This window comes from Arthrobacter sp. Y3221160 (assembly GCF_059092585.1).
In genome coordinates, this window is sequence record NZ_JBNHHU010000001.1 from 2,266,864 (window position 1) to 2,720,906 (window position 454,043).

Consider the following 454,043-nt stretch of genomic DNA (forward strand, 5'->3'; position numbering starts at 1 on the left):
CGGATCGACACGTCGCTGGAGGACGGCTACGAGGTGATCGACCGGGTGACGTTCAACCCCGGACCGGCCTTGCGGGTGATGCGGTCCAAGCTGCCCACCGCCAAGTTTGCGCTCGAGGACGAAGAGGGCAATTTCCTGGCCACGGAGCGCTTCCAGGACGCCAGCTTCGGCATCGAGGCCAAGGGCGTCGACTTCGAGGCGCTGCTGGAGTCCACGGCCGTGCGCGTGGTGGTCTCCAGCGCCGAAAACACTCCCGAGGAGTTCAAGGAAGCCATCGACACGGCGGGGCTCAAGGGCGTGACGTACTCGGTGGGCTGGACCGCGTGGCTGGACATCGCGGCCAACGGCGTGACCAAGGCCAGCGCGCTGGAATCCCTGCGCCGGAAGCTGGACGTCGAGCCGTCGCATACCGTCGCCATGGGCGATGGCCGCAACGACATCGAAATGCTGGACTGGGCCGCCCGGGGCGTCGCGATGGGACAGGCGCCCGAGGAGGTCCTGGCCGTCGCCCACGAGGTCACGGGAACCGTCGAGGAAGACGGGGCAGCAGTCGTGCTGCGCAGCCTGCTGGACTGAGGCGTGCCCGGCTGATCCACCCGGAGGAGGTGCCCGGGTGAATCCCGGGCACACCTGTTGCCGCCGGCTGCCTCGATAGTGGGGGCTGCGGTTCTCAGGCTCCGCTGATCCCGAAGAGGCCGATGACCAGTGCCATGACCAGGAACGTCACGAGTTCGTGCACGGTGTTCAGGACGGTCAGTCCGACCGGCCGGCCCTCGAAGGCATCGTGCGTGGCGAAGCGGGCGGCGGTGAAGCCGGCCCAGAGGATGATGGCGGTCAGCACCGTGTTCCACAGGAAGTTGCCGCCGTAGAAATCCTGCGCGATGGCCGCCGAACCCGCCAGCACCCACGCGCTGATCAGGCTGACGATCACCGTGATGATGATCGGGCGTACGGCGCTTTTGCCGTCGCCGGGGCTGACGTTGGCAACCCTCATCCAGTAGTTGCCGAAGACCTTCGGCGTGTACCAGACAGATCCGACGATCAGGGTCGAAAGGGTGGCCACGATGACCGCCCAAATGTTGATCTCCGGAACCATATTGAACACTCCTTGTGTCGTTGACCCGCGGGCGGAGGCGGGCGCCGTCTCCCTCGGAGTCTAGACGCCGCCCGCCGGTATTGCCGTAGCTTCCGGGGCCGTCAGCGCGGCGGGGCGACGGCGGCCGGGGAGGCGGGCCCGTGGACAAGGTCCAGCAGCCGGGCGGCGGCCGGACGGCAGGCCCACTCCTCCACCCAGTGCGAGCGGACCACCGCCTTGCTCACGGCCTGGCTGGTGATGCCCAGTTCTTCGGCAACGTACTTTTGCTGGCCGCGCGCTCCCGGCGTCATCAGGTCCAGCACCTTCCACTCCGCGTCGGTGCGGGTGGCGACGATTTGGCCGATGAGCCGCAGCACGGCTTCTGCTTCGGCGGCGACCTCAGCATCGGGCCCGGACACGGCCAGCGGAACGCGCTCACCGGTTTTCCGGGCCCGGTTCACCGCGCGCCGTGCGTAGACCAGGCCGTACCCTTCGGCGTCCTTGATGTCCTCCGGAAGCGGCGGCCGCAGTTCGCCCACGCCGATTCCCACATGCCAGCGCCTGGCGCGCAGCGCGATCAGGGCGGCGTCGATGGCCGTGGATGGCTTCTCGACCGCGCCGATCGCTTCGTCGCCGACAGACCGCTGAAAGGGGATCGCCGCGGGCAGGTGGCGCAGCGCCTTGATCAGGGCGGGCACCTGGTCGCCCGCCTCGCGGGAATCGCGCTGGTTGATCGTGAGCACGTACATGGCACCAGTATTGCGCCCGTCCGGGCAGGAACAACCGATTCCGGTTGGCTGGTGTGTCCTGCCGCCGGTCGCCCCCGGGGAAGGCAAAAGCGGCCCGGACCTGAAGGGTCCGGACCGCCGTCGCTGTTCCTGCCGGTTTCGAGCGGCAAGGCTCGGTTCAGGCCGGGCGTGGCTGCCCGGCCGTTCGTCGCCGGTTGGCCTTAGCCCTGGGCGGCGAAGCGCCGGATGGAGGCTTCCAGTTCGGCCTCGGCGGCGGCGCGGTCGGCCCAGCCCTCGGCCTTGACCCACTTGCCCGGCTCCAGGTCCTTGTAGCGGGTGAAGAAGTGCTCGATTTCCTTGACGAGGAACTCCGGCACGTCGGACAGCTCCTGGATGTGGTCGAAGCGCTTGTCGGCCGGAACGCACAGCACCTTGGCGTCGCCGCCGCCGTCGTCGGTCATGTTGAAGACGGCGATGGGGCGGGATTCGACCACGACACCGGGCAGCAGGTCGTAGTCCTGCAGCATGACCATCGCGTCCAGCGGATCGCCGTCTTCGCCCAGGGTGTCCTCGAAGAAGCCGTAGTGGGTGGGGTACTGCATGGAGGTGAACAGCACCCGGTCCAGGCGGAGGCGGTGGGTTTCATGGTCGATTTCGTACTTGACGCGCGAACCCTTGGGGATCTCGATGGTGACGTCATGCTGCATGGCTTCGCTCCTTGGAGGCGTTCGGAAATTGGCTTCGGCGCCGCCGATGCACGGCCGTGGCCCGGCGCCGGACTACGCTTAACGATATAGGTCTTGCCCTTCCGTACCGGCATCGGGGTTGGCGCGGGGCGTTCCCAACACTTCAAGATCCTCAGGAGGGGCAGCATGGGGCGTGGCTTCCGTGTGCTCACCTCCGGGCTGCTGGCAGTCGTCTTCGCCGTGCTGGCCGTGCCGGCCGCCCTGAACCTCGGCCAGGCCATCGATTGGCCGGAGCCGGAGCCGGTTATCAGCACCCCTGCGGCGCAATTGCCGCCCACCGAGCTGGCAGAGCCGCAGCCGCTTAAGCCGGCCGGCGAGGCGCCGGTGCCGGATCCGGCCGTGCTGGATGCGGCCCTGGACCGGGCCTTGGCGTTCGACGGCGCCGGCGGGTTCACGGGGATCGTCACCGACGCGGCCAGCGGCGACGTGCTGTACGACGAGGCAGCCGGCGAGCCGCTGGTGCCGGCATCCAACCTGAAGCTGCTGACCGCCGTCGCCGCCCTGGACACCATCGGTGCCGGCCACCGGTTCACTACCTCGGTCAAGCGCGGCGGCAAGCCGGGCGTGGTCTATCTGGTCGGCGGCGGGGATGCCTTGCTGGGTGCCGGGGAATCCAAGCCCGGCGCGGTCTGGGGCGAAGCCGGGCTGGCAACGCTGGCAGCCGAAGCGGCCGGGCAGCTGGCCGCCGACGGGTACACCGGTGAACTCTCGGTGGCGGTGGACGATTCCCTCTACTCCGGGGCCGTCATCAGCGCCGCCTGGGACCCGGGCGACGTGAAGAACGGCGAAATTTCCGCCGTGTACCCGCTCGCCCTGTACGCCGGGCGGGAACAGGCCGACGGCGGCGGCGACCTGGTGGCCGACGCCGCCGCGCTGGCCGGGGCGGCGTTCCGCGACGCGCTGGCCGAAGCCGTGGCCGGGCAGGGACTCACGGTGAAGGCCGCGGTGGCACGGGAAGCGGCACCGGCTGACGCGGACGTGTTGGCCGAGGCGGATTCCGCGCGCGTGGCCGATCAGGTGGCATACATGATGCAGCATTCGGACAACTACGTGGCGGAGGTCCTCGCGCGCAACACGGCCGTGGCGGCGGGCAAGCCCGGCTCCTTCGCGGGCGGCACCGAAGCCATCCGCGAGGCGGCGGGCCTGGCGGGCATTCCCGTGGAGGGCATGGTGCTCGCCGATGCCAGCGGCCTGTCCATGGACAACCGGGTCAGTCCTGCCCAGCTGGCCGCGGCGGTCAGGTTGATGACCTCCTCCGAGGACGCGGACCTGCGGGCCGGGATCGGCTCCCTGCCGGTCGCCGGCCTGACCGGCACCCTGTCGGGGCGCTACCTGGAAAACAACCCCGCCGGCGCCGGGCTGGTCCGGGCCAAGACCGGCACCCTGAACACCGTGACGTCGCTCAGCGGCTATGTGGCCAGCGCCGACGGACGCCTGCTGGTGTTCGCCTTCGTGGCCAACGGCCTGAAAGGCTCGACCGACGCCGCGCGCGTGGCCGCCGACCGGGCGGCGACCGTGCTGGCCGGCTGCGGCTGCCGCTGAGCCAGGCCCGGAAGCCGCGGCCGCCGGCTACTCTTCCGCCGACCTTGGCTGCTGAGCCACGGCCGCCGGCTACTCTTCCGCCGACCCCGGCCGCTGAGCCACGGCCGCCGAGCTGCTCCAATCGATGCCCGCCGGTAGTGACCGGCTCGCCGCTGATGTGATCTGATGGGACGCATGGACAGTAGCGCACCGACCCCCAGTGAATCCGGCGCCACCCCAGGCCCCGCCCCGCGGTTGGTCAACTGGGAACTGGCCGCGTCCACGGCAGCCACGCTGACCCCCGCCGGCCCCCGGATGAAGGCCGCGGAAATGCGCGCCGCCGTGGCCGAGATGCGCCGGCTGGCGGAAGAGTCGGTGGACCACGTGCACCGCATCACCGGGTTGGAGGCCGCCCGCGACCTGCGCGACTCCGATGTGCTGATCGTGGACCGCGCCGCTTGGTCCAGGGCAAACGCCCGCAGTTTCGAGGTCATGCTGGCCCCGGCTATCGCCGCGCTCGCCGAAAAGCGCCCGGATCAGCTCAAGAACGCCACCACGGCCGTGGGCAGCGTGCTCACCGGCACCCAGATGGGCGCCATCCTCTCCTTCCTCTCCAGCAAGGTGCTGGGCCAGTACGACCCCTTCTGCTCCCTGTTGCCCGGCGGCCCGGCCGCCGGGCGGCTGATGCTGGTGGCGCCGAACATCGTGACCGTGGAGCGGGAACTGAATGTGGTGCCCGCCGACTTCCGCCTCTGGGTGTGCCTGCACGAGCAGACCCACCGGGTGCAGTTCGCCGCGGCCCCCTGGCTGCGCGACCACATGATGGAGCAGATCGGCGGGCTGTCGTCCTCGCTGGTGGAAAAGGCGGACACCCTCGGCGAGCGGCTGCAGCAGACGGTCAAGGCGGCCGTCGCCGCGGCCAGGGACAGCGGAAAGGACGACGGCGAAGGGCCGGGTTCGTCGCTGAAGGGTTCCCTCCTCGATCTGATCCAAGGGCCGGAAGAGAAGGCCGTCTTCTCCCACCTGACCGCCGTGATGAGCCTGCTGGAGGGCCACGCCAACGTGGTGATGGACGCGGTCGATTCCTCGCTGGTCCCGACGGTCAAGACCATCCGCCAACGTTTCAACGCGCGCGGCAAGAGCCGCGGCGCGCTGGAAAACTGGATCCGCAAACTCATGGGCCTCGATGCCAAGGCCCGGCAGTACTCCGACGGCGCCAAGTTCGTCCGTGCGGTGACCCGGCAGATCGGCATGGAGGGTTTCAACCAGGTCTGGGAGCGTCCCGAAAACCTGCCCACGGAAGAGGAGATCCACCACCCCGACCTGTGGGTCAGCCGGATGGACCTCAGCCGCGCATGAGCGGTGTTGCAGCGGACCGGCGCAAGCCCCGGTTGCATCCGCGGGTGGCAGACGCCCGGCACCAGCTGCGCCAGGCGCTGGAACAGTTCGGTCCGCCGGCAGCGACCGCCCGCGGCGCCGAACCGCAGCTGTTGCTGGTGGCCTGCAGCGGGGGACCGGATTCGCTGGCCCTGGCCGTCGCGGCGGAATTCTTCAACCGGCCGGCCCGCAACGGCGTCCGTCCCTATCGGGTGGGGGCCGTCGTCGTCGACCATGGCCTGCAACAGGGCAGCGCGGCGGTGGCCGAGGGTGCCCGGCTGCAGCTCGAAACGCTGGGACTGGCCCCGGTCCAGGTCCGCCGGGTTGCCGTGGAAGCGGCCGGCATGGGACCGGAGGCGGCCGCCAGGACGGCACGCTACGCGGCGCTGGATGCCGCCGCGGCGGAACTCGGGGCCGCGGCGGTGCTGCTGGGGCACACCCTGGACGACCAGGCCGAGCAGGTACTGCTGGGCCTGGGCCGCGGCTCGGGCACGCGGTCGTTGGCCGGCATGCCGGTGAAGCGGGGCCGGTATCTGCGCCCGTTCCTGTCGCTGCGCCGGCAAGACACCGAGGAGGTGTGCGCGGTTGCCGGGCTGCAGCCCTGGCACGACCCGGCCAACAGTGATCCGCAGTACATGCGCTCCCGCATCCGGATGCGGGTGATGCCGTTCTTGGAAGACGAGATGGGTCCCGGCGTCGCCCAGGCGCTGTGGCGGTCGGCACAGATTCTGGCCGCCGACGCCGACTACCTGCAGGCACAGGCGGCCGAGGAATACCGCCGGCTGCGGGTGGTCACACCGGACGGGCTGGAGCTGCCACGGGAAGGCATGGAACAACTCCCGGCCGCCATGAAGCACCGCGTGCTCGCCCTGGCCGCCGCCGAACTGGGCGGCGAAAACCCCAGCTACGAACGGCTGCAGGCGGCCGAATCGCTGCTGCGCCGCCAAGGCTCGGCCGGCCCGGTGCAGCTGGCCGGATTCGTCAGTGTCTACCGCCGGACTGCTGCCAACGCGGTTCACCAAGATGGCACCGGCTATGGCAATCTTGTGTTGAGAACAACTGGCCGCAGCCCCGGCCAGACAGACCGCTAGACCCGGGAGCATGTGGTGGATTCCAACGACGTCCAGGCAGACCTCAAGCACGTCCTCTACACCAAGGAGCAGATCCAGCAGCGCGTCGCCGAGCTGGCTGCCGAAATCGACAGGGACTATGAAGGGCGCGACCTGTTGATCGTCGGCGTCCTCAAGGGCGCGGTGATGGTCATGGCGGACCTGGCCCGGGCACTGCACAGCCACGTCAAGATGGACTGGATGGCCGTATCCTCCTACGGCTCCGGCACCCAGTCCTCCGGCGTCGTGCGGATCCTGAAGGACCTCGAGACGGACTTGATGGGCAAGCATGTGCTCATCGTTGAGGACATCATCGACTCCGGCCTCACCCTGTCCTGGCTGAAGACCAACCTGATTTCGCGCGGCCCGGCCAGCGTGGAAATCTGCACCCTGCTGCGCAAGCCCGATGCCGCCAAGGTGGAAATCGACGTCAAGTACGTCGGCTACGAGATCCCGAACGAATTCGTGGTGGGCTACGGGCTGGACTACGCCGAGCGCTACCGCAACCTGGACTTCATCGGCACCCTGGCACCGCACATCTACGAATAACCGCCGCACCGTCCGCCGCAGGCTAGGCTACGCCCAGAGGGAACTAATGCCCTCCCTTGAGCGTGAAGGAAGACGGACAGTGTATAGCTGTAGTAGCCGAAGGGCTGCCATCACGCGCGGACAAGCAGGAGGGACGGGCGCAAGCCCCCAAGTCGCATGAAATTGAAGAACCTTTTCAAGGGACCGATCATCTGGATTGTCCTGGTCCTGGTCATCCTCCTGATCGCCGTGCCCAATTTGGCCGGTCCGCAGTCTTCACGCGTCGACACCAGTGTGGGACTTGAACTGCTGCAGGACAACAAGGCGGAACAGGCCCGGATGAACGACGGCGCCCAGAGCGTCGACCTGACGTTGCGCGAAGACCTGGTCATCGACGACGCCAACAAGGGCAAGTCGATCACCTTCTTCTACAGTCGCGACCGCGGTCCGGACATCGTGGACGCGATCAACGCCTCCGACGTGGACACCTTCACCGACCAGCCGGTGGAAAACAACTGGTTCATGAGCTTCATCAGCCTGATCCTGCCCATCCTGATCATCGGCCTGATCTTCTGGTTCCTGCTCTCGCGCATGCAGGGCGGCGGTTCCAAGGTCATGCAGTTCGGCAAGTCCAAGGCGAAGATGATCACCAAGGACATGCCGCAGGTGACCTTCGCCGACGTCGCGGGCGTGGACGAGGCCGTGGAGGAACTGCACGAAATCAAGGAGTTCCTCTCCGAACCGGCCAAATTCCAGGCCGTCGGGGCGAAGATCCCCAAGGGCGTGCTGCTCTACGGCCCGCCCGGTACCGGCAAGACCCTGTTGGCCCGCGCCGTGGCCGGCGAAGCCGGCGTCCCCTTCTTCTCGATCTCCGGCTCCGACTTCGTCGAAATGTTCGTCGGCGTCGGCGCCTCCCGCGTCCGGGACCTGTTCGAACAGGCCAAGACCAATTCGCCGGCCATCATCTTCGTGGACGAAATCGACGCGGTCGGCCGGCACCGCGGTGCCGGCGTGGGCGGCGGCAACGACGAGCGCGAACAGACGCTGAACCAACTGCTGGTCGAGATGGACGGCTTCGACGTCAAGACCAACGTCATCCTGATCGCCGCCACCAACCGTCCCGACGTGCTGGACCCGGCGTTGCTGCGCCCGGGCCGGTTCGACCGGCAGATCGCCGTCGAGGCCCCCGACCTGGAAGGCCGCCACCAGATTCTGCAGGTGCACGCCGCCGGCAAGCCCATGGCCCCGGGCGTGGACCTGCGTTCCCTGGCCAAGCGTGCGCCCGGATTCACCGGTGCCGACCTGGCCAACGTGCTCAACGAAGCCGCCCTGCTGACCGCCCGGTCCAACGCCCAGCTGATCGACGACCGGGCGCTGGACGAAGCCATCGACCGCGTGATGGCCGGGCCGCAAAAGCGCTCCCGCGTCATGAAGGAACACGAGCGCAAGATCACCGCCTACCACGAAGGCGGACACGCCCTGGTCGCGGCCGCGCTGCGTTACTCCGCGCCGGTCACCAAGGTCACAATCCTGCCCCGCGGCCGCGCCCTGGGCTACACCATGGTGGTGCCGGAGGACGACAAGTACTCCGTGACCCGCAACGAACTGCTGGACCAGCTCGCCTACGCCATGGGTGGCCGGGTGGCCGAAGAGATCGTCTTCCACGATCCGTCCACCGGCGCGTCCAACGACATCGAGAAGGCCACCAGCACCGCCCGCCAGATGGTCACCCAGTACGGCATGAGCGAACGCGTGGGTGCCGTGAAGCTGGGCCAGGGCGGCGGCGAGCCGTTCCTGGGCCGCGACATGTCGCACGAACGCAACTACTCCGACCACGTCGCCTTCGTGGTGGACGAGGAAGTGCGCCGGCTCATCGACGACGCCCACGACGAGGCCTACGCGATCCTGACCGAGAACCGCGACGTGCTGGACCGGCTGGCCCTGGCGCTGTTGGAACGCGAGACGCTGAACCAGCGTGAGATCGCCGAGATCTTCCACGACCTGCGCCGCCGCGAGCTGCGGGACGTGTGGCTGTCCAAGGAAACCCGGCCGGTACACAACATCCCGCCGGTGGTCTCCCGCCGGGAGCGGGAAGCGGCCGCCAACGGCCAGCAGCAGGAAGGAAGCCACGGGGCCGTGATCGTGGACCCGAATCCGGCCGGCGGAGACCTTCCCGGGGATGACGGCCGAAGCGGCGTACCCGGCGCCAGCAGCTAGGATCACAGACGTGACCGAATACGATGACGTTGTCGCCGAGCTGGAGTTCGACCCGCTGATCGACCTGCCCAGGATCGAGAAGGCGGTGCGCGAAATCCTCATCGCCGTCGGCGAAGATCCTGACCGCGAAGGCCTGCGGGAAACCCCGCAGCGGGTCGCCCGTTCGTACGCGGAGGTGTTTGCCGGCCTGCATCAGGACCCGGCGGACATTCTCGGCACCACGTTCGACATCAACCATGAGGAAATGGTGCTGGTCAAGGACATCCCGTTCTATTCGACCTGCGAGCACCATCTGGTCCCGTTCCACGGCACCGCCCACATTGGCTACATTCCGTCCCATGACGGTAAAGTGACCGGGTTGAGCAAGCTCGCCCGCCTGGTGGAAATCTACGCCCGGCGCCCGCAGGTGCAGGAACGCCTCACCACGCAGATCGTCGAGGCCATGGTCAAGTACCTGGAGCCCAAGGGCGCGATCGTCGTCGTCGAATGCGAACACATGTGCATGTCCATGCGCGGGGTCCGCAAGCCGGGGGCGAAGACAGTCACCTCGGCCGTGCGCGGCCAATTGCGCGAGCAGGCCACCCGAGCCGAGGCCATGAGCCTGATTATCGGACGATAGCGAAGAGAAGAGACGGTACAGATAGATGGATTCACTCGCCGCAGTCCCCGGAACCGGGCCCGCCACGTCGCCGCTGCCCGTGCTGCGCAAGGCGCGCGAGCCGAAAAAGTTCGCGGACCTGCCCACCGACCGTGCCGTCGTCATGGCCATCCTGAACGTCACCCCGGACTCGTTCAGCGACGGCGGCGACCACGCCAATAAGGAAGCGGCGATCGCCTACGGGCTGAAGTTGCTGTACGGCGGCGCCGACATCATCGACGTCGGGGGTGAATCCACCCGCCCCAACGCCGACTCGATCACTCCCGAGGAAGAGCAGAAGCGCATCCTCCCCGTCATCGAGGCACTGGTCAAGGCCGGCGCCCTGATCAGCGTGGACACCATGCACGTGGACACGGCGGCCAAGGCGCTGGACGCCGGGGCGGCCATCGTCAACGACGTCTCCGGCATGACCCACGACCCGCACATGCCCGCCCTGGTGGCCGAGCGGAAGGTCCCCTACATCCTGATGCACCGGCGCGGGGACGCCCGCGAGGTCGACCCCAAGGCGGACTACCAGGACGTGGTGGCCGAGGTCCTCGCGGAGCTGACCGACCTGCGGGACAAGTTCGTCGCCGCCGGCGTGGAGCCGGAGCAGATCATCCTGGATCCGGGACTGGGCTTCTCCAAGAACGCCGAACACAACTGGGAGCTGCTGCGCGCCACGGACCGGATCGCGCAACTGGGCCACAAGGTGCTGGTCGGCGCATCACGCAAGCGGTTCCTCGGTTCCCTGCTGACCACCGCCGGCAAGGCCGCCGCACCCAAGGAACGCGACGAGGCCACGCTGGCGGTCTCCGCGCTGGCCGCCGCCAACGGCGCCTGGGGCGTGCGCGTGCACGACGCCGGCGCCTCGCTGGACGCGGTCAAAGTCGCCGCCGCCTGGACCAAGTAGGCCGGGACGTGACGCCAGCATCTCCGGCACGGCCGGACCTCATCAGGGTTTCCGGCATCAAGGCCACGGGCTACCACGGCGTGCTGGAGCATGAGCGCCGCGACGGCCAGCCGTTCGTCGTCGACGTCACCCTCCACACCGACATTCGGGCCGCCGCGGCCGACGACGACCTGGCGAAGACCGCAAACTACGCCGAGCTCGCCGACCAGGTGGACGCGATCATCGCCGGCGAGCCCCTGCAGCTGATCGAAACACTGGCCGAACGGATAGCCGACCATGTGCTGCGCACGTTCGCCGTGGCGGCGGTCGAGGTCACGGTGCACAAGCCGCAGGCACCCATCCAGGTGGAGTTTTCCGATGTCACGGTCAGCATCTACCGGGAGCAGCCATGAGCGTCCGCGCGGTCCTGGCGCTGGGCAGCAACCTCGGCGCACGCAGCGACACCCTCTCGCACGCGGTGGCGGACCTGGTGGACACCCCCCACGTGCGGCTGCGCGAAGTCTCGGCCGTGGTGCAGACGAAGCCGGTGGGCGGTCCCGAGGACCAGCCGGACTACCTGAACATGGTGCTCGAGGTGGAGACCGACCTGGACCCGCACCAGTTGCTGGCCCATTGCCAGGCCGTGGAAAACAAGCACCACCGCACCCGCGAAGTGCGGTGGGGGCCGCGGACGCTGGACGTGGACATCATCACCTACGGCGACCTGGTGCTCAACGACGAGAACCTCGTCATCCCGCACCCGCGCGCGCACGAACGCGCCTTCGTGCTGGCGCCCTGGGCCTGGATGGACTCGAACGCCACGCTCAACGGCGTCCCGGTCGGCGAACTGGCCAAGGCGGCTGGCGACCTGGACGGCGTGGAACCCTACGAATCCGAGCCGTTCGAAGCCGGTCAATAGTGTCCGGCGGGGTGGGGGCTTCGTGAGGACCATCAGATACCGCTGGCTGGCGACCATCGCCGTCGTCACGGCCGTGCTGGGCTGGCTGGGCAACCTGCTCGCCGGGCGCGGCGGGCTGCCGGTGCCCGTCCTGCACCTCTCCTCGCTGGCGACCATGGCCGCCATCGCCGTCTTCACCCTGGTGCTCGGCCTCAAGGTGCGCCGCTGGCGCAACGGCAACCGGGACAAGGAGCTGAATCCGGTACTCGCGGCCCGCACCCTCGTGCTGGCGCAGGCCTGCGCCTATGCCGGGTCGCTGATCTTCGGCTGGCACAGCGGCATCATGGTGGACCAGCTCATGCTGCTGCTGTACCGGCCCGGCCTCGGGGCGCTGCCGGCCGTGCTGGCTATGATGGGCGGTGGCCTGGTCATGGTGGTGATCGGGCTGGTGGTGGAGCGTTTCTGCAAACTTCCGCCCGAGGACACCGAAGCGGCCCAGGACAACGGTACCGAGGCCCAAGGCGAGGGGGAGTATGCCTAGCGAAGCGATCGATCCGGCCGGCATCAGCTGGATCCGGGTCTCGCCCAAGTACGTCACCGTACGACTGGTCAGCTGGGCCATTTTCACGGTCGTCGCCGTCGCCCTGCTGTCCACCCCGCTCGTCCTGGCGCTGACCGGCCTCTGGCCCGGCTTCCCGGCGTGGCTCGGCTGGCTGCTGAGCCTGGGCACGCTCGCGCTCTGCGTCTGGGCCGGGCTCTTGATCCCGCGCCAGGTCAGGGCCATCGGGTATGCCGAACGCGACGAGGACCTTTTGATCCGGCGCGGACTGTTTTTCCAGCGCGTCATGGTGGTCCCCTACGGCCGGATGCAGTACGTGGATGTTGGCGTGGGGCCGCTGGAGCGGGCCTTCGGCCTGTGCTCGGTGAAGCTGCACACCGCCAGCCCGCAGACCAACGCCGGCATTCCGGGGGTGCCGGCGGCAGAAGGAGCCCGGCTGCGCGAACAACTCTCCGACCGCGGGCAGGCAAGGCTGGCCGGGCTATGACCGTACCCGGCAGCAACGGGCAGGCCCCGCTGCCCGGGCAGGGGCCGGATGCGCCCGGCGAAGTAGTGCCGGCCTCCCAAGGGGTGCCCCTGGCACCGGACGCCACCGGCACCTGGCACCGGGTTCACCCCGTTTCGCCGCTGGTCCGCGGCTGGATTGCGCTGGCGGCGATCGCCTACTTCTTCGGCCGGGACTGGTTCGAGGCCATGTTCCGGGGCGACGAGTTCTGGGGACTGAGCGGCGGCCGCGCCGTCTGGACCGTGCTGGTCATGGTCGTGGTCGCGGTGCTGCTGGTGGGCGGATTCTTCCTCTCCTGGTGGTTCACCCGGTACCAGGTCACCGACGACCATGTCCGGGTGAACTCCGGCGTCCTGTTCCGCCAGCACCGCCAGGCGCGGCTGGACCGGGTGCAGGCGATCGACGTCATCCAGCCGCTGCTGGCACGGATCTTCGGCCTGGCCGAACTTAAATTCGAAGTGGCCGACGCCGGAGAATCGGCCGTGCGGCTCGCCTACCTGCCGCTGGCGTCGGCGCAGCAGCTGCGCGCCACCATCCTGGCCCGGGCGGCCGGCCTGCGCGGCGATCCCGCGCACCCCCAGGAAGCGGTGGCCGAAGCCCCCGAACAGCAGATCCTGGCCATCCCGGGCGGACGTATCCTCGGCGCGGCGCTGCTGTCCGGAACCACGCTGTTCCTGCTCATCATGCTGATCGCGGCCGGGCTCTCGACCTTTGTGTTCGGTGCCGCGTTCGGCCCGGCCTTCCTGGTCCCCGCGGCGTTCGGCGTGGTGGCCGGCTACTGGTCCACGTTCAGCACCGGCTACAACTTCCGCGCCGCCATCTCCCCGGACGGCATCCGGCTCCGCTACGGCCTGCTGGAGACCCGGGCGCAGACCGTCCCGCCCGGCCGGGTGCAGGCCGTGGAGATCATGCAGTCGCCGCTGTGGCGCCTCAAGGGCTGGTACCGGATGCGCGTGAACGTGGCCGGCTACGGACTCAGCGCGGAAAACGCGGGCGCCCGCACCACGTTGCTGCCGGTGGGCACGCAGCAGGAAGTGATGCAGATGCTTGCGCTGGTGCTCCCGGACCCGGGCACCGAGGACCCGTTCACCGTCTTCGGGGCGGGCCTTGACGGAATCGCGGGCAAGGACAGGGACGACGCCGGCGCCTCCGACGGCGGATTCGTCACCTCGCCGCGGCGGGTGCGGTGGCTGTCCTGGCTGACCTGGCGGCGCAACGGCTTCGCCGTCACCGGGACCGCCCTGCTGGCCCGCAGCGGCAGGCTCTGGCGCAGCCTCTCGGTGGTGCCGCACGAGCGGACCCAGTCCATCGCGCTGCACCAGGGCCCGCTGGCCCGCCGCCTGCGCGTGGCGGACCTGCGCCTGCATACGACCGCCGGACCGGTCACGCCGGTGATCTACCAGGTCGACGCCGACACCGCCCGCCGGCTCTTCGACGAGCAGTCGGTCCGGGCCGCCGCGGCCCGGCGCCGCAGCGTCCCGGAACGCTGGCTGGAAGCCCGGGAGTCCGGGGCCGGTCCCGTCCCCGGGGCGGCCGAGGGGCCCGCGGGCGGCGTCCGCGGGCCGGCGCAGCAGGACGAACCACAAGGAAGCAAGGAGGGCCGCGATGGCGGGCAGGAGTAGGCCCGGACGGTTGGGCATCGGCGTGATCGGTGCCGGCAAGGTCGGCGCCGTCCTCGGTGCCGCGCTGCGCGGCGTGGGGCACGCCGTTGTCGGGGTGTCAGCGGTGTCCGAGGACAGCCGGGAGCGGGCGGAGAACCTGCTGCCCGGCGTCCCGGTGCTGCAGATCCCCGAGATCGTGGAACGGGCCGAACTGGTGCTGCTGGCGGTGCCGGACGATGCCCTGCCGGAGCTGGTGGACGGCCTGGCCGCGGCCGGGGTCTGGCAGCCGGGCCAGCTCGTGGTGCATACCTCCGGACGCTACGGCACCGCCGTGCTGGGGTCGGCCCGGGCCAAGGGTGCCATCCCGCTGGCCATCCACCCGGCCATGACGTTCACGGGCATGAGCTTGGACCTGGCCCGGCTCAATGACTGCAGCTTCGGGGTGACGGCCGAGGCCACGGTGCTGCCGATCGCCCAGGCGCTGGTCGTGGAGATGGGCGGCGAACCGGTGGTCATCGCCGAGAAGGACCGCACGCTCTATCACGCCGCCCTGGCGCACGCGTCGAACCATCTGGTGACCATCGCGGCCCAGTCGGCGCAACTGCTGGCCGAGGCCGGCGTGGAGCAGCCGGACCGGGTGCTCAGCGGGCTGATGCGGGCCTCCCTGGAGAACGCGCTGGCCTCCGGGGAAGCGGCCCTGACCGGGCCGGTGGCCCGCGGCGACGCCGGCACCGTCCGCAGCCACCACGAGGCGCTGCTGCGCCGCGAGGTGCATTCGGGCGGCACCGACATCCGGCTGGCCTACGAGGAGCTGGCCCGGGCGACGGCCCAGCGTGCCCTGCAGCGCGGCCTGCTGAACGAGGCCCGCGCAACCGAAATCCTGGACATCCTTGCCCAGTCCCGTCCGGAGGAGAACGCGTGACGACCCGCCCCCGCCTGGTGAAAACCCGTGCCGAATTGAAGGACGCCACGACCGGCCTGCTGGCGGCAGCCGGGACCGCCGGGCGGCCTTCGCTGGGGCTGGTCCCGACCATGGGAGCGCTGCACGCAGGCCACGCTGCGCTGGTGCGGGCCGCGCGGCAGGCGTGCGACGTCGTCGTGGTTTCCGTGTTCGTGAATCCGCTCCAATTCGGCGAGCAGCAGGACCTGGACCGCTACCCCCGCACCCTGGAAGCCGACCTGGACCTGCTGGCGGCGTGCGGGGCGGACGTGGTGTTTGCCCCCGCAGTCGAAGAGGTCTACCCGGACGGCGAGCCGCTGGTCAGGATCGACGCCGGTGCGCTGGGCGCGAAGTTCGAGGGCGCCTCCCGGCCGGGCCACTTCGACGGCGCCCTCACTGTGGTGGCCAAGCTGCTCCATTACGGGCTGCCCGCGGCGGCCGGCGCGGCCGGCTACCGCGCCTACTTCGGCCAGAAGGACGCGCAGCAGCTTGTGCTGGTCAAGCGGATGGTGGCCGACCTGAACTTCCCGGTGGACATTGTGGGTGTGCCCACGGTGCGCGACGACGACGGGCTGGCACTCTCCAGCCGCAACCGTTTCCTCAACGACGCCGAGCGGGAAGCGGCGCTGGTGCTTTCCCGCAGCCTGGCGTACCTCCGCGGACAGGCCGACCGGCACGAACCCTTGGACGTGGACGGCGCGCTGGCCATGATCGAGTCGGTGCCGCCCGTCCGGCTGGACTACCTGGAAGTGGTGGATCCCCGCACGCTCGAGCCGCTGGCCTTCAACTGCAGGGAGACCCCGTTCACCGGCGAGGCCCTGGTGCTGGTCGCCGCGCAGGTCGGCTCGGTTCGGCTGATCGACAACGCGCAGCTCGGCTACTGACGTCCGCGGATGGAAGCTCCGGGACGTTTGGCTGGCCCGGCCCCGGTACCGGTACCCTTAACTACCGTGACCCGCGATAATTCCCCCACCCCACATCCCGCAGCCGAGGCTGCCGACGCCTCCGAGCAGATGCACGTGCGCATGGCCAAGCGCGCCAAACTCTTGGAGCGCGGCGTCGAGGCGTACCCGGTGGGCGTGGACCGGACCCATACGCTGGCCGAGGTGCGCGAAAAGTACGGCCACCTCGAGGCAGACGAGAGCACCGGCGACGTCGTGGGAGTGTCCGGGCGCGTGGTCTTCATCCGCAACACCGGCAAACTCTGCTTCGCGACCCTGCAGGAAGGCAGCGGCGTCCGTCTGCAGGCAATGTTGAGCCTGGCGAACATCGGCGAGGAAGCGCTCGCGGACTGGAAGGCCCTCGTGGACCTGGGCGACCATGTGTTCATCCGCGGCGAAGTCATCAGCTCCAAGCGCGGCGAGCTGTCCGTGATGGCCGACAGCTGGCAGATGGCCTCCAAGGCGTTGCGTCCGCTGCCCGTGCTGCACGCCGGCCTGAGTGAAGAAACCCGCGTGCGGCAGCGGTACGTGGACCTCATGGTGCGCGACGAAGCACGCCAGATGGTTTACACCCGCGCCGCCGTCATCCGCTCCATCCGCGAAACCCTGCACTCCCACGGCTACGTGGAAGTGGAAACCCCCATGCTGCAACTGGTGCACGGAGGCGCGACGGCCCGTCCCTTCGAGACACACCTGAACGCCTTTGACCAGGACATGACCTTGCGCATTGCCACGGAGCTGTACCTCAAGCGCGCGGTGGTCGGCGGCATAGACCGGGTCTTTGAGATCGGCCGGATCTTCCGCAATGAAGGCGTTGACTCCACCCACAGCCCCGAATTCACCACGCTGGAAAGCTACGAGGCGTATGCCGACCAGTTCGTCATGGGGGAGCGCATGAAGGAAATGATCCTGAATGTGGCCGACACCATCGGCACGCGCGTCATTGAAACTCCGCAGGGCACTATTGACCTCAATGGGGAATGGCGCTGGCTGGGTGTCTATCCCGGTTTGTCCGAAGCGGTGGGCCGGGAAATCACCCCGCAGACGGGCGGTGAAGAGCTGCGCGACATTGCCGAACAGCACGGCGTGAAGATCGACCCGAAGTGGGATACCCAGAAGGTGGTCGTCGAGCTGTTCGGTGAAATCGTCGAACCGACGCTGCTGCAGCCGACCTTCGTTTACGACTACCCGCCGGCAGCGCAGCCGCTCGCGCGCAACCACCGCGACAATCCGGAGTTGATTGAGGCCTGGGACCTGATTATCGGGGGCATGGAACGCGGCACCGCTTTCTCCGAGCTGATTGATCCGGTGATTCAGCGCGAACGCCTGACCGAGCAGTCGCGAATGGCGGCGGCCGGAGACGAGGAAGCGATGCAACTGGACGAAGACTTCCTGCGTGCCCTCGAATACGGCGCGCCGCCGATGGGCGGTATCGGACTGGGCATCGACCGATTGGTGATGCTTTTCACCCAGGCGGGAATCCGCGAAACGATTCTGTTCCCGCTGCTGAAGCCGGAGCTGGGCTGAGCATGGAATATCTGTGGGTACTTGCGCCGTCGCTGGGTGTCGGGCTTTTGTTCTATTTCGTGATGAAAGCCATATTCAACGCCGACCGGAAAGAACGCGAAGCGCTGGCCGAGGCCGAACGCGAGGCCGAAAGGCGCGCGGCCGAAGGCCGCGAGGAATAGGGGAAGGCCCCGGACAAGCATCAATTGTCCGGGGTTTTTCCTTTAATCACATTCGCCCGCGCTATACCGGTATTTCCCACCTGGTCAAATCGGATCTGATCCATGCCGGGATTGCAGGACGATCGAATCCGGCTGTATTGCCTTGAAATGGAGTGTAGGACATAATAAGTATGGTTCGGATTATACCGGACATATAGATCCACCCACCCAAAAGGAGCCTTCTGTGGCGCAAGAAGTAAAAATCATTCTGGTTGATGATCTGGATGGTGGCTCGGCCGATGAAACGGTCCGGTTCAGCCTGGATTCCAGCAGCTACGAAATTGATCTTTCTTCATCGCATGCCGAGGCGCTTCGCGACGCGCTCAAGCCGTACATTTCTTCCGGCCGGAAGATTCCTGCCCGGGGCTCCAAGGCCGCCAAGCCGGCCGGCGGCACACGCAACCAGGACGCCTCGGCGATCCGCGCGTGGGCACGGGAGAACGGTTACAACGTTAGCGACCGCGGACGTGTGCAATCTGAAATCATCGAGGCCTACAAGGCCGCCCACGGGGGATAACGGGCGGCCCGTTCCATCACGGGCAGATCGATCGGCGGGGCGGACAGGCAACTGTCCGCCCCGTTTGCCGTCCTGCAGGGGGCATTACCCCTAGGGCGAACAGAACGCACAACAGCCATCCGGGCACGTAGCATCAAAGTACGCAGTAGCTAGGAGTGTGCGAGATGTTTGAGAGATTTACCGACCGTGCCCGTCGCGTTGTCGTGCTGGCTCAAGAAGAAGCCCGCATGCTCAACCACAACTACATCGGCACCGAACACATCCTCCTCGGATTGATCCACGAGGGTGAGGGCGTTGCCGCCAAAGCACTGGAGTTCCTCGGCGTCTCCCTGAACGGCGTTCGTGAGCAGGTCCAGGAGATCATCGGCCAGGGCCAGCAGGCTCCGAGCGGCCACATTCCGTTCACGCCGCGTGCCAAGAAGGTTTTGGAGCTGTCGCTGCGCGAGGCCCTGCAGCTCGGCCACAACTACATCGGCACCGAGCACATCCTGCTGGGCCTGATCCGCGAAGGCGAAGGCGTGGCCACGCAGGTGCTGGTCAAGCTGGGCGCCGACCTCAACCGCGTGCGCCAGCAGGTCATCCAGCTGCTCTCCGGCTACCAGGGCAAGGAGCCGGTCACCGCCGGTCAGCAGCAGGAAGGCACTCCTGCAGGATCGGTGGTGCTGGACCAGTTCGGCCGGAACCTCACACAGGCTGCGCGTGAATCCAAGCTCGACCCGGTCATCGGGCGCGAGCACGAGATGGAACGCGTCATGCAGGTGCTCTCCCGCCGCACCAAGAACAACCCGGTGTTGATCGGTGAGCCCGGCGTCGGCAAGACAGCCGTCGTCGAGGGCCTGGCCCAGGCGATCGTCCGCGGCGACGTGCCGGAGACCATCAAGGACAAGCAGCTCTACACGCTGGACCTGGGGTCCCTGGTGGCCGGGTCGCGCTACCGCGGTGACTTCGAGGAGCGGCTGAAGAAGGTCCTGAAGGAAATCCGGACCCGTGGCGACATCATCCTGTTCATCGACGAGATCCACACCCTGGTGGGTGCGGGTGCCGCCGAGGGCGCGATCGACGCGGCCTCCATCCTGAAGCCGATGCTGGCGCGTGGCGAACTGCAGACCATCGGTGCCACCACCCTGGACGAGTACCGCAAGCACATCGAGAAGGACGCCGCGCTGGAGCGCCGGTTCCAGCCGATCCAGGTGGAAGAGCCGTCCGTGGAGCACGCCGTGCTGATCCTCAAGGGACTGCGGGACCGCTACGAGGCGCACCACCGCGTGTCCATCACCGACGGCGCCCTGGATGCCGCCGCGCACCTGGCCCACCGGTACATCTCCGACCGCTTCCTGCCGGACAAGGCAATCGACCTGATCGACGAGGCCGGGGCGCGGCTGCGCATCCGCCGGATGACCGCACCGCCGGAGCTCAAGGACATCGACGAGCGCATCGCCGAGCTGAAGAAGCAGAAGGAATCGGCCATTGACGCCCAGGACTTCGAGGGCGCCGCGACGCTGCGGGACCAGGAAGGCAGGCTGCAGGACGAGCGGGCCGAAAAGGAACGCGCCTGGAAGTCCGGGGACCTGGATGAGATCGCCGAGGTGGACGAGGACCTGGTGGCAGAAGTGCTGGCCAACTCCACCGGCATCCCCGTGTTCAAGCTGACCGAGGAAGAGTCCAGCCGCCTGATGCACATGGAGGCCGAGCTGCACAAGCGCGTGATCGGCCAGGACGAGGCGATCAAGGCCATCTCGCAGGCGATCCGCCGTACCCGTGCCGGCCTGAAGGACCCCAACCGTCCCTCCGGCTCGTTCATCTTCGCCGGCCCCACCGGCGTCGGCAAGACCGAGCTCGCCAAGGCCCTGGCGGAATTCCTCTTCGGCGAGGAAGACGCGCTGATCACCCTGGACATGTCCGAGTACTCGGAGAAGCACACGGTCTCGCGGCTGTTCGGTGCCCCTCCGGGATACGTGGGCTACGAGGAAGGCGGTCAGCTGACCGAAAAGGTCCGCCGCCGCCCGTTCTCCGTGGTGCTCTTCGACGAGGTGGAGAAGGCGCACGCCGACCTGTTCAACTCGCTGCTGCAGATCCTCGAGGACGGCCGCCTGACGGACAGCCAGGGTCGCGTCGTGGACTTCAAGAACACGGTGATCATCATGACCACCAACCTTGGCACCCGCGACATCTCGAAGGGCGTCATGACCGGTTTCCAGTCCGGCACGGACACCAAGACCGGGTACGAACGGATGCGCGCCCGGGTCCAGGATGAGCTCAAGCAGCACTTCCGGCCCGAGTTCCTGAACCGCGTCGACGACACCGTGGTCTTCCCGCAGCTGAGCGAGGAAGAAATCGTCCAGATCGTGGATCTGTTCGTCGAGCGCCTGCGGAAGCGGCTCGCCGAGAAGAACCTCAAGATCGACCTGACCGACGCGGCCAAGGTGCTGCTGGCCACCCGCGGCTACGATCCCACCATGGGTGCCCGGCCCCTGCGCCGGACCATCCAGCGGGAGATCGAGGACCAGCTCTCCGAGAAGATCCTCTTCGGCGAGTTCCACCCGGGCGAGACCATCCACGTGGACGTCGAGGGCGAAGACGACGCCGCGACGTTCGTCTTCAGCAGCACCGGAGCGCCCAAGGCAATCGAGGGAGTCCCGGACACCCCGGCACTGTCCCAGTAGCCTGCACCGTACTGCGCAGGGAGAGCCCCGGCTTCGGCCGGGGTTCTCCCGCTTAACCGGAGGGTGTTGATACCGGGGCCGGAGGCGGCGTAGCAAAGCCGCGAATTGCCGCCATCTCCTGTGATCCGGCACACAAGTAGTGTTTACTTACTCCATGCGTTCTGAAGCAATCACTTCCGAAATGCGGCCCGAGCTGCCCCTCCAGCAGGGTGCCGCCACCCCGTTCCACGACCTGGACCGCTTCATCGCGTTGCCGCGGCTCGGCTCCCTGGCCCTCAGCCCGGACGGCAGCCGCCTGGTAACCTGCGTCAGCGTGCTGAACCCCGCCTGCACCGACTACGTCTCGTCCCTCTGGGAGGTCGACCCGGCCGGTCACCGCCCGGCACGCCGGATGACGCGCAGCTCCAAGGGCGAGTCCGGCGCGGCTTTTGCCCGCAACGGCGACCTGTACTTCACGTCCGCCCGCCCGGATCCCGAGGACCCGGAGAAGGAACCGATCCCGGCCCTGTGGCGCTTGCCGGCCGCCGGTGGCGAAGGCCGCATCGTGCTCTCCCGCCCGGGCGGAATCGCGGCGGTCCGCTGCGCGCGGGCGGCCGACACCGTGGTGGTCGACGCCCAGGTGTTGGGCGGGGCCGTCGACGAAGAGGACGACGCCGACCGCCGTGCCGCGCGGAAGGACAAAAAGGTCTCGGCGGTCCTGCATTCCGGGTACCCGGTGCGCTTCTGGGACCACGATCTGGGGCCGGGACAGAAGCGGCACTTCGTACTGGAGGACAATGCGGAGGAGGCTGCCCGAACCATAACCGTGGACGACGAGCCGCAAGGCCGGCTGCGCAACATCACCGGTTGGGCGGGAAACGCCTTGCTGGAAACCGCCGCCGAGCTGAGCCCGGACGGCGCCACCCTGGTGGTCAACGTCCGCCGGCCGCTGGCGCGGGGCGACGCCCGCAGCGTGCTGGCCGCCGTGGACACGGCCACCGGCGTGCAGCGGATCCTGCTGGAGAGCCCGGACACCGACTATGCGCCGGGCCCGGTCAGCCCCGACAACCGCACCGTTGTGGTGGTCTGCGAGACCGTCTCCGGGCCGCAGACCATTCCTTCCGTGACCCTGGGCCTGCTCCCGCTGGCCGGCGGCGAGTTGCGGCCGCTGGCAGCCGACTGGGACCGCTGGCCCAGCCCCGCAGCCTGGCTGCCCGACGGTTCGGGCCTGCTGGTCACCGCAGACGACGGCGGCCGCACCCCGGTGTTCTGCATCGACGCCCTCACCGGTGCCGTGCGCCAGGTGACGCACGACGATGCGGCCTACACCGACGTCGTGGTCAGCCCGGACGGGCAGTTCGCCTACGCGCTGCGCAGCTCCTACCTGTTTCCGCCCGAGCCGGTGCGCATCGACCTGTCCTCCGGCGAGGCCACGGTCCTGCCCTCGCCCGCACCCCGCCCGGAGGTGGGCGGGAGGCTGGAAGAGATCACGACGCCGGTGGCCGCCCGGGGCGCGAACATTCCGGTGCGCGCCTGGCTGGCCCTGCCCGCTGAAGCGTCAGCGCAAAAGCCGGCGCCGCTGGTGCTGTGGGTGCACGGCGGCCCGCTCGGCTCCTGGAACGCATGGAGCTGGCGCTGGTGCCCCTGGCTGCTGGTGGCGCAGGGGTACGCGGTCCTGCTGCCGGACCCGGCCCTGTCCACCGGCTACGGCGACGACTTCATCCGGCGGGGCTGGGGGCAGTGGGGGCAGGCGCCCTATGAGGACCTGATGGCCATCACCGACGCCGCCGTGCAGCGTGATGACATCGACGGGACGCGGACGGCCGCGATGGGCGGTTCCTTCGGCGGTTACATGGCCAACTGGATCGCCGGGCATACCGACAGGTTCCGGGCCATCGTCACCCACGCCAGCCTCTGGGCGCTGGACCAGTTCGGGCCGACGACGGACGTCTCCCCGTACTGGGAGCGGGAGATGACGCCGGAGATAACCCTGGAGAACTCCCCGCACCTGCACGTGCAGAACATCAACACCCCCATGCTGGTGGTGCACGGGGACAAGGACTACCGGGTGCCGATCGGGGAAGGGCTGCGGCTCTGGTACGAACTGTTGTCACGCTCGCAGCTGGCCGCCGGAGCGGACGGGAAGACCCCGCACCGGTTCCTGTACTTCCCGGACGAGAACCACTGGGTGCTCTCACCGCAACATGCCCGGATCTGGTATTCGGTGGTGTGCAACTTCCTCGCCCGCCACGTGCTGGAGCAGGAGACGGAGTTGCCGGCCGAACTGGGGCTTTAGACTGGCTGGGTGACCGACGCCTTCAGTATCCGCCCCGCCCGCACCTCCGACGTCGTCCAGATCCGCCGGCTGGTCAAGCCGCTGGCCGACAAGCGGGTGCTGCTGGAGAAGGAGGCCGTGGCGTACTTCGAAGGCATCCAGGAGTTCCGGGTCGCGGAGACCCCGGCGGGCGAGATCGTGGGCTGCGGGGCCGTGCACGTCATGTGGGAGGACATCGCCGAGGTCCGCACGCTGGCCACCGCGGCGCACTGGCGGGGCAGGGGAGTGGGCCGGGCCCTGCTCGACGAGCTGATCGCCGCCGCCAAGGACCTGGGCGTCAGCCGCGTGTTCTGCCTGACCTTCGAGGTGGACTTTTTCACCCGGCACGGTTTCGAGGTGATGGCCGACCAGTCGGTGGTGGACCCCGAGGTGTATTCCGAGCTGCTGCGTTCCACGGACGAAGGCGTGGCGGAGTTCCTCGACCTGGCCCGGGTCAAACCCAATACCTTGGGCAACACGCGGATGATCCGCAGGCTTTGATCGCCCGTCCGTCGACACGTTCCGCCCGGGCCCCTAGGGTGGAGGCGTTGGGGAGGGAACAGCCGGCCCCTCGTGCCGGCGCGACGGTGAGGATGACCATGGGTGTGGAGAGTAACCCCGGCGGCGGCAAGGCAGAGCAGCAGGACGGCTCGGCCAAACTGCAGGGAGACAAGCTGGACGGCCTCAAGGACAAGGCCGGTGACGCCGACGACGACCAGCAGGAGCAGAGCGGCGGCCCAGGCGGACCGGGCGGCCAGGCCGACTGAAGTGTCGGGGGCCGGCAAAATCCTTCCGGCGGCGGCGACAACTAGCGGCCCCGCCGGGCCGCAGCGCAGGCTGCGCTCCCACCCGTCGGCTGCAGGAACCGGTTTCCTACCCGGGCAGGCCGACGCCCCCGCCCGACGCGACGGCCAAACCGTCCGCGATCAGCCCGTCCAGGGCGCGGCCGAGTTGTTCGTCCCCGGCAGGCAGTGCGCGCAGTGCCGCGAGCGGCGTCCGGTAAGCCGCGGGCAGATCGGCCAGGTCAACGCTGCCGAGCAGGACCTCGCGCGGAACCGAGGACTCGGCCTCGCGCAACACGGCCATCATGGCCCCTCGCACCTGCCGGTCGGTGCCCGCCCAGGCCTGGCCTTTGGGCACGTAATGGGCCTCGGGCCGGCCGGCCCTGACCCAGGCACAGCGGTCCAGCACGGGGCAGGCATCGCATTGCGGCGACCTCGCCGTGCAGATCAGCGCGCCGAGTTCCATGACGCCGGCATTCCACTCCTTGGTGCCGTGGGCCGGCATCAGCTGGTGCGCCGTGCGCATTTCGGCGGCAGTCAGCGATGGCGCGGGCAGCGCGGCTCCGCTGACCAGCCGGGCGTGCACGCGACGGATGTTCGTGTCCACCACGGTTTCCGGCAGCCCGAAGGCGAAGGAAGCGACGGCGGCCGCGGTGTAGGTTCCGACGCCGGGGAGCTGCAGCAGGCTGGCATGGTCATCCGGCACGCGGCCGCCGTGCCGGTCCACGATGGCGGCAGCTGCGGCATGCAGGCGCAGCGCACGGCGCGGATACCCCAGCCTGCCCCAGGCCCGGACCGCTTCCCCGGCCGGATCGGCGGCGAGGTCGGCCGGGCGCGGCCAGCGCCGCATCCACTGCTCCCAGACAGGCAGCACCCGGACCACGGGGGTCTGCTGCAGCATGAATTCGCTGACGAGGATGCCCCAGGGGCTGCAGTCCGCGCGGCGCCAGGGCAGGTCCCGCGCGCTGGCCGCGAACCAGGTCCGGATACGCGAATGCAGCAGTTCGGCTTCGGCCGGTTCTGTGGACTGTGCCGGTGCGGCGGCGGGGCGGGGCATGGAACTCCTACGGTGTGACCAACCAATACTGTACTGCCCGGCGTGGTGGTGACGGCACGGGCCGCCGCTGTCCTTAGCCTTAAGGCATGGCAGGCAACGGCACATCCGGCACCCGCGGGCAGGCTCCCGTCCGGCGGCCCAGCCCTGCCGTTTACCGCCGCCGTCGTTTGGTGGTGCTGGCCCTGGCCGTGCTGCTGCTGGCCGCCCTGGTGGCCGCCGGATGGTGGGTCGCCGGTTTGCTGGGCCGGGGAGATCCCGAAGCAGCGGCGGAGGCGCCGGAACCGGCGGCCTCCAGTCCCGCGTCCGCCAGCCCGGCATCCCCGGAGCCGGCAGGCTGCGAGGACCAGGACGTCGTCGTCCGGGCGGAAACGGACGCCCCGGCCTACGGCAGCGGGGAGAACCCCACCCTCATCCTGGAGGTGGCCAACGAGGGCAAGGGGCCGTGCGAAGTCAACGTCGGCACCGACGCCATGGAATTCCTGGTCACCAGCGGAGAAGACCGGATCTTTTCCTCCAAGGACTGCCAGGTGGACCCCGAGCCGTTGATGATGACCCTTGAACCGGGCAAGGCCGAGCAGGCCCGTTTCGTCTGGGAACGGAACCGCACCGCACCGGGCTGCACCCCGGTGGAAGCCAACCCGCAGCCGGGCACCTACGTCCTGGTCACCAAGCTGGACAAGAAGACCAGCGACAAGACCGTGTTCGAACTGCGATAGCGCACGCCCGAAGGGATCAGAGGAACCGGTCCAGCAGGCTGGTTTCGGCGATGCGGGACAGGCCCTCGCGGATCACGCGGGCCCGCTGTTCGCCGATGCCGTCCACCGCCATCAGGTCGTCGATATTGGCCGCCATCAGCGACTGCAGTCCGCCGAAGTGGTCGACCAGCCGGTCCGCCACCGCCCGCGGCACCGACTTGACTGCGGCCAGCAGCCGGTAGCCGCGCGGCTGGACCACGGCGTCGAGGGAATCCTGCCCCACCTGGATGCCGATCACGCTGGCGACGCGGCCCAGGTCGATCAGGTCGTTCGAAGTGAAACCGCGCAGCGTGTGCAGGGCGGCGTCGACGTCGATGCCACCCTTGATGTCCGCGTAGTCGCGGAGGATCATCTCGCTGTCCGGGCCCAGCCCCGAGGTCAGTTCATCCAGCTGCAGGGAGAGCAGGCGCCCGTCCACGCCGAGCTCCAGCACGTACTGGGAGATCTCGTCGGAGATGCGGCGGACCATTTCCTGCCGCTGCAGGGTGACCGCCACGTCCCGCACGGTGACCATGGCCTCGATCTCCAGCGCGGACAAGGAGCTCGTGACCTGGTCCAACCGGGCGCGGTACCGCTCCAACGTGGCCAGCGCCTGGTTGGCGCGGGCGAGCACCGGCTCCGAGCCCTCCAGCACGTGCCGGATGCCTTCCACATACAACGCGATGATCTGCATGGACTGGCTGACCGAGATGACCGGCAGCCCGGTCTGGATGGCGACCCGTTCGGCGGTGCGGTGGCGCGTGCCCGACTCCTGCGTGGGAATCGACGGGTCGGGGACCAGCTGCACGGCGGCCTTGAGGATGTTCGCCGCGTCCTTGTCGCAGACGATCGCCCCGTCCATCTTGGCCAGTTCGCGCAGCCGGGTGGGGGAGAAGTCGATCCCGATGTCGAAGCCGCCGCTGCTGATCTTTTCCACCTGCTGGTCGTAGCCGAGCACGATGAGCGCGCCGGTGCGCCCGCGGAGAATCCGTTCCAACCCGTCGCGCAGCTGGGTTCCCGGAGCTACACGGGCCAGGGTCGCCTTAAGGGCGTCCTCGGGGCTCTTGACCATGGGGGAGTTTCCTTAGGGCCGGCGGGCATGGGGACGAGGCCGCCGTCCTGACAGCCCCAGGGTCCATGATAAGGCCGGACCTTGGCTAATCCGCTCCCGGCGCTCAGCGGAACAGCGTGGACAGCGCTTCGGAGACCGTATGTACTTCCTTGACCGTGAAGCCGGCCGGCACCTGGCCTGCCCCGTCGGGGGACGCCGGCACGATCGCGTGCGTGAACCCGAGCCGTTCGGCCTCCTGGATCCGCCGCAATATTCCCGGCACCGGACGCACTTCGCCGGCCAGGCCGACCTCGCCGAAGGCGATCAGCTGGGCCGGGAGCGGCTGGTTGGTCTTGGCCGAGGCGATGGCAAGCACGGTGGCCAGGTCCGTGGCGGGTTCGCTGAGCCGGACCCCGCCCACCGTCGCCACGTAGCTGTCGTCCTTGTGCAGCGACATGGAGGCGCGGCGCTGCAGCACGGCCATCATCATGGCCACACGGGAAGAATCCAGTCCGCTGGTGGCGCGCCGCGGCTGCGCATTGGAGGTCTCGGCCAGCAACGCCTGCACCTCGGCCACCAGCGGCCGCCGGCCCTCCAGCGTCACGGTGATGCAGGTGCCGGAGACCGGGTCCTTGGTCCGGGACACGAACAGGCCGCTCGGGTCCGTCAGGCCTTCGATGCCGGCCTCGGTCAGGTCGAAGCAACCCACCTCGTCGGTCGGGCCGTAGCGGTTCTTGACCGCACGCACCAGCCGCAGGCGCGAGTGCCGGTCGCCGTCGAACTGGCAGACCACGTCCACGAGATGCTCCAGCAGCCGGGGCCCGGCGATCGAACCGTCCTTGGTTACGTGCCCCACCAGGATGGTGGTCATGCCCTTGCGCTTGGCGGCGTTAATCAGTGAGGCGGCGACCTCGCGCACCTGCGTCACGCCGCCGGCGGCTCCCTCCACCGCGCTGCTGCTGAGCGTCTGGACCGAGTCCACGATCAGCAGCGCCGGCTCCAGCTGCTCCACGTGCCCCAGCGCTATCCCGAGGTCTGTCTCGGCGGTTAGGTACAGGTTGTCAGCCACCGCCGAAATCCGTTCGGCCCGCAGCTTCACCTGGGCCGCCGACTCTTCGCCGGTGACGTAGAGCACGTCGCGGTCCAGCCGGGCTACCCGGGCGGCAACATCCAGCAGCAAGGTGGACTTGCCGATGCCCGGCTCGCCGGCCAGCAGGATGACAGCACCGGGGACCAGGCCGCCGCCGAGCACCCGGTCGAGTTCGCCCACGCCGGTGGCCCGGAATGCCGCGGTGGTGGCATCGACGTCGGCAATTCGTTCCGCGGGCCGCGAGACGGCGGCCGCGGCCGTGGTGCGCGCCACCACCTGGGTGGCCTCTTCAACCGTTCCCCAGGCCTGGCACTCGCCGCACCGGCCCACCCATTTAGCCGTGCTCCAGCCGCATTCGGCGCAGCGGTAGGCGGGGGCCTTGGAACGGGTCTTGGTGCTCATGGACCCACAGTAACCGGGGCGCCGGACAATCAGAGCCTGGGCAGGTAGGACGTGGCGTCGTCCTGGCTCAGCCCGGCGGCCTTGAGCAGGTCCACCATGAGCGGCCGGAAGACCAGGATCAGGCCCTCGCCCTCCAGGGTGATGACGCCGAGGGTCTTGGGGTGCAGGCGCGTGGCAATCTCCGCCAAATCGTTGCGGGCGCCGGAGAGCCGGCGTTCGCGGGCGCCCGGGTCCCGGTCGGAAAGCCCTGCAGCGAGGATTTCGACGGCGTCGGCGGTCTCCTGGAGCACCTCGGAGAAGCTTGCGATCGCCTCGTCGGACATGGCCGCGTGGTTGATCACGGACGTCAGGCGCCGGGAGAAGACCCGGCTGTTGCGCATGGCCAAATCCGCCATCTCCGCAGCATCCTGCAGGTCCCCCACCTCGTCCCGGTGGCGGCGGTGCGCCGGCGAAATCCGGGCCACTTCCCGCGCCGAGCTGAAGCTGCCGCGGACGTCGTCGATCAGGTTCTGGCTGCCCCGCGCCCTAACCAGGGCGTGCCAGGCCTTGGTGGAGTCGCTGTTGGCGAGGGCGACGGAACACTCGCGCAGCACCGAGGCAAGTTCGTCGAGGAGCGTCTGCAGCTTGGATCGCGGTTCGGAGCGCGGGTCGCCGGGGATCAACATGGTCACGAGCATCGCGAAGGCGCCGCCGATGACGGCATCGAGGCTGCGGGTGAACGGCCCCCCGTCCGGGGCGGGCAGCAGCACCACCAGCACCGACTGCAGCGCCATCTGCGTGGTGAAGATGGTGCCGCTGTCCAGGAACCGGGCCAGGAGGATGGAAACCAGCAGCACCAGGGCTGCCTGCCAGATGCCCGGCCCGAGGAAGTGCAGCAGCAGATCGCCCACCGCGATGCCCAGCGTGCAGCCGATGGCCACTTCGAGCACTTTGCGCGCCCGGGGCCCCGTGGAGAAACCGAGCGCAATGATGGACGAGGTGGCGGCGAACAGCGGGCCTTCGTGGCCCAGGACCTGCTCGGCCACGACGTAAGCGGCAACGGCGCAGAAGGTGATCCGCACCGCGGGCATGACCGAGGACTTGCTGCGGCTGAAGCCGGCGCGTCCGCGTTTGCGCAGGAACGACCGGGCCTGTGCCAACGGGGTGCCTGCGCTCATGTTCCCAGTCTAGGCGGGGCTCGCCCGGCCCCGTCCGGGCCCACGGCGTCGGCACGGCCGCCCCCGGGCCCCCGTCCGGCCTGCAAGACCCCGGCCCGGCCCCCGCCCCTAGTATGAGTGCGCTCACAAAGGCAAGGCCTGCACGCCGTCGGTTAGCAAACCGTCCGGTCTTGTTCACCTTGCGTTCACTTTGGCCGTGCACATTCTTTACGTGGCGCCCATAGCCTCGAGGGAGCACGACGCCAGGGCGAAAACACGTCCGGTCGTCCTGATCCGTTCTCACCCTGAAAGGGACCATACACGTGAAGGCACTTCGCATCGGCCGCGCGGCCGCCGTCCTCTCCGTTGCAGCGCTGGCGCTGACGGCCTGTGGCTCCGACAACGCCACCGGCAGCCAGGCCGCCGCAGGCAGCACCGAGACCGCAGCAACGGTTTCGGGCACGCTCTCCGGCGCGGGCGCTTCCTCGCAGGATTCCGCCATGCAGGCCTGGATTGCCGGCTTCGGCGCGCAGAACCCCGAGGCCAGCGTGCAGTACTCGCCGGACGGCTCCGGCGCCGGCCGCGACGCCTTCCTGGCCGGCGGCGTGCAGTTCGCCGGCTCGGACGCCTACATGGACGAGGAAGAATGGGAGCAGGCCAAGGAGGTCTGCGGCCCCGACGGCGCCATGCACATCCCCGGCTACGTCTCCCCGATCGCCGTCGCCTTCAACCTCGAAGGCGTGGACTCCATCAACATGGACGCCGAGACCATCGCCAAGGTCTTCCGCGGCGAAATCGCCACGTGGAACGACGAAGCCATCGCTTCGCAGAACGAGGGTGTGGAACTGCCCGACACCCCCATCACCGTGGTCCACCGCTCCGACGAGTCCGGCACCACCGAGAACTTCGTGGAGTACCTGGCTGCCGCCGCCGGCGACGTCTGGACCGACGAAGTCTCCGGGGAATGGCCCGCCAAGCTCCAGGCCGAGAACGCCCAGGGCACCTCCGGTGTGGTTTCCGCCACCACCGCGACCAACGGGGCCATCACCTACGCCGACGCTTCGGCCGTCGGCGACCTGGGTACCGTGAAGGTCAAGGTCGGCGAGGAATACGTCGAACTGAGCCCCGAGGCCGCGTCCAAGGCCGTTGAGGCTGCCACCCCGGTCGAGGGCCGCGGCGAGCTTGACATGTCCCTGGACCTCGACCGCGACACCACCGAATCCGGCGCCTACCCGATCGTGCTGGTTTCCTACCACATCTACTGCTCGACATATGCTGATCAGAACACCGTTGACCTGGTGAAGGCCTTCGGCAACTACGTGATCAGCGAAGAAGGACAGCAGGCCGCGCAGGACTCGGCCGGCAACGCGCCGATCTCCGAGACCCTGCGCGAGCAGGCCAAGGCGGCTATCGACTCCATCTCGGTGAAGTCGTAGCCCACACGAAGTCCGGTTGGCCCCGCGCCGTCGCAGTTTGACGCGCGGGGCGCAGCCGTGTTCCGGCCGGGGCGAAATTGCCCGGACGGAACGAAGCCGCAAGACTGGCAGAACAGCTAGACGAAGTACAGAACCCGAAGGGTTATGAAGTGTCCCAAACATTGACCGAGACCGGCCAGGGCCGCGCCGGCGACAAGGTCTTTTCCGGCCTTGCGCTTGCCGCGGGGTGCCTGATCCTCTTCGTGCTGTTCTGCGTGGCGGCGTTCCTGCTGTGGCAGGCCCTGCCGACGTTCGGGGCAGACCCGGCCGCCATTTCCGGCGGGAACGGCTTTTGGGGCTACATCTGGCCCATCGTCATCGGCACGCTGATCGCCGCGGCGATCGCCCTGCTGCTGGCGACCCCGGTCGGCGTGGGAGTCGCACTCTTCATCTCCCACTACGCACCGCGGCGACTCTCCCAGGGCCTCGGCTACGTGGTGGACCTGCTGGCCGCCATCCCCTCGGTGGTCTACGGCGCCTGGGGCATGACCGTGCTGGCGCCCGCGCTCGTCGGTCCCTACACCTGGCTGGCGGAGAACGCCGGCTGGATCCCGATCTTCGAAGGCCCCGCCAGCCAGACCGGCAAGACCATGCTGACGGCCGGAATCGTGCTGTCCGTGATGATCCTGCCGATCATCACCTCGCTCAGCCGCGAAATCTTCCTGCAGGCGCCCAAGCTCCACGAGGAAGCGGCCCTGGCCATGGGCGCCACCCGGTGGGAAATGATCAAGATGGCCGTCTTCCCGTTCGCCCGCCCGGGCATCGTCAGCGCGGTGATGCTGGGCCTCGGACGCGCGCTCGGCGAGACAATGGCGGTGGCCATGGTGCTCTCCGGCGGCGGGCTCATCGCCAGCCTGATCAAGTCGGGCAACCAGACGATTGCCGCCGAGATTGCCCTGAACTTCCCCGAAGCGTACGGGCTGCGCTTGTCCGAACTGATCGCCGCCGGCCTGGTGCTGTTCGTCATTACCCTGGCCGTGAACATGGTCGCCCGCTGGATCATCAGCCGGCACAAGGAATTCTCGGGAGCCAACTGATGTCCAAACTGCTCACTGAAACCCCCGCCCCGACCAAGCGCAACACGCTCACCAAAAACCAGATGCCCGGCTGGGCCATCTGGGCCGTCGCCGCCGGCTCGCTCATCCTAGGCGCCGCGGCCTCGTCGCTGATCGGTTTCGGCCTCGTCTCCTGGGCCTTGTTCTCGGCCGTAATCTTCGTGATTGCCGGCTACATCGTGACGCTCTCCGTCGAGGGGGCGCGCAAAGCCAAGGACCGCTTCGCCACCAACCTGGTTTTCGCGGCGTTCATCATCGCGGTCGTGCCGCTGATCTCCGTGATCTGGACCGTGCTGCAGAACGGCGTCGCCGGACTCAGCTACAACCTGGTCTTCACGTCGATGAACGGCATGACCGGCATGATCGACAACGAGACGACCGCCAACGGAACCGACGTGCTCGGCGGCGCCTACCACGGCATCGTCGGTACCGTGCTGATCACCCTCTGGGCCACCATCATTTCGGTGCCGATCGGGCTGCTCACCGCCGTCTACCTGGTCGAATACAGCAAGGGCGGACCGCTCTCGCGCGGTATCACCTTCTTCGTGGACGTGATGACCGGCATCCCCTCGATCGTCGCCGGCCTGTTCGCCGCCGCACTGTTTGGGCTGATTTTCGGGCCCAGCACCCGTACCGGCTTCGTGGCCGCCGTCGCCCTCTCCGTGCTGATGATCCCGGTGGTGGTCCGCTCCACCGAGGAAATGCTCAAGATCGTCCCGAACGAGCTGCGCGAAGCGTCCTACGCGCTGGGCGTGCGCAAGTGGCGCACCATCCTGAAGGTGGTGGTGCCGACGGCGATCTCCGGCATCGCCTCCGGCGTTACCCTGGCCATCGCCCGCATCATCGGTGAGACGGCGCCGCTGCTGGTCACCGCGGGCTTCGTGAACAGCATCAACTGGAACGTGTTCGGCGGCTGGATGACCACCTTGCCCACGTTCATCTACCGGCAGCTGATGAACCCGACCTCGCCCACCAACGTGGACCCGAGCATGCAGCGTGCCTGGGCCGCTGCGCTGATCCTGATCATCTTCGTCATGCTGCTGAACCTGATCGCCCGGCTGATCGCCCGCATCTTCGCCCCCAAGACCGGCCGCTGAGCCAGAACCAAAGAGAAGGAACCCCCATGTCCAAACGCATCGACGTCAAGGACCTGAACGTCTACTACGGCAACTTCCGGGCCGTGGAGGACGTCAACATCAACATCGACGCCCGGTCCGTCACGGCTTTCATCGGCCCCTCCGGCTGCGGCAAGTCCACCTTCCTGCGCACGCTCAACCGCATGCACGAAGTGCTGCCCGGCGCCCGGGTGGAGGGCGAAGTCCTGCTCGACGGGGACAACCTCTACGGCCAGGGCGTGGACCCGGTGACCGTGCGCAGCCAGATCGGCATGGTCTTCCAGCGCCCCAACCCGTTCCCCACCATGTCCATCCGCGACAACGTGCTGGCCGGGGTCAAGCTGAACGACAAGCGCATTTCCAAGTCGGACGCGGACGCGCTGGTAGAGAAGTCGCTGACCGGCGCCAACCTGTGGAACGAGGTCAAGGACCGGCTGAACAAGCCCGGCTCCGGCCTTTCCGGCGGCCAGCAGCAGCGCCTGTGCATCGCCCGGGCGATCGCGGTGTCCCCGCAGGTGATCCTGATGGACGAGCCCTGCTCGGCGCTGGACCCCATCTCCACGCTGGCCATCGAGGACCTGATCGAGGAACTCAAGACGGAGTACACCGTGGTGATCGTGACCCACAACATGCAGCAGGCGGCGCGCGTGTCCGACAAGACGGCGTTCTTCAACATCGCCGGCACCGGCAAGCCGGGCAAGCTGATCGAATACGGCGATACCCCGTCGATCTTCAGCAACCCCACCCAGAAGGCCACGGAAGACTACGTCTCCGGCCGCTTCGGGTAAGACGCCGGCAGCACGACGGCGGTGCCTCCCCTCGCGGGAGGCGCCGCCGTCGCTGTTTAAAGGCGCCAGGGAAGGGCCAGGGACGCCCATGGCCCGGCTAGAGCATCGGATCCAGGGCCAGCAGCAGGATGGCTCCGACGAGCGAGGTTGCCAGCAGGGTCAGCACCCACGTGGCCAGCACGCGGATGGCCACCCGCCAGCGCACCGCATGCATCCGCTGGGTGGACCCCGCGCCCAGGATGGCCGCCGTCATGGTGTGCGTGCTGGAGAGCGGCATGTGCAGCCCGATGGCCCCGACGAACAGCATGGCGGAGCTGACGCCCTGTGCGGTGGCGCCGTGCAGGGGATCGATCCGCACCAGCCGCGACCCGAGCGTGTGCGAGATCCGCCAGCCGCCGAAGAGCGCGCCCACGGCCAGCAGCACCGCCGCGAACAATTGCACCCACAGCGGCATCCGGTCGCCGGAGGCATAACCGGCCGCTGCCAGTCCTAACAGCACCACGGCCATGGTGCGCTGCCCGTCCTGCAGGCCGTGGCCCAGCGAAAAGGTACCGGCAAAGACCGCCTGGGCCAGCCTGGTGGTCCGGCCGACCTCGCGCGGGGTGCGGTAGCGGGCCAGCCACGTCAGGGGGACGATCGCCAGGTAGGAGAGCACGAACGCCACCAACGGCGACAAGAGCAGCGGCAGGATCAGCTGGCCCCAGATCGGGTTCTCGGTGGCACTGATGTTCTCGCCGCCCAGCAGGGTGGACGCGGCCCCCGCCCCGATCAGGCCGCCCAGCAGCGCATGCGTGGACGACGACGGCATCCGCTGCCACCACGTGAAAACTCCCCACGCGCAGGCGCTCAGCAGCCCGGCCAACAGGATGCCCAGCCCCGACCGGCCCTCGGGCAGGCCGATCCAACCGGTACTGATCACCAGGGCCAGGGTGCTGGAGATCAGCGCACCGGCCAGGTTGCAGACGGACGCGAGCACGACGGCGACATTCGGGGTGAGCGCGCGCGTGCGCACCGAGGTGGCGACGGCGTTGGAGACATCATGGAAGCCGTTGATGAAGGCAAAGCAGCCGGCGAAAGCGACCACCAGCACCAGGAGGAACAGCTCCACCTACGATTCCTTGACCAGGATCTGGCCTACGTGGTGGGAAGCTTGGCGCAGCGTCTTGGTGGCGGCGATCAACTGGTCGGCCACGTCGCGGTGCCGGGCCAGCGTGGCGCCCTTGTGTTCCGACAAAAGCTCCGAGACCCACACGCGGTGGGTGCGTTCGGCCCGCTTGGCCAGCCGGACCATCTCGATGCAGTACTCCTCAAGGTCCTCCAGGGAGTTCAGCCGCGGCATGGCGTCCCGGGTCATCTCCGACATCCGGCCGATGACCTCCAGCTGCTCCGAGGCCCGGGTAGACAAGCGCTTCACCCGGTTGAGTGCGATCAGTTCCGCGGCGCCGTCGAGGTGTTCAAAGGTGTGCACCAGGTGCAGCGAGAGCTGGAACATGTCCTCGCGGGGGAGCGGATTGACGAAGCTGGTCCGCAGCGTGGTCAGCAGGGCGTTGCGCAGCCGGGAGACGTTCGCGTCGCGGTCGTGCAGTTCTTCGGAGAGCTTGTCGTAGTCGTCCGCAGGCGCCCCGAGGATCTCCGAGAGGGTCTTGACTCCCGCCATCAGCTCGGCTGCTGTGAGGGCGAGCAATTCGAGGCTCTTGGTGTCCTGGGGGAAGAGGCTTAGCTTCATGTCACCGGCGGTTTCTCACTGGTCCGTACGGCGGAAGGGAAGCATCCGCCGTGCCTAGATTAGCGCCTCTTCGCGAACAAAAATTAATGGTGCCGAACTGGGAGCGCCTCTCGGCGGAAGGCCGCTCGAGGCGGCTAAGAGTTGGAGCCCGGGGCTGCCACAGTTCGACACCACCTTCAGTTTTCTACGCCTCACTGCGGATGTCAACAGCCGCGAAAATACGGGGAAAAACGTGTCAGCAGAGGCTATCTGTGGTACACGCGCGCGTCGTTCCGGGAGGGTCATTCTCCGGACGGTCCTGCTGCTGCGGGCACCACCGCGGGGCCGTTGGCCCGTCCGGCCGCTAGTCGAGCTCGCCGCGCCGCCAGGCGACGGCGGCCGCTTCCAGATCCTCGGCGGTCTTCACGAGCCGGTGTGAATTGAGCGTCAGCTTGGTGGCATGGTTCTCGTTGGCGGACTCGGCAGAGTCGGCGTGGTGGGTCTGGCCGAGCGCGACGATCCGGCAAAAGGCCGCCGACCGGTCAAGGGCCACATCGAAATCACCGTCGAAGGCCCCGGAGAGAATCGTGTCGGCCATGGCCCGGACTTCGTCGGCGCCGGGCGGTTCAGCTACTCCGGCGATGACCTTTGACACTTCTGCCGATGCCGTCCCCGCCTTGAAGTAGGCTGCCAGCTTGTCCGGATGGGACTGGGCCGCGGCGCGCAGGGCGTAAAGGCGCCAGAGCGCCCCCGGCAGGGAACGGGCAGGGCTTTCAGCCCACATTTCAGCAATGGCCTCGAGCCCCTGTTGGTCTGCCAGTTTGACCAGCCTCGCGGTCACCTCGGGATCGTCGGAGCCGCGCCCGCGGTGCACCAAGGCCTGTGCCGCGAGGTGGGCGGCCTCGGAGACGCGTGCCGGGTCGGCACCCCCCGCGAAGTCCTCAAAATCCACCGGCGCGAAAGGCTTCGGCTTATGCGGCCGGGGGACATCGTTTCCGTTGTTCGGGCTCATGCCTCGACCTTACTCCCGCCCCTGACGCCGGTACAGAGAGGCGTGGCCCCCGGCGACGGGACGTTCCGGGGCAGCCCGGCAAGGCGCGCGCCCGGCGGATTCGGGCGGGCGGCGATGGGTGGGATAAACTGGGAACTGGCCAAATCCGACCTCGCCTGGGCTTCAGCCCGGGGCAGGGTGGACAGGCTGGCGGGCCTTTAGCTCAGTTGGTAGAGCATCGGACTTTTAATCCGCGGGTCGCGGGTTCGATCCCCGCAGGGCCCACCGCGAAAGCGGCTCCGACCGGTTTGCCGGTCGGAGCCGCTTTTTTCATGGGACGCCCCGGCCTGCAGGCCGGGTCAGCCGCCCACGACACGCAAGCTTGTCCACGTTCAGGCCGAACTGTCCACGTCTTGGCTATCCACAGGCGCCTGACCTGCGCTTATATCTACGGGCGCTCCAAAACATGGACAACGGCACGACGGCGCCTCCACCCCGGCGCAATGCCTCCAGCCTGCTCGACTCACCCGATCGGGCGGGCTCCAGCGCGCCGGGTAGCGGCGTCCGGGGCGGCGTGGAGAAGCGCGGCCACGGGCGGCGCCGAGCGCGTAGCGGGGTCCGGGGCTTCCCGGCGTGGAGAAGCGCGGCCACGGGTCGTGCCGGGCGCGGAACGGCCTCCGGCGTTCCCGGCATGGAGAAGCCCGGACGCGGGTCGGTGCCGAGGCGCGGGTAACGGCCACTCGGGCGCTCCTCGCACGGCTGAGGCCACACTTTCGACCGGTCGTCACACAGCGAAGGTCACGAAATGGTAACGATAAAAGGGCGCCCGGGCACCGCCGTCGTCATTCCGCCGGAGGGCAACTGGCACAAGGGATCCGGCGGAATTCGGGCGGGGGCGGCAGGGGCGGCGAACCCGCCCGAACCGCTGTCAAATCGGCAGGTTTCGAGTTGATAACGGCTCTGATCTCGTTACGTTTGAAGGGATGGTTGAAGAACTAGCAGAAACCCAGACCAGACCGAGGATCGAAGCAAGCTTCCGTAAACCAACCCTGAACGACGGGCAGTCCCTGTGGCGCATGGCCAGGGATTCCCAGGTCCTGGACCTGAACTCGTCCTACTCCTACCTGCTGTGGACCCGCGACTTCGCCGAGACGTCGATCATCGCCACGGTGGACGGAGAGCCGGCCGGTTTCATCACCGGCTACATGCGCCCCGACGAACCGGGCACCTTGATGGTGTGGCAGGTGGCCGTGGACCGGCGGTTCCGCGGCCGCAGGCTGGCGGCGGACATGCTGGACCGCCTGGCCTGGCAAGTCCTGGCCGAGCGGGTGGAAACCACCATCACGGCGGACAACGAGGCCTCCGTCCGGCTGTTTGCCGGCTTTGCGTCGCGCCGGGAGGCGCCAATGGAACGCGAACCGCTCTTCACCGAAGAGCTGTACCCGGACGGGCACGACACCGAGTACCTGTTCCGGATCGGTCCGCTCAATTAAATCCCGCCGGCCCCCCCGCGGCCGACCAAGCACCACCTCCACCAACGCACATCCGCATGAATCGACCTGTGGCTGCTGTGGCGCTGTCCCCTACCCGGGCCCGCCCGCTGCCGCACTGAGGAAGGAAGCGTATTCCATGACTGACATTTTCGAGACCCTCGAGTCCGAGGTCCGCGGCTACTGCCGCAGCTGGCCCGCCGTGTTCACCCGCGCCGAGGGCAGCACCATGACGGCCGAGGACGGGACCACCTACCTGGATTTCTTCTCCGGCGCCGGCGCGCTCAACTACGGCCACAACAACCCGAAACTGCTGCAGCCGCTGCTGGAGTACCTGGCCAGCGGCGCCGTCGTGCACTCGCTGGACATGAAGACCCCGGCCAAGCGCACGTTCCTGGAAACCTTCCAAGAGGTCATCCTCGAGCCGCGGAACCTCGACTACAAGGTCATGTTCCCGGGCCCCACCGGCACCAACACCGTTGAGGCCGCCCTGAAGCTGGCCCGCAAGGTGACGGGCCGCCAGCACATCCTCTCCTTCACCAACGCGTTCCACGGCATGACGCTCGGTTCGCTGTCGGTGACCGGAAACTCGATGAAGCGCCGGGGCGCGGGCATCCCGCTGACCAACAGCTCAAAAATCCCCTACGACGACTACTTCTCCGGCGAAACCGCCGATTTCCTGTGGCTGGAACGGGTGCTGGAGGACAGCGGCTCGGGCGTGGACAAGCCGGCGGGCATCATCGTGGAGACCGTCCAGGGCGAAGGCGGCCTCAACGCCGCCCGCGCCGGCTGGCTGCGCGGCCTGGCCGACCTGTGCAAGAAGCACGAGATCCTGCTGATCGTCGACGATGTGCAGGCCGGCTGCGGCCGCACCGGAACGTTCTTCAGCTTTGAGGAAGCCGGCATCACCCCGGACATCGTCTGCCTGTCCAAGTCCATCTCCGGCTACGGCCTGCCGATGGCGCTGACCCTGTTCCGCCCGGAGCTGGACGTCTGGGGAGCCGGCGAGCACAACGGCACCTTCCGCGGGCACAACCCGGCGTTCGTGACGGCCACGGCGGCGCTGGAGACCTACTGGCGGACCGGCGAGTTCCAGAAACAGATCCAGGCCCGGGCCGTGCAGCTGCACGAGGGCCTGGAGCGGATCGCCGGGCTGGTGGAGGGCGCCAGCGTGCGCGGCCGCGGCCTGCTCGCCGGGGTGAAGTTCCCGGAGAACGAAACCGCCGGCCAGATCGCCGCCGAGGCCTACGACAACGGGCTGCTGGTGGAAACATCCGGCCCCGAGGGCGAAGTGGTGAAGCTGATGCCGGCCCTGACCATCAGCGCCGCCGAACTGGACCGCGGCCTGGACATCCTGATCGACGCGACCCGCGCCGTCACCGCGGTGCCGGAACTGGTCGGAGCCCTCTAGGGCGGGACGGCCGCCCACCGACGCCCGCTCGGCGTGTGGCCGAGCCGCCCCGCCGCGCACGCCGAACGAAACTTCCTGACTTCCTATCCGAGGAGTACCGATGCTTGTTACCAACCTGAACGACCTGAACGACACCGACCGCGACGTTAAGTCCGAGACCTGGCGGAGCCGACGCATGGTGCTGGCGGGTGAGGGCGTGGGCTTTTCCTTCCACGACACGGTGATCTACGCGGGCACCACCTCCACGTTCCACTACGCCAACCACATCGAGGCCGTCTACTGCGTCCAGGGCGAGGGCACCCTCACCAACGAGGTCACCGGCGAAGTCCATGACCTGCGCGACGGAACCATGTACCTGCTGGACGGGCACGAGAAGCACACGGTCCGCGCCACCACCGAACTGCGCATGGCCTGCGTGTTCAACCCGCCCGTTACCGGCCGCGAAGTCCACGACGAGAACGGCGTCTACCCGCTCATCGAGGCCGAGCCGGCAAGCTGACTCCGACAGCCGAGACCCGGCACCTAGTTAACCGGGTCTCGGAGCCTTTGCGGCCAACTCCCCGCGCCCGGAATTCATCGGCGCCCGGGAATTCGCCCCGGCCGCCGGTAGCACCGGAATGCCGTCACGGAATTGACGGCAGACAACGACGACGGCGGTGGCCCGCCTTCGGCAGGAATCCTGCGGAAGGCGGGCCATCGTCACGTCCGGTCGCTGCCGGAATCGAGCGTGCTCTCGCGCAGGATCAGCCTGGCGGAAAGCTTTGCCGGGATACCGGAGTCCCCGAACATTTTCCGGGACAGATGGCTGACCGCGGCCGCCGCGATGAGCTCCGGTTCCAGATCGATGGCGCTGATCGCGGGGCTGCTGTTGCGCGACTGTTCTGAATCCGAACCGGCGATGAGCTGGACCTGCCCGGGCACGGTGATGCCCCGGGCCGCCAGTTCCTCCAGGGCGCCGCGCGCGTGCCGCCCGGTCAGGCAGTAGACAGCGTCCGGCGTTTCCCCGCCGGCGTCCAGCAGTTCCTGCATGGCGGCCCTGCCGCCGTCGACGCCGTCGGACTCCGGCCGGATGGCGATGCGTGGCTTCATCCCGTGACGCGCTGCCCAGCTGCGGTAGGCCGCCGTGGAGTCGAGGTTCCAGGCGTTGCGGTCCATGCCGGTGATGAGGCAGATGGAGCGTGCCCCGGATCGGTGGAACCTGGACAGCACTGCCTCCGTCTCTTCCGAGTCGTGGGAACCGACCCAATCGAGAAAGTCGGGCCGTGCAGGATCGCGTCCAATGGTGACGAAAGGAGCGGCCAGCCCCATTAACAGGTCGATGACCGGATCCTCCTCGAGCGGATCGTCAATGATGTAGCCATCCAACGACAAGGCGAGCGGGGAGCGCGGCAACCGCGTCAGGTCCCGGACGAGCATGACGCTCAGCCCGCGCTCCAGGCACTCCACGGCAACGGCCCCGGAGAGCCTGGTGAAGTAGTCCACGCCGTGCGGGCGATACGTTCCGAGCGAATCCAGCGGCCGGAGCATGAGTCCAATGACCCCGATCGGGCTGTTGCGGAGTCCCCGCGCCATCGGATCGGGCTGGTACCCCAGCCTTTCGGCCGTCTGCCGCACGCGCTCGCGGGTTTCGGCCGACAGCGTGCCCTTGTTGTTCAGGCTGTGTGAGACGGCGGTGATGGACACGCCGGCTTCCCGGGCCACATCGTGGATGGTGACTCGCTGGCGCATGTCCGCCCTCCGTGATTGAAGTCATAACGGTTGCATAACAGAACAGCTAAAACGTTATATAAAAGGTTTTATCCCCGTAGCTTACTGGAATACGCAGAGCAAGCGTCCCATCGGAACCACACACTGTGAAGCAAAGGGGATTGCAGGATGAAGAAAGTCACGCTGGCCACGTCGGTGGCCCTCGCGATGCTGCTGACCGCGTGCAGCAACGGCGGCGGCAAAGCGGCCGCGCCGGATGCGGAGGCAGGCAGCGGCCTGGGGGAACTGCAGACCACCACGGAACCGGCGGCGGGCGAACTGGATACCGTCACCTGGAACCTGCCGTTCGGCGAACCGGCTTCACTGGATCCGATCAAGGCCTTCAACTACCCGGAAAACACCGTCGTGGCCAACCTGTGCGAGGGCCTGATGGTGATGGAACCGGACTACACGATCGCTCCCAACCTTGCCGAATCGTTCGAGAACGTCGACGGCAAGACGTACATCTACAAGCTGCGGGATGACGTGACCTTCTGGGACGGCACGCCGATGACCGCCCAGGACGTGGTCTTCAGCCTGAACCGGCATCTGGACCCTGACGAGGGCAGCTATTGGGCCAGCGACGCGGTCAGCGGCAACGTCGAATCGATCAAGGCCACGGGCGAGTACGAAGTGACCGTGAGCCTGAGCTCTCCGGACGTCACGTTCAACTCCTACATGGCCACTCCGCTGGGCGTCATCGTTCAGGAGGCACAGCGCAAAGAGGCAGGCGAAGCGTACGGCACCCCGCAGGAGGGCGTGATGTGTACGGGGCCCTTCTCGGTTGACCAGTGGGACAGCGGCCAGAGCATCTCCCTGGCCAAGAACGATGCTTACTGGAACAGCGACCGCATGCCCAACGTACAGAACCTCGACATCCAGTTCATCGTGGACCCCGCGGCCATCACCAACGCGCTCGCGTCCGGAGCAGTGGACGGGTCCTACGACGTCCCGCTCAGCGCGGTACCGCAACTTCAGTCGGCGACCAACGGCGAGCTGATTCTCGGCAAGTCCCTGCAGCTCTCGGCCATCATCGCCACAGGCGACGGCCCGCTGGGCGATCCTGCTGTGCGGAAGGCACTGTGGACCGCCGCGAACACTTCGGCGTTGGCGGAGACGGTGTACGAGGGCACGGCCATGCCGTCCCGGTCCCTGATTCCCGACGGCGGCTGGTCTTACGGCGACGACGTCTTCAGCGCAGCGCGCGAAAAACTGCCGCCGGTTGAAGCGAACGTCGAGGAGGCCAAGAAAATCCTCGCGGAGGCAGAAGCTGACCTGAGCGAGCCGATCACCATCGTGTACCCGAGCGAACGGTCCTTCTACGCGGACATCATTTCCGAATTGGCGCGTGCCGGCCAGGAAATCGGGCTGACGGTCAAGCCCCAGGGCGTGCCGAGCGCACAATTCGGCGCCTTCTTCTCGGATCCCGAGGCCCGTGCCGGGCACGGCGCCTTCGTCACCACCAATTACATGGACGTTCCGGATCCCCTGGTGTTCCTGCGCACCATTGTGAAGGAAGGCGGGTCGCAGAACTTCTCCGACTACAGCAACCCGGAGATTGAGAAACTCATCGCCGAGGCGGAGGTTCTGACCGACGACACGGAGCGTGCCGCGAAGGTCGCCGAAATCGAGGCGTTGGCCATGGCCGACCTGCCCTGGCTGCCCATCGTCGATCCGGCAGGACGGCTCTTCCTGAATGAGCGGGTGACGGGCGTACCGGCGTCCTTCGTCTATCTCTACTACCCCTGGGGTGCGGACCTGGGCGCCGCGGAGTAACGAAAAAGCCGTCATGATCTATATCGTCAAAAGGCTCTTGGCACTGGGAACGATCCTGTTGGCCTCCAGCTTTGCGGTCTTTGGCGGACTGTACCTTGCACCAGGAAGCCCCGAGCAGTTCCTGGTGCAAGGCCGGACCGTGACGCCGGAGGTACTGGCATCCATCAGGGCGCAGTACTCCCTGGACGACCCGTTTCTGGTCCGCTACTTCAACTGGCTGTGGGGTGTTGTCCAGGGGGACTTCGGCCAGTCGCTGGCCAACCGCCAGGAAGTCGCCGATCTCATCGCGGGCCGCTTGCCCACCACACTGTCCCTCACCCTCTACGCCGCGCTGATCATCGTGATTGGCGGCATCGGACTCGGTTGCCTGGCCGGACTTCGGCCGGGCTGGCTGGAGAACGTGGTGCTTTTCGGATCGAATCTCGGCTTTGCCGTACCGACATTCTTCGCGGCCCTGCTGCTGATGAGTGTCTTCGGGGTCATGCTCGGCTGGTTTCCGGTCTTCGGCTCCGGCGAGGGCCTGGCCGGCAGGCTCCATCACCTGACCCTGCCGGCGTTGGCGTTGGCGCTGCCCTCGCTGGCGGTGGTCGCGCGCATTACCCGCACCGCGGTTAAGGAAGAGCGCGAGTCCGAGCACGCCCAGACGGCGCGGTCCCGGGGAGTGCTGGAACGGATCGTCATACGGCGCCACGTCCTGCGCAATTCGATGCTTCCCGTATCAACGGTTTCCGGCGTCCACGTCGCCGCCTTGCTGGCCGGCGCCTTCGTGGTCGAGTACGCGTTCACACTCGACGGCATCGGCGCACTGCTGGTGGCGGCCGTGCAGCAGAAGGACTTCGCGGTGGTGCAGGCAGTGTCGTTGATCATGGTCGTGGCCTTCGGCCTCATCAACCTGGCCGTCGACTTGCTCTATGTCGTGATCGATCCGAGGGTGCGTTTGGGGGCGGCGTCATGAGCACGCTGGAAGAAACCGGACGCTCCGGGGCACTGAAGCGGAGCCCGTCCCGGAAGACCCGGTCGAAGCCGGATGTCCTGACGGCCATCTGCCTGGGCTGGGTGGTGCTCATTGGACTGTTCGCCCTGATCGGGCCGGCCCTCACACCGTTCGATCCGACGGCCGGCAACGTTGTGGAGCGCTATCTTCCGCCCGGGGTCGAGCATTGGCTCGGAACGGACCAGGCCGGACGGGATCTGTTCTCCCGGCTCGCCACAGGCGCCCGCTCCAGCATTCTCGCCGCCCTCGCCGTCGCCGTGCTCACCGCCGTGATGGGCGGCACCCTCGCCCTGGTCGCCGTCTGGTTCGGCGGCTGGGTGGACAACCTCATCAGCAGGGTCCTGGATTTCCTGTTCGCGTTTCCAAACCTGCTGCTGGCCGTGCTGGCGGTGGCGGTGTTCGGCGCGAGAGTGGAGACCGCCGTGATTGCCCTGGCGATCGGCTTCACCCCGTATACCGCCCGGGTGATCCGCAGCGTGGCCCTGCGCGAGCGGAATCTGCCGTATGTGAAATCGGCGGAGCTGCAGGGAATTTCCGGGTTTTCCATCACCGTGCGGCACCTGCTGCCGAACGTGAAACAGCAGGTCATGACGGGAATGAGCATCAACTTCGGCTACGGCATGATCGACCTCGCCGCCCTGTCCTACCTCGGCTTTGGTGTGCAACCGCCCGACGCAGACTGGGGCCTCATGGTTTCCTCCGGCCAGTCCTCACTTCTGGCCGGCTACCCGCAAGAGAGCCTCTACGCAGGCCTGCTCATTGTGCTGACCGTTGCCGCGCTGGGATTCCTGGGCGAAAAGCTCGGCGGGCGCCGGGCAGCAGGGAGGATCTGATGCTCGAACTGTCGAACGTCACCGTCAAGATCGGGCCGGAGCACCGCCAGACGACGCTGCTGTCCGATATCAACATCGTGGTGGAGAAGGGCGAGTCCGTCGGCCTGGTGGGGGAGTCCGGCTCCGGAAAATCCATGACCATGCGGACGATCCTCCAGACCCTGCCGCCGCGGACGGACATTGCCGGCAGGGTCCTCTACAAGGGGGAGGACACGCTGGCGTACTCCGGCGAGCGGCTCCGCGCCTTCCGGGCCGGTGCCGTCTCGATGATCTCCCAGAATCCGCAGGCCGCCCTGAATCCGGTGCTGCCGGTCAGCAAATTCCTGGTGGAAGGCATCCAAGCCGCCAGGCCTGCAGCGACCGCCCAGGAAGCCCTGCGGCTTTCCGGGGAAGTGCTCGAGCAGGTGGGCATCCACAACGTCGCCCGCTGCCTGCGTTCCTACCCGCACCAGCTCTCCGGCGGCATGCTCCAGCGGGTCGTCATTGCCGGCGCGGTTGCCCGGGGCACCGAGCTGCTGCTGGCGGACGAACCGACCACGGCGCTCGATGTCACGACGCAGTCCGACGTCATGGCCATCCTGGACGAGGCTCGGACCGAGGCAGGCATGGCGATGATCTTCGTGACCCACGACCTGGACCTGGCCGCGGCGGCGTGCGACCGTATCGCCGTCATGTCGGGCGGCCGGATCGTCGAATCCGGCCCCGCAGACCGGGTGCTGAACCGGCCGGAACACGAATACACCCGGAAGCTGGTCGCGGCCAAGCCCAGCCTGGATCACCGCATCGACGCCGGGCCAGGCGCCGACCCCCAAACCCAGGCCGGACCTCGTGCCGGGACAAGCGTCCCCGGTCCACCAAGCCGCGAGGCATCCCGAGAGGTGAAGCAATGACCGGCGTGCAGACGCAGCCCACGGCCCCCGCCGTCGTCATAAGCAAACTCAACAAGAAGTTCACCGTTGGTTCCGGCCGTAACCGCACGCACGTCCACGCCGTCAAAGACGCGTCCCTGGCCATCGAGCGCGGACACTGCCTGGCGGTGGTGGGGGAATCGGGTTCGGGAAAGAGCACGTTGGCCAGGATGCTCGTTGGGCTGGAAACCCCGGACAGCGGGTCCGTCTTCCTCAACGGCAAACCGGTCAACCCTCGGACCAGCCGCCGAATCCGGCGGGAACGGTCAAAGGACGTCCAAATGGTCTTCCAAGACCCGCAGGGGTCGTTGAACCGCCGGCTACCGGTCTCCGAGGCGGTTGCCGAGGTGTTGAAGGCCCACACCTCCCTGGACCCGGCAGCACGACGCAGACGCTGCCTCGAGTTGTTCCGGGAAGTCGGACTGACCGAAACCCACATGTCCGCGCTCCCGGACGAACTCTCCGGCGGGCAGAAGCAGCGCGTGGCCATAGCGCGGGCGCTGGCGGCATCGCCTGGGGTCATCGTGCTCGACGAGGCCGTCTCCGCGCTGGACGTCACCGTCCAGGCGCAAATCCTGCGGATGCTCGAACAGCTGCGGCGGGAAAAACAGCTGACCTATCTCTTCATCACGCATGATCTGGCGGTGGCGCGCCAGATAGCCCACTCCATCGTGGTGATGCGCCGCGGGGTCATCGTCGAAGCCGGCACTGCCGACCAGATCCTCGACAGCCCGGCACACCCGTACACCCGACGGTTGATCGACAGCGCGCCGCGGCCCGGCTGGAAGCCGCGGCGCCGCGACAGCGAGACATTGAATGAGGAGCACGACATTGACTGACCCCGCAGGCACGATCCCGCAGGTGCTGACGCTTCGAGGCGGGGACCCCCGCCAGCTGGGCGTGCAGCGCGGCACCGAAGGACGCAGCGGTATCGCCGACTGCTGGGACGTTTACCGCCAACTGTTCGAGGCCCACGGCATCAGCGAAACCATCGTGGAGCGGGAAGCCACCCGCAGCCTGGCCGCCACTGAAGCCTGGGCGACGCACCTGGCGGCCGAGATCCGCGGCACCGCGGAGGGAGCGGGCTTGCCCGTCTGGAAGGTCAGCGCCCTTAATGCCCGGACCGAAATCCTGTCCCTCTCGGAACGGGCCCGGCCGGGGGAGTGTTCTACCGTCGTCAGCGCCGGAGCCCGGCCTTTCTCCTTGCAGACCTGGGACTGGCATGAAGAACTCGCCGCCGCCTGGCACCTGCAGTCGGTTGAAACCAGTCAGGGCCGGTTCGTGGGACTGACGGAGTACGGAATCCTCGCCAAGATCGGGCTAAACGACGCCGGCGTCGGCGTGCACCTGAACGTGCTGGGTCACAGGCAGGACAGTCCGGGGGCGGTGCCCGTCCACATCGCAGCCGCGCAGGTACTGCACGCGGCAGCTACGCTGGACGAGGCCGTGGACATACTCCTCGACGCACCGGTCAAGACTTCCAGCGCCATCACCGTGGTCACCAGAGCCGGCGCAGCAATCGTGGAGCTCAGCCCCGAGGGGGCCGAGGTGATCAAGCCGACCGGCGGTCACCTGCTGCACACCAACCATTTCCTGGCCCCAAGGCTGGCGAAGGGGGACAAGACCGAGCTGTACCAGCCGGACTCCCAGCAGCGGATCGACTTGCTGGACAGGCGGGTCAGCGCTGCGTTCCAGCCCCGTCAGCCGCAGGATCTCGTGCCCTACCTGTGCTCGGTTCCCGGTGACGGGGCCGAACTGTGCTGCGTGCCGACCCCGGGTGCCGGCCTGGGCTCCCGCTGGGCGACCCTGGCAACCGTGGGCATTGACCCGGCGGCCGGCACCCTGCTCGCGTCACCGGGCGCGCCCACCGACGTGACGGCGAACAGCTGGTTCCGCATGAGTCCCGAGCCTGCCGGCAGCAACAGCCAAGACACCCCCAAGGGAGCATGATGCGGATTCTGTGTATTGGAGCAGGCGGAGTGGGCGGCGCCGCCGCAGGCATTGCCGCCCGGCGGGAATTCTTTGAGGCCTTCGTCCTGGCGGACTACGACCCGTCACGGGCCCGAGCCGTAGTCGAGGCACTGCCGCAGGGCCGGCGCGGACGGTTCAGCGCGATTGCCCTGGACGCGTCAAGCAGGGAGGCCGTTGCCGGTGCCATCAGGGACCACGGCATCACCCACGTGCTCAACGCCGTTGACCCCCGTTTCGTCATGCCGGTCTTCGAGGGTGCCGCGGACGCCGGAGCCACCTATCTGGACATGGCAATGTCACTGTCCACGCCGCACCCGGAACGACCCTATGAGCTCACCGGCGTCAAGCTGGGAGACCAGCAGTTCGAGCGGGCCGCTGAGTGGGAGGAAGCCGGGCGGCTGGCTCTGGTCGGGATAGGCGTGGAACCGGGACTCTCCGACGTCCTGGCCCGGTACGCCCAGGACTACCTGTTCTCCGTCATCGACGAGATCGGCGTCCGCGACGGCGCCAACCTGAAGGTCGAGGGATACGATTTCGCGCCGTCCTTCTCCATTTGGACCACCATCGAGGAATGCCTCAACCCGCCGGTTATCTATTCCGCCGAGACCGGTTGGAGCACCACAGAGCCCTTCAGCGACCCCGAAGTCTTCGACTTTCCCGAAGGCATCGGCCCCGTGGAGTGCGTCAACGTGGAACACGAGGAAGTCTTGCTGATGCCCCGGTGGCTGGATGCCGGCAAGGTCAATTTCAAGTACGGGCTGGGCGATGAATTCATCGAGGTGCTCAAGGTCCTGCACAAGCTGGGCCTCGATTCCACCACGCCGGTCAACGTCAAGGGAACATCCGTGAGCCCGCGGGACGTCGTGGCCGCCTGCCTGCCGGATCCGGCCACGCTCGGGCCCAGGATCACCGGCAAGACATGCGCAGGCGTCCTGGTGACAGGCGAGGACAAGGACGGCGCCCCGCGGCGGACCTACCTCTACCATGTCGCCGACAACGCCGACACCATGGCCGAATACGGCAGCCAGTGCGTGGTGTGGCAGACGGCGCTGAACCCGATCATCGCCCTGGAACTCCTGGCCTCGGGCCTCTGGAGCGGAGCCGGCGTCCTGGGCCCGGAGGCGTTCGACGCCAAACCCTTCCTGGACCTGATGTCGGCGCCCGCACCCGAGGGCTACGGTTCCCCGTGGGGGATGCGGGAGGAAACGGCCAATCGGAGTGGCAGAATGCATTAACTGCTACCGATCGAAGGGGACCGCGTGGCCATCAAGGACAAACTGGCAGGCGCACGGCGCAAGCTGAAACGGATTGCCGCGCGCGCGGGCCAGTTTCGCGTGCGCGAGAGTGACTCCGGGCCGACGGCCAGTGCGCAGACCGCGCGGGTGGCCGTGGTGATCCCGGTATTCAACGCGTTGCCCTACCTGACGGAGCTGCTGGAATCGCTGGTTGCACAGGACCTGGACCCGGCGCTCTTCGAGGTGATCGCCGTGGACGACGGCTCCACCGACGGCGGAGGCAAGCTGCTGGACGAGTACGCCGCGCGGCATCCGAACTGGCGGGTCATCCACCAACAGAACAGCGGCTGGCCGGGGAAGCCCCGCAACGTAGGGATCGCCGCCAGCAGTTCCGATTACGTCTTCTTCTGCGATGCGGACGACAGGCTGGGGCCCGAAGCACTGCGCCGGATGGTTGACTTTGCCGACAAGCACCAGGTCGATGTGCTGGCCCCGCGGATGGTCGGAATCGGCGGCCGGCGCGTGCAGTCTTCGCTGTTCACCGAGACCGTGCCGGACGTTCCCGTGCGCAAGATCCTGGGCACGCTCTCACCGCAAAAGCTGATCCGGCGTGAGCTGCTGGACACACACGGCATCCGCTTCCCGGAGGGCAAAGTCCGGCTGGAAGACGGCATGATGCTCACCCGCTGCTATCTGGCCTCCCGGAGGAACGCGATCGCGGCCGACTACGACTATTACTTCATCCGCACCCGCGACGACGGAACCAACATCAGCTCCGAGCGCGCCATCCCTGAGGGGTACACCGGATCCGTCGCCGAAATCGCGCGGATCATCAGGGAGAACCATCCGGACCCAGAACAGGCCGAGCTGCTGGTGCTGGACCTGTACCGGCGCAAACTCCTTCGCTTCTACGTGCCCGACCGCTACCGGTCGATGGCGCCGGGCACGCGGCAGCGGTGGGTGGCGGCCCATGCCGCCTTCGTGGACCAACACATTCCGGAACGGCTGGAGGAGCAGCTGTCATTTCCTTACCGGCAGCGCTCGCAGCTGGTCCGGGCACGGGATGTGGAAGGCCTGCTCAAGCTGGCCACCACCGAGGAAGCGCTGAAACCGACGCCGCGGGCCCTGCAGCCCCGGCTCGACGGGGAGTCCGTGTCGTTCGGGTTGGTGTTCGAACCGGCGGCGGAATACGAATCGGTCCGGCTCGTGGCACGCGCCCGCGGGACAGACGCCGAGCTCGGCTTTGACGTCAGGGACGACGGCGGCGGCTACCGTGCCGTACTGCCCCGGAGTGAACTGGCAGGGCTGGGCCCGGTGCTGGTGGACCTGTTCGTGCAGCTCCGGTTGGACGGCATGGACGGTCCGGCCCGCAGGATCCTGGCACCGGAGCAGGGGTTGCCGCTCATTGCCGCAGGCCTGCGCGCCTACGCCACGGTGCATGGGAACCTCAGCTTGGACCAGCGCAAACAGCCCGCGGCGTAGGGCGTGGCCTAGGGGAGGCGCCGGGGCGGCCCGGACCTCAGGCCGCGATCTCCCGGGCCGTTGCCTCCAGGACTGCCCGGAACGCCAGGATGGCCGGTCGGTTGGCAGAGCCGCGGCGGACCGAGGTGAAGACCGTGCGCCGCGGCAGGCCCGGCAGGTCCAGCAGCAGGCAGGTGGTGTCCCGGCCGGTCCAGACCAGGTCCGGCATGAACGCCACCGCGTTGCCGGATTCAATCAGCCGGATCTGCGCCTGCAGGTCGGCCGTTTCATACCGCACATCCGGCTCGAATCCGGCCTGGCGGCACGCCTGTTCTGCCCAATGCCGGGAAGCTGCGCCATGCGGCTCCATCACCCACGGCAGCCTCCGGGCGTCGTCGACCGAGGTGACGGCGGTTCCGGCCACGGCGGCGGGCGGTACCGCGAGCCGGATGGCGTCGCTGGTCAGTTTCTGGCGGTCCAGCTCCGGATGGTGCGGCGCCGCGTGGCCGGGGTACTGCTCGGCGATGACCAGGTCGAAGTCGCGCGCCCAGGTCTCGTACAGCGCCGTCTCGGGTTCACGCTGGACCATCTCGATCCGCACGTCCGGGTGCCGCTGCCGCATGGCTGTGAGGGCCTCCGGCAGCAGCGCCAGCGCCGCCGATTGGAACGCCGCCAGCCGGACGGTTCCGGTCACCGCGGTCAGCGACGCCGCCAAGTCCGTTTCGGCCTGCTCGAGGGTGGACAGCAGCGACTCGGTGTGCACCACGAGGATCTCGGCCTGCGGCGTGAGCTGCACCCGGCGTCCGGCCTTTCGCAGCAGCGCCACCCCGGCCTCCTTTTCCAGCAAGGCCAGCTGCTGGGAAACGGATGACGGGCTCAGGCTCAGCGCGGCGGCCGCCTCCGCCAAGGTGCCGCGGACTTTGACCTCGCGCAGCAAGCGCAGTCTCCGGACATCCAGCACGGCATCTCCATTCATCAGCAAAACCGATGATTATCGGTCGGAAAAGATCGCTTTTGCTTCACGAAGTCTAGCTCCATACTGGTCTGAGGGAACATTGCAATTTCGTTGAAGGGACAGATACTGCCGTGAACGATGCCCTGAAGGAGGCTCCGGTGCAGACCACTAACCTGCCCGATGAGCAGATGGCCGACCTCGCCGCCGACTCCATCAAACTGGTCCGCCACTGGCTGACCGAGGCCGAGAAAGTCCCCGCCGACGCCTCCGCCCGCCAGCTGGCCGGCGTCCTGAATGATCCGAACGGGCTGGATTTCACCGTTGGATTCGTCGACGGCGTGATCCGCCCCGAGGACCTGCGCGTTGCCGCCCGCAACCTGGCCGCACTGGCACCGAAGGTTCCGGCCTTCCTGCCCTGGTACATGCGGGCCGCGGTGCGCGTGGGAGGCACCATGGCCCCGGTCCTCCCGCACGTGGTCATTCCGGCGGCCCGGCGGGTGCTGCGCGAAATGGTGGGCCACCTGATCGTGGACGCGACGGATGCCAAGCTGGGCCCGGCCATCGCCAGGATCCGCCGGGAAGACGTTCGGCTGAACATCAACCTGCTGGGCGAGGCCGTCCTGGGGAGCCGCGAGGCGGAACGCCGGCTCGAAGGCACCAAACGCCTGCTGGCCCGCGACGACGTCGACTACGTTTCCATCAAGGTCTCCTCTACCGTGGCCCCGCACTCGCACTGGGCCTTCGACGAGGCGGTGGAGCACGTCGTCGACAGCCTGACTCCGCTGTACCGGCAGGCGGCCAACTCCCCGAAGCCCAAGTTCATCAACCTGGACATGGAGGAGTACAAGGACCTGGAGATGACCATGGCGGTCTTCACCAGGATCCTGGACAAGCCGGAGTTCGAACAGCTGGAGGCCGGCATTGTGCTGCAGGCCTATCTGCCGGACGCACTGAAGGCCATGATCCGGCTGCAGGAGTGGGCCGCGGCCCGCCGTGCCCGCGGCGGCGCCGCGATCAAGGTGCGCGTGGTCAAGGGAGCCAACCTGCCCATGGAACAGGTGGAGGCGTCGCTGCACGGCTGGCCGCTGGCCACCTGGGGAACCAAGCAGGACTCGGACACCAACTACAAGCGCGTGATCAACTACGCCCTGCACCCGGACCGGATCGGCAACGTGCGGATCGGCGTCGCCGGGCACAACCTATTCGACGTCGCGTTCGCCTGGTTGCTGGCCAAGCAGCGCGGCATCGGACACCTCGCGGGTGCCATCGACTTCGAGATGCTGCTGGGCATGGCGCAGGGCCAGGCCGAGGCGGTGAAGAAGGACGTCGGGTCGCTGCTGCTCTACACCCCGGTGGTCCACCCCGGCGAGTTCGACGTGGCCATCGCCTACCTGATCCGCCGGCTCGAAGAGGGCGCCAGCAGCGAGAACTTCATGTCCGCGGTCTTCGAGCTGAGCAAGAACGAGCACCTCTTCGAGCGCGAGAAGCAGCGCTTCCTCGCCTCGCTCGAGAACCTCGACGACGACGTCCCGGAACCGAACCGGCAGCAAGACCGCACCAAGCCCGAGCCGGCCCGGCCCGTCGATTCCTTCGACAACATCCCGGACACCGATCCGTCCCTGCCCGCCAACCTGGCCTGGGGCCGGGAGATCCTGTCCCGCGTCCCCGGTTCAAGGCTTGGCATCGATACCGTTGCCGGCGCCGAGGTCAAGGATGAGGCGCAGCTGGAGCAGGTGATCGCCACGGCCGTCGAGCAGTCCAAGAGATGGGGCGCGATGAGCGGCGCCGAACGGGCCGAGGTGCTGCACAAGGCCGGCGACAAACTGAATGCCCACCGCGCCCGGCTGTTGGAGGTCATGGCCGCCGAGGCCGGCAAGACCCTTGACCAGGGCGACCCGGAGGTTTCCGAGGCCGCCGACTTCGCGCACTTCTACGCCGAGCTGGCGCGCATGCTGGACACTGTGGACGGCGCCGAATTCGTTCCCTCCAGGCTGACCGTGGTCACCCCGCCGTGGAACTTCCCGACGGCGATCCCCGCCGGAGGCGCCCTCGCGGCGCTCGCCGCGGGCTCCGCCGTCGTGATCAAGCCTGCCAAGCAGGCGGCCCGCACCGGGGCCGTGATGGTGGAAGCGCTGTGGGAGGCGTTCGACGAAGCCGGGGTGCCGCGCGATGTGCTGCAGCTGGTGCAGCTGGGCGAGCGCGAACTGGGCCGGCAGCTGATCTCGCACCCGGAGGTGGACCGCGTGATCCTCACCGGCGCCTACGAGACCGCCGAGCTGTTCCGCTCTTTCCGCCCGGACCTGCCGCTGCTGGCCGAGACGTCCGGCAAGAACGCCATCATCGTCACGCCCAGCGCCGACTTCGACCTGGCCGCCAGGGACGTCGCCTACTCCGCGTTCGGCCATGCCGGGCAGAAGTGCTCCGCGGCCTCGCTGGTGATCCTGGTGGGATCCGCCGCCACGTCGCCGCGCTTCCGCAACCAATTGGTGGACGCGGTCACCTCTATGAAGGTGGGCTATCCGCAGGATCCGGCCACCCAGATGGGCCCGGTCATCGCCCCGGCCGACGGCAAGCTGCTGGACGGGCTGACCACGCTGGGCGCCGGCGAGAGCTGGCTCATCCGGCCCGAACGGCTGGACGAGACCGGCAAGCTCTGGAGCCCGGGCGTGCGCACCGGGGTGAAGCGCGGCTCGCGCTACCACCTGACCGAGTTCTTCGGCCCGATCCTCGGGGTAATGACCGCCGAAACGCTTGAAGAGGCTGTCGCCATCACCAACGACATCGAGTACGGCCTGACCTCGGGCTTGCATTCATTGGACCGGGACGAGCTGGACTACTGGCTGCAGAACATCCAGGCCGGCAACCTCTACGTGAACCGGGGCATCACGGGCGCCATCGTGCGGCGCCAGCCCTTCGGCGGCTGGAAGAAGTCCTCGGTGGGAGCCGGAACCAAGGCCGGCGGACCGAACTACCTGATCGGGCTCGGCGACTGGGAGACCGCCCCGTCGACGGCCACCGCCGAGATCACGGGCGCGGCCGCGAAGCTGTTGGAGGCGGCCCGGCGCGCGGGTCAGACGCTGCCCACGGACGAGCTCGCCGGGCTGGAACGCTCGCTGCACTCGGACGCGGCCGCCTGGGCCGCGGAGTTCGGCGCGGCCAAGGACGTGTCCGGCCTGACCGCCGAGCGCAACGTGTTCCGCTACCTGCCCGTGCCGGTCACGGTCCGGCTGTCCGACGGCGAGCCGCTGGCCAAGTTGGTCCGCGTGCTGGCCGCCGGCGTACGGGCCGGATCCCAGGTCACGGTGTCCACATCCGTCGAGCTCCCCGCGGCACTGCGGGCCGTGGCCACGGAGCTGGACCTTGCCGTGGTGGTGGAGGACGACGCCGACTGGCTGGCCCGGGTGCCACGGCTCGGCGCCGGGCGGATCCGGATGATCGGCGGCGACGCCAAGGCGCTTGCCGTGGCCACCGGCGGGCGCCCGGATGTTGCGGTCTACGCCCACGACGTGACCGAAGCCGGCCGGGTGGAAATGCTGCCGTTCCTGCACGAGCAGGCCGTCAGCATCACCGCGCACCGCTTCGGCACACCTAACCACCTGTCCGACGGCCTGATCTAGCCGGCGGCAGCCGATGCAGGCGGCGGTGTATTTGCACCGCCGCCCGCGTGTGTCAGGCTCGGGCTATGGCTGACGACCTCTCTTTCCGGCTGAACGAGGACCTCAGGCGCTACGAGGTGCTGGCCGCCGGATCCTTGGCCGGGTACACCGAGATTCAGGCGCACGGCGGGACCGTGGCGTTCACCCATACGCGCGTGTTCGATGACTTTGCCGGCCAGGGCCTGGCCGGCAGGTTGGTCGGCCATGCGCTGGAGGACGTGGTCGCCGGCGGGAGGAAGATCGTGCCGTACTGCGAGTACGTCGCGGGCTGGCTGCACCGGCACCCGGAGTACGAGCCGCACGTCGAGTGGCCCGAAAGCCCAGAATAGGATCCGGCGCGCGTAGGATCCGCCGCGCGCACGGGCGGGTTGCCGCCGCCGGTTGTGCGGCGGGGTCAGGGGTGCCGGCGCATCCAGCTCACGGCGTGCAAGGTCAAGGCGCAGACCACGGTGAGCAGCCCGGCGATCAGGATCATGGGCGCCACGGACGTAAAGATGAAAATCCACGGCGGCCCGTAGACGCCGGTGGGCCCGAGCATGGCGTCCAACTCGATGAAGTGCGGTGCAATCGAACCCCAGACCCCGAACCCGGCCAGCCCCACGCCCAGCACCCACATCGCCCCCAGGAACGGATTAACCGTCCGGCGGAGCGGCGCCGCATCTGCCGGGCCCGCCGTCACGACGGCGTCGGGCGGAATGACTTCGGCGATGCCCGTCGACTGGGCTGTGGGGTTGTCGGCGCGCGGGTCCGTCGCTGGCGCCGCCAGCCTCGCGGCGGTGGGGAATGCCGGGCTCATCCGGGTGTCCGGCGTGGTGACGGGCCGGGCGGCCGCCGCCGGCCGGGCCGCCGCGGTCCGCGGGGTGCCGGTCGTTGGGATGCCGGCCGATTCGCCGCCGCGCTGGTAGATCGAGTCGTACCGCTGGTCGAACTGTGATGCGGACATGGTCCCCCTTCTCGCCGGCCTTTGCTTGAATCTACCGGATGCCCGGCGGCGCTGTTAGGCTGTGCGCCATGGGAATTCTGATTTTCGAGTAACCAGGTCTTGGACCGGTCAAGCCGACAACCAAACAAGGCTTGCTGAGGCTGTACCTCGCGAGTGGTTCCCCTGATCTCACCCCCGCTCACGCCCGGATGATGCTCCGGGTGTTGTGGCGTCCCGTCTTGACGACCGGTGCGGCGGACCAGTTCCCGGCAGGCTCCTGAAAATACCGAAGGAGAGCCATGACTGACATCGATCCGCGGGCAACACAACCCGCCGAATCCCGTGAACCAACCATCCACCTCGCTCCGGCCGCCGCGGCCAAACTGACCGAGGACCAACAGGCGAGGCTGGCTTCCCGCCGTGCGGTCAACGCCGGCGACCTGGCCGGCTGGCACAGCATCGGCAACAGCCACAAGCCGAAGCACGCCAGCGGCCGGCAGGGTCCGCCCGAGAAAAAGGTCCGCTGGTAACACCTGCCCGCGAGGGCGCCGGCCGGTGCCCCGGTGGAAGTTTCCGCCGGGGCACTGCCCTGTCCAACCGGGCCACCGTGTATGCGGCAGGCCGGTCCTGAAGGCGACGCCCGCTGGGCGGCGCGCCCTGGGCCTGATATCGCCCTGTGCCTTATATAGGGTGGCAGGAGAGGGCGCCCTGAGCGGGCGGAGCGACGGGAGGAAAACGGCATGAGGCCCGACGTGCGGCGGATGTTGCTGATCCAGGCCGGCAACATCCTGCAGTTCGCCATCGCCGCGGGCGTCATCGTCGTGGCCATCGACACCATGACGGCCTTCTCGCTGGGCTCGCGGCACGACCCGGAGGGCGGCGGCACGTTGGCGGGCTTCGCCCTGGCCGGAGCCATCGCCGTCGTTGTCCTCGCGGTTTTTGCCTACCGCTGGACGGCGCGCGGCGAGCGGTATGCCCCGTTGTTCGCGGTGCTCGGCTGGGCGGTGCTCTGGCTGCCGCTCAGCCTGACGCTGGGCATGGGCGGCGTGGGCCTGGCGTACCTGGCCACGCTGGTGTGCGGTGCGGGCATTGTCCTGTCGCTCGTGGCGCTGGGCAGCAAAAAACCGCGCTGACCGTCGAGGCAGGGCCGGCACGCGGGCCGTGGGGGCCCGCGTGCAGCGGCTGCCTCAGCCTGTGGGCCTAGAGGCCGCGGGTTTCGTCCCGCCGGATGGTTTCGCCCGTGTTCGGGTCCTCGATGCGGCGGCTTTCCGTCACGCGGTGCTCGCGGCGCGGCATGGCCATGATGATGGAGATGATCAGGCCGAGCACGCCTACACCCATCAGGATCCAGCCGATCAGCGTCAGGTCGATGAAATCCACGACGTCGGCAACGGCGAAGGCCAGGATTGCGCCGATGGCAATCAAGGCAATTGATGATCCGATTCTCATAGCCAGCAACTCCTTTAGGTTGGGCGGCCGGCGCAGCAGTCGCTGCGTCCGGCCGTCGTACAGGAAGTACGCGGTGCTTTGTCAGCATACTTGGTGTTTTGGGGAACGTCCCGCAACCCGTGACTTACGCTTAAGGCCGGAACACCATCACGGTGCTGATTGCTCCAGGAGGGTTTGTGGCCAGAGGACGAAAGATCAACCCAGCCATGCGCGTCGCCGCCGATGCGGCTTTCGACAAGCACGGCAACCCAAAGCCCGGCGTGACGACCGGCATCATGAAGGCGCTGGACGTCCAGCGGCCGCTGGTGCTGGCCAACTTGGACCGGCTGCGGCGCAAGAACCCGGACGCGACGCCGGCCGAGCTGGCCGCGAAGTTGGAAAAGAAATACCTGGCGGCGGTGACCACCGGCGGTGCGGCGGTGGGGGCATCCGCCGTCGTGCCGGGCGTGGGCACGGTGGCGGCACTCGGCCTCTCCGCGGCGGCTACCGTGGGCTTCCTGGAAGCCACCGCCCTGTTCGCCCAGTCCATCGCCGAACTGCATGGCATCGATACCGAGAACCCCGAACGCTCCCAGGCCATGGTGATGGCCATCCTGATGGGCGACGAGGGCAGCTCCCTGATCAAGGAGTTCGCCGGGCAGGCCGGCGGGCGCGGCGGAAACCCGTCGCGGGCCTGGGGAAACGCGGTCGGCAGCAGCATGCCCTCCGGCATGGTCAGCTCGCTGGTGGACAGCCTGAAGAAGCGCTTCCTGACCAAACTGCTGGCCAAGCAGGGGACGGCGATGCTCGGCCGCGCGGTCCCGTTCGGCATCGGCGCGGCCGTCGGTGGTGCCGGCAACCACGTGATGGGCCGGCGCGTCATCGACGCCACCAGGACAGCCTTCGGGGAACCGCCGCTGGTGCTGCCGATGTCCTTGGTGGAGGACCTGACCGACAACCGGTACCGGCTGGGCGAGCTGCCCGCGGTGCCCGGCCGGGTCGCCGCCCGGATGCTGGAGAGGCTGCCCGGCCGCAGGCGGACGGCGCCGCCGGCCCTCGAGGCGTCCGGGGACCAGGACGGCGATGCCCGCAGCCGCTCCACCGGCGGACCCGACGACGGGACCGGGCCGTGACGGTATCCGGCACCGGACCTGCCGGCCCCGGCGATGTGGTCCGAGCTGAATCGGGGGGCCGGCCGGGGATCGACCTGAACAGCGATCTCGGAGAATCGGTCGACGGTCGGCTGATGGGCGATGACGCCGCGATGTTTCCGCTGATCACCAGCGCGAACATCGCCTGCGGCTACCACGCCGGCGACGACGAGACGATGCTGGCCGCCTGCCGCCGCGCCGTGGAGCACGGGGTGGCGGTGGGCGCGCACGTTTCCTACCGGGACCGGGCCGGGTTTGGCCGCCGAAGCCTGGAGGTCGCCGCGGCCGACCTGACCGCCGATGTCGCTGACCAACTGGCAGCCCTCGACCGGATCGCCAGGCGCGCGGGGGCGCGGGTGGCCTACGTGAAACCGCACGGCGCGCTCTATAACCGGATAGTCCACGACCGCAGCCAGGCCGCGGCGGTGGTCGAAGCCATCGGCGCCTTCGAGCCGCGGCTTCCCCTCCTCGGGCTGCCCGGATCCGCGGCGCTCGAACTGGCGGCCGCCGCCGGACTGCCGGTGTTCCGGGAGGCTTTCGTGGACCGCGGCTACCGGGCGGACGGAACGCTCATTCCGCGCGGCGAGCCCGGCGCCCTGCTGGAAGACCTGGAGGAGATCGCCGACCGGGCCGTAAACTTCGCCCGCGCCGCGGCAGCGGATTCGCTGTGCGTCCACGGCGATACCCCGGGCGCGGTGGCGATGGCACGGCTGGTCCGGGAACGGCTGGCCGCGGCCGGAATTCCGCTGCGTCCCTTCACGGGTGCGGCCGGCAACGCTGCCGGCCACCGCCCGCCCGCCGCCGGGGATCCCCGCGCCGCCGGCGCGGCAGCCGTTCCCTCTCCGTCCGGGCCCCGCACCACAGGACGGTAGGGTGCGGATCCTGCCCTTCGGCGCGGGCGCCCTGCTCGCCGAATTCGACACCCTCGACGACGTCCTGGCGCACTACAGCGCACTCTCGGTTGCGCCGCTGCCAGGCGTGACGGAGCTGGTTCCCGCGGCCCGCACCATCCTGGCGACCTTCGACGACCCGGCGGCCGCCGCCGTCGTCCGCCGCTGGCTGGAACAGACCCCGCCGCACGACGGCGGCGCACGCACCACCGGGGACGAGGTCACGGTCGAGGTGGACTACTCGGGGGAGGACCTGCCGGCGGTGGCGCGGATCCTGGGCGTGAGCGAGGCGGAGGTTGTGCGGCGCCACCAGCAGTGCGAATGGATTGCCGCTTTCACCGGCTTCGCGCCGGGCTTCGCCTACCTGGTGGCACCCGGGAACCCGCTGCAGGTACCGCGGCTGGCCGAACCGCGGACCCGGGTGCCGGCCGGGGCGGTGGGTTTGGCGGGCGAATTCACCGGCATCTACCCCTTCGCGTCGCCCGGCGGCTGGCAGCTGATCGGCAGGACCGATGAGCGGCTGTGGGACGCCGCGCGGGAGCAGCCGGCACTGATTGCGCCGGGAACGCGCGTGCGGTTCAGGGCGGTGTAGCCGGTGATCACCGTAGTCACGGCGGGGCCGCAACTCCTGGTGCAGGACCTCGGCCGGCCGGGGCACGCCGCGATCGGGCTGAGCCCGTCCGGCGCACTGGACGCCCGGGCACTGCGCATGGCCAACCGCCTGGTCGGAAACCCTGACACCGCGGCGGGGCTGGAGTTGCTGCTGGGCGGCGCTGTGCTGCGGTTCGACGCCGACACGGTGGTGGCGGTGGCCGGGGCCTCCGGCAAACTCTCGGTGACGGGCCCGGGAAACGCGGCGGCTGAGCCTGCGTCCGCGGGCCGGCAGCGGATGGACCAACCGGATCTTTACCGGCCCATCCGCGTCCGTGCCGGCCAGCGGCTGGAGATCGCCCCCGCCGCGTCCGGGCTCAGGTATTACTTGGCGGTGGCCGGCGGCATCGTGGCCGAGACCCTGATGGGATCGGCGGCCACGGACCTGCTCTCCGGCATGGGACCGGCTCCGCTGCGGGACGGGGACATGGTGGAGACCGGGGTTGTTCCACCGGCCGGACGGACCGGCTCGAACCCCGCCGCCGCGCTCGCCGGCCGGGGCCGAGGACCCGCCACCCACCGACGGTCCGCCGCCGATTCCCGTTGGACGCCGGTGCCGCTGCCGCCCGCCAGTGTTGTGACCGTGCGGCTCCGCCCCGGACCGCGGCTGGACTGGTTTACCGCCGACGCCCGCCAGCGCCTGGTGCTGGGCCATTGGGCGGTCAGCCCCGAGAGCAACCGGATCGGACTGCGCCTGCTGGGCCGGCCGCTGCAGCGTGCGGTCGACCGGGAACTGCCCAGCGAAGGCATGGTTACCGGCGCGGTGCAGGTGCCGCCGTCGGGCTTGCCCACCGTGTTCCTGGCCGACCATCCGGTGACCGGCGGCTATCCGGTGCCGGCCGTGGTGGAAGCGGCCGACCTCCCGGCGCTGGCCCAGGCCCGGCCCGGCCAACGAATCCGCTTCCTCTGGGCGGGCTAGGCCCGACGTAGTCCTTGCGCTCCGTTTCGTGACTGGTGCTCCGGTTCAAACCGGAGCACCAGTCACGAACTGGAGCGGATGCTCCATAGGGCGGCACTCAGCCGCGCGGCTAACCGAAGGCGGCGGTGGCCACCGTGAAGATCGCCAGCCCGGCCAGGGAGCCGACCACGGTGCCGTTGATCCGGATGAACTGCAGGTCCCTGCCCACCTGGAGTTCGATCTTCCGCGACGTCTCCTGAGCATCCCAGCGCTCCACCGTTTCGGTGATGACGGCGGCAATCTGGGAGCGATAGGTGCGGACCAGATACCCGGCGGCCTCCTCGATCCAGCCGTCGATCTTGGCCGCCAGCTCCGCATCGGTGGCCAACCGGTGGCCGAAGTCTCCGACCGCCCGCTTGAACGTCAGGCTCAACCCGCTCTGGGGGTCCTCCACAGCCTCCAGCAGGGCGGTTTTCAGCGTCTCCCACGTGCGCGCCGCCAGGGAGCGCACTTCGGGGTCGCCCAGGGCGTTGTGTTTGATGGCCTCCACCCGGGCCATCATCTCGGGATCGTGCTGCAGGTCCTGCGCCAGGGAGTTCAGGTACCCGTCCAACTGCTGGCGCATCGGATGATCCGGGTCGGCCTGCACCGCGATGATGAACTTGTACAACTCCAGATGCACCTTGTCGCCGACCAGCGAATCCAGGAACGGCGGGACCCAGGTCGGTGAGCGGTCGGACACCAGCCGCGCCACCGTGTCCTGGTTGTCCAGTACCCAGTCGGCGGCGCGGTCCAGCAGCAGATCCACCAGCTTCAGGTGGTGGCCGTCGCGCAGCACGTGCTCGGCCAGCCGGCCCAGCGGCGGTCCCCACTGTGGGTCGATCAGATGCCTGCGGGCCAGCGACTCAATCAGTTCCTGCACGTCCTCGTCATTGAGGACCGTCAAGGCTCCGCGGATGGCCGTGGCGCCCTCGCGGGCAATCCGTTCGGTGTTTTCCGGCCGTTCCAGCCAGAGGCCGGCCTTGGCAGTGATCCCAAGGGACCCGATCTTGGCCTTGACCACGTCCTCGGCCAGGAAATTCTCTTCCACGAACTGGCCCAGGCTGGCGCCGATCTGATCCTTGCGGCGCGGGATGATCGCGGTGTGCGGAATCTTCAGCCCCATCGGGTGTTTGAAGAGTGCGGTCACGGCGAACCAGTCCGCAAGCGCACCCACCATTCCGCCCTCGGCCGCGGCCCGGACATAGCTCAGCCACGGGTAGCGGTCCTGCAGCGCGAACGACACCACGAAGACCACCGCCAGAACCAGCAGCAACCCCGTGGCCAGCAGTTTCATCCGCCGCAGTCCTGCGGCACGGACGCTGTCGGGCAGCACGGCAAGCCGGCTAGTTCCGCCCCCGGGGAGGTTTTCGGGGGCGTTGTGCGCCGCGTAGCCGACCGTCCGCCCTTCCGCCGTGTCAGGTGCGACGCCGCCGCCCGTCTGAGTGCCCATGTTGCCTCCGAAACCGAATTGCTGAACGATCATCGTTCGTTCACCCACCAGTCAACCCTACGGCGGGCCCGTATGTCCGGTCATCGCGTACGGTGAATTCATGCACCAGAGGATCTACGCCCACCGTGGTTCCAGTGAACAGTATGCGGAGAATACGCGGGCCGCTTACCTGCAGGCGATCGCCGACGGCGCCGATGGGATCGAGTGCGATCTTCACCTGACCAAAGACCGCCGGCTGGTCTGTTTCCACGACTTCACGCTGGACCGCACCTCCACCGGCACCGGCAACGTGTCCGATCACACGCTGGACGAACTGCTGCAACTGGATGTCAGTTCGTGGAAGGGCACGCCGATTCCGGTCGAGTACGGCGGCACCGCCGACCAACTGGTGACGCTGGACGATCTGGTGGATCTTATGCGCGACGCCGGCCGGCCGCTGGGCCTGGCCGTGGAGCTCAAGCACCCCAGCCCGTATGGGCAGGAGCTGGAGGACGAGGTGCTCAGGTACCTGATGGCGGAGGGCTGGGACCCGGAAACCTCCCGGCTGGACAACATCCAGCTGTCCTTCATGAGCTTCCACCCGGACGCCGTGAACTACTTGGCCGACCACATACCGGGCCAGTATCTCTGCCAACTCCTGGATGACATCGACGCCGAAGAACTCAAAGCCAGCCTGCTGATGGGCGAGTTGACCGTCGGCGCCGTTGCGGTACTGCTGCGACGGGCGCTGTCTGAAGGCGAAGGCCTGATCGAATCGCACCGCGTGGGCTGGGCCGGACCCGGCATCGATTACGTGCGCTCGCATCTGCCGCTGGTCCGGCGCTGGCTCGACGCCGGCACGCAGTTCCGCGTCTGGACGGTGGACGATCCGCAGGACGTGGAACTGTGCCGCGAGTTGGGTTTCGGCGAAATCACTACCAACCGGCCGGCCGCGGTCCGCCGGCAGCTGCAGGCTGCACCGGCCTGAACAGCCGCTGCCGTAACCGGGTCCGTTGTGATTGAGTGGAGAGATGGCATCTCCAATTGAGGACTACGCACTCATATCGGATCTGCATACGGGAGCGCTGGTGTCCCGGTCCGGGAGCATGGACTGGCTCTGCCTTCCCCGCTTCGACTCGCCCAGCGTCTTCAGTGCGCTTCTTGGGCACCCCGGACACGGCCGCTGGCTGCTGGCGCCGGACGGTGCGCATCCGCAGAGCGGGGAAGCGATGGGGACGGGTGTGCACGGCGGCCTGAGCAACGACCCGTTGGAAGTCCAGCGCAGCCAGCCGCCGGTCTCGACGCGCGAACAAGATGAAGCAGTCTCGGCGGCTGCGGAGAACCCCGGGCGGTCTGCGACGGACGAGGCGAAAAAGACTGCCGGAGTGCAGCCGGGGGCCGGGGAAGCCGGACAGTTTGGCGACGCGGCCGGCACCGCCGAAGCCGGCGCATCCCCGGCCGCCACCGGTGCAACCGAGGCGGGCGTATCCGTGGCTGCCACCGGCGTACGCGTGCCTTCCACCGGCGGTCCGACGTCCGCCGAGTCGACGTCCGGGCGCTCCTCCACCCTTACGGACACCCTGCCCCGCGTTGACGTTGAGACGGCGCGGGCCGGAACCGAGGCTGCAGGGGTCCGCACCGGCACCCCGGTCGCAGCAGGGGCAGCAGGGGCGGCAGAAGCAACGGAGGTGCCGTCCGCCGTTGTCGTTGAACGCTCTTATGTTCCGTCGACGTTTGTGCTGCAGACCCGCTGGAAGAGCGAAACCGGCGAGGCACTGGTGACCGAGTTCATGCCGGTGGGCGACCGCCGGGCGTCACTTGTCCGCCGCGTCGAGGGCCTTTCGGGCGAAATGACCATCCGGCAGGAGCTGATCATGCGGTTCCACTACGGGGACGTGGTGCCGTGGGTGAACCGCGTGCACGACGAAGCCACCGGCCGGGAATCGATCGTCGCCATTGCCGGCCCGGACGCGCTGGTGCTGCACGGTGAGCGCCTGCCGCGCGCCGCGAACCGCCGGCACGAGGGCGAATTCACGGTTAAGGCCGGCGAGACGGTCGATTTCGAATTGTGCTGGTTCCCGTCCCACCGGACGGTGCCGCCGGCGATCGACGTCGACACCGCGCTGGCGGAAACGGTGGACTACTGGCAGACCTGGTGCTCACGGTTCCCTCCCCAGGGGGATTACCACGGCATCGTCAAGCGTTCCCTGCTGGTGCTGCGCGCCATGACGCACGAGACCACCGGCGGGATCGTCGCCGCGCCGACTACCTCGCTGCCGGAGTCCTTCGGCGGGGAACGGAACTGGGACTACCGCTACGTCTGGCTCCGCGATGCCGCGCTGACGCTCGAATCGATGATGACCCACGGCTACGAAGACGAGGCGCTGCAGTGGCGCAACTGGCTGCTGCGCGCGGTGGCCGGAGACCCGGAAGACCTGCAGATCATGTACGGGGTGGCCGGCGAACGCGACCTGGAGGAACGGATCATCCCGCACCTTCCCGGGTATGAAGGGTCGGCGCCGGTGCGGGTGGGAAACGTCGCGGTGGGCCAGTACCAGGCGGACGTGATCGGCGAGGTCATGGTCGCGCTGGAGAAGCTGCGCAACATGGGCGGCACCGAGGACCACTTCTCCTGGCCGCTGCAGAAGGCCATGCTGCACTACATCGAGAAGCACTTCGACCAGAAGGACCAGGGCATCTGGGAGATGCGGGGCGAACGGAAGTACTTCACCCACTCGCGGGTGATGATGTGGGCGGCGTTCGACCGCGGCGTGCGGGCGGTGCAGGAGCACGGCCTGGACGGCGAAGCCGAGCACTGGGCGCAGCTGCGGGACAAGCTGCGTGAAGAGATCATGGAGCATGGCTTCAACCGGGAGATCAACTCCTTCACCCAGAGCTACGACACTACCGAGGTGGACGCATCGCTGCTGGTGCTGCCGCAGGTGGGCTTCGTGAAGTACGACGACGACCTGATGCTGGGTACCGTCGCCCGCCTGGAGCGGGAACTCGTGGATGCGGACGGACTGATCCTGCGCTACCGGACCGAGTCGGGGGTGGACGGTCTGGCTCCGGGCGAGCACCCGTTCCTAGCCTGTTGCTTCTGGCTGGTGGAACAGTATGCCCGCTCCGGGCGCATCGGCGACGCCCGCGACCTGATGGACCGGCTGGTCGGTTACGCGAACGACCTGGGGCTGATGGCCGAGGAGTACGACACCGCGAACAAACGCATGGCCGGCAACTTCCCGCAGGCGTTCTCGCACCTGGCGCTGATCCGTGCGGCGGACGCGATCAACGGCCACGCGCAGGAAGCGGTGTAGGCGCAGCCGCTTCCCGCAGCCGTTTCCCCGGACCGTTTCCACAGTTTCCACAGCGATATCCACGGTTGGGGCGGCGGCGGGGCCGCTGCCTTCCCGGCTACTGTAGACGGGTGAAGTTTCTCCAGTCCCCGGCCGTGAAAGTGGGGCTGTCCATCTCCATCGCCACCGGGCTGTACGGGGTGTCGTTCGGCGCCTTGTCGGTGGCATCGGGGCTCGACCTCTGGCAGACCATGGCGCTGAGCCTGCTGCTGTTCAGCGGCGGCTCCCAGTTCGCGTTCATCGGGGTGATCGGCGGAGGCGGGACCGGCCTGGCCGCGATGACCGCTTCTGCCCTGTTGGGCATCCGCAACGGCATCTATGGCATGCAGATGAACGCGCTCGTCTCCCCGTCCCGCTGGTGGCGGCCGCTGGCCGCCCACGTGACCATTGACGAATCCACCGCGACGGCGTCCGGCCAGGACAACGCCGGCGAGCAGCGGCGTGGATTTTGGACCGCCGGTGTGGGTATATTCCTGCTCTGGAATCTATTCACGCTGGTGGGGGCGTTGGCCGGCAACGCGTTGGGCGATCCGAGGCAGTGGGGGCTGGACGGAGCCGCCGTTGCCGCGTTCCTGGCTCTGCTGTGGCCGAGGCTGAAAGGCAAGGAACCGGCCGCCATTGCGGTTGCCTGTGCTCTGGCCACGCTGCTGGCCGTGCCGTTCGTGCCCAGCGGAGTGCCCATCCTGGTGGCGGCGGCGGTCGCGGCCGCCATCGGCTGGTTCACCCACCGACCCATTCCCGCCGGGATGGCGCCGGACATCGAGCCCTATGACGAGCCGTATTCCGAGCACGACGGGTCCCACACGCTCGCCGCATCCGAGCGCCGGGCGGCGGGCCGCGACGATCCGGCCGGCAGCGGGGACGGACGGGAGGCGCCATGAGCCTGTGGATCTGGATAGTGGCCGCCTGCGTCATCTCCTACCTCACCAAGCTGGCCGGCTATCTGGTGCCCGCCAGGTGGATGAAGAACCAGCGCATGTCCCGGGTCGCTGCCACCATGACCATCGGCCTGCTCGCGTCGCTGACCGTCGTCAACGCCTTCTCCACCGGCCAGCACCTGGCGTTCGACGCCCGGGTCGGGGCGCTGCTGGCCGCCGCGGTCGCCCTGCTGCTGCGCGCCCCGTTCCTGGTGGTGGTCATCGCCGGCGCCGCCGCGGCAGCACTGCTCCGCCTGGCCGGCTGGGGATAACCCTGCGGCGTTTTATGTCAGTGGCTTGTCGAACCTAATCGCAGTGAAATCTCCGTAGTCATCGTTGTTGAGGTCTCGAAAGACCAATCCAGTCAGTTCAGCATTTTTGGGAGCCATAAAGACGTAAGTCATCTCGTCCTCAAAGCCGGGCTGAAGTTGAGCGTTGCACTCGGGATTCCCTTTGTACTCGTAGAGGGACTGAATCGTATCGTAGGCCCGTTCTTCGGTATCAGCAGCCTTGATGTCAACAGGGTAGCCACACGTCAGATCCATCGATTTCTTTCCAATGTTCTTCACAGTGGCTTCAACGACTAGGAACTTCCCACCCTTCGCTGGTTTTTCGTTTGTGTACGTCTCGTAGCCGCTGCCTTGCTGGTAGTTGGTCTTATTGAGGGGAACGTCTTTGGCCAGATATGCCTTGTCGACGATCAACTCGACGCCGAAGTTGGATGCCGGTTCTCCCGTCCCGAATATCCCATCGGTGGAAGCCGAGGCGGTATCGTCAGCTTCATCCGTGGGCCCTGCTTGGACGTCCTCTGCGGCCGGGGCAGCGGTAACTGTCTCTGTCACTGTGACGGTTGGCGTCGGATTGGATCCCCCGGCACAACCCGAGAGTGAAAAGACGGCGGCGACAGCGATCCAAGGCTTGAGTTTCATGGTTCCCCAACTAGGTATGTGTTTGTGCTCAATGAGCATATCGAACGCCTGGGACAACCACGGTCTGCTGTCTTTTGATAATTTCGAGGAAGTCACTGGCTTGCTGTTCCTCAAGCGCCTGCGGGTCCCTTTGAAAGCCTTGGCATGCATTTGGGCAACGGGTGCAGATTTACACGAGCTGTCTCAGAAAACCGAATTGATTTTGCGCCAAGACCGCATGTACACAGTTTCTGAGCATATGTCTGTGTCATCAGGATTCCGCGGCTTAAGGCAGGTTGACGACGGCGGTTCGCACCGCCGTCGTCAATCATCCGGTAAGGGGTCAGTCAGCGATCTTTGCGACCAGCCGGCCGACGACTTCGCCCCTCTTCAGCTTCTCCAGGCCCTCGGGGATGTCCTCGAAGGTGATCTCGGTGATGGTCGGAGTGAGCTTGCCGGTGGCGAAGTAATCGTAGACGCCCTGCACGTCATCGCGGGTGCCGCCCTGCGAGCCGACCAGGGTGACCTCGGAGAGAATCAGGGCCTTGGTGCTGATGGTCGACTCCAGCCGGCCCATGCCGACCTGGACCACGCGGCCGCCGCGGCGGACCGTCTCGATGGCCTCGGCGGTGGTTGTGCCGAAGCCGGCAAAATCGACGACGACGTCCAGGCCGATCTCCTTGAACTCGGCGATGGACTTCGCCACGTCCTTGGCGCCGGTCTCCTTGGCCTGGTCCCAGATCTTCTCGTTGACCTCGGCGACGTAGACCTCCGCGCCGGCCAACACGGCCACGCGGGCGCCAATGGAGCCCAGGCCGCCGAAGCCGATGATGCCGACCTTGTCGCCGGCCTTGACCTGGCCGTTGGCGATGACGGCGTGGTGGCTGGTCATGCCGGCATCGGTGCCGGCCGCACCCTGGGCGAAGCTGACGTTGTCCGGAATGCGGACCAGAGCCTGCTGGTCGATGGCAGTCTTAAAGGAGAAGCCGCCGTCGAAGGCGTAGCCGGGAGCGCCGGCCGGAGTCGTGGGGCAGCAGCCCACGCGGTCGCCGACCTTCCAGTCGGTGACGCCTTCCCCGACCTCGGTGATGACCCCGGCCACCTCATGGCCGAGGGTGATGGGGCGCTTGGCCAGCGTCGAGAGCCAGCCCTCGTCCTCAAGCATGCCGACATCCGAGTGGCACAACCCGGCCGACTTGATGTCGATGACGACGCCGCCGGGTGCGGCGGTCGGCTCCTCGACCTCATTCAGTTCAAGCGGCTCGTGGGTGTTGGTAAATTGCCAGGCTTTCATGGGGTCTCCTGTGGCTCGGCGCGGATGGTGGCATTCCGCGGGCGACCGGTGGAACGGACCGGCGGAACGGTGCGGGTGCGAAACCCGCATGTCCAGCCTAGCTCCGAAACCCGGCAATTTTTATGCAAATGCATGTAAAGTCCGTCACGTCCGGTGCTGCAGAAGGCCCCGTGGTTGCGGCAGGTGACACCGAACCTGTGCGCCGGCACGGGTGCTGTGGAAGACTGAAGCCATGCTTGTAGCCTTCTCTGTTGCACCCTCCGGGGTACCCGTCGCCGGTCCCGCACCCCACGATGCCTCGGTCCATGACGCGGTTGCCGAGGCCGTCCGGATCGTCCGCGAATCCGGGCTGCCGAACCACACGGACGCGATGTTCACCACCATCGAGGGCGAGTGGGACGAGGTAATGGACGTGATCAAGCGCGCCACCGAGGCCGTAGGCCGTCACGGATCGCGCGTGTCCCTGGTGCTCAAGGCGGACATTCGTCCGGGATACTACGGCGAGCTCAGCGGCAAGGTGGACCGCCTGGAGGCTGCCATCGCCGAGCAGGAGCAGCAGTGACCGTCCAGCCGGGCCTGCCGGACGTCGATCCGGAAGCGGCGTGGACCGCCGTCGAAGACTACCTGACCGTCACCTTGGTGGGGGAGGACCAGTCCCAGGTCGCAGCCAGGGAGGGTGCCGCGCAAGAAGGCCTGCCGGCGATCGAGGTGAGCGCAACCCAAGGCAAGCTGCTGATGCTGCTGGCCCGGCTGCGCGGTGCCCGCAAGGTGCTGGAGATCGGCACGCTGGGCGGGTACAGCACCATCTGGTTGGCCCGCGGACTGCCGGACGACGGCGAAGTGGTCAGCTGCGAGTACGAACCGCGGCACGCCGAGGTGGCGCAGCGGAACCTGGAGGCAGCCGGCGTCGCGGACAAGGTCAGCATCCGGGTGGGCGCGGCACTGGATACCCTGCCGCGGCTGGCCGAAGCGGGCGTCGGGCCGTTCGACCTTGTGTTTATCGACGCGGACAAGGAAAACAACCGGAACTACGTGGAGTGGGCCCTGCGGCTGACTCGTCCCGGCAGCCTTATCGTGGTGGACAACGTGGTCCGGTCGGGCAAGGTGCTGACCGACGGCGGCGACGCCGGCGCGGAGGACCGCGACATCCGCGGCACCCGGGATGCGCTGGCGCTGCTGGGCTCCGACCCGCGCCTGGACGCCACGGCGATCCAGACCGTGGGCGGCAAGGGCTGGGACGGCTTCGCGCTGGCGCTGGTCAAGTAGCCGATGGCGCGGCGAAGCACCCGTGCCGAGGCGGCACGGGAGCCGGAGGCGTCCGGCGGGCCGGCCGAGGGACGCTATGAGATTTCCTCCGGGACAGCCGAGCTGCTCCGCGAGCCCGACTCGGCGGACAGCTGGCTGCTCAAGATCAACGGCGTCCAGTCCTCCCACGTGGTGGTCGGCGATCCGCTGCGGCTGGACTTCGAATACATGCGCTGGATGGCGGCGCTGATCGCATCCCACTGGGGACCCGGGGCCAAGCTTCGGGCCCTGCACCTGGGCGGCGGGGCGTGCTCGATGGCCCGCTACCTGGCGGCCGCGTACCCGGAGGCGCGCCAGGTAGTGGTCGAGATCGACGCGAAGCTGGCCGACCTCGTGCGCCAGTGGTTCGACATCCCGCGTGCGCCGTTGGTGCGCATCCGGGTGGGTGAAGCAAGGGAGGTCACCGAATCACTGAGCGAGGACAGCCGGGACCTGGTGGTCCGCGACGTCTTCTCCGGCAGCGAGACCCCGTACGGACTGACCACGCTGGAATTCACCCGGGCGGTGCGGCGAGTCCTCTCACCCGGCGGGGTCTACCTGGTGAACTGCGGCGACACGCCACGGCTGATCGGTGCCCGCGAGGAGGCGGCGACCATCGGCGAGGTTTTCGAGCACCGGGTGATCATCGCCGACCCGCCGATGCTCAAGGGCCGCCGGCACGGAAACGTGGTCATCGCTGCCAGCGACCAGCCGCTGGAAACCGGTCCCGGACTCGTCCGGGAGCTGCTGCACGGTGCCATGCCGGCACAGCTGTGGGACGGGCCGAGAGTGGAGAAGTTTTGCAGAGGATCGGCGATCCGGCAAGACCGGCCGGCCAATTAGGACCTTTCCCGGAACGTTATGACTTCGGCCGGAATTTGTTTGTAAGATGGACAAGAACGGCCGTGCAGCGGCCGTACCAGGCCCGGGAGCGAGCCGCTTGCGGCTGGCTCTCCGGAGGCAGGCATGGAAAGAACGGCTTCGACACTATGGATGGTGGCTGGAGCGCTATGTCTGCTCAGCCGGATTTGATCCGGCGCCGGATGCCGGGTGCTGAGAACCTAATCCCCCCAAGTTAGGTCCAGTGCCCGGCATCTCGGTCATTAATCCTTTCACCGGATGCCGGTCCCCTTCCCCATCAGCTCGGCTTCCCTGCTGCGGGTCTCACGCCTGAGCGCATCGACGACCGCCGCCACCGCCGGTTGCCGCAGCGACTCAGGCCGCGCCACCAGCCAGTAACCGAGCCGCTCCTCCAGATCCCCCGGCAGGATCCGGACCAGGTCCGGATGGCGGTTGGCCATAAAGCACGGCAACAGGCCGAGGCCGGCACCGGCACGGGTTGCCTCGACGTGGACGAACACGTTGGTGGAACCCAGGGCCGTGGCCATCGCCGGCAGCAAACGGCGCGGGGCGTCGAGGTCGTCAACCTGCAGCATGGAGTCGACGAAATAGACCAACGGGTGGTTCATGGCCACGCGCACGCTGTCCGGTACTCCGTGTTCGCCCAGATAATCACGGGAGCCGTAGAGACCCAGGACATAGTTGCCCAGCCGGATGGATCGCGCGCGGATCACCTGCGGCCGCCCGACAACGACTTCGAAGTCCAGGCCCGGCCGGTGTTGCGTGGCCCGGCGGGCGGCGGTAACGATCTCCACGCTGAGCCTGGGATGGCGCTGCTGCAGGCGGGCGATCGCCGGGGCGGCGACGAACGCGCTGAAACCGTCGGTGGCCGACATCCGCACCACCCCGGCCAGCCGGTCCGCCTGATCCGGTGTGCGGCCAAGCTCCGTGAGCGATTCTTCGATCCGCTCGGCGACCGCTGCCGCCTTGCGGCCCAGGTCGGTCAACTCCCAGCCGCCCGGCGCCCCGGAGAACACGCGGCCGCCCAGGGCCTTTTCGACGGCGGCGATGCGGCGCGAGACGGTGGTGTGGTTCAGGCCCAGGTTCTCGGCCGCCACGGTATACCGGCCGGTGCGGGCGACGGCAAGGAGGATGATAAGGTCGTCCGGCTTGGCGGACTGCGGCGCGGAAGGCATATCTGCATCTTTGCAGACCATGCCTGCAAAGTTTGTCATTGATGCACATGCGGGAGCGGGGAATACTCGGCTACGTCTGATTGTGACCACACTCACAGCGTGCGGGGGGAGTCCCGGCGGCGAACGCCGCATTAAACCGCACGCCATGCAAGGAGAATGATGAGCGCCCACGCTACCCCCACCGGACCCGGATCCGGCGCGACGCACGAGTCGCCGCCGTCGGTCCTGCGCAAGGTCGTCACCGCTTCCATGGCCGGCACGGTCGTGGAATGGTACGAGTTCTTCCTCTATGCCACCGCGGCCACGCTGGTGTTCGGCGCCCTGTTCTTCCCGAATGCGGGCACCGAACTGGACGCGATCATCGCCGCCTTCGTCACGTTCGCCGTCGGCTTCATTGCCCGACCGCTGGGCGGGATCGTGTTCGGCCACTTCGGTGACAAGCTGGGCCGGAAGAAGCTGCTGCAGGTGAGCATCATCCTTATCGGTGCCGCCACGTTCCTGATGGGATGCCTGCCAGGGTTCGACCAGATCGGGTATTGGGCGCCGGGCCTGCTGGTGGTGCTGCGGTTCGTCCAGGGCTTTGCCATCGGCGGCGAATGGGGCGGCGCGGTCCTCCTGGTGGCCGAGCACAGCCCCGCAGCCAAGCGCGGCTTCTGGGCATCCTGGCCGCAGGCGGGCGTGCCGATGGGCAACATGCTGGCCACGGTAGTGCTGTGGGTGATGTCCGGCATCCTCTCCGAGGCCGAGTTCCAGGCCTGGGGCTGGCGCGTCGCCTTCTGGCTCTCTGCGGTCATCGTGCTCGTCGGCTACTACATCCGCACCAAGGTCACCGAGGCGCCGATCTTCCTGGAAGCCCAGGCCGAGTCCGCCAAGGTGAAGTCCACGTCCTACGGCGTCGTGGAAGTGATGAAGAAGTACCCGCGCGGCGTGTTCACCGCCATGGGGCTGCGCGTGGCGGAGAACATCATCTACTACATCGTGGTGGCCTTCTCCATCACGTACCTGAAGACCGTGCACGACTTCGACGTCACCACGGTGCTGGGCCTGCTGATCCTGGCGCACGCCTTCCACTTCGTCGTGATCCCGTTCTACGGGCGCCTGTCGGACAACATTGGCCGCCGCCCGGTCTACATGGCCGGCGCCGTGCTGTCGGGGGTCTGGGCCTTCGTCGCCTTCCCGATGTTCGACACGCAGAACCCGATCATCATCCTGGCCGCGATCTTCCTGGGCCTTGCCGTGCACGGGCTGATGTATGCGGGGCAGCCGGCCATCATGGCCGAGATGTTCCCGACCCGGATGCGCTACTCCGGTGTCTCGCTGGGCTACCAGGTGACGTCGATCTTCGCCGGTTCGCTCGCCCCCATCATCGCTTCCACGCTGCTGAAGGACTTCGAGCACTGGCTGCCGGTTGCCCTGTACCTGGTGGTCGCGTCGGCCATCACCGTCGTGGCGGTGATCTTCACCCGCGAAACGAAGGGCGCCTCCCTGCGCGACCTGGACCGGGCCGACCTGGCACGCACGGAAGCAGAAGTGCGGGCCCAGCCCTAGGCCCGACGGCGCAAGCCAAGCGAGTAAAACCGAAGGGACCGGTACCACCCGTTGCGGGCGGTACCGGTCCCTTTCGCCTCGGCGGACCTGGGGTCAGCGGAAGCCGATGAGCTGCTCGACCGGGCCCATGCCGAAGAAGAGCACGAAGGCCGCGGCCACCGCCCACATCAGCGGGTGGATGTCCTTGGCCCGGCCTTGGAACGTGCGCACCAGCACGTAGGCGATAAAGCCCGCGCCCAGGCCGTTGGCGATGGAATACGTGAAGGGCATGAGCGTAAAGGTCAGGAAGGCGGGGATGGCCACGCCCCAGTCGGACCAGTCGATCTTGCCCACCTGCGACACCATCATGAAACCGACGACGACGAGCGCCGGCGCCACCGCCTCGAACGGAACCAGCGAAATCAGCGGCGTGAAGAACATGGCGATCAGGAACAGCAGGCCGGTGACAACGTTGGCCAGGCCGGTGCGCGCGCCCTCGCCGATCCCGGCGCCGGACTCGACGTAGATCTGGTTGGACGAGACGGATCCCGCGCCGCCGGCGATGGCGCCTACGGCGTCGACCATCAGGACGCGGTCGACGTTCGGGATGTTGCCCTCTTTGTCCGTCAGCCCGGCCTCGTTGGCCAGGCCGACCATGGTGCCCATGGCGTCGAAGAAGATGCTCAGCAGGATCGCAAACGCCAGCAGGGAAGCGGCGGTGACGCCCAGCGTCCCGAAGGCGCCGAAGAGGCTGGCCTGGCCGATCAGGCTGAGGTCGGGCAGCCCCACCCAGCTGCCGCTCGGCAGCTCGGGCACCACCAGGGACCATCCCAGCGGATTGGGGCCGTCGGGACCCATCGACGGCCCGACGTCGGCCACCGCTTCGATGACCACCGCGAGCACGGTGGCGGCGATGACGCCGATCAGGATGCCGCCCTTGACCTTCTTGACCACCAGGGCGATCGTCAGGATGAGGCCGACGACGAAGACGAGGATCGGCCAGCCCAGCAGCACGCCGTCGAACCCGAGCCCCACCGGAACGGTGGTGCCCGCCGCGTCCGGAATGCGGCGGATGAAGCCGGCATTGACCAGGCCGATCAGGGCAATGAACATGCCGATTCCCACCACGATGGCGGTCTTGAGGCTTTGCGGCACGGCATTGAACACCGCGGTCCGGAAACCGGTCAGGACCAGGATCAGCATGGTGATGCCGGAGAGGATCACCAGGCCCATCACGTCTGGCCAGGTCAGGCCCGGGTTGGTCGCAACGGTGATGGCGATGAAGGCGTTGACGCCCAGGCCCGTGGCGAGGGCGAACGGGTACTTGGCCCACGCCCCCATCACAATCGTCAGCACTCCGGCCACGAGGGCCGTGACCGCCGCGACGCGTTCGGCGCCGAGCATGGCGCCGGTTGAATCGGCGCCGCCCAGGACCAGCGGGTTCAGCACCACGATGTAGCTCATCGCGAAGAACGTGGCCAGGCCGCCGCGGATTTCGCGCGAATAGTTGGAGCCGCGCTTGGTGATCTCGAAATAGCGGTCGAGCACCGAAGTCTTGGCGGCTACTGCTCCCTTTTGGGGCATGGGGGATGTCCTCCACAGGTAAGTGGTATGGTCAGGGATTTCCCCAAAATTCTAGCCCCTGCGGCACGCGGCGGCGTACGGTGCCGCTGTTTCCAGCCTGCCCGGCGTCAGGCGACGAGCGAAGGCGCCGCTGTTTTCCCGCCCGCCCCGCGTCTAGCGGCGACCGTATGGTGCCGCTGTTTTCCAGCCCGCCCGGCGTCAGGCGACGGCCGGCCGGGAGGTGGAAGCGATGGCGCTGCCGGCCACCTTCGCCTGCCGGATGATCTCCCGTGTGCTCGGCGCCAGCAGATCCGCCACGCCGACCAGGTAGAGGCCGATCGCTTTCAGGACGGAGGCGAGGTTTTCGCCGGCCGCGATGCCCAGGCTCCGGAGCAGCCGGCGCATCTGGTTCTGCGCGCAGCCCGTCAGCACGACGGAATCGGCGACCAGCAAGCCGTTTTCGGTGCGGATGACCCACTTCTGGTTCTTGTCCCTGCTCATCGCGGGTGCGTGGGCCACAGAGGCAGCCGTCGGCCTGGACGCCTCCGCCGGTGCCGCCGACGCTGTTTTCTCCGACGTCTTGGTGACACCGCAGACATGGGTGCTGTGGCGGATGTCCAGCGCATGGCTGGCGGCGTACGCCTGGAGCAGCCGCAGCAGGTCGTTGCGCTCGCTCCGGTGCGTCGAGTCCGCCAGCGGGGACCTGCGTCCTTGGTCGGCCGGCTGGGGGAGCAACCCCTCAACGACGATCGACGACACGCCCTGGCGGCTGAGCTCGCTCGCCACGGCTAGTCCGGGCAGCCCGGAACCGATGACCACCGTGGTGGTGTATTCGGTAGGCACTTCTGGTACGGAAACGCCACTCACTGCACGGACTCCTTGTACGGTAGCGAGAACCTCGGGCGGCGAACGGACCGCCCGCACACGCATTGTGAAACTGTTATTCAACACAATTTTCATCGAAGCCTACATAACTTTTCGGCCACTGAGAAGCGCTTTGTTGCAGAGTAAGCTGAGGGTAGCGGGCGAGGATGCCCGTGCGACGTTGAGGGAGGCGGAACGAATGACAGAAGCCACAGGTTCAGACGCCGGACAGGGCGCGGCACCCCGCGGCATTGTCGTCGGAGTTGACGGCTCCGATCAGAGCATCTGCGCGTTGGTTTGGGCTGCGGAGGAGGCGCAACGGCGCAGAACCCCGCTGCACGTCGTGACCGCCTACACCGTTCCGGTCTTCGCTGCCTCCAGCATGGACGCCGGCTATGCCACCCTGGACGATTCGGTGATCCGCGAAGGCGCCGAAGCCGTGCTCGAGCAGGCGGTGTCCAAAGTTACCGGTTACGGCCTGGACATCGATGCGCGGGTGGAAACCGGCGACGCCGCCGGGGTGCTGCTGGAGCTCTCGGAACAGGCCGAGCTGGTCGTGGTCGGTACGCGCGGCCGCGGTGGTTTCATGGGCCGGTTGCTGGGCTCCGTGAGCAGCGCCGTCCCGGCCCACGCTTCCTGTCCGACGGTGACGATTCCGCTGGCCTGCGCGCCGCGCCTCGGCGACCTGGACATCGAGCTTCCCCGGTCCAAGGACCAGGCGATCCGCCCCGAGGACGTCCAGAAGGTCGTCGTGGTCGGGGTCGATGGTTCCGAGCAGGCCCGCAACGCCACCCTGGTCGCCGCGGAGCAGGCCGAGCGGCTCGGCTATCCGCTGAAGGTCATCTGCGCCATGCCGCCGTTCACCGGCTCGCTGGCGTGGGTGCCGGCACCGCTCGACCGTGAGGCGCTCTATGCGGATATCCGTGAGCAGCTCGACGCCGGCGTGGCGTGGCTCAAGAGCCACTTCCCCGATCTGCGCGTCACCGGTGAAGTGCAGGACGGCTCCCCGGTAGAACTGTTGATCGAGGCGTCACGCACCGCCGAACTGCTGGTGGTTGGTACCCGCGGCCGCGGCGGCTTCGCCGGCATGCTGCTCGGCTCCACCAGCCAGGGCGTGCTGCACCATGCCAAGGGCCCCGTCATGGTGGTGCCGGACAAGCATGACCCTCGCCTGGACGACCGCCGCAACTTCGGCCCCCTGCCCGACGCCGAATAACCGCAGGTAGCAGAAGGGCGGGCCCGGAACCTCAAAGGTTCCGGGCCCGCCCCTTTTAAGCAGTGCAGGCTAGACGGCCCAGCGGGCGCCGACCGTGTGCAGCTTGCCGTACATGTGGCTGATATTCGTGACGGTCAAGCCGACGTCCGGGTTCAGTGCGTGGACTACCTGCCAGTTGCCGATGTAGATCGCCACGTGCCAGATGGCATTCGGCTCGCCCCAGAAGACCAGGTCGCCGGGCTGAAGCTGGGAAAGCGGCACCTTGTGCGGCGCGGAGTCGAGCTGGTCCTGCGCCACGCGGGGCAGGTAGCGACCGGCGCTGCCAAAGGCCGCCTGCGTCAGTCCCGAGCAGTCGTAGCCCCACGGGCCGCTGCCGCCCCAATCGTAGAAGCTCTTGTTGTTCGCCTGCTTGGCCATCGCGAAGTTGATGGCAGCGTTGGCGATGCCCGCGTTGCTGCCGGGGGCCGGTGCCGGTGCCGGCGGTGCCGGATCCGGCTTGGGCTTCGGGGCCGGTTGCGGGGCCGGCGGCGGGGGCGGGGCCGGGGCGGGCGTCGAGGGCCGGGACGGCGTGGGCGTCGAGGGCCGTGACGCCGGTGGCGGGGTTGAGGGTGCGGCCGGGCGGGAGGTTGCCGGCGGGGTCGACGGTGCGGCCGGGCGGGAGGTTGCCGGCGGCGCTGCAGGGCGGGCCGGCGTGATGTCTTCACTGGCCGCTGCAACCGTGGAGCCCTGCGGGTTTGAACTGCCACCGGCGGGCCGCTGGGCGGCGGCGGCCTCCTGTGCCGACTGCTCGACCAGGGCCTGGAGCTGTCGATCCTGCTCGGCGCGCTCCAGCGCGGTGATGCGTGCGTCCTCTTCACCGGTGCTGGTTCCGCGCAGTTCGGCCAGATGTTCCAGCAGCGCCTGCCGCTGTTCCTCGTAGCGGACCACGAGCTGCTCCTGCGCGGCGCTGGCAGCCTTCGCGTCCGACTCCGCCGCCTCCGCGGCTACTGCCGCATCCCGGGCGGCCTCTTCGGCCTGGGTGACATAGAGCTCCCAGGCTGCCCACAGCTGGGCGGCCTGCTGGGATTCGCTCAGGGTTTGCGAGCGGTTGGCCGTCAGCGCATCGAGCGTGGAGGCCTTGTACAGCACGTCGCCGGCGTCGTTGCTGTCCAGCAGCGAGCTGAGGCCGGGGTTGACGCCGCCGTTCCGGTAGAGTTCACCGGCCAGCTGTCCCACCTGGTTCTTGACCGCCTCGAAGTACTGCGCGGCCTGCGACGCCTTGGCCTTGGCGTCGGCGAGTTCAGCGGTTCGCTCCTGCTGCTTCAGCAGGGACTCGCTGTAGGCGTTCTGGGAACGCATGGAATCGAACTGCGCGTTGGCAAGGTTTCCCGAAGCCGCCTTGAGCTGCTCCTCGATCCGGTCCACCAGGGCCTGGGTGGCCGCTGCATCGCCCTTGGCGTCGTCGATCTCCTCGCCGGAAGGCAGCGTGGGCGCCGCCGGCAGGATGATCCGCTGCGATGTCACCTGCGGCAACTGTCCGGCCGGTGCGGCGACGGCCGGCGCCAGGGCCGAAACGCAGATTAAGAGGGCGGTAGCCGAGAAGAGCGCGACGGCGCGCCGCGGCGTCGTCGATCGATGCGGGGCGGGACGCCCCGAGGGAAGCAGCCTCATCCGAACGGGTCCTTACTAGGAGCGCGGTAAATGCACGCGCCCTTTCGGGACGGCCGGCCTTGGGGCCGGAACGGTCAAATGTGCGAACGGGTGGCACCCCAACTAGACCGAACTGCATTCACACAGCACGTTGAGGATATGCAACATCAGTCACAGTTGCAACATTTGTCCCACTAATAACATAAACAACACCAGTGTCATTTGAACAGCATTGGCGAGGAACCGGCGTGTCACGAGGTGGTTCAGGGCAGTTGAAGCGTGCGGCCGCGAGCCGTGCCTGCGTGGGCCCGCTGTGCCGGCTTCAGCCAACGAGCCTTTTGTCCCGCGGGCAATGGGTCCTGCTTTATGTGGCCGCCAAGTGTGTCCCGAACGGGCGAGGCGGGGGTCAGCCCCAGCCCAGTTCGTGCAGGCGGGCGTCGTCGATGCCGAAGTGGTGGGCGACCTCGTGGATCACGGTCACCAGGACCTCGTGGACCAATTCTTCGCGGGAGGAGCACATCCGCTGGAGGGGGCCGCGGAAGACGACGATGCGGTCCGGCATGGACCCGGCGGCCCACCAGTGGTCCCTCTCGGTGAGCGGCGTGCCTTCGTAGACGCCCAGCAGTTCCGTCTCGGGGTCTTCCCAGGGCTGCGGGGTGTATTCCTCTTCGACGAAGATGCCCACGTTGGTCATCTCGCGCATGATGTCTTCCGGGATTTGGTCGATCGCGTCGTTTACCGCGTCCTCGAATTCCGGCAGGGACATCTCCATCGGCATACAGCCGACTTTACCCGCGGGCTGCGGCCTCGAAAGCGCCCGGGTGGAGGCCGCGGCAGGCCTCGTCGGCCGGTTTTGGTTTTTCCCGGAGCAGGCCCTATAGTTTTATAGGTCCACAGCGGGGAAATGAATCCCAAGTGGTCCTGGCCCCCATCGTCTAGCGGCCTAGGACACCGCCCTTTCACGGCGGCGGCACGGGTTCGAATCCCGTTGGGGGTACGCGAGACGTCATGAATGGCAGCCCGCTGGAGTGGTCAGAACCGCTTCGAAAGGCTGGTAGGATTGAGTCTCGTAAAAAATGCAAGGCCCTGTAGCGCAGTTGGTTAGCGCGCCGCCCTGTCACGGCGGAGGTCGCGGGTTCAAGTCCCGTCAGGGTCGCTTTGGTTTCCGGAGCGATTTCGGAACGCCATCGGTGATCATCGCAAGATGTTGCCACGGCTCTGTAGCTCAGTTGGTAGAGCGTTCGACTGAAAATCGAAAGGTCACCGGATCGACGCCGGTCGGAGCCACCAGCAAAAACGAAGCCCCGCAGTCCTGGTTCAGGATGCGGGGCTTCGTCGTGTCCGTCCGCTCTGTCCACCTCCGGCTTCGTCGGGCACCATGGGTGCATGAGCGAAACCGCAATCACCCACATTGGCGGTCCGACAGCCTTGCTGGAGTTCGGTGGCTGGATGTTCCTGACCGACCCCACCTTTGATGAACCCGGCGAGTACCCGGCAACAGCCGGAACGCTGGTGAAAACCTCCGGGCCCGCCGTCCACGTCGCAGACCTGCCGGTGGTGGACGCCATCCTCCTCTCGCATGACCAGCACGCGGACAACCTGGATAGGTCCGGCCGGCGCCTGGTGGAATCCGGCGACACCAAGGTACTCGGCACCCTGGAGGCAGCGGACCGGCTCACGACGGTTACCGGGATGGCCCCGTGGGAGCGGACAGTCCTCGAGGCCGCCGATCGGCCCACTGTCACGGTCACCGCCGTCCCGGCCCGGCACGGACCCGAAGGATGCGAACCGGTGACCGGCACCGTGACCGGATTCGTCCTGACAGGGTTCGACCTCCCGACTGTTTACATCAGCGGCGACAACGCCTCGCTGGACGTGGTCGACGCCGTCGGGGCACGTTTCGCGCCGATCGCCACGGCGGTGCTCTTCGCCGGAGCCGCCCGGGTGGGAGCCTTCGACAACGCCCCGCTCACCCTCACCGCCGACGCCGCGGTCGAGGCGGCGCGCACACTGGACGCGGCCACCGTCGTGCCGGTCCACGCCGAGGGCTGGAAGCACTTCAGCGAAGGCCACGAAGAACTCCGCGCCCGGTTCTCCGCCGCCGGCCTCGAGGACCGGCTCCGCATCCCCACCCCGGGGCGGAAGCTGGCCCTGTAGCTGACACGGGCTGCCCGATCCGCCGGCCATTGGACGCTACCGCCGAACTGGTCGCCGAACTCATCGAGTCGACCACCGACAAGCCGGTCCACGTCCCGCGGCAGCCGCTCCCGGCTCCCAGTTTCCACTCAGGCTCACTGGCCTACCATGGAAGGGATTTCCCGTGCCGCCTGCACCTGATGAGGCACCGGACCAGGGGGACGATTGGAGCGAGGAGCATCGTGCAGGCCCTTTTGAAGGCGACGGCCGTCGGCCTGGCAACCGCCGTCCTGCTGACGTCCTGCAGCGACGCGGGCCGAACGTCGGAATCAGCGACGACGCCGCCCGCCCCCGTCGCTTCGAACGACACCAAAGCGACGGCCCCCGCAGAAACACCCCCCGCACCTGCCCCCGCCCCTGATCAAACGCCCACGGCGCCGCCCGGCCAGGCGCCGACGTCGGACTCGGCAGGTCCCGCCGACGGAAGCGGGGGACCCGGCGGAGGCGCCGCTCACTGGGGCAGCTACAAAAGCCGGGACCACGCGTGCGCCGCCGTGGCCGCAAACGTCGCCTCGCTGCTGCTGGTCCCGCTCGGCTTCATGACCGGCGTGGAGGACTCCGACCTGGAGGCGCTGCAGGATGAGCTGGACGAATTCAGCCGCGACGTTCCGCCCCGGCTGGGGGACCACCTGGACAGGGTGGAGGCCCAGCTGGAGCACGCGTCCGCAACCGGCCACTTCGACGCCGCCGGGTTTGCACGGGCCCTGCAACCGGTGAAGGACTGGCTGTCCGAACACTGCGGGGAATGAGGCGTTAGGCTTGCCCTGAGAGTCATCACAGCGTCAGGGGAGAACAGATGCACAACGAGGATCGGCCGGCTGCCCCGTCCGCGGGAGAAGCGCCCGGGGCACACCCGGTAACCGCACCTGTCGGCGTCCCGGACACGCCGGCGTCGGCGCCGGCAGCGGTTGACCCGCATCAGGCTGCAGGCCTCGGCAACCCGGACGCCCCCGGACGCACCACCATCTCCGAAGCCGCCGTGGCAAAGGTCGCGGCCGTCGCCGCCCGCTCCGTCCCGGGGGTCTACGCGCTGGGCAGCGGCACGGCAAGGGCGCTGAGTGCGCTGCGGGATGTCGTGGGCGGCAGCGACGCCGGCCAGGGCGTACACGTGGAGGTCGGCCAGACGCAGGTTGCCGTGGACATCAGCCTCGTGGCCGTTTACGGCAAGCCGCTGCAGGAGTTGGCGGGCGCCGTGCGCGCGGCGGTGTACACCGCCGTCGGGCAATTGGTGGGGCTGGACGTGATCGAAGTGAACGTGGAGATCAACGACGTCCACGTGCCCGGCCTGGATGCCAAGGCTCCGGCGGAGAAGCCGGTGCGGCAGGCGGCCCAGTAACCGGATGTTCGGGACGGCGAGAGGAACAAGGATGAGCTACACGGTAGTCGGCATGGGCGTCGGCGCGGTGCTGGCGTGGGCCGCGCTGGTGTTTAACTTCTGGGGCTTCCTGCTGATGGCGGTCTTCCTGATGGTGGGGGCGTTGCTGGGCCGCGCCGCGGAGGGCAAGCTTGACTGGCGCAGCATCCGGGATGCGCTGACCGGACGCCGCTCGTCTTCATGACGGAACCCGTTGTGGACGCGGACGAATTGCCTCCCCGCCCGGAAGGACCGCCGGCCGGGCGACCGGACGGGCCGCCCCCGGCGTCGCTCCCCGCCGCGCCGCCCGGGCAACACTATGCCGGACATACCCGGGTCAGCACGCAGGCGTTGACCAGCACCGCGCAGGGGGTTGCGGCGGAGGTGCTGGGCATTTCACCTTCCCTGGTCCGTGCGACGTGGCGGGACGATGCCGGTTCCCTCGCGTTGTACCTGGCCCTTCCCGTCGGCATTCCCTCGCTGAACCGGGTAGTGCGGGACCCGCACCTGGTGGACGGCTTTGGCGGATCGGTCTGGGACCGGGCGCACGCCTCCAAGGGAGCCATCCTGGAGAGGATCTCCTGGATCAGCGGTTCGAGGTTGAGCCGGGTGGACATCAGGGTCACCGGCATCCGCGTGCAGGAAGGAGGCCGGGTCCGGTGAGCACCGACGTCAAAACCGGCGGGGGACCGGCTGACTTGCGCCCGGGCGACGAGCGCCTGGCGAGCCGGGAACTGCGCAGTTCCCGCGCCATCGCCGCGGTGATCGCGGCCGTCCTCGTCGGGCTGGCCTGCCTCTACCTGCTGCTCGAAGCGGCGCTGAAGGCGATCGGGCAGCGCCCGTGGCTGGCCACGCCGGAAGAGATGGCGGGCTGGATCCACCAACTGCCGGGAAACGTCGCGCCGACCGTCTTGGGCGCCTCCGGAGCGCTGATCCTGTTCCTCGGTCTGCTCTTCTTCCTGCAGGGCGTGCTCCCCGGACACCTGCACCGGCACCGCATTCCCGGCCGCCGCGGCGTCGTGGTGGTGGACGATGAGGTCATCGCCGCCTCGCTGGCGCGACGCGCGCGCATCGAGGCGCAGGTGACGCGCGAGCAGGTGCTGGTGGTCGTCTCGCGCGGGCTGGTGGATGTCCGGCTCCGGCCAACCTCCGGCCAACCGGTGGATGCCGAGGCCGTCCAGGCCGCGGTGGAAGACGAGGTCCGCAGGGCGCGCATCAGCCCGATTCCGCAGGTGCGCGTGTTCGTTTCCAGTTCGGGGGTGGTGGGACAGTGAACCAAACGCCCCGGACATTGAACCGCATCCTGATCACCCTTTTGGGGCTGCTGCTCATGCTGGCCGGCGGCACCGCGCTGGCGCTGGCGCTGGTTCCCGCGCTCGCCGGCCGGTGGCAGGCCGCCACGGAGCAGGCCGGCGCCAACCTGCGGACGGTTTTGGACGCCACCACCCTGCCCGGCCAGCGGGACAGCTGGCTATGGATCGTGGTGGCGCTGGTGCTGCTCCTGATGGTGCTGCTGATGATCGCTTGGGCCGCTCAGCAGGGCAAGGGCCGCACCGGTACCATCGCCGCGGACTACGACGGCGCGGGCGACCCCGGCGCCGTCTGGCTCAGTGCCGCCGTGGCCGAGCAGGCGCTGCGCGATGCGCTGCGGGAACGCGACAGCATCCTGCAGGCAACGGTCACCGCCTACGACTACGAGGGCGGCGGCGGCCTGCGCGTTCGGGTGGCTCCGCGCCTCGGGGTATCCCCGCAGGCCGTGGCGGACGAAGTCTCCGACCTCGTGGAGGCGTTGGACCTGACCGTCGGGGTCAGCTTCCCGGTGGTCATCCACCTGGTGGCCGGCGCGCGCTCGCGGCTGGTCCGCGCCGACCGCGTCCGCTAGCCGGACTGCCCGTCGGCGGCAGGGGTAAGCCAGACGGCCCCGTTGGGCTGCAGCATCCCGTCCGAGACTGCTCCCTCCTGCGACGCCAGCACCAGGGAGGCGCCGTCGGGCAGCCGGATGGCGGAACTGCCCATGTTGGCCAGGACCTGCAGGGTCCCGTTGCGGTAGCTCAGGATCCCAGATCCCGGATTATGCTCCGCGGCCCATTCCAGGCTGCCGTGGCCCAGCTTCTGTTCCGCCCGCAGGCGCAGCGCCGCCCGATACAGCTCGTAGGTGGAAGCGGCCACTCCCACCTGCCGATCCACCGCATAGCGCGCAAAGCTCTCGGGTTGCGGCAGCCACGGTTCATGCTGGGTGGAGCCCCACCCGTAGCCGTGCGCCTCCGCGCGCCAGGGGATCGGCACCCGGCAGCCGTCGCGGCCACGCTCTTCGCCGCCGGTGCGGAAGAACGCGGGGTCCTGGCGCACTTCGGCCGGCAGGGCGGTGTGCTCCGGAAGGCCCAGCTCATCGCCTTGGTAGAGGTAGGCGGAGCCGGGCAGCGCCAGCATCACCAGCGCCGCGGCACGGCCGCGCGCGTGGCCGAGTTCCTCATCGGGCTGTTCGTCGCCGGGGCCAATGCCCTTGGGGTAGGTGGTGGGATCCGCCAACCCGTACCGGGAGCTGTGGCGGACGGTGTCGTGATTGGACAGCACCCAGGTGCTTGGCGCACCCACCGATGATGCAGCGGCGAGCGAATCGTCGATGCTGCGGGCCATCCGTCGGGCATCCCAGCCGGCGAGCAGGAAGTCGAAGTTGAAGGCCTGCTGCATCTCGTCGGGCCGGACGTAGGCAAAAAGCCGCTCGGCGGGCTCGACCCAGGCCTCGGCGACCAGCATGCGGTCGCCTTCGTACTCGGCCAGGACCTTGTGCCATTCCCGGTAGATCTCGTGCACGCCGTCCTGGTCGAAGTAGGGCGGGGTCTCCGGATGCAGGCGCTCCTCCTCCCGGGCAACTGCCTGCTGTGCCGCCGCTTCGCGGGCATCCGCCGCGGCGGGTTCCAGCACCTGTTCCTCGGACGCACGGGCATCGGGGGTGGGCGAGGCGCCCGCGGGCCGGCCGACCGCCGTTTCGTCACCGTCGGGCAGTGCGTCGTCGCCCGGGAGCCGCTCGCTGCCGGCCACCATCGAGGTCTTGGCCGCCCAATCCGGCAGGCCCTCGGCCTTGACCAGGCCATGGGCCACGTCAATCCGGAAGCCGTCCACGCCGCGGTCCAGCCAGAACCGCAGGACGGAGACCATTTCGGCCCGGACTTCGGGGTTCTCCCAGTTCAGGTCCGGCTGCGAGGAGTCGAACAGGTGCAGGTACCACTGCCCGGGCGTGCCGTCGGGTTCGGTGATCCGGGTCCAGGCATCGCCGCCGAACACCGACTGCCAGTTGTTGGGCGGCTCGTCACCGTCCGGGCCCTTGCCGTCCCGGAAAATGTAGCGGGCACGTTCGGGCGATCCGGCCTCGGAGGCCAGCGCGTCCACGAACCATTCGTGCCGGTCGGACGTGTGGTTCGGCACCAGATCGACAATCACCCGCAGGCCCAGCTCGTGGGCGCGTGCCAGCAACGAGTCAAAGTCGTCCAGGCTGCCGAACAGCGGGTCGACGTCGCGGTAGTCCGCCACGTCGTAGCCGGCATCGTTTTGCGGGGAGACGTAGAAGGGCGACAGCCAGATGGCGTCCACCCCCAGGTTCTTTAGGTAAGGGATCTTGGCGCTGATTCCGGCCAGGTCGCCCATTCCGTCGCCGTTGTGGTCGGCGAAGGAGCGCGGATAGATCTGGTAGATGACGGCGTCGCGCCACCAGGGAGCGTTTGCTGCGGTCATTGGCTCTCCTCGATTCGGGGGGTCAGGACCACTTCCAGCCTAATGATCTTTGAGGCCGAACAGACAGCGCGGGCCGCGGATGCGGCGCACATCACGATTCGGCATCGAACGCCACCGCCTCGAAAATGTGCCTTGCGACACACAGTGTAAGCGTTTACGTTACGAGTTATCAGATGGGTACTTGGTGGGTTCTTCCTGACCAGCTCAGCTCTGTCGGGGCCACCGGACAAAGGAGTCACAACATGCACTATGCACGCTCCAGAAAGGCCGCCCTGCCGGTGGCCGCGCTCGGCGCCATGGCACTGACACTGTCCGCCTGCGGGGGAGGAACAGAATCCGAAGAGTCGCCGGCGCCTGCCGCAGACTGCGCCGCCTATGAGGCCTACGGCACCTTCGACGGCGCCGAGGTCAGCGTCTACTCGACCATCACCGATGCCGAGCAGGATCTGCTGGAGAATTCCTGGGTGGACTTTGAGGAGTGCACCGGGATCGACGTGGTGTACGAGGGGTCCAACGAGTTCGAGACGCAGATCGGTGTCCGCGCCCAGGCGGGCAATCCGCCGGACGTGGCGATCTTCCCGCAGCCCGGACTGCTGGCCGCCCAGGCCCAGGCCGGCTACCTGAAGCCTGCGCCCCAGGAGGTGTCCGACCTGGTCGACGAGAACTGGTCCGAGGACTGGAAGACCTACGGCACCGTGGACGGCACCTTCTACGCCGCCCCCATGCTGGCCAGCGTGAAGGGCTACGTCTGGTACGTTCCGGCCACGTTCAAGGAGAAGGGCTGGGAAGTTCCGAAGACCTGGGACGAGATGATGGAACTCACCCAGACCATCGCCGACGAGGGCACCATGAAGCCGTGGTGCGCAGGGTTCGAGTCCGGCGAGGCCACGGGCTGGCCGGGCACCGACTGGATCGAGGACGCGCTGCTGCGCCAGGCCGGACCGGATGTTTACGACCAGTGGGTCAACCACGAGATCCCGTTCAACGATCCGCAGGTGGCCGAGGCCTTCGACGCCGTCGGCGACATCCTGAAGAACGAGGACTACGTCAACGGCGGCATCGGCGACGTCCGCTCGATCATCTCCACCTCGGTGGACGACGGCGGCATCCCGGTGATCGACGGCACCTGCGCCATGCACCACCAGGCCACGTTCCAGGCGGCCAACTGGCCGGAAGGCACCAACGTGGCCGAGGACGGCGACGTCTGGGCGTTCATCACTCCCGGCCAGGAGGCCGGCGCCAGCGCCATCACCGGCGGCGGCGAGTTCGTGGCCGCCTACACCGAAAGCGAAGAGGTCTCGGCCTACCTGCAGTTCATGGCCTCGGCCGAGTTCGCCAACAACCGCGTGAAGCAGGGCGCCGCGATCAGCGCCAACAAGGGCCTCGACCCGGCGCTGGCCGCCAGCGACCTGGACCGCCAGTCCATCGAACTGCTGCAGTCGGAGGACACCACCTTCCGGTTCGACGGATCGGACCTGATGCCGGGCGCGGTCGGCGCCAACTCCTTCTGGAGCGGCATCGTGGAGTGGATCAACGGCAAGTCGACGCAAGAGGTCGTGGATTCCATCGAGGCCAGCTGGCCCAAGGACTAGGCAGCCGCCGGCAGCCCGGCCGCACCGCCTGCGACCCGATGCAGGCGGTGCGGCCGGGCACGGCCTGTCCCTTCCACGCACCAAGGAGGTAAGTGCCATGGAGGACGTTGGCGAGAAGCTCGTGCAGGTGGCGATCGCATTGGCGGTCTTCGCCGCGATCATCGCCCTGATCATGCTGTTGGTGGACCGGGCGCCGAAGTCGTTCCGCGATAAGGCGACGATCATCGGGTTCCTGGCCCCCGCCGCCGTGCTCCTCACCATTGGGTTGGTGTGGCCGGCCATCCAGACCACGTACCTGGCGTTCACGGACCGCACCGGAACGCCGAACGGCCTGGACAACTTTGTGTGGATGTTCACCCAGCCCGAAGCGCTGGTCACGCTGCGGAACACGCTGCTGTGGGTGGTCTTGGTGCCGCTGCTGTCGACCGGCATCGGCCTGGCTTACGCGGTGTTCATCGACCGGGCGCGCGGCGAGAAGGCGCTCAAGGCGCTGGTGTTCATGCCGATGGCCATCTCCATGGTGGGCGCCGGCGTGATCTGGAAATTCATGTACACGTACCGCGGCGGCGAACGCGAACAGATTGGCCTGCTGAACCAGGTGTTGGTGTGGTTTGGCGGCGAACCCAAGCAGTTCCTGCTGGACGCGCCGGAGAACACGTTCTTCCTGATCGCGGTCATGGTCTGGATCCAGACCGGCTTCGCCATGGTCATCCTCTCCGCGGCGATCAAGGGCATCCCCACCGAAATCGTGGAGGCCGCCCGGCTGGACGGGGCCAGCGCCTGGCAGCAGTTCCGTTCCATCACCATCCCGTCCATCCGGGGGGCACTGATCGTGGTGGTCACCACCATCACGATCGGCACGCTGAAGGTCTTCGACATCGTGCGGACCATGACCGCCGGAAACTTCGAAACCTCGGTGGTGGCCAACGAGATGTACACCCAGGCGTTCCGCGCCAACGAACCCGGACGCGGCGCCGCGCTGGCCTTGATCCTGTTCCTGATGGTGCTGCCGATCGTCGTCTACAACGCCCGGCAGCTGAAGAAGCAGAGGGAAATCCGATGAGCGCAACGCCTGCCATCCCCACCGCTCCCGACGCCGTCCTCGCCACCACCACCGAACAGCAGATCCCGATCACCCGGCGGGTCAAGCAGCGCCTGACCTCGCGCGGAGCCACCGCGGCAGCGATCATCATCGCCGTCATCTGGACCGTGCCGACCTTCGGCCTGTTCATTTCCTCGCTGCGCCCGGAAGACAACATCCAGGCCAACGGCTGGTGGAACATCCTGGGCGACCTGCAGTTCACCACCGAGAACTACACGGATGTGCTGGCCTCCAAAGGCGGGTCCGCGTCCAACCTGGGGCAGTACTTTATTAACTCGCTGGCGATCGTCATCCCGGGCACCCTGATCCCCCTGGTGATCGCCTCGATGGCGGCCTACGTTTTCGCCTGGGGCCGGTTCCGCGGCAAGGACACCTTGTTCATTGTGGTGTTCGCGCTGCAGATCGTGCCGCTGCAGATGGCGCTGATCCCGCTGCTCTCGCTGTTCATCAACCTCAAGATCGGCGAGTTCCAGCTGCTGCCGGCCGGAACCTACGCCCAGCTGTGGATCGCGCACACCATCTTCGCGCTGCCGCTGGCCATCTTCCTGCTGCACAACTTCATCTCGGAAATCCCCGGTGAGGTCATCGAGGCGGCGCGGGTGGACGGCGCCGGGCACGCGACCATCTTCTGGCGGATCATCCTGCCGCTGTCCGTGCCGGCGATCGCCTCCTTCGGCATTTTCCAGTTCCTGTGGGTCTGGAACGACCTGCTGGTGGCCCTGGTGTTCTCCGGAGGCACCGCCGACGTCGCACCGATCACCCAGCGGCTGGCCGAACTGACGGGCACCCGCGGCGACGAGTGGCACCGGTTGACCGCCGGCGCGTTCGTTTCCATGATCGTGCCGCTGGCGGTGTTCTTCGGCCTGCAGCGCTACTTTGTCCGCGGCCTGCTGGCTGGTGGCCTCAAGGGGTGAGCGCGCCGTGACCGGGATCGACGACGTCGCGCGGGCCGCCGGCGTCTCGACCGCAACGGTTTCCCGTGCCCTGCGCGGATTGTCCGGGGTCTCCACGGCCACCCGCGACCGCGTGCTGGCGACCGCCGACTCGCTGGGCTACGTGCCGTCGTCGTCGGCGGCCCACCTGGCCTCGGGCCGCACGAGGGCCATGGGCGTGCTGCTGCCGGTGATCGACCGGTGGTACTTCGCGTCCGCGCTGGAAGGCGTGGACCGGGTGTTGCGGGCGGCCGGCTACGACCTGATCGTGTTCAGTCTGGGCGGCACCGGCACCAACCGTGAACGGGTGTTCCACCGGTCCATGCTGCGCAAGCGGATCGACGCGCTGTTGGTGATGTGCATGGAGCTGACCGCGGACGAACTGGCGGCGCTGCAGGCGCTGGAGTATCCAAACGTGATCGTCGGCGGGCAGGTGGACGGTTTGCGCAGCGTGAGCGTGGATGACACCGCCGCGGCCGCCGAGGCCGTCGAGCATCTCATCGGGCTCGGGCACACGCGGATCGCGCACCTGCAGGGCGGCGGCGCCTACGGGATCGACTTCGACGTACCGCGCCGCCGCGAGCTGGCCTTCCGGGACACGATGGCCCGACACGGGCTGCGGGTACGGCCGGAATGGCTGGCCATGGGCGACTTCCGGTTCTCCGGCGGCAGAACTGCCGCCGGAGCGCTCCTCGATACACCCGGGGAACGGCCGACGGCGATCTTCGCCTCCGCGGATGAGATGGCCTTCGGCGCTCTGAGGGCCGCGCAGGAGCGCGGGCTGCGGGTGCCCGAGGACGTCTCCGTCGTGGGCATCGACGACCACGAGTTCGCCGAGCCGATGGGGCTGACGACCGTCCGGCAGCGGCCGGACCAACAGGGGGCCTACGCGGCCCGGCTGCTGCTGGCCGAACTGCAGGGGAAGGCGCGGCTGGACGTGCCGCGTGTCCAGCCTCACGAGCTGGTGGTCCGGGCCTCGACCGCCCCGCCGTCGTCGTGATTGCCGGGAGGCTCCGGGCCGGCGGTCAGGACGCGCGGGCGAGCTGGCGGATCTTGATCCAGCGGCCGGCGAGGCGGCGGTACGCGGCGGCGGCTCCGGTCATGTCGCCGTCGGCCAGCGATTCGATGCCGGCGTGCACGTCCGAAGGCGATTCGTCCGGGTAGACCAGCTCGGCCACGCGGCCGTAATCCAGCTCCACAATGCCGTCCGCGGTGAAGGTTTCCAGCCACTCGGTCAGCTCGGTCAGTTCTTCCAGCAGATCCAGTCCCGGGGCGGCGAGGGCCAGGGAAGCCGCCGCATACCGGGCCCGGTCGATGCACTGCGGGACCGGAGCGGCCAGGCGGACCGTCTGCAGCGTGTGGTCGCTCTCCACCTTTTCGGTGTGGTCGTCCTCGCGGAACAGCACGAACCAGCCGAACGGGATGCCCCAGGTGGAGCTGCGCGTATGCAGCTTGGCCAGGGCGTCCACAAAGTTGTCAGGGTCCAGCCGGGACTGCTGGGCGTCCCTCGCCGCTTCGGGCACCAGCAGCCCCAGCAGCGGATCGCGCAGGCTGCTGGAGAGCGATTCCGCGGCCAGGGTGCTGCGGACTGCCAGCTGGTTGGGGCAGTACCGCGGCGTGGTGATGCCCTCGGGCGTCGGATAGTGGAGGACCCGGATCAAGTCGTCGCTGGAGTGCGGAAACGGGTCCGACACGGTGCGGGTGATGCGGCGCAGCGAGTCACCGCGGTCCAGGTCCTCCGTGACGTCCCTGCCGCGGCCGCGCTGGCTCATGATGAGCAGCTGCTGGTCGTCGTCGAACACATCCAGTGGTTCGAAGACCCGCAGGTAGGAGACGTACGGGAACTTCATCTCAGTCCAGCTCCGCGATGACCGGCGCGTGGTCGGAGGCGCCCTTGCCCTTGCGCTCTTCGCGGTCGATCATCGCCCCGGTGACGCGGGAGGCCAGCGCGGGGGAGCCGAGGATGAAGTCGATGCGCATGCCTTCCTTCTTGGGGAAGCGCAACTGCGTGTAGTCCCAGTAGGTGTAGACGCCGGGCCCGGGGGTGTGCGGGCGGACGACGTCGACGAATCCGGCCTCTTCGAACGCGCGGAAGGCGGCGCGCTCGGGTTCGGTCACATGGGTGGCGTTCTGCGCGCGGAACCAATCGATGTCCCAGACGTCGTCGTCGGTGGGAGCGATGTTCCAGTCGCCCATCAGTGCGACGGGGAGCGTCGGGTCCGCCTGGATCCAGCCGGCGGCCTCTTCCTTGAGGGCCTTGAGCCAGTTCAACTTGTAGGGCATGTGGGGATCGTCGACCGTGCGGCCGTTGGGGACATACAGGCTCCACACGCGCACGCCGCCGCAGGTCGCCCCGATGGCACGGGCCTCGGCGGCGGTGGTGTCCTCCGTCTTGCCGAAGTGCGGCTGCCCGTCGAACGTCCGTTCCACGTCATCCAGGCCCACCCGCGAGGCGATGGCCACGCCGTTCCACTGGTTAAGGCCGAAGTGCGCCACCTCGTAGCCGTTCTTCTCGAACAGGTCCCACGGGAAGTTCTCATCCTTGGCCTTGGTCTCCTGGATGGCCAGCACATCCACGTCGGAGCGCTGCAGCCAGGACTCAACGCGGTCGGCGCGGGCACGGATCGAGTTCACATTCCAGGTAGCAATCTTCACAACAGCTACGTTACCCAACGGCGGCAGGCTGTGCTCGCCGCTCGGGCGGCTCGGGCCCGCTGCTCGGGGTGGCTGGGCTCGCTGCTGGGTGGCTGGGATCACCGCCCGGGGCGGCGGAGTTCGCGGCTGGGCGGCTGGGATGGCCGTCGGATCCCTCACGGCCCCATGGCTTGAGGGGTATGTTGGTTAAATGTTTGCTGATAAGCCGCAGTCTTTAGCAGATCCACTCGAACGGCAGCGGCGGCAAGCCATGCTGTCATCCGAGCCGGCGATACAGAAGCTTGAGGAATGGCGGGACGCCTACGCGCGGACCCGCACGGAACCCGTCCCGCATTTTGACCCGGCTGATGCGGGCATTGAGGCGCGGGTGCTCTTCCTGCTCGATAGCCCGGGAAGCCAGACGGTCACCTCTGAGGGGCCGGGATTCGTGTCGGTAGACAACCCCGACCAGGCGGCCGAGCGGTGCTGGAACGAACGCCAGGAAGCGGAGCTGCACGAGGGGGTTCTCCTCTGGAATACGGTGCCGTTTTACCTGGACGGCGCCGAGCCGACTCCGGTCCAGACAATAGCCGGCGTCAAGGCGCTCAAGTCCGTCCTGGGGCTGCTGCCTCGGCTCCAAGCCGTCGTGCTGTGCGGGACGTTCACCAAAACTCAATGGGCGAAACACATGGGTGCGTTCACCCGCCCGACCGTCATCAAGGCGCCCAGCCCCGGTGGCAGGGCGATGATCAGCCGGAAAAACCAGGATGAGTTCCGCAAGGCAGTGATGCGGGCGAAGAGCCTGGTCGGCTGACGCTTCAGCCGCCCGAGCGGGTGGCAGATCCTCAGGCGGGCTGTGCTTCACTCGGCCAGATGGCGGTCAGCGGGAGTCCCGCCGGCCGTGCCTCGCCTGCTCGGCTGACGGTTCCGCCTAGCCCTGCCACCACTTGTCGAGGATGGACACCGGGGTGGTCCGCTTGTGCCGGGTCATCAGGTAGCGCTGCTCGATCTTTTCTGCGACCTCGTCGGGGATGGCGCGGCCCTCAAGGTAGTCGTCGATGTGGTCGTAGCTGATCCCCAGTTCGTCCTCGTCGGTGCGGCCGGGCGTGGTGTCCAACAGGTCTGCCGTCGGCACCTTGTGTGCCACCTGGTCGCTGGCACCAAGGTGCACCAACAATTGCCGGTTTTGCCGCTTGTTGAGTCCGAACAGGGGCAGCACGTCGGCGGCGCCGTCGCCAAACTTGGTGAAGAAGCCGGTCACCGACTCGGCGCCGTGGTCCGTGCCCAGCACCAGGAAGTTGTGCTGGCCGGCCAGCGCGTACTGGGCCATCATCCGGGCCCGGGCCTTGATGTTGCCCTTGTTGAAGTCGGTGATCTCTTCGCCGGTCGTCGTCGTGAATTCGGACTCGAAGCCGTCGACGGCCGACTTGATGTTGAACGTCCACGACGTTTTCGGCCGGATGAAATCCATGGCTGCCTGCGCGTCGGCTTCATCGTGCTGGACGCCGTACGGGAGGCGCACGGCCACGAAGGTGGCTTCGACGCCTTCTGCCTCGAGTTCGTCGACCGCCAGCTGGGCCAGCTTGCCGGCAAGGCTGGAGTCGACGCCGCCGCTGATGCCCAGCACAAAGCCTTTGCTGCCGGTGGTCTTGAGGTACTCCTTGAGGAATCCGACGCGCCGTGCGACTTCCTGCGACGGGTCGATGGAGGGCTGGACGCCCATTTCGTCAATGATCGTGGCCTGGAGTTCGCGCATGGCCACAGCCTACTAAAGGTCCTGGCCAGCTGCAGGAGTTCGGCGGGCAGGTGCGCACGGCTCAGCCCAGAGGCCCCGGTTGTCCTTGTTTTGGGCGGCCGTTTGACATCGCCGCAGGTCAGGGCCGTATCGGTTTCCAGAACGTGGACAATTCCTGCAGAACTTGGACATCCCAGCGTGATCGGCAGGCGGGACTGGCAGCAGGCAGGGAGCACTTTCGCTCCCACGTCTTAAAGGGACCTCCGGCATCGCCGCAGGTCAGGGGCTTAAGACCTCCCGAAACGTGGGAAGTTATGCCCATACGTGGGAGCGAACGGGTCTGCCACGGTGCCACCTGTGCCCGCCAGCCCCTACTGCTTGAACGCGGCGTCGAAGGAGGCCTGCGGCGGATCGAAGTCGAACCCCTTGAGGAACCGCAGGGCTTCCGGCGCCCCCTGCAGCCGGTCCATTCCGGCGTCTTCCCACTCCACCGAGATCGGCCCGTCGTAGCCGATCGCCGCCAGCGCCCGGAAGCTGGCCTCCCAGGGCACGTCGCCGCGCCCGGTGGAGACGAAGTCCCAGCCGCGCCGCGGGTCGCCCCACGGCAGATGCGATCCCAGCCGCGTGTTGCGCCCGGTGATCCGCAGCTTCGTGTCCTTGCAGTCCACGTGGTAGATCCGGTCTTTGAAGTCCCAGATCAACGAGACCGGGTCGATGTCCTGCCACATCATGTGGCTGGGATCCCAGTTGATGCCGAACGCCTCGCGGTGCCCCAAGGCCTCCAGCGCCCGCACGGTCGACCAGTAGTCGTAGGCGATCTCGGAGGGGTGGATCTCGTGCGCGAACCGGACCCCGCACTCGTCGAACACGTCCAGGATCGGGTTCCACCGGTCGGCGAAGTCCCGGTAGCCGCCCTCGATCACGTCCGCGGGCACCGGCGGAAACATCGCCACGTACTGCCAGATCGAAGACCCGGTGAATCCCACCACCGTCTTCACGCCGAGCCGCTGCGCCAGCCGCGCCGTGTGCTTCATCTCCTCGGCCGCCCGCGCCCGCACGCCCTCCGGCTCGCCGTCGCCCCACACACGTTCGCCGACGATCGCCTGATGCCGGAAGTCGATCGGGTCGTCGCATACCGCCTGGCCCTTCAGGTGGTTGGAGATCGCCCATACCCGCAGGCCGTTGCGCTCCAGGATGCCGAGCCGGTCGGCGATGTAGTCGTCGTCGTCCCAGCGCCACGCATCGAGGTGGCCGCCGGACACCGCGATCTCCAGGCCGTCGTAGCCCCAGCCCGCGGCCAGTTCGGCCACCTTCTCCAGGGGCAGGTCCGCCCACTGGCCGGTGAACAGCGTGAAATTACGGGCCATCGGTTGCTCCTGCATAGTCGGCGCGGGTGTCGGTTTCGGCAAGGACGACGGCGGTGCCCGCCTGCCCGGCGCTGCGCACCATGGCGTCCAGCACCTTCTGCACGGCCAGGCCGTCCTCGAAGCTTGGGCTGGGTGCCCGGCCGGTTGCCACCGCGGCCAGGAAATCGGCGGCCTGGCTGGTGAACGTGTGGTCCCAGCCGAGCACGTGCCCGGGCGGCCACCAGGCCTGCAGGTACGGGTGCGCCTCCTCGGTGACCAGGATCCCCGCCGCGCCCGCGAGCCCCGGCGGGGCCCCGGCGTCGTAATAGGAGAGCTCGTTGAGCCGCTCCAGGTCGAAGCCGAGGTGCCCGGCGGACCCGTAGACCTCGATCCGCAGCGCGTTCTTGCGGCCCGCGGCCATCCGGCTGACCTCCAGGCTGGCCACCGCGCCGGAATCGAGCCGCAAGGTGGCCCACGCGGCGTCGTCGACCGTCACCGGTTCGGGGCCGCCCGGGCCCTGCCGGGTGTCGACGAACGTGTTGAGCGTGGCGGAGACCGACGTGACCCGCGCGCCGAGCAGGAAATGGATCTGGTCCACCGCGTGCGAAGCCAGGTCGCCGAGCGCCCCGGAGCCGGCGGTTTCGCGGCGCAGCCGCCACGTCATCGGGGCGGTGTCGTCGGCCAGCCAGTCCTGAAGGTAGGCGACCCGCACCTGCCGCACGGCGCCGATCCTGCCTTCGGCGATCAATTGGCGCGCCAGGGCCAGCGCCGGCACCCGCCGGTAGTTGAAGCCAACCATCGACTGGACGCCGGCCGCCCCGGCTGCGCGGGCCGCGGCGGCCATGCGCTCGGCTTCGGCCACCGAGTTGGCCAGCGGCTTCTCCACCAGCACGTGCTTGCCCGCCTGAAGCGCGGCGACGGCCAGGTCGGCATGCAGGTGGCCGGGGGTGCAGATGTCCACGATCTGCACATCGTCGCGCTCGAGGACGGCCCGCCAGTCCGTGGAGCCCTCCGCCCAGCCGTACCGGGCCGCGTCCATTGCCACGCCGTCGGCATTCCGGCCGACCAGCACCCGCCGGGCCACCGCGGGCCCGCCGGGATAGAAGGCGGACACGTTGCGCCAGGCGTTGGAGTGGGCCTTGCCCATGAAGGCATGTCCCAGCACCGCCACCCCCAGCGGCGGCGACTCCGGATTGGCGGTCATCGTCTTCTCCTTCGTGCTCGTCGGTCGGTGGTGCGGCGGGATGGGCTGCCCTCCGGGCCCGGGCTGCACCTCGAGGCGGGAACGGGCTAGAGGCTGCGCAGGAATGCCAGCCCGTCCTCTGCCAGTTGATCCTGGCTCGGCGCCAGCGGCCGCCAGATCGATGCGGCCGTCGCGATGGCCGCGTTTTCCGCGGTGAAACTCTCGATGTTCAACGGGCCGGCGTAGCCCACATCGTCCAACGCCTTGACCAGCGCCGGCCAGTCGGTCTGGTCGCCGCCCGGTGCCCCGCGGTCGTTGCCGCACACCTGCAAGTGGACCAGGTGTTCGCTTGCCGCACGGATGGCGGCGGCGCTGGAGCGTTCTTCGATGTTCAGGTGGTAGCTGTCCAGCGCCAGCCCCACCCCGTGGCCGAGCAGCGGTCCCAGCGCGTCGAGCGCTTGTTCCACGGTGTTGACCAGCGAGGTCTCGTACCGGTTGAGCGGCTCGATTCCCAGTACGACGCCGGCCGCCTCGGCTTGGGCGGCCAGCGGCGCCAGGTTCTCCCGGAGCTGGCGGTACGCTTCGGCGCGGTCTTCGGCGTCGATCCGCCACACCCGCCCCGTGCTGGCGTAGAACGGACCGCACACCGCCGGCGCGCCGACATCGTGTGCCAGGTCGATGCAGGCCGCCAGATAGTCCTGGGTAGCCTGCACCGACCCGGCGTCGGCCAGGACCAATTCGCGGCCGGGTGCCATGGCGCCCACGATGTAGGGCAACAGGTGCGTGGCCGCGAGGGCGTCCCGGGCGGTGCCGGCGGTAAAGTCGCCGACGTTTTCCAGCGGCAGTTCGACGCCGTCAAAGCCCATGCCGGCGATCTTCGCCAGCAGTCCGGGCAACTCGGTGTCGCGCAGCGGCGACTGCCACACCCAGGTGTTGACGCCGATCGGCCGGTCCATTGATCCTTCTCCTTTGTCTGCCGCTGCTGGTGGGGACATCGTCCGGTCCGCGCTGCTGGTGGCAGCTCGCTCGTCCGGTTGCCGCCGGACGCCGCGCCGCGGTCCCGCCCGGCTGACCGCCGGGGGGCCGGCGGTCACCTGTCCCCGCCGGAGTTGGCGGGCCTGCCGGGCACCCTCCCCGGGCCCGGCCGACCCGCACGTTCTACGGAATTTGGCGTTCCTGCCAGACCTCCGGATAGCCGGGCAGGTCTTCCCCGCCGAACTTCGCGTAGTGGCCGTCCGGCATGCCGTCGTTGCGTTTCAGCCAGTCGTCCAGCTCGTCGGCAGGGATCGGAACCTGAGGCAGCACCCACTCGGCCGGGATTTCCTCGCCGGCGAAGATCTTCTGAACGGCCAGCAGCGGCGTGCGCCACTGGAAGTTGGAGTAGACCGGAGCCAACGCGTCGATGCCCGTGTCCTTCCATTTGCGCAGGAAGCTCAGCTCGTCTTCGCCGGTCATGACCGGCAGGTCCTTGCCGGCGTCCTCGAACGCTTCGATCGCGGCGACCGCGCCGTCCCCGGCGTCCATCCAGACACCCTGGACATCGCCGGTGGCGAGCTCGTCGGAGATGATCTTCTTGATCTCGGTCGGGTCGGCGCCGGTGAAGTAGTCGGTGGCTTCGATGCCGTTCTCCTTGAAGATCTTCTCCGCCGCCGCCCAGCGCTGTTCCAGCACATCCACGCCGGGCAGGATGCGCAGCGCCACCACCTTGTCGCCTTCCTGCAGCCGTTCGGAGAGGAAGTTGGCGGTGTCGATGCCCCAGGCGAAACCGCCGATCGGGTGGATGAACGTGGTGGCGCAGTCGGTCTCCACACCGCGGTCGAACACCACCACGGGCTTGCCCGTGTCGCAGGCCCGCTCCACCGCAGGCGTCAGCGCCGCAGTGGCGTTCGGCGAGATGACAAACGCGTCGCATTCGCCTTCGCTGATGAAGTAGTCGATGTCGGCAATTTGCGTGTTCGAGTCGTCCTGCGCGTCGCGGGTCTCCATCTCGGAAATAACCCCCTCGTCCTGCAGCACCTTCAACTGCTGGTTCATGGTGATCCAGCCAGTCTGCCGCCACGGGTTGGAGATCGACGCGTTGGCGAAGCAGACCTTCTTGGCGCCCTCGGAGGCGAACTTCTTGGTGTCGGTCATCTTGCCGTCGATGTACTGAAGCCACGGCTGCTCCGGGTCGCCCTCGAATTCGGCGGTCCGCTGTTCGAACTGCTCGTCGTAGACGGCCTGGTCGAACCATTCCGTGGAGGCCTCCGCAGTTTCCGCCGGTGACGGGCTGGCCGCGCCGCCGGGGCCGCCGGTCTCCTCGGTGATCGACGGATCGGTGGTACAGCCGGTCATGGCCATTAACGACGCGGCCGCTGTGAGCGCGACCGCGGTACTTAGACGTTTCCTCGTCATGTCAGTTCCCTCCCTTGTCGGTGCCCTCAGCGGGCTCTGGTGCCGCGATGATGTGTTGTTCGGACTGCGCGGCCGCAGAGCCCCCGCGCCGCTTGCGCTGCCACGACTGCGCGGCGGCAGCAACAGCGACGATGATGATGACGCCCTGCACGGTGTCCCGCCAGGTGGATGCCACGCCCAGGAAATTCAGCAGCGTGAACAGCAACTCCAGGGCGAACGCGCCCGCCGCGGCAGAGAGCACCCAGCCGCGGCCGCCGCCGAGCACCACCCCACCCAGTACGACGGCGGTGATCGCCGTGAACTCGTAGCCTTGGCCCACCGACGGATGGACCCCGGCATACCCGACCAGCAGGATCCCCGAGACGGTGGCGGCCAGCGACGACAGCATGAAGGCCCGCGTGCGCACCCACCAGACCCGGGCGCCGGTCAGGGCTGCGGCCACGTCGTTGTCGCCGACGGCGACCAGCGTGCGCCCGTAGGGCCGGCGCATCATCCAGACGGCGAACACGGCGACAGCAGCCAGGATGATGACCGGGTAGGGGATGACGTCCAGCACCGGCACGTTGTCGATGCCGCCGCGGCCTATCTGCCGGAAGCTGTCCGCCGGGTTGCCCTGGGCGGCGCCGCCGGTCCAGTTGAGCACCAGGCCCAGCAGCGCCAGCATCATGCCCAGGGTGACAATGAAGCTGGGGACCTTGAGCAGGGTGGTGATCAGCCCGTTGATCAGCCCGATGACCGCCCCGAGGACGAACATCAGCGCCAGCACGGGGACGACCTTGGCGTCGTCCTGGCCGATCAGGTTGCCGGCCACGATCACCTGCATGGTCACTACCGATCCCATGGACAGGTCGAACTCGCCGGAAACGATCACGAAGTACTGCCCGATGGCGGCGATCGCAATCGGGGCGGTCCGGCCTATGAAGCGTATGAAGGACCCGGGCTCGCCGAACGACGGGTTCAGGACGATGATGGCCACCAGCAGCGCGGCCAGGAGCACGAAGATGCCGCCGCCGGGAGTCCGCAGGCTGCGCAGGAAGCGCTGGCCGCGTCCGGCCCGGTTCTGCTGCAGCACCCTGCCGCCGGCCTCCGAATCCAGAACTGTGCTCATGCCTGCACCTCCTGCGGTTGGGCGCCGTGCCCGTAGCGCGGCGGCCGGGCGACGATGGTGCGGCGGGCATAGACGGCGACGGCGACCACGATCACTACGCCGCGGACCACGTCCTTCAGGAACGGGTTGACCTGGAGCACGGACATAATGTTGTCCAGCATCGCGAAGATCAGGACGCCGCCCAGGGTGCCGGTGACGGATCCCTTGCCGCCGGCCAGCAGCGTCCCGCCCAGGACGACGGCGGCGATCGAGAGCAGGTCGTAGCCGCCCTGCGAGCCCACGGTGGGGCTGCCGACGCCCAGTCGGCTGGCCAGCAGCAGCCCGGCCATGCCGGAGAGGGTGGAGCAGATGACGTGGGCGGTGATCACGGCGCCCGGGACGCGGATGCCGGACATCCGTGCCACGTTGCTGTCGCCGCCGACGGCATAGATGTGGTGCCCCATGCGGGTGCGGTGCAGCATCAGCAGCACGAGGGCGGCGCAGGCGAGCATGATGAGGGTGGAGATCGGCACCGGCCCTATCCCGGTGGCGCCGATCAGCCGGAAGGAGAACGGGGTCTGGCCGAAACTGCCCTTGTAGTTGGTGCCGAGGTAGCCGCTGATCACCAGGCCCATGCCGAGCGTGGCGATGAACCCGTGCACCTTGAGGCCGGCAACAATCAGTCCGTTGACCAGACCGATGACGGCGGAGACACCCAGCGCCAGCAGCACGGCGGCCGGCACGTTTTCGCTCCGGTTGGCCATCACCCCGGCCGCTATCAGGCTGGCCAGGCTGGTCACGTAGGGCACCGAGAGGTCCAGGCTGCCGACCAGGATCACCAGTGTCTGGCCGATGGCGATGAAGCCCAGCACGCTGGTGCCGGTCAGGATGGCGGAGATGTTGCCCGGGCTGAAGAAGTTCCGGCCGGCGGTGGCCACCAGGATGCTGCCGGCGATCAGGGTCAGCAGGGCAACCAGGTACACGATCTGGGTGGAGGTCAGCCGCGCGAAGAATCCGCCGCCGGCCCGTGCCCGCCGGGCGGGGACCGGGGTTTGCGTGGTCGTCATGGTGTCCCTCCCGTGGTGCCGCGGTCCTCCGCCACATGTGACCCGCCGCCGTGCCCTGCGTCCCCGAGGCGGGCACCGCCGTGCCCCGCGTTCTCAACGCGCCCCGCGTCACCAACGCGCCCCGCGTCCCCGAGGCGGGCATCGCCGTCGTGCCCTGCGTCCCCAACGCGCCCCGCGTCCGCGAGGTGCCCCGCGTCCCCAAGGCAGGCACCGCCGTCGCGCCCCGCGTCCGCGAGGCGATCGCCGCCGTCGTAGTCCGGAGCCGGCGGCGTGCCATCGGAGGCCGCGCCCGGTACCCGCGCGCCGGTGGCCAGCCGCAGGATTTCCTCCTCGGTGGCGCCGGCCGGCAGCTCGCCGGCGATCTGCCCGTCGCGCATCACCAGGATCCGGTCGGACATCCCGATCACTTCGGGCAGTTCGCTGGAAACCATCAGGACGCCCTTCCCCTCGGCCGCCAGCTGGCGCATCAGCCGGTACACCGCGACCTTGGCCCCGACGTCGATGCCCCGGGTCGGTTCGTCCAGCAGCACCACGCCCGGGGACACCGCCAGCCACTTGGCCAGCACGATCTTTTGCTGGTTGCCGCCGGAGAGGTACTGCACCTCCTGGTCCAGGTCCCGCGCGACGACTTCCAGCGCGCTGAAGGAGCCGGCGACGGCGCGGCGTACGGTCGCGGTGCGCTTGGGGAACACGGCGCGGACCACGCCCAGCGCATTGTCCAGCAGGGACTGGTTCAGGCTCAGGCCCTGCGCCTTGCGGTCCTCGGTGATCAACGCGATGCCGTGCCGCACCGCCTGGCGGGGAGAATGCGGACGGACCGGACGGCCCGCCAGCTGCATGCTGCCGCGGTTGAACGGCGCGGCGCCGAAGATCGCCTGCAACAGTTCGGTGCGGCCGGACCCCTGCAGGCCGGCGACGCCGACGATCTCGCCGGGCATCAGGCGCAGGCTGATGCCGTCCAGCTGGTCGTTGCCGGCGTCGGCGAGTTCGAGCAGCGGGGCATTGCGGTCGGTGCTCTGTGCCGCGGGCGCGGGCGGGAGCTTGTCCGGGAAGTACGCGGAGATGGGGCGGCCGACCATCATCCGGACCAGCGAGGCATCATCGAGTTCGGTGGCCGGTTTGGTACCCACGACCCGCCCGTCTTTGAGCACGGTGATGGTTTGGCAGAGGTCGAAGACCTCGCGCAGCCGGTGCGAGACGTAGAGGATGCCGGTGCCGCGTTCGGCCAGTCTCCCCACGATCCCGTACAACAGGGACACTTCCGGCCCAGACAACGCGGCGGTCGGCTCGTCCATGGAGATGATCCGGGCCTCGTAGCTGACGGCCTTGGCGATCTCGACGATCTGCTGCTCGGCCACGGAGAGCGACCGGACCAGCGCCGTGGGCCGGATGGAGCCGATGCCCAGCGACTCCAGCAGTTCCGCGGTGGCGGCGTTCATCTTGGCCCGGTTGACCAGCAGGCCCTTGCGGGGCTCGCGGCCCAGGTAGATGTTCTCCGCCACCGTGCGGTCCGGCAGCAGGTTGAATTCCTGAAAGACGGTGGACAGCCCGGCTTCGTGTGCCTGGGTGGGATGGCTGAACTGGACGCTTTCGCCGTCCAGCAGCACAGTTCCCGAGTCCCGCTGGTACACGCCCGCCAAAATCTTCATCAGCGTCGACTTTCCTGCGCCGTTCTCCCCGACGACGCCGTGGACCTCGCCGGCGTGCAGCGTCAGTGACGCGTCCTGCAGCACGGGATTGCCGAAGAAGCTCTTGGTCAGGCCGCGGACCTCGAGAACGGGTTTTCCCCGTCCGGCGCCGCTGTCGGCCACGGTGTTGCTCGTCTGCTCCACCCACTCACTGTGGCACGCGTCACATAGTTTTGTCGAGGGTCAGGCAAAAGTTGTTTGGCCATGGATTTTTAGTTTCGGTAGAGACAAACAGAAGTGGTGCGTGCTGTACTGAAAGCGTGTTGAAGTCCGATGTCGCCCCGCCGCAGCGCCTAGCCGCCCAGCCGGCTGCGGGAGCAAGCGAGGTATTCCAACTGCTGCGCGACGGCCAGCCGCGCACCCGGGCGGAGCTGGCGCAGTTGACCGGCTTGGCGCGGTCCACGGTGACCGCCCGGGTGGATTCGTTGATGCGGCTGGGGCTGATTGCCCCCATTGGGGGAGCGACCTCGACCGGCGGAAGGCCGCCGTCGTTATTTGCGCTCAACCCGGCCGCCCGCCTGGTGGTCGGCGCAGACCTCGGCGCCACGCACGCCCGGGTCGTCGTGGCCGACCTCTCCGGCGACGTCCTGGCCGAGGAGCGCGCCGAGCTGAGCATCGCCAGCGGCCCGGACATAGTGCTGGGTTGGTTGACCGACGCCGTGGCGCGGCTGCTGAAGGACGCGGGGCGGGGCGCGGCGGACCTGGGCGCGTTCGGCATCGGGCTGCCCGGACCGGTCGAACATGACACGGGGCGGCCGATCAATCCGCCGATCATGCCCGGCTGGGACCGGGTGGACGTCCCGGCGCTGGTGCAGCAGCATTTCGACGTGCCGGTGCTGGTGGACAACGACGTCAACATCATGGCGCTGGGCGAGCAGGCCATGGCCTGGCCCGACACCGCCGACCTGATGCTGATCAAGGTGGCCACGGGGATCGGGGCCGGCATCATTTCCTCGGGGCAGCTGCAGCGCGGCGCCCAGGGTACCGCCGGGGACTTGGGGCATGTGCGGGTGCCCCGGGGCGACGACGTGGTGTGCCGGTGCGGGAACACCGGCTGCCTGGAAGCGCTCGCCGGCGGGCCCGCCCTGGCGGCCGTGCTTTCGGCCGGGGGGAAAAAGGCCGAAAGCAGCCAGGACGTGATCGAACTGGTCCGCGCCGGCGACCCGCAGGCGATCCAGGCGGTGCGCCAGGCAGGCCGGGACATCGGCGACGTGCTGGCCACCTGCGTGAACCTGATCAACCCGTCGGTCATCGTAATCGGCGGGCGGCTGGCGCAGGCGGGCGAGCACCTCTTGGCCGGGATCCGGGAAGTGGTCTACCGTCGCTCGCTGCCGCTGGCGACCGAGCATCTGCGGATCGCCCCGTCCGTAGCAGGGCAGCGCGCCGGCGTGCTGGGAGCGGTGGCGCTGGCCATCGGTCACGTCCTCTCGCCCGAAGCGATCGAAGCGGCCGCGTCGGCCTGACTGCGAAGTTATCGCTTCGTAATGGAGCGGGCGTCCCGTCCATATGCTTCCACGGCTAGCGTGGGACAAACGTAGTTGGGGAGAGGCAGGGCGTCATGCGCACATTGACCACACTGGCAGCCGGCGCCGTCGTCCTGCTGGCGCTGGCCGGTTGCGCCGGGGCGACGTCTGGGATCGGCGCGCTGGAGGCGCCGGCCGGCCCGGACGACAAGCTAGTGGGCGGAGCCGAGGTCCTGCGCGTGGCACCAGGCAGCGTCCGGTCCTTGGCGGAAACGAGCGACTTCGCCTTCTATGCCGCAGTCCCGGACAACCCGGCCGACCACGGCGTGTGCGTGATCATCGTGGAGGTGGGAGCCTCCGGGGCATCCAGCGGTTGCGGCGGTACTGGGCGCGAGCCGGTCGAACTCGGCACGTCCGGGGTGTGGGCCAAGCTGGTCCAGGATCACTACGACGCGGGCAAGGACCTGGCCGAGGGCTGGGAGCAGCTGCACCCGAACCTGCTGGTCCGCGGGCTCTGACTGGCACAGGGCGGTCCGGCGGCGTCCGGCGGCGCCTGACGGTGTCGGATCTGGGGGTCGGCGGCGTCCCGCGGCGTTCGGTTTGAGGGCTCCGGTGGGGCCGCGAGGCCTGTCATGGATTCCCGGTGCGGCGGGGGCAACCCCATAGACTAAGAGCCATGACCCAGACTCCCGTGGCCGATCCAGCGGCCGACCGCGCCCGCCTGCTCGAACTGATTAAGGAACTGGCCGTGGTGCGCGGCAGGGTCACCCTTTCCAGCGGCGCCGAAGCCGACTACTACATCGACCTGCGGCGGGTCACCCTGCACCATGAAGCGTCCCGGCTGGTCGGCAGGGTCATGCTGGCCATGCTCGACGAGGCCGGCATCGAATTCCAGGCAGCTGGCGGCCTGACCATGGGGGCCGATCCGGTGGGGACGGCGCTGATGCACGCGGCCGGAGACGACGGACGAGCCGTCGACGCGTTTGTGGTGCGCAAGGCGCAGAAGTCCTACGGCATGGGCCGCCAGGTGGAGGGTCCCGAGGTGAAGGATCGCCCCGTCGTCGTGCTGGAGGATACTTCCACGACCGGCGGATCCGCGCTGACCGCGGTCGAAGGCGTGCGCCAGGCCGGCGGGCAGGTTCAGGCCGTGGCGGTCATTGTGGACCGCGACACCGGAGCGAAGGAACGCATCGAGGCCGAAGCCGGCGTGCCCTATCTCTTCGCTTTCGGCAAGGACGAACTGGAGCTGGACTAGCCGCCGGTGGCCGGCCAGCTCGAATGATGGATCTCCGCAGGAACCACGCCTTCCGCCAGCTGCGCCTGGCCAGCAACCTGCACCGGGTTTCGCGCCGCTCGTTCCTGATCGGTGCCGCCTTCGGGTTGGGCACCGCCGCCGACCTGGCGGCCACCCGGGCCATCCAAGAGATGCGCAACGAAGCGCAGATCCTCACGCTGGACGACGAACGCGCGGACCGGCGCTTCCCCCGCAGCAGCTGGGTGCTCTTCCCCGGGTACAAGACCAGCTGGGAAGAGGGGCTGTGGATCTTGAACTCGTTGCGCGGGGGGCTGGTGGACCGCGGCCGGCTGGCGGTGGCGGGCTATTCGAACCGCGGCCTGGACCTGGCCGAATTGACCGAGGTGCTGCAGAAGCACATCCAGGACAACGACCTGCAGAGGCTCTACTTCTACGGGCACAGCTTCGGCGGCATGGTGGCCGTGGAAATGACCGCGCGGCTGCGCGCCAAGGGCTTCCCGGTGGAACTGATCCTGATGGACTCGTCCCCGTACAGCCGCTTCGACGTGCTGGACAAGACCATGTTCGAAGGCGTGGTCTTCCTCTACGAGGCCGGCTACCGGGTGCCCAGCTACTTGCGGGGCGGATACGAGCTGGGCGAGCGCATTGTGCACAAGGACGAGCGCACCTGGCGGCAGATCGTAGAGCAGACCATGGAGCAGCTGTCGCCGCTGGCCGTGTCCAGCACGCTGATCCAGTCCCAGTCCTCGTACATCTATCACTTTGACGCGTATCGCTTCCGCCACAGCATCGGCGACACCCGCATCGCCTGGATGGGCAACCCCGGGGACCAGACGGTCAACTACGCAACGGCCCGGCGCAGCTGGCTCGTGAACTATGAGGCCAACTTCCTCACCAACAACCTGGTCACTGAAGGCGCCCGGCCGGCCCACGCCAGCCCACAGTGGAATTCAGCGATCTACGTGCCGATCGTCCAGCAGGTGGCGGACGAATTCTTCCCGCTGCCGGTGGTCGGCGGGCGCAAAACATACTACTAGTAAGGGGACCGGCGGCAGGTTACTTCCGCTGCGGGCGACGGGAAGCGGAGCGGCAGGCGCGCGAGTCGGAGTGGGGCCGGAGCGGCAGAACGCACAGCGGAGCGGCAGGCACGCGAAAGGGAGCGGGGCCGCCCACGCAGCTCCGCTCCCTTTCGCTGTTTGCCCCGTGCGCCGGCCAGATCATCGCGCCGGCCGGCCGCGCTCCGCCGCGCTACTTGGCGGCGGCTTCCTGGGCGAGCTTCCGGCCGAACTCGATCAGCTTGTCCCGAGTGCTTTCTTCCTGGCCCAGGATCTGCTGAAGCAGCTCCACGACTTCGGTCTGGCCCTGGGCCTCCGCCGAGGTGATCAGCGTGGTGTAGCAGGCGACCTCATGATGTTCCGTGTCCAGAGCCCCGGCCACGATGACCATGTCCACCAGGCTGGGATCCACCTTGTCCAAGGCGGCCTGCGCTTCCTCGGCCAAACCCTTGCTCACCGGGGAGCGCTGCTCCTTGGCCTCCAAGCCCAGGACCTTGAAGCATTTTTCGATATACGTAATCTGTTCACGCGTCTCGTCCTGATGGTGGCCGAGCATGTCCTTCAGCTCTTGGCTCCGTGCAACCTTCTGGTTCTCCTCAAGCATCTTGAGCACGTCATGTTCGGATCGCAGCGCGACGCCCAGCTTGAAAGCGAAAAGTTCCTCGGGGGTGGTCAATTCAGCCATTGAAACTCCTTTTCTTGTGGGTCGTTATAAGTATGCTTATCATCTTGGTTAATCGTGCACAACCCGCTGCAGCTGCGTCGGCGGCTCCCGCGGCGGCCCCTTCCGCACTGCGATGAGCCGCCCCTCCAAGCCACGGTGCCTGAGGCTGCGGTCTGTCCCCTAGGCTTGTGGGGTGGAAGAAAAAGCAGGTGAAACCGGGGCCGGACCGAGGTTGACCGGTCGGGTTGGCGAACGGCCGGATACCCAGGTGGCGACCCCGAACGAATTCGAAATCTCGGGACCGGAGGCGTCCTCGAGTGGCTCCAAAGCCCGCACCCCGGATCCCGCCCCTAACGGCTCCGAGACCGGCACGCGGGAAGCTGCCCCGAACGGCTCCGAAACCGGCGCGCGGGAAGCCGCCCCGAACGGCTCCGAGGCTGACGGACCGGAGCCGGCCATCGGCGTCGGACCATGGGAGGGGCCGTTGCCGGACGGTGACCATTGGGATCCGCAGCTGCTGGCCGACGGCGACCGACGCAACGTGACCGACCAGTACCGCTACTGGAAGCACGAGGCGATCGTCGCGGACCTGGACACCCGCCGGCACAACTTCCACGTGGCCATCGAGAACTGGCAGCACGACCTTAACATCGGCTCCGTGGTGCGCTGCGCCAACGCCTTCCTGGCCAAGGAAGTGCACATCATCGGACGACGGCGGTGGAACCGGCGCGGGGCGATGGTCACCGACCGCTACCAGCACGTCCGGCACCATCCCACCGTGGAGGACTTCGTGGCGTGGGCGCAGGGCGAGGGCCTGCGGATCATCGGGATCGACAACTTCCCCGACTCGGTGCCGCTGGAGACCTACGACCTGCCGGAGAACGCCGTGCTGGTGTTCGGGCAGGAGGGGCCCGGGCTGACGCCGGAGGTGCACGCCGCAGCCGACGCCACGCTGTCCATCGCGCAGTTCGGCTCGACCCGGTCGATCAACGCTTCCGCCGCCGCGGCCATCGCGATGCACGCATGGATCCGGCGCCACGTTTTCGCCCAGCCGGTCTAGCGGCAAGGACCGGCCGTGCGGTGCGCCGTTGTCCCGCCGCGCCTAACTTCCCAGCTTTGGCTGTAACTTCCCACGTTTTGTTTGTCCACAGGCCCCTGACCTGCGGCGATGCTTCGTGCCCCGTCGAAACGTGGGAAGTTAGTCTCGCCGGCAGTGCCCCGGGAAGGCGCCCATTATGGAAAGGCGCGCATATGTCGATGTGTCCGGTTGACGGTCGGTCGGCGTCGACCGTCGGTTTCAGGAGTGGCGCGGGAGCTGGAGCCAGCAGTCAGCCGAGCAGCTCCAGCAACGTTCCGGCGCCGACCGTACGGGCGCCGAGGGCTTCAACCTGCTCGCGCAGACCGCGGTCGGAGCTGACCACGGTCACCGGCGCCTCCGGATCCGTGCCGAAGGCCTTCTCCACCTGGGCCACAATTTCGTCGTCGCCCGAACCCGCAGCATGCACCACTTCCAGCTCCACCCCTCGGCGGCGCGCTGCCGAGGCCTGGGCTGCTGTTTCGCCGTCCTGCGCCGTCGCCGGGAAGCTCGCCCGGGAGTCCGTGCCGACGCCGGCCCGTGCCCGGTTCGCCCCGCCGTCGTGCCCATCCGGGTTTGCCATGTCCACTTGGCGTGCCTGCCCGTCCGGGCTCCCCGCGACTGCCTGGCCTGCCAGACCGGCGGGGGCGGCCTCCTTTGCCGCGCCTTCCAGTACGACGACGGTGCGCGGCCACACGGTGCCGGCGGGCACTTCCAGCAGGTCTGCGGGAAGCCCCGCTGCCAGGGTGGCGTGCAGCGAGGCCAGCAGCCGGCGCGCGGCGCCGGGGCGGTCCTTCCACCAGCCGTCCGGCCGGGAACCGACCACGTTCGCCGCGTCGACCACAAGCACCGGCGGGTGCTCCAGCAGCGTGCGGAGCCGCGGCCAGGCGTCGCCGAAGTGCGGATGCAGCGGCAACTGGTCCACCTCATTCAGGGGGACCCAGGCTAGGGCCAAACTCTCGGCGTCGGTGATTTCCGGCTCGAACGGGCGAACAGTCCTGGCGGCGGCGGTTGTGTAGGACCAGAAACCCAGATCCAGGACGGTAGTGAACAGCGGCGCCAGCGCGTCGAGCGGGACGTCGGCTTCCTCATTGGCCTCGCGCAGGGCGGCATCGACGGCCGGTTCGTCCTGATGCCTCGCCCCGCCGGGAATTCCCCAAGTGCCACCGAAATGGCTCCACTTTGCGCGGTGCTGGAGCAGGATGCCGCGCTCACGGTCCACCGCCAGCAGTCCGGCGGAGCCGAACCGACCCCACATCCGGGTACCGTCCGGCCCCTCCACCCAAGCGTCGCCGGGATCGCGCGGACCGTGGAATGGCGGAGGGGTTTCAGTCATGATTCCAGCTTGCCACGGTCCGCGGTCGGGGTCAGGTGGAGGGCGAGGAGCGGCCCTGGTCGGAGACGAGGAGCGGTGCGAGGTCGTGTGCGAGGCACGAGCGAGGAGCGGGCGAGGTGGTGAGCGAGGCACAAGCGAGGAGCGGCCCGGGTGAAGACCGCTCGCGAGCGTGCAAGGGCCCGGTGGCTCCGCCAGCAGACGGGGGGTAACCCTGCTTCACAGTCGTCGCTGCAACTGCTGCCCGGACACGAGTCGATAGGATGGGCTCAGAGGCAACGCCTTCGAATCCGTATCGCTAGCCAAGGAGTCAGCATGCCCGTTGCAACCCCTGAGATCTACGCCGACATGATCGACCGCGCCAAGGCGGGCGGCTTCGCCTACCCTGCGATCAACGTGACCTCCTCGCAGACCCTCAACGCTGCCCTGCAGGGCTTTGCCGACGCCGGGTCCGACGGCATCATCCAGGTCTCCACCGGCGGCGCCGCCTACTGGTCCGGTGCCGGGGTCAAGGACATGGTTGCCGGCTCGCTGGGCTTCGCCGCCTTCGCCCGCGAGGTGGCCAAGAAGTACCCGGTCAACGTGGCGCTGCACACCGACCACTGCCCGAAGGACAAGCTGGACGGCTTCGTGCTGCCGCTGCTGGCCGAGTCCGAGGCCGCCGTGAAGCGCGGCGAGGATCCCATCTTCCAGTCGCACATGTGGGACGGTTCGGCCGAGACGCTGGAGGAGAACCTGCGCATCGCCGAGGACCTGCTGGCCCGCACCGCCGCGGCCAAGATCATCCTGGAAGTGGAAATCGGCACCGTCGGCGGCGAGGAAGACGGCGTCGAAAACGAGATCAACGAAAAGCTCTACACCACGGTCGACGACGGCCTGAAGACCATCGAGGCGCTCGGCGCGGGGGAGAAGGGCCGCTACATCACCGCCCTGACCTTCGGCAACGTGCACGGCGTGTACAAGCCGGGCGGCGTGAAGCTGCGCCCCGAGTTGCTCAAGCAGATCCAGGCCGAGGTCGGAGCCAAGATCGGCAAGACCAATCCGTTTGACCTGGTCTTCCACGGCGGCTCCGGCTCCTCCGAGCAGGAGATCGCCGACGCCGTTGCGTACGGCGTCATCAAGATGAACGTCGACACCGATACCCAGTACGCCTTCACCCGCCCGGTCGCCGGCCACATGTTCAGCAATTACGACGGCGTGCTGAAGGTGGACGGCGAGGTCGGCAACAAGAAGGCCTACGACCCGCGTGTCTGGGGCGCCGCCGCCGAGAAGTCGATGGCCGCCCGGGTCGTCGAGGCCGCCGAGCGCCTGGGCTCGGCCGGAAAGTCGGTGAAGTAATGACCGAGCCCTTCCGCACCAACCTGCTGGGCCCCGAGCCGACCTATCTGCCGGAGGAGACCGACGTCTTGGCCCGGCTGGAGGCCGGCGACGAAGCCTTGGACCTGGCCGCGAAGTTCCCCACCTCCTCGCTGGTCTGGGCGATCCTCGCCGACGAGGCGTACTCCGAGGGCCGGACCATCGACTCGTACGCCTACGCCCGCGTGGGCTACCACCGCGGCCTGGACGCCCTGCGGCGGGCCGGCTGGCGCGGAGCCGGCCCCATCCCCTGGGAGCATGAGCCCAACCGCGGTTTCCTGCGCGCGCTCTACGCCCTGGGCCGCGCCGCCGGAGCGATCGGCGAGGCGGAAGAAGTGGACCGGATCGGCAAGTTCCTGGCCGACTCCGACCCGAACGCCCGGGCGGCCATCGAAGGCGCCTGATCTGCAACAAATCCCCTGAAGGGAAACGGGAGCTCGCCGCACGGCAGCTCCCGTTTTCAGTGCCCGGGTGGTGGCTGTCCTGCCTCCACCAGCCCGACGGGCACTTTCCTGCCGACCCGTTGTTGGGCATGATGCAGACATGGGAGCAGGCAGCGGCGGCACGGCCGCAGGGTCCACGGAAGGGGCCGGAGCATGAGCGGATCGGAGACCATCGACGAGTACCTGGGACGGCTCGGTTCCAACCAGCCGACGCCCGGCGCCGGAGCGGTCGGAGCAATCCACGCGGCGCAGGCGGCGGCGCTGATCGGCATGGTGACGCGGTTTACCGAGCGGAGCGCGGCGAAGAACAACGACGGCGGTGCCTCCGCAGGTGCGGCGCGCGACGACGGCGGTGCCTCCTCAGCCACGGACCGCAGCGTCCGCTCCACAGGCTCAGCCCGCAACGACGGCGGTGCCTCCGCCTGCTCCAGCGCGGATCCGGACCTGGAGGCCATACTGGCCGAGGCCGGCGAACTGACCCGGGCGGCGGTGCACGCGGCGGTGTCCGACGAGGAGAAATTTCGCAGGGTCGTTGACTGCTACAAGCTCCCCAACACAACAGACGACGAGCGCAGCCGTCGCAGCGCGGCCATACGGGAGTCGCTCGTGGAGGCGACACTCCCGGCGAGGGCCCAACTGGACCTGGCCTCCGCCGTCGTGCGTCTGGGCACAGAGCTGGTGGGCGTGTGCAATCCAAACGTGCTGAGCGACATTGCCGTGGCCGCCGAAGCGGCGCGGGCCGCCGCGGCGACGGCGCGGATCACGGTCGAGGCCAACCTGACGTCCATCCGGGAGGAATCCATCCAGGAGTCTCTGCAGGACCACACGCGGAAGGCGGACGACGTGGTGCGCCGTGCCGAGGAGTTGTCGGCGTCGGTCCGGCGCCGCGTCCTGGACTGAACGAGCGCCATCGACAGGGCACGGCCCCGCCACGCGCTTGGCGGAGCGAGGCCCCGGCTACGCCTCCTTCATGCTGGCGATTTGAATGAGGTTGCCGCAGGTGTCGTCGAACACGGCCGTGACGACCGGTCCCATGTCGGCGGGCTCCTGAACGAACTGCACTCCCAGCGCTGACAGGCGCTCGTACTCGGCTTGCACGTCGTCCACCCCGAAGCTGTTGAAGGGGATGCCGTCGGCGACCAGAGCTTCCTTGAACGGCTTTACCGCCGGATGGCCGGACGGTTCCAGGAGCAGTTCCACGCCGTCCGGGGCCGAGGGTGAGACAACAGTCAGCCAACGGTCCTCGCCTACGGGCACATCGTTCTTGAGCTGGAACCCCAGCTTCTCGGTGTAGAACTCCAGGGCTTTCTGCTGGTCGTCAACAAAGACGCTGGTGGTGGTGATGATCATGGTGATTCCTTAGAAGACGGCGGGAGATGGGCTAGCCATTCCCTCGCAGGTGTGAGCGGGGCAGTATTCAGGTGGTGGACGGTAGTGCGTCCACGATTGCTGGCGGTCACCAAGCCGGCCTCTCGCAGGATCGCGAGGTGCTTGGTGACAGCCTGACGGGTGATCGCGAGATGGTGGTTGTTGATCAGGCGCACGGTCAGCTCGAACAGCGTCTGGCCGTTGTGCGCGGCCAGTTCGTCCAGCAGAATCCGCCGAGTCGGATGACTTAGGGCCTGGAAAACCGTGTCCACCCGTCCATAATAGGCAACCTATAGGTTGCCAATCAAGGGTGGGGGGTTTCTTGGCGCTCGGCCGCGTGGTCTTTCGCCGCGGCAGCCGGGCAGGCATGATGCAGGTATGGGTGCGACCACGGCATTCACGGTCTCCGAGCAGGTCTTTGTGCCGCCGGCGCGGGCCTGGGCGCTGTTGACGGATTGGGCCGCGGCGCCTACATGGATGCCCGGCGTGAACGAGATGCACGCCGAGGGACCGCTGGCAGTCGGCCAATCCATCAGCTTCCGCTCCCAGGGGCACAACCGCAGCAGCACGGTGACCGAGCTCGACGTCGGCCGCAGCATCACCATCACCTCCTCGCAGGGGGACGTGCGGGCCGACTACCGCTATGAACTGGACGGAGAGGCCGGGGCGACCCGGCTGACGCTGACCGCCGACGTCGTGGTGAGCGAGGAGTTAGCCGCCATGGCAGAACAGATCCGGCGGGCGATCGCCGAGGCCGACTCCGGCCAACTGGCCGACTTCAAGCGATTTGCGGAAGCTGTGCCGTGATCCCGGTCGTGTCCTTCGCGGGAGCCACGTTGACTCCGGTCGTGTCTATGGCGGGAGCCGCGGGGTCCCGGTCGTGCGCTGCGATGAAGCTGCACCGCGATCCACCCCGGAGCGCTGCGGGGGAGCCGCGCGCCGCCCTTGCTGCCGCCCACCCGGCTTCCGGCTCAGTAGAATCGACTGCTGGGACCGCTTGAAAGGACTGCGTTGGCCAAGCTCTACTTCCGCTACGGGGCGATGAACTCCGGCAAATCCACCGGACTGCTCCAAGTAGCCTTCAACTACGAGGAGCGCGGGCAGCGCGTACTGCTGGCCAAGCCGCAGATGGACACCAAGGGGGACAGCAAGATCGTCTCCCGGCTGGGCATGGCCCGGGACGTGGACTTCCTGATCCGTCCGGGTGAATCCGTGCGCCAACACTTCGGCCGGGTGGCCGCGGGCGAGGACCCCGAAGCCCTCCTGGAACATGTGGATATGCAGCCGGTGGCGTGCCTGCTGGTGGACGAGGCCCAATTCCTGGAACCGGAACAGATCGACGACCTGTTCCGCATCGCGGTGATGGACAACGTGCCGGTGCTGGCCTACGGCATCCGCACCGACTTCCGCACCCAGGCCTTCCCGGGGGCCCGGAGGCTCCTGGAAATCTCGCACTCCCTCGAGGAGCTGAAGACCATATGCCGCTGCGGGCGCAAGGCAGTCTTCAACACTCGCCGCGTGGGCGGGGAGATTGTGTTCGACGGCGAGCAGGTCGCCATTGACGGCGAGGACGTCTGGTATGAATCGCTCTGCGGCACCTGCTACCTCGAGGCCTCCGGCGGCGCGCTCTAGCGTTTGACGGCGGCCGGCCGCAGTCCATGTGCAGACCCGGGCAGCGGAGGATCTCCGTGAGCGGGCACGTGTCGGCGCAGCCCCGGGTCACGTGCCGGCTGGAATACCCAGCCGTTCGGCCAGCCCGATCGCGTTGAACGGTGCGTGGACCTTGACGTCGTTGTCGAAGTACACGTAGGCATCCCGGCCCGCGCCGTCGGGGCAGCCCGACCCGTCCAGCCACCCGGTGACCATCGAGGCCAGCCGGTCCAGGTCTGCGTCCCGGTAGCCGCTGACGTAGAGTTCGTCCTTTCCGTGCAGCCGGACGTAGGCGAAGTCGGCCGTGATCTCGTCCAGCATCGGCCACTTTCCGGCGCTGTCGGCCAGCACCAGGGCCGTGTTGTGCCGGCGCAGCTGGTCGTAGAACTCCTCGTTGATGAACGTGGTGCTGCGGATCTCGAGGGCGTGGCGCAGCGGCCGGTCGGCGCCGTCGTCGGGGATCCAAGTCCTGTCCTTCATCAGTTCGGTGTGCCCGGCGGCCAAGGCGGCGGCCGCGTGCGTGCTGCGCGGCAGCTGGACCAGGAACTTTTCCATCACTTCGGCGTCGTAGTTGGCGCGTTCGGGCAGCTGCCACAGGAACGGTCCGAGCTTTTCGCCCAGGCCCAGGATTCCCGATGCGTAGAAATTCGCCAAGGCGTCCCGGACGTCCTTCAGGCCCTTCATGTGGGTGATGTACCGCCCGCCCTTGACCGCGAACACGAAGTCCGGAGGCGTCTCGGCGTGCCACTGCCGGAAGCTGGAGGGGCGCTGCAGCGAATAGAATGTGCCGTTGATTTCGACTGAATTCAGGTGGCCGGAGGCATACTCCAGTTCGCGGCGCTGAGGCAGGCCCTTCGGGTAGAACGTGCCGCGCCAGCGCGGGTATCGCCAGCCGGAGATGCCGATCCGTGCCATCGGTTGAGAGGCGGCCATGTCCCGCACGCTACCCGGCCCCGGCGGCGCAAGCCAGAGCAAGCCGCGCTCCGCCTTCGTGCCGTGGGGCGTTGCGCATCCTTGAAGCGCTGCCGCAACCGGGCACGAGAGCCGTGGCCTCATCGAGTGGCGAGAAGATGCAGCCAAACGCCCGGTTTCGCTGCATCTTCTCACCACTCGAATCTGGCGTCCCGGTTTCGGGCCCGGCGCGACGCCGAGCGACGTCGGGGTCCCGGGAGTTGGAGGGGCTGCGGCCGCGTTCCGGGCGCGACCGGTCTGGCGATGTCGGGTCCGGGGAGTTGGAGGGCAGCGGCCGCGTCCCGGTTTCGACCGCCGAGCGACGTCGGGGTCCCGGGAGTTGGAGGGCTGCGGCCGCGTCCCAAGCGCGACCGGTCGAGCGACATTCCGCTCCCGGGAGTCGCAGGGCCCGCCACCGCCCACCGGTTTGGGCCCCAAAACCGCATCCGACCGCCCGGATTCCGGTCGATTGAGGCCCATCGGCTAAACTTGGCGGGTAAGAGCCCCAAATACTCCATCCGGAGTGAGGGGCGTTCTCATGCGCGGCAGCGGCTCCTTGATGTGCAGTCTGTCCGGGGCTTCCGCCGCATCGAATGGGGGAGGATCCCATGCCAGCAATTGTGATCGTCGGAGCCCAGTGGGGCGACGAAGGAAAAGGCAAGGCTACCGACCTGCTCGGCGGCCGCGTGGATTACGTGGTTAAGCCCAACGGCGGCAACAACGCCGGGCACACCGTCGTCGTCGGCGGGGAGAAGTACGAGCTGAAGCTGTTGCCGGCCGGCATCCTGTCCCCCAACGCCACTCCGATCATCGGCAACGGCTGCGTGGTCAACCTGGAGGCCCTCTTCGAGGAGATCGACGGGCTCGAGGCCCGCGGCGCGGACACCTCGCGGCTGCGCGTCTCCGCCAACGCCCACCTGGTGGCCCCGTTCCACCAGACCATGGACAAGGTGACCGAACGCTTCCTGGGCAAGCGCGCGATCGGCACCACCGGCCGCGGCATCGGCCCCGCTTACATGGACAAGGTGGCCCGGCTGGGCATCCGCGTGCAGGACGTGTTCGACGAATCGATCCTGCGGCAGAAGGTCGAAGGCTCGCTGCGGCAGAAGAACGAACTGCTGGTCAAGGTGTACAACCGCCGGGACGTGCACGTTGAGGAGGTCGTCGAGTACTTCCTCTCCTTCGCCGAGCGGCTGCGCCCGATGGTCATCGACTCCACCTACGTGCTGAACAAGGCGCTGGACGAGGGCAAGGTCGTGCTGATGGAGGGCGGCCAGGCCACCTTCCTGGACGTGGACCACGGCACCTACCCGTTCGTGACCTCCTCCAACCCGACCGCCGGCGGCGCGTCCGTAGGCTCGGGCATCGGCCCCACCCGGATCAACCGGGCCGTGGGCATCATCAAGGCGTACACCACCCGCGTGGGCGCCGGGCCGTTCCCCACCGAGCTGTTCGACGACATGGGCGAGTACCTGCAGAAGAAGGGCGGGGAGTTCGGCGTGAACACCGGCCGGCCGCGGCGCTGCGGCTGGTACGACGCCGTGCTGGCCCGCCACGCCGCCCGGGTCAACGGCTTCACGGACTACTTCGTGACCAAGCTGGACGTCCTCACTGGCATCGAACAGATCCCGGTCTGCGTCGCCTACGACGTGGACGGCATCCGGCACGACGAAATGCCGATGACCCAGACCGAGTTCCACCACGCCAAGCCGATCTTCGAGTACTTCGAGGGCTGGACCGAGGACATCACCGGCGCCAGGACCCTGGAAGACCTGCCCGAGAACGCCCGCAACTACGTGCTGGCCCTCGAAAAACTCTCCGGCACCCGGTTCTCCGCCATAGGCGTTGGCCCGGACCGCGACCAGACCATCGTGGTGCGGGACCTGATCAGCGAATAGCAGGACCAACGACGGCGGTGCGTCCGGTTCGCCGTCGGGCCGTCAGCGCTGGATGACGACGGCGGGGCGCGGGGCTAAGGCCTCAACGGGCACCAATAGATGACGACGGCGGGGGCGCGGGCAGCGATGTTCGCGCCCCTTTCTGCGCCCGCTCGGGCCGCGGATCGCCGACGCCATCCCGGCCGACTCGTGAGTGCCGGGACCTGCCCTGCTTGCTGCGGGATGTCCCCGCGGCAAGCGTGTTCCTGCCCCCGCCTGTCGCAGGGCATGGCCGCGGCGTATCATGCTCGTCATGGCGGACGACGAACTGCTCCACCGCACGGCCGAGCTGGCGGCAAAATACCTGCAATCCCTGCCCGGACGACCGGTGAAATCGGGGCTGGACGTGGCTGCCCTGCGCCGCGAGCTGGCGGGAAAACTGCCGCGGCAGGGAGAAGATCCGCAGGCGGTCATTGAGCACCTGGCCGACGTCGGCGGGCGGGCCGCCGTGGCAATGGCAGGTCCGCGTTACTTCGGCTTCGTGATCGGCGGCGCCCAGCCCGCAGCGCTCGCCGCCGACTGGCTGACCTCCACCTGGGACCAAAACGCCGGGCTGTATGTGGCCGGCCCGGCCGCCTCCGTGGTGGAAGAGGCAGTGGGCGCTTGGCTGCTGGACCTGTTCGGGCTGCCCGCGGATTCCGGCTTCGGCCTGGTGACCGGCTGCCAGATGGCCCACTTCACCTGCCTGGCTGCGGCACGGACGGCAGTGCTGGAACGGATGGGCTGGGACGTGGTGGGCGACGGCCTGTTTGGCGCGCCGGAAATCGCCGTCGTCGTAGGGGAAGAAGCCCACAGCACCGTGCTGACCGCGCTGCAGTACCTGGGCTTGGGTCGCCGCAGGGTCTACTCGGTGGCCACCGACGCGCAGGGCCGCATCACGCTGGACTCGCTCGACGCCGTGCTGGACCGGATTCCCGCCGACATGCCGCTGATCGTCAACCTGCAGGCCGGCAATGTGAACACCGGGTCCTTCGATCCCATCCGGCCGGCGGTGGACCGTGTACGACGCCGGGACGGCGCCTGGATCCATATCGACGGCGCGTTCGGGCTGTGGGCAGCCGCCAGCCCGGAGCACCGGCAGCTGCTCGACGGCGTGGACCTGGCCGACTCGTGGGCCACCGACGCGCACAAGTGGCTCAACGTCCCGTACGACTCCGGCGTGGCCATTGTCCGCGACGCCGAGGTGCACCAGCGCACCATGTCCCCGCCGCATGCCGCCTACCTGGAGTACGGGGCCGAACGGGACGAGGTTGCGTGGGTGCCGGAGTTCTCCCGCCGTGCCCGCGGCTTTCCGGCCTACGCCGCGCTGCGGACGCTCGGCCGCGAGGGGGTGGCGGACCTCGTGGGGCACTGCTGTTCGCTGGCGTCGCGGATGGCGGCGCGGTTGGCTGAGGCGGACGGCGTGCAGATCCTCAACGAGGTGGTGCTCAACCAGGTGCTGGTCCGGTTCACGCCGGAGGACGGCTCGGACCCGGACGACTTCACCCGCGAGGTAGTGCGCCGGGTGCAGGAGGACGGAACACTCTGGCTCTCGGGGACCACGTGGCACGGCAAGGCCGCCATGCGGATCAGCGTCTGCAACTGGTCCACCACGGAAGAAGACGCCGACCGCTCCGTCGAGGCGATCCTGCGCTGCGCCGGTAGCCGCTGACGCCGACCGGAGTGCCGGATAACTCGGCAAGCCGCCGGCATTGCAGGGCAGGCCCGGATGGCCGGGGCACTCCGCGAGTCGCAAAAGGAGTGGCTCCGGTACCCACTGAGCCGGTGCGCCGTCGTCGTGCGGTGATTCCGCTGAGTCTGCGGAAGCGCCCGGCGAGTTGGTCTTAGGTAGGCTGGAAGGACATACACCGCCATCAAGACGGGAGCGCATCATGAAGATCAGCGTCGGACAGCTTAACCCCAGCGGGGACGTGACCGAGAACCTCCAGACGGTGCGCTCGCTCGCGGAAGAAGCCAAGGCCGACGGCGCCGAGCTGGTCGTGTTTCCCGAGGAATCGATGTTCACCGTGCGCCACGTCGAGGGCGACCTCGCCGCCGCCGTGGACGCCAACTGGACCAAGTTCGTGCAGCAGCTGTCCTTCATCGCCGCCGAAGTCGGCATCGCGATCATCGCCGGCGGCTACGAATCCAGCGGCGAGGAACGGCCGTACAACACGCTGGTGATCGTCGACGCCACCGGCCGGATTGTCGACACTTACCGCAAGCTTCACCTCTACGACGCGTTCTCGTATCAGGAGTCCAAGCGGATCAAGCCCGGCGACGGCGGCCTGAAGATCGTGCAGCTGGGCGACCTGAACTTCGGGGTGCTCACCTGCTACGACCTCCGCTTCCCCGAGCTCGCCCGCGCGCTGGCATCGGAGGGCGCCGACGTACTGTGCGTTCCGGCCGCCTGGTTCAAGGGTGACCACAAGATCGACCACTGGGAAACGCTGCTGCGCGCCCGTGCCATCGAGAACACCTGCTGGGTGGCCGCGGCCGGCACGTCGAGCACCAACACCGTGGGCCATTCGGCGATCCTGGACCCGATGGGCATCCCGAAGGGCTTCCTGGACGACGAACTCCGCGGCGTGGTCACCGTTGACGTGACCAGGCGCCGGATCGACGAGGTGCGCGAGTTTTTGCCGGTGCTCAAAAACCGGCGGCTCACCAGCACGGTGGAGATCGTCTCGGCGCACTGATGCTGCGGGCCCGGCGGCGGCCGGGCGGCGGCCGAAGGGGCGGCCGGGGGCGGTCAAAAATATTTTCGAGAAAGTTTTCCCCAACCCGTAACTTTTCCGTATCCCGCCGCGATTACGTAGATGAGGAAGCCGCGCCAAAGCTTAACCCCCCAACAAGCTGTGGCGCGGCTTCTGTCATCCCGGTGGTCGGGATGTGTTGACGCCGGTGAGCCTTCGGGCTCCGGGGCCCGGACAGAGTCCAGGCCCCGGATTACTCCGAAGCCTGGACTCTATTGGTTGAGGCGGTTATTTACCGTCCGGTCCGAAAGGACCAGCTGGTGGCCGACAGCCGGTTGCCCGAGGCATCCTTGATGCTGCTGCTCAGCTGAACCTTGTAGCTGGCATTGGCCTTCAGGTTGCTCGACGGGTTCAGGGTTGCCGTCTTGGTGCTCGAGTTGTAGCTGATCTTGGCCGAAACGGTCTTGCCCTTGCTGTCGATCAGCTTGAAGCTGGACCCGCTGACTCCGGAGACAGTCTCGCTGAACTTCACGTACACGTTGCCGCTCCGGCTGACCGACGTGGCTCCGGCTGCCGGCGTCCGCTTGGACACCGTGGGCCGGCTTTCCGTCGTGAAGCTCCAGCTGGAGGCCGCCAGGCGGTTGCCGTTGACGTCCGTGATGCCGTTGCTGAGGCTCACCGTGAAGCGGGTGCTGCTCGGCAAAATCGCCTTGGGAGTCACGGTGACCGTGCGCTTCGCAGAGTTGTAGCTGACCGTCGCCGGTACAACCGCGCCTGCGGCGGTCTTCAGCGTCACCGTGCTGGCGCTGACGCCCCGGACCGGTTCGCTGAACGTCACCGTCAGGTTCCCATTGGTGGCCACGTTGGTGGCGTTCACCGCCGGGGTCCTTCCGGCGATGGCCGGTGCGGCTTCGGTGGTAAAGCTCCAGGTGGTGGCCGTGATCGGGTTACCCGAGAGGTCCCGGATGCCACCGGTCAGCTGCACCGTGTAGGTGCGGCTGACCAGCAGGTTGGCGGGGTCGAGGGTAGCCGTCCGGGTCGCGTCGTCGTAGCTGACGGTTGCCGTCACTGCCGTGCCGGCCGCGTTGGTGACCCGGAAGGTGGTGCCGTTGACTCCGGTGACCGGTTTGCTGAACGTGGCGGTGATGTTGCTGTTGGTGGCCACGTTGGTGGCGTTCACCGCCGGGGTCCGTTCGGTGATGACCGGTGCGGCCTCGGTGGAGAAGTTCCAGGTGGTGGCCGTGATCGGGTTACCCGAGAGGTCCCGGATGCCGCCGGTCAGCTGCACGGTGTAGGTGCGGCTGGCCAGCAGGTTGGCGGGGTCGAGGGTAGCCGTCCGGGTCGCGTCGTCGTAGCTGACGGTTGCCGTCACTGCCGTGCCGGCCGCGTTGGTGACCCGGAAGGTGGTGCCGTTGACTCCGGTGACCGGTTTGCTGAACGTGGCGGTGATGTTGCTGTTGGTGGCCACGTTGGTGGCGTTCGCCGCCGGGGTCCGTTCGGTGATGACCGGTGCGGCCTCGGTGGAGAAGTTCCACGTAGTGGCCGGCAGGGCATTGCCCTGCAGATCCCGGATGCCGCCGGTCAGCTGCACGGTATAGGTGCGGTTGGCCAGCAGATTGGCGGGGTCGAAGGTAGCCGTGCGGGTCGCGTCGTCGTAGCTGACGGTTGCGGTCACTGCCGTGCCGGCCGCGTTGGTGACCCGGAAGGTGGTGCCGTCGACTCCGGTCACCGGTTCGCTGAAGGTGGCGGTGATGTTGCTGTTGGTGGCCACGTTCGTGGCGTCCGCGTCCGGGCTGCGCCCGGTCACCGATGGAGCCGGTCCGGCAGTGGTGAACGACCAGCTGGTGGCAGCGAGTGGGTTGCCCGCCGCGTCCCGGATGCCGCTGGTGAGCGCAACGGTGTAGACCGTGTCGATCGCCAGGTCCGCCACCGGGTCGAGCGTCGCCGTTCGGGTCACCGGATCGTAGGTCACGGTGGCGGCGGTCGGTGCCGTTGCTTCCGCGGCCGTCAGCGTGGCCGTCGTCCCGGAGATCCCCTGGACGTCCTCGCTGAAGGTTGCCGTGATGTCGACCCCGACGGCCACGCCGGTTGCCCCGTCAGCAGGAGCGCGGTCCGTCACCGTGGGGGCTTCGGTATCCGTCAGCTCGATGGTCTGGTCGGCAAACCGGAGGCGCTCGACATTGGTGATGGTGTCGGTGCCGTCGTCCCCGCCGCCGCGGACGTGCGCGACGGTCGTGACTCCGTCGACGGTGGTGATGTCGTATTCATCGAGCGCGCCGGAGAAGTTGGCGGTGTCGACGTCGGTCGAAGCCGCACTGTTGAGAATTTCCCGCACGATGACGACGTCGCCCGGGTCGATCCGGCCGGCCATAATATCGGCCTGGATGGTCTTCAGGCTGGTGACTGACCGCAGTTCAGCGCCCTGAGCGTCGCGTACGCTGAGCCGCACGTTCAGCCACTTGTCGCCGTCGATGACGTCATCCGCGCCGTTGCCCCAGATCTGGTCGCTCCCGGAGCCGCCGATGATGATGTTGCCAGCGCCGAACTCGGTGGCACCGGCGGGCAGCAGCTCGGCCAGGCCGGTAATCCGCTTGATGCCCTCGGCGTCCAGCACATTGCTGAGGCCGGGGACCGCCACCTCGTTGTCGGGCTCGGCCGGAATCACGTCATCGCCGCGCAAGACGTCGTCCTTGTCCCAGCCGGAGAGGGCCTCGACCAGCAGGAACCGGTCCTTGAGCGCGTTCGGACCCTCCACGACGATCATGCGCATATCGGAATCGGCTGCTTCGACCGACCGGGCGTGGGTCACCCAGTCGAAGCCGTAGACGCCGTGATTGCGCTCGATCCCGGGACCGGCGACCATGACGTCGTCACCGCCCTCGGCATCGTAGTCGTCCTCGCCGCTGTCGCCGATGAGGACGTCGTGGCCGGGGTTGTTGATGTCGTCGAAGAACGGGGCACCGCTGTCGCCCTGGAGCAGGTCGTTCGCGTTGCCGCCTTCTTGCCAGTCATCGCCGCCGCCGCCGAAAACCGTGTCCGGTCCGTCGCCGGCTATCACGAGGTCATTGCCCTCGCCGGCGAAGGTCTGGTTGCCGTTGAGCCCGCCGTTGGAGAAGTCGTCTCCGTCGCCGGACATGATCACGTCGAGTCCGGGGCCGGCGTCCATCGCGTCGTTGCCCGGCCCGCCCTTGATCACGTCGTCCCCGTGGGAGTCGGTGATCCGATCGTTGCCGGCGCCGCCCAGGAGGGTGTCCGCGCCGTCGTTGCCTTCGATGATGTCACTGCCGCCGTTGCCCCAGACGGTGTCGTTGTCGACGCCGGCCCAGATCCGGTCCGTCCCGTCTGCGCCGCCGGCATCGTCCTTGCCGTTGTAGGTCGCCTGGGCGTTGAGGCCCGGGCGGTCCACGCTGTTGGAGACGCGGTAGCGGATGGTGCCGTCCGCCATGCGGAGCAGCAGTGCTGACTCGTCGCAGGCCGAGGCGGGATCATCGGCCACATTGTTGCCCGTGGTGCCGGTGATGTTGCCCATCTCGAACTCACAGTCGGCGACGCCGAAGACGTCGGCCTTGAGCGCGGAAGCGTCGGTATTGCGCATCACCAGCTCGGCCATGGAGTTGCCTTCGAGCTGGGCCCGCAGGTTCAGGCCCGAGGTGCGGGACAGGTAGTAGAGCCGGTCCCCGTCCTGCAGGTCCGTCATCTGGCGTTCGAAGATGTAATTGAAGGTGGAGCCGAGCAGCCCGCCGAAGAGATTCTGGGCTTCGGCCAGGCCCCCCACCCACAGATCGACCGTGTCCAAACCGGTCCTGGAGGCGGCGCCGTCGTTCTCCCACTCCCCGTTGCTGTTGACGAAATCGTAGGCATCGGCCGGAGTTTCGGCCGCCGGGTCGGGGCTCATGTCGAAGAGTTTCTGCGCCGCCGCGCGCTTGGCCTCGATGCTCGTCGCCCCGGTGATGCTGGGATGCGTGCCGTAAGCGGCCATGAAGTTGACCACCGAATCCGGATGCTTCAGCGCCTGCCCGAAGTCCACCCAGCTGCTGTAGGGCTTCAGGGACGACTCGCTGGTCTTCGCGTAGAGGTCCTTGCGGAAATTGTTCAGCGACGGGACGCCGGTCTCCCGGCCGCGGGCGATGTTGAGCGCGGCCAGGTCCAGGGGCAGCCCGAGCACGCTGTTGCGCAGCGTGTCGGTGACGAACTCGTCGAGCTCTGCGCCCACCTGGTCGGTCATGCCCATCGCGATCGCGCCTGCCGCCTGCTCGGGCGTCATCGTGCTGTCTCCGTTGGCGTAGTAGGCCGGTGGATTCAGGAACGCGTCCAGCAGCGGGAGACCGATGTCGGCTCCGCTGTTGGTCTTCCGATCCACGGTGTCCGTCAGCATGGAGTGACCGAACCGGTAGGTCGCGTGGGCAAACTCCGCCTCGATCGCCGGGTCGATCGCCGTGTCCGACTGGGTGAAGACATTGAACGGATTGATGCCCGGCTGGATCTTGCGAGCGAAGTCCTCGAAGACGATGTGCTGGTACTCCATCTCCGTCACGAACCGTGCGGCCTGGAAGAGGCGCTCCCCGTTCCATTCGCCGTTGGGCAGCTTCCACTCGTTCAGGTCCAGGTTCAGGGACGTCAGCAGTTCTTCCATGTAGGTGACCAGCCGGTTGTGCTCCGAATGGAAGACCTGGTGGACGGCGGTGAGGCCGATGTTCTCGTTCAGGCGGCCGTCGCCGCCAACGAAGTGCGCGTCGAGCATTTCGTCGTCGTAGGTGCCCGGGTCCTGCCGGCCGCTGGTGGGCGTGATGCCGCCGTCCCCGTCGGGTGCCAGGGCCGCGCCCCGCGAGTCGAACGGTGCCGCGAAGTGGGAGATGTCGTCCAGGAACGCGATGCCGATCCGCTGGACATCCGCTGGCGGCGCGACGGGGTTCTCCAGGTTCCCTTCCACGAACTGCTTGTCCTGCGTGATGTACTGCGGCAGCCCGTTGGGGCCGCGCAGGAAGCGCCCGTACTGGTCGGTGGCCAGCATCGGGATGTTCACGACGTCGGCGTCGGAGAGCTTCAGGCCGAGCATGGACTCGGCCTGCGCCTTAATGTCCGCCCAGGTGGCCATGCCGCCGGGTTCGCCTTCGGCCAGTTCGCCGGTCGAGACCGGGTCGCCGTCCTCGTTGAGCTCGTACTCCCGGAGGAAGACGTGATGGGACGGATTCGAGGAGTAGGTCTGGCTCTGGTCAACCCACGGAGAGTCCGTGTTCGTGGCGTCCTGGACGTCGTCGTCGGTGCCGAGCTTGCCGTCGGGTCCGGGCTGGTTCTCCGCCCGGTTGAGCAGCATGAAGTTCGTGGGCGATCCCTCGACGTACAGCGGATCGTCCTTGGCCAGCGGCATCATGACGACGTTGCTGGTCTTCTTGGTGAAGTCGATCCCGTGGTCGAAAAACTGGCCGAAGAGGGCAAAGAAGCCGTTGTATGGCGGCGAGAGCCCGAAGTCGGTGGTGACATTCGGGATGTCGAGTGTCTCGCCGTCGGGAACACAGTTCAGGGGCAGCCCCTCGTCGTCGCAGGGGACCGCCGTCGGGCCGTCGTTCACCGTCCGGTGCGCCTTGCCGGCCGCGGCGATCGCGGCCGGATTGGTGGAGGTCTGGTCCACGATGACGTTGCTGACGAAGCGCGGGTCCGCGTCCCGGATCATCGGAACGTTGACCGACTTGTACGACTGCCCGCCGGCGGTGGTCCGCCATTCCGGTTCTGCCAGCCGCGGGAAGGGCAGGCTGGCGGCGCCGAAGTGCCCTTGGTTGGGCACCAGGTTGTTGTCGGACCCGTCCACCGTGCGCAGCCCGTAGGGCAGCAGCGGATTGGCTATTTGGTTGGGGCCGGGGCCCAGGAGCGGCTGGCCCGGGACGGGCCTGCCCTCGGCGTCTTCCTTGGTGGCGTGGTTTTCCGCGATCTTGATTTGCTTCAGGATGAACCGCATGTCCCCGGCATTGAGGGTCAAGCCTTGGCCTACCGGCGCTGCCAACGCCGCGGGGGCGAGGGCGGAGGGCAACACGCCCGCGCCCAGCACCAGAGCGGCGAGCCCGGCCGTGACTTTCCGGGGGAAGGATGGCCTCCCCTTGTCGGCACGTTCGGTGCCCCTCCTCGGTTGTGGATCGGTTGGTGCAGTAAACACGGTGACTCCCCCTAGTCGAGTGATGTGTGGCTGGCCACAGCATCCGACGAGGACCTTGGGGAAATCCTTGAAGGCTCTTTCCGTCTACTTCCGGGCAGGAAAAAACCCGCCCCTTGTCCCTCGGCCCTCCACGTGGAAGGCCGGGGGACAAGGGGCGGGGCGGCAGGCGCTCGAGGCGGCAGGCCGGCGGGGCGGCAGGCGCTCGGGGCGGCAGGCGCTCGGGGCGGCAGGCCCTCTAGGCGGTCAGCTGCCGCTTGGAGGAGATCACCCCGGTGTCGAAGCCGGCCAGGTGCAGGCCGCCGTGGAAGCGGGCGTGCTCGATCTTCACGCAACGGTCCATCACCACGTTCAAGCCGGCGGCCTCGGCCTCGGCGGCGACCTCCTCGTGCCAGGAGCCCAGTTGCAGCCAGAGCGTCTTGGCGCCGACGGCCAAGGTTTCCTCCAAAACGGTGGGCAGGTCGTCGTGCCTGCGGAAGACGTCCACCAGGTCCGGCACCTCGGGCAGGTCCGCCAGCGACTTGTACACCGGCTGACCCAGGATCTCCTTCGCCACCGGGTTCACGAAATACACCTTGTACGGCGAGCTGGACAGCAGGTACGTGGCCACGAAGTAGCTGGCCCGGCTCGGCTTGTCCGAGGCACCCACGATGGCGATGGATTTGGTGTTGCGCAGGATGTTCAGACGCTCCGCGGCGGACGGGCCGATCCAGGTGCGTTCCGGTGTCGCGGTCACTTGGCGGCTCCTTCTTCGGCTTCGATCAGTTCTTCGACGGACTCGACCACGCGCGTTCCGGGCTCTGTCCGGGGGGAACGCTCCGCCGGGATCGTGCAGGACTCGCCGGCATAGCTGGGCGAGGCGAACTCGGAGCTGTCGAACGCGGCGTCCTCATGGTCGCGGCTGGGGCCGTGCTCGGCGCCGGCCTGCTGCGAGGCGGCCAGCGCCTGGTCCAAATCCCAGAGAATGTCGTCCACGTCTTCCAGACCCACGGAGATGCGGATCAGGTCCTCGGGCACGCCGGCCGCCACCAGCTGGTCGGCGGTGAGCTGCTGGTGGGTGGTCGATCCCGGGTGCAGCACCAGGGTGCGGGCGTCGCCGATGTTGGCCAGGTGGCTGGCCAGCTGCAGCGATTCGATGAACTTCTGGCCCGCGGTGCGGCCGCCCTTGACGCCGAAGCTGAACACGGAGCCCACGCCCTTGGGCAGGTACTTCCGGCCCCGCTCGTAGTGCGGGTGCGCGGGCAGCCCGGCGTAGCTGACCCAGGAGACGCGCTCGTCGGCTTCCAGCCACTCGGCCACGGTGCGGGCGTTGGCCAGGTGCTCGTCCATCCGCTGCGCCAGCGTTTCCACGCCCTGCAGCAGCTGGAACGCGGACTGTGCCGACAGCGACGGGCCGATGTCGCGCAGCTGCTCGGACCGGAGCTTGGTGAGGAAGCCGTACTCGCCGAAGTTGCCCCACCAGGACACGTTGCCGTAGCTGGGCACCGGCTCGGTCATCTGCGGGAACTTGCCGTTGCCCCAGTTGAAACGCCCGGATTCAACGACGACGCCGCCCAGCGTGGTGCCGTGGCCGCCCAGGAACTTGGTGGCGGAGTGGATCACGATGTCCGCGCCGTGCTCGATCGGGCGGATCAGGTAGGGCGTGCTCAGGGTGGCGTCCACGACCAGGGGGAGCCCGGCGTCGTGAGCCACCGCGGCCAGGCCCGCGAGGTCCGCGATGTCGCCGGACGGGTTGGCCACGATCTCCGTGTAGACGGCCTTGGTGTTCTCCCCGATGGCCGCGGCGAAGTCGGCCGGGTCGTTGGAGTCGACGAACGTGGTCTCCACGCCGAACCGGCGCAGCGTCACGTCCAGCTGGGTGATGGTGCCGCCGTAGAGCTTGGACGAGGCCACGATGTGGTCGCCCGCCCCGGCCAGGGCCGCGAAGGTGATGAACTCGGCGGCCATGCCCGACGACGTGGCTACCGCGCCGATGCCGCCCTCGAGCGAGGCGATGCGCTCCTCGAACGCGGCGACCGTGGGGTTGCCGATGCGGGAGTAGATGTTCCCGTACTTCTGCAGCGCGAAGAGGTTCGCGGCGTCGTCGGTGTCTTTGAACACGAACGAGGTGCTCTGGTAGATCGGTACGGCCCGGGCACCGTGCTCGGCGTCGGGCGTGCCGCCGGCGTGCAGGGCACGGGTGCGGAAACCGAATGTGCGTTCAGCCATCAGGCGGTTGCTCCTTCAAAACTTGGGTTCCCGGAATGACGGTCCTGGCGGCACCGGCAGGCACCGTCCGGATCAAAGATTGCTTGCGCTCTCTCCATCGCTTCTGGCGGTAGCACCTTTCCGGTGGCGTCCGGATGGTTGCTGCGGTGTCAAAGAGCCAGATCTCTCAACCGCTCGGGATGGTCCCGTCCATTCTCGCAACCAACGGCCGCGGCACCAAAAAATGTTGAGCCGCGTTGCGTCCGGGCTGTGGGCGCCCGGGCCCTGAGGCGGCACGCCTTGCGGTGGCCCCGGGCTTGCGGCGGCCCGGTACGACGGCGGCGCTCGCCTCTTGCGGCCACTATCTTCGCAGGCCCGGCCGAGGAGGGACGTTCCCGGGTCCGGACAGTTCACCGTAGATTGGGTCTATGGCTGAACTTTCGGCGCTGCAGCGCCTCGCGGGGAAACATGGCGTTGGCATTACCTTCCGCGGCTGGGATGGGGGCGAGAAAACAGTCAGTGAGGCTACGCTGGTTTCCGTCCTCACCGCGCTGGACGTCCCCTGCGCCACCGACGACGATGTGACGGCTTCCCTCCGGGCCGCTGAACTGGCACCGGTGCAGCGCACGCTGCCGCCCGCCGTCGTCGTCCGCCAAGGCAGTGCCACCGAGGTTCCGGTCAATGCGCGGCCCGGCGTCCGTCCGCGGGTCCGGATCCTGCTGGAGGACGGCTCCCGGCGCGACGTCGAGGTGCTGGCCGGCGGGTCGGAGGATGCGGAAGGTGCCCCGCCTGTTCGTTTCACGGCGGTGGTGCCGGCGGACATCCCGCTGGGCTGGCACACGCTGGAGGTAGCGGAACGGCCGGAGTCGATGGAGCCCGGAACCGGCGCGGCCGCGGAAAGATCCGAGCCGATGGAGGCCGGGACCGGCGCGGCCCCGGAAATGCCGGAGGTGATGCAGGCCGGGACCGGCGCGGCCCCGGAGCCATCCGACAGCGAGGCGCGGTGCGCCCTCGTGGTCACCCCGCGGCGCCTGACCACCGCGGACCGCCTGCCCCGGACGTGGGGGTTGATGGCACAGCTGTACTCCGTGCGCTCGCGGTCCTCCTGGGGCATCGGCGACCTGCATGACCTGGCCAGCCTCGCCGAGACGGCCGCGGCCAAGGGTGCGGGGTTCGTCCTTATCAACCCGCTGCACGCGGCGCAGCCGAAACCGCCGGTGGAGCCCTCGCCCTACCTGCCCTCCACGCGCCGGTTCGTCAATCCCCTGTACCTGCGGGTCGAGGACGTGCCCGAAGCCAGCGGCGTCCCGCTGGCCAACAACTTCCACGACGCGAACCTGGACGCCGTCATCCTGGACCGCGACCCGGTTTTTGCGGCCAAGCTGCAGGCTCTGGAAACGGTCTTCGCGGTGCCCCGGTCCGCGGAACGGCAGCAGCGGTTCGAAGCCTTCCGCGCGCAGGAAGGCGAGGGGCTGGAGCGCTTTGCCCTGTGGTGTGCCATGGCCGAAACTGTTCCGGCCGGGGCACCGGAGTGGTCCGATGCCCCTTTCGTCGAAGCACAGCGGAGCGAGCTGAAGGACCGCAGCGAGTTCCATCAATGGCTGCAGTGGCTGTGCGACGAGCAGCTCGAGGCGGCGCAAGCCAGCGCCCTCGATGCGGGAATGAACATCGGGATAGTGCACGATCTCGCCGTCGGCGTCCATCCCACCGGCGCCGATGCCTGGACGCTGCAGGATGTGCTGACCCCCGACATCTCCGTGGGGGCGCCGCCGGACATGTTCAACCAACAGGGCCAGGACTGGTCACAGCCCCCGTGGCATCCGCACCGCCTGGCCGAATCCGGCTATGTTGCCTACCGGGACATGCTGCGGACCGTCCTGCGGCACGCCGGCGGCATCCGGGTGGACCATATCCTCGGGCTGTTCCGGCTCTGGTGGATCCCCGCCGGCAGCCCTCCCAGCGAAGGCGCCTACGTTTATTACGATCACGAGGCCTTGATCGGCATCCTCGCCCTGGAAGCGGAACGGGCCGGCGTCGTCGTTATTGGTGAGGACCTCGGGGTGTTCGAGCCGGGCGTGCAGGACTACCTGGCCGAGCGCGGCATCCTGGGGACCTCCATCCTGTGGTTTGAGTACGAGGACGGCAGCCCCCGCGCACCTGAGCGGTACCGCCGTTCCTGCCTGACCAGCGTCACCACGCACGACCTGCCGCCCACCGCCGGCTACCTGGCGGGCAAGCACGTGGAGTTGCGCGAATCGCTGGGCCTGCTGAACCGGCCCGTGGAGGAGGAACGGGCTTTGGACCAGGCAGCCCAAGAGGCAGTGCTCTCCATGGTGCGCTCGCGGGTTCCGGCCGCGCCACAGCACGACGACGGCGCCGGCCCCGCCGCCGAACAACGCACCGTCGAGGCGCTGCACGCGTTCATCACGCAGACCCCCTCGGTGCTGCTGGGCGTTGCGCTCACTGACGCTGTGGGGGAGCTTCGGACCCAGAACCAGCCGGGCACCGCGGACGAATACCCGAACTGGCGGATCCCGCTGGCCGGGCCGGACGGGGCGTCGGTCCTGATCGAGGACCTGGCCGCCAACGAGCGGTTCAACTCGCTGGTGCGCGCCCTGCGTCAGGATTAGGCGGGTCCACGCCGAGCCGGGAAGCCCCTCGCGGCCCCGCCGGAGGACTGGCAGGTTCAACTGGGCCGGGAAGTCTTCGGCGCCGGCGATGCAGTCCGTTCGCAGGTGTTCGGCGGCCGCTACTCATTGCTGGTCATCCGATGTCCACAATTTCGGGCCGGCAGTGGTGGCGGCCGAAGGGTGCGGTCATCCTCGATTACATGCAGACTCCCGAAATGATCGCCGGCTGGGTGGCGAAAAGAGGAGGAACAGCCCTCGTTAGGGACCTGCGCCGGGCGGGCATCGGACCGGATGCGATCAAGGTGGCCGTCGCGTCGGGCGCCGTGACGTCCCTTCGACGGGGGCTAGTAGGCACTGCCAATGCGGATGCCGATCTGCGCATCGCGATGATGGCTGGCGGGCTCATCACCTGCGTCTCGGCCGCCGGGGAGCTGGGACTCTGGACAGTGAAAGACCCGCCCCAATTGCATCTCTGGGCGGACCATGGCAGACAACCTGAGACCGTGATCAAGCACCGTGGCAGGCTCGCAGCCGAGGGGAGGTGGGGTTACGTAGGGACCCTGGATTGTGTGCTGCACGCAATCCGCTGCCGGCCGCGCTTGGAGGCGCTGGTTATAGCCGAGTCAGCGGTACGCCTCAGACGGGTTTCGAAGGCAGAGCTTATGGATCGTCTGCCGGGAACACGAAACAGCTTGCGGCGGCAGTTGGTGCAGGGCATAGGCCATGACGCCGACTCGCCGTTGGAGGTCATTGCCCGGGAACTCTTTCGCGCTGCCGGGCTCCACGTGGAAACACAGGTGCTGATCCGGGGGCTCGGGCGGGTGGACATGCTGGTGGAAGGCCGCCTCATCATTGAGTTGGACGGATTCGACTTCCACTGGGATCGCGCGACCTTCCTCAAAGACCGGAGACGGAACAACGCGGGCATGCTCAGAGGGCTGCCTACCCTTAGATACGTTTACGAAGACTTGGTCTTCGCGCCGGAACGCGTGGTCGCGGAGGTCCTGACGATGCTGCGGAGGTCGGCCTGACGGACCAGCCTGGGTTCGCTCCCACGTATAGGACAAACTTCCCTCGTTTCGGAAGGGTCATATCGCCCTGACTAGGAGAAACGTCGTGAGCCTCCGCTGAGACGTGGGAGCGAACGGCCGGTGACGCCAAGCGGCCGGCCAAAACTTGGGGAGTTTTGGCCGGCCTCGGGTGGCACGGCCGGTGAAGGCGGAGAAGTTTAGCGTGCGTCGCAGATGGCCTTAATCTGGGCGATGCACGGCTCGTTCTGCAGGCTGGTCGTGTCGCCCAGCTCCGTCCCCTCGAACAACTGGGTCAGCAGCCGGCGCATGATCTTGCCGCTGCGGGTCTTGGGCACGTCGGGGACGAACACCACGTCGCGGGGCTTGGCGATAGGCCCGATCTGCGTGGCAACGTGGTCCCGCAAGGCCGCAATTGCCGCGGCCTGCTTCGTAGTTTCCGCGGCCTGCGCGGCCGTCGCCGTTCCGGAGGCCGGACCGGCCTCCGGCTGCTCAGGGGCCTGCGCTGCGGCCGTCAGCCCCGCAACCCTCGTCCCGATCAGCGACTTGTCGCGCGGCACCACGAAAGCCGTGGCCGCGTGTCCCGTTTTGGCGTCGTAGGTCGGGCAGACGCCGGCCTCCACCACCGCCGGGTGTGAGACCAGCGCGGACTCGATCTCGATCGTGGACAGCCGGTGTCCCGAGATGTTGATGACGTCGTCGGTGCGGCCCAGGATCCAGATGTCGCCGTCGGCGTCGAAGCGGGCACCGTCGCCGGCCAGGAACCAGCCCTGCGCCGCGTACTTTTCCCAGTAGGACGTGAAGTAGCGCTCCGGGTTGCCCCACACGGTCCGCGCCATCGCCGGCCCGGTCCTGGTGACCACAATGTTGCCCTGCTCGCCGGCACCCACCCGGGCGCCGCCGTCGTCCACGATGTCGGTGGCCAGCCCCGGCAAGGCGCGGGTGGCGCAGCCGGGCTTGAAGGACGCATCGGTCTGGCGCGGCGAGAGCACAGTGGCCCCGGTCTCCGACTGCCACCAGGTATCCACCATCGGCACGCCCGACGACGGGTCCCCGGCGACCAGCGAATCCCGCCCCACCTGGGTTCGCAGCCAGCGCCAGGCCTCCGGGTTCACGGCCTCGCCCACCGTGCCGCACAGGCGGATGGAGCTCAGGTCGTACTCGGCCGGAATGCCGTCGGGGAACCAGCCCATCAGCGACCGGACCAGCGTGGGCGCGGTGTAGTAACTGGTCACGCCGTAACGCTCGATGACCTCGAAGTGCCGACCGGGGTGCGGGGCGTTCGGCACGCCCTCGTAGATCACCTGCGTGACGCCGTTGCTCAGCGGCCCGTAGATCTCATAGGTGTGCGCGGTGACCCAGGCCAGATCAGCGGTGCACCAGTGTACGTCGGCCTCGCGCGCGTCCGGATCCGGGTTGCTGAACAGGTACGAGTGGCTGAACGAGGCCTGCGTCAGGTACCCGCCGGTGGTGTGGACCAGGCCCTTGGGCTGGCCGGTGGTGCCCGAGGTGTACATGATGAACAGCGGCGTCTCGGCGTCGAACGCCTCGGCCTCGTGGACGCGCGGCTGCGTCTCGACGACGTCGTGCCACCACACGTCCCGGCCTTCCACCCAGTTGATGTCCGTGTGGCCGGTGCGGTTGATCACCAGCACATGCTCGATCGCGTTCTCGCCCGCGACGGCCGCATCTGCGTTGGCCTTGACCGGGACGGCGGTGCCCCGGCGGTACTGGCCGTCTGTGGTGACCAGCAGCTTGGCGCCGGTGTCCTCCACCCGGAACTTCAGGGCCTCCGCGGAGAAGCCGCCGAAGACCAGCGAGTGCACCGCCCCGATCCGCGCGCAGGCCAGCGTGATCACGACGGTTTCCACCAGCACCGGCAGGTAGATGACCACGCGGTCGCCCTTGCCGACGCCCAGCGCCAGCAGCGCGTTGGCGGCCTGCGAGACCAGCTCCTGCAGCTCGCGGTAGGTCACCGTCCGGCGGTCGCCGGGCTCGCCCTCGAAGTGCAGCGCCACCTTATCGCCCAAGCCGGCTTCGACGTGACGGTCGGCGCAGTTGACCGCGGCGTTCAGCGTGCCGCCGTCGAACCAGCGCAGCTCGGGCCCCCGCCGCGCGGCGCTGTCCACGGAGGTGGCGGAGTGCGCGGTGTGCCACGGCTCGGCCCACTGAAGCCGGGCCGCCGCGCGCTCCCAGAACTCAATCCGCTCGGCCTCGGTCTGCGGCTCCGGCCATTCGGTCACCCGGTCGCGGTACGGCGCCGGCCCTTCCTGACCGACGACGGCGGGGCTCCCGACGGCGCGGCGGCCGCCGGCGGTTTCGGCTACTTCTATGCCCATCTCTTGACTGCCCATTTCTCCGCGACTCCCAGGAGCGCGTCGGTGATCTTGCCGATGATGGCCAACAGGACGATGGCCAGCAGCAGCCGGTCGGTGCGGCCGTTGTTCTGCGAATCCGTGAGCAGAAAACCCAAGCCCATGGAGGAGGCGATCAGTTCCGCCGCCACCAGGAACAGCCACGCCTGGGCCAGGGCCAGCCGCAGTCCGGAGAACACGGCGGGCACCACGGCCGGCAGCTGCACGGTGGTCAGCAGCTTCACGCCCTTGAGTCCGAACGCGCGGCCGGCCTCCACCAGGTTCTTGTCCACGTGGCGCAGGGCCAGCGAGACGGTGGTGAACACGGGGAAGAACGCGCCGATCAGGATCAGCGTGACCTTGGAGTCCTCGCCGATCTTCATCCACAGGATCAGCAGCGGCACCCACGCCAGCGACGGCACCGCGCGGAGCGCCCCGATGGTGGGGGAGAGCAGCACATCGGCAACCCTGGACAGCCCGATCAGCGCGCCGAAGACCAGGCCGAGGGCGGCGCCAAAAGCGAAGCCCAGGAGCACGCGCTGGGTGGAAATGGCCACGTGCTGCGCCAGTTCGCCGCGCTGGATCAGGTCGACGGCGGCCTCGACGACCGCCGCAGGAGCAGGCAGCTGGACCGAGCTGAACAGGCCGGCGGAGGTGCTCCACTGCCAGGCAGCGAGCAGGGCGGCGGGCAGCAGCAGGCCAAGGAGCAGGCGGGCCCAGCCGTTGCCGAGCACCCCGGTCGGGGACCATCCGTTGGCGGGGGAGCGCTCGGTCGAGGGGCCGTCCTGTTCCGGCCGGGGCGCGCCCGCGGTTTTGAGGACGCCGGTGGCCGAGAGGCCGTCCTGACTGGTGGCGTAAATGCTGGCGCCGGAGGCGCCGGGATTACCGAAGTGCGTCATCAGGATTCCTTGATGGCCGACGGATCGGCCTGCTTCACCAGCGAATCGTCGAGCAGGGTGGCGAGGGCCTCGTCGATGTCGGCCTGGCTCTTCACGTCGCCGGTCTCGACGAATGCCGGCCCGACCTTCGCCAGCACGGCGCGCTGCTTCTCGCCCGGGGCCGCTTCAACGTCCAGGTTGCTGCGCTCGGTGATCACCTTGGTGGCAACCTCGAGGTCCAGGCCGGCGACGTCGGCCAGGATCTGAGCCGTTTCCTCCGGGTTCTCGGCGGCCCAGGCGCGGGCCTTCTCGTACGCGTTCACCACGGCCTGGGCGACCTCCGGCTCCTCCTCCAGGAAGGACTCGGTGGCGTTCAGGAAGCCGTAGGTGTTGAAGTCCAGGTTCCGGTAGAACAGCTCGGCGCCGTCCTCTTCTGCGCCGGCCATGATCGGGTCCAGGCCGGACCAGGCGTCGACCGAGCCCTGCTTCAGCGCGGTCAGGCCGTCGGCGTGCTGCAGGTTTTCCACGGTGACGTCGTCGGCGGAGAGGCCGGCCTCTTCCAGCGACTGGAGCAGGAAGAAGTAGGGGTCGGTGCCCTTGGTGGCGGCCACGGACTTGCCCTTGAGGTCCTCGACGGACTCGATGCCGGAGTCGGGCAGCGCCACGAGTGCGGCCCATTCCGGCTGCGAGTAGAGGCTGATGGTCTTGATCGGCGAGCCGTTGGCGCGGGCCAGCAGCGCCGCGGAACCGGCGGTGGAGCCGACGTCGACCGCTCCGGAGCGCAGCGCCTCGTTGGCCTTGTTGGAACCGGCCGACTGCACCCAGTTCACCTCGACGCCCTCGTCGGCCAGGGTGGCCTCCAGCCAGCCCTTTTCCTTGATGACCAGGCTCAGCGGGTTGTAGGTGGCGAAGTCGATGTTGAGCACACCGTCGCCGGTGCCCGCGGCGGCGGTGGCTTCGGAATCCTCACCGGCAACGCAGCCGGTCAGGGCCAGCGAAGCGGTGGCGGCAACGGCGGCGGCGCCGAGGAGCGGGCGGCGGGAGAAACGGCTGGCAAGAGACATAGTGGTTCCTTTGGATGGGGTGCGGAACAGGAGAAATTCCGTTACGGATGACTTTCGGGCGCGAACGGCCGGGCATTGCGTGATTTGTGGGTGGCGAGGGCGGCCCTAATGGCCGTCGACGCCGAGGCTTTCGAGCAGCGAGCGGCGCATTCGGGCCAACTCGACCGAACCGCGATCCCGCGGGCGGCTGCCGGGAACGTCGACGGTGCGCACGATCGTGGCGCCGTCGTCCTCGCGGCCCTCTTCCGTGCCGAGCACGATGATCCTGTCCGCCAGTTGCAGGGCCTCGTCCACGTCGTGGGTCACCAGCAACACGGTGGTGGGTTCCGCAGCGTGGATATCGAGCAGCAGGTCCTGCATCTTGATCCGGGTCAGGGCGTCCAGCGCGCCGAACGGTTCGTCCAGCAACAGCACGCCCGGGTTGCGGGCCAGGGCCCGGGCCAGGGATGCCCGCTGGGCCATGCCGCCGGAGACCTCGCGCGGCCGGTGCTTGGCGAAGGCGGCCAGGCCGACCAGGTCCAGCAGCCGGGCGACCTTGGACTTGCCCTGCTTGGCGCTGGAGCTCTTGGGCAGGCCGATGGCCACGTTGGCCTGCAGGGTGTGCCACGGCAGCAGCCGGGGTTCCTGGAACGCGACGGCGCAGCGGGAGTCGATGCCCTGGACCGGAGTGCCGTCGATTTCCACCGCGCCGGCGCTGGGCGCGTCGAGGCCTGCGGTGGCGCGGAGCAAGGTGGACTTGCCGCAGCCTGACGGGCCCAGGATGGCCAGCACCTCGCCGGGACGGACCTCGAAGTTCACGTCGCGCAGCACGGTGTGGGCCTGTGCTCCCGTGCCGAACGTGCGGTTCAGGGCGCGAAAGGAAACGGCCAGCGCGGAGTCGGAACGGGCCGCGGGTGCAGCGGCAACGGGAGCCGCGTGGCGGGACGACGACAGTACTGCAGTCATGGGATCACTCCATCGATCCTGGCAGTAGCACCCTACGGAGCAAGCCGTGCGGCCCGGCAATCGCCGGCCGTACCCGTGGCTTGTCACCTCGTTATCACCGGCAGCCTGGGTGGGCTTCCGGTGACCAGGGTTGCTGCGGCGTCGTCGATCCAGGTCTCTCGGCCGCTCGGGATGGTCACCACCAACTAAACGGCACGGGCGGGGCTCCCGGCAAACTGCCCGTAATAATGACCCGTAACAAAGGCGGAATGACAATCTGCCGTAACAAAGGCGCGAACCACTCGTGGGGGAACCCGCCGGGGAAACAGGCGCATCCCCGCTAACCATGGACGCAACTTCGGCTCGGTGGCAGGATGACCGCATGAAAATCAGCAGACAGATCATCGTGTTCGACGCCGCCGACCTCGCGGCGGAGAGTTCGTTCTGGGCCGGCCTCTTGGACGGGACGGTCGAGGCCGAAGACGACTGGCACACGGTCATGGTGGACGGCGATTCGCGGCTGGGATTCCAGCTTGCGCCCAACCACATTCCGCCCGACTGGCCGGACGGGACGCCGCAGCAGATCCACCTGGACCTCTACATAGACGATCTCGCGGCCGCCCATGAACAGGCGACGTCCCTGGGTGCCAAGCTGCTGAAGCCGGCCGATGACCCGGCGTCCGCCTCGGGGTTCCAGGTGTACGCCGACCCCGCCGGACACCCCTTCTGCCTCTGCTGGGACGCGTAACGCCGGCCCGCCCTCTCGGGGTCATCACGACGGCGATGCCCCCGTTCGCTAGGGTGTCGCCGCCGTCTCCTCCCGCCCATGTGCCGCCGATGTGGACGTTGCTCCCGGTGCGGGCCCGGCGGGGCGGTCAGTCAGGCGGGCGGATCCGCCGGGATGAGGACCGTGGAGAACAAACGGCGGTGCCGCCCCTCCTCAGGGCCGTTGGCCGCCACCTTCTCTGCGGCAGCCCTGATGGCGGAGGTGAAATCCTCGAACTCTTCGTCCGTCATCCAGAGGGCGGTCTGCCGGTAACCGGCCCCGTCGCGCACGAAGTCCGGATTCCCCCCGGAGATGTATTGGTCGAAGGCACCCAGCAGCCCGGCCGCAAAGGCCATGAAGCCGCGCCGGTGGTCATCGGCCGTCATGGACGCCAGATCGTCCTCGGCCACTGAACTCCTGGCTACGTCCAGTCGAAAGGTACGTTCGGTGGTGCCGCGAACCGGTCTCTCCTGGGCCACCGCCAGCACGCCGGCCTTGGAGAGCGTGCTTATGTGCCGGTAAAGCGTCGCGGTGGGAATGTCGGGGAGTTCGGCGGAGATCTCCGCCGTGGTCAGCGCACGGTTGCCCAGCAGCGTCTGGACGATCCGCAGGCGTACGGGGTGCAGGATCAGGTCGGCGCTCTGTGAGGAGGACATGGCTCAACGTTCTCATAGTTGACATTGTTCCTACAACTGATAATAATCGTACTGTCCGGTAACCAAGTGGGCGACCAAACGACCAAGACACGAGCAATAAACGACCCGAAGGGAGGCGCGGTGGCGGCGATAGTGGTGGAGAACAAGGAGGTTCTGCTGGAGCTGGATCGATTCGAGAAAGTTGCGGGGCTGCTCGGCGACCAGCGATTCCCGCTGTCCGCGGTGACCTCCGTCCGGGTGCTCGCGGATGCGTTCGACGGCGTCCACGGCCTGCGGGCTCCCGGGCTTGCGATCCCGGGACGGACTCGGGTGGGAACGTGGCGCGGCCGCGGCAAGACCCTCGCCGTCGCCCGCCGCGGCACCCCGGCAGTTCAGCTTGACCTGGACGGGCAAAAGTACGCCCGGGTGGTCGTGTCGCTTCCCGACGCCGAGGATGTTGCGGCCCGGATCCGGAAGGCCGCCGGCCTGCCCGCCGGTCAGGCGTTCACCGAAGAAGTGGTCAGCTTCCCGTCCGGGACCGTTCAGCTGACGGGGACCTGGGCTGAACCGGCCGGAACGGTCCGCGGCGCCGCGCTGATCCTGCCGGGCTCGGGACCGATCGACCGCAATGCCGACCACAAACGGATGCCGTTGGGCATCAGCCGTGACGTGGCGACGGCACTTGCCGGCCACGGAATCGCTTCGCTGCGCTACGACAAGCGCGGTACCGGCGACTCGGAAGGCACCTTCTGGGCGGCCGGCTTCCGTCAGAACACCGACGACGCCGCGGCCGCCCTCCGCTGGATGGCCGCCCAGAAGGCCGCGGGCCTCCCGGTGTTCCTGGTCGGCCACAGCGAAGGCAGCTACCACGCGGCTGCCGTGGCGGCATATTCCGGTACACGTGGGGATGGGGCTGTGCTGCTTTCAGCCTCGGCGCAGACAGGCTTTGAGACAGGCAGGTGGCAGACGGCCCAGATCAGCGACTCGCTGCCCGCCTTCCCGCGCTTGCTGCTGAAGCTTTTCCGCCAGGACCTGGTCAAGGTGCAGGCGAAGTCGGTGGAAAAACTTGGGGCCACCACCGAGGACGTGGTGCGCATGCAGGGCCGTAAGATCAATGCGCTCTGGCATCGGGAGTTCCTCGACTTCGACCCCGTTCCGAACTTGGAGCGCCTGCACATGCCGGTGCTGGCCATCACGGGCGCCAAGGACGTGCAGGTGGACCCGGCCGACCTGGACATCATCGCGGCCACCGTCCCCGGTCCGGTGACCACGAGGAAGGTCGAGGACCTCTCGCACCTGCTGCGCCGCGACCCGAAGGTTCCGACCCTCTCCGACTACAAGCGCCAGATCCGCGAGCCCGTGGACGCTGAAGTGCTGGAGCTGGTGGGGAACTGGGTGGCGGAGCACGCCGACGCAGCGGCGGCCCGGTTGGCCGGCTAGCCCGAACCATCGACTGTTCAGCTGGCGCCCTTAAACCGACGGTTTGAGGGCGCCTGCCGACTCCTCGATGAGGGCGGCTGAGGGGGAGAGGGCCGGCAGCGGTTCCGGTGCCGAAGAGTCGCGGGTAGGGTCGAGCCATGGCACACCAGAATGACCCTGAAGTCGTCCGGCGGCTGCTGGAAACCCCCGGCCGCTGGGCCGTCGTCGGCCTGTCCACGAACCCGCACCGGGTGGCCATGCGCATCTCCCGGTACCTGATGGACCAACTGGACATGGAAGTCGTCCCCGTCAACCTGCAGGGCGACGACGTCCTCGGCCTGACCGGTTACCAAAAGCTCGGGGACATTCCCGGCGAGATCGACGTGGTGGACTGCTTCGTGAACTCGCAGAAGGTCGGCCCGGTGGTGGACCAGGCCATCGAAGTCGGTGCCAAGGCGGTGTGGCTCCAGCTGGGCGTGATCGACGAAGCCGCCGCGGAACGGGCCAAGGCGGCCGGACTGGACGTCGTCATGGATACCTGCCCGGCCATCGAGGCTCCGCGCTTCGGGCTGTAACAGCCGCTCATGGGCTGCGGTCAGCCCTGCCCCGCCTTCGGACGGCCGCCTCGAGTCCGCGCATCACTCGTACATGGCGATGAAGCGGCCGACGACACCTCCCGCGCGAAGCTTGTCGATTGCGCCGGGAATGTCGGCATGCTTGATGTGGTTCATGGGTGGCTTGAGCTGACCGGTCTTCATCAGCTCGTAGATGCCGGCAAGATCCTCCTTGGTACCGGACTTTGAGCCCCTGATGGAGAGCTGGTTGATGATGATCGGGTAGGTATTGATGGTCGATTCCAACCGGCCCATGCCCACCTGAACCAGGGTGCCGAACTCCGCGAGTGTTTCGATGGCGGCCGAGGTCGTGGTGCCGAAGCCGGCGTAGTCCACGATCAGCTCCAGGTTCTTGTCCTTGAACTCTTCGATCGAGGCGCCGACGCCAGCCAATCCGATCTCGTCGGCCAGTTTCTGGGTTTCCGGATTGACCTCGGCGCCGTACACCTCGGCGCCGACCAACGCGGCACAGCGTGCACCGATGTAGCCCAGTCCGCCCAGGCCGATGACACCGACCTTCATGCCGTTCTTCGCCCCGCCGACCGCCATCATGGCATGGTAGGCGGTCAAGCCGGCGTCGGTCGCCATCGCGCCGAGGTCGAACGGCACTTCGTCGGGCAGGGCGACGAGATTGTCGTCGGTCGCGCGAAGCTTGGCGGCGAAGCCTCCATCCCACTTCCCGTAACCCAATGCGTCCCCGTCGGACATCACCGGAGAGAGGCCTACGCGGTCGCCAATCTTCCAATGGTCCATGCCCTCGCCGACCTCGCTGATAACGCCGGCGGATTCATGGCCCATGGTGCGGGGCAGGCCGTGCTGGAACAGCGCCATCCATCCCGGATCATCGAGCGTCGAGACGTCCGAGTGACAGACCCCCGACGCCTTGACGTCGACGACCACTTCACCGGGGCCAGCGTGGGGTTCCTGAACCTCATTAAGCTCCAGCGGCTTCTTCGTGCCGACAAATTGCCATGCCTTCATGATGAACCTCCCGTACGACGGCCAGCGGACGGTGCCCGTCCCGGCCCGGCCATATTGGCAGTGCACCTCCACGGTAGTCCCCTCGTAACCAGGCCAGTAGGGGACAGCCGCGCAGAGGAATGCGCACGGCTCAATGCGCCGGGCGGAAGCCTGCAGCCCCAGCCCGTGGAGCCGGGCGGAGCCTGCCGGCCCCAGCCCCCGGAGCCGGCTGGGGCGACGGGCCGTCGTCGTCATCAGAAGCGGTTTCCGTAACAAACGGCAGCAGAATGTCATGGCCTGTCATGTGCTTCCCTGCGCCGGCTCGGCCCCGGCATACTCGACTCCGAGATCAAGAGTCCCAACGACAAGCTCTGGCTGGTTGGGCGGCAACCCTCTCCCGTAGCGGGGTGCCCCAGATGAGGATCCGGCCGCGCACAACACCGTGCCCGGCAAGTACGGCCCCCTCCGGGCTGCGCCCCAACCGTGACGGGTTGCTGCGCCGCGGGTCCGGATGGGAGCCCCGCCGTGAGGAGCCAACATGACCGCCGTCGTGACCGCCAACAACCCGCAAACCCGCCGAGCCCCGTGGGCCGGACAGGCTACCGCCGAGGAACTGGCCCGATGGCAGCAAGTAGCCGAAGGCGTTGCCGCCGCGCTGGCCCCGGACGTGCTGGAGCGCGACCGACGCAACGCCGACCCGCACGCCGAGGTGGAGCTGCTGCGCAACTCGGGCCTGCTCAACCTGATTATCCCGGCCGAATGGGGCGGCGAGGGCGGGCACTGGGAGAGCGCGCTGCACGCCGTGCGCATCCTGGCCCGCACGGACGCGTCGATCGCGCAAATACTCGGTTACCACTACGCCAACCTGGGCGCCGTCGTGTTCTACGGTGATGCGCAGGTCCAGGAACGACTGCTCCGCCGCTCCGCGCGGGGCCGCTGGTCCTGGGGCGACTCCGTGAACCCGGTGGACCCGAATCTGGAACTTGTTCCCGACGGCGACCGCTTCCGGCTGAACGGCACCAAGCACTTCTCCACCGGCGCTTCCGTCGGCGACGCCATCCTGGTCAATGCCGTGATCGCGGCCGGACCTGAGCGGGGCAAGTTCCTGGCCCTCGCGCTGGAGCATGACCGAACGGGCATCGGATACCTCGGGGACTGGGATGCGCTCGGACAGCGGCTCTCGGCCAGTGGCTCGGTGAAGTACGACGGCGTGCAGGTCACCGAAGCGGACATCATCGGCGAGGTAGGGGAGGAGCCTTTCTCCACGCTGGTTACCCCGTACATCCAGCTGGCCTTCGGCAACCTCTACCTGGGCATCGCGCAGGGGGCGCTGGACCGCGGACGCCGGATCACGCTGGCGCGCCGGAACTCCTGGTTCCTCAGCACGCAGGAGACCTATGCCCAGGACCCGCTGACCCAGCGGGTCTACGGCGAGCTGGTGTCGCGGGTCGCCGCGGTGGAGGCCCTGGCCGACCGGACGAACGCCAGGTTCGACGCTGTTATTGCCGCCGGCGCGCAGCTGAGCGCCGAAGCCCGGGCGGACCTCGCGCTCGAAATTGCGAGGCTCAAGGTCGTGTCGACCGAGGTGGGGGTGGACGTGGCGAACCGCATCTTCGAGACCACCGGCTCGTCCTCCGCGAAAACCGAGGTCGGGCTGGACATTTTCTGGCGCAACATCCGCACGCACACCCTGCACGACACGGTCGACTACAAGAAGGTCGAGGTCGGCGCCAACTACCTGCTCGGCGACGTCCAGCCGATTTCGCTCTACACCTGAGCGGAGCAGGACGCCGCCCACCCTGCCCGCAGCCCGCGGGTCGCCTCATGACTGCCCGCCATCCGCGGGCCCATCACCGATGGCCCCAACCCGCGGGCCCCATCACCGCTGCCCCCAACCCGGGCGCCCCATCTGACGCCCCCCGGCCGGACCTCCAGGAGAACCACCATGACTGAAACACTCGACAACCTCGCCACGGCCTTCGACGCCGCGGCCGCCAAATACCGTCCGATCTTCGCGCGCATCGCCGCCGGGGCGTTAAGCCGCGAGCTCACCCGCGAGCTGCCGTTTGAACAGATCGGCTGGCTGAAGGACGCCGGCTTCGGCGCCGCCCGGATTCCGGCCGAGTTCGGCGGCGACGGGCTGGACTGGGAAGAGTTCACCCGGCTCCTGATCGAGCTCGCCGCCGCGGACAGCAACATTCCGCAGGCGCTGCGCTCGCACATCGCCTTGGTGGAGGAGAACCTGTACCACAACGGCCGCACCTCGGACCGCGGCGCCTGGCTGCGGCGCTTCGCATCCGGCGAGCTGGCCGGCAACGCCTGGACCGAACCTGGCGCCGGGGGAACCGCCACCGTGCTGTCCGAGACCGGCGGCAAACTGCTGCTGAACGGCCGCAAGTTCTACACCACCGGCACCATCTTCGCGGACTGGATCGACGTCACCGCCAAGCGCCCGGACGGCTCCGATGTCTCGGTGATCATCTCCACCAAGACGCCGGGCGTGGAAACCTTCGACGACTGGGACGGTTTCGGCCAGCGGCTCACCGGCAGCGGCACCACCGTGTTTACCGACGCGGTGGTGGACCCGGCCAACGTGTCCGCCTTCGCCGACCGCTTCCCGTACCAGACGGCGCTCTACCAGCACATCCTGCTGGTGACCCTGGCCGGCATCGCCCAGGCCGTCACCAGCGAAGCCGCAGAGAACGTACGGGACCGCAAGCGGGTGTTCGGCCACGGAAACGCCCCGCTGGTCCGGCACGACGCGCAGGTCCTCCAAGTGGTCGGCGAAATCAGCGCCAAGGCCTACGCCGCGAAGGCAACCACCCTCGGCGTTGCCCGCAGCCTGGACCGCGTCTTCGCCTCGCGGCAGTCAGACGCCGACGCCGAGAAGGCGGCCAACATCGCCGTCGAACTGGACTCGGGCCGGGCGCAGATTGTGCTCAGCGCCTTGGTCCCGGACGCCGCAGGCGCCCTCTTCAACGCGCTCGGCGCCTCCTCCACCAGCACCGGCAAGGCACTGGACCGGCACTGGCGCAACGCCCGCACCGTGGCCACCCACAACCCGTTCATCTACAAGGCCCGGATCGTCGGCGACTGGGAAGTCAACGGCGCCGAGCCCCCGCTCGTCTGGACGATTGGCGAGGCCAATGCCGACGCCGCCAGTCAGTCACACACCGACGCCGCGCGTCAGCCACAGAGCGACGGCGCCCGTCCAAACAGCCAAGCCACCCGCTCCGCGGCCCTCTAGAAAGAAGCCAAACCATGTCTGTATCCGTCAATAACCCAACCCTCGCCGCACCCGAGGCCGCCGCCGCCAATGCCCGTGCTCCGCGGCTCTCCGGCCGGCTGGGCGTCGCCAGCATCGTGCTCATCGTGCTGGCCGCCGCGTCGCCACTGGGCGTCATCGGCGGAACCGTCCCGCTGGCCATCGTCAGCGGCAACGGCGCTGGCCTTCCCTTCATCTACCTGCTGGCCATGGCCATCCTGCTGTTGTTTGCCGTCGGCTTCACCACCATGACACCGCACGTGCCAACGGCCGGCGCGTTCTTCAGCTACGTCGACAAAGGCCTCGGCCGCAGGGCGGGCCTGGGGGCGGCCTTCGTGGCCCTGCTCTCGTACCTCGCGCTGGAAGCCGGCGTCTACGGCCTACTGGCGCCGGCCGTCGACGAAGTGGTGCGCGCCTACGGCGGGCCGGCACTGCCATGGTGGGCATGGGCCGCTGCCGCCCTGGCCGCCGTCGCTTGGCTGGGCCACCGCAACATCGAGCTCTCCGGCAAGGTGCTGGGGGTACTGCTGGTCGCCGAGGTGCTGATCGTGCTGGTTTTGGACGCTGCCGTAATTTTTGGCGGCGGCGGTCGCGAGGGCCTGTCCACCGGGTTCGTCACTCCGTCGACCGTGCTGTCCGGGGCGCCCGGCATCGCGCTGTTGTTCGCCATCCTGAGTTTCATTGGCTTCGAGGCCACCGCCGTGTTTCGCGACGAGGCACGGGACCCGGACAAGACGATCCCGCGCGCCACCTATGTAGCCCTCATCGTGGTGGGCGGCTTCTACGCGCTCTCCAGCTGGCTGCTGATCAGCGTGTGGGGCGACGAGGGCATCGTCCAAAAGGCCACGGACGCGCCCGGCACCTTGCTCTCGGAGACTACCGCGCTCTACCTCGGAACCGCGGGCAGCCACGTCATCCAGGTACTGCTGGCCAGCAGCCTGTTCGCCTGCATCCTGTCCCTGCACAACATCAGCTCACGCTATTTCTTCCAGATCGCCGGACAGGGCATTTTCCCCGCCAAGCTGGCCGGCACGCACACCCGGCACCACTCGCCACATCTGGCCTCGGCCGCTTCGACCGGAGTGGTGGCCCTGTTCCTGCTGGCAGCCGTCGTGGCCGGCTGGGACCCGATCGTGCAGTTCTACACCTGGTTTGCCGGTTTCGCCTCCCTGGGCGTGGTGGTGCTGATGACGGTCACCAGCATCGCGGTGCTGGTCTTCTTCCGCCGGCAGGGCGCCCCGGCCCGCGACTGGAAGCGCTCCGTCGCCCCGGCTCTCGGACTCCTCGGGCTGCTGGCCATTCTGGGCCTGATCCTGCAGAACCTGCCCACCCTGGTCGGCAACAGTGTGCCGCTGGCGATCGCCGTCGTCGTCCTGATTCTTGTCTGCCTGGGGGCCGGAGCGGTGGCGGGATGGAAGCGGCCGCAGACCAAAGCCGGCTCCGCACCGGCGTCGTAATTCTTACCCCGCGTGAGGGAGGGCGCCCCGGCGTCGTAATTCTTACCTCGCGTGACGCGGGACATTTCCCTCCTGGCGCTCCCGGGTGTCCAATGGAGGGGTACCCATCCAGAGCGGCCGAGAGACCTGGCTTGTTGACGCCGCAGCAACCCCCTCCCTGAGGAAGGTGCTACCGCCAGGACCGATGGAGAAGCTCGATCTCTCGTTGGTCTTCCGTTGGCAGCCGCATGCCCGACGGAGGGCCGGCGCGGGCTCTTCTCATCAGAAAAGGAGCCTGACATGACCGTAAACAACCCGCAGCCCAACCCCCGGCGCCAGATTCGTTTCAACGCCTTCGACATGAACTGCGTGGGCCACCAGTCGCCCGGACTGTGGCGCCACCCGCAGGACAAGTCCGCCACCTACAACACCATCGGCTACTGGACCCACCTGGCCAAGGTGCTGGAAAAGGGCCTGTTCGACGGCCTGTTCATCGCCGACGTGCTCGGCACCTACGACGTCTTCGGATCCTCCAACGAGACCACGCTGCGCGCCGGCACGCAGGTCCCCGTGAACGATCCGTTCATGCTGGTCTCGGCGATGGCCGCGGTGACCGAGAACCTCGGCTTCGGCGTCACAGCCGGCACCGCCTACGAGCACCCGTACCCGTTCGCCCGCCGCCTGGCCACGCTGGACCACCTGACCAACGGGCGGGTCGGTTGGAACGTGGTCACCGGTTACCTGCCCTCGGCGGCACGCAACATGGGGCAGGAAGACCAATTGGAGCACGACGAGCGCTACAACCACGCGGACGAATACCTCGAGGTCATCTACAAGCTGCTCGAGGGCTCGTGGGAGGACGACGCCGTGGTCAAGGACGTGGAGACCGGCGTCTTCACCGACCCGGCCAAGGTCCACGAAATCCGGCACGAGGGCAAGTACTTCAAGGTTCCCGGCATCGCCATCACCGAGCCGAGCCCGCAGCGCACCCCGGTCATCTTCCAGGCCGGGGCCTCCAAGCGCGGCACCGAGTTCGCCGCCGAAAACGCCGAGGCGGTGTTCGTGACCTGCCCGACCAAGGAAATGCTGGCCGCATCCGTGAAGAAGATCCGCGACGCCGTGGAAGCGGCCGGGCGCGACCGCTACGACGTCCGCATCTACGCGATGCAGACCGTGGTGACCGGGCCCGACACCGCCGCCGCGCAGGCCAAATTCGAGGACTACAAGTCCTACGCGGACATCAACGGGGCGCTGGCGCTGATCTCCGGCTGGATGGGCGTGGACCTCTCCACCTACGGCCCGGACGACGTGATCGGCGGGAACGTGAAGTCCAATGCCATCCAGTCCTCGGTGGAGACCTTCCAGAAGGCATCCGGCGACAGCGGCAAGCCGTGGACCATCCGCCAGCTGGCCGAATGGGTCGGCGTCGGTGGTTTCGGCCCGATCACCGTCGGCTCCGGCGAAGAGGTAGCCGCCAAGCTCGTGGAGTGGGTCGACGAGACCGACGTGGACGGGTTCAACCTGGCCTACGCGATCACCCCGGGCACCTTCGAGGACATCGTGGAATTCGCCGTGCCGGAACTGCAGAAGCTGGGCGCATACCCCACGGAGTACGCGCCGGGGACCCTGCGCAACAAGCTCTTCGGCCGCGGCGACAAGCTGCCGGAGAGCCACCGGGCCGCCGGCTTCCGCCTGCAGAACGCGCTGGCCCACCGGGCGTAGGCCACGGCAGAACCATCTAAACAACGACGGCGGTGCGCCTGGCCCCACGGGGAGGCGCACCGCCGTCGTTCTCCGGTGCCTACATCTTCGCGTAGCGCGCCCGGGCGCCCATGTAGAGGCCGTAACAGATCAGGCCAACGGCGACGACGGCGAGTGCGGCCGGGCCGAAGGCCTGGTCACGCAGCGCCTTGAGCGCCCCGTCCAACCCCTTGACCTCCTGCGGGTCGTGCTGCACCGCGGCCACCGCCAACAGCAGCCCCAGCACGAACAGTGCCAGCCCCTTGCCCGCATAACCCACGACGCCGGTCCACGTCACGGCGGTGCCGGTGCTGCCCCTGGGGTGCCGTTTGAGGTCGTCCAGGAACTTCTTCTTCAGGCCCTTGTACACGTAAAAGACGCCGGCGCCCATGATGACGGCGCCAATCAGGAACAGGACAACGGCACCGCCGGGCCACTGCATCAGCCTGGTGCTGGCGTCCTGGGAGCTCTGGCTGCTGTCGGCGCCGGAACCCAGCGCGAAGCTGCCGAACGATACCGCCACCACCGTGTACGCGATGGCCAGTCCCACGGACTTCGCCCGGTAGCCCCACCTCTTCTTTGCCTCCCGGCCGCGGCCGCCGAACACCGCCTCGCTGATCTGCCACAAGGCCAGGGCGGCGGCGGCAAGCATGCCCGCCCAGAGCAGGAACATCCCGCCCGGAGTCTTCGCCAGGCTTGAGGCGGCCCCGGTCTGGTCCGCCTCGCCGCCTCCGCCGAAGGCGAGCCGGAGCGCGATAGCGCCGATCAGCACGTGCAGCAGGCCGCTGGCCACGTAACCGAACCGCGCCACCCGCTCGAACGCCTTGGAATTGGCGGCGACCTCGGTCTTGTCCTTGGCCCTGCCGGCCGCCCGCTTCGCTTCCCTGCCGGTGTCTGACATGGGTCTCCTCTCCAGAGCCGTCGCCCGTTCCGAAACCCGCCGGCGGCACCGAAGCCCGCCGTCGTTCCCCGTGAAACAACTGTGAACCATCCTGCCACCGAAGTTGCCGCCGCGCACCGGGCGGAACTAGGGCGGGATGTGGTCCAGGGGGCGTCGGGCCAGGCTCGGGTGGGGCGGGGCACGGAGGCCGGGTGGGCACGTCGATCTCCGCAGAACCGTGAGCGGCGCGGGCGACGCTCGGGCGGGGCGAGGCACGGGCGGGGCGGGGCACGGGCGGGGCGGGGCACGGAGGCCGGGTGGTACGTCGATCTGCGCAGAACCGTGACCGGCGCGGGCCGGGAGCAGTAGGCTCGTGCCCATGGACGCAACCGCCCTGCGCGCATTCTGCCTGTCCCTGCCCGGGGCGTTCGAGGACTTCCCGTTTGGGCCCGAGTCGTCGGTGTTCAAGGTCCGGGCGGCAGGCCGAGCGGCGAAGATGTTCGCGCTCTCGGACCTGCAGGCGCCGCGGCTGAGCATCAGCCTCAAGTGCGAACCGGTGCTGGCGCAGCAGCTCCGCGCGGCGCATCCGGAGATCACGGGTGCCTATCACATGAACAAAACGCACTGGAACGGCGTGCGCTGCGACGGCGGGCTGCCCGACGACATGCTGCGGGACATGATCGAGGACTCCTACGACCTGGTGGTGGCGTCGCTGCCGCGCCGCGACCGCGAGATGCTGGGCTGGATGGGCCTGGCCAGGGGCGACGATGCGCGGCAGGGCTGAGCGGTGAGGGCCGAGGACCTGGGCGGGGTTCCGCTCACGTACGACGGCGTGGGGTTGAGCCGGGAGCGCACCTCGCCGCCGGGATACCGGGTCGTCGACGAGCGGGTCGGTGTCGGTGAGGGGGAAGACGCTTTTCACCGGCTGGCCGAGGGGCTGATGGGGTGGGAAGTGCATCGGCTAGCCGGGCTGCGGGTCGATGCCACGGGGCCGGTGGCCGCCGAAGGCGCGGAGGTGGTGTGCGGGTTCGGCGTCGGGCCGCTGCGGCTCGCCATCCCGTGCCGCGTGGTGTGGACGGAACGGACGCCGACCCGAACGGGCTTCGGCTACGGCACCCTGCCTGGACATCCGGAGTCGGGGGAGGAAGGCTTTGTGGCTGTGCTGGAGGGGAGCGGGCGGGTGGTCTTCGAGGTGTTCGCGTTCAGCCGGCATGCCAACTGGTTCTACCGGGCAGGAGCACCGGTGGCGGAGGCCGCACAGCGGCTGGTCACGCGGCGCTATATTGCCGCGGCCAAGGCGCTCGCCGGCGGGCAGGCCGGGCACCGCCGCTAACTGATTGGCCGCACCTGACCTGACGGACCGCGCGGTACATGACAGGATGAAAAGACACCCCCAACAGAAGAAAGGCTGATGCCGCGTGATTTTCATTGTGGTCAAGTTCAAGGTCAAGGACGAGTACGCCGATAACTTCCCCGAACTCGTCCGCGAATTCACCGAGGCGACGCGTGCCGAGCCGGGCAACCTGTGGTTCGACTGGTCGCGCAGCGTGGAGGACCCCAATGAGTACGTGCTGGTCGAGGCCTTCCGGGACGACGCGGCCGAAGCGCATGTGAAGAGCGACCACTTCAAGAAGGCCATGCAGGAGCAGCCGCAGTACCTGCAGGAAACGCCGCGGATCATCAGCCGCCAGGTCGAGGGCGACGACTGGGACCTGATGGGCGAAATGACCGTCGCGTAGCGGCCCGCGCGGCCGGTGGGGCTGGCAAGCGGCCGCTTCTTCGCCACAATAGGCCCATGGAAAATTTCACGCCGCACACCGCCATCGTCACCGGTTCCGACTCCGGCATCGGCCGGGCCACCGCCGTCGCGCTCGCCCGGGCAGGGCTGGACGTGGGGATCACCTGGCACTCGGACGAAAGCGGGGCTGAAGAGACCGCGCAGGAGGTGCGCGCGCTCGGCCGCAGCGCCGCCGTCGCCCAATTGGACACCACGGACCTGCCCGGCTGCGGCGACGTGGTCGATTCGCTCGCGGAGCAGCTCGGCGGACTGGACGTGTTCGTCAACAACTCCGGCACGGGCGCCTCGGAGCCGTTCCTGGAGCTGGACTACGAGACCTGGCGCCGGGTGGTCGCCACCGACCTGGACGGCGCGTTCGTGTGCATGCAGCGGGCAGCCCGGCGGATGGCGGATGCCGGCCGCGGCGGCCGGATCATCGCCGTGACCAGCGTGCACGAGCACCAGCCGATGATCGGGGCCGCCCCGTACGACGCCGCGAAGCACGGCCTCGGCGGCCTGGTGAAGAACATGGCGCTGGAGCTCGGCCGGCACGGCATCACGGTCAACTCCGTCGCGCCGGGAGAGATCGCCACCGCCATGACCGGCAACGAGGACGAAAACCCGCACCGCATCGACCGGCCGGGCATTCCGCTGGAAAGGCCCGGCGACGCCCGCGAGGTCGCAGCCGTGATCGCCTTCCTCGCGTCGGCCGAAGCCGGCTACGTCACCGGGGCGTCGTGGGTGGTGGACGGCGGCATGCTGCAGATGGGGCCGCAGGCCGGGGCGGCCGTGACCGGGCACGACTGGCGCAAGGTGTAGCCGCGACGGCCCGGACCGCGCCGTCGTTGTTAGTTGGCGGCGATCCGATCCGTGGAGCCGCGCACAATCAGCGAGGCCTCCAAGGTGAGCTGGGGTTGCTCGAGGTCGCGGCCTTCGATCAGGCCGCGCAGCTGTTCGCCGGCCTTGAGGCCCAGGCGGGCGGCGGGAAGGTGGACGGTGGTGAGGCCGGGGTTGCTGGTGGCGGAGTAGGGCAGGTCGTCGAAGCCGGCGACGGCGAGTTCGTCCGGGATCCGCACGCCGGCAACGCGCGCTTGCTGCAGCACGCCGTACGCGTGGGTATCGGTGGCGCAGACGACGGCGGTGACACCCGCTTGCTGCCACTGGGGCCAGGCGGCGGCAAACGCGTCGGCCGACGCGCCGACGTCGATCGTGGTGCTGATCAGGTGGGCCGGGTCCGCGGTCATCCCGCGAGTGGCCGCTTCCTCCAAGAAGGCCGTCCGGCGAATGGTGAAGGTGGCTGTGCCGGTCACGCTGTCCAGGTACGCCACCCGCTGGTGGCCGGAGGCGGACAGGTGTGCCGCGAGTTCGCGGGCGCCGTGGGCCACGTCGAGGTTGACGGACGGCGCATAAGCCTCCAGCCCGGGCGCGTCGAGCAGCACCAAGGGGCCCGTGGGGGAGAGGTCCTCGAGGAACGCGGCATCGGGGGCATCCACCAGCAGGCCCGCCGGGCGCAGGGCGAGGAGCCGGCGGATGTCATCCGCACGGGGGAATTCGCCGGCTTCGGTGACGGAGAGCAGCAGCTGGAAGTCCGCGCCGAGGGATTCGCGCACGCCGGCAACGACCTTGGCGAAGAACGGGTTGGAAATGTCCGGCGCCACCAGCACCACAATGGAGCTGACGCCCTTGGCCAGCGAACTGCCCACGCTGTCCACCACGTATCCGAGTTCGGCGATTGCCTGGCTGACCCGGGAGATGTTGTCGGCGGACACCCGCCCGCGCGTTTTGCCGTTCGCCACCAAAGAAACCGTCGCGGGGGAGACGCCGGCGCGTGCCGCCACCATCGCCGCGGTCACTCGCCGACCGACGCGCGGCGGGTGCTGGGGAGGGCGGGCGGAATCCATGAGCCCCATGATAAGCGCAATCAAGCGCAACAAGGCATCAAGCGCTTGACGCGTGCTACGTCAAGCGTTTGACGTGGACCGGAAGGGGATGTCAAACTCGCTGTGACAATTTCCCCGCTGCGGGGCCCCGATGACGTGGAGAGAAAACATGGACGCCACTTCCGCGACGCCCGGACCGAAGAAGATCATCCTGGACTGCGATCCGGGGCACGACGACGCCGTGGCGCTGCTCCTGGCCCACGGCAACCCGAACATCGAACTGCTCGCCGTGACCACCGTCGTCGGCAACCAGACGCTGGCAAAGGTCACGAAGAACGCCCTGGCCGTGGGGACGATCGCCGGCATCACCGGCGTCCCGTTCGCCGCCGGCTGCGACCGCCCGCTGGTGCGCACCATCGAAACCGCGCCGGACATCCACGGCGAGTCCGGCATGGACGGCCCCGCGCAGCCGGAGTCCACAATCGAACTGGACCCGCGGCACGCCGTTGATCTCATCATCGACACGATCATGGCGCACGAACCCGGCACCGTAACCCTGGTCCCGACCGGCGGCCTGACCAACATCGCGATGGCCGCCCGCAAGGAGCCGCGCATCGTCGAGCGGGTCAAGGAAGTCGTGCTGATGGGCGGCGGCTACCACGTGGGCAACTGGTCCGCCGTGGCGGAATTCAACATCATGATCGACCCCGAGGCCGCCCACATCGTCTTCAACGAGAAGTGGCCCCTGGTCATGGTGGGACTGGACCTCACGCACCAGGCACTGGCCACCCCCGACGTCGTCGAGCAAATCGAAGCCGTCGGCACCGGCCCGGCCCGCTTTGTCCGCGAACTGATGGACTTCTTCGCCCAGACGTACAAGGATGCACAGGGCTTCGACTACCCGCCGGTCCACGATCCGTGCGCAGTCGCCTACGTCATCGACCCCACGGTGATGACCACCCGCAAGGTCCCGGTCGACATCGAACTGCAGGGCAAGCTGACCCTCGGCATGACCGTCGCCGACTTCCGCGCCCCCGCGCCGGCCGACTGCCACACCTCCGTGGCCGTGGACCTGGACCGCACCAAGTTCTGGAACCTGGTGACCGATGCGCTGGTCAGCATCGGCGAGGTAGAAATGGGAACCGCCACCACAACGACGACGGCGACGCCCGCCTCCGCGGCGTCGGTCACCACCGGGGAGGCAGCGGAATGAGCGCAGTTCTCCACGACACCAAGGCCACCCGCGGCGGCACCACCGCCCTGATGGTCGCCCTGCTGACGGCCTGCGTGGCCTTCCAGCTCAATGCCTCCATGCTCAGTCCCGCCCTGGTCACCATGGGCGAGGAACTGCAGACGGACCAGGCCTCGATCGGCCTGTCCCAGACCTGGTTCTTCACCACCGCCGCGCTGTTCTCCCTGTTCCTGCCCCGCCTGAGCGATATTGTCGGCCGCAAGCGGATCCTCGTCGGCATGATGCTGCTGACGGCCGTCGGCTCCGTGATCGCGGCGCTGGCCCCGGACGTTACGTGGCTCTTCGTGGGCCGGATCATCCAGGGCGTTAGCGGCCCCACCGTGCCGCTGTGCCTCATCATGCTGCGCACCGCCGTGCCCAACCCGCGCACGTACGGCACGCTGATGGGCGTTATCCTCGCGGTCAACGGCGGCGTGGCCGGCGTCGATGCCTTCCTCGGCGGCTACATGGCCGAGCACTACGGCTTCCGCAGCATCTTCTGGTTCATGGTGGTGCTCGCCGTGCTCGCCGCGATCCTCGTCGCCGTCCTGACGCCCGAGAGCAAACCGCAGGCCGGGACGCGGATGGACTGGACCGGCGTCGTCTTTATTGTTGTCGCAGTCGGTGCCCTGCTCACCGCGCTGAACGAGGCCGCCAAGCTCGTCGGCGCGTTCTCCACGGGAACCCTGATCCTCTCGCTGGTGTTGATCGCCGTGGCCGCCGCCGCGTTCGCCGCCTTCTGGGTCACCGAAAAGCGTACGAAGGAGCCGATGGTCGAGATTGTCCATCTGCGCCAGCGCTCCACGTGGGCGCCGCTGCTGACCACAATCCTGACCATGACCGGCATCTTCGCCGTGATCAACGGGATTGTCCCCGCCTACGTACAGGCCGCCGCACCCGGCTTCGGCCTTGGCCCCACCGAAACGGCGCTGCTCATCCTGACCCCCTACGCGCTGCTGGGCTGGGTCTTCGGCCCGATCAGCGGGCGGCTCGCCCCGGTCCTGGGCTACACCAATGTGCTGCGCATCGGCATGATCGGCAGCATCGTCTCCCTGGTGATCATTGCGCTGTTCGGCCTGAACAGCCTGCCGGTGATGGTCGCCGCAACTGCGCTGCTCGGCATCATGTACGCCGGCACCGCGAACATCATGCTCAACGGGCTCGGCGTCGTGCTCTCGCCCCCGGGCAACCCCGGCTTCCTGCCGGGCATGAACGCCGGGGCCTTCAACCTCGGCGCCGGGCTGAGCTTCCTGGTGCTGCCGGCGGTGCTCGTGGGCACCTCCGCGCTGGGCGACCGCGGCTCTTACCTTACGGTGATTGTGGTCGGCCTGGTCATCACGGTCGCGGCCTTCGCCGCCTCGCTGCTGATCCCTAAGCCCGTTGAGGCCGAGGTGGAAAAGTGAGTCCGCAGGCCGGACGCATCGTCGTCGTTGGTTCACTGAATGCGGACCTGACCATCTACACCGAGCGGCTGCCCAACCCGGGCGAAACCCTCCGTGGCGAAGGCTTCACCGTGAACCCGGGCGGCAAGAGCGCCAACCAAGCGGTGGCCGCTGGTCGGCTCGGCGGCAACGTCGCCCTGATCGGCGCCGTGGGCGAGGACTCCAACGGAGACATGCTGCTGGCCTCCGTGGCAGGGGCCGGCGTGGACGTTTCCCGCGTGCGCCGCGCGGCCGGCGTCGAGACCGGCGTCGCGGTCATCACCGTTGACGCAGCGGGGGAGAACAGCATCGTCATTTCCCCCGGCGCCAACGGCACCGTAGTTCCGGATGATGTCGCCGCAGCCGGGGACGTTTTCGATGGCGCCGCCGTCGTTTGCCTCTGCCTTGAGGTCGGCCTGGACGTCGTGGAGGCGGCAGCAAGAGCAGGGCACGACGCCGGAGCATCAGTGCTGCTCAACCTCTCGCCTTATGCGCCCGTGCCCAGAAGCCTGGCCGAACTCACCGACGTCCTGCTGGTCAACGCGCACGAGGCTTCGCTGTTCCTCGGCGGCGGCGAAATGCCCTGCGCCGATGCCGCCGTTGCCGACTGGGAGCAGGTGCGCTTGCAGTTTGCGGCGGAGGGGCTGGACCGCGTCGTGGTCACCCTGGGCGCCGAAGGCTCCATCGTGCTGGATGGGCATGCCGAGGAGGGGCGCCGTTTCACCCGGATCGCCCCCACCAAGGTTGACGCCGTGGACACCACCGGCGCCGGCGACGCCTTCACCGGGTCCCTCGCGGCACGGCTAGCCGCAGGGGAGGACCTGGCCGAGGCGGCGGCGTTCGCTTCGGTCGCTGCTGCCCTGGCCGCCACCAAGAAGGGAACCCAGGCCGCATATCCGCGGCTGGCGGACGTGGAGCGTCTGCGGACCGGCGCCTGACGACAGTCACGGCGCCGGTTCGTAGCCGACGAGCCAGTGGAGTCCGTGACGATCGATCACCTGGCCATCGGAGGCGCCCCACGGCTTCGGGGCAAGGGGATCGACCACCCGGCCGCCAACGGCGAGTTTGTCGAACCACTCGTGCAGCACCTTGGGCTCGGCCGTCCCGAGCAAAGAGAGCATGACGCCCTCGAGCCGGACGGTCTTCTCGCCGGGTGCCGCATCCGATCCGGCCAGGGCGACCACGCCGTTCAGCATTCCGTGGGCTATCTGCCCCGGTGGTCCCGCACTGTTGCCGAAGTCCTCATTGGTGTGCAGGGAAAGCTCTCCGCCAAAGATCTCTGCGTAGAAGCCCAGTGCTTCGCGGGCAGTGCCGGGGAAGCTGATGTAGATCTGCGGTGCCGTCATGGGCACAGCCTACAGACACGGATTGCCGGAACCGGCGGGTTCCGGTCCTCGGAGATAAGACGAAGAGGGATGTTCCCCGCACCGCGGTGCAGGGAACATCCCTCTTTCGCTCGCCCGTGGGCGGCGGAACTTACCCGAAGTACTTCGGCAGGGTGCCCTCGTGGGCTTCCTTGAGTTCGGCCAGCGGAACGGAGAACTCGCTCTGGAAGTCCAGCGCGCCGTTCTCGGTGTCCACCACGCCGATGCGCATGAACGGGAAGCCCCGCGCGCCGCACATGTCCTTGAAGCGGACCTCTTCGCTGCGCGCCACGGACACGACGGCGCGGGCCTGGGACTCGCTGAACAGCAACGTGAACAGGTCAACGCCGTCACGTTCGCAGACCTCGCCCAGGCCGATCCGGGCACCGACGCCGAAGCGCAGCGCCATCTCGGACAGGGCTGCGGCCAGGCCGCCTTCGGAGAGGTCGTGGGCGGCGTCGATCATGCCGTCCCGGGAGGCGTTGATCAGCAACTCGCCCAGCAGCTTCTCGGCCGCCAGGTCCACGGCCGGGGGCCTGCCGCCCAGGTGCCCGCGCAGGTTGGCCCATTCGGAGCCGTCCAGCTCGTCGCGGGTGGTACCCATCAGGTAGATCGCCTGGCCGTCCTCGCGCCAGCCCGACGGGGTGCGGCGGCCGACGTCGTCGAGCTTGCCGAGCATCGCCACGACCGGGGTCGGGTGGATCGGGGTGTTGCCGGTCTGGTTGTACAGCGAGACGTTGCCGCCGGTGACCGGGACGCCCAGTTCCATGCAGCCGTCGGAGAGGCCGCGGATTGCTTCGGCCAGCTGCCACATGACGTCCGGGTCCTCCGGCGAACCGAAGTTCAGGCAGTCGGACACCGCCATCGGGATAGCACCCACGGTTGCGACGTTCCGGTAGGCCTCGGCCAGGGCCAGTTGCGCGCCCTGGTAGGGATCCAAGTAGGTGTAGCGGCCGTTGGCGTCGGTGGCCAGGGCAACCCCGAGACCGGTTTCCTCGTCCACCCGGACCACTCCGGCGTCGTCGGGCATGGCCAGTGCGGTATTGCCGCCCACGTAGCGGTCGTACTGGTTGGTCACCCAGTCCTTCGAGCACATGTTCGGGGACGCCATCAGTTCCAGCACGGCTGCCTTGAGGTCCTCGGCGCTGGCCGGGGGGTTGGCGCCGGCCGCGGAGGCGCGGAAGGAGTCGGCCTGGACCCGGTCCTGCCATTCCGGGCGGGCGTAGGGCCGGTTATAGACCGGGCCGTCGTGGGCGACGGTGCGCGGGTCGACGTCGACGATGGTCTCGCCGTCCCACTTGATGACCAGGCGGCCGGTGTCGGTGACCTCGCCCAGCCAGGAGTATTCCACGGCCCACTTGGCCATGACGGCCTCGAACGCCTCGACGTTCTCGGGCGAGACCACGGCCATCATGCGTTCCTGCGACTCGGACATCAGGATTTCGCCCGGCGTCAGGGTCGGATCACGCAGCAGCACGGAGGTCAGCTCGACGTCCATGCCGCCGTCGCCGTTGGAGGCCAGTTCCGAGGTGGCGCAGGAGATGCCGGCGGCCCCCAGGTCCTGGATGCCCTCGACCAGCGAGCCCTTGAACAGTTCCAGGCAGCACTCGATGAGCACCTTCTCCGAGAACGGGTCGCCGACCTGGACCGCGGGGCGCTTGGAGGGCTTGGTGTCGTCGAAGGACTCCGAGGACAGGATAGAGGCACCGCCGATGCCGTCGCCGCCGGTGCGCGCGCCGAACAGCACCACCTTGTTGCCCTTGCCGGAGGCGTTGGCCAGCCGGATGTCCTCGTGGCGCATGACGCCCACGGCCAGGGCGTTCACCAGCGGGTTGCCCTGGTAAACGGAGTCGAAGACGACCTCGCCGCCGATATTCGGCAGGCCCAGCGAGTTGCCGTAGCCGCCGATGCCGGCGACCGCACCGTGGACCACGCGGGCGGTGTCCGGGTGGTCGATCGCGCCGAAGCGCAGCGGGTCCATCACGGCCACCGGACGCGCGCCCATGGAGATGATGTCGCGCACGATGCCGCCGATGCCGGTCGCGGCGCCCTGGTACGGCTCGACCATGGTGGGCGAGTTGTGCGACTCGATCTTGAAGGTTACGGCCCAGCCGTCACCCAGGTCCGTCACGCCGGCGTTCTCGCCGATGCCCACCAGCATGTGCTTCTTCATGTCCTCGGTGACCTTGTCGCCAAACTGGCGCAGGTGGACCTTGGAAGACTTGTAGGAGCAGTGCTCGGACCACATCACCGAATACATGGCCAGCTCGGCGGCGGTGGGGCGTCGGCCCAGCACCTTGACTACCTCGTCGAACTCGTTGCGCTTCAATCCCAGCTCGGCCCAGGGCAACTCGGTGTCCGGGGTCTGCGCGGCATGCTCCACGGTGTCGATGTTGAACTGACGCCCCTCGGCGCGTTCGACGGCGTCGGCCGCCCCGCCGTAGCTCTGCACGTGCTCATTGCGTGCCTCGGCCTCGGTTTCCAGCCGGGTATCCACTGTTGCGCTGGTCGGATTGGTCTCGGTCATTTACTTGGCACCTGCCACAATCTTCGTCAAAACGGAGGTGAAAATTCCCAGGCCGTCGGTGCCGCCGCGCAGCTCGACGTCGCCGAAGGCGGAAGAGTCCGGGCCGAAGCCGGCTTCCACGGCGTGTTCGGGGTGCGGCATCAGGCCCACTACGTTGCCCGCGGCGTTGCTGATTCCGGCGATGTCGCGGCGCGACCCGTTCGGGTTGCCGTCCGAGTAGCGGAACACCACGCGGTTCTCGGCTTCCAGCTCGTCCAGGGTCTTCTCGTCGGCGACGTACTGGCCGTCCTGGTTCTTCAGCGGCACCACGATTTCCGCGCCGGCTTCGTACTGGCTGGTCCAGGCCGTGGTGTTGTTCTCCACGCGCAGCCTCTGGTCGCGGCAGAGGAAGTGCAGGTGGTTGTTCTTGATCATGGAGCCGGGCAGCAGGTGTGCCTCGGTCAGCACCTGGAAGCCGTTGCAGATGCCCAGCACCGGCAGCGGATCGTGCTGCGCGTTGGCGGCGTCGGCAATTTGCTCCATCAGCGGGGCAAAGCGGGAGATCGCGCCGGCGCGCAGGTAGTCGCCGTAGGAGAAGCCGCCGGGGATGATCACGCCGTCCACGCCCTGCAGGTCATGGTCGCCGTGCCACAGGCTGACCGCGGTGCCGCCGGCAATCCGCACGGCACGGGCCGCGTCGCGGTCGTCGAGCGTGCCGGGGAAGGTAACGACGCCGATGCGCGCGCCCGAGAGGCCTGCGTCCGGTGCGGGCGAGAAGTCGCCGATCAGGGGAGTCTCAGTCATTATTCGCCGGCCCCGATGGTCGCCTCGGTGATGACCTCCACCCGGGTGACGTCTTCGATCACGGGGTTGGAGAGCAGCGTGGCGGCGGCATGCCGGGCCTGGTCCAGGAGTTCCTCGGTCACCTCGCCGTCAACCGTCAGCTCGAAGCGCTTGCCCTGGCGGACTTCGCTGAAGCCGGCCAGGCCCAGGCGGTTCAGCGCGCCGGCAATGGCTTTGCCCTGCGGATCAAGGATTTCGGGCTTGGGCATGACATCAACAACGATCCGGGGCATCCGGCCACTCCTGTGCTTGGATTGTGCTCTTCAAACGAAGCGAGGCGCGCGGAACTCAGTGCAGTGTCAATCCAACAATTGGTGCCGTCTCACGCTGTCCCAGCGCTCCGCGAGCTTGCAGCACTATTCTACCGGCATCGCGGGGCGCTGATTTTACGGGACGACGACGGCGGATCCCGGCAAAACCGTGCCGTCGGCCAGCGGGGCTCGTAGCATGGCTTCATGACGGAGAAGCCGCAGTCCATGCTGCTGCCCATCTTGGCCGCCGTCGTGCTGGGCGGCCTCGGGCGGATGGTCATTCGGAAGAAACGCGACGACCGGCGGACCGCCCGTGCCGCACGGCGGGATCTTGACCGCCGTGTGAGCGAAGTCATGCGCGACGGTCGGCGCTGACCCGGTCGGCCCGCGGCGACGCTGACCCGGTCGGTCACGACGGCGCTGACCAGGGTGGCACTAAACTTCGCCGGCGCGGCCGCCCAGCAACGCGGCCATCGCGTTCCACTCGGAGATCTTGCACCCGTCGGTGAGGGAGAAGTGCTTGTTAACCTCGCGGCCGTTGAAGGTGCCGGTGACGTGGGCCTGCTGCGGACCGCCGTATTGCTGGGTGCAGAGGCGGTTGGGATCGGGCAGCTCGAAGAAAACTTTGTCCCCGTGCTTGGCCAGCGCCGCGCAAGCGCCCTCCGGGTCCCTGACCGTGGAGCCTTCGGCGGGACGGGAATCCCGGCACACCAGCAGTTGCTCAAGCCGGGCGGTGCTGTCTGCGGAGGTCAGCATGATGGACAGTTCGGCATCCACGGCCACACCTTTCTGATTGTCCGTCGGGGGGCCCGAGGGAGCGGGTTCCGATGGGGAAGGGGTCCCGCCGTCGCCCGGGGAAGCGGGAACGGCGATGCCGGGGGAAGGCTGCGGCTGGTCGCCCTGGCCGCAGGCCGCCAGCCAGGGCAGGAAGAGCAGGCAGGAAAGGAGCACCGCCGCTTGGCGGCAATCGGTCCGCCGCCGCCCTGGACGCTCCGCCTCAACGGCCATGGTCAGTCCTCCGTTCGAATGTTTCCCGGAGCGGAGCGACGTGCGGCCGCACGGTGCGACGACGAGTTCCCCTCCGTCCCGCGGTCCGGCACATTAGGCGCCTCGAGCACATCCAGTGCCTCCAGCACGTCCAGGGCTTCCAGGAGCCGGAGGCGCAGCGCCTGCGCCTCCTCGGCAAACGCCCGCTGGGCCGCCACGTACTGGGCGCGGCCCTCGGTGGTCTCGATCCTGACCGGTTCGTAGCCCCAGCCCGAGAGGTCGTAGGGCGAGGCCCGCATGTCCAGCTCGCGGATCCGCCAGGACAGCTCGAAGCAGTCCATCACCAGTTCGCTGGGCAGCGCCGGGGCCAGCTTGTACGCCCACTTGTACAGGTCCATGTTGGCGTGCAGGCAGCCGGGCTGTTCCATCTGTCGCTGGTTTTCCCGGGTGGGCTGCAGCGTGTTCAGCGGTACGGCCTGCGGCGTGTAAAACCGGAAGGCGTCGAAGTGCGAGCAGTTGATCCGGCTGCCCTCCACCACCTGGTCCGTTCCCTCCGCGCCGAGCCGCAGCTCCAGGTAGTCGTGCCGGACGCCGTTGAGCCGTGACTTGTAGGCCATGGCCCACTCGTGCAGCCCGAAGCAGCCGAACCGGGCCGGCCGCGACGCGGCGCCGGCCAGGATTTCCCGCGAAAACGCCACCGCCGTTCCCCGCGCCGCCAGGAAGGCTTTGGCGTCGAAGGTGACGGCACCGGCGTCGTGCCCTACACCCGCGCTGCCGCACTCGGCGGCGGTCAGCGCCCGGTAAAACTTCCACCCGCGGCGCTCGCCGGCGTCGTCGCCGGTCAACACCACGCCAGCGCCGGGATGCCAGCGCGCCAGCTGCCCCGGCTTCAAGCTGTAATACGTGAAGAGGAAGTCTTCCACCGGGTGTTTCAGCCCGGCCGAGCGGCGTTGCAGGTAGGGCTGGGTGAAGCGCTCGGCGCGCTCGCCGTGGGCCCGGGCGCGCGGCAGCCACTGCTCCGGTTCGAGCACCCGGAGCCGGTCGAGGAGAACCTGCGGCGCCATGGTTCCATTGTCCCAGCCGCCGCGTCAGATTGGCACCCGGCTTATAGCACCGCCGGCCCGCGCAGGGAAGTACGCGCAGGGTATTTCCGCGGCGCCGCACCCAAGAAGGGTGAAACGGTTCTTTCAGACCTTCCGGTGCGGTACTTTGATCCCACAGACGCACCAATGTGGCTGTTGTCACAGATGGGGATGGGGCCGGCCTCGCACGCCGGGGAAATCCAATACCCTGCGGCCGCACGGCCCGCAGGATATGCATTCGGCTGCGTCTGCGGGCCGACCAAAGCGGTCGCGCCCACCGGATGAAAGGCATTTCCTTCTCATGACACAGCAAAGCAGCAGCTTTGTGCACCGGCAGGGATTGCGCTCTGCCGCGGCACTCGCACTGGGGATACCGCTGATCCTCTCCGGGCTCGCCGGCCCGGCGGCGGCCGCACCCGCCGACCTCGCCCGCACCATCACCTCGAATCCGGACGGGCAGCAGGCCGTCTACGAGGACGGCCGCTACATCGTGATGCTCTCCGGCGATCCGCTGGCCACCTATGAGGGCGGCGTGTCCGGCATCGCGGCAACGAAGCCCGCGCCGGGCGAAAAGCTGAATGGAAACAGCGCCCACGCCAAGAAGTACCGGGCACACCTGCAGGAGCAGCAGAACGACGTCGCCGCCTCCCAGGGCGTCAAGATCGGGAAGAGCTTCACGACGGCGGTTAACGGCTTCGCGGCGGAGCTGACCGGGCTGCAGGCGGCCGAGCTGGCCAAGAAGCCGGGCGTGGCGGCGGTAGCTCCGGACGAGCAGCACCACCCGGACTACTCCAGCACCGATTTCCTGGACCTGCCCGGCGGCAACGGCGTCTGGGCCGAACAGTATGGCGGCGCACAGAACGCCGGCAAGGGAACCGTGGTCGGCGTGATCGACACCGGCTACTACCCGGACAGCGACTTCCTGGCCGGCGAGGAAGTCAAGCCGCTGACCGGCAAGGCCAAGGTCGGCGAACCCTACCTGACGCCGGACGGCAAAATCGCCATGCTCAAGGCAGACGGCAGCACCTTCCTGGGCGAATGCCAGCCGGGCCAGGAAGGCTCCGGCTTCGACGGCACCGAATGCAACTCCAAGGTGCTCAGCGCCCGCTACTACGCCGACGACTTCCTGGCCTATGTGCCGCCGGAAGACCGGCATCCGCAGGAGTCCATCTCCCCGCTGGACATCGCCAGCCACGGCACCCACACCGCCACCACGGCCGCCGGCAACAGCGGCGTGACGCAGACCGTTGACGGCCGCGACTTCGGCACCGGCAACGGCGTGGCTCCCGCCGCCAAGGTCGCCGTCTACAAGATCTGCTGGGAGGACAACGACGACGCCACCGGCGGCTGCTACACCTCGGCCTCCGTGTCCGCGATCGAGCAGGCCATCCTCGACGGCGTCGACGTGCTGAACTACTCCATCTCCGGCAACAACAACTCCGTCCTGGACCCGGTGTCGGTGGCGTTCCTGAGCGCGGCCGAGGTGGGCGTTTTCGTTTCCGCCTCCGCCGGCAACGCGGGTCCGGCTCCCGCCACCGTCAACCACAGCGCGCCCTGGGTGACCACCGTGGCGGCCAGCACGTTCTCCAACGAACTGCAGGGCACCGTGGAACTCTCCGACGGCACCAAGTACCGCGGCACGTCCATCATGAACCGCGAGGTTCCGCAGACGGCGCTGATCCTTTCCGCGCAGGCCGGTGCGGCCGGCGCCACCGGTGACGAGGCACGCTTGTGCTACCCCGGCAAGCTCGATCCGGCCAAGGTCGAAGGCAAGATCGTCATCTGCGACCGCGGCGTGATCGCCCGCGCGGACAAATCGGTCGCCGTCGAGCAGGCCGGCGGTATCGGCATGGTGCTCGTCAACGTGACCCCCGGGTCGCTCGACCTGGACCTGCATGCCGTCCCCACCGTGCACATCGACGACCCGTCCATCAAGCACAAGGTCGCCGCGGACCCGTCGCTGACCGCGGCGCTGCGCGACCGTGACACCACGGGGCTGCCGCAGAGCCCGGTCCCGCAGGTTGCCGAGTTCTCCTCGCGCGGTCCGTCCACGGCGGTGGACTCGAACCTGCTGAAGCCGGACGTCGCGGCCCCGGGCGTGAACGTGCTCGCCGGAGTTTCCCCGGTGGTTGGCGGCGAGACCAGCGGCTTCATGTCCGGCACCTCGATGGCCGCGCCGCACGTGGCAGGCCTCGGCGCGCTGCTGCTGGCCAAGAACCCCAAGTGGTCCCCGGCCACCGTGAAGTCGGCGATGATGACCACCGCCGGCGACCTGGTCACAGAGGACGGCTCGGTGAACGAAGACCGCTTCGCCACCGGCGCCGGCCACGTGGATACCGCCCGGATGGGCGATCCCGGCCTGGCCTACGATGCCGATATCAACGACTGGCTCGGATTCATCCAGGGCACAGGCCTGGATCTGGGCCTGAAGAAGCGGGACACCGTCGAGTCCAAGGACATCAACGTGCCGTCGTTTGCCCTCGGGAAGCTGGCCGGCAAGGTCACCGTGGAGCGCACGCTCACCGCCCTGAAGCCCGGCACCTACTCGGCGGACGTGGACCTGCCGGGCGTGAACGTGAAGGTCTCGCCCGCGAAGCTGACCTTCAAGAAGGCCGGCCAGGAACGCACGTTCAAGGTCACCTTCGAGAACGCGGCTGCCCCGCTGGATCAGTTCACCATGGGTGAGCTGGTCTGGACGGAAGAGGGCAAGGGCGCCGGCGGGCAGCACTCGGTTGCGTCGCCCATCGCCGTCCGGCCGGTCACCGCGGTGGCCCCTGCCAGCGTGGCGTTCGCTTCCGACGGCGGCGACGGCACCGGCACGATCGAGGTCACCTCGGGCACCAACTCGCCGATCGACCTCGCGGTCGAGGGCCTGGCCAAGGCCAACGCCACCGCGGTGGAGAAGGTCCCCGGCCAGCCCGCCGTGATCGGTTCCAACGGCAGCACGGGATTCGCGCCGCAGGCGGTGCCGGCAGGTGCCACGCTGGCGCAGTTCTCCATCACCGCGGCCGACCCGGGGGCAGACTGGGATCTGTATGTCTACACCCCCGCGGGTACCGTGATCTCGGCGGCCACGGCGGCGGCGAGCGAGTCCCTGGCCATCAACAATCCGGCGCCGGGCACCTACTACGCCATCGCGCACCTGTACAGCAGCCCGGACGGCAAGGCCAGCAAGGGGACCATCGACACGGTGGCGCTGAGCGGTGACGCCGGCAACCTGGCGGTCAGCCCGGATCCGCTGCAGCTGGCCAACGGCGAGACCGGCACGGTAACCGCCACCTGGTCCGGCCTGGCGGCCGGCAGCTGGGTAGGCCTGGTCAAGTTCGGCGACGGCGCGGCCACGGCGGTGACGGTCAACGTCTCGGGCAACGGCGCCGCGGCGCAGGCGCCGGCAGCTGAAGGTACGGCCGTGATAGTCGACGGCAGTGCCTCGGAGCAGCCCGGGCAGCGCTCCGGCCGCTAACGGCGCCGGCGGTCCCGGCCGCTGACAGCACCTGAACAAGCGGGAGGGTGGCCGGTGGATACAACCACCGGCCACCCTCCCGCCGCATCTTCCGGCAGCTCCGTGCGTCGGCGCTAGTCCTTGGCTTCCCGTGCGGCCTTGATCAGCGCATGCATCGAGGCGTTCAGTTCGCGCAACTGCTCGCGTTCAAGCCCCAGGCGCGCCAGCATGGTTCCGGGCACGGCCAGTGCCTCCTCCCGCAGCGCCTGGCCGGCAGCGGTCAGCCCCACGGCCAGCGCCCGCTCGTTGCCTTCCACCCGCTCCCGGGTCACCAGGCCGGCCTGCTCCAGCCGCTTGAGCATGGGGGACAGGGTGGCGGGTTCCTGCTGGAGCGCTTCGGACAGGTCCTTGACCATCCGCGGGCTCTGCTCCCAGAGGGCGAGCATCATCAGGTATTGCGGATGCGTGAGGCCCAGCTTCTCCAGCACCGGCTTGTAGGAGGCCACCACGCTGCGCGACGCCACCGACAGCGCGAAGCACAACTGGTGCTCCAGCAGCAGATCGTCCGTCGTCCCCGCTGTGGCTGTCACGGCCATCACCATCCATCAGTTCGTGCGCTAATTGTTCGTGCCTTATTATGGGGTTGCATGCCCACCAGAGTCCACCGGGCACCGGAAGAAGGATCACCCCCATGACCGAGAAGAAGTCCCGCGTCAACGCGTTCATGCGGGCGACCGGCAAGTTCCGCATCGTCTTCGGCCCGGCCCAGAAAAGCGGCGTCGACCATCCCATGACCGAGGAGAACAAGGCGCTGCTCCAGCAGCGCGAGGCCGAAGCGTCGCAGTGGGAAACGGTCACCCGGGCGGACGGCAGCACCTACATCGTGCCGAAGAAGCCGGCCTAGCCCCGCCCTGTTCTTCCGTAACGGGCCTCGTTAAACTGATGCCACGGATTCTTCTGAGCAAGAAGGTGATTCAGATGGCTGGAAATCGGCGTTTCATGGACCGCTTCATGCGAGCCACGGAGAAGGCGGCGAAGGTCTGGGGCCCTGCCGATCGCATCGAAGCCGACACCCCGGTGGTGCACCGGCACGACGCGGCGGAGAAAGCGGCGGAGGAACAACTGGCCGAGATCGAAGTGGAGCGCGGTCCCGGCCACGCCTACGCCTACCGCAAGCCGCGCAAGGCCTGACACGCGACGAGGCCGCGCAAGGCCCGGCACATGACCAGGCCGCGCAAGGCTGGTACGCGACGAGGCCGCGCAAGGTACGCCTACCGCAAGCCGCGCAAGGCCTGACACACGGAGAGGGGCTGCCAGCCAACTGCTGACAGCCCCTCTCCGGTTCCGCCCCGCGGCGTCAGCGGCCGGTGCCGCCGTAGACCGTGGCTTCCTCATCGGTGTCCAGGTCGAATGCCGCGTGGACAGCGCGGACCGCGGTGTCCAGCAGATCGGCGTGTGTGACAATCGAGATGCGGATCTCGGAGGTGGAGATCATGTCCACGTTCACGCCGGCCTTGTGCAGGGCTTCGAAGAACTTGTAGGAGACGCCGGGGTTGGAGCGCATGCCCGCGCCGATCAGCGAGAGCTTTCCGACGTTTTCGTTGTAGAGAATGCCCTCGAAGCCCACCACGTCCTGGGCCGCGTTGAGTGCCTCCAGGGCTTCCTTGCCCTCCACCATGGGCAGCGTGAAGGAGATGTCCGTCTTGCCGGTCCCGCGGGTGGAGATGTTCTGCACGATCATGTCGATGTTCGAGTGCGCGCCGGCGACGATACCGAAGATTTCCGCGGCCTTGCCGGGGATGTCGGGCACGCCCAGGATGGTGACCTTGGCTTCGGAGCGGTCGTGGGCAACGCCGGAGATGATGGGCTGTTCCAAGGGTTCTCCCTCTTGAATCTTGATCTTGTCGTCGGGGTTGGGCAGTACCCAGGTTCCCTCGTTCGTGCTGAAGGACGAGCGCACGTGCAGCTTCACGCCGAAGCGGCGGGCGTACTCGACGCAGCGCAGGTGCAGGATCTTGGAGCCGGAGGCCGCCATTTCCAGCATCTCCTCGCTGGAGATGGCGTCGATCTTTCGGGCGGTGTGCACCACCCGCGGATCGGCGGTGTAGATGCCGTCCACGTCAGTGTAGATCTCGCAGACGTCGGCGCCCAGGGCCGCCGCCAGCGCCACCGCGGTGGTGTCCGAACCGCCGCGGCCCAGCGTGGTGATGTCGTTGCTCTCCCGGCTGATGCCCTGGAAGCCGGCGACAATGGCGATCTCGCCCTTTTCGATGGTCGTCATCACCCGGTGCGGCGAGACGTCGATAATCCGCGCCCTGCCGTGGATGGCGTCGGTGACCATGCCGGCCTGGCTGCCCGTGAAGGACTGGGCCCTGGAGCCGAATTCCTGGATGGCCATGGCCAGCAGCGACATCGAGATTCGTTCGCCGGCGGACAACAGCATGTCCATTTCGCGGGCGCTGCTGCTGCTGGAGGAGACCTGGTTGGCCAGATCCAGCAGTTCGTCGGTGGTGTCTCCCATGGCGGACACGACGACGACAACCTGGTTGCCGGCGGCTTGGGTGTCGACCACGCGTTGTGCCACGCGTTTAATCCCCTCCGCGTCCGATACTGAGGAACCGCCAAACTTCTGCACTATCAGGCTCATGTGTTCTCTAAACAACTCCTGGGTTGGGGGGCCCGGACCGCGGCCGCCAGGGCGCGCCGCCGGGCTCATGGATTTGCTGCCACGCATCCCGGCTGCGCACCGCGCGGCAACCGCCATTCTAGCGCCGTAGTGGTGACGGCGGAGAATGCGGCGGGCAGTATGACCGGCCAGGGTAATAACGACGACGGTGCCGGGCCAGGCGCCCGACGCCGCCACTGACGCGTGGCTGGGCCGCCGGTTTGCTACGTGAGCATGCGGCGGCCTTCAAAGGCGCGGCCCAGCGTAACTTCGTCCGCGTACTCGAGGTCGCCTCCCACCGGCAGGCCGGACGCCAACCGGCTGACGGGAATGCCGATGGTCTTGAGCATCCGGCCCAGGTAGGTCGCCGTCGCCTCGCCTTCAAGGTTCGGATCGGTGGCGATGATGATTTCCTCGATCTGTCCGTCCGAGAGGCGGCCGAGCAGCTCGCGGATGCGCAGTTGCTCCGGACCGACGCCGCCGATCGGATTGATGGCGCCGCCGAGCACGTGGTAGCGGCCCTTGAAGGACCGGGTGCGCTCGATCGCTATGACGTCCTTGGACTCTTCCACCACGCAGATGGCCGTCGGATCCCGGCGCGGGTCGCGGCAGATGTTGCAGGTGTCCTGTTCGGAGACGTTCCCGCAGATGGAGCAGAACTTCACCCGCTCCTTGACGTGGGTAACGGCGTCAACGAGCCGCTTCATGTCGGCCGGATCGGACTCCAAGATGTGGAACGCGATGCGTTGGGCGGACTTCGGGCCGATTCCAGGCAAGCGGCCGAGCTCGTCGATCAGCTCCTGGACAGCACCTTCGTACACTGAACCTTCAATCTCCGCGGGCGGTTACGAACCGTCGAGGCTTCGTTCTTCGATCAGGCGTCCGCCGAGGAGCCTTTCAATGGCAGCGCGGCCCACCAGTCCGGAATCTTCGATGGCCTCGTCGTCTTCGCTGGGGATGTCCTCGACGTACTTCAAGTTTAGGTCACGGGCTGCCGGGGACGGCGCCGCGACGGCCGATGTCGCCCGCGTGGCCTTCGCCTGATCCAGCAACTGCTGGTAGCGGCTGCGCTTTTGCCCGGGCATCTGCCGGTCCGGCGTCGTTTCCCATTCCTCGGCGGGTGGTTCGTCGTTCGCGTACGGGATGTCGTCGTACGGAGACGGCTGTGCCGGGGCGGAGGGGGTGGGAGTGCTTGGCGGTGCCGACAGGGCGCCGGCGGGCTGGCCGTTCGGTTGGGCGGCAGCCCCGGCGACCTCCCCTGCTGGAGAGCCAGGAGCTGCTGGACCTGTTGGAGCTGCGGGGGCGGGGAAGCCGGCCAGCGCCGAGCCGGAGTGGTTCGAGGCCGATGGCGCACCGGCCGCCACTGGGACAGCGGTGGGAGCCCCCGGGGCCGCCATCCGCTCGGCCAGCTTCGCAAAAACCGGCTTCTCCCCTGGCAGGGCAGGCGGCCGCTGGCCGTTGCCGGAGGCGCTGTTCGGCGATTCGGCCGACGGCGCTGACGCCGCGGTGGCCCCGGAGAAACCGCTGGGGGCTGATGCCCCTGACGCGGCGGAGGTAGCGCTGGGTGCCGAAGCGGCGGTGGGTGCCGAGAGGCTTGAGTCCGCGGACAGACTGCTGGAAGCTGATGCGCCCGACGCGGCGGAGGCAGCGCTCGGTGCCGAGGCGGCGGTGGCCGCCGACATCCCGCTTGCGGCTGAAAGGCCGGTGGACGCGGAGACCCCGCTGGGGGCAGACGGACCGGAAACAGCCGAGGCAGGGGATACACCGGATCCCCCCGACATCGCAGAACCACCGGACAAGCCGGACGTTGCGGAGCCAGTCGACATCTCCGACCCGGCCGGGTCGGCCGGCATCGCCGGTGCAGCCGAAGACGGAGAAGCCGCCGAGCCCGAGCCAGCCATCCCGGCTGCGGCCTGTGCCGACTGCCGATGATCAGATTGCCCAACAACCTGTCCTGAAACTGGCGCGGGCGCACCTACCGTAGCGGTGTTGGCGGACCAACCTCCGTCTGCCGGCTGCGGCCGGCTAGTAGGTACTTTTGGGTTTGACTCACCCGCTGTCACCGACGCGTCTTCGACGGTTTGTATCTGCAGGTCGATGCCGAGCACTTGCTGGATGGCCTGGCGCACGTTGTCCGCGTGGTCGCCGTTGTTGAAGTTGGTGGCGGACCCCTGGTTCTTGAAGCCGAGCGTCAGCGCCGTGCCGTCGAGGCTGAGCGGCGAGGCATTCGTGCTGACGTTCATCCACGTCACCTTGCGGATGCCGCTGAGCGTGGTCAGGATCTCCGGCCAGGCGCGGCGGATCATCTCGATCTGCCCGGACGCCTGCGGGCTCGACTGGCCCTGGCGCGCAGCCTGCGCCGGTGGTGCGGCCTGTTCCGGGCGCGCCGGAGACTGTTGTGCCGGGGCCGGTGCCTGTGGTGCAACCGGTTCCGGTCGGGCCGGCGGCTGGGCCGGGGCCTGCGCCTGTGGTGTCACCGGTTCCGGGCGTGCCGGAGCCTGCGGTGCTGCCGGTGCCTGCCGCTGCGGTCCGCGCTGCTGCGCCGGGGGCTGGCCCTGTGCCTGCGGCCGCTCGTTGGCTGCCGCTACCGGCGCCGCCGTGTTCCGGGGAGATTGAGCCGGCTGACCCGATCCACGGGCCTGGTATCCGGCCGGCGGGGCGGGGCGCTGGGCTTCGGGTGCCGGAGCCGGCTCCGGCATGGCGCCCCAGGTGCCACCCCAGTCGGCCGCGCTTTCGCCGGAGGAGCCGGCAGCAGCGTTCTGCTGGCCGGCCGCATCGGAGGGGACCTGCACACCGGCGTCCTGCCTGCCGCCGTCTCGCGGATTCCCGAACACCGACGACGGGACGGTCGGACGGCTGGAATCGTTGGCGGATGCCGGAGCCGAAGGCGGCTGGGCGGAAGACGCCTGGGCCTCGGCTGCGGCCGCGGCGCCGTTCCCATCCGGAGATCCGGAGGATGCCGCCGTCGCAGGTGCCGTACCCCCGGAGCCAGCGGGAGCTCCGCCGTCGTGCTGTTGGGCAGGCTGGCCTGAAGTTTGGGGGTTGTTGGCGGCGGGGGCGGCGGGACCCTGCTGGTCTTCGCGGGGCCAGTCGGTGGTGCTCACCCGCGGGGGAGTGAGGCGCTCGGCGTCCGGGCGGGCGGGCTCGGCCTTCTGTGCGTTGGCTCCCCGGAGCGCGGCGCGCGCGGCTTCGGGCCCGGAGAGCGGGGGCTCCGCGGCGGCATGCACGGCGGGCGCCTGCGGCTGGCCGGCTGCCGGTGCGGAAACCGGGGCCCCACCGTAGCTGAGCCGGCGCTCGATCCGGTCCACCCGAGCCGCGACGCCCTGCTCGCCCTGGTCGGCGGCGGGCAGCAGGATCCGCGCGCACAGCAGTTCAAGGTGCAGGCGCGGGGAGGTGGCGCCGGTCATTTCGGTCAGCGCCTGGTTGGTGATGTCCGCGGCCCGGGAGAGCTCGGACGCGCCCAGCTGGTTGGCCTGGGTCTGCATCCGGGCGATCTGGTCTTCCGGGACGCCGCGCAGGATCGCGTGGGCGCTTTCCGGCATGGCGCGCACGATGATCAGGTCGCGGAAGCGCTCGAGCAGGTCCTCGACGAAGCGGCGCGGATCGTGGCCGGTCTGCACCACGCGGTCCACCGCGCTGAACACGGTGGACGCGTCGCCCGCGGCGAAGGCGTCGACGACGTCGTCCAGCAGGGAGGCGTGCGTGTAGCCGAGCAGGGAAACGGCCAGTTCGTAGTCCAGCCCGTCGGGTCCGGCGCCGGCCATCAGTTGGTCCAGCACGGAGAGCGAGTCGCGGACCGAACCGCCGCCCGCCCGGATCACGAGCGAGAGGACGCCCGGGGCCACCGGAACGTTCTCCTGCCGGCACAGGAGTTCCAGGTACTGCATCAGCGGTTCCGGCGGGACCAGCCGGAAAGGATAGTGGTGGGTCCGGGAGCGGATTGTGCCGATGACCTTGTCTGGCTCGGTGGTGGCGAAGATGAACTTGATGTGTTCCGGCGGCTCTTCGACGATCTTGAGCAGGGCGTTGAAGCCGGCCGACGTGACCATGTGGGCCTCATCGATGATGAAGATCTTGTAGCGGTCGCGCACCGGGGCGAAGGTGGCCCGCTCGCGCAGGTCGCGGGCGTCGTCCACGCCGCCGTGGGATGCGGCGTCGATCTCGATGACGTCGAGGCTGCCGGGTCCGCCGCGGCCGAGCTCGACGCAGGAGTCGCAGGTGCCGCAAGGGGTGGGGGTGGGGCCCTCCGCGCAGTTCAGGCAGCGGGCCAGGATGCGGGCCGAGGTGGTCTTGCCGCAGCCGCGCGGGCCGGAGAACAGGTACGCATGGTTGACGCGGTTCTTCTGCAGCGCCGCCATCAGCGGATGGGTGACGTGTTCCTGCCCGATAACGTCCGCGAAAGTGTCCGGGCGGTAGCGACGGTAAAGGGCTGTACTCACGATCAAACCCTATCGGTTGAAACTGGGCCGGTGCACGCCGGAGCGGCCGGGCTGGGGATAGGCAGCATGGGGGTAAGTAAAGACCCCTCATGCACCTGACAGAGCCCGCTTACCCTTGCTACCTTCCGGTCCTGGGGGAGTTCACAGGTTGACACCGCATGAGGGGCCGACGAACAGTCTACCTGACGTCGGACGGCGGCCCGAAATCAGGCGCCCGTCACCCGCCGGGGGTCGTCGGGGAGCCGGCGGCGGCGTCGGGAACGGCGTCGGGAGCATCCCACCAGCGCAGCACGCGGGAGCACCGCAGCGTGGCCCAGCGGCCGATGTCCTCTGCCGTCCAGCGGAACCACATCCGCCCCGGATACGGGCGGTACCCGCCCCAGTTGCCCGGGCTGCGCCGCCCATGGGCCACTACCTTGATGGCGGGCGACATCCGGTCGTCGTGCGGGCAGCCCTCGGCCCGAAAGTACTCGAGGCCGCGCAGAATGTCGTAGTGCCACTGCGGCGGGAACCGGAACTGGGACAGCGAAGGATGCGCCACGGCCCCGGTCCGATGTGACCGGTAGAGCGAATGCATCAGCAGGAATTCGCGGCCGCGTGCCTCGGCGACCTCCACCTTGATCGCACCGCCGCTGTGCCGGTAGGCAGCCAGCGCCTCCAACGTGCTGATGGTGGTGTGGAACGAGGCATGCTTGGTCGGTGAGCTGTGGGGCTCGCAGTTCCAACCGCCGTCGTCCAGTTCCTCGGCCAGCAGCCACGACACTGCCTTGTCGATCCGTGGATCGCCGCCGAGTCGCTGGCCCAGCTCGGAGCCGACCAGCACAGCCATGGCCGTGACGCAGTTCTCGGCCCGGTCCTGGTGCCGGCCGTAGGTCAGCCCGCCGTCGAAGTACTCTGCCCCGTCCAGCAGCCTCCGACAGCCGGCCACGGCCTGCGGGTGCCCCGGGGCGAGTCCGAGCCAATGCAGCAGCAGCAGGGTGAACATGGTGGAGGTCCATTTGGGGTTGTAGAGGCCGCCGCCCCAGCTGCCGTCCGGATCCTGCGCCTCGAGCAGCAGGGCACCCCAGCCGGAGTCGGCGATTTGGGCTTGCGCGGCCGCCACTTCGCCTTCGGGCGCGTCGCAAAGATCACGCAGGGTCTGGAACCGGATTGACGCATCCCCGGCCAGCAGCCAGTCCACAATGCGTGCCGGTGGCACGCTGCCTACCGCTGACTCTGTACCGGTGGCCATGTTGTTTAGTCCCCTTAGAAAAGGGGCTGCCCCCAGCCCCTCACCTCACCCATGGCGTAAGTTTGCCACTGCCGGTCGCAGCCTTCCAGAGCTAAACGGCGGCGGTACCCGCACGGTCTCGGATTCAATTTTTGGGCCCGTACTGAAGGGGTGGCGGCCGTCTCTGGAGGGGGCCAAGTCGCCCAACCTCAGCCCCCTTAGAGGCTTGGGTCGAGGTGCATGGACTCCTGAATCCAGCTCCCTGGATTCCCTCGCCCCAGCCCCCTTGGCGGCCCGCGACCGAGGTCCTTGGGGTTTTCGGCCCAGCCGCGTGAGTCCCGTGTCCCAGTTCCTTGGACTCGCGCACTCCAGCTTTTTGAACTCCCGCACCCAGTTCCCTGCACTCCTGCCGATTCGGCACATGGGGCCGCTTTCGGGTACTCTGGTATCTGCTCTTGTGAGCAAGCATCTGGAGGATTCGCCTAGCGGCCTATGGCGCACGCCTGGAACGCGTGTTGGGTTCACGCCCTCGGGGGTTCAAATCCCCCATCCTCCGCCAGCCCCAGCGGCCCCGATCTGCACTGCAGACCGGGGCCGCTGGCGTTAAGCCGCAAGGCCAGTTGCCGAGGCGCAGCGCACGGCCGGACGAGGGGTTCTTACCGGCAAACCAGCCGCGGATCGGGCAACTTTTGTCCATGTTCAGCCATAACTGTCCATCTTTTGGCGAATCACAGGCCCCTGACCTGCGGCTTTGTCCCAGGGTCGTTTTAAACGTGGACAGTTGCGTCCCGTGACGCGCGCCGTCAGGCCTGCTGCCCGAGCCGGGCGAGGCGGCGGCGCGCCGCGGCTTCGCTCGGCCCGGTCTTGCTCAGCCCCAGCCGGACGACGCTTAGGACGATCCGGGTGGCGGGCTTTATGAGGATCCGCAGCGGCAGGGGAGTGGTCGGGCGCAGCCCCAGCAGGCGGCGGTGCTCCTCGGGAAGCGTTTCGACGGCGGCGGCGAACAGGATGCGGTAACCCAGCCGTTGCGAGCGGGGCAGCGGCGGCCGCCTGACAAACGCGACCGTCTCCTCCATGGTGGGCGACGCGGCTAGCTCCGGGGCGAAGCCGGCCAGTTGGGCGCGCAGTTCCGCATAAGTGCCGGGCGGGTCCGAAACCTGCATGAGCTCGCCGGCCTTGGCCCATTCGGCCACATAGCGGTCCGGACCACCCGGGAACCGTCGGCCGTAGGCAAGGTGCGCGGTGACGAAGGCGTCCGTGAAGGTCAGGTGCACCCACCGCAACAGGTGGGGGTCGTTGGCAAAGTACGGTTGCTGTCCGCCGGCCGAGTCGGTGTAGGTCCCCCGGACGCGTTCATGCAGGCGCAGCACCAGGTCGCAGGCGGAGCGCGCCGCCGCTGTGTCGCCGTAGGTGACGGTGAAGATCCACCGGATGGTATTTGCGAGGCGCCCCAGCGGATCGTCGCGGTAGGCGGAGAAGTCATGCACGCCGGCCAGCGCGCCGGGATGCAGCGTCTGCGTGAGCAGCGAACGGATGCCGGCAACCAGCGTGGGCATCGAGCCGTGGACCGCCCAGACGGCCGAATCGGGCGCGAAGTAGCCCGCGTCGTCGCCGTTCTCCAGGTCTAGCTCCCACTGCGGGATTGTGTCGCTCTGCCCGGAAAACGTGCCCCGCAGTTCGTCGCGCCAGCGGGTCAGGATGTTGCCCACACAGCCCATTATGGGCGGGCGGGAACGGCCGCGCACCGGGTTGCGGAGCCTGCATCGAGAAGAATGGTGTGTGCGACCCCGAACGTCGCACACACCATGGGAGCATCGGAGGCCAGGAGGCCAGGAGTCCCGGCCAGGAAGCTCAGCCCCGTCCGCCGAAACCCCCGGCGACCTGCCGCGCCTACTTCTTGGCGAGCAGCTCCGGATAGAACTTCTCGGTCACGTCCGGGTGGGCGCGCAGTCGGCCCTTGAGCATGTTGGCGCCGAAGCTGGAGAGCATCGGGTTGGTGGGGTCGTCAGTGCGGCCGCGGGACTCGGCCTTGAGCTCGTCCGGCAGCGGAACCGGGTCGATCACGGCATCCAGGCGCGGCGACCAGAAGAATGGCACCGAGTAGCGGTCCACGCCGGGCGGCGGAGCCTGCACGCGGTGGACGGTGGCGGTGATGTAGCCGTCGGTGGCGACCTCGAGCATTTCGCCCAGGTTCACCACCAGGGCGCCCTCGATCGGCTCGACCGGCAGCCACTCATCGGACTCCGGCGGCCGCACCTCGAGCCCGCCCACCATGTCCTGCAGTAGCAGGGTGACGAAGCCGTAGTCGGCGTGCACGCCCACGCCCTGATCGCCGGCTTCCTCCACCACGCCGCCGACGTAGTGCACCAGCTTGCCCATCCAATGCGGGGTGCCGGCGAACGGCTCGTCGAAGTAGTCTTCCGGCAGGCCCAGCCCGACGCCGATGGCCGAGAGCAGATTATGGCCCACCGTGGACATCAGCTCGGCCCAGGCCATGGCCTTCTCGCGCAGGTCCGGCTGCACGGCGTCCGGCCACTGGTTCGGGCCGCGCAGCAGCCAGTACTTCTGGTCCTCGGGGTAGTCGGTGACCGGCTCGCTCTCGGGCGAGTAGTCCAGCTGCTCGCGGGCATCGGCGCGGCCCTGGGTCCGCTCGGTGCCCATGCGGGTGTAGCCGCGGAAATGCGGGGAGTTTCGGTTGTCCAACTTCAGCCGCTCTTCCAGCGGCAGGTCAAAGAAGCGCTTCATCGCGTCGAAGAGCTCCGCTACCTGGCCCTCGGCCGCGCCGTAACCGGTGATCTGGAAGAACCCGACGCGGTGCGCGGCGTCGCGCAACTGGTCGATGAAGACCGGGTTGAAGCTGCCGTCCGCAAGGCGGGCGGTGCTCATGTCGAGTACTGGAATGCTCCCCTGAAGTGCGTTCATGGAAGGCAGACTAGCACCGGGCCCGGAGTCAATTGTTACGGACGTTACGTTTTGCTGCGGAGGCTGAGTTTCGCTTGACTCGCGAAGGGAATCGGCGTGGAATGCGCCCCGTATTTCGCCGTGTTACGGCCCGACGGCGGGTGCGGCCGACTCGGGAAGGCCCTCGGGCCGGCTCGGGAAGACCCTCTATCCGGTTCGGGAAGCCCCTACCCGGCTCGCGCGCCCGTACCCCGCCAGGCAAGCCCCTACCCCGCCCTGCAAGCCCCTACAACGTCTGGGCGATCGCCGCCCACGTCCGCAGGAACGCCGCGCCGGCCTCTTCGTGCACGGCCCTCGGGAAGCCGAGGTGGGCCGCGGTCAGCACCGGGTACGGCTTCTGCGGGACCCCGTCGTCGGGGCGGACATCCACGTGCAGCACCGCGTGCCCGTTGTGGTGCAGCAGGTCGGACATCGCGTAGTCGGTGCGCGAATCGCCCATCGTCCGCCACGCGTGCGGCACCACGCCGTCCGCGGCCAGCATTTCCAGCGCCCGCTCGGCGCCCAGGTCCTTGCCCAGCTGCACCGACTCGATGTCGGTGGCGATGATGTTCGGGTCCACCCGGTAGTCAATTTGGTCGTCGCTGTCCGGCAGGTGCTGGTCCAGGCGCGTGGCACCCATGCCGAACCTGGACATCAAAGCCAGGACCTCGGCGTCGAACTTTTCCTGCACCTGGCGGTACTCCCGGTTTTCCGTTCCCACCACCTGTTCCACGGAGACCATGGCGCGCTTGGTTTCGTCGAAGAACATGTGGCTGGAGTAGCCGGAGCGGACCAGCTCGCGCACCTCGGCGGCGAACTCCTGCGGCGGAGCCAGCGCATGGTCCACATGGATCGTGCCCGGGCCGGCCGCCGTGAAGCTGAACCAGACGGCGCCCTTTTCGCACACCGCATAGCAGCGCACCTCCGGCGGCATCCCGGCGGCCAGCATCGGCTCCATCACCTGCTCTTTGATGAACTGGTCCGACCGTCCGGTGTTGAACACGATCGGCCAGCCGCGTTTGGCCATCACGAGCAGCGAGTGGATGATCTCCGCCGGCACGGTCCGGGTCACCGTCGATGAAAGCGGGCCGTCGACGTCCAGCAGCAGGCCGATGGGCGGCTGCTCCGGGCGGGCAGGGAGACCGGCTGTGAGGCTCATGGTCCCAGTATGACGGGGTGGCACGGCCGTTCGCATCCCACCAGTTTTTCCCAAGGCCGCCCGGCAAGGATGGGTGCCTACAGGTTTGGGGGAGCGGGAAAGCGGTAAGGCAATGACGACGCTCTATGGGGATAGCGCGGTTGTGCCGGGGCCGGACAGCAGCGCGAGCCTGCCGTCCGGTCTCTCGCGGCGTGTTTTTGGGGTACTTGTTGGGGCCGGCATCGCCGGCGTGGCGGGAGGCGCGGGCCTGCTCACGGCCAGCCACCTGCAGGCCGGCACCGTCGGGTCGGGAGGCGTGCAGACGTCGTTCGGGAGCGTGCGGCTGGTGTCCGCGGAGCGCCAGCATCGGTTGGCGTACGACGGCGGTGTCCCCGCCACGGGCGCGGAGACCTCCGTTGCGGCGGGGCCGGCTACGGCCGGCGGCGCGGAAGGCCGGGGGAGTGCCGCGGGTGGAGCCGGGCACGCCGGCCACGGCCCCATCATGGCGGCGGCGCCACAACCGGCGAACATGACGTGGGGCGACCACCTGCTGGTGGAGCTGGAGGTGCGGAACGCTTCGGAGGACGCGGTGCTCTTCGCTCCCGGGCAGCTGCGGCTGAGGGTCGGCGACGGCGGTCCGACGGTGACCAACCGGGACTCCGGGGAGGCCGTGGCGCTGGCAGCTTGGAGTACCGAGCGCTTCTGGATCAGCTTCCTGGTGCCGGCGGACGCGCAGCGCTTGTCGGCGGAGTTTACGGATCCGTGGCTGCACGCGGCGCCGCTGCGGCTCGAGCTGCCGCGGGTGGCGCTCAGGCCCGGTTGGCTGGACGAGGGCGGACATCATGGCTGAGCACGTGCCGGAGCCGGACCACGGCCGCACGATGAGCGCAGCCTCGAGTAGTTCTGCGTCAGGCAGCGCTGCCTCGGATGGGACCGGCACCGAAGGCGCGCAGCCCCGGATGCCAAAGGATTCCCAGGAGACAGCCGGCGTCGGGCGCTGGAACTTCCTGAGATACGGGGCCGCCGCCGGGCTCGGCGCGCTGGCCCTGGGCGGACTGGGCGGCGCGGCATCGGCCCAGGCGACCGTGGCTGGGCGGAGGAGCCCCGCCCGGGCCGTCGCCACCGGGGCGCGGCCCTCCGCCGTCGTGCCCGTCCCCGGCGTGCTGGACCTCTACATCAACGAGGGCTACCTGAAGATGGTGGACGACTCGCTGGTTTACCACCGCGGTTTCGGCGACCGGCCCACCGGCCTGCGGGACGCCTCGCCGAGCCTGGCCGTGGCGCCCAAGGTGTTTACCGCCGACGGGCGGCTGGTGGAGTCGCGGAGCTATCCGCTGGGGGCGGCGCTGCCGCCGCGCGGCACTCCGCAGCCGTACGGCCCGGACCCGGCGAACCCCGGGCAGTACTTCATCCGCCGCAACTACTGGGCCAGCTACTTCCCCGCGCGCACGATCATCGCGGAGGTGGGTTCGACGCTCCGCTTCCGGGTGCACAACCGGCTGGCCAGGGACCATGAGTTTGTCCTGCACGACGTCGGACCGGACCACGAGGACGCCCGGACCGGTCCGATTGCGCCGGGCGGGAGGGCGCTGCTGGAGCTGCCGTGCCCGCCGGCCGGCACGTACATCTACAGCGACCCGACCAACGCGCCGGTCGAGCGGACCCTCGGGCTCTTCGGCGCGCTCCTGGTGATGGATCCCGGGCACCAGTGGGACATCACGCCCGGCCGGGCCAGCTTCGAACGGCAGTGGGTGTGGATCTGCCACGCGGTGGAATCGAACTGGGCGGCCATCGAGGCCGCCGGCGGCACCGTTGACCCGCTGCATACCAAGGCGGTGCCGCGGTACTTCACGCTCAACGGGCGCAGCGGCTACGAGTCGCTGGCCATGACCCGGAACGAGGCGCTCAACCTGGCCAGCGACGAGGAAACCCTGGTCTCCGGGTATCCGCGGCAGCTCGATGTGCGCCAGTTCGGCGAAGGCACCACCGCCGGCACCCTCCGCGGCGGCCAGCTGGTGCGGCTGATCAACCCCGGAATCGTGTACCACCAGATCCACTTCCACGGGAACCACCTGTGGACCGTGCGGCGGAACAACTACCACTGGCCGCGGCGCGAGGGGTACGTGGACAAGCAGGGCCACGTGGTGCTGCAGCAGTGGGAGGACGTGGTGGAGCTGCAACCGATGGATCGGAAGGACTGCATCATCCCGGTCAAGCGGCCGCCGGATGCCCTCGATCCGGTCTGGTACGCCCGGACCACCGACTGGGAGTACCCGATGCACTGCCACGCTGAGCCCTCGCAAACTGCCGCCGGCGGCCTGTATCCGGGCGGGCTGGTGGCTCATTGGAACCTGAAGGCACCGCTTCCCGGGGAGGGATGATGAGCAACCCGAGAATGCCCCTGCGCTCCGACCGCAAGGCCGCGAAACGTGCCGAAGAGCAACGCCAGCGGGCCGAGGCCGAGCGGAAGCAGGAGGAAGCTGCCCGTCGGCGCGAGGAGGACCGGAAAAAGGGCAAGAAGAAGGACGACGACGACCGCACGGGCGGGGGCGGGGCCAAGCCCACGGCGACGCCGAAGCCCACCTCCACGCCGAAGCCCACCGCAACGCCGGGACCGAGCGCGACGGCCGCGCCCACGGCTGAGCCGACCGCCTCGCCCACCGGCACTCCCACCGCCGCACCGACGCCGACGCCCACGGGCGAGCCCACGGAGGCACCGACGTCGTCCCCCACCGGGGAACCGACCCAACCCGCGCAGCCGACGCCGAGCCCGAGCCCCACTGACGACGGCCGCCCGCGCCACCGCTTTCGGAGCCAGGTGGACTTCAGCTCCGACCAGTTGGATCTGGACCGCCCGGTCACGGAATTCCGGCAGACGCCGCATTCGTCCGTCTACCTGGAGGTCTTCAACCGGGACCTGCGCTTCGACGACGGCGCAATGTTCGAGATGTGGAGCTTCGACTCGCGGGAGTCGGGCCGCGGTTTTCCCGGCCCGTTGATCCGGCCGTTGGAAGGGCAGATCTTCCACGCCACCGTGCATCCCTCGATGGGCCCGCACACCATCCACTGGCACGGGCTGGAACCCGACCCGCGCAACGACGGCGTCGGCCACACCTCGTTCGAGATCGGCGGCACGTACACCTACCAGTGGGCGCCGGAGCCGGGACGGCCCGGAGATCCCAACTACGGCGCGGCCGGCACCTACTTCTATCACTGCCACGTCAACACCGTGCTGCACGCGCAGATGGGGATGTTTGGCCCCGTGATCGTCGATCCGGTGGTGCACCCCGACTACCCGGTGACGCCGGGAGCGCGGCGGGCGTTCGTGGACGGGCCGGAGTACGACGTCGACACCGAGTCCATTCTGATCCCGTATTCGCTGGATCCGCGCTGGCACGAAATGCACCACGCGGCCGGGCTCTCCGGCGAAGACGTGGGGCTGAACCGGTTCGAGCCCAAGCACTTCTACCTGATGGGCGGCGAGTTGGTCCGCCGGCGCTCGGGCGACAACCGGGTGTGGAGCTTGTCTGCCCTGCGGGCCAACGTGGCCGGCGGCGAGAAGAAGCCGACGCTGCTGCGCATCCTGAACGCCAACTACCTTCCCAACCGCATGTACTTCACGGCCGTGGACGGGGAGCCGGTGCGGATGGCCGAGCTGATCGCCCACGACGGCCGGCCGTTCCGTGACACCTCCGTACCGGGGGCGCCCTCACCGACCTGCCGGGAGGCCGGATACCCGCTCATGACCGACGTGCTGGCCTTCGGCGCGGCCGAGCGGTACGACGTGATGCTGCACCCGCCGGAGCGGGGGGAGTACCGGCTGCGGGTCGAGTGGGAGGACTGGATCACCGGCGAGACCGTGGGCGTCCGCGAAGTGCCGATCACCGCGGCCTGACCGGCGGGAGGCAGCGGCCTGAAGCAGGCAGCAATAGCCCCGACGCGTGCGGCAAACGGACCGTAACCTTTTGGCTACGGGTCCGCGGCACGCTGTGGCGCGCGTTTCCTTCGCGGGCCGACTTCCTTAGGCTGGGTTCGTGATCTTCAAAGCCGTGGGCGACAGCCGCCCCTACCCCGAACATGGCCACGTCAGCCCCAAGGATTGGGCCGAGGTGCCGCCGCGCCAAGTGCGCCTGGACGAGCTGATCACCACCAAGTCAACGCTCAACCTCGATGCCCTGCTGGCCGAAGACTCCACGTTCTTCGGGGATTTGTTCCCGCACGTGGTGCAGTGGCAGGGGAACCTTTATCTGGAAGACGGACTGCACCGCGCGGTCCGCACGGCGCTCCACCAGAGGGCCGTGCTGCATGCCCGGGTCCTGGTGGTCGATGACTGAACCCAGCATTCCGCCGCCACCCCGACGCAAGCCCAAGCAGATACTGAGCTGGCAGGGCCAGCGCGTCATCACCGAAGAGGATCTGGACCGCGTCTTCGTCGAGGACGGCAATGTGGAGAAGCCGCACAGTTACCAGCGGCGGATCCTGCACGGGGTGGTGTTGGTGCTGCTGGTCGGCCTGGTCATCGCCGCGGCGCTCGCGGCCCTGGCCGTCGCCCGCGGCGACCTGAAGGTTCCCGGCTGGGGCCCGCCGCCGCCACCGGAAGCGGTCACCTGCCCGACCGGCACCTACGACTACCCGGACAACGGTTCGTTCCGGCTCAACGTCTACAACGGCACGCAGTTGGAGGGCCTGGGCAGCAAGGTGGCCGCGGCGTTGTCCGACCGCGGTTACGACATCGGTTCCGTCGGCAACAAGACCTTGAGCGTCTACGGGATGAGCGCCGTCGTCGTGTCCGGCAAGGCCGGCGAAGCCAACGCCTTCAACCTGCAGCGGAACATTCCCGACTCGGAATACGTGGCTGACGACCGCGCCGATGACAGCGTGGACGTGGTGGTCGGCGCCGGGTACAAGGAACTCGTGCCGGCCAACCGGGTGGACCAGACGCCGGGTACGCTGAGCTGCCCGAGGCTGTCGCCCACCCCCAGCGAACCGGCGGAGCAGGAGTAAGGCTTCCAGCACGACGGCGGTGCCCGGCCCGAGTGCCCGCCTCACCGCCGCGACGCTCTGCCCGCGACCTGTGCCCGACGCACCGGCCGCTCCGCATCGCCGTGGCGCCGGGACGCCGCGCCCCTAGGCGCCGACGGCGCCGGCGGCACCCTTCCGGCGGCCGTGCACGAAGAAGTAGAGCAGGGTGGTCAGCACCATCACCACGGCCAGCAGGGCGTACATGCCCGGGTAGTCGAGAACCGGAACCAGCGTGCCCAGGAGGATGGGGCCGAGCCCGGAACCGAGGTCGAGCGCCAGGAAGAAGGTGGACGTGGCCGTGCCAATGCGCATGGCCGGCGACACCTTCACCGCAATCGCCTGCGCGCCGGACATGATGGTGCCGAAGCCGATGCCGCTGAAAATCGCCGAGCCGATGATGGTCAGGAGGGTGGGGTCCGGGATCAGCAGCGCCAACCCCAGCACGAAGGAGATCAGGGTGGGGTACATGACGCTGTTGTCGCCGCGGCGGTCCTGGATCCGGCCGGCGAACAGGCGGGAGACCAGCACCGCCCCCGCATAGACCAGGAAGAAGACGCTGGCCGCGGAGGTGGAGCCCCGCGACTCCGCGTAGGAGGTCAGGAAGATCAGGATGCCGGAGTAGGAGGTCCCGGCCAGCAGGATGATGCAGGAGATGGGCAGGGCCGCTGTCTCGAAAATATCGCTCAGGCTCATCCGGAACCGACCGGATCGCTTCGGGGCCGGCAGTTCCGGCACCCGCAGGAACAGGGCCACCACGAGGGCAACCACGGAGGCGGCGGCGCAGAAGTAAAACATCGCATCGTAGTTGCGCAGCCCCGCCAGCAGCACGCCGACGAAGGGGCCCACCGCCGTCGAGAGCGTGGTGGACAGGCCGAAGTACCCGGTTCCCTCGCCGCGCCGGGTGTGGGGGATGAGGGTCTGGGCCGAGGCAGCCACCGCGGTGGTGCCCGCGCCGAAGGCCATGCCGTGTACGATGCGCAGCACCAGCAGCCAGGTCAGTGAACCGGTGGGAATGTACAGCAGCGAGGCGGCCACGAACACGGCCATGGTCGCCAGGATCATCTTCCGGCGGCCGACGACGTCCAGCAGCCGGCCGGCGAAGATCCGCGCAATGACCGAACCGAGCACGAACGCGCTGGACGTGAAACCGGCGGCGGTGTCGGAGGCCTGGAAGCGGTCCACGGCGTAGAGCGCCATCGTGGTCATCAGCATGTAGAAAACAAGGGAGATGAACAGGTTGACGACGATGGCCAGAATAAAGTTCTTGGTCCAGAGGCTCGTCGGTTGCTGATTCATCCCGCTATCGGTCCTCTCAATCGGGCCGAAGCGTCGGCCGGCCAATCAGTACATGCGCCGCGCACGCGGATGGAACCGCAGCGTGCAGCCAGGGTGCTTCGCCGGTCGCCCAAGGGGACGGCGACCGCCACAGTTCAGGGAAGCGGACCTTCGCTCCGGGCGCTTGGGCGCCCGGAGCACCTTCAACAACCTATCGCTTCGGGAGTAACATGTCGGCCAAGCGCCGGGCAGAGCGAGGAGCGTGCGATGGGCGAGACAACTGCGCAGGCGGGATCTGCGAACCTGATGGTGGACCTGATCATCTCGCTGGACGGCTATGCCTCGGCCGTGGGCTGGCCCGGCTGGTGGGGGCTGGAGGGCCCGGAGTATTTGGCCTGGCTCGAGCAGGAGGGGGAGAAGGACTACACCTTCCTCCTGGGCGCGAACACCTACCGGCTGATGTCCGGCATGTCCGAGCAGGCCGCGGCCGGGTCCTCGGAATTCTCCGCAGATGAGGGCGCCAGCCTGACCGGCCTCGCCGCCGTGCCGAAGGTCGTCTTCTCCTCCACGCTGCAGGCGCCGCTGACCTGGCCGAACTCGGAACTGGTCACCGGGGATGCCGTCGCGGCCGTGGCGGAGATGAAACGCACCGGGACCGGGCAGCTCAGCACCCTCGGCAGCCTCAGCCTGTGCCGGTCGCTGCTGACCGCGGGTCTCGTGGACCGCTTCCGGCTGGTCGTCTTCCCGGTCATCACGGGCCGCACCGGCCGGGAGCGGATCTACGACGGCTATCCGGACGTCGCGCTCGAGATGGTGGACAGCAGGACCTTCGACGGCCGGCTCCAGTTGCTTGAGTACGTTCCCACCGTGCTCGACGGTCCGCCCGGCAACGCGCAGGGCACAAGATAAGGCGTAGGACACAAGAAAACCGGCGGGCCGCTTCGGGAAGCAGCCCGCCGGTTCCGGCCTGGTCAGGTCAGTTGCAGCCGTCGGGGCCGCACACCGCGCCGTCGTCGGTCTTCGACTGCGGCAGCACGGTCAGCGGGCTGCGCTCGTTCCACGCCTGCCGGATCGCCTGCGCGAACGCCTCGGCCGGCTGCGCCCCGGAAATCCCGTACTTGCGGTCCAGCACGAAGAACGGCACCCCGTTCACGCCGAGCGCGCGGGCCTCGGCGATGTCGGCGCGGACCTCCGCGGCAAAGCGGTCGCCCGCCAGCGTCTCGCGGATCTCCGTCTCGGGAATGCCCAGTTCGACGCCGATGCCCACCAGGTACTCGGCGTCGCCAATGTCTTTGCCCTGCTCGAAATGGCCGGACAGCAGGGCTTCCTTGGCCTGGTCCATCACGCCGTGCTCCTTGGCCAGATGCAGGAAGCGGTGCGCGGTGAAGCTGTTGGCCACCACCACGGAGTCGAAGTCGTAGTTCAGGCCCTCGCCCTCGGCCTGCGCCGTGACGTGGGCGAACATCTGCTTGACCTGGTCCTGCGGCATGCCCTTCATCCGGGACAAGTACTCGGTCTCGGTGCCGTCATAGTGCTCCGGCAGGGTGGGGTCGAGCTGGTAGCTGCGCCATTCGACGTCGATCTGGTCCTTGTGCTCGAAGCCCTCCAGGGCCGTTTCGAAGCGGCGCTTGCCGATGAAGCACCAGGGGCAGGCAATGTCGGACCAGATCTCAATCTTCATGGACACGTCAACAAAGAGCGCGGGCCGGCTATTCCGCGCGGTCCAGCTCGCCGTGGCACAGGCGCCGGACCACGTCCGTGAGCATGTGCAGGCCTGCCACGACGTCCTCGTCCCTGGTGTACTCGTGCTCGTTGTGCGAGATGCCCTCGACCGAGGGCACGAAGAGCATGATCGTCGGAACGATGTCCTTCATGTTCGTCGAGTCATGACCGGCCAGGGTCTTCACCTTCCGGTAGGAAAGGCCGAGGTCGACCGCGGCCTTTTCGGCCAGTTCCACGCCCTCGGGCTGGTACGGCGTCACGGGCCAGCAGTGGGAGCCGCCCTTGTCGATCCGCACGTTCGCGGCCCGCTCGATCTGAAGCATCCGCTCGTGCAGCATCTGGTCGGCCTCGGCCAGTACCGCCTCGTCGGCAGACCGCAGGTCAAGCAACAGGTTCACCCGGGACGGCACGACGACGGGGGAATTCGGATACACGTCGAGCTGGCCCACGGAGGTGTGCAGGACGCCGGGGAACCGGTCCGCGATTTCCCGCGCCGCCACCACCAGCATCGAGGCCCCCAGCAGGGCATCCTTCCGGTCCGCAATCACCGTGGAGCCGGTGTGCGACTGCTCGCCGTGCACCACGAACTCGTACTTGTTCGCCGCCCAGTTCGAATCCACCAGGCCGATCGTCACGCCGTCGCGCTCCATGCTCCGGCCCTGCTCGATATGGATCTCGGCGCAGTAGGCCGCCGCCGGCCCCGTGCCGGACCCGAGACAGCCGATGGACTGCAGCGCTTCCGCGACCGTGATACCGGCCGGGTCCTCCACCGCCAACGCGGCAGCGGCGGTCATCTTTCCGGTGTAGACCGAGCTGCCCATCATCGAGGGCTTGAACCGTGCGCCCTCCTCGTTGAACCAGTTCACGACCGCCAGGTTGTGCCGCGGCACGGTGCCCGAGGAGCGCCATTCGGCTGCCAGCCGGAACGCGGCGTGGGCGGCGGCGAGGACCCCGTAGGCGCCATCGTACTTACCCGCGGTCGGCTGGGAGTCCAGGTGCGAGCCCACCACCACATACGGCGCGTCCGGCACCAACTCCAGCAGGCCGAATTGGTTGCCTATCTGGTCGAACTCCACGCGGAAGCCCTCCGACTCCAGCAGTTCGGTGAACCAGCGCCGCTGCTCGCCGTCCGCCGCCGATCCGGCCAGCCGGTGTACCCCGCCGTTCTCCGTCGCCCCGAACCCGCTCAGCACCTCGAAGTCCCGCAAAAAGCGTGCGTCCTCGTGAGAATCCAGCCCGCTCATCGCGCGTCCTCCTGTTCTCCGGTCTTCGGTGACCGCACGGATGGGTCCTGCAGCACGTGCAGCAGGGCGGGCTTGCCGCTGTCGACGGCGCGGCGGAAGGCATCCCGGAAATCAGCTGTCCGCTCCACCCGTTCGCCGTAGCCACCGAAGGACTGGGCCCACTGCGCGAAGTCCGGGTTGGTCAGTTCCGTGCCCGACGGCCGGCCCGGATAGCTGCGCTCCTGGTGCTCGCGGATGGTCGCGAAGCACCCGTTGTCCACCACGATGACCACCGGCGCGCTGCCGTACGCCGCGGCCGTCCCGAACTCCTGCCCGTTCATGAGGAAGCAGCCGTCGCCGGCCACGGAGACCACCTGCCGGCCGGGGAAGATCAATCCGGCCGCCACGGCGGCAGGGATGCCGACCCCCATGGCGCCGTTGCGCGGTGCCACGAGCGAGTCGGCCGCCGAGTGTGGCAGGTAGCGTGCCGGCCACAGCGCGTGGTTTCCCGCGCCGTAGGTGATGACGGCGTCGTCGTTCAGTTCCTCGCGCAGCACCGTCATGCACTCGTTCAGGTCCACGCCGCGGCCGCCGTCGAGCGGCACGGGGGAGCTGAAGCGCTCGTACTCGGCGCGGGCATCCGGCAGCCAGGACGGCTCGGCGGCGCCGGTCTCCGGCAGCCCGGACAGGGCCTCGGTGAACGCAATCGGATCGGCCACGATGTGCTGGTCGAGGCGCCCGAAGTGCCCCAGCGTGTCGCCGGGCATCACTACCACGGTCTCGGCATCCAGGCCGGCGGTGTACCCGTCGCTCAGGACGTCGGCGCGCGGGCAGCCGATGAACACCAGCAGATCCGACTTGTCGAACCGCGCTGCCAGCGCGTCACTGCGGGCGTAGCCGAGCGACCCTACGTAGCTGTTGCCGCCCTCGAGCCGGTGCGGCACGGCATCGTAGGCGCGGAAGTCCGCGGCCACCGGGATTCCACGCCCGGCCGCCCACCTGGCCAGCGCCTCGCCGGATTCCTGCGTCCAGCTTTCGCCGCCCACCACGATCATCGGGCGGCTGGCCTGTGCCAGCCTCGTGCCGAATTCCTGCAGTGCCGACGACGACGGGGCCGTGCGGGCCAGGGCTCGCGGCGTCACCGGGACGCCGCCCGGGACCAGGTGGGTGAGGACGTCCTCGGGGAGGCCGATGACCACCGGGCCGGGCCGGCCGCTGAGGGAGGTGTGGATGGCGTCGTCCACGACTGCGGCTGCCGAGGCTGCATGGTCGAGGACCAAGACCTTCTTGGCGGTGCTGCCGAACCACGCGTGGATGTCGAACTCCTGGAACGATTCGCGTCCGCGGTCGCCCACGGGGATGAGTCCGACGAAGAGCACCAGGGGAGTGGCGTCCTGGTAGGCGGTGTGGACGGAGATGAACGCGTTCGCCGCGCCGGGCCCGCGGGTCACCATGGCGATGCCGGGAAGGTTGGTCAGCCGGCCCTCGGCCAGCGCCATGAACCCGGCGCCTCCCTCGTGGCGGGTGACGACGGTGGTGATCGAGGAATCGTGCAGGCCGTCCAGGACGTCGAGGAAGCTCTCGCCCGGGACGCCGTAGACGCGTTTCACCCCGGCGGCCTCGAGCTGTGCCACGATCAGATGTCCCGCGCTGATACCGGCGCCGGCGCCGGCGCTGCCTGCGCTGCCGGACCTGCCGGCCTCCGGCATGGCTGTAGTGCTCACGCTGTTCCCTTCCTTCGGTCTTTGTCTCGTTCCATGCTGGCAGCCGCGAACTGCGAAGTAACTAGCTGAAGCCAACCCCTTTGGCGCGTTTAGACTGTGCTCATGCACACAGTCTTTGGCGAGACGTCCGACCGGGCCTGGGCCGGTCTGGTGGCGCGGCTGCGGCAGCAGGCCGGGGCGTTGAAGGCGGATTTCGTCCAGCGGGTCCGGAGCATCCCAGGCTACGCGCAGGACCTGGTCGGCCACGACGATCTGGAGTCGACGGCGGCAGGTTCCCTCGAGCTGATCCTGGACTGCCTGGAGGAACCCGCTTCCTATCCAGGCCTGCTGAGGTTTGCGGAGGAACTGGGCGCCCGCCGGGCCCGCCAGGGTGTGCCACCGGAGGCGCTGATTTCCGCCGTGCGTCTCGACTTTCCGGTGGTCTGGGGCAGCCTGTTGGAGCTATCAGGCCCCGAGGACGCCGCCATGCTGACAAGCCGGGTGGAAACCGTCTGGAAGGTGGTTGACGACTATGCCGCCGCCGCCCATTCCAGCTATCTCGCCGAGCGTATCCTCATGGCCCGGGAGGAAGCAGGCGTGCGGCACGAGTTCGTGGCCGCGCTGTTCGGGCCGGAGGGCCAGCTGCCGGAGACCCGGAACCGCTTCGCCACAGCGTTCGACGTGAACCCGGACGGCCGATTCGGGATAGCCGCCGCGCAGGGGAAGGCCGCCGCAGCGCTGCGGCAGCTCGCGTCCTATTCACACCGTGGGGCGCCGGCCTTCCTGCATCAGGCGGACAAGTACACGTACGTGTTCTGGCCCGAAACGCAGGGGATGCAGGACCTGGGCGGGGTGCGGGTCCCGGCACCGCTGGCATCCGTTCCCTGCGGGGTGCACGGCCCCGTGCTCGGACTTGGGGAACTGACGCCGGCGGCGAGGATCGCCGCGGTGCTCAGCGATCTGGTCAACAGCAGTGACAAGCAGCCGTTGACCGTAGGTGAGGACTGGACCCGCCTGACCCGCCTGCGGATGGCGGGGATCGGCATCGATGTCAGGGCCGGGCTCGAGGCACAACTGGCGGTTTGCCGGCCGGACGAACGCGACCGGCTGGAAGAAACCGTGCTCAGCTTCATGCGGAACGGGAGCGTCACCGAAACCGCCGAGCTCCTCTATTGCCACCGCAACACCATCCTGAACCGGCTCAAGCGGTTCAAGGACCTGACCGGCATTGACCTGATGAAACCCGTGGAGGCGGCCCGCGCGGTTGTCGCCTGGGCCTAAGGCAAACCTCGGGGGCCTGTAGGGGTTGTGTCGGCGCGGGTGTGCAGATGCCCAGCCCCGGCGTCCGAAACGTGTGTGCTTAGCGATTGTGAGGCACACTACACGCCGGGATAGTGGGTAAACGATTCGAATGCGCTCAGCACGAGCATGCGGCCCTGCCGCCGACCACTTCGCACCCCTATTGGAGATGCAATGTCCCAGCATGTGACACCCACCAGCGCGGCCGCCGCCCGCCTGGACCGCCGGAAGATGCGGAAGATATCCACGGCAAGCGTCATCGGCACCACCGTCGAGTGGTACGACCTGTTTCTTTTCGGCACCGCGTCCGCGCTGGTGTTCAACCGGATCTTCTTCCCCGAGCTCGACGGCGCCGTCGGCACCATCCTGTCGTTCCTGACCTTCGCGTCGGCCTACCTGGCCCGCATGGTGGGGGCCATCCTGTTCGGTCACTTCGGCGACCGGCTGGGCCGCAAGTCCATGCTGCTGATCTCGCTCATGACCATGGGCGCGGCGACCTTCGCCATCGGCCTGGTGCCGGACTACTACACCATCGGCGTGGCAGCGCCGCTGCTGCTGCTGCTGCTGCGGCTCATCCAGGGGCTGGCGCTCGGCGGCGAGTGGGGCGGCGCGGTGCTCATGACCGTTGAGCATGCGCCGGAGAACCGCCGCGGCTTCTTCGGCTCCATGGTGCAGATCGGTGTTCCGATCGGAACCCTGCTGGCCAACGTCGCCTTCCTCATCGTGGCCTCCACCATGAGCGACGAGGCCCTGCTCAGCTGGGGCTGGCGCGTCCCGTTCCTCCTCTCCGCCGTCCTGGTTGCGGTCGGAATCTACATCCGCCTCAACATCGAGGAGACCCCGTCCTTCCAGATGGTCCGCGAGACCGGGGCCAAGGCCAAGCTGCCGTTCGCGTACCTGATGAAGCGCTACTGGAAGCAGGTCATCCTGGGCGGCGTCGCCACCCTCTCCACGGGCAGCACCTTCACCCTCCTGGTCGCTTCCGGCGTCAACTACGGCACAGCGGAGCTCGGCTACTCCAAGGACAAGATGCTCTGGGTGGTCATGTTCGCCTGCGCGCTGGCGTTCGTCGCCATCCCCTTCTTCGGCCGGCTCTCGGACCGCGTGGGCCGCAAACCCATCATCTTCGCCGGCATCATCGCCGAGGCCCTCCTGGCCTTCCCGTTCTTCTGGCTGCTCAACTCCGGATCCGAGCCGCTGCTCTTCGTTGCCTACGGCCTGATGATGCTCGCCTTCTCCGCCAACTACGGACCGATCGCGACCTTCCTCGCCGAGCTCTTCGGGTCCAAGGTCCGTTACTCCGGCCTGTCCGTGTCCTACATGCTCTCCGGCCTGCTGGGCTCCGCGGCGACTCCCGCGATCACCGTGGCGTTGCTGGCGGCCACCGGCCAGAGCACGTCCATCGCCTGGTACATCATGGGCGCCGCGGTCCTCTCCCTCATCGCGCTGTACCTCCTGACGGAGACCCGCCACGGCGATATCGACGCCGTGGACAACACTGACACGGTGAAGGCATTTGCCAAGGCGGAATCGTGAGTATTCGCCGCATCACTGAAGCGCCGGGTGCGGTGGGGCCGGTGGGGCCCTACTCCCAGGCGGTGGTGGCGAACGGTTTTGTCTTCACCTCCGGGCAGATCCCGGCAGGGCCCGGCGGCCTGGCCGACCAGCCGGAGAACTTCTCCGATCAGGTGCGCCAGACCATCCGGAACCTCGAAGCGATCCTGATCGAGGCCGGCAGCGGCCTGCAGCATGTGGTCAAGGTGAACACCTACCTGACCAGTGCGGACCAGCTCGAGGAATACAACGCCGTGTACGACGAGTACTTCGGTCCGCACCGGCCGGCCCGCACGTCGGTGTGCGTCAGCCTGTGGGGCGTGTCCCTGGAGATCGAATGCGTGGCGGTGGTTCCGGGGGCAGACCATGGATGAGTTGCTGCGGAAACTGGGCCGGGTCAGCCTCCCCACGCTCGGCCACTTCCTTGAGGACGGCTTCTGCAGCGGGGACATCGGGAGCATGGTGCCGGGTGTCCGCATGATGGGGGTCGCCGCCACCGCGTTGATTCCCGACGCCGATGCCGTGGCCGTGAACCAGGCGCTGGTCCGGCTTCGTCCCGGCGAGGTCTTGGTTCTGGACCTGAACGGGGACCGGAGCCACGCCCCGGTGGGTGCGGTCACCTCTGCCGCGGCCAAGGCCCGCGGCGCCGCGGGCATCCTGGTGGACGGCCCGGTCACCGATCTCACGGATCTGCAGGCGGCGGACGACGGCGGGGCGTTGCCGGTCTTCGCGCGCGGCACCACCTGCCTGACCACGAAGCGGCACGGCTCCGGCCGGTCGCAGTTCGGTGTCGCGGTCACCATCGGCGACACGACGGTGAATCCCGGCGACATCGTCTTGGGTGATGAGAACGGAGTGGTGGTGCTGGCGCCCGAGGTGGCAGCCGCCGTCGTCGATTCCGCCCTTGCCTCGGACGATGCCGAGCCGGCGATCCTGAAGCGGATCGCCGCGGGGGAGCCGCTGGAGGACGTGCTCTACCTCGGCTAGCGAACAGTAATTCGCTCAAGGACCCGGGTGCGCTCTACGGCACCCGGGTCCTTTCGTCCTCTGGCCGGGTCCAAGGGCTAGGGGGCGCACCTACCGGGTGGTCGGGACGGGGGGATAAGGTGTGCTCACTGGCCCGAGTGCCCGCGCGCGGTCCCGAAGGCCTCACCGACCCTGAAACGGGAGGGCGACATGGCAGCTGACGCACCCGGCAGCACCGGCCACGTCGTGCTGCTCGGCGACTCGGTGTTCGACAACGCTGCCTATGTTGCCGGCGGCCCCGACGTCGTGACGCACGTTCGCGGGCTGCTGCCGCGCGGGTGGCAGGCCACGCTCCTGGCCCTCGACGGCGCCGTCATCAGCGGGGTCGCCGGCCAGCTCCGCTCCCTCCCGCGGGACGCCACGCACTTGGTGATCAGCGTGGGCGGGAACGACGCCCTCGGTTACGCTTACCTGCTCAATGAACCGGCCGTGTGGGCGGCCGAAGCCCTGGCCATGTTCGCCGATGCCCAGGATAAATTCGGCGCCGGCTATGCCGCGATGCTGGATGCGGTCGCGGCCACGGGGCTGCCGACGGCGGCCTGCACCATCTACGACACCCCGCCGTCGGGCCCCGACCAGCGGATCATCCGGTCGGCCGCCGCCCTGTTCAACGACCACATCACTCGGGCCGTCTTCGCCCGGGGGCTGGCGCTGGTGGACCTGAGGCTTATCTGTCCCGAAGACGCCGACTACGCGAATCCGATCGAGCCCTCCGTCCAGGGCGGCCGCAAGATCGCGCACGCCATCAGCGCCTACCTGTTCCCCGAGCAGGCCGCCCCTCGCTCCCTGGTCATCGGCGCCTGAGCGCCGGAAGATGCCGGACAACGAACGCCTTGAAGCCGGCACCGTCGGCGCGGCCGGCACGGTCGGCGCGGCCGGCGCCCGCACGCTCCGGGAATTCCGGGATCGGCTGGGCTTCGAGCTGGACCCGTTCCAGGTAGAGGCCTGCTCGGCGCTCGAGGCCGGCCGCGGGGTGCTGGTCGCGGCCCCCACCGGGGCCGGCAAGACGGTGGTGGGGGACTTCGCCGCCTTCCTGTCCGTCGCCCGGGGCACCAGGACGTTCTACACCACGCCCCTCAAAGCGCTGAGCAACCAGAAGTTCGCCGATCTCTCGGCGGCCTACGGAAGCGCCCGGGTCGGCCTGCTCACGGGAGACAGCAGCGTCAATCCGGACGCCGACGTCGTCGTCATGACCACCGAGGTGCTGCGCAACATGCTCTACACGGGATCCCCGGGCCTGGAGCGACTGGCGTATGTGGTGATGGACGAGGTGCATTACCTGGCGGACCGGACCAGGGGAGCGGCGTGGGAGGAGGTCATCATCCAGCTCCCGGAGACGGTGCGGCTGGTCAGCCTCAGCGCCACCATCTCCAATGCAGAAGAGTTCGGGGCCTGGCTTGGAGCGGTCCGCGGCGACACCGCCGTGGTGGTGTCCGAACACCGTCCGGTGCCCCTGTTCCAACACGTCATGGCCGGAAACCAGCTGTTCGACCTGTTCGCCGAGCCCGTCGCCTTCGACGAGCTCGACCCGCAATCGCCGGCGGTGCTGGGCGGGCATCCGCTCAACCCCCACCTGCTGGCGCTGTCCGATGCAGCCTCGCTCGCCCGATCCACCGCCGGCGACGAGCAGGAGCGCGGCCGGACCCGGCAGTTCCACCGCTCACGCAGCCCGGCAGAAGGCGGCCGGGATCCCAAGCCCTGGGCGCAGCTGCTCCAGCGGCTCGGCCGCGACGGGCTGCTGCCGGCGATCGTGTTCGTCTTCTCCCGGGCCGGGTGCGACGCAGCCGTCCGTTCCTGCACGGGATCGGGACTCTGGCTGACGGACCTCCGCGAACGCAGGGAGATCCTCCGCCGCGTCGACGCCGCGGACCTTGGGCTGACCGGGGAGGAGGGCGAGGCGCTCGGAATCCCCGGGTGGCGGGAGGGCCTGCGCCGGGGTGTCGCCGCGCATCATGCCGGAATGCTTCCGGCGTGCAGGCAACTGGTGGAGCAGCTGTTCGCCGAGGGACTGCTCAAGGCCGTCTTCGCCACGGAGACCCTGTCCCTGGGGATCAACATGCCCGCCCGCTCGGTGGTGCTCGAGCGGCTGGAGAAGTTCGACGGCGAGGCCATGGTTCCCTTGACCGCGGGCCAATATACGCAGCTGACCGGACGCGCGGGCCGGCGCGGCATCGACGCGGAGGGCCACGCCGTCGTGCTGTGGAGACCGGGAGTGGATCCCGCGGCCGTCGCGGCACTGGCCTCCCGGCGCACCTACCCGCTGCGCTCCGGCTTCCGGCCCGGCTACAACATGGCCGTCAATCTCATCGCGCGGCACGGCCACGAGGGCGCACGCGCACTGCTGGCGCGGTCGTTCGCCAGTTTCCAAGCGGGGAGGTCCGGCCGGCCGGACCCCGGTGTACATGAGGAAACCTTCGAGGGCCTGGTTCGGGTGCTCGCCCGGTACGGCTACCTGACGGTCGATGCGCAGGGGGTAGTGATCGACGACGACGGCGGCGCGCGGCTGCGCGGGATCTACGGCGAGCGGGACCTGCTGGTCTGCCTGGGCCTGGACCGGGGCGCCTTTCGGCGGCTCACTCCCGTGGAGCTGGCCGGTTTTGCGGCCGCCCTGGTGTACCGCAGCGGCAGGAGCCCGGCGGGGCCGGTGAAAATGCCGACCGGCGGGCTGCAGTCCTCCTTCGACACCCTCGCGGCCGCCTGGGCGGAGCTGAGCGTGCTGGAGCGGCGCTACCGGCTGCCGGGCACACCGGAACCGGAGACCGGGCTGGTCCGCCCGCTGTACGGCTGGGCGGCTGGCCGAAGCCTGGCCGACGTCCTGCCGGAGACGGGGCTATCCGCCGGGGGCTTCGTGCTCTGGGCCAGGCGGTGCGCCGACCTGCTCGAGCAGGTGGCCGCCGTCCGCCCGGAGTCGTCGGCCACCGCCGGCACGTGCCGCGACGCCGTGCGGCTCATCCGGCGCGGGGCAGTGGCCCGCGGGACCCAGATCGACTGAGCGTCGGTCAGCGCAGGGCTAGGGGCCTAAACTACTGCCCCGCCGGCGTCCGCGCCGGTTCCGCGGCCACGTCCGCGCCGGTCTCGTCCACCAGCTCCGCGCGGCGCCGCCCGGCGCCCTTGATGCCGAAGCGGTAGGCCACGAACAGCAGGGCGATCCACGCGCAGCCCACCACCAAGGCGACCCGGGTGTCCGGCATGATGCCCAGCAGCACCACGATAAACACCATGAAGCCCAGCGCCAGGTAGGACGCCACCGGCCAGAACGGCACCGGGAATTCCGACGCCGGCAGCCCCTTCCGCGCAATCTCCCGCTTCATCGCGATGTGGGAGAGCAGGATCATCAGCCAGACCCACACGGTGGCGAAGGTCGCGATCGACGCAACGATCAGGAACAGGGACTCCGGCAGGAGCGCATTGAGCACGACGCCGGCCAGCAGCACCGCGGCCATCGTCGCCACCGTCATCCACGGCACCCCGTGGCGGGAAATCTTCGCGAAGGCCTTCGGCGCGTGGCCCTGCTCGGCCAGCCCGTACATCATCCGCCCGGCGCCGAACGTGTCGGAGTTGATGGCGGAAATGGCGGCGGTGATCACCACGGCGTTGAGGATGTGCGCGGCCGCCGGGATGCCCAGCATGTCGAATATCTGCACGAACGGGCTGGTGGAGCCGTCGATCCGGTCCCACGGCGAGATCATCATCAGCACGGCCAGGGTGCAGACGTAGAAGAGCAGGATCCGCACCGGCACCGTGTTGATCGCACCCGGGATCGCCTTCTTCGGGTTCTCCGCTTCGCCGGCCGTGATCCCGATGGTCTCGATCCCGCCGAACGCAAACATCACGATGGAGAAGGAGGCCAGCAACCCCCAGAACCCGTTGGCGAAGAAGCCGCCGGATCCCAGCATGGTCTCCAGTCCCGGGTTGGCCCCGTCCGGCAGCCCGAAGCCGAAGATGATGATCGCGGCGCCGCCGACAATCATGGCGATGATCGCGGCGACCTTGACCAGCGACAGCCAGAATTCGGTCTCGCCGAATACCTTGACCTTGACGAGGTTAAGGGCGGCGATGAAGAACACGACGGCGAGGATCCAGATCCAGCGCGGCACCTCGGGGAACCAGAAGCCCATGTAGATGCCGAACGCCGTCACGTCCGCGATCGCCACGATGGCCATCTCGAACGCGAACGTCCACCCGGTGATGAACCCGGCGAACGGGCCCAGGTAGCGGCTGGCGTACTGGCCGAACGATCCGGAGACCGGGTGCCGCACGGCCATCTCGCCCAGCGCCCGCATGACCAGGAAGACCGCGGCGCCGCCGATGGCATAGGCCAGCAGCACGGCCGGGCCGGCGGCCTGTATGGCGGCGGCCGAGCCGTAGAACAGGCCGGTGCCGATCGCGGAGCCAAGGGCCATGAAACGGATGTGGCGGACAGTCAGGCCACGCGCGAGCGCGGACGCGAATTGCGGCATGGGAGAAACAACCTTGCTGGAGGGAGACGGCCGGTCAAAAAAGCGGCCAATCAATTCTACGCCCAGCCCGGAACCTCAGCGGGCCACAAGCCGTCCGTACGCCCGACGCCAACCGCACTGTGGCCGCAGCGGCGATCACCAGGCCGGCATCGGTGCCCCTGTGTGGAGTGCCACCGTTTTCCCACCCACACCCTTGACCCCGCGGCCACCGAGGACTAACCTGCAACCAAATGGTTGTAGATCAAGTCAGTGACCTCGAGTTGGACCGCCTCTTCCAGGCGCTCGCCGACGCCACCCGCCGCGACATCGTGGCCCGGGTGCTCACCGGCGAGTTCTCGGTGTCGGGCCTGGCGGCGGGGTACAAGATGAGTTTCGCCGCGGTACAGAAACACGTCGCGGTCTTGGAACGGGCTTCTTTGGTGGTTAAGGAGAAGCGCGGAAGGGAGCAGATGGTGCGGCCTCATCCTGAAGGAGTGCGAAGAGCGCGTCGCCTGCTCGACGAATACGAGATGCTCTGGCGCCAACGCGTTGACCGGATCCAGGACATTCTCGCCATGGGATAGGAAGGACACCGTCATGCCGGTTACCGATACCAAGCAGGACCTCGAGGCCCTGACGTTCACCCTCGTGGCCGAGTTCGATGCACCCGTCGAGCGCGTCTGGCAGCTCTGGGAGGATCCGCGCCAGCTGGAACGCTGGTGGGGCCCGCCCGAGTGGCCCGCCACCTTCAGCAAGCACGAGTTCACTCCAGGCGGCACGGCCAGTTACTACATGACCGGGCCCGACGGCGAGACGGCCGCCGGCTGGTGGCGGATCACCGCGATCGAGGCCCCGCACCGGCTGACCTTCGAGGACGGGTTTGCCGACGACGACGGCGAGCCGGTGGCGGACCTGGGCACCACCTACGCCACGGTCACGCTGGAATCCATCGACGGCCGCACCCGGATGACCACCGAGTCCAGGTTCGAATCCGCCGAGCAGGTGGAGAAGATGCTAGAGATGGGGATGGTCGAGGGCATGCAGGGGGCCATGGGCCAGATCGACGCCATCCTCGCCGAGCCCGCATCTGTCTGAGTCCGGGCATCCCGCGAGCGAAAGGGGAGTGACACCGAGGCGGCACGGCAAGCCCGTCACCGTCTGACCGCCGGCCCGTGTCTGTCCGAGAGTGGATAGGCTACAAACATGGCCATCATTTACGACGCAGTGTTGAATCCCACCAAGCAGGAGCTGCTGGCGGCATGGCTGCCCGAACAGCCATGGTTCCAACAACTTGGAGCCAGCGCCGGCGAGCTGGAGCACCTTGGCGCCTTCCGCTTCGACGATCCGGCCGGAGAGGTCGGCATGGAAACGCACCTGGTCCGGGCCGGCGAGGGTTCGGTGCTGCACGTCCCGCTGACCTACCGGGGCGCACCGCTGCCCGGAGCCGAACAATTCCTGGCCGGGACCATGGACCACTCCGTGCTCGGCGACCGCTGGGTCTACGACGCCTGCGCCGACCCGGTCTACGCCACCGCGCTGGCCACCGTGATCATCCAGGGCGGATCCGGCGCGGAGCAGTTCCGCGACGTGGACGGCAAGCTCGAGCCGCTGGCCGGCGCCCTCCCGGTCCGCGGCAGCGGCGGTCCCGGCGGCATCGTCCCCACCACGACGACGGCGGTGCCCACCACCGAGGGCAGCGTCACCACCATCGATGCCAACCCATTGACGTTGACCGTCTACCGAACTCCCGGGTCCCAGGAGAGGCCGGCCACGGCCCTGACGCTGACCTGCTCGCTGCCGGGCCAGCCGCCGCTGATCCTCGCTTCAGCCTGGTGAGCCGCCCGGTGCGGAGGAGCAAGGAGTCGGGGGTTCAGCGAGAGGAAGGTGCCTGGGGCCTGCGTGTTGCCGCGTTGCGCTACCGCTTCAAGGAGAGCCTCTTTCTCTTCCCGGCGGTGGTGATGTTGGCCGGCATCGCGCTGGCCATCGGTGCCACCGCCGTCGACCGAGCCCTCGGCCACCATGCCGATGTGCCGCTCACGCTGGCGATGAGCAGCAATGCCGCCACCTGGCTGCTGTCCACCGTCGCGGGAGCGATGATCACCACCGTCGGCGTGGTTTTCTCGTTGACCGTGGTGAGCCTGCAGCTGGCCAGCGACCAGTTCTCGCCGCGTGTGATGCGCTCGTTCATCCGGGACCGGCTCAGCCAGGCGGTTATCGGCCTGCTCGTTGCCACGTTTTTCTACTGCGTCCTCGTCCTGCCGAGCCTGAGCGGGGAACCGACCGAGCCGGCGCCGCGCATATCCCTGACGATCGCCGTCGTCCTCACCCTGGTGACGGTGGTGGGGATCATCGTCCACCTGGACCATCTTGCCCGCGGACTGCAGGTTGGCAACGTCGCCCGGGTCATCGCGGCAGAGGGCCGGACCGTCGTGGCGGCTCTTAACCGGGTGCCCTCTGGCCTGCAGCCCGTGGAGCCCGAAGACTTCCATGCCCCCGGGAATGCCGCCGTCATTCCTTGCCGGATGAGCGGATGGATCAGCCAGGTGGACAGCGGCCAGCTGCTGGGAGCGGTCCCTGCCGGCACGACGGTGCGGATGGAAACCCGTGTGGGTGCTTACATCCACGCGGGTGAAGCATTGTTCACGGTGTGGCCGCCACCGCCGGAGCGCAGCCGGGAGAAGCTTGCCGGGGCGATTGCCATAGCCGACTCGCGGACCATGCTGCAGGATGTCGACTTCGCTATCCGCCAGCTGGTTGACATAGGCCTGCGGGCGCTGAGCCCGGCCATCAACGACCCCACCACGGCAGTGGAGGTCATCCTGAGGCTGGGCAGCCTTCTGCGGGCGGTCCTGACCGCCCCGCTTGCTGCGGAAGCGCTGAAGGACGAGTCAGGCCGGGTACTGCTGCAGCCGTGGAACCTTGACCATGCCGAATACGTCGACCATGCCTTCGACCAGCTGCGACAGACGAGCCTGGACCAGCCGGAGGTCGTCGCCGCTCTCCTGCGGGTCCTCCGCATGCTCATCGCACACGTCCGTGCCGAGGGCCACCCCGAACACACGCCGGCCCTGAACCGGCAGATGCAGCTACTTCTCGACGCCATGCGGGACCGGCCCGAACTGCACCCCGAGGACCTCCGGCGCCTCCAGGCGCTGTCCTCCGACGAGACAGACCCCGCCGACCACAGCCGCAGCCGGTAGCCCGGCGTTACTTCACGCCGCGATTCCTGCGGAGTACGACGGCGGTGGCCACGCCGGCGGCGAGGACCAGGGCCGCGCCGATGCCCCAGGCGAGGGCCGGGACCGAAGCCGGGCCTTCGCCGTCGTCCGCCACGGCAACGACAGTTGCCGTCCCCGCCTGGTGGTCCGCCGGTTCTGCCACCGCGGATTCGGTGGCCGCGGCCGAAGCACCGGGTTCGGTCATGCCGGGGCCGGGTTCGACGTCGCCAACCAGATCCAGGGTCAGGGTATAGGGGATCTCCGTCTCCTTCGCGTCCTCGAAGTACAGCGGGTCGACGGCCACCTGGAGGTAGTAGTCGCCGGCAAGGTACAGGTTGCGGACGTCGTGAATGCCCTCGGCGGCGTTGCGGTAGCGCACCGGAGAGGCGAAGTTCGCTGCCACCTTGGTGCCCGGGTCGGCCATGGACGTCATGCCGTAGGCCCCCGTGGAGGTGCCGTCGGTGATCGTCACCGGCTGGCGCAGCGGATTGGCGAAGCCGACCTGCAGGTAGGACGGATTGAAGATGTCCTTTTCGTAATCGCCGAGCTGGGCGACGGCACGCAGCTGCTGCCCGTAGTCCACCGGCACCCTGTAGAAGTGCACCTCGCCAGGGATGAGCGTGGCCGCAAAGCTGCCGGGCGCCAGCTCGGGGGCGGAATTGAAGCTGTTGCCGGGAGTGGTCTCCCGCGGCTTGGAGCCCGGCTTCAGCAGATCGAGCTTGGTCACGGCGTCGTAGCCGGCCGGCAGTCCGGTGGTATCGGCCTCCGGCTCGGCGAGGAAGAGCAGCTCCATCGGCAGCGGGTCCTTTTTCCAGCCCGGACCGCTCCGGGTCACGCCGACCACCAGTTCGCCGCCGCCGGTGGGCTCGAGGCACTCTTGGTCGCCGCTGCCCATGGCGCCAGTGGAGAGCACCGCGGTGACCGGGCCATCGGAGAGCCGGGCCTCGTCGCGGGATTCGCGAATCGAGTTCAGACATTCCTGCCCGTCGGGGGAAAAGACCTCGAGCTCCAGGGCGCTGTAGGTAGTCATGCTGCCGGCCCGGATCGGCATCACCAGGGACGCGCTGACGTGCAGGCGCTCGCCGTCGTCCAGGTGGACCTTGTAGAACTTGCGCGTCCCGCCCTCGTACGTCTTGTCGCTGCCGGCGGCGAAGGTGTCCAGGTACTGGCCGGTGGACACCTCCGCGGCAGCGGCGGCGCTCTTGCCGCCGGTTACCGGGATGCCGGCGAAGTCGTAGGGGTTCAGCGCGCGGACGGTCTTGATGACCATCTGCTCACGCAGCGTGTCAGCGTTGTCCGCGTCGGCGTAGGTGCCCCCGGAGGCCTTGGCGATGCATTCGAGTTCCTTGCGGGCCTGCGCATCCACCTTGAACCCGATGGTGTGCATGGCCAGGTCCACGCCGTCCTTGGCCAGGTCCTTGGCTACCTCGCACGGCGGCGGCGGCGAGCAGGTGTCGATGCCGTCCGACACCAGCACAATGCTGCGGGGACGGTCGTCGGGAAGCTCCGCGGCGGCCCGGCGCAGCGCCTCGCCCACCGGGGTGTAGCCGGACGCCTTGATCGAGTCGATCTGATCGACCAGTTTCCCGGGATCTGCGGTGCCCAGTTTGGACAGCACGCTCACGTCCTTGCAGCCCTCGGCCCGGGCCTCGGGGGAACTGTCCGTGTTGGTGCCGTAGACCATGAGGCCCAGCTGCGATCCCGCCGGCAGGGTTTCCACCAGCTCCGTGGCAGCGGCCTTGGCTGCGTCCATCCGCAGGGTGCCCTTGGCGTCGGCGTCGGGGTTGAGCATGGAGCCGGAAGCGTCCAGAATCAGCATCACCGGCACGGCCTCCTCGGATCCTGAGGCGGGAGCCTGTGGGACGGGCACCTGCGAAACCGGCACCTGCGCAACGGGCACCTGCGAAACCGGCACCTGCGAAACCGGCACCTGCTGCGGCAGGAACATGGCCAGCGCGGCAACCACTCCCAGCGCGCCCTTCAAGACCCCGACGCTCGCACTCACAATCGACACCGACTCTCTCGATGAAACGTTATTTTGCCCCGACTATATCCGGCAAAACGCGGCCCACGGGCCAGCCGGCGGGCGGCGAAGCGCGCCCACCGGCCGGCCGGCGGAATGCCGGCCCTGTTCACCGCGCGTTTCCTCGCGGGCCAGCCTGGACGGTGCTCCCGATTGTTCTCGATTTGACCCACGTGAGCCGCGGCAGATAGGTTTTCGTGGCGTAGGTCACCCAGTCGGCCCCTCCGGGCTGAGCCGCGGGCGGCTTGCTCTCGGTCTGGCCGGACGGGCAATGGAGCCTGCGTCCGACCGGTTCGAAGGGAACCTCCCGCAGCTGCACAGTCCCACCCGTAAGGAACATAGTGAGCGCCACCAGCACCGAACCGCACCTCCAGCGGTCTTTATCCAACCGCCACATCCAGTTGATCGCCATCGGCGGTGCGATTGGCACCGGGCTTTTCATGGGCTCGGGCAAGACGATTTCCGTCGCCGGCCCCTCGGTCATCTTTGTCTACATGATCATCGGTTTCATGCTCTTCTTCGTCATGCGGGCGATGGGGGAGCTGCTGCTGAGTAACACCGAGTACAAGAACTTCGGCGACTTCGCCGGCGACATCCTGGGGCCGTGGGCGGCGTTTTTCACCGGCTGGACGTATTGGTTCTGCTGGGTGGTCACCGGCATCGCCGACGTCGTCGCGATCGCCCACTACGTGGCGTTCTGGTGGCCTGACCTGCCGCTGTGGATCCCGGCGCTCGCCTGCATCCTGCTGCTGCTCGCGCTGAACCTGCCCACCGTGCGGGCCTTCGGCGAGACCGAATTCTGGTTCGCGCTGATCAAGATCGTTGCCATCGTGGCCCTGATCGTCGTCGGCCTGGTCATGATCATCACCAACTTCGAGCACGACGGCGTCCGCGCCTCCTTCGGGAACCTGTGGGAGCACGGCGGAATGTTCCCCACCGGCTTCATGGGCTTCGTGGCCGGGTTCCAGATCGCCGTGTTCGCGTTCGTCGGAATCGAACTGGTCGGCACCACCGCCGCCGAGACGAAGGACCCGGAGAAGAACCTGCCGCGGGCGGTGAACTCCATCCCGATCCGCATCCTGATTTTCTACGTAGGCGCCCTCATCATCCTGATGGCCGTCCAGCCGTGGACCGGGTTTAACGCCGACGAATCCCCGTTCGTGGGCATGTTCGCCCTCGCCGGCCTCGTTGGCGCGGCCGGCGTCGTGAACTTCGTGGTCCTCACCTCGGCGACGTCGTCGGCGAACTCGGGCATCTACTCGACGTCGCGCATGATCTACGGCCTCTCGCTGGAGGGCGATGCCCCAAAGCGCTTCGGCAAGCTCTCGAGCCGCGGTGTGCCGCGCAGCGCGCTGCTGTTCTCCTGCATGTTCCTGCTCGCCGGCGTGGTCCTGCTCTATGCGGAGGGCAGCGTCTCCGAGGCGTTCACCATGGTCACCACGGTTTCGGCGCTCTGCTTCATGTTCGTTTGGACCATCATCCTGGTCAGCTACATCGTGTACCGCCGCCGCCGGCCGCACCTGCACGAGGCCAGCAAGTTCAAGATGCCGGGCGGCTCGTTCATGCCCTACGTGGTCATGGCCTTCTTCGCCTTCATCCTGTGGGCGCTGACCACCCAGCCGGACACGCTGGCGGCCCTGCTGTTCACCCCGGTCTGGTTCGTCGCGCTCGGCATCGGCTACCTGTGGCTGCGCCGCAACCCGGAGCACACCGCGATCCGCGCCGCCCACGACGCCAAGGTCGCCGAGGAAAAGGCGGCCCTCGCCGGCCGCGAAGACGCCCTGGCCGGCCGGCGCTAGCCAAACCCGCCGCCGGCTTCACCGAAACGTCCGCTCCCCGGGGTCTCCGGGGAGCGGACGTTTTTCGTTGTGCGACCCACCCGGAGCCAGCTCCCTCCCTGCCCCACCCGTTCGACCCCGCCCGTCATCCCTCGGGCTCCGCCCCCGTCCCTCCCTCGCAGACCGTCCCTCCGGCCTTCGGTCCCTCTCGGCCGCCACCGCGCGACTACGATGGGCGCCATGGAAGATTCGATCACGCTGCGCTTCCTCGCCGCGCCCACCGACGTCGCGGCCGACGGGACCACGGTGCAGGCCGGAAGGGTCCTCGAGTGGATCGACAAGGCCGGGTACGCGTGCGCCGTCGGCTACTCGGGCGGATACTGCGTCACCGCGTACGTCGGCAATGTGCACTTCACCCGGCCGATCCACAACGGCGACCTGATCGAGGTCAGCGCCCGCATCGCGCACACCGGCCGTTCCAGCATGCAGGTGGTCGTCACCGTCGACGCGGCCGACGTGCGCTCGCGGCAGTTCCGGCCGGCGATGGACTGCATCCTGGTGTTCGTCGCCATGGACGAGCAGCGGCGGCCCCGGTCCGTTCCGCCGTGGGCGCCGACCGACGACGCGTCGCAGCGGCTGGCCCGCGGGATCGAGGGCCGGCTGGAGGCCCGGCGCGAGATCCGCGAGGTGATGAGCGCCCAGGCATATACGGATGCGGGCACCACTCCCTCCGAACGCTTCCGTTTCCTCGCCGCCCCCACGGACGTGAACTGGGGCGGCAACGCCCACGGCGGGATCGTGCTGCGCTGGATTGACGAGGTGGCCAGGGCCTGCGCCATGGGATGGTGCGGTGCCGACGCCGTGGCGGTCTACTCCGGCGGCATCCACTTCCTAAACCCGGTCCACATCGGGGACCTGGTGGAACTCTCCGCCCGGATGATCCACACCGGTCCGCACTCCATGCACATCGCCGTCCACGTCCGGGCACGGGACCCGCGCGGCGGCGACTGGCGGGACACCACGCAGTGCATGACCGTCTTCGTCACCCGGGACGACGCCGGGCACGCCGCCAAGGTTCCGCAACTCGTGCCGCGCTCCGACGAGGATCGGCGGCTGGCCGCCCACGCCCAGGACCTGGTCCGGCGGCGCGCGGCACTTCCCCCGCTGGAGTTCGGCGTCGAGCGGACCTACTGACCCCCACTTCCCGGCACGGGGTGCGGAAGCTCGGGAGCCAGCCCTCCCAGGTTGGACGTTCCACCTCACGGGCAGGTGCAGCCGTGGCCCGCCGACCCTTCCCGCGCGCCGTTGAAGGCGCAAGAATGAACGCGGCACGGAACCGCGCCGCATCCACTACGGAAGGCAGACCCATGGCACTGGACCTGAACCCCTACCTGCAGTTCAGCGGCAACGCCGCGGAGGCGATCGAGTTCTACCACTCCGTGTTCGGCGGTGAGGTGAGCAAGATGACCTACGCCGAGGGAATGGGCGACGACAACCCCGAGACCGGCGCGAACATCATGCACTCGTCGGTGTTCGTCGACCGCGGCTTCCTGCTGATGGCCTCGGACGTGCCCCCGGAGATGCAGTCATCGCCCAACGGCTACATCTGCCTCAGCTCCAGCGGCGAAGACCCGGGCGAGGACGCCAAGTTGCGGGGCTACTGGGAGGGCCTGAGCGACGGCGCGACCGTCAACCAGCCGCTCGAGCAGGCCCCGTGGGGAGACTACTTCGGGCAGCTCACCGACCGCTTCGGCGTGAACTGGATGGTCAACATCACCGCCCCGGAAAACGCCGGTTCGGCGCAGCAGCCGTAACCCGGCCGAACGAGGACCCATGGCCATCACGGAGTTCGACCGCTACCCGCTCACCTTCGGCCCCAGCCCGGTCCACCACCTGCCCCGGCTCAGCAAGCATCTGGGCGGCGCGCAGGTCTGGGCCAAGCGGGAGGACGTGAATTCCGGCCTGGCCTACGGCGGCAACAAGACACGCAAGCTCGAGTACATCGTCCCGGACATCCTCGCGGAGGGCGCGGACACCATCGTGTCCATCGGCGGCTTCCAGTCCAACCACACCCGGCAGGTGGCGGCGGTGGCCGCGACCCTCGGCCTCAAGGCGCTGCTGGTGCAGGAGAACTGGGTGGACTGGCCGGACCCGCTCACAGACCGTGTCGGCAACATCCTGCTCTCCCGGCTCATGGGGGCGGACGTGCGGCTCGACCCGGCCGGCTTCGACATCGGGATCCGCGACTCCTGGCAGAACGCCATCGCCGAGGTCGAGGCGGCCGGCGGCAAGCCCTACCCCATCCCGGCCGGCGCCTCCGAGCACAAGCTCGGCGGGCTGGGATTCGCCAACTGGGCGTACGAGGTGCAGCAGCAGGAGAAGAAGCTGGGGGTCTTCTTCGACACCATCGTGGTCTGCACTGTCACCGGCTCCACCCACGCGGGCATGGTCGCCGGGTTCGCCGCCCTGCAGGACGCCGGCGGCCGGCCGCGCCGCGTGCTCGGCATCGACGCCTCCGCCACCCTGTCCAAGACCCGCGACCAGGTCGGCCGCATCGCCCGCAACACGGCGCAGCTGATCGGGCTCGAACGGGACCTGCACGACGACGAGATCACGGTGCTGGAGGGCTGGGCCGGCGACCTCTACGGCATCCCGGTCGAATCCACGCTGGAAGCCATGCGGCTGAGCGCATCGCTCGAAGCCATGATCACCGACCCGGTCTACGAAGGAAAATCCATGGCCGCCCTGATCGACCTGGTCAGCAGCAAGCAGATCCCGGCCGAGAGCACCGTGCTCTACGCCCACCTCGGCGGTCAGCCGGCCCTCAACGCCTACAGCGGCCTGTTCCGGAGTTAGGAAACAACGACGGCGGCGCTCGCCCGAGCGCCGCCGTTCAGTGTGTCCCGGGCCGGCAGCGGATCGTCAGCGGGTCAGTTGGATCACGCTGATGTACAGAATGGTTACGGCAACCGCGGCCAGCAGTTGCCACCAGATGACGTGTTTCCGGACGGCTGGCCGCCGGTGCACTTCGTGCTGGTATTCTACGGCATCGAGAGCAAGGCCGATAAGGACGGCGCCGCCGAGGTTCATCCAAAACCCGTTGCCCGCAATATTGAAAAGGGTGATGAACAGAAAAATGAAGGCAATCCCGAGCAGATCGCGGAAGACTTTGCCGCCGCTGGAAAACTTCCACTCCAGGTAGCTTTTCGGCTTTTGCTGCGTTTCTGAAACGGTTTGATCGTGGGGTGTCATGCATTTCCTCCGGGCTTAGTCTGCCGTATTTGTGCCATGGCGGGGAATTAAGTCGAAGTTTGGGCCAGCTTCACGATCCACTCGGGTGTCTGGCGCCCTTGTTTCTTGTCTGTCACCACGCGCAGCCTGGCTGCCTGGATCCTGACCCTGTCCTGTCGTGGGGAGTCAGCGGCTTTGGGGGAGGTCGGCATGGTCTCCACGTCCTCAAGAGCCGTGACCTGCTGAGCCAAGCCGTCGTTTGAGGCGACCTGCAGAATCCGCGCCTCTTCTTCGCCGGCCAGCTGGCTTTCGGCGAGAAGCGCCAACACGCCGAGCCCGACGACTTTCCGGTCCATGCTGGGCGACATTGAGGCTTCCAACGCCCACTCCGCCCGCGCCCACCACTGGGCACGGCGATCTGCCTCGGCCTGAACCCGCATGCTGCGCCAGCCGATGTAAGCGGCTATCAAGGCGGCGACGAGAATCGCCAGCGGACCGAGGGAAGCGAGAACATCCCAGGCATCAGGGGCGTCATTGCGGACCACAACCTCGACCGGATCTGGAGCTTGCAGCGCGATCATGGCTCCAACCTAGGGCATGCATCGGTTGATGTGGTTGAGGACAACAAGCTATCTACGTGCCCGTATCTTTCTCGACGCTGGAGGTGGCGTGGCAGAAAGCCGAAACGACGGCTGCACCTTTTCTCAAAGACTGGGATGATCAGGCCATGAGTAAGTCATCGATGATCATTCCCTCAGATCTTGCACGCGCGGCCCGCGCACTGTCCCAGGTCTCGTCCAAAATGATCGGCAAGGCAGCCGGCCTGGACAAGAAACAGGTGCGCGATTTCGAGAAGGGCAACCAGGCGCTGACTCCGGAGCAGAACTGGCAATTGCGCCGTGCCTTGGAGCAGTTCGGCGTCGTCTTCATCGAGGACGACGATCACGGCGGCTACGGAGTGCGCCGGAAGTTCAACGCTTCCAAGGTCGCGCGTTTGGAAACCTGGGAAGGCGAAGGCGGATCGGCCCACGGCGACGATATTTAGACCGCTCCTCCCGACGAAGACGAGGTAGATGCTGTTGCGGGTGTCCGACCGGATGAGTCCGCCCGGACACCCGCAACAGGTCCTATCGAGTTAGGTGCTACAACCCGCGGGTTGACTCAGACGCTTGCCTTCACAGCTTCGTCCGTGGAGACACCGCGGCGCTTGTCGAAGACGGTGGCGCCGACTTCCTGCTCGGCCTGGTTGTTGATCGAGAGGTCGATGCCCGGGCGGTCGCGCAGGATCAGCACGGCGACGATGGAGATGATCGTCATGCCGAAGAGGTACGCCGAGACGGAGCTGCTGGTCCCGGTGGAATTGATCAGTGCCTGGGCGATGGTCGGGGCGAACGCGCCGCCGAGGATCGCGCCCAGTGCGTAGGCAATGGAGACACCCGAGTATCGCACGGAGGCCGGGAAAATCTCGCTGTACCAGGCAGCCTGGGGCCCGTAGCCAAGCCCGAGACCGATGGTGAACAGGCCGAGAGCCAGGTAGAGCATGCCCAGCGAGCCGGTGTCGATCAGCCAGAACAGCGGGAATACGGTCAGCAACTGGGCGCCGAACCCGAGAAGGTACGTGCGCTTGCGGCCGATCTTGTCGGCCAGGACGCCGGCCAAGGCGGTGAAGATGAACCACATGGCCGAGGCGAACGTGACGGCCAGCAGTACGTCCGTACGTTCCAAGCCCACTGCGTCAGAGGTGGCGTAACTGGGGATGAACCCGCCCGTGGCCATGTAGCCTGCGGCGTTGTTGCCGGCGAAGACCAGCGCGGCCAGAATCACCAGCAACCAGTGCTTGCGGAACAGTTCGACGACCGGAACCTTCTGCTGCTGTTTCTTCTCGGCGATCTCCTTGAATACCGGAGATTCGTCCACCGACCGGCGGACCATGTAGCCGACCCCAATCAAGACGATGCTGAGCAGGAACGGGATCCGCCAGCCCCACTCAAGGAATGCTTCTCCCGGGGAGACGACGCCGGTCATCAGCGTCATCACGCCTGAAGCCAGCAGCATCCCCAGCGGCACACCCAGCTGTGGGAAGGAACCGGCCCGGCCACGGCGGTTACGCGGTGCATGCTCGACAGCCATCAACACGGCGCCACCCCATTCACCGCCGGCAGAGATGCCCTGCAGAATGCGCAGCAGGAGCAGCAGCACCGGTGCCAGCACCCCGACGGTCTCGTAGGTCGGCAGCACACCGATCAGCGTGGTGGCGGCACCCATCAGGATCAGAGTGATCACCAGCATCGCCCGGCGGCCGAGCTTGTCGCCGTAGTGTCCGGCCAGGAAGGCCCCCAGCGGCCGGAACAGGAAGCTGATGCCGACGGAAGCGAAGGCCAGCAGCAGCCCGATGGATTCACCGGCGGGTTCGAAAAACAGGTGGGCGAAGACCAAGCCAGCGGCGGTGGCGTAGATGAAGAAGTCGTACCACTCGATGGTGGTGCCGACGATGGTGGCAAACGCGACACGACGCTGGTTTGCGGCGGACGATTGCCCGGGTGCTGCAGTGCTCATGATTATCCTCTTCGATATTCACAAATGATGGGATGGGTAAAAACGGAAAGTGATTGCTGCTAGACGGGGGCGGGCTGTTCTTTCGAATAGGTCTTGAGGTCGAAGGCGGGGTCGGCGGCTTGTTCGGGGGTGAGGGTGGCGCCGGCGGCGAGGAGGCGGCGGGCGGCCATGTGGTCCGCGGGCTGGTTGACGGATTCGACGGCGGCGAGGGTGCCGTTGCGGAAGCAGAAGACGGAAAACTTTTCGTCGGCGGGGTCGCCGCGGAGCACAACGTCGTCGCCGGGGGCGACCAGGCCGGCGATCTGCAGGCGCAGCGGCCCCTGGTTGGACCAGAACCAGGGCAGGTCCGCGTAGCCGCCGGACCCGGTGCCGAGGATGGCGCGGGCGGCGTGCCGGGCCTGGTCGGTGGCGTTTTGCACGGATTCGAGCCGGGTGCGGGTGCCGGCGTGGGCGTTGGGGAAGGACGCGCAGTCGCCGACGGCGTAGATGTCCGGGTCGGAGGTTCGCAGGGTGGCGTCCACGGTGATGCCGTTGTCCACCTCGAGGCCGGCGGCCGACGCGAGTTCGGTGCGCGGGATGACGCCGACACCGACGAGGACCAGGTCGGCGCGGTAGCGTTCGCCGGTGGTGCTGATGGCGGCGGTGACGTGCCCTGTCTCGTCGGCGTCGAAGGAGGCGATGCCTTCGCCCAGGCGCAGGTTCACGCCCAGGCGCCGGTGGGCGGCGGCGAAGAACGCGCTCATCGTGGGGGTCAGGGCCCGGCCCATGGGCCGGTCGGCGTATTCGAGGACGGTGACGTCGAGGCCGCGGGCGCGGGCGGCGGCGGCAAACTCCAGACCGATGAAGCCGGCGCCGATGACGACGACGGAGCCGACGGTGTCGAGGCGGGCGTGCAGGGTCTGGGCGTCGAGGGTGCGCAGGCCGTGGATGCCGGCCAGGCCGGCGCCGGGGACGCTCAGTTCGCGGTTGGCGGCCCCGGTGGCGAGCACCAGCTTTGTGTAGGACAGCGTGGTGCCGTCGTCGAGGGTGACGGTCCTGGCGGCCCGGTCGATGGAGGTGGCGCGCACGCCGAGGCGTGCATCGACGTCGTTGGTGGTGAAGAATTTTTCCGGGCGCAGCGGCAGCGGGGCCGGGGTCTTCCCGGCGGCCAGGTAGTCCTTGGACAGCGGGGGCCGCTGGTAGGGGTGGTGCGGCTCGTCGCCGAGCAGGGTGATGGCCCCGGCGTGGCCTTCCTTGCGCAGCGAATCCACCAGCTGGATGCCGGCCTGGCCGTTGCCAACAATGACGATGTTCCCGAACGTGCTCATGGCTTGTCCTAGACCTGGTCTTCGGGGACGTCGACCTCGATGGTTTCGAAGTCATCGCCAGCCGTGATCTGGCAGCCGAGGCGGCTGCGGGACTCGTCGCGAGGGCCGGCGGTGCAGTCGAGCATTTCGTCTTCGTCATCGCTGATCTCCGGCAGCCCGCCGACGTATTCGGGCCGGACGTAGACGTGGCAGGTGGCGCACATCGCCTGGCCGCCACATTCGCCGACGATCCCGGACACGCCATTCGTGACCGCCGCCCGCATCAGTGAAGTGCCGGGGTCGACGTCCAAGACGTCCACATTGCCATCGGAGTGGTGGAAACTGATTTTTGCCATTGGTTCTGCTGCTTTCTAGTTCCAAGTGACGGGCAGGCTGGTGAGGCCGCGGAAGACCCAGCCGTCCCAGCTTTCCGCCCGGGTGTCGTCGGTGCGCAGGCCCGGGAAACGTTTGTAGGCCAGCGGTACGGCGATCTGGCCGATGGAGGTTTTGGCGGCCCAGTGGCCGGCGCACAGGTGGACGCCGCTGCCGAAGGCCAGGTGGGAAGTCTTGGGCCGGAAGATGTTGAACTCGTCGGCCGTGGGGCCAAAATGCTCAATGTCCCGGTTGGCCGAGGCGACCACGACGCCGAGGCCTGCACCTGCGGGCAGCCGGACTCCGCAGAGTGTGGTCTCCCGGGTGGTTTCGCGCGGGTACATGCCGATAGGGGAACGCCACCGCACGGTTTCGTCGAACACGGCCGCCCAAAGCGCGTCGTCGCTGAGGACCTTCTCCAGTTGTTCCGGGTGCTGGCTCAGTGCCCACACGATGTTGGTGACCATGTGCTGGGGCTCGTTCATCCCGCCGGAGATGGTTAGTTTGACGTTGGCAGCCACGTTGTCGAACGGGAGGCCGCTGTTGGCCAGCGCCGAGGTCATCGAACTGTCCGGATGCTGCTGGTAGAACGGGATGAGTTCGTCGAGGATGGCGTCCAGTTCGGCCTGCGATGCATCGCAGCGGTCCCAGATTGCCTGGTCGTCCAGAACGTTTCCGGAACCGGCAATGAAGTCGTGCGACCAGCGGCGCATCTGCTCGACGGCGACGTCCTTGAGGCCCAGCAAGTCGATCAGGTTCTGCGAGGCCACCGGTGCCGCGTAGTCCCGGTTGAGGTCGGCGTTGTCCGGTCCCTTTTCCTCCAGCACGTCCAAGTAGGTCTGTGCATTGCGTTCAAAGACGGGCGCCCAGACCTCCTTGATGTTCTTGGGGCGCAGCACAGGGTTGATCGGGGCGCGGTCGGCGGCGTGGTCCGGATCGTCCTTGCGAAGCATCGGCTGCGCGCCCAGTGCCCGATTCATTGCGGCGCCGCTGACGTTGGCACTGAAAATTTCCTGGTCCATCTCCACTGCGTGGCAGCCCTCGTAGTTGGTGACAAGGAACTTCTTGATCGCCGGGACCCAGGCGACCGGGGACTCCTGCCGCAGCCTCTCGTAGGTTGGATAGGGGTCGGACATCATCAGCGCCGGGTCAACCCAATCGGCTACCGGGTAGGAAATGTCCGGGACGGCACCGGCAACCGAGGTTGTTGCAACGGCAGCCCCGCGCGCATCCGGGCATTCCGGGAGCGTGGAGGCGGGAGTGCTGTCGGAATCTGCTCCATAGCCAAAGGGGCATCGGCCTTCGAGGGCGGTAGACATCTGTCCTCCTGTTATGAACTACATCTTGTGACTAGTGTCGCCCGGCCACTTCTCCTAGTAAACTGCGGATATTCGCATAACTTCTTCGATTGCTTGGGACTAGATGGCAAAGTTCACCTTGCGGCAGCTTGAACTCTTCGCTGCTCTTCCAGACCATGACACGTTGAGCTCTGCCGCAGCGGCGCTGCACATTTCCGAGTCCGCCCTCTCCCATGCGCTCAGCGAATTGGAGGCGGCAGTAGGGGAGCAGCTGTGTGTCCGGAGGAAAGCGCGGGGCATGCGGCTGACGCAAGCGGGCCAGTATCTTGCCGCCAGGGCACGGACCATCGTGAAGGAAACCGACGGGCTGGTCAGTGAGCTCGCCGGTGTCGGCGGGGAACTGAGGGGGCCGGTTGCACTGGGCTGCTACATCGGGCTGGCCAGCAACGTACTGCCATCGGTGATGGAAGGCTTTGGCAAGTTGCACCCTGGCGTGGACATCAGCATCACAGTAGGCGACCACAGGGACCTGTTGCCGAAGCTGGAGACAGGGGCCTTGGATGCAGCCATCGTCTACGAGATCGGAATGCCGGCAAGATTACAGCGGCAGGAGATCTACAAGACAGAAGTAATGGCCATACTCGCCGAGTCGCACCCGCTGGCTGAGAATCCGGACGTCGATCTTGCGGAGCTCGCCCCTGAACCGCTGATCATGCTCGAATCGCAGCCCAGCACCGGCTACACCCAGCTGATGTTCGACGAACGCGGGCTCACTCCCACATATGCGGCGCGCGTGCCGCAGATTGACTTGGTCCGCGCGCTGGTGGGCCGGGGGCTGGGCTACAGCCTGCTGATGTCGCGGCCCAACCAGATACCCGTCACCACCGAGGGGTTGCCCATCGTCTCCAGACCACTACGCCCCCGGGCGGGAATAACCTCCGTTGTCGCTGTCTGGCCCAACGGCGTAGCCCTCAGCGCCCGCGCCCGTGCGGTGATGGACTACGCGGCTGAAGTTCTAGAAGGGATCGACACCAAGTAAAGCGACGGGGCGGGGACAGAAAGTGAGCCGAGGTCTCTGAACCACGGCTCACTGAGGGGTAACACCATAACTCTGCTAGAAGCGGTCTCGGACTTGTCGCTCCCGGCCATAAGGGGCCACGCCCCCGCCGACAGCAACGTGCTCTACGCCCACCTCGGCGGCCAACCCGCGCTCAACGTCTACAGCGGTCTTTGCGGAGCTAGAAAATAACGACGGCTGTGCTCAACTGAGCGCCGCCGCGTCGCTTTCGGTTTGGGCAGGTTTTCAAACCTCGGACTAACATCGCCCGTTCTGGCAGGCGCCCGGACCAGCGGCCGGACTGCTGCACCTGTCTCTTAGCGCTGCAGCGGTACCGGGCTGAGCAGGTGCCCCGGCCCGCGGTGAAGGACGCCGACGGGCAAGAGCTGGCAGCGCAAACCAGCTCGTCCGCGCACAACGGCGTGGGCACCCGGTGCGAGTACCCGCTCCATCCAGGCGCAGGGGTGGACGTGCCCGCCTCCCCGGAAGCGCGCACCTGCTGGCTGCGTACATGCCGGGCCTACCGAACATTGTTAGTACGCTACAAGCATGGGTACAAAACCAGCCGGCACCACGCGTGCCGCAATCTATACGCGGATCAGCGACGACAAAGCCGGGCAGGAGCTCGGCGTCGAACGCCAGCTCAAAGACTGCAGGAACCTTGCCAAAGCCCGCAAAATGCGCGTTGTCGCCGAGTTCGACGACAACGACCGAAGCGCGTTCAACGGTAAGGTGCGCAAGGGCTACAAGGCGCTGGTTGAGGCGATCGCATCCGGGGAAGTCAATGCCATCATCGCGTGGCACGACGACCGGCTGCATCGCAACACCGCCGAGCTGGGCCGGTTTATCCAGCTCCTGAACGAGAAGAAGGCCACGGCGCACTTCGTACGCTCAGGCGATGTTGACCTTTCGACGGCGTCTGGAGTGATGAACGCACAGATTCTCGGTGTGTTTGCCGAGTACGAGTCCCGCCACAAGTCCGAGCGCATCACCCGGGCCCACGAGCAGGCAGCCGAACTAGGTAAATGGCGCGGTGGTGCCCGGCCCTTCGGCTACGAGAAGGACGCCACGACGTTGGATCCCAAGGAAGCAGCGATGGTGCGGAAGGCGTATGAGGACGTCATTGCTGGCCGCACCCTCGGCTCGATCATCCGGGAGTGGAACGAGGCCGGGGTTCTGACCACGACAGGCAAGACGTGGAGCTACGCGACCCTGCGCCAAGTTCTCCTGCGTCCCCGGAACCATGGCGCGTCCGTTTACAAGGGGCAGGTCGTGAAGACCGACGCATTCACGCCCCTTGTCACTGAGGACGTATATCTGACGGTGAAGTCAATTTTGGAGGATCCGACCCGACGCAAGACGCCGAGCAATCAAGGCAAATGGTTGCTGGCTGGGCTCGCGTTGTGCGGAGTGTGTGAGGCCCAGGGCATTGAACAGACGATGAAGTCCGCGACAGTTAGCTCACTCAGGGCAAACTCCAAACGCTCCGTCTACCGTTGTTCGGGCCCTTCGGCGCACTTGGGGCGCAATGCTGTGGATTCCGATGAACATGTGAGGGACTTGGTGCTGGCACGGCTGTCTCGGGCGGACGCCAAAGAACTGCTGAACAACGACGGAGCTACTGACACGAAGGAGCTGCGGTCGCGTGCCCAAGGCCTGCGGGCCAAGCTGAACAACCTGACGGTTTTGTTCGCAGAGGACGCGATTACCGCTGAGCAATTGGCCACCGGATCGAAGACGCTACGTGCCCAGTTGGCGGAGGTGGAGTCGCAGATGATCAGTTCCCGCCGCGTCAGGGCGCTCGGGGACCTGGTCGGCGCCGAAGACTCACTGGCCGTCTGGGACGCCTTGGAGTGGTCACAGAGGCGGGAAGTCGTGAGGGCACTGCTCAAGGTCACGGTTTTGCCTATGGGGAAGGGGTATGCACGCGAGTTCAACCCAAATTTCCTCCGCATTGACTGGAATTAGCACGCTGAGTGGATTCCCACACCGTCCTGCATAGACAGTTACCCTAAGTCTTAGGTGCGGGGTACCGTGCAAAAACAAGACTTCGATGAGACAAAGGATGAACACAATGCAACCGCCCTAGGGCGCACCAGCTCCCTCTGGAAGCCACTCGCCATGCGCAGCAACCCAGCTGTAGAGGCAATCCAGCAATCCGGAGGCAGCGGCTCAACCCGCTGAGTACAAATAGAACCAACCGAAAGGAATTGGTCACCTGCAGCAATCCGGCTGTGGAGGGACCGGGGGGACCGTAAAGCCGGCCTCCTGAACGTTTGCAGTCAGCCTCTGCGAACTAGCGCGATTGTCCAAGGAGGACAGCGTGTTCCTTTCGGATCAGCATCACCAAGCCTTCCCCACCCCCACCGACGCCCGTGACGCCCTCGCAGTCGCGTCCCGCCGCCGCCAAAGCCCGGCTGTAGTGGCGGAGAAGCGCCGCGAACTGCAGGTTGCCAAGCTCGCCGCCCATATTCAGCGTGGCCTGCCCGCCGTGACAGGCGTTACCCTTGCCGAGCGTCTGGGATTGCTGGCCCTAATCGAGTCCATCCCGGTCCTGGAACTGGAGGCGGGCAAGTGAGCGCGGCACAGGCAACGAAACCGCGTAGCAAAGCTGAGTGGATTCAGGCCCAGCTGGAGAAGGCGCCTCCACTGAAAGCTGCCCAGCGCGACCGGCTGGCGGCAATCCTGGGCAGCAGCAAGGCAGCAGCGGCATGAACGGGACAAACAAAATCCCCGCCGGTCTGCCAACCAGCGGGGATCCAATCAGCAGCTTGCTGAAACTCAACGATGATCCCACCGTAACCGGCCTCAGCGACGGCGTGCAAGCTAGCTATGCCTTCGCACTGTCCGAGTGGATCAACCGGGCTGAGCGCGTGCTCTACCCGCTGGCCTACGTCGGGGAGCCGTTCACCGTTGACGACCTTCGGCGGGCCGGCGTGCCCGAGCCCGACTTGCAGCAGCGTTGGGGCAGCGTGTTCGCCGTCGCACGTAACGCCGGATTCTTGGAGCCCGCAGGCTACACCGAGCACTACACCCCGGCCGGCGCAGCAATGCCCCTGCGCGTCTGGCACGGTGCCCCATGCATCAGGAAGGCAACAGCAGCATGACCACCGCAGAGAGCCTTACCAAGGGGCGCACCAAGGACGCGCTGCGCGAAGTCGGCTACTTCGAATGGCTGGTGCACTTGGACATGGTGCTGATGAAGGCAGCCCGGAAGGGCATTGCCCAGCGCCTCGCACGGTTTGGTGACACCGACACCGGATTCAATGTGAGGCCCGGCAACGACCTCCTGAGCGCCTTTAGCGGCGCCGACCCCAAGACGTGCAGCGCAGTGTTGGCTGACCTCCTGAGCTACGGGCTGCTGCACCAGACCCGCAAGGCGTTCTCCGGGGGCAAGCATGGCGCCCGCGGCATTGCGGCCGAATACCAGCTCACGATCCCGCTGGACTTCTTTGAGACGGTGCCGCTGGACCCCCGCGCGATGAAGGCACTGGCCGACATAGAGGCCCGGAAGGAAGCCCGGGTTGAGGCATCCCGGCTGAAGGAGCAGGCCCAAGCTCTGGCCAAGGAACGGCAGGCCGCAGCTAAAGCAGCGAGGGCTGACGCTATCCGGCAGTTCCGTGCAAATGAGGTACCAAAACCGGTGGTTGATTCCCCTAATGGGACACTGAAAACGGTGGCTGATTCGAATGAGGGACCGAAAACGGATCCCCAACCCTCTAATGAAGCACCGAAAACGGTGGTTGATTCAGGTGCGACGAGCGTCACTGCGGTTGGAATGAACCACCGTTTTTCCCCAAGTGAACCGCCGTTTTTGGTGGATTGGATCACCGAAAAGGGTGCCCCATCTACCCATGACCTCTCCACTACCTCTCCAAAATCATCACCTAGCGCTGATAACTCACCTGCGGCTGATTCTCAGTTGAGCGATCTTGATGGAGAAGTGGAAGTAGTTGGTGAGGTTGGGGCCGCGGCTGCGCCAGCGTCCACCGGCCGGGACATTGCTGCGGGAATCTTTGCCGAGCCTGTAGCTGTTTCTGAGGCTGTGGCTCCAGTGGCCGACGTCGAGCTGGTCGAGGACTTCGATGAGCACCCGGATCCCGAGGCCGAGGGCGTTCCGCCGCTGGACCAGTTGGTGGCCAGCATCCCGGCCGACGACGGCGTGTTCCCCGAGGTCGCAGCCGAGGCCGAGCAGCAGAAGCACCGCCCGGAGGTCAACGTGAAGTCCATGACCCCGCAGGAGGAGCAGGCGGAGAAGGATCGCCAGTCCGCAGCCCTCATTGCGCTGATCAAGGCATCCGAATGCATGGAGACCCCGGCGCGTACCGAAATCAGCGCTTGAAATGGGTGACCGGTTACCTGCCGTTCTGAGCGCCTCAAATTCTAAATCTGACAGCCATCTGCCCCCAGGAGTAGCCACTACCCGCCCAGGCTCCGCGGCAAGGTCCTACCCGAACGAAGGGCCCCAACCGTTAAATCGAAAACCGAGAACAATCCCTACGGCACGACGTCTGACGGTCGGCTAGGGCAAGCTAACTGACCGTCACTGAACCATCCCGCGCCACCCAAAACACGCTGATCCCGAGTTTGGCCAGCGCCGGCATCACGAGGCCAACGCAAGACCTATGGTCAGCATTGTCAGGGAACGCAACAGCAGCTTCCGCCTCACCTGAGGACCACACACGCAGAGCGCGTGTGACCGCTACCGAAACGTGGGTGCCGACTTGTCCGAGACTGAAAGCCCGCCCGTATCTACTACTTCCGGCCTTGGAGCTACCTTCCCCTTTGGCCTCCACCAGCAACCGTCGCTCATCCAATGACGCCACAACGTCATCACCGTGTTGAGTCGCCCGAGCATAGGACTCGATCGTCCAGCCCTGAGCTTCCAAGTAAGCACGAACCGCCTCAACGACTTCGTCCTCGTACAACATCTTGGTCACCCCCGGAATACGCGTACCCCTTTATTGCTCCATTTACGGCCATGAGGACGAGAGCCCCGAAACCGAGTAGAAGGGAAAAGTAGAGCGGCCCCTCCGACAAGAAACCGGCGGTCCAACCGACCACGTAGGTGACCAGGGTGATGCTAGTGGATGTCACGGCAGTGATCTGCACAGCTAAGTGGTGGGCTCTACGTTCATTCATCAGAAAGACTCCGCTAATGAGTACCGGAAGGATCATTAGCATGAGAGTGACACCAACCATTTGGCCCCGGGGCCCCCGTACGCCATCTCCGGCGATAACAAACCCCATGGCTATGAGCGTCCAAATCCCGAGTAGCAGTACCAGTAACCCTGCGATTGACACCAGAGCAGAAGGAATGGGTGGATCGGCCTGCACTGTAGGCGCCGATGTTTGCGCGGGCGAGGGCGAAGGTGGGGCAGACTTCGAAGGGGCGGCTTGGGGCGTTGGCTCGTCCGCGGCTTGGGCCGAAGGGCGATAGACCTCTCCGAGGTCAATTGGCTCATGCCATGAACCAAGTCCAAAAACCTTCTCCCACAAGAGAATTCGCATGCGGTGAGCATCGGGCCCGAACGGGTCCATGGACAGCAAATCTACAGTCTGATTGATTTCCCAGCTCGCCTGCTGCCGTTCGAGCACCGCGCGGGGGACATTCTCCGATCGTGTGTGCTCCGCAATGTAAGCTGCTTGCCCCAAACAGAACGCTTCCGCCGGAGTGAATCCGACGTGAAGCAGCCTTAGAGTCATGCCCTTGACGGCGCCATCCAGGAAAGCCATGCACACCTCGCTCTTGGGCAGCGATCGAGACGCACCAGCGGGTGCAGAGCGGCATCGCTGACTGCTGTTCATCCTGAATTATCGGCAGCAAGAACTTATCCGTTAGTGCTCGTCCAAGAACCGACCGCTGCCTCTACACGCGCTAAGGAGCACCTGCGAGAATTGATCAAACCTTCCATCTGAATAAGACCCATCCCATTTACCACGGCTGAGAGCAGAGACGATGAGGCACCGCGATGACGGCCCAATCAAAAGCATTGACGAAGATCTCGTAGGGCGAGGCGCCCTAGCGACAGAGGTCAGTAACCTCATACAGACGCTTTCCGCCGACGATGGCCACGTTCTTGCCCTGACGGGCCCGTGGGGCTCCGGCAAAACGTCTCTCCTAAATCTCATACGTGAAGTCACAGTTGCAGAACGAACCATGCTCGACTTCAATCCTTGGATGTTCTCGGGCACAAACCAACTAGTAGACATTTTCTTCCGAGAGCTATCAGCCCAGTTGAGGTTGAAGCGCGACTCCAAGCTCGATAAAATCATCGACGCGCTAGACAGTTACAGTTCACTGCTAACCCCATTCTCGTGGGTGCCCGTGGTCGGCCCATTCTTCTCACACTGGAAAGCCTTCACACAAGCAACCAGGACGATAAAAGACGCTGGCAAGAGTAGCGTCATGGAAAAGAAGGCACAGTTGGGGAATGCTTTGCAAGCCCTCGACAAGCCGTTGATCGTCTTTATAGATGACATCGACAGGCTGACGAGTGGTGAAGTGCAGGACCTTTTTAAGCTCGTTAGGCTGACAGCCAACTTTCCAAAAATAATTTACGTTCTGGCCTACGACAGGTCGCGGGTTGAGGAGGCGCTGACGCAAACGGGCATGCCAGGCCGGGACTACCTGGAGAAGATAGTGCAAACGAGCATCGACCTTCCGATGATACCAACCAAGACGATCAGTCGGCTTCTGGCCTCCGCCCTTCAGGACACCGTTGATGAGATGGGCGGTGTCGAGTTGTTTGATGCTTCTCGTTGGGCCGATTCGTTTGCAGAAATAATCATGCCCTTGGTCAAGAACGTGCGTGATGTGAGGCGGTACGCCTCATCTTGCCAGCTGGCGATAGCAAGCTTAAAAGAGAAGATCGAACTAAGCGACATTCTAGCTCTTGAGGCGGTTCGCGTGTTTCGGCCTGACCTGATCAATAACGTCGCTCAGATTCGAAGAGCATTGACAACAACCCGCGAAATAGGCTTCGGTGGAAATGAGTCTCCTGACCTTAAGCAAGACATTGAAGGGTTTTTGGACAAAGCGGGCAGTCACCGACCCGTTGCAGAGTCGATGATTCGAAGGCTATTTCCTGCGGCTCTAAGACATACCGAAAATTACAGTTACGGAAGCGATTGGGACAGCGTCTGGTTACGGGAGCGCGTAGTCGCGAATAAGGAGATATTGAACCTGTATCTTGATCGAATAAAGTCTGAGCGCTTAGAAGCGTTCGACCGCGCAGAGGTAGCTTTCGGAAAGCTCGACGAGTCAGAATCATTCCACCGATACCTGCAATCGGTTCCCCGCGATGAAGTCGAAGATGTAATCGCCGAATTGGCAAACTTCCAAGAGTTTCCAGCCTCCGGCGTCGCCGCCGGCCTAGTCGCACTCCTAAACTTGCTGCCTGAAATACCAGAACGGCCGCGAGGTCTGTTCTCCTTCGGGCCTCGGGTGACGGTTGCAAGAGTATGTGTCCGACTATTGCGGAGCCTTGAAACTGAAGAGGCCAGGGAATCAGTGATCGCCACCGCGTTGCCACTATTGACCAGTCTGACGTCGAAGGACGAACTAGTCGAAATGGTCACTCCCTCTGAAGGTGGCAGCTTCGACCTCGCCAGCGAGGAGTTTGTAGCTCTCACTCGTAAGTCTCTTTTGCAGGAGGTGGAGCAAACGCCCGCTGCAGCACTAGCGGGCGAAGCGCATCTAATGCGACTGCTGTACCTTTCTGTGCGTAGCGGCCTGCAGCCAGTCGCCCTCCGTGGGCCTAGCGATGACGCGCTCACGGTTGCCATCCTGCGCTCTGCAAAGTCGGACAGGGTAAGTCAATCAGTTGGCTCCCGGGCAGAGAAGCGGACTCCTGGGCTCGCATGGGGTGCGCTGTGTGAGGTCTACGGCTCTGAGGACTCTCTCGTGCAAGCAATCAGACGCATTGATTTCTCAGGTCTGTCGTCCGATGACATCGGTGTGGTCAATCTTGCCGTCGATTACGCAGAAGGGCGACGCTCGGCGGCAGAGCTATTGGATTAGGCACTAGCTCGGGAAGGGGGCGCGTCACATTCCCATATTGCCGGCGGTTGTCTAAGGACCCAGCACACGCCGAGGCTAAGCTGTCGTCGCCGGTAAGGGCCGGAGCAGACTCGACGAAAAGTAGGGGACACCATCCATGAGCACGCCAATCTATGAGTTCACCAGCCACGTAGCAGGCAAGAATGCCAAAGTTGCCGTCTTCGAAGAGCATCTTGAATGGAAGAAGAGCGGCTCCGCCGCCGCCCGGGCCACTAAGGCAGGCTTCACACTAGGGCTGTCGCTTCTGGGCGGCAAGAAGGAAGAAACCGAGGTCGTTCCTTTCCGTCAGGTCACCAGCGTGGCAACAAAGAAGGACGGCCTGATGAACTCAATCGTGAACGTAACAACGGCTGGAGGCACCGTTGGCTTCCGTGTCTCCCACGCGGAAGCCAAGACGGTTCGGGACCTGATCCTCTCCCGCATCTGACAGAACCCGCAGTACGGGCCCGGGATCCTTTGATGATGCCGGGCCCTTTGGCTTTCCCCGTCATGTTCAGCGTGTTGAAGTCAGTTCCGCAGTCCTGAACGTTCAGCACCGCAAGCCGCGTCGACTCGATGGATCGCCCCTTCGGCACCCAAAAAACACACCATCCTCGCATCGCCTGCCTCCCTCTTGAACCCCTTCAATAAGCTATTTCAACAGGGAATTGATGATGAGTTGGCCAGTTCCGGATGGTGAAGCACTCCGGCCCAGCGCAGATCCTCCAAACTCTGGGCCAGCGCGGTGTCGTCCTGGGACTGCAGTGCTTCCTCCAGCCTGATGCTGATCGCCGCAGATACCACCTCGGGTTCATAGATCGACAGGGCGGCCGCGCCGAACTCCAGGAAGCCTGCGCCACTGCATACCGCGCACTCCTCGTCCACCAGCCCGGCCGCATTGCACAGGCAGGCAGGGCAAAGCCGCAAGACCTCGCGGAACGGGTCGAGCGACAGTCCACTTGGCTTCGACATGGCTACCTACCTTTAGGGTCGATCACGTCAGAGTTAGTGGCGGCAAGCGTCGGACTGCCGCGGTTGGTGCGGGCAAGCTTGAACCCTCGGAGCCAGCGGGCAAGCCGACGTACGATCTCCCCAAGTGGGCCGCCAGACCAATGATTCGATTCCTTAAATCCAGCTAGCTCACGGTAACGGCGAAGGCTAGCGTCAGGACTGAAGGAGTCCGCTTCAGAGATCAAACGAACCATGCGCCTTCTACGTCGACGAGTGGCAAACCCGTGTTGCCACAGGACGTAAATTGCAGCGAGCCCCACGCTAAACATGACCAAGCCAGACACGACGAAAACGGCTTGGACAGGATTTTGCGTCCAATCTGGTCTCGCCATATCGGGCGTGCCCTCGGCAACGATCATATAGAAGGCACCGGCGGCGGTGATCCCTATGAAGATACCAACCAAGGAGGGACGGGGACTTTGTCGAGCTAGCACGTGCGACGCTAGCTCCAGAGCAACGGTAGTGATCGAAGCGTCCAGCGCATCGGCCTCCCTTGAGTCGGATGCGATCATTTCTCTAGCCGAGTGGAGTTCCTTGAGCTGTTTCTGCAAGCCGTGCGTCCGGCGAAATTGGTCACCGTTTGTGAAAACGGCTGCAAGGCCTCCACTGCCGACTAACGCCGCGATAATCGCTACTATCTCCAACGAAGCTCCCTTCTTTGATGAGTCCGGCTGTCCGAGACAACCTCATCTTTGCATCGCTCATACCGTTAGGTTAAAGGAAACATCCCTGCTCCCTCCTGCATAACAAGGCGTACGAGCAAGGGAGTCAGTTGCCGCTGCTAGGTTGTCTGCATGGCGGAGGAACGGCGAGTAGGCAAGAAAACGCTGCGGCGCAAATACTCTGGGAATCCAGCTGCCGATGCGCGCGCAGCAGCCCGCCGCATTTACACCTTCGAGGACGCCAAACGTGACCTAAAGCCGGTCGGAGGCTTGACGTACGTCTACGTGCTCATGTTCAACCTAGATGGCACACCGACCAAGCCCTTTTACGTCGGTCAGGCGTTGAATCCCAGATCCCGCTTTAAAAATCATCAGATGCTGATGTGGCACTTTGCGAAGTTTGGGCGAAAGGCCCACGTGTTAATAGCAGGTATGGTTCCCAACGAGGACGCTGAACGCGCCGAACAAGACCTCATTCGGATGCTGAGTCAGGCCGAGTATCGACTGCTAAACAACGTCATCAAGGACTCGGCCATGTCGAAAAGACAGGAGCGTTACCGCCTCCGCGAGTATCCGCAGCAAGCCATCGTGAACTATCTGCGACTCCCGAAGCCGGGAGGCTCCGTGTTGCTTGAGTGGCAGGAAATATGGGCCGACTTCTCAGTGCTCACCGACGCGAGATAGACACAGTTCGGCGTTCGAGAGTGGTTTATCCACATAGGCGAGTTATTAGAAGCGCCCCCTTCTGATAATTGGGGTCCCTGACCCTGGAGCCCAGACGGGCAGTAGAGGGCACTCCCGTGGCTGGTTCTCACGGAGTGCCCCTCCAGCCCGCCCGGGGCCATGGGGATGGCACCAATTAGCAACACGCAGCACCAAAACGCGGCGTCCCCCACGCGTTCCAGCGGGTCAGCGAACCTACGGGTAACAGCCCCGGAGAGGAGTGAAGCAATGAAGATCAGCAAGCAGTCCAAGGTCCAGATGGCAGCCCGAAGCAAGGCCCAGCCCCTCACCTTCCAGCAGAAGGTGGCCCTGAAGCTCGGCCTGAACAAGTACGCCGCATGGGCCACCATCCACGCCACGATCGACCAGCGCTTGGAAGACAAGAAGCGTGCGGAGCTCGACGCCATGGTGGACCGGGCACTGTTCGCCGGGGCCACCCGCGCACCCGCCACCGGCGGCCCAATCCTCACCCGCGAGGAAGCCGAGGAAGCCCTCATGTTTAGCAACCTCCGCAACTCCCCGGCCATGCGTGTGCGCGTCGAGGCCACCGAGAAGAAGTACGGGCAGGACCTGCGTTCACTCCTCCGCGGAGGCCACCTGTGAGCGCACAGCAGGCCACGGCAGAGCAGAAGGACCGCATCACGATCCACGCCCCCACACGGCTCAGCGACTGGCTCCGGAGCATCGGTGACGCAACCGGCCTCACCCGCAATCAGGTGGCCCGCGCGAACCTCCTCATGGTCATGGACAGCGATGCCCCAGAGGAGCGAAAAGGCAACACCGGCGGGCAACCCATAGCGCAGGCAACACGCGACGAAAACGAACCGACGGAAGGGGGCGCAGCATGAGGAGCTACGAGGAGGTGGCAGCCGACTTCGAGGAGGCGCAGACTGGGCTGGTCGAGGCCCAGACAACGCTGAAGGAGCTGGACGCCAAGGCTGCCGCCGGTGAGGAGCTGGACAGCGCCGCATACAGCGAAGCGATCACCCAACAGAGGGTGCGGGCCCTGCGCGTGCAGGAGCTGACGAGGCAAAGGGACGCCGCCCGCGTTCTGGAGGCTGCCCGAGCTGCCAGGGCCAAGCGGGACGCTCTGGTGGAGGCTGCAGCCGCTAATCCGGCGCTCGACGAACTGGAGTTCACCCGCAAGGTCGTGGCCGCTGACAAGGCCGCGGAGGAGTTGTACCGGGCCTGTCTCGCCAAGGATGAGGCGTTCCGTCAGTTGGCACGTGATCTTGCCGCTTCAGGGCTGCCGCAAGTGGTTCCCGGCGACGAGAGCGATGGCATCCTGCATCAGGCCTATTCGCCCTCCGCCCAAAGGCACTCGGGGCCGCCGATCCGCGTTCGGGTCAACGGCCGCACCTTCAAGTTTGCTGGCGACAGTATTTGGGCCGGGTTCGTGCGGAAGGTCAAAGCCTTCCAATAGCCAGACTTGGGAGGGGTTTTCATGGTGGCGCCTCGCCCACAGGTCGCCGGGCCTTTCCTTCGGTTGGTGTGCCGGCGGCCGAAAAGGGGGGGTGCATCTTGGAGTGGAACCCGGGTGCGCCCCCCTCTCCTGTCTCTGCCGGGCCGGGCCGTTGCGCTATACCTAATTCTGAGATTACATCTGAGACGGAAATTAGTGGCTGTTGAGATACATTTCATAATCCGCCGCGGCGGCCATTACATCTTCGTACGTGACAAAGTCATACCCCTCGAGAAGGTAAGGACGATGGGACTGGGCGCCATTTATGCAAAGTACATCGTCGTGCCAGTCATAGTTGTAGGTCTCATCGTAATAACAGGACCAGCCTGCAGGCTCAGGGAAGTAACCTGGTATCTCCGATTCATCCGGAGTCCAACCGGGCTCTTCTTCAGGATGATACTCGTCCATTTCCGGCGCTTCGTAATACTCCGGATCGGAGGGGGCACAGCCACACAGTAAGGCGGCAGCGAATAAGGGCACCGAAATGGCTCTGAGATGTTTCACTGGGAAAAACTTAGCATCCGTAGCAGTCATCGAACCTCCTATATGGGCTCTACCACTTTGAGCGTGGTTGCAGGTGTTCAGCACGCTTGTTGCGCTGCCGTGTATAACAATAACCGGAGCCGATAAAGGCAGGACCTCGAGGTGGAGAGCTTTGCGGCCCATATGAGCAAGCGAAACTTCACGCGCAGGGATGTCACCTGCCTGTCCCGGCGCGCTGAGTGCTCCATCGTCGGCTCGATGATGCCCGCCAACTACTGGAATCTACAAACTGGAGTATAGCCAGAATTGCCGATTCATGCGGCTCCGGCAGCAAGAGCCGTCAAACTTGACTGTACGAAACTTCAACGGACCTTGATTTTCAAGAAGAACCTTTAGGCTACGCAAGTCGTTCAGGATTGCACCGGGAGTCCGTATGACTGTCACTCCCAAAAGCGTTGGTTTGAGCGCGGGCGTCCGCGGTGCACGCATCTCAGCGAATTCGTCCGGTCGGGTTACTCGCTCGCTTGGTATTCCCGGAACCGGCGTTTCGCACGTGAGCTCTGTCGGCAGTGGAGCTGCAAGGGCAAACCGCGCAGAAGGCTCCAAACGCGGTGCCCCTGTTGGGCAGGCGAACCCGCCGAAGATGACGCCGGGCATTTTTGCGGCGAAATGGGAGAAGGAACTATATCGTGTATTACTAGCGAAGCCTGGCGTCGTGGAGTTGGTGCGGGTCGGTACTCAATTTGAACAGGCACGCCCCATCGCGACCCTGTTTGAGACCATCTGGGGAGCGGTCCCAAATGATGATTGGAAGCGGGCTCTTGATCTGATGGGTTGGCTTTTCCAAAGCGAGTACGACCCGGCGCAAGACGACTTTCTTAACAAATATCTGCCTGGAGTCACGACCACGCTCGACATTGCGGATGGGGTGCAAGTTGCTCTGCCCTTGAGCAGGGACTTGATTGGGCTGCTGTTGGCCGAGTTGCACCAGAGGGTTGGCAACCTTAATTCGGCAGTGGATGTTGTCGAACAACTTGAACCGAGTACCATCGCTGCCGTTTCCCTTGCGGAACTTTATGCTGAGATGGGGCGCTGGCAGGGAGTAGTCGACCTCACCGAAGGCCTGACGAACACCGATGAAGCAGCGACCTTTCTCCTAATCCAACGGGGAATTGCCCTTCGGGAGCAGGGCTTTCCGGATGCTTCGCGTGAATCCCTCAAGGAAGCGCTTCGGGTCCGCAATCGCCCAGCAGAGTTGCGGCAGAGAGCCTTGGTAGAGCGAGCACTTACGTATCTAAGTGAAAGCAAACGTGGCATGGCGCGTAAAGAGTTCGAAAATGTGCTGTCCGAGAATAGTGCGTACCCCGGGCTGCGGGAGCACCTAGCCGAGCTGGAAGGATAGTTCCACGGGGCCCTGCACTAGGAAAAGTTACTGCGTGATCCCCGTATGCGCCTCGATCGGGGGGCCTACGTTCCTAGATCAACTGGTCGAGGGAATCTGCGTCTGTGGCTGCTGTTCTGGTCTCGGTTCCGTCGGCAGCGAAACTCAGCGCAGAGCCGTCAGGGCGTCTGATAGTCACAGCTTGCCCTTTGGCCTTAGCGAGCTGTTGCAGACGGGTTTGGGTTACCCGATTCAAATGGGGCGACCCAGCGGCGACGTGTGCGATGACTCCGTGGTCGTGGTCGACCCATTGCAGGGAGTTCATGCCGGGTACGTCGAACAGGACAGCGGTCACCTCGTGTGCTAGCGACTCCTGGAGGGAAAGCTTCGAATGGCCCAACTTCGCTTGAATCTGTCCCACGTCCCGCTGCAGCGAGCGAACCGTCGTCAGCACCTCGTCGAGAAGATCATTATCATCTCTTTTTGACTTCACCGTGTCTTGTTCTTCTGTGGGCGCTTTGGCGATTTCTTCCTTCAGCTCTGACCAATGGGCATTGAACAAGATCTCGAGGGTTCCATCGGTGAACGGGTCCTGTAGTTCTTTATTGAGCGACCGCACCAATGCAAACACGGCCTTCTCGTCGGATGCTTCCGTGTTCTGGAACTGCCTTAGGGGCCCCTGTACATCGCTGTCCGTTAGCCCCACCAGCAGGGGCGCCACGCGTGATCCCGTGACAGACTTGCCTAGAGCGCCGGCCTCAAAGTTGCTCCACGGGGAATACTGATTTGAAGGTGTAATGACCATGATGCCGTACGTCGTTGCTTCAAGCTCGGCTGCGATTTTGTTGAGGCCCCGGTCTCCTTTGTCAATGTCCTCAGAAGAAATAAAGGGCGTGACTTTGTTATCAAGAACCTTTGGCAGCCACGTCCGTAAGGCCGTGGCAACGTGTTGCGACATCTTCCCTGACCAGCTGATAAATACCTGCACCCCAGTGAGACCCTATCCAGATAGATGGGTCCCTCGGAGATGCACACTTGGTAATGCTACCGGTGCTTTCGGCCTGAATATTGCTTGATCGTGTGCTAACAATTTTGGGGTTCCCGGGAATGCTCCCTGTTCATTCATCCCTCTAACGTACGTCGAGGAATGGGAGTGTGCCCCCGTGGGATTGGCCTCCAGAGCAGTCGAGACCCCGAGTCGCCCAGCAGAAGCAGACCGCTGCCCAGGGCGAATTCGTGATTGGGCACCGTTAGCCGGGGAACCGCCGAAATCCTTGTGCGGCGCGGTGGCATCGGCGAGGATGCAGGTCATCCCGTGCTGTGAAGAAGGGTCGACGCGATGACAAAGTATCTGATCTCGTTTCCGAGTGCCGCCATGGTCGTCCCGAAGGAGGAGCTGCCGGCCGTTTCCGATGCATCGCACGCGGTGGTTCAGGAGGCGAAGGACGCCGGGGTCTGGGTGTTTGGCGGCGGCATCGATGAGAGCATCCCTCCCGTTATGGTCGACGGCGAAGGGGCCGTGAGTGAGGGCACCTACCCGCAGACGACGCAGCTTGAGGGCGGCTACGCGGTGCTGGAACTGCCCTCGTACGATGCTGCGTTGGAGTGGGCCGCGAAGATCGCGGCCGCTTGCCGTTGCGCACAGGAGGTCCGGGCCTTCCACAATGACCCCGCCAGCTGAGTCTCGGCTGGCGGGGTCCACTAGAACATGCGAAAAGGCCGGGTGCGGCATAGAGCCGCACCCGCCGTTTTCATTCACTGTGTTTCCGCAGGGTCCGCCGGTCCGCCCGACCATCGGGCTGCTTGTGGCGAAAGATGCGTGGACCTGGCGGCCCTGCGGAAAGATTTTGGTGCCGGCGGCCGACCGGGGGCTGGCTAGTGGACCCGGTCAACCGCCGGACAGATCAGGCTGCAGCAACCACCTTCACAGGCGACTTCTCCAGCAGGTAGTTCTGGTAGGCGGGGATCGTCAGGAAGGCCGGGAACTCTTCTCCGAGGGCGCACTCTTCGAAGATCTCGCGGGCGTCGTCGAACCGGTCGCCGTCGAACCGCGGCAGGGCGGCGAACTCTTCTTCGAGCAGTTCCCGGACCCATTCGCGGGTGATGATCTCGCCGTCGTCGGTCAGAGCGTGGGCGTGGATCCACTGCCAGATCTGCGAGCGGGAGATTTCCGCGGTGGCGGCGTCCTCCATCAGATTGTGGATGGCCACTGCGCCGTTGCCGCGCAGCCAGGACTCGATGTACTGGATGCCGACTTCCAGGTTGGTGCGGATGCCCTTCTCGGTGATGGTCCCTTCGGTGCCGGCGATGTTCAGGAGGGCACCGTCTTCGGGCGTGACGTCCTCGCGCTGGCGGTCCAGCTGGTTCGGCCGCGAACCCAGCACGGAATTAAACACCTCGCGGCAGACTGGCACCAGGTCCGGGTGCGCCACCCAGGAGCCGTCGAACCCGTCGGAGGCCTCGCGGGTCTTGTCCGCGTGCACCTTCTCCATGGCGATGGCGTTGGCCTCCGGGTCGCGGCGGCTGGGGATGAACGCGGCCATCCCGCCGATGGCCATGGCGCCGCGGCGGTGGCAGGCGCGGACCAGTTGCTCGGTGTAGGAGCGCATGAACGGCGCCGTCATGGTCACCTGCGTCCGGTCCGGCAGCACGAACCGCGGCCCGCGGGCCCGGAAGTTCTTGATCACCGAGAAGATGTAGTCCCAGCGGCCGGCGTTCAGCCCGGAGGCGTGGTCGCGCAACTCGTACAGGATCTCCTCCATCTCGAACGCGGCCGTGATGGTCTCGATCAGCACGGTGGCGCGGATGGTGCCCTGCGGGATGCCCAGCAGGTCCTGCGCCAGGATGAACACGTCGTTCCACAGCCGGGCTTCCAGATGCGACTCGATCTTGGGCAGGTAGAAGTACGGCCCGCGGCCCTGAGCGATCAGCCGCTGGGCGTTGTGGAAGAAGTACAGCCCGAAGTCCACAATGCCGCCGGCCACCGGTTCGCCGCCGATCAGCATGTGCTTCTCCGGCAGGTGCCAGCCGCGCGGCCGCACCACGATGGTGGGCAGGTCAGTCAGCGCCTGGCCGGTCAGCTTGTATTCCTTGCCGGTGTCGGAGACGAAGTCGATGCGCCGCTCCAGCACGTCAGTCAGGTTCAGCTGCCCGTTGACCACGTTGGACCAGCTGGGCGTGGAGGAGTCCTCCATGTCCGCCAGCCACACCTTCGCGCCGGAGTTCAGCGCGTTGATGGTCATCTTCTTCTCCACCGGCCCGGTGATCTCCACCCGGCGGTCCTCCAGCCCGGGCGCCGGGGGAGCGACCTTCCACGAGGAGTCCTCGCGGATGTGCCGGGTGCCGGGCAGGAACTTCGGGTCGTGCCCGCGGCCGATCGACCGGCGCCGGTTCTCCCGCTGGACCAGCAGTTCGCGCCGCCGGGCCGCGGTGGCCTGGTGCAGCCGGGCCACGAACTCCAGCGCCTGCGGCGTCAGCACCTCCTCCTGCCGGCGCACCGGCGGGGCCGTCAACGTAATCCCGTTCAAGGTAATCGGATCGTTCATCGCTCATTCACTCCTCAAGAAAACTTTTGTAAGTACGACGGCGGCGCCCGGTTTGGGCCCCAAAGGTGACCTTCAGATGAGGTGCGGAGCCGGGACCCGGAAAGCGGCTAATAGCTTCCGTAAGGCCGCCCGCGGCCGTCGGAAGGTCGTGCCGCGGCGGGTCCCGGCGCAGCGCCGGAGGTGAGCCCCGTCGTCGTTAGTGGAACTGGCCCTCTTCGGTGGAGCCGACCAGTGCCAAGGTGCTGCCGTTGGGGTTGAGCGCAGTGGAGATGGTGTCGAAGTAGCCGGTGCCCACTTCGCGCTGGTGCTTGGTTGCGGTGTAGCCGCGCTCTTCGGCGCCGAATTCGCGCTCCTGCAGGTCCACGTAGGCGCTCATGCCGTTGCGGGCGTAGCCGTGGGCCAGGTCGAACATCGAGTAGTTCAGGGCGTGGAAGCCGGCCAGCGTGATGAACTGGAAGGTGAAGCCCATCGCCCCGAGCTCGCGCTGGAACTTGGCGATCGTCGCGTCGTCCAGGTGCTTCTTCCAGTTGAAGGACGGCGAGCAGTTGTAGGAGAGCATCTGGTCCGGGAACTCGGCCTTGACCGCCTCGGCGAACTTGCGGGCCAGCTCCAGGTCCGGGGTGCCGGTCTCCATCCAGATCAGGTCCGAGTACGGGGCGTAGGCCTTGGCCCGGGCGATGCAGGGTTCGATCCCGTTGCGGACCTTGTAGAAGCCTTCGGGGGTGCGCTCGCCGGTGATGAACTCGGCGTCGCGCTCGTCCACGTCGGAGGTGAGCAGCGTGGCGGCCTCGGCGTCGGTCCGGGCGATGATCACCGAAGGGGTGCCGGCGACGTCGGCGGCAAGCCGGGCCGCGTTCAGGGTGCGGATGTGCTGGCCGGTGGGGATCAGCACCTTGCCGCCCAGGTGGCCGCACTTCTTCTCCGAGGCCAGCTGGTCCTCCCAGTGCACGCCGGAGGCGCCGGCGGCGATCATGGACTTCATCAGCTCGTAGGCGTTCAGCGGCCCGCCGAAGCCGGCCTCGGCGTCGGCCACGATCGGCACCAGCCAGTCCTCAACGGTCTGGATGCCCTCGGAGAACTCGATCTGGTCGGCCCGCAGCAGCGCGTTGTTGATCCGGCGGACCACCTGCGGCACCGAGTTCGCCGGGTACAGCGACTGGTCGGGGTAGGTGTGGCCGGAGAGGTTGGCGTCGGCGGCCACCTGCCAGCCGGAGAGGTAGATGGCCCGCAGCCCGGCCTTGACCTGCTGCACCGCCTGATTGCCGGTCAGCGCGCCGAGCGCGTTGGTGTAGCGGCCCTCGGCGGCCTCCTCGGTCAGCTGCTTCCACAGCTTCTCGGCGCCGCGCTTGGCCAGTGTGTGCTCTTCCTGGACCCGGCCGCGGAGTCGGACGACATCCGCTGCGGTGTAGTCGCGAGTGATGCCCTCCCAGCGGGAATCGGCGGCCCACTCGAGCTCCAGTGCCTTGGCCGCTTCCTCAGCGTTCATCGGGGCCGGCTCAAATGATGCAGTCATTGCTGTCTCCTGTTCGGTGTCGGGTCCGGCAGGTTCCGATCCTCGGTGATCGGTCCGGGGCAAATCCTTCGTAAAACCGACTATTCCGCACTGTGCAACAAGTAATCCATGGAAAATGCTGGAAAGATTTGCACTTCTTCTCGTATTCTCAAGAAATGACAACCACCAGCTGGAATCGTCCCGCCAAGCACGACGGCGGTGCCTCCTCCGAGCCCGAAATCGACGTCATCAGCCTGGGCCGGCGGGTGCGGCACCTGCGCAAGGCCCAGGGCATGACCCTGGACGATCTCGGTGCCGCCGTCGGCGCCGCGCCGTCGCAGCTCTCGCTGATCGAGAACGGCAAGCGCGAGCCCAAGCTCGGCATGCTGCAGGCCCTTGGCAAGGCGCTGGGAGTGGGCATCGACCAGCTGCTCGGCGCCGAGCCGCCCAGCCGCCGGGCCGCCCTGGAGATCGAGCTGGAACGGTACCAGCGAGGGCCGCTGTACGAATCGCTCGGGCTGCCCAAAGTCCGCGTGAGCTCGCGGCTTCCCCTGGACGTGCTGGAGTCACTGGTGGGGCTGCAGCATGAGCTGGAGCGCCGGCTGGACGAGCAGGCCGCCACCCCGGAGGAAGCCCGCCGGGCCAACACCGAACTGCGGGCGGAAATGCGCTCGCGCAACAACCACTATGAGGACCTCGAGGCCCAGGCCCAGGAGCTGCTCAAAGCGGTCGGGTTCAAAGGTGGGCCGCTATCGCACCACGTGGCCGCGGACATCGCCGAACACCTCGGTTTCAGCCTGCAGTACGTGAGCGATCTGCCGCATTCCACCCGGTCCGTGACGGATTTGAAGAACAACAGAATTTACCTGACCCAGGGCCACCGCTCGGAACACGACCCCCGTTCGGTGCTGCTGCAGGCCGTCGGCCACTACGTCCTGGGTCACCAGGCGCCCACCGACTACGCGGACTTCCTCCGCCAGCGCGTCTATACCAACTACTTCGCCGCCGCCCTGCTCATGCCCGAGCACGCCACCGTGGACTTCCTGCAAAAAGCGAAGGCCTCCAAGGAACTCGCCATCGAGGACCTGCGCGACGCCTTCAGCGTCTCCTACGAGACTGCCGCGCACCGCTTCACCAACCTGGCCACCCATCACCTGGGCATCACTTGCCACTTTCAGAAGGTGCACGTCTCCGGCATCATCCACAAGGCCTATGAAAACGACGGCGTGAACTTCCCCGCCGACCACACCGGCGCCATCGAAGGCCAGCCGGTTTGCCGCAACTGGACCTCGCGGGCAGTGTTCGACGTGCCGGACAAATTCCGTGCCTTCAACCAGTACACGGACACCAGGGCCGGGACGTTCTGGTGCACTGCCATCACGGAGCGGCACTCGTCGGGGGAGTACTCGCTGAGCATCGGCATCCCGTACAAGGAGGTGAAGTGGTTCCGCGGCCGCGACACCACCGAACGCTCCGTCTCCAACTGCCCGGACGAATCCTGCTGCCGCCGACCACCCGCCGACCTCGCCGCCCAATGGGCCGGCAACGCCTGGCCCAGCGCCCGCGCCAACTCCCACCTCCTCGCAGCACTCCCACCCGGTGCCTTCCCCGGAGTGGATGAGACCGAGGTCTATCAGTTTTTGGCCGCGCATGCTGACGGACAGTGAAGTAGCAGCGGTTTTTACTGGCACACGGCGCTAGCCGTCGTCAGCGTGCGGGGCGGCTACGGGAGGGGGTTCAGGCACGTCGGGCAGGTTGAGGAGGGCAAGGAGGTCAGCGCCCAAATTGGAGGCACGATATTTGCCTCCAAACACATGCTGGTGATGTTTTCACGAATTTTCTTCCTGTACCCGTCGACCAGCAGTCCGTCCGCCGGCGATGGTCTGCCCTGTGCGTCGACGCCCAACTTTATGATGTGGGATATGCGGTCGCTTGCATCTTAAATGCTCTTCAACTTGGCACGTATCCTCGGCTGGAAAGTTCTGTACGGTCGGGTGATCCCCTGACTGGAATTGTCTGCCCCTTGCCCGAGTAGCCGACGAATATCCCGCATCGCAGTCATCATGTCCGCCCAGCTCATCTCATTGGCGAAGTCATCACGGATGGCAGGTCGGTCCAAATAAGGAACGATGATCCGAAGCTCGTCTTCATCTGATCTCAAAGCCGGACCCGTAGTAGTGGTGAGGCTGTGAATTGCGTCATCTAATGCCCCCAATTCTGTGTCGGATAGGCCTAACAAGTTCAACCCGTTATTCAGCGAATATAGTCTTGCCTTAATGTTAGTCCCAGGAACGATCGACCATTCTGAAAGTTTTTTGTTTTCTACACATGTCACTCCGACGATGTGTAGATGCTGAACGTTCGACAGCAAGGTGCCGCTGCGCTTTAACTCTGCACGTAAAGCCGTGAGAGTTTTGTCGTACTTTTGCTTGGTCGCGTGGCGGGTCGCCTGAATAGCTACAGTTCCATCGGCGCTTAGAAGGTCAACGGCAGGGCTGTTGTTCTGCGTTGAATTGAGGTTGAACAGATTCCAGTTATGGGTAGCATTCAGGGCATCAAGAACCGCGGTTTCGCAATAGTCTGAAATTGTCTGGCCATTCCTGTCTAGAGATTCGACCTGATAGCGAACAATTGCCAGATTGCGGTGGATTCTCTGCCTGGCTTCGACTTTGTTCATCTGCCCCGTCCTTGTGTTGAAGAGTGTGTCTCTCCTAAGCATATGTCGGCGGTAGTGCCCGCGTTTATGGCGGGGCGCTCGTGATGAACATTAGCTCCGGTATGTGTGACGCAGTAGGAGTTCAAGAGACTATGATGTAAGGGCCTTTCCATCATGCATCGGTGCAGTCGAAATGCGGTTGCTGCTGCCCGTTTCTGTCACAGATTTGTTACGGCTCGACAGGGGCTGTCAGGAAACGACGGCCGACTCCACTAACCTTGAGGGTGTAATCCGTACACGGCCGCGCTGAGGGCGAGGGCACCTCGCAGCACCCATAGGACACGGGAGTTCACTGTCGCATGACCCTTTCCGATGCTCACGAGGGCAACTTTGCCTTGGGGTCACTACGTACGACGGCAAGCCACACGATCGGCGTCCCGCATCTGGTCGAACTCCTGCGGATCGTGCCAGCAGACGAGCCCCGTGAGCGCTACCGCGAAGCAGTCGTCGACGAGAACGTGCTCGGGCGCCCGACCCATACCGGCCGCCAACGCTCATTCCGACATTTGCGCGAGCTCTACTTTCTGGACCCCACGCAATCTGAATTCGCGGCGATGCGGCGTCTATGGGACGTCGACCCGGAGGCCCGACCACTGCTGGCAGGAATCCTCGCATTCACGCGCGACAGCATCTTGCGCGCCTCATTTCCGGCAATCCACCAAGCGTCCGCCGGCTCTATCGTCACGTCCGGCGACCTAACGAACGCGGTCACCGCTGTCTACGGGGCAGACCTCTCTGTTGAGACCCTCGGCAAGACCGGGCGCAACACGGGCGCTTGCTGGACGCAGACCGGTCATCTCGTCGGGAGGGTAAAGAAGGTTCGGCAGACGGTGGAGCCGTTCCCGGCGGCCATCGCGTTCGCGGCCTTCCTTGGTCACCTATCAGGCAACCGTGGCCTGAGCGTCCTTGCCACGCCTTGGGCAGCGTTGCTCGACCTTCCCCCAGGAACCGAACTGAATGCTCTGCGGACGGCCCACACACAGGGTTTGATCGATCTCCTCGTCGCCGGCAACGTGGTCGACCTCAGCTTCCCGCTCTTCGACGGGACTCGCGGATGAGCCGAGTCTCCGACCTCCTTGATGCCTACGCCGCAGAGTTGGCCCTCCCATGGCGGGCGGGTCTGTCCGGAGGCGAACGGGTCTGGATGCTCGTCTACCCACCGGACCTGGAGCGTTCGATGCGCGCCGCCCTGCCCCGACTCGAACTGGCGACCGGTCAAGCCGGCCACGGCTGGCACCAGATAGACGTCACTGACAACCTCGGTCGATGGCTCGCCGGGCATCGCTATGCCGAGGCCTTCTTCGAGGATCCCAGCGATCTCACGGCTGCCATCATCGACCAGTTTGAGTGCGATCTCGTCGCCGAGGTTCGCGAGCGACTCGCGGCAGCCTCGAGCAATGATGTCGCCGTTCTGGTGGGGATTGGGGCTATCTTTCCATTCCTCCGAGCATCGAGCGTCATCAAGGCGATCGATGAGGAAGTGAACGGACGGCTCCTTGTCCTGTTCCCAGGTCTCCATCACCCCGACACACATTCCTTCCGTTTGCTCGACGCCCGCGATGGATTCAACTATCGTGCCCGCGTCATCGACCCCCAGGAGGACACCACTACGTGACCATCAACAATGAACTCTTCACTCGCCGTCCGCTTGACTTCGAGATCCCGAACGATGGGGTCACCAACGTGGACCGACCCGACGGGTCGAATCAATGGAAGGTTCTTGAGTACGAGCTCACAAGCTTTGTCTGTGAAGGCGAGTACGAGCACGGCCTTGAGCGCATCCTCGACTCCTACATCCGTCACCGCGGAAGCACGACCCAGCCAGCGGTATGGGTGTCGGGCTTCTACGGTAGCGGCAAGTCGCACCTCGTCCGAGTGCTCCAGCACCTGTGGGCCGACACCGCTTTTCCGACTGGTGCCTCAGCTCGGGGTCTGACAAACCTTCCGCAAGGGGTGAAGGACCAACTCCTCGAACTTTCGACCCTCGGCAAGCGCGACGGGAGTGCGCCCTGGTCCGCAGCTGGCGCGCTGGACCGGAGCGGCGATACTCTCAACGCGGTGTTTCTGTCCATCGTTCTTGGTGCTGCCGGGCTGCCGACTCGCGTCGAACCCGCACAGGTAGCTCTCTGGCTCGCCGGGAAAGGCGATCTCGATTCAGTTCGTGCACACGTCGAAGCCGGAGGTGGGAACTTCATCCAGGAACTGAGCGAGTACAACCTCAGTACCCGACTTGCCGATGCCATCCTCGCCATCGATCCCGGTTTCGCTACAACCGGCGCGGACGTGCGAAAGGCCCTGCGCAGTCAATTCCCACCCGAGGCACGCTCACTCTCCACTGACGAGACGATCGCTCTGCTTCGGAAGGTCCTCCAGCACGTTGGCTGCGGTGTTCTCCCGCCGACTCTGATCGTGCTCGACGAGGTCCAGCAATACATCAGCGGTGACGGTGGCCGAGCGATGGAAGTGCAGAACCTCGTCGAATCCGTCTCGCGCGAGCTCGATGGGCGGGTGCTATTGGTCGCGACCGGCCAGCAAGAGCTCACCGCTGACGCCACTCTGCAGAAGATCCAGGACCGTTTCACCGTCAAGGTTGTCCTCAAGAACCAGGACGTTGATGCAGTGGTTCGGCGTGTGCTGCTCAACAAGGAACCTGCAAAGCGACCGGGGCTCGACAAGGCTCTGGGCGACGCCGCAGGCCCAATCTCCCGACAGCTCGTCGGCAGCAAGATCCAGCACACGGCACAGGACAATAGGGATCTGTCTGAGGATTACCCGCTTCTTCCTAGCCGCCGTCGTTTCTGGGAAAGCGTTCTTCGCCAGGCCGATGCCGGCCGGGCTGGGCAGCTTAGGTCCCAACTTCGTATCGTGCATGACGCGAATCGTCTGGTTGCGCCCAAGCCGGTCGGTACGGTGGTTGGCGCGGACTACCTCTATTCAGCAAAGCATGAAGATCTCAACGGTGCCGGCCTACTACTTAAGGAGACCCAGCGCCTAATTCATGAGCAGGGACAGAAGGACCCGCTTCGCGGACGCATCCTCGGCCTGGTCCACCTCATCAGCCTGCTTCCCACGTCTGGGCACGCTGACATCGGTGTTCGGGCAACGGCGGACCACCTCGCCGACCTTCTTGTAGAGGACCTTGCAAACGATGGCGCACGCCTGCGCCAAGACATCCCTGCCGCACTTGAGGCACTCACGGAGGAAGGAATCCTCCAGCGGGACGGCAACGAGTACCGACTCCAAACCGCGGCCGGCAGAACGTGGGACGAGGCGTTCCGGCGTCACTTAGTTCAACTGACCGATAGCGAGATCAGCACCGAGCGCGACGCCATGCTGCGCTCGGAAGTCGAGAAGGCGCTGCCCGTCGCGGTCCTTCAGGGCAGGGCCAAGGTGGCAAGAAAGATCAGCCTCCACACCGACTCCTCCCAGCCATCTGCCACCGACAACGTTCCTCTCTGGCTGCGCTCGGAGTGGGATGACGGGACCACCACCAAGCAGTTTGAGGACCTCGCCCGTGGCCTCGGCTCCAACTCTCCGATCGTGCTCGCGCATCTGCCCAGGGGCCAAGCTGCGGCCTTCGCCTCGGCCTTGCGCAACCAGATGGCTGCACAGCGAACGCTTGACCAACAGGGATTCCCGCAGGACGACGAGGGCAGGCAGGCCCGGCGTGCGATGGAGTCCCGCCACGCCCGCGCCCAAGGGCAGGCCCGCGAGCACGTGCGAGACATTCTCAGCAAGACTGGCGTCCTGCTTGGCGGCGGGGCTGCCCCCGCGGGCACCGCTCTGCGCGACCGCATTGAGAACGGGGCCGTGGCGGCAGCGACGCGGCTCTTCGACAAGTTCGATGCCGCGGACGACTCCCGCTGGCCGCAGGTGCTCGACCGAATCAAGAAGGGTTCGGGCGCAGATGCGCTCAAGGCCGTCGGTTATGATGGCGACCCCGAGCAGCATCCGGTCGTGAAGGAGGTCCTCGGCAGGATCGGGGGTGGCGGCACTCCCGCCAGTGATGTCGAGAAGGCCGTCGTGTCTGCACCCTTCGGCTGGCCGCGCGACGCCTTCATGGCAGCGACCGGGGTACTGCTCGACAACGGACTGATTAGAGCCACCATCAACGGCTCCGACGCGACCACAAGCCAAGTCTTGTCCCAGACCCGACTCGGCACAGTGCACTTGAGGCGAGAGTCGACTGTCCTCAAAGCGGCGGAGAAGATCGCAGCTCGGAGCCTCCTGAGCAAACTCGGGGTACAGGCTGATAACGAAACGCTGGTCCCGGCGGTCGAGCAAGCAGTCAGTGGTCTCGCACAGCGGGCTACCGCCCTCACAGGGTCAGCCCCATTGCCTGACATAACCCTTCCCGCCGGCATCGAGGTGGTGCAAAGAACATCCGGCAACGACCGCGTACACGCGTTCCTCGCTGCAAAAAACGAATTGGCGGACTTCGCCGAGCTATTGCAGATGCTGGAGCGGCGTCGTGCACCCAGGCTTGAAGCTCTGACAATTGCCCGAGCTCTCTCGGACGCCGCTGGAGACCTCAACAGTGCAGCTGAAGCACGCACACGGCTCCGGGCCTTCGAGAGCGCACGGGAGTTACTCTCGGACACCGACCAGATCGGTCCCATCGTGACCGACCTCGCCGGCGCCGTGCGTTACGCGGTCCACCAGGCCGCCGAGTCCTTGGAACAGGCCCGCCGACTGGCGGTTGACGACCTACTGCACCAGCAGGCTTGGTCGGCACTCGATCCCGAAACGCAGGAGCAACTCCTTGCCGAGCACCGTCTTGCGCCAGAGGCGAAACCAGAGCTCAGCGACGCTCAGGCTGTGCTGACAGCAGTTCAGCAACGTCCGCTCTCGTCCTGGGACGCCGTTCTCGACGCGGTGCCCGCGCGAGCATCGAAGGCACTTGAAGCCGCAGCCCGATTGAGAGCCCCCAAGGCGGGCACCGTCACGATTCCTGCAGTCATCCTCAGCAGCGCAGACGAGATCGACCCATACCTTGCCGCCCTTCGCCTGCGCCTCAACAAGGCCCTCGCCGAACACGACACTGTGGTGGTGAAGGGCTGATGGGAGACGTTCTCAACGCTGACCAGCGCGGTCACCTCAACAAAGCAGTCCTAAAAGCCAGAACCGCGGCCGAGAAGGCAGCCGCAGATGCACTGCACGCTCTCGCTGTGGCTGAACCCAGTCGACCGGCCTACCTGAGCGACGATGACAACGCTTTACGGCTCGCCCTGCGCGAGAAAGCACGGCAACTTGGGGACGACACTGCACGAAGCGGTGCGAGTCTGACCAACCTAGTCCGAGACGTGGCCTACGAGCAGTGGCATCGCCTCCTGTTCGCACGCTTCCTCGAAGTCAACGGCCTTCTTCGTCACCCCGAGTTTCGCGACACCTCGCTCACACTCGATGATTGCGCGGACCTCGCAGACGACCTCTGCGAGCCAGACGGCTGGTCTGTCGCCGCTCGCTTCGCATCGGAGATCCTCCCCGGTGTCTTCCGGCTAGATGACCCGGCAGTTCAGGTTCGATTTGCCACCGAGCACAGACTTGGACTGGAACGGATACTCCTCAACCTTGCCGAGGAGGTATTCGTTACCGAGGACGCCCTCGGGTGGGTCTACCAGTTCTGGCAGACGGCCGAAAAGAAGCGCGTCAACGATTCAGGTGCCAAGATCGGCGGCGCCGACCTCTCGCCCGTCACCCAGTTGTTCACCGAGAGCTACATGGTGCGGTTCCTACTGGAGAACTCCCTCGGAGCATGGTGGGCCGCGAGGTACCCCGATTCACCGCTCATCGAGACGTGGGAGTACCTCCGCCGCCTCGACAACGGGACAGCTGCGACTGGCACGTTTGATGAGTGGCCCCAGACCGCCGCCGAGGTCACCGTCATGGACCCGTGCTGCGGCTCGGGACACTTCCTGGTCGTGATGTTCAGCATGCTCTGGCGCATGAGGGCGGAGGAGGAAGGCCTCTCAGCGGCAGACGCACAGGACGCAGTTCTCCGCGACAACCTATACGGACTCGAACTTGACCCCCGTTGCACCCAGCTCGCCACCTTCAACGTCGCCCTCGAAGCCTGGAAACAGGGCGGGTTCCGCGAATTGCCGGCGCCGCAGATTGCGTGCTCGGGAGTGCCAGTACGAGGAACACGAGAGGACTGGGAGGCCCATGCAGGCGACGACGTTGAGCTTCGAAAGGTTCTCGTGCGGCTGCACCGTCTCTTCCGCCATGCTGATTCATTGGGGTCACTAATTGCTCCACGTACAAAAACCTCTGGTGAAACGCTCTTCGGACGGGATCTGAGTGTTGGAACTGATTGGGAATCAATTCGAGGGGCGCTCCGACAGATCCTTCGACTCGAAGAGCAAGATCGTACAGTGCTGGGTCATGCCGCCGACGATGTCGTGCACGCAGCGGGCCTGCTCGCGCAGACCTACACACTGGTCGCTACAAACGTCCCATTCCTCGGGAAGGGGAAGATGGCGGAGACGCTGCTAGCCTCCGAACCTTACGCTGCGGCGGCCGGTAAAGAAGATCTGGCCACGGTCATGTTGGAACGGTGTCTTCAACTCGCTGGAGATTCGGGTAGCGTCGCGGCGGTGTCGCCGGTTTACTGGCAGCAGATCGTGTCATTTCAAACCTTCCGCAAATGGCTGTTGAACAACGCCTCCCTTCAAATTGTTATGCAACTGGGCCCGGGCGCATTCTCCGAAATCTCAGGCGAAGTCGTCCAGCCGGCTCTCACAATCATGTCGACCAAACCCGTGTCTGAGTCGGTTGTAAGCATCGCTATGCTAACCGACCGCGCCCCGGAGGAATATGCTCGATCGCTAAGGTCGCTCTTGCCCATCATGACGACGCAGAGTGAATTGACAAGCAACCCCGACAGTCGCATCTCACCCCCTTCATATACGAATCAGCCGTCCCTAAGTCATTTTGCGCGGGCGTGGCAAGGCATTAAGACGGGTGACAACGACTTTCATATCCTCAAGCATTGGGAGGTCCCCGAAGTCGAGGAACCATGGCTCCCGATGCTTTCTAGCCCAAACGAAACCGACTACTTTGCGGGCCGTGAACTGATTATCCGGGACGGCAGGCAGGGCAGGGCGACACAATGGGCACGTATACAAGGGCTTGAAGCTTGGACGAAATGCGGAGTAGCTGTATCTGCCGTCGGCCGATTTAGATCAACGCTTTACTGCGGTGAGCCCTTCGATAGTTCACCGACGATCCTTATTCCCCGAGATCCGGACGACCTCCGTGCCATCTGGGCATTCACTGTGAGCGGCGAACTCGAAGCCGAAGTGCGCAAGATTGACTCCAAGACGGCGGTAACCACAGCGACCGTCACCAAGGTTCCTTTTGATCGTGCGCGTTGGCAGAAGGAGGCTGACCAGATGGATTCGCTGCCGACCCCCATCTCCGACGAGCCTACCCAGTGGCTCTTTAGAGGCAACGTATCAACCTCGACGCAGCCGCTCCAGGTTGCTCTTGCACGAATGCTTGGCTATCACTGGCCAAGCCAAGTACCAGACGAGCTCGATCAATTTGTTGATGGCGACGGTATTGCGGTACTCCAGTCGCTCCCAGGAGAGCCAGATCTAGCTACCAGGCTGCGCGAATTGCTTGCTGCGGCATACAGCGACCAGTGGTCGAGCGCACTCGAACGGAAACTGGTCACCGAAGCGGGTGGGAAGAACGGCCGGCTTGAGGACTGGCTGCGCGACGGCTTCTTCGCCCAGCACGTGCAAGTGTTCGGCAACCGACCCTTCCTTTGGCACATCTGGGACGGCCGCAAGGATGGCTTCTCGGCAATAGTCAACTACCACCGGCTCGACCACCGGACTCTTGAGAAGCTCACGTTCACTTCTTTGGGCGCATGGATTGAGCGGCAGAAGCACGAGACCGCCGCCGGTCGAGCTGGTGCTGACACGCGCCTCACCGCCGCCCAGAACCTACAGGAACGTCTCAAGCTGGTTCTGGAAGGAGTGCCGCCGTACGACGTGTACGTGCGCTGGAAGCAGTTGCACGAGCAGCCGATCGGTTGGCATCCCGACCTTAACGACGGAGTACGCCTGAACATCCGCCCCTTCATCACGGCGGGTGTACTGCGGTCCAAAGTCAACGTGAGTTGGAAGAAGGATCGCGGTGCGAACCCTGACGGGTCGGAGCGCATCAACGATCTTCACCCGACTCTGGAGGAGCGACGTGAGGCACGACGGCTGACAGGAGTGAAACTGTGACCGCGGTGCGGGCCGTCGTTGCGCACGCTCTGCGTGACGCAGCGAAGTACAACTCGGATTCGAGTGCACCCCCCGCCGCCGTGTTATGGCCCGACCCAGATCGTGTGTGGGAGCCGGTCATCGGCCTTCTCCAGGAGGCCGTCCCGATCCTCGTGCTCGGCGACTACGACACTGCGAAGGCCCAAGGACCTGCGATATGGGTCCGCGCAGTCCTTGCAGCGCCGGAATCGGTGGACCTTCCCGCACATCTAGCCGAACACAGCGACAAGAACCCGTGGGTGATCTATCTACCGGGCCTCGGTCGAAGTGCGCTCTCGGATGTCACCAGCCCCGACCCGGCGGTGTCGCCTCTTGTTGAGGTAGCACTCCGCTCCAGCTGGTGGCCGTCCGCGCATGGGCAAACGCTGTGGAGCCCACACGCGTTCCTGGGATCGAAGAACGGCGCTGGCTTGGATCTTGCGGGGGATGCAAAGACGCGGTCGGCTTTGGAAGACGTGCTCGACCGTCTGCTCACTGAGGACGTCGAAGAGTTGAAGCGCATGGGCCGTGTTGACGCCTCACGGTTGCACTCCCTCGTTATATCCGACATGGTCCGCACCTTGCTGGACTGGCTGGACGATCCCGACGGCACTCGCAATGCACTTCAGGGAGCTCGCTGGAACGCCTTCGTCGAGGCATGTCGCACGACGTACAACTTTGATCCGGTCAAGGATGGCGTGCTCACCGCTGCCGCACGTCTCGGGACACGGGAAGGCGCTTGGGGCGACGTGTGGGCGCGGTACTCGGATAACCCTCGTAGATACCCCAACCTTCCCGCCATGCTCGATCAGGCGCGTCCCCCCGGTGAACTTTTCGGCAGCACCGATCCGCATCCAGACTCTTGGCCGTCGTGGAACGTTGAGCAGGAAGATGACCTTCGCAGGTCTCTCGGTGCCCTTGCCGACAAGAGCGACCCTGATCAGACGCGCGAATTGGTGCGGTCCATGGCTGCCATCCATCTGCGTCGCGAGGAGAGCGTTTGGGGCGAGCTCGGGCAAGCCCCGCTAGCAAGGGCAATAGGCTTGTTAGCCGAGCTGATAGATCTTACTGCCGCCGGCCCGTCCGGGACCGCCCTGCCTTCCCTCGTGAATTGGTACGCGGCTGACGGCTACAAGGTCGATGACTTGGCGCTCCGCGTCCTCGCCACCTCGCCGACCGCGGCAGACCGTGGCGCTGTCTGCAGGGCGCTCGAAGTCATCTATGACCCTTGGCTCGAACAAGTGGTCCGCACCTTCCAAACCGCGGCGGCTGCCGGCTACGAAGGCCAAATTGGCCTCGATGTTCAATCGGGCACTTGCGTCGTCTTCGTTGATGCCCTCCGATTTGACTTGGCACAGCGGTTAACGAAGCGCCTCACATCTCGAGATACTGCCATCTTCCCGCGTCTTGCAGCGTTCCCCACCGTTACGCCGACGGGCCAGCCGGCTGTTGCGCCTGTGAAAGCGAAATTCGGTGGCGGCCAGGCCTTCGACGCGGCGGATATTCGAGGGCGCTCGGTGAAGGGGCAGGTTTTCCGGGCAGCTCTGTCCGATGCGGGTGTCCAGTACCTCGATTGGAAGTCCTCTGAGACTGGAGAGACCAATGGCATCGGTTGGACTCAGACCAACACCATCGATGCGCTCGGCCACGACCACGGGCATGCGCTGTCCGACATGGTCGATCAGCAACTTGATCTCGTTGCAGAACGAATTCAGGGTCTTCTCGCGGCAGGCTGGCGACACGTCATCGTCGTGACCGACCACGGCTTTGTTCTGCCAGCGGGTCCTGCGCTGAAGGTGACGCTGCCCCTTGCGATTACAGAAGGCGATGCCGCACGCAAGCCCCGAGTCGCTAGGTTAAAAGCCGGGGCGACGCGCCCAGACCTTCCGATCATCCCGTGGAGTTGGGATTCGTCAGTCGACATGATCAGCGCGCCTGGAGCCGCTGCCTTCGAGGCTGGAACCTACTATGAGCACGGCGGCTTAAGCCCCCAGGAGTGCGTTATCCCGGTCATCGAAGTTTCTGCTCAGACGCGTGCAGCGGGACCCGCACAAATCGAGGGAATCCGTTGGACGGGGCAGCGCTGCCGCATTGACTTCGAGCCTGCAGAGGCCGATGTCGTGGCAGAGGTTCGCCTTTCCCCCGGAGACCAAAACAGCACAGTCGGTGGCCCAAAGCCGCCATCCGAGCCTGGAGAGATCAAGGTGCTTGTCGACGAGGAACAGGCTGCTAAAGGCACCGCGGCGTACGCCGTGCTGATTGGGCCAAACGGCGCCGTCATTGCCCAGCACCCAACGAAGGTGGGAGGCATGGAATGACCGAAGAAATCGTGCTCGACCCGATCGACGAGCTAGCAGCGTCGGTCTTTGAGGGCTATGTGGTCCGCAAGGACCTCGCTCAGCAGTTCAAGGGCGCCTACCCAGTACCGACCTACGTCGGTGAGTTCCTCATCGGTCGCTATTGCGCCACCACTGATCCCGAAGAGATCGAGGAAGGATTGCAGGTCGTTCGCCGGCTGCTCGCCGACCGCACCGTTCGGGCCGGGGAGGAGGAGCTTTTCAAATCCCGCGCCCGTGAACAGACGACGATCAAGCTCATCGACTTGGTCAAGGCACGGCTGGACACAAAGGCGAACGCATACCTTGGGGAGCTGCCGAGTCTCGGCCTCAAGGACGTCCGCATCGACGACGCCGTAGTTCGTGACAACGAGCGCATGCTCACCGGTGGCTTCTATGCCGAAGTGGACCTCTACTACGACGCCGTCATCGCCGATGAGAACAACGGCAAGCCCTTCGCCATCGGGTCGCTTCGTCCGATCCAACTCTCGACCCGTGATTCACTGGCTCGGTTGGCTGAAGGCCGCTCACGCTTCACGACTGAGCAGTGGAAACACCTCCTGCTCAGGTCGGTCGGATTTGAGCCAGAACAGCTCACAGATCGCGAGCAAGACGTTCTCCTGCTACGGATGATCCCGTTCGTCCAGCGCAACTTCAACATGGTGGAGCTGGGACCGCGCGGTACCGGCAAGTCGCACCTGTTCCAGCAGGTCTCGCCGTACGCACACCTCATCAGCGGTGGCAAGGCGACCGTCGCGCGAATGTTCGTCAACAACGCGACCGGACAGCGTGGCCTGGTTGCCCAGTACGACGTCGTCTGTTTTGACGAGGTCTCAGGCGTCTCCTTCGATCAGAAGGACGGCGTCAACATCATGAAGGGCTACATGGAATCGGGTGAGTTTTCCCGTGGCCGAGAGTCGATCCGAGCTGATGGGTCGATCGTTCTCGTCGGAAACTTCGACGTGGATGTCGCTCACCAGCAGAGAGTCGGTCATCTGCTCTCGCCCCTTCCGCCTGAGATGCGGGATGACACGGCTTTCATGGACCGAATCCACGCGTACATACCGGGATGGGACGTCCCGAAGCTCAACCCCTCCTACTTCACCCGCCACTTCGGTTTGGTGAGTGACTTCCTCTCCGAGTGCTGGTCACGTCTCCGCGACCAATCACGCTTGACAGCGGTCCAAGGGCGGGTCAACTATTCCGATGCGCTCTCCGGGCGGGATCTGTCAGCCGTCAACAAGACGGTCGATGGTCTACTGAAATTGATCTATCCTGACGCCGAGGTGCCGATTCCGAACGAGGACCTTGAATGGGCAGTCCGAATCGCACTCGAATGCCGCCGTCGCGTCAAGGAGCAGCAACGACGCATCGGTACGGCCGAGTTCCGCAATACCCAATTCGGTTACCGGATTGGCGAAGGAATTGAGCAATTCGTTTCAACCCCGGAGATGGCAAGCCCTGACACGATCGGCTTGGATCCCCTCCCGCCGGGTCAGGTGTGGGCAATCGCCGAGGGCGGCCGAGAAGTCGGCCCTGGCCTCTACCGCATTGAGGCAGCGGACACCCTGGGAGCCGGGGCGCGTGGCTTGCTCAACCAGGCAGCGCCAGCTCCGCTTCGCGAAAGTTTCAAGGTGGCGGAGCAGAACCTCGTTGCCCAGGCACGCACTCTCGTCGGCGACCGTGATCCCCGCGAACACAACCTAACGGCGCAGGTTCGGGCACTAGATGCGGCGAAGTCCGGGGCTGGGCTTGGCTTACCGATCCTTCTTGCCCTCGCGTCCTCCATGCTTCAACGATCCGTTCGTGGCGGGCTAATCGCAGTTGGTAATCTCTCGCTGGGTGGCGGCATCGAGACCGTGCTCAACGCAGCCGCGCTCGCTGAGCATGCCATGGAGAAGGGTGCGTCAACGCTTCTGCTTCCCGTGTCGGCTCGCAGGCAACTGCTAGACGTCAGCGACGAGGTGGCCACTAAGGTCTCGTTCCTGTTCTATAGCGACGCCCGCGATGCTCTTGTAAAAGCACTAGACGAGTGACGCAATCCTTGGCAGGGTGGTCCGGCCACTCAATGTGGCTTGCGCTTCGTTGAACGACACTGGCCGCACCGGCCAGATGCAAGACATCGTGCGTACTATTCAGGCGGCACAGGACAAGCTGGTCCGCGCTAACAAAGATCAATCCTCATCATTCAAGGTGGGCCAGGTGCTGGCAAGACGGCCGTTGCCCTACACCGCGCGTCTTGGCTGTTATACACATACCGTGATGAGCTTCCCGCGGATGACTTGCTGGTGGTTGGGCCGAATCCCGCCTTTACTAAGTACACTCAACAGGTTCTGCCATCTCTCGGAGACCAACGCGTCCAACAAACGTCGATCCAAGAATTGTTGGCTGGCGGTCTTGCGGTGCGAGCCGCAGAACCCGACGCGGTTGCACGTGTTGAAGGCCTAGCGGAAGTGGCCGATATTATTGCCCAAGGTTTGAAAGACCGCATCAAGGTTCCCGCATCTCCGCTACGGATAAAGCGACGAAACTCCTCGGTTACCGTAAGTGTCATGCCCGAGGTATTGGCGGACGACGTTGAACAGTTGAGATGGCAGCCGTATGGGCAGGCGCGTGACGCCTTTAAGGACCGCCTGCTGAGCCGCTGCGCGACGGCTATTGGACTGCGAACGGGTCAGGCAATAGGTCGCAACGTTGATCCGGCGTCTGTTGATGCTGCCGTTGATCGGGTATGGCCGCGGCTCAGTAGCGCTCAGTTCATTCGAGAGCTTCTCGGGTCTAAGCAGCGTCTGCGTAGTGCTGCGGGCGCCCACCTCAGCAGCGAGCAGGTCGAGCTGTTGTACAGAAGCGCCGCGCAGAAGATGTCGGATGAGTCTTGGACGATAGCAGACCTTGCTCTGATCGACGAAGCGGAAGAGCACATGTCAGGCGGTTCTGACAATGTGGGGACATATAGTCGTTGACGAGGCTCAAGACCTTACTCCGATGCAACTGTTCGCCCTCCGCCGCAGGTCCAGGGACGGGCCATGACGCTGGTCGGTGACGTGGCCCAATCGGCTGGGCCGTTCGCCCGTGAGAACTGGGACGAGGTAGCGGAAGCGCTGAAATCTAGGCTCCCGGTAGCGGTTGAAGAGCTTCGTCACGGATACCGTGTGCCGAAAGAAGTTTTCGATGTTGCCGGGCGGTTGTTGCCCTTGGCTGCGCCCGGGTTGCGCACACCGACCGTCGTGCGCAAGGCTAACGCCGCTCCGGAGTTGTTCGACGTGACTCGGCAGCAGCTGTCGATCGAGGTTGCCAAAATGGCCAGCCATCACCGCTCAAAAGGCAGATTCGTCGGCGTTGTCGCTCCGAAGGCGCTATGGGAGGAGATTCAAGAGGCATTCGGTGTACAGGAAGTTGTATGGAGCGATTCAAGCGCTGGCCAGCTGGGGAGCTCTATCAACTTGGTTACACCCGAAGATTCCAAGGGGCTGGCATTCGACTCTGTCATCGTCGTGGATCCACAGTCGATCCTTGATCAGGACAACGGAATCAGACTTCTCTACATAGCGCTCACAAGAACGACATCGCGGCTGGATATCTTGAGCCCGGCAGGGGACATCCCTCAGGTCATAAAGGACGGGTTTCCGAAGGCGACCGTCATTGACAATCCAGAGCCTGAGCGCTCGCCCGCTATGATAGATTCTCCCGCTCCTCGAGAAGGAAGTGCTGCAGAACGGGGGAGTCACCCTCACGTTCCCCCGCTTTCGGGCAAAGACCAGTGGTACCAACTCCCGAGCACCTCGTGATTCCTTGTCCGGAGTCGAAAGTGCTCTTGTTCAGAAGAGTGCTGAGCACCTGTTGGAGATCATCATCAATTTTTACGGTCGAGATATGCGGCGGCCGATAGCCGAGGAGATTCTGAAGCAGTTGGCGGTATTAGAACCCACTCGTCCGCAGGAACTGGATCAGGATGAGACCAGCCGCCCATGACACCTGCCGGTGCTTTCCCGAATCTCGCGTGTCTTTCTGACACAGGTGGCGCTGGCAACCAGAATTAGTGTGGCACTTGCGGACGCGGCGCTATGCTTCCGCTTCCCGCGTAGACAGTGACATACCATCGCGATAACTGATGCTGAAAACACCGGTTGGTGTTCGAGCATGCCGTGGGTCAGCGCGCATAGTCATAGAGTGTGTATAAACTTTGCCAATTCATGAGAAAGTTTGACATATGACGGTAGAAACTACGTTAGAAGCACATGAGCTGTCTCTGAACTCCGTGTTTGACGACGACTATCAATTCACAATCCCGGATTATCAGCGCCCATACTCTTGGACACGGGATCAGGCGGGTCAGCTTCTGGACGATTTGGTCTCTGCATTCCGAGAGAATTCCGAAACCAGCCTCTCCTCTGTTGAACCCTATTTCCTTGGTTCGCTCGTACTCGTCAAGCGCAAGGGCATACCCCAAGCTGACGTAATAGACGGTCAGCAGCGCCTTACCACTCTTACTATCCTCTTCGCAGTCCTGGCCGAACTCGCTCAGGTTCAACAGGTCAAGGACGCATATTTCGCTCGGATCCAACAGCCCGGGGATATTCTTGCGGGAGTGAAGCCGGAACCACGTATGCGGCTTCGGAGCCGTGATAATGACTTCTTCACTAAGTTCGTCCAAACTGAAGGCGGGATTGCGAGTCTGCTAGCACTCGCAGATCATGACCCGTCCATCGCGGAGGGGAGCGTTGCGAGACGGATCAGAGATAACGCTGCTCTGTTCCACAGCGAACTGTCTCAGTTGACAGACGAGGGTCGTACACTCCTCGGCAGTTGGATAATCACACGTACGTTCTTGGTCGTCGTGAGCACGTCGACTGAGGATAGCGCACACCGCGTCTTCAGCGTCATGAACTCCCGGGGGCTGCAGCTCTCGCCCGCAGATATCTTCAAAGCCAGAGTTATTGGCGGCATTTCCGCGTCGAAACGAGCGGACTATTCTGCGAAATGGGAAGACGCTGAGGAAGAGTTAGGCACTGAGGCCTTCGGTGAGCTGTTCCTGCACTTGCGCTCGATCTTTCTGCAAGAGCGGGCCAAACAATCTCTTCTTCGCGAATTTCAGGAAGTCCTAGACGGCCAGTTCGCGGACCAACCGGAACTCTTTATCGATGATGTCCTCCTGCCATACGCGGATGCGTTCGTGGTGGTGCAGAACGCGGCATTCGCCGGGACCAGCTACGCGGTGGACATCAACCAAAAGCTCCGCCAGTTATTGAGATTGGGCAACCGTGACTGGATTCCGGCAGCGCTCTGGGCCCTGTGCGACCCAAGCTTCTCCGAGTTCGAACTCAAGCAGTTTTTCAGTCACTTGGAGCGGCTCGCGGCGTCGATGCTCCTTCGCCGGTTGTACGCCACGCCGCGTGCCCTGAGACACATGGACCTCCTCAAGCAGCTCGCCGCAGGCCGCAAGAATGACTCCCCTGCGTTGCACCTATCTATGGCAGAAATCGAAAAGAGTCGTCTGGAGCTGGACGGCGAAGTGTACCGAAATGGTGCTCTAGTCAAGTACGTGCTGATGCGGCTCGATGAGGAGTTAGCTCAAGCAAGCGGGGTCGACTACGAGCACCGTCTCGTGTCAGTCGAGCACGTCCTGCCACAGAGAGTGAAGCCAGGCAGCGTGTGGTCCCAAACTTTTAGTGAGGAAGAACAGCGGCATTGGGTGCACCGCCTCGGGAACCTGCTTCTCTTGAGCAGCGCTAAGAACTCCCAAGCGCAGAACTTCGACTTCGTCGAAAAGAAGGCGAAGTATTTCCAGTCTTCGAAGGGAGTGACCAACTTCGCGGTCACCACTCAGGTGTTGGGCGAAGCGGCATGGACACCGGATACTGTCGCCAAGCGGCACGAAAAACTGAAAGCCATTCTTGAAAACGTTTGGCGACTAGACGCCGCGGAAGTGCCGCGAGTTCCTCATATCGGTGGCGAGGAAGTGCTCGAACTATTTGGCGCCGGCGGAGTCCATGCCGTCGGGACGCACGGGGAGAATGGAAACTTCATTGTTCACACCGCAAGGATAAGAAAAGCTGAAGGGTCTTCCATGCGTCCGGCCATGACGGAACTGCGCAAGAGGCTGCTCGTTGAAGGCGACTTGCAAGATAGCGGCGATTTTTTGGTCTTGACAGCGGCCCAAGAGTTCAGGTCCACTTCAGCGGCCGCTATGTTCGTGCTTGGGCGCTCTGCATCCGGGCCTCTAGTCTGGAAGTCCGGTCACAAGCTTTAGATCCCCACAAGTCCTAATTCGCTGAAACCGTTGGGATTAATTCTGGTTGGTGAAAAATCGCAGCGAGTTTCCTTGCAGCGGTGATGGAAGTATCTCCGCGATAGTTGTTATGGTGAGCATCTTTCGCCGTAGCGAACGCCTAGCCGCATGCCTCACGTCTTAGGAAATTCGCCGCGCGTAGTCTTCCTTGACGACCTCGAGGTGAAGCCAGGAATCGGTGCGGCTGACGGCGGGGAGGCTGCGGATTTCTTCGAGTTGGGCGAGGAGGTCGCGGGGGGACAGGGCGGCGAGGGTGGCGATGGCGTCGAAGCGGCCGACGGTTTGGGCGACGAACTCCACGTGGGATGAGCTGCGCAGGAGTTCGAGGACGGCGTCGTTGTCCCCGGAGAGATTGAGGCCGACGCCCATGGAGAGCTGGCGGCCGCCGGCGCCGCGGGATTCCACAGCGCTGATCCGGATGATCCGGGCGTCCAGCAGCCGCTGCACCCTGCTGCGCACGGCGGTGGGGGTAAGTCCCACGGCGGCGGCGAGGTCCCGGTAGCTGGTCCGGCCGTCCTGCTGCAGGATCTCGATGAGCTGGGTGTCCACCAGATCGATGGTCACCTCGCCGGCGTACTGCGAGATGAAGAGGCCCTTGACCACCCGGGTGTAGACCAGCGTGTCGATGTAGGCGACGTTAGGGTGCTCGCGCAGCTGCGTGAGCACAGCGTGCAGTTCGTCGTGCGTGGCGACGCGGATCTCGGCAATCAGGTCGTGCGTGCCGCCGACCGCGGAGACCAGCACGGCCTCCGACCATTCCGCCAGCCGCTGGGCAATATGCCGCACCGGCCCGGACGCCACCACCGAGACATGCGCGATCACGTGCTGCCCCAGGAACGCCGGGTCCACCGCCGCCACCACCCGGACGGTGTGGCTGTCCAGCAGCTCCCGCAGCCGGGCCGAGACCGTGGCCCGCGGCAGACCGAGCTCGCGTGCCAGTTCCTGGTAGCTGGCCCGGCCCTCCTTCTGGAGGGCGCGGACGAGTTTTGTGTCGATCATTTCGGTGTGGTCCGCCAAAGTTTCCTTAACCTCCCAAGTGAGCGCCGCCGTCGTCAATTATCCAGTGATGCGGCGCACAAGCAAGCCCTTCCGCAGAAACATGCGCGGGAACCTGAACAGAAGTGAACTAGAGGGTCCGTAACGCGAGATTTGTGCTCTTGTTGGATTGTGATTTAGGCCCTACAGTCGCAGAGATCACAACGGCACTCATGCCCACACCTTAAGGTGGAAGACCATGTCTCATACATCAGCAGCCCGGCCGCAGTTCAGCCACGCCCGGGCCCGCCGCGCCGGATTCGCGGCGTTCGTCGGCACCGCCATTGAGTGGTACGACTTCTACATCTACGCCACGGCCGCGGCCCTGGTGTTCGGCCCGCTCTTCTTCCCGGAAGCGGACCGGATGACCGGCATCGCCGCGGCCTTCGCCACCTACGCGGTCGGGTTCTTCATGCGCCCGCTGGGCGGCATCATCTTCGGCCACATCGGCGACAAGTTCGGCCGGCGCCCCTCGCTGGTGATCACGCTGCTGATCATGGGCCTGTCCACCGTGTTTGTGGGCCTGCTGCCCACACACGAGAACATCGGCGCCTGGGCCGCCGTCCTGCTGGTGCTGCTGCGTGCGCTGCAGGGCCTGGCCGTGGGCGGCGAGTGGGGCGGCGCCGTCCTGATGGCCGTGGAGCACGCGCCGGAGAAGCACAAGACCTTCTACGGTGGCTTCGCGCAGCTGGGCAACCCGGCCGGCGCGCTGGGCGCCACCCTGATCTTCGCCTACCTGTCCGGGATCAGTGACACGTTCCTGGTGGACGGCGGCTGGCGCATCCCGTTCCTGCTCTCCGTGGTGCTGATCGGTGTGGGCTTCTGGGTCCGCTACCGGGTGGAGGAATCCCCGGTCTTCGAGGAGAAGGTCGAAGGCAAGGTCCAGTCCCTGCCGCTGAAGCACGCGCTGGTCACCAACTGGAAGCCGATCCTCATCGGCATCGGCCTGCTGCCCATCTCCACCGGCGGCTACTACCTGGCCACCACGTTCGCCACCGCGTACGGCACCGACCCGTCGGTGGGCCTGGACGAAACCATGATCCTCAACGCGCTGTCCGTGGCGGCCCTGGTCGAGCTCATCTGCACCCTGGGCGTCGCCTGGCTGGGCGACCGGTGGGGCCGCAAGCGGGTCATGTTCGTCGGCCTGGTGGGCTCGATCGTGCTCATCGTCCCGCAGTTCCTGCTGATGTCCACCGGACCGGAGTGGCTGATCTTCCTGGCCTTCGCCGCGATGCGCCTGGTCATGACCGCCACCTACGCGCCGACCGCGACCATCCTGTCCCAGCTGTTCCGGGCACAGGCCCGCTACACCAGCATCTCGCTGGCCTACGGCATGGCCAACGCCATCTGGGCGGCCCTCTCCCCGCTGACCGCGACCTACCTGTACGGGGCCACGGGCAGCATCTGGCCCGTCCTGATCATGTTCGCCGCCATGGGCGTGCTGAGCATCGTCTGCCTGGCGATCGCTCCGCAGCACCGCGACGAAGACGAATACGACGACGCCGACTTAGCCGAAGGCGCCGACGCAGCACGCACGAACAACAGCAACACCAACCTGGAGGCCTTCCGGTGAGGAAACTCAAGACATTCGACGCTCCCGCGACCAGCTTCATCCCGCAGCTGATCACGGCCGCCACCATCCACACCATGGATGAGGAGCGCCCGACGGCGGAGGCCATGCTCGTGCACGACGGCCGCCTGCTCGCCGTGGGCACCGAGGCACAGTGCCGCGCCGCCGCCGTCGGCCTCGGCCTGCCGGACCCGAAGGTACACAACGCCGGCGGCGCGACGATCGTGCCGGGCTTCATCGACGCGCACGCGCACCCGCTGATGTACGGGCAGCTGAAGACCTGGGTGGACTGCGGGCCGGAACGCGCCGGCAGCATCCCGGAGATCGTGGCGCTGCTGAAGGAACGGGCGGCCGAGACCCCCAACGGCCTGCCCGTGCGCGGCTTCGGCTACGAGCACACCAACCTGGCGGAGGGCCGCCACCCCACCCGGCAGGAGCTCGACGAGGTCGCCACCGACCGCGAGGTGTACCTGATGAACGCCTCCGGACACGGCGGCGTGGTGAACTCCTACACGTTCGAACTGCACGGCGTCACCAAGGACACCCCCAACCCGGCCGGCGGCGAGTTCTTCCGCGACGCCTCCGGGGAGCTGACCGGCGAGCTCTCCGACGCGGCCTGCAACATCCTCACCGGGCTCGAGGGCGTGAAGATCGGCCACCACGGCCCGAACTTCCACCTCGCCGACGCCCCCGAGGAGCACCTGCGCCAGCTGCAGATCGCCCAGGAGAACTTCCTGGCCGGCGGCGTCACCACAATCGGCGACGCCCAGGTGTCCCGCCGCGAGTTCGACATGTACCTGCGCATGGCCGAGGAAAACCAGCTCAAGGTCCGGGTCAGCATGTACCTGCTTTCGCACCTGCTGGACGAGGCCGCCGAGATGGGCCTGCACGGCCAGTTCGGCAACGCGCGGCTCAGCTTCGCCGGCTTCAAGTTCTACGCCGACGGTACCCTGGGCGGCTGGACCGCGTACTTCCCGGACGGCTACGTCGGGGACCCCTGCCGCACCGGCCAGCTCTACCACGACCCGGCCGACTACGCCGCGCTGATCTCCAAGGCGCACCGGCTGGGCCTGCAGACCGCCACCCACGCGCAGTCCCCGACGGCGCTGGAGATGGTCATCTCCGCCATCGAGGCCGCGCAGGCGGAACGTCCCGACACCGATGCCCGGCACCGGATTGAACACTGCGGGCTGCCCACGCTGGAGCAGATCGACCGGATGGCCGCCGCGGGCATCCACCCGGTGAACCAGCCGCAGCACTACTACAACTGGGGCGAGGGCGTGAAGGAAGCCGTCGGCACCCCGGGCGAGCGGTTCAACCCGCTGGGCGAGTTCGCGGCGGCCGGCGTTACGGTGACCATCAGCTCCGACGCCCCCGTCGCCGAGCCCCGGCCGCTGGAAGCCATCCAGGCAGCCACCAACCGGATCACCCGCTCCGGCGTCCGGCTCGGTTCGGACTCGCTGCTCATCACGGCGCGCCAGGCGCTGGCGGCGCACACGATCAACGCCGCCTATACACTGGGCCGCGAGGACGATCTGGGGTCGCTGACCGCGGGCAAGCGGGCCGACTTCGTCGTCCTCGCCGCCGACCCGCTGGCCGTGGACGCCGCCGAGATCTCCCAGATCCCGGTCCTGGAGACCTGGGTGGACGGCATCCAGCGCTTCACCGCCGACCGCCCTGCCCGACTCAACGCGGAGGTCCAGCATGTCTGAGCACAACCCGACGGCAACCCCCACGGTCGCGCTGCCCGAGGGGGTCGTCGCCGATAACGCCGGCCTGGCCGTCATGACGGTCCTGCGGAACTACGGCATCGACACCATCTTCGGCATCCCGGGCACGCACAACCTGGAGTTCTACCGCCACCTGGCCCCGCTGGGCATCCGCCCGGTGACCACGCGGCACGAACAGGGCGCCGGCTACGCCGCCGACGGCTGGGCACAGCAGACCGGCCTGCCCGGCGTCGTGATTACGACGTCGGGGCCCGGCCTGCTCAATGCGCTCTCCGCCGCGGGCACCGCCTATTGCGAGTCCCGTCCGCTGATCATCCTGTCGCCGGGCGTGCCCGAGGGCGAGGAGTTCGCCGACATCGGCTCGCTGCACGAGACGAAGGACGCCACGGCCGCCGTCGGGGCGATCGTCGAGTGGTCGCGCCGCGTCACCTCCGCCACGGAGGCGGTGCAGGGCATCCACGACGCCTTCGAACTCTTCCGCTCCTCCCGGCCCCGCCCGGTGCACATCGAGATCCCGCTCAATGTGCTCGAGGGTCCCTCGGACGCGCCGGAGGACCTGCTCCGCGCCGCCGAGGCTCCGGCGCCGCGGGCCGCCGAGGCCGCCGCCGTCGAGGCAGCCGTGGCCGCCCTGCGTTCCGCGCAGCGTCCGGTCATCCTGGCCGGCGGCGGTTCGCTGCGCGCCGGCAAGGACCTGCTGGCTCTCGCCGAGGCGCTGCAGGCCCCGGTCCTGACCACGCTCAACGGCAAGGGCGCCATCCCCGAGTCGCACCCGCTGGCGCTCGGCTCCGACATCCGCCTCGACCCCGCGCAGCGGTTGTGCGAGGGCGCCGATGTGCTGCTGGTCATCGGCTCCAAGATCGGCGAGGCGGAACTCTGGTTCAATGCGCTGCAGCCGCGCGGCACCGTGGTCCGGGTGGACATCCTGGAAACGCAGCTGAACAAGAACGTGTCGGCGAACATTGGGCTGGTGGGTGACAGCGCCGCCGTCGTGCCCCAGCTGCTGGCCGGGCTCGAGGGACATGAGCCCGTCCCGGCCCCCGACCTTGCGCCGCTGCGCACCGAACTGCGGGACGAGGCCCGGGCGCTGTCCCCGGAGTTCGCCGCGCTGGCTGAACAGGTGGCGGCCGCCGTGCCAGCGTCGACCATCATCGGCGGCGACTCCTCCCAGGCCACGTACCTGGGCACGGCGAGCTTCGTGCCGCAGGACCGGCCGCATTCGCTGCTCTACACCCCGGCCTACGCCACGCTCGGGTACGGGCTGCCGGCTTCGATCGGCGCCCGCATCGGTGCGCCGGACCGTCCGGTGGTCTGCGTGGTGGGCGACGGCGCGCTGATGTTCGCGGTGCAGGAACTCGTCACCGCCGTCGAACAGCGGCTGGACCTGGTGGTGGTGTGCGCCGACAACGGCGGCTACGGCGAGATCCGGCAGAACGAGCTGGACCGCGGCATCGAGCCCGTGGGCGTGGAGCTCGTGCAGCCCGACTGGGCCGCGCTGGCCACCGCCTTCGGCGGCACCGGCCGGCGAATCCACGACGCCGCCGAGCTGGCCCCGGCCATCCGCCAGGCCCTGGCCGACGGCGGAGTCCAGCTCATCCACGTGCCCGCGCAGCTTTTCGCGCAGGAGGAGCAGGCATGACGGCGCGGGTCCTGATCACCGACGCCGAGGACCTCGACTACTCGATAGCCGTGGAGCTGCTGGCCGAGGCCGGCATCGAGGCGCGCTACCTCAACACCCGGGACCGCGGCGCCATCCTCGACGCCGCGCAGGGCTGCGAGGGGATCATCCTCGGCTACGCGACCCTGGACGCCGACATGATCGCCGCGATGCCGGACCTGAAGGTCGTGGCCACCATGTCCGCCGGCTTCGACATGGTGGACCTGGAGGCGGCGGCCGCCCGGAACATCACCGTGTGCAACGTGCCCTCGGTGGCCACCCGCGACGTGGCCACCCACGCGTTCGCCGGCATGCTCTCGCTCATCCGCGAGCTGCCGCGCTCCCAGGTGGCCACCCGGCGCGGGGACTGGACGGGGGAGGGGGTCCCGGTGCCGCCGCGGATCAGCGAACTGACCCTGGGACTCGTCGGGTTCGGGCGCATCGCCCAGTATCTGGCGGGCCTGGCGGCCCCGGTCTTCGGGTCCGTCATCGCCTACGACCCGTTCGTGCCCGACGAGGCCTGGCCGGCCGAAGTGCGCCGGGGCGAGCTCGCCGAGGTCCTGGCGGCGTCGAATGTGGTCAGCCTGCACACCCCGCTCACGGAGGAAACCCGGAACCTGCTCGACGCCGACAACCTCGCCGTCCTGCCGGCGGGCAGCTACGTGGTGAACGTGTCGCGCGGCGCCCTCGTCGACGAACAGGCGCTCTGCGCAGCCTTGGACTCCGGTCACATCGCCGGGGCCATGCTGGACGTGCTGACTGAGGAACCGGCCCCGGCCGACCATCCGCTGGTCGTCCACCCGTCGGCGATCGTCACGCCCCACGCGGCGTACCGCAGCAACGTGTCGCTGCGCGAATACGTGGCGCTGCCGGCCCGGAACATCATCGCCTGCCTGCAGGGCCGGCAGCCGGAGACCCCGATCGCAGCGGCTGCCCCGTCCCTCGCTCCGGCGGCCGGTTAGGCCCAAGCACGCTAGCTACAACCGGACGGCGCCCGGTCTGCATCGGCAGGCCGGGCGCCGCTTGCGATGACCTTGGCGGAAGGACGCGGCGGTGGCTCGTTGCGGCGCGTCCCCTGACAGCAGCCACTAGTGCAGCCAGTCATTCGGGCCGTGCGACACCCGACCGCTGCGTCGGTGGCACGGCCAAGGAGCTCGTCTGGTGCCTCTACCGCCCGCCGACGTCCCCTGCGGCCGAGCGCGTGAGAAGACGGTGCCGCTGGTCGGCGTCCGTGGCCAGGTCGATGCCGGTCCATGCCATGGCGAGGGCGCCGTCGCGCACTGCGTTATCTCCCGCCCGGGATACGGCACGGTCCGCAAATTCGGCGCTATGAATAGGCGGGCAATCGCCGCCGAGTCCGATCATGGGATGGATTGTCGGGTAGCGCTGCGATACGTTGCCCATGTCCGTCGACCCGCCCAAGACAGTGGTCTCGCCCGGATTTCGGCCAAGCATTCTGGCATTGGCGCGGTAGAGATCGGCCAAGGCATCATCGGTCTCCAGGCTGGCGAAGTCGTGACCTACCTGGTCGATCGTCAGCCGACTCCCTGTTGCCACCGCACCTGCCTCGAGGCATCGGTGCAAAACCTTTGTTACCTGTTGCAGGGATTCCATCGACTCGGCACGGCCATCCATTCGCCCGTAGCGGTGTCCGGGATGACATTCGGCGCCGAACCGGCGTTAATAACGTAGCCGTGGATTTGTTGGGTCGGCTGAAGCTGCTGTCGGGCGAGGCCTATGGCCGTGAGGGCGACGGTGATGGCATCGAGCGCGTTGACGCCGTCGTAGGGCGCCGCAGAGGCGTGGGCGCTTCGTCCGCTGAACGTAGCCATGTACCCGGAGCACGCATACGGTCGCATGCCCAGCTCGTCCTGTCCGTACGGATGAACCATCATGGCGGCATGGGTACCGTCGAAGTCGCCCTGCTTCAGCATGATGATCTTGCCACCCACGGTCTCTTCAGCGGGCGTTCCGAGCAGTCGGACGGTGATGCCGAGCTCGTCCGCCAGCGGCGCCAACGCCATGAACGCTCCCAGTGCTGCCGCTGCGATGATGTTGTGTCCGCAGGCGTGGCCGATGCCGGGCAACGCATCGTACTCGGCGCAGATGGTGAGAACGAGCTCTCCCGCGCCCGCTTCAGCCCGGACAGCTGTCGGTAGGTCGCCCAGACCATGCAGCACGCGTGCCTGGGCGATCGCTTCCAGCTCGTCAACCAGCCAGGCCGAGGCCTTTGTTTCTTCGAGGCCGAGCTCCGGGTTCCCGTGCAGCCGATGACTGAAGTCGACGATCCGTTCCAGCCCTTGGTTGATTGTCGACTCGGCACGCCTTTTGAAGGTTTGAACCGTGGTCATGCGGACGCTCCTCACAGGCACTCCCGGATGGCGATACCTAAGCGGCGAATTGCCTCGCGCAGCCGTTCCGGTGTCTCGAACGAAAACGCTATGCGCAACTGGTTGTCACCCGACCCGTCCGAATAGAAGGCGCTGCCCGGAACAAAAACAACTTGGTGCGCGACTGCCCGGTGCATGACCTCCTCGCCGGAAATGCCGTGCGGCAGGGTTACCCACGTGAAGAAACCACCGGCAGGCACCGTCCAGTTCGTGCCAGCGGGCATGAAATCGGCCAAAGCTTCCATCGCGGCGGCGCACCGGTCGCGGTAGAGACCCACCGCGTTGTCCAGGTTTTGTCGCCAATCAGTCCGTGTCAGGTACTCCCCGACGAGCATTTGGCTGAGGACCGAGGGGCAGATGGTGGTCGCTTCTGAAGCCAGCTGCAACTGTCGGCGCACGTCGTCAGGTACGACTGCCCATCCCAGGCGAATCCCCGGCGAGAAGATTTTCGAAAAGGACCCAAGGTAGAACACGTTGTCCGGATCCAATTGATGGAGGCTTGGCAGGTGCCGGCCATCGAAGCTCAGCATGCCATAGGGATTGTCCTCAATGATGGCGATGCCGGCCTCCCTGCAGATGCGCACCACCTCGGCCCGGCGGTCGGCGGCGAGGGTGACTCCCGAGGGGTTGTGGAAGTTGGGGATCGTGTATAGCAACTTAATGCGCTTGTCCTCGAGCGTGAGCTCACCGATCTTCCGCTCCAGCTCGGCAGGGATCAAACCGTCGCTGTCCATGGGCACGTGCGCTACCGATGCTTGGAGACCGTCGAAGACGCTGATGGCGCCCACGTAGGTGGGCCCCTCCGCCAGGACCACATCGCCGGGATCGCAGAACAGTTTGACCAGTAGTTCAAGCGCCATCTGGGATCCTGCGGTGATTTGCACATTCGCTGGATCCGCAGGGTTGCCTTCGGCCTGCATGACCAAACAAACCAGCTGCTGGAGTTCCTCGGTGCCCCCGCCTCCGCCGTACTGGAGGGCCTGCAGTCCCTGAGTGCGAAGCAGCTCTGCTGCCGAGTCCGCGATCCCAGCCAGGGGCAGGACGCTCAGGTCCGGATTGCCGCCTGCCAGCGAGATCATCCCCGGTTGCATCGAGAGGTCGAAGACCTCGCGCACCGGTGACGGCTTATAGCCGGAGGCACGAGCAGCGAAGAGGGCCGACACCCCGGTTGCAGACGTAAAGGAACTGGTAGTCATGAATCTCCTCGTTTCGCTGGCTTTGATCTTTCGGGAAATCGGTAGTGGCGCGCTGGTCAGCCCCTGGTAGAAGCTGCTGTCTCCCAGCTGGAGGTATCAACCCCGAGCTCGGATGAGGCGAAGCGGTAGAGGAGCCTGCGCATATTTTCGGGGCTGCTGCCGTAGGTTCCGTTGACAGTCTGGACAGCGAGGCCGTCGACAACGGCGAGCAGGAGTTGCGCCGTGTCCTCGGGCTCGTGCACCGGTTTGATGCTGCCTTCGGCTGCTGCCTCCTCCAAGACGTCCAAGAAGAACTTCCGCCACAGCTCAAGAAGCGTATTGACTTCCCGCCGCATGACCGGGTCCTTATGCGATGCCGCATACAGCTCGAGCCAGAATCCCCACGCGTCGGCGAACGATTTGTCGCCTTCAACCGAGAAGGTCAACAGATCCCGAATTTTCGCCAAGGCGTTGGTTCCGTGCGCGGCAATTTCGCGCCACTCCTCCTCGGATTCGCGGATTCTGTGATCGATGGCCGCCAGGATGAGGCGGTCCCTTGTGCGGAAGTAATGCTGGATCATACCGATGCTGAAGCCCGAGGCTTCGGAAACCGCCGCAAAGGAACAGCCGTCCACGCCACAGGAGGAAATGATGGCAGCCGTGTGATTGACGATGGCGAGTCGGCGTTCTGCAATCTCTTCCTCTGTTACAGCATGCTTCTTTCTGGATCCGGCCACTGGTGCACTCCTCTTGCCTGTACTTCTACTGGTCCCGTCCGCAGCACGCGGGTTTCGAACAACCCTTGACAGTGATCTGTGTCACTTCAATAATAAGTGCAACATATTGAAGTTATCAACACTGTTCGATTGATTCCGCCGATGGAAGGCACACCATGAATACGATCTACAGGAATTCCTGCCTAGCGGTAGCCGCGCTCTCGCTCCTGGCCGGCGTCACCGGCTGCACCAACACCGAGAGCACAGCAACAACCGAGGGCGAAGGCTCGAGCGCAACTGCGGGACCCGCCTTGGGGGAGGGCGGGCAGGAGATAGCTCAAGCGGTGCAGGAAGATGCTGCCGTCAGCGCATTGGTCCCGCAGGACCTTAAAGACCGGGGGACCATGGACCTGGTCACCGACCCGACCTATGCCCCAATCGACTTCACTGATGACGAGGGCAACATCGTCGGCCTCGAACCGGACATGGCCCTGGCCGTTGCCAAGAAGATGGGGCTGGACATCACCATCAACAAGGGCGACTTCAACGGAATTCTCGCCGGCATCCAGGCAGGCCGGTACGACGCATCATGGGCTGCCTTTTCCATTACGCCGGAGCGGCAAGAGCTGGTCACCATGGTGAGTTACATGCAAAGCGGCACGTCTGTCATGGTCAAGAAAGACAACCCCGACGACGTAACGGGCGTCCTGGACCTCTGCGGGAAGACGATAGCCGCCCAAACGGGCACCACGCAGGCGCTCGACGTCTTGCCGGCCTTCCAAGCGGAATGCAAGAGCAGCGGTAAAGAAAAGATCACCGAGCTGGTGCTGCCGCAACAGGACAACGTGAACCAGGCAGTGGCCACCGGCCGCGCCGCCGCAATGGCGGCCGACGTTGCCTTGGTTGCCTACTACTCCCAGTTGCAGCCAGACGTTTTCATGGCCGTCGAAGACATTCTCGTCGAACCGGCGCTGGCAGGAGTCGTAGTCAACCAGAAGGACAAGGAACTGGCCGATGCCTTCAAGGCCGCCATCGACTCGTTGATTGCCGACGGCACCTACGCCGAAATCCTCGACGCGTGGAACCTGGGCAACACAGCGGTGGAAAGGTCCGAAATCAACCCCTCCTAGTGATCCGGACGTACAAGAAAGGCCAGGTCTAAAGGCCCATGAGCACGGAACGAACAAAGAAGCATCCGGTAGATGCCTCCCCGGGGCCGGCGGTGGACTATCTCGCACTCAGCGGCAGGCCCGTGCTGCGGCGGAAGCGCCCGGGCCAGCTGGTGGCAATCATCGTCGTCGGACTCTGTCTGCTCATCGCCGCCATAACGCTGGTTACTAACCAGGGCTTCGGATGGGACGTGGTAGCGCGTTACTTCTTCGACACGCGCATCCTCAGCGGGCTGGCGACTACACTGCAGCTGACCTTCATCGCCATGCTTATCGGCTTCGTCGTCGGTTTGCTCGTGGCGGTCATGCGGATGAGCGACAACTGGCTGATTGCCGGTGTCGCCGGGGCCTACGTCTGGTTCTTCCGCGGTACCCCTCTGCTGGTCCAACTGCTGTTCTGGGGCTTCGCCGCGGCGATCTTTCCAACCATCGGCATCGGGATCCCGTTTATTGGCCCGAATTTTGTCGAATGGGACACCAACGACGTCATCTCGCTCATGACCGCGGCCATCCTCGGCCTCGGCCTCAATGAAGGCGCCTACATGGCGGAGATCGTCCGCGCCGGGCTGCTCAGCGTACCCGCGGGCCAGACCGAGGCCAGCCGATCCATGGGCTTCAGCAAAATGGCCACGCTCTGGTACGTCGTCATCCCGCAGGCCATGAAGGTCATCATCCCGCCGGTCGGAAACAACGTGATCTCGATGCTCAAAACCACGTCGCTGGTCATCGTTATCGGCGTGGGCGATCTGCTGTACAACACCCAGCAGATTTATGCCCAGAACCTGCGCCAGATCCCCCTGCTGATCGTCGCCAGCATCTGGTACCTCCTGCTGACAACCATCTTGTCCTACTTCCAAGGCAAGCTGGAAAAGCGCTATTCCAAAGGCAATTCCCTCGTTACCGGAAAGGCGGCCCGCTGATGGCGACAGTCGAATTCCTCAATGTGCACAAGAGCTTCGGTGACGTGGAGGTGCTCAAGGGAATCAACCTCAAGGTCCAGCCGCAGCAGGTGGTCTGCCTGATCGGGCCATCAGGTTCCGGCAAGTCCACCCTCCTGCGGTGCGTCAATCATTTGGAGATGACCAATGCGGGCGCCATCCTGGTCGACGGCCGCATGATCGGCTACGACGTCAAAGGCGATCAACTGGTGGAAGCGCGACAGGCCGAGATCGACAAACGCCGTTCCAAGATCGGCATGGTGTTCCAAAACTTCAACCTCTTCGGCCACATGACTGCCCTCGAAAACGTCATGCACGGGCCGCTGAAACTCCTCAAGACCCCGAGGGCCCAAGCCGAGGCCAAAGCCCGCGATCTGCTGGGCAAGGTAGGTTTGGCGGACAAAGCCGGCAACTTCCCATCCCAGCTTTCCGGCGGCCAGCAACAGCGCGTAGCCATAGCCCGTGCCCTTTCCATGGACCCGGACGTCATGCTTTTCGACGAACCTACCTCCGCATTGGATCCCGAGCTCGTGGGAGAAGTGCTGGAGGTTATGAAGAAACTGGCGCGAGCCGGCATGACCATGATCGTAGTGACCCATGAGATGGGCTTTGCGCGTGAAGTGGCCGACGTCGTCGCTTTCATGGACAACGGCGTCATCGTGGAGATGGGACCGCCCGATGACGTGCTGCAGCATCCACAGCATGAACGGACGCGCAGCTTCCTGGCCCGCGTCTCCTAACCGGGCTCTCCTCTAGGACAGCCGGGCTCACCACTCCGACTGCGTGGACAACGTCGCCGTGCCCAAGCCGGGGCAGGGCGTGCCTGCTCACACCCTGGCTGAGCACCGCCGTCGTCCTCCCTCAATAACTTGCGCCACCCGAAAGGAACACCAGTGAGCACCACCCAGGAAACCACCGCGGCAGCCGTCCCGGCAGCCCTCGCCGCCGAATCCAAGGCAACGGCCCGGGCGTGGATCGAGGCCAACCTGGACCGGCTGTCCGAATGGCACCGGCACATTTGGGAGCTCGCGGAGCCGGCCTGGCGCGAATACCGCTCCGCTGCCTGGTACGTGGAGCGGCTGCGGGCCGAGGGCTTCGAGGTGGAAGAGGGCAGCGGCGGGATGCCCACCGCGTTCAAGGCCGAGTGGACGCAGGGGAGCGGCGGCCCGGTGCTGCTGACCTACGCCGAGTATGACGCCGTGCCGGGCAACTGCCAGGCCGCGTCCACCGAGAAAACCCCGCGCGACGGGCTGAGCGCCTTCGCGCCCGGCCACACCGACCCGCACTCGGCGCTGGGCATCTCCACGCTGGCCGGTCTGCTCGGCACCAAGCACGCCATGGAGGTGCACGGCATTGCCGGCACCCTGCGCTATACCGGCGAACCGGCCGAGAAGGTGCAGGGCTCCAAGGTGGTGCACGGACTGCGCGGCTACTACGACGGCGTGGACGCGATTGTCAGCTTTCACCCGTTCTACATGCTGCCGCTGTGCAACACCGCCCGCTGGGACACCCAGTGCGGCTCCTATTACTCCAAGGTCTACTCGTTCGTCTGCGACGAGCCGGAGACCTGGCAGCTCTCGGCCAATCCGAACTCGCCGATCCCGGCGTCGCACTCGGCGGCCCGCGCCCCGGGCGCGAACGTGGCGCTGATGCAGATGTACACCAGTTCGCGGGTGATGCGGGACGCCATGCTGCCCAGCTTCGGCGGCTGGAGCCTGTCGGACGCGATCCTCGGCTCCGGGCAGGCGACGGCGGACAACCTGCCGGCGCGGATTGCGCAGATCCAGTACTCCTGGCGCTGCGCCACGCTGGAGATGGCCGAGCACGTCCTGGCCGTGCTGGACCGCAACGCCGAGCATGCCGCGGCGATGGCGCACTGCCGGGCGGAGACCACCTGGGTGGCCCGCAACCGCCCCGGGATCACCAACCACGCGCTGGCGCAGGCGCTGTACAGCAACCTCGAGGAGGTCGGCGCTCCTGTGTATGGCGACGACGCCGTGGCCGCCGCCCGGCAGATCCAGTCCGGGCTGGGTATCGAGCCGATGGAGAAGCCGTTCCTCGACGAGTGCGAATCACTGATCTCCCCGCAGGACGCCGAGGAAGCGCTGCGCGAGCACCTGGCCCCGTGGCAGAAGAACTGGACCAGCGACGACTACGTGGAGATGACGCACTACGCGCCGACCGTACGGTTCTACATCTCCCGGCCCGCGTTGAAGCCGGCCGCCGGCAAGGGCGCCTACCCCGGTTGGGTGATGAACGCGCTCGGCGGCATCCCCGCCGCGATCGACCCCACCATTGAGGTGGCCGGCAAGACTATCGCCGGCACCTTCGTGGACATGCTGACCGACCCGGCACTGCTGGCCGCGGCCAGCGAGGAGTTCAAGCAGCGCAAGGCCGAGGACCCCACCGAAGCCCTGCTGCCCGCCGACTTCATGCCGCCGACCGGCCTCGCCTGGCCCGACTACGCCCCGGCCGAAGGTACCGGTTTCGGTGCTGGTGCCGGCGAGCGGGTCTGGCACCCACAGTCGCTTTGAGCCGAGCTGTTCGAACAGTATGCTCACGCAACGGCGCCCGGTCTGCATCAGCAGACCGGGCGCCGTTCGCACATCATCTGCCGGTTTATAGCAGAAGATGTACAAATTTATGTTCATCTTCCGCTGCCGGAACTAGTATGGCCTTATGCCGAATGAGCTCAAGGCTGCTGCAGGTCGACGGGATGCTCAGCCGGACTTTGAGGTCCTGACCGTCGCTGAGGCTCGCGCCGCCTTGCCGGGAACGCTGCGGCACTTCCGAACCGTCCCCGGTGCGCGCCCCGTGCTCGTCGGATCCCATCGAAAACCTGATGCCGCGATCGTGCCTATCCGCCTCTACCGCAGCATGGACGCTGGCCGAGGCGGCGAATCGCTCTCGATGCTCACTTTCCTCAGGCAGCGGCGCCGGCTGATCTCCCGCCTGGCCACACTGAACCAGCTTGAAGCTGTTGCAGTCTTCGGGTCGGTGGCACGCGGAGAAGAAAAGCCGGACAGCGACGTGGATCTACTGGTCGATCCATGCGATGAGGCCAGCCTGTTCGATCTTGCGCAGTTCGCCGAGGACATGGAGCAGTTGGTCGCCGGGCCGGTGGATGTCATTTCCCGGCGCGGGCTCGATCCTCGTCGCGACGCGAGGATCCTGGCTGAAGCGGTGCCCCTGTGACACGCCTTCCGGATCGCACACAACGATGGCTGGCGGACCTGGCGGTCAACCTGGATCTGGCGGCCGGGCTCGTGAACCGGGGCCGCGAAGCGTTCGATTCCGATCCTGCGCTTCGTCTGGCCTTCGAGGCCTTGTGCAACCGTGTCGGGGACCTGTGCAAGAGGCTTGTTGCCGCGGAACCCGCGACCTTCTCCGAGCCTATCTGGCGGCAGGCGGCCAGGAACAGGGACTTCATCGTGCACCACTACGACCGCGTGGATGAACGAGCGCTGTGGGTGACGGTGTCGGTAAGTTTTCCGGAGTTGCGCGATCGCCTTGAAAGAATAGGCCGGCGGTCAGGAAGGCCAAGCACGTGATGACTGGGGGAGTATCGACCGAATATCTGGTCCGTCATCTTTGGGTCATATGATGGTTGCAGATGAAGTCCGGCGGTAAAAGGGAGAACGATGCGTGGGAAGGCTGGCGGCCTGGTCGATATAAGCATCGAACGCACAGTGGAGTGGGTCGACACGGATGCGTCGGGGCATCAGCACAATTCGGTCGTGATGCGCTGGGTTGAGGCGGCCGAGGCCGAACTGATCCGCCGCTTGGAGCTGCCCGATTACTTTCCGCAGGCTCCGCGCGTGCAGCAGGTCATTAACTACCGGGCCAAGCTGTGGTTCGGGCAGCGCGTGTCCGTGAACCTGACCGTCCAGGACATGGGGCGCACGTCCATGACCTTTAGGTTTGAGGTCCACGGGCACCCTCACGAGAAGTCGTCCGGCGGGCTGGCCGCCGACGGGACGTTCACCACCGTTTTCGTTCCCGCCGGCAGCGACAAGGCGCAGCCCTGGCCCGAGAACATTCGGACGGCGATCTGCGGCACGAGCGTCTTGGGCTAAGGGGAGAACGAACCATGCAGATTCCCACGCCGCCCCTCCGGCACCAGCAGCTGATCCTGACCATCTTTGGTTTGTACGGGCGCCGGGGAGGATCCGCCCTTCCGGTATCCGTCCTGATCGAGATGCTCGGCGACCTCGGTCACGACCCGCCAGGGGTACGCTCGGCAGTGTCGAGGCTGAAAGCCAAGGGCGTGCTCAACAGTGTGCGCAGCGGGGGAGCCGCCCGTTACGAATTGTCGCCGCGATCTGTTGAGATGGTCCGCGAAGGCGATGAACGCATCTTCAACCCGCACCCGGATGACTCGGACGATCGCTGGGTGCTGGCGATCTTCTCCGTGCCCGAATCGATGCGCGAACGCCGTCACCAGTTGCGCGCCGAATTGGCCCGGCTCGGCTTCGGCTCGATGTCGGCAGGCGTGGGGATCGCGCCGGCCGCTGTACGCGAGGGTGCCCGCAGGCGGCTCACGGAACGCGGACTGGCTGAGTACGTGGAATTTTTCACCGGAGATTACTCGGAGGAATCAAACATGCGCGACAAGGTCGCGCAGTGGTGGGACCTGGAGGCACTCGCGGGCCAGATCGACGAGTTCATGGACTACTACGGCGGGGCGTTGGCCGCTTGGACCGCCCGCGTTGGCGACGACCCTGCCGCCGCCTTGGCGGCCTCCGGTCCGGAGGCCAAGCGTGACGCCTTCCGCTACTACGTTCCGATGCTGACACTGTGGCGGCGGCTGCCGTACCGTGACCCGGGCCTGCCGTTGAAGTACCTGCCCGAGGGCTGGCGCGGACCGGAAGCCCGCGAAGTGTTTTTCGGCATTCACCGCCTCATCGGCCCGCTGGCTGAGGCGCATGCGCTCTCCCTCGTGGAATCGTCCGCGGCAGCCTGAGCCGGCACGAAAGAGGCGGACACCCTGCCCCCGGCCTAGGCCGGAACCGGTCATCTGCGGATTGGCTTCGGTGAATCGAATATCACGATAAAATTACGGCCGCAATATGTGTTGCATATCACGCGCAGCGGTGCAATGCTGAGGAACACCAGACTCATCACCACGAGATGGCGAAGAGCGCGCATCAAGGCCGGGGTTCAGCCTTGGGGCCTGAAGGAAGGGACAACGCAGTTCCAGACGGTCTCGCGCTCGTCGACTTCTCACTGACGCACCGACCCGCGCATTGCATGCGCAGAAGGAATGCAACCATGCCTGAAACATTCTCGAAGGGCCTCCGCCCGGGACGACGCACCACCGTCCTGCTGTCCAGTGCGCTCGCGATGATGCTGCTCTCGGCGTGCGGCGGCGGGAGCCTCAACACCGGCGGCGGCGGCGACGGCGGCAGCGGCGGCAAAGACGCCGGCGAAGCCGTGACGATCGGCCTCGCCGTCCCGCAGTCCGGTGTGTACGCGGGGCTCGGCGAGGACATGAAGCAGGGCTTTGAGCTCTACCTGGAGCAGGCAGGCAACAAGCTCGGCGGTCACGACGTCAAGGTGGTTTCTGCCGATGAGGGAGAGGGCCCGCAAACAGGTGTCCCGGCCGCCTCGCGCCTGGTCACGCAGGACCAGGCCGACGTCGTCGTCGGGATCGTGAACTCCGCGACTGCTCTGGGCCTCAAGGACACCTTTGTGCAGGCGAAGGTGCCGCTCATCCTGACCAACGCGGGTGCCAACGACATCACGGCCGAGCCCTCCCCCTACATCTGGCGCACGTCGTACAGCAACGGCATGGTCAGCGGGATCATCGGCAAGCACGTGGCGGAGGAAGTCGGAGACGGATCGGTCTATCTCATCACGGCCGACTATGCCGCCGGGGAAGAGCACATCTCAGCCTTCCGGGAGGAATTTGAGGCCGCCGGCGGCAAGATCGCCGGAGAGACCCGCACTCCCTTCGGCACGACCAGCGACTGGCAGCCGTACCTCAGCGAGATCCGCAATTCAGGGGCGTCTGCCGTCTTTTCTTTCTACGCCGGTGCGGAGGCCGCGAACTTTGTTCAGCAGTACTCCACCTTCGGCCTGGCGAAGGACATTCAGCTCTACGGCAACGGGTTCCTGGTAGAGGGCGACGTTTTGGAGGCCCAGGGCAAGGCCGCCCTCGGCATCCAGACCTCGCTGAACTACAGCCATACGATCGACTCCGAGCACAACAAGAAGTTTGTGGAAGCCTACAAGTCTGCGTACGGCGAAGTTCCGACGACCTACGCCATGGCGACCTACGATGCCGTCGCCGCCGTCGACGCAGCGTTGGAAGTGGCCGAGTCCGTTGACGGTCAGGGGATCGCTGCCGCGTTGGAAAAGGTGGGGGAGTTCACGGACAGCCCACGCGGCCCCTGGAGCTTCACCGAAAACCATGACCCCGACCAGCCGTACTATCTCCGCGAGGTCAAGGACGTCGACGGCACGCTCACGAACGTCGTCCTCCGAGAACTCCAGGGCTAAAGGACAACCAGACGTGGGTTGGCTTGATGCGAACGCCGCAACCATTCTCAACGGCTTGGCACTTGGCTCCGTGCTGTTCCTCATCGCCATCGGATTGTCCCTCGTCTTCGGCACGATGGATGTGCTGAACCTGGCGCACGGGGCCGTGTCGCTGGTGGGTGCCTATGTGGGAGTGGCGATGTTTGGCGCGCCGCCGGCGGCCGGGACGTTCTTGCTGGCTGTGGCCGTCGCAGCCGTGATCGGCTTTGCTGCCGGCGGCCTGCTCGCGGCGATGACGTCGCCGGTGCGGAACCATCTTCGGCAGGCGATGCTGACGCTGGGAATGGCGCTCATTGTCGCCGAACTCATCCAGGAAGTGTTCGGTGCGAACGTGCGGTCCGTACCCCCGCCGGACTTCCTCTCCAGCACGGTGACGATGCTCGGCAACCCCTACCCGGTCTATCGGCTTGCCATGGTCGGCGCGGGAATCGTCGTCGCGGTGGTCCTCTACATCGTGCTCGAGCGCACCCGCGCCGGGGCGATCGTGCGGGCCACCGTGGCGGACAGGGCCATGGTCGAGGCCATCGGGATCCGCACCAAGGTCGTGCTGACCCTGGTCTTTGGCTGCGGGGCGGCGCTGGCTGCCGTGGGTGGCCTGCTGGCCGCGCCCATCCTGGGCGCGCAGCCGGGCCTGGACGATCAGATCCTCCTTCTCGCCTTGGTCATCGTCGTCATCGGCGGCCTCGGATCCTTGCGCGGGGCCTTGCTTGGAGCGCTCGTGGTCGGACAGGTGCAGACGGTCGGAGTGGTCCTGGTCCACGAGTTTGCTACCTTCCTTCTCTTCGCAGCACTGGCGGTGGTCCTCCTGCTCCGGCCGCAGGGGCTGCTGCCGGCACGGGCAGGAGCGCACGCATGAGTCCCACGGTCACAGATTCAGGCCTCGCGACCGGGCGGGGACAGGCGCGCATGCCCTTGCTCCGCGACCCCCGGCGCACCATGCTGGAGTGCGCGATCGGGGTGGTCATCCTCCTCCTGCTCGCGGCATTGCCGTTCTTCCTGGCGCCGTATCCCCTCAGCCTGGCGGGGCGCGCGCTGGCCTTCGGCTTGCTCGTGGTCAGCGTCGACCTGGTGACCGGCGTGTTGGGCATGCCGACTCTGGGGCAGGTTGCCTACTTCGGCGCGGGCGCCTACTCCGCCGGCCTCGTGGGCATTCACTTCTCCGCGAGCGGCCTGGTCCAGGTAGTCGTGGGCATGGCCGCGGGAGCGGTGCTGGCGCTCGTGACCGGGGCCGTGGCGGTGCGCACTGCCGGAATCGTGTTCCTAATGGTCACTCTCGCGATCGGCGAGCTCGCCCACCGCGGCGCCGACTCGCTCAAAGCGGTCGGCGCGAGCAATGGGCTCAGCGGAATCCCGCCCATCAGCGTGTTCCCCGGTGGGGAGCCCTTGATCGTGCCCGGTTACGTGTATTGGTGGATCCTGGCGGTATTCGTCGTCGGTTACTGCGCGGCGATGCTCCTGAGCCGCTCGCCGCTGGGCCGCTCCATGCGTGGGGTGCGCGACGGCGAGCTTCGCCTGCGTGCCCTGGGGCAGAACACGTACGCGGTCAAGCTGCTCGCGTACACCATCGCCGGTGGTATTGCCGGTGCCGCGGGAACGGCGTGGGTTGCACAGACGCAGTTCATCTCCCCCGGCGATCTGGGCTTCGACATGGCCGCGTTCGCGCTCCTCAGCGTGGTTCTCGGCGGGGCCGGGAGCCTCTGGGGACCGGTCATCGGGGCGGCCCTGGTCATCTTCGTGCGCGACTGGCTGGGCGGGTACCTCGAGGGCCGGGGCACGCTCCTGCTCGGCATTGTCTTTGTCATAGGCGTCTACCTCCTGCCCAAGGGCGTGGCCGGCGTCCGCTGGCATCCCCTGCGACGAAAGGCAGGTGCATCACAATGACGACGGCGGACGATCCGATGCTGGAAATCCGGGACCTCACGCTCAGATTCGGCTCGCTCACCGCGGTGGACGCGGTGACGCTGAACATAGCGCGGGGCGTCCGGCACGCGCTCATCGGGCCCAACGGGGCGGGCAAGTCGACGCTGTTCGGGGTCATTGCCGGACGTCTTCGCCCCACGGACGGGCAGCTCATCTTCAACGGGCAGGACGTCACGGGGCTCAGCGAGGCCGGCCGCGCGCGCGCCGGCCTCGTCCGGACGTTCCAGCATTCCAGCCTCTTCCTCAACATGAGCGTGCTGGACAACGTGCGCCTCGCGGTGGAGCGGGCCACGAGCCGGCCCAAGCGTCCCTGGCCGAGCCTTGGCGCCGACCGTGCCGTGACCGATGCCGCCATGGCACATCTGGAAAACGTGGGGCTCCTTGACCGGGCCACCTCGATGTGCGGCGCGCTGTCCCACGGCGAACGGCGTCAGGTCGAGGTGGCCATGGTGCTGGCGTGCGAACCCAAGATGGTCCTCTTCGATGAGCCGACGGCCGGAATGTCCGTGGCGGAGACTAACCGCTTTGCCGAAATCGTGGAATCGTTACCGAGAGAGGTGACCGTGGTCGTCGTCGAGCATGACTTGGACATCGTCTTCCGTCTGGCCGAGCGCGTCAGCGTGCTGGCGGCCGGCAGGCTTATCGCCGATGGCACGCCGGAGGAAGTGCGAACCAGCGATGCCGTGCAGGAGGCCTACCTCGGGCGCACGCAAAGCGTAGACCTCTTCGAGGCGACGCCATGAGCGGGCGGCCGCTGTTGGAGGTCGAGGACCTGGTGTCCGGCTACGCCGGCAGCCGGGTGCTCGGAGGGGTATCGCTGTCGGTCGACTCGGGCGAGGCGGTGGCCCTGCTCGGCCGCAACGGCGCCGGGAAGACCACCCTGGTCGAAACCATCATGGGGATGGTGGGCGCCAAGGGCGGCCACGTCCGTGTCGACGGAAAAGATGTCACCGCGAAGGCTCCGCATGTGCTCTCACGGGCGGGTGTGGGGATAGTGCCGCAGGGGCGGCGCGTCTTCGCGCCGCTGACCGTGGAAGAAAACCTCGAGATTGCGCTGCACAAGCGTTCCGGGGACTGGACGATTGAGCGGGTCTACGAGCTCATGCCGCGGCTCCGCGAACGCCGGACGAACCTCGGCTCGCAGCTCTCCGGCGGGGAGCAGCAGATGCTTGCCATCGGACGGGCGCTGCTGGGCTCGCCCCGGCTGATGCTCCTCGATGAGCCCTCGGACGGATTGGCCCCCGCGGTGGTCGAGCAGGTGGGGAACATCATCCTGGACCTGGCCGGTACCGGCATGGCGATCCTGCTGGTCGAGCAGGACCTGCGGCTGGCTTTCACGGTGTCCGACCGGCTCGCGGTCATGCGCAAGGGAGAGATCGTTCACGAGAGCAGCGTGGCGGACTTCCGGCGGAACGAGCCGCTGGCGCGGACCCTCCTGGGCGTGGCGTAACCGTTACGCAACGGCGGCAGTCGATCCGGGGAAACCACGGACCGGCTGCCGCCGTTGTTCGTACCTCGGCGCGCCGCCACGCGCTTTGGTCACCGGTTGGGGATGACGGCAATTCCCTGGATCTCGATGAGGGCTTCCTTCTGCCACAGGCGGGAGACGCCGATGCCGGCCATCGCCGGGTATTCGGTGCCGGCCATTTCGCGCCAGAGCCGGCCGATCTCCCGGCCGTTGGCCAGGTAGTCGTCCACATCCGTCAGGTAGATGGTGACGCTGACCAGGTCTTCGGGGCGGCCGCCGGCCTCTACCAGGGTGGCCAGCACATTCGAGAATGCCTGCTTGAACTGTTCCACGATGCCGCCGGGGACAATCTTCATGTCCTTGTCCAGGGCGGTCTGGCCGCCCAGGTAGACCGTGTTTCCGGCCAGGACGCCGTGCGCGTAGCCGGAAGGCTTGGGCAGTGACGCGGGGTTGATGGTGCGGTTTCCGACGGCTGTCTCGTTGCTCATGTGCTCTCTCTCCTTGGCGATGGGGATGCCGGTCTCACTCGTTGGAAAAAACTCTGGTGCAGATCGTTCCGATCGTGTAGGTTGAGCATATGTGACGGCCGTAAAAAAGTCGACACATGAAATTCAAAGGAGAATCCGCATGAAACTGGCCACCCTGCGAACCGGCCCCGAGAGCACGACCGCCGCCGTCCAGCTGGCGGACGGCGCATACCTGCCGTTGCCCGCATCCCATGTGGGAGCCCTGCTGGCGGACCCTGATTGGCGGGCACGCGCAGAGGAAGCGGTGCGCACCGCCGCGAGCACCGCCGTCGTCAGCGTTTCCGACGCGGAACTGGCTCCGGTGGTGCCCCGCCCGGGCAAGGTGATCTGCTGCGGACTGAACTACGGCGACCACATCCAGGAAATGGGCCGCGACCTGCCCGAGTACCCCACGCTGTTCGCCAAGTTCGCGGACACCCTGGCCGGACCGGCGGACGAACTGACCGTCACCGGGAGCGACAGCGTGGACTGGGAGGCCGAACTGGCCGTGGTCGTCGGAACCGTCCTGACCCGTGCCGACGAGGACCAGGCCGCGGCCGCCATCGCCGGCTACACGGTGGCCAACGACCTCTCGATGCGGGACTGGCAACGCCGGACCCTGCAGTGGTTCCAGGGCAAGGCCTTTGACGCGACCACCCCGCTCGGTCCCGTGCTGGTCACGCCGGACGAGGTCGACGGGACCGCAGTGAACATCCGCGGCTACGTCAACGGCGAGCTGGTGCAGCGCGACCACACCGGCACCTTGGTATTCGGGCCCGCCCGGCTGCTGTCCTACATCTCGCAGTTCACCACGCTGCGCCCGGGCGACGTGGTCCTGACCGGCACCCCTGGGGGAGTGGGCATGGGCATGACCCCGCCGCGTTTCCTGGCCGACGGCGACGTGCTCGTCACCGAGATCGACGGCATCGGGCGGCTGGAGAACCGCGTCCGGATCCAGCCGGCCGGCATCACGCAACAGCCCGCACCGCAACTCAGCGGAACAACGACGGCGGAGCCCGCCACACGCGCATAACGCACCATTCCAACCCCTTGAGAAGGAGAACCATCATGACTGATGCGACCACGGAATACCGCACCGAAGGTGACAACTCGATCTACGCGGGGGCCGACGGCAAGGTCGTCCCGGTTGTCACCCGCGCGGGGGACGAGGACACCAACACTGCCCAGTCCGGTGACTGCGTCCGGGTTTCGGGTGTTTCCATCCAGCACACCCCGGCCACCAAGATCTGGTTTGGGCAGGTCTCCAACGTCCCGGGCTACCGCTCACTGCCGCACCACCACGGCGAGGCGGAGACCGGCGGTTACGTACTGCGCGGCCACGGCCGGATCTACTTCGGCGAAAACTACTCCGAATACCTGGACATGAAGGCCGGGGACTGGGTCTTCGTTCCCCCGTTCATGCCGCACGTGGAAGCAAACATGTCCGTCACCGAAGAGCTCGTCTGGCTGACCACGCGCACGCCGGAGAACATCGTGGTCAACCTGGACGAGGTCCCGGACGAAACGCTGGAAGGATACCGCCGGGCATGAACGCCGCAAGCGCCTCCGAAACCCAGGTTCCCACGGCCGAGACGTTCCTGAACGCCGTCGAACTGACGGCCGTCGAACCGCAGATCCACGACGAGGCCTACGAGGCCACGACCCAGTACGTGCCGTGGCCCAAGGCGTACGGCGGCGACATGGTCGCCCAGGCCGCCGCGGCCATGATGCGTTCGGTGACCGATGACCGGCAGCTGCACTCGATGCACAGCTATTTCATGCGGCCGGTGGATATCGGCGCCGTCGTCCGTTACGAGGTGGAGAAGCTGCGCGATGGCCGCGGCTATTCCACTCGCAGCGTGCGCGGCTGGCAGGGCGGCAAGACCGTCTACGCCGCCATGGGTTCCTTCCACGTGCCCGAAGAAGGCCCGGAGTTCCAGCCGCAGATGCCCGCCACCGTCGACCCCGACTCGCTGCGCAGCGCCACCGAGGTCCTGGCAGGTGTCGAGGGCGACGCCGCAGCCTACTGGTCCAATGGCCGCAGTTTCGACATGCGGCACGTTCCCGGCCCGGTGTACGTGCGCGTTGAGGGCGAGCAGGTGCCGCAGCAGGCGGTGTGGGTGAAGGCGTTCACGAAGCTGCCCGACCAGGCCGACGACCGCGCGACCCGGGACTTGCACCGCACCGCGCTCGCCTACGTCTGCGACTACACCATCCTTGAGCCGATCCTGCGGGCGCAGGGCCATTACTGGGCCGAGCCGGGACTGGTCACCGCCAGCCTGGACCACTCCATGTGGTTCCACCGCGACGGCCGTGCCGACGACTGGGTGTTGTATGCCCAGGAAGCCGTTTCCGGCCAGCACAACCGGGGCCTGGCCACCGGCCGGTTCTTCGACCGCGAAGGACGGCTGCTGGCCACCGTGGCACAAGAAGGCATGATCCGTTCCGCACGCTGAGCCCTGAGCTTTCATCAGGGCCACCGGAAGTTGCCGGGCTCAGCGCCGTCCATCTCACCCACCGAAAGGAACGCCATGGAACTGTCCCCGTCGGCACATGTGGACTCGTTCACGCGCGACCACCTGCCGCCCGCCGAGCAGTGGCCGGTCTTCGAATTCACCCTCCCCGAACTCCAGTACCCCGACCGTCTCAATGCCGCGACGGTTTTGATCAGCGACTCCGCCGCCGAATTCGGCGGCGACCGGCAGGCCCTGCTCACTCCGGACGGGGAGGTGTGGACGTACGGCCAACTGCTGCAGCGTGCCAACCAGGTCGCCCAGGTGCTCACGGAGGACTTCGGCGTTGTCCCGGGCAACCGCGTCTTGCTGCGCGGTCCGAACAATCCCTGGCTGGTCGCCGCCTGGCTGGGCGTGCTCAAGGCCGGTGCCGTCGTCGTCACCACCATGCCCGTGCTGCGCTCCAACGAAGTGGCCACCATCTGCCGCCTGACCCAACCGGCCGTGGCGATCAGCGACTTCCGCTTTTTGGAAGGCATGGCCGAGGCGGTGGGGGAGGGCACCGCCGTCGTCGCCTATGGATCGGACGACGCCGACGACCTCACCGTTCGCTGCGCCGCCAAGAGCGGAGAGTTCGACGACGTGGCGACCGCCGCGGACGACGTGGCCCTGCTCGGGCCGACCTCGGGCACCACCGGCACGCCCAAAATCACCATGCACTTCCACCGCGACATCCTCGCGAACGCCGACACGTTTGCCCGCCACATCCTGCGGCCGACCGCGGACGACGTGTTCGCCGGCTCGCCGCCGCTGGCCTTCACGTTCGGGCTGGGCGGACTGGTGGTCTTCCCGTTGCGGTTCGGCGCCTCGGCACTCCTGACGGAACGATCCACCCCCGTGCAACTGGCCGAACAGTCGGCCGCAGCCGGGGCCACGGTGCTGTTCACCGCACCCACCGCCTACCGCGCCATCTTGAAGGAAGGCCGGGCCGACCTGCTGCGCGGACTGCGCATCGCGGTCTCTGCCGGCGAGCACCTGCCGAAGGAGACCTGGGAGGCCGTGCACGAGGCCACCGGGCTCGCCCTGGTCAACGGGATCGGCGCCACGGAAATGCTGCATGTGTTCATCTCCGCCGCCGGGGACAACATCCGGCCCGGGGCCACCGGCGTGGCCGTCCCCGGCTACCGGGCCACGGTGCTGGACGAGGACGGCAACGAGTCGCCGGTGAACCAGCCGGGCCGGCTCGCGGTGATCGGCCCGACCGGCTGCCGCTACCTGGATGACCCGCGGCAGGCCAACTACGTGCAGAACGGCTGGAACATCACCGGCGACACGTTCCTGCGCGACGAGGAAGGCTACTTCGTCTACCAGGCACGGTCGGACAACATGATCGTCTCCTCCGGCTACAACATCGGTGCCCCCGAGGTGGAGGCGGCGATCGACCAGCATCCGGACGTGATGGAGAACGCCGTCGTCGGACGTCCCGACGAGGAGCGCGGCAGCGTGGTCTGCGCTTTCATCGTGCTGCGCGACGGCGTCGTCGGCGACGATGCCAAGCGCAAGGACATCCAGGACTTCGTCAAGAAGACCATCGCGCCCTACAAATACCCGCGGGATGTGCGGTTCGTGACCGAGCTGCCGCGCAATCCGAGCGGAAAACTCCAGCACTTCAAACTGCGTGAGCAGGTCGGCCGTCAGGAAACCGACCTCGCCGGCAGCACGGCGTAGACAGACCTTAAGGACAACTGACATGAAAATCGCAATCGTTGGAGGCGGCCCCGGCGGCCTCTACTTCGCGGCCCTGATGAAGCAACTGGACCCGGCACACGAAGTGACCGTCTGGGAGCGCAACGCGGCCAGCGACACCTTCGGCTTCGGCGTCGTGTTCTCGGACGAGACGCTGGGCGGCATCGGCAACGCCGACCCGGTGGTGGCCGAGTACATGAGCCGCCGCTTTGCCCGCTGGGCCGACATCGACATCCACTACCAGGGCGAGACGGTCACCGTTGGCGGCCAGGGCTTCGCCGCGATGAGCCGCAAGGAACTGCTGGAACTGCTGCAGCGCCGCTGCGCGGAGCTCGGCGTGGATGTGCGCTTCTCCACGCTGGCCCCGCCGGTGGAGGAACTTGAGGCCGGCTACGACCTGGTGCTGGCGGCCGACGGGGTGAACTCGCAGATCCGCTCCAAGTACGCCGCATCCTTCGGGCCGGAGCTCGACCCGCGGCCGAACAAGTTCATGTGGCTGGGCACGGACCTGGTGTTCGAGGCCTTCAAGTTCTTCATCAAGGAGACGGAGCACGGGGTCATGCAGATCCACGGCTACCCCTACTCCGACGAGGGATCCACGTTCATCGTTGAGATGCCGGAGGACACGTGGCGGGCCGCCGGTTTCGACGAGACCGAGAGCGAGGTGTTTCCGCCGGGCGTCTCGGATGAGAAGGCGATCGCGAAGATCCGCAGCATCTTTGCCGACGAACTCCAGGGCCACAAGGTGCTGGCCAACAACTCCAAGTGGCTGAACTTCACCACTGTCCGCAACACCAGCTGGCGGCACGAAAACGTGGTGCTGCTGGGCGACGCGGCACACACCGCGCACTTCTCCATCGGCTCCGGCACGAAGCTCGCCATGGAGGACGCCCTGGCGCTGGCCGCCTGCCTGCACGAACACCCGGACCTGGAGACGGCGCTCGAGGCCTACGAGACCGAGCGGCGCCCGGTGGTCGAATCCACCCAGCGCGCCGCACAGGCATCGCTGGAGTGGTTCGAGCGCGTGGGGCAGTACACCGGCCAGGACCCGGTCCAGTTCAGCTTCAACCTGCTCACCCGCAGCCGACGCATTACCCAGGACAACCTGCGGCTGCGCGATCCCGAGTTCGCCCAGCAGGTGGAAGAGCACTTCGCCGCCTCGCAGGGCCTCGACTCTGTCGCGCCGGCCATGTTCCAGCCGTACCGTATCGGCGGGCTGGAGCTGAAGAACCGCATCGTGGTCTCGCCCATGGACATGTACTCCGCCGTCGACGGGATGCCCACCGACTTCCACAAGGTGCACCTGGGCAGCAAGGCGATGGGCGGCGCCGGACTGGTCATGACCGAGATGGTCTGCGTCTCGGAGGAAGGCCGCATCACCCCGGGCGACACCGGGCTGTACACGGACGAACAGGGCGAGGCCTGGGGAAGCATCGTCGAGTTTGTCCACGGCCACTCCCCGGCCAAGATCGGTGCCCAGATCGGCCACGCCGGCCGCAAGGCGTCCACCAAGCTGATGTGGGAAGGCATCGACCAGCCGCTGGAGACGGGCAACTGGGAAGTGATTGGCCCGTCGCCGCTGCCCTACGGGCCGGACAACCAGGTCCCTCGGGAGATGGACCGGGCCCACATGGACAAGGTGGTCGCGGACTTCGTCGCGGCCGCGCGGCGGGCGGAGGAGGCCGGGTTCGACCTGTTGGAGGTGCACGCGGCGCACGGCTACCTGCTCTCCTCCTTCCTGTCCCCGGTGGCCAACCAGCGGACCGATGAGTACGGCGGAAGCGTGGACAACCGCCTGCGCTTCCCGCTCGAGGTCTTCGACGCCGTCCGGGCGGCCTGGCCGGCCGACAAGCCTCTGACCGTGCGCATCTCCGCGACCGACTGGATCGAGGGCGGCAATACCTTGGACGACGCGGTCCAGATCGCCAAGGCCTTCGCGGCCCACGGCGCGGACGGGATCGACGTCTCCACCGGCCAGATTGCCAAGGGCGAGAAGCCGCGGTTCGGCCGCAGCTACCAGACCCCGTACGCGGACCGGATCCGGCAGGAAGTGGCCGTTCCGGCAGGGATCGCGGTCATCGCGGTAGGGGCGATCTCCTCCTACGACGATGCCAATTCGATCCTGCTGGCCGGCAGGGCCGACCTGATCGCCCTGGGACGCACCCACCTCTACGACCCGCACTGGACGCTGCACGCAGCTGCCGAGCAAGACTACCGGGGCGACGGCTTGGCCTGGGTCCCGCAGTTCCGCGCCGGCCGGCGGAAGCCGCCGAGCGCCCGGACCGACGCCGTCCGCCCGCGCCTGTCCCTGCTGCAGGAAACCGACGACCCGACCGCTAATGCACACTTGCGGTGGAAGCCGGTGCGGCCGGAGGAGCCGGCCTTCGCGCGGTAACTACTAGTCCAATGTAGCTAGCGGTAACGCCCGGCCCTGCAATCGCAGGGCCGGGCCCCCTCGTATGATCTTGTTTGGAGTGCCCATGCTGCCCCTTTTCGGTACGTGGTCCCGCAGGGCTGCGATGTCTCCGCGAATCGCCTTCTGGCTGCAAGCCACTGTGCTAATTGTTCTACTGGCAGCTTCCAGCGCCCCCACACCGCTGTATCCGATCTACCAATCCTTGTGGGGGTTTCCGCCCGTAGTGCTCACTGTTGTGTTCGCCGTTTACGCTTTGGCGTTGTTGGCGGCCCTTCTGACCCTCGGATCGCTCTCCGATTACGTTGGCCGGCGACCCGTCCTCCTCATGGCCCTGACCGTAGAGATTGTCTCGATGCTGGTTTTCGCGCTGGCTGAAAATGCAGCCGTCCTCGTTATTGCCCGCATTATTCAGGGGCTTGCGACCGGGGCCGCCATCGGGACGATCGGAGCGTATTTGATTGAACTCGAACCCACCGTCCGCAAGGGCTTGGGAACCGTACTCAACAGTGCCGGGCCAGCCCTTGGTTTGGCCGTCGGGGCCGTCTCTTCGGGCCTGATTGTGGCCGCAGCCCCCGCGGCGATCCATATGGTCTACCTGATTCTTGTGGCACTGCTTGTTCTCCAAACGATTGGAACCGCATTTTCTCCGGAGACAGTCATCAGGCGTGCGGGCGGGTTGAAGTCGCTTTGGCCCCGCGTCAGTTTTCCAGCAGCCGTCCGCCAGCCGGCTCTGTGGGTGATGCCGGCCGCCGTGGCGGTTTGGGCGCTCTGCGGATTGATTCTTTCCCTAGGCCCGAGTGTTGTCCGGTCAATGACGGGGCAGGAGTCCATTGTGCTCACAGGACTGATTGTCGCGGCGTTGGCTGGCACCGGCGGATTGACAATAGTGCTGTTCGGCCGGACTCTGCCGGCTAGGACGCTGACCCTGGGCATGGTGGCTCTGTTGGCGGGCATGGCAGGAACTCTGGCCGCTGCCGCGGCGGACGCCGTTGAACTTTACTTCATTGCCACCATCGTGGCAGGTGTTGGATTCGGCGCCGGCTTTTTAGGGGTCATGCGCACTCTGCTGCCCCTTGCCCGGGCTTCTGAAAGAGCTGGGCTGATCTCGGCGATCTATGTGGTCAGCTATCTGGCCCTGAGCGTTCCGTCCGTAGTCGCGGGCGGCATCGCCGGAGCAGCCGGCCTTATCCCGACGCTGATTGGATACACCGGTGCGGTTATGGTTCTGGCATTGTTCGTGCTGGCAGGTCTTCTGCTAAGACGGCGCGTCGAAGTAGCTGACGCTGCTGAATGGGACGCCGAACTCGTGTAAGCAGAAGTGGGAGATTGCGTCCAAAGACGTTACTGATCGCCGATGCAGCGCTCACCCCCGTGAAAAATGTCCGTCTCTAGCAGGCGCAGATCCTGCGGTCTATCGATGTCCAGCCCGGTCCCGAGGTCGGTGCAGTCCACATAGTCCACCACGTCTGGATTTTGCCGTAGGAACGTTCTCGCGCCCACATCACCGTAAGCCTCCACGGCGGCATCCCGTGCCAAATTGGCGTCGAAAAGGACCGGGTGGCCGGGTTTTCCCTGATAGAGCGGCACCGCAACCCGGCCACTGCCATGTTCGCTTCTAAGCCGGTCGATGGCCTGCCTTGAAATCCCCGGCTGATCCACCACCGAAACGAGGAGATCCCCCTCCAATGGAGCGGCTGCCGTGACCCCTTGACGAAACGAACTGGCCATGCCCTTGGCCCATTCGTCATTCACAAGCACGTGAATGCCCAGTAGGTTCGCTGTCTGCAGTACTTCGTCAGCTTTCCAGCCCAAAACCGCTGTGACCGGAAAACATCCCGCTTCCTGCAGGGTTCGTGCAAGCCGATCGATGAGGTATTCCCCCCGATATACGAGGAGGGCTTTGGTGAGGCTTCCGAGCCGCGCTCCGCCTCCTGCGGCCAGGATCAAACCCGACAGTTGGCGCTGCCTCATTGTTTGTTCCAACCCGCGGTTGAGCCCCGGAGCGGGCCGGAGAGCCGGGGAAAGTCCATCGGCAGGCGCACTACTCCGCAGCAGCCTGAGCCTGTTTAGGGGAAGATCCATACTCGAAGCGGTCGCTGATTTGGGCTGTTGCTTGCCTTAGCATATGTGCGATTTGCGGGATTTGTGTGGACTGAAAGCGGGAAGCAGGAACGGCTACCGTCAGCGCGCCGAGAACCTCACCCCGTGGGCCATAGATCGCCGATCCGATTCCGATGATTCCCGACTCCGATTCTTCGAAGTTCGTCCCGTATCCGGCAGAGCGGGTTTCGCGAAGGTTTTCGATCACATCACTGACCGTCTCGATGTCGCTCGTCGGCCAGCTTGGAACACCGTCCATATAGAGGTGCTCTATATCGGTGTCGCTCAGTTGCGCCAGAAGCGCCTTGCCGCCAGCAGAAGCAAAAGCCGGGATCTGTACGCCGAACCGGCAGCTGACTCTCAACAGGTTTTCACCCTCTACGCCGTCGACAAACTCGATGTTGCCCCCGCGTTGGATGGCCAGCTGTACGGTCTCCTGCAATGACTGGGCCAGAGACATCATTGACGGCCGCGCGATTTCCCGCAGACGCGCCACGGTAATCGGATCCGCACTATCGTTCGCGATTTCCCGACCGGGCCTGTAACGCCGGTCCTGCATCTGCTCCGCGAAATGGCGCTGCACCAGGGTCGTGAGCAGACGGTGTGCCGTACTCGGGGCGACCGCCAGATGTTCGGCAGCATCTTTGACCGATACTGTGCCGGCCTCCCGCAAATACACGATGAGCTGAAGCGCCCGGTCCACGCTCTCGTTCAATAGCGGCGCCTCCGGCTTATTTCGCATGCTCGAATTCTTGCACACTCAGGAGCGCCTAGTCGAACATAATGACCGAAATCTATCGAAATATGTTGACGCACGTCACACTCTCCACCATACTTGAGAGGGATTCGCCGGAACAGAATAATTAGGCAAACATTCGCCTCAGCGAAATATCGGAGTAATGACGCTCCGGCGGCAGAGGTCGTTTTGTAGCAAGGGTTCGAACGCGGCAGCGCAGCAGCGCTGCTGGCGAGTCTTCAATCATCGCGGATCGGCTTCGCAACTTCATTCACCCACTCAGGGAGGACGAAAATGTCCAATCAAGACACCGACACGACGTTATCAAGCGAATACACATCCAATCTGCGCTCAACCGCAGAGTTCAGTGAGCTAAGGCGTAAGTCCAGAAGATTCACCTTCGTCGCGGGCGCCGTGGCTTGGATTTATGTCCTGCTGCTTTTCTGGGCTGTCGGCTATGCGCCGGGAGCAATGGCAGTTCCCGTCTTTGGGTCGGTTAATCTTGGGTTCCTTTTCGTTTGGTCCCAGGTCGTGGTGGCTCTGGTCATCGCGGTCATGTTCATGAGGCACACGGCTGCAAACCAGTCGCTCATCGCAAAGATGCGGGGAGAAAGCTCGGAGGGGGAGAAATGATATCGACCGTAGCGGTAACTACTCAGGCAGCGGCGTCCGGGCTGGAGAGCAATCGTCCACTGACGTTGGGACTCTTTGGCCTCATCGTCCTCATTACCTTTGGCATCACCGGGTGGGCTGCACGCCATAAAAAATCCCGGGACGAATTCTTCACTGCCGGCAGAGGATTAACCGGGCGGCAGAACGGCCTGGCCATGGCCGGAGATTCGCTGTCCGCTTCAGCCGTCCTGGGCAGTGTCGGGCTGGTCTCGCTCTTCGGATTCGACGGCTTCATGTTCGGCATCGCCAACGTCGTAGCGTTCATCCTGTTGCTGCTGCTGGCCGGGTATTTGCGCAACACCGGGCGTTTCACCGTCTCTGACGTCCTGTCCTTCCGGATGCAGGGGCGGCCGGTGCGGCTGGCCGGGGGCCTGTCTTCACTGACAATCTCCGTGTTCTACCTGATTGCGCAGATGGTCGGGGCCGGGGCTTTGCTCGGGCTGTTGATCGGCGCCGACAGTCCTGCCGTCAAGAACGCCACTATCGTAGTGGTCGGCATCCTGATGACGATTTACGCCATCTTCGGCGGGATGCGGGGAGCGACCTGGGTGCAGATCGTCAAGGCAGTGATCCTCATGGGCATGGTGCTGGTGATGGCGATACTTGTGCTGTCCCGTTTTGGCTTCAACCTGGGTGCGCTGATGACGGCGGCCGTTGGCGGAAGCGGCCACGGCAGCCAGTTCCTGGAGGCCGGCCTGCAGTACAAGAACCCGTTGGACCTGATCAGTCTCGGCGTAGGAGTAACGCTCGCGTTCATCGGTCTGCCGCACGTCTTCCAGCGGTTCTACACCGTCAGTGATGACAAGACTGCCAGAAAATCGGCTCTGTGGCTCTTCGGCATTGAGGCGGTCTTCACCCTCTCCGTGGTTCTGGTCATGGGCCTGGGCGCCGTGGCCATCGTCGGTACGCAGGCGATTGCCGCTTCGAATGGGGGCGGCAACACTGCCGCCGTGCTTCTCGCCCGGGAGTTGGGCGGCGGTGCCGGCACGATGGGCGGGGATCTCTTCATGGCGGCGTTCTCCGCCGTCGCATTCGCCACCATTCTGGCCGTTGTCGCCGGCATCATGGTCTCTGCCATCACGACGTTCTCTCACGACATCTACGGCAATGTGATCAAGCGCGGCCAGGTAACCGATGCGCAGGTAGTCCGCGTCGCACGCATCGCCGCGGGAGTGATCGGCATCGCCGCCATCATCATCAGCCTCACCGTTCAAGGGTTGAATATTGGCTTCATCGTTGGCCTCGGCATGGCGATTGCCGCCTCCGCCCACGTGCCGTCGCTGCTGCTGAACCTCTTCTGGCGCCGGTTCAACACCAGGGGAGCACTCTGGGGCATATACGGCGGACTGGGAACCGCGGTGCTGCTGGTTGTTTCCTCTCCGACCGTTTCTGGAGCCGCGAATTCGCTGTTCCCCTCGGTCGACTTCAGTTGGTTCCCCTTGACCAATCCGGGACTGGTGTCCGTACCGGCGGGCTTTATCTTCGCAGTCATCGGCGCCCTGTCAAAGCGTGATGCTGCCGCCGAGGAAGGCTATGACGAACTCGAGTTGCGGGCCCTCAGCGGCGCTCGGGCCCAGTAAATCAGCCCAAATTTTGAAAGTCGTTTTACGAGAATATGCAAGATAGGAAGTCAAAGGACATGACGATGGAATTCGCACCCGACCTCATTCTGACCAACGGAAACGTTGTGACCGTCGATAAGGAGTTCTCTACCGCCGAGGCAGTGGCGGTATTTGACGGAAAGATCGTTGCCATCGGAGGCACCGATGAAGTCTCTGCCCTCTCCGGCAAGCGCACGAAGCGCGTCGACTTGCGTGGCAAGACCTTGGTACCGGGACAGATGGACAACCATGTGCACTTCTCGCTGGCCGGGATGGATGCCCTGGACGGGGAGGCCAAGGTTAATATCGCGGCCCTCCAGTCGATTGACGAAATCCTCCGAGCTATTAAGGAGCGAGTGGATGTAACACCTGCGGGTGAATGGATCGGCACCTCATGCATGTACCGGGGTGCTCTTAAGGACGGACGCTTCCCCAACCGGCACGACCTCGACAAGGTGGCGCCGGAGCATCCGGTGTATATCTTCCAGTCCGGCAAGAACGTCATCTGCAACACCTATGCCCTTCGCATGGCGGGCATCACGCGCGATACCCCGCAGCCCGTGGAGCCCGAAGGTTGGATCGTCCGCGACGACGACGGCGAGCCCACGGGTCACCTCATAGCCGGCGCCGGCGATATGGCGCGCAAGGCCTGGTGGCGGGCCGCCAACCAACCCATCAAGAAATGGGACTTCCTGTACTTCGACCAGGAGACCCAGATCAAGGCGTTGATGGCCCAGCAGGAGATCTACCACGCCTGCGGCGTAGTTGGGGTACGTGACATGGGCACCTCCATAGACGAACTCGATTCGTTGACCGAAGCTCACCGCCGCGGTCTGCTCAAGACGCGGACCGACGTGCTGCTTGGCCTCCCCGCCCGCTATATGTCGGAGGAGGAAGTGCTCAACTCCTTGGACTCGTACTTCGGTCCGAAGCAGCACTTGGGTGATTCGATGCTGCGCCTGAACGGCATCAAGCTCGTCGTCGTCAATGACGGATGGTGGGCCTACACCAAGGAAAAGCTGAAGTTCCTCATCGACGAGTACAACCGCCGCAACTGGAACATGGCAATCCACATCAATACCGGCGGCTCCGATGATTCGACGGAAACGGTCCTGAACGCCTTGGAAGAAGCAGCGCTGGACAACCCGGTCCTGGGCAGGCGCATCACCTTCGAGCACGGATTCGGGCTGCAACGACCGGAGCACTACGAACGTGCGCGCAAGCTCGGAGCCATCATTGCTTCGAACTCCCTCCTGGCCTATTACGCTTCGGCCCGGTCGATGCGGATGAACCAGATTATGGAACAAGTCCGGATCGCCAAGATGTCCGATTCCGATCCCTGGCGCCGTACCGTCCGGGACTGGGGGATGCCCATCAAGTCCTGGATCGACAACGGTCTGGTCGTAACCGGTGGCTCGGACAACCCGGCAGTCGTCTACGACCCCGACCGTCCGTTCCTCAGCCAGTACTCGGCGTTGACCGGTGACACCATGGCCGGTGTCCTGCTGCCCGGTGAGCAGATCAGCCGTGAGGACATGCTGCGCATGTACACGATCAATAATGCCTACGCCTGCTGGCAGGAAGACACCCGCGGTTCCATTGAAGTCGGAAAGCTGGCAGATTTCGCCATTCTCGACCGCGACATCCTCACCTGTGCCGACCAAGAGGTCGCCGAACTCAAGGTCCTACAGACCTACGTTGGCGGTGAGTTGGTCCATGAGCGCTGAGGCGAACATGATTAAGCAGCACCTCGGCCAGAGAATATCCCAGGGCCACGAGACCGCCGTCGCACTCAGCCACCGCATCCACGCCAACCCAGAAATTGGCTTCGAGGAAGAGAAGGCCAGCAGGTGGCTCGGCGAGGCACTGGCCGGCGCCGGATATACGGTCGAGGCCGGAATTTGCGGGCTGCCCACTGCCTTCCGTGCTTCGATTGGATCCGGCGACCTCAACATCGCTTTATTGGCGGAGTACGACGCCCTCCCTGGTGTTGGCCACGCCTGCGGCCACAACCTGATCGCCGCTACTGCCTTTGCTGCTGCGGCAGCCTTGGCACCACTTGCCGATGAGTTAGGGGTGACGCTGACGGTACTGGGCACGCCGGCGGAGGAAAAACTCGCTGCCGGGGGCAAGCTGCTCATGCTGGAGCGAGGCGGATTCGACGGTGTTCACGCCGCCTTGATGGTCCATCCCACACCCTTTGAAGCGGCCATGCCTCAAATGATCGCCGCCAGCAGCATGCTCGTTGAGATGAGGGGGCGACCGGCGCACGCGTCGGCTGCCCCGGAGCAGGGACGAAACGCTGCCGATGCTTTGAACATTGCCCAAGTCGCCCTCGGGCTCCTGCGGCAGCATATGGACAAGGACGCGCGGGTCAGCGGGTACACCACTCACGGCGGGGATGCACCCAATATCATCCCGGCCCACACGTCGGCCGAGTATGTTCTGCGGGCGGCGAACGTGGCCCAGTTGTCGGAACTGGAAGCAAGGGTCGCTGCCTGCTTCGAAGGAGGCGCCCACGCCGCCGGCTGCACCCACCGGTTCACAGGCGGAGATCGCCATTATGCAGAACTGAAGTCGGACCCGGAGTTGTCCAAGCTCTACCGCGAGAACGCCGAGGCGCTGGGAAGGGACTTCACCCCGGATCCCAACATGAACGGGTTCCTGGCTTCCAGCGACGTCGGCAACGTCTCGCAGGTGATGCCGACGATCCAGCCATTCATCGGGCTGGGCACATGGCCCATCGTCAACCACCAGCCCGAGTTCGCTGCGGCTTGTGCCACGCCAGTGGCCGACAGTTCGCTAGCGGACGGCGCCCAGTCGCTTGCAGCGACCATCGTCGACGCGGCTACCCGCCAGAACGTGCGGGGAACCCTCCTCGGGGCGCTGGCGGGACAGGCTGAACTGGCGGAAGGAAGGTAGCAAAAATGAAGGCAACTACTCCCGTGACGGTGATTACCGGCTTTTTGGGCAGCGGCAAGACGACGCTGATGAATCACGTACTGGGGCAGCAGGAAGGGCTCCGAATTGGCATCGTGGTTAACGAGTTCGGGGAACTGGGCATTGACGGCGCCCTGATTTCCCAAGCGGAGGGAATGGATATCGTCGAGTTGGCGAACGGTTGCGTTTGCTGTGCAAGCCGCGGCGACCTGGAAGCGGCCTTAAGCGCGCTGGCCTCCGGGGGAGCGCAGTTCGACCACATCCTGCTGGAAAGCAGCGGACTCGCCGACCCTGGTCCGGTAATGGAGAGGCTGGCGAGCCCGCCGCTGTCGGATGGTTTGCATCTGCACCAAACGATCACCGTGGTGGACGCCGCAAACTTTGATAAGAATCTCGAGTTTGCAGAGGCGGCCTATAACCAAATCACGCATGCCGACATTCTGTTGCTAAGCAAGACTGATTTGGTCAGCAACGAAGTTGTCGAACAGATCTGCACCGGGTTGCAGCTGCTCAACTCCTCGGCCGAGGTCCTCACCACAGGGTGGGCCTCCCTCGACGTGGCATCTTTGATCACTGGGTCGCCCTCTTCCAAGCCGGAGGGCCGCAAGGCGAAAAGTTCTCATCCCGGACCGGCACATGCCAAACATGCGCCGTCCCTGACCAGCGTCAGCATTCCGTTGGAAGCGCCGCTCGACGAAGCGAAACTGGTTTCCTGGTTGGAGGGCTTGCCGGACAGTGTGGTGCGGGCAAAGGGCATCGTGCAAATCTCCGGGGCGGCGGGAATCAGGACGTCAGCAGTCCACGTCGTCTCGGGTTCTGTCGCCTGGGAAGACGTTGCCCAGGACAGCGCTAAAGGCAGGCGCGGAATGGTGGTCATCGGCCACAACCTTGATGAGGACATCCTGCGGCGCAGCTTTAACAACTGCCTTTCACAGCCGGACCAATCCGCCGCGTGACTGGCAATTGGGAGTGGCTGAGGACGGTGCGGCGGGAACACAAGGAGGAAACATCCATGTCGACGGTGGGAACCCCGACAAGGCACGTTGACTGGACCGCGCTGACCAGCGGATCGGCAAAGTATGCCGCCGACATCGTCCTGCCGGGCGAATTGGTTGCCGGGGTGTTGCGCAGCCCCCACCCACATGCCCGCATTCTGGGAATCGATGTTTCCGGCGCCCGGAAACTTCCAGGTATTCACGCGGTGTTGACTGCCGGGGACGTGACGGACAACTTCTATCTGGACTACCGGGCGGTGGATAGTGACCGGCGAATTTTAGCTGCGGATAAGGTCCGGTACGTGGGGGAGCCCGTCGCATTGGTCGCAGCCGAAACCGCTGATCAGGCTGAGCGGGCTCTGGAAGCCATCCGCGTCCAGTACAAACGCCTCCCCGTCCTCGACACGGTCAGCAAAGCGGCAACATCAGGGGCCCCTGCGATCCACGCAGGGGCGAAAAACGGGAACGTGGCACACACCGTCAGCCGCCGGTACGCTTCACCGACAGCTCTGCAGGTTCCGACGGAGCACACCGTCCGGTCACGGTACTTGTCGACACGACAGACACACGCCACGATGGAACCGCATACCGTGATAGCGCATTGGCAGGCAGAAGAGAACTGCCTCCACGTGTGGGCCCCTTCGCAGAACCCGCGGCTGATACACCGCGACCTTGCCCAGCTATTCGACCTGGCTCCGGAGGCAGTACGGATGCACGAGCTGACGGTGGGCGGAGACTTCGGCGGACGTACCCAAACCTCCAGCACCGAAGGGCTCGTGTGTGCGCTCAGCCTGGCCACCGGACGTCCGGTCAAACTGAAACAGTCCCGATCGGAAGAGTTTGCCTTCACGAAGTGGCGTCTCAGCTGGGATACCTCCTTGGTGCTCGGCTGCGACAGCGAGGGCAACGTCACTGGGCTCAGTGCCGCGTTCGACGTCGACAACGGAGCTTACAACCAAGCCGGTCCCGGCGAAATGGACTACGGATCGATTGCGCTCGGCTCCACTTACCGCTGGGACACTTACAGCGGCGACGGCCGATGCGTTTACACCAACAAGCCGTCGCCTTCCTCGTTCCGCGGTGCTGGGGGCTATGCGGTCACTTGGTCCCTTGAATGCGCCATTGATGAACTTGCCGAAAAGGCCGGCATCGACCCCATTGACTTCCGCCTGCAAAACGCTGTGTCCGAGCCGGCAGAGAAGTCGATTACTGGCTGGGAAATCAAATCCAGCGGGCTCAAAGAATGCTTGCGGGCTGTCCGGCAGGAAATCGATTGGGACCGTAAACGGGCCCAGGGAGGCAACGGGCGAGGCGTCGGCGTCGCCTGCGCAATGCATGTCACCGGGCTCTCACGCGAGAACATGCTGACCTCAGCGGCCGCTGCGGACGTCTTTCCTGACGGACGGGTGAGGATCCGCTCAGGATGCGGTGATGCAGGTACCGGACAAAAGACACTACTCTGCCAAGCGATGGCCGAAGTTCTGGGCATCGAATTGGAGAACGTCTCGATACTGGCAACCGATACTGAACACACGCCCCACGATGCCGGAGCAGGGGCCTCTCGCGGCAGCTTCGTTTCAGTTAGCAGCGTTAAAAAACTGGCCGAAGAAGTCCGGGAAATCCTCGTGACGGCGGCCGCACAAAAGTTCCACGCCAGTCCGGAGGACATCCACTGGGACGAAGGCCAAGCCGTATACTCCGGGGACGCAATCGACATCGGCACTTTGGCGGGGCTCGCGGCACCCGGCGACGAATGCTTAACCGTCGAGTCGGAGTTCCGGGGATTGGCCCGGCCTGCCGACCCCAACGGGTATGAGGATATTGCGCCGACGTATTCGTTTGCTGCCCATGCCGTGGAGGTGGAAGTCGACCAGAACACCGGAGCAGTTCGGGTCATCCAGGTCGTAGCAGCCCACGACTCCGGAACGATCCTCAATCCCAACACTGCCCGCGGGCAAGTCGAAGGCGGGGTCGTCATGGGCATCGGAGCGGTACTCGGGGAATCACTAATCTTTGAGGAGGGCCGGGTCGTCAATCCCAGCTATGCCGATTACGTGGTGCCTCGGGCCTCGGACGCCCCCGGTATCCATACCGTGTTCATTGAGACAGCCGATAAGGCCGGCCCTTTCGGGGCCAAGGGGCTCGGCGAAATCCCGCTGATGGCCATCGGTCCGGCCGTGACCAACGCTATTCACCACGCCACAGGGCTACGGCTGCGACAGGCACCGCATACCCCCGACGTCGTCATCAAAGCCCTGCGGGAGCGCGACGGCCTGAAGCAGCGGGCGGGTGCGTTGGGAACTGACATTCACAGGTGGTGGGTGGAAGCGATTCGGCGTGCCTACCCGCTGGGTCTTCACAAGGTGCTGAAACACTTGGGGCCGGTCGTTCAGCCCACGCCGGTGGCTGGCCGCGTCCGTGATCTGGTCAGGCCGGAGTCACACGCGGAAATCCTCACCGAGCTCGCGGCCGGGAACGACAGGATGCCGCTTGCCGGTGGAACCGATATCTTGGCGTTGGAAGGCCAGCGCCTCCCGATCAAGCCTGTATTGGTGGACCTGACGTTGAACCGGCAGCTGACCGGAGTCACCACCACCAGCGATGGCACAGTGCATATCGGAGCTGCCGTTACGCTGGCCGAACTGGCACAGAATCCGGCGGTGGGCCCGGCCCTACGGCAAACCGCGCACGAAATCGCGACGCCGCAAATCCGCCAAGTCGGCACCGTGGCCGGCAATCTCTGCCAGGCCAAACGCTGCTGGTTTTACCGTAACGGCTTCGACTGCTACAAACGCGGCGGCGCTACCCGTCCCTGCTACGCGGTGCTCGGCGACCACCGCTTCCACCACGCGGTCAAAGATGGACACCGCTGTCAAGCGGTCACTCCCTCGGACCTGGCCACTACGTTGATTGCGCTGGACGCCGTGCTGGAAGTTGACCGCAGGGGCGGGAAGCGCAACGTGCAGGCGGTCGATCTGTATCGTGGCCCCGGTGAGGTGACGCTGCGGGACGATGAAATCATCACCAAGATCTCTGTACCCCCGGCTGCTCTTGCCCGGTCAACGGTTTACCGTAAGTTCTCGCTGTGGCACGGGGGTTTCGCCGTTCTTGCGGTCGCGGTATCGGCGGCCCAGCCGCTAGCGGGCGTGGGCAGCGACGTCAGAATTGTGCTTGGCGGTGTTTCGCCCTGCCCTCGGCGGGAACAGGCCCTCGAGCGAATGCTCGAAGGCACGGCATTTACTCCTAAAGCGGTGGAACGCTGTGTTGCCGCGTGGCTCGAGTCGACGAACCCGCTCCGGGACAACCACTGGAAGGCATTTGCCGCGGGGAACGTGCTGCGGGCCGCCCTCAATGAACTGTTCGAGGTGAAAGTCCCATGAGAAAACTGTTGTCAGTCAACGGCGAGCACCACGAAGTGGAAATTGATTCAGTCGAGCGGCTGCTGACGGTGTTGCGGGATCGGCTCCGCTTAACCGGAACGAAGGAGGCCTGCGGGGTTGGTGAATGCGGGGCCTGCACTGTTTTGGTCGGCGGAAGCACACAGCAGGCCTGCATCACCTTGGCTGCCCGAGTAGATGAAGACATCCTGACCATAGAAGGCCTTCGGGAGAGCGGGGCAGGCCTGGACGCTCTGTTCGCCGAACACGGTGGTTTCCAGTGCGGGTTCTGCACCCCGGGCCAAATGCTCAGCAGCCATGCCCTGTTGCGGAGGATTGCTGAAACCGGTACAGATCTGACCGACGAGGAGGTCAGAAAGGAAATGGCCGGAAACGTCTGCCGGTGCACGGGGTACGCCGGCATCATCCGGGCCATCCGTGCCGGCTTGGAGGGCTCCGCCACGGATCCTGGGGAGCGCATCCAGCGACTTCCCGCCGACGAAAAGGATCAGGTAGATCATCAGCACGGAACCCGGCCTTCCCCCAGCGGCCGAGTATAGCTCGATAGGAATTGCGAAGGTCGGCAACGTGCGCCATCGAAAATTTTTGGATGCGGCACCTCATGGTTCCGTCCGTTGCCGCACAAGGAGCAGCACGTGGACAGCCATATAGAGGATTACCTTAGGTGGTGGAATAACGGGGAGTCTTTCGCGCTGGCCACCATCGTCGGCGGGCAGGGGTCCGCCCCAATGCCGCTCGGCACCGCTATGGGCATTGGACCGGCCGGGCCAGAGGCGATTGCAGAGTGCAGTTCACGTGCCGTCATCGGGTCACTCTCCGGAGGATGCATCGAAGCGTCCGTTTATGCTGTGGCGGAGGAGCTCTTCAATTCCAGTGTGCATTGTGCCGTGGAACACTTCGGGTACGCGGATGAAACCGCCTTTGCCGCCGGGCTGACTTGTGGCGGAAGGCTGGACGTTTTCACAGAACTGGTTACCAGAAAGTCCTTCCCGGAATTCGGCCGGTTAGCCGCAGCGATCAGGAACCAGGAAACCGTGGCCCTGGCGACAATCATCGATGGTCCCACCGACAAACTAGGCAGACACTTGCTGATTTTCCGGGATCATTTCGAGGGGAGCCTTGGATCCGATGTGCTCAGCAGTGCCGTCTTCACCCAAGGCGTCGCCTTCCTTGGGGCAGGGGATGCCGGAAGCCTGGTCTACAAGCCTGAGGGACAACAGCCGGACGGCAGCCTGCGCGTTTTCATTCGCGCCTTCAAGCGGGCGCCGCGGATGCTGGTCTTCGGTGCGATTGATTTCGCCGCGGCCTTAGCCGACGCGGGGAAACTGCTCGGCTATCACGTCACCGTGTGTGACGCTCGTCCGATCTTCGCCACAGCTCGCCGCTTTCCCCAAGCCGATGAGGTCGTGTGCAAATGGCCCCATAAGCACCTGCAGGACGAATCCGACAAAGGAGCCATCGACGCCAGCACGGTGATCTGTGTGCTGACGCACGACCCGAAATTCGATATCCCCTTGTTACAGCTGGCCCTGCAACTCCCGGTTTCCTACGTAGGAGCTATGGCCTCGCGAAAAACTCACGACGAACGGCTCCACCTGCTCCGGCAAGCGGGGGTGAGCGAGTCCGATATCGCCCGCCTGAGATCACCGATCGGATTGGACCTCGGCGCCCGAAGCCCGCACGAAACCGCCATCTCTATAGTTTCCGAGATCATCGCGAACAAGTACGGCAGACCCGGCGGGCCACTGACAGAATCCCGAGGGCCAATACACCGTCAGAGGCTCTAGGCCAACTAGCGAACCGATGAGTACGGCGGCAGCGTGGAGAACCGCCTGCGCTTCCCGCTCGAAGTCTTCGAGGCCGTCCGGGCAGCCTGGCCCCGACAAGCCGCTGACGGGGACCGGCAGATGCTCGGCCCCCGCCGTTGCAGCAAGCTGAAAACATGAGGGGTGCCGCCCCGGTGGGACGGCACCCCTTATGGCTGTCCGCAGGTTAGGCGGCGGGCTCTTCGACGACGGGCTCTTCGATGATCGGGTCTTCAACAACCGGCTGTGCGGCGGCGAGCTGCGCCTCGTAAGCGTCGGCAACCGCCTGGTAGGCAGTGCGGGCTTCGTTGACGAGCACTCGGTTCTTGACGCGGAGGTCCTTCAGAGCAGCGGTCTGGGCTGCGCGCAGGTTCTTTACCTGCAGCTGTGCGGCCTTCACTGCCTTGCCCTTGGCGAGCTTCGCCTTCTTGGACACGGCCTTCAGCTCGGCGGCTGCGGTGGCGCGGGCCTGCTGTTCGGTGGTGCGGGCCTTATTCTGGGCTGCCTTGAAGGCGGCCTTGGCGGCTTTGACGTCGGCCTCGGTCACGGCCGGCTCGGCGCTGACGGGTGCGGTGATGACCGGTTCGGTGACGGGCTCAAGGCTAGCGGCGGATGCGGCGGTGGCGCTTCCGCCGGCCAGGAGGGCGGCTGCGAGGAAGCCGGCGGCGATCTTGCGGATTGCAGTCATGTGTACTCCGTGTTCGGATGAGGTGGCCGGGCCCAGTGCCCGCCACCCTTCGAAACTAACGAGTCCGACCGCCGCAAAGGCCCTCCTTGCGGCTAACCTGCCGAAACGTTGTTGCAGCTTTCCGAAACCTGCGTTTTTAGTGGGACGAGACGTGTCTGAAGTGACTGAAAGCTGCCCCTAGGCAGGAGGCGGGCACCGCCGTCGTGATGGGTTTCCGGGCCGAAATAACCGCGGCCACGGCTAACCAAATCCTGGCTGCCACGGTGGACCTTTTCACGGAGGAAAGCCTGGCCGCGGTGACGCTCGGCAAGGTGGCCGATTGCTGAGACGACGGTCCAGACGATCATTCGCCGCTTCGGCGAGAGGGACGGCCTGCAGGCCGCCGCAGCGGAGCGGCCAGCTGCCGGTGTGGTCCACGCCCGGCGGCGGCAGAACCGGGCGACGTGAGCGCCGCCGCCGCCAATCTTGTGGAGCACAATGCTCGGGCTGGCCAAATAGCATTGGAATGCTCATTGAGAAGATGGCACGGAATTCGCACTTGTGGTGACGACGCGTGCGACCGGAATGAGTATTATCCAGACTTTCCGCGGGCGCTGTGGTAATTCTGGGTCATGGCGAAACAAGGTGACCGGAAAAGGGCCGACAGCATGTACGGGCGCAGCGAAAGCGAATGGGAAGAGATGCGCGACGCTGCGGAGCGGTTCCTCGTGTCAGTTGCTGTGGGACAGGGAATGACAGACTATAGCTCCTTGAATCGTGCGATCGCCGAGGCGCCGGGACACCGGCCGTTTAATTTCGACCAGGAATCAGAGCGGGCAGCGATCGGACGGCTTCTTGGGGAGATATCAAAACAGACTAACGCAGAGCACGGGATCATGCTTTCAGCCCTCGTAACGCATCGGAATTCGAACGATGAAGGTGCAGGCTTCTACAAACTTGCAACTGAGTTGGGAAAGTTGCCAGTAAAGCCAACGAAGGACCAGAAACTAGAGGCGTTTGTACGCCTGACGAGCGAGGTGCACCGGCACTACGCTAGGCGCCGCTCGACTATCGACTGAATTGACCAGCGTCAGATGCGTTGTTCGATGGACCCCTCACGGGGGAACTTCTCCGGCTGCCGGTCCGGAAAGTCCCAATGGGTGCGGGTGGCATCGGGTCGAACTGTTCGTGGGGAGTTCGTGGGGAACTGACGGGCGGTTTGGGGTCCAGGTCGGCCCGGGTCGAGGTCGGGGAGGCAAAGAGCTTTTCGGCAGCGACTATTACCGCCGTCGCTGTTAATGCGGGGCCTGATTCTGCGCTCGCCGGTGATCGCGACTTCTTGGTTTGTGGCGGTGGCGACGAATGCTCGTTCGCGGGCCAGCGAAGCGGGGGAAAACGCGGGCGAATGACGGTGGCGCTCTCCGATAGCCGCGGTCCAAGATGCGCGGCATTAGTTGGGAGGCGGCGGCGAAATCGTCGATGCGAAGGAAGTCGCCCGGCAAGTGATCGGAGCGGCGCGACAGACGACCGCGCCTGTGTCGGGGGCTTCGCGAACATCGCTGGCCTGCAGCAGTGCCTATCTGGTCATTGACCGGTGGGATTCGGGCAGCTTCACCTTCTTCGCGCCCTTGAGTGCGCCGTCCATGGTTTCCTTCCAGACCGGGGCGGCGACTTCGGAACCGGTCAGGTCCGTGTAGGTCTTGCCGTAGGCCTTGACGCGTTTGAGCGGGTACTCCGCCCCGCCGCGCGGGTCGCCCAGCCAGACGGCGGCCGTGAGCTGCGGGGTGCCGCCCACAATCCAGTTGGCGGCGAAGTCGTTGGTTGTTCCGGTCTTGGCTCCGGCCTCCCGGTTTCCCTTGAGTTCGATGCGCGGTCCCAGGGTTCCTCTCGGGTTGAAGGGTTCCTTGAGCACGTCGGCAACGGTGTCCGCGACAGCGGGTTTGATGGCGCGGTGGCAATCCGGGTCCGGAACCGGCAACTCCTTCTTCGTGTCGGTCTTGACTGCCTTGATGATGGTGACCGGTTTGCAGACCGTCCCGTTGCTCATGAAGGCGGCGTAGGCGCTGGCCATTTGCAGCGGCGTGACTTCGTAGGCGCCGAGGGCCAGCGAACCTTCCCTGCCGCTGAGCTTGTCGGGGTTGATGGAGGTGATGCCCAGCTTGTTGGCCATCTTTGCCGCGTTGATGACGCCGACGCGCTCGACCAGCTTGATGAAGTAGATGTTCACCGAGGCCCGAATGGCCTGGTACGCGTTGATGACTCCGTAGTCGACGTTGTCGTAGTTGATGTACCCGCCCTTCGGGTTGTCCAGTTTCGGTGAGCGGTAGGGGCCGTCGGCCCGAAACTTTTGGGAGGTGGGGATGCCCTGCGAGAGCGCCGTCGCGAGCACGATCGGCTTCATGGCCGACCCAACCTGGAAGGCATGCCGGACGTAGACAACCTGGGTCTTGCCTTTGCCCTTGCCCCAGGCGCGGTTCTGCGCGATGGCGGCCACGTGGCCGGTTCCCGGTCGGACGACGGCGGTCCCCAGTGCCGCGCGGTTGTTGTTGCCCAGCGCCCTCTCCACGGCTTTTTGTGCTGCGTCGGCAGCCTTCCGGTCCAACGCGGTGGTCAAGGTCAGGCCGCCCACGTTGAAGCGCTGCTCTCGGATTTCCGGGGTCTTGCCGAAGGCCGGGTTGGACAGGAGTTCTTCGCGGGCGGCCTCGCAGTAGAACGGATACTTGGACCCGCCGCAACCGGATGGCACCTCGCCGCGCTTCACGCCCAGTGGGGCCTCGCGGGCGGCCTGCGCTTCGTCGGTCGGCAATACGCCCTGCTTTTCCAGCACATCCAGCACTGTGTTGCGCCGTTCTGTGGCGGCTTCGGGGTTGGCGAACGGGTCGAAGGCCGTGGGCGCCTTGAGCAGCCCCACCAACAGGGCCGACTGTGCATAGTCGAGTTTGGCCGCCGGCGTGCTGAAGTAGTAGCGGGCCGCGGCCTCCACGCCGTAGGCACGGTTCCCGAAATAGACGGCGTTCAGGTAGCGCGTGAGGATCTCGTCCTTGGGCAACTGCTTTTCCAAGGCGACGGCATACTTCATTTCCCGGAGCTTGGCGTTGTAGGTGTTGCCCACAGCGACCTTGTCTTCCTCTTCGTTCCGCGCGTGGTTGACCAGCAGGTTTTGGACCAACTGCTGGGTCAGGGTGGAAGCGCCCTGGACCTCGCTGTTGGTGGCGTTATGCATCAGTGCCCGGGCGATGCCCAGCGGGTCTACGCCGCCGTGTTCGTAGAAGCGGGCGTCCTCCGTGCTGATCAGTGTTTTCTTGAAGGCCTCCGACACCTGGTCCAGCTCAACATCCACGCGGTTCTCGCTGGCGAACCGGGCGAACTCCTTACCGTCCTTGTCCAGCAGGACCGTGTGCTGGGCCAACGGGCGATCCAGCGGCAGGTCGGTCGGCAGCTCTTGCCACATGTCCAGGACCGAATTGCCGACGGCGGACACGCCCACCGCCGCGGGTGCAACGATCGCCCCGGCCCCCAAGGCCGCGACGGCAACGCTCACCACCCACAAGTCGAGGCGCCGACGCCGGAGCTTTTTCTTCGGACGACGGGCAGACGCCATCAATTCGTCGAAGTCGACCTGTTGAAACCTGTTTCGTCGAAAGGGCCACATGATGCGTTGTGCGGGAAATCCACGTGACGGATGCATCCGCGCGCAGCCTCCGGGCGGGGCGTTGGGAAGCATTTCCTGACGAGGGTTTCCACACCCCTCCTTCCCCGCAGTGGAGCAGTAGAGAAAATGGTAGAAGCTCAAAACCCCCTTCGGTAGGGGCCGGCCTACCCTGTTTTGGGCAGGGGATAGGCGCCGGCATGGAGGGCTGCTGCAGGATGGGCGCGGCGCCGGATAGGGTGGCCACGAACAGCCATTTCTGACCCGAGGAGAAACATGCAACGCGACGTGCAGACTGGTTTCGCGGACCAACAGACCGGTGGGCGCCCGCCCGCGGTGGCTACCGTGCAGATCGACAACGACCGGGTAACGGTCACGGAGTGGCGGTTTCCTCCCCGCGCGGAAACCGGTTGGCACGTGCATCCCGTGGACTATGTTGTGGTCCCCATGAGCACCGGTACCCTGACCTTGGAGACCAGCGAGGGGGCGTCGGCCAGCCAGCTGACCGCCGGCGTTTCCTACACGCGCACGGCAGGCAGCGAACACAACGTTGCCAACGAGTCCGACGACGACTTTGTGTTCGTCGAGATCGAGCTCAAGTAGGCGCTTGGCAGTAGCCCGGCCGACGGTGACTCAGCCGGCGGCCACGTGCGCGTCGATGAGGATCGGGCCGCTGGCGGCGAGTGCTTTTTGGTAGGCGGCTTCGAATTCTTCGCGGGTGTTGGTGCGTTCGGCGGGGACACCGTAGCCCTCGGCGATGGAGACGAAATCGATGCCGTCGAGCTTGAGTCCGGGGACGTCGGGCACGCCCATGCGTTGGGCAAAGCCGGCGAGGGCGCCGTAGCCGGAGTTGTTCACGATGACGAACACGGTGCGCGTCTGCCGCCGGGCCGCGGTGTAGAGGGCGGTGATGCCGTAGTTGGCGGAGCCGTCGCCCACGGTCGCGACGATGGTCTTCTCTGGGGCGCCCAGGGACATGCCCACGGCTGCGGGCAGGCCGAAGCCCAGCCCGCCCGACGCCGGAAAGTGGTACATGCCCGGGCGGTCGATGGCGATGCGTTCCAGGTAGTCCAGGTCCAGGGTGGTGGTCTCGTTGACGTAGGCGACGGTGTCGTTGACGTGGGTGTTGAGGACTTCGAGGATTTCGCTGCCGGTCATGCCGTCCGGCGAGGTCTTGGCCGCCGGCAGCTCCCGGGTGCCCGGCTCACCGCGCCGATGGCCCCGGTCCCTCACCCCGGCGGCCAGCGCCTTGGCCGCGCCTGCCACGTCGGCGACGACGGACCGGCCGAACGGCGCCCGGGTCGCCTCGCGCGGGTCCTGGGTCAGTTGGATGACGCGGGTGCCGGTCTCGAGGTAGTTGCTCGGCTCCCAGCGGTGGTAGCGGAAAACGGCGGCGCCGAGGACCAGCACGACGTCGTGGCCAGCCAAGCGGTCGCGCACCGACTGGATGCCCGGGACGATCACGCCCTCGAAGTTCGGGTGGGTGGTCGGGAACGGACCCCGGGAGGGGGAGGGCGCGACGTAGACCGAGGCGCCGGTTTTCTCCGCCAGCGACACGACGGCGTCGAACACGGCCGGGTCCTCGACCGCGGCGGCGTCCACCTGCGGGCCGACGACGAATGCAAGCCTTTTCGCGCCGTCGATCGCCGCGATCACTTCCCGGGCCAGGTCCTCGGTGAGGCCGCCGGCCGTGGTGACCGAGCGGTCGGTGAGTAGGGCGTCGTCGTCGAGGGCGGACTCGGCCCAGTCATCGAGGGGGACCGAGACGTAGACCGGTCCGCGGGGCTGGGTGCAGGTTTCGAATACGGCCTGGGACAGGGCGCGCGGCACGTCGGCGGCGGCCAGCGGCTCGTGCGAGTACTTGACCAGCGGGGCCGGCAGGGCAGCGGCGTCGGCGCTGGCGAGCATCACTTCCTGGCCGACGGTGCGGCGGACCTGCTGGCCGGCGAGGATGACCATCGGGATGTGCCCGTAGTGGGCGTTGGTCAGGGCGCCCATGGCGTTGCCCGATCCGGAGGCGGCATGCAGGTTCACCAGCGCGGGCCGGCCCGTGGCACGGGCGTAGCCCTCGGCCATGCCCACGACCACCTGCTCGTGCAATCCGAGAACGAAGTCGAAATCCCCGCCAAGGCCGGCGAGGAACGGAAGCTCGTTCGACCCGGGGTTGCCGAAAATCGTGGTCATCCCGTGCGCGCGGAACAGCTCCAGCGTCGCCTCGAGAACGGTCTTCTTCTTGCCCGTCACTCCTGCTCCTCCAACTTCGCGAACCCGGCGGTCGTTACCGTGACCGGCCGTGCCGGCCCGGCGTCGTGGCCTTGGACGCAGCCTATGTGCAGCGAATCACTAAATCCAACATTCTCCGGGTTTCCCGGAAAGCCTGCTCTCGCCGTCGGCAGCGGTCATGTGCAGACAAGCGGCAACGCGACGTCCCGGACGCGATAGCGTGGACTCCTGATGGTCCGGGCGGTTCGGACCCGAAAGGAGCAGCATCGTGTCCATCGTCGTCATTAACGCGCTCAAGGTCCCCGAGGGCTCGGGTACCGAATTGGAGGCGCGCTTCGCCGCACGCAAGCACGCCGTCGACTCCGCTCCGGGGTTCGAGGGCTTCCAGCTGCTGCGTCCGGTCGCGGGCGAAGAGCGCTACTTCGTGTACACCCAGTGGGCCACCCGTGAGGACTTCGAGAACTGGCGCGACAACCGTGCGCCGCGGGATCACGGCTCGAAGACCCCCGTGGCCAGTGGGTCGGAGCTGCTCGAGTTCGAGGTTGTTGAGCTCGCCGACTGACAACAGTGGTTGGCCCGCAGCGCTCCGGGTCACAGGACTTGCGGCTGGCGCATCCGGACAAGTCCCGTGATGCCGCCGAGGACGAGGAGGCCCGCGGCCAAGGCGGCCAGCACAACGGGCGGCAAGGCCCCGTAAGCCACTCCAAAGCCGGCGGACCCCAGCGCCTGTCCGATGGCCAGTGCGATGAAGAGCCACGAAGTCCCTGCTCCGGCACTCTGAGGCCAAACGCTGCGCGCCCAGAGAATGAGCACGCCGGACAGGCTCATATAGCCGGCACCGAAAACGGCCATGCCGGCATAAGCGACCCAAGTGCTGCCGGAGGCTACCGATATTGAGACTCCTAAGCTGGCGACGGCCAGGACGCTGGCAGAAAAGCACCATGCGGCCCGCATGCCCATGCGCCTGGCCAAGGCTCCCGTGAGTACGCCGAGGACCCCGCCCAGGCCCAAGGCGATCCACAGCCATCCGGCCTGAGCGGCAGCAACGGAACCGGCTTCCGTAACCAGCAACGGTCCAAACGTCCAGATCAAGGCCGAGCCGGCTCCTGCAATGACCGCGGCCCCGGCCGGGACGAGGAGAACGTGCCCCGGTCCATGGCGACGTTCGGGGCTCGAAGCCGCTGCAGCGGCTGGGAGGCCAGAGGTACCCGGATCAGCACGAGCCCGGACGGGATACCACACCGCGACCGCCGCCGCCGCGCAGACCAGCGCCATGAGCACCCATGCCCCGGCAATCGAAGCGGCCAATGAGGCGACAATGCCGGCTCCCACCACGCCGACCGCCGTTCCCGAGTTCACCAGGGACTGTGCTGTCGCACTGGTGCGGCGTGCAACGAGCGCGTCGATAACCGGCACCAATGCGGGCGAGGCGAAGCCCCCGCCCATGCCGCCGACGAATACAGCCGCCACGAACATGCCCGGAGCTGAGGCGACAGCCACCCCCAAGCAACCGACCGCGGCAGTGCCTCCGGCGAGAAGAAGTCCGGCCCGAGGAGCGCGGTCGACGAAGCGGGCGGCCGCCACGGCGGCTATCGAATAGGAGGTGAACTGTGCAGCCGCAGCCCATCCCAGCACCTCGGTAAGTTCCGGCCGCTGTTCGGCCAAGAGCGGGGCGAAGAGGCCGACCCCGAACCGGGCCATGCCATACGTGGCCGCGATCAACAGCATTCCGGCCAGCGCCACGCCAAGGCCGGAGCCGGCTCGACGACCCACCGTGTTTCTGCCCATGGTCCGGCACCTCCCAGCACACAACGCCCGTTACACCACAGCGAGCGTTACACAGATGGTAACCGACCGTCTCGGCGCGGCTCGCGCAGGAAGCCGGCGCCCCGACCCGGACGCCGTCGCGGCCCGGTGCAACCCGCCCGGTCATAGGAGCAAGCTTCCGTTATCGTTAGGGCATGCCCGAGATGCCGGAAGTGCAGGGACTCGTCGACTTCCTGCGGCTTAAGCTCATCCCGCCCGACGCCCCGCCGGCCCAGGTGGCAAAGGTGGAGGTGCTGTCCTTCTCCGTGTTGAAAACGGCGGACGTGCCGCCGGAGACGATGGGAGCCGAGCCGGTGTCCGCGGTCTCGCGACGCGGCAAGTTCATCGTCATCACCGCCGGGCAGACGCACCTGGTGATGCACCTGGCCAAGGCCGGTTGGCTCCGCTGGTCGGATGCCCTGAAGCCCGAACCCCTGCGGCCCGGCAAGGGTCCCATTGCGCTGCGCGTGCGGTTCGTCGCGGCCGACGGCGCCGGTCAGCCCGGGTTCGACCTGACCGAAGCGGGAACCAAGAAATCACTGGCCGCCTACGTGGTCAAGGACCCGATGGAGGTGCCGGGCATCGCCCGCCTGGGACCCGACGCGCTCGACGTCGACCAAGCGGCGTTCGCGCGGATGCTCGCCTCCCACTCGGGACAGATCAAGGGCCTGCTGCGGGACCAATCGGCGATCGCGGGCATCGGGAACGCCTACAGCGACGAGATCCTGCACGCGGCGAAGCTCTCCCCGTTCGCCAACGCCTCGAAGCTGGATGCAGAGGACGTGGAGCGCCTGTTTTGGGCGATGCACCAGGTGCTCGAGTCGGCCATCGCCCACGCCTCCGGCCGTCCGGCCAGCGAGCTGAAGGATTCCAAGCGCAAGGCCATGCGCGTGCACGCCCGCACCGGCGAGCCCTGCCCGGTGTGCGGGGACACGGTCCGGGAAGTGTCCTTCGCGGATTCGTCGCTGCAGTACTGTCCCAGCTGCCAGACCGGCGGGAAGTTGCTGGCGGACCGCCGGATGTCCAAGTTCCTCAAGTGAGCTGAAAAAGCAGCGGGTGGCGGAAGCAGTGTTTGCTTCCGCCACCCGGTACTGTTTCGGCGACACCGGCGCTGACTATCTCCTCAGGGGAGGGCGTCCGCCGAACCGCCGATCAGGCGTGCACCGCGCCGGCGCCGGCCCCCGCCGTCGTTGTTTCCGCGGCCAAGCTGCCGCGGATGAGGTCGGCGCAGCGTTCGCCGATCATCATCACGGTCAGGTTCGGGTTGACGGTCACGTGCTCGGGCATGACCGAGGCGTCCGCGACCCGCAGGCCGGTGACGCCCTTGACCCGCAGCTCGGGGTCCAGCGGCGACATGACGTCGTCCACCGGGCCCATGCGGACGGTGCCGACCGGGTGGTAGACGGTGTTGTGCGTCTTGCGGATGTAGTCCTGCAGCTCCTCGTCCGTCTGCGCCTCGACGCCCGGTGACAGTTCCCTGCCGGCCCACTCGGTCATGGCCGGCTGCGCGGCGATTTCGCGGGCCTTGCGGATGCCGGCGACCATCACGCGCATGTCGTGGCCCTCCGGGTCGGTGAAGTACCGAGGATCGACCATCGGCTTGTCGCGGAAGTCGCGGCTGCGCAGCCGGACGGTGCCGCGGGAGCGGGCGTGCGTGACGTTCGGGGTGAGGCTGAAGCCGTTCTCCGTGGTGGGGTAGCCGTGCCGCAGGGTGTTCATGTCGAACGGGACGGAGCCGTAGTGCATCATCAGGTCGGGGCGGTCCAGGCCCTCCTCGGTGGGCGTGAAGATGCCGATCTCCCACCACTGGGTGGATTCGGTGACCATCGGCTGCTTCGCCTCGAACTGGACCACGCCCTCGGGGTGGTCCTGCAGGTGTTCGCCGACGCCGGGGGAGTCGACCAGGACCTCGATGCCGTGCTCCGCGAGGTGGGCGGCCGGCCCGATGCCGGAGAGCATCAGCAGCTTCGGCGAATCGATGGCGCCGGTGGACAGCACTACCTCGCGCCGCGCGGACAGCGTGTGCGTGCGGCCGAAGGCATTGTCCACGATCTCGACGCCGGTGCAGCGCTTGTCCGCGTCGATCACCAGCCGGCGGGCGCGCAGCCCGGTCAGCAGGGTGAAGTTTTCCCGCTCGATGATCGGGTGGATGTAGGACACCGAGCTGGAGGAGCGGGTGCCGTCGGCCCGGCGGTTGATCTGGAAGAAGTTGGCGCCGTTGACCACGGTGGTGCCGTTGTTGAACTTGGCGCGCGGGATGCCGGCCTGTTCGCAGGCATCCAGCAGCGCGACGCCGGTCGGGTCGGCCGGCGGGACGTTCATGACGTGCACCGGGCCGGAGTCGCCGTGGTGCGGGGCGTCCGGGCCCGCGTCCTCGTTGGTCTCCAGCCGCTTGTACAGCGGCCAGGCCGCCTCGGCGTTCCAGCCGGTAACGCCGTGCTTGGACTCCCACTCGTCCAGGTCCTCGCGCGGGGCCCAGAAGGCGATGCAGGAGTTGTGGCTGGAGCAACCGCCCATGACCTTCGCGCGCGAGTGGCGCATGAAGGAGTTGCCGTTCTCCTGCGGCTCGATCGCGTAGTCCCAGTCGTAGCCGGACTCGAGCAGCTCCATCCAGCGGTCCAGCTGCAGGACCTCGGGCACTCCCCGGTCGTCCGGACCGGCCTCGACCAGCGCCACGGACACCGCGGGGTGTTCGCTCAGGCGGGCGGCGACGGCGGCGCCGGCGGATCCCCCGCCGACGACGATGTAGTCGAATTCCCGGTCGACGAGGTTCTCGACGTTGTCGATGTGCATCAGTTCTCCTTGCGGTGGTCAGCGAACCAGCCGGTCACCTGCGGGCTGGTGTTCTGGTAGATGTGCTTGGACTCCTGGTACTCGGCCAGGCCGGTGGGGCCGAGCTCGCGGCCGACGCCGGACTGGCCGAAGCCGCCCCATTCGGCCTGCGGCAGGTAGGGGTGGAAGTCGTTGATCCAGATGGTGCCGTGACGCAGCCGCCCGGCCACGCGCTGGGCCTTGCCGGCGTCCTGGGTCCAGACGGCTCCGGCCAACCCGTAGATCGTGTCGTTGGCGGTGGCCACTGCCTCGTCCTCGTCACGGAAGGTCTCCACGGTCACCACCGGGCCGAAGGCTTCGTCCACGACCACGGACATCCCCCGCTCCACGCGGTCCAGGACGGTGGGCAGGTAGTAGAACCCGTCGTCGTACTCGGGGCCCTCCGGGGCGGCGCCGCCGCAGCGCAGCCGCGCGCCCTCTTCCACACCGCGCTTCACGTAGGCGTCCACCTTTTCGCGGTGTGCCGCGGAGATCAGCGGGCCGGTTTCCGCGGCCTCGTCGAACGGGCCGCCCAGGCGGATGCCCTCGGCGCGGCGGACCAGCTCGTCCACGAAGCGCTCCGCGATCGACTCCTCGACCAGCAGGCGCGCGCCGGCGGAGCAGACCTGCCCGGAGTGGACGAAGGCCGCGTTCAGGGCGTTGTCGACGGCGGCGTCGAAGTCGGCGTCGGCGAACACCACGTTCGGGTTCTTGCCGCCGAGTTCCAGCGCCACCTTCTTCACGGTGCCGGCGGCGGCCGCCGCGACCACCTTGCCGGTCACAAGGCCGCCGGTGAAGGAGACAAGGTCGACGTCGGGGTGTTCGGAGAGAGGTGCGCCCGCCTCCGCGCCGGGGCCGGTGACCAGGTTCGCGACGCCGTCGGGCAGGCCCAGGTCCTTGAGCAGTTCCATGGCCAGGATGGCCGTGGACGGGGTGAGCTCGGCGGGCTTGAGCACGAAGGTGCAGCCGGCGGCCAGCGCGGGCGCGATCTTCCAGGCGGCCTGCAGCAGCGGGTAGTTCCAGGGCGTGATCATGCCGCAGACGCCCACCGGCTCGTGGACAATCCGGCTGACGACGGCGGGGTCCCCGGCGTCGACCACGCGGCCGGCCTGCTGCGAGGCGATCTTGCCGAAGTACTCGAAGGAGGCGGCGATGTCGTCCATGTCCATGCGGCTTTCGACGATCCGCTTGCCGGTGTCCAGCGACTCGGCGCGGGCGAACTCCTCGCGGCGCTCCCGCAGGCCTGCGGCGACCTTGAGCAGGAAGTCGCCACGCTCGGGCGCCGGCACGGCCGCCCACACGCCGGAGTCGAAGGCGGCGCGGGCCGCGGCGATGGCCCGCTCGGTGTCGGCACGGCCGGCCTCGGACACGGTGGCAACAACCCGGCCGTCGGCCGGATTGCGGATCTCGCGCACCGCGCCGTCGGCGGCCGGCTCCCAAGCGCCGTTGATGAACAGGGTGGAGGCGGTAGTGGTCATGGTGTCTCCTTCGAAAGTGCGGCGACGGGTTCTGGGACGGCGGCGACGGGTTCGTCGACGGTGTCGTAATCGGTTTCCCAGTCCGCCTTGGGCGGGACGTTTTCGGCGGCGGTGCTGTAGGGCAGCGTCGCGCGGTGCTGGTGCAGGAACTCGAGGTGCACCTCGTAGTGGTCCAGCACGTCGGCGATGACCTCGTCCTTGCTGTACCCCATGAGGTCGTAGCCGTGGCTGCCCTCGAGCGAGAACACCTCGATGCGGTAGTACTTGCCGCCGGCGGCGGAGGAGCGCGCATAGGACGGGACGTCGTTCTGCACCGGATAGATCTGGTACTTGAAGGTGCGTTCGCCGTCGAGCTCCACGCAAAGGTCCGCGGTGTCGATCCCGAAGGCATCGACGGTGCTGGTCTTCAGCGTGGCCTCCAGCCCGCGGGCGGCGAGGTCGGTGCGGACGTCATTGAGCGCGGGCATGGCGACCTCGGCCACGAAGCGCTGGGCCTGCCGACGGCCCGGGTAGTTCATGGCCCGGGCCAGGCGCTGGCGCCAGCCACGGCGTCCGTCCGCCCCGTGCGGCACGTTGGTGCGGGAGTTCAGCACGGCGTGCAGGCCGGCCTGGTAGCTGTCGGCCAGGGCCGTCTCCAGCCGTAGCGCCTTGTAGAGGCCGAGCATGATGAAGACCAGCACCACCGAGAACGGCAGGCCCATGATGACGGTGGCGCTCTGCAGCGTGGGCACCCCGCCCACCAGCAGCATGGCCAGGGTCAGCAGGCCGGTGGCGACGGACCAGAAGACGCGCAGCCACTTGGGGCCGTCGGAATCGGCGTCCTTGAGGTAGGAGGTGAAGTTGCTCATCACCAAGGCCCCCGAGTCGGCGCTGGTGACGTAGAACAGCAGGCCGGTGAAGGTGGCGATCGCGGCGCTGAGCGGGGCCATGGGGTACTGCTCCAGCAGCCCGTAGAAGGCCCGCTCCGGCTGGCTCATGGCCACCTCGCCGAACGCGGCGTTGCCGCCCATCACGATCTCGAGGGCGCTGTTGCCGAAGATGGAGATCCACAGCAGGATGAACGCGAACGGCACCACCAGCACCCCGACGACGAACTCGCGCAGCGTGCGTCCGCGCGAGATGCGCGCCAGGAACAGGCCCACGAAGGGAGCCCAGGCGATCCACCAGGCCCAGAAGAACAGCGTCCAGCCGTTTAGCCACTCGTCGGGCCGGTCGTAGGCGAAGGTGTCCAGCGCCATCGACGGGAAGCGGGAGAGCGTGTCGCCGATGTTGGTCACGATCCCGTCCAGCAGGAACCGCGTGGAGCCGGTGATCAGGATAAAGACCATCAGGGCGATCGCCAGGATGACGTTGAGCTCGGACAGCCTTCGGATGCCCTTTTCAATCCCGGTCAGCACCGAGATGGTTGCCATCAGTACCGCGACGGCGATGAGGGCGATCTGCACCACCGTGTTCTCCGGGATGCCGAACTGGAAGCTCAGGCCGTAGTTGAGCTGCGCGACGCCGATGCCCAGGCTGGTGGCAATGCCGAAGATGGTGCCGAGCATGGCGGCAATATCGACGGCGTGGCCCACCGGCCCGTGGATCCGCTTGCCGAGGATCGGGTAGAGCGCCGAGCGGATGCTGAGCGGCAGGTTGTGCCGGAAGGCGAAGTAGCCCAGCGCCAGTCCCATCAGGGCGTAGAGGCCCCAGCCGAGGATGCCGTAGTGGAACAAGGTCCAGACCACGGCCTGCCGGGCGGCCTCGACCGTGGAGCCGTCGCCCGTGGGCGGTGCCAGGTACTGAGTGACCGGCTCCGCGACCGAGAAGAACATCAGGTCGATACCGATGCCCGCGGCGAAGAGCATCGCGGTCCACGTGAAGAGGTTGAAGGTCGGGCGCGAATGGTCGGGCCCCAACCGGGTCTTGCCCACCCGGGAGACGGCCACGAAGAGGACGAACGCCAGGACGGCGACGACGATCAGTGAGTACCACCAGCCGAAGGTCTCGCCCACCCACGCGACGGCGGTGCCAATCACCGCGTCTGCCGATTCGCGGTCCAAAATGGCCCACAGCGCGATGCCGAGGACGCCCGCCGCGGAGCCGATGAAGACGGTCCAGTTGACCCGCGTCCGCGGCTCGACGGCGGCGCTGCCGGTGGGCGGCTCCGGCGGGGCCGTGCCGGGGACGGGGCGGTTACTGTCTTCGCCGTTGAGCTTAGGCTCGTTAGATTCGGGCGGCGTACTCATATCGGTCTCGTACCTCGCATCGTAGGAGTGCTGGTCGCGGTCTCGCTGTTGTCTTGGCCGGGTGAGGGCAACTCTCGACGCTAGCAAGAGCAGGAATTTACCCGCATGCGCGCGTATAGCACATGAACTAAGTGATGAGGATCACCTCATGAAGTGGCGAGGTTCACGTCGATTGCCCCGCGTGTTCTGTTTACGGGAGGTCAGTGGGGCGCCACCAGAAGGGGATGCGTCAGGCGCCGTCGTCGTAATACTGGCTGTTCATCCCGAACTCCGGATCCTGCTCGGAGCGGATCATGCGGTGGTCTTCGGGGTGGTCAAGGCAGGGGCTGGTGAAGGAGAGGACGACGGCGCCCACACCGCCGGCGACGTGGTGCGCCGCGGTGGCGCCGAGGTCGCCGTTCCGGAAGTAGAGCGTGCGGACGTCGCCGGTTTCGGCGGTGGCCTCGTTCTTTTGCTCCCAGCCGTGCGCGGTGAGGTAGCCGGCGGCGGTGTCGAGGGCCGCGTTGGCCTGGTCCGCGTCCGCTACCTTGCCGGTGGCCCGGGCGATCCAGGCGGTATGGGTCTGCGGTTGTTCGTCCTCGGGGCGCAGGCAGGTTTGTTCGCGCAGCAGACTGACCTTCAGGTCGGCGGCGGTGGACGCCTCGGCGATCGCCTGGGGGAGCAGCTGCTCGAGCTGGCGGCCGTAGTCCTGCGACGTCGGTTGTATCTCCTGCGACTGGTTCTCCTGCGGCATGGCGCAGCCTCCTAAAATGACGGCGGAAAGGGTGGCCGTCGCGGTGAGGGCGGCGGCGGAACCGGGTCGCCGCCGTCGTTCTTCGCCGCGCGGGCGGGCCGGGCGGTGCCAGGGGGAGCGAGCCCGCATGTTCATTTCTCCAGACTTTCGACCGTCACGGTTTCAAGGTTGCCATATGCGTAGTCCTCGGGATCCTGCTCGAGCGGGCTGGTGATCAGCGGGCCGTAGGGGGAGTAGGTCTGCCGGATCCGGTCCTGAACGAACGGGCTGACGCTTGTGCCTTCGACGACGCCCTGGATGTTGGTGGCCGAGGTGGAGCCCGGCCAGAAGTAGTCGGTGTGCCCGGTCATCAGCGAGTCCGGGTCCTCCGGTCTCAGGAAGCCGGTCTCGAGCCGGACCGGGTCCATGACGGTGGGGCTGCCGCCGCGCCAGAACGACGCTCCGTGGTAGCCGCCGCCGAGGAGCTGGGCGGCGCTGATGGGGTCGTCGCGGGTCTGCAGCCAGTAGCGGTGTGCCTCGGGGTTGGCGGTGTCCTCGGGGCTGCCCACGTTGTGCCCGGTGCCGGCCGGTGCGACGTAGACGATGTTGGTGGAGCCCAGGCCCTCGCGTTCGGCGGTGCCCAGCAGCGAGCCGCCGGCGCTGTAGCCGATGTACGTGGTGCGGGCGTCGGGCCGGGTTTCGAGGTCGAGGGCGTGGTCGAAGGCGGCCAGCAGGGGCCCGCCCCGCTCGTTGAACGAGGTGGTGATGTTGTCGGGGACCTCATCCGGCAAGTCGGTGCCCTGCCAGTAGAAGGAGACCGTGCCGGCGGGCGGTTCGCCGTTCACCGCGTCGAGCCGGGCCGAGTAGGCCTCCAGCTGACCCAGGTCGGCGCCGGTGCCCGGGACCAGGGCGGCCACCGTCCTGGTGTCCGGCGTCAGGGTGCCGTTCATGGTGACGATCCGGCCGTCGCCGTCCAGGCTGACCAGGACCACCTGGGAGTGATGGCCGACGGCGTAGTCCAGTCCCGTCCTCAGCGTTGCCAGCCGGTCGTGTTCGGTCTGCCAGGTCTCGAGGTCGGCGGTGTACTGCCGGTAGGCCCGCTGGTAGACCATCCGCGGGTGGCCCTGCTGATTCCCCGCGGCCGCGAGGTAGTCGCTGAGGTCGGGCTGTGGGCCCAGCTGTGCCTGCCGGGTCGCCACGGTTTCGCGGTAGCCGGCGGCGGTGATGGTGTTGGCCCGGATCCGGCCGGCGAAGGGGATGCCGTTCAGGCTCCCGAACACCGCGGGGTAGAGCAGCAGCATCCGTTCCTGTTCGGCCGGCGCCAGGGTGAGCCAGGCCTCGCGGATTCCCGCGATCCCGCCCTCGGTCAGCGCGGCGTCGCCGGCCATCGCCTCCGCCATGACGGCCTCGGACGAGCCGGGCATCCGCCACGCGGGCAGTTTGTGGGCGGCCAGCAGGGCTGCACCCTCGGGGTTGGCCGCGGCCCAGGCCCGCAGTTCCTCGTCGGTGAGCCCGGCCAGCGACGGCAGGTACGACTCCGGCGTCAGCGGGCCGAACCGCTCGTCGAGCCCGCTAGTGAAGTGGGCCCACGGCGGGGAGGACGGCCCGGCGGCCAGCAGCGGGGTGGGCGGCAGCGAGTCGACGGTGCCGCCCATGGCCCGCAGGGCGGCGGCGGTTTCCGCGGTCAGCGCCTGCCAGTCGGCCCGCAGGGAGCGGACGCGTCCGTTGAAGGCCTCCGCCCGCTGCTCCGCTTGGTCCGCCTCGTCGCCCTCCTGCGAGTCCGCGCCGTTCAGCGCCCTGGCCAGGCCGGGGCGTGCCGCCGCGAGTTCTTCGGACTCCGCCTGCAGTGCCCGGCCGGAGGCGACGAAGACCGTGACGGCTTCCCGGGCAGCGGCCAGCGCCGCAGTCCATTCCCGCATGGGTCCGTCCAGCTCATTCAGGGCGGAGTGGACCTCCAGCTCGGTGTCCGGTTGCTGATAGGCAAAGCTCAGCCCGGCCCACGCCGCACCGGCGTCGACCAGGTAATTTGCCGCGGACTCGGCGCGCAGGGACATCTCCCAGACCGCATCGCCCAGCCGGTCCCAGGGGACGTTGATCTCCGGGACGCTGCCCAGTCGCACCGTCACGGCTGCGGCACCGGCCCGAAGCCGCGCGGGGCAAGGACGGTCGAGTGGTCGGCGTTCAGGGACTCGGCGAAGGCTGCGGCTTCGGCGGACATCCGCCCGTCGGCCTCGACGAACAGCTCCGCGGTTTCGGCCACGACCCGCGACTTGTTGTACACGAGGCCGGCAATCCGGTGGCCCACGTCCCGCCGCGGCGACCAGAACCCCGCGAACGCGTCGGCTACGTCCGTGGCACTGCCGAACAACGACGCCGCCTCGTCGCCTGCCGCCGCCGTGTCGCCTGCCGCCTTGTCCAACGACTGGCCGTCCGCGGCCACGTCCACCAGAATCATGTGGAGCTGCCTCGGATTGATCCGCCAGCTGCCCATCCCGCCGCCCTTCCGCTTAACCGTTTCCCTCACACTGTTGCATGCGGCGCCGCGGAACTGAATGGGGACGACTCCCCATGGTTTATCGATTTGGTAGTTCCGGCGGCTTCACGGCCCGGAACCCTGGCCCCCGGCGCGGGGCGGAGACATACTGGGGCTCCTTGCTGAATAGATCCGGGGAGGTTGCATGGAACGTCCGGAACAGTGGGGGGCCGCCCACCGGCCGACTGCACCCGAAACCCTGTATTCGCCGTTCATGGAATTCGATCCGGGCCAGCTGTCGTGGCGGGACCAACCCGCGCCCGCGGAGCGCATCGGCCGCAGCTACAACGGCCTTCGCGTTGTGGTCGTCGTCGTTCTATTACTGATCGGTTTCGGACAGTTATTGGTGATCGTCTCGATGCTGGCCAGCGCCGCATTAGGCGATGCTCCCCCTCAGTTGCCGGTCGCCGTCGTCCTGACGGCAGCCTGTTTCCTGGGCCTTGGCGCGATTGGCAGGCACTGGGGCAAGGCGGCGCCGAAAAAGGTTGCCCGGCAACTGGTCTTCGGCGCGGGCGGCGCGGCCTTGTCGGGCGGTTGGTCCCGGTTCCGGCGCGAGGACATCGCCAAGGGCGCGGACCGATCACGTTCACGCCCGGGCACCAGATTTCTCCCACCGGCATCCCCATCACGGGGGTGCAGACCGGCGTCGACGGCATTGGCCACTGGCTGCTGCAGGGGCAGAAGGCGGGAACGGTGAACCGCTACGCGCTGGCGAGGCTGCTTGCCATGCAGAAGAAAGCACCGGCCGGTACCGGTACACGCCGGACCGACCGCGGGCAACGGCGCTGATCTTTCAGCGGGGGGCACGTGGACAGGCGCCTGTCGAGACGGCGAACGACGGCCGCCGCGCTGTCGGCGACCGGACAGGTTGCCCGGCCGGACCAGTTGCGGCGGCCGTCGTGTTGTGGCTGGGGATTTAGCTGTCGCTGACCGTGAAGCGGGTCTGCCGGTGCGCGGGCTTTTCGATCTCGTCCAGGATGGCCACGGCCATCGTGCCGGTGGTGGTGTGTGATTCGCCGTCGGCGGCATACAGGAGCCGGTCCGTGCCCAGCACCGGGGCGGTGGCGTCGCCGGGCGTGAACAGCGCCGAGGGGGACACCCCGACCCAGTCGACGTCCGTGACACCGCGCAGGTATTCGAGTTCCTTCAGCTGGTTCTCCGGGATGGAGATCCAGGCCTCGGCGCCTGGGATGTTGCGGATGTCCTCGACGAACAGGTGGTTGTCGTCGCCGGTGGTCAGGCTGCCGGCGCCCAGGATAAAGACCAGGCGGGGAGTGGCTTCCCCGGCGAGCTCGACCAGCGAGCGGGCCAGGTCAACGTGCCGGTAGGCCTCGTGCGGAGCCGTGCCGAACGCATTAACGACGACGTCGAAGGCTGCAAGGTCTTCGGCGCCGAGGGAGAAAGCGTCGCGTTCCAACACTTCGGAGTCCGTGCCCAGGACCTCCGCGGCCTTGGCGGCACTCCGGACGATGGCTGTTGTCTGGTGGCCGCGTTTGGCCGACTCGTGGAAGAGGGCGCGTCCGGCGTTGCCCGTGGCTCCGATGATTCCGATCTTCATGCTGTCCTTACGTTGGCGTGGTGTCTTTCAAAAGGCTATGCCTCTGCTTGGTGCAATCGATTGAATCATCAACTTATTCCGACGCGAGTGCCTCAGGCGACGGACCGCCCGCTCCCCGGCCGGCCGTAAGTGCCGCCGAGGCGACCGCCCGCTCAGTCAGGGCCCGCCGTCGTCGTTAGGCGGGCAAGTGAGGGCATGGGCCGGGAGGCCCAGCTAGGTGGCAGGCGGGGACACAGCCTCCATGACGCGGCGCAGGACGTCGCTGCGGGACCCAACCGCGTCGACGACCTGCCAGTCCAAGGACCCGGCCCTTCGCAGGTAGACGTTGCGTGCCGCCAGCAGGTAGTCCGCCGACTCGGAATCCTCGCCCCGCGCGATGATCCGGGCGTGCGCCGCCTCGGCGGGCAGATCCAGCAGCACGACGACGTCTGGCCGAGGCAGGGCTCGGGCCAGCCAGGGCAGGACGCCTCCCGGCGGCAGGCCGCGCACCTCCCGTAGGACCTGCTGGCAGTGCAGGTGCCGGTCCATCACAGTAGTCCCGCGGAACGCTGCGGCCCGGAGGTGGGCAGCCAGCACGTTCACAATGCGCACCATCGACTCGAACCGGTCGGCCCAGCGCGGAGTAATGCCAATGCCGAGGCGTGCAGCTGCCCGGGACAGCCAGCGCCGTCCGGCCGGGTTGCGCACTAACTGCGCGTAACGGCCCGCCGCCCGCTCAACTTCGACCAGCGAGGCCGCAGCCGTCGTCTTCCCGGCTCCGTCGATGCCGAGGATAACGACGGTTCTTCGCGGGTGCCGCCGCGGGCCGCGTCCGGTTTCCGTGGGCAAAAATTCCCTGCTCTCCTGTGGTGATGTCTCCTCAACAACGCACGCGCGGCCGGGATCGATGCCCGGTCGGGCTGTGAATTTGCTGAGACATGCCGAGCAGGCGAGGGGCTCCGAGCCAGAAAGACGACGGCGGCACGTGAGCGCCGCCGTCGTCCCTATGGGGCGATCGGTACCGCGAAATTCAGGCAGGCAGGTGAGGGTAGTCTTCCGAGCGGTCCTGGAAGGCGAGAACCGCCGGGTTGGCGATGACGCCGTCGCGGATCTCGATGGCCCGGCTGATCGTCTCGTCCTCGAGCCAGCTCCCGGGGCCGCCCATCACGGTGCGCAGGAACGGGATCAGGGCCGTGCTGATCTCCCAGGTCGCGGAATTCCACAGGTACGACGGCGTGTGGTCCACGGCGTAGTAGCTCACGTGGTTGCCGACCTCGAACGTGGGTTCGGCGAAGGTCGTCATCTTCGCCCAGCTGAAGCCCATGCCTTCATCGCAGGAGACATCGACGATCAGGCTGCCCGGCCGGAAGCCGTCCAAGTCCGCCTCGTCGAGGTAGATCAGCGGGTTGTTGGGGTCCTGCAGCGTGCAATTGACCACAATGTCCCGCTCTGCGAGGAACGGGGCCAGCGGCACCCGGCCGTCGTCGTCGGTGATGACGTGGCTGAGATGCGGGGCGGTGGCGTCCTGGTCGAACTGGGTGATCCGTGCGGAGTGGATCGGGGAGCCGACGGCAGCCGCCGCTCGGTTGGTCAGGACCTGGACGTCATGGATGCCGTGCGCGTTCAGCGCGGTGACCGCGCCGCGGGCGGTGGCGCCGAAACCAATGACGACGGCGGTGAGCGGGCGGCCGTAGTCGCCGGTGGATCCTGCCAACTCCAGCGCATGCAGCACCGAGCAGTAGCCGGCCATCTCGTTGTTCTTATGGAAGACGTGGAGGGCGAACCTGCCGTCCGCGGCCCAGTGGTTCATGGCTTCGAAGGCGATCAGCGTCAGCCGCTTGTCGATGGCCAACTGGGTGATGGCACGGTCCTGGACGCAGTGCGGCCAGCCCCAGAGGATCTGGCCGTCGCGGAGTTCGGCAAGGTCTTCCGGCTGCGGCTTGGGCAGCACCACCACGTCCGCTGTTGCGATGAGTTCCTCGCGCGGCGCCATGCGTCCCACCAGTTGTTCCAGGTGCGCGTCGGACACGCCGAAGCGCTCGCCGTAGCCCCGTTCGAGGATGATCCGCTCGCGGAGGTCGGCGTCGAGGCGCTCGATGTGCGCAGGATGGAGGGCCAGCCTGCGCTCATCGGGCTTTCGCGTCGTTGCCAGGACTCCGAGCGAGAGCAGAGTCAAAAGCCTCAGCGCTTCTTGATAGTGGTCAGGGTCTCCGAGGCTGCGGCGCCGGCGGCCTTGGCCTTCTTGTCGCTGCGCTTTTCCTTGATGGACTTGCCCGATTTCTTCGATGCGGTCTGTCGGGGAGATTTGTCGGCCATGAGTGCCTCCTTGGCGCCAGCAAAGAATGCTGCGCCTTAACGGGAGCACAGACGTGCTCCGTACTCCTGACCATACGCCATCGCGTGTCAGGCAGGTGCTCCGGTGGCCGTCGGCGGTGCACGTTGTGGCACGACGGCGGGAATGGGGCGGCAGTCCGGCTGCGGTCGAGGACGACGGTGGGGGATGCGCCTCGCGGAGCCGTCCTGAATCCTGGTCCCATCGACGGCGGCCGGAAACGTCGAGAGCGGCCGATAACGCCGAGAGCGGCCGATAAAGTCGTCGTCCTGTCAGCTATCGGCCCGTTTCGACGCTGGTGCCTCTGCATTGGGACATGGCAGGGGACGCGAGGCTCGAAGCACCAGGGCACGGCGGCCGAAGCACCAGGGCCCCGCGAGGCTTGGAGCGCCAGAGCGCCCGTGATGCAAACACCAGTACGCTGGATCTCAGACGTGAGTAACCGGGAGGGTGGATGTCCGAGACGACGGTAACAGAGGTGATGGCCGAGCTGGCCGCGCTTGAGGACCCGAAGGTGCGCGAGGCGAACGAGAAGCGCGGCGACGACCACGGTGTCAACCTCGGCAAGCTGCGCGCCGTCGCCAAGCGGTTGAAGACCCAGCAGGACTTGGCGCGCGGGCTGTGGGCCACGGGCAACACGGCGGCTCGGCTACTGGCCCTGCTGATCTGCCGGCCGAAGGATTTCGGACCCGACGAACTGGACGCCATGCTGCGCGAGGCGCGCGCGCCCAAGGTGCACGACTGGCTGGTCAACTACGTGGTCAAGAAGAGCCCGCACGCCGAGGAGCTGCGCGTGGCCTGGACCGGCGACGCGGATCCGGTCGTCGCCAGCGCCGGGTGGGCGCTGACCACCGAACGGGTGGCGAAAAAGCCCGAGGGCCTGGACCTCGAGGGACTGCTGGACACCGTCGAGGCCGAGATGAAGGACGCGCCGGACCGCCTCCAGTGGGCCATGAACCACACCCTCGCCCAGATCGGCATCGACCACGCCGAGCACCGCGCCCGCGCGATCAACATCGGCGAACGCCTCGGGGTGCTCAAGGACTACCCGACGCCGCCGAACTGCACGTCCCCGTATGCGCCAGCCTGGATCAACGAGATGGTGAGCCGGCAGGCCAAGGGTTAGCGGAAGCGGACCGGGTGCATCCCGGGGCTTCCGGGCAGGAAGTACGTCTGAACCGCCGTCGCCAACCCGCTTAAAGCCCGAACCGCCGTCGCCAACCCGCTTAAAGCAGGACGACGACGGCACTTGTGCGCCGCCGTCGTCCTCATGAAGGGTGAATCAGTGCTGCGGCTCGCGGGCCTTCAGCAGGGGCGCGAAGAACTCGGCCAGCTCCGCGGTCGCGGACAGCGGCAGCACGTTCGCCACGTACTGGTCCGGCCGGACCACCACGATGGCGCCGTCGCGGGAGATGCCGCGGGCGTCGAAGATGTCCTCATCCTTGGCGGTGCCGAAGACCTTCTCGAGGTTGGTCAGCTGGAACGGGCCCACCTCGGGCTTGAACACGGCGGGTACGGCGTTGATGTCCACCTCCTCGTGATGCTGCTGATAGATCACCTTCACATCGAACCAGGCGTCGAGGTCAGCGCCCTCCGGCCGGGCGGCGAGCGGGGAATCCGGTGCTGTCACCAGCCACTCGGACAGGTTGGCAACGGCCGCGGACTCGCCGGCCTGCGCCTGGTCGGCGAAGACATAGATGCGCCAACGCCCGTCGGCCTCGGCCAGGTGGCCCAGGTGCAGCGGGTTGGTGTCGCAGACGCGGGAGACCTTGGCGGACTTGAAGCGCTTGCCGACGGGGAAGCCGGTGGCCAGGTCTTGGTGGCTGCGCGCGCCGGTCAGGATCGACTGGGCGTACTCCGTCATGAAGCCGGCCGGGAATTCGGCGGTGCGGACGTAGAAGTCCTCGAGCTCCGTGGGATCGGCGAACTCCTCGGGCTTCTTGGCCATCATCGTCGACCATTCCTTGTCGAAGTCGATGAGGTCCTTCGCCACCACCTGGCGCTCGGCGGAGTAGGTGGAGAGCAGGCTCTCCGGGCTGCGGCCCTCCAACACGTGGCCCAGCTTCCAGGCGATGTTGAAGCCGTCCTGCATGGAGACGTTCATGCCCTGGCCGGCCTTGGCGCTGTGCGTGTGGCAGGCGTCGCCGGTGATGAAGACACGCGGGGTGCGGGTGCCGACGTCCTTGGGCAGCAGGTCGTCGAACCGGTCGGTGAGGCGGTGGCCCACCTCGTACACGCTGTGCCAGGCGACGCTGCGCACGTCCACCGTGTAGGGGGTCATGATCTCGTTGGCCTTGGCGATGATCTGCTCGATCGAGGTCTGGCGGATCTTGCCGTTGTCGTCGTCGGGCACCACGCCGAGGTCCACGTACATGCGGAACAGGTAGCCGCCCTCACGCGGGATCAGCAGGATGGACCCGCCGTCGTGCGACTGGATGGCGCACTTGGTGCGGATGTCCGGGAAGTCGGTCTGGGCCAGCACGTCCACGACGCCCCAGGCATGATTGGCGCTGTCGCCGGCCAGGGTGCTGCCGATCGCGGCGCGGACCTTACTGCGGGCGCCGTCGCAACCCACCACGTACTTGGCGTTGACGATGCGCTCCGAGCCGGCGTCCGGGCCTGCGCTGCGGATCAGCGTCACCTTCACCGGGTAGTCGCCCTCGTCGGCAACCTCGAGGGTCTTGAACTCCCAGCCGTAATCCGGCGTCAGGCGGGTGGGCGAGTTGGCCGCGACCTCGGCGAAGTAGTCGAGCACGCGCGCCTGGTTGACGATCAGGTGCGGGAACTCGCTGATGCCCATCTCGTCGTCGACCGCGCGGCCGCCGCGGACAATGTGCTTGGGGTTCTCGGTGCCGGGGCGCCAGAAGTTCATTTCCGTGAGCCAGAACGCCTCGGCGGTGATGCGCTCGGCGAAGCCAAAGGCCTGGAAGGTCTCCACGCTGCGGGCCTGGATGCCGTCGGCCTGCCCGAGAACCAGCCGTCCCTCCCGGCGCTCCACCAGCCGCGTGGTGATGTTCGGGAACTGGGCCAGCTGCGCGGCCGCGAGCATGCCGGCGGGACCCGAGCCCACGATGAGCACGTCGACCTCGTCGGGAAGCTCCTCGGGGCGGTCGATGCCTACGCCGGCTGCCGGCTTGACGCGCGGGTCTCCGGATACGTAACCGTGGTGGTGAAACTGCACGGGTGTCCTCACTTCTATTGCATCTGCGGCCGTCGCCAGTGTTCTATATTTGAACACCGGGTTCTATAACTGAATAACCGTTCGGTTGCAGATACTGTACGGCAAACATGACGCAGCTAACAAGTAACGCCGCTGTCAGCGGGTGATCCTCCGGGTCCGGCGGCGTGGTCCTCTCTAGCCGCCTGACTTGGGTGTTGCGGGGACAGAAGGACGGAATCGCGGTATCGCCGCACGCGGGGTTGCCCTGCGTGAAGTGATGGGGGTCACGAAAACTGTAACCGGCGGATGATGACCGTAGAATCCGGCCAGCAGCGGACTCCAGATGCTGCGAGAGGACTTTCTGTGACCATCCCTTATTACGACGCCGATGCCGTGCGTGCCGCTGTTCCGTTCAGTCGCGCGGTGCGCGCCATCGAGGAGGGGCTGCTGTCCGGCGTGGATCCGGAATTGGACAGTCCCCGGTTGTTCAGCCCTGCGCCGGACGGGGAGTTTCTGCTGATGCCGACCGAGGGCGGCGGCCGCTACAGCGGGGTGAAGGTGGCGACAATCGCGCCGAAGAATCCGGCCCGCGGGCTGGAGAAGATCCAGGGCATCTACGTCTTGTTCGACGCCGAGACGCTGGCCCCGCTGGCGACGATGGACGGCGCGGAGCTCACGGCCATCCGCACTCCGGCTACAACCTTGGCGGCCGTGAAGAACATTGCGGCGGCGGCACCGGACGGCGAGGGCTTTGGGGATGCCCCGCAGGTGCTGGTCTTCGGCGCGGGGATACAAGCGCTGAACCACATCCGCGCCGCCAAGTCCGTATTTCCGAACGCGGGCTTCGCGGTCGTCGGCCAGCGTCCGCAACGCATCTCGAACCTGATCGCCGTGCTGGCCGCGGAGGGAATAGAGGTGGCCGAAGCAACCGGTGCGCCGGACGCTGCCGTGGCGGGCGCCGACGTCGTACTTTGCGTGACATCCTCGCCGGAGCCGCTGTTCGACGGCAAGCTGCCCAAGGACGGGGCGATCATCGCGTCGGTCGGGCAGCACGGTTTGGACGCCCGGGAGGTCGACGCGGCGCTGGTGCTGCGCAGCGACGTGGTGGTGGAAGGCCGGGCGTCGTCCTGGCGGGAGAGCGGGGACCTGATCCCGGCCCGCAGCGTGGAGGAATGGCGGCAGATCCAGCCGCCGAACCTGCGTGACCTGGTGCAGGGCAAGCTGGTCCGGCGCCCGCGCACGTGCTGCCTCTACACCGGCGTCGGCATGGCCTGGGAGGACCTGGTGACGGCGGCGGTGGCCTATGAAGAGGGCGGGCCGCGCGTTACCGGTGCGCGTAGGTGAGGCAGTCCGCGTTGTCCGCGCCCGGACCCACGTGAACTTCGGGCGCCTGGCACATGAGGTGGTCGTTGTGGGTGCACTCGGTCCGCTGGCAGGCGCCGACGCTGGCCAGCACCTTGGGCAGCCCGCCGTGCACTCCGGTGTCGATAAAGGTGGCACAGGCGGCATGGTTCTCGCCGCCGGCCACGGTGATGGCGGCCGCATTGCATTCGCTGTGATCGTTGAAGGAACAGTTGGTCACTGAGCAGTCGCTGACGTGTGAAGTCACAGTCATGGCACTTCCTTCCATCCCGGGACCGCCCCGGGTTGGGCGGCTCCATTAACTACGGTAGGCGCGATGCGGCCGATCAAAAAGGCATAAGACTGTGAGGTAATTGCCGACGCGACAAGAGGCGCCGAGCCCGCGGCTCAGGCGGCCGCGCGGCTGGCCGTCCGGCCGTGCACCACGTAGTACAGCAGGATGCAGGCGAGCATGAGCAGGCCAAGCCAGCCGTACATTCCGTCGAAGCCGGTCAGCGGCACCAGCAGGCCCAGCAGCACCGGGCCAAAGCCGGTGCCGATGTCCAGCATCAGGTAGTAGGTGGCCAGGGCGGTGCCGAACCTCCGCTCCGCAACCAGCCGGACGGTAATGGCCTGCGTTCCGGGCAGCAGGGTCCCGAATCCGAGGCCGCTCAGCACCGCGGAGACGATGACGATCCAGGTGTCCGGCCCGAGCGCCAGCAGCGCCAGGCCGGCGGCGAACAGCACCAGCGCGGGATACAGCACCACGTTGTCGCCGCGGCGGTCTTGGACCCTGCCGGCGGTCAGCCGCGACACCAGCACCGCGGCGGCAAACACCATAAAGAACAGCGCCGCCGCATCCGCCGCACCCGCGGCAGCGGCATACGAGGTGAGGAACGAGAGGATGCCGGAAAACGCCAGCCCGCTCACCAGCAGCACGGTGGTGATCGGCAGGACCTCGGGCGCGAACACCTTTCCGAGCAGGACCGCGGGGGTTCGGCGCTTCCTTTCAGGCTCGCCGCCCGGACCGCGCTGATTGACGACGGCGGTGGGCGCCGCCGGCGCTTCCGGCAGTTTCAGGATCAGGGTCACCGCCAACGCCGCGACGGAACAGGCCGCACAAAAGAGGAACGCGCCCTCGTAACTGCCGTCAACAACCAGCACCACCGCCAGCAGCGGCCCGAGGGCGGTGGCCAGCGTGGTGGAAACGGCGAAGTAGCCGGTGCCTTCGCTGCGGCGGGCGGGCGGAATCAGCGCCTGCGCACCGGCCGTGACGGCGGTGTTGGCGAGGCCGAAAGCCACACCGTGGGCCAGCCGCAGGACCACCAACGAGGTGAGGGAGTTTGCCGGGATGTACAGGAGGGAAGCCGCGACGAAGGCGGCCAGGCTGATCAGCAGCATCCGCCGCCGGCCCGCGTTGTCGATCAGCGGCCCGGCAAAGAACCGCGAGACGAGCGCCCCCAAAATGAAGGCGCTGGACGCAAAGCCGGCCCCGGCGTCGGAGGCTAGGAACCGCTGGGCCGCGTAGAGGGCCATGGACGTCATCAGCAGGTAGAACACGATGTAGATGAACAGATTCGCGCCGATGGCCAGCACGAAGTTTCTGCTCCACAGCTTCTCCTGCATGCGGACGGCCTCCTAGCCTGCCTGGACCGGTCCTCGTTGTCCCAGCGTTCCGGGCAGACCAGCAGTCCTGATTATGCCGCCGGGCTACACTTCCGGCACGCACGGACCGGTGCCCAGCAGCGCCAGGCCCGCCCGGTCGCCGTCGGCCAGTGCAGTCACGCCGTTTGCCCCGGCATACATCAGTTGCTCCGGATCATCCACATGCGCCAGCCCCAGCACGTGGCCGAGCTCGTGGATGATGACGGCGCGCACGTGCTCCCGGCCGTCGGGATATGTGAGGACGTTCCGGAGCGCCGGCGCATCCAGGGTGATCTGGCCGGCGACGAGAACGTGCGGCGTTCCCCGTGCGCCGACCGAGGAGCTGCCGCCGAGTCCGGCTATATCTCCGGCCAGCCGGGACACTTCGTCGGGATCCGACCACGTGATCAGCACCGGCGCCCACCGCTTGCCGTACCGCTCCGGCTGAAAGCGTTCGCGGCCTTCCTCGGCGAAGGCCTCGTCAGTGGGTCCGTCGTAAACGAACTGCAGTCCGCTGGCCGCGGAAACCTCGGCGATGGCTTCCTGAATGATCGTGTCGCCCCCCGGCGGCGCATTGTCCGGACGGACCACGTAGTGGATGGGGCGGCAGGGGTCATAGGCGAGGAAGGGCTGCGAGGACTCCGGCGGTGTTGCGTACAACTCGTAGGCGTCCGACTCCGCGACGGCGGGCGGCCGGCCCAGGGGGTTGTCGGCGGCTTCGACGCCGCGGGGCGGAATGTCCGCGCCGGGAAGGTAGGGGGCTATCGCCGGCATGACGTGTCGGCTGAACACGCCCGGGGCGAAGCACAGGGCGATGACGAAGGCGAGGGCCAGCCCGGTCGACAGGCGGCCGGCGCGGCGCGGGGAGGTACCCCGCTGCACGGAACGCGGGCGGGACTTTGCCGCCGGGGTCGGCCAGCCGGCAGCGGGCCCCTCGGCGGGCCGGGGCGGGGAAGAGGTTCCCAGTGCCTCGTCCAACGCCCATTGCGGGATCCTCCCGCTGGGTGACCGCTTGACGCCCGGCTGCCCGGGCCGGGTTTGCGCCCCGGGGGACGCGTCCCTTGCCAGTCCCTCTGCCCGGTGCTGCATCTGCTTCCCCCAACTACCCCAATTCGGCTTCGCCGAACGACGACAGCAGCAAAATTATACGTTCCATCAAAAGGGAACCACCAGGGTAGAGGCAGCTCCAGGGCGGCCGCCGGCCAGAATAATTCCGCGGCCTACTGCCGCTCGGACGCCCGCACCGCCGACAGCCCGCCCGCGGCGAACGCCACCGTGCACGCGAGGACAAGAAGCAGGGGAGCGGTCCAGCCTCCGGTCACCGTGTTCAGCCATCCGGCCACAGGCGGTGCGCAGGTCGCGGCCAGATATCCGCCCGTCTGGATCCGGGCGGACGCGGAGGCCGCCTCGTTGTCGTTGCGGGCCACGCGCGGGATGACCGAGAAGATGGCCGTGAACCCGCCGCCCTGGGCGATCCCTCCCGTGATGGACCAGAGAATGTAGGCGTCGGGTGCCAGGAGCAGGCCGAGGGGGAGGGTCATCCACAAGACGGCGATGCCTGCCGTCGGCACCCAGAGCCGGGTTCGTGCTGCCACGAGCGGCACCCCGAAAGCGCCGACAATGGCGGCCACCTGGAAGAGCGAGGCCGTGGCTCCGGAGGCGGCAATGGACATGCCCCGGACTTCGGACAGCAGCAGGGGCAGCCAGGTGGTCGTTCCGTAGTAGGCGGCGGACTGGCCACAGAAGGCCAAGGTCAGCAACCAGATGATCCACCTATTGGGCCGCCCGCCGCCGGTCTTCGGGCGCGGCATCGACGCCGTTCCGGATCCACCGGTGCCAACGGGTTTGGCTGCGGCGGTATTGGCGGGCGCTTCACCGGACGCGCGGCCCGGCCCGGCTGCCAAAGCCGCGCGCCGCCGTCGCGCCGTCGGCAGCCAGTAGGCGAGGCCGAGGATGGCCAACACGCCCCAGGCCGCCAGTGCCCACCGCCAGCCGACGAGCGCGGCGAGCGGTGCGGTGCCCAGCAAGGTCGCCATGGAGCCGACGTTCATCGTGGCCGAGTAGACGCCGGTGGCAGCGGAAACGCGGTTCCAGGGCACGTCGCGGCGAATCAGCACCGGAACCACGATGTTGCCGAGCGTGAGCGCCGCGCCGATGATTACCGTCCCTGTCAGCACCACCGGTACCGGGCCGAGGGATCGGATGACGGTTCCGGCCAGGACACCGGCCAGGCACAGCACCACCGTAGCTTCCGGGCCCCAGCGCCGGATCGTCTGGGTGGCCAGGGGAGTGGCCAGCGCGAAGAGCAGCACCGGCAGTCCCGTGAGCAGGCCCGCGCCCGCGGCCGACAGCCCGGTGTCGGCGCGGATGTCCCCGACGACGGCGGTGGGCGCGATGATCGGTGCACGCAGGCTTAAAGCCAGGATGGCGATGCCCAGAAGCACCCACGGCAATGCCGGCCGGGAGGCGAATGCGCGGACCGTGGCTGGCTCCTTCGGGTTGTGTGGGCGGCAACGGAGAATCCCCCAGTCACCCTAGCCGAAGTGATCGGCGCCACCGCTGATGGTTTACGTCGAGGGTGGGCATCGCCGTCATTATTCGCGGCAGGCCTGCGCCGGGACGGGATTCCTTCTGCCCGGTGGTAAAGTCGGGAGAAGTATGCTTTCCGTCCGCACCCGCTGCGCGGAAGGCCGTCGAAGCGCCTCGGGCGCATCGACCACCCAAGACTTCAGTGCCGGCAACTCCGGCTTCGGGCGTTGATGCCCGGCAACACACCGCACCACAGATCGGAATCCATGAACACCAAGCCGTTGCAAACTCCTCCGAAACTCGCCAAGGACGCCTTGCGCATAGTCCCCTTGGGCGGACTGGGCGAGATCGGCCGGAACATGACGGTGTTCGAGTTCGGCGGCAAGCTGCTGATCGTGGACTGCGGCGTCTTGTTCCCCGAGGAGCAGCACCCGGGCGTGGACCTGATCCTGCCCGACTTCTCCTACATCCGCGAACGCCTCAACGACGTCGTCGGCATTGTCCTCACCCACGGGCACGAGGATCACATTGGCGGCGTGCCGTACCTGCTGAAGGAACGCGCCGACATCCCCGTGATCTCCGCGAAGCTGACGCTGGCCTTCGTGAAGACCAAGCTGCAGGAACACCGCCTGAACGCCAAGATGGTGCAGGTCAAGGAGGGTGACCGGAAGAAGTTCGGTCCGTTCGACCTGGAATTCCTGGCCGTCAACCACTCCATTCCGGACGGACTGGCCGTGGCCATCCGGACCGGGGCCGGGCTGGTGCTGGCAACCGGCGACTTCAAGATGGACCAGTTCCCGCTGGACCGCCGGATCACCGACCTGGCCGGGTTCGCGCGGCTGGGCGACGAGGGCGTGGACCTGTTCCTGCCGGATTCCACCAACGCCGAAGTCCCCGGTTTCCTCGCTGCCGAGGCCGATCTGGTGCCGGCAATCGATACGGTCATGCGCACCGCCCCGCGCCGCGTGATCGTCTCCAGTTTCGCCAGCCACGTGCACCGCATCCAGCAGGTCATCGACGTGGCACACAAGTACGGCCGCAAGGTCGCCTTCGTGGGCCGGTCCATGGTGCGCAACATGACGACGGCGCGCGAGCTCGGCTACCTGAACATCCCGCGCGGGGTGCTCGTGGACTTCAAGGAACTGGAGAAGCTGCCGCCCACCAAGGCCGTGCTGATCTGCACCGGCTCCCAGGGCGAGCCGATGGCTGCGCTGGCCCGCATGGCCGGCGGCGACCACATGATTGACCTGACCGAGGGCGACACCGTGCTGCTGGCGTCCTCGCTGGTGCCGGGCAACGAATCCTCCATCTACCGGCTGATCAACGACCTGACCAAGCGCGGCGCCAACGTGGTGCACAAGGGCAACGCGAAGGTGCACGTCTCCGGCCACGCGTCGGCCGGCGAGCTGGTCTACTGCTACAACCTGGTCCGCCCGAAGAACGTGCTGCCCGTCCACGGCGAGCACCGCCACCTGAAGGCCAATGCCGAACTGGCCGTCCGCACCGGCGTGGACCCGAAGCGTGCGCTGATCGTGGAAGACGGCACCACCATCGACCTGAAGGACGGCGTGGCCCGGGTTTCCGGCCAGATCGCCGCCGACTACGTCTACGTGGAGAACATGGTGGCCGGCGCGGCCACCGAAGCCTCCCTGCAGGACCGGCTCCGGCTGGCCGAAGACGGCGCAGTCACCGCGCTGCTGATCGTCAACCCGGACACCGGGCGGCTGGAGGAAGACCCGGAGTTCTTCCCGGTCGGCTTCGCCCCGGCGGTCGAGCAGCTGGAGAAGGCCACCGGCATCGTGGAGAAGACGCTGATGCAAATGCGCGGCGACAAGACCGGCCCGGACGCCGAGAAGGCGATCGCGCAGGCCCTGATCCGCTGGTCCGACCGGGCGCTGCGGCGCAAGCCCGTGGTCACGGTCATCATCGTGGAGGCTTAGCCGGTCCGTTCGCCACAGCGAAGAAAGCCGGGAGGGACGGAACGGGCACGAGCCCGTCCGTCCCTCCACTCTTTTAAGAGCGCTCCTGCCTCCCGCTCACCGCCCGAGGGTCGGCGGGTTCCGCTGCTCCGTGGAGGAATTCCTGGTCACCGGCGCTCCCTCTGCCGTGAATCAGCCGTTGGCCGCCGGCTTTCGCGGGCGGCGAGCCTGCCCGAAAGCGGTCCCAGCACGATGAGCGAGGCCCAGATGAGCTTTCCCGCTGTCCCGCCGGCGGCGAAGGCCACCGGGATCGATATCGCGAAGACCAGCGGCGGGACGAGGGAATCGAGCACGAACGCCCGATGCTGCCTGCGGTTCAGCGGCTCGATCTCGAGGCGGTTCCTGCGGGCGATCTCGAACATGGCCAGCTGCGCCAAGGCAGCGAGGGCAAGGTTGGCGGCGTACAGCACGGTCGACAGTTCCAGGGACGAGGTCTCGGGGTCGCTGATGCCCTGCGTGGTGAACGGAATCAGGATGACGAACGAGGCAGCCACCAGGTTCGCCGTCGTCGTTGCGGAATCCAGCGCCGAGAGCCGTTGTATCAGGCGGAGGTTCATCCGCCAGAACACGGCGATCACCACGAAGCTCAGGACGAAGCCGGCCAGCTGATGCACCAGGCCGGAGCCTGCCAGCGACCGGAGGTCTTGCCATGCCTCCGGCGAGGGAGCATCCAGGTTGGTGATCAGCAGCGTGATGGCGAAACCGTAGATGACGTCGTAAAAGCCGATGCCGCGGTCAAACTCGCTGGACTCCCGGGCCAACATGGCGGAATTGCGCTCCGGCTGTTCGGAATGTTCCGCGGAGCTTTCGGGGCCCGCGCCGTATGCCGGCGGTTCGCCGTCCCGGGGTTGTGCCACGAGATCAGCGTGGCGCAAACCGTGGTCACTATGCAATGGGCGGAAGGCGCGAGGGCGGCGCCCGCCTCTGGTCGGGACTGAGGCCCGATGGTGTGCCCGCACACCGCCGTCGTTGGTGGCGCAGTGGCGCGGCGCGGGAAAGCGCCGCGCCACTGCCGGCGAGGCCGGCTACGGGACCGGGATGGTCCCGGCGTAGTCGGTGTTGTAGCCGGTGACCGGCTGATGCGGGATCTCCTCCCAGCGGTCGGCGTCCTCCTGCTGGACTTCGCCGGTGGCCAGGCCCAGGAGCAGTTCCTTCATGGCGAGCAGATTCTGCCTGACGCTCTTGCCCCTCGCCTTCTGGCCGAGGCTGCCGTCGGACGTGTTGCCGGACGTTTCGAAGAAGACCACGGGGTTGGAGTGGCCCTCCGGGTTCATTCCCTGATAGTCCAGGCCCAGCATCATGGCCGAGACCACGCCGCCCTTGATGTCGATCTCAAGGCCGTTGCCCACCTGGTAGCGGTCCATGTTGATGGAACCGTACTGGGAGAGTTCGTCGTAGACGTGGACGTGCATCTGGCGGGTCAGTTCGTCGTAGGCCCCGTCTTTGATCCCCGGCAGGGTCGGTCCGCCCGGGGCGAGCGAGATGCCCAACGACAGCGTGACGTCGTCGCCGGTGCCCCACTCCTTCTTCAGGCCCTGGTGGTGGATGTCGATCCCGTAGGCCGGCTTCACGTCGGTCCAGTACTCGTAGAAGGCCAGCGACTCGTTGGCCACGAATCCGGTGGGCGTCCAGTCCCGGTTCAGGTCGATCCGCTGTTCCCGCCCGTTGGCGCCGAACTCCGGCAGATCGGCGGCCTGGTCCCAGAGCACGGTGTGGCGGATGTTCGCCTCTGAACCGTCCGGGTTGTACATCGGGATGAAGTGGAAGGTGAACTTCTCGCGCAGCAGCTGATAGTCCGCCGAACCGTTGGTGCCCAGGTCCTTCAGCAGCGACAGGATCGACTCGGTGCCGTAGGGTTCGTTGCCGTGGATGCGGCCCTGGATCCACACGTGCTCGGCGCCGGTGCCGACGGTGGCCACCCAGAGGTCGCGGCCCTGCTCGGACTTGTTGACCTGCGTGCCGGCCTCCTCCAGCGTGAAGGCGTCCACGCCGAAGCGGCTGTTCTTTTCCAGCTTCCGCAGTTCCTTCACGAGGTCGTCATAGGTCAGGATGCTGGCGGTATTGGTGTTGCCCTCGGTGGAGGGGAAGTTGGCATCCGCAAGAACAGGGGTTGCGGCGCTAAAGGGAATGACGACGGCGAGGGCCGCCGCCGCGGCCAGGCTGCGGTAGCGCCGGGGCTTGGTCGAACCGTGGCTGGTGCTGCTTTTGGGCTGGTGCGTCACTGCATGTCCTCCAAAGGTTGAGCGATTCATGCTTCAGCGCAGCCGGCTCAGGCGGCTGCGCTGAAGGGATCGGCGGCTCGAGGGAACTGCCGGTAATGAGACGCTAGCGGTGGGTCCCGGGATTGCACCAGAGTTCAGGGGCGGATCGCGGACTGCCACCCCATAGTTGCCGGCCGCGACGTCCAACGACCCGCCACGGCTGCATCCGGGGTCCGGGAAACCGCGCGGCGGCCGCCTGCCGCCGCCCCGCACGGCTACCCGTCGCTCCGGGCAGGGGATAACCTCGACGTGTGACCCCTGAGGAACTGGTCAACCTGGCGCATCTGCGCCGGGCGCGGGACCTGATCGACCGGGACTTTGCCCGGCCTCTCGATGTGCCGACGATGGCGGCGAAGGCGCTGATGTCGCCGGCGCATTTTTCGCGCCGGTTCAAGGCGGCCTACGGGGAGACGCCCTACAACTACCTGATGACCCGCCGGATTGAGCGCGCGATGGCGCTGCTGCGCTCCGGGGCGAGCGTCACGGACGCGTGCATGGAGGTGGGCAGCACGTCGCTGGGATCGTTCAGCACCCGGTTCACCCAGCTGGTGGGCGAAACCCCCAGCGCCTATCGGGCCCGGGAGCATCCGGCGGCCGAGGCGATGCCGCCCTGCATCGCGAAGCTGCTCACCCGGCCCGTGGACCTGAGATCGAGCAGGATCGAAGAAGCGGCCGCCCCGGCCCCTGCGTAGGTTGGGCGCATGAGCATTTCACTTCAGTACTGCAACATCACGGTCAATGACCCCGCGGAATCCATCCCGTTCTACCGGGACGGCCTGGGGCTGGAAGTCCGCAACGACGTCGCCAACGACGGCTTCCACTGGATCACCATGGGCAGCCCCGACCAGCCCGGGCTGGAGCTGGTGCTGTCGGCACCCCATGCCGGGCGCTCGCAGGCCGACGGCGACCAGCTCCAGGAGCTGCTGGTCAAGGGCGTGCTGCCCATGCTCGTCTTCAGCACCGATGACCTGGACGCCGCCTTCGAACGGCTGGTGTCCATCGGGGCGGAGGTCCTGCAGGAGCCCATGGACCAGCCGTGGGGACCGCGCGACTGCGCCGTCCGCGACCCTTCGGGCAACATGATCCGAATCAATCAGGACAAGTAACCCCGGAACGACGGCGGCCGCTCACCGGTTGAGGCGAGCCCCGCCGTCGTCCCATACCCCGGCATGCGTCCGCGGGTCACGTGTCCGTGACGGGCGCCGCGTGGGGCAGCAGCGACGACGGCGCCGCTCCGACCATCACTTCCACGGCGCGGGCGAGGTGGGTGTGCCGGTCGCTGACCCCGTTCCAGCGCACCAGCCCCTGGGCATTCAGCCCGTCGATCATGCCCAGAACCTGCCAGGCCACGGTTTCCGCGTCCGGCGTGGTGAATTCGCCGGCGGCAACGCCCGCCTCGAGCAGCTCCCGGATCACCGCCTGCCACGCGTCCATCTGCGCGCGCACGCTGACTGCCAGCGCCTCGTTCCGGCGGCCCAAGGACCACGCTTCCACCCATACCGCCGTCACATCCAGCCGGCGGTCGTCCAGGAGCGTGTCAAGCAGCAGGCCGAGGCCCTGCCGGGGCGTGGGCCTCTCCGCCAACATGGCCGACACCTCATCGATTTCGGCGGCCACGATGGAGGTGAAGGCGCCGGCCACGAGGACGTCGACGGTGGGGTGGTAGTGCGCCACCAAGCCCGGGGCCACACCGGCCCTGCCCGCCACGTTGCGCAGGGTGATCGCGGCAAGGCCCTGCTCGAGCCCGATGGCCCGGGCCGCTTCGGCGAGTTCCGCGGCGCGTTCGGCGGGCGCCTTGCGCGGGGTGCGTTTGGGTGTGCTTGACATCACAGAACAGTCTAGAGTAACTTCGCTGCATTATTGATCAAGCGATCAACAAGCGGGCCGGGCGGCCCTTCCTGTTCCTCACGAGACGGAGGCCTCTGTGGCTTGGAGAATGCCGGCGGAAACCGATCCCCATGAGCGCACCTGGATGGCGTTCCCGCGGGCCGGCCTGACGCTGGGCGCGGATGCGGCGTCGGCCGAGGAAGCGTACGGCGCCTGGGTCGCGGTCGCGCATGCCGTCGCGGAGTTCGAACCGGTTGCCATGGTGGTCGACCCGACGGAGCGGGAGCGCGCCGGCCGCATGCTGGATGGCGGTATCGACCGGCTCGAGGCGCCGCTGGATGAGTTCTGGATGCGTGACATCGGCCCCACCTTCGTGGTCGACGACGAACGGCCGGACGTCCTGGGAGCGGTGGACTGGACCTTCAATGGCTGGGGCGCGCCGGCTTGGGCCGAGTGGGAGAAGAGCCGCGGCATCGGAAGCTTTGTTGCCGCGCAGGCAGGCGCCGAACTCGTCACCTCCCTGCTGGTGAACGAAGGCGGCGCCATCCACGTTGACGGCGAGGGCACCGTGCTGGTGACCGAAACCGTGCAGCTCGATCCCGATCGGAATCCGTATGCGGACAAGGGGCGGGTGGAAGCGGAACTGGCCCGCACGCTGGGCGCCACGCATACGGTGTGGGTCCCCCGGGGCCTGACCCGTGACTACGAGGACCTGGGCACGCGCGGGCACATAGACATGGTGGCCGCCCTTCCCTCGCCGGGACGAATCCTGCTGCACATGCAAAACGACCCCGCACACCCCGACTTCGACGTCAGCCGGTCCCTGCGGTCCTTCTTTGAGACTCAGGTCGATGCGGCGGGCAAGCCGTTCGACATCGTCGAACTGCCCGCCCCGGACACCCTGAAGGACGAGGAGGGTTTCGTCGACTGGAGCTACGTCAACCACCTGGTGGTCAATGGCGGCGTCATCGCCTGCGGCTACGGCGAGGAGCGCGCCGATGCGCTGGCGGCCGAAATCCTGGCCGAGGCCTACCCCGGCCGCCGCGTAGTCACGGTGGACGCGCGGCCGATACTGGCGCGCGGCGGCGGGATCCACTGCATCACGCAGCAGCAACCCAAACTCGGCGCGAAGGCGGCAGCATGAGCCGGTTCGACGTGGTCGAGGCCTCGATTGCCCAACTGCGCGAGGCGCTGCGCACGGGGCAGGCGACCAGCGAGGAACTCACGCACGCCTACCTGGAACGCATCGCCGCCTACGACCACGGCGGCATCCGGCTGAACGCCGTCGTCGTCATGAATCCCGAGGCGCTCGCGGACGCCCGCGCTTCCGACCGGAGGCGTTCGCGCGGAGAAACCCTGGGACCGCTGGACGGCATCCCCTATACGGCCAAGGACAGCTACCTGGCCGAAGGCCTCACCGCCGCCGCGGGCTCGCCCGCCTTCAAGCATCTGGTCGCCAGGCGGGACGCGTTCGCCATCGAACGGCTGCGCGCGGCAGGGGCAGTGCTCCTGGGCCTCACCAACATGCCGCCGATGGCCAACGGGGGCATGCAGCGCGGCCTCTACGGACGCGCCGAAAGCCCCTACAACGCCGACTTCCTGACGGCCGCCTTCGGCTCCGGCTCATCCAACGGCTCCGGAACCGCGACCGCGGCAAGTTTCGCCGCCTTCGGCCTCGGCGAGGAGACCTGGTCCAGCGGCAGGGCGCCGGCGTCGAACAACGCGTTGTGTGCCTACACCCCGTCGCGCGGCATCATCTCGGTCCGGGGCAACTGGCCGCTGGTCCCCACCATGGACGTGGTGGTGCCGCACACCCGGACCATGGCCGACCTGCTGGAAGTGCTGGACGTGATCGTGGCGGACGACCCCGAAACCCGCGGCGACTTCTGGCGCCTGCAGCCCTGGGTGCCCATCCCCGCCGCCTCGTTGGTCCGGCCGGACTCCTACCCGGCCCTGGCGCCCCGCGGACTCCAGCAGGCCCGGGACGCGCTGCAGGGAAAACGGTTCGGCGTGCCCCGCATGTACATCAACGCCGACCCCGATGCCGGCACCGGCGAGGACCCCGGCATCGGCGGTCCCACCGGGCAGCGGATCGAGACCCGGGCCTCCGTCATCGAGCTGTGGGAAGCTGCCCGCCGGGACCTGGAGGCGGCGGGGGCCGAGGTGGTCCCCGTCGATTTCCCAGTCGTCTCCAACTACGAGGGCGACCGCCCCGGCGCCCCGAAGATCGGCACCCGCGGCCTGGTCAGCCCGGAGTACCTGCGGCGGGAGATCCTGGATCTCTCCGCGTGGGCGTGGGATGACTTCCTCGCCGCCAACGGGGACCCCGCGCTCCGGACCCTGGCCGACGTGGACGGGTCAAAGATTCTTCCGCACCCGCCCGGAGCCCTGCCCGACCCCTACGACGATTTCGACGACATCGCCGCCTATCCGGCGCACGTGCGCGAACACGGCGTTGCCTCGTTCACCGACATCCCCCATCTGGAGGAGGGGCTGCGGGGACTCGAGGAAACCCGCCGGGTGGACCTGGAAGCCTGGCTGGACCACCACGCGCTGGACGCCGTCGTCTTCCCGGCGGTGGCGGACATCGGCCCCGCGGACATGGACATCAACCAGGCTTCGGCAGACCTTGGCTGGCGCAACGGCGTCTGGGTGGCCAACGGGAACCTCGTCCCGCGCCACCTCGGCATTCCCACCGTCACCGTGCCCATGGGCACGACGGCGGACATCGGCATGCCCGTGGGACTCACCTTCGCGGGGCGCGCCTACGACGACAACGCCCTGTTGGCCGTGGCGGCCGCCTTCGAGGCGACCGGCGCCCGCCGCACCGAGCCGCCGCGGACCCCGCGGCTCGGCTGACGGCCGGGCCGGCCAGCAAGGGGCGGGCCGGCACACGCGCACCTGATGGGCCCGGCCCGCAATTTCCGGGGGGCTAGGCGTGCGGCAACTCCTGGACCACGAGGAACATGGCGCCGGTCGGGTCGGTCAGGGTGGCGACGCGACCGAAGGACGTGTCTTCGGCGGGCTGGACCACGCTCCCGCCCCGGGCGGTCGCCTTGGCGACGGCCGCGTCGGCGTTCTCGACGGCGAAGTAGATGCGCCAGTGCGCCGGGACGCCCTCGGGCAGCCAGGCGCCGGCGTCCATGATCCCGGCCGCCGCGGTGTCGCCGGAGCCAAGCGTGGTGTAGCGGAACTCGTCGGTGTCGCTCATGACGTCCGTGTCCCAGCCGAACACGTCCTGGTAGAACTTCACGGTGGCGGGGTAGTCGCGGGTGAAGAGTTCGTGCCAGGCGGGGGAGCCAGGCTCGGCGGCCAACTCGTAGCCGGTATGCCCGGCGAACTCCCAGAGGCCGACGGCGGCCCCTCCGGGGTCGGCGAGCATGCCCATCTTGCCCTGTTCGGGAACCTCCATCGGCTCAACGTAGACCTGGCCGCCGTGGGCCGCGGCGATGCTGGCGGTGGTGTCGATGTCATCCACGCGCAGGTAGGTGGTCCACGTGTCCGGGGTGTCGGCCTGCTGACTCTGCATGATGCCCGCAACGGCATGGCCGTCCTTGAAGGCCATGATGTAGCCGCCGTACTTCTCCTGGTCGCCGATCTCATAGGTCCAGCCGAAAAGCTCCGTGTAGAACTGCTTGGCCCTGTCCGGATCGGAGGTCATCAGGTCCACCCAGCAGGGTGCACCGGGGGCGAGGGTGGGCTTGGGCATGGCTGGCTCCTGTTCCGCGGTTGAGTGGAAACAAGCGCGAGCCTACTCGGGCCCGGGTCGCGGCGGCAACGGATTTTCCGGCCTAGACGCTCTCAGCGTTTCGGATATATTGCGGTCGGCGCCTGTGAGGGCTGCCGCCGATCCTGTCCCACAGGACCATCACTGCCGCCACCGGGCCCAGTACAGGGACCAGTAGCGCCGCGGCTGTGAGGCCAATCCGGATGAAGGGTCGACCCCTTCCGGCGACTGTCAGCACGAGAAGTGCACTCAGAAGGTGGACTGCACCGACCGCAATGAGGGTTCCCACGAGCGTTTGGCCGACCAGTTGCATCGCGTAGTTCAGCTGCCCCACGGGGTCCTCGGGGATGAAAGCAGCGACCATATCCGTTCCGTTCATAAGCATCCTCTCCTGACTCGGTCTGACCCCAGAAGGGAGTCACGCTCCGTACCCGCGGTGCCCTGTCGACTGCGCGGCGGGACGGGTCACACCTGGCGGTGCCGGGCACATCGCTGCGTTTGCCGGTGGCGCTCAGGCAGGCAGGGCCAGCGGTCGAACGTCCCAGCGGGCTTGGCTGCCCGGGTGATCGATCTGTCGGCAAATGCACTGCTTAGTGCGACGCAGTCCTTGCCCGAGGCTGCCGCGAGAAACCACAGAGGTGTGTCAGCCCGGCAGTGTCAAATTCTGGACCAACTTCCTCGTCGCTTTGCCCCTTGTACTGCCCAAATACTGTGGCTGGTGCATCGGCTGGCGACAGTTGCGCCAGGAACGCGGCTTCGAAGGGCGTTCTGAACCGCTTCTCCGACCGCGTGCGCATCAGCGCTTCATTAAGGGCTCCAAACTGATTCTGAGAGAAGCTAACCGCCAATCAATACTCCTTTTGACAAATTCAAGCGTTCGTCCAAGAACGTGTGCGGTGCATACCGAAATACGTTCAGCGCCCGGTTCTTCCACGCCGGGCGGGACACCACAAGCCTAGCCAAACTAGTTTGGTTAGGCAAACCGAATTTATGTACATCTCATGTACGCCGCGCCACTGTTGAACGGGAAACGCCCTGTCTGTGGCGTGTCCTGTTCAAAGGAGAGGTGACCGGGCGTCGGAACGGCCGGAACCGCCCCGGCGTACGGACTTGCGTTACGGCGCGTAGGACTCCGCCGGCACGTAGCCCTCGCCCGTGTGCTCCTGGACCTGCACCTCGGAAATCGGGGCCATGTTGGTGGTGGTGTCCACGCTGAGGCCGTCGAGCAGCAGCGGCGGCTCGAAGTCCTTGACGTTGCGGACCGCTTCCATCAGCGCCGCGTGGGTCGGCTCAGCCATGTTTTTGAACGCCTCCTCGAGGGTGGCCGCGGTGGCGTAGCCCCAGAGGCAATGCGGGATGATCTGATCGGCGGTATCCGGGGCGTACTCCTTGATGTCGGCCAGGAACTGCTTCACTTCCTCGTCGTCGGTCTGCGTGGGTTGCTTGGTGAAGCCGGTGCTGTACACGTTCGGGAAGGCGCTGGCATTGCCCGGTTCCAGCACGTCCCGCTCGTTGGCGGCCACGGCCGCCAGGAAGATGGACGGGGTCCAGCCAAGGTCCTGCGCGCGGACCATCGACGACGCCGTCAGCGCCGGCACCGTGTTGGCCGAGAAGAAGACGTCGGCCTCGCTGTCCGCCAGTTGGGCCATCTGCGCGTCCACCGTCGGGTCGCCCGGTTCGAACGTGGCCCGCTGGACGATCTCCACCTCCGAGCCGTCGATGGCGTCCTCGAGCCCGGCAACAAACTCGTTGCCGGCGTCGTCGTTCTGTTCCAGCACGGCGACGGTGACGGCCGTGCCGGAATCCACCAGGAACTTGCCGAACGAGTTGCCTTCGGCGTAGTAGGTGGGCATCCAGCCGATGGTCCACGGGTTGGCCTCGGGGTCTTCGCTGAACACCGAGTCTCCGGAGGCCACGAACACCTGCGGGAACTCTTCCTCGGTGGCCACCGGCATGACGGCCAGGTTGGTGCGGGTGCCCAGACCGTTGACGTCGGCGAAGACGCCCTCGGCGATCATCTGCCGGAAGTTCGCCACGGCGCGGCCGGGATCGTAGGCGTCGTCGTACGCTTTGAGCTCCACTTTGCGGGTCTTGCCGTCGCCGAATTCCACCCCGCCGTCCGCATTGGCGGCGCCGAAGTAGGCCTCCATGCCCGCAACCAGGCAGCTGCCCGGCGCGCCGGCCACGCCGCTGAGCGAGGTGGTGCTGCCGAGCAGGATGCTGGTGTCGGTGATGCCCTGTTCGGCTCCGCCGCCCTCCGTGGCGCCCGGGCTGCCCTCGGGCGAGTTGCCGCCGTCGCCCCGGCCGCAACCGCTGAGCGCGAGCGTGAGGGCCGCCGCGGCCGCCACGGCACCCTTGGCGCCGCGTCCGATCTGCCGTGTTCGCATTGTTCTCTCCTTAGCCTTGTGGGCCTTGTGCTGGATCGGTGAAATGCCCCCTGCCGGCTCACATCGCCGTGGTGGTCGGGGTATGGACTTCCGGGCCGGTGTCGGGAGCCTTGAGGGCGGCCTCGGGCTCCGCGCGTCTGCGGCGCATCCGCCGCAGCAGCGCCGGCAGGGTCACCAGCCCGCCGGGGGCCAGGAACAGGATGACCAGCAGGGCCGCTCCGTAGATGATCGGGGTGTGCGAGGCGTCGATTTGCCCGGCCAGGACCGGAATGAAAACGAAGAAGAGTCCGCCGAGCAGGGACCCGAGAATGCTGGCCGACCCGCCGATGATCATGGCCGCCAGCATGTTGATGGAGACCACGAAGCTGAGGGTGGCCGGGGACATGTATTGCACGGCGGCCAGGTACAGGAAGCCCGCGACGCCGCCGTACAGGGACGCGACGGTGAACGCGAGGACCTTGTACCGGTAGTTGGAGACGCCCATCGCGGTGGCCACGGCCTCGTTCTCGCGCACGATGGCGAAGGCCCGTCCGATCCGGCCACGGGTCAGGTTGGCCGCCAGCACGAAGAGCACGGCGGCGATGCCGAGCACCATGTAGTACCGCCACTGGTCGTCGGCCAGGTCGGTCCAGTCCGGGGCGTTCATCCACTGCACGGTGATGCCGACGGAGCCGCCGGTGAAATCGTCCAGCCGCTTGGCCAGCCGGTCCGCGATGATCGGCAGCGAGATGGTGACCATGGCCAGCGAAACCCCGCGCAGCCGGACGGCGGGAAGGGCGACCAGGAAACCGACGACGGCGGGGATCAGGGCGGCGAGTACGAAGGTCAGCAGCACCGGCCAGCCCTCGGTGACGCCGTACGCGGTGACGTAGGCGCCCAGCCCCATGAATGCGCTTTGGCCCAGCGAGATCTGCCCGGCGTACCCGGTCACGAGGTTGAGCCCCAGGATCGCGACGGCGAAGGCGGCGACCACGGTCAGCTGGTAGTTTACGTAGGGGATGAGCTGCAGCGGCGCCAGGACCGCCAGCACGACGACGACGGCGGCGGCGGCGATCCGGAACCAGTGCGAGGCGAAGACGTTGCGCTTCATACCCGCACCACCTCTTTTTGCCCGAAGAGGCCCTGGGGCCTGACCAGCAGCACGATGAACATGGCGACCAGCGGCACGGCGATCTTGAGGTCGTCGCCGATGAAGTCGATGTAGGCCCCGGCGAGGTTTTCCACCACGCCGATCAGGCCGGCGGCGACCACCGCGCCCAGCGGGCTGTTGAGTCCGCCGAGGATGGCGGCGGCCAGGGCGTAGACCAGCACCTGGTCAAGCATGTGCGGGGACAGGAAGACTTTCGGGGCGATCAACACGCCCGCGATGGCGCCCAGCACGGCGGCCAGGGCCCAGCCCACCATGAGCAGCCGGCCCACCGGGATGCCCGAGAGCGCGCTGGACTCGGGGTTGTCCGCGACCGCCCGCAGGGCCAGGCCGAGCTTGGTTTTCTTGAACAGCAGCTGCAGTGCCAGCACCACCAGCAGCAGCACCACGATGTTGCCCAGCGACTGATAGCTGATGAAGGCTCCGGCGACCTGGAAGGTGCCCAGGGGGAAGAGCGAGGGGAACTGCTGGGAGTTGTAGCCCCAGAACAGGCCGGCCAGCCCGGTGAACAGCACCAGCAGGGCCACCGTGACGATGATGGCGGTGTCGGGCAGCCCGCGCTCGAAGCGCCGCATGATCAGGCGCTCCACCCCGGCGCCCAGCGGCGCCGAGACCAGGATCGCCAGGGGAATGGCGAGCGCCGGCGGAATGCCGGCCTGCCACAGGGTCCAGGCCAGGAAGGTGGAGAACACGGCCATGGCGCCCTGCGCAAAATTGATCAGCCCGGTGGCACGGTTCACCAGCACGATGGCCAGCGCCAGGGCGGCGTAGATGGCCCCGTTGCCCAGGCCGTCGATGATGAGCTGAAGGAACAGTGAATCCACGGCTCACCCGCCCAGGTACGCTTTGCGGATGGCGTCCAGGCCCATGAGCTCTTCGCGCGGCCCGGACAGCACGGCGTGCCCGGTTTCCAAGACCGTGGCCTCGTCCACAATGGAGAAGGCCAGGGCGGCGTTCTGTTCCACCACCACCATGGACAACCCCGTTTCGGTGCGCAGTTTGGTGATCGCTTCGTAGACCTGGCCGGCGGTGCCGGGCGCCAGCCCCAAAGACGGCTCGTCCAGCAGCACGAGCTTGGGCCCGGACATGAAGGCGCGCCCGATTGCGAGCATCTGCTGCTCACCGCCGGACAGCGCGGCGGCCGGTGTCTTGCTCCGCGCCGCGAGCTGCGGGAAGAGATCGAAGTAGTGGTCCCGGTCGGCGGCGACGCCGCGCTGGTCCTTGCGCCGGTAGGCACCGACCAGCAGGTTGTCCTGCACGCTGAGGTTGGCCAGGGTGCCGCGGTCCTGCGGCACGTGGGCGATGCCCAGCCGGGCCACCTGGTCGGGCCGCATCCCGCCGATCCTGCGGCCCTCGAAGGTGATGTCCCCGCTGGTCTTGACCATGCCGCTGATGGCGCGCAACGTCGTGGTCTTGCCGGCGCCGTTGGCGCCCAGGATGCCGGTCGCGCCGCCGTCGGCCACGCTCAGGCTGATGCCGTGCAGTGCCACGGCCCGGCCGTACCAGGCGCGCACGTTGGAGAGTTCGAGGAGGCCCGTCATGCCGCCCCCTGCCCGAGGTAGGCCTCGACCACGCGCGGATCCTGCCGGACCTCGGCCGCCGTGCCCTCCGCCAGCTTCCGCCCCTGGTTGAGCACGGCCAGGCGGTCCGTCACCGCGGAAATCAAGCCCATGTGATGTTCGACGACGACGATGGTCAGCTCGAATTCCGCGCGCAGGTTCCTGATCCAGCCGATCAGGTCCTCCACTTCCGCGTGCGAAAGCCCGGCGGCCGGCTCATCCAGCAGCAGCAGTTTGGGCTGGCTGAGCAGCGCCCGGCACAACTCCACGCGCTTGCGGAAGCCGTGGGCCAGCTCGCCGGCCGGCAGCCGGGTGGCCCAGCCCAGGTCCAACCGGGCAAGGACGTCATGGGCCTGCCGGCGGAGCGCGCGCTCGCCGCGGACGGCGTGCGGGAGCCGGAGCGCCCAGGACAGCGCACCGCCGGACAGCCGTGAGTGGCCGCCGAGGAGCACGTTGTCCAGCACCGTTTGGTCCAACTGGAGCGCGGGATGTTGGAACGTGCGGGCCAGCCCCATCCGTGCCAGGGCGGACGGCGCGCGGGAGAGGACGTCCGCGCCGTCGATGCCGATGAACCCCGACGACGGCTTGTAGTGTCCGCTGACGCAGTTGAACAGGGACGTCTTGCCGGCGCCGTTGGGGCCAATGAGCCCGAAGACCGTCGAGGGTTCCACCTCGAAGGAAACAGAATCCAGCACCGTGATGCCGCCAAAGTGCAGAGAAACATCCTCGACGGTCAGCCGGGCCGTCATGGCCGCACACTCTCTGCCGTACGCCACATGGATTCAACGCTTCCTGGAGGCGGGAGACTGCTCATTCCGGCGCCGTGGGCCGGCTGGTGCTAACAAGAATGTTGACATTGAAGCTAACGATGTGATCTATCTCATGTCAAGGCGGTGATGGGAACGTTATGGCCGCCGTCGTCAGGCAGGGGAAGCAACAGGCGTTCGGCGGCTGCCACGGCTGCACCGCGGAAAGGCGGACACGATGTCTGGCTCCATCCCGTATCTCTTCAGGGGACACCGCCATGCTCCCGAGGAGCGCGGCGGCCGTCCGCCGCAGCCGCGGACCGAACATCTGCCGGGTATGGTCATCGAGCGGGACGTCGCCGTGGCCGCGTCGTCCGGCGCGGTGATCCGCGTGGATGTCTACCGGCCCGACGGCGCGGTGCCCGCCGCTCCGCTGGTCAGTTGGTCGCCGTACGGTAAGCACATCACCGAGCAGCTGGGCGTGGTCCGCCCGACCAGCGGGGTGCAGGCCGGTTACACCAGCGGGCTGACGACCTTCGAGGCGCCGGACCCCGCCTTCTGGGTGCCGCACGGCTACGCCGTCGTCGTGGCCGACATCCCGGGCACCTGGTACTCGGAGGGTGCGGCAACCTACTGCTCTCCGGAGGAAGCCAGGGACTTCTACGACCTGATCGAGTGGGCCGGCGGGCAGGAATGGAGCAACGGCAAGGTCGGGCTGTCCGGCGTCTCCTACCTGACCGTCTCCCAGTGGCGCGTGGCCGAGCTGGACCCGCCGCACCTGGCCGCAATCAACCCCTGGGAAGGCTGGACCGACACCTACCGGGAAGTCGCGCGGCACGGCGGCATCCCGGAAACGTGGTTCTGGCCCTACATCTGGGAACGCTGGGGCTACGCCACCGGCCCCATTGAAGACCTGGAAGCCGAGACGGCCGCGCATCCGTTCTACGACGCCTTTTGGGAGTCCAAGAGCGCCGAATTGGAGAAGGTCACCGTCCCGGCGTTCGTCGTCGCCAGCTGGTCGGACCAGGGGCTGCACACGCGGGGGACCCTGGAGGGCTTCCGCCGGATTGCCTCCGAGGAGAAATGGCTGTACGTGCACGGCCGGAAGAAGTGGGCCGAGTACTACCGCCCCGGCATGGTGGAGCAGCAGCGGGTCTTCTTCGACCACTTCCTCCACGGGCGGGACGGCGGCCTGGCGGACTGGCCGCGGGTGCGGCTGGAGGTGCGGGACCGCTTCTACGAGGGGAGCACCTACGCTGCCGCGGATTGGCCGGCGCCGCAGACCCGGTACCGCACCCTTTATCTCGATGCCGCGGCCGGCTCGCTCGCGGACGAGCCGCCCGCCGCAGAAGGGGCCGCCGTTTACGACTCGCTGGGCAGCGGGCTGCGGCCGCACCGTGCGGAATTCAGCCTCGCCTTCCGCGAGGAGGCCATGCTCGTGGGCCACGCCAAGGCCGTGCTCTTCCTGTCGGCCCCGGACGCCGAGGATTTGGACGTCTTCGTGGCACTGTTCAAGAAGGACCGGGACGGCACGGTGGTCGGCTTCCCCTACTACGCCATTTTCGACGACGGCCCCGTCGCCGTGGGCTGGCAGCGCGCCTCCCACCGTGAACTCGATCCGGACCGCTCCACCGACTACCTCCCGGTGCTGGCCCACCGGCGGGCCCTGCCGCTGCCCCAGGACGGCCCGGTCCGGCTGGAGATCGAGATCCTGCCCTCCGGTACCCGCTTCGAGGCCGGGGACACCCTGGTCCTGGTGGTGCAGGGGTCCGACGTCATGCGCTACCCCAAGCCCGACCTCTACGCCCGGCACGAGGACTCGGTCAACCGCGGGGAGCACCGCATCCACACCGGCGGGCAGTCCGCCTCGCACCTGGTGCTCCCGCTGTTCACCGCAACCCCCGGCTAAACGAAACACGGCCGCGGCCCCTTGGCCGCGCACGGGGGCCAGCCGCCCCGGCCGCGGAACCAGATCACGGAAGGGAACATGACATGCCTGCCGAAAACCTCGAAGATGCCATCCAACGCACCGGCAATCCGGTGGAGCTGCTGCGGAATCTGCCCGCGCTGCCCATCGTCTTTCCGATCCAGCCGGAGTTCACCAACTGGCGGTCGGAGCAGCGGGCCTGGGACCAGTCCGTCGCCCTCCTGGACCAGTCCCACCACATGACCGACCTGTACCTCAACGGACCCGACGCCCTGAAGCTGCTCAGCGACCTGGGCGTGAACAAGTTCGCCAACTTCCGGCCGGACACCGCGAAGCAGTTCGTCGCGGTCAACGAGGACGGCCACCTGATCGGTGACGCCATCCTGGCCTGCCTGGCCGAGGGCAGCTTCAACCTGGTGGGCCATCACATGGTCGTGGACTGGGTGGAGTTCCACCTGGGGAAGGGCGGTTACGACGCCACAGCCGAGCGCGACGGCAACTCCCTGGTCCGGAAGGGCACCCCGAAGATCTACCGGTATGAACTTCAGGGGCCGCAGGCGCTTCCGCTGGTGGAGAAGCTCACCGGTGGGCCGGTTCCAGACGTGAAGTTCTTCCACATGACCGACTTCACGATCGCGGGCTGCCGGGTCCGGGCGATCCGGCACGGCATCGCCGGCCAGGCCGGGTTCGAGATCTTCGGCCCGTGGCAGGAGGGCGAGCGCGTCCGCCAGGCCATCCTCGAGGCGGGCGAAGAGCTTGACCTGCGCCAAGTGGGCGCCAAGGCCTACTCCACCTCCCCGCTCGGCTCCGGGTGGGTGCCGACGCCGGTGCCCGCCATCTTCAGCGGAGACCGGCTCGCCGACTATCGGAAGTGGCTGCCGCTGGCGTCCGCCGGGTCCCTCGGCGGAAGCTTCGCCTCCCCGAACATCGAGGATTACTACCTGACGCCCTGGGACCTGAACTACGGCCGCGTGGTCTCCTTCGACCATGACTTCCTGGGCCGCAGCGCCCTGGAGCGGATGCGGGAAAACCCGGCCCGCGAAAAGGTCACGCTGGTCTGGAACAGCGACGACGTGGCCGGCGTGTTCAAGTCGCTCGGCGAGGACGGGCTGCCGGCCAAGTACTTCGATATGCCCAAGGCCCGCTACGCGTTCTACCAGGTGGACCAGGTGCTGGCAGGCGGGGAACCCGCCGGCCTGTCCTTCGACTGCGGCTATGCGGCCAACGAGCAGGCCTTCCTCTCGCTGGCCACCGTGGAGAAGCGGCACAGCGCACCCGGCACGGAAGTCACCGTGCTCTGGGGCGAGGAGCCCAACACCCGCAAGCCCCAGGTCGAGCCGCACCGCCAGGTGGAAATCCGGGCGACGGTCGCCCCGGTGCCGTACGTCGACTTCGCGCGGAAGACCTACCGGTCCTGACCCCGGGCGCGCGGCCGCGTCGATGATCAACGGGCTCGGCGGCGGCAGCAACGTGGCCCGGACGCGCGGCAACCTCTAGAACACGATGGTGCTGTTGCCGTCGCGCAGCACCCGGTCCTCGCAGTGGGCCATCACCGCGCGGGACAGGACGCTGCGTTCCACGTCGGCGCCCAGCCGGGCGAGGTCCTCCGCGGAGTCGCTGTGCGAAACCCTGATGACGTCCTGGTCGATGATGGGCCCCTCATCCAGGTCTTCGGTGACGTAGTGGGCCGTGGCCCCGATGAGTTTGACGCCGCGTTCCTTGGCCTTGCGGTACGGTGCCGCGCCGATAAAGGCGGGGAGGAACGAGTGGTGGATGTTGATGACCGGGACGCCCACCTCCTCCAGGAAGCCGGGCGAGATGATTTGCATGTACCGGGCCAGGACCACCAGGTCCACGTTGCCCTTCAGCAGCTCCAGGTGGCGCCTCTCGGCCGCGGCCTTGTCCTCCTTGTCCACCGGCACGTGGAAGTAGGGGATCCCGAACTGGCGGACATCGGAGCTGAGGTCGGGATGGTTGGAGACGACCATGGCGATGTTCACCGGCAGCTCGCCCCGCCGCTGCCGCCAGAGCAAGTCCAGCACGCAGTGGTCGGACTTGGACACGAAGATCGCCACGCGTTTCTGCCGGCTGACTTCCACCAGCCGCCACGACAGGTCCGGGTCGCCGGACAGTTGCTGCTCCAGGCTGTGTGCCAACTGCTCCACCCGGGCCGTCAGGTGGGGCAGATGGAAAACGGTCCGTTGGAAAAACCGGCCGCCTTCGGGATTGGTCGAATGCTGATCCAGCGAGACGATGTTGGCGCCGGCCTCGGTCAGCAGGGTGGAAACGCTGGCGACGATGCCCGGCCGGTCGGTGCCCTGGACGATCAACCGCCCCTGGTCTTCTGTCGACGGCGCTCCTGCCGGGGGCTTCTGCGGGTAGGTAGTCATGGCGCACTGCCTTCCGATGGCTCGCAGTTTGTTGCGAATAATTTAGCAGGCCCGTGGCCCCGAGGCTCCTGGTGGGAAGGGACCGATGTTGCCCGTCCTTTGGCACGCACGGAAAGTGAAACCAGAATTGTTGACGATTCTGGTTCCCGGTGGTTGACTTCCCCTAGGACAACCACCCCGGGAGGACCCTTGAGCGACACCGAGCCGGCTTTGCTGGTGGTCAGCGCGCACGCGGGCGACTTCGTCTGGCGGGCCGGCGGCGCCATCGCCGCCGCGGCACAGCGCGGGGAACGCGCCGTCGTCGTGTGCCTGTCCTACGGCGAACGCGGCGAGTCCGCCAAGGCCTGGCGCGAGGGCAAGGAACTGGAAGAGATCAAGGCGATCCGCCGGCAGGAGGCGGAGAACGCCGCCGCGGCGCTCGGCGCCGAGGTCCGGTTCCTGGACGCCGGCGACTATCCGCTGGTGCCCACGCGGGACCTGGTGGATGAGCTGGTCAGGATCTACCGCGAGGTCAAGCCCACGGTGGTGCTGACCCATCCGCTGGCCGACCCCTACAACGGTGACCACCCGGCCGCGGCACGGATGGCGTTGGACGCGCGGGTGCTGGCGCAGGCCATCGGCTACGACGCCCCGGGCGATCCGCTGGGCGCCCCGCCGGTGTTCTTCTTCGAACCGCATCAGCCGGAGCAAAGCGACTTCAAGCCCAACGTCTTGCTCGACATCACGGCGGCCTTCCCGGCCAAGCGCACGGCGATGGAATGCCTGCCGGCGCAGCAGCACATGTGGGACTACTACACGGACCTGGCCACGCGCCGCGGCGTGCAGGTCAAGCGCAACGCGGGGCCCAACCTCGGCTTCCCCACGGACACCAAGGGCGAGGCGTACATGCGCTACTACCCGCAAGTGACCGGCACGCTGGCATGAAAAACGTCATCGTCACCAACCCGCGCCGCGCCGACCTGGCCGACGCCAACGCGCTCGCCGGCTTCGGCGTCGCCACGGTCCACGAGGCGATGGGCCGCACCGGCCTGGCCGGACCGCAGTTCCGGCCGATCCAGTCCGGCATCCGGGTGGCCGGCACCGCCGTCACGGTGCTTTGCTGGCCCGGCGACAACCTGATGGTCCACGCTGCCATTGAGCAGTGCCGCCCCGGGGACATCCTGGTGGTCACCACCACGTCCGAATGCACCGACGGCCTGTTCGGCGAGCTGTTCGCCACAGCCCTGCAGTACCGCGGCGTCCGCGGCGTGGTCACCAGCACCGGGGTGCGCGACGTGGCCGAACTGCAGGCGATGGGCTTTCCCGCCTGGTCCGCCGCCGTCCACGCCCAGGGCACGGTGAAGGCGAGCGCCGGGGCGGTCAACGTTCCCATCACCCTGGGAAGGGTCGCTGTCCGGCCCGGCGACGTGATCGTGGCCGACGACGACGGCGTGGTCTGCGTGCCGCGGCTGGAAGCACCGGCGGCGGTCGAGGCTTCGCAGGCGCGCCTGGACAAGGAGGAAAAGACCCGGTCCCGGTTCCAGGAGGGGACGCTGGGCCTGGACTACTACGGCTTGCGGCCGGTGCTGGAGAAGCTCGGCGTTCAGTACGTGGCGGCCGAAGACTATGACGGCTGAGCACGACGGCGATGCCCGGCCCCTGGACGCGGCCGCCGGCGCCCCTTCCGGAGCCGGCGGGGACTACGACTACGGCGTCCGCTGCATGCTGATGCGCGGCGGCACGTCCAAGGGCGTCTACTTCCTGGCCGCGGACCTGCCGGCTCACAGCGGCGACCGCGACGACCTGCTGCTGCGGATCATGGGCAGCCCGGACGCCCGCCAGATCGACGGCATCGGCGGGGCCCACCCGCTGACCAGCAAGGTGGCGGTCATCTCGCCGTCGGCCGGCGAAGAGACGGACGTGGACTACCTGTTCCTGCAGGTCGCCGTGGACGAGGCGACGGTCACGGACAGCCAGAACTGCGGCAACATCCTCGCCGGCGTCGGACCCTTCGCCGTCGAACGCGGCCTGCTTCCGGCGCAGGAAAGCACGACGGCGGTGCGCATCCGGATGGTGAATACAGACAGCAGGGCCACGGCCACCTTCCCGACGCCCGGCGGCCGGGTGGACTACCGCGGGGACGCGGCCATCGACGGGGTGCCCGGTACCGCCGCCCCGGTCACCCTGGACTTTGCCGACACCGCCGGCTCCTCCACCGGGGCGCTGCTGCCCACAGGTCGGGAGGCGGACGTGGCGGACGGCGTCGACGTTACCTGCGTGGACAACGGCATGCCGTCGGTCCTGCTGCGGGCGGGCGATGTCGGGGTCACCGGCTACGAGGACCCGGCCGAGCTGGAAGCCGACACCGCCCTGGCGGACCGGCTGGCCCGGATCCGGATTGAGGCGGCGAAGCTGATGGGCATGGGCGACGTGTCCGGCAAGACCGTGCCGAAGCTGGTGCTGCTCTCCGCGCCGCGCAACGGGGGCACGGTCAACACCCGCAGCTTCCTGCCTGTGCGCTGCCACACGTCCATCGGCGTGCTCGGTGCCACCACCGTGGCGGCCGGCATCCAACTGCAGAACGCCGTCGGACACGAACTGGCCCGGCTCCCCGCCGGCGGAAGGCCGCTCCGGCTCGAGCACCCCACCGGCTACCTGGACGTCGGCGCGGAACTGGCCGAGGGCCCCGCCGGCGTCACCACCACGTCCTCCACGGTGCTGCGGACGGCGCGGAAGCTGTTCGACGGCACCGTCTTTCCCCGAGACCGGGTGGCCCCGCAACCACGTGAAGGAGGACCATGACACCCCAGCACCGCGACATCGCCCACCTGGGCAACATCGAGCTGTTCACTGACAAGTTCGACGAGAGCTACTGGTTCTTCAACGACCTGCTGGCCATGCGGGAGGTCGCCCGCGCCGGAGACTCGGTTTTCCTGCGCACCTGGGACGACTACGAAAACTGGAGCATCAAGCTCACCCCGCGGCAGGCCTCCGGCGTCGGACTGGTCGCGCACCGGGCGGCCTCACCCGAGTCGCTGGACCGGCTGGTGGCTTCGATCCAGGAGTCCGGGCAGGGCGGACAGTGGCGGGACGGTGAATTCGGCGTCGGGCCGTCGTTCCACTTCACGGACCCGGACGGCCACCCGATGTCCGTCTACTACGAGACCGAGTGGTACCGGGCCACGGACGACAAGCCGGCCCTGAAGAACCAGGCGTCCCGCTTCCCCGGCCACGGGGTCAACGCCCGCCGGCTGGACCACATTAACTACCTGGCGGCCAACGTGGAGGAGAACGCGAAGTTTTCGGCCGACGTCCTGGGCCTGAAGGACAGCGAACTGATCCGGCTGGACAACGGACGCACCGCGGCCCATTGGTTCCGGTTCGGCCAGAAGTCCTATGACCTGGTTTACTCGGCCGACCACCTGGGCGCCTCCGGCCGCCTGCACCACATCGCCTTCGCCCCGGACACCCGTGAAGACATCCTCAAGGCCGCCGACATCTTCCTGGAGAACGGCATCCACATCGAGTCCGGTCCGCACAAGCACACCATCAACCAGACGTTCTTCCTCTACGTCTACGAGCCGGGCGGGAACCGCATCGAGTTCGCCAACGCCGGCGCGCGGCTCCTGCTGGCACCGGACTGGGAACCGGTGGTCTGGACCGAGACGGAACGGAAGAAGGGGCAGGCCTGGGGGATGCAGACCATCTCGACCTTCCATACCCACGGCACGCCGCCCGTCGAGGTGCCGGACGCGCACTGAGAACCACATGGGCTAGGTTATTGGCAACAACTTCGTCAGCACACTCTCTCAGCATGGAGCAGCCTCCCGTGAGCACCGCCAGCCAGATAGCAGCACCCCGCTCGACCGACTCGGCCGCCGTCGTCGCCGGGCTCAAACGGGCGATCGACCGGGGCGAACTCGTGCCCAACCAGCGGTTGGTGGAGGCGGATATCTGCGCCGAGTTCCATGCCAGCCGGGCCACCGTCCGGGCGGCGCTGGCGGAGCTGACGCTGGAGGGGCTGGTGGAGCGCATCCAGAACCGCGGCGCCCGGGTGCGCGCGGTCGCGGTGGAGGAAGCGGTGGAGATCACCGAGGTCCGTGCCGCCCTGGAAGCCATCTGCGCGGCCAAGGCCGCCGAACAGGTCACCGACGAGGACGTGCAGGAACTGCAGGCCCTGGGCGAGGCCATGAGCCGGGCCGTGGCCGCCGGCGAGCTGCTGCAGTATTCGGACCTGAACAAGACCCTGCACCGCCGGGTCGTCGAACTGAGCCGGCACGAAACGGCGGCCGCTCTGATCGCGCGCCTGCGCGGCCAGAGCGTCCGCTTCCAGTTCCGGCTGGCCATGCAGCCGGGGCGGCCGGCCGTCTCCCTGCCCGAGCACCTGGAGATTGTGGACGCTGTTTGCGCCAAGGACCCGGAACGGGCCGCCGCAGCCATGGATAAGCACCTCAAGAGCGTTGCCGATGCCATCACGCGGGCGGCCGAGGACCCCGGCCGCTAAAGAAGCCGGTTCCCCTGCCGCCCGCAACCGCACAGCATGCCTTCGGCCAATGGAGGCATGGAAGAGACGCCGGCCCCCGGCCGGCGGGGATAGGGGAATCATGAGTGCACAGAACCTGCAGGACGTCCTGGACCAGGCCGGCAATACCGTGGAGCTGCTGCGCAATTCGCAGATCGGCGCCTATGTCTATCCGGTGGTGGCACCGGAATTCACCAACTGGCGCAGCGAGGTCCGGGCCTGGCGGGAGACCGCCGTGCTGTACGACCAGTCCCACCACATGGACAACCTGTTCATCAAGGGCCCCGATGCGTTGAGACTGATTTCCGACACCGCGATCAACTCGGTGGCCACCTTCCCGGTGAACAGGGCCAAGCAATATGTCCCGACGACGCCCTCCGGGCACGTGATCGGAGACGGCATCCTCTTCCACGAGGCCGAGGACCAGTTCGTCTACGTGGGACGTTCCCCCGCGGCCAACTGGCTGCTCTTTCACGGGCAGACCGGCGGGTACGACGTGGAGCTGGAGGTGGACCGACGGTCGCCGTCGCGGCCAATGGGCAAGCCGGTGCAGCGCAGGTACTGGCGGTTCCAGATCCAGGGTCCGAACGCGTGGCAGGTCATCGAAAAGCTCAACGGCGGCACCGTGGAGCAGCTGAAATTCTTCAGTATGGACCACATGCAGGTGGCCGGGGCGCAGGTTCGCACGCTGCGCCACGGCATGGCCGGCGCCCCCGGGCTGGAGCTCTGGGGGCCCTACGAGTCCTACGAGCGCGTCCGCGAGTTCATCCTGGAGGCCGGCCGGGAGTTCGGCCTCCTGCCCGTCGGCGCCCGGGCCTACTCGTCCAACACCTTGGAATCGGGCTGGATTCCGTCCCCGCTGCCGGCCATCTACTCCGGGGAAGAGCTTCGTCCGTACCGGGAATGGCTGGGTGCGGACAGCTACGAAGCCGTCAACGCCGTGGCCGGCAGCTTCGTCTCCGACAACATCGAGGATTACTACCTGAACCCGTGGGAGCTGGGCTACGGCTCGTTCATCAAGTTCGACCACGACTTCATCGGCCGCGAGGCGCTGGAGAAGATCGACGGCCAGGCGCAGCGGAAGAAGGTCACGCTGGCCTGGAACGCCGAGGACATGACCAAAATCTTCGCCTCGCTGTTCGACACGGAGGGAACGCCCTACAAGTACTTCGACCTGCCCAACGCCAACTACGGCTCCTCGAACTATGATTCCATTGTCGACGCCGGCGGCACGAACGTGGGCCTGTCTCTGTTCACCGGTTACAGCGCCAACGAGCGGCGGGCGCTGTCGCTGGCCACGGTCAACCCCGACGTGGAGATCGGCACGGAGGTGAACGTGGTCTGGGGCGAGCCCGACGGCGGCACCCGCAAGACCACCGTGGAACCGCACCGGCAGCTGGAAGTCCGGGCCGTGGTCAGTCCAGCGCCCTACTCCGTGACCGCGCGCAAGGAATACCGCGGCGGCTGGCGGACCGCCCAGGCCGTCTGATCCGGGGACCGTCCCGCAGGCCGTCTGAACCGGGGGACCGTCCCGCAGGCGGGGCCGGCCCCGTTCCTCTGGTGCCTCCGCGTCGGGCGGACGAAGGGCCGCCCGCTGCCGCGGTCAGCCCGCCGCCGTCGTCGTGGTCAGTGGCCTGCAGCGGCCGCCGCCTCGTCCAGGTGGGCGATGGCGCGGGTGTCTTGGAACGCGCGGACGCCTTCGATGCCCTGTTCGCGGCCGAAGCCCGAGTGCTTCATGCCGCCGAACGGCGCACGGAGGTCCAGGCGGGTCGCGCCGTGGTCGTTGACCCAAACGTAGCCGCAGACCAGCTGCGAGCCGACGGCGTTGGCCTTTTCCGTGTCCGCGGTCCACACCGAGCCGCAGAGGCCGGCCCAGGTGTCGTTGGCCAGGGCCAACGCTTCCTCCTCGGTGTCGAAGGGGAGGATCGGGATGACCGGACCGAACTGCTCCTGCGTGACAACGCGCAGCTGCGGGTCCGGGTCGACCACCAACGCCGGCCGCAGGAAGTTGCCGCCCTGCAGCTCCGGGTCCGTCGGCAGTTCCCCGAATTCCCGGACGTCGGCCCCGGCGGCCTTCGCTTCGGCGATGAGTTCTTCGACGAAGGTCTTCTGCGCAGGCTGGTGCAGCGGGCCCATGGTGGTGCCCTCGTCCAGGCCGTAGCCGACGACGGCCTTGTCCAGCCGCTCGGACAGCCCGGCGACCAGTTCCTCCAGCCGGGAGCGGTGCACATAGATGCGCTTGGCGGCCATGCAGATCTGCCCGGTGGTGTCGAAGACCGCGGCATACAGCCGGTCCAGGTGCGTGTCGTCCAGGACGGCGTCCTCGAGGACCACCGCCGGGTCGTTGCCGCCGAGCTCCAAGGTGACCCGGGTCAGGCTCTTGGACGCCATCTCCATCATCTTCTTGCCGCCGCCCACGCTGCCGGTGAAGCAGACCTTCGCCACGTCGTCGTTCTGGATCAGCCCGCCCATCTCGCTGTCCTGGCCGGTGACAATATTCAGCACCCCCGGCGGCAGCTTTTCCGCCACGCGCTGCACTACCCGGGTGATTGCCAGCGGGGTGGTGGGCGGCGGCTTGACGATCGCGGTGTTGCCAGCCAGCAGGGCGTGCGGCAGCGAGGCGCCCAGGATGGCGATGGGCCAGTTGAACGGAACGATCACCGTGACCACGCCCAGCGGCTGGTACGCCACCGAGGTGGTCACCGGGATGCCCGGGGCCGGTTCGAGGACCTTGCCCTGGTCCACCTCGTCCGCGAGCGCCAGGGCGAGCTGGAAGCGGATCTCGAAGACCAGGGCGTCCACCCAGGCCTCCATGCGGATCTTGCCGTTTTCCTGCGACAGGATCGCCGCGTCCTCATCACGGAGATCGGCGATGCCTTCGATGGCCGCGCCGAGCTGGGCGGCGCGCTCCTTGGCGCCGAGCGCAGCCCACGCCGGGAAGGCGGACTTCGCCGCGGCGACGGCGTCGGCCACATCCTGCCGGGTGCCGGCCGCCGCGTAGCCCACCACTGAACCCGGCTTGCCGGGGTCCGCTACCGCGTATTTTTCGCCGGAGTCCCGGACTTCACCGCCGATATAGAGCCCGGTAGTGACCTGGCCGGTTTCGCCGGTAGTGCTTGCTACGTCAGTCATCTCGAAACACCTCTCTGTGTTTTGACCGTTCCGGCCCCATGCCGGAACTGCAGGAGCGACGTTCTTCAGCGTCGGCGCCCCCGGCCGGCTGAAGGCGACAACCTCAGAGCGTGGTGGGCGCCAGTTTCCCCTGCCTTCAGCTTTGCCTATCCGCGGGGGGAGTGCTAGGGGTTGGCACGCCCTATTTTCCGGCTGGCGCCGCCCGCTTTAGTAGCCGCGGTACGGGTTTTCGTTCGTGCCGCCGCTGCGGCCCTGGTCGTAGCCTTCCTGCCAGGCTTGGTGCACGGAGGCCACCAGCCCGGCGAGCAGTTCGTAGGAAGGGTGGTCCGGTCCGATGTACACCATCTCTTCTCCGGCCCGGTTCAGGATGCTGTGGATGTGCGTGCTCATCGTGGTCTTTCCTTTGCAGTTCCGGGTATCTGCCGGCTGGGGTGACGCCACCCGTGGTGTCCTAGCTATTCTTGGGGGATGAGTGCTCCAGCACAATCAACCCTCGCGTTTGATGGCCGCTTCGCCCGCGAGCTTGCGGAGCTGGCCGTCCCCTGGCGGGCGCAGGAGGTCCCCGACTCGCGCCTGCTGGTTCTGAACGAGCCGCTGGCCGCCGAGTTGGGAATCGAGCCGGCCGCCCTGCGCAGCCCCGACGGGCTGCAGCTGTTGACGGGCAACCGGATTCCCGGTGATGCCACTCCGGTGGCGCAGGCGTACGCCGGACACCAGTTCGGCTGGTACTCGCCCCGGCTCGGCGACGGGCGGGCGCTCCTGCTGGGCGAGCTGACCGATGCGGGCGGCCGGCTGCGCGACGTCCACCTCAAGGGTTCGGGGCCCACGCCATTCGCGCGGGGCGGTGACGGCCAGGCCGCGGTGGGCCCGATGCTCCGCGAATACGTGGTCAGCGAGGCCATGCATGCCCTGGGCATTCCCACCACGCGCTCCCTGGCCGTCGTGGCCACGGGGCTCCCGGTTTACCGTGACACCGAGTTGCCGGGAGCTGTTCTGGTGCGGGTGGCCGGCAGCCATCTGCGCGTGGGAAGTTTCCAGTACGCCCGGGCCACGGGTGACGTCGACCTCCTGCGCCGGCTCGCCGACCATGCCATTGCCCGCCACCACCCGGCGGCCGCCGAGGCCGAGCATCCCTATCTGGCGCTGTTTCGGGCGGTCATAGGCACCCAAGCCGCGCTGGTGGCGCAATGGATGCTCGTGGGATTCGTGCACGGGGTCATGAACACCGACAACATGACCATCTCCGGTGAAACCATCGACTACGGGCCCTGCGCCTTCATGGACGCCTTCGATCCGGCCTCCGTCTACAGTTCCATCGACGAGGGCGGACGTTACGCCTACGCCAACCAGCCGCTTGCCGCCGAATGGAACCTCGCCCGGCTCGCGGAGGCACTCCTGCCGCTCCTGCACGACGATCAAGAGCAGGCGGCCGCCCTCGCGTCGGAAGCCCTGGGCACCTTCAGGAGCGAGTACAGCGCCGCCTGGCTGGCCGGCGCGAGGACCAAGATCGGCCTGGACGACGGGGTCGATTCCGCGGCGGCCACCCCGCTCGTGAACGATCTCCTGGCCCTGCTCCAGGCGGGCAAGGTAGACCACACGGCGTTCTTCCGCAGCCTCGGCGCGGCCGCCCGGGGCCAAACAGAAGCGGCCCGCCGCCTGTTTACGGACTCCGCAGGGTTCGATGACTGGCTGGCACGATGGCGCCCGCTCCGGCCGGACGCGGGATTGATGGACCGGATCAACCCCGTCTACATTCCCCGCAACCACCTGGTCGAGGAGGCCCTCGACGCCGCCACGCACGGAGACTTGGGCCCGTTGACCCGCCTCCTGGACGCGGTGACCCGCCCCTACGACGAGCGCCCCGGTCTGGAGCGTTACGCAGCCGCTGCGCCGGAAGACTTCGGCGCGTACCGGACTTTCTGCGGGACGTGAGCGCCGCCGGCAAGACGCCGGCGGGACGGGGGCCGATGCCCGGCAACGCGGCGCCCGATGGCCGCGCCCGGCACCTAATTGTCGAAGGATATCGGCCACCGGTTTTTGGCGTCCTTGCGGGGCGAATCCGCCCTTTTGGCCGGTTTGGCGGGCGGCAGCCGAATGTAACCGCGGGGTCGGCTCTGTAATATGGGCGCAGACTACAGCGACCGCGACGGAAGGGTGATTCTTTGTTGAGAGCTATCAGCTACAACCTGCGGAAACACAGTGCGAGCGCGGAACTCGAGGACCTGACCGACCGCTACGACGTCGACGTGATGTGCCTGCAGGAAGCGGACACGGAGAAACTTCCGCACACGCTGGGACACCTGCGGTTGGCCAATTCGACCAAGGGAAACAGGCTGGGACTGGCCGTCTATTACGACGAGAACCGGTTCTCCGCCCTCGATACCAACACCTTCGAACTCAAGAAGTCGCTGCACGATTACGTGCTTGCACCCGCCCACGAGCGGCTGCTCGGGGTCAAGATGGTGGACAACGAGAGCAAACACGAAATCGTCGTCGGCGACTTTCACGCCGCGCCGCTGACGGCCACCAACTCCCTGCGCCGGCATCAGATCAAGGCCGGCCACGAAGCGCTGCTGGGCATGGGCGGCACCGGCGAGCAGATGACACTGATGGTGGGGGACTTCAACTACCCCTTCTTCACGAAAAACCTGATTGCGCACCTGAAGGAAACGGGCTACGAGCTCACCCTGAGCAACCGCCGCACCTACACGCGCTACAAGCTGTTCCGTGGCCACTTCGACTTCGCCACGTCCCTGGGCCTGGACATTCAAAGCGTGGAAACCCTGCCGCGCGGCCAGTCCGACCACCTGCCGATCCTGGTGACGGCGGAATACGTGGACGAGAACCGCGAGGCCCGCGCCAGCTGACGGGTTCGCCATATTCCGCCAACTGGCGGTCGGCTGAAGGTCTGACAGACGAGAACCAGCGGAAGTGCATGCGCCGAATGGCTGCCGCGGCGGCGGAGGCCCGCCCGCCCCTTGCCGTCGCCTTGGAATTGGAGGCGACCAGTGTTGCCAAAATCAGCAACGCCCCCGCTGTTTGACCGGGGGCGAGTTCCTGATAAAGGACCAGCCATCCGGTGGCGGTGGCGACGACGGGACTCAACAGTCCCAGTAGCGACACGCTAAACGCCGGCAGCAGCTGCAGCCCACGGAACCACAACGCGTAGGCCACAGCAGTTCCGATCACCGACAGGTAGATGTAGCCACCGATATTCGAACCGGTCAGCTGCGGCAGCGGGCCCTCCATGAGGAGGGCCAGCGGTGCCAGCAGCAAACCACCGGCCGTCAACTGCCAGCACGTAACGGCCAGAGCCGTATCCGGCTGCCCCCACTTCTTAGCCAGCACCAGGCCGGCGCCCATGGACAAGGTGCCGCCCAAGGCGGCCGCGACCCCCACCGCGTCGAGTCCGGCGTGTGATTGCAGCACTATCAGCGCGACGCCAAACAAGCCGACGGCCGCTGCAATGACCTTGGGGCCGGTCAGCCGCTCGCCGATCCAACGCGAGGCCAGGGCAGCCACCAGCAAAGGCTGCACGGCGCCAATGGTCGCCGCCACTCCGCCGGGCAACCGATGGGCGGCAACAAACAGCAGGGCGAAGAAAACGCCGATGTTCAGTGCGCCGAGCAGTGGGGCCTTCCACCACCAAGGGCCCTGCGGGAGCCGCCGGACAATCAACAGCAGGAGGAGCCCTGCAGGTAGCGCCCGCAGTGCCGCTGCCAGGAGCGGCTTGTCTGCAGGCAGCAGTTCGGTGGTGACCGCGTAGGTCGTTCCCCAGGTCAACGGGGCGAAGGCAGTGGCTGCCAGGAGGAGCCATCGATTGCTAAGCACTTAGCCAATATAGCTAAGCTCTTAGCGAATCGTCTATGCTGGATGCGTGGAAGACCCGGTAGCGAAAATTTTGGCGCAGTGGGCTGCGGAACGGCCCGACCTGGACGTTTCGCCTATGGCAGTGATTGGACGGATCACCCGCGCGTCGCGGAAGGTGGACGCCGTGCTGGCGGCAACGTTCGCCCGCCACGATCTCGATTCGGCCAGTTTTGACGTCTTGGCGACACTGCTGCGCTCGGGGAAGCCTTACACGCTCAGTCCACGGGAGCTGACCCAGGCCGCCATGGTGACCTCCGCCGCCATCGCCCAGCGCTTAAACCGGCTGGAAGAGCGGCGGCTGGTCACAAGGACCAAAGACATCACGGACGGCAGGGGCAAGCAGGTTACCCTCACGCCCGCAGGGCGGGACCTCGTCAACAAGGCTCTGCCCGACCATGTGAACACCGAACGCGCCCTGCTCGCCGGATTGACTCGGACGGAACGCGACCAGCTCGCGCGCCTGCTGGCCAAGGTGGAGCAAGCGGCCGAAGCGCGCTGCTAGCCGACCGGTACGAAGTCGGCTCCTACAACGAGCACGACCGGAACGGTTCCGCGGTCCTCGTACCCGGCAGCGGTCCACTTCCTGCTGAAACCGCCCGGCTGACCGGTGGCCCGGGGTAGTGGTGGCCCCGGCCGTCTGGCAATGTTGGGGGTAGAGCCCGTCTGGAGAATTCCAGCCGTCGAGCACAAAGGAGATGACGCCATGAAGGATTCGGTTCTGCGGCACGATCCCGTCCTTGACCGCACCAACCATGACGACGGCGGTGCTGCCGCGAGGGCGGACGGGGGTGCTGCCAGGGCAGACGGGGATGCCGCCGCGGCAGACGGCGGGAACACCGCCGTCGAGCCCCTCGCCGAACCCCAGGCGCCGGACATCAGCTTTGACGAGCAGTTCTACCCGGCCCGTCCCCGCTCGCTGCGCCCCACGGCCCGCCGCCGCCAGTTCGTCCCCGGCCAACCGCCGTTCGAGCCGGACGCGCGCAACAAGGTCTATGTGGAGTGGCTGCGCAACCAGTCCATGCTGGGCGACGCGAAGGTTTTGGGGCGCCAGCTCTCCGGGCAGGCCAGCATGTGGCAGAACCCGTTCGCGTACCCGAATCCGCGGGCGGCGGTGGAGCGGGCCTCGGTCTGGTTCACGGCCTACCCGCTGTCGCTGATCACCAGGCCCGGACAGACGTTCTTGGCGGCGCTGGGCGATGCCGCGCTCTGGGAGGCCTTCCAACAGATCGGCATCAAGGCCATCCACATCGGGCCGGTGAAGCTGGCCGGCGGCCTGACCGGCTGGAACCATACCCCCAGCGTGGACGGGCACTTCGACCGCATTAGCATGGCGATCGACCCGCTGTTCGGCACCGAGGACGAGTTCCGGAGCATGTGCGGGGTGGCCGCCGAACACGGCGGCACGATCGTGGACGATATTGTGCCCGGCCACACCGGCAAGGGAGCAGACTTCCGGCTGGCGGAGATGAACTTCCGCGACTATCCGGGCATCTACCACATGATCGACATCCCGGAGTCCGACTGGGACCTGCTGCCGGATGTCCCCGAGGGCGAGGACTCGGTCAATATCGACGTCGCGACCGAGCGCCGGCTCCAGCAGGCCGGCTACATCATAGGCGAACTCCAGCGGGTCATTTTCTACGAACCCGGCGTCAAGGAAACCAACTGGAGCGCCACCCCGCCGGTCCTGGACACCGAGGGCAAGGCCCACCGCTGGGTCTATCTGCACTACTTCAAGGCCGGCCAGCCGTCCATCAACTGGCTGGACCCCACCTTCTCCGGCATGCGCCTGGTGATGGGCGATGCCCTGCATTCGCTGGTGGACCTGGGGACCGGGGCGCTCCGGCTGGACGCCAACGGCTTCCTGGGCGTGGAGAAGAGCGCCGAGGAAACGCCGGGCTGGTCCGAGGGGCATCCGCTCTCAGCGGCGGCCAACCAGATCATCGGCAGCATGGTCCGCAAGGTCGGCGGCTTCACCTTCCAGGAGCTGAACCTCAGCATCGACGACATCAAGGCCACCTCGGAAACCGGCCCGGACCTGTCCTACGACTTCGTGACGCGCCCGGCGTACCACCACGCCCTGGTCACCGCGGACACCGAGTTTCTCCGGCTGACGCTGCGCCTGGCCATGGACATCGGCGTAGACCAGGCGTCGCTGGTGCACGCGCTGCAGAACCACGACGAGCTCACCTACGAACTGGTGCACTTCACCACCAAGCACAAGGACGACGTCTACGAGCTCGACGGCGAGGAGCTCACCGGCGCGGAGCTGGCCCACAAGGTCCAGCAGACCCTGCGGGACGGGATCACCGGCGAAGCCGCCCCCTACAACCTGGTCTTCACCGCCAACGGAATCGCCTGTACCACGGCCAGCGTGATCACCGCGGTGCTGGGCATCACCGACCTGGATTCGATCACCGAAGAGCAGTCGGCCGAGATCTGCCGCGTGCACCTGCTGCTGGCCATGTACAACGCGCTGCAGCCGGGGGTCTTCGCGCTCTCCGGCTGGGACCTGTGCGGGATGTTGCCGCTGGAGCGCAGCCGGGTGGCCCGGCTGATGTCCCGGGGCGACACGCGCTGGATCAACCGCAGCGCCCATGACCTGATGGGTTTCGACCCGACAGCCGAGACGTCAACCTCCGGCATGCCCATGGGCAAGGCCCTGTACGGCACGCTGCCCGAGCAGCTCGAGGACGAAGCGTCGTTCGCCCGGCAGCTGGCACGCATCCTGGCGGTCCGGGAAGAGCACGGCATCGCCAAGAGCGCCCTGATAGATGTTCCCGACGTCTCCCATCGCGGCATGCTGGTGATGGTCCACCAACTGGTCTCGGGCGGGCAAGAGGTCACGGTCCTGAACTTCTCCGGGCAGGAAATCGCCGGTACCGTCCGCTCCGAAGCTTTGGAGCTGGGCTCCGAAGTGACCGACGCGTTCAGCGGCGAAACAATCGGCACGGTGGACGACCTGCACAGCTTCTATCTCCACCTCGGACCGTACGCGGGCACCGCCTTGCTGATCGCGCCGCCGGTTGCCGAGGCCGACGACGACGCTCCCCAGGCGGGTGCCTGATCCGCTAGATCTCCCAGTCGCCGAGCCCCTCGGCGCCGTCGCCAAAGAAACCACCGAAGCCTGCGTTGTCTGCAAAGCCCTCACCGGCGGAGGCGACGGTGTCGCCGAATCCTTCCGCGGCGCCGGCCAGTCCTTCCCCGATGCCGGAGAATCCTTCCAGCAGGGGACCGGCGATGGCCGAGCCGACGAAGCCGGCGGCCACACCGGCCAGCAGGCCGGCGCCCAGACCTCCCGCGGCGCCGGCGGCTCCGGCGGCAAGGCGGCCGCCGCCCCGCCCCGTTCCGCTCCGGCCGAGGATCCGTTCCATGAAGCCCGGCTGCGCCAGTTCGGCGCGGGTAGCGGTCCTGGCCAGCGTCTCGGGCCGGTCGGAGGCGGCCCGCTCTGCCGCGGGGAGCTGGCTGTTGAGCTCGTCCCGGAGCATCGCGCGCTGCTGCGGGGTCAACCGGTTGAAGGCTTCGGCGTGGGCCCGCTCCATGTCCTGGGGCGGTGCAGTCTGCAGCATGTACTTGTATTTCGCGATGGCCGCCTGGTCGGCGTCCCGGCCGGCGGGTTGCCCGGGCCTGCCGTCGCGAGGCTGCGGCCGGGACGGATACCTTTGACCGCCGTCGCCCCCGCCACGGTTGTACCCGCCGTCGTAGCCGCGGTCCTGCCCATAACCACGGTCCTGCCCGTAACCGCGGTCGTAACCACGGTCCTGACCGTAGCCGCGGTTGTAACCGCCGTCGTAGTTAGGGTCCTGGCCGTATTCGCGGTTTTGGCCGCGCCCGTAGCCTGCCTCCTGGCCGTAGCCGGGTCCCCGGCCGGAGTCCTGGGGCCGCGGCGGGCGCTGCTGTCCGGTGCGTTGGGCCAATTGCTCCTTGGCGTACTGGATGGCCTTTTGCTTGCCCTTTTGGACCAGCTTGTCGAACATTCCCACGGTTCCGCTCCTTGCCTGCCCGGTGGAAGCCGGTGCACGGGGTCATCTCTCCCCGTTAAGAACTGTTGGCAACGGCAAAGGGTTCCGGCGGTCTCCCTAGCCCGCGACGCGTTCGACCGCTTGCACGTGTTCAGGTCGCACCGGGGTGGTCTGGGGCAGGTGCTCCGGGTGCTTTTAGACGTAGGCCTTAAAGTAGGGGCATACGGTCACCACGGACACCCCGGCAGCGGCGGTGTCATCCAGCGAGTAGCGGGCCAGGCGTCCGGCCAGTCCCTGCCCGGCATACTTCTCGTCAACGGTGGTGTGGAAGAAGACACGCTCGGGGCCCGACGGCCCCTCGAACGGCAACCAGTGGGCCTTGCCGATCACCTTGCCGCCGTCCACCAGTTCGTAGCGGCGCCGTCCGGCATTGCTGCGGACGGCGATGGGGGCGTCGGCTTCCATGGTTACTCCTGATGATGGGTCGGTCCGGCAGTGCTCAGCCGCGGGGTCGCAGCTGGACGGTCGGCAGCGTCGGGGCGGGCAGCGGTGCGGGCGTCCCGTCGGGGAAGGGGCCGAACCGGGGATACGGGGCACCGTCCGGATAGGTGCCGTTTTCGGGTTCCGGCGCGGGGTCGACGTCGATCTCGGCCTGCCAGGCGGCGCGGTACGCCACGATCTCCTCATGACTCCGGCCCACGAAGTTCCACCACATGATGATCTGCTCGCCCAGCGGCTGGCCGCCGATGAGCAGCAGCCGGGCCGGGGCGTCCCCGGCCTCGAGGACGAGGCGCTTTCGCCCGGGGGCGAGGTAAACCAAGTGGTCCACCGGGACGTCGTTTCCGTCCAGCCGGAGGTCGCCGGTATCCAGCAGGACTCCGTGTTCGAACCCGGCGTCCAGGGCGAGTTCCAGCCGGGACCCCGCACGCAGCGTGGCTTCGGCACCGAGCAGCGGAGGGGTGTAGGTGTTGACGGGAGACGTGGAGCCGGCCAGCGAACCGAAGAAGACGCGCAACTCCGTCCCGTCGCCGACGACGGGTTCCGGTGCATAATGTTCGAACGTCGGCGGCATGTTGCGGGTCGAGTCCGGAAGGGCGAACCAGAGCTGCGCGCCGTGCAGGACGGTGGTGTCCGGCGTCGAAAATTCCTGGTGGGAGATGCCCCGGCCGGCGATCATGAGGTTCACTTCCCCCGGGCGCACGATGGCTTCAAACCCGGCCGAATCCCGGTGCGCGATCTTGCCGGAGAACAGCCAGCTGACCGTGGCCAGGCCGGTGTGCGGGTGGCGGGGAACCTGCATGCCGCCGGTACCGGACACCAGGTCGGGCCCGTAATGATCCAGGAAGCACCAGGAACCGATCAGGCTGCGCCGTTTCTGCGGCAGGGTGCGGCGGACATTCATGGCCCGGATGCCGCCCAGCGGGACGTCACGCGGCGCCAGGACCTCCGCGTCGGCGGAGTCTGCTTCCAGTGAACAGACAACTTCCCTCGGTGCCGCCTCCAGGTTGCTCATGGCCTCAGTTTAGACGGGCGCTTGCAGCGTGCCGCCAGATGCAGCGTTGCACCTGCACCGCCGTGCATCGGGGAGGATGGGGGGATGGACGAACTCGGCGAACTGCTGCGCAGCCTGGATTACTGGTGGATCTACCCTGCCGGTGCGCTCTTCGTGACCGTTTCCGCGCTGGTTCCTCCGGTGCCTAGCACCACGCTGTTCGTCGCGCTGGGGTCGCTCTCGGTGCACTCGGACCACCTCGATCCTTACGTACTGGCGGCCGCCATGCTGGCCGGTGCGGTAGCGGGTGACGCCGGCACGTTCTTTCTGGTGCGCCGCTTCAACCTCGCCGAGCGGAAGGTGTTCTCCGGGCGACACTGGCAGTCAGGCTTCCGCAAGGCCCGCACCGGGCTGGGCCGCAAGGGGCTGCCGCTGGTGCTGACGTCCCGGTTTGTGCCCATGGGGCGGGTGACGCTTAATGTGGCCGCCGCGATGATTCCCCAGCCGGGCCGCCGGTTCCTGGCCCACTCCGCCCTGGCCGGTGTGCTGTGGTCCGCCTACTCGGTGGGCATTGGCACCGCGTCGGGCGTGTGGCCGCAGCTGTCCACCGAGTTCGCGGTGCTGCTCGCCATCGCAGCGTCCTTGGTGCTCGGGTCGCTGATCAACCACACGTTGAAGTGGTGGGAAAACCGGCAACGGATGGAGTCCATCGGGAAACGGGGCCGCTAGGCGGTCGCCGGCACCGGCAGGAAGCGCGGGTGCCGGCGACTGCATCAGGCCCGCTCTTCCACGCCGCACCAGTTGGCGATGAACAGAGCGATGCTCTTGGTGATTCGACGGACCGATTCGATGGATACCCGCTCGTCGAAGCCATGGATCGCTTCGGAGACCGGGCCGTAAACAAGCGCGGGCGTGTCGGCATAGAGCGCGAAGACACGCCCGTCCAGGTAGCCGGGAGTGGTGAAACTGCCAAGCTCCTGACCGAAGACCTGCTCGTGCGTGCTCTCCAGCAGGGACTCGGCTTCGCTGCCGGGCTCCAGCACGTAGCCTTCGGAGAAAAATCCGGTTTTGGTGGCGACGGCCTTGATCGGCTCGGGGCCGGTCCCCAGCCGGGCGAGGCATTCCTGCAGTTCGCGCCAGGCCTGCTCGGCCGGGATCCCTGGGTAAATGGCCGCCCGCACATCGAATTCACACCAGGCGGGCACACTGGAGGGCCAGTCGCCGCCGATGATCTGCCCGAAGTTGAAGTTGATGGGGTGTTCCAGGTCCTCGAAGTAGCGGTGCCGGCCCCGCTCCGCGTTCCACTTCTCCTCGACTTCGCGCAGGGCGGTGATGGCGGTGTAGGCGGCGTCAATGGCGTTGAAGCCGGTGCCCATCTCGCGCGGATGGGTCGGGTTGCCGGTGACACGCACCTTGAACCAGAGCACTCCGACGTTGGCCCGGACCAGCATGTCCTCTTCGGGCTCGGGAATGATGACCGCGTCCGCCCGGTAGCCGCGCATGAGCGCGGACAGGGAACCGTTGCCGGTGCATTCCTCTTCGACGACGGACTGGAAGTGGATGCGGCCGGCGGGTTCGAGGCCGGCCGCCTTGACGGCGTCGAACGCGAAGAGGTTGGCGGCCAGGCCGGCCTTCATGTCGCCGGCGCCGCGGCCGTACATCCAGCCGTCGATGATGGGAGCATCCCAGGGGGAGCGCGACCATGCCTCTTCCGGCCCTTCCGGCACCACGTCGACGTGTCCGTTCAGGATGAGCGAGCGGCCGGTTTCGGCGGCAGGCCGGTAGGTGCCGACAACATTGTCGACGTCGTCGTAGGAGACGGTGACGGGGCCGAAGCCCGGATGCGTGGCGAGCTCGTCGGGATCCAGCTGCCAGCGGTCCATTTCCAGGCCGCGGGCGGCCATCGCCGTGTGCAGCAGGTCCTGGGCGCTGCCTTCCGCGGTCCGGAGCGACGGGTGCTTCACCAGCTCCTGGGTGAAGGCCAGCTGCGCGTCGAACGCGGCGTCGACGGCATCGAGAATACGTTGGGACTGTTCGTCATTGATCATCCGAATGCTCCTTGATATGGCGCGGGGGAGCCGCCCGGCTGGACGGCTCCCCCGCGAGGTGGTGAGAGGCTGGCTTCCGGAGGCGGTGTCCACCGGAGGCCGGAGCCCGCCCCGGGGTGGGGCGGGCGTGGGGACTTAGCTGTCGGCTACGATCTGCTTGTCCTTGACCCGCAGCCGTTCGCCGAGGAACCCGCCGAGGGCCGTGAGCAGCGCGATGATGGCAAGGATCATGGCCGCGCCCCAGGATTGGTTGCCGGAGACGCCGAGCATGGCGGTGGCGATCATGGGCATGAAGCCGCTGGTCGCGCCGGCGATGTTGTAGCCCAGGGCCACGCCGGAGTAACGCAGTTTCGCCGGGAACAGTTCGGTCAGCAGCGCGCCGTTGACCGCGTACGCCACGGCGATCAGCATGATGCCGAAGGTGATGGCCAGGGTGATCAGCAGCGGGGACTTGGTGTCGATCATGGCGAACAACGGGAAGGCCAGGACGGCGGTGAGGATGCCGCCCCACATGGTGACCTTGCCCGGGCCGATCTTTTCCGCGAGCCGGCCCATCAGGATGGTGACGATGATCTGGGCGACGGCGGCGATCAGGGTGGCGTTGACCATCACGTTGCGGTCCACACCCAGGGTGTTGACGCCGTAGCTGACCACGAAGGTGGTGATCATGTAGAAGCCGCCCACGCCCAGCAGGGCGGCGAGCACGGCAACCACCAGGCGGCCGCCGGCGTTGCGGAAGACGTCGAAGGCCGGGACCTTGGAGGTCTCTTCCTGGGCCAGCAGATCCTTGAAGATCGGCGACTCCTCCACCTTGAGCCGGATCCACAGGGCGATCAGGAGCATCGGGAAGGCCAGCAGGAAGGGAATGCGCCAGCCCCAGGCGTCAAAGAAGTCGGACGGGAAGAGCAGCACGAGGGTGAACGCCGTGGAGGCCAGCAGGGTCGCCACCGGCGAGCCGACCTGGACCAGGGCGGCGTACCGGCCGCGCTTCTCGGCCGGGGCGTGCTCGACGGCCATCGTGACCGCGCCGCCCCATTCGCCGCCCACGGCCAGTCCCTGGACGAGCCGCAGGACGGCGAGCAGGATCGGGGCCGCCAGGCCGATGCTGCCGAAGTCGGGCAGCAGGCCGATCAGGCCGGTGGCGACGCCGATCATGACGATGGTGGTCAGCAGGGCGGGCCGGCGGCCGTACTTGTCGCCGATGTAGCCGAAGAGCATGGCGCCGATCGGGCGGGCTGCGAAGCCGACGCCGAAGGTGGCGAATGAAGCCAGCAACGCGGCCGTGGGATCCAGTTCGGTGAAGAACAGGCGGTTGAACACCAACGCCGCGGCCGTGCCGAAGAGGTAGTAGTCGTACCACTCGAGAGCCGTTCCGACGAAGGCGGCCCGGGCGATCTTGCCTGCGTCCTTGCCGGAGACTTTCGGCGGAGCGCCGGGGGTGTTGAGAGATTGCGGCGTCGTCACGTGTTGCCTTTCAAGCTGTGCGGGGCCGGCATCGTTGGAGGAGGCAGCGGCAGCCCGTAATTCCTATGGCCCTGAACGGAGGACATCCCGAGGTAGAGCTGTGAAGTACCTCTCGACTGTAAGGTAGTGCCATTCCCCTGAACAATGACAATACTCACCGGCTTGACAACGCTTACTTGTGCCTTTTCACAACTTGTGCCCATTTTTGTAGTCCGCGAGCGCCACGAGTGCGAGCGCTGCCTGCGCCGGAACCGTCATGTCCAGCCCGATGACTTCCTCCAGCGAATGCAACCGGTTGACCACCGTGTTTCGGTGGCAGTAAAGTTCCTCCGCGGTTTCCTTGATCGAACCGGTGCGGCCGTAACTTTGCGCCACCTGCAGCAACCGCTGGCGCTCATGCGGCGTGCAGTGGTCCAGTGCCGTGGTGACGGGGAGCGAGAATCCGGGGAGCGCCTTCTCCAGGAGGTCCCGGGCGATGGACATCCAGGTGCCCGCGATGGTGGCCAGCCCCGTATCGGCACCGTGCTTGGCGGCCAAAACCAAAGCCGCCGCTGCCGCCTGCGGAATCGCGGCCAGGCCCTCCACGCCGGGCATATAGCCGGCCGGAAATTCGGGCGGATCGTCCTGCCAGGTCCGTCCGGCTCGGCTTACCCGGAAAAGGTAGAGGGCGCCGGCGCGTTCGTAGGAGAAGGTGTGACGGTCGGCCGCCGGCTGGTCCGGCAACTTCGCCGCGGCCTCCTTGGTGACCGCAATCAGTTCAAACACGTCCGAGCTTTCTACTTCCAAGCCGGCGGCGATGTCGGAGACCTCGCCGGTGTTTTGGGTGTCGGTGTTAAAGAGCCGCGAAAGCAGCCGTTGCCGGTGCAGCTGCTTGTCGCGGGCAAGCAGGGCTTCTTCTTCCGAAAACGCCTGCTGGATGCTGCTGACATATCTCTCCACAGTGTCCAAGACCCGGTCCATGTTGGCAACGAGCACGTCGGTGCCGTGCCCCCGCGCAACGCGTTCAAGGCCTTTCCACAGGACCCGGAAGTCGTTGCGTACCGCGCTCAGGAAGGCCTCCAGCGGAACCCCCTGGCGTGCCCGGCGGGAAGCCACATCCCTCGGCAGGGACCGAAGATCGGGCGGCAACTCGAGGCCGGCCATCTGGAACAGGAACATCTCCATCGTGTCCACCGCTGTCCGGCGGACATCCTCGTCCGGAACCAACGCCCCCTCATAGGAGATGGCCGCAAAGCGCGCCAGGAAGTCGCTGACCAGTAAATCGCGTTCCTGCCACAGGCGCCGGATAAGTTCGGTCCACTGAGGTTCGGCCGACGGGTCGGGATTGAAGTCCCAATGCCGGCTGGCGTCGTGGGGGAAGGGCTCTACGCGCGGCTCGCTCATGCATCCATCTTATGCATTTGCCTAATCCTTCCGCCGGAGATGGCGTCTTTTGTCCATTGAGCGTGACATTGCTCCAGTGTTGAAATGGAGGCGGCGCCGGGCACGGCTGGCTGCGCCATCTACCGCTCCGGGCACGCCGCAGCGAAAGCACGAAGAGGACTCATGCTCGTCGATCTCCTGATCCGCAACGCCCGCATACTGACCCAGGACCCCGGACATCCGGTGGCAGAAAACCTGCTGATCCACGACGGGAAGGTGCTGGCACTCGACGTCGACCCGCAGGCCGCGCCCCGGGCCCGGAGGGTCGTCGACGCCGCCGGTGCGGTCATCGTCCCCGGCTTCAATGACGTGCACGCCCACAGCGTCTGGTTCGGGCTCGGCCTGATGGAAGCGAATTTGGGGACCGTCGCCAGCCTCGATGAGGCCTATGCGGTGATAGCCGACGCCGCGTCCACGCTGGCGGAGGACGAATGGGTGGTGGCCTCGGGGTACAGCCCGCTGCTGCACGGCGGAGCCCAGCCTGACCGCGACCGGCTCGATGCTGCCGCCGGCGGCCGCCCGGTATGGATCAAGCACTCCTCCGGCCACGCCTGCAATGTCAACGGTGTTGCACTCGATCTCATCGCCGCACGCGGCGCCGACCTTGCCGCGCCGATCGATGGCGGCGTCGTTGTCACGGATGCCCAGGGCCGGCCCACCGGGCTGCTGGAAGAGAACGCCATGCGGTTGGTGCAGGACATCATGCTGCCCTACCCGCTGGCGACCATCGAACGCGCGCTGGACCTCGCGACCACCCACTATCTGACCGAGGGCATCACCAGCGTCACCGACGCAGGCATCGCCGGCGGCTGGATCGGCTACTCACCGCGCGAGTTCGGCGCCTACCAGAGTGCACGGGACAAGGGGCTGCTGAGCGTCCGGATGCAACCCATGCTGGTTCTGGATGCCCTGCACGAGGTTCCAGGGCACGACGCAGACCCGGTCTCGCGCGGCCTCGATGCCGGCATCCGCACCGGCTTGGGGGACGACTGGCTCCGGCTGGGACCGGTGAAAATCTTCAGCGACGGATCGCTGCTGGGCAGCACCGCCTACGTCACCGAAGAGTATGTCGGCTGCCCCCACAACCACGGCTACCTGCAAATGGACGCCGAAGTGCTGCGCGCATCGTCCCTCGAGGCGTACCGCGCCGGGTGGTCCATCGCGATGCACGCGATCGGGGATCACGCCATCGACCACGCGATCGACATCATCACCGAAGCCCAGGAAACCTACGGCCACAGGCCGCTGCCCAACAGGATCGAGCACGGCGGCGTGATCCGGCCGGAGCAGCTGGACCGCATCGCCGCGGCCGGCATCGTCCTGGTGCCGCAGCCGCATTTCATCACCGAGTTCGGCGACGGCATGGCGCGGCTGCTCGGTCCGGAGCGGACGGCGACGTCCTACCCGGCCAACAGCCTGCTGCGGCGCGGCGCTACGTTGCCGGGCAGCTCGGACCGACCGGTGTCCAACGGCCGTCCGCTCGACGTGATCCAATCGTTCGTGGAGCGGCTGACCCCGTCCGGCGAGGTATACGGCCCCGACGAGCGGATCACCGCGGCCGAGGCGCTGGCCGCCTACACCGTCGGTTCCGCGGCGGCGACGGGAGCGGGGGACATCAAGGGCCGGTTGGTACCGGGCCTGCTGGCCGATCTGGTCTTCCTGGACCAAGACCCCACCGCCGTCGAGCCGTCGCGCATCGGCGCCACGCAGGTGCTGGCCACCATGGTGGGCGGCGACATCCGCTTCGGCGCGGAGAAATTTCCGGCACTGGAATCCGCTGATGCGGCGACGGCGTCGACGGGGGAGGAAGCACGATGAGCACGACCGGCCAGGAATTTCTTGACGACTTCGGTGCCATGTCCGGGTTCGGCGCGACCGCCGGCGGCGGCGTGGACCGGCAGGCCGGTACGCCGGAGGACCATGCCACCCGCCGGTGGTTCGGCGAGTGGCTGGCGCGGCACGGCTTCACGGAAAAGGTAGACGCCGCCGGAAACCAGTTCGGGACCCTTGAACTTGTTCCCGGTGCTCCCTATGTCTTGCTCGGCTCGCACCTGGACTCCCAGCCGTTGGCCGGGCGGTACGACGGCGCCTACGGCGTGTTGGCCGGGGCCCACGCCGCGGCCCGCGTGGCGGCCGAAGCTGCCGCGGGCGGGATCGACCCGGTCTACAACGTGGCCGTGGTCAACTGGTTCAACGAGGAAGGCAGCCGCTTCACGCCCAGCATGATGGGCAGTTCGGTTTTCACGGGGAAGCTGCCCCTGGAAGAGGCGCTGGCCACCGCGGATCCGGCCGGGACGACGGTTGCCGCGGCCTTGGCCGCCGGCCACCGCACCGCCGACGACGGCGCCCCCCGGCTCGCCGACGTGGCCCGTTACGCCGAGATCCATATTGAACAGGGCCGGAGCCTTGAGGAAACCGGCACGCAGGTCGGAATCGTGGACCGCACGTGGGCGGCGAGCAAGTACCGCGTCACGGTGGACGGGGAGCAGTCGCATACCGGCTCCACCCGGATGGAGGACCGCAGGGATGCCCTCTACGCAGCCGCCCTGGTCATCTCCGCCGCCCGCGACCTCGCCGCGGAGTTCGCCCCCGGCCAGCTGCACACCTCGGTCTCCGAGATGTACGTGTTGCCCAACTCGCCAGTGACCATTGCGCGCCAGGCCGTCATGAACCTGGACCTGCGGTCGCCGGATGAGGACGTCCTGGCCCGCGCCATGGAATTGCTGGACAAAAGGATCGCCGAGGCGGAGGCCGTGTCCCGGACGACGGTCGGTTTGGAGCTGACCCACCGGTGGGGACTGGTGTCCTACCAGCCCGCGGGCGTGGCGCTCGGCATCGCCAGCGCGGAGCGGCTCGGGTTCAGCCACACGGATATCATGACCGTGGCCGGCCACGACTCGACGAACCTGAAGGACGTTGTGCCGACGGTCATGCTCTTCGTTCCCAGCGTCGAAGGGATCTCCCACAACGAGGCCGAATTCACCCGGGACGACGACGCCGTGCGCGGCGTGGAACTGCTGACCGAGGTCGCGCGGCGGCTGGTCGCCGGGGAGCTCGCGGCCGGCTAGGAGCCGGTAAGCAGCCGGACGGCGGCTTCAGGCGCTGTCCTCGGAGGCATGGCGGCAGAGGACCCATACGTTGTCCTCGCCGTGGCGCTCGAAGGTGACGGTGCTGACCAAGGCATGGATCAGGTTGAGTCCGCGCCCTGACTCCGACTCGTCGTCGACGTCGTGCTCTTGCGGGTTCGAGATGCCGGGGCTGGAAGGTGCTGCGCCGATTTCGGAAATGCGTGCTTCCAACCGGCGGGACCAGATGGTGATCTCAACACCGAGCTGGAGGGGAGTTTCGGAAGCAGGGACGGCGTGCTGGACCACATTGGTGGCGGCCTCGATCACGGCAGTCGAGAAGGCCATCCGGTCCAAGTCCGGAACGAAGTCGGCTTTCGTCCACAGCGCCTCGAAGTCCTCGTGCAGGGCCTCGACGGTTTCGGCCGTGGCCAGCCCCTGGCGTGTCGTTCGGGCGAGGACCTCAGTCATCGGAAAACGCCGCGTCGACGCTCTGGTAAGGAGTCAGCACGCGGTGCATGCTGGTCAGCTCAAGCACCATCCTCACCTGCGGCTGCACGTTCGCGATGCGGAGGTCGCCCCCGGCTTGCCGGGCGATCTTCAGGCAGCCGATGAGCGCCCCGAGGCCGGAGGAGTCCATGAACTCCGTACCCGCCATATTCACCACCACATGGTGGTTTCCTTTAGCCACGACGGCCGTGACAACTTCCCGGAGGCGGGGTGCTGCGACCATGTTGAGCCGGCCGCTCCCGATGACTTCGGCATAGGCGGGCGTGGTCTCAACGGTGAACTGCATCCACGTTCCTTTCGTCGGGCTTGAACCCTTTGTACCTGACGGCCTTGACCAGCACGCCCAGAATCAGCAAATCAAACATAACCCAGGCCACGTTCACCAGCGTGCCCACGGGTTCGTTCAGTCCGGCCGCCAGTCTTGCCGCGCCCGTCAGGAGGGCAGCAACCAGCAAAGCCATGGTGACCAGCTGGGGTGTGATCAGGTTCCAGCTGCTCCCCCCGGATTGGCGGGCTTTCGGAGTGACGGCAAAGCCGAGGGGCCGTCCCAGCCACACGTTGCGGGCCGCCGTCGTGCAGGCCTTGATCCAGGTGGGGAAGAGGGCGAGGCTGTACTGCTGCCCGCGCCAAGTGCTGACGCCCTTGCCCACCACGGCGAACAGCAGTTGGTTGACCACCATGAACGGGATGAACCGGATGAAAAAGTCCGTGCTCAGGCTGTTGACGGGGAGGATGCCCAGGGTGAGGTAGACGATTGGCGCGGCGAAGTAGATCACCGCGGCAAAGCCACTGAGGTAACTCCACATCGTGGAGAAGTACATCAACCGTTGGCCGAGCCTCAGCCCGCGTTGCGCCAGCGGGTTCTCGCGCAGCATGACCTGGACGGTGCCCTGGGCCCAGCGCAGCCGCTGGGTCAGCATGGTTTTGAGGTCCTCCGGGGCCAGGCCGTGGGCGAGTACCTCGTGGTGGTAGACGCTGTGCCACCCCATCGAATGCAACCGCATCGAGGTCGCCATGTCTTCTGTCACGGAGATAGTGGCCAACGGCATCACCGGCTGGGCCTCGTCGGGGCGTTCTATCGAGACGGCGTCCAGCACCGCCTGCACTGATCCCAGCGCCCCCAGCGGGGACCAATCCCGCCGGGACATCCGCTCGAGCGCGCCGTCCAATTCGTCCGGCTCGGGCACACCGGCCGTGCCCCCGAGTTCCATGGCGGCGATCTCGGCCAGGTCCGCTTCCACGGCCGCGAAGTTCTCGGCAACCAAGGACCGCACGGCGTCGTCGACCTTCTTCCGGAGGTCATAAGTGATTTCGCTGAGCGACCCGCCGCTTCGGAGGCTGGCGCGGGCCGTGTCGGTGGCGGCCTCCACGTCGTCGAGCAGCATTGCCACGAGTGGATCTGCCGCCTCCGGGGACCTTCGGGCCTTGCGGATGGCACTTCGCGCCCCTGCGAGCGCGCGGTGAACCCCGCGGTCGACTTCGGTGACATAGCCGGCCAGGCCCAGCTGCATCAACGCTTCGCGCCGGAGCAGGGCATTGGAACCGCAGAAGAACGCTGCGTTCCAGCCGTCCTTGCCTTGCTGAATGGGCCCGTAGAACAGCGGGGCCTGGCTGCCCAGCGGATCGTCGGCCGGAACGTTGCTGAAGTACTGGGGGGTCTGGACGAGGGCGACCCTGCGCTGGTTGAAATACCCCAGCGTCTTGTCCAGAATGTCAGGCCGGGGGACCTGGTCGGCGTCGAGGATCAAGAGGAATTCCCCGTGGGTCATCATCAGCGCGTTGTTCAGGTTGCCCGCTTTGGCGTGCCGCGGCTTGTCCGCCCAGTCACCGGTGCGGGTCAGGTAGCCCAGCCCGTGGCGGGCGGCCAGTTCGCCCAGCTCCGGCCTGGCGCCATCGTCCAAAATCCAGGTGCTGTGGGGGTAACGGATGTCCCGCGCCGCCAGCGCGGTAGCCATGACGAGGTCCAGCGGCTCGTCGTAGGTGGTGATGAAAACGTCGACGGTGGCGTCCGCAGGCGGTGGCGGCGCTTTGCGCTCCCGGAACCGCCAGACCGTTAAACCAAAGAGTCCGACGTCGATCAGGCTGTAGGTCTCGGCCAGCACCAAGGGGACGGCTATCCACCACGCCGACCAGTTGAGCGAGTCGAGCCATCGCCACGCGAGGTAGTTGGTTCCGAGGATGACCGTCAGAACCACCAGCAGCCGTATGGCAAAACGTTTCACAAGGGTACCGGGCTGTCTGCCGGGCACCGGCGCAGCATCACGGCGGTGATGTCGTCCGCCACCGCGGCGCCGGCCAGGTCCAACACGGCATCGCAGACGTCCCGGACATCGTCACCGGAGCTGGCAACGGCGGCCACCGCGTCCATGGCTGCGTCCACCGAGTCGAAGGCATCGAGAAGCCCGTCGCTGAGTACAAGGAGCGATTCGCCGGGCTCCAGCAGCAGACGGCTTGCGGCCCACGTGCTGCCCGGGACGGCACCGACGGGCGGGCCACCCGAGGGCAGGCGGCGCAGGCCGCCGTCGTAGAGGTGCAGCCCAAGCCCGTGCCCCGCGTCCACGTAGTCGACCGTAGAGTTCCCGGCGTCCAGCCTGGCATGAAAGATCGTGACGAAGGAGTCGGACTGGGCCAGGTCGCTCTCGAGCGACTGGCTCGCCGCCTGGAAGGCCGGGACGATGTCCGCGTGTCCGTGGGAGGCGCGCAACACCGCGCGAACCGTCGCGGCGATAAGGGCAGCGCCCATGCCCTTGCCCATGGCATCGGCGACCGTCAGTTGCAGCCCGTTTTCCGTGGCGCACCAGTCGAAAAAGTCCCCGCCCACGCTTCGGCTGGGCCGGCAACGGCCGCCGATCTCATAGCCTTGAAGTCTCAGGGGCTCGGCCGGCAGAAGGCTGCGCTGAACCTCGGCTGCGCGTTTCTGGTCTTCGCTAGGAATCGCCTCAACGGGTTGGGATCGCGGGCGGCGGAAAAGCGCTCCGATTCTTGCCTGGAGCTCCCGGGGGCTGAACGGCTTGCTGATGTAATCGTCGGCGCCCGTGTTCAACCCGCTGAGCCGGTCCAGCTCCTCAGCGCGCGCGGTAATCATCAGTATGTAGGCGTCGGAAAAGGTCCTGACCTGCCGGCAGACTTCAATGCCGTCCAGATCGGGCAGGTTCAAATCCAACGTAATGAGGTCGGCGCCGCCGTTGCGGACCAGCTCGAGGCCGTCCCGCCCGTTTTCTGCCTCCGCCACCGTGAAGCCTTGGTCGGAGACGATTTGGGCCAGCAACCGGCGGATGTCCGCGTTGTCCTCGACTATGACGGCACGGCGGTTGCTGGGGGCAGCTGGCATGCTTTCATTAAGGCGGTTATCTTCCCGTTTGTCACATCCGTCACTGCAGAATCCGCCCGTGACGACGATATTGGAGTTCGCCGCCATGGAAAAAATCCTCGACCTGCTGACCCTGCATCGGGTGAAGTTCCACGACCTCTCACTGCGCGGGCGGGTAGTGATGAGCCAGTTGCCGCTGTCCATCACCATGCTGTTCCTGGGGGTGGGCACGTGGCTTTTTTCTCCCCCGCTCCTGGTGAATCCGCTCTTTGAACTCAGCATGGTGCTCAACGCGGTACTGCTGGCGGCGTGTTTCCTCGTTCCGTGGGAGAAGCTGCCGTACCCGTCGTTCCTGATCATCCCGCTGCTGGATTTCATTCCGATCGGCCTGCTGCGCGAAGGCGCCGGGTCGCTCCTGACAGGGGTAGGGCTGCTGGCCGCTTTCCCGGTGATCTGGCTGGCGGCCTCCGGACAACTGCCGCGGCTGTCCGTCATCGGGGGCGCGCTGGCCGCCCTGGCGATGGTGTGGATTCCGGTGTTCCTCAAGCAGCCTGCCGTCACTTTCGATGCGTTAATCCACCCGCTGCTCATCCCCTTCATGATGCTGGCCATCGGAATCACCGTCCGGGTCATGACCGCGAGCATGATGGAACAGCAGCAGGTGGTCGAGGCCAAGGACGCAAGGCTCCGCGCGCTGCTGGAAGCCAGCGACAAGCGCGAACGGCTCCTGTCAGCCGTCGTCAACGCCGTGAACGTGGGGGTCCTGGCCGTCGATGAGGACGGCAACCCGACTCTGCGCAACCGTCGGCAGGAAGAGCTGCGCCGCCTGGCGCTGCCGTCGGGCGACGAGGACGCGCCGGAATCCAGGCTCGAGCTCTATGCCGACGGAGGCAAATCGGTTATGCCCGTCCAGGATCGGCCCATCCGCCGCGCACTGCGCGGCGAGTCGTTTGCCGAATACCTGGTCTGGTTCGGCCGGCCCCCGCGGCAACGGGTACTCTCCGCGTCCGCCCAGGCGATGGTCGACGGCAGCGGCCGGCGCGAAGGCTCCGTCCTCGCCTTCAACGACGTCACGGAACTGGTGTCCGCGCTGGAAGCGAAGAGTGATTTCCTGTCCAGCGTGTCCCACGAACTGCGAACTCCGCTGACCTCCATCCAGGGGTATGCCGAGTTGCTGGCGCTGACGCCGGACTTGCCGGAGAACATGGCGGCAGGCCTGGACACCATCCTCCGCAATTCGCACCAGCTGCTCGCCCTGGTAAAGGATTTGCTGGGGACGGCCGCCGGCTTCTCCGAGCTGCAGCCGGTTCCTGCGGATCTCGGGGATATTGTCGCGCAGGCCGCCGCAGCAGCAGAACCCCGGGCCGCCGCCGGCGGCATCACGCTCGCCGTACAGGCGCCGCCTCCCCTGCGGGTGGTCTGCGACCCGGCGCGGGTCCGGCAGGTGTTGGATAACCTGCTGTCCAACGCCATCAAGTATTCCCCGCAGGGCGGTGACGTCACGGTCAGCTGCACCGGCGGCGACGAAATGGTTCGATGCGAGGTAGCGGACCGGGGCATGGGGATGGGTGCCGAGGAGAGCCGCAACGTCTTCACGCGGTTTTTCCGCAGTCCCGCCGCCCGCCGTAGTTCCATCCCGGGGCTGGGCCTCGGACTTGCCCTGTCCAAGGACATCGTGGAACGGCACGGCGGCAGCATCAGCTGTGAGAGCGAGCCCGGCCGGGGCAGCGTCTTCACGTTTACCCTGCCCGTAGCGGGGCCGCCCCGGGACGATGAATCCGAAGCCGATAAGACCAGCGTCCAAGGCGCCACCGTCGGCGCCCGGCAAGAGCCGTAAACCCCGCCGCCCTGCCGCAACCTGATCGTGCAGACCATCGGGCACGCCACCACGCTGCCCGCCAGCTGCCGGGTCGGCTTCTTCCCGCTCAAGCTCACCGCAGCGGGCGGCGCCCCTGTGCGCGACGTCGCCTGGACGTAGCTGCGAACGACGGCGGGGCCCGCCTTCTACAGGTGGGCTCCGCCGTCGTTGTGGTTCTGGCGGTTTCAGTCCTTGGGTGTGGACTTGGCGGGGTCGACGAAGGGCTTCTGGACGACCTGGCCTTCGCGGACTCCCTCGGGCGTGTGGATGGACAGCGTGGTGCCTTCGCCGCTGAGGTCGATCGGCACCATGGCCAGGCCGATGTTCCGTTCAAGCCGCGGGGAATGGCAGGCGCTGGTGACCTCCCCGATGGGGGAGCCGTCGCCGACCGAGACCGGGAAAGGCTCGATCATGGAGCCGTCGTTGTAGCTGCCCAGCGGCTCGCCGCCAATCTCAACGCCGACCATCAGCCGGTCGATGCCCTTCTCCCGGATGCGGCCGAGCGCTTCCTTGCCCACGAAGTCCGCTTCCTGGTCCAGATCCACCATCCAGTTGTAGTCGTAGCCGACCTCCAATGGGTTGGTGCCGAGGGTGATGTCGCACCCGTAGGCAAGCATGCCCGCCTCAATCCGGCGGATGTGGCAGGGACCAATGACCCGCAGGTCGTGCGCCTGCCCGGCTTCCCAAACGGTGTCCCAGAGGCGCCCGGCGTTTGCGGTGGCGTTGTAGAGGTAGATCTCGTAGCCGACCTCGCCGGTGTAGCCGGTCCGGCTGACCACCACGTCCATGCCGTTGAGGGTGTGGTGCTGCATGTAGTAGTACGGCATGTCCAGGATCTGCGGGCCGAACAGGTCGGACATCAGCCCCTTGGCCTTCGGGCCTTGGACCTGGACGGGCGCCACGTCCACCTCTTCCACGGTGACGTCCCAGCCGCCGGCGTGCGCCAGGCCCATGGCCCACAGGTGCACGTCGCTGTCCGCCAGCGAGAGCCAGAACTTGTTCTCCTCCACGCGCAGCAGGATGGGGTCGTTGATGATGCCCCCGTCGGCGGCGGTGATGAAGGCGTACTTGCACTGGCCCACCTCGCACTTGGTCAGGTCCCGCGGGGTGAGCATGTTGGTGAAGTCGAAGGCCTGCGGGCCGCTGATCTGCAGCTGCCGCTCCACGCCGACGTCCCACAGGGTGACGTCGTTCAGCAGCGACCAGTACTCGCTGACCGGGTCGCCGTAATGGCGCGGGTGGTAGGTGTGGTTGTACACGCTGTAGGCCGCGACGCCGTGCTCCCGCGACTTCCAGAAGTAAGGGGACTTGCGCAGCCGCGTGTAAAGGGTGATGGCCGGGTTGGGGTTAACGCGGGACGAATCGGTGCCGTTGAACTGGGCGGAGCCAGAATCGAGAATCTCCGACATAGGGGCTTCCTCCTTCGAGGTTCTGGCGCCAGCCGGACCTGAGGAGTTGCGCATGATGCGCAACTTTGCGCCATCTGAGACTGCCATGGTGGCAGTCGCTCCGCATGGGAGTCAAGGGGCAGCGCCAGCCGGTTGCGCGGCGCCGCGGCGTCCCATCTTCGGCGCGGGCCCAGGTCGCGAGGGGCTCCACCGGCCGTCATCATTCCCGGGGACATCGGCCGCATGCGTGAGATAATTGAGGCAGCCAAGCTCGCGGGTTCGGGGCGGGTCCATCCGCATGGATCCGAGCCGATCCGCGTGCTCACAATGTCGAAGCCCCGGTCTGCGGGCCGCAGTTTCGACCCGTGGGACGACCGTCTGGCGCGAGGGCCCCCAGGGCGCTCCGTCCACTGATGTCGAGTGTGGCGCTCGTGCGAATCAGAGGACTCTTAGATGCTTTTTGCTGAAGGTCAAACCCTTGTTCACCCGCACCATGGTCCGGCCGTTGTCCGCGGCATCAGGACCCGGCCCCTGCGGCAGGACGCGGAATGCCGCTACGTCATGCTGGAGGTCAAGAACTCGAACCTGACGGTCGGTGTCCCGCTGGAGCGTGCCGAGCAAGTCGGGCTGCGGCCGGTCTTCGACGAGGGACAGTTGGAGGCACTGTTCGACGTGCTGCGCGCCGCGTCGCGGGAGGAGGATCCGCAGTGGTCCCGGCGCTTCAAGGACAACCAGGAACGGCTCCGTACCGGCGACATCTTCGTGATCGCCGGATTGGTGCGCGACCTCGTCCGGCGGCTGCACGCCAACGGCAGCATGTCCCACGCCGAGAAGGACATGATGCAGTACGCCAAGAAGCCGCTCGTCACGGAAATTGCGCTGTCCAGGGGCATCGACCTGCAGGAAGCCGAAGAGATCCTCGACGCCGTGGCGACCGGTTTGGTGCCGGAGGCGGAGCATTTGGCCAGCGCCTGAACGACGACGGCGGGCATGGCGACGGCGGGCTTGACGACGACGGGCTAGACGGGCGGCGCGCATGACGCGCCAAGCCCCGAAGGGTCAGGCGCGGACCAGTCGGGACGTCGCGGCCAGGTCATGGATGGCGTGGTCGTACGCGATGGTGAGCGCGCCGCCGTCGTGCTGGAACTCGTGGTTGGCGCCGTCAAGCACGCCATACGCCCCGTAGTTTTCCTCCCACGAGCCGTTCAGTGCGAACTTGAACGCATACCGGCCGGCGGGCAGCTCGGCGTCCAGCTTCCACAAGCCGTCCGTGGCGTCGAAGCGCATCTGCACCGCCCCGTCGGCCGGGTCCCAATCCTGGTCGGCGCCGAGCAGCACGCCAAAGTCGCCCACCACGGCGACTCCGGCGGGTTGGTCGGCGGACAGGGCGGGCTCCGCCGCCGGCGGCGACGGTTCCGGCAGCGGGGTTCCCGCCGCGAGGGCCGCGGCCAGTTCGGCCGCATCGGGAAAGGCGGTGACCGCCCGCAGCCCGTCCTCGGTGATGGCCCACCCGCCGCGGCCCTTCGACATCCAGCCGGCTTTCACCAGCCGCGCGGTCGCCGTCGTCAGGTTTTTGAAGCCGCGGGGCACACCGCCGCTCAGCAACTCCTTCTCGTGCGCGGTCGGCGGTACGCGCCGCAAGGCCTCGCTGATGACGTCCCTGGCGTCAGGCCGGGTGCCGGTTGCGGCTGCCGCCGCCAGAATCTCGAGGACAGGTTTGAGACGCAGATGGGTTTTGAGCATGGCCGTGGCTCCTTCGCGGGGCTGCCGGAACTGGTGACGCTCCCAGTCTGTTACCCGGCCGTGCCGAGCACCACTATTTGGCGTTGTGTGTCGGCTCCCCTAGACCTTGATGACCACCTTGCCCCGCACCTCGCCGGCCTCCAGGCGGCGGAGTGCTTCCGGCATCTGCTCCAGCGGATAAGTGTGGTCGAGCACGGGCTTCAGCTGCCCCGAGACGATCAGCTCACTCAGCCGTTCGAGGTCCGAAGCCGCCTGGCGGGCCATGAACATGACAACACGCTGCCGGTTGAAGAGGGACAGGATCATTCCGCCCAGCGGCCTGAACAGGCCGCCCGTCCAGCGGTCGCCGTGCTCGCCGCCGACGATAACCGCCGTGCCGTCCGCTGCAAGAGCCCGGCGCACGCGCGACAGGGACGGGTTCCCGGCGATGTCCACGATCACGTCATACTTGTGTCCTGCTACCGCAAAGTCTTCGCGGGCGTAGTCGATGACGCTCCCGGCACCGAGGCTCCGCACCAGCTCCGCCTTGGCGGCGCTGCAGACGCCGGTGACCGTGGCGCCCAGGGCCGTGGCTATCTGCACGGCGTAGGTGCCGACGCCGCCGGAGGCCCCCGTGATGAGTACGCGGTGCCCGGCCTGTACGCGGCCGGCGTCCCGCAGCGCCTGCAGCGCTGTCACGCCGGAGACCGGAAGGGCCGCTGCCTGCTCGAAAGTCAGGTCTGCCGGCTTTCGGGCCAGCAGCGACTCCGCTGCCACCGCAAATTCCGCGAAGGAACCCTTGCCGAAACCGAAGACTTCGTCTCCGATCGAAAATTTCGTGACGGCACTTCCTACCGCCGCTACCGTTCCCGCGACGTCAAGCCCGGGGACCGGGTTCTTCGGGGACTTCCACCCGGAGACGGCGCGGACCGGGTACGGCAGGCCGGTGGCCATGTGCCATGTCCCGCGGTCCAGGCCTGCGGCGCGGACCTTGATGAGGACTTGGCTTTCGCCGACCTCCGGTACTGCGATTTCTTCGGGGTGCAGGGCATCGGTGATTCCGTACCGGGTCTGCACTATGGCGCGCATGGTGGGTCTTGTGGGGTCGGGGGAGCCGCTGCCGGGAACCGGCTGCGTGTTCGCGGCCGAAGGGGTGGATTCTGTTGGTTCCATGGGACTTCCTTCTCGAGGACGTGGATGATGTGGAGCCCAAGTACTTCGTACAATGTACGAAGCTACCGTACAAAGTACGAGAATGCTATAGTCGCGGGAACAATGATCAAAAAACCGGGCAGCGCCCCCTCGCAACGTGAGCCACTCAGCAGGGAACGGGTGCTTCGCGCCGCGATGGACATCGCCGACGGCGGCGGGCTGGCCCGCCTGACAATTCGTTCACTGGCCCAGGCAGTGGACGCCAAACCGATGTCGCTCTACCACCACGTGCGGAACAAGGACGAGATCCTCGACGGCATCGTCGACGCCGTCTTCGAAGAGATAGAGCTGCCGGTGCCGGGCCGGGAGTGGAAGGCGGAGTTGAAGCGGCGTGCCGCCTCCGCCCGCGACGTGCTGCGCCGCCACCCGTGGGCCATAGCCTTGATGGAATCGCGCACCGCGCCGGGACCGGCAAACCTGCGCCACCACGATGCGACCCTGGGGACCCTTCGGGCTGCCGGGTTCTCGCTGCCGCTGGCGGCCCACGCCTATGCGGTGCTCGATGCGTACGTTTACGGGACGGCTCTCCAGGAGGCATCGTTGCCTTTCGACGGGCCGGACAGTCTGGCGGAGGTCGGCGGGCCGATGGTGGAGATGTTCACCGTCGAGGACTATCCACACCTGCGGGAGTTCGCCGTGGAGCATGTGCTGCAGCCCGGATACGACTTCAGCCACGAGTTCGACTTCGGCCTCGACCTCATTATCGGCGGCTTGGCGGCGTCGCTGCCGGGCCGCTCCGGGACTGGCGAAGAGTCACCAGGGCGGGCCGAGGCGCCCTCGCCCTGAACCACGGGGTCGCGGGCGAGGCCATGGGCACCGGAACCCTGGAACGCGATTGCAGGCAGGAGGGCCCGTGAGGCCCCGCCTTTATTCCGCATTGTCGTTGGCCTGAACCGGAGCGGCGGGACACCCCGCTCCGGTGGAGTGCCCCGCCATCGCTCCGGGGTTGCGATTGGTGCGCGCGGGCACATCAACCGCGCCCGGCGTCAGTCGCCGCCGCTATGCCGCCGCGGACATGCTGTCTGCCGCGACGCGCAGCCCGTCGTCGCCGGCGGCCACGCGGATTCGCCCGCCGTCGGCAACGGCCTCGGCCACCAGCAGGTCCGCAATCCGGTCATCCAGCTCGCGCTGGATCACGCGGCGCAGGGGCCGGGCGCCGTATTCGGGCTCGTAGCCGGCCTCTGCGATCCAGGCCACGGCGTCCTCGCCAACCTCCAGCGCGATGCCCTGGGCCGCCAGCCGGACTTCGGTCTTGCGCAACTGCAGCCGCACGATGGAGCGCAGCTGCTCCTGGTCCAGCTTGCGGAACAGCACGATCTCGTCGATCCGGTTCAAAAACTCCGGCCGCATGGTTTCGCGCAGCCGGCCCATCACCCGGGCGCGCAGTTCCTGCTCGCTTCCGAAGCCGTCCATCCCGTCGTTGGCGGTGAAGCCCAGCGCTCCGCCCTTGCTGGCCAGGAACTCCGAGCCGAGATTGGAGGTCATGATCACCACGGTGTTGCGGAAGTCCACGGTGCGGCCCTGCCCGTCGGTAAGGCGTCCGTCGTCGAGGACCTGCAGCAGGAGATTGAACACGTCCGGGTGGGCCTTCTCCACCTCGTCCAGCAGCACCACAGAGTACGGGCGCCGGCGGACGCGTTCGGTCAGCTGGCCGGCCTCGCCGTAGCCGACGTAGCCCGGAGGGGCGCCGACCAGCCGTGAGACGGTGTGGCGCTCGCCGTATTCGCTCATGTCGAAGCGCACCATGGCGTCCTCGTCACCGAACAGCGACTCCGCCAGGGCCTTGGCCAGCTCGGTTTTGCCCACACCGGTCGGGCCCAGGAACAGGAAGCTGCCGACGGGCCGGCCCTCGTCCCCCATGCCGGTGCGGTTGCGCCGCACGGACCTGGCGATAGCGGTCACCGCATCATCCTGGCCAATCACCCGGGCGTGCAGGTCCTCCTTTAACCGGGCCAGCCGCTGCCGGTCGCCCTGGGTCAGCCGGGCGGCCGGAATGCCGGTGGCGCGGGAGATGATTTCGGCGATCTCGGCCTCGCCCACCACATCGGAGGACGCGCCGGGGCGGGCCCCGCCGTCGTGGTCTTCCGTGGCACCCGGGGCCGACTGCCGGGCGGAGGCGGCTTCCAGCCGGGCCTTCAGCTCTTCGATCTCGTCGCGCAGCTTCGAGGCGTCCTCGTAACGTTCCTCGGCGACGGCGGCGTTCTTGGCCGACTCCAGCTCGGCCAGCCGGCCGCGCATGGCCTCCACGTCAACGCGCGGGCCGCGTCGCAGGCTCAGCCGCGCGCCGGCCTGGTCGATCAGGTCGATCGCCTTGTCCGGCAGGAACCGGTCGGTGAGGTAGCGGGAGGACATCTCGACGGCGGCACGGATGGCTGCCTCGGTGTAGGCCACCTGGTGGTGTTCTTCGTAGCGGTCCTTGAGACCGGACAGGATGCGGACGGCGTCCTCGATCGAGGGCTCGCCGACCATGACGGGCTGGAAGCGCCGCTCTAGGGCCGGGTCCTTCTCCACCTTGCGGTATTCGCCCAGGGTGGTGGCGCCGAGCAGGTGCAGTTCGCCGCGGGCCAGCCGGGGCTTGAGAATGTTGCCGGCGTCCATGCCGCCCTCGCCGCCGCCGGCGCCGATCACGGTATGCAGTTCGTCGATGAACACGATCAGTTCGCTGCTCGCGGCGCTGATCTCTTCCAGGGTCTTGGTCAGGCGTTCCTCAAAGTCGCCGCGGTAGCGGGTGCCGGCCAGCATGCCCGGCAGATCCAGCGACACCACACGCTTGCCGCGCAGCTGTTCGGGGACCTCGCCGGCCACGATGGCCTGCGCCAGCCCCTCGGCGATGGCTGTCTTGCCCACGCCGGCCTCGCCGATCAGCACCGGGTTGTTCTTGGTCCGGCGCGCGAGGATTTCGATGGTCTGGGCAATTTCGTCCGCGCGGCCGATCACCGGGTCCAGCCGGCTCTCCCGGGCCTGGGCCGTCAGGTCGGTGCCGAACTGGTCCAGCATGGGAGTTTCCGACCCGGTGCCGGTGCTCTGTTGCGGGCCGGTTGCAGGGGTGGGGCCGTCGGGCTGCGCCGCAGCTGTCTCCGCCGCGTGCTGCAGTGCCTGCGGGGTGACGCCCGCGCCGGCCAGGATCTGGCCGGCGGGGGTCTCCTGGTTCAGCACGAAGGCGGCGAAGAGGTGCTCGGGGTCGATGTAGGTGGAGCCGAACGCGCGGGCCACTTGGTGCGCGTCCAGCAGGGCACGCTGCGCCGACGGCGTGAGCGACGGCGTTTCCTGGGTCGGGCCGGTCTTTTCCGGCAGGCCCTGCTCCGCGGAACGCGCGATGGTCTGCGGGTCCGCGCCGGTCAGCTTGATCTGGCTGGCGGCCGGCTCCTGGCCGACCATGACGTGCAGGATGTGCAGCCCGTCCACCTCGATGTGGCCGAGGCCTGCGGCGAACCGGGCTGCCTGCGCCAGCACCTCATGGGTGCGGCGGCTGAGCAGCCGGGTGAGGTCGACCGTGCGGGATTGGGCCGCCCGCTGGCCCTGCAGGTAGCGGGCCAGGAACTCGTCGAATGAACCGTTGCCGGAAGCTGGTCCGAAGAACAGTGGCATGGATAATCCTCCTGTGGAACGTGAGTGCCTTCGACTCATGTTAACGCCTCTACGGCAGGATTATTCCAGAAGCTACCCGAACTTGAGTGCAGCTGGCTCATATGTAGGCCACGGCAGGCCGGTGCTACTGTTGGATTCGAAGCTTTGTTCGAAGACGGGGGTCGGGATGTTCGGTGTAGAGCAGCCGTCGGATGCGTCGGCGGGCCCGGAGATGGGCAGCGGAGCGCCCGAGGAGGCGCGCGGTTTCCCGTCGCCGGCCAGGGACTACTTCCACGGCGGCATCGATCTGAACCGGCACCTGATCCGCGACCGCACCAGCACCTTTGTGATGCGGGTGGCCGGAAACTCGATGGCCGCGGCCGGGATCAGTGATGGCGATGAGCTGATCGTGGATCGCTCTTTGACCCCGCGCGACGGTTCGGTAGTGGTGGCGGTGCTGGACGGGGAACTGGTGGTCCGGCGCCTGCATCTCACCGCGGACGGCGTGCGCTTGCAGGCGGACGACGGCGGCGTTCCCACCGAGGTGGGCGAACTCGCCGACCTGAGCATCTGGGGCGTCGCCACCCGTTGCCTGCACCATGTCTAGCGCCCCCGTGCCCGGGGCCGGCGGGGCGACATCCGGCCAGCCGTCGGGCTCCGGCGGAGCGACCTCCGGCCGGCCCGGCGATCGGATCGCGCTGGTGGACGTCAACAATTTCTACGTCTCCTGCGAGCGGGTCTTCGATCCGTCCCTCGAGGGACGGCCAGTCGTCGTGCTCTCCAACAATGACGGCTGCGTGGTGGCGCGCTCCGAGGAGGCCAAACAGCTGGGGCTGAAGACCGGGACGCCGTGGTTCCAGGTGGCGCCGCGGGCCAAGGCCTGGGGGCTGGTCGCGCGGTCCAGCAACTACGAGCTGTACGGGGACCTAAGCGCCCGGGTGATGGAAGTGCTCGGCCGGTTCGGGGCCTGGCAGGAGGTCTATTCGATCGACGAGTCGTTCCTGGGCCTGCCCGGCGACGAGGCCCAGTTGCTGGAGACTGCCGGCCGAATCCGTGCCGCAGTGATCCGGCAGGTGGGCGTGCCGGTCAGCGTCGGCGTGGCGCAGACCAAGACCCTGGCGAAGTTCGCCAACCACGTTGCCAAACGGAATCCCCAGATGGCCGGAGTGTGCTCGCTGGGCTCGATGCCCGCTTCCGACATCGCCTGGATCCAGTCACGCGTCCCGGTCACCGGGCTGTGGGGCGTGGGCGGACGGACGGGGAAACGGCTGAACGCCCTCGGGATCGATTCGATCGCAGACCTCAAGGCCGCCGACCCGCAGGCAATCCGAAAAAAGTTCTCCGTGGTGCTGCAGCGAACCGTGCTGGAGCTGAACGGGACGCCCTGCATCCCGCACGCGGAGGAGCGGGCCGACAAGCAGCAGATCATGTTCTCGCGCAGTTTCTCCACGCCGGTGACCACCCTCGAGGAGATGGACCAGGTGATGGCGGTCTATGCCCAACGCGGGGCGGCCCGGATGGCGGCCGAGGGACTGCGCGCCTCGGTGCTGACGGTGACTGCGGGGACCAGCAGGTTCGCCGGCGGCGAGGCATCGTTTCCCGCGGCCAGCGTCACCCTGGCGACGCCCACTCAGGATCCGATCCAGCTGACCAAGGCTGCCGTGGCCGCCATGCGCGGCTGCCTGACTCCGGGCGCCCACTATGTCCGGGCAGGGGTCCTGCTGTCGGGGCTGGAGCCCGCGGTCGGCCAGCAGACCTTCGACCCCTTCGTCAGCGATTTGGAACAGCGGCACATCGGCGACCTGCTGGGCGCGGTGCGTACCAAGTTCGGCGAAGCCTCGATCGGCCTCGGTCAGGGCGGGCTGGCGGCCCCCGCGGCGTGGTCAATGAAACGCGAATTTTCCTCGCCACGCTACACCACCGAGTGGAGCGACCTGCCGGTGGTCAAGGCGGATTAACCGGCTGTGCACCGGGTCGCGCCGCAGCGGCGCAACGGGCATGGCAGCGGCTGAACAGGGGCACGGCAGCGGCCGTATCTGGACGGCCGCTGCCGTGCCCGCGGTGGATCAGTCGCTCGGGCTCGTGTCGGTGGTGAGCCCGCGGTCGTCCGGCGTTTCCTGGTCCTTCTCTTCAGCCGGCCCGGGCGCGATGTTCATGCCCTCCTTGCCCTCGGGCTCGGGGGCGGAATCGGCCGTTTGCTGCTCCTGAGCATCCGGCGGATCTGCCGCGGTGCCCGACTGGTCCCGCGGACCTTTGACCTGGCCGGCGTCGTTCTCCGTCATGCCAGTCCTTCCCTACTGCCGTCGATGCAGGCGGAGCCCCGGCGAGGGGCCCGGCCCGCCAGAATCCCGGGCGGGTTACACTCCGGGCGGGCGCAGGTCGTCGTCCCTGTTGAGGGTGGCGGGTCCGTCCGGCATGGTGCCTCCCTCGCCCGTCCAGCTCTGCCCGAGTTCGTCGTTCTGCGCCGGATCCGACATCGTGGTGTCGCCCAGGGTGGTGCCAGTGGTGTCGCCGAGGGTGCTGGTGCCCGTGGTGCCGCCGGCGGTGGTGGTGGGGCCGGTGGTGCCGCCGTCGTCCTTACCCGAACCGTGGTTGCCGGGCAGCTTGGAGGTTGCCGCGGACCCTGCCTTCTTGGCCGCTTCGGTAACACGGTCGGCGACGCCTGGTGCCTTTTCCTTGACCAGGTCGGTGGCTTCGTGCACTTTTTCCTGGACCGCTGGGTTCTGCCAGAACTCCTGACTCTTGGCCTTCAAGGAATCGTAGGCGGACCTTCCGGATTTCGAACCCAGGACGAATCCGAGGGCGATGCCGGCGCCGAATGTGAGTTTCCCTTTCACAGCGTGCTCCTGTCTGTAGACGGTTGATGGGCGGTGCTAGGTGGAGGTGCGGGCGGTGCCAGTCAGCCGGGGAAAGGCGCGTTGGGCGCGTCCCCGCGGCCGTCCTGGTCCTTGTCGCCGTAGGCCTTCTTGACCAGGTCGTCGGCGAGTTTCTCGTCACCGTGGACCGGGATGTGGGCCTCGTTGACTTCCTTGTCGATGCCGCCTGCGTCGGCGGGAGTCAGAGTGTCGTCATTCGCGTCGTCCGGGTGTTCCGGGCGCCGCTCCTCGTTCGGATTCATCAGGTCCTCCTTCTCGAGCGGGTCGTCCTGTGGGATCAGACCGGGCAGCTGCGCTCTTCGCGCGGCTTCCCATGGGGCCACACTACGCGCCGGTCTCCGGCTTCGCACGGGTCCAGCGGCTGCGCGGGCGCATCGCGGGGGATTCCGTGACACCTCCGGCCCCGGCCATTCCCGCCAGGACTTCACGGATCGCCGACAACGAATCCACCTGCGGTATCCAGCCGAGTTCGTCCCTAACCCGGCTGGTGTCCATGACCGGAGCGTAGCGGGCCATGTCCACCCAGCCGGGGTCGCTGGCCAGCAGCCGGAGGGACCACGCGGCGCCGACCAACTGCCGCACCAGCGGCACGGGAACGGGAAGCCAGCGCCGGGCACCGAACAGGGAGGCGACGAGTCCGGGCGTTACCACCGGTTCGGCCGCCACGTTGAAGGCGCCCCTCGCGCCCTGGTCCAGCACCCGCCAGTAGGCGTCCGCCACGTCGTTGGCATGCAATGCCTGGAAGATGAACTCCTCGGGGAACGGGAACAGCGGCAACCGCAGCCGGTTGAGGAAGAACTTGGGGATCCACTGGCCCACAAAGTAGCGGCCGATCTGGCTGCCGGCCTCGGCTTGGAAAATCAGGCCGGGCCGCAGCCGCGCCACCTTGATTTCCGGGTGATCGTCGGCGAACTCGTCCAACAGCGCTTCCTGCTGGCCCTTGAACCGGCTGTAGTGCGAGCTGGCGATGCCTCTGGCCGGCCAATCCTCGCGGACGCGGGAGTGCTTCGGGCCGGGGCTGTAGGCGCCGACCGACGAGGCGCAGACTACTTGCCCGACGCCGGCGTTGGTGGCAGCGGCGAGCACGTTCGAGGTGCCGTCCACGTTCACCCGGCGCAACTGCCCTTCATCGTGGTTCGGCTGCAGCAGCCACGCGAGATGGACGACGGCGTCGCATCCCTTAAAGGCCTGCGTCAGCCTTTCCCGGGCATCGCGGGAGGCGATGTCCAGCGAAACCCACGTGACGCCGTCGTACGGTTCCGTCGTGGCATCGGGCAGCCGCCGCGCGATGCCGACGATCTCCACGTCGTCCGCGCGTTCGCCCCGCGCCTTCTGCAGCCGGCGCAGCACTGCTGTACCGACGTTCCCGCTGGCTCCGACCACGGCGACTCGCATGGACAGACGCTACCGCGGATGCCACGGCTTGGCGAGGGCCCGGCTGGGCGGCCGGCCGCCGGAATCCGGGCTGGATTCGGCCGCCGTCCGGGATTTCCGCAGGTCAGCCGCCGCTTAAACGTGGAGGTCGCGCGGTGACGGCTACCGCTCCACTTTGACACGTTCGTTGGGCACGCAGTGCGTCATGGTCAGCCCGGAAACGTCCCGCGGCCCGTTCTTGCCGAGGTTGGCCATCCACTGCTGCTCCGCTTCGGAAAGGTTCTGGCTGGCCAGGGGCCCAAGGTCCTTCACCTCGTCCAGCGAGATGCCGATGCCGCCGCCCACGCCCTGGCCGAGCTCGTCCGCAATCATGTAGAGGTGCCAGAGCATGCGCTCCTGGATCGGCCGGTCGCACTGCGCCAGCGCGTTGGTCAGGTTGGTGATCAGGTCCTCGCGCTCCCAGTCCTCTTGCAGGTAGAACCGCTGGCCGGCCTGCAGGTAGTCGTTGGTCCGCTCGATCCGTTCCCTGGTCAGCCGGCCGCCGATCTCGGGACCGACGGCGTGGTGGTAACCGGAATCCTTCGCCGCCTCCTGCAGCCCGCCGGTGATAGTCGGCTCGTAGTTCACGTGCGGGTTCTGGCCCGGCGCGGTGTCCACAAAGTGCGTCAACTGGCCGTCCCGCTGGTTGGTGGCCACCGGCACCTTCGGGCTGTTGACCGGAAGCTGCAGGTAGTTCGGGCCCACCCGGTGACGCTGGGTGTCGCTGTAGGAGAACGTCCGGCCCACCAGCATCTTGTCGTCGGAGAAGTCGAGGCCGTCCACCAGCACGCCGGTGCCGAACGCGATCTGCTCGTTCTCGGCGAAAAAGTTCTTGGCGGTGCGGTTCAGCACCATCCGCCCGACCGCTTGGGGAGGGAACTGCTCCTCCGGCCAGACCTTGGTATCGTCCAGCGGGTCGAAGTCGAGCTCGGGATGCTCGTCGTCGGACATCATCTGCACCACCAGCTCCCACTCGGGGTAGTTGCCGGCTTCGATGGCGTCGTAGAGGTCCTTGGTGTGTGACCCGAGGGTCTGCGCCTGCACGTTCGCGGCGTCCTCGGCGGTCAGCGACTTCACGCCCTGCTTGGGCATCCAGTGGTACTTCACCAGCACCGTCTCGCCGGCGGCGTTGACCCACTTGTAGGTGTTCACGCCGAAGCCCTGCATATGCCGGTAGTCGGCGGGGATGCCGCGCGGGCTGAAGACCAGCATGACCATGTGCATGGATTCGGGGGACTGGCTGAAGAAGTCCATCGCCCGGTTCGGCACCGACGCCTCGAACGTTACCGGGTCCGGCTTCTGCGAGTGGATGAAGTCGGGGAACTTGATCGCGTCGCGGATGAAGAACACGCCCAGGTTGTTGCCGACCATGTCCCAGTTGCCGTCCTCGGTATAGAGCTTCACGGCGAATCCGCGCGGGTCGCGGGCCACCTCGGAGGAATCACGGCCGCCGGCCACGGTGGAGAAGCGGATGGCGAGGTCGGTGCGCTTGCCCGCTTCCTGGAACAGCTTGGCGCGGGTGAACCTGCCGATCGGCTCGTCCCCCCACTTGCCGTAGGCCTCGAAGTAGCCGAAGGCCGTGGTGCCGCGCGCATGCACCACGCGTTCGGGCACGCGCTCGCGGTCGAAGTGGCTCATCTTCTCCAGGAACTGGTAGTTCTCCAGGGTCGCCGGGCCGCGGGCGCCGATGGTTCGCGTGTTCTGGTTGTCGTAGACCTTGTGGCCCTGGCGGTTGGTCAGGGGCTGGTCCGGGGACTGGGCCGCATCGGTCATCACTGATCACTCCTGGGAAAAAGGGGGAGGCCGCTTGCCGTGATTCCAGCTTCCTCCTCGGCCGCGGCGAGGGCAAGAGTCCGACGAAGACGCGGCCGGGCTTCGCGGAGGAGTGCCCGTGGCGGTGCGGCGGGAGCCTCGCGGGAGTGGACGTGGCGGTGCGGCCGGAGCCTCGCGGGAGTGGACGGGGGCGGTGCTTTTCGCTCCCACGTCTTGGCGGCGGCTCCCGACGTTTCGCCTAGTCAGCGCGCTTTAGGGGTAGCCAAAGATGGGCAGTTAGTCCGAGACATGGGAGCGAACACACCGGCGGACCCGGCCCCGCCCCGCCCGGAGCTACCGGTGGGCGAAGCTAAGCCCCAGGCGTTTCTCGCTCAAGTACACGCTCAGGCCAATGCCAAGGGCCGCGAACGTGCAGGTCATCCACCAGGTGGACTGCCAGCCGCCGGTAACCGTGGCCAGCCAGGCGATCATGGCCGGGCCGGTGAAGTTGCCGACGTTGAAGATCTGCTGCATCAACCCCATGGCGGCCGGCGGGGACCCGTCCGCCGGCGCCAAGTCCACGGCCATGCGGGTGAGCGTGGACGGGATCACCGAGCCCACCATGGAAAACAGTGCCACACAGGCGAACTGGATGGCCATGCCGCCCGGAGCAACGGCCCAGTCGATGCCGAAGGTGAGCACCGTCGTCGTGCCCATCAGGATGAAGGTGGGGATCATCAGCAGCCGCGGGGGGACGCCGCGCTGCAGCAGCGGAGCGGCGCCGATGGCCCCCAGCGCGTTCAGGCCGCCCACCACCGCGGACAGGATGCCCGGCCAGATCCCGGTGACCCCGTTCTGCTCGTAGATGGTGGGCAGGAAACCGACCACGGCCATCCACTGGACGGTGTAGCAGGCGAATACCACGCCGGCGATCCACGGCTTGGGGGACCGGACGGTGCGGCCGATGCGACGGGTGGCCGCGGGCAGGCCGGAACCGTCGCGCCGCGGGTCCTGTGGCACGAACTTCAGCACCAGCGGGATCGGAATGAGCGTCAGGGCGGCCATGATCCACCACCACGTGTGCCAGCTGGTGGCCTGTAGGATAAGCGCGCTGGCCACCAGGCCGGCGAAGGTCGCGAAGCCCTGGTACGCGCTCCAGAAGCCGACCGCCAGATTGACGCGGACCCCGGGCGTGTTCGCCCGGATCAGCCCTGGCGCCACCACCGTGGTCAGCAGGAAGCCCGCTCCTTCGAGTGCGCGGCAGGCCATCAGTACGGCGGCCGAGTCGGCGAAGCCCCCGATGACGGATCCGATGATGAGCAGCCAGAGGCCGGCGAGCAGGCAGCGGCGTGCGCCGATCATTTCCGCCAGCAGGGAAACCGCCAGGCCGCCGACCATCCCGGCCACCTGCACCACCCCCAGCAGCACCCCGGCCTGCACCAGGGACATGCCGAGCTCGTCCCGGATCACGGGAATGGCCGACGGCAGCTTCCAGATGTGCATCGCGGCCGTGACGCCGGCCAGGACGACGACGATCCATGCCGCGTCTGCCCGCGGCCGGATGGCGCTGGTGGTGGCCACGCTGCTCCTTTCCGACGGGTTCGATTAGTTGCCCGTACAGACTATCCGCGGCCGGAGAAGGGTGACGCGCGGCACGTAAGACGGGCGCCGGCGTCGTAATAGTTGACTACGATATGGGCTGAGCCGGGCTGGCTCGGCGCACCATGCCGAGGCGCGGCGGCACCGCACCGCCGTGGATAGACTGGCCAAGGCGGCAAACCCGCCGGGGAACTACGGGAGGGCAACATGTTCGAACCTGGGGCGCCGATCGACGAGGTCGAGCGCGACGTCGAAGCGATCATCATGGAATTGGTGCACGAGCTGGGCGAGCGGGCCGACGCCGATCCGGAGCCGCTGGGCGCCGAGGAGCGCGCCTACATCGCGGCGTTTTCCGACGCCAGGGCCAACAACGACCGCAACCAGACGGCGTTGCTGTCGACGGCGATACGGCAGCCGAACCTGGCCGAGTCGCTGGTCTACCTTAACCAGCGGCTGGACCGGCAGGATCTCGACCCGCGCGAGCCCGTGGGCATCATCGGGATCATCGTCCGGCTGGCGATGGACGGGCTGTGGGTCTCCGACATGCTGGACAGCACGCGGTTCAAGCCGGAGGACCGGCGCCGGATCACCGACGTGCTCACAGGCATGACGTACCTGACCGACGCGCGGCTCAAGGAACTGCTGGCCGAGCTGGCGCCGAAGGGACGGGCGTCGCAGAAGGACTGACCAGCGCCGACCGCGCCGGGCCCGCCCACAGCTTCAACGGCTGGGGGCGGGCCCGCTGTCGTGAGGGGCCCGGGCCGTCCGAGGCGAGCTAGGGTCGTTTGCGTCGTGGCCGCGCTGCCGGATTTCCTGCAGGATGATCCTGACGTCCTCGGGGAACGACGCGATGTAAGCGTCGATCGTCGCAAACTGCTCCGCCATCCTGACCCACCTGCCGCCTTCCGGCCTTGCCCTATCAGACGTCCTATCCGGCCACGTGCTAGCCGGTGTGTCCCGCAAACGGCGTCAGCACGATCTTGCCGGACGCGTGGCCCTCCTGGCTGTAGCGCATCGCGTCCGCGGCCTGATCCATCGAAAACGTGCGGTCGATGTCCACGGTGAGCTTGCCGGCGTCGGCCAGCGCGCTCAGCCGCGCGAGTTCGGCAGCTTCCGGGCGCACCCAGATGTAGTGGCCGCCGTGCTTGGCTGCGGCCGGATCGGCGATCGACGCGTGCCGGCCGCCATTGCGCAGCACGGCCAAGGTTTCCTCCAGGACCCCTCCCGCGAAGTCCGCCACGGCGTCCGCGCCCTGCGGAGCGAGCCCGCGCACGCGGTGCACCAGCCCGTCGCCGTATTCCACCGGTTCCGCGCCGAACTCCCGCAGCCGTTGGTGGTGTTGCCTGGAGGCGGTGGCGATGACCCGGAGGCCGCGCTCGATGGCGAGCTGGATGGCGATTCGACCGACTCCGCCGGACCCGTTGTGGATCAGGAGTGTCTCGCCGGTTGACGGGGCCAAGGCGTCCAGGGTCCGCTGTGCTGTCATGCCGGTGAGCGGCAGCCCGGCGGCCTGCTCCCAGCCCAGCGATTCCGGCTTGCGCGCCACCATGGATACCGGCAGCGCCACGAACTCCGCGTAGGTTCCGCCGCTCACGGTGTCCCGGCGGCCGTAGGCATAGACTTCGTCGCCGGGAGCGTATTCGGGGGTATCCGGTCCCACCTCCTCGACGACTCCGGCCACGTCCCAGCCGGGAATCACCGGGAAGTGCACGTCCAGCATCGCGTCCAGTCCGCCGGACATCACTTTCCAGTCCACCGGGTTCACGCTGGCTGCCTTGACCCGGATGAGCACCGAACCCGGTGCCACCTTCGGCCGCCGGACCTCCGACTGCTCCAAAACCTCCGGCCCGCCGTAACGGGAGTAGGTCATGGCCTGCATGGTCTTAACCAACGGATGCCGCCTTCCTGTTTTCGCTCCACCCTAGTGGCGGGCCGCGGCCTTGCCTATGCAGAGGGCCGCGTAACGAACCTCACAGGCCCGCAGGAAATTCCGGCAGGGAGGGGCGGTGTTCAACCCTGTAGACCCATCCCGCAACTAAGGAGTCACATGAGCGTCGAAACCGTTGACGTCAGCCTGGAGAACGAACTGGCCGTGGACCGCGAGGCCGCGAACCAGCTGTTTTTGGAAGCCCGCACCGCGAACACCTTCTCCGCCGAGCCGGTCTCGGACGAGCAGCTCGCCGCCATCTATGAGCTGGCCAAGATGGGCCCGACCATGATGAACAACCAGCCGCTGCGCATCACCTGGGTCCGGTCAGCCGAGGCCCGCGAGAAGCTGGGCGCCCGCATGGCGGAGGGCAACCGTGCTAAGACGCTGACGGCTCCGATGGTCGCCGTGCTCAGCTACGACGCCGACTGGCACGAGCACTTCGAGACGTTCTTCCCGCACGCTCCCGAGCGCAAGGCAATGTTCGACGACAACGCCGAAATGCGCGCCGAGGTCGCCAAGAACAACGCGTGGCTGCAGGCCGGTTACTTCATCATGGCCGTCCGCGCCGTGGGCCTGCACGCCGGCCCGATGGGCGCGTTCGACGCCGCCGGCATCGATGAGGACTTCAACGCCGGAACCTCCCACCGCACGTTCATGGTGGTCAACATCGGCACCCCGGGCGAGAACCCCTGGTTCCCGCGGCTGCCCCGCCTGGACGCGGAAATCGCCGTGCAGACGGTCTGATTCCGTCAACCGCTGACGACGGCGGTGCCCACCCACCGGGGGCTTGCGAGCTTCCAGGGGAGGGCGCCGCCGTCGGCGTTTAAGGGTGGCGGGGGAGGGCCGCAGCGGAAGGACAGTCAGGACAGAACAGTGCCGGCCGGTCAGGACGGCGCGCCGGCCCGCCGGACAGGGCGTCACGGCGTCGCCGGCCGGTCAGGACAGCGCGGCGCCGCCCTGCCAGAGTGCGTCGAACGGGGCGTGGGAGGAAACCCGCGCCTTGATGCCCTCGGTGACGAAGTGCTTGGCGGTCTTGGCCGCCTGCAGCGGGGTGGCGCCCTTGGCCAGTTCGGCGGTCACCGCGGCGGCCAGCGAGCAGCCGGCGCCGGAGACGGCCACTTCGCCGACCTTCGGCGCGGAGAGCACTTCGAGGGTTTCGCCGTCGTAAAAGACGTCCACCGCGTCCGGGCCGGCCAGGCGCACCCCGCCCTTGGCCAGCACCGCGGCGCCGGAGGCCTCGTGGATGATCTTGGCGGCCCGTTTCAGGTCCTCGACGTCGTTGATCGTGATCCCGGAGAGGGATTCGGCCTCGAAGTGGTTCGGGGTGACGAAGGTGGCCAGCGGCAACACCTGGGCCTTGAGCGCCTGGTCCGTGTCCAGCGCGTGGCCGGGTTCCTGCCCCTTGCAGATCAGTACCGGGTCCAGCACGATGTTGTCCCATTCTTGGTTCTGCAGCGCCGCCGCGACCGTGTCGATGGTCGCGGGCGAGCCGAGCATGCCCAGCTTGACCGTCTTCAGCGAACCTTCGTAGCAGGTTTGGATCGCCTCCAGCTGATCGGCGATGACGCCGGCGTCCACCGGGACAAAGCGGTGGTTCCAGTTGTCCTGGGGATTGAAGGACACGATGCAGGTCAGGGCGGTGATGCCGTAGGTGCCCAAAGCCTGGAAGGTCTTCAGGTCGGCCTGGGCTCCCGCGCCTCCGGTGGCTTCGGAGCCGGCGATGGTCAGCGTAATGGCGGGCCGGTTGGTTTCGGTGATGGAAACAGACATGCGGTTATTTTCCACTGACAGACCCTCAGGCTCCTAATGACGACGACGACGGCGCTCACCGCCCGGCGACTGTGCGGTGGCCATCCGCTGAGCCGGCTGCCGCCCTCAAGCGCACGCCGGCTCAGCGGATGTCCACCATCCGCCACACGCTGAACCGGCCGATTGCCGCGGCCAGCCCGATCAGCGCTGCCAGTTCCAGCGTACCGAGCGGGTCGCCGCTGGAGAGCGAGACCAGGATCAGGAACGAAGCAGCCGTCATGACCGCGAAGAACGCGAGCACGTGCAGCCATTGGTTAGCCACCGGCCGGAGCAACATGCCCAGCACGAAGGCGATGGGTGCGCCGATGACCAGCCCGACGCCGCCGGCGTACAACCCGACGACCAGCGCCAGGAGGGCGGCCGACGCGAATTGGTGCCAGCTGAGCGGACCGCCGGCCAGGGTGAGCAGCAGGGCGCCCAGCGCGAATACGGAGACGGCCACGAGGAATCCGACCACGAAGGCCCCGAACCCGAAAGTCACCCGGTGGCGCGGGTTGTTGTCCTCGAAGTCGTCGGGTTCGGGCTCCTCACTCATACAGCCAGAATAGGACGGCGGCGCCGTGGAGCAGTCGGGCATCGCAGGCGTCGGAGCGCGAAGCCCCGCGCGCATGGGAGAATGGTAGGCGGTCCGGGTGGCAGACGGACCCCTAGTGCTAATACAGCGGACGTTTCTTCAGGTCACCGTGAGGTGCGAAACGTTGCGCGAACCACTACTACGAGGGTGAACACCACTGATGACTGAACTGCAATTCCGCACGCCTGCCCGCTTTGCCTCGATCGGCAGCCCCTACTTCGGCATCATGCTTGCCGTGATGGCGGTGGTCCTGATCCTGTCCAACATCGGCGCCTCCAAGGGCGTGGCCCTGGGCCCGATCATTACTGACGGCGGATTTTTCCTGTTCCCGCTGGCGTACATTCTGGGCGACGTGATCAGCGAGGTCTACGGCTTCAAGGTGGCGCGGAAAGCCATCCTCACCACCTTCACGCTGTCGGTCTTCGCCTCGCTGTGCTACTGGGTGATCATCGCGCTGCCGGGCTTTGACGACGAGTTCGGGCAGATGAAACAAGAGGCACTTGAGGGTGCGCTCGGCCCGGTGCCGCTGATCGTGCTGGCCAGCCTCCTGGGCTTCCTCGTGGGGCAGACGCTGAATTCCTGGGTGCTGGTGCGTATGAAGGAGCGCTGGGGCGAACGCCGGTTGTGGGCGCGACTGATGGGTTCGACAGGTGTGGGCGAGTTCGCGGACACGCTCATTTTCTGTTCCATCGCGGCCTCGGTGATCGGCATCGGCGATGTCCCCACGTTCATTAACTACGTGGTCGTCGGCTTCGTCTACAAGACCGCGGTGGAATTCCTCTTCGTTCCTGTCACGACCGCCGTCATCGGGCGGGTGAAGAAGCGCGAACCGTCCTACAGCGCGGCGCCTTCTTCGTCCGCCGGCTGATCCTCGGCGGCGAGCGCCGGGACGCGTTCACTGAGCTCCGTCGGCGACAGGTTCGCTGCCCCGCTGATCTCCTCCGGGGCGGCCCCGGCCTTGAGCGCTTCGTCAATTGCAGAGTCCAGGATCGTCTCCGCCTGGTCCATTTCGCCCTGCAGCGTTTCTACAGCCGCGGAGGCGGTCCAGACCTGTTTCAAGTGCTCATCCATTGCTCTACTTCCTATCTTGCCGAGGGACGAATCCCGCCCGAAGGGCATGTCGGCATCGGTGGTGCGGAGTCCGGGGCCCGGAAGCCCCAGCTTACAATGTAAGCCCTGGGGAAATCGAGCCCCGCCGCCGATTTTGTGGCGTCTTCTGCCCAAAACTTTTCATACTTTCGCCAACGGCGGCAAAACCGCGGGTTACCGCGGAAAATCACGTACTTTCGGTACCGGATTAACCGGCTGCCGAGCGGGCTCCGGCCGGTCGGCGGGAGGACAGGGCGAAGCCCGGCGCGTAGGCTGGGGCGCGAATGCAGGAGGGAGCGGTCCATGGTCGAACCCGAAACATCTTCGGCGGCTGATGCGGCCCACGGCGGCCACGACAGGCAGCGACTGGATCGACAGCGGATCCTGGAGGCGGGCGCGGCCTTCATCGAACAGCACGGGGTCCGCCAATTGAGCATGCGGCGCCTCGGGGCGGAGTTGGATGTCGAAGCCATGTCGCTCTATCGCTACGTGCCGTCGCGGGAGCATCTGCTCGACGGCATCGTGGAGATAGTGGTCGATGAGCTGTACAGCGACCCGGAAGTGTATGTGGAACCCCGCCACGGGTGGCAGGACTACCTGCTGCGGTTGGCCCACGGGCTGCGGCGGCTTGCGGTTAAGCATCCCGAGGTGTTCCCGCTGATTGCCACACGCCCGACGGAGGCCCCCTGGGTCCAGCCGCCCTTGCGCAGCCTAAAGTGGGTGGAGTCGTTCCTCAAGGCCATGACCGGCGCGGGCTTCAGCAATGAGCAGGCGGTGGAGGCCTACCGGGCCTTCAGCAGTTTCCTCATTGGCCACTTGCTGCTGGAGGTGGCCGCGCTCGGTGCCGACATAGGGCCGGTCGAGGAGGGCACGCCACCGCCGCCCGGCCAAACCGACCTCACCGACTATCCGCTGCTGCAGAAACTGCAGGGCCTGCTGTCCCAGGACCGCGCCAAGCAGGAATTCGAAGCCTCGCTGGATTGGCTGCTCGAGCGCCTGGACAGCCAGCTTTCCTGAGCGCAGATACGATCCACGCCGTGCCGCGGCGGCGCTTCCGCCGTCGTGCCCTATCCCCTCGCCACCGTACGGCGGCGCTTCCGCCGTCGTGCACTATCCCTTCGCCACCGTGCCGCGGCCCTTCCGCCGTCGCACGTTATTGCGTCCGTAGTAAGGCAATTTAGCTGCGCCGTTTTGCAGATTGATAATAAGCATGCTTTGCTTACATCGTAAGCATGATTACCGTTTTGGTCCGGCACCGCCGGACCAAGGTTCCCAGCCAGGGGTCCGGTCGGGTCACGCCCGCGCCCTCCGGTTGGAGACGCTAAGTGAGGAGAGGCATGCAGGTCATACGCAACAACTACGACGCATCACGCTTCGACGCCTATGTAGACGGAGAAGTAGCGGCGTCGCTGCAGTACAAGATCCAAGACGGTGAGATGTGGCTCCTCCAGATTGACGAAGACCGTTTGCACCGCGGGCTTGGCCTGGCCGGCGAATTGGTGCGCCGGGCATTGGTTGAAGCCCACCGCCGCCGCCTGCGCGTATTGCCGTTCTGCCAGGAAGCCCGGCAGCAGGTCTTTAACCATCCTGTGTTCCTCCGGCTGGTACCGCAGGAACAGCGCAGCCGCTTCCATAAGTCGTGGGCCTTGGAGAGCAAGGCCGGGGCGGGTCGTCGCCGGCGCCGGGTGTCCTCCGGTGTGGCCCGGAATTCCACCGCGCCGAAGGCAACGGCCCGAAGTTCCGCCGCGCCGAAGGCAGCGGCCCGATGAGTGGCAAACTCAAGGTCACGGTCCGGGTCGACCTGGAGTGCTCGGCCGCGCACATCGAGGTACGCGGGCGCGTCGACGAGCGGAACGTTCTGGCCGTCTACTCTCTGGCCAGGCGGGCAAACTCGCTGGCGTCAGGACTTCAGATAACCATTGACCTGCAGAATGCCTCCGTGGACGGGGCAGTCCTGGCAGACCTGCAAGGATGCGCGGCGGCCGGAGCGCTGCCCGCACATGCCGACCCCGGGCAGTCCGACTGCTGGCTGAGCATTCTGGCTCCGGCCACTGAGCTCTCCGACGTGGCGCTGGCCGCCTGATACCGGCCCGCACCAAGACACGGAAGGCCGCCGTCGTTCTCACGGAAACGACGGCGGCCTTCCGCCTGCCCGGACCTTGGCCCGCCTCCGGCCTGCCGAAACCCTGTTCCGGGCCGCGCCGGTAGATCAGGCGTAGTAGCGGCCGAGCACCTCGGCCTTGAAGTCAAAGAAGGAACCGTCGTCGATGGCCAGCCGCGCGTCGTCGACCAGTTTTACCGTGAAGCGCTCATTGTGGATGGAGATCAGCGTGTGGCTGACCATCTCGTTTGCCTTGTAGAGGTGGTGGATGTAGGCGCGCGTGTAGTTTCCGCAGGTGTAGCAGTCGCAGCCGTCCACCAAGGGGGCGAAGTCCATTTTGAACCGGCGGTTGGACAGGTTCTTGCGGCCGTCAGGCGTGTAGAACGCGGAGTTGCGCGCCACCCGGGTGGGGGAGACACAGTCGAAGGTGTCGGCGCCGTTCTCGATCGCCGTGAAGATGTCGTCCGGTTCCGAAATGCCCAGCAGGTGGCGGGGCTTGTCCTCGGGCAGCTCCTCGGTGCACCAGCGCACGATGGTGCCCAGGTTCTCCTTCTCCAGCGCGCCGCCGATGCCGAAGCCGTCGAAGTTCATCGCTCCGAGGTCGCGGCAGGCCTTGCGGCGCAGGTCTTCGTACTGGGCGCCCTGAATAACGCCGAAGAGTGCCTGGTACGGCCGGTGGGAGCGCTCCTCGGTGAGCCGCTCGTGCTCGGTCACGCACCGCTCGGCCCACCGCCGCGTCCGTTCCAGCGACTCCTCCTGGTAGCCGCGCGAATTCATCAGCGTGGTCAGCTCGTCGAAGGCGAACATGATGTCCGCCCCGAGCTGGTGCTGCACCTGCATGGAGATCTCCGGCGTGAAGCGGTGCCTGTCGCCGTTCAGATGCGACTTGAACCAGACGCCGTCGTCGTCCACATGGGCCAGGCGTTCCTTGCCGGGTGCCACCCGGTCGTCGGAGCCGCTGCCGGCCGCGGCCGCGTCCATGCTGATGACTTTCTTAAAGCCGGAGCCCAGGCTCATCACCTGGAAGCCGCCGGAATCGGTGATGGTGGGCCCGTCCCAATTCATGAACCTGCCCAGCCCGCCGGCCGCATCGAGCACCGCCGCCCCGGGCTGCAGGTACAGGTGGTACGCGTTGGCCAGCAGGGCCTGCGCGCCGAGCTCCTTCATCGACTCGGGGAGGACGGCCTTGACCGTGGCCTTGGTGCCGACGGCGATGAAGGCGGGGGTCTGTATCTCTCCGTGCGGCGTGGTGATGGTTCCGGTCCGGCCCTGGAACGCGCCCCCGTTGTCTTCTACCTGGGCGGGGGCGGGGCTGGCGGTGTCGGACAGGCGGCTGCCGACGCGAAAGGAAAAATCAGACTGGGGCACCCCACCATTTTGCCTTACCGGGCGGCGGCCGGACTCCGGGGCACTGGGTGCGTGGGCGGTGCGTGCGTGGCTGCGCCCAATGAAAGACGGGAGCAAGGTAGCTACAGTAGGCAACCGAAGGGCGGCAAAATGCTGAAGCAGCAGGTACGCGAGTTCTTCCGGGTTGGTCCGGCGCGCCAAGACCATATTGTTGCCACGCGTTGCGGTCTCAGCGTGGGCCTGCCCTTGCTTGCCCTGCTGGCGTTTGGCCGGTTTGACCTGATGGTCTTCGCCGCCTTCGGCGCCTTCACGGGGATCTACGGCCGCGGTGAAGCACACGGGTCCAGGCTGCGGCATCAAGGCCAGTTTGGCGTCCTAATCCTCTTGGTCATGTTCCTCGGCGCGCTCACTGCCCGGGCCGGCCCCGGGCCCTGGGGGATCGTGTTCGGCACCACCGTGGTAGCCGGGTCGTGCTCCCTGGCAGTCAACTACCTCCGGCTGCGGCCGGCCGGGGTCATCTTCTTCACCTTCGGTTATGCCGCCATCGGCTCGATTCCGCCGACGGCGCCGTTGTGGCAGGCGATGCTGACCGGACTGGTGAGCGTGGTGCTGGCCATGCTGATCGGGATCAGCAGCCGGTTGGTGCCGTCCTGGCGGACGTCCATGGCCGCGCCGCCGAAACAGGAACTGACCGCCGCACACTGGCGGGAATTCGCGGTGGAGGCCGGCGCGAATGCCGTCGCGGCGCTCGCGGCCGGGACGCTCGCCACCATGGTGGGTCTGGGGCACAACTACTGGGCGATGGTGGCCGCGGTGGCCCCGATCGCCGGCCCCAGCCTGGTCCAGCGGGTGAACAAGGGCGTGCACCGCATCCTGGGCACCTTTGCGGGCGTGGCGGTTGCCGGGGTGCTGCTGGCCCCGCACCCGGCGCCGTGGGTGCTGGTGCTGATGGTGGTGGCGCTGCAGTTCGCGGCCGAGATGTTCGTGCTGCGCCACTATGCCCTCGCGCTGATCTTCATCACGCCGCTGGCCCTGATCATGACCGAGCTCGCTGCCCCCACGGATCCTCAGGAGCTGATGGTGGACCGGGCTTTGCAGACCGCGATCGGTGCGCTGGTAGGGCTCAGCCTGGTGTACCTGATGCACCAGCGCACCGTGCGCATGAAGAACCGGCGGCGCTTCCAACGCAAGCACCGCGGCGAGGGATGAGCGGGGTTCGCCCGCCCGCCCTTCGGACTGCTGCGGTGTGGTCTATTCGGCGACCGGCCCGGCGGTGCTGCCGAGCACCAGCGGGTCGGCGACGGGCAGCGCGCTGCTGCGCCAGCCGTCCCAGGCTTTCCGGATTTCGGCGAGCCGGCGGGCACCAAGGCCGTAACAGCTGATCAGCACCTGGCAGCCGCCCTCCGGCCGGCCCTCCGGATGCGGCGGCGTGGTCGCAACAATCAGGAGGCCGCCGCCATGGTCGGCGTATGAATCCACCGTCAGCCCGAGCTGGCGCTCGGACCGGAACCACACCTTGCCGGAGAGAGCCTCACCGGTGGACAGCGTGGCGGAGTACGGCTCGTCCGGCTCCGGCAGGTTGTCGAGTCCCAGGCTGGCGAGCAGGCCGCCGGGCGGCAGCGAGTCCGCGCCGAGGTACGTGGTCTGGCGTGGGTCGTTGGGGTGCCGCTCCAGGGCGAACCGCAGCTGCTGCAGGAACGTCAGCCAGCCTTCGGTGACGTCCTCCCACCACTCGTCGGACTTCTCGCCGGACTCCCGGCCGCGCTCGAGGCTCAGCTGGACGCCGTCGCCCACCGGCTTCAGGATAAAGGCATCGCCGTCGCTCAGCCTGAGTTGTTTGTGGTCTTCGGATTCGGTGGCACCGGTGAAGTAGATCTCGCGGATCTCCTCGTCCAGGCCCTTCATGTCCCAGCCGTGCCACTGTGCAATGGACCTGGGCTCGCGCAGCATGACCCAGACCTGGCGGGCGTCCGCATTAATGTGGACGCTCAGGGGACCGGTCGCCGGTGCAACGCCGCTATCCGTCATGCGGCCGACTCTACCCGCGGGGCCGCAGGGGTGGCCAGAGTCGGGCGGAACGGGCCTAGGAGTTCCGCTGCTGGGCGTCCAGTGCGCGGATCGCCACCAGCTCGTTGCTGATCCGGCGGTCCAACTCGACCGGCTCCAGGGTCTCCGATCCGCCGTGCGTGCGCAGGTACAACAATGAGCTCAAGCGCAGTTCGCGCCACTCACGCTCCACGTCGCGGTCGGCGGCGGCCATGGCGCGGTGGATTTCCTTGTCGTAGAGGTTCGGCTCGTTCAGCTGGCGCTGGCGGACCTCCGCGTTGACCTTCGCGCGGAACGGGTCCTCGTCGGCGTCGTCGGGGGTGCGCAGCGCCTCGGCCAGCCTCCGGGCTTCCTGCTGGTCCTCCTCGTCGCCGGACTCGCGCAGCATGTAGGCGGCCATGGCCATCGCCGACTGAATCCATTTCCACCGGCCGAAGTTCCCGTCGAACGGCTGGTCGATGATCAGCCGGCAGACCGTGAGTGCGCGTTCGCGATCGTCCAGCTCCACGAACAGGATATGGGCCAGGTCCCGCACGTCCTGCAGGTGGCTGCCGGCCTTGGTGTTGAGGCCCCGGCTCAGGCGTGCGGCCAGCCGCTGCACCCGGGCATTGCGTGCGTGTGCCCGCGCCACCTCGACCACCACCGCCTCGGGAGTGCCTTCCTCGGCCGGGATCAGTTCCAGTTCAGCCAGCGCCAGCGCGCCGGGCAGCGGCGCGGGCCGGCGGGAGGAAGCCACGCGGATGCGCGAGCCATGGGCAATGCGCACCTTGCTGCCGTCTTCCAGCGTGGCCACCACCAGCGCCGGCGTGCCGAAATCGTCGGGTACGACGGCGGTGCTCGCCACCGGCGCCGAGTGCTCGCCGGAGCGGGTCAGGAACCGGGCGCCGGCGGCCACGGCCTCGGCCTTGACATGGTGAATGTATGTCTCGGCCTGCTGTTCCGTCATGGGTAAATCCTTAGTCACGCTCGCGATCGTCTGAACAGTATATGAATTCGTTATCTTTTCCGGGGGAGGTGCGGCCCGGTGTCCGGCCCGCCGTCCTGATGAAACGATGGATTGTGAGCGGCCTCTCGCGCGGTGCACATCCGGGGAATAGGGAAGGTGCGCCCCGGCGTTGATCTCGGCACCGGAGACCGCGGGCCCAAAAAATCGGTGTCCGGCTCGGGATCGAGGACCAAAGATGACCGCGATCGCCGATAGCGTCAAGACATCGAAGTTCCCGCCGGAACCGTACCTCGTCGGTTGTTCCGACGAAGCACCTCACGCACAGCAGCCCTACATCCTTGTGAAAGCTGAATCCAGCCATGACCATCATTCTTGCCCCGGAGGCCCGCCTTGGCGAAGCGCCGACACACGCCCCCGTGTACCCCGAGCAGTTCCGCAGCAGGAGCCGTTTGACCGTGCTGCTGCATGCCGCCGGCGCGGCCCTGACGGATCTGGCCAACCGCCGCAGCCAGCGGCCGGTCCAGCTGAAGCGGCTGAGCTACCAGCACCAGCACCGGGAGGAGTCCCGGGACCTCGCCGCCCAGATGTACGTCTGGATGCTGCCGAAGTAACCGGGCGGTCAAGCCGCCGGCACTCGGCGGGAGGCCTGCGCCGGCACTCGGCCGCGGTCAGCCCGCCGACCCACCGGGCGGTAAGCCCTCCGACATCCGGGCGGCGGTCAGCGGCACCAGCCCGCGTGAGCCAAGGCCTGGCGCAGCAGGTTGCCGCGGCCGCCGATGAATTCGGACTGGACCGCCTGGCTCAGCGCATCTTCCGGCGTCATCCAGCTCAGTTCCAGGGCATCCTGGCGCGGGTTGCATTCCCCGGTGACCGGGATGACGTAGGCCAGGGCCACGGCATGCTGCCGGTCATCGGTCAGCCCGGTCTCGGACGGCGAGGGGAAGTATTCGGCCACCGTGAAAGGCACCGGGCTGGCCGGCAGTTGCGGCAGGGCCAGCGGGCCGAGGTCGTTCTCCAGATGGCGCAAGAGGGCGGCCCGGACCGTCTCGCGGTACATGACCCGGCCGGAGACGAAGGTGCGCACCATCTCGCCTTCGTCCGAAGCCTGCAGCAGCAGGCCGATCTCCGTGACATATCCCAGCGAGTCCAGCCGCACCGGCACCGCCTCTACGTAAAGCATCGGCAGGCGTTGCCGCGCCTCGTGCAGATCCTCGTGGGACAGCCAGCCGGGATACGGGTCGGGAGTACGTACGCTCATGTACTTGTTCTACCGCACCCCTGCGACGCCAGTCACGCCGGCCGCCCCGCCCGGCGCGTCCGCTCCAGTGCACCCCAGCCACGGCCGGACCCGCCAGAACCGCGGAACCGCCGGTCCCGTCAGGGCCAAAGCGTCGGCGGCAGCGGGTGGTCTCCAGCCGAACCGTTTCGCGGGGCGCTGAACCGCAGGTACCCTCCGCTGGCCTGGTTCGCGCCGTCAGGATGCTCCACCAGCAGGACCACCCGGCCGGCCTCGTCCGCCCGGGAGCAGTCGTAACCGGCCGTGGCGAGGCGCTCCCGTAAGGCGCACAGGTCGCCGTCGTACTCAAAGGCCAGCCCAAGCTGCTCCGTACCGCCGTGCTGTACCTCGACCAGCCCGCCGTTCTTCGCAGCGAAGACCATGCAGGTGGCGTCGCCGCTGAACCGGGGGAGCGCGCCGATTCCGCGGAGGGTGGCCGCAGCACCGGATACGTCCGGCGTCACCCAGACCGGCATGACGGCCAACACCGGATCGGGCGGGTTGTGCCCGGCGTTGTGCCCGAACGGCGGCGCGGCGGCCCATGCCAGGAAGCTGAGGCCCGAGGGTGCGGTGATCCGCGCGGACCGGCCGTTGCCGGCCTCCTCGATTTCCGCCCGCGTGCCGTCGGCCACGGTGCGGCGGACAAATTCGTCGAGGTCGCGGACCTCGAAGCCCAGTTCCACGCGGGCGTCGGCGGCGTCGCCGGGATCGGCCGGGCGCAGGTCCAGCCGCCCCGAGCCGGCGGCGAACTCCAGCCGGGCACCGCCGTCGTGGGCCACGCAGGCCAACCCCGCCGCGGTCAACAAGTCCCGCCACGGCCCGATGCGGAAGGTGGACAATACGGGACGGACGCGCAGCATCTGGGTTCCTCCTTGGGTCGGCACGGGACGATACCCCAAAACACTAGACGGCGCGGCCCTGCCGTGCTGCCATGAGGGCATGGCCGTTGAGCTTCCGGAGTTGCTGGTGCCAGACGCCGCCGCGTGGCGGGCCTGGTTGGAGGAAAATCATGCCTCGTCGGCCGGCGTGTGGCTGATCCTGGGCAAGAAGGGTGGCACGGTCACAGCCTTGGATTATGCCGCCGCCCTGGACGAGGCGTTGTGTTTCGGCTGGATCGACGGGCAGGGCAAGCGGCGCGACGCGGAAAGCACCCTCCAACGCTTCACCCCGCGGACGAAGCGCAGCATCTGGTCGCTGCGGAACGTCGGGCACATCGAGCGGCTGGAGCAGGCCGGGAAGATGCACGAGGCCGGCCGGGCTGCAGTGGCCGCGGCGCAGGCCGACGGCCGCTGGGAGAAGGCCTACGCCGGGCCCGCCACGGCCGAGGTGCCCGAAGACCTGTCCGCGGCGATCGCCGCCGTCCCGGAAGCGCAGGCGATGTTCGAGGTGCTCACCTCGCAGAACCGCTTCGCGCTGATCCACCGGCTGGCCCAGCTGAAGACCGATGCCGCCCGGCAGCGCAAGATCGCCGGCTTCGTGGAGATGCTGGCCCGGCAGGAGACGCCGTATCCGCAGCAGAAGAAGCCGTCCTGACTGCCGGGCGCAGGGGCGTGCACGGGCCCCGGCCGTGCGCCGGTTCACCAGCCGTTCCGACGCCCGTGCCCACGCCCGCGCCGACCCCGGTGCCCACGCCCGCTCAGGCGGGCAGCGTGGCGGCGGCTTCCAGGGTCATCCAGGCCTGCAGTTGGGTGGACAGCTCGACGCCGCCGCCGGGCCCGCCCGCTGTGGCGGCCGGAACCGCGGGGTCGGGGGAGAAAACCAGCACCTCCCCGGTGCGGTGGTTTCCGATGGTCCGCCCGTCCCAGAAGCCTTGCGCGGTGTCCGAGACCATCCGCGCCGCCAGCTCCCGCGCCGAGTACGGCAGTCGGTCGGAGCGGGCGGCCAGAGCCAGGTAGCGGGCCAGGATCCCGGTGAACAGGCCGCCGTCGCCGGCGCCGTGCGTGCGCAGGACGAGTTGGCCCCCGTCCCCTGTGGTCGCCGAACGTCCTTGGACCAAATTGGCCGCGATGCCCTGCACCAGTTCGGCGGCCCGCGCCAGGTCGGCGTCGCGGCCCGTTTCCAGCAGTGCCCCGAGCACCGGCCCTTGGTTGTAGGTGTAGAGGTCGTCTACCAAAACCGGCCGGCCGCCGGCGACCCGGACGCCGTCGAGATACAGCCGCTGCCGGGGCGCGTACAGAGTGGCGTCCAACCAGTCCAGGAGCCGGGCGGCCTGCGCCCGGTCGCCCGTGCGCGCCAGATACAGGGCCGCCGGTGCCGTGGCGGGGGTGTTCTTGAAGTCCCTGGCGGTGTTCCAGAACAGGCCGCCGCCCAAGTCCGGGGTGTGCGCCGATTCCAGCTGTGGCAGCAGGCCGCGAGCCGCGGCCCTGTTCCGGAAGCGGGGTTTGTGCGCATCGGCGGCCAGCATGTCCAGCCGCTGCGCCGCCAACGCGAGCCAGGCCATGTCGTCGTAGTAGGCGTTGTCGAAGCGGAATCCGTTGCGCCAGCGCAGCGTACGCAGCAGCCGCGCGGCGAGACGGCCGGCGCTCGGCCCGGTGCCGCCGTCGTAATGCCGGCCCCCGCGCAGCTCCCGCCACCCGGCATCCACCAGGCAGTCCAGGAAGTGGGCCTGCCACCAGTAGTGCCACGGCCCGCCGCGGCCGGGGGAGGGTTGGCGGACCGCGCCCAGCACGGTGAACGGAAGGCCCAGCAGGCGCTGGCGGAAATGGCGGACGACGGCGATGGCGGCCTCGTCCGCGCGTCCTGCCGCCGGAACGGGGTTGGGCGGGCGGAATGCTCCGCCGCCGGGCAGGGTGGGCATGTGGACCAGCCTAACGGCGGATCGGCGCGGCGCAGGCCGGAATTTGCCCGCCGGTGCCCGGGGTGTGCGCCGGGCCACACTAGGCTGAGGGTTGCAATGCCGCCGGCAGGCAGGCGGCCGGAGGGATGAGTGTTGAGGACCCTGAGGAGGAACCAATGGAGGTAGCCGGAACCGTAGCGCTGATCACGGGCGGAGCATCGGGGCTGGGGGCTGCGACTGCCCGCCGGCTGCATGCCGCCGGTGCGGCGGTAGTGCTGATGGACCTGCCCGGCTCGAAGGGGAAAGAGCTCGCCGCCGAACTCGGGGACCGGGCCGTGTTCGCGCCCGCCGACGTGACCCATGAAGAACAGGTGCAGGCCGCGGTGGAGGAGGCCGCGGCACTGGGACCGCTGAGGATCGTGGTCAACTGCGCCGGCGTCGCCACCCCGGGCAAAGTGCTGGGCCGCGACGGGGTCCTGCCGCTGGAGGCGTTTGCCAAGGTCATACAGGTCAACCTGGTCGGCACCTTCAACGTGATTCGCCTGGCCGCCGCGGCCATCGCCGCCACCGAACCGGTGGAAACCGAACTGGGCGGGCCCGAGCGTGGCGTCATCATCAACACCGCCTCCGTGGCGGCCTTCGACGGCCAGATCGGCCAGCCCGCCTACGCCGCGTCCAAGGGCGGAGTGGCTGCCATGACGCTTCCGCTGGCCCGCGAACTGGCACGCTCGCTGATCCGGGTGGTCACCATCGCGCCGGGCATCTTCGAGACGCCGATGATGGCCGGGCTGCCGCAACAGGCGCAGGAATCGCTGGGCCGGCAGGTGCCGCACCCGTCCCGGCTGGGCCGGCCGGCCGAGTATGCGGAGCTGGCCGCGCACATCGTGGCCAACTCGATGCTCAACGGCGAAACCATCAGGCTGGACGGCGCGATCCGGATGGCGCCCAAGTAACCGAAGGGTCGGTGGGCGGGGGAGTAATCGGCGCTTCCGGGCTGCGCCTAAGTTCCCGGCACCTCCCGGGTGGGCGGGGAGTAACCGGCGCGAGCCGGATGACGCGGGCAGCCGGCGCCCCCGAAACCCGTCGGCGAAAGGCGAGGCGTCGCCGTCGTACGCTTGAGGTGGACCGTGCCGAAGCTTGGAGTCCCCGGGAACGGCACGCCCGCCGCAGCCGCCCGCAGGACGCGAAAGGACGCACCCATGCCGCACGCCGCCCGCGACCGGGACCTCGACGCGAGCCTGCGCGCCGACGTGCGCCGGGTGAGCACGCTTCTGGGGGCATCGCTGGCGCGCCAGCACGGGCCGGAGTTGCTGGACCTGGTGGAGCAGGTGCGGCTGCTGACCAAGGAGTCCAAGGAAGCGGCCCGGGGCGAGGGCGAGGCCACGGGGCCGTGGACCGCCCGCGAGGTGATCGACCAGGTCCGCGAACTGCTCGCGGGGCTGGACGTGGACGAGGCCACCGATCTGGTGCGGGCTTTTGCCTTCTACTTCCACCTGGCCAACGCCGCCGAACAGGTGCACCGGGTGCGCCAATTGCGTGCCCGGCCGGAGGAAGACGGCCAATTGCTTCGCACCGTCGCCCAGATTGCCGAGGAAGCGGGACCCGAGGCGCTGCAACACGCGGTCAACCAGCTCGACGTCCGCCCCGTCTTCACCGCGCATCCCACCGAGGCATCGCGGCGCACCGTGCTGGACAAGCTGCGCGCTATCTCCGACCTGCTGTCCACCACGACGGCGGAGGGAAGCACGGCGCGGCGGCGGCAGGACCGGCGGCTGGCCGAGATCATCGACCAGATGTGGCAGACCGACGAGCTGCGGCACGTGCGGCCGAGCCCTGTGGATGAGGCGCGCAACGCCGTTTACTACCTGGGCAACATCCTCAACAACACCATGCCGGAGCTGATGGGGGACCTGGCCGAACTGCTCTCCGAACATGGCGTGACGCTGCCCGCCGACCGGGCGCCGCTGCGCTTCGGCTCCTGGATCGGCGGCGACCGTGACGGCAACCCGCTGGTCACCGTGGACGTGACGCATGAGGTCTTCCAGCTGCAGAACCAGCACGCGGTGCGGATCAACATCGGCTTTGTGGACAGCCTGATCGCCGTCCTGTCCAACTCGACGACGATCGTGGCCGCCAGCGACGAACTGCTGAATTCCGTGGCCAGGGACCTCGAGAACCTGCCGGGCCTGGACACCAGGGTGCGCGAGCTGAACGCGAACGAGCCCTACCGGCTGAAACTGACCTGCATCAAAGCGAAGCTGCTTAACACCAGCGCCCGGATCCAGCGCCGGCTCCCGCACGAGCCCGGGCGGGACTACAGCTCGACGGCGGAGGTGCTGGCCGATCTGGCGCCGATCGAGCGATCCCTGCGCGCCCACACCGCGTCGCTGGTGGCGGACGGTTCGCTGGCCGCCGTGCGCCGCGCGGTCTCGACCATCGGGCTGCACCTGGCCACCCTGGACTTCCGGGACAACGCGGGTAAGCACCACAAGGCGGTCGCGGCCCTGCTGGCCGCCCGCGATGCCGCGCGGACCCCGGCCGGCGTGACCGCGGCCCCGGGTGCTGCGGCGGGCCGAGTGGCGGGTTCGGGCGGGACGGCTGCGCCGGGGGATGTGGCGACAGCTGGGGGTGGCGCGGCTGTTCCGGGGGATGTGGCGACAGCCGTCGGCGGCATCGATGCTGCGGCCGAGGCTGCTGCGCCGTCCGGCTACCTCGATCTGGCCCGCGGACCGCGGCAGCAGCTGCTTTCCTCGCTGCTGCTCGAGCCCGGACCGCTGGCACCGCCGTCGTTGTTGAAAAAGAAGCGCGCACGCACCCTGGAGGTGTTCGGCGCGATCGCCGAGGCACTGCGCCAGTATGGTCCGGACGCGGTGGAGACGTACATCGTGTCCCGGGCACGCGGCGCCGACGACGTGCTCGCCGCCGCGGTGTTGGCGCGCGAGGCGGGACTGCTGGCGCTGGACGGCTCCGAGCCTAAGGCGCTGATCGGCTTCGCGCCGCTGCTGGAAAGCGTGGAGGCGCTGCGCAGCGGCGGGAAGATCTTGGACGACCTGCTCTCGGATCCGCAGTACCGCCGGATCGTGCGGCTGCGCGGCGACCTGCAGGAGGTGATGTTCGGCTACTCGGACTCCAACATGGAAGCCGGCGTGGCCACCAGCCAGTGGGAAATCCACAAGGCCCAGCTGGTGCTGCGCGACGTGGCCGCCCGGCACGGGGTGCGGCTGCGCTTCTTCCATGGCCGCGGCGGGTCGGTCGGCCGCGGCGGCGGGCCCACCTACGACGCGATCCTTGCCCAACCGAACGGCGCGCTCGCCGGCGAGATCAAGTTCACCGAGCAAGGCGAAGTCATTTCCGACAAGTACACCCTGCCGGAGCTGGCCCGGGAAAACCTGGAGTTGGCGCTTGCGGCGGTGCTGCAGGCGTCCGCGCTGCACCAGGAGCCGCGGACCTCGGAAGCCGAACGCGGCCGCTACCACGCGGCCATGGAAGCGATTTCCGGCGCGGCCTATGAGCGCTACCGGCTGCTGGTGGAGCACCCGGACCTGCCGGAGTATTTCCGGACGTCGACGCCGGTGGAGCAGCTGAGCGAGGTGAAGTTCGGTTCGCGCCCGGCCGACCACCCCGAGGCGGGCCCGGCCGCCGGCCAGGGGCTGGGCAAGCTGCGGGCCATCACCTGGGTGTTCGGCTGGACCCAGTCGCGGCAGATCGTTCCCGGCTGGTACGGCGTCGGCAGCGGATTGCGGGCCGCCCGGGCCGCCGGATTGCAGCCGCAGCTGCGCGAGATGATCAGCAACTGGCACTACTTCCAGTCCTTCATCTCGAACGTGGAGATGACGCTGGCCAAGACCGACCTGGAGATCGCGGCGCATTACGTCTCGACACTGGTGCCTGAGCCGTTGCGGCACCTGTTCGACGACATCCGTGCCGAGTTCGAGCTGACCGTGGCCGAGATCCGGAAGCTGACCGGCGAGAACGAACTGCTCGATAACCAGCCGGTGCTCCAGCGCTCGCTGCACATCCGAGACCAGTACTTGGACCCAATTTCGTACATGCAGGTGGAATTGCTGCGCCGCATCCGGACGTCGGAGCCGGACGAGGCACTGCAGCGGGCCATGCTGATCACCGTGAACGGCATCGCCGCGGGCCTGCGGAATACGGGCTAGCGTGGGAGTGCGGCGTCGGGCGAGGCTTGTGCGCGCGGCCTACGCGGCGCGTCGCGTCGGGCTGGCGGCCGGGCTGGAGGCCGCGCGCGGCGCGTCGCGTTGGGCTGGGGGCCGGGCTGGCGGCCGCGCGCGGCCTCGCCGCCTCACTAGCGGCCTCGCGGTGTCAGAGTGCGCAGGATGCCTATCCGCGGCGGCTTGGCAGCGCACATCTGCCCATGTTTAGCCGTAACTTCCCATGTCTTGGCCGGCCCACCCATCTCTGACTAGGCAGGATGCTTAAGCATGCGGCTAAACGTGGGAAGTTACGGCGCAAACCACCCGTCTGCGACCCGTCCAAGCAGCGCGCAAGCGGCCCGCCCAAGCCTTCCGCCCGCCAAGGTGCCCGGAAGCCGCCCGTCTGCCACCCGCCCAAGCCTTCCGCCCGCAAGCCGCCCGGCAAGCGAGCTGTCCACCCCGCTTAGGCCGCCGGCGCGCCCCATCCCGCCGCCCGCCCGCCTTCCGTCCAGCGGAACCACCCGGTTGCCCGCGCCGCGATTGCTCGTCATGCTGTGGGCATGACGAAGCTGCTGCCTGCCTCCAACCTGTTCGGCCACGACGTCACCGCCGCCATCGAGGCCCAGCCGGACGGGGTGGTGCACCTTGATGCGCACTTGGACCTGATCTGGCAGCAAGCGGCTCCGTTGCTTGCCGTCCGCGATAACGACGCCCACACGCTCTACGCCTATGGCCTGGCCCAGGCCCTGCTGGCCGCCCACCCGGAGGCCGATGCCGACGTCGTCCTTCCGGCCATCATGCTGCACGACATCGGCTGGTCGCAGGTGCCCCCGGACCAGGTCCTCGCAGCGATCGCCCCCGGTGGCGGCCGGCCCGACCTCGTCTTGCTGCACGAGAAGGAAGGCGCCCGACTGGCGGCCGGGATCCTCGAAGAGGTTAACCATGACCCGGCGCTGATTCCGCGCATTCTGGAAATCATCGACGGGCACGACTCGCGCAAGGAGGCCCTCTCGATCGAGGACGCCATCGTCAAGGATGCAGACAAAACGTGGCGGCTCAGCCCGCACGGCGTCGACACCGTGATGGAGTGGTTCGGGCTGGACCGCGGCCAGGCGCTTCGGCTCTGCAGCCAGCGCGTCCTGGGCCATCTCTTCACCGAGGAGGCCAAGGCCATGGCGCGCGCGCTGTCTGCGCTGGAATCGGTAACCTTGTGGCCGCAGCGCCGGGCGCTGCTGGCTGACGGCTAGACTCGGTTTCGGTCGGGTGCCGCGAGGGCACGGCTGTGAAGCTCTGCGGCACGACGACGGCGCTGTCCGGCTTGCCCGGAAGACGGCGCCCGGCTTCGTTTGAACGACGGCGGTGCCGGGCTTTGCTTGGACGACGGCGGTGCCCCGCTTTGCTTGGACAATGGTGGTGCCCGGCTAATTTTGAACGACGGCGGTCTCGGCTTACCCGAACGACGACGGTGCCCCACTTTGTGGGGCGACAGGCGGTGCCGGGCTTCGTCTGAACGACGGCGGTGCCGGCTTATGTCGGACCGGCGGAAAAATGGGAGGCAGCTATGGCCGGCGGTAGCCGAGATCCGGGACGCACGGTCACGTCCCGCGTGCTGGCCATCCTTGAAGCCTTTGAGCAATCCCGCGGCGCGCTGAGCCTGACCCAGATTTCCGAGGGTTCCGGCCTGCCGTTGAGCACCACGCACCGGCTGGTCGCGGAGTTGACGGAATGGGGCTTCCTCTCCCGCGGCGCCAACGGCCGCTACCAACTGGGCATCCGCCTCTGGGAGCTGGCGCAGAATGCCGGCCGGCAACTGCGCGATGCCGCGCGCCCGTTCGTGCAGGACCTGTTCTCCCTCACCGGCGAGACGTCACAGCTGGCGGTCCGGGAAGGCCACGAGGTGCTGTACATCGAGCGTATCTACGGCACCAAACGCGTGCCCCGTGCTTCGCGGGTCGGTGGCCGGCTGCCGATGCACGCCACCGCCGTTGGGAAAGTCATCCTCGCGTACGAGGAGGAGTGGGTGCGCACCGCCTACCTGAACCGGCAGCTGGAACGTCCCACCGCCCACACGCATATCGTTCCCGGGCGACTGGCAGAGGAACTGGTCCAGATTCGCGACCAGGGCTATGCCACCACGCTGGAGGAAGTCCGGCTCGGCTCCTGCTCCATCGCCGTGCCCGTTTTCCACACCGGCCGGATCGGCGCCGGGCTGGGGTTGGTGTTGCTGACGTCGCAGGCCGCTACGATGACGCGGCACCTCCCGGCACTGCGCGGCGTCTCGGCGCAGATCGAACGCGCCACCGCGCACATCCCGCTGGAGTCTTTGTTGGGAAGCCACATCGCCCGGAAGGCGTGAGCGCCCGGCGCACATCCTGGTCATTCCCGGACAGCCGCACCACGCGCTACGGCGCATGCCTGATGAGTCGTTGCCGGGCAGCCATGAGGCGCGCAAGGCCTGGGCGCCCGGCCCAACAGCCCACCCGGGCTTATTGCTGGCCAGCCACATCGCGCCCAAGGGCCGTATGCCGCCGCATGCCACGAGATGCTAAGCACTATTCGTTTCCACTCAGTGGAAGAGCTCCTTAGGCCCCGCGAGTGACGTGGGCAACACTGGAGTCTAATCAGCCCGCTGAAACCGACAACGGCGACGGCGGGAGCAGACCCCAAGGAGTTCCAGATGTCATCTTCGACCGAAACGGCAGCTTGCCCGTTCGGCCACGGTGCCGAGGCCCCCGCAGGACACCACGGCTACGAGCCGTTCCAGATGAAGGACCCGTTCCCGGCTTACGCCGAACTGCGGAACGAGCAGCCCGTCATGTTTGACGAGCGCGTCGGCTACTACGTGGTTTCCCGCTATGACGACATCAAGGCCGTTTTCGAGGACTGGGAGACCTTCTCCAGCGAGAACGCCCAGGCACCGGTGCGCCGGCGCGGCCCGCAGGCCACCAAGATCATGGAAGAGGGCGGCTTCACCGCCTACTCGGGTCTTTCCGCCCGCCGCCCGCCGGAGCACACCCGGATCCGCGCCGTCGCCCAGAAGGCTTTCACCCCACGCCGCTACAAGGCGCTGGAACCGTCCATCCGGCAGAACGTCGTGGACCAACTGGAAGCCATGCTCGCCAATCCCGATCGCCGCGGCGAACTCGTGAAGGACCTGGCCTACACCGTCCCGACGGTCACGATCCTGACGCTGATCGGCGCCGACGTCTCCCAGGTGGACACGTTCAAGCGCTGGTCCGATTCCCGCGCGGCGATGACCTGGGGCGACCTCAGCGACGAGGAGCAGATCCCGCACGCCCACAACCTGGTGGAGTATTGGCAGGAATGCCTGCGCCTGGTCCGTGTCGCCCACGAGGAAGGCGGCGACAACCTGACCGGTGACCTGGTCAAGGCCCAGCAGGACGGGGCGGAGATCAGCGACCACGAGATCGCCTCGATCCTCTACTCCCTGCTGTTTGCGGGACACGAGACCACCACCACCCTGATCGCCAACTCCCTGCGCGTGTTGCTGGCGCGTCCGGACCAGTGGCAGCAACTGGTGGAGGAGCCCAAAAAGATCCCGGCAGCCATCGACGAGGTGCTGCGCTTCTCCGGATCCATCGTCGGCTGGCGCAGGAAGGCGCTCAAGGACACCGAAGTCGGCGGGGTCAAGATCCCGGAGGGCGGCGAATTGCTGCTACTGATGGGCTCCGCCAACCGCGACGCCGCCCGCTTCGAAGACGGCGAGGAGTTCGACATCTCCCGCGGCAACGCCCGCGAACACCTGTCCTTCGGCTTCGGCATCCACTACTGCCTGGGCAACATGCTCGCCAAGCTGCAGGCCAAGATCGCCCTCGAAGAGGTGGCGCGGCTGGCACCGAACCTGAAGCTGGAGAACCCCGGGAACATCGAGTTCCGCGAGAACATCTCCTTCCGAGTCCCCGAAACCGTCCCCGTCAGCTGGGAGGCCTAAGCCCATGCGCAGCAACGAATTCATTCAGTTTTTCGACGGCGGCATCGAGCCCCGGCTCGAACACCTCGGCGGCAAGGGCGCCTCGCTGGTCACCATGACCTCTGCGGGCATGCCGGTGCCCCCGGGATTCGTCGTCACCACCGCCCAGTTTGACCGGTTCATGCAGGAAGCCGGAATCACCGAGCACATCAACCAACTGCTGGCCGGCCTCGACCCGGAAAACATCGCGCAGGTGGACGCGGTATCCGCCTCCATCCGGGCAGACATCTGCTCCCGCCCGGTTCCGGCCGACATGCGCGCCCAGACCATTGAGGCCTATGAGGCCCTGATGTCGCGCTTTGACGCCCCGGTCCCGGTGGCGGTGCGGTCCTCCGCCACCGCCGAAGACCTGCCGGATGCCTCCTTCGCCGGACAGCAGGACACCTACCTCTGGCTGGAAGGCTTCGCCGCCGTCGGCGAACACATCCGCAGCTGCTGGGCATCGCTCTACACCTCGCGCGCCATCATCTACCGGCTTAAAAACAAGATCCCGGACCAGGGGCTGTCCATGGCCGTCGTCGTGCAGAAGATGGTCAACGCCAGGGTCTCCGGCGTCGCCATGACCTTGGACCCGGCCAACGGCGACCGCTCCAAGATCACCATCGACGCGTCCTACGGCGTCGGCGAAATGGTGGTTTCGGGGCAGGTCACGCCGGACAACATCGTGCTGGACAAGGTCACGCTGGCCCCGGTCGCCGAACACCTGGGCGACAAGCACGCCGAACTGATCCCCGACGCCGCCGCACGCACCCTGGTGGAGCGGGAGGTCGACGCCGAACGGCGGGCCCGGCGCTGCCTGACCGACGACGAACTGCTTGCGGTGGCGCGGATGGCCAAGCGGGCGGAGAAACACTACAAGTGCCCGCAGGACATCGAGTGGTCGCTGGACAGGGACCTGCCCGACGGCGAAAACCTGCTGCTGCTGCAGTCCCGGCCGGAGACCGTGCACTCCTCCAAGAAGCCGGTCGCGGCGTCGTCCGCGGTATCGGGGGGCGGCGGGTACGCCGCGGCCCTGGGTGCTGCGCCCGCGACGGCGGCGCCCGCCGGGGCCGGGAACGCAGGAGCCGGGAACGCAGGCACCGCCACCGGAAGCTTCAGCCTGGGCAGCATCACCGCCTCACTGCTGAAGCCCTCCGCCTGACCATTGCCCTGAACTGTTCCGCCTGTTCCACCGCAAGGCAGCAAGGCAACAACAGCCCCACCGCAAGGAAGCAAGGCAACAAGGTTCCACCGTTCCACCGAACCGCCCACCGAAGGCTCAATGCAGAGCCGCCACCGAAAGGACCGCCATGTCTATGAAGTCCTTCCCGAAGCCCTCCGAACTGCCGGTGCCCGCCGGCGCCGAGGGCTGGGAGAAGATTTACCCGTATTACCTGGTGTTCCAGGACAAGCTCAAGGAACAGGAAGACGCCAAGTTCTGGTTCTGCGACAGCCAGCACTGGCCCACCGTCTACAAGCCGTTCGAGACCATCGGCGGCGAGTTCGCGGTCAAGTGCCTGGGCCAGTACAACGCCCGCCACCTGATGATCCCCAACGCCAACGGCATCGAGTTCCGGGTGCACCTGGGCTACCTGTACATGTCGCCGATCCCGGTGCCGGAGGACCAGATCGCCGCCCGTGTCCCGCATTTCGAGCAGCGCGTGGGCCACTACTTCCAGAACTGGGAGGAACTGCTCAAGCAGTGGCACGTGAAGGTCCGCGGCACCATCGACGAAATGGAAACCATCTCGTTCAAGAAGCTGCCGGACATGGTGCCGATGGAAGACATCACCACAGGCAAGGCCAAGGACGGCTCCGAGGTGCTGCTGGAGAACTACGACCGGCTGATCCAGCTGGCCTACCAGAACTGGCAGTACCACTTCGAGTTCCTGAACCTGGGCTACATCGCCTACCTGGACTTCTTCAACTTCTGCAAGGAAGTCTTCCCGAACATCCCGGACCAGTCGATCGCCACCATGGTGCAGGGCGTGGACATGGAACTCTTCCGCCCGGACGATGAGCTCAAGCACCTCGCCAAGCTGGCCGTGGAGCTGGGCCTGCAGTCCGCCTTCGGCAACACGGACGACGTCGATGCCACCTTGGCCGCGATCCGCGCCTCCGAGGGCGGCGACCGCTGGATCGCCCGCTACGAGGAAGCCAAGGACCCGTGGTTCAACTTCACCGTGGGCAACGGCTTTTATGGGCACGACAAGTACTGGAACGAACACCAGGAAATCCCGCTGGGCTACATCGCCGACTACATCCGCCGGCTGGACGAAGGCCAGCACATCATGCGCCCGGTCGAGGAGCTGGTGGCGGAGAAGGAACGGATCGTGGAGGAATACCGCGAACTGCTCGACGGCGAGACCCTGGCCGCGTTCGACGCCAAGCGCCAGCTGGCCGCCACCGCCTACCCGTACGTGGAAAACCACAACTTCTACATCGAGCACTGGACCATGGGCGTCTTCTGGCGCAAGATCCGCGAGCTTTCGCGGATGCTGCACGCCGAGGGCTTCTGGACCGAACCGGACGACCTGCTCTACCTGAACCGCAACGAGGTCCGCGACGCGCTCTTCGACCTGGTCACCGGCTGGGGCGTGGGCGCCGAGCCGATCGGCCCCACCTACTGGCCGGAGGAAATCGAGCGCCGCCGCAAGATCGTGGACGCGCTGAAGACCGCGCGGCCGGCACCGGCACTCAACACACCGCCGGCCCTGATCACCGAACCCTTCACCCGGATGCTCTGGGGCATCACCACCGAACAGGTCCAGCAGTGGCTGGGCGAGGGCGAAGAAGTCGAAGGCGGCGGACTGCGCGGCATGGCCGCGTCCCCCGGCGTCGTCGAGGGGTACGCGCGGGTGGTCCACGACTCTGACCAGCTCTCCGAAGTGCAGCAGGATGAAATCCTGGTGGCCACCGTGACCGCGCCGAGCTGGGGGCCGATCTTCGGCAAGATCAAGGCGACCGTCACGGACATCGGCGGCATGATGAGCCACGCCGCGATTGTCTGTCGCGAGTACGGACTGCCGGCGGTGACTGGCACCGGCTCGGCCTCCACCACCATCAAGACCGGCCAGCGGCTGCGTGTGGACGGGACCAAGGGCACCGTGCAGATCCTGGACGTTGAGGAAGCCGCCGAACCGGCCGTCGCCGGGCCGGGAGCACACAGCCACACCTGAGTTTCCGGCAGCGCCGCAGCCGACTCAGGCACACCAAGTGCCGGGCCGGGAAAGCCCGCCCCCAGCGGGTCCCGGCCCGGCACACCGAACATGAAAGCGTGACGATGACACAGCCTCCCCCCGACGCCACGGCCGGCCAAGGCTTCCCGAACCCCGACCAGGGGGCCGGCACCCGGACCGTGCTGATCACCGGAGCCGCCGGAGGGCTGGGCCGCGCCTTCGCCCTGGGCTTCGCGGCCCGCGGGTACCGGGTGGCAGCGGCCGACACCAACCTGGCCGGTGCCGAAAAGACTGCCGCACTGGTCCGCGAAACCGGTGCGGAGGCCGAGGCCTTCGAAGCCGACGTCACCGACGTGGCCTCCACCGAGGCCCTCGCCCGGCGGTGCGCCGACTTCGGGCAGGGGAGCATCGACGTCGTCCTTAACAACGCCGCCATCTATGCCACGGTGACCCGCACCCCGTTCGAGGAGATCGACCCGGCCGAATGGGACCTGGTCATGAACGTGAACCTCAAGGGCCCTTGGCTGGTGACCCGCGCCGCCAGCCCCTACCTGCCCGACGGCGCCCGCGTCATCAACCTTTCCTCCGCCACCATCTACTCCGGCTCGGAGCAGTGGCTGCACTACGTCGCCTCGAAGGGCGGCGTGGTGTCGATGACCAGGGTGCTGGCCAAGGAACTGGGCCGGCGCAACATCACCGTCAACGCCATCGCGCCGGGCTTCACGCTCACCGAGGCCAGCTACGGGCTGATGGAGAACGCCGAGAACTACGGCGTGGACCGCGGCGCGCTCAAACGCGCCAGCCAGCCCGAGGACATCGTGGGCGCGGCGCTCTTCCTGGCCGGGCCGGACAGTTCCTACATCACCGGACAAACCATGGTGGTCGACGGCGGCCGCCAGTTCATCTGAACCACTGCAACCCGAAGGAGAACCATGCCTACGGTACATTTCACCGACGCTGAAGGCGCCGTCCGCGACGTCGAAGGCAACCCCGGCGACTCGGTCATGGAAACCGCGGTGCGCAACGGCGTACCGGGCATCGTCGCCGAATGCGGCGGCTCGCTGTCCTGCGCCACCTGCCACGTGTTCGTCCGCGAGGACACCATGGACCAGCTTCCGGAGATGGAAGACATGGAAGACGAAATGCTCTACGGAACGGCGGTGGACCGCCAGGAAAATTCGCGCCTGTCCTGCCAGCTCAAGCTCGCCGAGGGCCAGGACGTGTACGTCACCACCCCGGAAACGCAGATCTGATCATGGATACCACCACCACCACGACGACGGCGGCCCCCGCCCAAGCGGCGGAGGGTGCCGTGCAAACCGGGCTGCTGATCATCGGCGCGAGCCAGTCGGGAGTCCAGCTGGCCGTTTCGCTGCGAGCGCTCGGCTTCACGGAGCACATCACGCTGCTGGGCGAGGAAAACCACCGGCCCTACCAGCGCCCGGCCCTGTCCAAGGAGTTCCTGCAGGGCACGGTGGAGAGCGAATCGCTGATCTTCCGGTCGAACCAGTACTGGGCGGACCACAACGTGGCCCTGGTCAAGGGCGAGCGGATTGAGCGGATCGAGAAGGAAGCGGACGGCTCCGGGGTGGCGCACGCGGTCTCCGGGGCGCAGTTCCCGTTCCGCCGACTGGCCCTGACCGTGGGCGCCCGGGCCCGCAAGCTCCAGGTGCCCGGTGCGGATCTGGACGGCGTGGTCTACCTGCGCAACGCCGACGACGCCCTGGCGCTGAAGGCCCAATTGGAGGGCGTGCGGGACGCGGTGGTGATCGGCGGCGGCTTCATCGGACTGGAGGCTGCATCCAGCCTGCACAAGATGGGCAAGAACGTCACCGTGCTCGAGTACGGGCCGCGGCTGATCGGCCGGGCCGTGGGTGAAGAAACGAGCGACTACTTCCTGACCGCGCACCGTGAACGCGGCCTCGACATCCGGCTGAACTCCCGCATCCGGGAACTGGTGCCGGCGGACGGCGGGGGCAGGGTAGGCGGCGTCGGACTCGACGACGGCACCGTCGTCGCCGCCCAGCTGGTGTTGGTGGGCATCGGCGTCGTGCCCAACACCGAGCTGGCCGAGCAGTTGGGCCTGGAGGTGGACAACGGCATCGTGGTCGACCGGCACGCGCTGGCCTCCGACGGAACCACGGTGGCGGTGGGCGACGTGGCCAACATGCCCAATCCGCTGCCCGGCTCCCCGGAGGGCGAGCGGATTCGGCTGGAAAGCGTGAACAACGCGATCGAACACGCCAAGGTCGCCGCCTATTCGCTGATGGGCCGGCGGGAGGACTACGCCGGGATCCCGTGGTTCTGGTCGAACCAGGCGGACCTGAAGCTGCAGATCGCCGGCCTGACGCTGGGCTACGACCGGACCGTTGTCCGCCGCGACGACGAGCGCGGCAAGTTCTCCGTCCTCTACTACCGCGACGGCCGGATCATCGCCGCCGACTGCGTGAACGCCCCGCTGGACTTCATGGCGGTCAAGAACGCCCTGGCCAAGGGCCAGAACATCCCCGCGGACGCGGCAGCCGACCCCGCCGTCGTCCTCAAGACCATTGCGACGGACGACTGACTGCCCGCCGTGCGGCTGCACGACAAGGAGACCCACCCCATGAGCACCCCCGAGACACAGACCCCGGAGGCCAAGGGCCAAACCCCGGCATGGGCCGCCGGCGGCCAGCCAGACCCCGCCGAGGATCCGCGCGCCGCCGCCTTCGCGGCCGCCCACCCCGTGCGGCCGCTGCCGGCCACGGGCGACATCGACACCACGCCCATCGCCACCACCCCGGCGGCCGCCGCCGACCTGGACCCGATCTGGCAGGCCGTGGTGCCGGAGACACGCACCCGCGCCAACGACATCCACCTGCCGATTTCGCTGGCCTTCGCCGAGCGGCTGTGCCGGGCGTACCCGCAAGCCGACGCGGAACTGGTTCGGGTAGCCGTCCTGCTGCACGACACCGGCTGGGCGCACGTGGACGAGGAACGGATCCTTTCCGAGGGGTTCACCGGGGACTGGCGCAAGGCGGCCATCCGCTTCGAGCACGAGGCCGAGGGCTGCAAGGTGGCACGCACGGTGCTGCCCGGCCTCGGGTATTCGGAGGAGTTCGTCGACCGCGTCTGCGAGATCATCGACGGCCATGACACCCGCCACGTGCCGTACTCGCTGGAGGACGCCCTGGTCCGGGACGCCGACCGGCTGTGGCGGTTCGACCACGCCGGCATCGCGGTGGCCGCGTCCTGGTTCGGCATGACGCCGGCCGTCTACACCGACCGGCTCGGCGCCGAGATCATTCCGGAACTTATCACCGAGGCCGCCCTTGCCATGGGAACGGCCGACCTGGAACGTTCCAGGGCCCTGCTGAAGACAGGAGTCATCCGATGACCACCACCCCCGGCACCGCCACCCCTGCACCTGCGGGAGCGCCGGCGTCGTCCGCCCCGCCCGCCCTCGCCGCGCGCGCAGCGTTGCACCTGCCCTACACCCACGTCGACGACGTCTTCATCGACGGCGCCTGGGTCCCCGCCCGCGGCACCGGGCGCAATCCGGTGACCGACCCGGCCACCGGCGAGGTCTGGGGGTCGGTGCCGGACGGTACCCCCGAAGACGTGGACGCCGCCGTGGCCGCGGCGCGGCGGGCCTTCGACTCCGGCCCGTGGCCGACGCTGGCGCCGTCCGAACGCGCGGCGTATTTGCTGCGGATTGCGGACGAAGTCGAGAAGCGGTCCGAGGAGCTCTCGCTGACCAACACCCGCGAAAACGGTTCGCCGGTCTCCGAGTCGTCCCGGGCCGCCGGCAATGCCGCAGGAATCTTCCGATACTTCGCCACCCTGGCCGGCTATCTCGAACACGAGGACGTGCGCCCGTTCCCGCACGGCGGCGGCGAATCCGTGGTGCGCCGGGATCCGGTTGGGGTGTGCGGGCTGATCGCGCCGTGGAACTTCCCGATCAACCTCATGGTGATCAAGCTGGCGCCGGCGCTGCTGGCCGGCTGCACCGTGGTGATGAAACCGGCCTCGCCCACGCCGCTGTCCTTCCGCCTCATCGTCGACGCCGTGGCCGCCGCCGGAGTGCCGGCCGGCGTGGTCAATCTGGTCACCGGGTCGGGCAGGCTCGGCGACACCCTGGTCAAGCATCCCGGCGTGGACAAGGTCGCCTTCACCGGTTCCACCCCGGTGGGACGCAAAATCGCCGCCGCCTGCGGCGAGCTGCTGCGCCCCGTCACGCTGGAACTCGGCGGCAAGTCCAGCGCGGTGGTGCTCGAGGACGCCGACCTGGACGAGATGTCGAAGGTGCTGATCCGCTCCAGCATGCGCAACACGGGCCAGACCTGCTACATCTCCAGCCGCATCCTCGCCCCGGCCGCCCGCTATGACGAGGTGGTGGACATGGTGACGGCGACCATCGCCGCCGGCGTCCAGGGCGACCCGCTGGACCCGGCCACGGACTTCGGCCCGTCGGCCACCGAGTCGCAGTACCGGACAGTGCTCGACCATCTGGAGGCGGCCAGGGCCGAGGGGGCCCGGGCCACCACCGGCGGGCGGGCGGCGCGGCTCGGCGGCGGGCTCGAGGGCGGTTACTTCGTGGAGCCCACGGTGTTCGCCGACGTAACCCCGGACATGCGCATCGCCCGCGAGGAGGTCTTCGGGCCGGCCCTGGCCGTGTTGAAGTACACGGACCTGGACGAAGCCGTTGCGCTGGCGAACAACACCGGGTTCGGGCTGGGCGGACTCGTGTTCGGCCAGGACCAGGACGCGGCGCTCGCCGTGGCCGATCGCATGGACACCGGCTCGGTGGGCATCAATTTCTTCGCTTCCAACCACTCCGCTCCGTTCGGCGGCAGGCACGACTCGGGCCTCGGCACCGAGTACGGGATTGAAGGACTCAACGCCTACGTCAGCTACAAGTCCATCCACCGTCGCTAGGGCCTGTCCGGCCGTCGCTTGACCTATCCCACCCGTCGGTCGGCCTGTCCCGCCGTCGTTAGGTTTGTCCGGCCAGCAGCCGGGCGTAGAGGTTCAGGTGGTCAGCCGTCATGCGTGCAGCGCTGAAGCGATTTTCGGCGGCCGCCCGGCAGGCGCGGCGGTCCAGCGCGGCGGCCTGGGGCAGGAACCTGGCCAGTTCCCGATGGTCCTCGGCCAGATGCCCGGTGGCGCCGGGCTCGACGATTTCCCGGGCGGCTCCCCGCGGCGTGGCGACCACGGGGGTCCCGGCGGCCAAAGCCTCGATCATGACGAGGCCGAAAGGCTCGGCCCACTGGAGCGGGTTCAACAGGGCGACCGCCTCGCCCAGCAACCGGTATTTGTCGCCGCCGGCGACTTCGCCGAGGAACTCCTCATCCGGCCCGAGCATGGGTTCGATGACGTCGTGGAAGTACCGCAGTTCCTCGGGCTCGCGCATCTTGGCGGCGATCTTCAACGGCATCCCCGCCATGCGGGAGATCCCGATGGCCTCGGCCACTCCCTTGTCCGGACACATCCGGCCCAGGAAACAGGCGTACCCGCCCCCGCCCGCGCCCACCGGGATGGCGGCGGTATCGATCCCGTGGTGAATGACGGCGGAGACGTCGAGGCCGGTACCGGCCACCTGCTGGTGAGAGATGGCGACGAGGGCGACGTGTCGTTCCGCGGCGCGGTAGATACCGGTCAGCTGCGCGGTCAGCCCGGTGTGGATCGTCATGACCCCCGGCACCGAACCCGGCCGGTCCCGGTAGAACGGCCCCGTCAGGGTGTGGTCGTGGATCAGGTCGACGCCGTGGAGCCCCTCGTAGGCGCGGATGATGTGGTGGAGCTCCGACCAGTTGGTCCCGATGGCCTCCGGATCGGACGGCTCCGTGCCCGGCACCAGGGGAACGGGGCATGTGCTGTCGGCGGCGGCGGCCAGCACCACGTCGTGTCCTGCGTCCACGAAGCCGCGGGCGAGGTTGTCAACGACCTCTTCGATACCGCCGTAGCCGCCCGGCGGAACCGGAAACCACGGTGGGGCGATCAGCCCGATACGCATCGTTGGCCTTTTCTCCCGGAGGGGCTCCAGCGTACGACTGCGCAGCCGGGGTTGGCGAGGCGCGCAGGTTCGACGCCTGTGGTCCGGCGGAGCGGCGGCCGGTCACCGGCGGCGGGCGGCGTGGGCCGCAAGGGTCGGCCAAGCAGGGCATCGAGGCGGCTCATCTGTCCCCGGCGGAGCTTTCAGACCCTTCCGTTTCCCGGCCGCTGAGCACCAGCAGCTCCGCCAGCGGCGACCGCGCGCCGTGACGCACCCTCACCTCGGGAGCCAGGCCCTCCACCGTAAAAGTTTTCCCGGTGGCGGCCAGTGACACCCGGGATTTCCCGAGCAGCAGGTTGTCCGCGCGGAACGAGCCGAAGTCTGCCGGAATCTCAGGAGCGAGCCACAGCTCATCCGCCGGGAGATAAGGATCCAGGCGCAGGAGCATGCGCATCAGATGGACCGGCGAGGCGGCGGCCCAGGCCTGCGGCGAGCAGGACGTGGGGTAGGGCACGGGCACGTCGTATTCGCTCCGGTCGAAACCGCAGAACAGTTCGGGCAACCGTCCGTCGAAGTGAACGGCGGCATCAAAGAGCCCGCCCGCCACCCTCCGGGCCTCCTCGACAAACCCGTAGCGCATCAACCCGCTGGCGACCAAGGTGCTGTCATGGGGCCACACGGAGCCGTTGTGGTAGCTGACCGGGTTGTAGGCGCCCATGTCCGATGCCAGCGTCCGGATCCCCCAGCCCGTGAACATCTCGGGGGACATGAGCCGGGCGGCCACTTGCGGTGCCTTGTCGTCATCGACGATGCCCGACCACAGACAATGCCCCATGTTGGAAGTGCAGGCGTCCACCGGCCGCTTTTTTCCGTCCAGGGCCACGGCGTAGTACCCCAGGTCGGGAAGCCAGAAGCGCTCGTTGAACTCCTCCTTCAGCCTTGCCGCGCGGCGCCCCCACTCGGCGGCAAGGTCCTGATCACCGGCCGCGGCGGCCAGCAGGCCGCGGCCGATGTAGGCGCTGTAGACATACCCCTGAACCTCGCACAGGGCGATCGGCGGCTCTGCCAGCCGCCCGTCGGCGAAGTTAATGCCGTCCCAGGAATCTTTCCAGCCCTGGTTGAGCAGGCCGTGGGGAACGGCCCGGTTGTACTCCACAAAGCCGTCACCGTCCCGGTCCCCGAAGTTTCGGATCCAGTCCAGCGCCCGGTCCGCGTGCGGCAGCAGCGACTGCAGGACGTCCCGCTCCATGCCCCAGCGGTTCAACTCCGACATCAGGACGACGAAGAGGGGAGTCGCGTCCGCCGTCCCGTAGTACGCCGCGTGGTCGCCCAAAACTACTCCGGCCGCCACTCCCAGGCGCACCTCGTGGAGAATCCGGCCGGGCTCCTCCTCTGTATCGGGATTGAGTTTGCTGCCTTGCCGGGCGGCGAGCGTCTGCAGCGTCCCGCTTGCCAGCGAGGGGTCCACGGGCAACGCCATGTAGGCGGACAGGAGCGAGTCCCGGCCGAAGAGCGCCATGAACCAGGGGGCACCGGCGGCAACCACGGCGCGTCCCGGATGGGCGGGGTCGAAGATCCGCAGCGCACCGAGGTCCTCGTGGCTTCGCCGCAGCACCGCTTCGATGTCGGTGTTGGCAATGTCCAGCCGCGGCGTTGATTCCCCCCAGGCCCGGTGGCGGCGTGCCGCTTCCAAGTCGGCGACGGAGCCGGTGGCGACGAACGGCTCGGCGGGCCGGTCCTGTTCCACCAGCGGAGTGACGATGACGCTCGTGGTCCACTTCCCGCGCGCCGGGATGATTGCCTCAAAGTGGAGCACGTCCTCGTTCACCGCTGCGCCGCGCCCGTGCACGAGGATGCCGCGCCGGCGGCCGCGGCGTACTACTTCGAGCTGGAGTTCATCGCCCTGGGCCTGCCGGACCAGCTGGACCGCAGGCGCCGCCCGCCCGCCTTTCACGTCAAAGAGGTCGGCAAAGTCGGCTTCCACCCGCAACTCCAGGACGCACTCCGCCGGCAGGGCCGAGTGATTGGTCACCACCAGGTCCTCGCGCAGGCCGGCCCCGACGAGGCGTTCGCGTTCGACCACCAACTGGGAGTCGGCCAGCCCGTCCGCTCGGCGGGCCCGCCCGACGAAGAGCGCACGGTACGGCTCCAACACGCGGGACAACAGGGGTTCGAGGGGAAGCCCGTTGACGGTCAGGCACCAGCCGGACAAGATCCGGGTGTCCTGGTAGAAGGCGCCCTGCGTCAGGCCGGGAAACATGTCGCCTCCCGCCGAGGAGATGCAGAAGGACGAACCTTCCACCACCGTCACCGCTCCGCCGGCGCTCATCGGCCCGGCCGCGGTATCGGCATTCCAGCCGCCGTCGGACTGCGCCTGCCCCGGCGCGGCGCCTTCTTGTTGCGGGGATGCAGGGGCGATCGATTGCTTTTCCACAGTTGACTCTCTTGAACTGCGCAGCGGAACCCTGATGCTGAAACCGGCTGTTGAGGGAGGCTGCTCCGGCGGCCCGCCTCAGCGGTTTCTCTTTATTTGATGTTCTGGCGGATTAGTACGTCAAGATGGCGGCGCCATAATTCCGGTTCGTCCTGCCTTTTGCCCGGGCACGGCGCGCGCCCCGCCGTAATACCGCACCCGGCGATCGGTGCTCCGGGCGTGCAATGAACCCCGTAACCTGTTGTGCTGGTGGGGGAGGTTGATAGATGAAGAATTGGTTGCTCCTCGCGGGAGCGATTGTTTGCGAGGTGGCGGCGTCCCTGTCGTTGAAGGCTGCCTTGGATTCGCCGGGAATGTACGCGGTGGTGGTCGCCGGCTACGTCACGTCGTTTGCGCTCCTCGCCGCCGTCCTGCGTGCGGGAGTGCCCGTCGGGGTCGCCTACGGGATCTGGGGTGCGCTCGGCGTCGCCCTCACGGCCGTCCTGGCGGCAGTGTTGTATCAGGAACCGTTAACGGCCTTGATGGTTGCCGGCATGGCGCTCGCCGTCGCCGGGGTGGTGCTCGTGCAATGGGGCGGGCACCGGGCTTCGTCGCGCCGGGCAGAGGGGGCGCGTACCTAATGGCCTGGGTCTTCCTCGCTGTCGCGATCGTCTTGGAGGTAGCCGCCACGCTCTCGCTGCGGGCCAGCATCGACGGGCACAAAGCCTGGCTGGTGGCCGTCGTGTCGGGCTACCTCGTAGCCTTTACGTGCCTGTCCTTCGCCCTGCGTCACGGGCTGGGAATCGGGATTGCCTACGGCATCTGGACTGCCTGCGGCGTGGCCTTGACGGCGCTGGCCGGAAAGTTCCTCTTCGACGAACCGCTGACCAAGCTGATGGCGGCCGGAATCGCCTGCATCGCGGCCGGCGTGCTGCTGATCGAACTGGGCACGCCCTGACGTCCTCCGCCACAGGGCTGCGAACGCGCCCGGTTGACCGCCGGGGCGGGTGGCCCGGACGCAGCTAAAGTTGAGGGATGCCATCCTTCCGCGCCCAGTTGGAGATCACCGGGCTGCGGCCCGGCAACCCTCCGGAAGCGGTGATGGACGCCGCAACGGCAGCGGTGGGTTCCGCCCACGTGGTGGAAGCACACCAGTTGGACGTGGTGGCCGGCGTCCCGCGGATCACCGTCCGCTTCACCGTGGACGCCAACGCTTATGCCGTTGAGAACCGCCAGGCGTTGCAGACCGGCGCCAACATGCGCCACGCGGTTGAAGAAGTCGCCGGTACCGCCGGACTGGCCGTGCTGCGGCGCTCGCGCGGCAAGTGGGCTCCGGTCCGCTAAGGAGGAGATGCGCCCTCGGGGTTAATCCAATAGCTCGCCCCGGCGGATGGCGAGGCGCTCGGCATGCCCCACCTGGAATCGGCGGGACATGCCGCACACGAGCACGAAGAACAGGCCGAAGCCGGCCGCCATCGCCACCGGCGGGGACGGTGAATCGCCCAGGAAACGGTCGTAGAGCAGCCAGCCCAAACCCCAGCAGACTGCCAGCACCACCGCCATCCGGCCGCGGCCGGTCATGGCTGCCACGGCCGCGGCAAAGGACACGGCCGCCACCGCCAGCACGGCCCAGGCCGCGGCGCCCCAGCCGAACAAGTCGGCGCCGCGACCGGTCAGCCAATCCGCGGCATGGACCGCCGCTGCGAGCAGCATCCACCCGGTGAAGAGACCGATCGGAGCATCCGCCAAGAGGGCTTCCACCGGTTCCCGGCCGGGGTGGCGGGTCAGTCCGTAGACCGCCCGGCCCAGGGATGCCAGCACCAACAGGGTAAGGGCCAGCGTCAGCCCCGCCTGCCCGGCCCGCGCTGCCACGACGCTGCCCGCGGTCAGCAGCATCGCCGCCGCGACCGGCCATCCGGTGGAGCGCTGCCGTGCCGACTCGCGCACGGCCGGCCACCACTGGAAGATCGTGTAGCCGAAGAGGCCCAGGTAAATCAGCGACCAGATCTCGGCTGCCCGGGCGTCCAGCGACAGCAGGGTTCGGTCGGGGGAGGGAGGCCCACCGCCCGCATCATGGATCGGGGTGCCGCCGAGCAGGCCCACGCTGCTGGCTCCTGCCAGCAGGCACGCGACCAAAGCGACGGTCACCGCGCACTGGCGTGCCAGGTCGGCGGCCAGCAGGGATCGAAGCCGGCGGACCGGGGGCAGCGCGGTAGCCATCAAGGGTTCCATGGAAGGCGCAGTTTTCACTCTGCTCCCAGGTCGGCGGAAGGGGATGCGGCGGGACGCGGGATGACGGCGTCGGCAGCGCCATTGGCACGCAGGTAGGCCCGCCGGCGGAAGCCGATCACGGCCGTGATCACCGAAGCCACCAGGACGCCCACCACCGTCCCGATCAGGATGTTGACCCAAAACGGGAAGGTGGACACCGTGCCCGCGACGTAGCCCAGCCCGATCATCCACGCTGCCCACAGCACCGAACCGGCGGCGGATGCGAGCAGGAACGGCTTGAACGGCACATCCGCCAGCCCGGAGGCCGCAACCGAGGCCGTCCGGCCACCCGGGATGAAACGGGCCGCCACCACCGCGGCATAGGTGGAGGATTCACCTGCTTTGGTCAGTGCCAGCGTCACCCCTCGGTCGATCATCCGGCCCCAGCTGTAACGGTTAAGCCAAGCGTTGACGCCGCGCTGGAACAGCAGGAAAAGCAGGAGGTCGCCGAGCCAACTGCCCAGCACCGCGGCCAGAATTACCAGCGGCAGGATCAGTTCACCGTTGGCCAGCAGGGTTCCGCCGCCGATCACCATCACTTCCGACGGAGATGCCGGCATCGCGGCGTCGAGAATAACCAGAAGCAGCGTCATGGGGTAATACACCCACTGCAGCGGCCCCTCGGGAATCTCCATTGGCCCAATCTATCGGGAATACAGGCCCGGTGGCAGACTGGAAAAGATGGAAATCCGCATCCTTGAAGGCGACATCACCCAGCGTCAGGTGGACGCCATAGTGAACGCCGCCAATTCCAGCCTGCTCGGCGGCGGGGGAGTAGACGGGGCCATCCACGCCGCCGCGGGACCGCAACTGCTGGAAGCCTGCCGACGGCTGCGCGCCACCGAACTGCCGGACGGGCTGCCGCCGGGCCACGCGGCCGCCACCGAGGGCTACTTCCTGCCGGCCAAGTGGGTGATCCATACCGTGGGGCCAAACCGCCGCGCCGGCCAGACCGACCCGGAGCTGCTGGCCAGTTGCTTTCGGGAATCCCTCCGCGTGGCCGACGGGTTGCGGGCCGAGACGCTGGCGTTCCCGGCGATCGGTGCCGGCGTCTACGGCTGGGATGCGGAGACGGTCGCCCGCCGCGGCATCGGCGAGGTTCTCAAGTACGACGGCGGCGGCATCCGGGTGGTCGAATTTGTCCTGTTTTCGGCGGGGCTGGCGGAGACCTTCCGACGCGTCCACGCGGAACTGGGCGGTTAGCCCTTATCCCGGAGGCCGTAGTAGCGGCGCAGCCACAGCGAAAGACCGTCCAGGCCCGGGAAGAGCACCCGTTCGGTGACATTGGCCTGGTCAAGGTGGTCCCGGATGCGCCACTTGAGTGTCGCCGGGATGATGATCTTGCGGTAGATCCCGGGATGGCGCCCCAGCCACTCGTCCAGGCCCGCCGATGAGTCCGACATGGTGGAAAAGATTGCCGCCTGGTTCACGATCCGCTCGTCCAGCGACGGCGGTTCGAAGAACAAGGGCACGCTGCGCCCGTCCGCGTCGGTGAAACGGTCGAACTCATCCAGGGTAAAGGCGGCATGGGAGAGAACGCCGGTGGTGAACAGGCCGCCGCCCAGTGACTCGACCGCCGCGCGCAGTTCCTCGGGCAGCGTGCGGTGGGCGGCCGCATAGTCGACGCACCAGACGGCACCGTCCTCGTCGTACCTGCTGGTGTCCCGGGTGGCGAAGTGCAGCGCCACGTAGGGCGAGTGCGACCAGTCCAGCAGGCGGGTCGGCAGGCCATGGTGCTGGGCGACGCTCAGCCAATTCCAGTCCGAGTCCCCGGGTGAGGTGTCCCGGTGGGCGTACTTGCGGAAGTTGCGCAGGATGTGCCGTTCCACATCCGTCTCCTGCTGCCCGCGCAGCCGGACCAGCCCGGTGGAGAGATCCCGGGCGGCGGAGGTGTGACCGCGGTAGGCAACCGTCGGCCTGAACTTCCCCTGTGAGGATTGCCAGCGGCTCTCGGTCAGGGTGGCGATCAGGCCAAACAGGTCGTCGCCGTCCGGGTGGACGACGGACTCCTGCCCGCCTCCCGCGGCGGCAGGGCCGTTTCCGGCCACGCCTCCCGCGGGGGCAGGGCCGTTTTCGGCCACGCCTCGCGCGGGGTGGCCGTTTTCAGCCATCAGGACGGTCCGCGCTCGATGGCCTGCTGCACCGCCGAAGCGATGCCGCCGGCGAACGGCTCCCCGTGGCCCGGGAGGGCGATTCGTGCCTCCGTCTGCGCCAAGGCCTGGAGCGACTGGAGTGCTTGCCGGGTGTCCGCGGTGGCGGCGGCAGCTACTATGTGCGGTCCGCGAGCGCCGGTATACGGGTCGAGGGTGACCAGCGCGTCGCCGGTGATCAAGGCCCCGCGCCCGGGGAAGTGCAAGGCGCAGTGCCCGGCAGTGTGTCCGGGAGTGGGCACCACCGTGGGTGCGCCGGGCAGCGTTGCGGCGGCACCGTCGTCGAGCGTCCGCAGGTCCGTGACACCCTTGACCATGAGCGCGCCGGCTGCGGTCATCCGGCTCAGGATGGGTATGCACCGGGGGTACTTGACGGGATAGATGAGGCGGTTTTTCTCGTGCTTGTACCGGTAGGGATGGGCGGCGATGTAGTAGTCGCCGGGGTGGCAGTACACCGGGACGTCGAGGTCGTGCTGCAACCGGGCGGCAAACCCCACATGATCGAAATGGGCGTGCGTCAAAACCAGGGCACTGATGTCGCGGGGCGAACGGCCCAGCTCCCGGATGGCTGCCACGGTCATCTTCCACATGGCCGGCAGTCCGGCGTCGACCAGCATGATCCTGTCGCCGTCCTCGACGATGTAGAGGTTCACTTCGGCATGGCCGACGCGGTGGATGTTTTCGGCGACGTTGCGTTGAAACATATCTGCCTTTCGGACTCAGGGCATCCCCGCGGCGCTGGCGGCCGCGGGGATGCGTGGCGTGCTATTCCTTGCGCAGCTTGTCCTGGACTGCCCCGGCGGTCTTCTCGACCAGGTTGGGAAGTTCCGTGGTCCCGTAAAAGCGTGCGTCCGGGTGGGTCGGCTTCGGCATCGGGGCGGTGGTGGTGGGGCCGTCGTGGTAGGTGAACTCGCCCTTGCCGTCGGGGGAAGCCCCGCTCGCCCAGGATCCTTGTGCCGCGGCGGCCCCGTCCGAGAAGTTCTGGTACTGGTAGGCCACGTCCCGGTTCTCTTTGGACAGCGGGAAGTTGCTCGGCACCGGCAGGGTCTCGGACCCCTCTTCCTGGAGTTCCCGTGCCGCGGCGATCCACTGGTTCTGGTGCATGGTGTCCCGGGCGAGCAGGAAGGAGAGCATATCGCGCACGCCGTGGTCGTCCGTCATGTGGTAGAGCCGGGCTACCTGCAGCCGGCCCTGCATCTCCGCGTTCGCGTTGGAGGTGAAGTCTGCGAGCAAGTTGCCGCTGGCGGTGATGTAGCTTCCCGACCAGGGGTTTCCGTTGCTGTCCACCGGGCGGGCGCCCGCGCCTGCGACGATGGCCTGCTGGACATCGGTTCCGCCCACCACCGCGGCGATCGTCGGATCAGACTGGACGGCTTCGTCGGTGATGCCGAGCGGGGCTTTCTCCAGCAGCTGCGCAATCATCTTGGCCAGCATCTCCACGTGGCCGAACTCCTCCGCGGCAATGCCGAAGAGCAGGTCCTTGTACTTGCCGGGGATGTGGATGTTCCACGCCTGGAAGCTGTACTGCATGGCAACCGTGATCTCGCCGTACTGGCCGCCCAGGACCTCCTGAAGTTTCCGGGCGTAGACGGCATCCGGCTGGTTTGGTTCGGCTTTGTATTGGAGCTCTTGTTTATGGAAGAACATCTGCGGCAACCTCCGCGAAAATGGGCTCGCCGTCGCTACTGCCAACTCATCTGTCCGGGCTGGCCACGTGCGGGCCGGATGCCTTCCACGCTAGGCACGCTGAATTTAATAAGCAACCTTAGTGACCGGCAGCGGGGTGCCCGGACTTCGATTGAAGCCAGTCCTTCGGCAGCACGCGGGTCATGGCGGCGAAGCGTGGATTTTCATAGTCCCCTGCGGCACAATTGCCGCAGGCACACCGCCCAGATCCACTCCGACGACGGCGAGAGGTGTTCCGTATGCGCCAGGCAGGTTTGGCCGTCGCCCACGGCGTGTTCAACGTGGCCTTCGGGGTATGGCCGCTGCTGCACTACCGCAGCTTCGAAGCGGTTACCGGGCCGAAAGGGGAGCCTTGGCTGGTCAAGACTGTCGGCGGCCTGATGATTGCGGCGGGCCATGCGCAGATCAGGGGCGCCGGGACTTCCGGCGGCACAGCCGCTGCCCGGCGGATCGGCATGGGGGCGGCTGCCACCTTTGCGGCCGTCGACATCCTCACCGCGGTGCCCGGACGGATCAGCAGGATCTATCTTCTCGACGCCGTGGTCGAAGCCTGCTGGCTGGTCGCCTGGGCGCGGCGCCCGGTCTAAGGGCGTCGCCGCTTGCGGGTTCCGCGGAGCCCGGCGCGCGGGTGCCGCCGCTTCCGCGTCCTTCGGTAACCGGCCACCGCCAGGCCTGCCAGTCCGCCGGCCATCACACGGGCGCGTCCCGAACGCCAGTTCCCGCTGACTTTGTTCGACGGCGGATCCGGGGCGAAAACAGTCCCCGCCGATGGCGCGACGCCCTGTCCCCGAAGTGCCAGGGTGTCCATGAGTGGCCCCGATACGCGGTCGTGCAGGCCCGGGAACCAGCGCTGGAACGGAATGAATACGTGCTGGAGCCGGCCCACCACCACCTGGCGGCGGGGCTTTGAGGCCATCCGGGCGATGGCCCTGGCCACCCGGTACGGGCTGACGACCGGAGGGAGGGGGTGGACGCTGCGGCCGGTGTAGTTGGCCGCGTGCTGGAAGATCGGAGTGTCGACGGTGGCGGGCAGGACGGTGCAAACGTGGATGTTCTTCTCGTCGAGCAGTTCCTGTCGCAGCGCGTTGGCCAGCCCCAGCAGCCCGGCATTGCCGGCCACATACGCGGACACGTAGGGCGTGCTGATCTTGGAGTAGACCGAGCCGACGAGGATCAGGACTCCACGCCGCTGCCGTCGGAATTGCGGCAGCACGGCCCGAATGCTGTCGGCCTGGCTTAGCAGGTTCGTCTCGACTATCTTCCGGAACACGTCGGCCGGTGTTTGTTCGAACGTGCCGTAGCCATAAACGGACGCAGCCCCGATCCACACGTCGATCCGCCCGAACCGGTCCAGCGCAGCTTGAACCAGCCTCTCGGAGCCGCCCTCATCCGTGATGTCGGTGGGCACCGCGATGGCCTGTGCACCCAGCCTTGAGCACTCGGCCGCCGCCTCGTCGAGGCTGGAGGCGCTGCGCGCCGCCAGCACCAGGGCAGCTCCGCGCTTGGCCAGGATCCGGGCTGTCGCCCTGCCGATTCCGCTGGAGGCTCCGGTGATCACGGTGACCGGGCCGGTGGTCTGATCGGTGGACCGGCCGGTTGCCCGGCTACGGGGTGATTGCTCTGCCAATGCTTCTCCTCGCCTGGCCCTCTGGCGGACGTGGCATCAGCGTAGACCGCTACCCCGGGCCTGGCTAGGCGGCGGGACCTTAAACCGGCAGTGGCCCTGCCGTGTGACGGCCCGCCGGTCCGGAACAGCGGCGGCAGGAGCTGCCGCACCTGGCTATATCCGCAGCATAGGCAGCGGATTATCCGCAGGAAAGGCAGCCGAATTCGGCTGAGGCTGGCTGCGGGGGCTTAACTAGTAAGCAAGCTTATTGTAGAGTGTTTTGATCAGGGTCCATATCGAACGGCGTCGGGGCACGCACCTGCCAAGGCGTCAGAGGGGAAGATCGCCATGGCAAGAGAAGGCAACGTCCAGGCCCGAAGCACCGGACGGACCCCGCTCCAGACGGCGGCAATGGTCTTCGGTGCCGTTTTTCTGTTGATCGGGCTCTTGGGCTTCATTCCGGGAATCACCTCAAACTATGACCAGATGTCATTCGCGGGACACCAGTCCGAAGCCATGCTGATGGGCGTGTTCCAAGTTTCGATTCTGCACAACATCGTCCACCTCCTGTACGGCGTGGCTGCATTCGCGCTCGCGAGGACTGTGTCCGGTGCCCGGAACTTCATGATCTGGGGCGGCGCGGTCTATCTGGTCCTCTGGCTGTACGGCCTGTTTATTGACCAGCAGAGCGCAGCCAACTTCGTGCCGTTGAACACCGCAGACAACTGGCTGCATTTCGTCCTGGGCGTGGTCATGATCGCCCTGGGCCTGCTGCTCGACCGCCGGCGGGACACCAGCGCCCGCGGAACCGCTGCCGGCCGGGCCTGAAGCGGCCGAATCCCGTAGTCCGCCAGGCCCGAATCCCGTAGTCCGCTAGGCCTGCCGGGCAGGGGCGAACGCGCCGCCGGCAGCAATTGCTCCGGCGGCGCTATCTGCTGCCCCTTCGCGTCGTGCTGCCCATTCGGCTGGCGCTGCCCATTCGGACAGTTCCAGTTGGCTGCGGTATTCCACCGGTCGTCCGCTGATCGGGTCGGTGAAGGAGATACCGCGGGCCAGTAATTGCAGGGGACGCTCGAAGTCGTCAGGAGCCTGGTCCAGCAGCACCGGGTAGAACGGGTCGTGTAGGATCCCGATGCCCAACGACGCCAGGTGCACGCGCAGCTGGTGGGTCTTCCCGGTATGCGGTTCCAGTTTGTAGCGGCCCAGCCGTCCGCGCTGTTCCAGCAACTCGATCCGGGTCTCCGCGTTGGGCTCTCCCTCGACGACCTCGGCCAGCAGGTAGGTGCGGGACTTGACCATGCGGTTCCGCACCGTGTGCGGGAACTGCAGCCGCGGATCCACCGGTGCGATGGCCTCATATTCCTTCTGCACCAAGCGTTTCTCGAAGAGCACCTGGTACTTGCCGCGGGTGGCGGGATTAGTGGAGAAGAGCAGCACTCCGGCGGTGAGGCGGTCCAGCCGGTGCATGGGAATCAGATCCGGGATATCCAGTTGGCGGCGCAGCCGGACCAGCGCCGACTCCTGGATGAAGGTGCCGCCGGGGGTGGTCGGAAGGAAATGGGGCTTGTCCACCACCAGGATGTTCGCGTCCTGGTGGAGGATGCTGATCTCCACCGGCAGCCGCTTCTCCCGCGGCAAGGTCCGGTAGTACCAAATGAACGTGTGGGCATCCAGCGGGGTGGTCCGGTCCAGCACGGCTCCGCCTTCGCCAACGATCTCGCCGCGGTCGAAGCGGTCCCTGATACCGTCGGGATCCACATGGCCCCACCGGTGGAGCATGTAGTCCAGCGCCGTTTCCCACGGCCCCTCCCCGGGGAGGCGCAGGCGGGTGGCGTTGACGCCGTCGCGCACCGGTAGCGGGGATTCCATCACCCATCAAGGGTACCGGGTGGCACCACCCGCAACCGCAATGCTCAGGGACAGCCGGTGACCCGATAGAGCTTTGCTTCGCCTTCGGAGTCCACCAGCTCGAACCCGTTGGCCTCGGTCAGCTCCTGCAGGCCCGGCACCGAGGTCCTCTCGCCGGGGTGCACCGAGTGGTCTCCAAAGTCCAGCACGAACTGCACGTTCTGTGCCTCGACGGCGGCGCACACCGCCGGATCCGTCTTCATCTGATCCAGCTTGTCCATGATGAGCTTGCCGTCCACCCGCGGGGACGTGACTCCCGACGGGACCAGCGCGGGACGCCCGGTGTAGGCGTAGGACAGCGAGGCGCCGGTGAGCGGGTTGCCGGCGATGACCGCGCCTTCCGGAACGTGGGCGGGAATCCGCTTGATCAGCGCGAGCTCGTCCGCGGTGAGCAGGTGGGAGCTGTCCGTGAACCGGTACTTGGCGGCGGCCTCGGAAATGCCCCGCTGCACGGCAAACAGCGGCACCACTGCCAAACTGGCGACCACCAGCAGCCCGGTGGCGGCCGGCCGGAACCACGACGGCGGCTTCTTCTCGCGACGAACCAGCGTGGCCCGGAAGAAGGAGCGCGCAGTCCCGGCCAGTGCGACGCCGCCGATGGCTGCGATCAACAGTCCGGCCACCGGAAGCATGGCGCTGATGCGGAAGAAGTCGTTGTACCAGATACCGGTCACCCACCAGCGCAGGCCCGGCATCTGGTGCCAGTTGCCGATCACGTAGAGGGCAGCCGCGATAGCGTACATTGCCAGCGCGAAGCGGTTTTTGCGGAGATTGAAGACGACCGCGGCGCCCACGATCGTCAGGACGGTCGCCAGGATGGAGATGGGGCGCTCGAGCGGCGAATGCAGCACCACGTCGGCCAGGGCCTCGGCGGCACTGCCCAGGTTGTCCCAGTTGGTGCTGCTGCTGCGGGCGGGCCGGAGCGTCATCCAGAGCGCGGCCAGCACCACCAGATAGGCGACGGTGCCCGCCAGGGCGCGCCGCCGTCGTCGTTGTTCTCCGGAGCGCAGCGCCGGGTGGGCGGCCGCGAAGACCGGCGGCACCGAGAGCGCCAGCAGTCCCATGATGGTGGCGGGATGGGACAACGCCATGCCCGGCAACAGCCCGACCAGCAGCAGCACGTTGCCTTCCGTTGACACACGCGTGTGCACGCCCACCCGGAGCAGTTGCAGCACCACCCCCAGCGCGGCCGGAAGCATGGCGATGGAGAGCATGAACGGATAGACGACGCCGAACTCCAGCAAAAGGTAGGGGAAGCTGCTGTAGGCGAGCGAGAGCACCGCGGCGACCAGCAGCGGCATGGTGCGTTCACCGGTGATCCGGCTGACCAGGAACAGGCAGCCGCTGCTCCAGATCCCGGTGATCAGCACCAGGTTGGTGATGTTGATGGCGGCCGCGGGCTGCAGCCCCGCGGTGATCATCACCAGGGAGACCACGTCGTGCCAGCCCGCCGGGTAGAAGGTGCCCCGGTCGGTGGTGCCCAGGTAGCCCAGCGTCAGCGAGGAGGCGTTGCCCGAGTCGGAGATGTAGCGCAGCGCGTTGAGGTGAAAGATGTTGTCGTGCGACTGCGCGATGTTGTCCGGGGCGCCGAAGATCCAGAGCATGGCGGCCGCCAGCGGCACGGCCGACACCGCCCAGGCCAGCACGACCGACCGCCAGGGCGCCGGCCGGTCCGGGGCTTCGGGATCGCGGTGCAGGCGGTGGCCGACGCGGCGGCGGAGCAGCCAGAGCAGGACGGCCACGAGCACGGTCACCGCCAGAAGTTGCGGCCAGGCCCAATCCAGCCCGACCAGGCGGCCAAGCTCGGCGGCGACCACGATGGCGGTGACACCGAACGGGCCGGCCAGTGCGACCAGGGACAACCGGCGCAGGCCGAGCACTGCACCCCAGAGCAGGCCGGGTCCGAAGACGAGGACGATGGCCAACAGCGCGGCCGGAATCGTCTGCAGCCAGCTCATGGGCCCCCTTCGTCGGTCATCGTCACCATATTACGGTTTGTGCCGCCCGGCCGCCGTCGGAGCAGGCCATGAGGGGCCTGTGGCAGGCGGAGGGCGGCCCCCTGGACCGGGGGCGGCGGGGGTGTGTCGGGCAAACGCCCCGCGCGTCAGGGAGCCAGCGGTTGGCAGTGCGGGCAGAAGTAGACGTCGCGCTGGTCGGCGTCGGTATTGCCTTGCTGGTCGTGGACGATCGGGGTGCCGCAGCGGCCGCACGGCCGGCCGGCCCGCCCGTAGACCCAGAACGATTCGCGGCGGGCGGGCGACGCGGTGGTGCTGCGGCTGCCGCGATCCTTGTTGACCTCCAGCAGTTGCTTGGACTTCAACACCATGGCAGGGAGATCCGGCACCTGGCCCACAGGGGTGGACGGGTGCACCCGGGCAATGAAACAGACCTCGCAGCGGTAGACGTTGCCGATCCCGGCGAGGTTGCGCTGGTCCAGCAGGGCCAGTCCGATCGGGCGGTCCGGTTCCTGCCGCAGCCGCCGCAGCGCCTCCGCCTCGTCCCAGTCCGGCCCGAGCAGGTCGGGACCGAGATGCCCCACCAGCGTGTCTTCCTCGGTCCGCGGCACCACGTCCAGCGCGGCCAGCGCGAAGCCAACCGCCGTCGTCGTGCCGGTGGAGAGGATGAGGCGGGCCTGGAAGGCGGGTTTGCGCCAGCGCTCGCCGGGTTGGTAGATCTGCCAGCTGCCGTCCATGCCCAGATGCGAGTGCACCGTCAGCGCACCGATCCGCATCAGCAGGTGCTTGCCGCGGGAGCGGACTTCGTCCACGGTCTGCCCGGACAGGTCCAGCGTGGCGTAGCGCGGCACCCGGAAGTCGCTGCCGGCGAGCTCTTGCCCGGCCAGCGCCGCATGCAAGCGCCGGGCGGCACGCCAGATGGTGTCCCCTTCAGGCACGGAACCTCAATCCCCGCGGGGTGGAATAGAAGCCGGCATCCATCAGCGCATGGGCCAGCGGCGTGTCCAAAATTCCGGAGCCATTGACCTTTTCCACGGCCATCTTGTCCGCGGCACCGCGACGGATCACCTGGACCAAGGCCCGGGCACACAACGCCAGCGCCTCCTCGTCCTCGGTGAAGGCCAGCAGCGTCTTGCCGCCGCGTTCCGCGTAGAGCGCAAGCTCTCCGTCCACCAGGACAACCAGCGCGCCCGCCTTGCGGCCGGGCCGGTGGCCGGAGTCCTGCGGGGGCCAGGGCAGGGCGGCCCCATAGGGGTTGGCCGGATCGGTCGCAGCAAGGGCCACGGCCGACGGCGCCTGCTCACCCAGCTGCGCATCGCGGCTGAAGGAGCGCAGCCGGTCAACGGTGGGGGAGACGGCGAACTGGGCCGCCCCGAGGTGTTCGATGAAGTAACCGCGGCGGCAGCGGCCGGTTTCCTCCAGTTTGCCCAGCACCTTGTACATCAGCCCGAACCCGCCCGGGATCGACTCGGCGGCCACCGAGCCGCGGGTGACCACGCCGTAGCGGTCCAACAGCAGTTCGGCGGTGGCATGTGCGCGCACGGTGGGGTCGGTCTCCGGCGCCGGCAGCAGCGACCAGCGCCCCGCGACGGTCGGTGGCGAGGTGCGCGGCTGGCCGGGACCCTTGCCGGGACCCGCCCCGGCGCCGCCGGGTTGCAGGCCGGTCCCGTGCAGTCCGGGCAGGCGTCCGAGCCGGCCCAGCCGCGCCGAGCGTGCCCGCGGCGGTGCGTTGCGCTGCCGGTGCGAGGTGGTCCCGCCGGCCAGCAGCGAACGCACCGGGGCGAACGTGTCGTTGGTGATCCGCCCGGCCCACAGCAGGTCCCACAGCGCGCTGGCGACGGCGTTGTCCCCCGGTTGGGTGCCGCTGGCCGCGAGCAGGTCGGTGAGCTGCCGGAAGAAGTAGGCGCCGCCGTAGCCCCCGGTCCCGGAGAGCGCGTTGAGCAGTTCGTATTGCAGCACGCTGGGTTCGAAATCCGGCTGGGGATTCAGCGTCAGGTGCGCGGCGTCGGCCAGATGCAGGCTGATCCAGCCGTCGTTGCCGGGCATCGACCCGGCGCCGGAGATCAGGATTTCGCCCGTGGCGGTCAGCTCGTCCAGCATGGCGGGGGCGTAGTCGCTCACGCGGGACGCTAGGATGAGGGGTTCCCACGCCGACGCCGGGATGGGTACCCCGGACAGTTGGTCCACCACCGTGACTACGCCGTCCAGGCCGCGCAGCTTCGCCCCGACGTTCTGCCAGGTCGGCAGGAACCGGCCATAGGTGGCAGGATCCACCGGTTCGACTTCCTTGCGCAGGGCGGCCAACGACCGGCGGCGGATCTTGCGCAGCACCTCGACGTCGCACCATTCGGTCTGGCGCTGATCCGTCGGGGCCGGAGAAGCCACGTCGGCCGTGCCGTGGGCTCCGCCCTCCTCAGCGGGCGATGCGCCGCCGGGCCGGAACTCGCCTTCGACCACGCGGCCGTCCTTGAGCAACCGTTGCAGCGCGGTGTGCACCACGGCGGTGCCCAGGCCCAGCCGCCTGGCACATTCACCGGCGGTGAACGGGCCATGAGTGCGGGCGAAGCGGCTGACCAGGTCGCCGAGCGGGTCGGCCACCGGCTCGATGAACGCCAGCGGCACGCCCACGGGCAGCGGCACGCCGAGGGCATCGCGCAGCCGGGCCGCGTCTTCCACCGCCGCCCAGCGTTCGCCGCCGGCGACGCCCACCTTCAGGGCGCGGTTGGCCCTCGCCAGCTCGGCGACCAAGGGCTCGACGTCGGCAATCCCGACGGGCGCGGAGCCGGCGGGAACGGGTCCGTCGACCGAGGCATCCGTCGACCCATCCGCCGGTCCGTCCACCAGCGCGTTCATGGGTCCGTTCACCGGTCCGTTCGCCGGTTCGGCGGGCCGGACGCGGGCTGCGATCTCCGCCGTCGTCAGCGGGCCCAGCAGCCGCAGCAAGTCGGCGATGCCCTCCGCGCCCCGCACCTTGCGGTCCTCGGTCAGCCGCTGCAGCTCCTGCTCGGTTTGGGCGATGATCCCTTCGTCCAGCAACTCACGCAGTTCGGCCCGGCCGAGCAGGTCGTTGAGCAGGCCCGGGTCCAGCGACAGGGCCGCGGCCCGGCGCTCGGCCAGCGGGGAGTCGCCTTCGTACAGGAAGCTGGCCACGTAGCCGAAGAGCAGCGAGCGGGCGAACGGCGACGGCTGCTGGGTGGTGGTTTCCACCAGGCGCAACTCCCGGCGCTCGATCCCGGCGGCAATCTCCTTGAGCGCGGGCAGGTCGTAGACGTCCTGGAGGCATTCGCGCACCGTCTCGAGGATGATCGGGAACGTCGGGTACTTGCGCGCCACATCCAGCAGCTGGGCGGAGCGTTGGCGCTGCTGCCAGAGCGGGCTGCGCTTGCCCGGATTCTTGCGCGGCAGGAGCAGGGCGCGGGCGGCGCATTCGCGGAAGCGGGAGGCGAAGAGCGCGGAACCGCCCACCTCCGCGGTGACGATCTGGTCCAGTTCCTCGGGGTCGAAGAGGAACAATTCGGCGCCGGGCGGCTCTTCTTCCATCATGGGCACGCGCAGCACGATTCCGTCGTCGGCGGCCATGGCGGAACCGTCCAGCCCGTACCTCTGATGCAACCGGGCGCCGACCGCCAGCGCCCAGGGCGCGTGAACGGGCATGCCGAACGGGCTGTGCAGCACCACGCGCCAGTCGCCGAGCTCGTCGTGGAAGCGCTCCACCACCAGGGTGCGGTCGCTGGGAACATCGTTGGTGGCCTGCTGCTGCTCGGCCAGGTAGGCCAGCAGGTTCCCCGCGGCCCAATCGTCCAGCCCGGCGGCGGCCAGCCGCTCGCGTGCCGGCTCCTCGGCCGTGCCGGACACTTCCCGGACGAAGCGGCCCAGCGCCCGCCCGAGCTCCACCGGCCTGCCCAGTGAATCGCCTTTCCAGAACGGCAGCTTGCCCGGCTGCCCGAAAGCGGGGGAGACGAGGACGCGGTCGTGGGTGATGTCTTCGATCCGCCAGCTGGTGGCGCCCAGCGCGAAGACGTCGCCCACGCGGGATTCGTAGACCATTTCTTCGTCCAGCTCGCCCACCCGGCGGCCGCCGCTGTTCTTCGCGTCCTCGGAACCCACCAGGTAGACGCCGAACAGCCCGCGGTCCGGGATGGTTCCGCCGGAGGTCACGGCCAGCCGCTGCGCCCCGGGCCGGCCGGTGATGGTCCCGGCGACCCGGTCCCAAACGATCCGCGGGCGCAGTTCAGCGAATTCGTCGCTGGGGTACCGCCCGGCCAGCAGGTCCAGGGTGGCCTCGTAGGCGGAACGCGGCAGCGTGGCGAAGGGCGCGGACCTGCGCACGACGTCGAACCATTCCTCCACGTCGACGGCGCCGAGGGCGGTGGCGGCCACGGTCTGCTGGGCGAGGATGTCCAGGGGATTGGCGGGGATATACAGGGGCTCGATGCGGCCGGCAAGCATCCGCTCGACCGTCACCGTGGTATTGACCAGGTCCTGGCGATGCTTGGGAAACAGCACGCCTTGGGAGACCTCGCCGACCTGGTGCCCGGCACGCCCTACCCGCTGCAGGCCACTGGCCACGGACTGCGGGGATTCCACCTGCACCACCAGGTCCACCGCACCCATGTCGATGCCCAGCTCCAGGCTCGACGTCGCGACCACGCAGCGCAGACGTCCGGACTTCAGGTCGTCCTCGATTTGCGCGCGCGCCTCCTTGCTGACCGAGCCGTGGTGGGCGCGGGCGAGGACGGCATCCGCGCCGGAGGCGGAACCGGCCTGGGCCATGATCTGGGCCGGCGGCTTGGTCTGCGTGCGGGAACCACCGGAACCCGAACCGGAACCCGAGCCGGGCCCCGGACCGGGAGCATTCTCGGCAGCGTCGTCATGGGCGGCGGCGGTGCCCCAGACGTCCTCGCCGGACAGCGGGAGGGACTCGCGTTCGGTCCAGATTTCGTTGAACCGTGCGGTGAGCCTCTCCGCCAACCGGCGCGAGTTGGCGAAGACGATGGTGGACCGGTTTTCGGCAATCAGGTCCACGATCTTCTCTTCGACGTGCGGCCAGATGGACGCGGGCTGCGCGCCGGCTCCCAGTTCCTCCTGGCTGGGCGAGGCCAGCGCGGTCATGTCCTCCACCGGCACCGTCACAGTCAGGTCCCATGACTTCCGGGCGGGAGGGGCGACAATCTCCACCGGGGAATTGCCGCCCAGGAACCGGGCCACGGTATCCAGCGGCTCGACGGTCGCGGAGAGGCCGATCCGCTGGGCGGGCCGCTCCAGCAGGGCGTCCAGCCGTTCCAAGGTGACCGCCAGGTGCGCGCCGCGTTTGGTCCCGGCCACGGCGTGCACTTCATCGATGATCACGGTGTCCACCGACGCCAGGGTTTCCCGCGCCCTGGAGGTCAGCATCAGGAACAACGATTCCGGCGTCGTGATCAGGATGTCCGGCGGGTGGGTGAGCAGCCGGCGCCGTTCATTGGGCGGAGTGTCGCCGGAACGGACGCCGACGGTGATGGACGGGGCGGGCAGGTCAAGCCGTTTGGCGGTCTGGGTGATGCCGATCAGCGGCGCGCGCAGGTTCCGCTCCACGTCCACACCCAAGGCCTTGAGCGGCGAGATGTACAGCACCCGGGTGCCGCGGGACTCCTCGCGGGCGGCGCGTCCCCGCTTGGGCGCCGCTTCCGGCACAAGGACTGGAGGTTCGGCCTGAGTCTGTGCGCGGGAGATGAACGTGTCCAGCGCCCAGAGGAAGGCCGCCAGGGTCTTGCCGGAACCCGTAGGCGCCACCACCAGGGCATGGGAGCCGGCGGAAATGGCGTTCCACGCACCGGCCTGTGCGTTGGTGGGCGCGGCGAAGGCGCCGGCGAACCACTCGCGGGTGGCCGGGCTGAAGCGTTCGAGCACAGACGTCGTCATACCGATGTCTTGAGCCTAGCGGCCGGCACCGACGCTGTGCAGTTCCCGGTGTGCAGTCCGGGGAGCGGGCGGGCGGCTACGGGGCCTGGAAGGTGCCCACGGTCATCAGCACCACGGAGGAGTCCGAGCAGCCGACCGTCTCCTGCTTCGCGACGAGCGATTCCTTTTGGTTCGGCGGGTAGACCCTGACCCCCGCCACATCCGTGAGTCCGCATTCCTCGCCGTAGTTCTGCGCGTTGGTCTGCTGCAGCTGCGCCTCGGCGGTTCCGCCCGGCTCCAGCGTGACGGCAGCCGCCGCTGCGGCCGGGTCCCGTTCGGCCGGCGCGCCCACCTGTGCGCCGTCGGCGTCGACGTAGGAGACGCCGGGGTACCCCTGGAGCGTGCAGGACCCGGTGCCGGTGTTCGTCAGTACCAGCGTGCGGTAGACGCTGCCGGCGGCCCCGGCGCCGGGCTTGGTTTGAATGGCCGCTTCCAACTGGCCGGCGCGGCAGGAACCGTCCGCGGCGCCGCCGCCGGACTCTGGGGACGCGGTGGCGCTTCCCGCGTTTCCGGTCTCCGGGGCGGGTGCGGGGGACGACGACGGCGCGCTGGCCGCGGGGGCGGACGACGCAGCTGCGGTGCCGGGTTCCTGAGCCGGTTGCCCGCATCCGGCCAGCAGCAGTGCGGATCCAACGAACAGGGCCGCGGCGGCCGGGCGCGCCCGGAAACGATTCATCATGGTCATATTAAACACCCTCGCCAGCCGCCCTCCGGCTTGGGACTCCAGCCGGCGGACGGCCGCCTTCAGGCGGGCCGCCCGCCGGGAGCAGCTTGTGGGTCAGGGCCTCTTGCGTGTGCGGACCAGCGCGGTCACGCCGGCGGCCAGGCCCAGCACGCCGGCCCCGAGCCCGGTCCAGCCTGCCACCGTCGCCGCGCCGTTGCCCGCTGCCCCGGCCGCCCCGGCATCCGGAGCCGCGCCGCCGTCGTCGTGCCCTCCGTGGCTGTTGGCGGATGCTTCGCCGATCACGAACGACGGAGCCGGGGAGTCCAGGTCATGGGGATCTTGGCCCTCCGCGGGCAGCTCTGCCCAGTTGATCTCGCCCTTCTCGCAGGTCTGCAGCGTGGGGAAGGCCAGGCTCTCGCCGGGGGCATCGGGCAGCAGCATTTGGAGCTGCAGCGCGTCGCGCAGCCCGTCGGCCACCGGTTCCTTGGCCGTGTAAACAATCTGGCTGACCCGCTCGGTGATGGTGGCCCCGCTGTCCAAGGTTATGGGGGCATCGAGGGTTTCGGTCACCTTCTCAACGTCCCAGTTGGGGTGCACGGTGGGCGTGGCGTCGGCCAGCTGCTCGGGCAGCGAGATAGCAATCTTCGTGGTCGGTGAACCCTCACATCCATGGGAGAAGGAGAACGTCAGCACGGAGCTGCTGCCGGCGGCGTTGTCCTCGGGGGTGACGCCCACGTGGGCGGAGGCTGCTCCGGCGCCAACAGCCAACAGGCCAGCCGTGGCTCCGACGGCCAGTAAAGAGCGAAGGGTAGTGCGGTGAATGGTAGTCACAGAATGCCTTTCGGGAGGCGCTGGGCCGCGGTCCGCGTAGCAAGGCCATAGCGGCCCGTCGCGGCGCAGGGCCGGGGAATCGATGATGTTTAGGACTTGGGTTAGGTCCGGTTTTGGAAGCTCGCCGGCACCGGCGGTCCCCGCAGCGGCACGAGTGTGACCAGGTACTGGGTTAGGAGAGGCAACGGATCTTGCTTGGCGGCAAGGGCGACGCCGGCGGGCGGCAGCGCCGTCACGGTCGACTGGCGGACCAGCGGACGCAGCCAAGCGGCCAGGCTCCACAGCGCAGCCTCGCCGCGCGCCAACATGAGCGCGGTCAGTGCTGTGGCCAGCACATGGGCGGCGAGCATGGCAGGCGAACTCCCGGCGTGGGATGTGGCCGCACAGTCGAGTGCCACGGCAGTGGATCCGGCGTGGCCCGCATGGCCCACGTGTACGGCGTGTCCGTCAGAGTATGGGTCCGGCGCGCAGCGGACGGCTGCGAGAAGTTCAAAGGCTTGGTGCAGTGCGAGCTGTCCGACGGCCAGTACCGCCAGGATCGTCACCAGTTGGAGTTTCCGCCCGGCCAGGATCATCACCGGCAACCATGTCAGCGCGCCCAGCGCCAGGACGACGGCGGCGGGTGGCAGGGTTCCTCCGGCCGCAGTGTGCGCGCCGGCGGCTACGCTGAAGACAGCGGCGGCGACTGCCGCGGACCGCCCGAATCGCAGCGCGCTACCCAAGATCATTCATGGTGGTAGGGACGCCCGCCGGCGATCTCCTGGGCGCGGTAGAGCTGCTCCATGAGGATCAGCCGGACCAGCTGGTGCGGGAAGACCAATTTGGAAAGGGACCAGACGAAGTCGGCCCGCTGGTGGATCGAGTCGTCCACCCCGTACGCCCCGCCGATGATCAAGGTGACGTTGCGGGAGCTGTCCAGCGGCTGCTGGAGGGTGCGCGCGAGGGTGGGCGAATCGATGTTCTTGCCGCGTTCGTCCAGCAGCACCACGAAGTCGTTGGCGTACTTGCCGCTCAGCTTGGCCAGCAGGGTTTCGGATTCTTCCTTGCGCGCGGCGTCATGCTCGCGGGAGGAATGGGGGATCGGCTGCCAGCTGACGTCGAAGGGCTTCTTCATCCGCTTCTCGTAGCGGTCGATTCCTTCCGCCACCCACGACTCGTGTTTGCGGCCGATGGTCAGGATGCGCAGGGTCATCCGGCTGATCCGGGGAATTTGCGGACGGTCAGGATCTGGGCGGCGCGGCCCACCGGACCCTGTTCGTCGAACAGTTCGGTGTCCGTCAGGCCGACGCCGTCGTCGCCGAAGCTCACGCGGGTGTCCAAACCCGTCCACTCGCCCTGCGGCTGGCGGAACAGGTGGATGGTCAGGTCAAGGTTGGGGAACATGTACTCGCGCGGATCCTGCCGCACCGCGATGCCGTTGGCGGTGTCCACGATGCTGACGAAGCGGGCCAGCGGGTGGCTGTCCTCGCCCTGAACCAACGGGTGGAGGGTGCGCGCCCAGACGGTCCGGTTGCCGGGACCGAGGTCTGCCGCGGTGCGGAACTCCGTGGACCGGATGAAGCCGCCGTCCCAGACGCTGGTCATGGGCGCCGGGGGACAGCCGCCGGGTCCGGGAATGGGCCGGCTGAAGGTGCCGGCGACGGCGGCGGTATCACCGGTGAGCAGGCGCCAGACCTGGGCGCGGATGGCCGTGCGGCCTTGCGCGGTGAAAGTGGCCTCCAAAAGCTCAATCGTCTTGCCCGGCCGCAGGACCCGGGTCTGGATCTCGAACTCACCGCCGTGGATGATGCCCAGGATCTCGAAATTGATCCGGCTCATCACCATCTCGGGGCGGGGATGATTCCGCAGCAACTCGTGCACGATCAGGCCGGAAGCCGGTGCCATGTGCTGTTCGTGGTCGTTCCAGGCTCCTTGGGAATGCAGCGTGGATTGGAAGCGTCCGCCGTCCAGGCGCACGTAGTAAGCATCCGGAACTGTACCTCCATCGGCGCCGAGGTGCTCGGTGGCGGCAATGCCGGCGGTGGCCGCGGTGGTGGTGGAATCAACCATGCCCCCACTCTAGCCAAAGCGCGCGGCAGCCTTGCCTCCCGGCACAACGAACCCCACGCCGGCAAACGGGCGGTGCAGGGGTCAACGTTCTCCGACAGGGCGGGGATCGGGCGGGGGCGCCGGGGCGGCGGGCTCGGCCGGCGGCGCCCAATCCAGGATGGCCGGCGGGCCTATCGCATCACAATCCGCGGGCTCGGGCGGGGAAGGCTCCCGGGGCGGACTGGGCGGCTCCGGCTGCTCTTCCTCCTCGTCTTCGTCGCCCTGGTTTTCTTCGGCTGCTTCCACCGCCTTCCGGTAATCTTCCAGCGCCTTCTTGTACTCCTGCCGCGCGTTTTTGTACTCCTGCTCCGCGTTCCGGTTGTCCGCTTCGCACTGCGCCAGGGCGTTCCGGTAGCCGGCCCGTGCATTATCCCGCTGGGTGAAGAATGCCGATCGCTCCGCCAGGGCCTGCTGGTAGACGGCGTATTCGGCCCAGTAGTCATTCCACTGTGCCGCGATCTTGTCCCACTCCTTGTTCACCTTGGCCACCGCGGCGGCGTAGTCCTTGTACTCCTGCACGTCCGTCCGGTAGTGGTCGTAGGCGGCCCAGTAGTTCAGCACGGCCTGTTGCCATTTCCTGGCGCCGGCGGCGAGTCTCGACTCTGCGGCCTGGACACGTTCCCGGTTGGCGGCGGCTGCGTCCCTGGCGTCGAAAGGCACCGGTGACATGCCGGTGAACTCCCAGCCGCAGCCCGGCCCGGCGGCGTCCTCCGTCAGCAGATGGACCTTCGCCGACCTCGCGGGCTCGTTCGCGGGGCTCTTGGGCGGCCGGGGGAACTCCCGGGCGTCCGGCATCGGCGGCCAGACCGGGTAGGCCGGTAGGGCCGCCGGATTGGCCGGCTTGACCTTCAGGTCCGGTGCCGGGAAGGACACGGTTTCGTAGTCGGCGTCAGCCGGGGCCTTCGGCAGCGGAACGGCGGGGATGGATACCGTTCGGGTGATCGTGAACGGCTTGTAGCCTGCGGTCGACCAAGGGGAGCGGGCAGCGTCGCCGGCTTTGGATTCCTGGTCTGCGCAGACGTCGGCGAGCGCGGCCGCGAGCTTCTTGTCCAGTTGCCTGGCCAGTTTCTGCAGCGGTGCGGCTGCCTTTCCCGTCACGAAGGCCAGCACGTCCCCGCGCCGGAAGGTGAGCACCTGCATGGTGCCGTGGCCGTTCTTGGCCGCGTAGATCCGGTGGGCCTGGACGCCGGGGCCGTCCAGTTCCTCGCTCCGGACAGCAATCGCCGCCCCGGCGCAGTTGGCCGCGTTGTCCGCCAGCTCGTCCATGGCTTCGGCGCCGAGGCCGGCGGTGTAGGCGGCGGCGAGCACCTGCACCCTCTCGCCGCGCACCCTGAAGGAACGGGACAAAGCCACCGAGGGCGCCGCGCCGATATCGCACGCGTAGGGCACCGGCAGCGTCGCTCCGCGCTCCACCGGACCCTCCGGCTTCCACTTTCCGGGCGGTTCGGCCAGCAGCCCGGTCAAGGAAATGGAGGCCGGGCTGTCCGTGAGCACCGCGCTGATTGCCACCGGTGTGGCAGGCTCGGCCACCGCCGCGGCCTGTTCCTGCGCGAAGAACATTGGCAGCCCCGATGCCTGCAGGGCCACCAGCCCCGACGCGGTGAGAGACGCCAGGCACAGCGCACCGGTGGCCAGGGCAAGGGCCGGATGTTTCTCGAAGATGGACACCGGGACTCCTTACAACCCGTCGGGGATTGTGATGGCAGTGTTGCTGCCGGCGCTGAGCGTGATGGTCACTTCCTGGCGGAAGGTCAGCCTGCTGCCCGGCGGTGCCGACTGCGCGGTCACCACGTTTTGATCCACCCGCGGGTCCGGTTTGGCCGTTTCCTGCCCGACCACCGGCACCAGGTTGTTGCGCAGCAGCACCGTGATGGCCTCGTTCACGCCCAGCCCGCGGAGGTCGGGCATGGAGCGGGACGTTTCGACGCTGGTGGTCAGCGGGTCGGCCTCGGGCATCGGCTCGGCGGGCAGGCCCTTGTGCAGGCCTTCCATGGTGTCCTTCCATACGGGGCCGGCCAGTTCGGAGCCGGTGAGGTCGTAGAAGGTTTTGCCGTAGGCATGCACCGTCTTCAACGGGTGCTGGGTCCCGCCGCGGGGGTCGCCGAGCCACACCGCCGTCGCATACTGCGGGGTGACGCCCACAATCCAATTCGTGGCGAAGTCATTCGTGGTACCCGTCTTGGCTCCGGCCTGGCGGCCCTTCGGCATGCCCAGGGCGCCCAGCGTGCCCGCCGGGTGGAACGGTTCGGTCAGCACGTCGGCTACCGTGGCCGCCACCGAAGGGTCGATGGCCTGGTGGCAGTTTGAGGCGGGAACCGGGAGCTTCTCCCCGGTATCGCTGCGGATGGCTGCGGTGATGGTGACCGGCCGGCACAGCACCCCGCCGCTGACGAAGGTGGAGTAGGCGTTGGCCATCTCAAGCGGGGAAATCTCGTAGGAGCCGAGCGCCAGCGATGCCTCCCGGCCGTGCAGCTTATCGACGGGGATCGAGGTGATGCCCAGGGTTTCCGCGAACTCGGCGACTTCCTTCACGCCCGTGCGCTCGATCAACCGCACGAAGTAGATATTCACCGAAGCGCGCACGGCCTGGTAGGCGTCGATAGAGCCGTAATTCTCGTAGCCGTAGTTGTGGAAACCACCGGGCGGATTATCCAGCGAGGAGTAATAGGGGCCGTTGGCCAGCAGCTTTTGGCGCGGTGAAATCCCCTGGGACAGCGCCGTGGCGAGCACGATCGGCTTCATCGCCGACCCCACCTGGAAGGCACTGTCGGCGAAGACCACCTCGGTCTTGCCCTTGCCTTCGCCCCAGGACCGGTTCTGTGCCACCGCCGTGACATGCCCGGTGCCGGGTTCGACGACGGCGGTGCCCAGCGCCGCGCGGTTCTTGTTGCCCATCGCTTTGTGCACGGCCTTTTCGGCCGCGTCGATGGCCTTGCGGTCCAGGGCCGTGGTCAGCGTCATGCCGCCGCGCGAGAGCCGGTCCCCGCGTTCTTCCTGGGTCTTGCCGAAGGCAGGATCGGTAAGAATTTCATCCCTGACCAGATCGCAGTAGAACGGGTACTCGGAGCCGCCGCAGCCCGAGGGCACAGATCCCGGGTCGAGGCCGAGCCCGCTGCCGCGGGCCGCCGCAGCTTCGTTCGCCGTGATCGCGCCATGACGCTCGAGCACATTGAGCACGGTGTTGCGGCGGCTGAGCGCTCGATCCGGGTATTTCATCGGATCGTAGTAGACCGGTCCCTTGAGCAGTCCGACGAGCAGGGCCGACTGGGGCAGGGTGAGCTTGGCCGCCGTCGTATTGAAATAGATGCGCGCCGCCGCCTGGATGCCGTACGCGCGGTTGCCGAAATAGACGGCGTTGACATACATGTTCAGGATCTGGTCCTTATCCAGGCGCTTTTCCAGCTGGACGGCGTACTTGGCCTCGCGGATCTTGGCGTTGTAGGTTTCGCCCACCGCCACCGACTTCTCGGTTTCATCCCGGGCATTGTTGACGAGGATGTTCTGTACCAACTGCTGGGTGATGGTGGAGCCGCCCTGGCGCTCGCCGCCCACCGAGTTGCTCACCATCGCGCGGGTGACGCCCATGGGGTCCACGCCGTGATGTTCGTAAAACCGGGAGTCCTCGGTGGACAGCAGCGTGTCCAAAAACGCGGGCGAGACCTGATCCAGGTCCACGTCAATCCGGTTTTCGCTGTAGAAGCGGGCGAATTCCTTGCCGTCCTTGTCGAGCAGGACCGTATGTTGCGGCAAGGCGGTGTCCAGTGGAAGCTCGGCGG

402 protein-coding genes, 5 tRNA genes, 1 other RNA gene, 4 pseudogenes and 3 riboswitches (2 of these 415 only partly in view) are annotated in these 454,043 nt (G+C 67.3%); of the genes and pseudogenes, 241 read left to right on the forward strand and 171 right to left on the reverse strand.

The window, feature by feature from the left end:
- Positions 1–576: the 3' portion of an HAD family hydrolase gene (locus tag AC5RWG_RS10595; RefSeq protein WP_494013381.1), read on the forward strand. The gene continues 267 nt to the left of window position 1, outside the view; only the last 576 of its 843 coding nucleotides appear in the window; its start codon lies beyond the left edge, outside the window; its stop codon occupies positions 574–576.
- A gap of 94 nt (positions 577–670) precedes the next feature.
- On the opposite strand, the gene AC5RWG_RS10600 is transcribed toward AC5RWG_RS10595, so the two are convergent.
- The 3 genes from AC5RWG_RS10600 to AC5RWG_RS10610 all read right to left on the reverse strand — a co-directional run bounded on the left by AC5RWG_RS10600 (position 671) and on the right by AC5RWG_RS10610 (position 2,510).
- On the reverse strand, positions 671–1,096 hold the full coding sequence (locus tag AC5RWG_RS10600; protein WP_494166876.1) for a DUF1761 domain-containing protein: 426 nt from the start codon (positions 1,094–1,096) through the stop codon (positions 671–673).
- Positions 1,097–1,197: 101 nt separating this feature from the next.
- Positions 1,198–1,824 carry a hypothetical protein gene (locus AC5RWG_RS10605; protein WP_494166877.1) on the reverse strand — a complete coding sequence of 209 codons (627 nt, stop codon included), beginning with the start codon at positions 1,822–1,824 and terminating at the stop codon, positions 1,198–1,200.
- Positions 1,825–2,024: 200 nt separating this feature from the next.
- On the reverse strand, positions 2,025–2,510 hold the full coding sequence (locus tag AC5RWG_RS10610) for an inorganic diphosphatase (RefSeq protein ID WP_494001923.1): 486 nt from the start codon (positions 2,508–2,510) through the stop codon (positions 2,025–2,027).
- 165 nt (positions 2,511–2,675) lie between these two features.
- On the opposite strand from AC5RWG_RS10610, the gene dacB reads away from it, so the two are divergent.
- The 21 genes from dacB to AC5RWG_RS10715 all read left to right on the forward strand — a co-directional run bounded on the left by dacB (position 2,676) and on the right by AC5RWG_RS10715 (position 24,241).
- Positions 2,676–4,091, forward strand: coding sequence for a D-alanyl-D-alanine carboxypeptidase/D-alanyl-D-alanine endopeptidase (dacB, locus tag AC5RWG_RS10615; RefSeq protein WP_494166878.1), 1,416 nt, complete (start codon positions 2,676–2,678; stop codon positions 4,089–4,091).
- Positions 4,092–4,265: 174 nt separating this feature from the next.
- Positions 4,266–5,429: a zinc-dependent metalloprotease gene (locus tag AC5RWG_RS10620; RefSeq protein WP_494023925.1), complete on the forward strand. Its 1,164-nt coding sequence runs from the start codon at positions 4,266–4,268 to the stop codon at positions 5,427–5,429.
- On the forward strand, positions 5,426–6,538 hold the full coding sequence (gene tilS / locus AC5RWG_RS10625) for a tRNA lysidine(34) synthetase TilS (RefSeq protein ID WP_494166879.1): 1,113 nt from the start codon (positions 5,426–5,428) through the stop codon (positions 6,536–6,538). Before AC5RWG_RS10620 ends, tilS begins: the two co-directional genes overlap by 4 nt.
- Before the next feature lie 15 nt (positions 6,539–6,553).
- Complete coding sequence (hpt, locus tag AC5RWG_RS10630) at positions 6,554–7,105, forward strand: hypoxanthine phosphoribosyltransferase (protein WP_494001927.1); 552 nt, start codon at positions 6,554–6,556, stop codon at positions 7,103–7,105.
- 156 nt (positions 7,106–7,261) lie between these two features.
- The gene (ftsH, locus tag AC5RWG_RS10635; RefSeq protein WP_494001928.1) at positions 7,262–9,301 is read left to right on the forward strand and encodes an ATP-dependent zinc metalloprotease FtsH; all 2,040 of its coding nucleotides are present in this window, start codon (positions 7,262–7,264) and stop codon (positions 9,299–9,301) included.
- 10 nt (positions 9,302–9,311) lie between these two features.
- Entirely contained in the window at positions 9,312–9,920 is a 609-nt protein-coding gene (gene folE, locus AC5RWG_RS10640; RefSeq protein ID WP_494001929.1) for a GTP cyclohydrolase I FolE, read from the forward strand.
- 25 nt (positions 9,921–9,945) lie between these two features.
- A complete protein-coding gene (gene folP, locus AC5RWG_RS10645) occupies positions 9,946–10,851 on the forward strand; it encodes a dihydropteroate synthase (protein WP_494157279.1) in 906 nt (301 codons plus the stop codon).
- An 8-nt stretch (positions 10,852–10,859) separates the two neighbouring features.
- Positions 10,860–11,243: a dihydroneopterin aldolase gene (folB, locus tag AC5RWG_RS10650; RefSeq protein WP_494157280.1), complete on the forward strand. Its 384-nt coding sequence runs from the start codon at positions 10,860–10,862 to the stop codon at positions 11,241–11,243.
- Positions 11,240–11,749: a 2-amino-4-hydroxy-6-hydroxymethyldihydropteridine diphosphokinase gene (gene folK / locus AC5RWG_RS10655; protein ID WP_494166880.1), complete on the forward strand. Its 510-nt coding sequence runs from the start codon at positions 11,240–11,242 to the stop codon at positions 11,747–11,749. The genes folB and folK overlap by 4 nt, the downstream gene beginning before the upstream one ends.
- A 22-nt stretch (positions 11,750–11,771) precedes the next feature.
- Entirely contained in the window at positions 11,772–12,269 is a 498-nt protein-coding gene (locus tag AC5RWG_RS10660) for a DUF3180 domain-containing protein (protein ID WP_494001933.1), read from the forward strand.
- Positions 12,262–12,774 carry a PH domain-containing protein gene (locus AC5RWG_RS10665; protein WP_494001934.1) on the forward strand — a complete coding sequence of 171 codons (513 nt, stop codon included), beginning with the start codon at positions 12,262–12,264 and terminating at the stop codon, positions 12,772–12,774. The genes AC5RWG_RS10660 and AC5RWG_RS10665 overlap by 8 nt, the downstream gene beginning before the upstream one ends.
- The gene (locus tag AC5RWG_RS10670) at positions 12,771–14,414 is read left to right on the forward strand and encodes a PH domain-containing protein (RefSeq protein ID WP_494166881.1); all 1,644 of its coding nucleotides are present in this window, start codon (positions 12,771–12,773) and stop codon (positions 14,412–14,414) included. The genes AC5RWG_RS10665 and AC5RWG_RS10670 overlap by 4 nt, the downstream gene beginning before the upstream one ends.
- Positions 14,398–15,315 carry a Rossmann-like and DUF2520 domain-containing protein gene (locus AC5RWG_RS10675; protein ID WP_494166882.1) on the forward strand — a complete coding sequence of 306 codons (918 nt, stop codon included), beginning with the start codon at positions 14,398–14,400 and terminating at the stop codon, positions 15,313–15,315. The genes AC5RWG_RS10670 and AC5RWG_RS10675 overlap by 17 nt, the downstream gene beginning before the upstream one ends.
- Positions 15,312–16,217: a pantoate--beta-alanine ligase gene (gene panC, locus AC5RWG_RS10680; protein ID WP_494166883.1), complete on the forward strand. Its 906-nt coding sequence runs from the start codon at positions 15,312–15,314 to the stop codon at positions 16,215–16,217. Before AC5RWG_RS10675 ends, panC begins: the two co-directional genes overlap by 4 nt.
- A 66-nt stretch (positions 16,218–16,283) precedes the next feature.
- Positions 16,284–17,801, forward strand: a complete 1,518-nt coding sequence (lysS, locus tag AC5RWG_RS10685; protein WP_494166884.1) for a lysine--tRNA ligase — start codon at positions 16,284–16,286, stop codon at positions 17,799–17,801.
- Positions 17,802–17,803: 2 nt separating this feature from the next.
- Entirely contained in the window at positions 17,804–17,962 is a 159-nt protein-coding gene (locus AC5RWG_RS10690; protein WP_493978318.1) for a hypothetical protein, read from the forward strand.
- A gap of 223 nt (positions 17,963–18,185) precedes the next feature.
- Entirely contained in the window at positions 18,186–18,518 is a 333-nt protein-coding gene (locus tag AC5RWG_RS10695; RefSeq protein WP_493978319.1) for a histone-like nucleoid-structuring protein Lsr2, read from the forward strand.
- Positions 18,519–18,682: 164 nt separating this feature from the next.
- Entirely contained in the window at positions 18,683–21,181 is a 2,499-nt protein-coding gene (locus AC5RWG_RS10700; protein WP_494001939.1) for an ATP-dependent Clp protease ATP-binding subunit, read from the forward strand.
- A 154-nt stretch (positions 21,182–21,335) separates the two neighbouring features.
- A complete protein-coding gene (locus AC5RWG_RS10705; RefSeq protein ID WP_494166885.1) occupies positions 21,336–23,456 on the forward strand; it encodes a S9 family peptidase in 2,121 nt (706 codons plus the stop codon).
- A gap of 9 nt (positions 23,457–23,465) precedes the next feature.
- Positions 23,466–23,975 carry an amino-acid N-acetyltransferase gene (locus tag AC5RWG_RS10710; protein WP_493988474.1) on the forward strand — a complete coding sequence of 170 codons (510 nt, stop codon included), beginning with the start codon at positions 23,466–23,468 and terminating at the stop codon, positions 23,973–23,975.
- 98 nt (positions 23,976–24,073) lie between these two features.
- Complete coding sequence (locus AC5RWG_RS10715; RefSeq protein ID WP_494013367.1) at positions 24,074–24,241, forward strand: hypothetical protein; 168 nt, start codon at positions 24,074–24,076, stop codon at positions 24,239–24,241.
- Positions 24,242–24,347: 106 nt separating this feature from the next.
- On the opposite strand, the gene AC5RWG_RS10720 is transcribed toward AC5RWG_RS10715, so the two are convergent.
- Positions 24,348–25,313, reverse strand: coding sequence for an HhH-GPD family protein (locus AC5RWG_RS10720; RefSeq protein ID WP_494166886.1), 966 nt, complete (start codon positions 25,311–25,313; stop codon positions 24,348–24,350).
- 86 nt (positions 25,314–25,399) lie between these two features.
- Here AC5RWG_RS10720 and AC5RWG_RS10725 point away from each other — a divergent pair, with 86 nt between their 5' ends.
- On the forward strand, positions 25,400–26,029 hold the full coding sequence (locus tag AC5RWG_RS10725) for a hypothetical protein (RefSeq protein WP_494049147.1): 630 nt from the start codon (positions 25,400–25,402) through the stop codon (positions 26,027–26,029).
- Positions 26,030–26,045: 16 nt separating this feature from the next.
- Here the strand turns inward: AC5RWG_RS10725 and disA are convergent, their stop codons facing one another.
- From disA to AC5RWG_RS10740, 3 genes are all read right to left on the reverse strand, one after another.
- Entirely contained in the window at positions 26,046–27,119 is a 1,074-nt protein-coding gene (gene disA / locus AC5RWG_RS10730; protein ID WP_494001944.1) for a DNA integrity scanning diadenylate cyclase DisA, read from the reverse strand.
- Between the two features lie 103 nt (positions 27,120–27,222).
- Positions 27,223–28,590: a DNA repair protein RadA gene (gene radA / locus AC5RWG_RS10735; protein WP_493978326.1), complete on the reverse strand. Its 1,368-nt coding sequence runs from the start codon at positions 28,588–28,590 to the stop codon at positions 27,223–27,225.
- 29 nt (positions 28,591–28,619) lie between these two features.
- Positions 28,620–29,747, reverse strand: coding sequence for an FUSC family protein (locus tag AC5RWG_RS10740; protein ID WP_494166887.1), 1,128 nt, complete (start codon positions 29,745–29,747; stop codon positions 28,620–28,622).
- 302 nt (positions 29,748–30,049) lie between these two features.
- On the opposite strand from AC5RWG_RS10740, the gene pstS reads away from it, so the two are divergent.
- From pstS to pstB, 4 genes are all read left to right on the forward strand, one after another.
- A complete protein-coding gene (gene pstS / locus AC5RWG_RS10745; protein ID WP_494001946.1) occupies positions 30,050–31,162 on the forward strand; it encodes a phosphate ABC transporter substrate-binding protein PstS in 1,113 nt (370 codons plus the stop codon).
- Positions 31,163–31,311: 149 nt separating this feature from the next.
- Positions 31,312–32,238, forward strand: coding sequence for a phosphate ABC transporter permease subunit PstC (gene pstC, locus AC5RWG_RS10750; protein ID WP_493978329.1), 927 nt, complete (start codon positions 31,312–31,314; stop codon positions 32,236–32,238).
- On the forward strand, positions 32,238–33,353 hold the full coding sequence (pstA, locus tag AC5RWG_RS10755; protein ID WP_494001948.1) for a phosphate ABC transporter permease PstA: 1,116 nt from the start codon (positions 32,238–32,240) through the stop codon (positions 33,351–33,353). The genes pstC and pstA overlap by 1 nt, the downstream gene beginning before the upstream one ends.
- A gap of 26 nt (positions 33,354–33,379) precedes the next feature.
- On the forward strand, positions 33,380–34,159 hold the full coding sequence (gene pstB / locus AC5RWG_RS10760) for a phosphate ABC transporter ATP-binding protein PstB (protein WP_494001949.1): 780 nt from the start codon (positions 33,380–33,382) through the stop codon (positions 34,157–34,159).
- A gap of 97 nt (positions 34,160–34,256) precedes the next feature.
- Here pstB and AC5RWG_RS10765 read toward each other — a convergent pair whose 3' ends face one another.
- The 3 genes from AC5RWG_RS10765 to AC5RWG_RS10775 form a co-directional block, all read right to left on the reverse strand.
- On the reverse strand, positions 34,257–35,267 hold the full coding sequence (locus AC5RWG_RS10765; protein WP_494001950.1) for an inorganic phosphate transporter: 1,011 nt from the start codon (positions 35,265–35,267) through the stop codon (positions 34,257–34,259).
- Positions 35,268–35,885 (reverse strand): nuclease PIN, encoded by a 618-nt coding sequence (locus AC5RWG_RS10770; RefSeq protein WP_494049146.1) that lies wholly within the window; start codon positions 35,883–35,885, stop codon positions 35,268–35,270.
- 343 nt (positions 35,886–36,228) lie between these two features.
- Positions 36,229–36,876, reverse strand: a complete 648-nt coding sequence (locus tag AC5RWG_RS10775) for a hypothetical protein (protein ID WP_494001952.1) — start codon at positions 36,874–36,876, stop codon at positions 36,229–36,231.
- A gap of 191 nt (positions 36,877–37,067) precedes the next feature.
- Here AC5RWG_RS10775 and AC5RWG_RS10780 point away from each other — a divergent pair.
- From AC5RWG_RS10780 to AC5RWG_RS10795, 4 genes are all read left to right on the forward strand, one after another.
- A tRNA-Lys gene (locus AC5RWG_RS10780) sits at positions 37,068–37,140 on the forward strand.
- A gap of 698 nt (positions 37,141–37,838) precedes the next feature.
- A complete protein-coding gene (ectA, locus tag AC5RWG_RS10785; protein ID WP_494023914.1) occupies positions 37,839–38,348 on the forward strand; it encodes a diaminobutyrate acetyltransferase in 510 nt (169 codons plus the stop codon).
- A gap of 136 nt (positions 38,349–38,484) precedes the next feature.
- Positions 38,485–39,756, forward strand: a complete 1,272-nt coding sequence (gene ectB / locus AC5RWG_RS10790) for a diaminobutyrate--2-oxoglutarate transaminase (protein WP_494166888.1) — start codon at positions 38,485–38,487, stop codon at positions 39,754–39,756.
- Between the two features lie 100 nt (positions 39,757–39,856).
- Positions 39,857–40,255, forward strand: coding sequence for an ectoine synthase (locus AC5RWG_RS10795; protein ID WP_494001955.1), 399 nt, complete (start codon positions 39,857–39,859; stop codon positions 40,253–40,255).
- A gap of 200 nt (positions 40,256–40,455) precedes the next feature.
- Here AC5RWG_RS10795 and AC5RWG_RS10800 read toward each other — a convergent pair whose 3' ends face one another.
- Positions 40,456–41,484, reverse strand: a complete 1,029-nt coding sequence (locus AC5RWG_RS10800; RefSeq protein ID WP_494166889.1) for a LacI family DNA-binding transcriptional regulator — start codon at positions 41,482–41,484, stop codon at positions 40,456–40,458.
- Positions 41,485–41,631: 147 nt separating this feature from the next.
- On the opposite strand from AC5RWG_RS10800, the gene AC5RWG_RS10805 reads away from it, so the two are divergent.
- The 8 genes from AC5RWG_RS10805 to AC5RWG_RS10840 are packed head-to-tail and all read left to right on the forward strand — an operon-like array spanning position 41,632 to position 50,701.
- Complete coding sequence (locus AC5RWG_RS10805; protein ID WP_494166890.1) at positions 41,632–43,278, forward strand: ABC transporter substrate-binding protein; 1,647 nt, start codon at positions 41,632–41,634, stop codon at positions 43,276–43,278.
- A 13-nt stretch (positions 43,279–43,291) separates the two neighbouring features.
- Positions 43,292–44,233, forward strand: a complete 942-nt coding sequence (locus AC5RWG_RS10810; RefSeq protein WP_494001958.1) for an ABC transporter permease — start codon at positions 43,292–43,294, stop codon at positions 44,231–44,233.
- Positions 44,230–45,105 (forward strand): ABC transporter permease, encoded by an 876-nt coding sequence (locus tag AC5RWG_RS10815; RefSeq protein WP_494001959.1) that lies wholly within the window; start codon positions 44,230–44,232, stop codon positions 45,103–45,105. Before AC5RWG_RS10810 ends, AC5RWG_RS10815 begins: the two co-directional genes overlap by 4 nt.
- Positions 45,105–45,995: an ABC transporter ATP-binding protein gene (locus AC5RWG_RS10820; RefSeq protein WP_494001960.1), complete on the forward strand. Its 891-nt coding sequence runs from the start codon at positions 45,105–45,107 to the stop codon at positions 45,993–45,995. Before AC5RWG_RS10815 ends, AC5RWG_RS10820 begins: the two co-directional genes overlap by 1 nt.
- The gene (locus AC5RWG_RS10825) at positions 45,992–46,852 is read left to right on the forward strand and encodes an ABC transporter ATP-binding protein (protein WP_494001961.1); all 861 of its coding nucleotides are present in this window, start codon (positions 45,992–45,994) and stop codon (positions 46,850–46,852) included. The genes AC5RWG_RS10820 and AC5RWG_RS10825 overlap by 4 nt, the downstream gene beginning before the upstream one ends.
- A complete protein-coding gene (locus AC5RWG_RS10830; protein ID WP_494166891.1) occupies positions 46,845–47,963 on the forward strand; it encodes a C45 family autoproteolytic acyltransferase/hydrolase in 1,119 nt (372 codons plus the stop codon). The genes AC5RWG_RS10825 and AC5RWG_RS10830 overlap by 8 nt, the downstream gene beginning before the upstream one ends.
- A complete protein-coding gene (locus tag AC5RWG_RS10835; protein WP_494167118.1) occupies positions 47,963–49,219 on the forward strand; it encodes a saccharopine dehydrogenase family protein in 1,257 nt (418 codons plus the stop codon). The genes AC5RWG_RS10830 and AC5RWG_RS10835 overlap by 1 nt, the downstream gene beginning before the upstream one ends.
- A gap of 24 nt (positions 49,220–49,243) precedes the next feature.
- On the forward strand, positions 49,244–50,701 hold the full coding sequence (locus AC5RWG_RS10840) for a glycosyltransferase family 2 protein (RefSeq protein ID WP_494074962.1): 1,458 nt from the start codon (positions 49,244–49,246) through the stop codon (positions 50,699–50,701).
- A 37-nt stretch (positions 50,702–50,738) separates the two neighbouring features.
- On the opposite strand, the gene AC5RWG_RS10845 is transcribed toward AC5RWG_RS10840, so the two are convergent.
- Complete coding sequence (locus AC5RWG_RS10845) at positions 50,739–51,641, reverse strand: LysR family transcriptional regulator (protein WP_494013766.1); 903 nt, start codon at positions 51,639–51,641, stop codon at positions 50,739–50,741.
- Between the two features lie 182 nt (positions 51,642–51,823).
- Between AC5RWG_RS10845 and AC5RWG_RS10850 the strand changes: the two genes are divergently transcribed.
- Entirely contained in the window at positions 51,824–55,252 is a 3,429-nt protein-coding gene (locus AC5RWG_RS10850; RefSeq protein WP_494167119.1) for a bifunctional proline dehydrogenase/L-glutamate gamma-semialdehyde dehydrogenase, read from the forward strand.
- A gap of 65 nt (positions 55,253–55,317) precedes the next feature.
- Positions 55,318–55,620 (forward strand): GNAT family N-acetyltransferase, encoded by a 303-nt coding sequence (locus tag AC5RWG_RS10855; RefSeq protein WP_494001965.1) that lies wholly within the window; start codon positions 55,318–55,320, stop codon positions 55,618–55,620.
- Positions 55,621–55,685: 65 nt separating this feature from the next.
- On the opposite strand, the gene AC5RWG_RS10860 is transcribed toward AC5RWG_RS10855, so the two are convergent.
- Positions 55,686–56,234 carry a hypothetical protein gene (locus AC5RWG_RS10860; protein ID WP_494166892.1) on the reverse strand — a complete coding sequence of 183 codons (549 nt, stop codon included), beginning with the start codon at positions 56,232–56,234 and terminating at the stop codon, positions 55,686–55,688.
- 278 nt (positions 56,235–56,512) lie between these two features.
- Here AC5RWG_RS10860 and AC5RWG_RS10865 point away from each other — a divergent pair, with 278 nt between their 5' ends.
- Together AC5RWG_RS10865 and AC5RWG_RS10870 are read left to right on the forward strand one after the other, a co-directional pair.
- On the forward strand, positions 56,513–56,743 hold the full coding sequence (locus AC5RWG_RS10865) for a hypothetical protein (RefSeq protein WP_494024877.1): 231 nt from the start codon (positions 56,513–56,515) through the stop codon (positions 56,741–56,743).
- Positions 56,744–56,953: 210 nt separating this feature from the next.
- A complete protein-coding gene (locus AC5RWG_RS10870; RefSeq protein ID WP_494166893.1) occupies positions 56,954–57,346 on the forward strand; it encodes a hypothetical protein in 393 nt (130 codons plus the stop codon).
- A 67-nt stretch (positions 57,347–57,413) separates the two neighbouring features.
- Here the strand turns inward: AC5RWG_RS10870 and AC5RWG_RS10875 are convergent, their stop codons facing one another.
- Positions 57,414–57,662: a DUF6458 family protein gene (locus AC5RWG_RS10875; protein WP_494001969.1), complete on the reverse strand. Its 249-nt coding sequence runs from the start codon at positions 57,660–57,662 to the stop codon at positions 57,414–57,416.
- Between the two features lie 176 nt (positions 57,663–57,838).
- Between AC5RWG_RS10875 and AC5RWG_RS10880 the strand changes: the two genes are divergently transcribed.
- From AC5RWG_RS10880 to AC5RWG_RS10895, 4 genes are all read left to right on the forward strand, one after another.
- Positions 57,839–58,774 carry a hypothetical protein gene (locus AC5RWG_RS10880; RefSeq protein ID WP_494001970.1) on the forward strand — a complete coding sequence of 312 codons (936 nt, stop codon included), beginning with the start codon at positions 57,839–57,841 and terminating at the stop codon, positions 58,772–58,774.
- A gap of 68 nt (positions 58,775–58,842) precedes the next feature.
- Entirely contained in the window at positions 58,843–59,664 is an 822-nt protein-coding gene (locus AC5RWG_RS10885; RefSeq protein ID WP_494025743.1) for a LamB/YcsF family protein, read from the forward strand.
- Position 59,665: 1 nt separating this feature from the next.
- Entirely contained in the window at positions 59,666–60,274 is a 609-nt protein-coding gene (locus tag AC5RWG_RS10890; protein ID WP_494166894.1) for a 5-oxoprolinase subunit B family protein, read from the forward strand.
- 3 nt (positions 60,275–60,277) lie between these two features.
- Positions 60,278–61,252, forward strand: coding sequence for a 5-oxoprolinase subunit C family protein (locus AC5RWG_RS10895; RefSeq protein ID WP_494166895.1), 975 nt, complete (start codon positions 60,278–60,280; stop codon positions 61,250–61,252).
- A 109-nt stretch (positions 61,253–61,361) separates the two neighbouring features.
- Here the strand turns inward: AC5RWG_RS10895 and AC5RWG_RS10900 are convergent, their stop codons facing one another.
- Positions 61,362–62,567, reverse strand: coding sequence for a DUF445 domain-containing protein (locus tag AC5RWG_RS10900; RefSeq protein ID WP_494002340.1), 1,206 nt, complete (start codon positions 62,565–62,567; stop codon positions 61,362–61,364).
- Between the two features lie 256 nt (positions 62,568–62,823).
- On the opposite strand from AC5RWG_RS10900, the gene AC5RWG_RS10905 reads away from it, so the two are divergent.
- The 4 genes from AC5RWG_RS10905 to AC5RWG_RS10920 all read left to right on the forward strand — a co-directional run bounded on the left by AC5RWG_RS10905 (position 62,824) and on the right by AC5RWG_RS10920 (position 67,247).
- The gene (locus AC5RWG_RS10905; protein ID WP_494001973.1) at positions 62,824–63,690 is read left to right on the forward strand and encodes a glycerophosphodiester phosphodiesterase family protein; all 867 of its coding nucleotides are present in this window, start codon (positions 62,824–62,826) and stop codon (positions 63,688–63,690) included.
- Positions 63,691–63,733: 43 nt separating this feature from the next.
- Complete coding sequence (locus AC5RWG_RS10910) at positions 63,734–66,019, forward strand: glycoside hydrolase family 15 protein (RefSeq protein WP_494166896.1); 2,286 nt, start codon at positions 63,734–63,736, stop codon at positions 66,017–66,019.
- 110 nt (positions 66,020–66,129) lie between these two features.
- Positions 66,130–66,939 carry an AzlC family ABC transporter permease gene (locus AC5RWG_RS10915; protein WP_494109642.1) on the forward strand — a complete coding sequence of 270 codons (810 nt, stop codon included), beginning with the start codon at positions 66,130–66,132 and terminating at the stop codon, positions 66,937–66,939.
- Positions 66,936–67,247, forward strand: coding sequence for an AzlD domain-containing protein (locus AC5RWG_RS10920; RefSeq protein ID WP_494001976.1), 312 nt, complete (start codon positions 66,936–66,938; stop codon positions 67,245–67,247). Before AC5RWG_RS10915 ends, AC5RWG_RS10920 begins: the two co-directional genes overlap by 4 nt.
- 12 nt (positions 67,248–67,259) lie before the next feature.
- On the opposite strand, the gene AC5RWG_RS10925 is transcribed toward AC5RWG_RS10920, so the two are convergent.
- Together AC5RWG_RS10925 and AC5RWG_RS10930 are read right to left on the reverse strand one after the other, a co-directional pair.
- A complete protein-coding gene (locus tag AC5RWG_RS10925) occupies positions 67,260–67,943 on the reverse strand; it encodes a DUF4352 domain-containing protein (protein WP_494166897.1) in 684 nt (227 codons plus the stop codon).
- 283 nt (positions 67,944–68,226) lie between these two features.
- Positions 68,227–69,177, reverse strand: coding sequence for a zinc-binding dehydrogenase (locus AC5RWG_RS10930; RefSeq protein WP_494074952.1), 951 nt, complete (start codon positions 69,175–69,177; stop codon positions 68,227–68,229).
- A gap of 232 nt (positions 69,178–69,409) precedes the next feature.
- On the opposite strand from AC5RWG_RS10930, the gene AC5RWG_RS10935 reads away from it, so the two are divergent.
- The 3 genes from AC5RWG_RS10935 to AC5RWG_RS10945 are packed head-to-tail and all read left to right on the forward strand — an operon-like array spanning position 69,410 to position 71,304.
- A complete protein-coding gene (locus AC5RWG_RS10935) occupies positions 69,410–69,739 on the forward strand; it encodes a thiamine-binding protein (RefSeq protein ID WP_494013342.1) in 330 nt (109 codons plus the stop codon).
- Entirely contained in the window at positions 69,736–70,443 is a 708-nt protein-coding gene (locus AC5RWG_RS10940) for an O-methyltransferase (protein ID WP_494001979.1), read from the forward strand. Before AC5RWG_RS10935 ends, AC5RWG_RS10940 begins: the two co-directional genes overlap by 4 nt.
- Before the next feature lie 3 nt (positions 70,444–70,446).
- The gene (locus AC5RWG_RS10945; protein WP_494166898.1) at positions 70,447–71,304 is read left to right on the forward strand and encodes a spermidine synthase; all 858 of its coding nucleotides are present in this window, start codon (positions 70,447–70,449) and stop codon (positions 71,302–71,304) included.
- 269 nt (positions 71,305–71,573) lie between these two features.
- Here the strand turns inward: AC5RWG_RS10945 and AC5RWG_RS10950 are convergent, their stop codons facing one another.
- Positions 71,574–72,497 (reverse strand): LysR family transcriptional regulator, encoded by a 924-nt coding sequence (locus AC5RWG_RS10950; protein WP_494166899.1) that lies wholly within the window; start codon positions 72,495–72,497, stop codon positions 71,574–71,576.
- A 159-nt stretch (positions 72,498–72,656) separates the two neighbouring features.
- Between AC5RWG_RS10950 and AC5RWG_RS10955 the strand changes: the two genes are divergently transcribed.
- Positions 72,657–74,045, forward strand: coding sequence for an MFS transporter (locus AC5RWG_RS10955; protein WP_494166900.1), 1,389 nt, complete (start codon positions 72,657–72,659; stop codon positions 74,043–74,045).
- 93 nt (positions 74,046–74,138) lie between these two features.
- Here AC5RWG_RS10955 and AC5RWG_RS10960 read toward each other — a convergent pair whose 3' ends face one another.
- Complete coding sequence (locus AC5RWG_RS10960; protein ID WP_494001983.1) at positions 74,139–75,608, reverse strand: NCS2 family permease; 1,470 nt, start codon at positions 75,606–75,608, stop codon at positions 74,139–74,141.
- Positions 75,609–75,806: 198 nt separating this feature from the next.
- A complete protein-coding gene (locus tag AC5RWG_RS10965; RefSeq protein ID WP_494001984.1) occupies positions 75,807–76,454 on the reverse strand; it encodes an FAD-binding protein in 648 nt (215 codons plus the stop codon).
- A 196-nt stretch (positions 76,455–76,650) separates the two neighbouring features.
- Here AC5RWG_RS10965 and AC5RWG_RS10970 point away from each other — a divergent pair, with 196 nt between their 5' ends.
- A complete protein-coding gene (locus tag AC5RWG_RS10970; RefSeq protein WP_494001985.1) occupies positions 76,651–77,667 on the forward strand; it encodes a universal stress protein in 1,017 nt (338 codons plus the stop codon).
- A gap of 69 nt (positions 77,668–77,736) precedes the next feature.
- Here AC5RWG_RS10970 and AC5RWG_RS10975 read toward each other — a convergent pair whose 3' ends face one another.
- Positions 77,737–79,317: a C40 family peptidase gene (locus tag AC5RWG_RS10975; RefSeq protein ID WP_494166901.1), complete on the reverse strand. Its 1,581-nt coding sequence runs from the start codon at positions 79,315–79,317 to the stop codon at positions 77,737–77,739.
- A 385-nt stretch (positions 79,318–79,702) separates the two neighbouring features.
- Positions 79,703–80,074: a metallopeptidase family protein gene (locus tag AC5RWG_RS10980; protein WP_494001987.1), complete on the reverse strand. Its 372-nt coding sequence runs from the start codon at positions 80,072–80,074 to the stop codon at positions 79,703–79,705.
- A gap of 146 nt (positions 80,075–80,220) precedes the next feature.
- On the opposite strand from AC5RWG_RS10980, the gene AC5RWG_RS10985 reads away from it, so the two are divergent.
- From AC5RWG_RS10985 to AC5RWG_RS11030, 10 genes are all read left to right on the forward strand, one after another.
- Positions 80,221–80,293 (forward strand) — tRNA-Glu (locus AC5RWG_RS10985).
- An 85-nt stretch (positions 80,294–80,378) separates the two neighbouring features.
- Positions 80,379–80,452, forward strand: a tRNA-Asp gene (locus AC5RWG_RS10990).
- 58 nt (positions 80,453–80,510) lie between these two features.
- Positions 80,511–80,586: transfer RNA gene (locus AC5RWG_RS10995), tRNA-Phe, on the forward strand.
- A 96-nt stretch (positions 80,587–80,682) separates the two neighbouring features.
- The gene (locus AC5RWG_RS11000; RefSeq protein WP_494001988.1) at positions 80,683–81,453 is read left to right on the forward strand and encodes an MBL fold metallo-hydrolase; all 771 of its coding nucleotides are present in this window, start codon (positions 80,683–80,685) and stop codon (positions 81,451–81,453) included.
- Positions 81,454–81,674: 221 nt separating this feature from the next.
- Entirely contained in the window at positions 81,675–82,241 is a 567-nt protein-coding gene (locus AC5RWG_RS11005) for a hypothetical protein (protein WP_494166902.1), read from the forward strand.
- Between the two features lie 47 nt (positions 82,242–82,288).
- On the forward strand, positions 82,289–82,828 hold the full coding sequence (locus AC5RWG_RS11010) for an Asp23/Gls24 family envelope stress response protein (RefSeq protein ID WP_494166903.1): 540 nt from the start codon (positions 82,289–82,291) through the stop codon (positions 82,826–82,828).
- Between the two features lie 31 nt (positions 82,829–82,859).
- The gene (locus tag AC5RWG_RS11015; RefSeq protein ID WP_494001991.1) at positions 82,860–83,051 is read left to right on the forward strand and encodes a hypothetical protein; all 192 of its coding nucleotides are present in this window, start codon (positions 82,860–82,862) and stop codon (positions 83,049–83,051) included.
- Complete coding sequence (locus AC5RWG_RS11020; protein ID WP_494001992.1) at positions 83,048–83,509, forward strand: hypothetical protein; 462 nt, start codon at positions 83,048–83,050, stop codon at positions 83,507–83,509. Before AC5RWG_RS11015 ends, AC5RWG_RS11020 begins: the two co-directional genes overlap by 4 nt.
- A complete protein-coding gene (locus AC5RWG_RS11025) occupies positions 83,506–84,120 on the forward strand; it encodes a hypothetical protein (protein ID WP_494001993.1) in 615 nt (204 codons plus the stop codon). Before AC5RWG_RS11020 ends, AC5RWG_RS11025 begins: the two co-directional genes overlap by 4 nt.
- Positions 84,117–84,728, forward strand: a complete 612-nt coding sequence (locus AC5RWG_RS11030) for a hypothetical protein (RefSeq protein WP_494166904.1) — start codon at positions 84,117–84,119, stop codon at positions 84,726–84,728. The genes AC5RWG_RS11025 and AC5RWG_RS11030 overlap by 4 nt, the downstream gene beginning before the upstream one ends.
- Here the strand turns inward: AC5RWG_RS11030 and AC5RWG_RS11035 are convergent.
- Complete coding sequence (locus tag AC5RWG_RS11035; RefSeq protein ID WP_494166905.1) at positions 84,725–86,578, reverse strand: glycoside hydrolase family 13 protein; 1,854 nt, start codon at positions 86,576–86,578, stop codon at positions 84,725–84,727. The two genes, AC5RWG_RS11030 and AC5RWG_RS11035, sit on opposite strands and share 4 nt — an antisense overlap.
- A 242-nt stretch (positions 86,579–86,820) precedes the next feature.
- Between AC5RWG_RS11035 and AC5RWG_RS11040 the strand changes: the two genes are divergently transcribed.
- From AC5RWG_RS11040 to AC5RWG_RS11055, 4 genes are all read left to right on the forward strand, one after another.
- Positions 86,821–88,170: an ABC transporter substrate-binding protein gene (locus AC5RWG_RS11040; protein WP_494166906.1), complete on the forward strand. Its 1,350-nt coding sequence runs from the start codon at positions 86,821–86,823 to the stop codon at positions 88,168–88,170.
- A 97-nt stretch (positions 88,171–88,267) separates the two neighbouring features.
- Positions 88,268–89,233 (forward strand): carbohydrate ABC transporter permease, encoded by a 966-nt coding sequence (locus tag AC5RWG_RS11045; RefSeq protein ID WP_494166907.1) that lies wholly within the window; start codon positions 88,268–88,270, stop codon positions 89,231–89,233.
- Complete coding sequence (locus AC5RWG_RS11050) at positions 89,230–90,186, forward strand: carbohydrate ABC transporter permease (RefSeq protein ID WP_494166908.1); 957 nt, start codon at positions 89,230–89,232, stop codon at positions 90,184–90,186. The genes AC5RWG_RS11045 and AC5RWG_RS11050 overlap by 4 nt, the downstream gene beginning before the upstream one ends.
- 7 nt (positions 90,187–90,193) lie before the next feature.
- Entirely contained in the window at positions 90,194–91,204 is a 1,011-nt protein-coding gene (locus tag AC5RWG_RS11055) for a LacI family DNA-binding transcriptional regulator (RefSeq protein ID WP_494109655.1), read from the forward strand.
- A gap of 25 nt (positions 91,205–91,229) precedes the next feature.
- On the opposite strand, the gene AC5RWG_RS11060 is transcribed toward AC5RWG_RS11055, so the two are convergent.
- Both AC5RWG_RS11060 and AC5RWG_RS11065 read right to left on the reverse strand, forming a co-directional pair.
- Entirely contained in the window at positions 91,230–92,054 is an 825-nt protein-coding gene (locus AC5RWG_RS11060) for a DUF8083 family protein (RefSeq protein ID WP_494002000.1), read from the reverse strand.
- A 1-nt stretch (position 92,055) separates the two neighbouring features.
- Positions 92,056–92,859: an exodeoxyribonuclease III gene (locus AC5RWG_RS11065; protein WP_494074400.1), complete on the reverse strand. Its 804-nt coding sequence runs from the start codon at positions 92,857–92,859 to the stop codon at positions 92,056–92,058.
- 190 nt (positions 92,860–93,049) lie between these two features.
- On the opposite strand from AC5RWG_RS11065, the gene AC5RWG_RS11070 reads away from it, so the two are divergent.
- Positions 93,050–93,652 (forward strand): uracil-DNA glycosylase, encoded by a 603-nt coding sequence (locus AC5RWG_RS11070; protein WP_494166909.1) that lies wholly within the window; start codon positions 93,050–93,052, stop codon positions 93,650–93,652.
- Positions 93,653–93,769: 117 nt separating this feature from the next.
- Here AC5RWG_RS11070 and nadE read toward each other — a convergent pair whose 3' ends face one another.
- From nadE to AC5RWG_RS11110, 8 genes are all read right to left on the reverse strand, one after another.
- Positions 93,770–94,594, reverse strand: a complete 825-nt coding sequence (gene nadE / locus AC5RWG_RS11075; RefSeq protein WP_494166910.1) for an NAD(+) synthase — start codon at positions 94,592–94,594, stop codon at positions 93,770–93,772.
- A gap of 350 nt (positions 94,595–94,944) precedes the next feature.
- A complete protein-coding gene (locus tag AC5RWG_RS11080) occupies positions 94,945–95,940 on the reverse strand; it encodes a sugar phosphate isomerase/epimerase family protein (protein WP_494023881.1) in 996 nt (331 codons plus the stop codon).
- The gene (locus AC5RWG_RS11085; RefSeq protein WP_494166911.1) at positions 95,930–97,123 is read right to left on the reverse strand and encodes a Gfo/Idh/MocA family protein; all 1,194 of its coding nucleotides are present in this window, start codon (positions 97,121–97,123) and stop codon (positions 95,930–95,932) included. Before AC5RWG_RS11085 ends, AC5RWG_RS11080 begins: the two co-directional genes overlap by 11 nt.
- 86 nt (positions 97,124–97,209) lie before the next feature.
- Positions 97,210–98,058 carry a sugar phosphate isomerase/epimerase family protein gene (locus AC5RWG_RS11090; protein ID WP_494166912.1) on the reverse strand — a complete coding sequence of 283 codons (849 nt, stop codon included), beginning with the start codon at positions 98,056–98,058 and terminating at the stop codon, positions 97,210–97,212.
- 202 nt (positions 98,059–98,260) lie between these two features.
- Complete coding sequence (locus tag AC5RWG_RS11095) at positions 98,261–99,496, reverse strand: substrate-binding domain-containing protein (protein WP_494024856.1); 1,236 nt, start codon at positions 99,494–99,496, stop codon at positions 98,261–98,263.
- Between the two features lies 1 nt (position 99,497).
- A complete protein-coding gene (locus tag AC5RWG_RS11100) occupies positions 99,498–100,604 on the reverse strand; it encodes an ABC transporter permease (protein WP_494166913.1) in 1,107 nt (368 codons plus the stop codon).
- Positions 100,601–101,650 carry an ABC transporter permease gene (locus AC5RWG_RS11105; RefSeq protein ID WP_494166914.1) on the reverse strand — a complete coding sequence of 350 codons (1,050 nt, stop codon included), beginning with the start codon at positions 101,648–101,650 and terminating at the stop codon, positions 100,601–100,603. Before AC5RWG_RS11105 ends, AC5RWG_RS11100 begins: the two co-directional genes overlap by 4 nt.
- A complete protein-coding gene (locus AC5RWG_RS11110; protein ID WP_494166915.1) occupies positions 101,647–103,482 on the reverse strand; it encodes a sugar ABC transporter ATP-binding protein in 1,836 nt (611 codons plus the stop codon). The genes AC5RWG_RS11105 and AC5RWG_RS11110 overlap by 4 nt, the downstream gene beginning before the upstream one ends.
- Positions 103,483–103,598: 116 nt before the next feature.
- Here AC5RWG_RS11110 and AC5RWG_RS11115 point away from each other — a divergent pair, with 116 nt between their 5' ends.
- The 4 genes from AC5RWG_RS11115 (at position 103,599) to AC5RWG_RS11130 (ending at position 107,093) form a co-directional block, all read left to right on the forward strand.
- Positions 103,599–104,801, forward strand: coding sequence for an ROK family transcriptional regulator (locus tag AC5RWG_RS11115; protein ID WP_494024854.1), 1,203 nt, complete (start codon positions 103,599–103,601; stop codon positions 104,799–104,801).
- A gap of 95 nt (positions 104,802–104,896) precedes the next feature.
- Complete coding sequence (locus AC5RWG_RS11120; protein WP_494013314.1) at positions 104,897–105,319, forward strand: hypothetical protein; 423 nt, start codon at positions 104,897–104,899, stop codon at positions 105,317–105,319.
- Between the two features lie 158 nt (positions 105,320–105,477).
- The gene (pyrE, locus tag AC5RWG_RS11125) at positions 105,478–106,056 is read left to right on the forward strand and encodes an orotate phosphoribosyltransferase (RefSeq protein WP_494049103.1); all 579 of its coding nucleotides are present in this window, start codon (positions 105,478–105,480) and stop codon (positions 106,054–106,056) included.
- 26 nt (positions 106,057–106,082) lie between these two features.
- Positions 106,083–107,093 carry a thioesterase domain-containing protein gene (locus AC5RWG_RS11130; protein ID WP_494024851.1) on the forward strand — a complete coding sequence of 337 codons (1,011 nt, stop codon included), beginning with the start codon at positions 106,083–106,085 and terminating at the stop codon, positions 107,091–107,093.
- 211 nt (positions 107,094–107,304) lie between these two features.
- Here AC5RWG_RS11130 and AC5RWG_RS11135 read toward each other — a convergent pair whose 3' ends face one another.
- Complete coding sequence (locus AC5RWG_RS11135; RefSeq protein WP_494166916.1) at positions 107,305–107,796, reverse strand: YciE/YciF ferroxidase family protein; 492 nt, start codon at positions 107,794–107,796, stop codon at positions 107,305–107,307.
- Between the two features lie 436 nt (positions 107,797–108,232).
- Between AC5RWG_RS11135 and AC5RWG_RS11140 the strand changes: the two genes are divergently transcribed.
- On the forward strand, positions 108,233–108,835 hold the full coding sequence (locus AC5RWG_RS11140) for a TrmH family RNA methyltransferase (protein ID WP_494139928.1): 603 nt from the start codon (positions 108,233–108,235) through the stop codon (positions 108,833–108,835).
- Between the two features lie 268 nt (positions 108,836–109,103).
- Here AC5RWG_RS11140 and AC5RWG_RS11145 read toward each other — a convergent pair whose 3' ends face one another.
- Positions 109,104–110,186, reverse strand: coding sequence for an NUDIX domain-containing protein (locus AC5RWG_RS11145; protein WP_494166917.1), 1,083 nt, complete (start codon positions 110,184–110,186; stop codon positions 109,104–109,106).
- A 312-nt stretch (positions 110,187–110,498) separates the two neighbouring features.
- Between AC5RWG_RS11145 and fbaA the strand changes: the two genes are divergently transcribed.
- From fbaA to AC5RWG_RS11160, 3 genes are all read left to right on the forward strand, one after another.
- Positions 110,499–111,521 carry a class II fructose-bisphosphate aldolase gene (gene fbaA / locus AC5RWG_RS11150; RefSeq protein ID WP_493977221.1) on the forward strand — a complete coding sequence of 341 codons (1,023 nt, stop codon included), beginning with the start codon at positions 110,499–110,501 and terminating at the stop codon, positions 111,519–111,521.
- Entirely contained in the window at positions 111,521–111,943 is a 423-nt protein-coding gene (locus AC5RWG_RS11155; RefSeq protein ID WP_494002017.1) for a DUF3151 domain-containing protein, read from the forward strand. The genes fbaA and AC5RWG_RS11155 overlap by 1 nt, the downstream gene beginning before the upstream one ends.
- 192 nt (positions 111,944–112,135) lie before the next feature.
- Positions 112,136–112,882: a cyclodeaminase/cyclohydrolase family protein gene (locus AC5RWG_RS11160; protein ID WP_494166918.1), complete on the forward strand. Its 747-nt coding sequence runs from the start codon at positions 112,136–112,138 to the stop codon at positions 112,880–112,882.
- Between the two features lie 57 nt (positions 112,883–112,939).
- On the opposite strand, the gene AC5RWG_RS11165 is transcribed toward AC5RWG_RS11160, so the two are convergent.
- Positions 112,940–113,332 (reverse strand): VOC family protein, encoded by a 393-nt coding sequence (locus tag AC5RWG_RS11165; RefSeq protein WP_494166919.1) that lies wholly within the window; start codon positions 113,330–113,332, stop codon positions 112,940–112,942.
- Positions 113,329–113,622 (reverse strand): ArsR/SmtB family transcription factor, encoded by a 294-nt coding sequence (locus AC5RWG_RS11170; RefSeq protein ID WP_494002020.1) that lies wholly within the window; start codon positions 113,620–113,622, stop codon positions 113,329–113,331. Before AC5RWG_RS11170 ends, AC5RWG_RS11165 begins: the two co-directional genes overlap by 4 nt.
- 106 nt (positions 113,623–113,728) lie before the next feature.
- On the opposite strand from AC5RWG_RS11170, the gene AC5RWG_RS11175 reads away from it, so the two are divergent.
- Together AC5RWG_RS11175 and AC5RWG_RS11180 are read left to right on the forward strand one after the other, a co-directional pair.
- The gene (locus tag AC5RWG_RS11175) at positions 113,729–114,157 is read left to right on the forward strand and encodes an SRPBCC family protein (RefSeq protein WP_494166920.1); all 429 of its coding nucleotides are present in this window, start codon (positions 113,729–113,731) and stop codon (positions 114,155–114,157) included.
- Between the two features lie 204 nt (positions 114,158–114,361).
- Positions 114,362–114,982, forward strand: a complete 621-nt coding sequence (locus AC5RWG_RS11180) for a thymidine kinase (RefSeq protein WP_494002022.1) — start codon at positions 114,362–114,364, stop codon at positions 114,980–114,982.
- 87 nt (positions 114,983–115,069) lie between these two features.
- Here AC5RWG_RS11180 and AC5RWG_RS11185 read toward each other — a convergent pair whose 3' ends face one another.
- Positions 115,070–115,933, reverse strand: coding sequence for a DUF72 domain-containing protein (locus tag AC5RWG_RS11185; protein WP_494166921.1), 864 nt, complete (start codon positions 115,931–115,933; stop codon positions 115,070–115,072).
- 626 nt (positions 115,934–116,559) lie between these two features.
- On the opposite strand from AC5RWG_RS11185, the gene AC5RWG_RS11190 reads away from it, so the two are divergent.
- The 3 genes from AC5RWG_RS11190 (at position 116,560) to AC5RWG_RS11200 (ending at position 120,566) form a co-directional block, all read left to right on the forward strand.
- Complete coding sequence (locus tag AC5RWG_RS11190; RefSeq protein WP_493977214.1) at positions 116,560–117,849, forward strand: adenylosuccinate synthase; 1,290 nt, start codon at positions 116,560–116,562, stop codon at positions 117,847–117,849.
- Between the two features lie 292 nt (positions 117,850–118,141).
- Entirely contained in the window at positions 118,142–119,539 is a 1,398-nt protein-coding gene (locus tag AC5RWG_RS11195) for a pyridoxal phosphate-dependent decarboxylase family protein (RefSeq protein ID WP_494075897.1), read from the forward strand.
- Positions 119,540–119,759: 220 nt separating this feature from the next.
- Entirely contained in the window at positions 119,760–120,566 is an 807-nt protein-coding gene (locus tag AC5RWG_RS11200) for a carbon-nitrogen hydrolase family protein (RefSeq protein ID WP_494013302.1), read from the forward strand.
- Positions 120,567–120,855: 289 nt separating this feature from the next.
- Here the strand turns inward: AC5RWG_RS11200 and AC5RWG_RS11205 are convergent, their stop codons facing one another.
- The 3 genes from AC5RWG_RS11205 to AC5RWG_RS11215 all read right to left on the reverse strand — a co-directional run bounded on the left by AC5RWG_RS11205 (position 120,856) and on the right by AC5RWG_RS11215 (position 128,916).
- Positions 120,856–126,711 carry an Ig-like domain-containing protein gene (locus AC5RWG_RS11205; protein ID WP_494166922.1) on the reverse strand — a complete coding sequence of 1,952 codons (5,856 nt, stop codon included), beginning with the start codon at positions 126,709–126,711 and terminating at the stop codon, positions 120,856–120,858.
- Between the two features lie 235 nt (positions 126,712–126,946).
- A complete protein-coding gene (locus AC5RWG_RS11210) occupies positions 126,947–127,444 on the reverse strand; it encodes a CoA-binding protein (RefSeq protein ID WP_494166923.1) in 498 nt (165 codons plus the stop codon).
- Positions 127,441–128,916 (reverse strand): O-acetylhomoserine aminocarboxypropyltransferase/cysteine synthase family protein, encoded by a 1,476-nt coding sequence (locus AC5RWG_RS11215; RefSeq protein ID WP_494002028.1) that lies wholly within the window; start codon positions 128,914–128,916, stop codon positions 127,441–127,443. The genes AC5RWG_RS11210 and AC5RWG_RS11215 overlap by 4 nt, the downstream gene beginning before the upstream one ends.
- Before the next feature lie 91 nt (positions 128,917–129,007).
- Positions 129,008–129,102, reverse strand: a riboswitch (SAM riboswitch).
- Positions 129,103–129,323: 221 nt separating this feature from the next.
- On the opposite strand from AC5RWG_RS11215, the gene malQ reads away from it, so the two are divergent.
- Together malQ and AC5RWG_RS11225 are read left to right on the forward strand one after the other, a co-directional pair.
- A complete protein-coding gene (gene malQ / locus AC5RWG_RS11220; RefSeq protein WP_494166924.1) occupies positions 129,324–131,525 on the forward strand; it encodes a 4-alpha-glucanotransferase in 2,202 nt (733 codons plus the stop codon).
- 140 nt (positions 131,526–131,665) lie between these two features.
- Positions 131,666–132,556 carry an endonuclease domain-containing protein gene (locus tag AC5RWG_RS11225; protein ID WP_494157306.1) on the forward strand — a complete coding sequence of 297 codons (891 nt, stop codon included), beginning with the start codon at positions 131,666–131,668 and terminating at the stop codon, positions 132,554–132,556.
- A gap of 197 nt (positions 132,557–132,753) precedes the next feature.
- Here AC5RWG_RS11225 and AC5RWG_RS11230 read toward each other — a convergent pair whose 3' ends face one another.
- The 4 genes from AC5RWG_RS11230 to AC5RWG_RS11245 form a co-directional block, all read right to left on the reverse strand.
- Positions 132,754–134,892, reverse strand: coding sequence for an acetate--CoA ligase (locus AC5RWG_RS11230; protein ID WP_494166925.1), 2,139 nt, complete (start codon positions 134,890–134,892; stop codon positions 132,754–132,756).
- Positions 134,883–135,806, reverse strand: a complete 924-nt coding sequence (locus AC5RWG_RS11235; RefSeq protein ID WP_494101015.1) for an ABC transporter permease — start codon at positions 135,804–135,806, stop codon at positions 134,883–134,885. The genes AC5RWG_RS11230 and AC5RWG_RS11235 overlap by 10 nt, the downstream gene beginning before the upstream one ends.
- Positions 135,806–136,849, reverse strand: coding sequence for an aliphatic sulfonate ABC transporter substrate-binding protein (locus AC5RWG_RS11240; RefSeq protein ID WP_494166926.1), 1,044 nt, complete (start codon positions 136,847–136,849; stop codon positions 135,806–135,808). The genes AC5RWG_RS11235 and AC5RWG_RS11240 overlap by 1 nt, the downstream gene beginning before the upstream one ends.
- Positions 136,850–136,954: 105 nt before the next feature.
- The gene (locus AC5RWG_RS11245; RefSeq protein ID WP_494075888.1) at positions 136,955–137,794 is read right to left on the reverse strand and encodes an ABC transporter ATP-binding protein; all 840 of its coding nucleotides are present in this window, start codon (positions 137,792–137,794) and stop codon (positions 136,955–136,957) included.
- 361 nt (positions 137,795–138,155) lie between these two features.
- On the opposite strand from AC5RWG_RS11245, the gene AC5RWG_RS11250 reads away from it, so the two are divergent.
- Positions 138,156–138,521, forward strand: a complete 366-nt coding sequence (locus AC5RWG_RS11250; protein WP_494102006.1) for a VOC family protein — start codon at positions 138,156–138,158, stop codon at positions 138,519–138,521.
- Between the two features lie 131 nt (positions 138,522–138,652).
- On the opposite strand, the gene AC5RWG_RS11255 is transcribed toward AC5RWG_RS11250, so the two are convergent.
- Entirely contained in the window at positions 138,653–139,195 is a 543-nt protein-coding gene (locus AC5RWG_RS11255; RefSeq protein ID WP_494024831.1) for a helix-turn-helix domain-containing protein, read from the reverse strand.
- Between the two features lie 120 nt (positions 139,196–139,315).
- On the opposite strand from AC5RWG_RS11255, the gene AC5RWG_RS11260 reads away from it, so the two are divergent.
- Positions 139,316–140,614 (forward strand): alpha/beta hydrolase, encoded by a 1,299-nt coding sequence (locus AC5RWG_RS11260; RefSeq protein ID WP_494166927.1) that lies wholly within the window; start codon positions 139,316–139,318, stop codon positions 140,612–140,614.
- Between the two features lie 137 nt (positions 140,615–140,751).
- Positions 140,752–141,168, forward strand: a complete 417-nt coding sequence (locus AC5RWG_RS11265; protein WP_494075885.1) for a CoA-binding protein — start codon at positions 140,752–140,754, stop codon at positions 141,166–141,168.
- 63 nt (positions 141,169–141,231) lie between these two features.
- Here the strand turns inward: AC5RWG_RS11265 and AC5RWG_RS11270 are convergent, their stop codons facing one another.
- The gene (locus AC5RWG_RS11270) at positions 141,232–142,188 is read right to left on the reverse strand and encodes a zinc-binding dehydrogenase (RefSeq protein WP_494102008.1); all 957 of its coding nucleotides are present in this window, start codon (positions 142,186–142,188) and stop codon (positions 141,232–141,234) included.
- 326 nt (positions 142,189–142,514) lie between these two features.
- Positions 142,515–142,629, forward strand: a riboswitch (SAM riboswitch).
- 76 nt (positions 142,630–142,705) lie between these two features.
- Here AC5RWG_RS11270 and AC5RWG_RS11275 point away from each other — a divergent pair.
- The 4 genes from AC5RWG_RS11275 to AC5RWG_RS11290 all read left to right on the forward strand — a co-directional run bounded on the left by AC5RWG_RS11275 (position 142,706) and on the right by AC5RWG_RS11290 (position 148,590).
- Positions 142,706–143,944 carry an acyl-CoA dehydrogenase family protein gene (locus tag AC5RWG_RS11275; RefSeq protein WP_494166928.1) on the forward strand — a complete coding sequence of 413 codons (1,239 nt, stop codon included), beginning with the start codon at positions 142,706–142,708 and terminating at the stop codon, positions 143,942–143,944.
- Between the two features lie 168 nt (positions 143,945–144,112).
- Complete coding sequence (locus AC5RWG_RS11280; protein ID WP_494166929.1) at positions 144,113–145,414, forward strand: acyl-CoA dehydrogenase family protein; 1,302 nt, start codon at positions 144,113–144,115, stop codon at positions 145,412–145,414.
- A gap of 14 nt (positions 145,415–145,428) precedes the next feature.
- A complete protein-coding gene (locus AC5RWG_RS11285) occupies positions 145,429–146,889 on the forward strand; it encodes an APC family permease (RefSeq protein WP_494166930.1) in 1,461 nt (486 codons plus the stop codon).
- 101 nt (positions 146,890–146,990) lie between these two features.
- A riboswitch (SAM riboswitch) is annotated at positions 146,991–147,080 on the forward strand.
- A gap of 88 nt (positions 147,081–147,168) precedes the next feature.
- Positions 147,169–148,590, forward strand: a complete 1,422-nt coding sequence (locus AC5RWG_RS11290) for an LLM class flavin-dependent oxidoreductase (protein WP_494166931.1) — start codon at positions 147,169–147,171, stop codon at positions 148,588–148,590.
- Positions 148,591–148,669: 79 nt separating this feature from the next.
- On the opposite strand, the gene AC5RWG_RS11295 is transcribed toward AC5RWG_RS11290, so the two are convergent.
- Positions 148,670–149,509: a DUF1206 domain-containing protein gene (locus AC5RWG_RS11295; RefSeq protein ID WP_494166932.1), complete on the reverse strand. Its 840-nt coding sequence runs from the start codon at positions 149,507–149,509 to the stop codon at positions 148,670–148,672.
- A 358-nt stretch (positions 149,510–149,867) separates the two neighbouring features.
- Here AC5RWG_RS11295 and AC5RWG_RS11300 point away from each other — a divergent pair, with 358 nt between their 5' ends.
- From AC5RWG_RS11300 to AC5RWG_RS11315, 4 genes are all read left to right on the forward strand, one after another.
- Positions 149,868–150,272: an MmcQ/YjbR family DNA-binding protein gene (locus tag AC5RWG_RS11300; protein ID WP_494013279.1), complete on the forward strand. Its 405-nt coding sequence runs from the start codon at positions 149,868–149,870 to the stop codon at positions 150,270–150,272.
- Between the two features lie 3 nt (positions 150,273–150,275).
- Complete coding sequence (locus AC5RWG_RS11305) at positions 150,276–150,821, forward strand: DUF1990 domain-containing protein (RefSeq protein WP_494013278.1); 546 nt, start codon at positions 150,276–150,278, stop codon at positions 150,819–150,821.
- A gap of 85 nt (positions 150,822–150,906) precedes the next feature.
- The gene (locus tag AC5RWG_RS11310) at positions 150,907–151,227 is read left to right on the forward strand and encodes a putative quinol monooxygenase (protein ID WP_494002047.1); all 321 of its coding nucleotides are present in this window, start codon (positions 150,907–150,909) and stop codon (positions 151,225–151,227) included.
- Between the two features lie 56 nt (positions 151,228–151,283).
- A complete protein-coding gene (locus AC5RWG_RS11315) occupies positions 151,284–152,084 on the forward strand; it encodes an SDR family oxidoreductase (RefSeq protein ID WP_494166933.1) in 801 nt (266 codons plus the stop codon).
- A 29-nt stretch (positions 152,085–152,113) separates the two neighbouring features.
- Here the strand turns inward: AC5RWG_RS11315 and AC5RWG_RS11320 are convergent, their stop codons facing one another.
- On the reverse strand, positions 152,114–153,106 hold the full coding sequence (locus AC5RWG_RS11320; protein ID WP_494074473.1) for a LacI family DNA-binding transcriptional regulator: 993 nt from the start codon (positions 153,104–153,106) through the stop codon (positions 152,114–152,116).
- A 208-nt stretch (positions 153,107–153,314) separates the two neighbouring features.
- On the opposite strand from AC5RWG_RS11320, the gene uriH reads away from it, so the two are divergent.
- From uriH to AC5RWG_RS11335, 3 genes are read left to right on the forward strand one after another with little or no spacing between them, the layout of a single operon-like run.
- A complete protein-coding gene (uriH, locus tag AC5RWG_RS11325) occupies positions 153,315–154,358 on the forward strand; it encodes a uridine-preferring nucleoside hydrolase UriH (protein ID WP_494166934.1) in 1,044 nt (347 codons plus the stop codon).
- On the forward strand, positions 154,355–155,779 hold the full coding sequence (uriT, locus tag AC5RWG_RS11330; protein WP_494024819.1) for a uridine transporter UriT: 1,425 nt from the start codon (positions 154,355–154,357) through the stop codon (positions 155,777–155,779). The genes uriH and uriT overlap by 4 nt, the downstream gene beginning before the upstream one ends.
- Positions 155,776–156,735, forward strand: a complete 960-nt coding sequence (locus AC5RWG_RS11335; protein ID WP_494166935.1) for a ribokinase — start codon at positions 155,776–155,778, stop codon at positions 156,733–156,735. The genes uriT and AC5RWG_RS11335 overlap by 4 nt, the downstream gene beginning before the upstream one ends.
- Positions 156,736–156,741: 6 nt before the next feature.
- Here AC5RWG_RS11335 and AC5RWG_RS11340 read toward each other — a convergent pair whose 3' ends face one another.
- The 4 genes from AC5RWG_RS11340 to purS all read right to left on the reverse strand — a co-directional run bounded on the left by AC5RWG_RS11340 (position 156,742) and on the right by purS (position 160,743).
- A complete protein-coding gene (locus AC5RWG_RS11340; protein ID WP_494166936.1) occupies positions 156,742–157,143 on the reverse strand; it encodes a VOC family protein in 402 nt (133 codons plus the stop codon).
- A gap of 130 nt (positions 157,144–157,273) precedes the next feature.
- On the reverse strand, positions 157,274–159,688 hold the full coding sequence (purL, locus tag AC5RWG_RS11345; protein ID WP_494166937.1) for a phosphoribosylformylglycinamidine synthase subunit PurL: 2,415 nt from the start codon (positions 159,686–159,688) through the stop codon (positions 157,274–157,276).
- Positions 159,689–160,471 carry a phosphoribosylformylglycinamidine synthase subunit PurQ gene (gene purQ / locus AC5RWG_RS11350; protein ID WP_493977174.1) on the reverse strand — a complete coding sequence of 261 codons (783 nt, stop codon included), beginning with the start codon at positions 160,469–160,471 and terminating at the stop codon, positions 159,689–159,691.
- A complete protein-coding gene (purS, locus tag AC5RWG_RS11355; protein WP_493977173.1) occupies positions 160,471–160,743 on the reverse strand; it encodes a phosphoribosylformylglycinamidine synthase subunit PurS in 273 nt (90 codons plus the stop codon). Before purS ends, purQ begins: the two co-directional genes overlap by 1 nt.
- Positions 160,744–160,965: 222 nt before the next feature.
- Here purS and AC5RWG_RS11360 point away from each other — a divergent pair, with 222 nt between their 5' ends.
- Positions 160,966–161,136 carry a hypothetical protein gene (locus AC5RWG_RS11360; RefSeq protein WP_494013269.1) on the forward strand — a complete coding sequence of 57 codons (171 nt, stop codon included), beginning with the start codon at positions 160,966–160,968 and terminating at the stop codon, positions 161,134–161,136.
- A 60-nt stretch (positions 161,137–161,196) separates the two neighbouring features.
- On the opposite strand, the gene AC5RWG_RS11365 is transcribed toward AC5RWG_RS11360, so the two are convergent.
- Positions 161,197–161,538 carry a serine protease inhibitor gene (locus AC5RWG_RS11365; protein WP_494101296.1) on the reverse strand — a complete coding sequence of 114 codons (342 nt, stop codon included), beginning with the start codon at positions 161,536–161,538 and terminating at the stop codon, positions 161,197–161,199.
- Between the two features lie 233 nt (positions 161,539–161,771).
- Positions 161,772–162,812: a 3-methyladenine DNA glycosylase gene (locus AC5RWG_RS11370; RefSeq protein ID WP_494101297.1), complete on the reverse strand. Its 1,041-nt coding sequence runs from the start codon at positions 162,810–162,812 to the stop codon at positions 161,772–161,774.
- Between the two features lie 319 nt (positions 162,813–163,131).
- Here AC5RWG_RS11370 and AC5RWG_RS11375 point away from each other — a divergent pair, with 319 nt between their 5' ends.
- Complete coding sequence (locus AC5RWG_RS11375) at positions 163,132–166,293, forward strand: S8 family serine peptidase (RefSeq protein WP_494166938.1); 3,162 nt, start codon at positions 163,132–163,134, stop codon at positions 166,291–166,293.
- A gap of 113 nt (positions 166,294–166,406) precedes the next feature.
- Here the strand turns inward: AC5RWG_RS11375 and AC5RWG_RS11380 are convergent, their stop codons facing one another.
- Entirely contained in the window at positions 166,407–166,868 is a 462-nt protein-coding gene (locus AC5RWG_RS11380; RefSeq protein ID WP_494002061.1) for a MarR family winged helix-turn-helix transcriptional regulator, read from the reverse strand.
- 95 nt (positions 166,869–166,963) lie between these two features.
- Here AC5RWG_RS11380 and AC5RWG_RS11385 point away from each other — a divergent pair, with 95 nt between their 5' ends.
- Entirely contained in the window at positions 166,964–167,176 is a 213-nt protein-coding gene (locus tag AC5RWG_RS11385) for a hypothetical protein (protein WP_494002062.1), read from the forward strand.
- A 74-nt stretch (positions 167,177–167,250) separates the two neighbouring features.
- Positions 167,251–167,463, forward strand: a complete 213-nt coding sequence (locus tag AC5RWG_RS11390) for a hypothetical protein (RefSeq protein WP_494002063.1) — start codon at positions 167,251–167,253, stop codon at positions 167,461–167,463.
- A 166-nt stretch (positions 167,464–167,629) separates the two neighbouring features.
- On the opposite strand, the gene AC5RWG_RS11395 is transcribed toward AC5RWG_RS11390, so the two are convergent.
- From AC5RWG_RS11395 to AC5RWG_RS11415, 5 genes are all read right to left on the reverse strand, one after another.
- A complete protein-coding gene (locus tag AC5RWG_RS11395) occupies positions 167,630–168,919 on the reverse strand; it encodes an aspartate kinase (protein WP_494002064.1) in 1,290 nt (429 codons plus the stop codon).
- 242 nt (positions 168,920–169,161) lie between these two features.
- Positions 169,162–169,758 (reverse strand): recombination mediator RecR, encoded by a 597-nt coding sequence (gene recR / locus AC5RWG_RS11400; RefSeq protein ID WP_494002065.1) that lies wholly within the window; start codon positions 169,756–169,758, stop codon positions 169,162–169,164.
- Between the two features lie 24 nt (positions 169,759–169,782).
- The gene (locus AC5RWG_RS11405) at positions 169,783–173,382 is read right to left on the reverse strand and encodes a DNA polymerase III subunit gamma and tau (protein WP_494166939.1); all 3,600 of its coding nucleotides are present in this window, start codon (positions 173,380–173,382) and stop codon (positions 169,783–169,785) included.
- Positions 173,383–173,451: 69 nt separating this feature from the next.
- Positions 173,452–173,547, reverse strand: an RNA gene (gene ffs / locus AC5RWG_RS11410) — signal recognition particle sRNA small type.
- A gap of 46 nt (positions 173,548–173,593) precedes the next feature.
- A complete protein-coding gene (locus AC5RWG_RS11415; RefSeq protein WP_494166940.1) occupies positions 173,594–174,607 on the reverse strand; it encodes a hypothetical protein in 1,014 nt (337 codons plus the stop codon).
- A 450-nt stretch (positions 174,608–175,057) separates the two neighbouring features.
- On the opposite strand from AC5RWG_RS11415, the gene AC5RWG_RS11420 reads away from it, so the two are divergent.
- Positions 175,058–175,145, forward strand: a tRNA-Ser gene (locus tag AC5RWG_RS11420).
- A 244-nt stretch (positions 175,146–175,389) separates the two neighbouring features.
- Here the strand turns inward: AC5RWG_RS11420 and AC5RWG_RS11425 are convergent.
- The 3 genes from AC5RWG_RS11425 to AC5RWG_RS11435 form a co-directional block, all read right to left on the reverse strand.
- Entirely contained in the window at positions 175,390–176,304 is a 915-nt protein-coding gene (locus tag AC5RWG_RS11425; protein WP_494101301.1) for an oxygenase MpaB family protein, read from the reverse strand.
- A gap of 172 nt (positions 176,305–176,476) precedes the next feature.
- Complete coding sequence (locus tag AC5RWG_RS11430) at positions 176,477–177,508, reverse strand: isopenicillin N synthase family dioxygenase (RefSeq protein WP_494101302.1); 1,032 nt, start codon at positions 177,506–177,508, stop codon at positions 176,477–176,479.
- Between the two features lie 265 nt (positions 177,509–177,773).
- Positions 177,774–178,685, reverse strand: coding sequence for a Cof-type HAD-IIB family hydrolase (locus AC5RWG_RS11435; RefSeq protein WP_494013260.1), 912 nt, complete (start codon positions 178,683–178,685; stop codon positions 177,774–177,776).
- Between the two features lie 112 nt (positions 178,686–178,797).
- On the opposite strand from AC5RWG_RS11435, the gene AC5RWG_RS11440 reads away from it, so the two are divergent.
- The 5 genes from AC5RWG_RS11440 (at position 178,798) to AC5RWG_RS11460 (ending at position 183,668) form a co-directional block, all read left to right on the forward strand.
- Positions 178,798–179,514, forward strand: coding sequence for a DUF4352 domain-containing protein (locus AC5RWG_RS11440; RefSeq protein WP_494102349.1), 717 nt, complete (start codon positions 178,798–178,800; stop codon positions 179,512–179,514).
- A 109-nt stretch (positions 179,515–179,623) separates the two neighbouring features.
- The gene (locus AC5RWG_RS11445) at positions 179,624–181,045 is read left to right on the forward strand and encodes a multicopper oxidase domain-containing protein (RefSeq protein ID WP_494166941.1); all 1,422 of its coding nucleotides are present in this window, start codon (positions 179,624–179,626) and stop codon (positions 181,043–181,045) included.
- Entirely contained in the window at positions 181,045–182,559 is a 1,515-nt protein-coding gene (locus AC5RWG_RS11450) for a multicopper oxidase domain-containing protein (RefSeq protein WP_494166942.1), read from the forward strand. Before AC5RWG_RS11445 ends, AC5RWG_RS11450 begins: the two co-directional genes overlap by 1 nt.
- A gap of 139 nt (positions 182,560–182,698) precedes the next feature.
- Complete coding sequence (locus AC5RWG_RS11455) at positions 182,699–182,998, forward strand: type II toxin-antitoxin system VapB family antitoxin (protein WP_493977152.1); 300 nt, start codon at positions 182,699–182,701, stop codon at positions 182,996–182,998.
- Positions 182,991–183,668, forward strand: a complete 678-nt coding sequence (locus AC5RWG_RS11460) for a LytR C-terminal domain-containing protein (RefSeq protein ID WP_494166943.1) — start codon at positions 182,991–182,993, stop codon at positions 183,666–183,668. Before AC5RWG_RS11455 ends, AC5RWG_RS11460 begins: the two co-directional genes overlap by 8 nt.
- 123 nt (positions 183,669–183,791) lie before the next feature.
- Here AC5RWG_RS11460 and AC5RWG_RS11465 read toward each other — a convergent pair whose 3' ends face one another.
- A complete protein-coding gene (locus AC5RWG_RS11465; protein ID WP_494166944.1) occupies positions 183,792–184,982 on the reverse strand; it encodes an MFS transporter in 1,191 nt (396 codons plus the stop codon).
- 246 nt (positions 184,983–185,228) lie between these two features.
- Between AC5RWG_RS11465 and AC5RWG_RS11470 the strand changes: the two genes are divergently transcribed.
- Positions 185,229–185,870 carry a dihydrofolate reductase family protein gene (locus AC5RWG_RS11470; protein ID WP_494166945.1) on the forward strand — a complete coding sequence of 214 codons (642 nt, stop codon included), beginning with the start codon at positions 185,229–185,231 and terminating at the stop codon, positions 185,868–185,870.
- A 67-nt stretch (positions 185,871–185,937) separates the two neighbouring features.
- Here the strand turns inward: AC5RWG_RS11470 and AC5RWG_RS11475 are convergent, their stop codons facing one another.
- Genes AC5RWG_RS11475 through AC5RWG_RS11485 form a run of 3 tightly spaced genes read right to left on the reverse strand, consistent with a single transcriptional unit; the run spans position 185,938 to position 189,615 of the window.
- Positions 185,938–186,642 (reverse strand): DsbA family oxidoreductase, encoded by a 705-nt coding sequence (locus AC5RWG_RS11475; protein WP_494166946.1) that lies wholly within the window; start codon positions 186,640–186,642, stop codon positions 185,938–185,940.
- A 28-nt stretch (positions 186,643–186,670) separates the two neighbouring features.
- Positions 186,671–187,927, reverse strand: coding sequence for a M20 family metallo-hydrolase (locus AC5RWG_RS11480; RefSeq protein WP_494166947.1), 1,257 nt, complete (start codon positions 187,925–187,927; stop codon positions 186,671–186,673).
- Positions 187,924–189,615 (reverse strand): thiamine pyrophosphate-dependent enzyme, encoded by a 1,692-nt coding sequence (locus AC5RWG_RS11485; protein ID WP_494167120.1) that lies wholly within the window; start codon positions 189,613–189,615, stop codon positions 187,924–187,926. The genes AC5RWG_RS11480 and AC5RWG_RS11485 overlap by 4 nt, the downstream gene beginning before the upstream one ends.
- A gap of 117 nt (positions 189,616–189,732) precedes the next feature.
- On the opposite strand from AC5RWG_RS11485, the gene AC5RWG_RS11490 reads away from it, so the two are divergent.
- From AC5RWG_RS11490 to AC5RWG_RS11520, 7 genes and pseudogenes are all read left to right on the forward strand, one after another.
- Positions 189,733–190,890 (forward strand): helix-turn-helix domain-containing protein, encoded by a 1,158-nt coding sequence (locus tag AC5RWG_RS11490; RefSeq protein WP_494166948.1) that lies wholly within the window; start codon positions 189,733–189,735, stop codon positions 190,888–190,890.
- Between the two features lie 192 nt (positions 190,891–191,082).
- Positions 191,083–192,444, forward strand: a complete 1,362-nt coding sequence (locus AC5RWG_RS11495) for an MFS transporter (RefSeq protein ID WP_494013251.1) — start codon at positions 191,083–191,085, stop codon at positions 192,442–192,444.
- Positions 192,441–192,836, forward strand: coding sequence for a RidA family protein (locus tag AC5RWG_RS11500; RefSeq protein ID WP_494166949.1), 396 nt, complete (start codon positions 192,441–192,443; stop codon positions 192,834–192,836). The genes AC5RWG_RS11495 and AC5RWG_RS11500 overlap by 4 nt, the downstream gene beginning before the upstream one ends.
- Positions 192,829–193,449 (forward strand): RraA family protein, encoded by a 621-nt coding sequence (locus AC5RWG_RS11505; protein WP_494166950.1) that lies wholly within the window; start codon positions 192,829–192,831, stop codon positions 193,447–193,449. The genes AC5RWG_RS11500 and AC5RWG_RS11505 overlap by 8 nt, the downstream gene beginning before the upstream one ends.
- Before the next feature lie 189 nt (positions 193,450–193,638).
- Entirely contained in the window at positions 193,639–194,292 is a 654-nt protein-coding gene (locus AC5RWG_RS11510; protein ID WP_494166951.1) for a GDSL-type esterase/lipase family protein, read from the forward strand.
- 10 nt (positions 194,293–194,302) lie between these two features.
- Positions 194,303–195,868 (forward strand): annotated as a pseudogene (locus tag AC5RWG_RS11515) (DEAD/DEAH box helicase); the annotation flags it as partial.
- Between the two features lie 126 nt (positions 195,869–195,994).
- A pseudogene (locus AC5RWG_RS11520) lies at positions 195,995–196,480 on the forward strand (DEAD/DEAH box helicase); the annotation flags it as partial.
- Positions 196,481–196,511: 31 nt separating this feature from the next.
- Here AC5RWG_RS11520 and AC5RWG_RS11525 read toward each other — a convergent pair.
- Positions 196,512–197,948, reverse strand: a complete 1,437-nt coding sequence (locus tag AC5RWG_RS11525) for an amino acid permease (RefSeq protein WP_494166952.1) — start codon at positions 197,946–197,948, stop codon at positions 196,512–196,514.
- 230 nt (positions 197,949–198,178) lie between these two features.
- Here AC5RWG_RS11525 and AC5RWG_RS11530 point away from each other — a divergent pair, with 230 nt between their 5' ends.
- The 4 genes from AC5RWG_RS11530 to AC5RWG_RS11545 all read left to right on the forward strand — a co-directional run bounded on the left by AC5RWG_RS11530 (position 198,179) and on the right by AC5RWG_RS11545 (position 201,127).
- A complete protein-coding gene (locus AC5RWG_RS11530; RefSeq protein WP_494013237.1) occupies positions 198,179–198,511 on the forward strand; it encodes an ArsR/SmtB family transcription factor in 333 nt (110 codons plus the stop codon).
- Positions 198,512–198,524: 13 nt separating this feature from the next.
- Complete coding sequence (locus tag AC5RWG_RS11535; protein ID WP_494166953.1) at positions 198,525–199,022, forward strand: SRPBCC family protein; 498 nt, start codon at positions 198,525–198,527, stop codon at positions 199,020–199,022.
- Positions 199,023–199,130: 108 nt separating this feature from the next.
- Positions 199,131–199,763: a CG0192-related protein gene (locus AC5RWG_RS11540; protein WP_494166954.1), complete on the forward strand. Its 633-nt coding sequence runs from the start codon at positions 199,131–199,133 to the stop codon at positions 199,761–199,763.
- The gene (locus AC5RWG_RS11545) at positions 199,760–201,127 is read left to right on the forward strand and encodes a DUF2254 domain-containing protein (protein ID WP_494166955.1); all 1,368 of its coding nucleotides are present in this window, start codon (positions 199,760–199,762) and stop codon (positions 201,125–201,127) included. The genes AC5RWG_RS11540 and AC5RWG_RS11545 overlap by 4 nt, the downstream gene beginning before the upstream one ends.
- A gap of 7 nt (positions 201,128–201,134) precedes the next feature.
- Here AC5RWG_RS11545 and AC5RWG_RS11550 read toward each other — a convergent pair whose 3' ends face one another.
- A complete protein-coding gene (locus tag AC5RWG_RS11550; protein ID WP_494166956.1) occupies positions 201,135–203,159 on the reverse strand; it encodes a vWA domain-containing protein in 2,025 nt (674 codons plus the stop codon).
- Between the two features lie 350 nt (positions 203,160–203,509).
- Here AC5RWG_RS11550 and cycA point away from each other — a divergent pair, with 350 nt between their 5' ends.
- From cycA to AC5RWG_RS11570, 4 genes are all read left to right on the forward strand, one after another.
- Positions 203,510–204,967, forward strand: a complete 1,458-nt coding sequence (gene cycA / locus AC5RWG_RS11555; protein ID WP_494024520.1) for a D-serine/D-alanine/glycine transporter — start codon at positions 203,510–203,512, stop codon at positions 204,965–204,967.
- Positions 204,968–205,186: 219 nt separating this feature from the next.
- Complete coding sequence (locus AC5RWG_RS11560; protein WP_494166957.1) at positions 205,187–206,140, forward strand: acyl-CoA thioesterase; 954 nt, start codon at positions 205,187–205,189, stop codon at positions 206,138–206,140.
- A gap of 173 nt (positions 206,141–206,313) precedes the next feature.
- Entirely contained in the window at positions 206,314–206,760 is a 447-nt protein-coding gene (locus AC5RWG_RS11565) for a VOC family protein (protein WP_494166958.1), read from the forward strand.
- Between the two features lie 19 nt (positions 206,761–206,779).
- Complete coding sequence (locus AC5RWG_RS11570) at positions 206,780–207,802, forward strand: 1-aminocyclopropane-1-carboxylate deaminase (protein WP_494166959.1); 1,023 nt, start codon at positions 206,780–206,782, stop codon at positions 207,800–207,802.
- A 66-nt stretch (positions 207,803–207,868) separates the two neighbouring features.
- Here the strand turns inward: AC5RWG_RS11570 and AC5RWG_RS11575 are convergent, their stop codons facing one another.
- Together AC5RWG_RS11575 and AC5RWG_RS11580 are read right to left on the reverse strand one after the other, a co-directional pair.
- Entirely contained in the window at positions 207,869–208,198 is a 330-nt protein-coding gene (locus AC5RWG_RS11575; RefSeq protein WP_494166960.1) for a hypothetical protein, read from the reverse strand.
- A gap of 47 nt (positions 208,199–208,245) precedes the next feature.
- A complete protein-coding gene (locus AC5RWG_RS11580; protein ID WP_494166961.1) occupies positions 208,246–208,758 on the reverse strand; it encodes a hypothetical protein in 513 nt (170 codons plus the stop codon).
- Positions 208,759–208,814: 56 nt separating this feature from the next.
- Here AC5RWG_RS11580 and AC5RWG_RS11585 point away from each other — a divergent pair, with 56 nt between their 5' ends.
- Positions 208,815–209,222, forward strand: coding sequence for an XRE family transcriptional regulator (locus tag AC5RWG_RS11585; protein WP_494166962.1), 408 nt, complete (start codon positions 208,815–208,817; stop codon positions 209,220–209,222).
- A gap of 116 nt (positions 209,223–209,338) precedes the next feature.
- Here the strand turns inward: AC5RWG_RS11585 and AC5RWG_RS11590 are convergent, their stop codons facing one another.
- Genes AC5RWG_RS11590 through AC5RWG_RS11605 form a run of 4 tightly spaced genes read right to left on the reverse strand, consistent with a single transcriptional unit; the run spans position 209,339 to position 213,710 of the window.
- Entirely contained in the window at positions 209,339–210,733 is a 1,395-nt protein-coding gene (locus tag AC5RWG_RS11590; protein WP_494166963.1) for an MFS transporter, read from the reverse strand.
- 59 nt (positions 210,734–210,792) lie between these two features.
- Complete coding sequence (locus tag AC5RWG_RS11595; protein ID WP_494166964.1) at positions 210,793–212,040, reverse strand: NAD(P)/FAD-dependent oxidoreductase; 1,248 nt, start codon at positions 212,038–212,040, stop codon at positions 210,793–210,795.
- Between the two features lie 8 nt (positions 212,041–212,048).
- Positions 212,049–212,375: a 2Fe-2S iron-sulfur cluster-binding protein gene (locus AC5RWG_RS11600; RefSeq protein WP_494166965.1), complete on the reverse strand. Its 327-nt coding sequence runs from the start codon at positions 212,373–212,375 to the stop codon at positions 212,049–212,051.
- A 15-nt stretch (positions 212,376–212,390) separates the two neighbouring features.
- Complete coding sequence (locus tag AC5RWG_RS11605) at positions 212,391–213,710, reverse strand: cytochrome P450 (protein WP_494166966.1); 1,320 nt, start codon at positions 213,708–213,710, stop codon at positions 212,391–212,393.
- 103 nt (positions 213,711–213,813) lie between these two features.
- Between AC5RWG_RS11605 and AC5RWG_RS11610 the strand changes: the two genes are divergently transcribed.
- The 7 genes from AC5RWG_RS11610 (at position 213,814) to AC5RWG_RS11640 (ending at position 223,235) form a co-directional block, all read left to right on the forward strand.
- Positions 213,814–214,728, forward strand: coding sequence for a LysR substrate-binding domain-containing protein (locus AC5RWG_RS11610; RefSeq protein ID WP_494166967.1), 915 nt, complete (start codon positions 213,814–213,816; stop codon positions 214,726–214,728).
- 567 nt (positions 214,729–215,295) lie between these two features.
- Positions 215,296–216,714, forward strand: coding sequence for a recombinase family protein (locus tag AC5RWG_RS11615; protein ID WP_494166968.1), 1,419 nt, complete (start codon positions 215,296–215,298; stop codon positions 216,712–216,714).
- 355 nt (positions 216,715–217,069) lie between these two features.
- Positions 217,070–217,324, forward strand: coding sequence for a hypothetical protein (locus AC5RWG_RS11620; protein ID WP_494166969.1), 255 nt, complete (start codon positions 217,070–217,072; stop codon positions 217,322–217,324).
- Between the two features lie 193 nt (positions 217,325–217,517).
- Positions 217,518–217,853 carry a hypothetical protein gene (locus AC5RWG_RS11625; protein ID WP_494166970.1) on the forward strand — a complete coding sequence of 112 codons (336 nt, stop codon included), beginning with the start codon at positions 217,518–217,520 and terminating at the stop codon, positions 217,851–217,853.
- Positions 217,850–219,088: a hypothetical protein gene (locus AC5RWG_RS11630; RefSeq protein ID WP_494166971.1), complete on the forward strand. Its 1,239-nt coding sequence runs from the start codon at positions 217,850–217,852 to the stop codon at positions 219,086–219,088. The genes AC5RWG_RS11625 and AC5RWG_RS11630 overlap by 4 nt, the downstream gene beginning before the upstream one ends.
- 1,617 nt (positions 219,089–220,705) lie before the next feature.
- A complete protein-coding gene (locus tag AC5RWG_RS11635) occupies positions 220,706–222,769 on the forward strand; it encodes a KAP family P-loop NTPase fold protein (protein ID WP_494166972.1) in 2,064 nt (687 codons plus the stop codon).
- Positions 222,770–222,905: 136 nt separating this feature from the next.
- Positions 222,906–223,235 (forward strand): hypothetical protein, encoded by a 330-nt coding sequence (locus AC5RWG_RS11640; protein WP_494166973.1) that lies wholly within the window; start codon positions 222,906–222,908, stop codon positions 223,233–223,235.
- Positions 223,236–223,444: 209 nt separating this feature from the next.
- On the opposite strand, the gene AC5RWG_RS11645 is transcribed toward AC5RWG_RS11640, so the two are convergent.
- Entirely contained in the window at positions 223,445–223,759 is a 315-nt protein-coding gene (locus AC5RWG_RS11645) for a hypothetical protein (protein WP_494166974.1), read from the reverse strand.
- 833 nt (positions 223,760–224,592) lie between these two features.
- Here AC5RWG_RS11645 and AC5RWG_RS11650 point away from each other — a divergent pair.
- The 4 genes from AC5RWG_RS11650 to AC5RWG_RS11665 all read left to right on the forward strand — a co-directional run bounded on the left by AC5RWG_RS11650 (position 224,593) and on the right by AC5RWG_RS11665 (position 226,606).
- Complete coding sequence (locus AC5RWG_RS11650; protein ID WP_494166975.1) at positions 224,593–225,144, forward strand: GIY-YIG nuclease family protein; 552 nt, start codon at positions 224,593–224,595, stop codon at positions 225,142–225,144.
- A gap of 267 nt (positions 225,145–225,411) precedes the next feature.
- A complete protein-coding gene (locus AC5RWG_RS11655) occupies positions 225,412–225,786 on the forward strand; it encodes a hypothetical protein (protein ID WP_494166976.1) in 375 nt (124 codons plus the stop codon).
- The gene (locus AC5RWG_RS11660) at positions 225,783–226,031 is read left to right on the forward strand and encodes a hypothetical protein (RefSeq protein WP_494166977.1); all 249 of its coding nucleotides are present in this window, start codon (positions 225,783–225,785) and stop codon (positions 226,029–226,031) included. Before AC5RWG_RS11655 ends, AC5RWG_RS11660 begins: the two co-directional genes overlap by 4 nt.
- Positions 226,028–226,606, forward strand: coding sequence for a hypothetical protein (locus AC5RWG_RS11665; protein WP_494166978.1), 579 nt, complete (start codon positions 226,028–226,030; stop codon positions 226,604–226,606). Before AC5RWG_RS11660 ends, AC5RWG_RS11665 begins: the two co-directional genes overlap by 4 nt.
- A 192-nt stretch (positions 226,607–226,798) precedes the next feature.
- Here the strand turns inward: AC5RWG_RS11665 and AC5RWG_RS11670 are convergent, their stop codons facing one another.
- Positions 226,799–227,179, reverse strand: a complete 381-nt coding sequence (locus AC5RWG_RS11670) for a hypothetical protein (RefSeq protein ID WP_494166979.1) — start codon at positions 227,177–227,179, stop codon at positions 226,799–226,801.
- 352 nt (positions 227,180–227,531) lie between these two features.
- Here AC5RWG_RS11670 and AC5RWG_RS11675 point away from each other — a divergent pair.
- Positions 227,532–228,530 (forward strand): annotated as a pseudogene (locus AC5RWG_RS11675) (DUF4236 domain-containing protein); the annotation flags it as partial.
- Positions 228,531–228,603: 73 nt separating this feature from the next.
- Here AC5RWG_RS11675 and AC5RWG_RS11680 read toward each other — a convergent pair.
- Positions 228,604–229,497, reverse strand: a complete 894-nt coding sequence (locus AC5RWG_RS11680) for a TIR domain-containing protein (RefSeq protein ID WP_494166980.1) — start codon at positions 229,495–229,497, stop codon at positions 228,604–228,606.
- 351 nt (positions 229,498–229,848) lie between these two features.
- On the opposite strand from AC5RWG_RS11680, the gene AC5RWG_RS11685 reads away from it, so the two are divergent.
- Positions 229,849–230,190: a YciI family protein gene (locus AC5RWG_RS11685; RefSeq protein ID WP_494166981.1), complete on the forward strand. Its 342-nt coding sequence runs from the start codon at positions 229,849–229,851 to the stop codon at positions 230,188–230,190.
- Positions 230,191–230,413: 223 nt separating this feature from the next.
- On the opposite strand, the gene aceB is transcribed toward AC5RWG_RS11685, so the two are convergent.
- Together aceB and aceA are read right to left on the reverse strand one after the other, a co-directional pair.
- Positions 230,414–232,054, reverse strand: a complete 1,641-nt coding sequence (gene aceB, locus AC5RWG_RS11690; protein ID WP_494166982.1) for a malate synthase A — start codon at positions 232,052–232,054, stop codon at positions 230,414–230,416.
- Between the two features lie 196 nt (positions 232,055–232,250).
- On the reverse strand, positions 232,251–233,567 hold the full coding sequence (gene aceA / locus AC5RWG_RS11695) for an isocitrate lyase (protein WP_494166983.1): 1,317 nt from the start codon (positions 233,565–233,567) through the stop codon (positions 232,251–232,253).
- Positions 233,568–233,695: 128 nt separating this feature from the next.
- Between aceA and AC5RWG_RS11700 the strand changes: the two genes are divergently transcribed.
- Positions 233,696–235,213 (forward strand): helix-turn-helix domain-containing protein, encoded by a 1,518-nt coding sequence (locus AC5RWG_RS11700; protein WP_494166984.1) that lies wholly within the window; start codon positions 233,696–233,698, stop codon positions 235,211–235,213.
- A 272-nt stretch (positions 235,214–235,485) separates the two neighbouring features.
- Here the strand turns inward: AC5RWG_RS11700 and AC5RWG_RS11705 are convergent, their stop codons facing one another.
- The gene (locus AC5RWG_RS11705) at positions 235,486–236,223 is read right to left on the reverse strand and encodes an SMEK domain-containing protein (RefSeq protein WP_494166985.1); all 738 of its coding nucleotides are present in this window, start codon (positions 236,221–236,223) and stop codon (positions 235,486–235,488) included.
- Between the two features lie 338 nt (positions 236,224–236,561).
- On the opposite strand from AC5RWG_RS11705, the gene AC5RWG_RS11710 reads away from it, so the two are divergent.
- From AC5RWG_RS11710 to AC5RWG_RS11750, 9 genes are all read left to right on the forward strand, one after another.
- The gene (locus tag AC5RWG_RS11710) at positions 236,562–237,320 is read left to right on the forward strand and encodes a hypothetical protein (protein ID WP_494166986.1); all 759 of its coding nucleotides are present in this window, start codon (positions 236,562–236,564) and stop codon (positions 237,318–237,320) included.
- Entirely contained in the window at positions 237,317–237,877 is a 561-nt protein-coding gene (locus tag AC5RWG_RS11715; RefSeq protein WP_494166987.1) for a BREX protein BrxB domain-containing protein, read from the forward strand. The genes AC5RWG_RS11710 and AC5RWG_RS11715 overlap by 4 nt, the downstream gene beginning before the upstream one ends.
- Positions 237,874–241,323: a BREX system P-loop protein BrxC gene (gene brxC, locus AC5RWG_RS11720; protein WP_494166988.1), complete on the forward strand. Its 3,450-nt coding sequence runs from the start codon at positions 237,874–237,876 to the stop codon at positions 241,321–241,323. The genes AC5RWG_RS11715 and brxC overlap by 4 nt, the downstream gene beginning before the upstream one ends.
- Positions 241,323–244,502 (forward strand): Eco57I restriction-modification methylase domain-containing protein, encoded by a 3,180-nt coding sequence (locus tag AC5RWG_RS11725; RefSeq protein WP_494166989.1) that lies wholly within the window; start codon positions 241,323–241,325, stop codon positions 244,500–244,502. Before brxC ends, AC5RWG_RS11725 begins: the two co-directional genes overlap by 1 nt.
- Positions 244,499–246,838, forward strand: coding sequence for a BREX-1 system phosphatase PglZ type B (pglZ, locus tag AC5RWG_RS11730; protein WP_494166990.1), 2,340 nt, complete (start codon positions 244,499–244,501; stop codon positions 246,836–246,838). The genes AC5RWG_RS11725 and pglZ overlap by 4 nt, the downstream gene beginning before the upstream one ends.
- Positions 246,835–248,892, forward strand: a complete 2,058-nt coding sequence (brxL, locus tag AC5RWG_RS11735) for a protease Lon-related BREX system protein BrxL (RefSeq protein ID WP_494166991.1) — start codon at positions 246,835–246,837, stop codon at positions 248,890–248,892. Before pglZ ends, brxL begins: the two co-directional genes overlap by 4 nt.
- A 417-nt stretch (positions 248,893–249,309) precedes the next feature.
- Positions 249,310–249,819, forward strand: coding sequence for a hypothetical protein (locus tag AC5RWG_RS11740; protein ID WP_494166992.1), 510 nt, complete (start codon positions 249,310–249,312; stop codon positions 249,817–249,819).
- A 63-nt stretch (positions 249,820–249,882) separates the two neighbouring features.
- On the forward strand, positions 249,883–250,644 hold the full coding sequence (locus tag AC5RWG_RS11745; protein WP_494166993.1) for a hypothetical protein: 762 nt from the start codon (positions 249,883–249,885) through the stop codon (positions 250,642–250,644).
- Positions 250,645–251,066: 422 nt separating this feature from the next.
- Entirely contained in the window at positions 251,067–253,106 is a 2,040-nt protein-coding gene (locus tag AC5RWG_RS11750) for a DUF4357 domain-containing protein (protein WP_494166994.1), read from the forward strand.
- Positions 253,107–253,265: 159 nt separating this feature from the next.
- Here the strand turns inward: AC5RWG_RS11750 and AC5RWG_RS11755 are convergent, their stop codons facing one another.
- Positions 253,266–254,162, reverse strand: coding sequence for an Lrp/AsnC family transcriptional regulator (locus AC5RWG_RS11755; RefSeq protein ID WP_494166995.1), 897 nt, complete (start codon positions 254,160–254,162; stop codon positions 253,266–253,268).
- 217 nt (positions 254,163–254,379) lie between these two features.
- Here AC5RWG_RS11755 and AC5RWG_RS11760 point away from each other — a divergent pair, with 217 nt between their 5' ends.
- Genes AC5RWG_RS11760 through AC5RWG_RS11775 form a run of 4 tightly spaced genes read left to right on the forward strand, consistent with a single transcriptional unit; the run spans position 254,380 to position 260,096 of the window.
- A complete protein-coding gene (locus AC5RWG_RS11760; RefSeq protein WP_494166996.1) occupies positions 254,380–255,753 on the forward strand; it encodes an MFS transporter in 1,374 nt (457 codons plus the stop codon).
- The gene (locus tag AC5RWG_RS11765) at positions 255,750–257,462 is read left to right on the forward strand and encodes an amidohydrolase (protein WP_494166997.1); all 1,713 of its coding nucleotides are present in this window, start codon (positions 255,750–255,752) and stop codon (positions 257,460–257,462) included. Before AC5RWG_RS11760 ends, AC5RWG_RS11765 begins: the two co-directional genes overlap by 4 nt.
- A complete protein-coding gene (locus AC5RWG_RS11770) occupies positions 257,455–259,116 on the forward strand; it encodes a thiamine pyrophosphate-binding protein (RefSeq protein WP_494166998.1) in 1,662 nt (553 codons plus the stop codon). The genes AC5RWG_RS11765 and AC5RWG_RS11770 overlap by 8 nt, the downstream gene beginning before the upstream one ends.
- On the forward strand, positions 259,113–260,096 hold the full coding sequence (locus AC5RWG_RS11775; RefSeq protein ID WP_494166999.1) for a C-terminal binding protein: 984 nt from the start codon (positions 259,113–259,115) through the stop codon (positions 260,094–260,096). Before AC5RWG_RS11770 ends, AC5RWG_RS11775 begins: the two co-directional genes overlap by 4 nt.
- A gap of 205 nt (positions 260,097–260,301) precedes the next feature.
- Here the strand turns inward: AC5RWG_RS11775 and AC5RWG_RS11780 are convergent, their stop codons facing one another.
- Genes AC5RWG_RS11780 through AC5RWG_RS11795 form a run of 4 tightly spaced genes read right to left on the reverse strand, consistent with a single transcriptional unit; the run spans position 260,302 to position 263,436 of the window.
- A complete protein-coding gene (locus tag AC5RWG_RS11780; RefSeq protein WP_494167000.1) occupies positions 260,302–260,691 on the reverse strand; it encodes a hypothetical protein in 390 nt (129 codons plus the stop codon).
- A 35-nt stretch (positions 260,692–260,726) separates the two neighbouring features.
- Positions 260,727–261,485, reverse strand: a complete 759-nt coding sequence (locus tag AC5RWG_RS11785; RefSeq protein WP_494167001.1) for a M20/M25/M40 family metallo-hydrolase — start codon at positions 261,483–261,485, stop codon at positions 260,727–260,729.
- An 11-nt stretch (positions 261,486–261,496) separates the two neighbouring features.
- Positions 261,497–262,720, reverse strand: coding sequence for an aminotransferase-like domain-containing protein (locus AC5RWG_RS11790; protein ID WP_494167002.1), 1,224 nt, complete (start codon positions 262,718–262,720; stop codon positions 261,497–261,499).
- A 56-nt stretch (positions 262,721–262,776) separates the two neighbouring features.
- Entirely contained in the window at positions 262,777–263,436 is a 660-nt protein-coding gene (locus tag AC5RWG_RS11795) for a TetR/AcrR family transcriptional regulator (protein ID WP_494024483.1), read from the reverse strand.
- 155 nt (positions 263,437–263,591) lie between these two features.
- Between AC5RWG_RS11795 and AC5RWG_RS11800 the strand changes: the two genes are divergently transcribed.
- From AC5RWG_RS11800 to AC5RWG_RS11860, 13 genes are all read left to right on the forward strand, one after another.
- Positions 263,592–264,545, forward strand: coding sequence for an ABC transporter substrate-binding protein (locus AC5RWG_RS11800; RefSeq protein WP_494167003.1), 954 nt, complete (start codon positions 263,592–263,594; stop codon positions 264,543–264,545).
- Positions 264,546–264,583: 38 nt separating this feature from the next.
- Complete coding sequence (locus AC5RWG_RS11805) at positions 264,584–265,504, forward strand: amino acid ABC transporter permease (RefSeq protein ID WP_494167004.1); 921 nt, start codon at positions 264,584–264,586, stop codon at positions 265,502–265,504.
- Positions 265,504–266,262: an amino acid ABC transporter ATP-binding protein gene (locus AC5RWG_RS11810; protein WP_494024482.1), complete on the forward strand. Its 759-nt coding sequence runs from the start codon at positions 265,504–265,506 to the stop codon at positions 266,260–266,262. Before AC5RWG_RS11805 ends, AC5RWG_RS11810 begins: the two co-directional genes overlap by 1 nt.
- 153 nt (positions 266,263–266,415) lie before the next feature.
- Positions 266,416–268,056 carry a zinc-binding metallopeptidase family protein gene (locus tag AC5RWG_RS11815; protein WP_494167005.1) on the forward strand — a complete coding sequence of 547 codons (1,641 nt, stop codon included), beginning with the start codon at positions 266,416–266,418 and terminating at the stop codon, positions 268,054–268,056.
- Positions 268,057–268,201: 145 nt separating this feature from the next.
- Positions 268,202–268,717 carry a nucleotidyltransferase family protein gene (locus AC5RWG_RS11820; RefSeq protein WP_494167006.1) on the forward strand — a complete coding sequence of 172 codons (516 nt, stop codon included), beginning with the start codon at positions 268,202–268,204 and terminating at the stop codon, positions 268,715–268,717.
- On the forward strand, positions 268,714–269,073 hold the full coding sequence (locus AC5RWG_RS11825; RefSeq protein WP_494167007.1) for a HepT-like ribonuclease domain-containing protein: 360 nt from the start codon (positions 268,714–268,716) through the stop codon (positions 269,071–269,073). Before AC5RWG_RS11820 ends, AC5RWG_RS11825 begins: the two co-directional genes overlap by 4 nt.
- Before the next feature lie 90 nt (positions 269,074–269,163).
- Positions 269,164–269,598, forward strand: coding sequence for an acyl-CoA thioesterase (locus AC5RWG_RS11830; RefSeq protein WP_494024478.1), 435 nt, complete (start codon positions 269,164–269,166; stop codon positions 269,596–269,598).
- 14 nt (positions 269,599–269,612) lie between these two features.
- Positions 269,613–270,485 carry a PaaX family transcriptional regulator gene (locus AC5RWG_RS11835; RefSeq protein ID WP_494048977.1) on the forward strand — a complete coding sequence of 291 codons (873 nt, stop codon included), beginning with the start codon at positions 269,613–269,615 and terminating at the stop codon, positions 270,483–270,485.
- A gap of 308 nt (positions 270,486–270,793) precedes the next feature.
- A complete protein-coding gene (locus tag AC5RWG_RS11840; RefSeq protein WP_494167008.1) occupies positions 270,794–272,023 on the forward strand; it encodes an ABC transporter substrate-binding protein in 1,230 nt (409 codons plus the stop codon).
- A 13-nt stretch (positions 272,024–272,036) separates the two neighbouring features.
- Entirely contained in the window at positions 272,037–272,918 is an 882-nt protein-coding gene (locus tag AC5RWG_RS11845; protein ID WP_494048975.1) for a branched-chain amino acid ABC transporter permease, read from the forward strand.
- On the forward strand, positions 272,915–273,943 hold the full coding sequence (locus AC5RWG_RS11850; RefSeq protein ID WP_494048974.1) for a branched-chain amino acid ABC transporter permease: 1,029 nt from the start codon (positions 272,915–272,917) through the stop codon (positions 273,941–273,943). The genes AC5RWG_RS11845 and AC5RWG_RS11850 overlap by 4 nt, the downstream gene beginning before the upstream one ends.
- The gene (locus tag AC5RWG_RS11855) at positions 273,940–274,725 is read left to right on the forward strand and encodes an ABC transporter ATP-binding protein (RefSeq protein WP_494048973.1); all 786 of its coding nucleotides are present in this window, start codon (positions 273,940–273,942) and stop codon (positions 274,723–274,725) included. Before AC5RWG_RS11850 ends, AC5RWG_RS11855 begins: the two co-directional genes overlap by 4 nt.
- A complete protein-coding gene (locus tag AC5RWG_RS11860) occupies positions 274,722–275,432 on the forward strand; it encodes an ABC transporter ATP-binding protein (RefSeq protein WP_494024745.1) in 711 nt (236 codons plus the stop codon). The genes AC5RWG_RS11855 and AC5RWG_RS11860 overlap by 4 nt, the downstream gene beginning before the upstream one ends.
- An 89-nt stretch (positions 275,433–275,521) precedes the next feature.
- Here the strand turns inward: AC5RWG_RS11860 and AC5RWG_RS11865 are convergent, their stop codons facing one another.
- Positions 275,522–275,938, reverse strand: coding sequence for a RidA family protein (locus tag AC5RWG_RS11865; RefSeq protein ID WP_494048972.1), 417 nt, complete (start codon positions 275,936–275,938; stop codon positions 275,522–275,524).
- A 139-nt stretch (positions 275,939–276,077) separates the two neighbouring features.
- On the opposite strand from AC5RWG_RS11865, the gene AC5RWG_RS11870 reads away from it, so the two are divergent.
- The 6 genes from AC5RWG_RS11870 to AC5RWG_RS11895 all read left to right on the forward strand — a co-directional run bounded on the left by AC5RWG_RS11870 (position 276,078) and on the right by AC5RWG_RS11895 (position 283,883).
- Positions 276,078–276,989, forward strand: a complete 912-nt coding sequence (locus tag AC5RWG_RS11870; protein WP_494167009.1) for a fumarylacetoacetate hydrolase family protein — start codon at positions 276,078–276,080, stop codon at positions 276,987–276,989.
- A gap of 35 nt (positions 276,990–277,024) precedes the next feature.
- The gene (locus AC5RWG_RS11875; protein WP_494013197.1) at positions 277,025–277,507 is read left to right on the forward strand and encodes a cupin domain-containing protein; all 483 of its coding nucleotides are present in this window, start codon (positions 277,025–277,027) and stop codon (positions 277,505–277,507) included.
- Positions 277,504–278,412: an acyl-CoA thioesterase gene (locus AC5RWG_RS11880; RefSeq protein ID WP_494167010.1), complete on the forward strand. Its 909-nt coding sequence runs from the start codon at positions 277,504–277,506 to the stop codon at positions 278,410–278,412. The genes AC5RWG_RS11875 and AC5RWG_RS11880 overlap by 4 nt, the downstream gene beginning before the upstream one ends.
- Positions 278,413–278,487: 75 nt before the next feature.
- Positions 278,488–280,137 carry an AMP-binding protein gene (locus tag AC5RWG_RS11885; protein WP_494167011.1) on the forward strand — a complete coding sequence of 550 codons (1,650 nt, stop codon included), beginning with the start codon at positions 278,488–278,490 and terminating at the stop codon, positions 280,135–280,137.
- 22 nt (positions 280,138–280,159) lie between these two features.
- Positions 280,160–282,550: a bifunctional salicylyl-CoA 5-hydroxylase/oxidoreductase gene (locus tag AC5RWG_RS11890; protein ID WP_494167012.1), complete on the forward strand. Its 2,391-nt coding sequence runs from the start codon at positions 280,160–280,162 to the stop codon at positions 282,548–282,550.
- 124 nt (positions 282,551–282,674) lie between these two features.
- Positions 282,675–283,883: an MFS transporter gene (locus tag AC5RWG_RS11895; protein ID WP_494167121.1), complete on the forward strand. Its 1,209-nt coding sequence runs from the start codon at positions 282,675–282,677 to the stop codon at positions 283,881–283,883.
- A 29-nt stretch (positions 283,884–283,912) separates the two neighbouring features.
- On the opposite strand, the gene AC5RWG_RS11900 is transcribed toward AC5RWG_RS11895, so the two are convergent.
- Both AC5RWG_RS11900 and AC5RWG_RS11905 read right to left on the reverse strand, forming a co-directional pair.
- Positions 283,913–284,542, reverse strand: a complete 630-nt coding sequence (locus tag AC5RWG_RS11900; RefSeq protein ID WP_494157429.1) for a nucleotidyltransferase family protein — start codon at positions 284,540–284,542, stop codon at positions 283,913–283,915.
- A gap of 70 nt (positions 284,543–284,612) precedes the next feature.
- Positions 284,613–285,413, reverse strand: a complete 801-nt coding sequence (locus tag AC5RWG_RS11905) for an IclR family transcriptional regulator (protein WP_494157430.1) — start codon at positions 285,411–285,413, stop codon at positions 284,613–284,615.
- A gap of 288 nt (positions 285,414–285,701) precedes the next feature.
- Between AC5RWG_RS11905 and AC5RWG_RS11910 the strand changes: the two genes are divergently transcribed.
- The 9 genes from AC5RWG_RS11910 to AC5RWG_RS11950 all read left to right on the forward strand — a co-directional run bounded on the left by AC5RWG_RS11910 (position 285,702) and on the right by AC5RWG_RS11950 (position 296,959).
- Positions 285,702–286,040 (forward strand): DUF485 domain-containing protein, encoded by a 339-nt coding sequence (locus AC5RWG_RS11910; protein WP_494167013.1) that lies wholly within the window; start codon positions 285,702–285,704, stop codon positions 286,038–286,040.
- Positions 286,037–287,659 carry a solute symporter family protein gene (locus AC5RWG_RS11915; protein ID WP_494110304.1) on the forward strand — a complete coding sequence of 541 codons (1,623 nt, stop codon included), beginning with the start codon at positions 286,037–286,039 and terminating at the stop codon, positions 287,657–287,659. Before AC5RWG_RS11910 ends, AC5RWG_RS11915 begins: the two co-directional genes overlap by 4 nt.
- 65 nt (positions 287,660–287,724) lie before the next feature.
- Positions 287,725–289,407 carry an amidohydrolase gene (locus AC5RWG_RS11920; RefSeq protein ID WP_494157432.1) on the forward strand — a complete coding sequence of 561 codons (1,683 nt, stop codon included), beginning with the start codon at positions 287,725–287,727 and terminating at the stop codon, positions 289,405–289,407.
- Entirely contained in the window at positions 289,397–290,602 is a 1,206-nt protein-coding gene (locus AC5RWG_RS11925) for an amidohydrolase (protein WP_494157433.1), read from the forward strand. The genes AC5RWG_RS11920 and AC5RWG_RS11925 overlap by 11 nt, the downstream gene beginning before the upstream one ends.
- Before the next feature lie 5 nt (positions 290,603–290,607).
- Complete coding sequence (locus AC5RWG_RS11930) at positions 290,608–291,576, forward strand: CobW family GTP-binding protein (RefSeq protein WP_494167014.1); 969 nt, start codon at positions 290,608–290,610, stop codon at positions 291,574–291,576.
- A gap of 56 nt (positions 291,577–291,632) precedes the next feature.
- On the forward strand, positions 291,633–294,995 hold the full coding sequence (locus AC5RWG_RS11935; RefSeq protein WP_494167015.1) for a molybdopterin cofactor-binding domain-containing protein: 3,363 nt from the start codon (positions 291,633–291,635) through the stop codon (positions 294,993–294,995).
- Entirely contained in the window at positions 294,992–295,552 is a 561-nt protein-coding gene (locus tag AC5RWG_RS11940) for a (2Fe-2S)-binding protein (RefSeq protein ID WP_494167016.1), read from the forward strand. Before AC5RWG_RS11935 ends, AC5RWG_RS11940 begins: the two co-directional genes overlap by 4 nt.
- A 96-nt stretch (positions 295,553–295,648) precedes the next feature.
- Complete coding sequence (locus AC5RWG_RS11945) at positions 295,649–296,800, forward strand: XdhC family protein (RefSeq protein ID WP_494157437.1); 1,152 nt, start codon at positions 295,649–295,651, stop codon at positions 296,798–296,800.
- Between the two features lie 33 nt (positions 296,801–296,833).
- Positions 296,834–296,959 (forward strand): hypothetical protein, encoded by a 126-nt coding sequence (locus AC5RWG_RS11950; protein WP_494167017.1) that lies wholly within the window; start codon positions 296,834–296,836, stop codon positions 296,957–296,959.
- A 46-nt stretch (positions 296,960–297,005) separates the two neighbouring features.
- Here AC5RWG_RS11950 and AC5RWG_RS11955 read toward each other — a convergent pair whose 3' ends face one another.
- Positions 297,006–297,506: a hypothetical protein gene (locus AC5RWG_RS11955; protein WP_494167018.1), complete on the reverse strand. Its 501-nt coding sequence runs from the start codon at positions 297,504–297,506 to the stop codon at positions 297,006–297,008.
- A 611-nt stretch (positions 297,507–298,117) separates the two neighbouring features.
- Between AC5RWG_RS11955 and AC5RWG_RS11960 the strand changes: the two genes are divergently transcribed.
- Positions 298,118–298,564 carry a hypothetical protein gene (locus AC5RWG_RS11960; RefSeq protein ID WP_494167019.1) on the forward strand — a complete coding sequence of 149 codons (447 nt, stop codon included), beginning with the start codon at positions 298,118–298,120 and terminating at the stop codon, positions 298,562–298,564.
- Between the two features lie 497 nt (positions 298,565–299,061).
- On the opposite strand, the gene AC5RWG_RS11965 is transcribed toward AC5RWG_RS11960, so the two are convergent.
- Entirely contained in the window at positions 299,062–301,026 is a 1,965-nt protein-coding gene (locus AC5RWG_RS11965) for a transglycosylase domain-containing protein (RefSeq protein WP_494167020.1), read from the reverse strand.
- Positions 301,027–301,410: 384 nt separating this feature from the next.
- Here AC5RWG_RS11965 and AC5RWG_RS11970 point away from each other — a divergent pair, with 384 nt between their 5' ends.
- On the forward strand, positions 301,411–301,737 hold the full coding sequence (locus AC5RWG_RS11970) for a cupin domain-containing protein (RefSeq protein WP_494167021.1): 327 nt from the start codon (positions 301,411–301,413) through the stop codon (positions 301,735–301,737).
- A 30-nt stretch (positions 301,738–301,767) separates the two neighbouring features.
- On the opposite strand, the gene mdlC is transcribed toward AC5RWG_RS11970, so the two are convergent.
- On the reverse strand, positions 301,768–303,378 hold the full coding sequence (gene mdlC / locus AC5RWG_RS11975; protein WP_494167022.1) for a benzoylformate decarboxylase: 1,611 nt from the start codon (positions 303,376–303,378) through the stop codon (positions 301,768–301,770).
- A 247-nt stretch (positions 303,379–303,625) separates the two neighbouring features.
- Between mdlC and AC5RWG_RS11980 the strand changes: the two genes are divergently transcribed.
- Positions 303,626–303,919 (forward strand): antibiotic biosynthesis monooxygenase family protein, encoded by a 294-nt coding sequence (locus AC5RWG_RS11980; RefSeq protein WP_494013174.1) that lies wholly within the window; start codon positions 303,626–303,628, stop codon positions 303,917–303,919.
- A 29-nt stretch (positions 303,920–303,948) separates the two neighbouring features.
- On the opposite strand, the gene AC5RWG_RS11985 is transcribed toward AC5RWG_RS11980, so the two are convergent.
- The gene (locus tag AC5RWG_RS11985) at positions 303,949–305,145 is read right to left on the reverse strand and encodes an MFS transporter (protein WP_494167023.1); all 1,197 of its coding nucleotides are present in this window, start codon (positions 305,143–305,145) and stop codon (positions 303,949–303,951) included.
- A 173-nt stretch (positions 305,146–305,318) separates the two neighbouring features.
- Here AC5RWG_RS11985 and AC5RWG_RS11990 point away from each other — a divergent pair, with 173 nt between their 5' ends.
- Positions 305,319–306,203 (forward strand): DNA-formamidopyrimidine glycosylase family protein, encoded by an 885-nt coding sequence (locus tag AC5RWG_RS11990; protein WP_494167024.1) that lies wholly within the window; start codon positions 305,319–305,321, stop codon positions 306,201–306,203.
- Positions 306,204–306,315: 112 nt separating this feature from the next.
- Here AC5RWG_RS11990 and AC5RWG_RS11995 read toward each other — a convergent pair whose 3' ends face one another.
- The 6 genes from AC5RWG_RS11995 to AC5RWG_RS12020 form a co-directional block, all read right to left on the reverse strand.
- Positions 306,316–307,956: a GMC family oxidoreductase gene (locus AC5RWG_RS11995; protein ID WP_494167025.1), complete on the reverse strand. Its 1,641-nt coding sequence runs from the start codon at positions 307,954–307,956 to the stop codon at positions 306,316–306,318.
- On the reverse strand, positions 307,956–309,452 hold the full coding sequence (locus tag AC5RWG_RS12000) for an aldehyde dehydrogenase family protein (protein WP_494167026.1): 1,497 nt from the start codon (positions 309,450–309,452) through the stop codon (positions 307,956–307,958). Before AC5RWG_RS12000 ends, AC5RWG_RS11995 begins: the two co-directional genes overlap by 1 nt.
- Positions 309,449–311,680 carry a choline BCCT transporter BetT gene (gene betT / locus AC5RWG_RS12005; RefSeq protein WP_494167027.1) on the reverse strand — a complete coding sequence of 744 codons (2,232 nt, stop codon included), beginning with the start codon at positions 311,678–311,680 and terminating at the stop codon, positions 309,449–309,451. The genes AC5RWG_RS12000 and betT overlap by 4 nt, the downstream gene beginning before the upstream one ends.
- Before the next feature lie 229 nt (positions 311,681–311,909).
- Positions 311,910–312,548, reverse strand: a complete 639-nt coding sequence (locus AC5RWG_RS12010) for a hypothetical protein (RefSeq protein ID WP_494167028.1) — start codon at positions 312,546–312,548, stop codon at positions 311,910–311,912.
- Positions 312,545–314,518 carry an alpha/beta hydrolase gene (locus tag AC5RWG_RS12015; RefSeq protein WP_494167029.1) on the reverse strand — a complete coding sequence of 658 codons (1,974 nt, stop codon included), beginning with the start codon at positions 314,516–314,518 and terminating at the stop codon, positions 312,545–312,547. Before AC5RWG_RS12015 ends, AC5RWG_RS12010 begins: the two co-directional genes overlap by 4 nt.
- Entirely contained in the window at positions 314,515–314,916 is a 402-nt protein-coding gene (locus AC5RWG_RS12020) for a hypothetical protein (protein WP_494167030.1), read from the reverse strand. Before AC5RWG_RS12020 ends, AC5RWG_RS12015 begins: the two co-directional genes overlap by 4 nt.
- A gap of 154 nt (positions 314,917–315,070) precedes the next feature.
- On the opposite strand from AC5RWG_RS12020, the gene AC5RWG_RS12025 reads away from it, so the two are divergent.
- Positions 315,071–315,622, forward strand: coding sequence for a hypothetical protein (locus AC5RWG_RS12025; RefSeq protein ID WP_494167031.1), 552 nt, complete (start codon positions 315,071–315,073; stop codon positions 315,620–315,622).
- A 219-nt stretch (positions 315,623–315,841) separates the two neighbouring features.
- On the opposite strand, the gene AC5RWG_RS12030 is transcribed toward AC5RWG_RS12025, so the two are convergent.
- The 4 genes from AC5RWG_RS12030 to AC5RWG_RS12045 all read right to left on the reverse strand — a co-directional run bounded on the left by AC5RWG_RS12030 (position 315,842) and on the right by AC5RWG_RS12045 (position 318,778).
- Entirely contained in the window at positions 315,842–316,483 is a 642-nt protein-coding gene (locus tag AC5RWG_RS12030; protein WP_494167032.1) for an NAD(P)-dependent oxidoreductase, read from the reverse strand.
- A gap of 213 nt (positions 316,484–316,696) precedes the next feature.
- Positions 316,697–317,311: a dTMP kinase gene (locus tag AC5RWG_RS12035; protein WP_494167033.1), complete on the reverse strand. Its 615-nt coding sequence runs from the start codon at positions 317,309–317,311 to the stop codon at positions 316,697–316,699.
- Between the two features lie 181 nt (positions 317,312–317,492).
- On the reverse strand, positions 317,493–318,638 hold the full coding sequence (locus tag AC5RWG_RS12040) for a N(5)-(carboxyethyl)ornithine synthase (protein ID WP_494167034.1): 1,146 nt from the start codon (positions 318,636–318,638) through the stop codon (positions 317,493–317,495).
- A 5-nt stretch (positions 318,639–318,643) separates the two neighbouring features.
- Entirely contained in the window at positions 318,644–318,778 is a 135-nt protein-coding gene (locus AC5RWG_RS12045) for a hypothetical protein (protein WP_494002157.1), read from the reverse strand.
- 470 nt (positions 318,779–319,248) lie between these two features.
- Here AC5RWG_RS12045 and AC5RWG_RS12050 point away from each other — a divergent pair, with 470 nt between their 5' ends.
- Positions 319,249–319,920, forward strand: coding sequence for a DNA alkylation repair protein (locus AC5RWG_RS12050; RefSeq protein WP_494167035.1), 672 nt, complete (start codon positions 319,249–319,251; stop codon positions 319,918–319,920).
- A gap of 156 nt (positions 319,921–320,076) precedes the next feature.
- Here AC5RWG_RS12050 and AC5RWG_RS12055 read toward each other — a convergent pair whose 3' ends face one another.
- Positions 320,077–321,975: an FAD-binding monooxygenase gene (locus AC5RWG_RS12055; protein ID WP_494167036.1), complete on the reverse strand. Its 1,899-nt coding sequence runs from the start codon at positions 321,973–321,975 to the stop codon at positions 320,077–320,079.
- Positions 321,976–322,317: 342 nt separating this feature from the next.
- Between AC5RWG_RS12055 and AC5RWG_RS12060 the strand changes: the two genes are divergently transcribed.
- A complete protein-coding gene (locus tag AC5RWG_RS12060) occupies positions 322,318–323,298 on the forward strand; it encodes an ornithine cyclodeaminase family protein (protein ID WP_494167037.1) in 981 nt (326 codons plus the stop codon).
- Here the strand turns inward: AC5RWG_RS12060 and AC5RWG_RS12065 are convergent.
- From AC5RWG_RS12065 to AC5RWG_RS12080, 4 genes are all read right to left on the reverse strand, one after another.
- Positions 323,279–323,563, reverse strand: coding sequence for a DUF1540 domain-containing protein (locus AC5RWG_RS12065; protein ID WP_494002346.1), 285 nt, complete (start codon positions 323,561–323,563; stop codon positions 323,279–323,281). The genes AC5RWG_RS12060 and AC5RWG_RS12065 overlap by 20 nt on opposite strands.
- A gap of 140 nt (positions 323,564–323,703) precedes the next feature.
- Positions 323,704–324,921: an MFS transporter gene (locus AC5RWG_RS12070; protein ID WP_494167038.1), complete on the reverse strand. Its 1,218-nt coding sequence runs from the start codon at positions 324,919–324,921 to the stop codon at positions 323,704–323,706.
- Positions 324,922–325,005: 84 nt separating this feature from the next.
- On the reverse strand, positions 325,006–326,028 hold the full coding sequence (locus AC5RWG_RS12075; protein ID WP_494074279.1) for a matrixin family metalloprotease: 1,023 nt from the start codon (positions 326,026–326,028) through the stop codon (positions 325,006–325,008).
- Between the two features lie 131 nt (positions 326,029–326,159).
- Positions 326,160–327,383: an MFS transporter gene (locus tag AC5RWG_RS12080; RefSeq protein WP_494167039.1), complete on the reverse strand. Its 1,224-nt coding sequence runs from the start codon at positions 327,381–327,383 to the stop codon at positions 326,160–326,162.
- Between the two features lie 351 nt (positions 327,384–327,734).
- Between AC5RWG_RS12080 and AC5RWG_RS12085 the strand changes: the two genes are divergently transcribed.
- Complete coding sequence (locus AC5RWG_RS12085; protein ID WP_494002171.1) at positions 327,735–329,408, forward strand: ribonuclease J; 1,674 nt, start codon at positions 327,735–327,737, stop codon at positions 329,406–329,408.
- Between the two features lie 146 nt (positions 329,409–329,554).
- Here the strand turns inward: AC5RWG_RS12085 and AC5RWG_RS12090 are convergent, their stop codons facing one another.
- Together AC5RWG_RS12090 and AC5RWG_RS12095 are read right to left on the reverse strand one after the other, a co-directional pair.
- Positions 329,555–330,304, reverse strand: a complete 750-nt coding sequence (locus AC5RWG_RS12090; protein ID WP_494167040.1) for a TMEM175 family protein — start codon at positions 330,302–330,304, stop codon at positions 329,555–329,557.
- A gap of 168 nt (positions 330,305–330,472) precedes the next feature.
- On the reverse strand, positions 330,473–331,669 hold the full coding sequence (locus AC5RWG_RS12095; protein ID WP_494002173.1) for a M14 family zinc carboxypeptidase: 1,197 nt from the start codon (positions 331,667–331,669) through the stop codon (positions 330,473–330,475).
- A gap of 290 nt (positions 331,670–331,959) precedes the next feature.
- Here AC5RWG_RS12095 and AC5RWG_RS12100 point away from each other — a divergent pair, with 290 nt between their 5' ends.
- Entirely contained in the window at positions 331,960–332,400 is a 441-nt protein-coding gene (locus AC5RWG_RS12100; RefSeq protein WP_494110350.1) for a helix-turn-helix transcriptional regulator, read from the forward strand.
- Between the two features lie 9 nt (positions 332,401–332,409).
- Positions 332,410–332,814, forward strand: a complete 405-nt coding sequence (locus AC5RWG_RS12105; RefSeq protein WP_494013154.1) for a VOC family protein — start codon at positions 332,410–332,412, stop codon at positions 332,812–332,814.
- A gap of 76 nt (positions 332,815–332,890) precedes the next feature.
- Here AC5RWG_RS12105 and AC5RWG_RS12110 read toward each other — a convergent pair whose 3' ends face one another.
- On the reverse strand, positions 332,891–333,535 hold the full coding sequence (locus AC5RWG_RS12110; protein WP_494074276.1) for a TetR/AcrR family transcriptional regulator: 645 nt from the start codon (positions 333,533–333,535) through the stop codon (positions 332,891–332,893).
- Positions 333,536–333,632: 97 nt separating this feature from the next.
- Between AC5RWG_RS12110 and AC5RWG_RS12115 the strand changes: the two genes are divergently transcribed.
- Positions 333,633–334,679: an agmatine deiminase family protein gene (locus tag AC5RWG_RS12115; protein ID WP_494002177.1), complete on the forward strand. Its 1,047-nt coding sequence runs from the start codon at positions 333,633–333,635 to the stop codon at positions 334,677–334,679.
- Positions 334,676–336,394, forward strand: a complete 1,719-nt coding sequence (locus AC5RWG_RS12120) for an amidase (protein WP_494167041.1) — start codon at positions 334,676–334,678, stop codon at positions 336,392–336,394. The genes AC5RWG_RS12115 and AC5RWG_RS12120 overlap by 4 nt, the downstream gene beginning before the upstream one ends.
- 73 nt (positions 336,395–336,467) lie before the next feature.
- Here the strand turns inward: AC5RWG_RS12120 and AC5RWG_RS12125 are convergent, their stop codons facing one another.
- The 6 genes from AC5RWG_RS12125 to AC5RWG_RS12150 all read right to left on the reverse strand — a co-directional run bounded on the left by AC5RWG_RS12125 (position 336,468) and on the right by AC5RWG_RS12150 (position 343,104).
- Positions 336,468–337,244, reverse strand: coding sequence for a VOC family protein (locus AC5RWG_RS12125; protein WP_494074274.1), 777 nt, complete (start codon positions 337,242–337,244; stop codon positions 336,468–336,470).
- Between the two features lie 1,133 nt (positions 337,245–338,377).
- Positions 338,378–339,649 (reverse strand): ABC transporter substrate-binding protein, encoded by a 1,272-nt coding sequence (locus AC5RWG_RS12130; RefSeq protein WP_494074273.1) that lies wholly within the window; start codon positions 339,647–339,649, stop codon positions 338,378–338,380.
- 58 nt (positions 339,650–339,707) lie between these two features.
- Positions 339,708–340,739, reverse strand: a complete 1,032-nt coding sequence (locus tag AC5RWG_RS12135; RefSeq protein WP_494074272.1) for a branched-chain amino acid ABC transporter permease — start codon at positions 340,737–340,739, stop codon at positions 339,708–339,710.
- Positions 340,736–341,620, reverse strand: coding sequence for a branched-chain amino acid ABC transporter permease (locus tag AC5RWG_RS12140; protein ID WP_494074271.1), 885 nt, complete (start codon positions 341,618–341,620; stop codon positions 340,736–340,738). Before AC5RWG_RS12140 ends, AC5RWG_RS12135 begins: the two co-directional genes overlap by 4 nt.
- Positions 341,621–341,623: 3 nt before the next feature.
- Entirely contained in the window at positions 341,624–342,337 is a 714-nt protein-coding gene (locus AC5RWG_RS12145) for an ABC transporter ATP-binding protein (RefSeq protein ID WP_494074270.1), read from the reverse strand.
- Complete coding sequence (locus AC5RWG_RS12150; RefSeq protein WP_494074269.1) at positions 342,334–343,104, reverse strand: ABC transporter ATP-binding protein; 771 nt, start codon at positions 343,102–343,104, stop codon at positions 342,334–342,336. The genes AC5RWG_RS12145 and AC5RWG_RS12150 overlap by 4 nt, the downstream gene beginning before the upstream one ends.
- Positions 343,105–343,339: 235 nt before the next feature.
- Here AC5RWG_RS12150 and AC5RWG_RS12155 point away from each other — a divergent pair, with 235 nt between their 5' ends.
- On the forward strand, positions 343,340–345,010 hold the full coding sequence (locus tag AC5RWG_RS12155; RefSeq protein WP_494074268.1) for a CocE/NonD family hydrolase: 1,671 nt from the start codon (positions 343,340–343,342) through the stop codon (positions 345,008–345,010).
- A gap of 83 nt (positions 345,011–345,093) precedes the next feature.
- Complete coding sequence (locus AC5RWG_RS12160; protein WP_494074267.1) at positions 345,094–346,446, forward strand: aminomethyl transferase family protein; 1,353 nt, start codon at positions 345,094–345,096, stop codon at positions 346,444–346,446.
- A gap of 75 nt (positions 346,447–346,521) precedes the next feature.
- Here AC5RWG_RS12160 and purU read toward each other — a convergent pair whose 3' ends face one another.
- On the reverse strand, positions 346,522–347,418 hold the full coding sequence (purU, locus tag AC5RWG_RS12165; protein WP_494074266.1) for a formyltetrahydrofolate deformylase: 897 nt from the start codon (positions 347,416–347,418) through the stop codon (positions 346,522–346,524).
- Positions 347,419–347,607: 189 nt separating this feature from the next.
- On the opposite strand from purU, the gene AC5RWG_RS12170 reads away from it, so the two are divergent.
- From AC5RWG_RS12170 to ligM, 6 genes are all read left to right on the forward strand, one after another.
- Entirely contained in the window at positions 347,608–348,342 is a 735-nt protein-coding gene (locus AC5RWG_RS12170) for a PIG-L deacetylase family protein (protein WP_494013140.1), read from the forward strand.
- Complete coding sequence (locus AC5RWG_RS12175; protein WP_494074265.1) at positions 348,339–349,034, forward strand: 4-carboxy-4-hydroxy-2-oxoadipate aldolase/oxaloacetate decarboxylase; 696 nt, start codon at positions 348,339–348,341, stop codon at positions 349,032–349,034. The genes AC5RWG_RS12170 and AC5RWG_RS12175 overlap by 4 nt, the downstream gene beginning before the upstream one ends.
- On the forward strand, positions 349,024–350,199 hold the full coding sequence (locus tag AC5RWG_RS12180) for a 4-oxalomesaconate tautomerase (RefSeq protein ID WP_494167042.1): 1,176 nt from the start codon (positions 349,024–349,026) through the stop codon (positions 350,197–350,199). The genes AC5RWG_RS12175 and AC5RWG_RS12180 overlap by 11 nt, the downstream gene beginning before the upstream one ends.
- A complete protein-coding gene (locus AC5RWG_RS12185; RefSeq protein ID WP_494074263.1) occupies positions 350,196–351,158 on the forward strand; it encodes a VOC family protein in 963 nt (320 codons plus the stop codon). The genes AC5RWG_RS12180 and AC5RWG_RS12185 overlap by 4 nt, the downstream gene beginning before the upstream one ends.
- A gap of 53 nt (positions 351,159–351,211) precedes the next feature.
- Positions 351,212–351,901, forward strand: a complete 690-nt coding sequence (locus AC5RWG_RS12190) for a GntR family transcriptional regulator (protein ID WP_494074262.1) — start codon at positions 351,212–351,214, stop codon at positions 351,899–351,901.
- 100 nt (positions 351,902–352,001) lie between these two features.
- Complete coding sequence (gene ligM, locus AC5RWG_RS12195; RefSeq protein WP_494048916.1) at positions 352,002–353,408, forward strand: vanillate/3-O-methylgallate O-demethylase; 1,407 nt, start codon at positions 352,002–352,004, stop codon at positions 353,406–353,408.
- A 137-nt stretch (positions 353,409–353,545) separates the two neighbouring features.
- Here ligM and AC5RWG_RS12200 read toward each other — a convergent pair whose 3' ends face one another.
- Both AC5RWG_RS12200 and AC5RWG_RS12205 read right to left on the reverse strand, forming a co-directional pair.
- Positions 353,546–355,051, reverse strand: coding sequence for an aldehyde dehydrogenase family protein (locus AC5RWG_RS12200; RefSeq protein WP_494074261.1), 1,506 nt, complete (start codon positions 355,049–355,051; stop codon positions 353,546–353,548).
- A gap of 207 nt (positions 355,052–355,258) precedes the next feature.
- The gene (locus AC5RWG_RS12205) at positions 355,259–355,441 is read right to left on the reverse strand and encodes a hypothetical protein (protein ID WP_494048914.1); all 183 of its coding nucleotides are present in this window, start codon (positions 355,439–355,441) and stop codon (positions 355,259–355,261) included.
- A 78-nt stretch (positions 355,442–355,519) separates the two neighbouring features.
- Between AC5RWG_RS12205 and AC5RWG_RS12210 the strand changes: the two genes are divergently transcribed.
- Together AC5RWG_RS12210 and AC5RWG_RS12215 are read left to right on the forward strand one after the other, a co-directional pair.
- A complete protein-coding gene (locus AC5RWG_RS12210; RefSeq protein WP_494074260.1) occupies positions 355,520–356,983 on the forward strand; it encodes a protein adenylyltransferase SelO in 1,464 nt (487 codons plus the stop codon).
- Positions 356,984–357,216: 233 nt separating this feature from the next.
- Positions 357,217–357,918 (forward strand): endonuclease/exonuclease/phosphatase family protein, encoded by a 702-nt coding sequence (locus AC5RWG_RS12215; protein ID WP_494025736.1) that lies wholly within the window; start codon positions 357,217–357,219, stop codon positions 357,916–357,918.
- A gap of 148 nt (positions 357,919–358,066) precedes the next feature.
- Here AC5RWG_RS12215 and AC5RWG_RS12220 read toward each other — a convergent pair.
- A pseudogene (locus tag AC5RWG_RS12220) lies at positions 358,067–358,882 on the reverse strand (EamA family transporter); the annotation flags it as partial.
- A 46-nt stretch (positions 358,883–358,928) separates the two neighbouring features.
- Here AC5RWG_RS12220 and AC5RWG_RS12225 point away from each other — a divergent pair.
- On the forward strand, positions 358,929–359,423 hold the full coding sequence (locus tag AC5RWG_RS12225; RefSeq protein WP_494002198.1) for a MarR family winged helix-turn-helix transcriptional regulator: 495 nt from the start codon (positions 358,929–358,931) through the stop codon (positions 359,421–359,423).
- 201 nt (positions 359,424–359,624) lie between these two features.
- Positions 359,625–361,988 (forward strand): maltose alpha-D-glucosyltransferase, encoded by a 2,364-nt coding sequence (treS, locus tag AC5RWG_RS12230; protein WP_494002199.1) that lies wholly within the window; start codon positions 359,625–359,627, stop codon positions 361,986–361,988.
- Between the two features lie 4 nt (positions 361,989–361,992).
- On the opposite strand, the gene AC5RWG_RS12235 is transcribed toward treS, so the two are convergent.
- The 3 genes from AC5RWG_RS12235 to AC5RWG_RS12245 all read right to left on the reverse strand — a co-directional run bounded on the left by AC5RWG_RS12235 (position 361,993) and on the right by AC5RWG_RS12245 (position 364,396).
- Positions 361,993–362,898 carry a hypothetical protein gene (locus AC5RWG_RS12235; RefSeq protein ID WP_494002349.1) on the reverse strand — a complete coding sequence of 302 codons (906 nt, stop codon included), beginning with the start codon at positions 362,896–362,898 and terminating at the stop codon, positions 361,993–361,995.
- 180 nt (positions 362,899–363,078) lie between these two features.
- Positions 363,079–363,348 (reverse strand): GNAT family N-acetyltransferase, encoded by a 270-nt coding sequence (locus AC5RWG_RS12240; RefSeq protein ID WP_494167043.1) that lies wholly within the window; start codon positions 363,346–363,348, stop codon positions 363,079–363,081.
- 34 nt (positions 363,349–363,382) lie between these two features.
- A complete protein-coding gene (locus AC5RWG_RS12245) occupies positions 363,383–364,396 on the reverse strand; it encodes a pirin family protein (RefSeq protein ID WP_494048910.1) in 1,014 nt (337 codons plus the stop codon).
- A gap of 84 nt (positions 364,397–364,480) precedes the next feature.
- Between AC5RWG_RS12245 and AC5RWG_RS12250 the strand changes: the two genes are divergently transcribed.
- Positions 364,481–365,104 (forward strand): DedA family protein, encoded by a 624-nt coding sequence (locus tag AC5RWG_RS12250; protein WP_494167044.1) that lies wholly within the window; start codon positions 364,481–364,483, stop codon positions 365,102–365,104.
- 44 nt (positions 365,105–365,148) lie between these two features.
- Here the strand turns inward: AC5RWG_RS12250 and AC5RWG_RS12255 are convergent, their stop codons facing one another.
- The 3 genes from AC5RWG_RS12255 to AC5RWG_RS12265 form a co-directional block, all read right to left on the reverse strand.
- Entirely contained in the window at positions 365,149–366,423 is a 1,275-nt protein-coding gene (locus tag AC5RWG_RS12255) for an ArgE/DapE family deacylase (RefSeq protein WP_494024677.1), read from the reverse strand.
- A gap of 135 nt (positions 366,424–366,558) precedes the next feature.
- Entirely contained in the window at positions 366,559–367,887 is a 1,329-nt protein-coding gene (locus tag AC5RWG_RS12260; RefSeq protein ID WP_494002204.1) for an MFS transporter, read from the reverse strand.
- 186 nt (positions 367,888–368,073) lie between these two features.
- Positions 368,074–369,270 (reverse strand): helix-turn-helix domain-containing protein, encoded by a 1,197-nt coding sequence (locus AC5RWG_RS12265; protein WP_494002205.1) that lies wholly within the window; start codon positions 369,268–369,270, stop codon positions 368,074–368,076.
- Between the two features lie 162 nt (positions 369,271–369,432).
- Between AC5RWG_RS12265 and AC5RWG_RS12270 the strand changes: the two genes are divergently transcribed.
- Positions 369,433–371,127, forward strand: coding sequence for an amidohydrolase (locus AC5RWG_RS12270; RefSeq protein WP_494002206.1), 1,695 nt, complete (start codon positions 369,433–369,435; stop codon positions 371,125–371,127).
- Positions 371,124–372,377, forward strand: coding sequence for a M20 family metallo-hydrolase (locus AC5RWG_RS12275; protein WP_494102344.1), 1,254 nt, complete (start codon positions 371,124–371,126; stop codon positions 372,375–372,377). Before AC5RWG_RS12270 ends, AC5RWG_RS12275 begins: the two co-directional genes overlap by 4 nt.
- A 27-nt stretch (positions 372,378–372,404) precedes the next feature.
- On the opposite strand, the gene AC5RWG_RS12280 is transcribed toward AC5RWG_RS12275, so the two are convergent.
- The 4 genes from AC5RWG_RS12280 to AC5RWG_RS12295 are packed head-to-tail and all read right to left on the reverse strand — an operon-like array spanning position 372,405 to position 376,215.
- The gene (locus AC5RWG_RS12280; RefSeq protein ID WP_494002208.1) at positions 372,405–372,845 is read right to left on the reverse strand and encodes an ATP-binding protein; all 441 of its coding nucleotides are present in this window, start codon (positions 372,843–372,845) and stop codon (positions 372,405–372,407) included.
- Entirely contained in the window at positions 372,838–373,170 is a 333-nt protein-coding gene (locus tag AC5RWG_RS12285; RefSeq protein WP_494167045.1) for an STAS domain-containing protein, read from the reverse strand. Before AC5RWG_RS12285 ends, AC5RWG_RS12280 begins: the two co-directional genes overlap by 8 nt.
- Positions 373,154–375,106 (reverse strand): glycosyltransferase family 2 protein, encoded by a 1,953-nt coding sequence (locus tag AC5RWG_RS12290; RefSeq protein ID WP_494024396.1) that lies wholly within the window; start codon positions 375,104–375,106, stop codon positions 373,154–373,156. The genes AC5RWG_RS12285 and AC5RWG_RS12290 overlap by 17 nt, the downstream gene beginning before the upstream one ends.
- Positions 375,103–376,215 (reverse strand): response regulator, encoded by a 1,113-nt coding sequence (locus AC5RWG_RS12295; RefSeq protein WP_494002211.1) that lies wholly within the window; start codon positions 376,213–376,215, stop codon positions 375,103–375,105. Before AC5RWG_RS12295 ends, AC5RWG_RS12290 begins: the two co-directional genes overlap by 4 nt.
- 58 nt (positions 376,216–376,273) lie before the next feature.
- Here AC5RWG_RS12295 and AC5RWG_RS12300 point away from each other — a divergent pair, with 58 nt between their 5' ends.
- Entirely contained in the window at positions 376,274–378,031 is a 1,758-nt protein-coding gene (locus AC5RWG_RS12300) for a sensor histidine kinase (RefSeq protein WP_494167046.1), read from the forward strand.
- A 206-nt stretch (positions 378,032–378,237) separates the two neighbouring features.
- Here AC5RWG_RS12300 and AC5RWG_RS12305 read toward each other — a convergent pair whose 3' ends face one another.
- Complete coding sequence (locus AC5RWG_RS12305; protein ID WP_494167047.1) at positions 378,238–379,461, reverse strand: glycine cleavage T C-terminal barrel domain-containing protein; 1,224 nt, start codon at positions 379,459–379,461, stop codon at positions 378,238–378,240.
- 432 nt (positions 379,462–379,893) lie between these two features.
- Here AC5RWG_RS12305 and AC5RWG_RS12310 point away from each other — a divergent pair, with 432 nt between their 5' ends.
- Positions 379,894–380,415: a CarD family transcriptional regulator gene (locus AC5RWG_RS12310; protein WP_494167048.1), complete on the forward strand. Its 522-nt coding sequence runs from the start codon at positions 379,894–379,896 to the stop codon at positions 380,413–380,415.
- A gap of 84 nt (positions 380,416–380,499) precedes the next feature.
- Here the strand turns inward: AC5RWG_RS12310 and AC5RWG_RS12315 are convergent, their stop codons facing one another.
- The gene (locus tag AC5RWG_RS12315; protein WP_494128598.1) at positions 380,500–381,183 is read right to left on the reverse strand and encodes a pullulanase X25 domain-containing protein; all 684 of its coding nucleotides are present in this window, start codon (positions 381,181–381,183) and stop codon (positions 380,500–380,502) included.
- Positions 381,184–381,282: 99 nt separating this feature from the next.
- Entirely contained in the window at positions 381,283–382,335 is a 1,053-nt protein-coding gene (locus tag AC5RWG_RS12320) for an NAD(P)-dependent alcohol dehydrogenase (protein WP_494167049.1), read from the reverse strand.
- 102 nt (positions 382,336–382,437) lie between these two features.
- Between AC5RWG_RS12320 and AC5RWG_RS12325 the strand changes: the two genes are divergently transcribed.
- Positions 382,438–383,160: a TetR/AcrR family transcriptional regulator C-terminal domain-containing protein gene (locus AC5RWG_RS12325; protein ID WP_494167050.1), complete on the forward strand. Its 723-nt coding sequence runs from the start codon at positions 382,438–382,440 to the stop codon at positions 383,158–383,160.
- A 213-nt stretch (positions 383,161–383,373) separates the two neighbouring features.
- Here AC5RWG_RS12325 and AC5RWG_RS12330 read toward each other — a convergent pair whose 3' ends face one another.
- Positions 383,374–385,962, reverse strand: a complete 2,589-nt coding sequence (locus AC5RWG_RS12330; protein WP_494167051.1) for an ATP-dependent Clp protease ATP-binding subunit — start codon at positions 385,960–385,962, stop codon at positions 383,374–383,376.
- Positions 385,963–386,173: 211 nt separating this feature from the next.
- Here AC5RWG_RS12330 and AC5RWG_RS12335 point away from each other — a divergent pair, with 211 nt between their 5' ends.
- Positions 386,174–386,548 carry a LexA family protein gene (locus tag AC5RWG_RS12335; RefSeq protein ID WP_494013756.1) on the forward strand — a complete coding sequence of 125 codons (375 nt, stop codon included), beginning with the start codon at positions 386,174–386,176 and terminating at the stop codon, positions 386,546–386,548.
- Entirely contained in the window at positions 386,541–387,899 is a 1,359-nt protein-coding gene (locus tag AC5RWG_RS12340; protein ID WP_494167052.1) for a Y-family DNA polymerase, read from the forward strand. The genes AC5RWG_RS12335 and AC5RWG_RS12340 overlap by 8 nt, the downstream gene beginning before the upstream one ends.
- Before the next feature lie 108 nt (positions 387,900–388,007).
- Here the strand turns inward: AC5RWG_RS12340 and AC5RWG_RS12345 are convergent, their stop codons facing one another.
- From AC5RWG_RS12345 to AC5RWG_RS12370, 6 genes are all read right to left on the reverse strand, one after another.
- Positions 388,008–388,223 carry a hypothetical protein gene (locus AC5RWG_RS12345; RefSeq protein ID WP_494013109.1) on the reverse strand — a complete coding sequence of 72 codons (216 nt, stop codon included), beginning with the start codon at positions 388,221–388,223 and terminating at the stop codon, positions 388,008–388,010.
- 75 nt (positions 388,224–388,298) lie between these two features.
- On the reverse strand, positions 388,299–388,778 hold the full coding sequence (locus AC5RWG_RS12350) for a hypothetical protein (RefSeq protein ID WP_494013108.1): 480 nt from the start codon (positions 388,776–388,778) through the stop codon (positions 388,299–388,301).
- Positions 388,779–388,840: 62 nt separating this feature from the next.
- Positions 388,841–389,059, reverse strand: coding sequence for a hypothetical protein (locus AC5RWG_RS12355; protein ID WP_494002222.1), 219 nt, complete (start codon positions 389,057–389,059; stop codon positions 388,841–388,843).
- An 82-nt stretch (positions 389,060–389,141) separates the two neighbouring features.
- Entirely contained in the window at positions 389,142–390,212 is a 1,071-nt protein-coding gene (locus AC5RWG_RS12360; RefSeq protein ID WP_494167053.1) for an NAD-dependent epimerase/dehydratase family protein, read from the reverse strand.
- 141 nt (positions 390,213–390,353) lie between these two features.
- Positions 390,354–392,003 (reverse strand): catalase, encoded by a 1,650-nt coding sequence (locus AC5RWG_RS12365; protein ID WP_494167122.1) that lies wholly within the window; start codon positions 392,001–392,003, stop codon positions 390,354–390,356.
- 333 nt (positions 392,004–392,336) lie between these two features.
- Positions 392,337–393,563: an MFS transporter gene (locus AC5RWG_RS12370; RefSeq protein ID WP_494167054.1), complete on the reverse strand. Its 1,227-nt coding sequence runs from the start codon at positions 393,561–393,563 to the stop codon at positions 392,337–392,339.
- 225 nt (positions 393,564–393,788) lie between these two features.
- Here AC5RWG_RS12370 and AC5RWG_RS12375 point away from each other — a divergent pair, with 225 nt between their 5' ends.
- Entirely contained in the window at positions 393,789–394,268 is a 480-nt protein-coding gene (locus AC5RWG_RS12375; RefSeq protein ID WP_494002225.1) for a TetR family transcriptional regulator, read from the forward strand.
- Between the two features lie 256 nt (positions 394,269–394,524).
- Here the strand turns inward: AC5RWG_RS12375 and AC5RWG_RS12380 are convergent, their stop codons facing one another.
- Entirely contained in the window at positions 394,525–395,460 is a 936-nt protein-coding gene (locus AC5RWG_RS12380; protein WP_494167123.1) for an NADP-dependent oxidoreductase, read from the reverse strand.
- 168 nt (positions 395,461–395,628) lie between these two features.
- Between AC5RWG_RS12380 and AC5RWG_RS12385 the strand changes: the two genes are divergently transcribed.
- Positions 395,629–396,255 carry a malonic semialdehyde reductase gene (locus AC5RWG_RS12385; RefSeq protein ID WP_494002227.1) on the forward strand — a complete coding sequence of 209 codons (627 nt, stop codon included), beginning with the start codon at positions 395,629–395,631 and terminating at the stop codon, positions 396,253–396,255.
- Positions 396,256–396,447: 192 nt separating this feature from the next.
- Here AC5RWG_RS12385 and thiD read toward each other — a convergent pair whose 3' ends face one another.
- Both thiD and AC5RWG_RS12395 read right to left on the reverse strand, forming a co-directional pair.
- Positions 396,448–397,281, reverse strand: a complete 834-nt coding sequence (thiD, locus tag AC5RWG_RS12390; RefSeq protein ID WP_494002228.1) for a bifunctional hydroxymethylpyrimidine kinase/phosphomethylpyrimidine kinase — start codon at positions 397,279–397,281, stop codon at positions 396,448–396,450.
- A 121-nt stretch (positions 397,282–397,402) separates the two neighbouring features.
- A complete protein-coding gene (locus AC5RWG_RS12395; protein ID WP_494167055.1) occupies positions 397,403–397,855 on the reverse strand; it encodes a hypothetical protein in 453 nt (150 codons plus the stop codon).
- A gap of 199 nt (positions 397,856–398,054) precedes the next feature.
- On the opposite strand from AC5RWG_RS12395, the gene AC5RWG_RS12400 reads away from it, so the two are divergent.
- Complete coding sequence (locus AC5RWG_RS12400; RefSeq protein WP_494167056.1) at positions 398,055–398,762, forward strand: queuosine precursor transporter; 708 nt, start codon at positions 398,055–398,057, stop codon at positions 398,760–398,762.
- On the opposite strand, the gene AC5RWG_RS12405 is transcribed toward AC5RWG_RS12400, so the two are convergent.
- Entirely contained in the window at positions 398,729–398,965 is a 237-nt protein-coding gene (locus AC5RWG_RS12405) for a hypothetical protein (protein WP_494002231.1), read from the reverse strand. The genes AC5RWG_RS12400 and AC5RWG_RS12405 overlap by 34 nt on opposite strands.
- A 321-nt stretch (positions 398,966–399,286) precedes the next feature.
- Here AC5RWG_RS12405 and AC5RWG_RS12410 point away from each other — a divergent pair, with 321 nt between their 5' ends.
- The 3 genes from AC5RWG_RS12410 to AC5RWG_RS12420 all read left to right on the forward strand — a co-directional run bounded on the left by AC5RWG_RS12410 (position 399,287) and on the right by AC5RWG_RS12420 (position 401,066).
- On the forward strand, positions 399,287–400,000 hold the full coding sequence (locus AC5RWG_RS12410; RefSeq protein ID WP_494002232.1) for a TetR/AcrR family transcriptional regulator: 714 nt from the start codon (positions 399,287–399,289) through the stop codon (positions 399,998–400,000).
- 320 nt (positions 400,001–400,320) lie between these two features.
- Entirely contained in the window at positions 400,321–400,752 is a 432-nt protein-coding gene (locus AC5RWG_RS12415; protein ID WP_494167057.1) for a GNAT family N-acetyltransferase, read from the forward strand.
- Entirely contained in the window at positions 400,749–401,066 is a 318-nt protein-coding gene (locus AC5RWG_RS12420) for a hypothetical protein (protein WP_494024381.1), read from the forward strand. The genes AC5RWG_RS12415 and AC5RWG_RS12420 overlap by 4 nt, the downstream gene beginning before the upstream one ends.
- A 126-nt stretch (positions 401,067–401,192) precedes the next feature.
- On the opposite strand, the gene tgt is transcribed toward AC5RWG_RS12420, so the two are convergent.
- Positions 401,193–402,452 (reverse strand): tRNA guanosine(34) transglycosylase Tgt, encoded by a 1,260-nt coding sequence (tgt, locus tag AC5RWG_RS12425; RefSeq protein ID WP_494167058.1) that lies wholly within the window; start codon positions 402,450–402,452, stop codon positions 401,193–401,195.
- Positions 402,453–402,581: 129 nt separating this feature from the next.
- On the opposite strand from tgt, the gene AC5RWG_RS12430 reads away from it, so the two are divergent.
- A complete protein-coding gene (locus AC5RWG_RS12430) occupies positions 402,582–403,640 on the forward strand; it encodes an FUSC family protein (protein WP_494074253.1) in 1,059 nt (352 codons plus the stop codon).
- A gap of 42 nt (positions 403,641–403,682) precedes the next feature.
- On the opposite strand, the gene AC5RWG_RS12435 is transcribed toward AC5RWG_RS12430, so the two are convergent.
- Together AC5RWG_RS12435 and AC5RWG_RS12440 are read right to left on the reverse strand one after the other, a co-directional pair.
- Positions 403,683–404,459: an SRPBCC family protein gene (locus AC5RWG_RS12435; RefSeq protein WP_494167059.1), complete on the reverse strand. Its 777-nt coding sequence runs from the start codon at positions 404,457–404,459 to the stop codon at positions 403,683–403,685.
- 55 nt (positions 404,460–404,514) lie between these two features.
- Positions 404,515–405,423, reverse strand: a complete 909-nt coding sequence (locus AC5RWG_RS12440; RefSeq protein ID WP_494002238.1) for a DUF6707 family protein — start codon at positions 405,421–405,423, stop codon at positions 404,515–404,517.
- A gap of 359 nt (positions 405,424–405,782) precedes the next feature.
- On the opposite strand from AC5RWG_RS12440, the gene AC5RWG_RS12445 reads away from it, so the two are divergent.
- Positions 405,783–406,034, forward strand: a complete 252-nt coding sequence (locus tag AC5RWG_RS12445; protein WP_494167060.1) for a hypothetical protein — start codon at positions 405,783–405,785, stop codon at positions 406,032–406,034.
- A gap of 107 nt (positions 406,035–406,141) precedes the next feature.
- Here AC5RWG_RS12445 and AC5RWG_RS12450 read toward each other — a convergent pair whose 3' ends face one another.
- Together AC5RWG_RS12450 and AC5RWG_RS12455 are read right to left on the reverse strand one after the other, a co-directional pair.
- On the reverse strand, positions 406,142–406,681 hold the full coding sequence (locus AC5RWG_RS12450) for an NUDIX hydrolase family protein (protein WP_494167061.1): 540 nt from the start codon (positions 406,679–406,681) through the stop codon (positions 406,142–406,144).
- Between the two features lie 119 nt (positions 406,682–406,800).
- Positions 406,801–407,559: a VOC family protein gene (locus tag AC5RWG_RS12455; RefSeq protein WP_494167062.1), complete on the reverse strand. Its 759-nt coding sequence runs from the start codon at positions 407,557–407,559 to the stop codon at positions 406,801–406,803.
- 79 nt (positions 407,560–407,638) lie between these two features.
- Between AC5RWG_RS12455 and AC5RWG_RS12460 the strand changes: the two genes are divergently transcribed.
- Entirely contained in the window at positions 407,639–408,232 is a 594-nt protein-coding gene (locus AC5RWG_RS12460) for a YdeI/OmpD-associated family protein (protein ID WP_494167063.1), read from the forward strand.
- Between the two features lie 103 nt (positions 408,233–408,335).
- Here the strand turns inward: AC5RWG_RS12460 and AC5RWG_RS12465 are convergent, their stop codons facing one another.
- On the reverse strand, positions 408,336–409,496 hold the full coding sequence (locus tag AC5RWG_RS12465) for a glycoside hydrolase family 76 protein (RefSeq protein ID WP_494167064.1): 1,161 nt from the start codon (positions 409,494–409,496) through the stop codon (positions 408,336–408,338).
- A gap of 155 nt (positions 409,497–409,651) precedes the next feature.
- Here AC5RWG_RS12465 and AC5RWG_RS12470 point away from each other — a divergent pair, with 155 nt between their 5' ends.
- The 12 genes from AC5RWG_RS12470 (at position 409,652) to AC5RWG_RS12525 (ending at position 425,698) form a co-directional block, all read left to right on the forward strand.
- Positions 409,652–410,428 carry an SDR family NAD(P)-dependent oxidoreductase gene (locus AC5RWG_RS12470; protein WP_494024658.1) on the forward strand — a complete coding sequence of 259 codons (777 nt, stop codon included), beginning with the start codon at positions 409,652–409,654 and terminating at the stop codon, positions 410,426–410,428.
- Positions 410,429–410,674: 246 nt separating this feature from the next.
- Positions 410,675–413,638 (forward strand): phosphoenolpyruvate carboxylase, encoded by a 2,964-nt coding sequence (locus AC5RWG_RS12475; RefSeq protein ID WP_494167065.1) that lies wholly within the window; start codon positions 410,675–410,677, stop codon positions 413,636–413,638.
- Positions 413,639–414,192: 554 nt separating this feature from the next.
- A complete protein-coding gene (locus tag AC5RWG_RS12480; protein WP_494167066.1) occupies positions 414,193–414,879 on the forward strand; it encodes an HD domain-containing protein in 687 nt (228 codons plus the stop codon).
- A gap of 314 nt (positions 414,880–415,193) precedes the next feature.
- Positions 415,194–415,988: an IclR family transcriptional regulator gene (locus tag AC5RWG_RS12485; protein ID WP_494024373.1), complete on the forward strand. Its 795-nt coding sequence runs from the start codon at positions 415,194–415,196 to the stop codon at positions 415,986–415,988.
- Between the two features lie 321 nt (positions 415,989–416,309).
- Positions 416,310–417,584: a cytochrome P450 gene (locus AC5RWG_RS12490; protein WP_494024655.1), complete on the forward strand. Its 1,275-nt coding sequence runs from the start codon at positions 416,310–416,312 to the stop codon at positions 417,582–417,584.
- Positions 417,585–417,588: 4 nt separating this feature from the next.
- Positions 417,589–418,764 (forward strand): PEP/pyruvate-binding domain-containing protein, encoded by a 1,176-nt coding sequence (locus AC5RWG_RS12495; protein ID WP_494167067.1) that lies wholly within the window; start codon positions 417,589–417,591, stop codon positions 418,762–418,764.
- Positions 418,765–418,912: 148 nt separating this feature from the next.
- A complete protein-coding gene (locus tag AC5RWG_RS12500; protein ID WP_494167068.1) occupies positions 418,913–420,781 on the forward strand; it encodes a PEP-utilizing enzyme in 1,869 nt (622 codons plus the stop codon).
- A gap of 104 nt (positions 420,782–420,885) precedes the next feature.
- Positions 420,886–421,689 carry an SDR family NAD(P)-dependent oxidoreductase gene (locus tag AC5RWG_RS12505; protein WP_494101444.1) on the forward strand — a complete coding sequence of 268 codons (804 nt, stop codon included), beginning with the start codon at positions 420,886–420,888 and terminating at the stop codon, positions 421,687–421,689.
- A gap of 24 nt (positions 421,690–421,713) precedes the next feature.
- Positions 421,714–422,034 (forward strand): 2Fe-2S iron-sulfur cluster-binding protein, encoded by a 321-nt coding sequence (locus AC5RWG_RS12510; protein WP_494002250.1) that lies wholly within the window; start codon positions 421,714–421,716, stop codon positions 422,032–422,034.
- A gap of 2 nt (positions 422,035–422,036) precedes the next feature.
- Positions 422,037–423,347: an NAD(P)/FAD-dependent oxidoreductase gene (locus AC5RWG_RS12515; protein WP_494167069.1), complete on the forward strand. Its 1,311-nt coding sequence runs from the start codon at positions 422,037–422,039 to the stop codon at positions 423,345–423,347.
- Between the two features lie 39 nt (positions 423,348–423,386).
- A complete protein-coding gene (locus tag AC5RWG_RS12520; RefSeq protein WP_494013088.1) occupies positions 423,387–424,157 on the forward strand; it encodes an HD domain-containing protein in 771 nt (256 codons plus the stop codon).
- On the forward strand, positions 424,154–425,698 hold the full coding sequence (locus AC5RWG_RS12525) for an aldehyde dehydrogenase family protein (protein WP_494167070.1): 1,545 nt from the start codon (positions 424,154–424,156) through the stop codon (positions 425,696–425,698). The genes AC5RWG_RS12520 and AC5RWG_RS12525 overlap by 4 nt, the downstream gene beginning before the upstream one ends.
- 58 nt (positions 425,699–425,756) lie before the next feature.
- On the opposite strand, the gene AC5RWG_RS12530 is transcribed toward AC5RWG_RS12525, so the two are convergent.
- Positions 425,757–426,776: a glycosyltransferase family 4 protein gene (locus AC5RWG_RS12530; RefSeq protein ID WP_494048874.1), complete on the reverse strand. Its 1,020-nt coding sequence runs from the start codon at positions 426,774–426,776 to the stop codon at positions 425,757–425,759.
- A 160-nt stretch (positions 426,777–426,936) separates the two neighbouring features.
- Positions 426,937–429,084 carry an amylo-alpha-1,6-glucosidase gene (locus AC5RWG_RS12535; protein WP_494167124.1) on the reverse strand — a complete coding sequence of 716 codons (2,148 nt, stop codon included), beginning with the start codon at positions 429,082–429,084 and terminating at the stop codon, positions 426,937–426,939.
- A 371-nt stretch (positions 429,085–429,455) separates the two neighbouring features.
- On the opposite strand from AC5RWG_RS12535, the gene AC5RWG_RS12540 reads away from it, so the two are divergent.
- The 3 genes from AC5RWG_RS12540 to AC5RWG_RS12550 all read left to right on the forward strand — a co-directional run bounded on the left by AC5RWG_RS12540 (position 429,456) and on the right by AC5RWG_RS12550 (position 430,512).
- Positions 429,456–429,809, forward strand: a complete 354-nt coding sequence (locus AC5RWG_RS12540) for a DMT family transporter (RefSeq protein ID WP_494167071.1) — start codon at positions 429,456–429,458, stop codon at positions 429,807–429,809.
- Complete coding sequence (locus AC5RWG_RS12545; RefSeq protein WP_494167072.1) at positions 429,809–430,126, forward strand: DMT family transporter; 318 nt, start codon at positions 429,809–429,811, stop codon at positions 430,124–430,126. The genes AC5RWG_RS12540 and AC5RWG_RS12545 overlap by 1 nt, the downstream gene beginning before the upstream one ends.
- A 77-nt stretch (positions 430,127–430,203) precedes the next feature.
- Positions 430,204–430,512, forward strand: coding sequence for a hypothetical protein (locus tag AC5RWG_RS12550; protein WP_494128107.1), 309 nt, complete (start codon positions 430,204–430,206; stop codon positions 430,510–430,512).
- A gap of 21 nt (positions 430,513–430,533) precedes the next feature.
- Here the strand turns inward: AC5RWG_RS12550 and AC5RWG_RS12555 are convergent, their stop codons facing one another.
- Both AC5RWG_RS12555 and AC5RWG_RS12560 read right to left on the reverse strand, forming a co-directional pair.
- Positions 430,534–431,400 carry a TspO-related membrane protein gene (locus tag AC5RWG_RS12555; protein ID WP_494167073.1) on the reverse strand — a complete coding sequence of 289 codons (867 nt, stop codon included), beginning with the start codon at positions 431,398–431,400 and terminating at the stop codon, positions 430,534–430,536.
- Between the two features lie 14 nt (positions 431,401–431,414).
- Positions 431,415–432,074 (reverse strand): DedA family protein, encoded by a 660-nt coding sequence (locus AC5RWG_RS12560; RefSeq protein ID WP_494075745.1) that lies wholly within the window; start codon positions 432,072–432,074, stop codon positions 431,415–431,417.
- Between the two features lie 46 nt (positions 432,075–432,120).
- Between AC5RWG_RS12560 and AC5RWG_RS12565 the strand changes: the two genes are divergently transcribed.
- Entirely contained in the window at positions 432,121–432,642 is a 522-nt protein-coding gene (locus AC5RWG_RS12565; RefSeq protein WP_494075744.1) for an O-acetyl-ADP-ribose deacetylase, read from the forward strand.
- Here the strand turns inward: AC5RWG_RS12565 and AC5RWG_RS12570 are convergent.
- The 3 genes from AC5RWG_RS12570 to AC5RWG_RS12580 all read right to left on the reverse strand — a co-directional run bounded on the left by AC5RWG_RS12570 (position 432,639) and on the right by AC5RWG_RS12580 (position 435,236).
- Entirely contained in the window at positions 432,639–433,550 is a 912-nt protein-coding gene (locus AC5RWG_RS12570; RefSeq protein WP_494167074.1) for an FRG domain-containing protein, read from the reverse strand. The two genes, AC5RWG_RS12565 and AC5RWG_RS12570, sit on opposite strands and share 4 nt — an antisense overlap.
- Positions 433,550–434,293, reverse strand: a complete 744-nt coding sequence (locus AC5RWG_RS12575) for an MBL fold metallo-hydrolase (protein ID WP_494167075.1) — start codon at positions 434,291–434,293, stop codon at positions 433,550–433,552. Before AC5RWG_RS12575 ends, AC5RWG_RS12570 begins: the two co-directional genes overlap by 1 nt.
- A 61-nt stretch (positions 434,294–434,354) precedes the next feature.
- Positions 434,355–435,236 (reverse strand): manganese catalase, encoded by an 882-nt coding sequence (locus AC5RWG_RS12580; RefSeq protein ID WP_494074234.1) that lies wholly within the window; start codon positions 435,234–435,236, stop codon positions 434,355–434,357.
- Between the two features lie 278 nt (positions 435,237–435,514).
- Here AC5RWG_RS12580 and AC5RWG_RS12585 point away from each other — a divergent pair, with 278 nt between their 5' ends.
- On the forward strand, positions 435,515–435,862 hold the full coding sequence (locus AC5RWG_RS12585; protein ID WP_494074233.1) for a hypothetical protein: 348 nt from the start codon (positions 435,515–435,517) through the stop codon (positions 435,860–435,862).
- On the opposite strand, the gene AC5RWG_RS12590 is transcribed toward AC5RWG_RS12585, so the two are convergent.
- Positions 435,859–436,902 carry an SDR family NAD(P)-dependent oxidoreductase gene (locus AC5RWG_RS12590; protein WP_494074232.1) on the reverse strand — a complete coding sequence of 348 codons (1,044 nt, stop codon included), beginning with the start codon at positions 436,900–436,902 and terminating at the stop codon, positions 435,859–435,861. The genes AC5RWG_RS12585 and AC5RWG_RS12590 overlap by 4 nt on opposite strands.
- A 327-nt stretch (positions 436,903–437,229) precedes the next feature.
- Between AC5RWG_RS12590 and AC5RWG_RS12595 the strand changes: the two genes are divergently transcribed.
- Positions 437,230–437,709 (forward strand): DUF4383 domain-containing protein, encoded by a 480-nt coding sequence (locus AC5RWG_RS12595; protein WP_494002266.1) that lies wholly within the window; start codon positions 437,230–437,232, stop codon positions 437,707–437,709.
- Between the two features lie 45 nt (positions 437,710–437,754).
- Here AC5RWG_RS12595 and AC5RWG_RS12600 read toward each other — a convergent pair whose 3' ends face one another.
- The 11 genes from AC5RWG_RS12600 to AC5RWG_RS12650 form a co-directional block, all read right to left on the reverse strand.
- A complete protein-coding gene (locus tag AC5RWG_RS12600) occupies positions 437,755–438,750 on the reverse strand; it encodes an RluA family pseudouridine synthase (protein ID WP_494167076.1) in 996 nt (331 codons plus the stop codon).
- Between the two features lie 44 nt (positions 438,751–438,794).
- A complete protein-coding gene (locus AC5RWG_RS12605) occupies positions 438,795–440,747 on the reverse strand; it encodes a DUF6541 family protein (RefSeq protein ID WP_494013077.1) in 1,953 nt (650 codons plus the stop codon).
- A 146-nt stretch (positions 440,748–440,893) separates the two neighbouring features.
- Complete coding sequence (locus AC5RWG_RS12610; RefSeq protein ID WP_494013076.1) at positions 440,894–441,682, reverse strand: Fpg/Nei family DNA glycosylase; 789 nt, start codon at positions 441,680–441,682, stop codon at positions 440,894–440,896.
- Complete coding sequence (locus AC5RWG_RS12615) at positions 441,675–446,645, reverse strand: Lhr family helicase (RefSeq protein WP_494074231.1); 4,971 nt, start codon at positions 446,643–446,645, stop codon at positions 441,675–441,677. Before AC5RWG_RS12615 ends, AC5RWG_RS12610 begins: the two co-directional genes overlap by 8 nt.
- Positions 446,646–446,721: 76 nt before the next feature.
- Positions 446,722–447,363, reverse strand: coding sequence for a DUF4232 domain-containing protein (locus tag AC5RWG_RS12620; protein ID WP_494048866.1), 642 nt, complete (start codon positions 447,361–447,363; stop codon positions 446,722–446,724).
- 99 nt (positions 447,364–447,462) lie between these two features.
- Complete coding sequence (locus AC5RWG_RS12625) at positions 447,463–448,179, reverse strand: YcnI family copper-binding membrane protein (RefSeq protein ID WP_494074230.1); 717 nt, start codon at positions 448,177–448,179, stop codon at positions 447,463–447,465.
- A 101-nt stretch (positions 448,180–448,280) separates the two neighbouring features.
- Positions 448,281–448,907, reverse strand: a complete 627-nt coding sequence (locus AC5RWG_RS12630) for a hypothetical protein (protein ID WP_494024650.1) — start codon at positions 448,905–448,907, stop codon at positions 448,281–448,283.
- Positions 448,904–449,371: a 23S rRNA (pseudouridine(1915)-N(3))-methyltransferase RlmH gene (gene rlmH, locus AC5RWG_RS12635; RefSeq protein WP_494002273.1), complete on the reverse strand. Its 468-nt coding sequence runs from the start codon at positions 449,369–449,371 to the stop codon at positions 448,904–448,906. The genes AC5RWG_RS12630 and rlmH overlap by 4 nt, the downstream gene beginning before the upstream one ends.
- Complete coding sequence (locus AC5RWG_RS12640; protein WP_494074229.1) at positions 449,368–450,228, reverse strand: thioesterase family protein; 861 nt, start codon at positions 450,226–450,228, stop codon at positions 449,368–449,370. The genes rlmH and AC5RWG_RS12640 overlap by 4 nt, the downstream gene beginning before the upstream one ends.
- Positions 450,229–450,309: 81 nt before the next feature.
- On the reverse strand, positions 450,310–451,935 hold the full coding sequence (locus AC5RWG_RS12645; RefSeq protein ID WP_494074228.1) for a hypothetical protein: 1,626 nt from the start codon (positions 451,933–451,935) through the stop codon (positions 450,310–450,312).
- Positions 451,936–451,944: 9 nt separating this feature from the next.
- A protein-coding gene (locus tag AC5RWG_RS12650; protein ID WP_494074227.1) for a transglycosylase domain-containing protein crosses the window boundary here: on the reverse strand, positions 451,945–454,043 show its 3' portion. 187 nt of this gene lie beyond the right edge of the window; only the last 2,099 of its 2,286 coding nucleotides appear in the window; the start codon falls outside the window, past its right edge; the stop codon is at positions 451,945–451,947.

What these genes read in the sequence shown, in the direction of transcription:
- AC5RWG_RS10600 (WP_494166876.1), bottom strand. Translation starts at nt 1,096, where the DNA reads ATGGTTCCGGAGATCAACATTTGGGCGGTCATCGTGGCCACCCTTTCG.
- AC5RWG_RS10605 (WP_494166877.1), bottom strand. Translation starts at nt 1,824, where the DNA reads ATGTACGTGCTCACGATCAACCAGCGCGATTCCCGCGAGGCGGGCGAC.
- AC5RWG_RS10610 (WP_494001923.1), bottom strand. Translation starts at nt 2,510, where the DNA reads ATGCAGCATGACGTCACCATCGAGATCCCCAAGGGTTCGCGCGTCAAG.
- dacB (WP_494166878.1), top strand. Translation starts at nt 2,676, where the DNA reads ATGGGGCGTGGCTTCCGTGTGCTCACCTCCGGGCTGCTGGCAGTCGTC.
- AC5RWG_RS10620 (WP_494023925.1), top strand. Translation starts at nt 4,266, where the DNA reads ATGGACAGTAGCGCACCGACCCCCAGTGAATCCGGCGCCACCCCAGGC.
- tilS (WP_494166879.1), top strand. Translation starts at nt 5,426, where the DNA reads ATGAGCGGTGTTGCAGCGGACCGGCGCAAGCCCCGGTTGCATCCGCGG.
- ftsH (WP_494001928.1), top strand. Translation starts at nt 7,262, where the DNA reads ATGAAATTGAAGAACCTTTTCAAGGGACCGATCATCTGGATTGTCCTG.
- folP (WP_494157279.1), top strand. Translation starts at nt 9,946, where the DNA reads ATGGATTCACTCGCCGCAGTCCCCGGAACCGGGCCCGCCACGTCGCCG.
- folK (WP_494166880.1), top strand. Translation starts at nt 11,240, where the DNA reads ATGAGCGTCCGCGCGGTCCTGGCGCTGGGCAGCAACCTCGGCGCACGC.
- AC5RWG_RS10665 (WP_494001934.1), top strand. Translation starts at nt 12,262, where the DNA reads ATGCCTAGCGAAGCGATCGATCCGGCCGGCATCAGCTGGATCCGGGTC.
- AC5RWG_RS10670 (WP_494166881.1), top strand. Translation starts at nt 12,771, where the DNA reads ATGACCGTACCCGGCAGCAACGGGCAGGCCCCGCTGCCCGGGCAGGGG.
- AC5RWG_RS10675 (WP_494166882.1), top strand. Translation starts at nt 14,398, where the DNA reads ATGGCGGGCAGGAGTAGGCCCGGACGGTTGGGCATCGGCGTGATCGGT.
- AC5RWG_RS10690 (WP_493978318.1), top strand. Translation starts at nt 17,804, where the DNA reads ATGGAATATCTGTGGGTACTTGCGCCGTCGCTGGGTGTCGGGCTTTTG.
- AC5RWG_RS10700 (WP_494001939.1), top strand. Translation starts at nt 18,683, where the DNA reads ATGTTTGAGAGATTTACCGACCGTGCCCGTCGCGTTGTCGTGCTGGCT.
- AC5RWG_RS10705 (WP_494166885.1), top strand. Translation starts at nt 21,336, where the DNA reads ATGCGTTCTGAAGCAATCACTTCCGAAATGCGGCCCGAGCTGCCCCTC.
- AC5RWG_RS10715 (WP_494013367.1), top strand. Translation starts at nt 24,074, where the DNA reads ATGGGTGTGGAGAGTAACCCCGGCGGCGGCAAGGCAGAGCAGCAGGAC.
- AC5RWG_RS10720 (WP_494166886.1), bottom strand. Translation starts at nt 25,313, where the DNA reads ATGCCCCGCCCCGCCGCCGCACCGGCACAGTCCACAGAACCGGCCGAA.
- AC5RWG_RS10725 (WP_494049147.1), top strand. Translation starts at nt 25,400, where the DNA reads ATGGCAGGCAACGGCACATCCGGCACCCGCGGGCAGGCTCCCGTCCGG.
- disA (WP_494001944.1), bottom strand. Translation starts at nt 27,119, where the DNA reads ATGGTCAAGAGCCCCGAGGACGCCCTTAAGGCGACCCTGGCCCGTGTA.
- radA (WP_493978326.1), bottom strand. Translation starts at nt 28,590, where the DNA reads ATGAGCACCAAGACCCGTTCCAAGGCCCCCGCCTACCGCTGCGCCGAA.
- AC5RWG_RS10740 (WP_494166887.1), bottom strand. Translation starts at nt 29,747, where the DNA reads ATGAGCGCAGGCACCCCGTTGGCACAGGCCCGGTCGTTCCTGCGCAAA.
- pstA (WP_494001948.1), top strand. Translation starts at nt 32,238, where the DNA reads ATGTCCAAACTGCTCACTGAAACCCCCGCCCCGACCAAGCGCAACACG.
- pstB (WP_494001949.1), top strand. Translation starts at nt 33,380, where the DNA reads ATGTCCAAACGCATCGACGTCAAGGACCTGAACGTCTACTACGGCAAC.
- AC5RWG_RS10770 (WP_494049146.1), bottom strand. Translation starts at nt 35,885, where the DNA reads ATGAAGCTAAGCCTCTTCCCCCAGGACACCAAGAGCCTCGAATTGCTC.
- AC5RWG_RS10775 (WP_494001952.1), bottom strand. Translation starts at nt 36,876, where the DNA reads ATGAGCCCGAACAACGGAAACGATGTCCCCCGGCCGCATAAGCCGAAG.
- ectA (WP_494023914.1), top strand. Translation starts at nt 37,839, where the DNA reads ATGGTTGAAGAACTAGCAGAAACCCAGACCAGACCGAGGATCGAAGCA.
- ectB (WP_494166888.1), top strand. Translation starts at nt 38,485, where the DNA reads ATGACTGACATTTTCGAGACCCTCGAGTCCGAGGTCCGCGGCTACTGC.
- AC5RWG_RS10795 (WP_494001955.1), top strand. Translation starts at nt 39,857, where the DNA reads ATGCTTGTTACCAACCTGAACGACCTGAACGACACCGACCGCGACGTT.
- AC5RWG_RS10800 (WP_494166889.1), bottom strand. Translation starts at nt 41,484, where the DNA reads ATGCGCCAGCGAGTCACCATCCACGATGTGGCCCGGGAAGCCGGCGTG.
- AC5RWG_RS10805 (WP_494166890.1), top strand. Translation starts at nt 41,632, where the DNA reads ATGAAGAAAGTCACGCTGGCCACGTCGGTGGCCCTCGCGATGCTGCTG.
- AC5RWG_RS10810 (WP_494001958.1), top strand. Translation starts at nt 43,292, where the DNA reads ATGATCTATATCGTCAAAAGGCTCTTGGCACTGGGAACGATCCTGTTG.
- AC5RWG_RS10815 (WP_494001959.1), top strand. Translation starts at nt 44,230, where the DNA reads ATGAGCACGCTGGAAGAAACCGGACGCTCCGGGGCACTGAAGCGGAGC.
- AC5RWG_RS10820 (WP_494001960.1), top strand. Translation starts at nt 45,105, where the DNA reads ATGCTCGAACTGTCGAACGTCACCGTCAAGATCGGGCCGGAGCACCGC.
- AC5RWG_RS10825 (WP_494001961.1), top strand. Translation starts at nt 45,992, where the DNA reads ATGACCGGCGTGCAGACGCAGCCCACGGCCCCCGCCGTCGTCATAAGC.
- AC5RWG_RS10835 (WP_494167118.1), top strand. Translation starts at nt 47,963, where the DNA reads ATGCGGATTCTGTGTATTGGAGCAGGCGGAGTGGGCGGCGCCGCCGCA.
- AC5RWG_RS10850 (WP_494167119.1), top strand. Translation starts at nt 51,824, where the DNA reads ATGGCCGACCTCGCCGCCGACTCCATCAAACTGGTCCGCCACTGGCTG.
- AC5RWG_RS10855 (WP_494001965.1), top strand. Translation starts at nt 55,318, where the DNA reads ATGGCTGACGACCTCTCTTTCCGGCTGAACGAGGACCTCAGGCGCTAC.
- AC5RWG_RS10860 (WP_494166892.1), bottom strand. Translation starts at nt 56,234, where the DNA reads ATGTCCGCATCACAGTTCGACCAGCGGTACGACTCGATCTACCAGCGC.
- AC5RWG_RS10865 (WP_494024877.1), top strand. Translation starts at nt 56,513, where the DNA reads ATGACTGACATCGATCCGCGGGCAACACAACCCGCCGAATCCCGTGAA.
- AC5RWG_RS10870 (WP_494166893.1), top strand. Translation starts at nt 56,954, where the DNA reads ATGAGGCCCGACGTGCGGCGGATGTTGCTGATCCAGGCCGGCAACATC.
- AC5RWG_RS10875 (WP_494001969.1), bottom strand. Translation starts at nt 57,662, where the DNA reads ATGAGAATCGGATCATCAATTGCCTTGATTGCCATCGGCGCAATCCTG.
- AC5RWG_RS10900 (WP_494002340.1), bottom strand. Translation starts at nt 62,567, where the DNA reads ATGAAACTGCTGGCCACGGGGTTGCTGCTGGTTCTGGCGGTGGTCTTC.
- AC5RWG_RS10905 (WP_494001973.1), top strand. Translation starts at nt 62,824, where the DNA reads ATGCACCAGAGGATCTACGCCCACCGTGGTTCCAGTGAACAGTATGCG.
- AC5RWG_RS10910 (WP_494166896.1), top strand. Translation starts at nt 63,734, where the DNA reads ATGGCATCTCCAATTGAGGACTACGCACTCATATCGGATCTGCATACG.
- AC5RWG_RS10920 (WP_494001976.1), top strand. Translation starts at nt 66,936, where the DNA reads ATGAGCCTGTGGATCTGGATAGTGGCCGCCTGCGTCATCTCCTACCTC.
- AC5RWG_RS10925 (WP_494166897.1), bottom strand. Translation starts at nt 67,943, where the DNA reads ATGCTCATTGAGCACAAACACATACCTAGTTGGGGAACCATGAAACTC.
- AC5RWG_RS10930 (WP_494074952.1), bottom strand. Translation starts at nt 69,177, where the DNA reads ATGAAAGCCTGGCAATTTACCAACACCCACGAGCCGCTTGAACTGAAT.
- AC5RWG_RS10935 (WP_494013342.1), top strand. Translation starts at nt 69,410, where the DNA reads ATGCTTGTAGCCTTCTCTGTTGCACCCTCCGGGGTACCCGTCGCCGGT.
- AC5RWG_RS10945 (WP_494166898.1), top strand. Translation starts at nt 70,447, where the DNA reads ATGGCGCGGCGAAGCACCCGTGCCGAGGCGGCACGGGAGCCGGAGGCG.
- AC5RWG_RS10950 (WP_494166899.1), bottom strand. Translation starts at nt 72,497, where the DNA reads ATGCCTTCCGCGCCGCAGTCCGCCAAGCCGGACGACCTTATCATCCTC.
- AC5RWG_RS10955 (WP_494166900.1), top strand. Translation starts at nt 72,657, where the DNA reads ATGAGCGCCCACGCTACCCCCACCGGACCCGGATCCGGCGCGACGCAC.
- AC5RWG_RS10960 (WP_494001983.1), bottom strand. Translation starts at nt 75,608, where the DNA reads ATGCCCCAAAAGGGAGCAGTAGCCGCCAAGACTTCGGTGCTCGACCGC.
- AC5RWG_RS10970 (WP_494001985.1), top strand. Translation starts at nt 76,651, where the DNA reads ATGACAGAAGCCACAGGTTCAGACGCCGGACAGGGCGCGGCACCCCGC.
- AC5RWG_RS10975 (WP_494166901.1), bottom strand. Translation starts at nt 79,317, where the DNA reads ATGAGGCTGCTTCCCTCGGGGCGTCCCGCCCCGCATCGATCGACGACG.
- AC5RWG_RS10980 (WP_494001987.1), bottom strand. Translation starts at nt 80,074, where the DNA reads ATGCCGATGGAGATGTCCCTGCCGGAATTCGAGGACGCGGTAAACGAC.
- AC5RWG_RS11000 (WP_494001988.1), top strand. Translation starts at nt 80,683, where the DNA reads ATGAGCGAAACCGCAATCACCCACATTGGCGGTCCGACAGCCTTGCTG.
- AC5RWG_RS11010 (WP_494166903.1), top strand. Translation starts at nt 82,289, where the DNA reads ATGCACAACGAGGATCGGCCGGCTGCCCCGTCCGCGGGAGAAGCGCCC.
- AC5RWG_RS11015 (WP_494001991.1), top strand. Translation starts at nt 82,860, where the DNA reads ATGAGCTACACGGTAGTCGGCATGGGCGTCGGCGCGGTGCTGGCGTGG.
- AC5RWG_RS11020 (WP_494001992.1), top strand. Translation starts at nt 83,048, where the DNA reads ATGACGGAACCCGTTGTGGACGCGGACGAATTGCCTCCCCGCCCGGAA.
- AC5RWG_RS11035 (WP_494166905.1), bottom strand. Translation starts at nt 86,578, where the DNA reads ATGACCGCAGCAAACGCTCCCTGGTGGCGCGACGCCGTCATCTACCAG.
- AC5RWG_RS11040 (WP_494166906.1), top strand. Translation starts at nt 86,821, where the DNA reads ATGCACTATGCACGCTCCAGAAAGGCCGCCCTGCCGGTGGCCGCGCTC.
- AC5RWG_RS11045 (WP_494166907.1), top strand. Translation starts at nt 88,268, where the DNA reads ATGGAGGACGTTGGCGAGAAGCTCGTGCAGGTGGCGATCGCATTGGCG.
- AC5RWG_RS11050 (WP_494166908.1), top strand. Translation starts at nt 89,230, where the DNA reads ATGAGCGCAACGCCTGCCATCCCCACCGCTCCCGACGCCGTCCTCGCC.
- AC5RWG_RS11060 (WP_494002000.1), bottom strand. Translation starts at nt 92,054, where the DNA reads ATGAAGTTCCCGTACGTCTCCTACCTGCGGGTCTTCGAACCACTGGAT.
- AC5RWG_RS11070 (WP_494166909.1), top strand. Translation starts at nt 93,050, where the DNA reads ATGTTTGCTGATAAGCCGCAGTCTTTAGCAGATCCACTCGAACGGCAG.
- nadE (WP_494166910.1), bottom strand. Translation starts at nt 94,594, where the DNA reads ATGCGCGAACTCCAGGCCACGATCATTGACGAAATGGGCGTCCAGCCC.
- AC5RWG_RS11080 (WP_494023881.1), bottom strand. Translation starts at nt 95,940, where the DNA reads ATGGCCCGTAATTTCACGCTGTTCACCGGCCAGTGGGCGGACCTGCCC.
- AC5RWG_RS11085 (WP_494166911.1), bottom strand. Translation starts at nt 97,123, where the DNA reads ATGACCGCCAATCCGGAGTCGCCGCCGCTGGGGGTGGCGGTGCTGGGA.
- AC5RWG_RS11090 (WP_494166912.1), bottom strand. Translation starts at nt 98,058, where the DNA reads ATGGACCGGCCGATCGGCGTCAACACCTGGGTGTGGCAGTCGCCGCTG.
- AC5RWG_RS11095 (WP_494024856.1), bottom strand. Translation starts at nt 99,496, where the DNA reads ATGACGAGGAAACGTCTAAGTACCGCGGTCGCGCTCACAGCGGCCGCG.
- AC5RWG_RS11100 (WP_494166913.1), bottom strand. Translation starts at nt 100,604, where the DNA reads ATGAGCACAGTTCTGGATTCGGAGGCCGGCGGCAGGGTGCTGCAGCAG.
- AC5RWG_RS11105 (WP_494166914.1), bottom strand. Translation starts at nt 101,650, where the DNA reads ATGACGACCACGCAAACCCCGGTCCCCGCCCGGCGGGCACGGGCCGGC.
- AC5RWG_RS11120 (WP_494013314.1), top strand. Translation starts at nt 104,897, where the DNA reads ATGCGCACATTGACCACACTGGCAGCCGGCGCCGTCGTCCTGCTGGCG.
- pyrE (WP_494049103.1), top strand. Translation starts at nt 105,478, where the DNA reads ATGACCCAGACTCCCGTGGCCGATCCAGCGGCCGACCGCGCCCGCCTG.
- AC5RWG_RS11130 (WP_494024851.1), top strand. Translation starts at nt 106,083, where the DNA reads ATGGATCTCCGCAGGAACCACGCCTTCCGCCAGCTGCGCCTGGCCAGC.
- AC5RWG_RS11135 (WP_494166916.1), bottom strand. Translation starts at nt 107,796, where the DNA reads ATGGCTGAATTGACCACCCCCGAGGAACTTTTCGCTTTCAAGCTGGGC.
- AC5RWG_RS11145 (WP_494166917.1), bottom strand. Translation starts at nt 110,186, where the DNA reads ATGACTGAAACCCCTCCGCCATTCCACGGTCCGCGCGATCCCGGCGAC.
- fbaA (WP_493977221.1), top strand. Translation starts at nt 110,499, where the DNA reads ATGCCCGTTGCAACCCCTGAGATCTACGCCGACATGATCGACCGCGCC.
- AC5RWG_RS11155 (WP_494002017.1), top strand. Translation starts at nt 111,521, where the DNA reads ATGACCGAGCCCTTCCGCACCAACCTGCTGGGCCCCGAGCCGACCTAT.
- AC5RWG_RS11160 (WP_494166918.1), top strand. Translation starts at nt 112,136, where the DNA reads ATGAGCGGATCGGAGACCATCGACGAGTACCTGGGACGGCTCGGTTCC.
- AC5RWG_RS11165 (WP_494166919.1), bottom strand. Translation starts at nt 113,332, where the DNA reads ATGATCATCACCACCACCAGCGTCTTTGTTGACGACCAGCAGAAAGCC.
- AC5RWG_RS11175 (WP_494166920.1), top strand. Translation starts at nt 113,729, where the DNA reads ATGGGTGCGACCACGGCATTCACGGTCTCCGAGCAGGTCTTTGTGCCG.
- AC5RWG_RS11185 (WP_494166921.1), bottom strand. Translation starts at nt 115,933, where the DNA reads ATGGCCGCCTCTCAACCGATGGCACGGATCGGCATCTCCGGCTGGCGA.
- AC5RWG_RS11190 (WP_493977214.1), top strand. Translation starts at nt 116,560, where the DNA reads ATGCCAGCAATTGTGATCGTCGGAGCCCAGTGGGGCGACGAAGGAAAA.
- AC5RWG_RS11195 (WP_494075897.1), top strand. Translation starts at nt 118,142, where the DNA reads ATGGCGGACGACGAACTGCTCCACCGCACGGCCGAGCTGGCGGCAAAA.
- AC5RWG_RS11200 (WP_494013302.1), top strand. Translation starts at nt 119,760, where the DNA reads ATGAAGATCAGCGTCGGACAGCTTAACCCCAGCGGGGACGTGACCGAG.
- AC5RWG_RS11215 (WP_494002028.1), bottom strand. Translation starts at nt 128,916, where the DNA reads ATGGCTGAACGCACATTCGGTTTCCGCACCCGTGCCCTGCACGCCGGC.
- malQ (WP_494166924.1), top strand. Translation starts at nt 129,324, where the DNA reads ATGGCTGAACTTTCGGCGCTGCAGCGCCTCGCGGGGAAACATGGCGTT.
- AC5RWG_RS11225 (WP_494157306.1), top strand. Translation starts at nt 131,666, where the DNA reads ATGTCCACAATTTCGGGCCGGCAGTGGTGGCGGCCGAAGGGTGCGGTC.
- AC5RWG_RS11230 (WP_494166925.1), bottom strand. Translation starts at nt 134,892, where the DNA reads ATGGGCATAGAAGTAGCCGAAACCGCCGGCGGCCGCCGCGCCGTCGGG.
- AC5RWG_RS11235 (WP_494101015.1), bottom strand. Translation starts at nt 135,806, where the DNA reads ATGACGCACTTCGGTAATCCCGGCGCCTCCGGCGCCAGCATTTACGCC.
- AC5RWG_RS11240 (WP_494166926.1), bottom strand. Translation starts at nt 136,849, where the DNA reads ATGTCTCTTGCCAGCCGTTTCTCCCGCCGCCCGCTCCTCGGCGCCGCC.
- AC5RWG_RS11245 (WP_494075888.1), bottom strand. Translation starts at nt 137,794, where the DNA reads ATGACTGCAGTACTGTCGTCGTCCCGCCACGCGGCTCCCGTTGCCGCT.
- AC5RWG_RS11250 (WP_494102006.1), top strand. Translation starts at nt 138,156, where the DNA reads ATGAAAATCAGCAGACAGATCATCGTGTTCGACGCCGCCGACCTCGCG.
- AC5RWG_RS11255 (WP_494024831.1), bottom strand. Translation starts at nt 139,195, where the DNA reads ATGTCCTCCTCACAGAGCGCCGACCTGATCCTGCACCCCGTACGCCTG.
- AC5RWG_RS11265 (WP_494075885.1), top strand. Translation starts at nt 140,752, where the DNA reads ATGGCACACCAGAATGACCCTGAAGTCGTCCGGCGGCTGCTGGAAACC.
- AC5RWG_RS11270 (WP_494102008.1), bottom strand. Translation starts at nt 142,188, where the DNA reads ATGAAGGCATGGCAATTTGTCGGCACGAAGAAGCCGCTGGAGCTTAAT.
- AC5RWG_RS11275 (WP_494166928.1), top strand. Translation starts at nt 142,706, where the DNA reads ATGACCGCCGTCGTGACCGCCAACAACCCGCAAACCCGCCGAGCCCCG.
- AC5RWG_RS11280 (WP_494166929.1), top strand. Translation starts at nt 144,113, where the DNA reads ATGACTGAAACACTCGACAACCTCGCCACGGCCTTCGACGCCGCGGCC.
- AC5RWG_RS11285 (WP_494166930.1), top strand. Translation starts at nt 145,429, where the DNA reads ATGTCTGTATCCGTCAATAACCCAACCCTCGCCGCACCCGAGGCCGCC.
- AC5RWG_RS11290 (WP_494166931.1), top strand. Translation starts at nt 147,169, where the DNA reads ATGACCGTAAACAACCCGCAGCCCAACCCCCGGCGCCAGATTCGTTTC.
- AC5RWG_RS11295 (WP_494166932.1), bottom strand. Translation starts at nt 149,509, where the DNA reads ATGTCAGACACCGGCAGGGAAGCGAAGCGGGCGGCCGGCAGGGCCAAG.
- AC5RWG_RS11300 (WP_494013279.1), top strand. Translation starts at nt 149,868, where the DNA reads ATGGACGCAACCGCCCTGCGCGCATTCTGCCTGTCCCTGCCCGGGGCG.
- AC5RWG_RS11315 (WP_494166933.1), top strand. Translation starts at nt 151,284, where the DNA reads ATGGAAAATTTCACGCCGCACACCGCCATCGTCACCGGTTCCGACTCC.
- AC5RWG_RS11320 (WP_494074473.1), bottom strand. Translation starts at nt 153,106, where the DNA reads ATGGTGGCGGCACGCGCCGGCGTCTCCCCCGCGACGGTTTCTTTGGTG.
- uriH (WP_494166934.1), top strand. Translation starts at nt 153,315, where the DNA reads ATGGACGCCACTTCCGCGACGCCCGGACCGAAGAAGATCATCCTGGAC.
- uriT (WP_494024819.1), top strand. Translation starts at nt 154,355, where the DNA reads ATGAGCGCAGTTCTCCACGACACCAAGGCCACCCGCGGCGGCACCACC.
- AC5RWG_RS11340 (WP_494166936.1), bottom strand. Translation starts at nt 157,143, where the DNA reads ATGACGGCACCGCAGATCTACATCAGCTTCCCCGGCACTGCCCGCGAA.
- purL (WP_494166937.1), bottom strand. Translation starts at nt 159,688, where the DNA reads ATGACCGAGACCAATCCGACCAGCGCAACAGTGGATACCCGGCTGGAA.
- purQ (WP_493977174.1), bottom strand. Translation starts at nt 160,471, where the DNA reads ATGACTGAGACTCCCCTGATCGGCGACTTCTCGCCCGCACCGGACGCA.
- purS (WP_493977173.1), bottom strand. Translation starts at nt 160,743, where the DNA reads ATGCCCCGGATCGTTGTTGATGTCATGCCCAAGCCCGAAATCCTTGAT.
- AC5RWG_RS11360 (WP_494013269.1), top strand. Translation starts at nt 160,966, where the DNA reads ATGACGGAGAAGCCGCAGTCCATGCTGCTGCCCATCTTGGCCGCCGTC.
- AC5RWG_RS11370 (WP_494101297.1), bottom strand. Translation starts at nt 162,812, where the DNA reads ATGGCGCCGCAGGTTCTCCTCGACCGGCTCCGGGTGCTCGAACCGGAG.
- AC5RWG_RS11375 (WP_494166938.1), top strand. Translation starts at nt 163,132, where the DNA reads ATGACACAGCAAAGCAGCAGCTTTGTGCACCGGCAGGGATTGCGCTCT.
- AC5RWG_RS11380 (WP_494002061.1), bottom strand. Translation starts at nt 166,868, where the DNA reads ATGGCCGTGACAGCCACAGCGGGGACGACGGACGATCTGCTGCTGGAG.
- AC5RWG_RS11385 (WP_494002062.1), top strand. Translation starts at nt 166,964, where the DNA reads ATGACCGAGAAGAAGTCCCGCGTCAACGCGTTCATGCGGGCGACCGGC.
- AC5RWG_RS11390 (WP_494002063.1), top strand. Translation starts at nt 167,251, where the DNA reads ATGGCTGGAAATCGGCGTTTCATGGACCGCTTCATGCGAGCCACGGAG.
- AC5RWG_RS11395 (WP_494002064.1), bottom strand. Translation starts at nt 168,919, where the DNA reads ATGAGCCTGATAGTGCAGAAGTTTGGCGGTTCCTCAGTATCGGACGCG.
- AC5RWG_RS11415 (WP_494166940.1), bottom strand. Translation starts at nt 174,607, where the DNA reads ATGGCCACCGGTACAGAGTCAGCGGTAGGCAGCGTGCCACCGGCACGC.
- AC5RWG_RS11425 (WP_494101301.1), bottom strand. Translation starts at nt 176,304, where the DNA reads ATGGGCTGTGTGGGCAACATCCTGACCCGCTGGCGCGACGAACTGCGG.
- AC5RWG_RS11430 (WP_494101302.1), bottom strand. Translation starts at nt 177,508, where the DNA reads ATGAACGCACTTCAGGGGAGCATTCCAGTACTCGACATGAGCACCGCC.
- AC5RWG_RS11435 (WP_494013260.1), bottom strand. Translation starts at nt 178,685, where the DNA reads ATGAGCCTCACAGCCGGTCTCCCTGCCCGCCCGGAGCAGCCGCCCATC.
- AC5RWG_RS11440 (WP_494102349.1), top strand. Translation starts at nt 178,798, where the DNA reads ATGACGACGCTCTATGGGGATAGCGCGGTTGTGCCGGGGCCGGACAGC.
- AC5RWG_RS11445 (WP_494166941.1), top strand. Translation starts at nt 179,624, where the DNA reads ATGCCAAAGGATTCCCAGGAGACAGCCGGCGTCGGGCGCTGGAACTTC.
- AC5RWG_RS11450 (WP_494166942.1), top strand. Translation starts at nt 181,045, where the DNA reads ATGAGCAACCCGAGAATGCCCCTGCGCTCCGACCGCAAGGCCGCGAAA.
- AC5RWG_RS11460 (WP_494166943.1), top strand. Translation starts at nt 182,991, where the DNA reads ATGACTGAACCCAGCATTCCGCCGCCACCCCGACGCAAGCCCAAGCAG.
- AC5RWG_RS11465 (WP_494166944.1), bottom strand. Translation starts at nt 184,982, where the DNA reads ATGAATCAGCAACCGACGAGCCTCTGGACCAAGAACTTTATTCTGGCC.
- AC5RWG_RS11470 (WP_494166945.1), top strand. Translation starts at nt 185,229, where the DNA reads ATGGGCGAGACAACTGCGCAGGCGGGATCTGCGAACCTGATGGTGGAC.
- AC5RWG_RS11475 (WP_494166946.1), bottom strand. Translation starts at nt 186,642, where the DNA reads ATGAAGATTGAGATCTGGTCCGACATTGCCTGCCCCTGGTGCTTCATC.
- AC5RWG_RS11480 (WP_494166947.1), bottom strand. Translation starts at nt 187,927, where the DNA reads ATGAGCGGGCTGGATTCTCACGAGGACGCACGCTTTTTGCGGGACTTC.
- AC5RWG_RS11485 (WP_494167120.1), bottom strand. Translation starts at nt 189,615, where the DNA reads ATGCCGGAGGCCGGCAGGTCCGGCAGCGCAGGCAGCGCCGGCGCCGGC.
- AC5RWG_RS11490 (WP_494166948.1), top strand. Translation starts at nt 189,733, where the DNA reads ATGCACACAGTCTTTGGCGAGACGTCCGACCGGGCCTGGGCCGGTCTG.
- AC5RWG_RS11495 (WP_494013251.1), top strand. Translation starts at nt 191,083, where the DNA reads ATGTCCCAGCATGTGACACCCACCAGCGCGGCCGCCGCCCGCCTGGAC.
- AC5RWG_RS11505 (WP_494166950.1), top strand. Translation starts at nt 192,829, where the DNA reads ATGGATGAGTTGCTGCGGAAACTGGGCCGGGTCAGCCTCCCCACGCTC.
- AC5RWG_RS11510 (WP_494166951.1), top strand. Translation starts at nt 193,639, where the DNA reads ATGGCAGCTGACGCACCCGGCAGCACCGGCCACGTCGTGCTGCTCGGC.
- AC5RWG_RS11525 (WP_494166952.1), bottom strand. Translation starts at nt 197,948, where the DNA reads ATGCCGCAATTCGCGTCCGCGCTCGCGCGTGGCCTGACTGTCCGCCAC.
- AC5RWG_RS11530 (WP_494013237.1), top strand. Translation starts at nt 198,179, where the DNA reads ATGGTTGTAGATCAAGTCAGTGACCTCGAGTTGGACCGCCTCTTCCAG.
- AC5RWG_RS11535 (WP_494166953.1), top strand. Translation starts at nt 198,525, where the DNA reads ATGCCGGTTACCGATACCAAGCAGGACCTCGAGGCCCTGACGTTCACC.
- AC5RWG_RS11540 (WP_494166954.1), top strand. Translation starts at nt 199,131, where the DNA reads ATGGCCATCATTTACGACGCAGTGTTGAATCCCACCAAGCAGGAGCTG.
- AC5RWG_RS11560 (WP_494166957.1), top strand. Translation starts at nt 205,187, where the DNA reads ATGGAAGATTCGATCACGCTGCGCTTCCTCGCCGCGCCCACCGACGTC.
- AC5RWG_RS11565 (WP_494166958.1), top strand. Translation starts at nt 206,314, where the DNA reads ATGGCACTGGACCTGAACCCCTACCTGCAGTTCAGCGGCAACGCCGCG.
- AC5RWG_RS11570 (WP_494166959.1), top strand. Translation starts at nt 206,780, where the DNA reads ATGGCCATCACGGAGTTCGACCGCTACCCGCTCACCTTCGGCCCCAGC.
- AC5RWG_RS11575 (WP_494166960.1), bottom strand. Translation starts at nt 208,198, where the DNA reads ATGACACCCCACGATCAAACCGTTTCAGAAACGCAGCAAAAGCCGAAA.
- AC5RWG_RS11580 (WP_494166961.1), bottom strand. Translation starts at nt 208,758, where the DNA reads ATGATCGCGCTGCAAGCTCCAGATCCGGTCGAGGTTGTGGTCCGCAAT.
- AC5RWG_RS11590 (WP_494166963.1), bottom strand. Translation starts at nt 210,733, where the DNA reads ATGAGCACTGCAGCACCCGGGCAATCGTCCGCCGCAAACCAGCGTCGT.
- AC5RWG_RS11595 (WP_494166964.1), bottom strand. Translation starts at nt 212,040, where the DNA reads ATGAGCACGTTCGGGAACATCGTCATTGTTGGCAACGGCCAGGCCGGC.
- AC5RWG_RS11600 (WP_494166965.1), bottom strand. Translation starts at nt 212,375, where the DNA reads ATGGCAAAAATCAGTTTCCACCACTCCGATGGCAATGTGGACGTCTTG.
- AC5RWG_RS11605 (WP_494166966.1), bottom strand. Translation starts at nt 213,710, where the DNA reads ATGTCTACCGCCCTCGAAGGCCGATGCCCCTTTGGCTATGGAGCAGAT.
- AC5RWG_RS11610 (WP_494166967.1), top strand. Translation starts at nt 213,814, where the DNA reads ATGGCAAAGTTCACCTTGCGGCAGCTTGAACTCTTCGCTGCTCTTCCA.
- AC5RWG_RS11615 (WP_494166968.1), top strand. Translation starts at nt 215,296, where the DNA reads ATGGGTACAAAACCAGCCGGCACCACGCGTGCCGCAATCTATACGCGG.
- AC5RWG_RS11630 (WP_494166971.1), top strand. Translation starts at nt 217,850, where the DNA reads ATGACCACCGCAGAGAGCCTTACCAAGGGGCGCACCAAGGACGCGCTG.
- AC5RWG_RS11635 (WP_494166972.1), top strand. Translation starts at nt 220,706, where the DNA reads ATGAGGCACCGCGATGACGGCCCAATCAAAAGCATTGACGAAGATCTC.
- AC5RWG_RS11640 (WP_494166973.1), top strand. Translation starts at nt 222,906, where the DNA reads ATGAGCACGCCAATCTATGAGTTCACCAGCCACGTAGCAGGCAAGAAT.
- AC5RWG_RS11645 (WP_494166974.1), bottom strand. Translation starts at nt 223,759, where the DNA reads ATGTCGAAGCCAAGTGGACTGTCGCTCGACCCGTTCCGCGAGGTCTTG.
- AC5RWG_RS11650 (WP_494166975.1), top strand. Translation starts at nt 224,593, where the DNA reads ATGGCGGAGGAACGGCGAGTAGGCAAGAAAACGCTGCGGCGCAAATAC.
- AC5RWG_RS11655 (WP_494166976.1), top strand. Translation starts at nt 225,412, where the DNA reads ATGAAGATCAGCAAGCAGTCCAAGGTCCAGATGGCAGCCCGAAGCAAG.
- AC5RWG_RS11665 (WP_494166978.1), top strand. Translation starts at nt 226,028, where the DNA reads ATGAGGAGCTACGAGGAGGTGGCAGCCGACTTCGAGGAGGCGCAGACT.
- AC5RWG_RS11670 (WP_494166979.1), bottom strand. Translation starts at nt 227,179, where the DNA reads ATGACTGCTACGGATGCTAAGTTTTTCCCAGTGAAACATCTCAGAGCC.
- AC5RWG_RS11685 (WP_494166981.1), top strand. Translation starts at nt 229,849, where the DNA reads ATGACAAAGTATCTGATCTCGTTTCCGAGTGCCGCCATGGTCGTCCCG.
- aceB (WP_494166982.1), bottom strand. Translation starts at nt 232,054, where the DNA reads ATGAACGATCCGATTACCTTGAACGGGATTACGTTGACGGCCCCGCCG.
- aceA (WP_494166983.1), bottom strand. Translation starts at nt 233,567, where the DNA reads ATGACTGCATCATTTGAGCCGGCCCCGATGAACGCTGAGGAAGCGGCC.
- AC5RWG_RS11705 (WP_494166985.1), bottom strand. Translation starts at nt 236,223, where the DNA reads ATGAACAAAGTCGAAGCCAGGCAGAGAATCCACCGCAATCTGGCAATT.
- AC5RWG_RS11710 (WP_494166986.1), top strand. Translation starts at nt 236,562, where the DNA reads ATGACCCTTTCCGATGCTCACGAGGGCAACTTTGCCTTGGGGTCACTA.
- AC5RWG_RS11715 (WP_494166987.1), top strand. Translation starts at nt 237,317, where the DNA reads ATGAGCCGAGTCTCCGACCTCCTTGATGCCTACGCCGCAGAGTTGGCC.
- AC5RWG_RS11725 (WP_494166989.1), top strand. Translation starts at nt 241,323, where the DNA reads ATGGGAGACGTTCTCAACGCTGACCAGCGCGGTCACCTCAACAAAGCA.
- brxL (WP_494166991.1), top strand. Translation starts at nt 246,835, where the DNA reads ATGACCGAAGAAATCGTGCTCGACCCGATCGACGAGCTAGCAGCGTCG.
- AC5RWG_RS11745 (WP_494166993.1), top strand. Translation starts at nt 249,883, where the DNA reads ATGACGCTGGTCGGTGACGTGGCCCAATCGGCTGGGCCGTTCGCCCGT.
- AC5RWG_RS11750 (WP_494166994.1), top strand. Translation starts at nt 251,067, where the DNA reads ATGACGGTAGAAACTACGTTAGAAGCACATGAGCTGTCTCTGAACTCC.
- AC5RWG_RS11760 (WP_494166996.1), top strand. Translation starts at nt 254,380, where the DNA reads ATGTCTCATACATCAGCAGCCCGGCCGCAGTTCAGCCACGCCCGGGCC.
- AC5RWG_RS11770 (WP_494166998.1), top strand. Translation starts at nt 257,455, where the DNA reads ATGTCTGAGCACAACCCGACGGCAACCCCCACGGTCGCGCTGCCCGAG.
- AC5RWG_RS11775 (WP_494166999.1), top strand. Translation starts at nt 259,113, where the DNA reads ATGACGGCGCGGGTCCTGATCACCGACGCCGAGGACCTCGACTACTCG.
- AC5RWG_RS11785 (WP_494167001.1), bottom strand. Translation starts at nt 261,485, where the DNA reads ATGACCACGGTTCAAACCTTCAAAAGGCGTGCCGAGTCGACAATCAAC.
- AC5RWG_RS11790 (WP_494167002.1), bottom strand. Translation starts at nt 262,720, where the DNA reads ATGACTACCAGTTCCTTTACGTCTGCAACCGGGGTGTCGGCCCTCTTC.
- AC5RWG_RS11800 (WP_494167003.1), top strand. Translation starts at nt 263,592, where the DNA reads ATGAATACGATCTACAGGAATTCCTGCCTAGCGGTAGCCGCGCTCTCG.
- AC5RWG_RS11805 (WP_494167004.1), top strand. Translation starts at nt 264,584, where the DNA reads ATGAGCACGGAACGAACAAAGAAGCATCCGGTAGATGCCTCCCCGGGG.
- AC5RWG_RS11810 (WP_494024482.1), top strand. Translation starts at nt 265,504, where the DNA reads ATGGCGACAGTCGAATTCCTCAATGTGCACAAGAGCTTCGGTGACGTG.
- AC5RWG_RS11820 (WP_494167006.1), top strand. Translation starts at nt 268,202, where the DNA reads ATGCCGAATGAGCTCAAGGCTGCTGCAGGTCGACGGGATGCTCAGCCG.
- AC5RWG_RS11830 (WP_494024478.1), top strand. Translation starts at nt 269,164, where the DNA reads ATGCGTGGGAAGGCTGGCGGCCTGGTCGATATAAGCATCGAACGCACA.
- AC5RWG_RS11835 (WP_494048977.1), top strand. Translation starts at nt 269,613, where the DNA reads ATGCAGATTCCCACGCCGCCCCTCCGGCACCAGCAGCTGATCCTGACC.
- AC5RWG_RS11840 (WP_494167008.1), top strand. Translation starts at nt 270,794, where the DNA reads ATGCCTGAAACATTCTCGAAGGGCCTCCGCCCGGGACGACGCACCACC.
- AC5RWG_RS11850 (WP_494048974.1), top strand. Translation starts at nt 272,915, where the DNA reads ATGAGTCCCACGGTCACAGATTCAGGCCTCGCGACCGGGCGGGGACAG.
- AC5RWG_RS11855 (WP_494048973.1), top strand. Translation starts at nt 273,940, where the DNA reads ATGACGACGGCGGACGATCCGATGCTGGAAATCCGGGACCTCACGCTC.
- AC5RWG_RS11860 (WP_494024745.1), top strand. Translation starts at nt 274,722, where the DNA reads ATGAGCGGGCGGCCGCTGTTGGAGGTCGAGGACCTGGTGTCCGGCTAC.
- AC5RWG_RS11865 (WP_494048972.1), bottom strand. Translation starts at nt 275,938, where the DNA reads ATGAGCAACGAGACAGCCGTCGGAAACCGCACCATCAACCCCGCGTCA.
- AC5RWG_RS11870 (WP_494167009.1), top strand. Translation starts at nt 276,078, where the DNA reads ATGAAACTGGCCACCCTGCGAACCGGCCCCGAGAGCACGACCGCCGCC.
- AC5RWG_RS11875 (WP_494013197.1), top strand. Translation starts at nt 277,025, where the DNA reads ATGACTGATGCGACCACGGAATACCGCACCGAAGGTGACAACTCGATC.
- AC5RWG_RS11880 (WP_494167010.1), top strand. Translation starts at nt 277,504, where the DNA reads ATGAACGCCGCAAGCGCCTCCGAAACCCAGGTTCCCACGGCCGAGACG.
- AC5RWG_RS11885 (WP_494167011.1), top strand. Translation starts at nt 278,488, where the DNA reads ATGGAACTGTCCCCGTCGGCACATGTGGACTCGTTCACGCGCGACCAC.
- AC5RWG_RS11890 (WP_494167012.1), top strand. Translation starts at nt 280,160, where the DNA reads ATGAAAATCGCAATCGTTGGAGGCGGCCCCGGCGGCCTCTACTTCGCG.
- AC5RWG_RS11895 (WP_494167121.1), top strand. Translation starts at nt 282,675, where the DNA reads ATGTCTCCGCGAATCGCCTTCTGGCTGCAAGCCACTGTGCTAATTGTT.
- AC5RWG_RS11900 (WP_494157429.1), bottom strand. Translation starts at nt 284,542, where the DNA reads ATGAGGCAGCGCCAACTGTCGGGTTTGATCCTGGCCGCAGGAGGCGGA.
- AC5RWG_RS11905 (WP_494157430.1), bottom strand. Translation starts at nt 285,413, where the DNA reads ATGCGAAATAAGCCGGAGGCGCCGCTATTGAACGAGAGCGTGGACCGG.
- AC5RWG_RS11910 (WP_494167013.1), top strand. Translation starts at nt 285,702, where the DNA reads ATGTCCAATCAAGACACCGACACGACGTTATCAAGCGAATACACATCC.
- AC5RWG_RS11915 (WP_494110304.1), top strand. Translation starts at nt 286,037, where the DNA reads ATGATATCGACCGTAGCGGTAACTACTCAGGCAGCGGCGTCCGGGCTG.
- AC5RWG_RS11920 (WP_494157432.1), top strand. Translation starts at nt 287,725, where the DNA reads ATGGAATTCGCACCCGACCTCATTCTGACCAACGGAAACGTTGTGACC.
- AC5RWG_RS11925 (WP_494157433.1), top strand. Translation starts at nt 289,397, where the DNA reads ATGAGCGCTGAGGCGAACATGATTAAGCAGCACCTCGGCCAGAGAATA.
- AC5RWG_RS11930 (WP_494167014.1), top strand. Translation starts at nt 290,608, where the DNA reads ATGAAGGCAACTACTCCCGTGACGGTGATTACCGGCTTTTTGGGCAGC.
- AC5RWG_RS11935 (WP_494167015.1), top strand. Translation starts at nt 291,633, where the DNA reads ATGTCGACGGTGGGAACCCCGACAAGGCACGTTGACTGGACCGCGCTG.
- AC5RWG_RS11940 (WP_494167016.1), top strand. Translation starts at nt 294,992, where the DNA reads ATGAGAAAACTGTTGTCAGTCAACGGCGAGCACCACGAAGTGGAAATT.
- AC5RWG_RS11955 (WP_494167018.1), bottom strand. Translation starts at nt 297,506, where the DNA reads ATGACTGCAATCCGCAAGATCGCCGCCGGCTTCCTCGCAGCCGCCCTC.
- AC5RWG_RS11960 (WP_494167019.1), top strand. Translation starts at nt 298,118, where the DNA reads ATGGCGAAACAAGGTGACCGGAAAAGGGCCGACAGCATGTACGGGCGC.
- AC5RWG_RS11970 (WP_494167021.1), top strand. Translation starts at nt 301,411, where the DNA reads ATGCAACGCGACGTGCAGACTGGTTTCGCGGACCAACAGACCGGTGGG.
- AC5RWG_RS11985 (WP_494167023.1), bottom strand. Translation starts at nt 305,145, where the DNA reads ATGGGCAGAAACACGGTGGGTCGTCGAGCCGGCTCCGGCCTTGGCGTG.
- AC5RWG_RS11990 (WP_494167024.1), top strand. Translation starts at nt 305,319, where the DNA reads ATGCCCGAGATGCCGGAAGTGCAGGGACTCGTCGACTTCCTGCGGCTT.
- AC5RWG_RS11995 (WP_494167025.1), bottom strand. Translation starts at nt 307,956, where the DNA reads ATGCACATCGACAACGTCGAGAACCTCGTCGACCGGGAATTCGACTAC.
- AC5RWG_RS12000 (WP_494167026.1), bottom strand. Translation starts at nt 309,452, where the DNA reads ATGACCACTACCGCCTCCACCCTGTTCATCAACGGCGCTTGGGAGCCG.
- betT (WP_494167027.1), bottom strand. Translation starts at nt 311,680, where the DNA reads ATGAGTACGCCGCCCGAATCTAACGAGCCTAAGCTCAACGGCGAAGAC.
- AC5RWG_RS12010 (WP_494167028.1), bottom strand. Translation starts at nt 312,548, where the DNA reads ATGAACATGCGGGCTCGCTCCCCCTGGCACCGCCCGGCCCGCCCGCGC.
- AC5RWG_RS12025 (WP_494167031.1), top strand. Translation starts at nt 315,071, where the DNA reads ATGGAACGTCCGGAACAGTGGGGGGCCGCCCACCGGCCGACTGCACCC.
- AC5RWG_RS12030 (WP_494167032.1), bottom strand. Translation starts at nt 316,483, where the DNA reads ATGAAGATCGGAATCATCGGAGCCACGGGCAACGCCGGACGCGCCCTC.
- AC5RWG_RS12045 (WP_494002157.1), bottom strand. Translation starts at nt 318,778, where the DNA reads ATGGCCGACAAATCTCCCCGACAGACCGCATCGAAGAAATCGGGCAAG.
- AC5RWG_RS12050 (WP_494167035.1), top strand. Translation starts at nt 319,249, where the DNA reads ATGTCCGAGACGACGGTAACAGAGGTGATGGCCGAGCTGGCCGCGCTT.
- AC5RWG_RS12070 (WP_494167038.1), bottom strand. Translation starts at nt 324,921, where the DNA reads ATGCAGGAGAAGCTGTGGAGCAGAAACTTCGTGCTGGCCATCGGCGCG.
- AC5RWG_RS12075 (WP_494074279.1), bottom strand. Translation starts at nt 326,028, where the DNA reads ATGCAGCACCGGGCAGAGGGACTGGCAAGGGACGCGTCCCCCGGGGCG.
- AC5RWG_RS12085 (WP_494002171.1), top strand. Translation starts at nt 327,735, where the DNA reads ATGAACACCAAGCCGTTGCAAACTCCTCCGAAACTCGCCAAGGACGCC.
- AC5RWG_RS12105 (WP_494013154.1), top strand. Translation starts at nt 332,410, where the DNA reads ATGAGCATTTCACTTCAGTACTGCAACATCACGGTCAATGACCCCGCG.
- AC5RWG_RS12110 (WP_494074276.1), bottom strand. Translation starts at nt 333,535, where the DNA reads ATGTCAAGCACACCCAAACGCACCCCGCGCAAGGCGCCCGCCGAACGC.
- AC5RWG_RS12120 (WP_494167041.1), top strand. Translation starts at nt 334,676, where the DNA reads ATGAGCCGGTTCGACGTGGTCGAGGCCTCGATTGCCCAACTGCGCGAG.
- AC5RWG_RS12125 (WP_494074274.1), bottom strand. Translation starts at nt 337,244, where the DNA reads ATGCCCAAGCCCACCCTCGCCCCCGGTGCACCCTGCTGGGTGGACCTG.
- AC5RWG_RS12130 (WP_494074273.1), bottom strand. Translation starts at nt 339,649, where the DNA reads ATGCGAACACGGCAGATCGGACGCGGCGCCAAGGGTGCCGTGGCGGCC.
- AC5RWG_RS12135 (WP_494074272.1), bottom strand. Translation starts at nt 340,739, where the DNA reads ATGAAGCGCAACGTCTTCGCCTCGCACTGGTTCCGGATCGCCGCCGCC.
- AC5RWG_RS12145 (WP_494074270.1), bottom strand. Translation starts at nt 342,337, where the DNA reads ATGACGGGCCTCCTCGAACTCTCCAACGTGCGCGCCTGGTACGGCCGG.
- AC5RWG_RS12150 (WP_494074269.1), bottom strand. Translation starts at nt 343,104, where the DNA reads ATGACGGCCCGGCTGACCGTCGAGGATGTTTCTCTGCACTTTGGCGGC.
- AC5RWG_RS12155 (WP_494074268.1), top strand. Translation starts at nt 343,340, where the DNA reads ATGTCTGGCTCCATCCCGTATCTCTTCAGGGGACACCGCCATGCTCCC.
- AC5RWG_RS12160 (WP_494074267.1), top strand. Translation starts at nt 345,094, where the DNA reads ATGCCTGCCGAAAACCTCGAAGATGCCATCCAACGCACCGGCAATCCG.
- purU (WP_494074266.1), bottom strand. Translation starts at nt 347,418, where the DNA reads ATGACTACCTACCCGCAGAAGCCCCCGGCAGGAGCGCCGTCGACAGAA.
- AC5RWG_RS12175 (WP_494074265.1), top strand. Translation starts at nt 348,339, where the DNA reads ATGAAAAACGTCATCGTCACCAACCCGCGCCGCGCCGACCTGGCCGAC.
- AC5RWG_RS12180 (WP_494167042.1), top strand. Translation starts at nt 349,024, where the DNA reads ATGACGGCTGAGCACGACGGCGATGCCCGGCCCCTGGACGCGGCCGCC.
- AC5RWG_RS12185 (WP_494074263.1), top strand. Translation starts at nt 350,196, where the DNA reads ATGACACCCCAGCACCGCGACATCGCCCACCTGGGCAACATCGAGCTG.
- AC5RWG_RS12190 (WP_494074262.1), top strand. Translation starts at nt 351,212, where the DNA reads ATGGAGCAGCCTCCCGTGAGCACCGCCAGCCAGATAGCAGCACCCCGC.
- ligM (WP_494048916.1), top strand. Translation starts at nt 352,002, where the DNA reads ATGAGTGCACAGAACCTGCAGGACGTCCTGGACCAGGCCGGCAATACC.
- AC5RWG_RS12200 (WP_494074261.1), bottom strand. Translation starts at nt 355,051, where the DNA reads ATGACTGACGTAGCAAGCACTACCGGCGAAACCGGCCAGGTCACTACC.
- AC5RWG_RS12205 (WP_494048914.1), bottom strand. Translation starts at nt 355,441, where the DNA reads ATGAGCACGCACATCCACAGCATCCTGAACCGGGCCGGAGAAGAGATG.
- AC5RWG_RS12210 (WP_494074260.1), top strand. Translation starts at nt 355,520, where the DNA reads ATGAGTGCTCCAGCACAATCAACCCTCGCGTTTGATGGCCGCTTCGCC.
- treS (WP_494002199.1), top strand. Translation starts at nt 359,625, where the DNA reads ATGAAGGATTCGGTTCTGCGGCACGATCCCGTCCTTGACCGCACCAAC.
- AC5RWG_RS12235 (WP_494002349.1), bottom strand. Translation starts at nt 362,898, where the DNA reads ATGTTCGACAAGCTGGTCCAAAAGGGCAAGCAAAAGGCCATCCAGTAC.
- AC5RWG_RS12240 (WP_494167043.1), bottom strand. Translation starts at nt 363,348, where the DNA reads ATGGAAGCCGACGCCCCCATCGCCGTCCGCAGCAATGCCGGACGGCGC.
- AC5RWG_RS12245 (WP_494048910.1), bottom strand. Translation starts at nt 364,396, where the DNA reads ATGAGCAACCTGGAGGCGGCACCGAGGGAAGTTGTCTGTTCACTGGAA.
- AC5RWG_RS12250 (WP_494167044.1), top strand. Translation starts at nt 364,481, where the DNA reads ATGGACGAACTCGGCGAACTGCTGCGCAGCCTGGATTACTGGTGGATC.
- AC5RWG_RS12255 (WP_494024677.1), bottom strand. Translation starts at nt 366,423, where the DNA reads ATGATCAATGACGAACAGTCCCAACGTATTCTCGATGCCGTCGACGCC.
- AC5RWG_RS12265 (WP_494002205.1), bottom strand. Translation starts at nt 369,270, where the DNA reads ATGAGCGAGCCGCGCGTAGAGCCCTTCCCCCACGACGCCAGCCGGCAT.
- AC5RWG_RS12270 (WP_494002206.1), top strand. Translation starts at nt 369,433, where the DNA reads ATGCTCGTCGATCTCCTGATCCGCAACGCCCGCATACTGACCCAGGAC.
- AC5RWG_RS12275 (WP_494102344.1), top strand. Translation starts at nt 371,124, where the DNA reads ATGAGCACGACCGGCCAGGAATTTCTTGACGACTTCGGTGCCATGTCC.
- AC5RWG_RS12280 (WP_494002208.1), bottom strand. Translation starts at nt 372,845, where the DNA reads ATGACTGAGGTCCTCGCCCGAACGACACGCCAGGGGCTGGCCACGGCC.
- AC5RWG_RS12285 (WP_494167045.1), bottom strand. Translation starts at nt 373,170, where the DNA reads ATGCAGTTCACCGTTGAGACCACGCCCGCCTATGCCGAAGTCATCGGG.
- AC5RWG_RS12295 (WP_494002211.1), bottom strand. Translation starts at nt 376,215, where the DNA reads ATGCCAGCTGCCCCCAGCAACCGCCGTGCCGTCATAGTCGAGGACAAC.
- AC5RWG_RS12305 (WP_494167047.1), bottom strand. Translation starts at nt 379,461, where the DNA reads ATGTCGGAGATTCTCGATTCTGGCTCCGCCCAGTTCAACGGCACCGAT.
- AC5RWG_RS12310 (WP_494167048.1), top strand. Translation starts at nt 379,894, where the DNA reads ATGCTTTTTGCTGAAGGTCAAACCCTTGTTCACCCGCACCATGGTCCG.
- AC5RWG_RS12315 (WP_494128598.1), bottom strand. Translation starts at nt 381,183, where the DNA reads ATGCTCAAAACCCATCTGCGTCTCAAACCTGTCCTCGAGATTCTGGCG.
- AC5RWG_RS12320 (WP_494167049.1), bottom strand. Translation starts at nt 382,335, where the DNA reads ATGGAACCAACAGAATCCACCCCTTCGGCCGCGAACACGCAGCCGGTT.
- AC5RWG_RS12325 (WP_494167050.1), top strand. Translation starts at nt 382,438, where the DNA reads ATGATCAAAAAACCGGGCAGCGCCCCCTCGCAACGTGAGCCACTCAGC.
- AC5RWG_RS12330 (WP_494167051.1), bottom strand. Translation starts at nt 385,962, where the DNA reads ATGCCACTGTTCTTCGGACCAGCTTCCGGCAACGGTTCATTCGACGAG.
- AC5RWG_RS12335 (WP_494013756.1), top strand. Translation starts at nt 386,174, where the DNA reads ATGGGCAGCGGAGCGCCCGAGGAGGCGCGCGGTTTCCCGTCGCCGGCC.
- AC5RWG_RS12340 (WP_494167052.1), top strand. Translation starts at nt 386,541, where the DNA reads ATGTCTAGCGCCCCCGTGCCCGGGGCCGGCGGGGCGACATCCGGCCAG.
- AC5RWG_RS12345 (WP_494013109.1), bottom strand. Translation starts at nt 388,223, where the DNA reads ATGACGGAGAACGACGCCGGCCAGGTCAAAGGTCCGCGGGACCAGTCG.
- AC5RWG_RS12355 (WP_494002222.1), bottom strand. Translation starts at nt 389,059, where the DNA reads ATGAATCCGAACGAGGAGCGGCGCCCGGAACACCCGGACGACGCGAAT.
- AC5RWG_RS12360 (WP_494167053.1), bottom strand. Translation starts at nt 390,212, where the DNA reads ATGCGAGTCGCCGTGGTCGGAGCCAGCGGGAACGTCGGTACAGCAGTG.
- AC5RWG_RS12365 (WP_494167122.1), bottom strand. Translation starts at nt 392,003, where the DNA reads ATGACCGATGCGGCCCAGTCCCCGGACCAGCCCCTGACCAACCGCCAG.
- AC5RWG_RS12375 (WP_494002225.1), top strand. Translation starts at nt 393,789, where the DNA reads ATGTTCGAACCTGGGGCGCCGATCGACGAGGTCGAGCGCGACGTCGAA.
- AC5RWG_RS12380 (WP_494167123.1), bottom strand. Translation starts at nt 395,460, where the DNA reads ATGCAGGCCATGACCTACTCCCGTTACGGCGGGCCGGAGGTTTTGGAG.
- AC5RWG_RS12385 (WP_494002227.1), top strand. Translation starts at nt 395,629, where the DNA reads ATGAGCGTCGAAACCGTTGACGTCAGCCTGGAGAACGAACTGGCCGTG.
- thiD (WP_494002228.1), bottom strand. Translation starts at nt 397,281, where the DNA reads ATGTCTGTTTCCATCACCGAAACCAACCGGCCCGCCATTACGCTGACC.
- AC5RWG_RS12395 (WP_494167055.1), bottom strand. Translation starts at nt 397,855, where the DNA reads ATGAGTGAGGAGCCCGAACCCGACGACTTCGAGGACAACAACCCGCGC.
- AC5RWG_RS12400 (WP_494167056.1), top strand. Translation starts at nt 398,055, where the DNA reads ATGACTGAACTGCAATTCCGCACGCCTGCCCGCTTTGCCTCGATCGGC.
- AC5RWG_RS12405 (WP_494002231.1), bottom strand. Translation starts at nt 398,965, where the DNA reads ATGGATGAGCACTTGAAACAGGTCTGGACCGCCTCCGCGGCTGTAGAA.
- AC5RWG_RS12410 (WP_494002232.1), top strand. Translation starts at nt 399,287, where the DNA reads ATGGTCGAACCCGAAACATCTTCGGCGGCTGATGCGGCCCACGGCGGC.
- AC5RWG_RS12415 (WP_494167057.1), top strand. Translation starts at nt 400,321, where the DNA reads ATGCAGGTCATACGCAACAACTACGACGCATCACGCTTCGACGCCTAT.
- AC5RWG_RS12420 (WP_494024381.1), top strand. Translation starts at nt 400,749, where the DNA reads ATGAGTGGCAAACTCAAGGTCACGGTCCGGGTCGACCTGGAGTGCTCG.
- AC5RWG_RS12430 (WP_494074253.1), top strand. Translation starts at nt 402,582, where the DNA reads ATGCTGAAGCAGCAGGTACGCGAGTTCTTCCGGGTTGGTCCGGCGCGC.
- AC5RWG_RS12435 (WP_494167059.1), bottom strand. Translation starts at nt 404,459, where the DNA reads ATGACGGATAGCGGCGTTGCACCGGCGACCGGTCCCCTGAGCGTCCAC.
- AC5RWG_RS12440 (WP_494002238.1), bottom strand. Translation starts at nt 405,423, where the DNA reads ATGACGGAACAGCAGGCCGAGACATACATTCACCATGTCAAGGCCGAG.
- AC5RWG_RS12445 (WP_494167060.1), top strand. Translation starts at nt 405,783, where the DNA reads ATGACCATCATTCTTGCCCCGGAGGCCCGCCTTGGCGAAGCGCCGACA.
- AC5RWG_RS12450 (WP_494167061.1), bottom strand. Translation starts at nt 406,681, where the DNA reads ATGAGCGTACGTACTCCCGACCCGTATCCCGGCTGGCTGTCCCACGAG.
- AC5RWG_RS12455 (WP_494167062.1), bottom strand. Translation starts at nt 407,559, where the DNA reads ATGCTGCGCGTCCGTCCCGTATTGTCCACCTTCCGCATCGGGCCGTGG.
- AC5RWG_RS12460 (WP_494167063.1), top strand. Translation starts at nt 407,639, where the DNA reads ATGGCCGTTGAGCTTCCGGAGTTGCTGGTGCCAGACGCCGCCGCGTGG.
- AC5RWG_RS12465 (WP_494167064.1), bottom strand. Translation starts at nt 409,496, where the DNA reads ATGCCCACCCTGCCCGGCGGCGGAGCATTCCGCCCGCCCAACCCCGTT.
- AC5RWG_RS12470 (WP_494024658.1), top strand. Translation starts at nt 409,652, where the DNA reads ATGGAGGTAGCCGGAACCGTAGCGCTGATCACGGGCGGAGCATCGGGG.
- AC5RWG_RS12475 (WP_494167065.1), top strand. Translation starts at nt 410,675, where the DNA reads ATGCCGCACGCCGCCCGCGACCGGGACCTCGACGCGAGCCTGCGCGCC.
- AC5RWG_RS12480 (WP_494167066.1), top strand. Translation starts at nt 414,193, where the DNA reads ATGACGAAGCTGCTGCCTGCCTCCAACCTGTTCGGCCACGACGTCACC.
- AC5RWG_RS12485 (WP_494024373.1), top strand. Translation starts at nt 415,194, where the DNA reads ATGGCCGGCGGTAGCCGAGATCCGGGACGCACGGTCACGTCCCGCGTG.
- AC5RWG_RS12490 (WP_494024655.1), top strand. Translation starts at nt 416,310, where the DNA reads ATGTCATCTTCGACCGAAACGGCAGCTTGCCCGTTCGGCCACGGTGCC.
- AC5RWG_RS12495 (WP_494167067.1), top strand. Translation starts at nt 417,589, where the DNA reads ATGCGCAGCAACGAATTCATTCAGTTTTTCGACGGCGGCATCGAGCCC.
- AC5RWG_RS12500 (WP_494167068.1), top strand. Translation starts at nt 418,913, where the DNA reads ATGTCTATGAAGTCCTTCCCGAAGCCCTCCGAACTGCCGGTGCCCGCC.
- AC5RWG_RS12505 (WP_494101444.1), top strand. Translation starts at nt 420,886, where the DNA reads ATGACACAGCCTCCCCCCGACGCCACGGCCGGCCAAGGCTTCCCGAAC.
- AC5RWG_RS12510 (WP_494002250.1), top strand. Translation starts at nt 421,714, where the DNA reads ATGCCTACGGTACATTTCACCGACGCTGAAGGCGCCGTCCGCGACGTC.
- AC5RWG_RS12515 (WP_494167069.1), top strand. Translation starts at nt 422,037, where the DNA reads ATGGATACCACCACCACCACGACGACGGCGGCCCCCGCCCAAGCGGCG.
- AC5RWG_RS12520 (WP_494013088.1), top strand. Translation starts at nt 423,387, where the DNA reads ATGAGCACCCCCGAGACACAGACCCCGGAGGCCAAGGGCCAAACCCCG.
- AC5RWG_RS12525 (WP_494167070.1), top strand. Translation starts at nt 424,154, where the DNA reads ATGACCACCACCCCCGGCACCGCCACCCCTGCACCTGCGGGAGCGCCG.
- AC5RWG_RS12530 (WP_494048874.1), bottom strand. Translation starts at nt 426,776, where the DNA reads ATGCGTATCGGGCTGATCGCCCCACCGTGGTTTCCGGTTCCGCCGGGC.
- AC5RWG_RS12535 (WP_494167124.1), bottom strand. Translation starts at nt 429,084, where the DNA reads ATGAGCGCCGGCGGAGCGGTGACGGTGGTGGAAGGTTCGTCCTTCTGC.
- AC5RWG_RS12540 (WP_494167071.1), top strand. Translation starts at nt 429,456, where the DNA reads ATGAAGAATTGGTTGCTCCTCGCGGGAGCGATTGTTTGCGAGGTGGCG.
- AC5RWG_RS12545 (WP_494167072.1), top strand. Translation starts at nt 429,809, where the DNA reads ATGGCCTGGGTCTTCCTCGCTGTCGCGATCGTCTTGGAGGTAGCCGCC.
- AC5RWG_RS12550 (WP_494128107.1), top strand. Translation starts at nt 430,204, where the DNA reads ATGCCATCCTTCCGCGCCCAGTTGGAGATCACCGGGCTGCGGCCCGGC.
- AC5RWG_RS12555 (WP_494167073.1), bottom strand. Translation starts at nt 431,400, where the DNA reads ATGGAACCCTTGATGGCTACCGCGCTGCCCCCGGTCCGCCGGCTTCGA.
- AC5RWG_RS12560 (WP_494075745.1), bottom strand. Translation starts at nt 432,074, where the DNA reads ATGGAGATTCCCGAGGGGCCGCTGCAGTGGGTGTATTACCCCATGACG.
- AC5RWG_RS12565 (WP_494075744.1), top strand. Translation starts at nt 432,121, where the DNA reads ATGGAAATCCGCATCCTTGAAGGCGACATCACCCAGCGTCAGGTGGAC.
- AC5RWG_RS12570 (WP_494167074.1), bottom strand. Translation starts at nt 433,550, where the DNA reads ATGGCTGAAAACGGCCACCCCGCGCGAGGCGTGGCCGAAAACGGCCCT.
- AC5RWG_RS12575 (WP_494167075.1), bottom strand. Translation starts at nt 434,293, where the DNA reads ATGTTTCAACGCAACGTCGCCGAAAACATCCACCGCGTCGGCCATGCC.
- AC5RWG_RS12580 (WP_494074234.1), bottom strand. Translation starts at nt 435,236, where the DNA reads ATGTTCTTCCATAAACAAGAGCTCCAATACAAAGCCGAACCAAACCAG.
- AC5RWG_RS12585 (WP_494074233.1), top strand. Translation starts at nt 435,515, where the DNA reads ATGCGCCAGGCAGGTTTGGCCGTCGCCCACGGCGTGTTCAACGTGGCC.
- AC5RWG_RS12595 (WP_494002266.1), top strand. Translation starts at nt 437,230, where the DNA reads ATGGCAAGAGAAGGCAACGTCCAGGCCCGAAGCACCGGACGGACCCCG.
- AC5RWG_RS12600 (WP_494167076.1), bottom strand. Translation starts at nt 438,750, where the DNA reads ATGGAATCCCCGCTACCGGTGCGCGACGGCGTCAACGCCACCCGCCTG.
- AC5RWG_RS12605 (WP_494013077.1), bottom strand. Translation starts at nt 440,747, where the DNA reads ATGAGCTGGCTGCAGACGATTCCGGCCGCGCTGTTGGCCATCGTCCTC.
- AC5RWG_RS12615 (WP_494074231.1), bottom strand. Translation starts at nt 446,645, where the DNA reads ATGACGACGTCTGTGCTCGAACGCTTCAGCCCGGCCACCCGCGAGTGG.
- AC5RWG_RS12620 (WP_494048866.1), bottom strand. Translation starts at nt 447,363, where the DNA reads ATGATGAATCGTTTCCGGGCGCGCCCGGCCGCCGCGGCCCTGTTCGTT.
- AC5RWG_RS12630 (WP_494024650.1), bottom strand. Translation starts at nt 448,907, where the DNA reads ATGATCTTGGGTAGCGCGCTGCGATTCGGGCGGTCCGCGGCAGTCGCC.
- rlmH (WP_494002273.1), bottom strand. Translation starts at nt 449,371, where the DNA reads ATGACCCTGCGCATCCTGACCATCGGCCGCAAACACGAGTCGTGGGTG.
- AC5RWG_RS12640 (WP_494074229.1), bottom strand. Translation starts at nt 450,228, where the DNA reads ATGGTTGATTCCACCACCACCGCGGCCACCGCCGGCATTGCCGCCACC.